The sequence below is a fragment of the Cognatishimia sp. genome, assembly GCF_049116455.1.
GTDB lineage: Bacteria > Pseudomonadota > Alphaproteobacteria > Rhodobacterales > Rhodobacteraceae > Cognatishimia.
The window spans coordinates 784,404-1,235,438 of sequence record NZ_JAGDYW010000003.1 but is presented as its reverse complement, the minus strand read 5'-3'; the positions used below and the strand labels follow the sequence as shown (position 1 = coordinate 1,235,438).

At 53.4% G+C, this 451,035-nt stretch carries 454 protein-coding genes, 3 tRNA genes, 1 other RNA gene, 2 pseudogenes and 2 riboswitches (2 of these 462 running past the window's edge); of the genes and pseudogenes, 239 read left to right on the top strand and 221 right to left on the bottom strand.

Annotated elements, in window-relative coordinates:
- Together JXQ85_RS11145 and JXQ85_RS11140 are read left to right on the top strand one after the other, a co-directional pair.
- Positions 1-27 carry the 3' portion of an ankyrin repeat domain-containing protein gene (locus JXQ85_RS11145; protein WP_421748974.1) on the top strand. It extends 1,554 nt beyond the left edge of the window, so the window shows 27 of its 1,581 coding nt (coding positions 1,555-1,581); its start codon lies beyond the left edge, outside the window; its stop codon occupies positions 25-27.
- A 70-nt stretch (positions 28-97) separates the two neighbouring features.
- Positions 98-622, top strand: coding sequence for a protein-tyrosine phosphatase family protein (locus JXQ85_RS11140; protein WP_421748973.1), 525 nt, complete (start codon positions 98-100; stop codon positions 620-622).
- A 1-nt stretch (position 623) separates the two neighbouring features.
- Here JXQ85_RS11140 and rsgA read toward each other — a convergent pair whose 3' ends face one another.
- The 3 genes from rsgA to JXQ85_RS11125 form a co-directional block, all read right to left on the bottom strand.
- On the bottom strand, positions 624-1,649 hold the full coding sequence (rsgA, locus tag JXQ85_RS11135) for a ribosome small subunit-dependent GTPase A (RefSeq protein WP_421748972.1): 1,026 nt from the start codon (positions 1,647-1,649) through the stop codon (positions 624-626).
- 167 nt (positions 1,650-1,816) lie between these two features.
- An RNA gene (gene ffs / locus JXQ85_RS11130) (signal recognition particle sRNA small type) lies at positions 1,817-1,915 on the bottom strand.
- A gap of 22 nt (positions 1,916-1,937) precedes the next feature.
- Entirely contained in the window at positions 1,938-3,794 is a 1,857-nt protein-coding gene (locus JXQ85_RS11125) for a 5'-nucleotidase C-terminal domain-containing protein (RefSeq protein WP_421748971.1), read from the bottom strand.
- Between the two features lie 175 nt (positions 3,795-3,969).
- On the opposite strand from JXQ85_RS11125, the gene nudC reads away from it, so the two are divergent.
- Both nudC and JXQ85_RS11115 read left to right on the top strand, forming a co-directional pair.
- Entirely contained in the window at positions 3,970-4,935 is a 966-nt protein-coding gene (gene nudC / locus JXQ85_RS11120) for an NAD(+) diphosphatase (RefSeq protein WP_421748970.1), read from the top strand.
- A 73-nt stretch (positions 4,936-5,008) separates the two neighbouring features.
- Positions 5,009-5,476, top strand: coding sequence for an SRPBCC family protein (locus JXQ85_RS11115; RefSeq protein WP_421748969.1), 468 nt, complete (start codon positions 5,009-5,011; stop codon positions 5,474-5,476).
- A 17-nt stretch (positions 5,477-5,493) separates the two neighbouring features.
- Here JXQ85_RS11115 and JXQ85_RS11110 read toward each other — a convergent pair whose 3' ends face one another.
- On the bottom strand, positions 5,494-6,336 hold the full coding sequence (locus JXQ85_RS11110) for a prephenate dehydratase (RefSeq protein ID WP_421748968.1): 843 nt from the start codon (positions 6,334-6,336) through the stop codon (positions 5,494-5,496).
- A gap of 116 nt (positions 6,337-6,452) precedes the next feature.
- Here JXQ85_RS11110 and JXQ85_RS11105 point away from each other — a divergent pair, with 116 nt between their 5' ends.
- The 5 genes from JXQ85_RS11105 (at position 6,453) to JXQ85_RS11085 (ending at position 12,907) form a co-directional block, all read left to right on the top strand.
- Positions 6,453-6,977 (top strand): c-type cytochrome, encoded by a 525-nt coding sequence (locus JXQ85_RS11105; protein ID WP_421748967.1) that lies wholly within the window; start codon positions 6,453-6,455, stop codon positions 6,975-6,977.
- A 223-nt stretch (positions 6,978-7,200) separates the two neighbouring features.
- Positions 7,201-9,135 carry an extracellular solute-binding protein gene (locus tag JXQ85_RS11100; RefSeq protein WP_421748966.1) on the top strand — a complete coding sequence of 645 codons (1,935 nt, stop codon included), beginning with the start codon at positions 7,201-7,203 and terminating at the stop codon, positions 9,133-9,135.
- 6 nt (positions 9,136-9,141) lie between these two features.
- Positions 9,142-10,227, top strand: coding sequence for a microcin C ABC transporter permease YejB (locus tag JXQ85_RS11095; RefSeq protein ID WP_421748965.1), 1,086 nt, complete (start codon positions 9,142-9,144; stop codon positions 10,225-10,227).
- Positions 10,227-11,333: an ABC transporter permease gene (locus JXQ85_RS11090; protein WP_421748964.1), complete on the top strand. Its 1,107-nt coding sequence runs from the start codon at positions 10,227-10,229 to the stop codon at positions 11,331-11,333. Before JXQ85_RS11095 ends, JXQ85_RS11090 begins: the two co-directional genes overlap by 1 nt.
- Complete coding sequence (locus JXQ85_RS11085; RefSeq protein ID WP_421748963.1) at positions 11,330-12,907, top strand: ABC transporter ATP-binding protein; 1,578 nt, start codon at positions 11,330-11,332, stop codon at positions 12,905-12,907. Before JXQ85_RS11090 ends, JXQ85_RS11085 begins: the two co-directional genes overlap by 4 nt.
- Here JXQ85_RS11085 and hemN read toward each other — a convergent pair whose 3' ends face one another.
- Positions 12,908-14,263 carry an oxygen-independent coproporphyrinogen III oxidase gene (gene hemN, locus JXQ85_RS11080; protein WP_421748962.1) on the bottom strand — a complete coding sequence of 452 codons (1,356 nt, stop codon included), beginning with the start codon at positions 14,261-14,263 and terminating at the stop codon, positions 12,908-12,910.
- A 63-nt stretch (positions 14,264-14,326) separates the two neighbouring features.
- Between hemN and fnrL the strand changes: the two genes are divergently transcribed.
- Positions 14,327-15,073, top strand: a complete 747-nt coding sequence (gene fnrL / locus JXQ85_RS11075) for a transcriptional regulator FnrL (protein ID WP_421748961.1) — start codon at positions 14,327-14,329, stop codon at positions 15,071-15,073.
- A 3-nt stretch (positions 15,074-15,076) separates the two neighbouring features.
- Here fnrL and JXQ85_RS11070 read toward each other — a convergent pair whose 3' ends face one another.
- On the bottom strand, positions 15,077-15,916 hold the full coding sequence (locus JXQ85_RS11070; protein WP_421748960.1) for a universal stress protein: 840 nt from the start codon (positions 15,914-15,916) through the stop codon (positions 15,077-15,079).
- Positions 15,917-16,117: 201 nt separating this feature from the next.
- Here JXQ85_RS11070 and ccoN point away from each other — a divergent pair, with 201 nt between their 5' ends.
- The 8 genes from ccoN (at position 16,118) to ccoS (ending at position 24,233) form a co-directional block, all read left to right on the top strand.
- Positions 16,118-17,722: a cytochrome-c oxidase, cbb3-type subunit I gene (gene ccoN, locus JXQ85_RS11065; RefSeq protein WP_421748959.1), complete on the top strand. Its 1,605-nt coding sequence runs from the start codon at positions 16,118-16,120 to the stop codon at positions 17,720-17,722.
- 14 nt (positions 17,723-17,736) lie between these two features.
- Positions 17,737-18,468: a cytochrome-c oxidase, cbb3-type subunit II gene (ccoO, locus tag JXQ85_RS11060; RefSeq protein WP_421748958.1), complete on the top strand. Its 732-nt coding sequence runs from the start codon at positions 17,737-17,739 to the stop codon at positions 18,466-18,468.
- A gap of 11 nt (positions 18,469-18,479) precedes the next feature.
- Entirely contained in the window at positions 18,480-18,677 is a 198-nt protein-coding gene (locus JXQ85_RS11055) for a cbb3-type cytochrome c oxidase subunit 3 (protein WP_421748957.1), read from the top strand.
- Complete coding sequence (gene ccoP / locus JXQ85_RS11050) at positions 18,674-19,540, top strand: cytochrome-c oxidase, cbb3-type subunit III (RefSeq protein ID WP_421748956.1); 867 nt, start codon at positions 18,674-18,676, stop codon at positions 19,538-19,540. Before JXQ85_RS11055 ends, ccoP begins: the two co-directional genes overlap by 4 nt.
- Positions 19,541-20,002: 462 nt before the next feature.
- The gene (ccoG, locus tag JXQ85_RS11045; protein WP_421748955.1) at positions 20,003-21,439 is read left to right on the top strand and encodes a cytochrome c oxidase accessory protein CcoG; all 1,437 of its coding nucleotides are present in this window, start codon (positions 20,003-20,005) and stop codon (positions 21,437-21,439) included.
- Positions 21,436-21,900 carry a FixH family protein gene (locus tag JXQ85_RS11040; RefSeq protein ID WP_421748954.1) on the top strand — a complete coding sequence of 155 codons (465 nt, stop codon included), beginning with the start codon at positions 21,436-21,438 and terminating at the stop codon, positions 21,898-21,900. The genes ccoG and JXQ85_RS11040 overlap by 4 nt, the downstream gene beginning before the upstream one ends.
- A 3-nt stretch (positions 21,901-21,903) precedes the next feature.
- Entirely contained in the window at positions 21,904-24,072 is a 2,169-nt protein-coding gene (locus tag JXQ85_RS11035) for a heavy metal translocating P-type ATPase (protein ID WP_421748953.1), read from the top strand.
- 2 nt (positions 24,073-24,074) lie between these two features.
- Positions 24,075-24,233 carry a cbb3-type cytochrome oxidase assembly protein CcoS gene (gene ccoS / locus JXQ85_RS11030; RefSeq protein WP_421748952.1) on the top strand — a complete coding sequence of 53 codons (159 nt, stop codon included), beginning with the start codon at positions 24,075-24,077 and terminating at the stop codon, positions 24,231-24,233.
- Between the two features lie 4 nt (positions 24,234-24,237).
- Here ccoS and JXQ85_RS11025 read toward each other — a convergent pair whose 3' ends face one another.
- Positions 24,238-25,275 (bottom strand): Hint domain-containing protein, encoded by a 1,038-nt coding sequence (locus tag JXQ85_RS11025; protein ID WP_421748951.1) that lies wholly within the window; start codon positions 25,273-25,275, stop codon positions 24,238-24,240.
- A gap of 22 nt (positions 25,276-25,297) precedes the next feature.
- Positions 25,298-26,728: a D-alanyl-D-alanine carboxypeptidase family protein gene (locus JXQ85_RS11020; protein WP_421748950.1), complete on the bottom strand. Its 1,431-nt coding sequence runs from the start codon at positions 26,726-26,728 to the stop codon at positions 25,298-25,300.
- Between the two features lie 440 nt (positions 26,729-27,168).
- Here JXQ85_RS11020 and clpS point away from each other — a divergent pair, with 440 nt between their 5' ends.
- The 5 genes from clpS (at position 27,169) to JXQ85_RS10995 (ending at position 30,653) form a co-directional block, all read left to right on the top strand.
- Positions 27,169-27,486 carry an ATP-dependent Clp protease adapter ClpS gene (gene clpS, locus JXQ85_RS11015; protein WP_421749057.1) on the top strand — a complete coding sequence of 106 codons (318 nt, stop codon included), beginning with the start codon at positions 27,169-27,171 and terminating at the stop codon, positions 27,484-27,486.
- Positions 27,487-27,516: 30 nt separating this feature from the next.
- Entirely contained in the window at positions 27,517-28,500 is a 984-nt protein-coding gene (locus tag JXQ85_RS11010) for a class I SAM-dependent methyltransferase (RefSeq protein WP_421748949.1), read from the top strand.
- 68 nt (positions 28,501-28,568) lie between these two features.
- The gene (locus JXQ85_RS11005; protein ID WP_421748948.1) at positions 28,569-29,372 is read left to right on the top strand and encodes an SDR family NAD(P)-dependent oxidoreductase; all 804 of its coding nucleotides are present in this window, start codon (positions 28,569-28,571) and stop codon (positions 29,370-29,372) included.
- Between the two features lie 11 nt (positions 29,373-29,383).
- The gene (gene hemF, locus JXQ85_RS11000) at positions 29,384-30,277 is read left to right on the top strand and encodes an oxygen-dependent coproporphyrinogen oxidase (protein ID WP_421748947.1); all 894 of its coding nucleotides are present in this window, start codon (positions 29,384-29,386) and stop codon (positions 30,275-30,277) included.
- A 13-nt stretch (positions 30,278-30,290) separates the two neighbouring features.
- Positions 30,291-30,653, top strand: coding sequence for a hypothetical protein (locus JXQ85_RS10995; RefSeq protein WP_421748946.1), 363 nt, complete (start codon positions 30,291-30,293; stop codon positions 30,651-30,653).
- 3 nt (positions 30,654-30,656) lie between these two features.
- Here JXQ85_RS10995 and hemC read toward each other — a convergent pair whose 3' ends face one another.
- Positions 30,657-31,610 (bottom strand): hydroxymethylbilane synthase, encoded by a 954-nt coding sequence (gene hemC, locus JXQ85_RS10990; RefSeq protein ID WP_421748945.1) that lies wholly within the window; start codon positions 31,608-31,610, stop codon positions 30,657-30,659.
- Between the two features lie 117 nt (positions 31,611-31,727).
- On the opposite strand from hemC, the gene hemE reads away from it, so the two are divergent.
- Positions 31,728-32,762: a uroporphyrinogen decarboxylase gene (gene hemE / locus JXQ85_RS10985; protein WP_421748944.1), complete on the top strand. Its 1,035-nt coding sequence runs from the start codon at positions 31,728-31,730 to the stop codon at positions 32,760-32,762.
- A gap of 8 nt (positions 32,763-32,770) precedes the next feature.
- Here the strand turns inward: hemE and JXQ85_RS10980 are convergent, their stop codons facing one another.
- The 3 genes from JXQ85_RS10980 to JXQ85_RS10970 all read right to left on the bottom strand — a co-directional run bounded on the left by JXQ85_RS10980 (position 32,771) and on the right by JXQ85_RS10970 (position 34,608).
- Positions 32,771-33,619: a LytTR family DNA-binding domain-containing protein gene (locus tag JXQ85_RS10980; RefSeq protein WP_421748943.1), complete on the bottom strand. Its 849-nt coding sequence runs from the start codon at positions 33,617-33,619 to the stop codon at positions 32,771-32,773.
- Positions 33,620-34,081: 462 nt separating this feature from the next.
- Positions 34,082-34,158 (bottom strand) — tRNA-Met (locus tag JXQ85_RS10975).
- Between the two features lie 102 nt (positions 34,159-34,260).
- Positions 34,261-34,608 (bottom strand): RidA family protein, encoded by a 348-nt coding sequence (locus tag JXQ85_RS10970; RefSeq protein ID WP_421748942.1) that lies wholly within the window; start codon positions 34,606-34,608, stop codon positions 34,261-34,263.
- A gap of 161 nt (positions 34,609-34,769) precedes the next feature.
- On the opposite strand from JXQ85_RS10970, the gene JXQ85_RS10965 reads away from it, so the two are divergent.
- The 8 genes from JXQ85_RS10965 (at position 34,770) to JXQ85_RS10930 (ending at position 42,521) form a co-directional block, all read left to right on the top strand.
- On the top strand, positions 34,770-35,699 hold the full coding sequence (locus JXQ85_RS10965) for an ABC transporter ATP-binding protein (protein WP_421748941.1): 930 nt from the start codon (positions 34,770-34,772) through the stop codon (positions 35,697-35,699).
- A complete protein-coding gene (locus JXQ85_RS10960) occupies positions 35,696-36,457 on the top strand; it encodes an ABC transporter permease (RefSeq protein ID WP_421748940.1) in 762 nt (253 codons plus the stop codon). The genes JXQ85_RS10965 and JXQ85_RS10960 overlap by 4 nt, the downstream gene beginning before the upstream one ends.
- A 156-nt stretch (positions 36,458-36,613) precedes the next feature.
- Positions 36,614-37,411 carry a S49 family peptidase gene (locus tag JXQ85_RS10955; RefSeq protein ID WP_421749056.1) on the top strand — a complete coding sequence of 266 codons (798 nt, stop codon included), beginning with the start codon at positions 36,614-36,616 and terminating at the stop codon, positions 37,409-37,411.
- Positions 37,412-37,586: 175 nt separating this feature from the next.
- Positions 37,587-38,549, top strand: a complete 963-nt coding sequence (locus JXQ85_RS10950) for a calcium/sodium antiporter (protein ID WP_421748939.1) — start codon at positions 37,587-37,589, stop codon at positions 38,547-38,549.
- A gap of 366 nt (positions 38,550-38,915) precedes the next feature.
- A complete protein-coding gene (uvrC, locus tag JXQ85_RS10945) occupies positions 38,916-40,805 on the top strand; it encodes an excinuclease ABC subunit UvrC (protein WP_421748938.1) in 1,890 nt (629 codons plus the stop codon).
- Positions 40,806-41,166: 361 nt separating this feature from the next.
- Positions 41,167-41,826, top strand: a complete 660-nt coding sequence (pgsA, locus tag JXQ85_RS10940; protein ID WP_421748937.1) for a CDP-diacylglycerol--glycerol-3-phosphate 3-phosphatidyltransferase — start codon at positions 41,167-41,169, stop codon at positions 41,824-41,826.
- Positions 41,827-41,830: 4 nt separating this feature from the next.
- Positions 41,831-42,076, top strand: coding sequence for a molybdopterin converting factor subunit 1 (gene moaD / locus JXQ85_RS10935; RefSeq protein WP_421748936.1), 246 nt, complete (start codon positions 41,831-41,833; stop codon positions 42,074-42,076).
- 1 nt (position 42,077) lies between these two features.
- The gene (locus JXQ85_RS10930) at positions 42,078-42,521 is read left to right on the top strand and encodes a molybdenum cofactor biosynthesis protein MoaE (RefSeq protein ID WP_421748935.1); all 444 of its coding nucleotides are present in this window, start codon (positions 42,078-42,080) and stop codon (positions 42,519-42,521) included.
- A 1-nt stretch (position 42,522) separates the two neighbouring features.
- Here JXQ85_RS10930 and JXQ85_RS10925 read toward each other — a convergent pair whose 3' ends face one another.
- The 3 genes from JXQ85_RS10925 to ubiA are packed head-to-tail and all read right to left on the bottom strand — an operon-like array spanning position 42,523 to position 45,825.
- Positions 42,523-42,852 (bottom strand): hypothetical protein, encoded by a 330-nt coding sequence (locus tag JXQ85_RS10925; RefSeq protein ID WP_421748934.1) that lies wholly within the window; start codon positions 42,850-42,852, stop codon positions 42,523-42,525.
- Complete coding sequence (locus JXQ85_RS10920) at positions 42,839-44,800, bottom strand: OmpA family protein (protein WP_421748933.1); 1,962 nt, start codon at positions 44,798-44,800, stop codon at positions 42,839-42,841. Before JXQ85_RS10920 ends, JXQ85_RS10925 begins: the two co-directional genes overlap by 14 nt.
- A gap of 59 nt (positions 44,801-44,859) precedes the next feature.
- Complete coding sequence (gene ubiA / locus JXQ85_RS10915) at positions 44,860-45,825, bottom strand: 4-hydroxybenzoate octaprenyltransferase (RefSeq protein ID WP_421748932.1); 966 nt, start codon at positions 45,823-45,825, stop codon at positions 44,860-44,862.
- Positions 45,826-45,837: 12 nt separating this feature from the next.
- On the opposite strand from ubiA, the gene JXQ85_RS10910 reads away from it, so the two are divergent.
- The 4 genes from JXQ85_RS10910 (at position 45,838) to JXQ85_RS10895 (ending at position 49,366) form a co-directional block, all read left to right on the top strand.
- Entirely contained in the window at positions 45,838-46,560 is a 723-nt protein-coding gene (locus tag JXQ85_RS10910) for a 16S rRNA (uracil(1498)-N(3))-methyltransferase (protein WP_421748931.1), read from the top strand.
- Entirely contained in the window at positions 46,560-47,414 is an 855-nt protein-coding gene (locus tag JXQ85_RS10905) for a GNAT family N-acetyltransferase (protein ID WP_421748930.1), read from the top strand. The genes JXQ85_RS10910 and JXQ85_RS10905 overlap by 1 nt, the downstream gene beginning before the upstream one ends.
- Positions 47,411-47,920: a hypothetical protein gene (locus JXQ85_RS10900; protein ID WP_421748929.1), complete on the top strand. Its 510-nt coding sequence runs from the start codon at positions 47,411-47,413 to the stop codon at positions 47,918-47,920. The genes JXQ85_RS10905 and JXQ85_RS10900 overlap by 4 nt, the downstream gene beginning before the upstream one ends.
- A 75-nt stretch (positions 47,921-47,995) precedes the next feature.
- The gene (locus JXQ85_RS10895; protein ID WP_421748928.1) at positions 47,996-49,366 is read left to right on the top strand and encodes a glutamate--cysteine ligase; all 1,371 of its coding nucleotides are present in this window, start codon (positions 47,996-47,998) and stop codon (positions 49,364-49,366) included.
- Between the two features lie 66 nt (positions 49,367-49,432).
- Here the strand turns inward: JXQ85_RS10895 and JXQ85_RS10890 are convergent, their stop codons facing one another.
- The 5 genes from JXQ85_RS10890 to JXQ85_RS10870 form a co-directional block, all read right to left on the bottom strand.
- Entirely contained in the window at positions 49,433-49,909 is a 477-nt protein-coding gene (locus tag JXQ85_RS10890; RefSeq protein WP_421748927.1) for a YHS domain-containing (seleno)protein, read from the bottom strand.
- Positions 49,910-50,080: 171 nt separating this feature from the next.
- On the bottom strand, positions 50,081-50,686 hold the full coding sequence (gene plsY, locus JXQ85_RS10885; protein WP_421748926.1) for a glycerol-3-phosphate 1-O-acyltransferase PlsY: 606 nt from the start codon (positions 50,684-50,686) through the stop codon (positions 50,081-50,083).
- Positions 50,686-51,963 (bottom strand): dihydroorotase, encoded by a 1,278-nt coding sequence (gene pyrC, locus JXQ85_RS10880; protein WP_421748925.1) that lies wholly within the window; start codon positions 51,961-51,963, stop codon positions 50,686-50,688. Before pyrC ends, plsY begins: the two co-directional genes overlap by 1 nt.
- A 94-nt stretch (positions 51,964-52,057) precedes the next feature.
- Positions 52,058-52,618 (bottom strand): hypothetical protein, encoded by a 561-nt coding sequence (locus JXQ85_RS10875; protein ID WP_421748924.1) that lies wholly within the window; start codon positions 52,616-52,618, stop codon positions 52,058-52,060.
- A gap of 116 nt (positions 52,619-52,734) precedes the next feature.
- Positions 52,735-53,691, bottom strand: a complete 957-nt coding sequence (locus JXQ85_RS10870) for an aspartate carbamoyltransferase catalytic subunit (RefSeq protein ID WP_421748923.1) — start codon at positions 53,689-53,691, stop codon at positions 52,735-52,737.
- A 136-nt stretch (positions 53,692-53,827) separates the two neighbouring features.
- On the opposite strand from JXQ85_RS10870, the gene JXQ85_RS10865 reads away from it, so the two are divergent.
- The 5 genes from JXQ85_RS10865 to JXQ85_RS10845 all read left to right on the top strand — a co-directional run bounded on the left by JXQ85_RS10865 (position 53,828) and on the right by JXQ85_RS10845 (position 60,880).
- Positions 53,828-54,622 (top strand): uracil-DNA glycosylase, encoded by a 795-nt coding sequence (locus tag JXQ85_RS10865; RefSeq protein ID WP_421748922.1) that lies wholly within the window; start codon positions 53,828-53,830, stop codon positions 54,620-54,622.
- A gap of 10 nt (positions 54,623-54,632) precedes the next feature.
- On the top strand, positions 54,633-55,253 hold the full coding sequence (locus JXQ85_RS10860; RefSeq protein WP_421748921.1) for a LysE family translocator: 621 nt from the start codon (positions 54,633-54,635) through the stop codon (positions 55,251-55,253).
- Positions 55,253-55,801: a molybdenum cofactor biosynthesis protein B gene (gene moaB / locus JXQ85_RS10855; RefSeq protein WP_421748920.1), complete on the top strand. Its 549-nt coding sequence runs from the start codon at positions 55,253-55,255 to the stop codon at positions 55,799-55,801. Before JXQ85_RS10860 ends, moaB begins: the two co-directional genes overlap by 1 nt.
- A gap of 213 nt (positions 55,802-56,014) precedes the next feature.
- Complete coding sequence (locus JXQ85_RS10850) at positions 56,015-57,472, top strand: efflux RND transporter periplasmic adaptor subunit (RefSeq protein ID WP_421748919.1); 1,458 nt, start codon at positions 56,015-56,017, stop codon at positions 57,470-57,472.
- A 3-nt stretch (positions 57,473-57,475) separates the two neighbouring features.
- On the top strand, positions 57,476-60,880 hold the full coding sequence (locus JXQ85_RS10845) for an efflux RND transporter permease subunit (protein WP_421748918.1): 3,405 nt from the start codon (positions 57,476-57,478) through the stop codon (positions 60,878-60,880).
- Here JXQ85_RS10845 and JXQ85_RS10840 read toward each other — a convergent pair.
- A complete protein-coding gene (locus tag JXQ85_RS10840; RefSeq protein WP_421748917.1) occupies positions 60,859-61,680 on the bottom strand; it encodes a protein-disulfide reductase DsbD domain-containing protein in 822 nt (273 codons plus the stop codon). The two genes, JXQ85_RS10845 and JXQ85_RS10840, sit on opposite strands and share 22 nt — an antisense overlap.
- 164 nt (positions 61,681-61,844) lie before the next feature.
- On the opposite strand from JXQ85_RS10840, the gene JXQ85_RS10835 reads away from it, so the two are divergent.
- Positions 61,845-62,420, top strand: coding sequence for a YqgE/AlgH family protein (locus JXQ85_RS10835; RefSeq protein WP_421748916.1), 576 nt, complete (start codon positions 61,845-61,847; stop codon positions 62,418-62,420).
- Between the two features lie 21 nt (positions 62,421-62,441).
- Here JXQ85_RS10835 and JXQ85_RS10830 read toward each other — a convergent pair whose 3' ends face one another.
- A complete protein-coding gene (locus JXQ85_RS10830; protein WP_421748915.1) occupies positions 62,442-63,389 on the bottom strand; it encodes an L-threonylcarbamoyladenylate synthase in 948 nt (315 codons plus the stop codon).
- Positions 63,390-63,494: 105 nt separating this feature from the next.
- Between JXQ85_RS10830 and JXQ85_RS10825 the strand changes: the two genes are divergently transcribed.
- From JXQ85_RS10825 to JXQ85_RS10805, 5 genes are all read left to right on the top strand, one after another.
- The gene (locus JXQ85_RS10825; RefSeq protein ID WP_421748914.1) at positions 63,495-65,207 is read left to right on the top strand and encodes an acyl-CoA dehydrogenase; all 1,713 of its coding nucleotides are present in this window, start codon (positions 63,495-63,497) and stop codon (positions 65,205-65,207) included.
- Complete coding sequence (locus JXQ85_RS10820; protein ID WP_421748913.1) at positions 65,204-66,244, top strand: MBL fold metallo-hydrolase; 1,041 nt, start codon at positions 65,204-65,206, stop codon at positions 66,242-66,244. Before JXQ85_RS10825 ends, JXQ85_RS10820 begins: the two co-directional genes overlap by 4 nt.
- Before the next feature lie 3 nt (positions 66,245-66,247).
- Positions 66,248-66,697: a DUF6173 family protein gene (locus JXQ85_RS10815; RefSeq protein ID WP_421748912.1), complete on the top strand. Its 450-nt coding sequence runs from the start codon at positions 66,248-66,250 to the stop codon at positions 66,695-66,697.
- 141 nt (positions 66,698-66,838) lie between these two features.
- Positions 66,839-66,973 carry an aa3-type cytochrome c oxidase subunit IV gene (locus JXQ85_RS10810; protein WP_421748911.1) on the top strand — a complete coding sequence of 45 codons (135 nt, stop codon included), beginning with the start codon at positions 66,839-66,841 and terminating at the stop codon, positions 66,971-66,973.
- Positions 66,974-67,008: 35 nt separating this feature from the next.
- The gene (locus tag JXQ85_RS10805; RefSeq protein WP_421748910.1) at positions 67,009-67,641 is read left to right on the top strand and encodes a hypothetical protein; all 633 of its coding nucleotides are present in this window, start codon (positions 67,009-67,011) and stop codon (positions 67,639-67,641) included.
- On the opposite strand, the gene JXQ85_RS10800 is transcribed toward JXQ85_RS10805, so the two are convergent.
- The gene (locus JXQ85_RS10800; RefSeq protein WP_421748909.1) at positions 67,638-67,961 is read right to left on the bottom strand and encodes an AzlD domain-containing protein; all 324 of its coding nucleotides are present in this window, start codon (positions 67,959-67,961) and stop codon (positions 67,638-67,640) included. The two genes, JXQ85_RS10805 and JXQ85_RS10800, sit on opposite strands and share 4 nt — an antisense overlap.
- Positions 67,954-68,673, bottom strand: a complete 720-nt coding sequence (locus JXQ85_RS10795; protein WP_421748908.1) for an AzlC family ABC transporter permease — start codon at positions 68,671-68,673, stop codon at positions 67,954-67,956. Before JXQ85_RS10795 ends, JXQ85_RS10800 begins: the two co-directional genes overlap by 8 nt.
- A 52-nt stretch (positions 68,674-68,725) precedes the next feature.
- On the opposite strand from JXQ85_RS10795, the gene JXQ85_RS10790 reads away from it, so the two are divergent.
- Genes JXQ85_RS10790 through glp form a run of 4 tightly spaced genes read left to right on the top strand, consistent with a single transcriptional unit; the run spans position 68,726 to position 71,989 of the window.
- Positions 68,726-69,613 carry a formate dehydrogenase accessory sulfurtransferase FdhD gene (locus JXQ85_RS10790; RefSeq protein ID WP_421748907.1) on the top strand — a complete coding sequence of 296 codons (888 nt, stop codon included), beginning with the start codon at positions 68,726-68,728 and terminating at the stop codon, positions 69,611-69,613.
- Positions 69,610-70,224, top strand: coding sequence for a molybdenum cofactor guanylyltransferase MobA (mobA, locus tag JXQ85_RS10785; RefSeq protein WP_421748906.1), 615 nt, complete (start codon positions 69,610-69,612; stop codon positions 70,222-70,224). Before JXQ85_RS10790 ends, mobA begins: the two co-directional genes overlap by 4 nt.
- Positions 70,221-70,724 (top strand): molybdopterin-guanine dinucleotide biosynthesis protein B, encoded by a 504-nt coding sequence (mobB, locus tag JXQ85_RS10780; protein WP_421748905.1) that lies wholly within the window; start codon positions 70,221-70,223, stop codon positions 70,722-70,724. Before mobA ends, mobB begins: the two co-directional genes overlap by 4 nt.
- Positions 70,721-71,989, top strand: coding sequence for a gephyrin-like molybdotransferase Glp (glp, locus tag JXQ85_RS10775; RefSeq protein ID WP_421748904.1), 1,269 nt, complete (start codon positions 70,721-70,723; stop codon positions 71,987-71,989). The genes mobB and glp overlap by 4 nt, the downstream gene beginning before the upstream one ends.
- Positions 71,990-72,005: 16 nt before the next feature.
- On the opposite strand, the gene JXQ85_RS10770 is transcribed toward glp, so the two are convergent.
- Positions 72,006-73,016, bottom strand: a complete 1,011-nt coding sequence (locus tag JXQ85_RS10770; RefSeq protein WP_421748903.1) for a hypothetical protein — start codon at positions 73,014-73,016, stop codon at positions 72,006-72,008.
- Between the two features lie 24 nt (positions 73,017-73,040).
- Positions 73,041-73,511, bottom strand: coding sequence for a transcription elongation factor GreA (gene greA, locus JXQ85_RS10765; protein WP_421748902.1), 471 nt, complete (start codon positions 73,509-73,511; stop codon positions 73,041-73,043).
- Positions 73,512-73,841: 330 nt separating this feature from the next.
- Between greA and JXQ85_RS10760 the strand changes: the two genes are divergently transcribed.
- A complete protein-coding gene (locus tag JXQ85_RS10760) occupies positions 73,842-75,491 on the top strand; it encodes a 4Fe-4S dicluster domain-containing protein (protein WP_421748901.1) in 1,650 nt (549 codons plus the stop codon).
- Positions 75,492-75,699: 208 nt separating this feature from the next.
- A complete protein-coding gene (locus tag JXQ85_RS10755) occupies positions 75,700-77,406 on the top strand; it encodes a tetratricopeptide repeat protein (protein ID WP_421748900.1) in 1,707 nt (568 codons plus the stop codon).
- A gap of 93 nt (positions 77,407-77,499) precedes the next feature.
- On the opposite strand, the gene JXQ85_RS10750 is transcribed toward JXQ85_RS10755, so the two are convergent.
- Positions 77,500-78,501, bottom strand: a complete 1,002-nt coding sequence (locus JXQ85_RS10750) for a polyprenyl synthetase family protein (protein ID WP_421748899.1) — start codon at positions 78,499-78,501, stop codon at positions 77,500-77,502.
- 55 nt (positions 78,502-78,556) lie between these two features.
- Here JXQ85_RS10750 and JXQ85_RS10745 point away from each other — a divergent pair, with 55 nt between their 5' ends.
- The 3 genes from JXQ85_RS10745 (at position 78,557) to JXQ85_RS10735 (ending at position 79,886) form a co-directional block, all read left to right on the top strand.
- Positions 78,557-78,775: a DUF2007 domain-containing protein gene (locus JXQ85_RS10745; protein ID WP_421748898.1), complete on the top strand. Its 219-nt coding sequence runs from the start codon at positions 78,557-78,559 to the stop codon at positions 78,773-78,775.
- Positions 78,772-79,527, top strand: coding sequence for a tRNA1(Val) (adenine(37)-N6)-methyltransferase (locus tag JXQ85_RS10740; protein ID WP_421748897.1), 756 nt, complete (start codon positions 78,772-78,774; stop codon positions 79,525-79,527). The genes JXQ85_RS10745 and JXQ85_RS10740 overlap by 4 nt, the downstream gene beginning before the upstream one ends.
- Before the next feature lie 194 nt (positions 79,528-79,721).
- The gene (locus JXQ85_RS10735) at positions 79,722-79,886 is read left to right on the top strand and encodes a YdcH family protein (protein WP_421748896.1); all 165 of its coding nucleotides are present in this window, start codon (positions 79,722-79,724) and stop codon (positions 79,884-79,886) included.
- 45 nt (positions 79,887-79,931) lie between these two features.
- Here JXQ85_RS10735 and JXQ85_RS10730 read toward each other — a convergent pair whose 3' ends face one another.
- Entirely contained in the window at positions 79,932-80,810 is an 879-nt protein-coding gene (locus tag JXQ85_RS10730) for a DMT family transporter (RefSeq protein WP_421748895.1), read from the bottom strand.
- Positions 80,807-81,757 carry a transcriptional regulator GcvA gene (locus JXQ85_RS10725; protein WP_421748894.1) on the bottom strand — a complete coding sequence of 317 codons (951 nt, stop codon included), beginning with the start codon at positions 81,755-81,757 and terminating at the stop codon, positions 80,807-80,809. Before JXQ85_RS10725 ends, JXQ85_RS10730 begins: the two co-directional genes overlap by 4 nt.
- Positions 81,758-81,864: 107 nt before the next feature.
- On the opposite strand from JXQ85_RS10725, the gene JXQ85_RS10720 reads away from it, so the two are divergent.
- Positions 81,865-82,029, top strand: a complete 165-nt coding sequence (locus JXQ85_RS10720) for a hypothetical protein (protein WP_421748893.1) — start codon at positions 81,865-81,867, stop codon at positions 82,027-82,029.
- A 79-nt stretch (positions 82,030-82,108) separates the two neighbouring features.
- Here JXQ85_RS10720 and phbB read toward each other — a convergent pair whose 3' ends face one another.
- The 4 genes from phbB to JXQ85_RS10700 all read right to left on the bottom strand — a co-directional run bounded on the left by phbB (position 82,109) and on the right by JXQ85_RS10700 (position 85,832).
- On the bottom strand, positions 82,109-82,834 hold the full coding sequence (gene phbB, locus JXQ85_RS10715; protein ID WP_421748892.1) for an acetoacetyl-CoA reductase: 726 nt from the start codon (positions 82,832-82,834) through the stop codon (positions 82,109-82,111).
- Between the two features lie 199 nt (positions 82,835-83,033).
- Positions 83,034-84,212 carry an acetyl-CoA C-acetyltransferase gene (locus tag JXQ85_RS10710; RefSeq protein ID WP_421748891.1) on the bottom strand — a complete coding sequence of 393 codons (1,179 nt, stop codon included), beginning with the start codon at positions 84,210-84,212 and terminating at the stop codon, positions 83,034-83,036.
- Between the two features lie 131 nt (positions 84,213-84,343).
- Positions 84,344-85,201, bottom strand: coding sequence for an EAL domain-containing protein (locus JXQ85_RS10705; protein ID WP_421748890.1), 858 nt, complete (start codon positions 85,199-85,201; stop codon positions 84,344-84,346).
- Between the two features lie 67 nt (positions 85,202-85,268).
- Positions 85,269-85,832, bottom strand: a complete 564-nt coding sequence (locus tag JXQ85_RS10700) for a TlpA family protein disulfide reductase (RefSeq protein ID WP_421748889.1) — start codon at positions 85,830-85,832, stop codon at positions 85,269-85,271.
- Between the two features lie 21 nt (positions 85,833-85,853).
- On the opposite strand from JXQ85_RS10700, the gene argH reads away from it, so the two are divergent.
- The 4 genes from argH to JXQ85_RS10680 all read left to right on the top strand — a co-directional run bounded on the left by argH (position 85,854) and on the right by JXQ85_RS10680 (position 91,396).
- A complete protein-coding gene (gene argH / locus JXQ85_RS10695) occupies positions 85,854-87,245 on the top strand; it encodes an argininosuccinate lyase (RefSeq protein WP_421748888.1) in 1,392 nt (463 codons plus the stop codon).
- Positions 87,242-87,415 carry a hypothetical protein gene (locus tag JXQ85_RS10690; RefSeq protein WP_421748887.1) on the top strand — a complete coding sequence of 58 codons (174 nt, stop codon included), beginning with the start codon at positions 87,242-87,244 and terminating at the stop codon, positions 87,413-87,415. The genes argH and JXQ85_RS10690 overlap by 4 nt, the downstream gene beginning before the upstream one ends.
- Positions 87,416-87,492: 77 nt before the next feature.
- Complete coding sequence (gene lysA, locus JXQ85_RS10685) at positions 87,493-88,758, top strand: diaminopimelate decarboxylase (RefSeq protein ID WP_421748886.1); 1,266 nt, start codon at positions 87,493-87,495, stop codon at positions 88,756-88,758.
- Positions 88,759-88,819: 61 nt separating this feature from the next.
- Positions 88,820-91,396: a TIGR02302 family protein gene (locus tag JXQ85_RS10680; RefSeq protein WP_421748885.1), complete on the top strand. Its 2,577-nt coding sequence runs from the start codon at positions 88,820-88,822 to the stop codon at positions 91,394-91,396.
- A 29-nt stretch (positions 91,397-91,425) separates the two neighbouring features.
- Here the strand turns inward: JXQ85_RS10680 and JXQ85_RS10675 are convergent, their stop codons facing one another.
- Positions 91,426-92,622 (bottom strand): zinc-ribbon domain-containing protein, encoded by a 1,197-nt coding sequence (locus JXQ85_RS10675; protein ID WP_421748884.1) that lies wholly within the window; start codon positions 92,620-92,622, stop codon positions 91,426-91,428.
- 143 nt (positions 92,623-92,765) lie between these two features.
- On the opposite strand from JXQ85_RS10675, the gene JXQ85_RS10670 reads away from it, so the two are divergent.
- Genes JXQ85_RS10670 through JXQ85_RS10655 form a run of 4 tightly spaced genes read left to right on the top strand, consistent with a single transcriptional unit; the run spans position 92,766 to position 95,668 of the window.
- Positions 92,766-93,443, top strand: a complete 678-nt coding sequence (locus tag JXQ85_RS10670; RefSeq protein WP_421748883.1) for a cell division ATP-binding protein FtsE — start codon at positions 92,766-92,768, stop codon at positions 93,441-93,443.
- Positions 93,440-94,345, top strand: coding sequence for a cell division protein FtsX (locus JXQ85_RS10665; protein ID WP_421748882.1), 906 nt, complete (start codon positions 93,440-93,442; stop codon positions 94,343-94,345). Before JXQ85_RS10670 ends, JXQ85_RS10665 begins: the two co-directional genes overlap by 4 nt.
- Complete coding sequence (locus tag JXQ85_RS10660) at positions 94,345-95,085, top strand: lysophospholipid acyltransferase family protein (RefSeq protein WP_421748881.1); 741 nt, start codon at positions 94,345-94,347, stop codon at positions 95,083-95,085. Before JXQ85_RS10665 ends, JXQ85_RS10660 begins: the two co-directional genes overlap by 1 nt.
- Positions 95,063-95,668, top strand: a complete 606-nt coding sequence (locus JXQ85_RS10655; protein WP_421748880.1) for a pyridoxamine 5'-phosphate oxidase family protein — start codon at positions 95,063-95,065, stop codon at positions 95,666-95,668. The genes JXQ85_RS10660 and JXQ85_RS10655 overlap by 23 nt, the downstream gene beginning before the upstream one ends.
- A 3-nt stretch (positions 95,669-95,671) precedes the next feature.
- Here the strand turns inward: JXQ85_RS10655 and JXQ85_RS10650 are convergent, their stop codons facing one another.
- Complete coding sequence (locus JXQ85_RS10650) at positions 95,672-96,487, bottom strand: LysR family transcriptional regulator (protein WP_421748879.1); 816 nt, start codon at positions 96,485-96,487, stop codon at positions 95,672-95,674.
- Positions 96,488-96,569: 82 nt separating this feature from the next.
- Here JXQ85_RS10650 and JXQ85_RS10645 point away from each other — a divergent pair, with 82 nt between their 5' ends.
- Complete coding sequence (locus tag JXQ85_RS10645; protein ID WP_421748878.1) at positions 96,570-96,731, top strand: hypothetical protein; 162 nt, start codon at positions 96,570-96,572, stop codon at positions 96,729-96,731.
- A gap of 187 nt (positions 96,732-96,918) precedes the next feature.
- Here JXQ85_RS10645 and lpdA read toward each other — a convergent pair whose 3' ends face one another.
- From lpdA to mdh, 7 genes are all read right to left on the bottom strand, one after another.
- Positions 96,919-98,310 carry a dihydrolipoyl dehydrogenase gene (gene lpdA / locus JXQ85_RS10640; protein ID WP_421748877.1) on the bottom strand — a complete coding sequence of 464 codons (1,392 nt, stop codon included), beginning with the start codon at positions 98,308-98,310 and terminating at the stop codon, positions 96,919-96,921.
- A gap of 112 nt (positions 98,311-98,422) precedes the next feature.
- Positions 98,423-99,907: a 2-oxoglutarate dehydrogenase complex dihydrolipoyllysine-residue succinyltransferase gene (gene odhB / locus JXQ85_RS10635; RefSeq protein ID WP_421748876.1), complete on the bottom strand. Its 1,485-nt coding sequence runs from the start codon at positions 99,905-99,907 to the stop codon at positions 98,423-98,425.
- A gap of 6 nt (positions 99,908-99,913) precedes the next feature.
- Positions 99,914-102,871, bottom strand: coding sequence for a 2-oxoglutarate dehydrogenase E1 component (locus JXQ85_RS10630; protein ID WP_421748875.1), 2,958 nt, complete (start codon positions 102,869-102,871; stop codon positions 99,914-99,916).
- Positions 102,872-102,973: 102 nt separating this feature from the next.
- Positions 102,974-103,855 carry a succinate--CoA ligase subunit alpha gene (gene sucD / locus JXQ85_RS10625; RefSeq protein WP_421748874.1) on the bottom strand — a complete coding sequence of 294 codons (882 nt, stop codon included), beginning with the start codon at positions 103,853-103,855 and terminating at the stop codon, positions 102,974-102,976.
- A 4-nt stretch (positions 103,856-103,859) separates the two neighbouring features.
- On the bottom strand, positions 103,860-105,053 hold the full coding sequence (sucC, locus tag JXQ85_RS10620; protein ID WP_421748873.1) for an ADP-forming succinate--CoA ligase subunit beta: 1,194 nt from the start codon (positions 105,051-105,053) through the stop codon (positions 103,860-103,862).
- A 185-nt stretch (positions 105,054-105,238) separates the two neighbouring features.
- On the bottom strand, positions 105,239-106,252 hold the full coding sequence (locus JXQ85_RS10615) for a glycosyltransferase family 2 protein (RefSeq protein WP_421748872.1): 1,014 nt from the start codon (positions 106,250-106,252) through the stop codon (positions 105,239-105,241).
- Positions 106,253-106,430: 178 nt separating this feature from the next.
- Positions 106,431-107,393, bottom strand: coding sequence for a malate dehydrogenase (gene mdh, locus JXQ85_RS10610; protein ID WP_421748871.1), 963 nt, complete (start codon positions 107,391-107,393; stop codon positions 106,431-106,433).
- A 168-nt stretch (positions 107,394-107,561) separates the two neighbouring features.
- Between mdh and JXQ85_RS10605 the strand changes: the two genes are divergently transcribed.
- Positions 107,562-108,299, top strand: coding sequence for a sulfite exporter TauE/SafE family protein (locus JXQ85_RS10605; RefSeq protein WP_421748870.1), 738 nt, complete (start codon positions 107,562-107,564; stop codon positions 108,297-108,299).
- Between the two features lie 6 nt (positions 108,300-108,305).
- Here JXQ85_RS10605 and JXQ85_RS10600 read toward each other — a convergent pair whose 3' ends face one another.
- Complete coding sequence (locus JXQ85_RS10600; RefSeq protein ID WP_421748869.1) at positions 108,306-108,620, bottom strand: hypothetical protein; 315 nt, start codon at positions 108,618-108,620, stop codon at positions 108,306-108,308.
- Between the two features lie 243 nt (positions 108,621-108,863).
- Here JXQ85_RS10600 and JXQ85_RS10595 point away from each other — a divergent pair, with 243 nt between their 5' ends.
- The 9 genes from JXQ85_RS10595 (at position 108,864) to JXQ85_RS10555 (ending at position 116,153) form a co-directional block, all read left to right on the top strand.
- On the top strand, positions 108,864-109,718 hold the full coding sequence (locus JXQ85_RS10595) for an HpcH/HpaI aldolase/citrate lyase family protein (RefSeq protein WP_421748868.1): 855 nt from the start codon (positions 108,864-108,866) through the stop codon (positions 109,716-109,718).
- 39 nt (positions 109,719-109,757) lie between these two features.
- Complete coding sequence (locus tag JXQ85_RS10590) at positions 109,758-110,306, top strand: NnrU family protein (RefSeq protein ID WP_421748867.1); 549 nt, start codon at positions 109,758-109,760, stop codon at positions 110,304-110,306.
- Between the two features lie 4 nt (positions 110,307-110,310).
- Positions 110,311-110,514, top strand: a complete 204-nt coding sequence (locus JXQ85_RS10585) for a DUF1737 domain-containing protein (protein ID WP_421748866.1) — start codon at positions 110,311-110,313, stop codon at positions 110,512-110,514.
- A 1-nt stretch (position 110,515) separates the two neighbouring features.
- Positions 110,516-111,547, top strand: a complete 1,032-nt coding sequence (locus JXQ85_RS10580) for a MaoC family dehydratase (protein ID WP_421748865.1) — start codon at positions 110,516-110,518, stop codon at positions 111,545-111,547.
- A 249-nt stretch (positions 111,548-111,796) separates the two neighbouring features.
- Positions 111,797-112,180: a succinate dehydrogenase, cytochrome b556 subunit gene (gene sdhC / locus JXQ85_RS10575; protein WP_421748864.1), complete on the top strand. Its 384-nt coding sequence runs from the start codon at positions 111,797-111,799 to the stop codon at positions 112,178-112,180.
- An 11-nt stretch (positions 112,181-112,191) separates the two neighbouring features.
- Positions 112,192-112,563: a succinate dehydrogenase, hydrophobic membrane anchor protein gene (sdhD, locus tag JXQ85_RS10570; RefSeq protein ID WP_421748863.1), complete on the top strand. Its 372-nt coding sequence runs from the start codon at positions 112,192-112,194 to the stop codon at positions 112,561-112,563.
- A 24-nt stretch (positions 112,564-112,587) separates the two neighbouring features.
- Complete coding sequence (gene sdhA / locus JXQ85_RS10565) at positions 112,588-114,396, top strand: succinate dehydrogenase flavoprotein subunit (RefSeq protein WP_421748862.1); 1,809 nt, start codon at positions 112,588-112,590, stop codon at positions 114,394-114,396.
- Between the two features lie 6 nt (positions 114,397-114,402).
- The gene (locus tag JXQ85_RS10560) at positions 114,403-115,281 is read left to right on the top strand and encodes a hypothetical protein (protein WP_421748861.1); all 879 of its coding nucleotides are present in this window, start codon (positions 114,403-114,405) and stop codon (positions 115,279-115,281) included.
- Between the two features lie 92 nt (positions 115,282-115,373).
- Complete coding sequence (locus JXQ85_RS10555; RefSeq protein WP_421748860.1) at positions 115,374-116,153, top strand: succinate dehydrogenase iron-sulfur subunit; 780 nt, start codon at positions 115,374-115,376, stop codon at positions 116,151-116,153.
- Positions 116,154-116,218: 65 nt separating this feature from the next.
- Here JXQ85_RS10555 and JXQ85_RS10550 read toward each other — a convergent pair whose 3' ends face one another.
- Positions 116,219-116,344 carry a hypothetical protein gene (locus tag JXQ85_RS10550; RefSeq protein ID WP_421748859.1) on the bottom strand — a complete coding sequence of 42 codons (126 nt, stop codon included), beginning with the start codon at positions 116,342-116,344 and terminating at the stop codon, positions 116,219-116,221.
- Positions 116,345-116,415: 71 nt separating this feature from the next.
- The gene (locus JXQ85_RS10545; RefSeq protein ID WP_421748858.1) at positions 116,416-117,183 is read right to left on the bottom strand and encodes an HD domain-containing protein; all 768 of its coding nucleotides are present in this window, start codon (positions 117,181-117,183) and stop codon (positions 116,416-116,418) included.
- Positions 117,184-117,257: 74 nt separating this feature from the next.
- On the opposite strand from JXQ85_RS10545, the gene JXQ85_RS10540 reads away from it, so the two are divergent.
- Complete coding sequence (locus tag JXQ85_RS10540) at positions 117,258-117,869, top strand: TetR/AcrR family transcriptional regulator (RefSeq protein WP_421748857.1); 612 nt, start codon at positions 117,258-117,260, stop codon at positions 117,867-117,869.
- Here JXQ85_RS10540 and deoD read toward each other — a convergent pair.
- Positions 117,866-118,570, bottom strand: coding sequence for a purine-nucleoside phosphorylase (gene deoD / locus JXQ85_RS10535; RefSeq protein ID WP_421748856.1), 705 nt, complete (start codon positions 118,568-118,570; stop codon positions 117,866-117,868). The genes JXQ85_RS10540 and deoD overlap by 4 nt on opposite strands.
- Before the next feature lie 50 nt (positions 118,571-118,620).
- Here deoD and JXQ85_RS10530 point away from each other — a divergent pair, with 50 nt between their 5' ends.
- Complete coding sequence (locus JXQ85_RS10530; RefSeq protein ID WP_421748855.1) at positions 118,621-119,151, top strand: DUF4329 domain-containing protein; 531 nt, start codon at positions 118,621-118,623, stop codon at positions 119,149-119,151.
- On the opposite strand, the gene JXQ85_RS10525 is transcribed toward JXQ85_RS10530, so the two are convergent.
- A complete protein-coding gene (locus JXQ85_RS10525; protein ID WP_421748854.1) occupies positions 119,148-119,420 on the bottom strand; it encodes an acylphosphatase in 273 nt (90 codons plus the stop codon). The two genes, JXQ85_RS10530 and JXQ85_RS10525, sit on opposite strands and share 4 nt — an antisense overlap.
- A 54-nt stretch (positions 119,421-119,474) precedes the next feature.
- Positions 119,475-121,442: a methylmalonyl-CoA mutase family protein gene (locus JXQ85_RS10520; RefSeq protein WP_421748853.1), complete on the bottom strand. Its 1,968-nt coding sequence runs from the start codon at positions 121,440-121,442 to the stop codon at positions 119,475-119,477.
- Positions 121,443-121,835: 393 nt separating this feature from the next.
- On the opposite strand from JXQ85_RS10520, the gene ccrA reads away from it, so the two are divergent.
- From ccrA to JXQ85_RS10500, 4 genes are all read left to right on the top strand, one after another.
- Positions 121,836-123,119, top strand: a complete 1,284-nt coding sequence (ccrA, locus tag JXQ85_RS10515; protein WP_421748852.1) for a crotonyl-CoA carboxylase/reductase — start codon at positions 121,836-121,838, stop codon at positions 123,117-123,119.
- Positions 123,120-123,239: 120 nt separating this feature from the next.
- A complete protein-coding gene (locus JXQ85_RS10510; protein ID WP_421748851.1) occupies positions 123,240-123,497 on the top strand; it encodes a hypothetical protein in 258 nt (85 codons plus the stop codon).
- 53 nt (positions 123,498-123,550) lie between these two features.
- Positions 123,551-125,086: an ATP-dependent DNA helicase gene (locus JXQ85_RS10505; protein WP_421748850.1), complete on the top strand. Its 1,536-nt coding sequence runs from the start codon at positions 123,551-123,553 to the stop codon at positions 125,084-125,086.
- Positions 125,083-125,817, top strand: a complete 735-nt coding sequence (locus JXQ85_RS10500; RefSeq protein WP_421748849.1) for an SDR family oxidoreductase — start codon at positions 125,083-125,085, stop codon at positions 125,815-125,817. Before JXQ85_RS10505 ends, JXQ85_RS10500 begins: the two co-directional genes overlap by 4 nt.
- A gap of 20 nt (positions 125,818-125,837) precedes the next feature.
- Here the strand turns inward: JXQ85_RS10500 and JXQ85_RS10495 are convergent, their stop codons facing one another.
- The 11 genes from JXQ85_RS10495 to JXQ85_RS10445 form a co-directional block, all read right to left on the bottom strand.
- On the bottom strand, positions 125,838-126,608 hold the full coding sequence (locus JXQ85_RS10495) for a TIGR02186 family protein (protein ID WP_421748848.1): 771 nt from the start codon (positions 126,606-126,608) through the stop codon (positions 125,838-125,840).
- Position 126,609: 1 nt separating this feature from the next.
- A complete protein-coding gene (locus JXQ85_RS10490) occupies positions 126,610-127,527 on the bottom strand; it encodes a sulfite exporter TauE/SafE family protein (RefSeq protein ID WP_421748847.1) in 918 nt (305 codons plus the stop codon).
- Positions 127,528-127,612: 85 nt separating this feature from the next.
- Positions 127,613-128,578 carry an ABC transporter permease gene (locus JXQ85_RS10485; RefSeq protein WP_421748846.1) on the bottom strand — a complete coding sequence of 322 codons (966 nt, stop codon included), beginning with the start codon at positions 128,576-128,578 and terminating at the stop codon, positions 127,613-127,615.
- A complete protein-coding gene (locus tag JXQ85_RS10480) occupies positions 128,578-129,675 on the bottom strand; it encodes an ABC transporter permease (RefSeq protein WP_421748845.1) in 1,098 nt (365 codons plus the stop codon). The genes JXQ85_RS10485 and JXQ85_RS10480 overlap by 1 nt, the downstream gene beginning before the upstream one ends.
- Positions 129,675-131,231 (bottom strand): ABC transporter ATP-binding protein, encoded by a 1,557-nt coding sequence (locus JXQ85_RS10475; RefSeq protein ID WP_421749055.1) that lies wholly within the window; start codon positions 131,229-131,231, stop codon positions 129,675-129,677. Before JXQ85_RS10475 ends, JXQ85_RS10480 begins: the two co-directional genes overlap by 1 nt.
- Before the next feature lie 40 nt (positions 131,232-131,271).
- Entirely contained in the window at positions 131,272-132,267 is a 996-nt protein-coding gene (locus tag JXQ85_RS10470; RefSeq protein WP_421748844.1) for a BMP family lipoprotein, read from the bottom strand.
- 154 nt (positions 132,268-132,421) lie between these two features.
- Positions 132,422-132,844: a GNAT family N-acetyltransferase gene (locus JXQ85_RS10465; RefSeq protein ID WP_421748843.1), complete on the bottom strand. Its 423-nt coding sequence runs from the start codon at positions 132,842-132,844 to the stop codon at positions 132,422-132,424.
- Positions 132,841-133,422 (bottom strand): tRNA (adenosine(37)-N6)-threonylcarbamoyltransferase complex dimerization subunit type 1 TsaB, encoded by a 582-nt coding sequence (tsaB, locus tag JXQ85_RS10460; RefSeq protein WP_421748842.1) that lies wholly within the window; start codon positions 133,420-133,422, stop codon positions 132,841-132,843. Before tsaB ends, JXQ85_RS10465 begins: the two co-directional genes overlap by 4 nt.
- Entirely contained in the window at positions 133,412-133,975 is a 564-nt protein-coding gene (locus tag JXQ85_RS10455) for a NifU family protein (RefSeq protein ID WP_421748841.1), read from the bottom strand. The genes tsaB and JXQ85_RS10455 overlap by 11 nt, the downstream gene beginning before the upstream one ends.
- A gap of 114 nt (positions 133,976-134,089) precedes the next feature.
- Positions 134,090-134,545, bottom strand: coding sequence for a universal stress protein (locus tag JXQ85_RS10450; protein WP_421748840.1), 456 nt, complete (start codon positions 134,543-134,545; stop codon positions 134,090-134,092).
- A 282-nt stretch (positions 134,546-134,827) separates the two neighbouring features.
- Positions 134,828-135,670 (bottom strand): helix-turn-helix domain-containing protein, encoded by an 843-nt coding sequence (locus JXQ85_RS10445; protein WP_421748839.1) that lies wholly within the window; start codon positions 135,668-135,670, stop codon positions 134,828-134,830.
- A 101-nt stretch (positions 135,671-135,771) separates the two neighbouring features.
- Here JXQ85_RS10445 and JXQ85_RS10440 point away from each other — a divergent pair, with 101 nt between their 5' ends.
- Positions 135,772-136,662: a DMT family transporter gene (locus tag JXQ85_RS10440; protein ID WP_421748838.1), complete on the top strand. Its 891-nt coding sequence runs from the start codon at positions 135,772-135,774 to the stop codon at positions 136,660-136,662.
- 56 nt (positions 136,663-136,718) lie between these two features.
- Here the strand turns inward: JXQ85_RS10440 and trpS are convergent, their stop codons facing one another.
- On the bottom strand, positions 136,719-137,753 hold the full coding sequence (gene trpS / locus JXQ85_RS10435; protein ID WP_421748837.1) for a tryptophan--tRNA ligase: 1,035 nt from the start codon (positions 137,751-137,753) through the stop codon (positions 136,719-136,721).
- 72 nt (positions 137,754-137,825) lie between these two features.
- On the opposite strand from trpS, the gene JXQ85_RS10430 reads away from it, so the two are divergent.
- Positions 137,826-138,512 carry a rhomboid family intramembrane serine protease gene (locus JXQ85_RS10430; protein ID WP_421748836.1) on the top strand — a complete coding sequence of 229 codons (687 nt, stop codon included), beginning with the start codon at positions 137,826-137,828 and terminating at the stop codon, positions 138,510-138,512.
- Positions 138,513-138,527: 15 nt separating this feature from the next.
- On the opposite strand, the gene murJ is transcribed toward JXQ85_RS10430, so the two are convergent.
- Genes murJ through JXQ85_RS10415 form a run of 3 tightly spaced genes read right to left on the bottom strand, consistent with a single transcriptional unit; the run spans position 138,528 to position 144,002 of the window.
- Complete coding sequence (gene murJ / locus JXQ85_RS10425; RefSeq protein WP_421748835.1) at positions 138,528-140,063, bottom strand: murein biosynthesis integral membrane protein MurJ; 1,536 nt, start codon at positions 140,061-140,063, stop codon at positions 138,528-138,530.
- Positions 140,060-142,870, bottom strand: coding sequence for a [protein-PII] uridylyltransferase (locus JXQ85_RS10420; protein WP_421748834.1), 2,811 nt, complete (start codon positions 142,868-142,870; stop codon positions 140,060-140,062). The genes murJ and JXQ85_RS10420 overlap by 4 nt, the downstream gene beginning before the upstream one ends.
- Complete coding sequence (locus tag JXQ85_RS10415) at positions 142,830-144,002, bottom strand: penicillin-binding protein activator (protein WP_421748833.1); 1,173 nt, start codon at positions 144,000-144,002, stop codon at positions 142,830-142,832. The genes JXQ85_RS10420 and JXQ85_RS10415 overlap by 41 nt, the downstream gene beginning before the upstream one ends.
- A gap of 94 nt (positions 144,003-144,096) precedes the next feature.
- Between JXQ85_RS10415 and rsmI the strand changes: the two genes are divergently transcribed.
- The 3 genes from rsmI (at position 144,097) to gshB (ending at position 146,344) form a co-directional block, all read left to right on the top strand.
- On the top strand, positions 144,097-144,954 hold the full coding sequence (gene rsmI / locus JXQ85_RS10410) for a 16S rRNA (cytidine(1402)-2'-O)-methyltransferase (protein ID WP_421748832.1): 858 nt from the start codon (positions 144,097-144,099) through the stop codon (positions 144,952-144,954).
- 15 nt (positions 144,955-144,969) lie between these two features.
- Complete coding sequence (locus JXQ85_RS10405; RefSeq protein WP_421748831.1) at positions 144,970-145,347, top strand: YraN family protein; 378 nt, start codon at positions 144,970-144,972, stop codon at positions 145,345-145,347.
- A 61-nt stretch (positions 145,348-145,408) separates the two neighbouring features.
- On the top strand, positions 145,409-146,344 hold the full coding sequence (gene gshB / locus JXQ85_RS10400; RefSeq protein WP_421748830.1) for a glutathione synthase: 936 nt from the start codon (positions 145,409-145,411) through the stop codon (positions 146,342-146,344).
- Here the strand turns inward: gshB and JXQ85_RS10395 are convergent.
- Genes JXQ85_RS10395 through cobU form a run of 4 tightly spaced genes read right to left on the bottom strand, consistent with a single transcriptional unit; the run spans position 146,341 to position 149,934 of the window.
- Positions 146,341-147,855, bottom strand: coding sequence for a YifB family Mg chelatase-like AAA ATPase (locus JXQ85_RS10395; RefSeq protein ID WP_421748829.1), 1,515 nt, complete (start codon positions 147,853-147,855; stop codon positions 146,341-146,343). The two genes, gshB and JXQ85_RS10395, sit on opposite strands and share 4 nt — an antisense overlap.
- 51 nt (positions 147,856-147,906) lie before the next feature.
- Positions 147,907-148,788, bottom strand: a complete 882-nt coding sequence (locus tag JXQ85_RS10390; protein ID WP_421748828.1) for a glutathione S-transferase N-terminal domain-containing protein — start codon at positions 148,786-148,788, stop codon at positions 147,907-147,909.
- Positions 148,789-148,846: 58 nt separating this feature from the next.
- Positions 148,847-149,416 (bottom strand): histidine phosphatase family protein, encoded by a 570-nt coding sequence (locus tag JXQ85_RS10385; RefSeq protein ID WP_421748827.1) that lies wholly within the window; start codon positions 149,414-149,416, stop codon positions 148,847-148,849.
- Positions 149,413-149,934: a bifunctional adenosylcobinamide kinase/adenosylcobinamide-phosphate guanylyltransferase gene (gene cobU / locus JXQ85_RS10380; RefSeq protein ID WP_421748826.1), complete on the bottom strand. Its 522-nt coding sequence runs from the start codon at positions 149,932-149,934 to the stop codon at positions 149,413-149,415. The genes JXQ85_RS10385 and cobU overlap by 4 nt, the downstream gene beginning before the upstream one ends.
- A 172-nt stretch (positions 149,935-150,106) precedes the next feature.
- On the opposite strand from cobU, the gene coaBC reads away from it, so the two are divergent.
- The 4 genes from coaBC (at position 150,107) to JXQ85_RS10360 (ending at position 154,968) form a co-directional block, all read left to right on the top strand.
- Positions 150,107-151,300, top strand: coding sequence for a bifunctional phosphopantothenoylcysteine decarboxylase/phosphopantothenate--cysteine ligase CoaBC (gene coaBC, locus JXQ85_RS10375; RefSeq protein ID WP_421748825.1), 1,194 nt, complete (start codon positions 150,107-150,109; stop codon positions 151,298-151,300).
- Positions 151,301-151,320: 20 nt separating this feature from the next.
- Complete coding sequence (gene dut, locus JXQ85_RS10370; RefSeq protein WP_421748824.1) at positions 151,321-151,782, top strand: dUTP diphosphatase; 462 nt, start codon at positions 151,321-151,323, stop codon at positions 151,780-151,782.
- Positions 151,782-152,828, top strand: coding sequence for a HesA/MoeB/ThiF family protein (locus JXQ85_RS10365; protein ID WP_421748823.1), 1,047 nt, complete (start codon positions 151,782-151,784; stop codon positions 152,826-152,828). The genes dut and JXQ85_RS10365 overlap by 1 nt, the downstream gene beginning before the upstream one ends.
- A gap of 130 nt (positions 152,829-152,958) precedes the next feature.
- On the top strand, positions 152,959-154,968 hold the full coding sequence (locus JXQ85_RS10360) for a M3 family metallopeptidase (protein ID WP_421748822.1): 2,010 nt from the start codon (positions 152,959-152,961) through the stop codon (positions 154,966-154,968).
- 62 nt (positions 154,969-155,030) lie between these two features.
- Here the strand turns inward: JXQ85_RS10360 and JXQ85_RS10355 are convergent, their stop codons facing one another.
- The 5 genes from JXQ85_RS10355 to JXQ85_RS10335 all read right to left on the bottom strand — a co-directional run bounded on the left by JXQ85_RS10355 (position 155,031) and on the right by JXQ85_RS10335 (position 160,539).
- The gene (locus JXQ85_RS10355; protein WP_421748821.1) at positions 155,031-156,872 is read right to left on the bottom strand and encodes a capsule biosynthesis protein; all 1,842 of its coding nucleotides are present in this window, start codon (positions 156,870-156,872) and stop codon (positions 155,031-155,033) included.
- Positions 156,850-157,509, bottom strand: coding sequence for an ABC transporter ATP-binding protein (locus tag JXQ85_RS10350; RefSeq protein WP_421748820.1), 660 nt, complete (start codon positions 157,507-157,509; stop codon positions 156,850-156,852). The genes JXQ85_RS10355 and JXQ85_RS10350 overlap by 23 nt, the downstream gene beginning before the upstream one ends.
- Before the next feature lie 206 nt (positions 157,510-157,715).
- Positions 157,716-158,975 carry a Na+/H+ antiporter NhaA gene (locus tag JXQ85_RS10345; protein ID WP_421748819.1) on the bottom strand — a complete coding sequence of 420 codons (1,260 nt, stop codon included), beginning with the start codon at positions 158,973-158,975 and terminating at the stop codon, positions 157,716-157,718.
- Positions 158,976-159,179: 204 nt separating this feature from the next.
- Positions 159,180-160,208: a permease gene (locus tag JXQ85_RS10340; RefSeq protein WP_421748818.1), complete on the bottom strand. Its 1,029-nt coding sequence runs from the start codon at positions 160,206-160,208 to the stop codon at positions 159,180-159,182.
- The gene (locus JXQ85_RS10335; protein WP_421748817.1) at positions 160,201-160,539 is read right to left on the bottom strand and encodes an ArsR/SmtB family transcription factor; all 339 of its coding nucleotides are present in this window, start codon (positions 160,537-160,539) and stop codon (positions 160,201-160,203) included. Before JXQ85_RS10335 ends, JXQ85_RS10340 begins: the two co-directional genes overlap by 8 nt.
- Positions 160,540-160,663: 124 nt before the next feature.
- On the opposite strand from JXQ85_RS10335, the gene JXQ85_RS10330 reads away from it, so the two are divergent.
- Genes JXQ85_RS10330 through JXQ85_RS10320 form a run of 3 tightly spaced genes read left to right on the top strand, consistent with a single transcriptional unit; the run spans position 160,664 to position 162,691 of the window.
- Entirely contained in the window at positions 160,664-161,305 is a 642-nt protein-coding gene (locus JXQ85_RS10330) for a LysE family translocator (protein WP_421748816.1), read from the top strand.
- A 4-nt stretch (positions 161,306-161,309) separates the two neighbouring features.
- A complete protein-coding gene (locus tag JXQ85_RS10325) occupies positions 161,310-161,888 on the top strand; it encodes a uracil-DNA glycosylase family protein (protein WP_421748815.1) in 579 nt (192 codons plus the stop codon).
- Positions 161,885-162,691: an SseB family protein gene (locus JXQ85_RS10320; protein WP_421748814.1), complete on the top strand. Its 807-nt coding sequence runs from the start codon at positions 161,885-161,887 to the stop codon at positions 162,689-162,691. The genes JXQ85_RS10325 and JXQ85_RS10320 overlap by 4 nt, the downstream gene beginning before the upstream one ends.
- A 43-nt stretch (positions 162,692-162,734) precedes the next feature.
- On the opposite strand, the gene JXQ85_RS10315 is transcribed toward JXQ85_RS10320, so the two are convergent.
- Together JXQ85_RS10315 and JXQ85_RS10310 are read right to left on the bottom strand one after the other, a co-directional pair.
- Positions 162,735-163,664, bottom strand: a complete 930-nt coding sequence (locus JXQ85_RS10315) for a 2-hydroxyacid dehydrogenase (protein ID WP_421748813.1) — start codon at positions 163,662-163,664, stop codon at positions 162,735-162,737.
- On the bottom strand, positions 163,661-164,071 hold the full coding sequence (locus JXQ85_RS10310; RefSeq protein ID WP_421748812.1) for a VOC family protein: 411 nt from the start codon (positions 164,069-164,071) through the stop codon (positions 163,661-163,663). Before JXQ85_RS10310 ends, JXQ85_RS10315 begins: the two co-directional genes overlap by 4 nt.
- A gap of 91 nt (positions 164,072-164,162) precedes the next feature.
- On the opposite strand from JXQ85_RS10310, the gene JXQ85_RS10305 reads away from it, so the two are divergent.
- On the top strand, positions 164,163-164,993 hold the full coding sequence (locus JXQ85_RS10305) for a LysR family transcriptional regulator (RefSeq protein ID WP_421748811.1): 831 nt from the start codon (positions 164,163-164,165) through the stop codon (positions 164,991-164,993).
- On the opposite strand, the gene rodA is transcribed toward JXQ85_RS10305, so the two are convergent.
- The 5 genes from rodA to JXQ85_RS10280 all read right to left on the bottom strand — a co-directional run bounded on the left by rodA (position 164,990) and on the right by JXQ85_RS10280 (position 170,609).
- A complete protein-coding gene (rodA, locus tag JXQ85_RS10300; RefSeq protein WP_421748810.1) occupies positions 164,990-166,129 on the bottom strand; it encodes a rod shape-determining protein RodA in 1,140 nt (379 codons plus the stop codon). The two genes, JXQ85_RS10305 and rodA, sit on opposite strands and share 4 nt — an antisense overlap.
- Positions 166,126-168,072 (bottom strand): penicillin-binding protein 2, encoded by a 1,947-nt coding sequence (mrdA, locus tag JXQ85_RS10295; protein ID WP_421748809.1) that lies wholly within the window; start codon positions 168,070-168,072, stop codon positions 166,126-166,128. Before mrdA ends, rodA begins: the two co-directional genes overlap by 4 nt.
- Entirely contained in the window at positions 168,069-168,596 is a 528-nt protein-coding gene (locus tag JXQ85_RS10290) for a rod shape-determining protein MreD (RefSeq protein WP_421748808.1), read from the bottom strand. The genes mrdA and JXQ85_RS10290 overlap by 4 nt, the downstream gene beginning before the upstream one ends.
- Positions 168,589-169,491, bottom strand: a complete 903-nt coding sequence (gene mreC / locus JXQ85_RS10285; RefSeq protein WP_421748807.1) for a rod shape-determining protein MreC — start codon at positions 169,489-169,491, stop codon at positions 168,589-168,591. Before mreC ends, JXQ85_RS10290 begins: the two co-directional genes overlap by 8 nt.
- Positions 169,492-169,568: 77 nt before the next feature.
- Complete coding sequence (locus JXQ85_RS10280; RefSeq protein WP_421748806.1) at positions 169,569-170,609, bottom strand: rod shape-determining protein; 1,041 nt, start codon at positions 170,607-170,609, stop codon at positions 169,569-169,571.
- A 227-nt stretch (positions 170,610-170,836) separates the two neighbouring features.
- Between JXQ85_RS10280 and JXQ85_RS10275 the strand changes: the two genes are divergently transcribed.
- Positions 170,837-171,619, top strand: coding sequence for a 23S rRNA (adenine(2030)-N(6))-methyltransferase RlmJ (locus tag JXQ85_RS10275; protein ID WP_421748805.1), 783 nt, complete (start codon positions 170,837-170,839; stop codon positions 171,617-171,619).
- Here JXQ85_RS10275 and JXQ85_RS10270 read toward each other — a convergent pair.
- The 6 genes from JXQ85_RS10270 to JXQ85_RS10245 all read right to left on the bottom strand — a co-directional run bounded on the left by JXQ85_RS10270 (position 171,616) and on the right by JXQ85_RS10245 (position 178,101).
- Positions 171,616-173,172, bottom strand: a complete 1,557-nt coding sequence (locus JXQ85_RS10270; protein WP_421748804.1) for a hypothetical protein — start codon at positions 173,170-173,172, stop codon at positions 171,616-171,618. The two genes, JXQ85_RS10275 and JXQ85_RS10270, sit on opposite strands and share 4 nt — an antisense overlap.
- Before the next feature lie 99 nt (positions 173,173-173,271).
- A complete protein-coding gene (locus tag JXQ85_RS10265; RefSeq protein WP_421748803.1) occupies positions 173,272-174,834 on the bottom strand; it encodes a 2-isopropylmalate synthase in 1,563 nt (520 codons plus the stop codon).
- Positions 174,835-174,839: 5 nt separating this feature from the next.
- A complete protein-coding gene (locus JXQ85_RS10260; RefSeq protein WP_421748802.1) occupies positions 174,840-175,196 on the bottom strand; it encodes a cupin domain-containing protein in 357 nt (118 codons plus the stop codon).
- Positions 175,197-175,437: 241 nt separating this feature from the next.
- Entirely contained in the window at positions 175,438-175,998 is a 561-nt protein-coding gene (locus tag JXQ85_RS10255; protein WP_421748801.1) for a TetR/AcrR family transcriptional regulator, read from the bottom strand.
- Complete coding sequence (locus JXQ85_RS10250) at positions 175,998-176,486, bottom strand: HPP family protein (protein WP_421748800.1); 489 nt, start codon at positions 176,484-176,486, stop codon at positions 175,998-176,000. Before JXQ85_RS10250 ends, JXQ85_RS10255 begins: the two co-directional genes overlap by 1 nt.
- 220 nt (positions 176,487-176,706) lie before the next feature.
- Positions 176,707-178,101: a 2-isopropylmalate synthase gene (locus JXQ85_RS10245; RefSeq protein WP_421749054.1), complete on the bottom strand. Its 1,395-nt coding sequence runs from the start codon at positions 178,099-178,101 to the stop codon at positions 176,707-176,709.
- A gap of 166 nt (positions 178,102-178,267) precedes the next feature.
- On the opposite strand from JXQ85_RS10245, the gene JXQ85_RS10240 reads away from it, so the two are divergent.
- The 3 genes from JXQ85_RS10240 (at position 178,268) to JXQ85_RS10230 (ending at position 181,548) form a co-directional block, all read left to right on the top strand.
- A complete protein-coding gene (locus tag JXQ85_RS10240; RefSeq protein WP_421748799.1) occupies positions 178,268-179,926 on the top strand; it encodes an NAD+ synthase in 1,659 nt (552 codons plus the stop codon).
- A gap of 159 nt (positions 179,927-180,085) precedes the next feature.
- Positions 180,086-181,042 carry a fatty acid desaturase gene (locus JXQ85_RS10235; RefSeq protein WP_421748798.1) on the top strand — a complete coding sequence of 319 codons (957 nt, stop codon included), beginning with the start codon at positions 180,086-180,088 and terminating at the stop codon, positions 181,040-181,042.
- 20 nt (positions 181,043-181,062) lie between these two features.
- Complete coding sequence (locus JXQ85_RS10230; protein WP_421749053.1) at positions 181,063-181,548, top strand: flavodoxin family protein; 486 nt, start codon at positions 181,063-181,065, stop codon at positions 181,546-181,548.
- 3 nt (positions 181,549-181,551) lie between these two features.
- On the opposite strand, the gene JXQ85_RS10225 is transcribed toward JXQ85_RS10230, so the two are convergent.
- The gene (locus JXQ85_RS10225; protein WP_421748797.1) at positions 181,552-182,490 is read right to left on the bottom strand and encodes an MBL fold metallo-hydrolase; all 939 of its coding nucleotides are present in this window, start codon (positions 182,488-182,490) and stop codon (positions 181,552-181,554) included.
- A gap of 82 nt (positions 182,491-182,572) precedes the next feature.
- Between JXQ85_RS10225 and JXQ85_RS10220 the strand changes: the two genes are divergently transcribed.
- From JXQ85_RS10220 to JXQ85_RS10205, 4 genes are all read left to right on the top strand, one after another.
- The gene (locus tag JXQ85_RS10220; RefSeq protein WP_421748796.1) at positions 182,573-183,007 is read left to right on the top strand and encodes a DUF1801 domain-containing protein; all 435 of its coding nucleotides are present in this window, start codon (positions 182,573-182,575) and stop codon (positions 183,005-183,007) included.
- 10 nt (positions 183,008-183,017) lie between these two features.
- Entirely contained in the window at positions 183,018-183,566 is a 549-nt protein-coding gene (locus JXQ85_RS10215) for a hypothetical protein (protein WP_421748795.1), read from the top strand.
- 67 nt (positions 183,567-183,633) lie between these two features.
- Positions 183,634-184,959 carry a glutamate--tRNA ligase gene (gene gltX, locus JXQ85_RS10210; RefSeq protein WP_421748794.1) on the top strand — a complete coding sequence of 442 codons (1,326 nt, stop codon included), beginning with the start codon at positions 183,634-183,636 and terminating at the stop codon, positions 184,957-184,959.
- 139 nt (positions 184,960-185,098) lie between these two features.
- Positions 185,099-186,487 (top strand): MATE family efflux transporter, encoded by a 1,389-nt coding sequence (locus JXQ85_RS10205; RefSeq protein WP_421748793.1) that lies wholly within the window; start codon positions 185,099-185,101, stop codon positions 186,485-186,487.
- On the opposite strand, the gene JXQ85_RS10200 is transcribed toward JXQ85_RS10205, so the two are convergent.
- Positions 186,484-187,047: a gamma-glutamylcyclotransferase family protein gene (locus JXQ85_RS10200; protein WP_421748792.1), complete on the bottom strand. Its 564-nt coding sequence runs from the start codon at positions 187,045-187,047 to the stop codon at positions 186,484-186,486. The genes JXQ85_RS10205 and JXQ85_RS10200 overlap by 4 nt on opposite strands.
- 92 nt (positions 187,048-187,139) lie before the next feature.
- On the opposite strand from JXQ85_RS10200, the gene JXQ85_RS10195 reads away from it, so the two are divergent.
- From JXQ85_RS10195 to gcvP, 5 genes are all read left to right on the top strand, one after another.
- Positions 187,140-187,586, top strand: coding sequence for an RrF2 family transcriptional regulator (locus tag JXQ85_RS10195; RefSeq protein ID WP_421748791.1), 447 nt, complete (start codon positions 187,140-187,142; stop codon positions 187,584-187,586).
- A 46-nt stretch (positions 187,587-187,632) separates the two neighbouring features.
- Positions 187,633-187,719: riboswitch (glycine riboswitch) on the top strand.
- A gap of 165 nt (positions 187,720-187,884) precedes the next feature.
- Positions 187,885-189,018 (top strand): glycine cleavage system aminomethyltransferase GcvT, encoded by a 1,134-nt coding sequence (gcvT, locus tag JXQ85_RS10190; protein WP_421748790.1) that lies wholly within the window; start codon positions 187,885-187,887, stop codon positions 189,016-189,018.
- A 32-nt stretch (positions 189,019-189,050) separates the two neighbouring features.
- Entirely contained in the window at positions 189,051-189,410 is a 360-nt protein-coding gene (gene gcvH / locus JXQ85_RS10185; protein WP_421748789.1) for a glycine cleavage system protein GcvH, read from the top strand.
- A gap of 6 nt (positions 189,411-189,416) precedes the next feature.
- Positions 189,417-189,782 (top strand): VOC family protein, encoded by a 366-nt coding sequence (locus JXQ85_RS10180; protein ID WP_421748788.1) that lies wholly within the window; start codon positions 189,417-189,419, stop codon positions 189,780-189,782.
- Positions 189,783-189,794: 12 nt separating this feature from the next.
- A complete protein-coding gene (gcvP, locus tag JXQ85_RS10175) occupies positions 189,795-192,644 on the top strand; it encodes an aminomethyl-transferring glycine dehydrogenase (protein WP_421748787.1) in 2,850 nt (949 codons plus the stop codon).
- A gap of 102 nt (positions 192,645-192,746) precedes the next feature.
- Here the strand turns inward: gcvP and JXQ85_RS10170 are convergent, their stop codons facing one another.
- Together JXQ85_RS10170 and JXQ85_RS10165 are read right to left on the bottom strand one after the other, a co-directional pair.
- A complete protein-coding gene (locus JXQ85_RS10170; protein WP_421748786.1) occupies positions 192,747-195,275 on the bottom strand; it encodes an ABC transporter permease in 2,529 nt (842 codons plus the stop codon).
- On the bottom strand, positions 195,272-195,958 hold the full coding sequence (locus JXQ85_RS10165) for an ABC transporter ATP-binding protein (protein WP_421748785.1): 687 nt from the start codon (positions 195,956-195,958) through the stop codon (positions 195,272-195,274). Before JXQ85_RS10165 ends, JXQ85_RS10170 begins: the two co-directional genes overlap by 4 nt.
- 12 nt (positions 195,959-195,970) lie before the next feature.
- Here JXQ85_RS10165 and JXQ85_RS10160 point away from each other — a divergent pair, with 12 nt between their 5' ends.
- Positions 195,971-196,645: an arylesterase gene (locus JXQ85_RS10160; protein ID WP_421748784.1), complete on the top strand. Its 675-nt coding sequence runs from the start codon at positions 195,971-195,973 to the stop codon at positions 196,643-196,645.
- Here JXQ85_RS10160 and JXQ85_RS10155 read toward each other — a convergent pair.
- Entirely contained in the window at positions 196,642-197,802 is a 1,161-nt protein-coding gene (locus tag JXQ85_RS10155) for an MFS transporter (RefSeq protein ID WP_421748783.1), read from the bottom strand. The genes JXQ85_RS10160 and JXQ85_RS10155 overlap by 4 nt on opposite strands.
- A gap of 192 nt (positions 197,803-197,994) precedes the next feature.
- Positions 197,995-199,611: a GMC family oxidoreductase gene (locus JXQ85_RS10150; protein ID WP_421748782.1), complete on the bottom strand. Its 1,617-nt coding sequence runs from the start codon at positions 199,609-199,611 to the stop codon at positions 197,995-197,997.
- Positions 199,612-199,719: 108 nt separating this feature from the next.
- On the opposite strand from JXQ85_RS10150, the gene dctP reads away from it, so the two are divergent.
- From dctP to speB, 8 genes are all read left to right on the top strand, one after another.
- Positions 199,720-200,952, top strand: coding sequence for a TRAP transporter substrate-binding protein DctP (gene dctP / locus JXQ85_RS10145; protein ID WP_421748781.1), 1,233 nt, complete (start codon positions 199,720-199,722; stop codon positions 200,950-200,952).
- Positions 200,953-201,052: 100 nt separating this feature from the next.
- Complete coding sequence (locus JXQ85_RS10140) at positions 201,053-201,718, top strand: TRAP transporter small permease (RefSeq protein ID WP_421748780.1); 666 nt, start codon at positions 201,053-201,055, stop codon at positions 201,716-201,718.
- A gap of 16 nt (positions 201,719-201,734) precedes the next feature.
- The gene (locus tag JXQ85_RS10135) at positions 201,735-203,099 is read left to right on the top strand and encodes a TRAP transporter large permease (RefSeq protein ID WP_421748779.1); all 1,365 of its coding nucleotides are present in this window, start codon (positions 201,735-201,737) and stop codon (positions 203,097-203,099) included.
- Between the two features lie 29 nt (positions 203,100-203,128).
- Positions 203,129-203,899: an IclR family transcriptional regulator gene (locus JXQ85_RS10130; protein WP_421748778.1), complete on the top strand. Its 771-nt coding sequence runs from the start codon at positions 203,129-203,131 to the stop codon at positions 203,897-203,899.
- A gap of 147 nt (positions 203,900-204,046) precedes the next feature.
- Complete coding sequence (gene speA, locus JXQ85_RS10125) at positions 204,047-205,933, top strand: biosynthetic arginine decarboxylase (protein ID WP_421748777.1); 1,887 nt, start codon at positions 204,047-204,049, stop codon at positions 205,931-205,933.
- Between the two features lie 36 nt (positions 205,934-205,969).
- Positions 205,970-207,181 carry a saccharopine dehydrogenase family protein gene (locus JXQ85_RS10120; protein WP_421748776.1) on the top strand — a complete coding sequence of 404 codons (1,212 nt, stop codon included), beginning with the start codon at positions 205,970-205,972 and terminating at the stop codon, positions 207,179-207,181.
- A 105-nt stretch (positions 207,182-207,286) separates the two neighbouring features.
- Positions 207,287-208,456, top strand: a complete 1,170-nt coding sequence (nspC, locus tag JXQ85_RS10115; protein ID WP_421748775.1) for a carboxynorspermidine decarboxylase — start codon at positions 207,287-207,289, stop codon at positions 208,454-208,456.
- The gene (gene speB, locus JXQ85_RS10110; RefSeq protein WP_421748774.1) at positions 208,453-209,295 is read left to right on the top strand and encodes an agmatinase; all 843 of its coding nucleotides are present in this window, start codon (positions 208,453-208,455) and stop codon (positions 209,293-209,295) included. The genes nspC and speB overlap by 4 nt, the downstream gene beginning before the upstream one ends.
- A 43-nt stretch (positions 209,296-209,338) precedes the next feature.
- Here the strand turns inward: speB and JXQ85_RS10105 are convergent, their stop codons facing one another.
- Entirely contained in the window at positions 209,339-209,908 is a 570-nt protein-coding gene (locus tag JXQ85_RS10105) for a hypothetical protein (protein ID WP_421748773.1), read from the bottom strand.
- A gap of 172 nt (positions 209,909-210,080) precedes the next feature.
- Positions 210,081-210,156, bottom strand: a tRNA-Thr gene (locus tag JXQ85_RS10100).
- Positions 210,157-210,237: 81 nt separating this feature from the next.
- Between JXQ85_RS10100 and JXQ85_RS10095 the strand changes: the two genes are divergently transcribed.
- The 5 genes from JXQ85_RS10095 to hisD (JXQ85_RS10075) all read left to right on the top strand — a co-directional run bounded on the left by JXQ85_RS10095 (position 210,238) and on the right by hisD (JXQ85_RS10075) (position 214,051).
- Positions 210,238-210,402: a hypothetical protein gene (locus JXQ85_RS10095; protein WP_421748772.1), complete on the top strand. Its 165-nt coding sequence runs from the start codon at positions 210,238-210,240 to the stop codon at positions 210,400-210,402.
- Positions 210,403-210,408: 6 nt separating this feature from the next.
- Positions 210,409-211,671 carry a UDP-N-acetylglucosamine 1-carboxyvinyltransferase gene (gene murA / locus JXQ85_RS10090; RefSeq protein ID WP_421748771.1) on the top strand — a complete coding sequence of 421 codons (1,263 nt, stop codon included), beginning with the start codon at positions 210,409-210,411 and terminating at the stop codon, positions 211,669-211,671.
- Positions 211,668-212,147 (top strand): DUF2948 family protein, encoded by a 480-nt coding sequence (locus JXQ85_RS10085; protein ID WP_421748770.1) that lies wholly within the window; start codon positions 211,668-211,670, stop codon positions 212,145-212,147. Before murA ends, JXQ85_RS10085 begins: the two co-directional genes overlap by 4 nt.
- Positions 212,148-212,228: 81 nt before the next feature.
- Positions 212,229-212,702, top strand: a complete 474-nt coding sequence (locus JXQ85_RS10080; protein WP_421748769.1) for a GNAT family N-acetyltransferase — start codon at positions 212,229-212,231, stop codon at positions 212,700-212,702.
- Positions 212,703-212,746: 44 nt separating this feature from the next.
- Positions 212,747-214,051, top strand: a complete 1,305-nt coding sequence (gene hisD, locus JXQ85_RS10075; protein WP_421748768.1) for a histidinol dehydrogenase — start codon at positions 212,747-212,749, stop codon at positions 214,049-214,051.
- A gap of 1 nt (position 214,052) precedes the next feature.
- On the opposite strand, the gene JXQ85_RS10070 is transcribed toward hisD (JXQ85_RS10075), so the two are convergent.
- Positions 214,053-214,895, bottom strand: coding sequence for an SDR family oxidoreductase (locus tag JXQ85_RS10070; protein WP_421748767.1), 843 nt, complete (start codon positions 214,893-214,895; stop codon positions 214,053-214,055).
- A gap of 58 nt (positions 214,896-214,953) precedes the next feature.
- On the opposite strand from JXQ85_RS10070, the gene JXQ85_RS10065 reads away from it, so the two are divergent.
- The 15 genes and pseudogenes from JXQ85_RS10065 (at position 214,954) to JXQ85_RS09995 (ending at position 226,070) form a co-directional block, all read left to right on the top strand.
- Positions 214,954-215,433 (top strand): UPF0262 family protein, encoded by a 480-nt coding sequence (locus tag JXQ85_RS10065; protein ID WP_421748766.1) that lies wholly within the window; start codon positions 214,954-214,956, stop codon positions 215,431-215,433.
- Positions 215,434-215,436: 3 nt separating this feature from the next.
- Complete coding sequence (locus JXQ85_RS10060) at positions 215,437-215,889, top strand: low molecular weight phosphatase family protein (protein ID WP_421748765.1); 453 nt, start codon at positions 215,437-215,439, stop codon at positions 215,887-215,889.
- 144 nt (positions 215,890-216,033) lie between these two features.
- On the top strand, positions 216,034-216,252 hold the full coding sequence (gene infA / locus JXQ85_RS10055) for a translation initiation factor IF-1 (protein ID WP_007205486.1): 219 nt from the start codon (positions 216,034-216,036) through the stop codon (positions 216,250-216,252).
- A gap of 34 nt (positions 216,253-216,286) precedes the next feature.
- On the top strand, positions 216,287-216,865 hold the full coding sequence (locus JXQ85_RS10050) for a Maf family protein (RefSeq protein ID WP_421748764.1): 579 nt from the start codon (positions 216,287-216,289) through the stop codon (positions 216,863-216,865).
- Entirely contained in the window at positions 216,862-217,878 is a 1,017-nt protein-coding gene (locus JXQ85_RS10045) for a ribonuclease E/G (protein WP_421748763.1), read from the top strand. The genes JXQ85_RS10050 and JXQ85_RS10045 overlap by 4 nt, the downstream gene beginning before the upstream one ends.
- A gap of 2 nt (positions 217,879-217,880) precedes the next feature.
- Positions 217,881-218,075, top strand: coding sequence for a DNA gyrase inhibitor YacG (locus JXQ85_RS10040; RefSeq protein WP_421748762.1), 195 nt, complete (start codon positions 217,881-217,883; stop codon positions 218,073-218,075).
- 78 nt (positions 218,076-218,153) lie between these two features.
- Positions 218,154-218,228 (top strand) — tRNA-Phe (locus JXQ85_RS10035).
- Positions 218,229-218,348: 120 nt separating this feature from the next.
- Positions 218,349-219,096, top strand: a pseudogene (locus tag JXQ85_RS10030) (IS3 family transposase); the annotation flags it as partial.
- Positions 219,097-219,402: 306 nt separating this feature from the next.
- Positions 219,403-221,139, top strand: a complete 1,737-nt coding sequence (locus JXQ85_RS10025; RefSeq protein WP_421748761.1) for an extracellular solute-binding protein — start codon at positions 219,403-219,405, stop codon at positions 221,137-221,139.
- A 112-nt stretch (positions 221,140-221,251) separates the two neighbouring features.
- Positions 221,252-222,313 carry an ABC transporter ATP-binding protein gene (locus JXQ85_RS10020; RefSeq protein WP_421748760.1) on the top strand — a complete coding sequence of 354 codons (1,062 nt, stop codon included), beginning with the start codon at positions 221,252-221,254 and terminating at the stop codon, positions 222,311-222,313.
- Between the two features lie 9 nt (positions 222,314-222,322).
- On the top strand, positions 222,323-223,429 hold the full coding sequence (locus tag JXQ85_RS10015) for an ABC transporter ATP-binding protein (protein ID WP_421748759.1): 1,107 nt from the start codon (positions 222,323-222,325) through the stop codon (positions 223,427-223,429).
- Positions 223,426-224,289 carry a carbohydrate ABC transporter permease gene (locus JXQ85_RS10010; RefSeq protein ID WP_421748758.1) on the top strand — a complete coding sequence of 288 codons (864 nt, stop codon included), beginning with the start codon at positions 223,426-223,428 and terminating at the stop codon, positions 224,287-224,289. The genes JXQ85_RS10015 and JXQ85_RS10010 overlap by 4 nt, the downstream gene beginning before the upstream one ends.
- 13 nt (positions 224,290-224,302) lie before the next feature.
- Positions 224,303-225,100 carry a carbohydrate ABC transporter permease gene (locus JXQ85_RS10005; RefSeq protein WP_421748757.1) on the top strand — a complete coding sequence of 266 codons (798 nt, stop codon included), beginning with the start codon at positions 224,303-224,305 and terminating at the stop codon, positions 225,098-225,100.
- A gap of 1 nt (position 225,101) precedes the next feature.
- Complete coding sequence (locus JXQ85_RS10000; RefSeq protein ID WP_421748756.1) at positions 225,102-225,380, top strand: DUF2160 domain-containing protein; 279 nt, start codon at positions 225,102-225,104, stop codon at positions 225,378-225,380.
- Positions 225,381-225,539: 159 nt separating this feature from the next.
- A complete protein-coding gene (locus JXQ85_RS09995; RefSeq protein WP_421748755.1) occupies positions 225,540-226,070 on the top strand; it encodes a hypothetical protein in 531 nt (176 codons plus the stop codon).
- 74 nt (positions 226,071-226,144) lie between these two features.
- Here JXQ85_RS09995 and JXQ85_RS09990 read toward each other — a convergent pair whose 3' ends face one another.
- The 14 genes from JXQ85_RS09990 to JXQ85_RS09925 all read right to left on the bottom strand — a co-directional run bounded on the left by JXQ85_RS09990 (position 226,145) and on the right by JXQ85_RS09925 (position 242,373).
- Complete coding sequence (locus JXQ85_RS09990; RefSeq protein ID WP_421748754.1) at positions 226,145-227,257, bottom strand: M56 family metallopeptidase; 1,113 nt, start codon at positions 227,255-227,257, stop codon at positions 226,145-226,147.
- Positions 227,247-227,639, bottom strand: coding sequence for a BlaI/MecI/CopY family transcriptional regulator (locus JXQ85_RS09985; protein WP_421748753.1), 393 nt, complete (start codon positions 227,637-227,639; stop codon positions 227,247-227,249). Before JXQ85_RS09985 ends, JXQ85_RS09990 begins: the two co-directional genes overlap by 11 nt.
- Before the next feature lie 424 nt (positions 227,640-228,063).
- The gene (locus JXQ85_RS09980) at positions 228,064-229,479 is read right to left on the bottom strand and encodes a PolC-type DNA polymerase III (protein WP_421748752.1); all 1,416 of its coding nucleotides are present in this window, start codon (positions 229,477-229,479) and stop codon (positions 228,064-228,066) included.
- A gap of 2 nt (positions 229,480-229,481) precedes the next feature.
- The gene (locus JXQ85_RS09975) at positions 229,482-230,000 is read right to left on the bottom strand and encodes a hypothetical protein (RefSeq protein WP_421748751.1); all 519 of its coding nucleotides are present in this window, start codon (positions 229,998-230,000) and stop codon (positions 229,482-229,484) included.
- A 3-nt stretch (positions 230,001-230,003) separates the two neighbouring features.
- A complete protein-coding gene (locus tag JXQ85_RS09970) occupies positions 230,004-231,827 on the bottom strand; it encodes a DUF294 nucleotidyltransferase-like domain-containing protein (protein WP_421748750.1) in 1,824 nt (607 codons plus the stop codon).
- Between the two features lie 104 nt (positions 231,828-231,931).
- Positions 231,932-233,719, bottom strand: coding sequence for a sodium:solute symporter family protein (locus JXQ85_RS09965; protein ID WP_421748749.1), 1,788 nt, complete (start codon positions 233,717-233,719; stop codon positions 231,932-231,934).
- Between the two features lie 4 nt (positions 233,720-233,723).
- Positions 233,724-233,984 carry a DUF4212 domain-containing protein gene (locus JXQ85_RS09960; protein ID WP_421748748.1) on the bottom strand — a complete coding sequence of 87 codons (261 nt, stop codon included), beginning with the start codon at positions 233,982-233,984 and terminating at the stop codon, positions 233,724-233,726.
- Between the two features lie 58 nt (positions 233,985-234,042).
- Positions 234,043-234,729 (bottom strand): adenylate kinase, encoded by a 687-nt coding sequence (locus JXQ85_RS09955; protein WP_421748747.1) that lies wholly within the window; start codon positions 234,727-234,729, stop codon positions 234,043-234,045.
- Positions 234,729-236,696: an acetate--CoA ligase gene (gene acs, locus JXQ85_RS09950; protein ID WP_421748746.1), complete on the bottom strand. Its 1,968-nt coding sequence runs from the start codon at positions 236,694-236,696 to the stop codon at positions 234,729-234,731. The genes JXQ85_RS09955 and acs overlap by 1 nt, the downstream gene beginning before the upstream one ends.
- A gap of 1,244 nt (positions 236,697-237,940) precedes the next feature.
- Positions 237,941-238,348, bottom strand: coding sequence for a DUF2177 family protein (locus JXQ85_RS09945; protein ID WP_421748745.1), 408 nt, complete (start codon positions 238,346-238,348; stop codon positions 237,941-237,943).
- Positions 238,349-238,417: 69 nt separating this feature from the next.
- Positions 238,418-239,167, bottom strand: coding sequence for an SDR family NAD(P)-dependent oxidoreductase (locus JXQ85_RS09940; RefSeq protein WP_421748744.1), 750 nt, complete (start codon positions 239,165-239,167; stop codon positions 238,418-238,420).
- Positions 239,160-240,314: a class I SAM-dependent methyltransferase gene (locus tag JXQ85_RS09935; protein ID WP_421748743.1), complete on the bottom strand. Its 1,155-nt coding sequence runs from the start codon at positions 240,312-240,314 to the stop codon at positions 239,160-239,162. Before JXQ85_RS09935 ends, JXQ85_RS09940 begins: the two co-directional genes overlap by 8 nt.
- Positions 240,314-241,069 (bottom strand): DUF1365 domain-containing protein, encoded by a 756-nt coding sequence (locus JXQ85_RS09930; RefSeq protein ID WP_421748742.1) that lies wholly within the window; start codon positions 241,067-241,069, stop codon positions 240,314-240,316. The genes JXQ85_RS09935 and JXQ85_RS09930 overlap by 1 nt, the downstream gene beginning before the upstream one ends.
- Positions 241,066-242,373, bottom strand: a complete 1,308-nt coding sequence (locus JXQ85_RS09925; protein ID WP_421749052.1) for an NAD(P)/FAD-dependent oxidoreductase — start codon at positions 242,371-242,373, stop codon at positions 241,066-241,068. Before JXQ85_RS09925 ends, JXQ85_RS09930 begins: the two co-directional genes overlap by 4 nt.
- A gap of 376 nt (positions 242,374-242,749) precedes the next feature.
- On the opposite strand from JXQ85_RS09925, the gene JXQ85_RS09920 reads away from it, so the two are divergent.
- The 4 genes from JXQ85_RS09920 to JXQ85_RS09905 are packed head-to-tail and all read left to right on the top strand — an operon-like array spanning position 242,750 to position 245,716.
- Complete coding sequence (locus JXQ85_RS09920) at positions 242,750-243,373, top strand: glutathione S-transferase family protein (RefSeq protein WP_421748741.1); 624 nt, start codon at positions 242,750-242,752, stop codon at positions 243,371-243,373.
- A gap of 33 nt (positions 243,374-243,406) precedes the next feature.
- Positions 243,407-244,075 carry a cupin domain-containing protein gene (locus JXQ85_RS09915; RefSeq protein ID WP_421748740.1) on the top strand — a complete coding sequence of 223 codons (669 nt, stop codon included), beginning with the start codon at positions 243,407-243,409 and terminating at the stop codon, positions 244,073-244,075.
- Positions 244,076-244,078: 3 nt separating this feature from the next.
- Complete coding sequence (locus JXQ85_RS09910) at positions 244,079-245,143, top strand: flavin monoamine oxidase family protein (RefSeq protein WP_421748739.1); 1,065 nt, start codon at positions 244,079-244,081, stop codon at positions 245,141-245,143.
- A gap of 6 nt (positions 245,144-245,149) precedes the next feature.
- Positions 245,150-245,716 (top strand): TetR/AcrR family transcriptional regulator, encoded by a 567-nt coding sequence (locus JXQ85_RS09905; protein WP_421748738.1) that lies wholly within the window; start codon positions 245,150-245,152, stop codon positions 245,714-245,716.
- Between the two features lie 4 nt (positions 245,717-245,720).
- On the opposite strand, the gene mvaD is transcribed toward JXQ85_RS09905, so the two are convergent.
- The 7 genes from mvaD to JXQ85_RS09870 all read right to left on the bottom strand — a co-directional run bounded on the left by mvaD (position 245,721) and on the right by JXQ85_RS09870 (position 253,181).
- Positions 245,721-246,719, bottom strand: a complete 999-nt coding sequence (gene mvaD / locus JXQ85_RS09900) for a diphosphomevalonate decarboxylase (RefSeq protein ID WP_421748737.1) — start codon at positions 246,717-246,719, stop codon at positions 245,721-245,723.
- On the bottom strand, positions 246,712-247,614 hold the full coding sequence (locus tag JXQ85_RS09895) for a mevalonate kinase family protein (protein ID WP_421748736.1): 903 nt from the start codon (positions 247,612-247,614) through the stop codon (positions 246,712-246,714). Before JXQ85_RS09895 ends, mvaD begins: the two co-directional genes overlap by 8 nt.
- Positions 247,611-248,759 (bottom strand): mevalonate kinase family protein, encoded by a 1,149-nt coding sequence (locus JXQ85_RS09890; protein ID WP_421748735.1) that lies wholly within the window; start codon positions 248,757-248,759, stop codon positions 247,611-247,613. The genes JXQ85_RS09895 and JXQ85_RS09890 overlap by 4 nt, the downstream gene beginning before the upstream one ends.
- Positions 248,722-249,882: a hydroxymethylglutaryl-CoA synthase gene (locus JXQ85_RS09885; RefSeq protein ID WP_421748734.1), complete on the bottom strand. Its 1,161-nt coding sequence runs from the start codon at positions 249,880-249,882 to the stop codon at positions 248,722-248,724. The genes JXQ85_RS09890 and JXQ85_RS09885 overlap by 38 nt, the downstream gene beginning before the upstream one ends.
- A 2-nt stretch (positions 249,883-249,884) precedes the next feature.
- Entirely contained in the window at positions 249,885-250,958 is a 1,074-nt protein-coding gene (gene fni / locus JXQ85_RS09880; RefSeq protein ID WP_421748733.1) for a type 2 isopentenyl-diphosphate Delta-isomerase, read from the bottom strand.
- The gene (locus tag JXQ85_RS09875) at positions 250,955-251,989 is read right to left on the bottom strand and encodes a hydroxymethylglutaryl-CoA reductase (RefSeq protein WP_421748732.1); all 1,035 of its coding nucleotides are present in this window, start codon (positions 251,987-251,989) and stop codon (positions 250,955-250,957) included. The genes fni and JXQ85_RS09875 overlap by 4 nt, the downstream gene beginning before the upstream one ends.
- Before the next feature lie 259 nt (positions 251,990-252,248).
- Positions 252,249-253,181 (bottom strand): LysR family transcriptional regulator, encoded by a 933-nt coding sequence (locus JXQ85_RS09870; protein ID WP_421748731.1) that lies wholly within the window; start codon positions 253,179-253,181, stop codon positions 252,249-252,251.
- A gap of 238 nt (positions 253,182-253,419) precedes the next feature.
- Here JXQ85_RS09870 and JXQ85_RS09865 point away from each other — a divergent pair, with 238 nt between their 5' ends.
- From JXQ85_RS09865 to JXQ85_RS09825, 9 genes are all read left to right on the top strand, one after another.
- The gene (locus JXQ85_RS09865) at positions 253,420-255,000 is read left to right on the top strand and encodes an ABC transporter substrate-binding protein (RefSeq protein WP_421748730.1); all 1,581 of its coding nucleotides are present in this window, start codon (positions 253,420-253,422) and stop codon (positions 254,998-255,000) included.
- 62 nt (positions 255,001-255,062) lie between these two features.
- Positions 255,063-256,037 (top strand): ABC transporter permease, encoded by a 975-nt coding sequence (locus JXQ85_RS09860; protein WP_421748729.1) that lies wholly within the window; start codon positions 255,063-255,065, stop codon positions 256,035-256,037.
- A gap of 2 nt (positions 256,038-256,039) precedes the next feature.
- On the top strand, positions 256,040-256,957 hold the full coding sequence (locus tag JXQ85_RS09855) for an ABC transporter permease (RefSeq protein WP_421748728.1): 918 nt from the start codon (positions 256,040-256,042) through the stop codon (positions 256,955-256,957).
- A gap of 1 nt (position 256,958) precedes the next feature.
- A complete protein-coding gene (locus tag JXQ85_RS09850; RefSeq protein WP_421748727.1) occupies positions 256,959-258,653 on the top strand; it encodes an ABC transporter ATP-binding protein in 1,695 nt (564 codons plus the stop codon).
- Positions 258,654-259,065: 412 nt separating this feature from the next.
- Complete coding sequence (locus JXQ85_RS09845; RefSeq protein WP_421748726.1) at positions 259,066-260,262, top strand: ABC transporter substrate-binding protein; 1,197 nt, start codon at positions 259,066-259,068, stop codon at positions 260,260-260,262.
- 91 nt (positions 260,263-260,353) lie between these two features.
- Positions 260,354-261,139, top strand: a complete 786-nt coding sequence (locus JXQ85_RS09840; protein WP_421748725.1) for an ABC transporter ATP-binding protein — start codon at positions 260,354-260,356, stop codon at positions 261,137-261,139.
- The gene (locus JXQ85_RS09835) at positions 261,136-261,843 is read left to right on the top strand and encodes an ABC transporter ATP-binding protein (RefSeq protein ID WP_421748724.1); all 708 of its coding nucleotides are present in this window, start codon (positions 261,136-261,138) and stop codon (positions 261,841-261,843) included. The genes JXQ85_RS09840 and JXQ85_RS09835 overlap by 4 nt, the downstream gene beginning before the upstream one ends.
- 4 nt (positions 261,844-261,847) lie before the next feature.
- Complete coding sequence (locus tag JXQ85_RS09830) at positions 261,848-262,858, top strand: branched-chain amino acid ABC transporter permease (protein ID WP_421749051.1); 1,011 nt, start codon at positions 261,848-261,850, stop codon at positions 262,856-262,858.
- Positions 262,855-264,156, top strand: coding sequence for a branched-chain amino acid ABC transporter permease (locus JXQ85_RS09825; RefSeq protein WP_421748723.1), 1,302 nt, complete (start codon positions 262,855-262,857; stop codon positions 264,154-264,156). The genes JXQ85_RS09830 and JXQ85_RS09825 overlap by 4 nt, the downstream gene beginning before the upstream one ends.
- Positions 264,157-264,239: 83 nt before the next feature.
- Here JXQ85_RS09825 and JXQ85_RS09820 read toward each other — a convergent pair whose 3' ends face one another.
- Together JXQ85_RS09820 and JXQ85_RS09815 are read right to left on the bottom strand one after the other, a co-directional pair.
- Positions 264,240-264,866 carry a TetR family transcriptional regulator C-terminal domain-containing protein gene (locus tag JXQ85_RS09820; protein WP_421748722.1) on the bottom strand — a complete coding sequence of 209 codons (627 nt, stop codon included), beginning with the start codon at positions 264,864-264,866 and terminating at the stop codon, positions 264,240-264,242.
- Between the two features lie 85 nt (positions 264,867-264,951).
- Positions 264,952-265,392 carry a winged helix-turn-helix transcriptional regulator gene (locus JXQ85_RS09815; protein WP_421748721.1) on the bottom strand — a complete coding sequence of 147 codons (441 nt, stop codon included), beginning with the start codon at positions 265,390-265,392 and terminating at the stop codon, positions 264,952-264,954.
- Between the two features lie 95 nt (positions 265,393-265,487).
- On the opposite strand from JXQ85_RS09815, the gene JXQ85_RS09810 reads away from it, so the two are divergent.
- On the top strand, positions 265,488-265,835 hold the full coding sequence (locus JXQ85_RS09810; protein WP_421748720.1) for a VOC family protein: 348 nt from the start codon (positions 265,488-265,490) through the stop codon (positions 265,833-265,835).
- Entirely contained in the window at positions 265,832-266,230 is a 399-nt protein-coding gene (locus JXQ85_RS09805) for a hypothetical protein (RefSeq protein WP_421748719.1), read from the top strand. The genes JXQ85_RS09810 and JXQ85_RS09805 overlap by 4 nt, the downstream gene beginning before the upstream one ends.
- A gap of 200 nt (positions 266,231-266,430) precedes the next feature.
- Here JXQ85_RS09805 and JXQ85_RS09800 read toward each other — a convergent pair whose 3' ends face one another.
- Together JXQ85_RS09800 and JXQ85_RS09795 are read right to left on the bottom strand one after the other, a co-directional pair.
- Complete coding sequence (locus JXQ85_RS09800) at positions 266,431-266,619, bottom strand: hypothetical protein (protein ID WP_421748718.1); 189 nt, start codon at positions 266,617-266,619, stop codon at positions 266,431-266,433.
- A 141-nt stretch (positions 266,620-266,760) separates the two neighbouring features.
- Positions 266,761-267,129 carry a hypothetical protein gene (locus JXQ85_RS09795; protein ID WP_421748717.1) on the bottom strand — a complete coding sequence of 123 codons (369 nt, stop codon included), beginning with the start codon at positions 267,127-267,129 and terminating at the stop codon, positions 266,761-266,763.
- Positions 267,130-267,414: 285 nt separating this feature from the next.
- Between JXQ85_RS09795 and JXQ85_RS09790 the strand changes: the two genes are divergently transcribed.
- Positions 267,415-267,618, top strand: a complete 204-nt coding sequence (locus JXQ85_RS09790; protein ID WP_421748716.1) for a dodecin family protein — start codon at positions 267,415-267,417, stop codon at positions 267,616-267,618.
- A gap of 72 nt (positions 267,619-267,690) precedes the next feature.
- Positions 267,691-268,155 (top strand): HugZ family protein, encoded by a 465-nt coding sequence (locus JXQ85_RS09785; protein WP_421748715.1) that lies wholly within the window; start codon positions 267,691-267,693, stop codon positions 268,153-268,155.
- 63 nt (positions 268,156-268,218) lie between these two features.
- On the opposite strand, the gene JXQ85_RS09780 is transcribed toward JXQ85_RS09785, so the two are convergent.
- Positions 268,219-268,455: a YdcH family protein gene (locus JXQ85_RS09780; RefSeq protein WP_421748714.1), complete on the bottom strand. Its 237-nt coding sequence runs from the start codon at positions 268,453-268,455 to the stop codon at positions 268,219-268,221.
- 112 nt (positions 268,456-268,567) lie between these two features.
- Between JXQ85_RS09780 and JXQ85_RS09775 the strand changes: the two genes are divergently transcribed.
- On the top strand, positions 268,568-269,128 hold the full coding sequence (locus JXQ85_RS09775; protein WP_421748713.1) for an REP-associated tyrosine transposase: 561 nt from the start codon (positions 268,568-268,570) through the stop codon (positions 269,126-269,128).
- A 61-nt stretch (positions 269,129-269,189) separates the two neighbouring features.
- Here the strand turns inward: JXQ85_RS09775 and JXQ85_RS09770 are convergent, their stop codons facing one another.
- The 4 genes from JXQ85_RS09770 to JXQ85_RS09755 all read right to left on the bottom strand — a co-directional run bounded on the left by JXQ85_RS09770 (position 269,190) and on the right by JXQ85_RS09755 (position 274,452).
- Positions 269,190-269,786, bottom strand: a complete 597-nt coding sequence (locus tag JXQ85_RS09770) for a hypothetical protein (protein WP_421748712.1) — start codon at positions 269,784-269,786, stop codon at positions 269,190-269,192.
- A 193-nt stretch (positions 269,787-269,979) separates the two neighbouring features.
- Positions 269,980-271,635, bottom strand: a complete 1,656-nt coding sequence (gene ettA, locus JXQ85_RS09765) for an energy-dependent translational throttle protein EttA (protein WP_421748711.1) — start codon at positions 271,633-271,635, stop codon at positions 269,980-269,982.
- Positions 271,636-271,740: 105 nt separating this feature from the next.
- Positions 271,741-273,240, bottom strand: coding sequence for a hypothetical protein (locus JXQ85_RS09760; RefSeq protein WP_421748710.1), 1,500 nt, complete (start codon positions 273,238-273,240; stop codon positions 271,741-271,743).
- Between the two features lie 327 nt (positions 273,241-273,567).
- On the bottom strand, positions 273,568-274,452 hold the full coding sequence (locus JXQ85_RS09755; RefSeq protein ID WP_421748709.1) for a bifunctional helix-turn-helix transcriptional regulator/GNAT family N-acetyltransferase: 885 nt from the start codon (positions 274,450-274,452) through the stop codon (positions 273,568-273,570).
- Between the two features lie 84 nt (positions 274,453-274,536).
- Between JXQ85_RS09755 and JXQ85_RS09750 the strand changes: the two genes are divergently transcribed.
- The 6 genes from JXQ85_RS09750 to queF all read left to right on the top strand — a co-directional run bounded on the left by JXQ85_RS09750 (position 274,537) and on the right by queF (position 279,199).
- A complete protein-coding gene (locus JXQ85_RS09750; protein ID WP_421749050.1) occupies positions 274,537-275,151 on the top strand; it encodes a nicotinate-nucleotide adenylyltransferase in 615 nt (204 codons plus the stop codon).
- A gap of 112 nt (positions 275,152-275,263) precedes the next feature.
- Positions 275,264-276,724 (top strand): D-alanyl-D-alanine carboxypeptidase/D-alanyl-D-alanine endopeptidase, encoded by a 1,461-nt coding sequence (gene dacB / locus JXQ85_RS09745; RefSeq protein ID WP_421748708.1) that lies wholly within the window; start codon positions 275,264-275,266, stop codon positions 276,722-276,724.
- A gap of 232 nt (positions 276,725-276,956) precedes the next feature.
- Complete coding sequence (gene queC, locus JXQ85_RS09740; RefSeq protein ID WP_421748707.1) at positions 276,957-277,649, top strand: 7-cyano-7-deazaguanine synthase QueC; 693 nt, start codon at positions 276,957-276,959, stop codon at positions 277,647-277,649.
- Positions 277,649-278,005 (top strand): 6-carboxytetrahydropterin synthase QueD, encoded by a 357-nt coding sequence (gene queD / locus JXQ85_RS09735; protein ID WP_421748706.1) that lies wholly within the window; start codon positions 277,649-277,651, stop codon positions 278,003-278,005. The genes queC and queD overlap by 1 nt, the downstream gene beginning before the upstream one ends.
- Complete coding sequence (gene queE / locus JXQ85_RS09730; protein ID WP_421748705.1) at positions 278,005-278,718, top strand: 7-carboxy-7-deazaguanine synthase QueE; 714 nt, start codon at positions 278,005-278,007, stop codon at positions 278,716-278,718. Before queD ends, queE begins: the two co-directional genes overlap by 1 nt.
- A gap of 13 nt (positions 278,719-278,731) precedes the next feature.
- Positions 278,732-279,199 carry a preQ(1) synthase gene (gene queF / locus JXQ85_RS09725; RefSeq protein WP_421748704.1) on the top strand — a complete coding sequence of 156 codons (468 nt, stop codon included), beginning with the start codon at positions 278,732-278,734 and terminating at the stop codon, positions 279,197-279,199.
- A 110-nt stretch (positions 279,200-279,309) separates the two neighbouring features.
- Here the strand turns inward: queF and JXQ85_RS09720 are convergent, their stop codons facing one another.
- Positions 279,310-279,735 carry a tellurite resistance TerB family protein gene (locus JXQ85_RS09720; protein WP_421748703.1) on the bottom strand — a complete coding sequence of 142 codons (426 nt, stop codon included), beginning with the start codon at positions 279,733-279,735 and terminating at the stop codon, positions 279,310-279,312.
- Between the two features lie 176 nt (positions 279,736-279,911).
- Here JXQ85_RS09720 and JXQ85_RS09715 point away from each other — a divergent pair, with 176 nt between their 5' ends.
- Complete coding sequence (locus tag JXQ85_RS09715; RefSeq protein ID WP_421748702.1) at positions 279,912-281,555, top strand: lysine--tRNA ligase; 1,644 nt, start codon at positions 279,912-279,914, stop codon at positions 281,553-281,555.
- A 53-nt stretch (positions 281,556-281,608) separates the two neighbouring features.
- Here the strand turns inward: JXQ85_RS09715 and JXQ85_RS09710 are convergent, their stop codons facing one another.
- Positions 281,609-282,085, bottom strand: coding sequence for a DUF6428 family protein (locus JXQ85_RS09710; protein WP_421748701.1), 477 nt, complete (start codon positions 282,083-282,085; stop codon positions 281,609-281,611).
- Between the two features lie 59 nt (positions 282,086-282,144).
- On the opposite strand from JXQ85_RS09710, the gene JXQ85_RS09705 reads away from it, so the two are divergent.
- The 3 genes from JXQ85_RS09705 (at position 282,145) to JXQ85_RS09695 (ending at position 285,322) form a co-directional block, all read left to right on the top strand.
- The gene (locus tag JXQ85_RS09705; RefSeq protein ID WP_421748700.1) at positions 282,145-282,459 is read left to right on the top strand and encodes an ArsR/SmtB family transcription factor; all 315 of its coding nucleotides are present in this window, start codon (positions 282,145-282,147) and stop codon (positions 282,457-282,459) included.
- 50 nt (positions 282,460-282,509) lie between these two features.
- A complete protein-coding gene (locus JXQ85_RS09700; protein WP_421748699.1) occupies positions 282,510-282,902 on the top strand; it encodes a DUF4864 domain-containing protein in 393 nt (130 codons plus the stop codon).
- A 140-nt stretch (positions 282,903-283,042) separates the two neighbouring features.
- Positions 283,043-285,322: a glycosyl hydrolase family 28-related protein gene (locus tag JXQ85_RS09695; protein WP_421748698.1), complete on the top strand. Its 2,280-nt coding sequence runs from the start codon at positions 283,043-283,045 to the stop codon at positions 285,320-285,322.
- A 23-nt stretch (positions 285,323-285,345) separates the two neighbouring features.
- Here the strand turns inward: JXQ85_RS09695 and JXQ85_RS09690 are convergent, their stop codons facing one another.
- The 4 genes from JXQ85_RS09690 to JXQ85_RS09675 all read right to left on the bottom strand — a co-directional run bounded on the left by JXQ85_RS09690 (position 285,346) and on the right by JXQ85_RS09675 (position 289,010).
- Entirely contained in the window at positions 285,346-285,489 is a 144-nt protein-coding gene (locus JXQ85_RS09690) for a glyceraldehyde-3-phosphate dehydrogenase (protein ID WP_421748697.1), read from the bottom strand.
- Positions 285,490-285,684: 195 nt separating this feature from the next.
- Positions 285,685-286,686, bottom strand: coding sequence for a type I glyceraldehyde-3-phosphate dehydrogenase (gap, locus tag JXQ85_RS09685; RefSeq protein ID WP_421748696.1), 1,002 nt, complete (start codon positions 286,684-286,686; stop codon positions 285,685-285,687).
- Between the two features lie 169 nt (positions 286,687-286,855).
- Positions 286,856-288,235: a cryptochrome/photolyase family protein gene (locus JXQ85_RS09680; protein ID WP_421748695.1), complete on the bottom strand. Its 1,380-nt coding sequence runs from the start codon at positions 288,233-288,235 to the stop codon at positions 286,856-286,858.
- 85 nt (positions 288,236-288,320) lie between these two features.
- Complete coding sequence (locus JXQ85_RS09675; RefSeq protein WP_421748694.1) at positions 288,321-289,010, bottom strand: hypothetical protein; 690 nt, start codon at positions 289,008-289,010, stop codon at positions 288,321-288,323.
- Positions 289,011-289,045: 35 nt separating this feature from the next.
- Here JXQ85_RS09675 and JXQ85_RS09670 point away from each other — a divergent pair, with 35 nt between their 5' ends.
- The gene (locus JXQ85_RS09670; protein WP_421748693.1) at positions 289,046-290,302 is read left to right on the top strand and encodes a helix-turn-helix domain-containing protein; all 1,257 of its coding nucleotides are present in this window, start codon (positions 289,046-289,048) and stop codon (positions 290,300-290,302) included.
- A gap of 25 nt (positions 290,303-290,327) precedes the next feature.
- On the opposite strand, the gene cueR is transcribed toward JXQ85_RS09670, so the two are convergent.
- From cueR to JXQ85_RS09650, 4 genes are read right to left on the bottom strand one after another with little or no spacing between them, the layout of a single operon-like run.
- Positions 290,328-290,714, bottom strand: a complete 387-nt coding sequence (cueR, locus tag JXQ85_RS09665) for a Cu(I)-responsive transcriptional regulator (RefSeq protein WP_421748692.1) — start codon at positions 290,712-290,714, stop codon at positions 290,328-290,330.
- A 10-nt stretch (positions 290,715-290,724) separates the two neighbouring features.
- Positions 290,725-292,959: a heavy metal translocating P-type ATPase gene (locus JXQ85_RS09660; protein WP_421748691.1), complete on the bottom strand. Its 2,235-nt coding sequence runs from the start codon at positions 292,957-292,959 to the stop codon at positions 290,725-290,727.
- 25 nt (positions 292,960-292,984) lie between these two features.
- Entirely contained in the window at positions 292,985-295,513 is a 2,529-nt protein-coding gene (locus tag JXQ85_RS09655; RefSeq protein ID WP_421748690.1) for an ATP-binding protein, read from the bottom strand.
- A gap of 33 nt (positions 295,514-295,546) precedes the next feature.
- Entirely contained in the window at positions 295,547-296,065 is a 519-nt protein-coding gene (locus JXQ85_RS09650) for a molybdopterin-dependent oxidoreductase (protein ID WP_421748689.1), read from the bottom strand.
- Positions 296,066-296,314: 249 nt separating this feature from the next.
- Here JXQ85_RS09650 and JXQ85_RS09645 point away from each other — a divergent pair, with 249 nt between their 5' ends.
- Positions 296,315-296,923: a response regulator gene (locus JXQ85_RS09645; protein WP_421748688.1), complete on the top strand. Its 609-nt coding sequence runs from the start codon at positions 296,315-296,317 to the stop codon at positions 296,921-296,923.
- A gap of 16 nt (positions 296,924-296,939) precedes the next feature.
- Here JXQ85_RS09645 and gndA read toward each other — a convergent pair whose 3' ends face one another.
- Positions 296,940-298,352, bottom strand: coding sequence for an NADP-dependent phosphogluconate dehydrogenase (gene gndA / locus JXQ85_RS09640; protein WP_421748687.1), 1,413 nt, complete (start codon positions 298,350-298,352; stop codon positions 296,940-296,942).
- Between the two features lie 198 nt (positions 298,353-298,550).
- Here gndA and JXQ85_RS09635 point away from each other — a divergent pair, with 198 nt between their 5' ends.
- Together JXQ85_RS09635 and JXQ85_RS09630 are read left to right on the top strand one after the other, a co-directional pair.
- Entirely contained in the window at positions 298,551-299,471 is a 921-nt protein-coding gene (locus tag JXQ85_RS09635) for a lipid A-modifier LpxR family protein (protein WP_421748686.1), read from the top strand.
- Between the two features lie 96 nt (positions 299,472-299,567).
- Positions 299,568-300,629: a Hint domain-containing protein gene (locus JXQ85_RS09630; protein WP_421748685.1), complete on the top strand. Its 1,062-nt coding sequence runs from the start codon at positions 299,568-299,570 to the stop codon at positions 300,627-300,629.
- Between the two features lie 9 nt (positions 300,630-300,638).
- Here JXQ85_RS09630 and JXQ85_RS09625 read toward each other — a convergent pair whose 3' ends face one another.
- From JXQ85_RS09625 to JXQ85_RS09610, 4 genes are all read right to left on the bottom strand, one after another.
- Entirely contained in the window at positions 300,639-301,838 is a 1,200-nt protein-coding gene (locus tag JXQ85_RS09625) for a GTP-binding protein (protein ID WP_421748684.1), read from the bottom strand.
- A gap of 262 nt (positions 301,839-302,100) precedes the next feature.
- A complete protein-coding gene (locus JXQ85_RS09620; RefSeq protein ID WP_421748683.1) occupies positions 302,101-303,009 on the bottom strand; it encodes a 2OG-Fe(II) oxygenase in 909 nt (302 codons plus the stop codon).
- Between the two features lie 34 nt (positions 303,010-303,043).
- A complete protein-coding gene (locus JXQ85_RS09615; protein ID WP_421748682.1) occupies positions 303,044-303,832 on the bottom strand; it encodes an SDR family NAD(P)-dependent oxidoreductase in 789 nt (262 codons plus the stop codon).
- A gap of 57 nt (positions 303,833-303,889) precedes the next feature.
- On the bottom strand, positions 303,890-304,669 hold the full coding sequence (locus JXQ85_RS09610) for a CmcJ/NvfI family oxidoreductase (protein WP_421748681.1): 780 nt from the start codon (positions 304,667-304,669) through the stop codon (positions 303,890-303,892).
- A gap of 97 nt (positions 304,670-304,766) precedes the next feature.
- Here JXQ85_RS09610 and JXQ85_RS09605 point away from each other — a divergent pair, with 97 nt between their 5' ends.
- Together JXQ85_RS09605 and rpsD are read left to right on the top strand one after the other, a co-directional pair.
- Complete coding sequence (locus JXQ85_RS09605) at positions 304,767-305,678, top strand: LysR family transcriptional regulator (RefSeq protein WP_421748680.1); 912 nt, start codon at positions 304,767-304,769, stop codon at positions 305,676-305,678.
- Between the two features lie 152 nt (positions 305,679-305,830).
- Complete coding sequence (rpsD, locus tag JXQ85_RS09600) at positions 305,831-306,451, top strand: 30S ribosomal protein S4 (RefSeq protein ID WP_421748679.1); 621 nt, start codon at positions 305,831-305,833, stop codon at positions 306,449-306,451.
- A gap of 78 nt (positions 306,452-306,529) precedes the next feature.
- Here rpsD and JXQ85_RS09595 read toward each other — a convergent pair whose 3' ends face one another.
- The 6 genes from JXQ85_RS09595 to JXQ85_RS09570 all read right to left on the bottom strand — a co-directional run bounded on the left by JXQ85_RS09595 (position 306,530) and on the right by JXQ85_RS09570 (position 311,596).
- Positions 306,530-307,222, bottom strand: coding sequence for an ATP-binding cassette domain-containing protein (locus tag JXQ85_RS09595; RefSeq protein WP_421748678.1), 693 nt, complete (start codon positions 307,220-307,222; stop codon positions 306,530-306,532).
- Entirely contained in the window at positions 307,209-308,705 is a 1,497-nt protein-coding gene (locus JXQ85_RS09590) for a thiamine/thiamine pyrophosphate ABC transporter permease ThiP (protein WP_421748677.1), read from the bottom strand. Before JXQ85_RS09590 ends, JXQ85_RS09595 begins: the two co-directional genes overlap by 14 nt.
- On the bottom strand, positions 308,681-309,658 hold the full coding sequence (locus JXQ85_RS09585; protein WP_421748676.1) for a thiamine ABC transporter substrate-binding protein: 978 nt from the start codon (positions 309,656-309,658) through the stop codon (positions 308,681-308,683). The genes JXQ85_RS09590 and JXQ85_RS09585 overlap by 25 nt, the downstream gene beginning before the upstream one ends.
- 42 nt (positions 309,659-309,700) lie before the next feature.
- A riboswitch (TPP riboswitch) is annotated at positions 309,701-309,802 on the bottom strand.
- A 96-nt stretch (positions 309,803-309,898) separates the two neighbouring features.
- Positions 309,899-310,660 carry an AraC family transcriptional regulator gene (locus JXQ85_RS09580; protein ID WP_421748675.1) on the bottom strand — a complete coding sequence of 254 codons (762 nt, stop codon included), beginning with the start codon at positions 310,658-310,660 and terminating at the stop codon, positions 309,899-309,901.
- A gap of 24 nt (positions 310,661-310,684) precedes the next feature.
- On the bottom strand, positions 310,685-310,981 hold the full coding sequence (locus tag JXQ85_RS09575; protein WP_421748674.1) for a putative quinol monooxygenase: 297 nt from the start codon (positions 310,979-310,981) through the stop codon (positions 310,685-310,687).
- 18 nt (positions 310,982-310,999) lie between these two features.
- On the bottom strand, positions 311,000-311,596 hold the full coding sequence (locus JXQ85_RS09570) for a class I SAM-dependent methyltransferase (protein ID WP_421748673.1): 597 nt from the start codon (positions 311,594-311,596) through the stop codon (positions 311,000-311,002).
- A gap of 210 nt (positions 311,597-311,806) precedes the next feature.
- Here JXQ85_RS09570 and hisC point away from each other — a divergent pair, with 210 nt between their 5' ends.
- Genes hisC through JXQ85_RS09555 form a run of 3 tightly spaced genes read left to right on the top strand, consistent with a single transcriptional unit; the run spans position 311,807 to position 314,564 of the window.
- A complete protein-coding gene (gene hisC / locus JXQ85_RS09565) occupies positions 311,807-312,892 on the top strand; it encodes a histidinol-phosphate transaminase (protein WP_421748672.1) in 1,086 nt (361 codons plus the stop codon).
- A complete protein-coding gene (locus JXQ85_RS09560) occupies positions 312,889-313,806 on the top strand; it encodes a prephenate/arogenate dehydrogenase family protein (protein WP_421748671.1) in 918 nt (305 codons plus the stop codon). Before hisC ends, JXQ85_RS09560 begins: the two co-directional genes overlap by 4 nt.
- On the top strand, positions 313,806-314,564 hold the full coding sequence (locus JXQ85_RS09555) for an extensin family protein (RefSeq protein WP_421748670.1): 759 nt from the start codon (positions 313,806-313,808) through the stop codon (positions 314,562-314,564). The genes JXQ85_RS09560 and JXQ85_RS09555 overlap by 1 nt, the downstream gene beginning before the upstream one ends.
- A gap of 42 nt (positions 314,565-314,606) precedes the next feature.
- On the opposite strand, the gene JXQ85_RS09550 is transcribed toward JXQ85_RS09555, so the two are convergent.
- The gene (locus JXQ85_RS09550) at positions 314,607-315,593 is read right to left on the bottom strand and encodes a DUF2125 domain-containing protein (RefSeq protein ID WP_421748669.1); all 987 of its coding nucleotides are present in this window, start codon (positions 315,591-315,593) and stop codon (positions 314,607-314,609) included.
- Between the two features lie 76 nt (positions 315,594-315,669).
- Between JXQ85_RS09550 and JXQ85_RS09545 the strand changes: the two genes are divergently transcribed.
- The 3 genes from JXQ85_RS09545 to JXQ85_RS09535 all read left to right on the top strand — a co-directional run bounded on the left by JXQ85_RS09545 (position 315,670) and on the right by JXQ85_RS09535 (position 319,597).
- Positions 315,670-316,194, top strand: a complete 525-nt coding sequence (locus JXQ85_RS09545) for a gamma-glutamylcyclotransferase (RefSeq protein WP_421749049.1) — start codon at positions 315,670-315,672, stop codon at positions 316,192-316,194.
- 124 nt (positions 316,195-316,318) lie between these two features.
- Complete coding sequence (locus JXQ85_RS09540; RefSeq protein ID WP_421748668.1) at positions 316,319-317,542, top strand: biopolymer transporter ExbB; 1,224 nt, start codon at positions 316,319-316,321, stop codon at positions 317,540-317,542.
- Between the two features lie 3 nt (positions 317,543-317,545).
- Positions 317,546-319,597: a peptidoglycan -binding protein gene (locus JXQ85_RS09535; protein ID WP_421748667.1), complete on the top strand. Its 2,052-nt coding sequence runs from the start codon at positions 317,546-317,548 to the stop codon at positions 319,595-319,597.
- A gap of 98 nt (positions 319,598-319,695) precedes the next feature.
- Here the strand turns inward: JXQ85_RS09535 and clpA are convergent, their stop codons facing one another.
- Both clpA and gloB read right to left on the bottom strand, forming a co-directional pair.
- The gene (gene clpA / locus JXQ85_RS09530) at positions 319,696-322,032 is read right to left on the bottom strand and encodes an ATP-dependent Clp protease ATP-binding subunit ClpA (RefSeq protein WP_421748666.1); all 2,337 of its coding nucleotides are present in this window, start codon (positions 322,030-322,032) and stop codon (positions 319,696-319,698) included.
- 337 nt (positions 322,033-322,369) lie between these two features.
- The gene (gene gloB, locus JXQ85_RS09525) at positions 322,370-323,137 is read right to left on the bottom strand and encodes a hydroxyacylglutathione hydrolase (protein WP_421748665.1); all 768 of its coding nucleotides are present in this window, start codon (positions 323,135-323,137) and stop codon (positions 322,370-322,372) included.
- Positions 323,138-323,237: 100 nt separating this feature from the next.
- On the opposite strand from gloB, the gene JXQ85_RS09520 reads away from it, so the two are divergent.
- The 8 genes from JXQ85_RS09520 to JXQ85_RS09485 all read left to right on the top strand — a co-directional run bounded on the left by JXQ85_RS09520 (position 323,238) and on the right by JXQ85_RS09485 (position 332,231).
- Complete coding sequence (locus JXQ85_RS09520; protein WP_421748664.1) at positions 323,238-323,975, top strand: class I SAM-dependent methyltransferase; 738 nt, start codon at positions 323,238-323,240, stop codon at positions 323,973-323,975.
- Between the two features lie 310 nt (positions 323,976-324,285).
- Entirely contained in the window at positions 324,286-324,846 is a 561-nt protein-coding gene (locus JXQ85_RS09515) for a F0F1 ATP synthase subunit delta (protein WP_421748663.1), read from the top strand.
- A complete protein-coding gene (gene atpA, locus JXQ85_RS09510) occupies positions 324,847-326,385 on the top strand; it encodes a F0F1 ATP synthase subunit alpha (protein ID WP_421748662.1) in 1,539 nt (512 codons plus the stop codon).
- 12 nt (positions 326,386-326,397) lie between these two features.
- The gene (locus JXQ85_RS09505; RefSeq protein ID WP_421748661.1) at positions 326,398-327,273 is read left to right on the top strand and encodes a F0F1 ATP synthase subunit gamma; all 876 of its coding nucleotides are present in this window, start codon (positions 326,398-326,400) and stop codon (positions 327,271-327,273) included.
- A 15-nt stretch (positions 327,274-327,288) separates the two neighbouring features.
- Entirely contained in the window at positions 327,289-328,713 is a 1,425-nt protein-coding gene (gene atpD / locus JXQ85_RS09500) for a F0F1 ATP synthase subunit beta (protein ID WP_421748660.1), read from the top strand.
- 51 nt (positions 328,714-328,764) lie between these two features.
- Positions 328,765-329,163, top strand: a complete 399-nt coding sequence (locus tag JXQ85_RS09495) for a F0F1 ATP synthase subunit epsilon (protein ID WP_421748659.1) — start codon at positions 328,765-328,767, stop codon at positions 329,161-329,163.
- 111 nt (positions 329,164-329,274) lie between these two features.
- Positions 329,275-329,625 (top strand): H-type lectin domain-containing protein, encoded by a 351-nt coding sequence (locus JXQ85_RS09490; protein ID WP_421748658.1) that lies wholly within the window; start codon positions 329,275-329,277, stop codon positions 329,623-329,625.
- Positions 329,626-329,939: 314 nt separating this feature from the next.
- On the top strand, positions 329,940-332,231 hold the full coding sequence (locus JXQ85_RS09485; protein ID WP_421748657.1) for a polysaccharide lyase family 7 protein: 2,292 nt from the start codon (positions 329,940-329,942) through the stop codon (positions 332,229-332,231).
- Between the two features lie 103 nt (positions 332,232-332,334).
- Here the strand turns inward: JXQ85_RS09485 and JXQ85_RS09480 are convergent, their stop codons facing one another.
- The 5 genes from JXQ85_RS09480 to JXQ85_RS09460 all read right to left on the bottom strand — a co-directional run bounded on the left by JXQ85_RS09480 (position 332,335) and on the right by JXQ85_RS09460 (position 335,703).
- Complete coding sequence (locus JXQ85_RS09480) at positions 332,335-332,712, bottom strand: hypothetical protein (RefSeq protein ID WP_421748656.1); 378 nt, start codon at positions 332,710-332,712, stop codon at positions 332,335-332,337.
- 6 nt (positions 332,713-332,718) lie between these two features.
- A complete protein-coding gene (locus JXQ85_RS09475; protein WP_421748655.1) occupies positions 332,719-332,907 on the bottom strand; it encodes a hypothetical protein in 189 nt (62 codons plus the stop codon).
- An 81-nt stretch (positions 332,908-332,988) separates the two neighbouring features.
- Complete coding sequence (locus JXQ85_RS09470; protein ID WP_421748654.1) at positions 332,989-333,930, bottom strand: AraC family transcriptional regulator; 942 nt, start codon at positions 333,928-333,930, stop codon at positions 332,989-332,991.
- A 25-nt stretch (positions 333,931-333,955) separates the two neighbouring features.
- Positions 333,956-334,540: a YceI family protein gene (locus JXQ85_RS09465; RefSeq protein ID WP_421748653.1), complete on the bottom strand. Its 585-nt coding sequence runs from the start codon at positions 334,538-334,540 to the stop codon at positions 333,956-333,958.
- Between the two features lie 155 nt (positions 334,541-334,695).
- Complete coding sequence (locus tag JXQ85_RS09460; RefSeq protein WP_421748652.1) at positions 334,696-335,703, bottom strand: ribose-phosphate pyrophosphokinase; 1,008 nt, start codon at positions 335,701-335,703, stop codon at positions 334,696-334,698.
- 103 nt (positions 335,704-335,806) lie between these two features.
- Between JXQ85_RS09460 and JXQ85_RS09455 the strand changes: the two genes are divergently transcribed.
- Positions 335,807-336,406 carry a 2-hydroxychromene-2-carboxylate isomerase gene (locus JXQ85_RS09455; protein WP_421748651.1) on the top strand — a complete coding sequence of 200 codons (600 nt, stop codon included), beginning with the start codon at positions 335,807-335,809 and terminating at the stop codon, positions 336,404-336,406.
- On the opposite strand, the gene JXQ85_RS09450 is transcribed toward JXQ85_RS09455, so the two are convergent.
- A complete protein-coding gene (locus tag JXQ85_RS09450; RefSeq protein ID WP_421748650.1) occupies positions 336,403-336,831 on the bottom strand; it encodes a DUF1489 family protein in 429 nt (142 codons plus the stop codon). The genes JXQ85_RS09455 and JXQ85_RS09450 overlap by 4 nt on opposite strands.
- Positions 336,832-336,965: 134 nt before the next feature.
- On the opposite strand from JXQ85_RS09450, the gene JXQ85_RS09445 reads away from it, so the two are divergent.
- Complete coding sequence (locus JXQ85_RS09445) at positions 336,966-339,248, top strand: adenosylcobalamin-dependent ribonucleoside-diphosphate reductase (RefSeq protein ID WP_421748649.1); 2,283 nt, start codon at positions 336,966-336,968, stop codon at positions 339,246-339,248.
- A gap of 149 nt (positions 339,249-339,397) precedes the next feature.
- Here JXQ85_RS09445 and JXQ85_RS09440 read toward each other — a convergent pair whose 3' ends face one another.
- From JXQ85_RS09440 to JXQ85_RS09390, 11 genes are all read right to left on the bottom strand, one after another.
- Positions 339,398-339,877, bottom strand: a complete 480-nt coding sequence (locus JXQ85_RS09440) for a hypothetical protein (protein WP_421748648.1) — start codon at positions 339,875-339,877, stop codon at positions 339,398-339,400.
- Between the two features lie 109 nt (positions 339,878-339,986).
- The gene (locus JXQ85_RS09435; protein ID WP_421748647.1) at positions 339,987-341,099 is read right to left on the bottom strand and encodes an alpha-hydroxy acid oxidase; all 1,113 of its coding nucleotides are present in this window, start codon (positions 341,097-341,099) and stop codon (positions 339,987-339,989) included.
- Complete coding sequence (gene comE, locus JXQ85_RS09430; protein WP_421748646.1) at positions 341,099-341,653, bottom strand: sulfopyruvate decarboxylase subunit beta; 555 nt, start codon at positions 341,651-341,653, stop codon at positions 341,099-341,101. Before comE ends, JXQ85_RS09435 begins: the two co-directional genes overlap by 1 nt.
- Positions 341,650-342,156: a sulfopyruvate decarboxylase subunit alpha gene (comD, locus tag JXQ85_RS09425; RefSeq protein WP_421748645.1), complete on the bottom strand. Its 507-nt coding sequence runs from the start codon at positions 342,154-342,156 to the stop codon at positions 341,650-341,652. Before comD ends, comE begins: the two co-directional genes overlap by 4 nt.
- Positions 342,157-342,204: 48 nt before the next feature.
- The gene (locus tag JXQ85_RS09420) at positions 342,205-343,185 is read right to left on the bottom strand and encodes an alcohol dehydrogenase catalytic domain-containing protein (protein ID WP_421748644.1); all 981 of its coding nucleotides are present in this window, start codon (positions 343,183-343,185) and stop codon (positions 342,205-342,207) included.
- Positions 343,182-343,943, bottom strand: coding sequence for an SDR family NAD(P)-dependent oxidoreductase (locus JXQ85_RS09415; RefSeq protein WP_421748643.1), 762 nt, complete (start codon positions 343,941-343,943; stop codon positions 343,182-343,184). Before JXQ85_RS09415 ends, JXQ85_RS09420 begins: the two co-directional genes overlap by 4 nt.
- Complete coding sequence (gene hisD / locus JXQ85_RS09410; RefSeq protein ID WP_421748642.1) at positions 343,918-345,255, bottom strand: histidinol dehydrogenase; 1,338 nt, start codon at positions 345,253-345,255, stop codon at positions 343,918-343,920. Before hisD (JXQ85_RS09410) ends, JXQ85_RS09415 begins: the two co-directional genes overlap by 26 nt.
- Positions 345,256-345,268: 13 nt before the next feature.
- Positions 345,269-346,597, bottom strand: coding sequence for a TRAP transporter large permease (locus tag JXQ85_RS09405; RefSeq protein ID WP_421748641.1), 1,329 nt, complete (start codon positions 346,595-346,597; stop codon positions 345,269-345,271).
- A gap of 11 nt (positions 346,598-346,608) precedes the next feature.
- The gene (locus JXQ85_RS09400) at positions 346,609-347,121 is read right to left on the bottom strand and encodes a TRAP transporter small permease (protein WP_421748640.1); all 513 of its coding nucleotides are present in this window, start codon (positions 347,119-347,121) and stop codon (positions 346,609-346,611) included.
- Between the two features lie 124 nt (positions 347,122-347,245).
- A complete protein-coding gene (locus tag JXQ85_RS09395; RefSeq protein ID WP_421748639.1) occupies positions 347,246-348,394 on the bottom strand; it encodes a TRAP transporter substrate-binding protein in 1,149 nt (382 codons plus the stop codon).
- A gap of 23 nt (positions 348,395-348,417) precedes the next feature.
- Positions 348,418-348,603 carry a hypothetical protein gene (locus JXQ85_RS09390; protein ID WP_421748638.1) on the bottom strand — a complete coding sequence of 62 codons (186 nt, stop codon included), beginning with the start codon at positions 348,601-348,603 and terminating at the stop codon, positions 348,418-348,420.
- Between the two features lie 156 nt (positions 348,604-348,759).
- On the opposite strand from JXQ85_RS09390, the gene JXQ85_RS09385 reads away from it, so the two are divergent.
- Positions 348,760-349,782, top strand: a complete 1,023-nt coding sequence (locus JXQ85_RS09385; protein ID WP_421748637.1) for a LacI family DNA-binding transcriptional regulator — start codon at positions 348,760-348,762, stop codon at positions 349,780-349,782.
- Between the two features lie 87 nt (positions 349,783-349,869).
- Here JXQ85_RS09385 and JXQ85_RS09380 read toward each other — a convergent pair whose 3' ends face one another.
- Positions 349,870-350,730 (bottom strand): DMT family transporter, encoded by an 861-nt coding sequence (locus JXQ85_RS09380; protein WP_421748636.1) that lies wholly within the window; start codon positions 350,728-350,730, stop codon positions 349,870-349,872.
- A 147-nt stretch (positions 350,731-350,877) separates the two neighbouring features.
- Between JXQ85_RS09380 and JXQ85_RS09375 the strand changes: the two genes are divergently transcribed.
- Complete coding sequence (locus JXQ85_RS09375; protein WP_421748635.1) at positions 350,878-352,236, top strand: PLP-dependent aminotransferase family protein; 1,359 nt, start codon at positions 350,878-350,880, stop codon at positions 352,234-352,236.
- A 317-nt stretch (positions 352,237-352,553) separates the two neighbouring features.
- On the opposite strand, the gene JXQ85_RS09370 is transcribed toward JXQ85_RS09375, so the two are convergent.
- Positions 352,554-352,805 (bottom strand): ParB N-terminal domain-containing protein, encoded by a 252-nt coding sequence (locus JXQ85_RS09370; protein ID WP_421748634.1) that lies wholly within the window; start codon positions 352,803-352,805, stop codon positions 352,554-352,556.
- A gap of 255 nt (positions 352,806-353,060) precedes the next feature.
- Entirely contained in the window at positions 353,061-353,267 is a 207-nt protein-coding gene (locus JXQ85_RS09365; RefSeq protein ID WP_421748633.1) for a cold-shock protein, read from the bottom strand.
- Positions 353,268-354,791: 1,524 nt separating this feature from the next.
- Between JXQ85_RS09365 and JXQ85_RS09360 the strand changes: the two are divergent.
- Positions 354,792-355,369: pseudogene (locus tag JXQ85_RS09360) on the top strand (DUF1611 domain-containing protein).
- A gap of 255 nt (positions 355,370-355,624) precedes the next feature.
- Here JXQ85_RS09360 and JXQ85_RS09355 read toward each other — a convergent pair.
- From JXQ85_RS09355 to lptB, 6 genes are all read right to left on the bottom strand, one after another.
- Positions 355,625-356,023: a MaoC/PaaZ C-terminal domain-containing protein gene (locus JXQ85_RS09355; protein ID WP_421748632.1), complete on the bottom strand. Its 399-nt coding sequence runs from the start codon at positions 356,021-356,023 to the stop codon at positions 355,625-355,627.
- Positions 356,020-356,310, bottom strand: a complete 291-nt coding sequence (locus JXQ85_RS09350; RefSeq protein WP_421748631.1) for a hypothetical protein — start codon at positions 356,308-356,310, stop codon at positions 356,020-356,022. The genes JXQ85_RS09355 and JXQ85_RS09350 overlap by 4 nt, the downstream gene beginning before the upstream one ends.
- A 131-nt stretch (positions 356,311-356,441) precedes the next feature.
- Positions 356,442-357,653, bottom strand: coding sequence for a beta-ketoacyl-[acyl-carrier-protein] synthase family protein (locus tag JXQ85_RS09345; RefSeq protein ID WP_421748630.1), 1,212 nt, complete (start codon positions 357,651-357,653; stop codon positions 356,442-356,444).
- Positions 357,650-357,964: an acyl carrier protein gene (locus JXQ85_RS09340; protein ID WP_421748629.1), complete on the bottom strand. Its 315-nt coding sequence runs from the start codon at positions 357,962-357,964 to the stop codon at positions 357,650-357,652. The genes JXQ85_RS09345 and JXQ85_RS09340 overlap by 4 nt, the downstream gene beginning before the upstream one ends.
- Positions 357,954-359,135 carry a hypothetical protein gene (locus tag JXQ85_RS09335; protein ID WP_421748628.1) on the bottom strand — a complete coding sequence of 394 codons (1,182 nt, stop codon included), beginning with the start codon at positions 359,133-359,135 and terminating at the stop codon, positions 357,954-357,956. The genes JXQ85_RS09340 and JXQ85_RS09335 overlap by 11 nt, the downstream gene beginning before the upstream one ends.
- Complete coding sequence (lptB, locus tag JXQ85_RS09330) at positions 359,132-359,938, bottom strand: LPS export ABC transporter ATP-binding protein (RefSeq protein WP_421748627.1); 807 nt, start codon at positions 359,936-359,938, stop codon at positions 359,132-359,134. The genes JXQ85_RS09335 and lptB overlap by 4 nt, the downstream gene beginning before the upstream one ends.
- Positions 359,939-360,126: 188 nt before the next feature.
- Between lptB and JXQ85_RS09325 the strand changes: the two genes are divergently transcribed.
- The 3 genes from JXQ85_RS09325 to JXQ85_RS09315 are packed head-to-tail and all read left to right on the top strand — an operon-like array spanning position 360,127 to position 363,385.
- The gene (locus JXQ85_RS09325; RefSeq protein ID WP_421748626.1) at positions 360,127-361,320 is read left to right on the top strand and encodes an LptF/LptG family permease; all 1,194 of its coding nucleotides are present in this window, start codon (positions 360,127-360,129) and stop codon (positions 361,318-361,320) included.
- Entirely contained in the window at positions 361,317-362,546 is a 1,230-nt protein-coding gene (locus JXQ85_RS09320; protein WP_421748625.1) for an LptF/LptG family permease, read from the top strand. The genes JXQ85_RS09325 and JXQ85_RS09320 overlap by 4 nt, the downstream gene beginning before the upstream one ends.
- The gene (locus JXQ85_RS09315; RefSeq protein ID WP_421748624.1) at positions 362,543-363,385 is read left to right on the top strand and encodes an SDR family NAD(P)-dependent oxidoreductase; all 843 of its coding nucleotides are present in this window, start codon (positions 362,543-362,545) and stop codon (positions 363,383-363,385) included. The genes JXQ85_RS09320 and JXQ85_RS09315 overlap by 4 nt, the downstream gene beginning before the upstream one ends.
- Here the strand turns inward: JXQ85_RS09315 and JXQ85_RS09310 are convergent.
- Positions 363,367-363,954, bottom strand: coding sequence for a DUF4833 domain-containing protein (locus JXQ85_RS09310; protein ID WP_421748623.1), 588 nt, complete (start codon positions 363,952-363,954; stop codon positions 363,367-363,369). The genes JXQ85_RS09315 and JXQ85_RS09310 overlap by 19 nt on opposite strands.
- Positions 363,955-363,989: 35 nt before the next feature.
- On the opposite strand from JXQ85_RS09310, the gene JXQ85_RS09305 reads away from it, so the two are divergent.
- From JXQ85_RS09305 to JXQ85_RS09285, 5 genes are all read left to right on the top strand, one after another.
- Positions 363,990-365,159, top strand: coding sequence for a glycosyltransferase family 4 protein (locus tag JXQ85_RS09305; RefSeq protein WP_421748622.1), 1,170 nt, complete (start codon positions 363,990-363,992; stop codon positions 365,157-365,159).
- A 17-nt stretch (positions 365,160-365,176) separates the two neighbouring features.
- Positions 365,177-366,400, top strand: coding sequence for a glycosyltransferase family 4 protein (locus JXQ85_RS09300; RefSeq protein ID WP_421748621.1), 1,224 nt, complete (start codon positions 365,177-365,179; stop codon positions 366,398-366,400).
- Between the two features lie 97 nt (positions 366,401-366,497).
- Positions 366,498-368,225, top strand: a complete 1,728-nt coding sequence (locus JXQ85_RS09295; protein ID WP_421748620.1) for an ABC transporter ATP-binding protein — start codon at positions 366,498-366,500, stop codon at positions 368,223-368,225.
- Positions 368,222-369,847 (top strand): glycosyltransferase, encoded by a 1,626-nt coding sequence (locus tag JXQ85_RS09290; protein ID WP_421748619.1) that lies wholly within the window; start codon positions 368,222-368,224, stop codon positions 369,845-369,847. The genes JXQ85_RS09295 and JXQ85_RS09290 overlap by 4 nt, the downstream gene beginning before the upstream one ends.
- 129 nt (positions 369,848-369,976) lie before the next feature.
- Positions 369,977-371,248 (top strand): aminotransferase class I/II-fold pyridoxal phosphate-dependent enzyme, encoded by a 1,272-nt coding sequence (locus JXQ85_RS09285; RefSeq protein WP_421748618.1) that lies wholly within the window; start codon positions 369,977-369,979, stop codon positions 371,246-371,248.
- A 607-nt stretch (positions 371,249-371,855) separates the two neighbouring features.
- Here the strand turns inward: JXQ85_RS09285 and JXQ85_RS09280 are convergent.
- Both JXQ85_RS09280 and nhaC read right to left on the bottom strand, forming a co-directional pair.
- Entirely contained in the window at positions 371,856-372,284 is a 429-nt protein-coding gene (locus JXQ85_RS09280) for a universal stress protein (RefSeq protein ID WP_421748617.1), read from the bottom strand.
- 56 nt (positions 372,285-372,340) lie between these two features.
- Entirely contained in the window at positions 372,341-373,840 is a 1,500-nt protein-coding gene (gene nhaC, locus JXQ85_RS09275) for a Na+/H+ antiporter NhaC (RefSeq protein ID WP_421748616.1), read from the bottom strand.
- A 460-nt stretch (positions 373,841-374,300) separates the two neighbouring features.
- Here nhaC and JXQ85_RS09270 point away from each other — a divergent pair, with 460 nt between their 5' ends.
- Entirely contained in the window at positions 374,301-375,434 is a 1,134-nt protein-coding gene (locus JXQ85_RS09270; protein WP_421748615.1) for an alpha-D-ribose 1-methylphosphonate 5-triphosphate diphosphatase, read from the top strand.
- A gap of 92 nt (positions 375,435-375,526) precedes the next feature.
- Here JXQ85_RS09270 and JXQ85_RS09265 read toward each other — a convergent pair whose 3' ends face one another.
- The 3 genes from JXQ85_RS09265 to JXQ85_RS09255 all read right to left on the bottom strand — a co-directional run bounded on the left by JXQ85_RS09265 (position 375,527) and on the right by JXQ85_RS09255 (position 377,464).
- Complete coding sequence (locus JXQ85_RS09265; protein WP_421748614.1) at positions 375,527-376,600, bottom strand: 5-(carboxyamino)imidazole ribonucleotide synthase; 1,074 nt, start codon at positions 376,598-376,600, stop codon at positions 375,527-375,529.
- Complete coding sequence (purE, locus tag JXQ85_RS09260) at positions 376,593-377,081, bottom strand: 5-(carboxyamino)imidazole ribonucleotide mutase (RefSeq protein ID WP_421748613.1); 489 nt, start codon at positions 377,079-377,081, stop codon at positions 376,593-376,595. Before purE ends, JXQ85_RS09265 begins: the two co-directional genes overlap by 8 nt.
- Positions 377,082-377,239: 158 nt before the next feature.
- Positions 377,240-377,464, bottom strand: a complete 225-nt coding sequence (locus tag JXQ85_RS09255; protein WP_421748612.1) for a YdcH family protein — start codon at positions 377,462-377,464, stop codon at positions 377,240-377,242.
- A gap of 159 nt (positions 377,465-377,623) precedes the next feature.
- Between JXQ85_RS09255 and JXQ85_RS09250 the strand changes: the two genes are divergently transcribed.
- Entirely contained in the window at positions 377,624-378,037 is a 414-nt protein-coding gene (locus tag JXQ85_RS09250; RefSeq protein ID WP_421748611.1) for an Hsp20 family protein, read from the top strand.
- A gap of 4 nt (positions 378,038-378,041) precedes the next feature.
- The gene (locus tag JXQ85_RS09245; RefSeq protein WP_421748610.1) at positions 378,042-378,272 is read left to right on the top strand and encodes a DUF1150 family protein; all 231 of its coding nucleotides are present in this window, start codon (positions 378,042-378,044) and stop codon (positions 378,270-378,272) included.
- 86 nt (positions 378,273-378,358) lie between these two features.
- On the opposite strand, the gene JXQ85_RS09240 is transcribed toward JXQ85_RS09245, so the two are convergent.
- Together JXQ85_RS09240 and trxB are read right to left on the bottom strand one after the other, a co-directional pair.
- Entirely contained in the window at positions 378,359-380,434 is a 2,076-nt protein-coding gene (locus tag JXQ85_RS09240; RefSeq protein WP_421748609.1) for a bifunctional sulfate adenylyltransferase/adenylylsulfate kinase, read from the bottom strand.
- A gap of 164 nt (positions 380,435-380,598) precedes the next feature.
- Positions 380,599-381,540, bottom strand: a complete 942-nt coding sequence (trxB, locus tag JXQ85_RS09235; RefSeq protein WP_421748608.1) for a thioredoxin-disulfide reductase — start codon at positions 381,538-381,540, stop codon at positions 380,599-380,601.
- 207 nt (positions 381,541-381,747) lie between these two features.
- On the opposite strand from trxB, the gene JXQ85_RS09230 reads away from it, so the two are divergent.
- A complete protein-coding gene (locus tag JXQ85_RS09230; protein ID WP_421748607.1) occupies positions 381,748-382,248 on the top strand; it encodes an Lrp/AsnC family transcriptional regulator in 501 nt (166 codons plus the stop codon).
- Between the two features lie 6 nt (positions 382,249-382,254).
- Here the strand turns inward: JXQ85_RS09230 and JXQ85_RS09225 are convergent, their stop codons facing one another.
- On the bottom strand, positions 382,255-382,827 hold the full coding sequence (locus JXQ85_RS09225; RefSeq protein ID WP_421748606.1) for a TetR/AcrR family transcriptional regulator: 573 nt from the start codon (positions 382,825-382,827) through the stop codon (positions 382,255-382,257).
- Positions 382,828-382,929: 102 nt separating this feature from the next.
- On the opposite strand from JXQ85_RS09225, the gene JXQ85_RS09220 reads away from it, so the two are divergent.
- Complete coding sequence (locus JXQ85_RS09220) at positions 382,930-383,508, top strand: NAD(P)H-dependent oxidoreductase (protein WP_421748605.1); 579 nt, start codon at positions 382,930-382,932, stop codon at positions 383,506-383,508.
- A gap of 114 nt (positions 383,509-383,622) precedes the next feature.
- Here the strand turns inward: JXQ85_RS09220 and JXQ85_RS09215 are convergent, their stop codons facing one another.
- The 4 genes from JXQ85_RS09215 to lgt form a co-directional block, all read right to left on the bottom strand.
- On the bottom strand, positions 383,623-383,766 hold the full coding sequence (locus JXQ85_RS09215; RefSeq protein ID WP_421748604.1) for a hypothetical protein: 144 nt from the start codon (positions 383,764-383,766) through the stop codon (positions 383,623-383,625).
- A 136-nt stretch (positions 383,767-383,902) separates the two neighbouring features.
- Positions 383,903-384,652 (bottom strand): peptidoglycan editing factor PgeF, encoded by a 750-nt coding sequence (gene pgeF, locus JXQ85_RS09210; RefSeq protein WP_421748603.1) that lies wholly within the window; start codon positions 384,650-384,652, stop codon positions 383,903-383,905.
- Between the two features lie 10 nt (positions 384,653-384,662).
- Positions 384,663-385,715 carry a class I SAM-dependent methyltransferase gene (locus tag JXQ85_RS09205; RefSeq protein ID WP_421748602.1) on the bottom strand — a complete coding sequence of 351 codons (1,053 nt, stop codon included), beginning with the start codon at positions 385,713-385,715 and terminating at the stop codon, positions 384,663-384,665.
- The gene (gene lgt, locus JXQ85_RS09200) at positions 385,712-386,599 is read right to left on the bottom strand and encodes a prolipoprotein diacylglyceryl transferase (protein WP_421748601.1); all 888 of its coding nucleotides are present in this window, start codon (positions 386,597-386,599) and stop codon (positions 385,712-385,714) included. Before lgt ends, JXQ85_RS09205 begins: the two co-directional genes overlap by 4 nt.
- Before the next feature lie 131 nt (positions 386,600-386,730).
- On the opposite strand from lgt, the gene JXQ85_RS09195 reads away from it, so the two are divergent.
- Together JXQ85_RS09195 and JXQ85_RS09190 are read left to right on the top strand one after the other, a co-directional pair.
- Complete coding sequence (locus JXQ85_RS09195; RefSeq protein WP_421748600.1) at positions 386,731-386,970, top strand: accessory factor UbiK family protein; 240 nt, start codon at positions 386,731-386,733, stop codon at positions 386,968-386,970.
- Between the two features lie 281 nt (positions 386,971-387,251).
- A complete protein-coding gene (locus JXQ85_RS09190) occupies positions 387,252-387,752 on the top strand; it encodes a YbjN domain-containing protein (protein WP_421748599.1) in 501 nt (166 codons plus the stop codon).
- A gap of 39 nt (positions 387,753-387,791) precedes the next feature.
- Here JXQ85_RS09190 and JXQ85_RS09185 read toward each other — a convergent pair whose 3' ends face one another.
- On the bottom strand, positions 387,792-388,163 hold the full coding sequence (locus tag JXQ85_RS09185; protein WP_421748598.1) for an STAS/SEC14 domain-containing protein: 372 nt from the start codon (positions 388,161-388,163) through the stop codon (positions 387,792-387,794).
- A 141-nt stretch (positions 388,164-388,304) separates the two neighbouring features.
- Here JXQ85_RS09185 and proC point away from each other — a divergent pair, with 141 nt between their 5' ends.
- The 3 genes from proC to JXQ85_RS09170 are packed head-to-tail and all read left to right on the top strand — an operon-like array spanning position 388,305 to position 390,401.
- Positions 388,305-389,120 (top strand): pyrroline-5-carboxylate reductase, encoded by an 816-nt coding sequence (gene proC / locus JXQ85_RS09180; RefSeq protein WP_421748597.1) that lies wholly within the window; start codon positions 388,305-388,307, stop codon positions 389,118-389,120.
- Positions 389,113-389,451 (top strand): tRNA-binding protein, encoded by a 339-nt coding sequence (locus JXQ85_RS09175; RefSeq protein ID WP_421748596.1) that lies wholly within the window; start codon positions 389,113-389,115, stop codon positions 389,449-389,451. The genes proC and JXQ85_RS09175 overlap by 8 nt, the downstream gene beginning before the upstream one ends.
- Complete coding sequence (locus JXQ85_RS09170; protein ID WP_421748595.1) at positions 389,448-390,401, top strand: 2-hydroxyacid dehydrogenase; 954 nt, start codon at positions 389,448-389,450, stop codon at positions 390,399-390,401. The genes JXQ85_RS09175 and JXQ85_RS09170 overlap by 4 nt, the downstream gene beginning before the upstream one ends.
- 9 nt (positions 390,402-390,410) lie before the next feature.
- Here JXQ85_RS09170 and JXQ85_RS09165 read toward each other — a convergent pair whose 3' ends face one another.
- Both JXQ85_RS09165 and JXQ85_RS09160 read right to left on the bottom strand, forming a co-directional pair.
- Entirely contained in the window at positions 390,411-390,734 is a 324-nt protein-coding gene (locus tag JXQ85_RS09165) for a DUF1992 domain-containing protein (protein WP_421748594.1), read from the bottom strand.
- An 88-nt stretch (positions 390,735-390,822) separates the two neighbouring features.
- Positions 390,823-391,401 (bottom strand): thymidine kinase, encoded by a 579-nt coding sequence (locus tag JXQ85_RS09160; RefSeq protein ID WP_421749048.1) that lies wholly within the window; start codon positions 391,399-391,401, stop codon positions 390,823-390,825.
- Positions 391,402-391,784: 383 nt separating this feature from the next.
- Here JXQ85_RS09160 and JXQ85_RS09155 point away from each other — a divergent pair, with 383 nt between their 5' ends.
- Complete coding sequence (locus tag JXQ85_RS09155) at positions 391,785-392,243, top strand: hypothetical protein (protein ID WP_421748593.1); 459 nt, start codon at positions 391,785-391,787, stop codon at positions 392,241-392,243.
- On the opposite strand, the gene truA is transcribed toward JXQ85_RS09155, so the two are convergent.
- On the bottom strand, positions 392,240-393,013 hold the full coding sequence (truA, locus tag JXQ85_RS09150; RefSeq protein ID WP_421748592.1) for a tRNA pseudouridine(38-40) synthase TruA: 774 nt from the start codon (positions 393,011-393,013) through the stop codon (positions 392,240-392,242). The genes JXQ85_RS09155 and truA overlap by 4 nt on opposite strands.
- Before the next feature lie 165 nt (positions 393,014-393,178).
- Here truA and JXQ85_RS09145 point away from each other — a divergent pair, with 165 nt between their 5' ends.
- The 3 genes from JXQ85_RS09145 to JXQ85_RS09135 are packed head-to-tail and all read left to right on the top strand — an operon-like array spanning position 393,179 to position 396,041.
- A complete protein-coding gene (locus JXQ85_RS09145; RefSeq protein ID WP_421748591.1) occupies positions 393,179-394,591 on the top strand; it encodes a YcjX family protein in 1,413 nt (470 codons plus the stop codon).
- Entirely contained in the window at positions 394,588-395,034 is a 447-nt protein-coding gene (locus JXQ85_RS09140; protein WP_421748590.1) for a GNAT family N-acetyltransferase, read from the top strand. Before JXQ85_RS09145 ends, JXQ85_RS09140 begins: the two co-directional genes overlap by 4 nt.
- A complete protein-coding gene (locus JXQ85_RS09135; protein WP_421748589.1) occupies positions 395,031-396,041 on the top strand; it encodes a YcjF family protein in 1,011 nt (336 codons plus the stop codon). The genes JXQ85_RS09140 and JXQ85_RS09135 overlap by 4 nt, the downstream gene beginning before the upstream one ends.
- Here JXQ85_RS09135 and JXQ85_RS09130 read toward each other — a convergent pair.
- Positions 396,028-396,429: a group III truncated hemoglobin gene (locus tag JXQ85_RS09130; protein ID WP_421749047.1), complete on the bottom strand. Its 402-nt coding sequence runs from the start codon at positions 396,427-396,429 to the stop codon at positions 396,028-396,030. The genes JXQ85_RS09135 and JXQ85_RS09130 overlap by 14 nt on opposite strands.
- Before the next feature lie 288 nt (positions 396,430-396,717).
- On the opposite strand from JXQ85_RS09130, the gene ileS reads away from it, so the two are divergent.
- Positions 396,718-399,678: an isoleucine--tRNA ligase gene (ileS, locus tag JXQ85_RS09125; RefSeq protein WP_421748588.1), complete on the top strand. Its 2,961-nt coding sequence runs from the start codon at positions 396,718-396,720 to the stop codon at positions 399,676-399,678.
- Between the two features lie 55 nt (positions 399,679-399,733).
- Here ileS and JXQ85_RS09120 read toward each other — a convergent pair whose 3' ends face one another.
- A complete protein-coding gene (locus tag JXQ85_RS09120) occupies positions 399,734-400,243 on the bottom strand; it encodes a hypothetical protein (RefSeq protein ID WP_421748587.1) in 510 nt (169 codons plus the stop codon).
- A gap of 188 nt (positions 400,244-400,431) precedes the next feature.
- Between JXQ85_RS09120 and JXQ85_RS09115 the strand changes: the two genes are divergently transcribed.
- Both JXQ85_RS09115 and JXQ85_RS09110 read left to right on the top strand, forming a co-directional pair.
- Positions 400,432-401,061: a LysE family translocator gene (locus JXQ85_RS09115; protein WP_421748586.1), complete on the top strand. Its 630-nt coding sequence runs from the start codon at positions 400,432-400,434 to the stop codon at positions 401,059-401,061.
- 3 nt (positions 401,062-401,064) lie between these two features.
- Positions 401,065-401,520 (top strand): methylated-DNA--[protein]-cysteine S-methyltransferase, encoded by a 456-nt coding sequence (locus JXQ85_RS09110; protein WP_421748585.1) that lies wholly within the window; start codon positions 401,065-401,067, stop codon positions 401,518-401,520.
- Here JXQ85_RS09110 and JXQ85_RS09105 read toward each other — a convergent pair.
- From JXQ85_RS09105 to JXQ85_RS09045, 13 genes are all read right to left on the bottom strand, one after another.
- On the bottom strand, positions 401,517-402,218 hold the full coding sequence (locus JXQ85_RS09105; RefSeq protein ID WP_421748584.1) for a CDP-alcohol phosphatidyltransferase family protein: 702 nt from the start codon (positions 402,216-402,218) through the stop codon (positions 401,517-401,519). The two genes, JXQ85_RS09110 and JXQ85_RS09105, sit on opposite strands and share 4 nt — an antisense overlap.
- Before the next feature lie 48 nt (positions 402,219-402,266).
- Entirely contained in the window at positions 402,267-403,580 is a 1,314-nt protein-coding gene (locus JXQ85_RS09100; RefSeq protein WP_421749046.1) for an ATPase, read from the bottom strand.
- Between the two features lie 137 nt (positions 403,581-403,717).
- Entirely contained in the window at positions 403,718-404,206 is a 489-nt protein-coding gene (locus JXQ85_RS09095) for a prepilin peptidase (RefSeq protein ID WP_421748583.1), read from the bottom strand.
- Positions 404,206-405,054: a tetratricopeptide repeat protein gene (locus JXQ85_RS09090; protein ID WP_421748582.1), complete on the bottom strand. Its 849-nt coding sequence runs from the start codon at positions 405,052-405,054 to the stop codon at positions 404,206-404,208. The genes JXQ85_RS09095 and JXQ85_RS09090 overlap by 1 nt, the downstream gene beginning before the upstream one ends.
- A gap of 22 nt (positions 405,055-405,076) precedes the next feature.
- Positions 405,077-405,649, bottom strand: a complete 573-nt coding sequence (locus tag JXQ85_RS09085) for a tetratricopeptide repeat protein (protein ID WP_421748581.1) — start codon at positions 405,647-405,649, stop codon at positions 405,077-405,079.
- Positions 405,650-405,672: 23 nt separating this feature from the next.
- Complete coding sequence (locus JXQ85_RS09080; protein ID WP_421748580.1) at positions 405,673-406,644, bottom strand: type II secretion system F family protein; 972 nt, start codon at positions 406,642-406,644, stop codon at positions 405,673-405,675.
- A gap of 9 nt (positions 406,645-406,653) precedes the next feature.
- Positions 406,654-407,616, bottom strand: a complete 963-nt coding sequence (locus JXQ85_RS09075; RefSeq protein ID WP_421748579.1) for a type II secretion system F family protein — start codon at positions 407,614-407,616, stop codon at positions 406,654-406,656.
- Positions 407,617-407,621: 5 nt separating this feature from the next.
- The gene (locus JXQ85_RS09070; RefSeq protein ID WP_421748578.1) at positions 407,622-409,070 is read right to left on the bottom strand and encodes a CpaF family protein; all 1,449 of its coding nucleotides are present in this window, start codon (positions 409,068-409,070) and stop codon (positions 407,622-407,624) included.
- Positions 409,071-409,081: 11 nt separating this feature from the next.
- The gene (locus JXQ85_RS09065) at positions 409,082-410,356 is read right to left on the bottom strand and encodes an AAA family ATPase (protein WP_421748577.1); all 1,275 of its coding nucleotides are present in this window, start codon (positions 410,354-410,356) and stop codon (positions 409,082-409,084) included.
- 281 nt (positions 410,357-410,637) lie between these two features.
- A complete protein-coding gene (locus tag JXQ85_RS09060; RefSeq protein WP_421748576.1) occupies positions 410,638-411,285 on the bottom strand; it encodes an OmpA family protein in 648 nt (215 codons plus the stop codon).
- A 14-nt stretch (positions 411,286-411,299) separates the two neighbouring features.
- A complete protein-coding gene (locus JXQ85_RS09055) occupies positions 411,300-412,712 on the bottom strand; it encodes a type II and III secretion system protein family protein (protein ID WP_421748575.1) in 1,413 nt (470 codons plus the stop codon).
- A gap of 192 nt (positions 412,713-412,904) precedes the next feature.
- Positions 412,905-413,768, bottom strand: coding sequence for a Flp pilus assembly protein CpaB (gene cpaB / locus JXQ85_RS09050; protein WP_421748574.1), 864 nt, complete (start codon positions 413,766-413,768; stop codon positions 412,905-412,907).
- A gap of 258 nt (positions 413,769-414,026) precedes the next feature.
- Entirely contained in the window at positions 414,027-414,257 is a 231-nt protein-coding gene (locus JXQ85_RS09045) for a Flp family type IVb pilin (protein WP_421748573.1), read from the bottom strand.
- 585 nt (positions 414,258-414,842) lie between these two features.
- Between JXQ85_RS09045 and JXQ85_RS09040 the strand changes: the two genes are divergently transcribed.
- Positions 414,843-415,478, top strand: coding sequence for a lytic transglycosylase domain-containing protein (locus JXQ85_RS09040; RefSeq protein WP_421748572.1), 636 nt, complete (start codon positions 414,843-414,845; stop codon positions 415,476-415,478).
- Positions 415,479-415,582: 104 nt separating this feature from the next.
- Here JXQ85_RS09040 and JXQ85_RS09035 read toward each other — a convergent pair whose 3' ends face one another.
- Both JXQ85_RS09035 and JXQ85_RS09030 read right to left on the bottom strand, forming a co-directional pair.
- Entirely contained in the window at positions 415,583-416,956 is a 1,374-nt protein-coding gene (locus JXQ85_RS09035; protein ID WP_421748571.1) for an L-serine ammonia-lyase, read from the bottom strand.
- Positions 416,956-417,654, bottom strand: a complete 699-nt coding sequence (locus JXQ85_RS09030) for a glutathione S-transferase family protein (protein WP_421748570.1) — start codon at positions 417,652-417,654, stop codon at positions 416,956-416,958. Before JXQ85_RS09030 ends, JXQ85_RS09035 begins: the two co-directional genes overlap by 1 nt.
- Positions 417,655-417,858: 204 nt before the next feature.
- Here JXQ85_RS09030 and rpiA point away from each other — a divergent pair, with 204 nt between their 5' ends.
- The 5 genes from rpiA to JXQ85_RS09005 all read left to right on the top strand — a co-directional run bounded on the left by rpiA (position 417,859) and on the right by JXQ85_RS09005 (position 422,279).
- On the top strand, positions 417,859-418,647 hold the full coding sequence (gene rpiA, locus JXQ85_RS09025; protein WP_421748569.1) for a ribose-5-phosphate isomerase RpiA: 789 nt from the start codon (positions 417,859-417,861) through the stop codon (positions 418,645-418,647).
- Between the two features lie 8 nt (positions 418,648-418,655).
- Positions 418,656-420,011 carry a glutathione-disulfide reductase gene (gor, locus tag JXQ85_RS09020; RefSeq protein WP_421748568.1) on the top strand — a complete coding sequence of 452 codons (1,356 nt, stop codon included), beginning with the start codon at positions 418,656-418,658 and terminating at the stop codon, positions 420,009-420,011.
- Positions 420,012-420,076: 65 nt separating this feature from the next.
- Positions 420,077-421,210, top strand: a complete 1,134-nt coding sequence (gene hflK, locus JXQ85_RS09015; RefSeq protein WP_421748567.1) for an FtsH protease activity modulator HflK — start codon at positions 420,077-420,079, stop codon at positions 421,208-421,210.
- The gene (hflC, locus tag JXQ85_RS09010; RefSeq protein ID WP_421748566.1) at positions 421,207-422,088 is read left to right on the top strand and encodes a protease modulator HflC; all 882 of its coding nucleotides are present in this window, start codon (positions 421,207-421,209) and stop codon (positions 422,086-422,088) included. Before hflK ends, hflC begins: the two co-directional genes overlap by 4 nt.
- A complete protein-coding gene (locus JXQ85_RS09005) occupies positions 422,085-422,279 on the top strand; it encodes a DUF2065 domain-containing protein (protein ID WP_421748565.1) in 195 nt (64 codons plus the stop codon). Before hflC ends, JXQ85_RS09005 begins: the two co-directional genes overlap by 4 nt.
- Positions 422,280-422,300: 21 nt before the next feature.
- Here JXQ85_RS09005 and JXQ85_RS09000 read toward each other — a convergent pair whose 3' ends face one another.
- Positions 422,301-422,621 (bottom strand): hypothetical protein, encoded by a 321-nt coding sequence (locus tag JXQ85_RS09000; RefSeq protein WP_421748564.1) that lies wholly within the window; start codon positions 422,619-422,621, stop codon positions 422,301-422,303.
- A 383-nt stretch (positions 422,622-423,004) separates the two neighbouring features.
- Here JXQ85_RS09000 and JXQ85_RS08995 point away from each other — a divergent pair, with 383 nt between their 5' ends.
- Entirely contained in the window at positions 423,005-424,465 is a 1,461-nt protein-coding gene (locus tag JXQ85_RS08995) for a Do family serine endopeptidase (protein WP_421748563.1), read from the top strand.
- A 67-nt stretch (positions 424,466-424,532) separates the two neighbouring features.
- Here the strand turns inward: JXQ85_RS08995 and JXQ85_RS08990 are convergent, their stop codons facing one another.
- Positions 424,533-425,072, bottom strand: coding sequence for a peptidoglycan-binding domain-containing protein (locus tag JXQ85_RS08990; protein WP_421748562.1), 540 nt, complete (start codon positions 425,070-425,072; stop codon positions 424,533-424,535).
- Between the two features lie 207 nt (positions 425,073-425,279).
- Here JXQ85_RS08990 and JXQ85_RS08985 point away from each other — a divergent pair, with 207 nt between their 5' ends.
- Both JXQ85_RS08985 and JXQ85_RS08980 read left to right on the top strand, forming a co-directional pair.
- Positions 425,280-425,603, top strand: coding sequence for a 2Fe-2S iron-sulfur cluster-binding protein (locus tag JXQ85_RS08985; protein WP_421748561.1), 324 nt, complete (start codon positions 425,280-425,282; stop codon positions 425,601-425,603).
- Positions 425,603-426,355, top strand: coding sequence for an FG-GAP repeat domain-containing protein (locus JXQ85_RS08980; protein WP_421748560.1), 753 nt, complete (start codon positions 425,603-425,605; stop codon positions 426,353-426,355). The genes JXQ85_RS08985 and JXQ85_RS08980 overlap by 1 nt, the downstream gene beginning before the upstream one ends.
- A gap of 64 nt (positions 426,356-426,419) precedes the next feature.
- Here the strand turns inward: JXQ85_RS08980 and purD are convergent, their stop codons facing one another.
- Positions 426,420-427,682: a phosphoribosylamine--glycine ligase gene (purD, locus tag JXQ85_RS08975; RefSeq protein WP_421748559.1), complete on the bottom strand. Its 1,263-nt coding sequence runs from the start codon at positions 427,680-427,682 to the stop codon at positions 426,420-426,422.
- An 85-nt stretch (positions 427,683-427,767) separates the two neighbouring features.
- Between purD and xseA the strand changes: the two genes are divergently transcribed.
- A complete protein-coding gene (gene xseA / locus JXQ85_RS08970) occupies positions 427,768-429,300 on the top strand; it encodes an exodeoxyribonuclease VII large subunit (protein WP_421748558.1) in 1,533 nt (510 codons plus the stop codon).
- Position 429,301: 1 nt separating this feature from the next.
- Here the strand turns inward: xseA and JXQ85_RS08965 are convergent, their stop codons facing one another.
- Positions 429,302-429,628, bottom strand: coding sequence for a hypothetical protein (locus JXQ85_RS08965; protein WP_421748557.1), 327 nt, complete (start codon positions 429,626-429,628; stop codon positions 429,302-429,304).
- A 104-nt stretch (positions 429,629-429,732) separates the two neighbouring features.
- The gene (locus JXQ85_RS08960; RefSeq protein WP_421748556.1) at positions 429,733-430,809 is read right to left on the bottom strand and encodes an alkane 1-monooxygenase; all 1,077 of its coding nucleotides are present in this window, start codon (positions 430,807-430,809) and stop codon (positions 429,733-429,735) included.
- Between the two features lie 188 nt (positions 430,810-430,997).
- Here JXQ85_RS08960 and JXQ85_RS08955 point away from each other — a divergent pair, with 188 nt between their 5' ends.
- From JXQ85_RS08955 to JXQ85_RS08920, 8 genes are all read left to right on the top strand, one after another.
- On the top strand, positions 430,998-432,683 hold the full coding sequence (locus tag JXQ85_RS08955) for an NAD(P)H-dependent oxidoreductase subunit E (protein ID WP_421748555.1): 1,686 nt from the start codon (positions 430,998-431,000) through the stop codon (positions 432,681-432,683).
- 110 nt (positions 432,684-432,793) lie between these two features.
- Positions 432,794-434,035 carry a signal recognition particle-docking protein FtsY gene (ftsY, locus tag JXQ85_RS08950; RefSeq protein ID WP_421748554.1) on the top strand — a complete coding sequence of 414 codons (1,242 nt, stop codon included), beginning with the start codon at positions 432,794-432,796 and terminating at the stop codon, positions 434,033-434,035.
- Between the two features lie 73 nt (positions 434,036-434,108).
- Positions 434,109-434,720, top strand: coding sequence for an inner membrane-spanning protein YciB (locus JXQ85_RS08945; RefSeq protein WP_421748553.1), 612 nt, complete (start codon positions 434,109-434,111; stop codon positions 434,718-434,720).
- A gap of 179 nt (positions 434,721-434,899) precedes the next feature.
- Positions 434,900-435,172, top strand: a complete 273-nt coding sequence (locus tag JXQ85_RS08940) for a hypothetical protein (RefSeq protein ID WP_421748552.1) — start codon at positions 434,900-434,902, stop codon at positions 435,170-435,172.
- Positions 435,173-435,471: 299 nt separating this feature from the next.
- Positions 435,472-436,659 carry an O-succinylhomoserine sulfhydrylase gene (gene metZ / locus JXQ85_RS08935; protein ID WP_421748551.1) on the top strand — a complete coding sequence of 396 codons (1,188 nt, stop codon included), beginning with the start codon at positions 435,472-435,474 and terminating at the stop codon, positions 436,657-436,659.
- Positions 436,660-436,760: 101 nt separating this feature from the next.
- Entirely contained in the window at positions 436,761-437,861 is a 1,101-nt protein-coding gene (folE2, locus tag JXQ85_RS08930) for a GTP cyclohydrolase FolE2 (protein WP_421748550.1), read from the top strand.
- A gap of 6 nt (positions 437,862-437,867) precedes the next feature.
- A complete protein-coding gene (locus JXQ85_RS08925) occupies positions 437,868-438,257 on the top strand; it encodes a lysozyme inhibitor LprI family protein (protein WP_421748549.1) in 390 nt (129 codons plus the stop codon).
- A 58-nt stretch (positions 438,258-438,315) separates the two neighbouring features.
- A complete protein-coding gene (locus tag JXQ85_RS08920; protein ID WP_421748548.1) occupies positions 438,316-439,764 on the top strand; it encodes a TrkH family potassium uptake protein in 1,449 nt (482 codons plus the stop codon).
- 8 nt (positions 439,765-439,772) lie between these two features.
- On the opposite strand, the gene JXQ85_RS08915 is transcribed toward JXQ85_RS08920, so the two are convergent.
- The 7 genes from JXQ85_RS08915 to katG form a co-directional block, all read right to left on the bottom strand.
- Positions 439,773-440,246 (bottom strand): YcgN family cysteine cluster protein, encoded by a 474-nt coding sequence (locus JXQ85_RS08915; RefSeq protein WP_421748547.1) that lies wholly within the window; start codon positions 440,244-440,246, stop codon positions 439,773-439,775.
- Positions 440,243-441,172, bottom strand: coding sequence for a bifunctional riboflavin kinase/FAD synthetase (locus JXQ85_RS08910; RefSeq protein WP_421748546.1), 930 nt, complete (start codon positions 441,170-441,172; stop codon positions 440,243-440,245). Before JXQ85_RS08910 ends, JXQ85_RS08915 begins: the two co-directional genes overlap by 4 nt.
- 53 nt (positions 441,173-441,225) lie before the next feature.
- Entirely contained in the window at positions 441,226-441,669 is a 444-nt protein-coding gene (locus JXQ85_RS08905) for a MaoC family dehydratase (RefSeq protein WP_421748545.1), read from the bottom strand.
- Between the two features lie 101 nt (positions 441,670-441,770).
- The gene (locus JXQ85_RS08900) at positions 441,771-442,646 is read right to left on the bottom strand and encodes a TIGR01459 family HAD-type hydrolase (RefSeq protein ID WP_421748544.1); all 876 of its coding nucleotides are present in this window, start codon (positions 442,644-442,646) and stop codon (positions 441,771-441,773) included.
- 64 nt (positions 442,647-442,710) lie between these two features.
- On the bottom strand, positions 442,711-443,247 hold the full coding sequence (locus tag JXQ85_RS08895) for a GNAT family N-acetyltransferase (protein ID WP_421748543.1): 537 nt from the start codon (positions 443,245-443,247) through the stop codon (positions 442,711-442,713).
- Positions 443,248-443,342: 95 nt separating this feature from the next.
- Positions 443,343-444,263 carry a manganese-dependent inorganic pyrophosphatase gene (locus JXQ85_RS08890; RefSeq protein ID WP_421748542.1) on the bottom strand — a complete coding sequence of 307 codons (921 nt, stop codon included), beginning with the start codon at positions 444,261-444,263 and terminating at the stop codon, positions 443,343-443,345.
- Positions 444,264-444,415: 152 nt separating this feature from the next.
- Positions 444,416-446,593 (bottom strand): catalase/peroxidase HPI, encoded by a 2,178-nt coding sequence (gene katG, locus JXQ85_RS08885; RefSeq protein ID WP_421748541.1) that lies wholly within the window; start codon positions 446,591-446,593, stop codon positions 444,416-444,418.
- Between the two features lie 103 nt (positions 446,594-446,696).
- Here katG and JXQ85_RS08880 point away from each other — a divergent pair, with 103 nt between their 5' ends.
- The 3 genes from JXQ85_RS08880 to JXQ85_RS08870 all read left to right on the top strand — a co-directional run bounded on the left by JXQ85_RS08880 (position 446,697) and on the right by JXQ85_RS08870 (position 448,709).
- Positions 446,697-447,614 carry a hydrogen peroxide-inducible genes activator gene (locus tag JXQ85_RS08880; RefSeq protein ID WP_421748540.1) on the top strand — a complete coding sequence of 306 codons (918 nt, stop codon included), beginning with the start codon at positions 446,697-446,699 and terminating at the stop codon, positions 447,612-447,614.
- A gap of 207 nt (positions 447,615-447,821) precedes the next feature.
- The gene (locus tag JXQ85_RS08875; RefSeq protein ID WP_421748539.1) at positions 447,822-447,998 is read left to right on the top strand and encodes a hypothetical protein; all 177 of its coding nucleotides are present in this window, start codon (positions 447,822-447,824) and stop codon (positions 447,996-447,998) included.
- A gap of 66 nt (positions 447,999-448,064) precedes the next feature.
- The gene (locus JXQ85_RS08870; RefSeq protein ID WP_421748538.1) at positions 448,065-448,709 is read left to right on the top strand and encodes a DUF2161 domain-containing phosphodiesterase; all 645 of its coding nucleotides are present in this window, start codon (positions 448,065-448,067) and stop codon (positions 448,707-448,709) included.
- On the opposite strand, the gene JXQ85_RS08865 is transcribed toward JXQ85_RS08870, so the two are convergent.
- Positions 448,706-449,536 carry a hypothetical protein gene (locus JXQ85_RS08865; RefSeq protein ID WP_421748537.1) on the bottom strand — a complete coding sequence of 277 codons (831 nt, stop codon included), beginning with the start codon at positions 449,534-449,536 and terminating at the stop codon, positions 448,706-448,708. The two genes, JXQ85_RS08870 and JXQ85_RS08865, sit on opposite strands and share 4 nt — an antisense overlap.
- 110 nt (positions 449,537-449,646) lie before the next feature.
- On the opposite strand from JXQ85_RS08865, the gene JXQ85_RS08860 reads away from it, so the two are divergent.
- The 3 genes from JXQ85_RS08860 to groL all read left to right on the top strand — a co-directional run.
- Complete coding sequence (locus JXQ85_RS08860; protein ID WP_421748536.1) at positions 449,647-450,426, top strand: helix-turn-helix domain-containing protein; 780 nt, start codon at positions 449,647-449,649, stop codon at positions 450,424-450,426.
- Positions 450,427-450,567: 141 nt separating this feature from the next.
- A complete protein-coding gene (locus tag JXQ85_RS08855) occupies positions 450,568-450,855 on the top strand; it encodes a co-chaperone GroES (protein WP_421748535.1) in 288 nt (95 codons plus the stop codon).
- A gap of 51 nt (positions 450,856-450,906) precedes the next feature.
- Positions 450,907-451,035, top strand: partial view of a chaperonin GroEL gene (gene groL, locus JXQ85_RS08850; protein WP_421748534.1) — the start only. Its footprint extends 1,509 nt past the window's final position; only the first 129 of its 1,638 coding nucleotides appear in the window; the start codon lies at positions 450,907-450,909; its stop codon lies off the right edge, out of view.

Here is a 451,035-nt window from a genome sequence, read left to right as displayed (position 1 = left end):
CAAGTTGTGGATGACAAGATTGTCTAAAAAGGTCTTGGATTAAGCCTGATCTATGCAAAGATACCGCCTGGTGGCCATTGGCCGCTGGGAGGTTTTGATGGCGAATATTGCATTTTACGCATTATCGGTTGGGGGCGGAGTACTTGGGATTTCGCAATTGCCCGGCCTAGGCGGTGACTATGCCGGCGATTTAGAAGACATTCGCGCTTGGCGTCCGTCGATTGTCATCACATTGACGACTGGCGGTGAACTTGTTGACCATGGTGCGACCACGCTGGGCGCTGATTTGCGGGCGCGGGCATCACGTTGGGAACATTTGCCGATCCCAGATTTTGGCACACCTGATCAAAGTTTCGAAGAGGAGTGGCCGGGGGTTGCCGAGAAAGCACTATCCGCGTTGCGTGGCGGTGGCCGAGTCTTGGTGCATTGCAAAGGCGGATGTGGGCGATCAGGTATGATTGCGCTGAGGCTTATGATTGAAGCGGGCGAAAGTGCGGATGATGCACTGGGTCACTTGCGCGCTGTCCGCCCCTGTGCGGTGGAAACAGACGAACAATTTGAATGGGCCCGAAAAGGCCGCCGCAGAAAACTGCCGCGGCCTGGTGGTTTGCATTGCAGCTAATTCAGCGGCCTTTGCGCTTTTTGCTGCCTTTCATCACGGATTTCACATGCCTTGAAAAGGTTTTCTGGCGCGTGCGCGCTTGAGCAAGAGATTCTGAATTATAGAGGTTCTCGCGTTCAAGTTTGCGCCAACGTTCCACACGGTCGGCATCAATTTCCCCAGCCTCGAGGGCGGCCTTGACCGCACAACCGGGTTCGCTTTCGTGAGAGCAGTCGTTGAATTTGCACTGTTGGGCTAAAGACTGCAGGTCTTCGAAAACCGCATCGAGGCCCTCTTGTGCGTCAAACAATTGCAACTCGCGCATGCCCGGCGTGTCGATGAGCCAGCCGCCATTCAGCATGCGTTTCAAAAACCGAGACGTGGTTGTGTGTCGTCCGCGCGAATCTGCTTCTCGCACAGCGGCGGTGACATCGCTGTCACCCGTCATGCCATTGGCCAACGTTGTTTTGCCCACACCTGAGGATCCAACAAAAGCGGCGGTCTGACCGGGTTTCACCCAATTCATTGCGGCTTTGACGTCAGCCTCGTCTTTGGCGTTTATGGTTTCAACCACTGGGGCCAAAGGCAATTGCTCGATCTGGCGGCGGAATTCGCTTGGATTGTCGCAGATGTCTGCTTTGGTGAGCAGAACAACAGGATAAGATCCAGCTGCATTGGCCAGCGCCAGATACCTTTCCAGACGGGCAATGTTGAAGTCGGCATTGCAGGAACTGACAATGAACAACGTATCAACATTTGCAGCGATCAGCTGAGGTTTGACTTCGTGTCCTGCGGCGCGTCGTTGCAGAAGCGTTTGACGCTCTAGAATCGTTGTGACTCGGAATTCATCATCTGCCAATACCCAGTCACCGACCGCAATTGCGCCGGTTTCATGATCAGGGGAGATTAGGCGGCTCACGCCTTCTGGGGAAAAGGCCGTGAGGCTGCTGCGATGCACTTCGGATACGCGAAACGGGCGCGCAGTGTCGTCGTCAATTTGGCGCGTAAAAAATGAAGACCAACCGAGGTCTTGTAAATCATATGTCATTGATTTGCCGATGAAACATTTGGTTCGGCAGCCTTGCGGTGAAGCAAGGTGCGAGCTGGTTCAGGCAAGGCAAGCCTTGTCTCAGGCCGCTGCCCGAAGGGCGGTCATGACAATCATAAAATCCCTCCGTTCGTTTCGATCAGCGCTGAGGCAGCGCGAATTAGGCTAGGTGAGAGGCTGAACATCGACCCAAGCGGGGCTCGTTACGGCTGCTTCCTTCCGGATCTGACCGGGTTGGCGAGGCGCTTGCCCGCGCCAACCTCTCAGAAGCTGATATAGGCTGGGCCTTTACGGAATGCAAGCGAGCTGCGCGGCATCCTGTGAAAGTGAGATTTGGCATTCCAGAAAACCCTGAACGTTTCGCGATAGCGTGCGTAGCGGGAGATCCGGAACATGTCCTTGAGATAAAAGAGACAGTGCTTTTGGTCCAATTTCGACTAACGCTGATCCGTCTGTGATAGCGTGAAATCGCCATGGTGAGGGCGGTAAGTCTGCGTCTCTTATGCCATTTTTTAGGTAATTTTCCAGAAGCTGACGGCTGTCGCAAAGCGGGATTTTGATGCGTGAAGTAGTGGTTGCATGGGGAAAGTTTCCGCCGCCCCCGGCGCGATAGCTATTGGTGAGTAATGTAAATTGTTGATTGTCAGTGATGTCGACACCCTTGAAGCGCAGTGCCCGAACGCGATTGCTTTCTGAAATACGTTTGCCCTGGACGTCAAAGCGCGCAGGTTGCGACAGATCAAATGCGTAAGTGATGCCGAATATTGTATCAAAACCATAGCACGGGAATTGCGGATCTCTCAGTCGAGCAGGGTTAGAATTGGGTCGGATCCGATTGAAGTTGGAGGCCGACATCTCCAGCCAGTCGCGTATTTGCGCTCCAGTCATGCGTAGGGCGACCAGTGCATTTTGAAAGGGGTGTAGCCGGTTGAGATCCGACTTTGACACCATTCCCGCATCGACGTGAACGAAATTGTCAGGGCCCCCTCTGCCACCGCCTTTAAAGGGGCTCGCGGCACTCAATAGAGGCAGATCATCAGGCAGATTGTCCATCAAATGAGTACGCGCATAGTGCAATTGTGCAGTTGCAGAGACCGCAACAGATGGATCACCAGGTAAGCGTGAATAATAACTGTGAATTGGAATGTCGGTGTTTCCTACGGTCCGATTTAGAGTTTTCTGGCAAGCCAAATGCATCGGCAAAACACTTTGTTTCAGATCTGGATCAAGCGTCGCATCCGTGGTGTTGTGTAACTGAATATCGCTTTGGGTGATAACTGCGCGACGATCCATCATTTCGATCTGCAAGCTAATATGCCCCAGCTTGCTGCCATTGAATCCGGGCATCACTGTAGGAATGCCATGTAAATATCCGGCGCGATAATTGATCGCGTCGGTGGACGGCATCGTGGGGTCTGGCAGCAAACGATGCGTGTGTCCACAAATCATGGCGTCAATATCGGCAAGTTCAGAAATAGGGAGTGCAGCGTTTTCCAGTCGAGGTGACCAATCGGATGCGCCAATCCCGCTATGCAGAAGACAAATCACGAGATCCGCACCTTCAGCTCTTAGAGCTTCGGCTGCGCTTATTGCGGTTTCGACGATATCAAAAGTTTGCACACGATCCCGCAAATGACGGGCGTTCCAGGCTGTGACTTGTTCGGGAAGCAATGACATCAAGCCAATACGCATCATATGAAACCGCCCTGTTTGATCGATGACGCGTTGCTCAAGAATCTTGCGCGGTAGCCAATTCTGGTCAGGATACTGAATGTTTGAGCCAATAATCGGGAAGTCCGCCCGTGCGACGCAACGCTCTAAGAAGGGTAACCCGTAGTCAAACTCGTGATTGCCCAGCCCCGCCGCGTCATAGCCCATATGGTTCATGGCCAACATTACAGGGTGTGTTCCGTCAGTGAGTGTGGAATTTTCAGCTGCAAAGTCACAAACAGGTGTGCCCTGCAAAAAATCTCCGTTGTCTAATAGGAGGCAATTTTGATGGGTTTGTCGTAGGTCGGTCACCAGGCTATGCATTTGACATAAAGAACCTGATTTCTCGGTTTCGTTAGTTGGCAAAATTACGCCATGCACGTCCGATGTCGCTAAAATATCCAATCGAATTTTGATTAAATCGACAGTTTTCATATCGAGCCTCCAGTCGCCAATCGCAAAAGAATCGTTTGGATAAAAGCACTTCGTCACAAGTGTTGATTCCCCTATAGGGAGAGTCAATGATTTTTAATCACCTATAAGGCGCGTGCAATTGTGAGGAACATTGCCTAGATAAGCGCCAACCAATGTAAAAGTGGATAGTGTTGGCATGGCGAATTTCGAGGGCGTAACCTTTGGCGGTTCCAATTTAGATCGCGCAGCAGAGTTGCGGGATAATCCCAATAAGATGACTGATTTTCTTGCTGATCCAAATACGCGAGCAGTAGTGCTTTGGCGCGGTAAGCTTCTGATATCAGGAGAGGAAAATAAGTATCTTGTTCATATGCGTTTAGAAGAGCCTATGTTCAAACATGCTTTGGAGGCCCCAATTTTTCTGGGTCGAAACGAGGGTCAACCGCTGTTCGCTTTTGATATTTCCAAATGGGAACCAGAGGCGCAGGACCTACCCGATGACGGTTTCTTAGACCAAAGCGTGCAACATTTTCCGGGCTGTCCAGAGGATACGGTTTTTCACGAGCTGCGAGCTGTTATGACTCATTTGTCTGCGCGTGATGCCGAAATGGCCGCGACTGCTCGTTCCTTGTTTGAGTGGCATAAAATGCATCGGTTTTGCTCGACCTGTGGCCACGAAAGCGACGTGGCGCATCAAGGCTGGCAACGTAATTGCCCCAGCTGTGGGCGCATGCATTTTCCAAGAACTGACCCGGTTGTCATCATGTTAATCACCCATGGCAATAAAGTTCTGGTTGGGCGCGGGGCCGGTTGGCCCGAGGGGATGTACTCCCTGCTTGCAGGATTTGTTGAACCCGGCGAAACGCCCGAAGCCGCGGTCAGGCGAGAGGTTTTTGAGGAGGCAGGAGTTCCTGTTGGAAAGGTGCGCTATCTAGGAAGCCAGCCCTGGGCGTTCCCGTCTTCTTTGATGCTTGGGTTCGCAGGAGAAGCTTTGAATACAGAGATTTCGATTGACCCGAGTGAGATCGAAGAGGCGTTTTGGTTGAGCCGAGAAGAGATGATGTCAGTCTTTGCAGGGTCTCATCCTGTGATGCGAAGGCCTCGAAACGGGGCAATTGCTCACTTTATCTTAAAGAACTGGCTTGAAGATTGCCTAGATTAACGCGAGAATCGACCAAAATCGGGTCAACCGTTTCGACGTAAACAGTTCACGTAAACCTATAAAGAGCAGCACAATGGAATTTACCGCCAGAGACGATGTCGATGTTCCCATCGAAGCAGCTTTTGATCTGCTGTCGGAATATGATTTTTTTGAGCGCATGGCCATGCGTCGCGGCGTTGAGGTTCAGCGACACAATCCTGAAAACCCAATCGGTGTTGGCACCAACTGGGATGTTGATTTTGCATGGCGAGGTAAAGACATCCCAATGCGCGCGCAGATTATCACGTTTGAGCGTCCAGACTTGATTGAGGTCGAAGCCATCATGCCAGGTATGGATGTGACAGTGCAATTTGAACTGGTCGCATTGTCCAAGCGGCGCACACGCTTGCATTTCAAAGCAACATCGACGGCAAAAACGCTGCCAATGCGCCTTCTGTTGCAATCGCTTAAGTTGGCGCGAGGCAATATCGATCGGAAATTGCAAGACCGCGTTGGCATGCAATGCCGAAACCTAGAAGAACGCTACTACCAGGCTGCTTAAGACATGCCTATTCCGACTTATTCGTAGTGACGGGTTATGGCAGCCGGGTAGACGCCTAGGATATCTAGGTAGTTGGTGAAATACCTAAGTTCGTCAAGTGCGCGCATGACTGCCGGGTCGTCAGGATGGCCTTCGACTTCTGCATAAAACTGCGTGGCCGTGAAGCGGCCATCAACCATGTAGCTTTCTAGTTTGGTCATGTTCACGCCGTTGGTGGCAAAGCCGCCCATCGCTTTGTAAAGCGCTGCTGGGATGTTGCGAACCTGGAAAACAAAGCTGGTGATCATGCCGTGGCCGTTGTCACGACGTGTACGGTTTTCTTCCGGGGCCATGATCAAGAAACGTGTGGTGTTATTATCGAAATCTTCGATGTGCCGCGCCAGGACGTCGAGCCCGTAGATATCGCCCGCCAATTCTGACGCCAGCGCAGCCGCAGTCTTATCACCTACTTCGGAAACTTCGCGCGCTGCGCGGGCGTTATCAGGGCTGACACGTCCTCGAATGCCATGCTCTTTCAAGAAAGTCGCGCATTGCGGCAATAAAACTAGGTGAGAATAAGCTTCTTTTACATCAGACAGACTCGCGCCCGGCACCGCGAGCAAGTTGATATGCACCCGTACGAAGGCTTCATCAATGATGTGCAATCCACTTTGCGGCAACATCCGGTGAATATCTGCGACACGTCCATAAGTGGTGTTTTCCACCGGCAGCATAGCCAATTCAGCCTTGCCTGTTTTAACCGTATCGATCACCTCTTCAAAAGTGGTGCAAGGCAGAGCTTCCATCTCTGGTCGTGCGTCGCGGCAGGCCTCGTGAGAGTAGGCGCCGGGTTCTCCTTGAAAGGCAATCCGATGTGTCATGTCACTTTTTCCATCATTTTCCCAAAGAAGGGCGATTGGTCGCGGTAACTATACCTTGCGTTCCTCAGAAGGAAGCGGATAGATACGCCGCAAACGCCACGAGATGGAAACGTAGCATGTTCGACACGATGACACTGACAAAAGTAACTGGCGCTCTGTGCGGCGCGCTTCTGGTATTCCTGCTGGGTGCATGGGCGGCTGATGCTCTGTATTCCACCGGTGGTGGCCACGGTGCCCACGGTGATGAAGAAGCCAAGCAAGGCTATGCGATTGAAGTCGAAGTGGCTTCTGCTGGTGCGGTTGAAGAAGGCCCATCTCTGGAAGAGCTGCTCGCAGCAGCTGACCTGAAAAAAGGCGAAAAAGTATTCGGCAAGTGTAAAGCCTGCCACAAGCTGGAAGATGGCGCGAACGGCACTGGCCCGCACCTCTTTAACGTTGTCGACCGTACTGTAGGTGCACAAGGCGGTTATGCTTACTCCGGTGCGATGGTTGCGGTTGCGGAAACATGGTCTGCAGAGAATCTAGACGGCTTCCTGACAAGCCCGAAGAAATTCGCACCTGGCACAAAAATGGGCTTTGGTGGTCTGAAAAAACCAGCTGACCGCGCAAACCTGATTGCGTATTTGGCAACTATTAAGTGATCTAAATCACTGATACAGAATTCCGAAAGGCCGTTGCACATGCAGCGGCCTTTTCTTTTTGCGATTGGGTTCTGGTTGAGACTCAATAGGTTAGAACATGCCGACGCACGACAAGATCACCACTTGTTTATGTATTCTTAGCTTGAATGCAGGCCCGGCACAGACATACTCTAAGTTAAGAGAACCTGTGCAAGCGTTACTCCCCAGCAGAAAGGGCCGATACATGGCAAAACATGCCGAAGAAAAGAAGTTCCTAGAATTTTCACGTCGACATGTGCTTGGCTTAATGGGCAGCAGCGCCGCTGCAATTGGTTTTGGTTTGCCGGGACGTGCGTATGCGGATGATCAAGAGATTGTTAAGTCCCACGGGTATTCATATTTTGGGGATCTGAAGTACTCTGCCGACTACAAGCATTTTAACTACGTAAATCCCGACGCACCCCGAGGTGGTCAGATCGTTCTGTCGGCAAGGGGCAAGTTTGACACGCTGAATAGATTTGCACGCAAAGGTGATTTTGCTGCGCATTCTGGGTTAACCGGCGAGTCAATGTTTGCAACTGGGCCTTTCGGTACTGCCATTCCATCTGACAGTTTGACGGATTCTTATGGCCTGCTTGCACATACTATTGAATATCCGAAGGCCCGAGACTGGGTGATTTTCCATATGCGCCCGGAAGCTCGGTTCTACAATGGAACTCCAGTGACTGCGCATGATGCGTTGTTTTCCTATAACCTGTTTCTGGAGCAAGGCATCCCGGGTCTACAGGCTTTGATGAAGCAACGGATCATTGGGGTTGAAGTCCTAGATGACCACACTATCAAATACTCTTTTGTGGATGGAATTTCTCGGCGGTCGTTGTTGGAACTAGCAGGCGGCTTAGATATTTTCTCCAAGGATTGGTACGAAGAAACGGGCGAACGCCTGGATGAACCTAGCCTACAGCCACCCATGGGCAGCAGCCCATATTCGGTCGCAGACTTCGAGATCAACAGTTACGTCGTTTACAAACGCAACCCAGACTATTGGGGCTATCACTTGCCGATCAATGTTGGTCGACATAACTACGACCGCGTGCGCGTGGAATACTTTGCTGACTCGGCAGCCGAATTCGAGGGTTTCAAAGCAGGTGACTTCAATTTCCGAGTTGAAGGTAGCACCAAGCGTTGGGCTACAGGTTATGATTTCCCAGCGGTCGAAAACGGGGCGGTGAAGCGCGAAGCCCTGCCAAGTGAACGCCCGCCAAATGGGACCGGGTTCATTTTCAATTTCCAAGAAGAGAAGTTTCAGGATCTGCGTGTGCGTGAGGCACTACAGCTGGCGTTTAACTTCGAATGGACCAGCGCATCCCTGCAATATGGCTTGACCACACAGCGCCACTCTTACGTTGAAAATACAGAAATTGAAGCGACTGGTTTGCCAGAAGGGGCGGAAAAGGCGTTTCTGGAATCGCTTGGCGACTTGGTACCGGAAGAGATTTTCACCACAGAAGCCGTGCGGGCGCACGCGTCAAACGAAGCCACTTTAGTGGATCGCCGTAACAAACGCAAAGCTCTGCGTCTGTTCTCTGATGCAGGTTGGGAGGTCAATGACCAAGGCAAACTGGAAAATGTAGATGGCGAGGTCTTCACGCTTAAGATCATGATGCATTCTGCCACCTCAGACACGAGCCGTGCGATCATCACGAACTATGTAAACAACTTGAACGACTATGGTGTTGAGGCTTCGATCGACAAAGTCGACTCGGCTCAAGCGCAGCAACAGTTCATCGACAAAGAATACGAGATGCTGTTGCACGCCAACCGCCCGTTTGAGACCAGCGGTATTGGGTTGTTGCAGCGCCACGGGTCCGAAACTGCCGATGAATCCTCCCACAATCTGCAAGCGTTAAAGAGCGAGCTGGTCGATGCGATCATTTATGCATCGCTGGACGCAACAAGCCGAGAAGAAGAAGTCGTTTCGCTAAAGGCACTTGATCGCGTGTTACGTTATCTTCGCATTCAGGTGCCGGTTGGGTATGTGGCGGATAATTGGGTGGCCTACTACGATATGTTCGGGCGCCCGGAAAAGCTGCCTGCGATGTCTGTTGGTTACCTCGATTTCTGGTGGATTAACCAAGACAAATACGATGCCCTCAAGGCCTCCGGCGCGGTGAGGTAACGATTTTTGGGAGCTTATATTCTACGACGTTTGTTGTTTGTGATCCCAACCTTGCTTGGCATCATGATCATCAACTTTACACTGGTTCAATTTGTCCCGGGTGGGCCAATTGAACAGATTATCGCGGAATTGCGCGGTGAGGGGGACGTGTTTGCGGGCTTTGCCGGGGCAGACGACATTGAGATCAGTGAGGGATTGGAAAGTGAATCCGACTATGTCGGTGCGCGAGGGCTTCCTGAAGAATTCATCAAAGAGCTTGAGAAAGAGTTCGGCTTTGATAAGCCGCCGGTCCAGCGTTTTCTCGACATGATGTGGAATTACATCCAGCTTGATTTCGGTGAAAGCTATTTCCGAAAGATTGGTGTGATTGACCTAGTGCTTGAAAAGCTCCCTGTCTCAGTCACTTTGGGCCTATGGTCGACGCTGATCGCCTACATCGTCTCCATCCCTCTGGGCATTCGCAAAGCCGTTAAAGATGGCACTGCCTTTGATACATGGACAAGTGGCGCGATCATTGTGGCCTATGCCATCCCTGGTTTCCTGTTCGCGATCCTCTTGATCGTGTTGTTCGCAGGGGGATCGTATTGGCGCATCTTCCCGCTTCGCGGCCTGACCAGTGATGGTTGGGAAGACATGACCTTGGTGGGTCAGATTCTGGATTACTTCTGGCATATTGCCTTGCCAGTTCTCGCCAGTACCATTTCGGCCTTTGCGACGCTGACATTGCTGACCAAAAACTCGTTTTTGGATGAGATCAAAAAACACTATGTGATGACCGCGCGTGCCAAAGGCCTGAGCGAAAGCCGCGTGCTTTACGGTCACATTTTCCGCAATGCCATGCTGATTGTGATTGCGGGTTTCCCGGCGGTATTCATCGGCGTGTTCTTTGGAGGCTCGCTGATTATTGAAACGATTTTCTCTTTGGATGGTTTGGGGCGCCTTGGCTTTGAAGCCGCCGTTGCACGCGATTATCCGGTGATCTTTGGGACGCTCTTTGTATTTGGCCTAATGGGTCTTGTGGTCGGGATCCTCAGCGATTTGATGTATGTTTTCGTGGATCCAAGGATTGACTTTGAAAGGAGGGAGGGCTGATGGCTTTGTCTCCAATCAATCAGCGTCGATGGCGTAATTTCTGCCGCAACCGGCGGGCATTTTGGTCGTTGATCATTTTCAGCGTTGTGTTCGGCCTCAGCCTCTTTGCGGAGCTTCTGGCCAATGACAAACCGATCTTGGTGAAATACCGCGGCGATTTCTACACACCGGTTTTCACTTTCTATCCTGAAACGGCCTTTGGCGGTGATTTCCGCACCGAAGCTGCCTACCGTGATCCTGAGGTAAAATGCCTAATTGCCACGGGCGGGTTGGATCTGTGTTTTGATGACCCCGAGGGCTATTTGGTGGATGCAGAAGATGGCGTGGTTGAAGGCGAAGCCATTGAAAAAGGCTGGGCGCTTTGGCCGCTTATACCTTATGCCTTTGATACGCCGGTGGACCGTCCGGGCGCTGCGCCATTGGCGCCGGATGGTCAGAACTGGCTGGGAACAGATGATACAAAGCGCGATGTGGTTGCACGGGTGATCTATGGCTTCCGATTATCGATCTTTTTCACGCTGATCGTGACGACCTTTGCCAGCATCATCGGTATCATCGCCGGGGCCATCCAGGGCTATTTCGGCGGCTGGGTTGATCTGATCTTCCAACGTTTCATCGAAATCTGGGGCGCGACACCAAGCCTATACATAATCATCATTCTCTTTGCGATTTTGGGACGAAGTTTCTGGCTACTTGTTTTGTTGACGGTGCTGTTTGGATGGACTGCTTTGGTTGGCGTTGTTCGAGCTGAATTCCTGCGCGCGCGCAATCTTGAATATGTCCGTGCGGCGAAAGCACTGGGCGTATCTAATCGAGTAATCATGTTCCGGCACATGCTTCCAAACGCCATGGTTGCCACGGTCACTATGCTTCCATTCATTGTGACGGGGACTATCTCGACCCTTGCCGGGCTCGATTTCCTTGGCTTTGGCCTACCTTCCTCGGCGCCTTCCTTGGGCGAATTAACCCTGCAGGCGAAACAGAATCTGCAGGCCCCATGGCTTGGCTTCACCGCCTTCTTCACCTTTGCAATCATGCTATCGCTTCTAGTCTTTGTCTTCGAAGGTGTGCGAGATGCGTTTGATCCACGAAAGACCTTTTCATGAGCATTCTTGAGGTAAAGGGCCTGCGCGTGTCCTTCCGCGTGGAAGGTCAGGATTTTGAGGCGGTCAAAGGCGTTTCATTCTCTGTTGATCGCGGCGAGACCGTTGCTTTGGTGGGCGAGTCCGGATCTGGCAAATCGGTCACTGCGCTTTCGACTGTGTCCTTGCTTGGCGCCAGCGCTCAGGTCTCGGGCTCTGTGACATATGATGGTCAGGAAATGGTTACCGCTGATGACAAACTGCTGCGCAAAGTGCGGGGTAATGATATCAGCTTTATCTTTCAAGAACCGATGACTTCTCTCAATCCGCTGCACACTCTGGAAAAGCAGCTGGGGGAATCCTTAGCATTGCATCAGGGAATCGTCGGTGACGAAGCGCGCGGGCGCATTCTGGACCTGATGAATAAGGTTGGGATCCGAGACGCGGAATCCCGGCTATCGTCCTATCCGCATCAGTTAAGTGGCGGTCAACGGCAACGTGTTATGATTGCAATGGCTTTGGCAAATAAGCCCGACATTCTGGTGGCGGACGAGCCTACAACGGCGCTGGATGTAACAATTCAGGCGCAAATTCTGGAACTGCTGGCAGAATTGAAAAAAGCCGAAGGCATGGGGCTGTTGTTCATCACCCATGATCTTGGGATCGTGCGGCGCATTGCCGATAAAGTCTGCGTTATGAAAGATGGTGAGATTGTCGAAGCGGGACTGGTCGCTGATATCTTCGCCAACCCGCAGCACGAATATACAAAAACGCTATTGAATGCTCGTGCCGCAGGTACTCCGGACCCAGTGGCTGAAGATGCGCCTGTCGTCGCTGAAACCAATGGCCTGCGCATCTGGTTCCCCATTCAACGCGGCCTGCTGCGACGCACCGTTGGTCATGTTAAAGCCGTCAATGATGCGACTATGACTGTGCGCGCTGGTGAAACATTGGGCATCGTAGGGGAAAGTGGATCCGGCAAGACGACGTTGGCCTTAGCCATGATGCGTCTGATTGCCTCCGAAGGCGATATTCGCTTCATGGGACAAGACATTCGTGAACGCAAAACCAATGAATTGCGTGCCTTGCGGAAAGACATGCAGATTGTTTTCCAGGACCCATTCGGGAGCTTATCGCCGCGCATGAGCTGCGAGCAGATCATCGCGGAAGGTCTGGGGGTGCATGGCAATCCTGATGGTCGTGATCCACGTGATTTGGTGGCGGAAGTCATGGAAGAAGTCGGTCTAGATCCGGCAACCATGGATCGCTACCCGCATGAATTCTCTGGTGGCCAGCGCCAACGTATCGCCATCGCACGGGCTATGATTCTGCGCCCGAAGCTGGTGGTTCTGGATGAACCGACATCGGCTCTGGATATGACCGTTCAGGTGCAAATCGTTGATTTGCTACGCAATCTGCAAAAGAAGTACGGCTTGGCCTACTTGTTCATCAGTCACGACCTGCATGTCGTGCGTGCTATGAGCCATAAGATCATGGTGATGAAACAAGGTGATGTTATTGAGGCCGGAGCAGCTGATGATGTCTTCATCAATCCGCAGACAGAGTACACCCGCGAATTGCTCGCCGCTGCAGATTGATCAGATCGCGGCGCTATGGCGCGCTTTGGTCTGATCGTAGGCGTCAAATGTGCGGGCAATCAGGCGGGTGAGAGGGCGGACGTCTTCAGGGATGTAGAGCCCCTCGTCTGACACTTGCATCAAACCATCAAACTGTTTGTTCACGGCATCAAAGCGCTTTTTCAAGACCTCCGCAGTAATGTCATAGCCTTCGCAGATCTCCTGACTGTCCACAGCGAAATCACACATCACGGCCTCGATTAGGCGGGCATTAAGAGTGTCGTCGTTTTGGAAAACATGGCCGCGCGAAACTGAAAAACGCTTCTCTTCTATGGCCTTTACATAGGCGGCCGTCGCAGGGGCGTTTTGCGCATATCCCTGTGGGAAGCGCGAAATTGATGAGGCTCCAACGCCGATCAATACATCTGCTTGATCGTCAGTATAGCCTTGGAAGTTTCGACGCAGCCTGCCGTCTTTGGCCGCAATAACCAGGCCATCTTCAGGAAGTGCAAAATGGTCGATTCCGATGGCGTCATACCCATCCCATTTGAACAGTTTTGCTGCAGTTTCAAAAAGGTCCAACCGTTCTTCAGGTGTAGGCAATGCATCCGATGGGATAAGCTGCTGACGCTTGGCCATCCAAGGCACATGAGCGTAGCCATAAAGCGCCACGCGATCTGGCGATAGAGACAACAATTTTTGAACGCTTTCAGTGATTTTTTGCGGTGATTGATCTGGAAGACCAAACAGGATGTCAGCGTTCAAACTGGTCACACCGCGCGCGCGGATCATATCGACCGCCTGTTTGGTGATCTCGTAACTTTGCAGCCGCCCAATGGTTTCCTGAATACCCGGATCGAAGTCCTGAACCCCAATCGACGCACGGTTCATGCCTGCTTTGGCCAGGGCGTCCAGCCGCGCGCCGTCGACTTCGTTAGGGTCGATTTCAACTGAGAATTCGCCATTTTCAGCCATCGGAGCAACATCAAAGATGCTGTCGGTCAACGATGTAATCATATCGGGTGATAAAAGGGTCGGCGTACCGCCGCCCCAATGCAATCGGGATAAAGTGACCCCGGATGGCAAATGTTTTTGTAAGAGCCGTAGTTCTTGCCTTAGGGTTTCAACGTATGCAGCTACTGGAGCGGCCGTCTGAGTGCCTTGAGTCCGGCACGCGCAGAACCAGCAAAGTCGCCGACAGAAGGGGACGTGTACATATAGGGAAATCTGCGTTTTTTCAGGGATTTGCGCAAGGCAATCGCGAAAAAAACCGTCATTGATCCCGGGATTGAAATGCGGCGCGGTTGGGTAGCTGGTGTAACGCGGCACTTTCGCGTCAAACAGTCCCAGATCGGAGAATTGCTGTTTTGGTCTCATAAGGATAGCGTTAGGGGAGCAACAACTGCTTCTCTTTGATACAGATCAAGGGTTTGGAAAAACATGACATTGGAAATGCCCACCGGTGCGCCACGTGATTGCGGAGATTGTCAGATCCGGCATCGTGCGGTTTGTTCGCGATGTAACGCTGACGAGCTGACATCACTCGACGAGATTAAGTATTATCGCAGCTATGAAGCCGGACAGACTGTTATCTGGTCTGGTGATCAGATGGATTTTGTTGGCTCGGTTGTAACGGGCATTGCTACCTTGACCCAGACCATGGAAGACGGGCGCACCCAAATGGTAGGTTTGCTGCTGCCGTCAGATTTCGTTGGCCGTCCCGGGCGAGACGCAGCTCCTTATGACGTTGTTGCAACCTCAGACATCGTCATGTGCTGTTTCCGCAAAAAACCGTTTGAAGCGATGATGGAGCGTACCCCGCATATTGCGCAGCGCCTTTTGCAGATGACACTCGACGAACTTGATGCCGCGCGGGAATGGATGCTTGTTCTGGGTCGGAAAAAAGCGCGCGAAAAGATCGCGTCGCTTCTGACGATCATTGCGCGGCGTGACGCGACGCTGAAATTGGCAACGTTAGAAGGTAGAATGGAATTTGATCTGCCACTGACCCGCGAAGCCATGGCTGACTATCTGGGCCTAACACTGGAAACTGTCAGCCGTCAGATTTCAGCGTTGAAACGCGATGGGGTGATTTCCCTAGAAGGCAATCGCCATGTCACCGTCCACGACATGGATCGTCTGCTGGAGGAAGCCGGTGATGACGCGGACGGTGGAGTATTGGCCTAAAGCCTAATGCGCCATGAAGACCGGAATTTCGGCCTGCTCCAACATGTGACGGGTTGCGCCACCTAAGATGGATTCGCGGAATCGCGAATGACCGTAGGCGCCCATGACAATCATTTCGGCTTCGGTGTCCTGCGCATGGCGCAACAGGACGTCTGAGACTCGAGGCATGGATTTTGAAATAACATCGATTTCCACGCGTACGCCATGGCGCGCGAGGAATGTGGATAGCAAGCCGCCTGGGTCGGAGCGGTTCGGACCATGAGTTGGTGGATCGATCACTAGCACCCGTACAAGATCAGCCTCTTTTAACAGTGGCATCGCCGCTTTGGCCGCTCTCAGCGCTTCTTGACTTTCATTCCATGCAACGGTGATTGTGTTGGGCTTTACGATGGTTTTGCCATTTTCAGGAACCACAAGCACCGGTGCTCCGGCATCAAAAAGTGAGGCTTCGACCGTGGTTTCCATCTCGTAGCCATGGTTTTCGCCATAGGGTTTGGGCAAGATCATCAAATCAGAAAACCGCGCCCGTGCAGCTACATGCCGCGCAACTTCTGTCATTTGCGAAACACCTGCTTCAATGCCCCAGCGGCATTCGGTTTTTTTAAGGTAGGTTTCTGCGACACGTTCAATGGCCAGCGCCTCTTCTCGCGCTTGATTCAGTGAGGTTTCGACAACGACCGCACTCGCGCCGGAAAAATAATATCCCATTTGGCTGCGATCCACCCCAAGCGCAAGGACGTCTAAATGGGCCCGATGCCCGCGCGCAAATTCGTTGGCTTGAGCCAAAGTGGCTTCGGCAAAATCTGTGTCGGTCAGAACTGACATTACGGATTTGAAGGACATGAGTGCGGCCTTTCATGACGATGTGAGTGTTCGGGCAAACTTCGCCCCTTGAAATCAGCCTGCGCACATAAACCACGAAAATCCTTGATACAGATCAAAGCGACATTTCCGGCACCCCTTCAAAAAGGCCTCAGTCTGAAGCCGCCCGTGGTCCAATTGGAATCGATTCCTGGACAGCCGGGCAAGACAAAGGGACACGAAATGATCAACACGATTAAGCTGATCGCGCTGGGTCTGATCACGCTATGTGCGATGATCGCGGCCAACTATGCGCGCGACTTGGCCTATATGGTGCAGGCACTTGTGATTGTGCTTGTGTCAGGTGGGCTGTTTTTATGGGTGCTACGGGGGACAGGCGATGAGAAGCCTGCGCTGCCGCAGGACGAATATATGGATGACGTCATCCGAGCGGGCGTGATCGCCACAGCGCTCTGGGGGGTCGTCGGATTTCTGGTCGGCGTATTCATCGCTTTCCAGCTGGCCTTCCCGGTTCTCAATTTTGAATGGGCCGAAGGGATTGCAAACTTTGGCCGTCTGCGTCCGCTGCATACAAGTGCGGTGATTTTTGCATTTGGCGGCAACGCTTTGATTGCGACATCCTTTTACGTCGTGCAACGTACCAGCGCCGCGCGTCTCTGGGGTGGTAACCTCGCGTGGTTTGTATTCTGGGGCTATCAGCTGTTCATTGTGCTTGCTGCACTTGGCTATGTTCTGGGCGGCACTCAGTCCAAAGAATACGCTGAACCTGAATGGCATGTGGATCTGTGGCTGACTGTTGTTTGGGTGTCCTATCTGGCCGTGTTCCTTGGCACCATTATCAAACGCAAAGAAAAGCACATCTATGTAGCGAATTGGTTCTTCCTGAGCTTTATCGTCACCGTCGCGATGCTGCATCTTGTGAACAATATGACCATTCCGGTCAGCATCTTCGGCTCCAAATCCGTGATCCTCTGGGCGGGTGTTCAGGACGCCATGGTGCAATGGTGGTATGGCCACAACGCGGTGGGTTTCTTCCTGACAGCGGGCTTCTTGGGCATGATGTATTACTTCATTCCAAAGCAAGCCGAGCGACCAGTCTTCTCTTATAAACTGTCGATCATCCACTTCTGGGCGCTGATCTTCCTTTATATCTGGGCGGGTCCGCACCATTTGCACTACACAGCGTTGCCGGATTGGGCTTCGACCTTGGGTATGGTCTTCTCGATCATCCTGTGGATGCCAAGCTGGGGTGGAATGATCAACGGCCTGATGACGTTGTCTGGCGCATGGGACAAGCTGCGCACCGACCCGGTTATTCGGATGATGGTGATCTCGCTTGGATTCTACGGCATGTCCACCTTCGAAGGTCCGATGATGTCGATCCGTGCGGTGAATTCTTTGAGCCATTACACTGACTGGACCATTGGTCACGTGCACTCTGGTGCGCTGGGTTGGAACGGTATGATTACCTTTGGTGCACTCTACTTCCTGGTGCCAGTTCTGTGGAAACGCGAGCGCCTTTACAGCCTGACTATGGTCAGCTGGCACTTCTGGCTCGCGACCATCGGAATCATTCTTTATGCGGCGTCCATGTGGGTGACCGGCATCATGGAAGGCCTGATGTGGCGTGAAGTTGATGCGAACGGCTTCCTTGTGAACTCTTTCGCCGACACTGTGGCTGCCAAATTCCCAATGTATGTGGTGCGCGGACTGGGAGGTCTTATGTACCTCGCGGGTGCGATCATCATGTGTGTGAACCTCTGGCTGACTGTACGAAAGGCTCCGGCAAAAGAAGCCAGCCTGACCGTCGCAGTTCCAGCAGAATAAGGAGGGTCTGAGAGATGGCTATTCTTGATAAACACAAGTTCATCGAAACCAATGCTACGCTTTTGCTGGTGCTGAGTTTCCTCGTTGTGACCATCGGGGGGATCGTTCAGATCGCCCCTTTGTTCTGGCTGGAAAACACCATTGAGGATGTGGAAGGCATGCGTCCTTACACGCCGCTCGAACTGGCAGGTAAAGACATCTACATCCGCGAAGGCTGTTATGTCTGCCACAGCCAGATGATCCGCCCGATGCGGGACGAGGTTGAACGCTACGGTCACTACTCATTGGCCGCTGAGTCCAAATTCGATCACCCGCATCAGTGGGGCTCCAAACGCACCGGGCCGGATTTGGCGCGTGTGGGTGGACGTTACTCGGATGATTGGCACGTTGATCACCTGGTCGATCCACAATCCGTGGTGCCAGAGTCGATTATGCCCACTTATGGCTTTCTGACCGACAATCGCATCGACGGTGAGTATATCGGTGACCTAATGAAGGCCAACGCCATTGTCGGTGTGCCATACACCGAAGAAATGATCGCCAACGCTCAGCTTGATTTCAATGCGCAAGCCGATCCAGACCTTGACTATGATGGTCTGCTGGAACGCTACGGCGAAGATAGCGTCAGCGTTCGTAATTTCGATGGTCAACCGGGCACAACCGAAATGGATGCTCTGGTGGCTTATCTGCAAATGCTGGGCACGCTGGTTGATTTCTCAACCTTCACGCCTGATGCGTCACGTTAGGGGGGGAGAACATGGAAACCTATTCTCTCCTTCGTGAGTTCGCAGACAGCTGGATGCTTTTGTTCCTGTTCTGCTTCTTCGTCGCTGTGATCCTCTGGGTATTCCGCCCAGGTTCCAAGGCGGAATATCAGAACACAGCTGACATCCCATTTCGATATGCAGACAAACCCGCGCCAACAGCCGCAACCGAAAAGGAGGCGCAGTCATGAGCAAGAAACCAGTTCAAAAACAGGACATCCCAACCACTGGACATGAATGGGATGGCATCCAGGAATATGACAACCCGATGCCGCGCTGGTGGCTGTGGTGCTTCTATTTGTGCATTATTTGGGGCATTGGCTACTCGATCGCTTACCCGGCATGGCCAGGGATCAAAGGCGCAACCGAGGGCCTGCTGGGCTATTCCACACGCGGAGAAGTCGCAGCAGAAATCGACGCAGTTAACACCCGCAACGAGGCCATCAACGCGCGTTTGGCGTCTGCTGAACTCACTGCAATCGAAGATGACGCTGAGCTAAATGGCTATGCCAAATCTGCCGGTGCGGCGGTCTTCAAGACTTGGTGCGCACAGTGTCACGGGTCTGGTGCCGCAGGATCAAAGGGCTATCCGAACCTCTTGGATAACGATTGGCTTTGGGGTGGTGACATCGAAGCGATCCATGAAACTGTGACCGCGGGTATTCGCAACGAAGACAATGACCTTGCTCGCTACTCAGAGATGCCAGCCTTCGGGCGCGATGAGCTTCTGGAAGACGAGCAGATCGATCAGGTCGTGAACTTCGTGATGTCTCTCAGTGGAGAGCCAATGGACGCCAGCATGGTGACTGAGGGCGCAACTGTCTATGCGGACAACTGTTCTTCTTGTCACGGAGATGCGGGGCTGGGTGACCGAGATCAAGGGGCTCCGAACCTTGCGGACGCAATCTGGCTCTTTGGTGGTTCTTACGACGACATCCGCGAAACGGTTGTGAACAGCCGATTTGGCGTAATGCCCAGCTGGGATACACGCCTTACCGAGGCTCAGATCCGCGCGGTGTCTGCCTATGTCCATCAATTGGGTGGCGGTGAATAACAAAACGGGGCGTCTGCAACTCATTGCAGACGCCCCGTTACTTTTTGGAAAAAGGAGTTAAGCGTCAGATTGGCTAAGCCCCTGATTTATAGTCTACCTCGCTCTATCTAAGACGAGATTAAGAATACAAAACCTCCCCATCCACTTGATCCAAATCAAGGCAATCCTCTCTCGAATCTGCGAAACTCTAATCAACGGCGGGTCATCACTCCCAAAGGCTGAGACGCGCCGCTGGTTGTCCACACTGAGGAGCGTGGGCACAAAGATGCCGGTCTCTCGTCCTGTTCGCGCGTTTCCTGAGAGGCCGGCATCATGCCCTCAACCAAGACCTAGATGTGCAGCTACAAATCGGGCTTTTGTAAAAAAGATGTCCCTGAAAGTCAGAATTTGATCTCGGTCAAAGTTCGACTCAGTCGCGCCTGAGAAAAGAAGATCAGCTAAATTGCAAAGAGAGCTGATCCTTTGAGTAACGCCGACACCCCTCCGAGCCTTTACGCGGCGCGCGAACCGATTTTTCCACGCCGAGTTTCCGGTAAATTCCGCAATCTGAAATGGGTCATCATGGCGGTGACTTTGGGTATCTACTATTTGATCCCGTGGATCCGCTGGGATCGTGGTCCAGCCTTGCCCGATCAGGCAGTGCTTGTGGACCTTGCCAATCGGCGTTTCTTTTTCTTTTGGATCGAAATCTGGCCACATGAGTTCTACTTCATCGCAGGTCTGTTGATCATGGCAGGGCTGGGGTTATTCCTTTTCACCTCGGCGCTGGGCCGCGTTTGGTGCGGCTACACCTGTCCACAGACTGTTTGGACGGATCTTTTCATTCTGGTTGAACGATGGATTGAAGGGGATCGCAATGCACGCCTCCGGCTACATAATCAAAAGAAATGGGATTTTCGCAAACTGCGCCTGCGCGTGACCAAGGTCATCGCCTGGTCGCTAATTGGCCTCGCAACGGGGGGGGCATGGGTGTTCTATTTTGCCGATGCGCCGACCTTGTTGATTGATTTGATTACCGGCCAGGCACATCCCGTGGCTTATTCCACGATGGCGATCCTCACAGCAACGACGTTCTTCTTTGGCGGATACGCGCGAGAACAGATTTGCATCTACGCATGCCCTTGGCCGCGGATCCAGGCGGCGATGATGGATGAAGACACGTTGACCGTTGGCTATCGTGATTGGCGCGGTGAACCTCGTGGGAAGCTTAAAAAAGCTGTGCAAACCGAAGCGCCACAGGGGGACTGTATTGACTGCATGGCCTGCGTGAATGTCTGCCCTATGGGGATTGATATCCGTGACGGTCAGCAGATGGAATGTATCACCTGCGCGCTGTGCATTGATGCCTGTGATGACATCATGGATAAAATCGGCAAACCGCGAGGTTTGATTGATTATATGGCGATCAGCGACGAGCCCTTGGAACGCGCTGGGCAGCCGCCGCGCAAAGTATGGAAGCACATTCTTCGCCCTCGCACCATGGTGTACACCGGACTTTGGAGCTTGGTCGGCGTTTTACTGTTGGTTGCGCTGTTTATGCGTGCGGAGATTGACGTGACCGTTGCGCCTGTGCGGAACCCGACCTTTGTCACACTTTCAGACGGCACAATCCGCAACACCTACGAGCTGCGGCTGCGCAACAAGCATGGTGAAGCACGTCCCTTTGAAATCAGCATCAAATCTGATGCGGCGCTCGCATTAGAGCTGGAAGGGTTAAGCGGGGTAATCGTGGACGTTCCTGCGGATCAGACTTTGCTGCAGCGTGTCTATGTTTTGGCACCGAATGGATCTGACGCAGCGCGGGGTGAGTTAACTGAATTGCGTTTTTGGGTTGAAGACAAAGACAGCGGCGAACGCGTTCACAAAGATACAATTTTTCACGGAAAGGGCGAACAATGACTACAGGTGAAAAACGATTTACCGGCCGCCACGCAGCCATGATTTTTATCAGCGCATTTGCGGTGATTATCGGGGTGAATTTGGTTTTGGCCTTTAGTGCGGTCAAAACCTTTCCGGGACTGGAGGTTAAGAACTCTTACGTGGCCAGCCAGACCTTTGACGACCGCAAATTAGCGCAGGAGGCACTTGGGTGGCACATCACGGCCGAGGCGAGCGGCGGGTTCGTCATCCTCTCTGTTCTGGATCAAGATGGACGTGCAGTAGAGGTGCAAAATCTCGAAGCTGTGTTAGGTCGCGCAACCCATGTCAAAGACGATTTACAGCCTGAATTTCAATTTGATGGCCGTGTTTATGTTGCACGCGCTGAATTGGGGGAAGGCAACTGGAATATCCGTATGAAAGCGCAGGCTTATGATGGTACGCCATTTGAGCAAAGAGTTATTTTGCGGGTGGAAAGGTAAGCCATGGCGATGGTCTCTGCTTGCCCGGCCTGCGATGCTCTGCCAGCTGCGGAAGCCGCTGCCCAAAAGGTCGAACTCGCAACGGATGCGCATTTGGCTTTAAGCGTGCCAAGTGTGCACTGCGGCGCTTGTATATCGACAGTCGAAGGTGTGCTGCAAAGGCAAAGAGGCGTTCGTTCTGCGCGCGTAAACCTCACCTTAAAGCGTGTCAGTGTTGAAGCGGATGAAAGCGTTGAAGCCGATGCCTTGATTGGAGCGCTCGCGAAGGCAGGCTATGAGGCCCATGAACTTGACGCTGGGATGTTGAGTGCGACTGATGCGGATCGGGCAGGGCGTGACCTTCTCATGCGTTTGGGATTGGCTGGGTTTGCCAGCATGAATGTCATGCTTCTGTCGGTTGCCGTTTGGTCGGGTGCCGATGCGGCAACGCGAGACCTGTTTCACTGGATTTCAGCGGCGATTGCGCTGCCTGCGATCGCCTTCACTGGAAAACCCTTTTATCTGAATGCTTGGTCAGCACTAAAAGCACGCCGGTTGAATATGGATGTGCCGATTGTCCTTGCGATCGTGTTGGCGCTTGGGACTTCCCTTTGGGAGACAATGCTGTCTGGTCACCATGCCTATTTCGATGCCGCCTTAACCTTGGTGTTTTTCCTATTGGCTGGCCGCTATCTGGATCACCGCACACGTGCCGTGGCGCGCTCTGCTGCGGAAGAATTGGCTGCACTTGAGGTCCCTTGGGCAACCCGCCTTCAAGAAGGGCTTGAGGCTCGCGTGAATGTAGTGGACCTGAAGGTCGGAGATCTGATCAAAGTCGCACCGGGTGGCCGCATGCCTGTGGATGGGCAAATCGTTCAAGGACAATCCGAGATTGACCGCTCGCTTTTAACTGGTGAAACTCTCCCAGTCTTTGCCGAAAAAGGGCTGGCAGTTAGTACGGGCGAAGTCAATCTGACCGGACCGTTGGTTATAGAAGCGACCGCAGTCGGGCAGGACACCAGCCTGCATCAGATGGTTGATTTGGTTGCGATCGCGGAAAGTGGCCGCTCGCGCTACACCTCATTGGCGGACAGCGCAGCAAAGCTGTATGCGCCAGGGGTACATATTCTGTCGGCTTTGGCTTTTGTGGGTTGGTTCCTGGCCACCGCTGATCTGCGTACTGCGCTTAACATCGCGGCTGCGGTGTTGATCATTACATGCCCATGCGCATTGGGGCTTGCGGTTCCTGCGGTGACCACTGCAGCCAGCGGGCTGTTGTTTCGGGACGGTTTCCTGGTCAAACACGCTACGGCTTTAGAGCGAATGTCCGAAGTGGATACTGTGGTTTTTGACAAAACGGGTACGCTGACAAAAGGCACGCCCGTGGTGGAAAACTGGGCTCAGTTGGATGCCGAGGCAGCCAGCGTTGCATTTGCTTTAGCGTCAGGCTCGGCGCATCCGCTTAGTCAGGCGATTGTGGCCGCAGCAGAGGGCGTCACACCTGCCAAGGTTACCGATATTGTAGAGCATCCGGGGTTTGGCGTTGAAGCGGTTTGGAAGGGTCAAACTATACGCCTAGGTCGTGCCGATTGGGTTGGTGTTCAGCCGGTCGATGGCAGCGCAGTCTATCTGCGGCTTGGATCGAAATACGGGATCGCGATCCGGTGCCATGATGCTTTGCGCACAGGGACGCCAGAGGCGATCCAGAAACTTCAAAATCGCGGCATTTCCGTTCATATCCTTTCCGGTGATGGTGCACATTCTGTGTCGGCAGTAGCCGAGCAACTTGGGTGTGGAAATTGGAAAGCCGACGTGCTTCCTCAGCAAAAGGCTGATTACATTCATGATCTTGCAGAGCAGGGGCATAAGGTTTTGATGGTTGGGGATGGCTTGAATGATACTGTTGCTCTCACACAAGCGCATGTTTCGATTTCACCAGCGAGTGCTTTGGACGCGGCTCGGGTGGCGTCAGACATTGTGTTTCTTGGGTCAACCCTTGCCCCAATCGCAGAAGCTTTAAAGGTGTCTCGTCAGGCCACCAAACGCATCAAAGAAAATTTTCGTATCGCCACGCTCTACAACATTATTGCCGTGCCATTGGCGATTGCAGGGCTTGCCACGCCTTTGATTGCTGCATTGGCGATGTCCACAAGCTCGATAACCGTAAGTTTAAACGCATTGAGATTGAGGTAGCTATGGACGTACTTGCCTTGTTGATACCCGTATCCTTATTGCTGGGCGGTATTGGCCTTTGGGGGTTTCTATACACGCTGCGAAGCGATCAATATGACGACCCCAGCGGGGATGCGCAGCGCATTTTGAACGGCGACTACGATGATCACCCAAAAAGCTAAGACATCAGCTGACCAGCAAATGAAACGTCTTTTGTTTTTTGAGTTCTTGCACCAGCAGTTCAGCTTCTCGTGCCTTCAGGGCGCGACGTGCGAGGTGAGTGTGGTGTTCAAAAACCTCAAGGTCGCAAGAGCTTTGAACTTGTTCGGTCGAGAAGGCTTCTTCGGATAAATCGCCCAGAAACAGAGTTTCACTTGCTAGGCCGTTGGATGTGACAATGTGGTGGGCATCCATAAGAAGATGGTGAAACCGGATCGGTAAGGCAGTTGGGCATGCTCCGATCCCCTCGAAGCCCTCCAGAAACTTGGCCGCAACCAATACTTCTGGACAGTCAAAAAGCGATGCCACCAACGGACCACTTACCACGATCCGATGGTTTGGAGACACCATCAAGTCACGGACGGGGCGAGCTGCACCAAAGGCATAGGCTGGGATGCGAATGGGCCGAGAACGAGGATCAGAGGATTCTTCTAAGGTCAGTTGGCGCATTCCAACCCATTGTACTTTGCAAAGCCCATCATCTTGCGTTTGAACAAGATCGCCGGGTTTCAGCTGCTCAATTGCAATGTCACCATGTTCGGCTTGAATGCGTGTGCCTTCAAGAAAACACGGAATGGTACCTTGGGAAGGGGCGGTGTTCACCGTGTAACTGGAACCGCCATTTGAAGACTCGAGCGATTCACCTTGGCCCGTTCCGCCAAGCTCTGTCGAGGACATACCAGCCGCTGGGCCATTGTTTGCGGTGACTGTGTTTTCAAAGGAAATGAACTGTACAACCACACCGTTTTCTACGACAGCCACTGCACCGTTTTTGTGCACGCCGTTGAAGGTTGCGGTATTGCCAGCATCGATTGAATACACATCTTTGCCTGCCATGGTATTATCAAGGCTGCCAAGAGCATTCGTCGTGCGCACCGACCCATTCGGGTGATAGATCACGATTTCAACATTGCTTGGATCGCTTCCGGCATCCAGAGCGATTTCGATGAAGTCTTGGTTGCCGGCGCCAAGAAATTTAACTTCAGAAACATAGGGATCAGGCATTTGAACCTCCTTTCAGAGGGGTTTAGCTTGGTCCGATCATAAAGCAGCTGACTTGGCGCGCTTGAAGACGGCGACAGGCAAGATCGGCTGTTTCACGGGTCAATCCCATGAAGTTTGCATCAAATCCGCGTTTAGATTTGATTACTTTTCGCAAAGAACCGTCCAAAGTGCTCATTTCTGCTAAGGCGGTTTTCAGCAAAACACGCTCAGCGGCATAGCGACTGCCATAGCGGCCCACATTGATACCCCAATGGCGTCCACCGGATGTTGAAAGTCGCGTGACAACCTCTGGTTCTGGGTCTTCCATGATGATCGGCGCAGTTTGCGCAACCTTTTCAGGAGCAGGTTCAGTTTTGTTGACTGAGGTAGGATAGAGAGAAGCCGTATTGGCCTGTGCTTCTTTTAGTGCGTTTTCGATATCAGCTTCGATGCCCACAGTAGGGGCATTTGTGGCTGCCAGTGTTGTTGCAGCAGTTTTAGCGGTCGGGCGGAGCTGTGGGCGAAGGCTCTTTTTGATGGCGGTAGCGACCTGAATGGTTTTGCCCGCAGCTGTGTTTCTGGCTGCAGCGACTTGCGTGCCCGCGTTGCCCGCGTAGGCAGGACGATTTGGTTTGCGTAATGCGACCCGGCTCGGCGCGCGGCGGAACCCGAGATCTAGCAATTCAGCGACCTTGGCGTTTCGAGAGGCTGTTGAGCGGCCACCAAAGACGGTTGCAATGATACGTTCACTGCCGCGTTCTGCAGAGGCCACAAGGTTAAAGCCAGCAGCGCGGGTGTAGCCGGTCTTGATGCCGTCTGCGCCGCGATAATTGCTAAGGAAACGGCGATTTGTGTTCGCGACTTCTTTGATGCCCGCGTGGGTCGATTGGCGCGAAAACAAGTTGTAGTATTGCGGATAGTCATAAAGCAGATGACGTCCCAGTTTGGTCATGTCACGCGCTGTAGACAGGTGACCGCTTTCCGTCAGCCCATGGGCGTTTTTAAATGTCGTGCGAGTCATACCGAGCGCGCGGGCAGTTCGGTTCATGCGGCGTGCAAAAGCCGCTTCTGATCCAGAAACGGCCTCGCCAAGCGCGGTGGCCGCGTCATTCGCCGATTTTACGGCGGCTGCGCGCACAAGATATCGCAGTGCAATGCGTTGCCCTGATCTGAGGCCTAGCTTCGACGGGGGTTCAGCTGCCGCAACCTTTGAGATGCGCACTTTAGTGTCCATGTTGAGTTCACCGTTTTGGACAGCCTCAAACACGATGTAGAGTGTCATCATCTTTGTCAAAGATGCCGGGTGTAGCCGGGTGTCTGCGTTGCGGGAATGGAGCACTTCGCCGGAGCGAGAATCAATCACCATTGCCGCATAGGGCGCGGCTGCCGCAGAAAATGCGGACACATTCGATACCAAACATGCAATCAGGATGAATAGCCCAAAACGGGCCGGCCTGCTCTGCCGAACCTTCACTGTAACTTGCCCTTACTGCCTCTGCCGCCGATTTTTCGGCTGACCTTTTGATAGAAGGCTAACACAGGGTATTTTTCAAAGAAACCCTTTGTTGCGAGCGGTTTGGAAAAGTTTCAGCTAGGTTAAGGCTATATTTAGCGGGCGTTAACTAATTAGCTACTAAACCAGCGATTGTGGCGGGAATGTGGCGCGAATATGGCGCACGTTGACACTTTGTTGAGGGCGGCAAATCAAAGGAGATTCCGCCCGGTTTGCACCAACACCGTAAGCGCGAGTAAGATTGCGAAAGAGCCGGTATTAAGCCTTTGTTTAGTTCCGTTTTGCATCTTCTTCAGAGGTGGTATTCGGGCGGGGGCTTTTCTATCCGGCACGACAGGTTATATAGACCGGGCACAAGACTTATTGGAATGACATCAAGCATGGCAGCAGAGCCGTTTTTCATGGCGACGGACAATGAGGATGATGGGGATCTGGGGATCGCCGTCAAAACGCGTGCGCGCACTAAGCGCCCACCTTTGTACAAAGTCCTGCTGTTGAATGATGACTATACGCCCATGGAATTTGTGGTGCTGATTTTAGAGCGGTTCTTTGGTCTGACCCATGCGCAATCCTTTGAGATCATGTTGACCGTTCACAAGAAAGGGGTGGCTGTGGTTGGTGTTTTCAGCCATGAGATTGCCGAAACCAAAGTCACGCAAGTGATGGATTTCGCAAGGCGCCACCAACATCCGTTGCAGTGCACGATGGAAAAGGAGTGATCCGAGGCTGACCTTGGATCGAAATAATTCATGTCCACATCTCGTTTATCTCTGGCTGTTGAAAGTGGTCAGATTGAGCTTCCGTCTGAGGGACGAATTGCTATTTTTGCACCCACCGCTGGTTTTGATTTATCGGCGCTACCACGAGACCGCGTTCAAGTGGTAACGGGACTAAAGCCCGATTTTGATGCATTCCAGATAGCTGGTTATGACGTTTCCGTTGCCGCCGAAGGGCCCTATGCAGCGGCAATCGTTTGTCTGACGCGAGCAAAGACCGAAGCGCGCGCCTTGCTGGCAACTGCCGAGGGTATGGCGGATTTGATCATTATCGACGGTCAGAAAACCGACGGCGTGGATTCCATGCTGAAGGATTGCAAAAAACGCGCTGACGTCCTTGGGTCGTTTTCAAAGGCCCATGGAAAACTGTTTTGGTTCGAAAATGGGGATTTTGAAGATTGGGTAGAAGCTGGACCGTCACAGGTCGCCGAAGGCTTTGTGACGCGCCCTGGTGTATTTTCAGCTGATGGGATTGACCCTGCCTCTGCAGCTCTGGTTGCTGCTTTGCCAGAAAAGCTAGGTCGGCAGGTTGCAGATCTTGGCGCAGGCTGGGGGTATCTGTCTAAATCGATCCTTGAGCGTTCAGATGTCGAGAGCCTTTACTTGATTGAAGCCAATCACGCAGCGTTGGAATGCGCGCGCGAAAACCTGACTGACTCGCGGGCAGATTTCCATTGGGCGGATGCCACCGTCTGGGAACCGCGCGCCAAAATGAATACGGTTGTAATGAACCCGCCGTTTCACAGCGGACGCGCAGCGGATCCTGGACTTGGCCGAGCATTTATCGCGGCCGCAGCGCGAATGTTGGCGCCAAATGGAAGCCTTTGGATGGTGGCCAATCGACACCTTGGATATGAAACAACGTTGGAAACTTTGTTTACCAAAGTTGAAGAGGTCAGTGGCGATAATCGGTTCAAAATCTTGCGTGCCGATCGCCCAACTCGCTCTGGCCGCTAATTCGGCGTAACGTCGGGCGGAATCATCTAAACCTTTCAACCAGTCTCATGGACAGATTGAGGACATACATGTCATTTTCAATTGCAGGCAAAACCGCAATCGTGACTGGAGCCGCCAATGGCATTGGCCTTGCGATCTCTCGTGAATTCGCCGCCCAAGGTGCACAGGTCATGATGGTGGATATGGATGACAAGCAACTTAGCAAAGAAGCTGGTGATCTACCCGAAGATAGCAAAGCAGAGTTTTTTGCTGGTGACTTGCGGGAGCGTTTAACCATTGCCAATTTGCTGTCAGCTACGATCGATGCCTATGACCGTGTCGATATTTTGGTGAATGCAAGCCGACAGATGATGCGCACGGATCCGCTCGACATGGATGATGATAGTATCTCGACCATGCTCAATCAGAACCTACTGACCTCTCTGCGTTTAAGCCAAGCGGTTGCCAAGCGCATGATCAAACAGTCAGCAGAAGACGAGCGCGAGGGCAGCGCTGGGGCAATTGTAAACATGTCATCGATTGCCGCATGTCGTACAAACCCCGATTTGATGGGCTATTCCATGGCGACAGCGGCATTGGATCAGATGACACGTGGCCTTGCGACTGCGCTTGCGCCTCACCGTATTCGGGTGAACGCCGTTGCCTTTGGCTCAGTGATGAGCGCGAGCCTCAAGAACCTGTTGAAAGAACATCCAGACTACCGGAATGACATCGAAGCGCATACGCCACTTGGGCGTATCGCGCCGCCAACCGAATTGGCTGACACAGTGCGCTATTTGGCATCAGAGGCCTCTGCTTTCATGACCGGACAGATCGTAACCGTCGATGGCGGACGTACTCTGATTGATCCCGTTGTCTCTCCAGCGCACTAAGGACCAAACCAATGACCGATCAGATGGACCCTGAAAAACAACAGGCCAGCGCCTGGTTCCGAAATCTGCGAGATCAAATCGTCACGGCCTTTGAGGGGCTGGAAGACAGCCACTCTGACGGACCGTTCTCTGACCAAGAGGCGGGGCGTTTTGAAGTCACCGAAACGCGACGTGCCTCTGAAGATGGATCGGATGCGGGCGGCGGTTTGATGTCCGTTATGCGTGGCGGGCGTGTTTTTGAAAAAGTTGGCGTGAATGTTTCGACCGTTTTTGGCACGCTTGGTGAACGCGCGCAAAAAGCGATGGCAGCGCGCAAGGGACTGCCCGGCATGGCGGATGATCCGCGCTTTTGGGCCTCCGGGATTTCACTGGTGGCGCATATGCAAAACCCGCATTGCCCTGCGGTTCACATGAACACGCGTATGTTCTGGACCCCGCACGGTTGGTGGTTTGGCGGCGGGTCGGACCTCAACCCCTGTCTGGAATATGACGAAGACACCGCGCATTTCCACGGTGTTCAGAAGGAACATTGCGACCGCCATGGTTCAGCGCATTTCCCGCGCCTGAAAGAATGGGCGGATGAGTATTTCTACATCCCGCACCGAGGCCGTGCGCGTGGAGTGGGTGGTATTTTCTTAGACGATCACAACACCGGCGATTGGGCCGCTGATTTTGCCTTTATCCAAGACATTGGAAAGGCATTTCTACCTGCCTATCTACCGTTGGTAGAAAAACGCCGTTCGTCTGATTTCGGAGAGGTGGAAAAGGATGCGCAGCTTGTGCATCGGGGACTTTATGCGGAATACAATTTGGTCTATGACCGCGGCACCAAATTCGGGCTTGAGACCGGGCATGATGCCAATGCTGTTCTGATGAGCCTGCCGCCAATGGCTAAGTGGGTATAAGGGGTCACAATAAATGACATTTGCAATCGCTTACTTGGCCATCTGTCTGGGTGTGATCCTGTTCCACGTTGCCATCATCGCAGGCGCGCCATGGGGTGAGCTGACCCAAGGTGGCCGCCAACATGGTCGTCTGGATCGCCAAGGAAGAATCACGGCACTTGTTGCGATTGTCATAACGTTGGCGATGGTATTTGCTGTTCTATCAGCAGCAGGTGGCTGGCCCAATTGGCCAACGTGGCTCGCATATCCAGCTTTGGCGATGCAGGGTCTATCCACTTACTTCAACTGTATTACGCCATCGATGGCAGAGCGCAAACTGTGGGCACCGATCACGGTCTTCATGTTCGCTCTCGCCTTTGCAGCTGTGTTTTTCTAAGGCTTAGGCGTCAAAAAAGTCTGCACCAGCCTGCGCGAGCAACTGTTCACCCAATGATTGACCCAGCGCTTCGGCTTGATCGAGAGTGGCGCGGCCTTCGATTTTTAAACAGTCTGATCCATCGGGGCGCAGGATTTCGCCGCGCAGGTGGATTTCGTCGCCATCGGCTGTCGAGAGAGCCGCAATTGGCGTTTCACACGAGCCATCCAATGCACGCAGGAACGCGCGTTCACATAGAACGCGATGGCCAGATTCAGCGTGGTGGATGACAGCCAGCATCTCTTTTGCGCGCGCGTCCTCTTGGCGGCATTCAATCCCGATCGCGCCTTGAGCCACAGCCGGTAGCATTTCTTCCGGTTCAATCGCACTAGTGGCCTGATCAACCATGCCAAGTCGCGTCAATCCCGCCATTGCGAGGAATGAGCAATCCGCGACCCCATCAGCCAGTTTTTTAAGCCGTGTTTGAACGTTGCCCCGGAACTCCACCGCATTAAGATCGGGGCGGATTTGCATCAGTTGCGCGCGGCGACGCAGCGATGAAGTGCCGACCTTCGCGCCTTCAGGCAATTCTGCAATGGAGCCGTATTTGACGGAAATGAACGCATCCCGCACATCTTCGCGTGGCAGGAAAGTTTCCAGCACCAGCCCTTCGGGTTGCTCAGTTGGCATGTCCTTGGTGGAATGCACCGCGATATCGATATCGCCGCGCAGCATCGCTTCTTCAATTTCTTTGGTAAAGAGACCTTTGTTGCCGATCTCTTTCAAGGGACGGTCCGCTGCGATCATCTGGTGATCATCCCCTGTGGTTTTGATCACTTCAATGTGAAACGCCTCTTGGGGCAAATCAAAGGCATTCATCAAGCGCTCTCGCGTTTCATAGGCCTGAGCCAATGCCAAAGGAGAGCCACGAGTCCCAATTTTCAAAGGGGATTCTTGAGAAGGTAAGATCAATGTCATAAGCCGAGGTCTAGCCGTGCCAGATTGTCCTGACAAGCAGAATGGCGTGCTTGATCGCTTGACATCTTGCCGCGCGCGCTAGACCTAGCAGGGGACCAATTTTTTATGAGGTGGGCCATGGCCGAGCAAAAAACCATTCTGCGCGCACTTGCAGGCGAAGCCCTGCCGACACCACCGATTTGGATGATGCGTCAGGCCGGGCGTTACCTGCCAGAGTACCGCGCGACGCGGGCGCAGGCCGGGGATTTCCTATCGCTTTGCTATAACTCTGAACTCGCAGCCGAAGTGACGCTGCAACCGATCCGCCGCTATGGCTTTGATGCGTCGATCCTCTTTGCGGATATTCTGCTGTTGCCTCAGGCATTGGGTGCGGATGTGTGGTTTGTCACTGGTGAAGGCCCGCGTCTTTCAACGATTGGATCGCAGGCGGATTTTGATGTTTTGAAACCGGCGGACGCCGTGCACGACAAGCTATCCCCGATTTATGAAACCGTGCGTATTCTACGTCGTGAGTTGCCAAGTGAAACGACGTTGATTGGCTTTGCAGGCGCGCCTTGGACAGTTGCAACCTACATGATCGCTGGCCGCGGCACGCCAGATCAAGGTCCCGCGCATGCGTTGAAAGATCAAAACCCTGAACTCTTTCAGCAGATTATCGATCTGCTGATCGACGGCACAGTGACCTATCTGTCTGAACAGATCAAAGCAGGTGCTGAGGTTGTGAAGCTGTTTGACAGCTGGGCAGGTTCATTGAAAGGCGACGATTTTGATCGCTACGCGCTTCAGCCTGCAAAACGCATCATTGCAGCCTTAAAAGAGTTGCACCCAGACACACCTATCATTGCTTTCCCACGCGGGGCTGGCGCGCGCTATATGGGCTTTGCCAAGGCGACGGGTGCTGATTGCGTTGCCTTTGACGATGCTGTCACGGCTGAGTGGGCGGCTGCGAATGTGCAACCTGATGGATGTGTGCAGGGCAATTTGAAGTCGTCGCATATGGTGACCGGTGGCGATGCGTTGGTGTCAGAGACCAAGCGCATTGTGAATGCCTTGCGGGGTGGTCCGCATATCTTCAATCTGGGCCACGGAATTACGCCGGATGCGGATCCCGAAAACGTGCAGTTGATGATCGACACAGTGCGTGGCTGCTAGAAAACCGACTACTGCATATCTCGTAAAGTCGCTTTAATGTGTTTCACATGCTTGCGACTAACGGGCCAAACGGTGCCATCCACGCCGATAATGCGTGGGTTGCCGTTTTCGTAAACTATGCGTTCGATTTCAGCCCAGCCGACCCATAGCGAGCGGTGGACTCGCATGCCGCGGTTTTGATCAATTTTAGATATGGCGGCTGTTAAAGGCGTTGAGAGCAGGTGAGACCCCTTGTCGGTGACCACCTGCACGTATTTGTCCTGTGCTTGCATGTAGCGAATAGGACCCCGTAGGTGGGCTGGCAGCAGTTCCTGTAGCTCTTCTGAACAGTGTTGGCGAAACTGCGGGAAAAATCGAACCGGAATGTTGGATTCCGCAAATATCGTGCCAAAGATGTTCTGCATCAGAGACAGATACACCTGAATGAATGCCCAGGTGAGCAGAAACAGCACAACGTAGACCCGAGCTAAGGCATTCAATACACCGTGTTCTGCAAAGTGCTCTTCAGAGATGGCAAAATAGGCGATCGCGGTCAGAATTAAGATATCGATCACGCTGTTGAGTATCAGTGAAATTAAAACCGTGACGCGCAGCCGGGCCATGAATACAGCAATGATGGGTCCTGTAATCAACTGATATGAGATCGAAACAAGGGCTAGCCCGATTGTGCCAGTCCAGAGTGTCAGAATGGAGTCGGTGGGAATCGCTCTCGGGGCAACAAAGGCAACAAAAGCGGTTATTCCCAGTGTTAGAAGCTGCACCCAGGCCGTGCCAAAAGAAAGCACTGCAGCCTTTCGTAGGCCGCGAATAGCTACGCGTTCATTTTCGGTGAAAGCTGTCAGGATCTGTCTTCGCATCAAGTTTTCGGCAAGATTTCTTCGCCCTGAGGTGGCCTGTTAAGTCTAAGTCACTCAAAAACATGATTTGATCGTTAAGTTCAATTTGAGACTTAGCGCTGATTCACCGATCACGTCAAGCGGTGCCCAGATGAGCGCGCCTATCAAAGGTTTGTCTTCGGAGTTTGAAAGGAATTAGCGTTACTCACGCCTTGTCTGATGTGCGTCGCGAAATTGTCGTTTTAAAATAAGGATTTCTACGTAATTTGTGAGTTGAGTAATGAGTGATTGAGTGTGTTTCAAAATCTACTGACTTCTCAAGGCATCCTATGATGTGGTCATTCAAATTTTGGACAAATTTAAAAGGGTCGACCTATGGTCGATCCTTTTTTACCTGCTGATGGCAAGTTTAAACGGGGCAGGTATGCGGACTATACAAGCGCCAAGGATATAGGCGGCTATTTGATTTTTCAAAGGAGGTAGTGGTGGCGTGGGGGAGACTTGAACTCCCGACCTATCGATTATGAGTCGATCGCTCTAACCAACTGAGCTACCGCGCCATGAGTGGAGCGGGGTTTAGTTTAGCCCTTGGAAAGGGTCAAGAGGAAAGCGACGAGAAAATCGCGTCGCCTTCATTATTTTTTTGAAGGTCGTCGACCGTTCTACTTGGCCGCTGTCACAATCATTTCGACCAACAATTCAGACCGCGCCAATTTTGCTTCTCCGCAAGCACGTGCCGGTGCGTGACCTTCAGGTATCCAAGCGTCCCAGACTGCGTTCATTTCTGCAAAATCGGCCATATCCGCCAACCAAATCGTACATTGCAGAATGCGGGTTTTGTCGGTGTTTGCTTCGGCAAGCAGCGCTTCGATTTTCGCAAGGCATTGGCGTGTTTGATCCGCCACTGGATCTCCTACGTTGCCAACTTGGCCACAAAGGTAGACTGTCCCGTTGTGTTCGACGATTTTGCTCATGCGGGTTGCGGTGTGTTTGCGGATGATCTCGCTCATTCATGCGGTCTTTCTGCTGACAAAATTTGACGCCTACAGAGGGTATGACAAAGTGGATTGTCAATCTCATATGCATTTTTGCACAGGACTATATGTTCTTTTAACGCCTTGGCGAATTGATCGAATGACCATAGCTTTGCGCGGAATTTAGAGGAAACGCTATGAAGTCCATTTTGGAAATCAAAGATCTAAAAAAGGTCTACGATGGAGGCTTTGAAGCGCTGAAAGGCGTGACATTGTCCATCGAAGAAGGCGAGATTATTGCGCTGCTCGGCCCAAATGGTGCCGGTAAGACAACATTGATTTCAACCGTATGCGGTATCACTACCAGCTCGTCCGGTAAGATTTACGTTGGCGGACATTGTGTCGATGAAGACTATCGCGCTGCTCGTAGCCTGATTGGTCTTGTCCCGCAGGAAATTAATCTGGAGCCGTTTGAAACCGTTTGGAACACCGTGCGGTTCACACGTGGATTGTTTGGTAAAAAACGCGATGACGCCTATTTGGAAAAAATCCTGAGGCAGCTGAGCTTGTGGGATAAAAAAGACAACCGGATCATGACCCTATCCGGTGGCATGAAGCGACGTGTTTTGATTGCGAAAGCGCTTAGCCATGAACCGCGTGTGTTGTTCCTTGATGAACCAACCGCTGGTGTCGACGTGGCCCTGCGTAAGGACATGTGGGATACAGTAGATGAGCTTAAGCGCGATGGGGTCACAATTATTCTGACCACACACTACATCGAAGAAGCTGAAGCAATTGCTGACCGGATTGGCGTGATCAACAAAGGCGAGTTGCTGTTAATCGAAGAAAAAGCCGCTTTGATGAAACGCTTTGGGCAAAAGCAGATGAAGGTTCTTTTACAAGATTCCCTTCCATCGGTGCCCGAGGGTTTGAAAGAATACGACCTGTCCTTGACCGATGATGGCGCGACCTTGGTCTACTCCTATGACACCAAGGCAGAACGGACCGGTATCACCAAGCTGCTTTCAGACCTCGCAGGCGCAGGGCTGGTTTTGAAAGATTTACAAACAGAACAAAGTAGCCTCGAAGACATCTTCGTTGGCTTGGTCGAGGAGGGGCAACCATGAATTGGACAGCCATAAAAGCGATCTACGTATTCGAAATGGCGCGGTTTTTCCGTACGCTCACCCAAAGCTTTATCTCACCAGTAATTTCGACATCCCTGTATTTTGTTGTCTTTGGCGCAGCCATTGGTAGCCGGATCGATCAAGTCGACGGTATCAGCTATGGTGCCTTTATCGTGCCGGGGTTGATCATGCTGTCGATCATGACTCAGGGGATTTCAAACGCCTCGTTTGGCATCTATTTCCCGAAATTTATTGGGACGATCTACGAGCTGTTGTCTGCTCCCGTTAATTTTCTTGAGATTGTCATCGGCTACGTAGGCGCTGCAGCCACAAAATCTTTGTTCATCGGTGTGGTGATTTTAGCCACGGCTGGCTTCTTTGTGGATTTGGAAATCCAGCATCCCATAGCAATGATCGCCTTTATGGTTTTGACCTGCACAAGCTTTGCTTTGTTTGGGTTCATCATCGGGATATGGGCGAAGAATTTTGAACAGTTGCAACTTGTGCCATTGCTGATCGTCACGCCTTTGGTGTTCCTTGGTGGTTCATTCTACTCGATCTCCATGCTGCCACCTTTCTGGCAGACTGTGACGTTGTTTAATCCGGTGGTCTATTTGATTTCAGGGTTCCGCTGGGCGTTCTTTGGGTTGGCAGATGTACCTGTTGGTTTGAGCCTTCTGGCGATTGCTGGGTTCACTGCGATTTGCATGGGCGTGGTCTGGTGGATCTTCAAAACAGGCTGGCGCATTCGCAGCTAGTTAAGGGTTAAGGGGCGTGCCCATGCCCTCAATCTTTGTGCTTCCGCTCAAATGAGACAGGACGTCGGGTAAACAAATTGTTGAATTTGTAAATAATAGTAAATTAGTCAGTGGCTGCATCTTGTTTGGCAGGCACTGACATTCTACATGCCAGATATGAAACGTTGGATCCCCTTCACAAAGAAGTACCCGAGTGTCGCGGTGCTTCGTTTATCTGGTGTTATCTCGGCAGGCAGCCGAGGTGGTTTAAGCGATCAATCCATGGCGCCTTTGATTGAAAAGGCCTTCCGGCGCGGTAAACCCGATGCCGTAGCGATTGTGATCAATTCGCCGGGTGGGTCGCCTGTGCAAAGCGCGCTGATTGGGGCGCGCATCCGCCGATTGGCGGAAGACAAAGACATCCCTGTATTCGCGTTTGTGGAAGATGTGGCGGCTTCTGGCGGTTATTGGTTGGCTGCCGCTGCGGATGAAATTTTTGTTGATGCCTCGTCAGTGGTCGGATCGATTGGCGTGATCTCTGCCGGATTTGGAGCGCATGATTTTCTAGAGCGTCACGGGTTTGAACGGCGCGTCCATACGGCCGGTAGGTCTAAATCGATGATGGACCCTTTCCGTCCTGAAAAGGAAGAAGACGTCGCCCGATTGAATGCAATCCTCGAGCAGATCCATGAAAACTTCATTGATCACGTGAAAACGCGCCGCGCCGATAAACTGGTTGAAAACGACGATATGTTCACCGGTGAAATTTGGATTGGTCGAAAAGCTGTTGAGCAAGGATTGGCAGATGCGGTTGGCCATATCGTTCCTGTGATGAAAGAGCGTTTTGGCAAAGACGTGCGATTCCGTCGCTATGATGTGAAGCGTCCGTTTTGGCAGCGGTTCGGAGCGCAGGTTGCACAGGATGCCCTATCCGGGATAGAGGAACGCGCAAGCTTCGCGCGATTTGGACTTTGATGTGCTGACAAAAATTATCCTTCTGTTTCTGGTCTTCATGGCGGTCTTGGCCATGTTTGGCAAATTGACGGTGCCGGGTAAGAAACATTTGGATGCACGCAGATGCCCGTCATGTGGGCGATTTAAGTTAGGCAAGGGGCCATGTCCCTGTCGCAGCAAGAAGGGCTGAGGACATATGCTCGTTTGGCTAACGGCCGGTTTGGGCCTGATCATTCTGCTATTGGCAGGAGATTCCTTGGTGCGCGGGGCTGTGAACCTAAGCCTGCGTATGGGTATTCCAGCGCTTATCGTCAGCTTAACGATTGTGGCCTTCGGTACTTCGGCCCCTGAGCTATTGATTGCGATCAGCGCGATTGATGATGGTGCGCCGGGGATCGCGATGGGGAACGTCGTGGGGTCCAATACTGCGAATATTCTGATGGTTCTGGGCATCCCAGCCATTATGGCGCGGTTGCACACCAGTACCTGCGACACACGCAAGAACTATGTTTTCATGCTGGCGGCAACGGCATTGTTTATCGCTTTAGCCTTCTGTGGTGTGTTTACATGGGTGAGCGGTGTCATATTGCTGATCGCGCTTGCTTTCGTGCTGGGTGATGCTTTTCGCATGGCTTTGCGGCATCGCAAAAACGGTAAGATGGAATGTAACTCCGCGGACGAACTCGACGATCTTGAAGGCGCAGACCCCGATATGCCTTGGTGGCGGATTGCAGTCTTTTTGTTGCTCGGCCTAATTGGTCTGCCGTTCGGGGCTGATCTGTTGGTGGACAGCGCTGTTGAAATTGCGCGGGCGTTTCATGTCGAAGAAGCAGTCATTGGGCTGACTCTGGTGGCCGTTGGTACCAGCCTTCCCGAACTCGCAACGACAGTGATGGCGGCGCTGCGGCGCCAAGCGGATGTTGCTTTGGGCAATGTAATCGGGTCGAACATGTTCAACTTGCTGGCCATTGTCGGAATCGCGAGCCTGATTGGACCCATACCAGTGGACGAAGAGTTTCTGGAATTTGATCTTTGGGTCATGGCAGGCGCAAGCCTGTTGATCCTGCCGTTTGTCTGGTTCAAAGCCGATATCACGCGCCGCTGGGGTATTTTGCTCACCGCACTCTATGTCCTTTATATCGGTATAGTTTTGCACTGATCCTTTGTGCGGAACCTGAAAACTTAAAGTTGCGCTGTTTGCCGACAATTCATGGCAGTAAAGTAAGTAAGTCCTAATACAACCACGCGAGTTGTGCACCGAACACGCTCGCGTCATGAAAGTGTTACCAAAACTGTAATGTTTTCAGTGTTTTGCGTGATGCTGGAAAATCTTTCGTTTGAAAACAATGGCTTGCATAATTGCCTATTTTTTAGGCAGTTGACAGAATTGGGTTAAAAATAAGGGAAATTCACGGGCTTCTGAAAGTTATATCCAGACTTATCCACAGAAATAGTGGACATGTTTACCCTTGCGAACTGAGGCCGGAGATTGCAGGCAGGGGGGAGAATCGGATTTTATACGACCATGCCAGACACTGCCCCATCTTCTGATCCATCAGCTTCAGAGCTCCTGCAATTGGGGCACGACCGTATTGCGGATTATGTCAAAACGCTGGATGGCTCTCCGGGTGTCTACCGCATGCTCGATGCGCAGGCGCGCGTGCTATATGTGGGCAAAGCGCGAAATCTGAAGGCACGGGTATCCAACTATGCGCGCCCAACGGGGCATACGGGCCGCATCGCTCGAATGATCAGCGAAACAGCTTCGATGATGTTTCTGACAACCAAAACAGAAACAGAGGCCTTGTTGCTTGAGCAGAACCTGATCAAGCAACTCAAACCCAAATACAATGTGTTGCTGCGGGACGATAAGAGCTTTCCAAATATTCTGGTTAGCAAGTCGCATGAATTCCCGCAGATCAAAAAGCATCGTGGTGCCAAGAAGGAAAAGGGCACCTATTATGGTCCCTTTGCCAGTGCAGGTGCGGTCAATGGAACGCTCAGCCAATTGCAGCGGGTCTTTATGCTGCGCGATTGTTCTGATGCCACCTTTGAGGGGCGCACGCGGCCCTGCCTACAGTATCAAATCAAACGTTGTACCGCCCCCTGCGTGGGCAAAATTAGCGCCGAAGACTATGCGGCCTCAGTCGCAGATGCAGAACGGTACCTACAAGGGCGCTCAACGGAGATTCAGGAGCGTCTGGCGCGTCAAATGCAGGACGCCAGCGCGAATATGGAATTCGAACAGGCTGCGGTGCTGCGCGATCGCATCCGCGCAATGACACAGGTGCAATCTGCCCAAGGCATTAATCCGCGTGGTGTCAGCGAAGCAGATGTCATCGCATTGCATTTGGAAAATGGTCAGGCCTGCGTGCAGGTCTTTTTCATCCGCGCCAATCAAAATTGGGGCAACAAAGATTTCTACCCGCGCGTCGGGGCCGACATCGAAGCCGCTGAAGTGCTGGAGGCCTTTATTGGTCAATTCTACGATACAAAGGAACCCCCGCGACAGTTGATCCTGTCTCATCCGATCGAAAATACCGATCTCATGGCCGAGGCTCTGGCTGAAAAGGTGAACCGCAAAGTTGAGGTGATTATACCGCAGCGCGGTGAGAAGGCAGAGCTGGTTTCTGGTGCCGTGCGCAATGCCAAAGAAAGCCTTGCACGGAAAATGAGTGAAAGCGCGACACAAGCGAAGTTACTGGCTGGAATTGCCGAAGCTTTTTCCCTTGATGCGCCTCCTCAGCGGATCGAAGTATACGACAACTCTCATATTCAAGGCACCAATGCAGTAGGTGGGATGATTGTTGCAGGGCCCGAAGGCTTTATGAAAAACAGCTATCGGAAGTTTAACATCAAGGGAGATGACCTTACACCCGGGGATGACTTTGGCATGATGAAAGAGGTGCTGTCGCGCCGCTTCAAACGATTGCTAAAAGAAGACCCCGGTCGCGACAAGGGCATGTGGCCTGATCTGCTGTTGATTGATGGCGGTGCGGGGCAGGTGTCGGCGGTCGATGAGATCATGCGTGAGTGGGGCGTGCAGGATATTCCAATGGTTGGGGTCGCCAAAGGTGTTGATCGTGACCACGGAAAAGAAGAATTCCACCGCATGGGGCAGCGTGTGTTTGCATTGCGTCGCAATGATCCAGTTTTGTATTTCATCCAGCGTCTTCGCGATGAGGCGCATCGATTTGCGATCGGCACTCACCGGGTGAAACGCGCGAAGGCTGTAGGGGCCACTCCATTGGATGAGGTGCCTGGCGTTGGCGCGACACGCAAGCGCGCTTTGTTGGCTCATTTTGGCAGTGCTAAGGCAGTGAGTCGCGCGAATCTTGTCGACCTGAAAGCGGTCGATGGAATCTCTGATTCATTAGCGGAATCAATCTATGATTTCTTCCATGAGGGGCGCTGATTGCGACTCTATACTTTTGGATAGGGGGCTATCCAAAATATGTAAAATCTATCCCTCACCAGTACCCCTGCGGGAATTTTGACCAGCTAGAACAATTTTAACGAAGCCAAATCACTTACGGCACTCGCGAAAATCTAGATCACTAAACGCATCCCGATCTAAGTTTTCCACCCCAGGGTCGCCATAAGGTTCGAACGAATTTCGGGGATGAAATCGCTTCGTATTAAGGCCCGGACATACCCAATGTCCGGGCTTTTTTCTTATCCAATCCACAGTTGAAGTACCGATGGATCGAGCCTCTTTACACTGACGATGAAATTGCCCGCTTTTATCGTTCCTTCAGACAGGCTAGGTAGGGGGCATGACATGGACACTCCCCAATATTCTGACTGTTTTGCGGCTATTGGCTGCACCGATGATCGCCGTAATGTTCCTATCCTTGCCACGCCCCTTTGCGGATATGGCTGCTTTGGTTTTGTTTTGTGTGGCGTCGGTTACGGATTATTTGGACGGGTATCTGGCACGTAAATGGCAACAGGTGACTAAGCTTGGTGCAATGCTGGATCCGATTGCCGATAAGGCGATGGTTGTGATCGCATTGATGGTCATTGTCGGGTTCTCATCCCTTTCACTGGCATTGGTGTTGCCTGCGGCGATCATTCTATTCCGCGAAGTCTTTGTATCGGGCCTGCGCGAGTTCTTAGGTGATACCGCTGGGACGCTGAAAGTGACAAAGCTCGCGAAATGGAAAACGGCATCGCAGATGGTGGCGATCGCCGTTCTCTTGGCGCAGGGCATTTTTGAGCATTATTTTGGCATGTGGTCATGGGGTATGGATCAGGCACTGGTTGCCGAGATTCTTGCTGGTACGGCGACGGATGAGCTTGGTTTGCGCATCGTTTATCACGGCGCGGTTTGGTCCAGCCAAGGCGGGCTGCTATTGCTATGGATCGCTGCTGGCTTGACCCTGATCACAGGCGTTGATTACTTCCGCAAAGCAGCGCCACATCTAAAGGACTAAAGCTATGGACGTTGTCTATTTCGCTTGGGTACGTGAGCGCATCGGTTTGCCGAAGGAAAAGGTTGAAACCAACGCCGCGACAGTGATGCAGCTAGTTGAAGAACTGCGCGCACGTGAGGATCGCTATGATCTGGCGTTTTCTGACCTCAGTGCCCTTAGAGTGGCTTTGGACCAAGAACTTTCTGATTTTGACGCGTCTCTGGAAGGTGTTCGTGAAGTGGCCTTCTTTCCGCCGATGACAGGGGGCTAAAATGCGCATTCTCGTGCAGGAAGACGCCTTTGATCTTGGCGCTGAAACCGAAGCCTTCACCAAAGCACAAGAGACAGCAGGGGCGGTTGTGACCTTTACCGGGATCGTGCGCAACAACGCCGAGGGTACACTCAAAACCATGCGGATCGAGCACTACCCCGGTATGACGGAAAAAGCGCTGACAAAGATCGCGCAAGAGGCCAGCGAACGCTGGGACATAAGCGATACATTGGTGATCCACCGACACGGGGACATGGCACCCGGAGAGCGCATCATGATGGTGGCGACAGCCTCAAAGCATCGTGTGCATGCATTTGAGGCCGCGGAATTCCTGATGGATTTCCTGAAATCTCGTGCACCATTCTGGAAAAAAGAAATCACAGCAGATGACGCCGAGTGGGTCGCAGCCAAAGACAGTGACGAAGACGCTCTAAATCGTTGGTGACTTAGCCTGTTTGTTGAACCTGGGTCAGGTATTTGCGCAGCTCTTCAGCTTCGTGACGCGCATCTCGCAGACCTTCCATAGCAGCGGCCAATTCGGCCTCTGTTTGGTTCAATTGATTGGTAAGCTCGGCTTCGCGCTGCTGCAGATATGTGATCGCTTGATCACGGGTTTCTTCGGCTTCATGCAGCTCTTGGCTCATGCGCTCCAATTGATCGACATCGGATTGTGCAACCCGCGTAAAACGGTGCACCAACCAATTGGCGAACCAGCCCAAGCAGAAGGCAATGAACAGAACAATCGCAGTTGCGACAATAAACTCAATTCTGGACATCTTCGCTCGACTCCTGCGTTACGGATTCACCGTCTGAGCTGCCTTCATTCACTGCTTCGGCGCTATTATCAAGGCTTTCTTCGCCCTCGGACGCTGATGTGGGGGCTGCTTCGCCCTCAGAAGACGCTTCGCCCGCCTCTGTTTGCAATAAAACGAATTCAATACGGCGGTTCGCTTCGCGACCTGCGTTGGTTTCGTTATCCGCAATTGGGCTGACTTCGCCGTAGCCTTTCGCTGAATATGCGCTTGTTAGAATGCGGCGATCACGTAGTGCAGCCAGAACCGATTGCGCGCGGTTTTGGCTCAGTGCCAAGTTCATGCTTTCGCGCCCTTGGCTGTCGGTGTGACCTTGGATTTCCAGAGGAATATCGCCGCAGTCATCCAGTATCACCGCGATTGCATCGATGATGGGCGCTGCTGAAGCATCCAGCGTCCCCGATCCCGGTTCAAATGAGATTTTCACTTCGGATTGGGCTGCTTTCAGCTTTGCGATGCATTCTTCAGGTGTTGGGATCGAGGCCAGAGGATCAAGAGCTTCTACATAAGCGACATCAATCGAGAACTGTTGGCCTTCGCCCAGCCGTTTGGCCAAGACTTGGCTGATTGTGGCGCGGGCGTTTTGCGATCCAGTTTTACCAGACACTTCCACAAAATCTTCTGTCACCGTAACAGCACCGTAGCTCATCTGTGAAAGGGCATCCAAGCCCGCCATGACACGGCTTGGCCAGCTGGCGGGAACTTGCTCGGTCAAGCGAAGTGCGTCATAGACATTCTCGCTACCAAACCGAGCCTGTGCATAGCTGTCGATCGTGGTTTGGGACAACGTGTTCCCAAGTTTACCCCGCATTTGCATCAGACCCTCAGGGCTGAGTGTAGCTGTGAAGTCAACACGCTCTGCTTCGCCATCTTTGTTCACGGTTGGCAGCACGGCGTGCAGTGCAAAAAGTTCTGGCAGGTTCTTTTCCGCTTTGGCGACAACCTGATCAAACAAAGCAGGGTCAGTGCCTTCTTTTGCAACCAGCGAGATATCTGCATCCGTCAACGTGATTGTTCCGCCACCCAGGGCGCCTAAAGCTTCTAAGGAAACGACAGAAGCCTCCGCCCATGTCGGGGAGGGTACGCCAAGCCCGATACGGCAATCTTGCCCATCAGGCAGACCAATTTCATCAGCGGCAGCTAGGATCGCATTGCGCGCATCCTTAGTGTCTGCGGAACAGGCGTCAAATCGCAGCGCACCTTCGTGCAGAATTGCGCGCATGGTGAATGGCGTGATTACCGGGCGCGGCGCGGAAATATCTAGAACCAGCTCGACGTTTTTGGGCGCATCGCTGCGCAGGTCGCGTTCAAGCTTAATTTTTTCTTCGCCACTGTCGGTCATCGCGGTGATACGGACGACTTCGGAAGAAACGGAAATTTTTGAGCGCGGCAAATCTTCAAGCGCATTCAAAGCAAAGCGCAATGCCGCTGACCAACCGATTGGCGTTTCGTAGTCAGCGGTCTCCATGAAATCCGCAATATGTTCGTCTCTGTCTGCCGCGCGTTTAAGGCGTGCCAGAACCGCGTCGCGGTCACTATCAAGCGGAATGAGGCCGATGACAGAAATGCCGCCTTCGTTGCGCAGAATTTCGACCGAGAATTTGGGGGCAGCCAGCGCCGCAATCGCGGCCACGTTCATATTGTCGATGACCCGAGCAGCATCCACAATGCCACCAGCTGTGGACATCGCCATGAAACGCTCTGCTTCGGTAGGAGCAGTGCCGCTTAGAAAGACGTTCAATCCTTCGGCGTAGCTTTCAGCCCATTCAAGCCCTGATTTGTCCAAAGCGGCCTGCACGCTGGACTGCGTCGTGTCTTCGATTACAGTCGCAGTCAGGCTTGCGGCCGCAAGGCTTACAATACCGGCCAATCCAAAAGTTGTGGCCACGGTCAATGTCAAAGGCAGTCGCATTTGGTCTTCTTTGTCTCACTGGTTCCGTGTCTGATACGCAACTCGGCCTGCCATATCAATCAAAGGAACAGGGCACCGGCGAAAAACAGCAAGGGAATCAAGCCTGCATCGCGGTTTGACTGGAAGAGTTTTAGCAAAGTTGCCGAATTTTCCAAATCCAGATTGCGTAGTTGCCAATGCAGATGCCAGCCCATCGCCCAGACACCAGCTAAAGCCAAACCCATCGAAAGCGGGCTTCGGTGGATTGTTGCCCCAATAACCGCGAAGGCCATCAAGCAGACGGTGACAATCAGAAAGCCAAGCAACCAGCGCGGAGAATTTTCAGCAAAGAGACCCGCTGTCGATTTTACCCCGATCAAAGCGTCATCTTTGGTATCTTGGTGGGCGTAGATAGTGTCGTAAAACAGGGTCCACGTGATGCCCGATAGATACAAGACCACTGCAGGCCATTGCAGTTGATTGCTATGGGCCGTCCAGGCCAACAGAGCCCCCCAGTTGAAAGCGATGCCCAAAAAGACCTGAGGCCACCAAGTAAACCGTTTTGCGAATGGGTAAATCAGCACCGGGATCACAGCGACGAACCCAAGAAGAATGGCCTTCGGGTAAAAGCTTAGTAGGATAAACAGACCCAAAAGCGCTTGCAGAGCCATCCATATAACGGCGCCAGTCACTGTGACTTGGCCACTCGGGATCGGTCGGGATCTGGTCCGTTCTACTTGACCATCAAAATTGCGATCCGTGATGTCATTCCATGTGCATCCAGCGCCGCGCATCAGGAAGGCCCCAGCGCCGCATCCAACAACCGTCCAGGCATCGTGCCAGGATACAATATTGTCGTTTAGCATCGACAATACCAAACCCATCATGCAGGGCAAAAACAGTAGCCATGTGCCAATCGGACGATCCGCGCGAGAAAGTCGTAGATACGGACGCGTCGGCGCTGGCGCAAAGCTATCGACCCAATTTCCTTTAACCGCGTCAGAAACTTGACCGCTTGGCTCTGGCGTTGTGGGGGTCTCAGCCATATGTAAGTCCTCATGAAGGATGCAAAAGTCAGATTGTATGTAGATCATCCGTTAGGGGATGGGCAAACCATTCCTCTAGAGCGGGATCAGGCGCACTACCTCTTTGGCGTGATGCGGTTGGCTATTGGTGCGCATATCTTGTTGTTTAACAGCAAGGATGGCGAATGGCGGGCCGAAGTGACGCAGGCCGGCAAACGCGGTGGCGAACTGAATTGCGTGTCGCGAACCAAACCTCTGCAGATGCCCCCTGATCTGTGGTTGCTCTTTGCACCGATCAAGAAGGCACGCACCGATTTTATCGTTGAAAAAGCAGCAGAAATGGGTGCAGCACGGATCATGCCAGTGCAAACGGATTTCACCAATTCTGACCGTATTCGTCAGGACCGCCTGCAGGCGCATGCTGTTGAAGCAGCGGAGCAATGCGGTGGGACATATGTGCCTGAAGTAACGGATTTGCAGAAACTGGATCGGGTCCTTGCCGATTGGCCAGAGGATCGCGAATTGATGTTTTGCGATGAGGCCGAAGCCGGGGCGGCGAAAGCGCTTATGGATGTGACAGGCAAAAGCTGGGCGATCCTGATCGGGCCTGAAGGTGGTTTCTCGCCAGCAGAGCGTGCACGGTTACATGCCCATCGGCAGGCACATGTCGTCAGCCTTGGGCCTCGAATTTTGCGGGCGGATACAGCGGCTGTCGCGGCGATGACACTCTGGCAGCAAAAGCTAGGAGATTGGTGATGTTACGGGTCGCCACTCCCGAAGATGTGGACGCTATTTTGGCGTTCCTTTTGCCCTATGCGGCAACTTCCATGTTTCTACGCAGTAATCTCTTGGCGCATGGTGTTGAAGAGAAAGAGCATCGACACGGTGGCACATTTCTACTGTGGGAAGAACACGGTGCATTAAGGGGCGTATTGGCGCATTCCAATCAGGGATTGATGCTGTGCCAATGTCCAGACGCCTCTCCAGAAGTCTGGCGCGACTTTGCTGCCTGGCTTGTCGGAAAGAATGTTGCAGGTATATCGGGCGACGTTGCGCAGGTGCGGGCTGCTGTTCAAGCTTTTGGTTGGCCAGAGGAATTTTTGAGTTTGAATAGGACCGAGCCGCTATTTGAACTCGATTTCAAAGACCTCCTCCCCAGGATATCGACAATACGTGCTCCCCATGAAACCGATTTTGAACTGTTGGCTCGATGGTTTGCTGCCTATGCAGTGGACGCGGGGATCGAACCCGATATCGCAATTGCGCGCGGGAATGCAGAAGTGCGCGCAAAACGAGCGATTAATGAGTGTAACATTCGTTTGCTTGTAGAAGATGGTGAGCTAATTTCTATGGCTGGCATTAACGCGCAGGCAGATCAAATGGTGCAAATTGGCGGTGTTTACACCCCACCTGAACGGCGCGGGGAAGGTTTTGCTGGGCAAGTCGTTGCGGCATTCCTAAATGAGCTTCGTCATGAAGGTATTCAACAAGCGATCTTATTCGCCGCAAGTTCCAAGGCGGCGCGTGCATATGAAAAGATTGGATTTCGCCAAATTGGTGAATACCAACTTTGCCTTTTGAAAACCCCTCACATTCAAGGACGACCATGAGTTTCATTCGACCAGAAGCCCAAGCCACTTTGATGCAATGGCGTGAAGCGCTTTTGGGCATCCTGATTCTCTTGCTGGGGGCTTGGTGGATGTCGGATAGCGGGATCCTGCGCTGGGTTGGTATTGCCGTGACTTTAGGCGGGGCGGCACTATTTTATATAGGTTATCAGCGCGCACGATTTCGCGTGGGCAAAGGTGGTCCGGGTGTTGTGACAGTAGACGAAGGTCAGGTCAGTTATTTTGGCCCCTTGTCGGGGGGCATGGTCGCCATCGATGATTTAGCGATGGTGGTGCTTGATCCGTCGCAAACCCCGCCGGTTTGGATCCTGCAGCAACCTCGGCAGGCGGATGTCATGATCCCTGTAAATGCCGAAGGTGCAGAATTGCTCTTTGATGCCTTTGCGGCTCTTCCCGGTATTCGCACTGAATTTATGCTGTCTGCCCTTAAAGCCGATCGCACTCAACCTGTCGTGATCTGGGCAAAACCCGTCACAAGGCTGCATTGACAGTCGAAGCGATTCACTCCACCAACACCATCTCAAGCCCCTCGCGCATGCCGCGCATTCATCGGAGCCTAGGCCATGTCTATCCCTCAGTCCGGCGGCGGACCCATCGAACGCCATGAACAACTTGCTGAATATCTGGAAGCGGGCTGCAAGCCACGTGAAGATTGGCGCATTGGCACGGAACATGAGAAGTTTGGCTTTTGCCAAGACAGCCTAAATCCCCTGCCTTTTGAAGGGGAGCGGTCTATCTTGGCCGTGCTGGAAGGTCTGCGTGACGGCCATGGTTGGGCACCGGTCCTCGAAGGTGACAAGCTGATTGGATTGGAAAAAGACGGAGCCAATGTATCGCTCGAGCCGGGTGGTCAGTTGGAACTGTCAGGTGCGCCACTGATTTCGATCCATGAGACTTGTGATGAAGTGAATGCCCACCTCCGGGATGTGAAAGACATTGCGGATAAGATCGGTGTGAAATTCATCGGCCTAGGGGCTGCTCCGATTTGGACGCATGATCAAATGCCGGTCATGCCCAAGGGGCGCTACAAGCTGATGACCGACTATATGGACCGGGTTGGCACCATGGGGAAATCCATGATGTACCGGACCTGTACGGTGCAGGTGAACCTTGATTTCGGCTCAGAGGCCGACATGGTGCAAAAGCTGCGTGTGGCTTTGGCATTGCAGCCTGTGGCGACGGCATTGTTTGCAAATTCCCCATTCTTTGATGGCAAGATAAATGGCCACAAATCATGGCGCTCGCGCGTGTGGCGCGATTTGGACGCGGCCCGCACCGGCATGTTGCCTTTTGTCTTTGAAGAGGGCTTTGGTTTTGAACGTTGGGTGCAATACGCACTCGATGTGCCAATGTATTTTGTCTATCGCGACGGTAAATACATTGATGCGCTGGGCATGTCCTTCCGCGACTTTTTGAAAGGCCAGCTGCCAGCATTGCCAGGTGAAACACCGACGCTTTCTGATTGGGCTGATCATCTGACCACAGCCTTCCCAGAAGCGCGCATCAAGAAGTTTATGGAGATGCGTGGTGCTGACGGTGGCCCATGGCGTCGTCTTTGTGCCTTGCCTGCGTTCTGGGTTGGTTTGATGTATGATCAATCGTCCCTCGATGCAGCCTGGGATCTGGTCAAAGGTTGGGATGCTGAAACCCGAGACGCGCTGCGTGTTGCGGCCAGCGAGGATGGTTTGCAGGCGCAGGTCGGGGGCATCAACATGCATGATCTGGCGCGCGAAGTTGTTGCCATTTCTGAAGCAGGCTTGAAAGCACGCGCCATTCCCGGTGCCGGTGGTCTTATCCCAGATGAAACGCACTTTCTAAATGCCCTAAATGAAAGCTTGGAAAGCGGTAAAGTGCCGGCAGATGAATTGTTGGATCGCTATCACGGTGACTGGAATGGAGATCTGACAAAGATCTACGATGAATTCAGCTACTGATTTGGGATCACTAAAATAGAAAACGGCGGCGCAATCGAGCGCCGCCGTTTCTGGTTTGATAATCGCTTATTGCGCTTGAAGAACCGCAGGAGCGACGTCTTCAATATCAGTCCACTGAGAGTCAGCTTTCACGATATAACCAGGAATGTCGCCTTCCCAGCGCTCTTGGATGTCCTTCGCGAGGTTCAGGTATAGCTCGCCATCAACAATTTTCCAAAGTTCTGGGTCACCGTCGAATTTAAACCCCATGGCCGCGCCAAATGCGCAGTAGCCGCCGTATTGTGGCAGGTAGGCTTCTGGATTGGCTTCGAAAGTGGCTTTGTGCTCTTCAGAAGCAAAGCGGTAAGTGGCTTCATTGTAAACGGAGCTGATTTTGTAATCACCGGGCGTTGCTTGACCTTCGGTGAAATATGCCACCGGATCGTAGCCTTGCAGCGCAAGGCCGGTGTTAGAAGCGTTCACTTCTACGCCTGCGGCTAATGCGGAAGTCGCGATGGAAGATGCAAGGGCGATCCCCGCTGCGAGGGTTTTCAGAGATTTCATGATGTAACCTTTCGGATTTTGCTGACCCGTCTGCCGAAATTTCATCGGGGTCGAATTTTGCTGTCACGACGTAATCGCGCCGGACAGTGCCAAGATCGGAAAGGTTGCGATCAACTGCAAAACAACTGTTTTTGATTGTGCGCTGGCGCAGAGTTGTTGTGCGGGGCTGCGTTACTTCTTGCCGATCTTTGGCTCAGTGCCCGCACTTAGCCGTGCGATGTTTTCTTTGTGCCGCCAGAAAACCAAGAGTGTCACTGCTATCCCAAGAATGAAGGTTTGCCCGAAACCGAGGATCAATATCCAGAAAGTCGAAGACGAGGCCGCTACCAAAGCAGACAGGGAGGAGATGCGGCCAAGCAATGCGGTCGCCAACCACGTCAGGCAACACGCGATACCAACTGGCCATGCCAGAGCCAGCATCAGGCCGAGAAAGGTTGCAACTCCTTTGCCACCTTTGAACTTCAACCAGATCGGAAAGCAGTGTCCCAAGAATGCCAAGAGACCCGCGATCTGTGCCGCATCCTCGTTCGCCAACCAGCGCGCCACCAAAACGGCTATCGCACCTTTACCGCCATCAAGGATCAAGGTCGCGGCTGCAGCAGGTTTAGATCCCGTGCGTAGGACGTTAGTGGTGCCGATATTGCCGGATCCGATTTGCCGCAGATCACCAAGCCCAAAGACGCGTGTGATGACGATGCCAAACGGGATGGATCCAAAGAAATAACCCACCAATCCCCAAAGGATCAGCGCCATGAAGCCGGTTTCAATTGGGGGCATTAGTCTCTCCGGTAAACGGCCGTTCCGGCCACATAGGTTGCCAGCACCTTACCCTGCATTCTTTGTCCGTCAAACGGCGTGTTTTTGGATTTTGACTGCAGTTTGAAACGATCCAAAACCAGTGGTGCGTCTGCGTCAAACAGCACCAGATCAGCAGGGGCACCATTGGACAGGCGGCCCGAAGGCAAACCTAGGCGTTTGGCTGGGTTTAATGCAAGTGCGCGGAACAATTCGGGTAGGGTCAATTGTTCGGCGTGCACAAGGCGCATCGCTGCCGGTAGTAGAGTTTCCAAAGCGACCGCGCCAGAGGCTGCTTCTTCAAACGGCAAGCGTTTGCTTTCTTCGTCCTGCGGAGTGTGCATCGAGCTGATCGTATCAATCAGGCCTGATTTCACTGCACCAATGATGGCAAGGCGGTCATCTTCGCTGCGCAAAGGCGGCTTAACTTTAAAGAAGGTTCGGTAATCAGCGACGTCCAACTCGTTCAGTGTCAGGTGGTGGATCGAAGTCCCCGCCGTGATGTCAAAGCCATTGGCTTTGGCGCGTTCTAACGCGGGCAAAGCGCGCGCCGTCGTGATTTGATCTGCGTGGTATTTCACACCGGTCATTTCGATCAAAGCGATATCGCGATCTAGTCCCATGCGTTCGGCCATCGGTGAAACAGCAGGCAAACCGCGCAGGCTGGCAAATTTGCCAGACGTCACCGCAGCGCCTTTGGACAGACCTGGGTCCTGTGGGTGACCAATGACAAGGGCGCCCAGTGAACGCGCATAGGTGAGGGCGCGTGAGAATACTTTGTTGTCCGTGACGACATGATCGCAGTCGGTAAATGCAACGGCGCCAGCGTCCATCAAGAAACCGAATTCCGTCATTTCGCCGCCGGAACGCCCTTTAGTCAAAGCGGCCATCGGAACAACATTCACCGGTGCGGCTTCATTGGCGCGACGGGTCACGAACTCCAAAGTCTCCGGGTTGTCGATCGCAGGGGTTGTGTCAGGGCGCGTGACCATTGTGGTGATACCACCAGCTGCCGCCGCTTGGCCTGCGGACTTATAGCTTTCTTTATGGCGCTCACCCGGCTCGCACACCTTTACGCCAATATCGACAATCCCTGGCGCTAGACATTTTCCCTGGCAATCAATGACCTCAGAACCTTCAGGCGCTTCGATGGTCTCGCCCATCGCGACGATCACACCGTTTTCCACCAGCAAGCTGCCTAGGGTGTCAGTTCGATTTTCAGGATCAATCAATCGGGCGTTGGTGAAAAGAAGGCTCATACGGGGTCAATCCTCTTTTGGTCCGCGGCCAGCGCGATGGTGTCTGCCACATGCCGGTTTGCGGCCCTGGCGTCAAGTTTTTGAGAGCGGCGTGTCATCGCAGAACCAGCCAGATAAGCAGAGCAAATAGCCCGATCAGTATCGGCAAAGCCACGATGGCAGCCAAAACCATCAAATGCGGATTACTTGTCTTGGCATTGGGCGTGTCTGCAACGCTACCTTGGGTTGCATCGCTTTTTAGCGGCTGAAACTTTACCTCTGCACCTTCTTCTTTGAACGTGCCAATCCATTTCAGCGGCTTTTGGGGGCTTAATTCTTGTGCAAAACCGCCGAATGCGTTGGATAACACGATAAGGACATGTCCTGAGATGTTTTCTATCTGAGTCCGAACCTCGTCGACATCTTTCTGAGAAATGCCAAGCCCCTGAATCATATACCCAGTCAGCCCCAGCTCTTCGAGCACAGCAACATCAAAGCATTCAATGAAATCTTCATCGAGATACTTGGCCGTCAGGGCCTTTCGTAATGGCCAGCCATCTGCATCATCGCCATATGTGCGGTCTTGAAATCCATCAATCTGATCTGCGGGCAGATCAACAGCAAAGATGCGGATCAATCCGTGTTCCTGGGCTTTGACACTCATTTGCTCAGGCATCAGCTTGGTCCAATCAGCCCGCTACCCAGACCATCAAACCAACGAGGCCAAACATGACCAAGAGGGCAATGGTTGCCACGCGTCCGCTCATCTTTGGGTCTTTGGGATCTTCCATATTAGACCTCAACAGGTTGGTTTTGGCGCTCGGCGCGCAGGTTGCGGGCCAAAAGATCCATAGCGGCCATGCGCACTGCAACACCCATTTCCACCTGTTCTTGGATGACAGAGCGGTTGATGTCGTCGGCCAATTCGCCATCGATCTCAACACCGCGGTTCATAGGTCCAGGGTGCATGACAATCGCGTCGTCTTTTGCATGCGCTAGTTTCGCAGCATCCAGACCATAGCGATGGTAATATTCACGTTCTGACGGAATGAAGCCACCATCCATGCGCTCGCGCTGCAAACGTAGCATCATAACCACATCGACATCTTTAAGCCCCTCGGCCATGTCTTCATAAACCTCGACGCCAAATTGATCGATCTGGCTTGGCATCAATGTTGGCGGGCCAACCAGACGGACACGGTTTTCCATCTTGCCCAGCAGTATCAAGTTTGATCGTGCAACGCGGCTGTGACTGATGTCACCGCAGATCGCGATATTCAGACGATGCAAACGGCCTTTGGCGCGGCGAATGGTGAGTGCATCCAGCAGCGCCTGAGTTGGGTGTTCGTGTTTGCCATCTCCGGCGTTCAAGACTGCGCAATTTACTTTCTGCGCCAGCAAATCCACCGCGCCTGAATGCGGGTGACGAACCACCAACAGGTCAGGGTGCATGGCGTTTAGGGTCATCGCGGTGTCGATCAGGGTCTCGCCCTTTTTGATCGAACTGGCTTGCATGGCCATATTCATCACATCCGCGCCCAGTCGTTTACCAGCAATTTCAAAGCTGGCTTGGGTGCGGGTGGAGTTCTCAAAGAACATATTGATCTGCGTCAGTCCGCGAAGAGCTTCGGAATGTTTCACATCTTGACGGTTCAGATCGACATACTGATCTGCCAAATCCAATAGAGCGGTGATTTCTTGGGGATGAAGATGTTCGATCCCTAGAAGATGCTTTTGACGAAACACCATCGCGCGGCTCCTTGTTTGATCTGTGATTGATCTGCGCCGCTTATAGGTAGCGGATGCAGTTGGGGCAAGCGGCCAGGTGATGGTCTGTGTTGGTTTGTGGTTTTCGCCACGAAAGGGGCAGGCTAGGGTGTCGGGTATGGAATCATCTCTGGATTTTAATACGGCAAAGGCTCTGCTGGATTGGCAGGTCGAACTTGGTGCGACCGAGGCGATCTTGGATGCGCCTGTGAACCGCTATGAGGTGCCAGAGAAACAGGTGAAACCAGCCGCACAGCAGGCGCAAACTGCCGCACCGGCTGCTGCTCCAAAAGTCGATCCAGTTGCGGTGGCTACAGAAATGGCCAAACAGACGGATGATCTTGGCCAGTTGAAGGCCGCAATCGCACAGTTTGAGCATTGCGCTTTGAAACGCGGCGCGCGGAATTTGGTTTTCGGTGAGGGTAACCCCGACGCACGCATTATGATCATCGGAGATGCGCCGGGTCGAGATGAAGATCGTGTTGGCAAGCCTTTTGTCGGGCGCGCGGGCCAGTTGCTGGATAAAATGCTGGCAGCGATCGATTTAGATCGCAATACGGACCGCACCGCAGAATCAAAACATGAAGCGGTTTATGCGTCACATATATTGCCGTGGCGCCCACCACAGAACCGTGATCCGCAGGCGGCGGATATCGCCATGATCATGCCGTTTGTGCAGCGTCACGTAGAATTGGTTGCTCCAGATATTATTGTTCTTATGGGCAATGGTGCCTGCCAAGGCGTGTTGGGCAAACGTGGTATCACGCGGATGCGCGGCACATGGACAGAGGCGCTTGGACGCCCTGTTCTACCGATGCTTCACCCTGATGCGTTGTTGCGGAACCAGCAACTGAAACGCGACGCTTGGGCAGATTTGCTTGCGCTGAAGGCCAAGCTTATGAGTCTCGATTAAGGAGCCGCTCTTGGACATTCTTCTATTGCTTGCCTTTATTCCGGCCGCTCTGGCGCTCAACCTCACACCCGGTGCGGATATGATGTTTTGCCTCGGGCAGGGTCTGCGCTCTGGCACCCGCGCGGCTGTTGCGGCAAGTGCCGGAATTTCAACGGGTGCGATGGTTCATGTCGCAATGGCAGGCGCTGGTCTGGGGGCATTGGTTGCCACTTTGCCTTGGCTATTTGATGTGATCCGTTGGGGCGGTGTGGCGTATCTTTTGTGGCTGGCTTGGGCGGCTTTGCGTTCCGGCGGCATGGATGGTACAGACGTTCAGCCATTGTCGGCCCGACAGGCCTTTCGCCAAGGGTTCATCGTGAACTTGAGTAACCCGAAAGTGATCCTGTTCGTGCTGGCTTTTGTGCCCCAATTTGTAGATCCGACAAAGGGCGCGGTCTTTCTTCAATTCATTACCTTCGGGGCCATCATTTCTACAGGTGGTTTCATTGTAAATGGAATGGTTGGCGCCTTTTCAGGGACAGTGGGTAAGGCGTTGACCGGGTCTGTGAAATTCCAGCGCGGTATTGGCTATGCGACGGCCGCGATCTTTACCGGCCTTGCCGCTCGGCTGGCGATTATGGAGAAAGCGTGATGCCCAAAATCGACGAAACCCGCCCCTTCGTGCCTGTGCGTATCGCCATTCTAACCGTCAGCGACACGCGTGGGCTGGATCAAGACAAAAGTGGAGACACTTTGGTCGCGCGCCTTGAAGCTGATGGGCATGTCTTGGCAGATCGCATGATCTTACGAGATGAACGCGCTGAGATTGCGGATCAACTGCGTCGCTGGTGTGCGGACGAGGCCATTGATGTGATTATTTCCACTGGTGGAACTGGGCTGACAGGCCGTGATGTCACAGTGGAAGCGCACCGGGACGTCTATGAAAAAGAAATCGATGCTTTTGGGACTGTGTTCACTATGGTTTCGATGCAAAAAATCGGCACATCAGCGGTCCAAAGTCGGGCAACGGGAGGCGTGGCAAAGGGCACATATCTTTTTGCGTTGCCGGGAAGCACTGGCGCGTGCAAGGACGCATGGGATGGCATTTTGAAAGCGCAGTTGGATTATCGTCATATGCCCTGTAATTTCGTGGAAATCCTGCCTCGATTGGACGAGCACTTGAAACGCTCGAAATCCTGAAACGTAAAAATGCGGGACGTCTTTAGTTGCGCATGATGCTTGCTCGGCACATGCAGTGCTGACAGAGCATAGACTCAGCTGATCTAATTTGCGCCGTAACGCGATTTTTCGCGACGGAAACGCAGAGTTGATACGTATAAGCCATACTGGTCTTTGCAAAATTAACGAAAAGATACAGATTAAAGAGAGCGAATTGGTCCGAAGGGGGACGCTATGCGGTTCTTGCGTCAGAGTTTAATGGGGCTATTTTTGCTCGCGGTGACGCTTGGCCTGTTGGCCGCAGCCGTTCAGGTATTTTCCTCTGCTTTAAACGAGCGGATGAGCCAAGAACCGCGCGCGCAGCAACAACGAGAACGGGTCTTTACCGTGAATGTCCAGCGCGCCGACCCGATGACAGTTACCCCTAAAATTGCCGTTTTTGGCCAAGTTGAAAGCCAAAGATCGCTCGATATTCGTGCATCATCTGGCGGGGTAATACGCAACCTGGCAACGACTTTCCAAGATGGTGGTCGCATATCACAAGGCCAGCTTTTGGCCCAACTCGACACAGCGGATGCCGAAGATGCACGCGCACGGGCGCAATCGGATCTTCGGACTGCACAGTCTGAAGTGAGGGAAGCAACACAAGCGTTGGAGATCGCGCGCGCAGAATGGGATGCCGCAGTAGAACAGCTGACCTTGCGCGAAAAGGCATTGGCGCGGCAACGTGATTTGGAAAGCCGGGGTGTTGGCACTGCGGCGGCAATCGAAACTGCCGAACTCAATCTTTCAAATGCGCGTCAGCAGGAACTTTCGCGTAGGCAAGCTGCAGCGCAGTCTGAAGCGCGGCTGGATCAAGCGGGCAACCAAGTTGAGCGGGCTAAAATTGCCGAAGCCGAAGCCAATCGAAATCTCGCCGATCGCCAGATTTTCGCGGAGTTTGATGGCACCCTATCGGATGTCAATGTGGTCGAAGGCGGCTTGGTTTCTGCCAACGAAAGGTTGGCACGTCTGATTGATCCAAATGCCTTAGAGGTTTCTTTCCGGGTTTCAACGGCGCAATATGCGCGATTGCTTGATGCAAGCGGTGGGGTGCGGTTGGCAAATGTCGAGGTGGTGCTGGAGGTATCAGGGGTCAAACTTCAGGCTGCGGGTCAGATCAGCCGCGACAGCGCAGCGGTTGGCGAAGGACAAACGGGACGATTGATTTTTGCGACGCTCTCTGAAGCGCGCGGATTGAAGCCAGGCGATTTTGTCAGTGTATTTGTGGATGAAGCCGAACTTACTAATGCTGTTGCGTTGCCGTCATCCGCGCTGGATGCGCAAGGCCGTGTTTTGGTTGTAGGTGAAGGCGAGCGACTTGATGCGATCCCTGTCACGCTGCTGCGTCGCCAAGGGGACCAGATCCTCGTTGCTGGCCGTGAGGTTGCAGGCAAACTGGTTGTCACCCGACTGACACCGCTGTTGGGAGCTGGCATACGTGTCAAACCAGTCGGCGAAAGCGTCGCGCCGCCTCCTGAACAGCCCGCCATGGTCGAATTGTCAGATGGTCGGCGCGCAAAACTGCTGGCTTTTGTGGAAAGCAACCAACGTATGCCCGCGGATCGCAAAGCGCGCATTCTTGAACAATTGGCGCAGCCTTCGGTGCCCGCTCAGGTGGTCAATCGGCTCGAGCAACGGATGGGGGGCTAAGTCATGGCACGCGGCATCCCATCTCCGGCAAAAGGTTTGTTATCTTATTTTACCCGGCACGGGACCGCTGCCAATCTATTGCTAGTCCTGCTTTTGATGGCTGGGCTGTCTGCTGCGCCACAGATGCGGGCGCAGTTCTTTCCGGATGTCATTATTGACAATGTATCCGTCTCCGTGAGCTGGGATGGCGCTGGTGCTGAAGACGTGGACAACGCAATTGTTCAGGTCTTGGAACCCGTCATGTTGGCGGTGGAAGGCGTGGAATCCACCGAGGCGCGTTCTACGGAAGGATCTGCGCGGATCACGATGGAGTTTGAACCCGGTTGGGATATGGCGCGGGCGGCCGACGATGTGCAGGATGCCGTTGATACCATTTCGACCCTGCCGGATGACGCTGATGATCCTCGCGTGCGCCGCGGTGCCTGGCGTGATCGCGTGACCGATGTTGTGATTGCCGGGCCTTTATCACCTGAACAGCTGGGGCGGTTTGCGGACGAATTTGTCATTAGGCTCTTTGCAGAAGGCGTCACGCGCGCCACCATTCGGGGCATTGCTGCGCCACGCACTGTCATTGACGTGCCCTCGGTGAATTTGATCCAATACGATATCTCGATGGCTGAGATCGCGGCCACCATTGCCGAGGAAGTCGATGCAGACCCGGCTGGGGATGTGGCTGGCGCGAATGCGCGCGTCCGAACTGGTGTTGCAAAGCGCAGCGCAGATCAAATCGCCGCCATTGTCTTACGCACTCAAGAGGGCGGGGCATCCTTGACGGTAGGCGATGTTGCCACCGTGGTTGTCGAAGGGGCGGATCGCAATCGTAGCTATTTTGTGGAAGATCGATCTGCGATTTCCGTGCGGGTTGACCGATCTGCGCAAGGGGATGCGATTGGCATTCAAGCCACGGTACAAGAGGTTGCGGATACCCTGCAGACCACCCTGCCTGAAGGCACCAGCATTTCGTTGATTCGTACCCGCGCTGAAGCCATCAGCGGCCGTTTGAATATTCTTTTAGACAACGGATTGATGGGGCTTGGTCTGGTCGTTTTGCTGCTATTTTTGTTTCTAAACGCGCGGATTGCCTTTTGGGTGGCGGCAGGTATTCCTGTGGCCATGTGCGCAGCGATTGCTTTGATGTATCTGGCTGGCGTCACGCTGAACATGGTTTCTCTTTTTGGTCTGATCATCACACTTGGGATTGTTGTGGATGACGCCATCGTCGTCGGTGAACACGCCGATATGCGCTCGCGCCGTTTTGGGGAACCACCTGAAGTGGCTGCAGAAAACGCCGCTAAGCGCATGGCTTTACCAGTATTCTCGGCCACTTTGACGACGATCATTGCCTTTTGGGGGCTCACTGCAATTGGAGGCCGGTTCGGAGACCTGATTGTCGACATTCCCGTGACAGTGATTTTGGTTCTCGCGGCTTCGCTGGTTGAATGCTTTTTGATCCTGCCCAATCACATGAAACATGCTTTGGCCCATAGCGCGAAGGAGCATTGGTATGATTTGCCCAGCCGCGTGGTGAACATCGGCTTTCGCTGGTTCCGCGATGGACCATTTCGACTTTTCATGGGCTTTGTCATCTGGGCGAGGTATCCGGTGATGGCGGGAGTCGTCCTGCTGTTGTCCACGCAAGCGAGCCTTTTTGCGACCGGGGAAGTGAAGTGGCGGTTCTTTAATGCGCCTGAGCGCGGTTCGGTTTCGGGCAACTTTATCATGGCCGCAGATGCGACACGCGAAGATAGCCTCGCAATGATGCGAGAATTGCAGCGCGCAACTGAAGAGCTAGGTGCGGAATATGAAGCAGAACATGGCCGCAATCCGCTGGCCTTTGTGATGGCTGAAATTGGGGGCAACACCGGGCGCGGCCTGTCTGGCGCTGAAAATCGCTCAGCTGACCAACTGGGCGGGATCGCAATTGAATTGATCGATGCTGATCTGCGTCCCTATTCTAGCTTTGCATTTGTGGCGGATCTGCAAGATCGGGTGCAAAACCATCCATTGGCTGAGACCGTAAGCTTTCGGGGATGGCGCTCTGGACCGGGGGGTGATGCATTAGATGTGCAATTCTTTGGTGCAGACAGCGCAACGTTGAAAGCCGCGGCTGAAGATCTGAAAACCGCTTTGACGGCGTTCCCAGAAGTTTCGGCCGTCGAAGATACTCTGCCGTATGACAAAGAAGAGCTGATCCTGGACCTCACACCGCAAGGGCAGGCGCTTGGCTTTTCAATCGATGGGTTGGGTCGCGTTCTTCGGCATCGATTGAATGGTCTGGAAGCCGCAACCTATCCAGATGGGCCGCGTACAGCGAGCATCCGTGTGAGCTTACCAGACGGCGAGCTGACCGCGGATTTCTTAGAACGTACCATGATGCGTACACCCAGCGGGTCCTATGTGCCCTTAGCCGATATCGTCAGTGTAGATCGCAAAACCGGGTTTTCGACGGTCCGCCGTGAAAACGGGGTGCGGGTGATATCTGTCTTTGGTGATATTTCCGAAGATGATCCTGCGCGTGCAACCGCGATCCAAGACGCGTTGCAAGACACGATTCTGCCTGAGATTGCTTCTGTTCAGCAGGTCGAATGGCGCTTGTCTGGCTTGTCTGAACAGGAAAACAGTTTTCTGAACGATGCGCGCAATGGACTGATCCTGTGTCTCGCGGGGATATACCTGGTGTTGGCTTGGGTCTTTGCTAGTTGGACGCGTCCAGTCGTTGTGATGGCGATTATTCCGTTTGGCTTGGTAGGGACCATCTGGGGGCATCATTATCATGACGTGCCTTTGTCAATGTTTTCGGTGGTTGGGTTGTTAGGCATGACGGGGATCATCATCAATGACTCGATTGTATTGGTCACAACGGTTGATGAATATGCCAAGGACCGAAGTGTTAAACAGGCGATCATCGAAGGTGCGATGGAGCGGCTGCGCCCAGTGATGTTGACCACGCTGACCACCGTGCTTGGGTTGACGCCATTGTTGTTTGAGCGTTCTCAGCAAGCGCAATTTCTGAAACCGACGGTGATCACATTGGTCTATGGATTGGGCTTTGGCGTTGTGTTGGTTCTGTTGGTGGTGCCATCCTTGATGGCGGCACAGCAGGACTTTGGCAAAATGCTGCGCTCTTATCGGCGTGCGGTCAAAGCACGGGCATTACGTGGTCTCTTTGCGCTGACATCGCTTGCAATTTTGGTTTGGTTTGTCCTGACCTTAGGATGGTATTTGCTACAAGGCGAAATCCATCCAGCGTTGGCTGGTTTCGGACCATTTGCTGAGGTTGAAAGCCGCGCATCTGCGATGTTGATGTTTGCAGTAGGCGCGGGGGCAAGTGTCGTGTTGGCCTATTGTATCGCTGCGCTCAGGTTCGCGACGCGCACTAAGGTTGATCACTCAGCGCTGCAACCTTGAATATCCACCGCATAGTCACGGCCCAACACGGTGAACCGCAAGCCTGATCTGTCGATCAAAAAGCTTTCACTTTCCACGTGAATGATCTCGGAGCGCACGCGCAACTGATTGCCCTGGCGGTGGGTTTGCGCTTCGGCGACCCAAAGATGCGGGTTGTCGGTTTCAACGACTGAAAACTCACGCCCACCGGAGTGCGGCATTTGAATATCGGCTGAGATCGCCAGCCCATCTGTGGTGGGCGAGACTTTGCAGCTCACCTGACCTACGTCAGCTTCTTCTGCAGAATAGGGCTGATCGATAAGCGCAACGGAAATGCTGGGATCAACTTTGGTCTGATCACCTGGAAGTCGGGCTTTGACCGAAAGGGTTTCAGGCACACAGATTTCTTCGCAAACCCCGATTTCCAGCGTGCCATTTAAAACAATATCTTTGCTGCTGCGACGTGGTTCGATCAGAATTGGAACGATTACTTCATTTTCGTATCCAAGCGATGTCATGCCACCCTGACGAAAGACCTCTGGCGTAGGCCAAAGGACTTCAATGTTGCGCATGTTTCGTGACCCAGACCACGTGAAACGCGGCGGAATGCCCCCATCACCTGGTGAGCGCCAATAGGTTTTCCATCCGTCTTCCAGACGGAACCGCACAGCCGCAACATGGCGACCATCCTGGCCCCGCCATCCTTCAAGGATTTCGGCCTCAACAGCAATCTCATAGGCCTGAGATTGAGCCAGCCCTGGCGTGATTGTGCCAGTGGCGAGCGCGAGCGCGATTGCGACGGGTTTTATTTGCTGGGTCATCTGCATGAGCAAGAGATGCGCGATCGCTTGGTAAAAGCCAACTCACATTCCGGCGAGCAAATATGTCGGTTTCACAAATACAACAGTTTTGACATCAAGGGCTTGCGCGCTTGGCGGGAAGGTCTCACATTGAAAGGGAAGGACTTTAGAAAGGACGTGTCCCTTTGGTGGATGCTACCGAAACACTCGATTTGACAGGCAAAATCCTGATTGCCATGCCCGGAATGGGCGATGCACGTTTTGCGCATTCGATCGTTTACCTATGTGCCCACAGCACGGACGGGGCCATGGGGCTGATTGTAAATAAAACGATGGGCAAGATGACTTTCAGTGACTTGCTGGAACAGCTTTCCATCGAAGAGACCATGCGCAGCCGTCCATTGCCCTTACATTTTGGGGGACCAGTCGAAGGTGGGCGTGGATTTGTGCTGCATTCTGCTGAGTATCGTTCACAGATATCGACTTTACCGGTGGATGATTTCTTTTCCATGACGGCCACGCAGGATGTGTTGGAGGAAATGGCGCAGGGCGAGGGCCCTGAAAAGGCACTGATGGCGCTGGGCTATAGCGGGTGGGGTCCGGGCCAACTTGAGGCCGAGATTGCCCAAAACGGCTGGCTGATCTGTGATGCCGGTTTTGATCTGGTGTTTGATCTAGAGGATAGCAAAAAGTGGGAAGCAGCGCTGAACACCCTAGGGGTCGATCCGCTCACATTGTCTGCAAGTGCAGGCCGGGCCTGAGTGCAAACATATTAATAAAAGTTATCTGGGTGCCGCAGCGCGCTTTAAGCGGTCATTGATAGCAACGCCTAGACCATGGTAGGGGATCGGCGACACAGCGATACCATCTGCGTTTAAAGTATCCAGCGCGTGTAGGTGGTGGAATAAGTTGGTCGCTGCTTCGCGCAAGTCTGACGATGCGGAAAGATTAAGGTCGCAATCCATAGGGCCGAATCCCAAAAGAACTTCGCCCTCGTTTTTAGATGTGGCATTTAGACGAACGGCAGCGCCTGGGGCATAATGCGAAGTCATTTGTCCGGGTGCGACCAAAGGATCGGCGGCTGTGTGAACAGCCATTGGCGCGCCAAGTGCGGCTTCTAAAGCTTCACGTGGCAGACCGCCGGGACGCAGAAGCGTCGGCTCATCAGCCAACCCAACAATTGTGCTCTCCAAACCGACGTCGCAGGTGCCGCCATCAATGACAGCCTCAATGCGCCCTGTAAGACCCGATAGTACATGGTCCACTGACGTAGGACTGATCTTGCCTGAAGGATTGGCAGACGGTGCAGCGATCGGCCCGCCGAACGTTGCGAGGATTTTCTGTGCGACCGGATTGGCAGGCATGCGTACTGCGAGGGTAGGCAGCTCTGCCGTCACCAAACGCGACAGGCCAGAATTTTCTTTGATTGGTAAAACCAATGTCAACGGACCGGGCCAAAAGGCCGCCGCCAGTCGATCTGCGAGATCGTTCCAAATGACCAATTCTTGTGCCTGCGCGATGCTAGCGACATGTACGATCAAAGGATTGAACTTTGGACGGCCTTTGGCCTCGAAAATCCGGGCAACTGCCAGATCGTTTCGCGCATCCGCCCCCAGCCCATAAACCGTTTCTGTCGGAAGGGCGACCAGTCCACCAGCACGCCAGATTTCCGCTGCGCGTTCAAATCCTTCTGGATTTGCAGATAGAATTTCGGTCGTTAGGTCAGGCATTTTTTGACGCTGCGTTAGGGTAGGCGGTCGGAATTGAGGTTTCTATGCTGATCTGGGCTGAATACAAGCCTCCTGACGTAAAGCCAACCAGTAAGGGTTCTCTGCATGCCATATCGCGCGCCGACCGGTGAATATGAGTTCATCTTCCAAAATCTGATCAAACTGGATCAGATCCAAGGAACCGAAAAATTTGCAGATGTCGATGGAGATACTGTTTCAGCCATTCTGACTGAAGCGGGCCGAATGAGCGAAGAGGTGTTGTATCCGACCCTGCGCAACGGTGATCTAACACCGGCAGTTCTGGAAAACGGCAAGGTACGAACCTCCCCTGGATTTGCCGAAGCCTTTCAAAGCATGGCGGAAGGCGGTTGGATTTCGACGGCGGCTGATCCGGAATACGGAGGCATGGGGCTGCCTTTCACTGTGACCATGGCGGTGAACGAGATGATGGCGTCGGCCAATCTGGCATTGCAGCTCAATCCTCTGCTGACACAGGGGCACATCGAAGCGCTTGAAGCGCATGCGACGGAAGAAATCAAACAGACCTATCTGCCAAAGCTGAATTCCGGTGCTTGGAACGGGACGATGAACCTGACCGAGCCACAGGCCGGATCAGACGTGGGGGCGTTGGCCACAAAAGCCACGCGCAATGACGATGGCTCCTACGCCATCACTGGCCAAAAGATTTTCATCACCTGGGGCGATTCAGACTTTGCCGAGAACGTCGTGCATCTGGTTTTGGCGCGTCTTTCTGATGGCGGCAAAGGCACCAAAGGCATCAGCCTCTTTGTGGTGCCGCGGCATATTCCTGATGAGAATGGTGAGCCCGGCGTCGCGAACAGCCTCAAGGTTGTCAGTCTTGAACATAAAATGGGCATCCATGGCTCCCCGACTGCGGTGATGCAATATGATGGCGCGACGGGTTGGCTTGTTGGCGAAGAACACGACGGTATGAAATGCATGTTCACCATGATGAATAATGCGCGGTTGAACGTTGGCGGACAGGGTGTTGGCGCGGCTGAGGGTGCATATCAGCATGCGTTGGCTTACGCTTTAGAGCGCAAGCAGGGACGTACTCCTTTGGGGGAAGGCACGATCGTCGACCACGCCGATGTACGCCGGATGTTGGCGACGATGAAAGCGGAGACCTTTGCCGCAAGGGCTATTGCTTTGGAGACCGCTTTGGCGATCGATATGGGCAATGCCACAGGCACCGCCGATTGGAAGGCGCGGGCTGCGTTTTTGACCCCGATTGCCAAATCCTTTGGCACCGACACCGGCATAAAGGTCGCGGATCTGGGCATTCAGGTGCATGGCGGCATGGGCTTCATCGAAGAAACCGGTGCGGCGCAATACGCGCGGGATGTGCGGATCACGTCGATCTATGAAGGCACCAACGGAATTCAATCCATGGATCTGGTTGCGCGGAAACTGATGGATGGCGGTGAAGCTGCATATGCCTTGATCGATGAGATCGAGAGCTTTGCTGAAGATGCGCGAGGGACGCGCCCGAATATGGCGGAAGCTGTCTGGCAAGCAACCGAGACGTTGCGCGAGGCAACCGAGTGGATGGTAAGTCAGGGCAATTTGAATGAGCGATTTGCGGGCTGCGTGCCGTTTTTGAACGGGTTCGCGCGCGTACTTGGTGCGCACTATCATCTGAAAGCAGCCTGCGCTGAGGGTTCAGAAGGCCCCCGGACCAAACTGGCGCGCTTTTACATCAGTCGCCTATTGCCTGAACATGCCGGTGCTTTCGCCCATGCCATGCAGGGTGCGAAAGGGCTCTATGACCTCAGTATTGGTGACCTCAGCGCATGAGTAACCTAAGCGGAATTCGCTATCCGTGGGAAAAGCCTCCTGCGGAAGGCGAGGCCATTGAGGTTGCCGAAGGCGTTCTATGGATGCGCCTGCCGCTGCCAATGGCGCTGGATCATGTGAATGTTTATGCGTTGGACGATGGCGATAGCTGGACCATCGTGGACACGGGCTTTTCCTCTCGCCGTACGCGGGCGATCTGGGAAAAGTTGCTGGCAGGACCGTTGGGTGGCAAACCGGTTTCGCGGGTGATCGTCACCCACCATCATCCGGATCACGTTGGGTTGGCTGGCTGGTTTCAGAGCGAGTATGGCGCCATTCTCTGGACAACGCGCACCGCATGGTTGTTTGCGCGGATGTTGCAACTGGATGAACAGGCCGTGCCGCGACAGGAAACACTGGATTTTTACTTATCTGCCGGTATGGATCAGACCATTTTTGGAGAGCGTAAATCTGAGCGCCCTTTCAATTTTGCCGATGTCGTTTACCCCATGCCTTTGGGGTTTAAGCGCATCAAGCAAGATGATGTGATTCGGATTGGTGGACGCGATTGGGACGTCCATATGGGCAATGGCCACGCGCCAGAGCACCTGACGCTTTGGTCGCGCGATGACAATCTCGTTATTTCAGGCGATCAGGTTTTGCCCTCGATCAGCTCCAATATCGGGGTCTACGCAACCGAGCCTGAGGCCGATCCTGTCGCGGATTGGCTCGAAGCCTGTGAACGGCTTTCTGAATATGCTCAGTCTGATCAATTGGTCCTTGGGGGCCATAAATTGCCTTTCACAGGCCTGCCAACACGCATGCGTCAGCTGATTGATAATCATCACGGCGCGCTTGATCGTTTGCTTGCGCATCTTGAGGAACCGCGTGTGGCTGGCGACTGTTTTGCGCCGCTCTTTAAGCGCAAGATCGGCAAGGGCGAATATGGTCTCGCTTTGGTTGAAGCGATTGCTCATCTTAATCATCTGTACCATCTTGGCGATGTACGCCGAGAGCGCCGGGAAGATGGCGCTTGGCTGTGGCAGAAAAAGGAATGAGTAATGGGCAAGACAATCAAGACCTCTGCAGAGGCTGAAGAAGCGGCAGCCCTGCCGCGTCGCTATGAGGTTGATGCCACCAAAGGCGGCAAAAAAGATCTGCCAGCCGCGGTTGCAGGCAAACCCGTGCAGCAAAAGAGCCCCGCAGAATGGGCCTATGAGCGTCTGATTCTGTATATCCAGAACTTCGAGCAACAGCTTGATAACGAGCATGAGATTGCCATGGGCTTTGTCGGTGGTGATGCCGGCGTGCTGCGCATTGAAGGCATGGGGTATTTTGATCCTGATATGGTGACCTTCCATGGGACAGATACCGCAGGCGCAAAAACTCAGTTGGTGCAGCATGTAAGCCAGTTGAACGTGATGCTGCGCGCATTGCCCAAACAGGTTGAAGCGAAAGAACCCACTCGAATTGGGTTCCAATTGGCGCGCGATCTGGAAGAAAACGCTTAAGGCGTCTCAAGGCCTGATTAATCGCCCACCTGCTCGCCCTGTTTCGCCAAGCTTTGCTGGCAGTTTGTCGCGGAATGTGCGGGTGACAGCGCGGGCGATTTGCAGTATCCAGCGGTCAAACCAGTTAGAAGGGACAGAATTATGTCTGAACATGAACACGGCACAATGAGCACCGAAACGCAGGAAAAAGCGTTCGCAGGCTTTATCAAAGCGTCTACCTATGTTGCAGCGGCATCTATTGGTATTTTGATTTTTCTGGCGCTGTTTAACAGCTAAACCAGCATAAAATCTGGGTAAATGGGGCGGTGGTTATGTTGAAACGTATTGTTCAAACGGTTGTTTTAACGGCTTCGGTTGCAACACTCGCCAGTTGTACCGTTCCAAACGCAGGCGGCGCGAATCTCGAAGAGGTCTCGCGTGCGGCCTATACCCACAACGGCCCCACCAGCATCACGCTCTACACCATGCTGTCCAATCGGAATGGTGCAGGGGCCCATACATCGATCATGGTGAATGGCTCGCAGCGCGTTGCCTTTGATCCGGCGGGATCGTTTCGTCATGAAAAGATCGTATCGCGCAATGATACGGTTTTTGGCATGACACCGTACATGGTGGATCAATACACCCGTTTTCACGCCCGCGAGACATATCATGTGGTGATCCAGACGATCGAGGTATCGCCAGAGGTTGCTGAGCAGGCGTTGCAGATGGTGATCAACCATCCAGCTGTGATGCAATCGCATTGCGCGATGTCGACGTCGCAACTTTTATCCAAACTTCCTGGATTTGAAGACGTCAAACCGTCTTACTATCCGAAACGTTTGATGGAGACCTTTGCTGCAAAGGGTGCTACATTTGAACGTCTCTATGAATATGATAGCGATGATAAAACCGGTGTCTTGCGGGCGTTTGTGCCTGAATACGAACGCCGCGCTGGGCTTTAAGCAAACAGAAAAAGACAGCCGTAGAGTGTGATTGCTCCGGCTGCGACCGCAAAGAGAATATTTTTGCGCCAATACCCAACCGCGAGCGTCACCAAAGCCGCTGCCAATCGTGCAGGGTCTAATTGCCCATCCGTGGCCGCCGGCCATAATACAAGCGGTGCGACCAATCCCGGAAGAATGGCAACCGCCGTATACCGCAAGTGGCGCAGGATCCATGCGGGCAATTCGCGATTGCCGATAAATCCAATAAACAGAAAACGCAGTCCAAAGCTGCCGAAAGCCAGTGAGAGGATCACGGACCAAAGCATGACCTTATTCATCTCGTGGCTCCTTTTTTGAGAGCCAAAGCTCGACCTGCGCGCCCGTCATCATCGCCAAAAGGGCTGCGATCAGGAGCCCAAGGTTATAAGGCACGGTTGTTAACGCCAAAGCGCCGACCACAGAGACAAAGGCTGCAGCTAAATGTGCGGGGGTGCGCATCATGGGGCCGATCATGGCAAGAAATGTGATGGGCAAAGCAAAATCCAACGCCCAGCTTTCTGGCACAGCTTGACCGCCAAGTGCGCCAACCAAAGTAAAGCCATACCAGGTGGGCAGGGCGACTGTGATGACCCCAAAGAAATAAGCAAGCTTTGCCGCGCGTGGCATTTCAGGCTGGGCATCATATTTGGTCAGAGACAGTGCTGCGCTTTGATCCACTGTGGAATAGGCGGCGAAGGCGCGTTGCCACAAAGGTGCGCCCGCAAAATGGGGCGCGAGGCTGGCGGAATACATCGCCATGCGCAGGTTCACAGCCAGGGCAGAAGCAATCACAATCAGGGTTGGCGTATTGTCCGAAATCAGCTGTAGCGCGGCAAATTGGGCGGTGCCCGCCAGCACGGCAATGGAAAAGACCAGAGTTTCAAATACGTTCAACCCGGCTTCGGTTGCAACGACGCCAAACAGGGCGGCAAAGGGCGCCAGCACCAGAAAAAACGGTGCCCCGTCGCGAAATCCCTCCCAGAATGCGGTTTTAGTGGTGGTGGTTGCCATGCCGAGGGCCTAAATTTGAAGATACATTAGCCGTAACCACCTGAAATGCGAGATGCAATTGGCAAAGCTGACGGACATCAATTATCTGATCGCGCCCGACCCGAAACGCGCCGGCTTGACGAGGGCTGTGCGTGGGATCGATCAATCCGGGCAAGAGGCTGATATCTCGGTGGTAGAAGAGCGTCCTTTGACGATTTTCTTAAACCGACGCGAAATCGTGACAGCCATGACAATTGGCGACTACCCTGAACTTCTGGCTTTGGGTTTCCTGCGCAATCAGGGCATGTTGCAGGATGATGAGACCGTGACCTCCGTCGATTTCGACGAAGAGCTTGAAACGGTGGTTGTGCGCACCGACACAGAAACTGACTACGAAGATAAGTTGAACCGCAAAACCCGAACCAGTGGTTGCGCAGTTGGCACCGTGTTTGGCGATATGATGGAAGGATTGGCTGACGTCAGCCTACCTGAATTGCAGGTTAAGACCTCTGACCTCTATGCCTTATCGTCAAAGATCAACCGCACGCCATCGCTCTACCTAGAAGCGGGCGCGATTCATGGCACGGTGTTGTGTCAGGCGGATCAGCCTTTGGTCTACATGGAAGATGTCGGGCGGCATAATGCTGTCGACAAAGTCGCGGGCTGGATGTTTCAAACAGGCACGAGCGGTGCGGACAAGGTGCTTTATACCACCGGGCGTTTGACGTCGGAGATGGTAATCAAATGCGCCTTGATGGGCATTTCCGCACTGGTTAGCCGCTCTGGGTTCACCGCCTGGGGTGTCGAGATTGCAAATCAGGTTGGCCTGACCTTGGTGGGCCGCATGAAAGGCAAACGCTTTGTCTGCCTGTCCGGTGCAGAGCGGCTGATCATGGATGCGGATTTGAACAGCATTGCGGATGAGCCGTCAAAATCTGCGCGCAAAGGATCGCGGGCATGATGAAACCTCTAGGCGTGATCCTGGCCGGTGGCCAAGCCCGACGAATGGGCGGCGGCGATAAAGGCATGTTGGACCTAGATGGCGTTACTATTCTTGAGCAGGTGATTGCTCGGCTGCGGCCACAGGTCGGTGCGATGGCGTTGAATGCAAATGGCGATGCGGACCGGTTCGAGGGTTTTGGGTTGCCGGTATTGCCTGACAGTATTGCTGGATTTCCGGGGCCGCTTGCAGGTGTTCTGGCGGGGCTTGATTGGGCCTATGATCAAGGGGCCGACACTATCGTGACCGCGGCAGCGGATACCCCGTTTTTCCCGTCGGATTTGACTGAGCAATTGTTAAGCGCAGCAGGTCCTGTTCCGCTGGCACTGGCAGCATCGAAAGGCGCAGATGGCAAGGTTTGGCGTCAGCCTACCTTTGGGCTGTGGTCGGTCGCTTTACGTGATGATTTACGGCAAGCACTGACAGATGGGTTGCGTAAAGTTGTTCTATGGACGGATCGCCATGACGCGGGGCAGGCCGTGTTTGCAACAGATCAAGTCGATCCGTTTTTCAACGTGAATACGCCAGAAGATTTGGCGCTGGCCCGAGAACTTGCAAGGCAGATGACATGAAGGTTTTCGGCGTCACCGGCTGGAAAAACAGCGGCAAAACCACTTTGGTGTCGAAGCTGGTGACAGAGATCAAAGCGCGTGGCTATTCCGTTTCAACCATCAAACGCACACACCACAATGTCGACCTGGATCAGCCCGGCACAGATAGTTTCAAGCACCGCAGCGCGGGTGCGCAGGAAGTGGTTTTGCTGTCTGACAACCGCTACGCGCTTTTGCGCGAATTACCTGAGCCAATCTCATTGCCGGCGATGATCGAGCGGTTGGATCCGGTTGATCTGGTGCTGGTTGAAGGGTTCAAAGCAGGGGCCCATGCCAAAATTGAATGTCATCGGGCAGAGCGTGAGCGCCCGTTAATTTCGCAGGACAATACATCGATTGTTGCCATTGCGTCTGATACCGCAGTGGACACTTCCTTGCCTGTGCTGGATTTGAACGCCATCGCCGATGTGGCGGATTGGGTGTTGAACCATGTGGATTTGCCGAAAGAGGCACAGAAATGACGTCATCAAAGCTGACACCGCCACCGCTACAGAACGACTGTTTTGCACTGCCACCCGGCGTGAAGTGGACTCCGGTCGCTGACGCACATGCCATGTTGCAGCGACGACTTGATGTTGTTGTTGGCACTGAAGTCCTGTCCGTTCGCGATGCTTTTGGACGTGTTCTTGCCGCGCCAGTCATTGCAAAGCGCAGCAATCCACCTGCCGCCAATAGTGCAGTTGATGGCTATGCGGTTGCCGGAGCAACCTTCGAAGCCGGAACCCATGTTGTTGCCCTGGTCGATGGGCGTTCCGCCGCCGGTCAACCCTATTCCGGCACTGTCCCAAAAGGACAGGCTCTGCGTATTCTCACTGGGGCTGCAATGCCGGTTGGTACTGACACGGTTATTTTGCAGGAAGATGTCACCCTCGGTGAGCAGGAAATTGCCTTTCGTGGGCCGTTGAAGCTTAGCGCGAATGCCCGCAAGGCGGGCGAGGATTTTGCGACCGGTGATGAGGTTCTGCCTTCTGGCCGGCGTATCACGGCAACTGATATGGCGCTGCTGACCGCGTCGGGTGCACAGGACGTCACGGTGCGCAAACCTTTGCGGGTTGCGGTGATATCGACCGGGGATGAACTGGCTGAGGCTGGTGAATCTGCCACGCCTGATCAAATTTATGATGCCAATCGCCCAATGTTGCTTTCGATGGCCAAGCGCCTTGGGCATGACGTAGTGGATCTGGGGCGCATCGCTGACAATCGAGAGGATGTGCGCGCGGCGTTGGATGACGCTGCACAACGCGCCGATGTCATACTGACCAGCGGCGGCGCTTCGGCGGGAGACGAAGACCACATGTCGGCGCTGTTGCAAGAAACAGGCGCAATGGCCTTGTGGCGTTTGGCAATCAAGCCAGGCCGCCCTTTGGCTCTTGGCATGTGGAATGAAACGCCTGTTTTCGGATTGCCAGGCAACCCGGTTGCCGCTGGGGTCTGTGCGCTGATCTTTGCGACACCTGCGATGGGTGTGCTCGCCGGTGAAGGTTGGCAGGAGCCTGAAGGCGTTCTGCTGCCTGCATCTTTTGAAAAGCGTAAAAAGGCGGGACGGCGTGAATACCTGCGTGCGCGTGTTCGGGAAGGGCAGGTTGAGGCCTTCGCCTCAGAAGGGTCCGGTCGTATTTCGGGATTAAGCTGGGCTGATGGCCTTGTGGAGCTGCCCGACGAGGCCATGGACATAAAGCCTGGCACTTTGGTGCGCTATTTTAGCTACCGCGATTTCGGGCTGTAAGTCATCTTTAGGCTGCTTAATCAAAAATGCCAGCCACACGGCCCAGTAACATAAAGGCCCGTGCAGTGCGGGTCTCTGCGAGGGCTGTGATTTCAACATCAGAAGCTGTCTGTTCAAACTCGACAAACGACTTATCGAACCGGCGCAAGAAGTGATGCGCCGCATCGCGGAAGATCGGGTCTTGTTTCATGCGTCCAGCGGTCAAAGCCAGCGAGGAACGGTCACGAACGCCGCCAAGTGGAGCGACTTCGCGGCCGCGAATGCCTTCCGCAAATAGGCGCCAGACCTCGGGACGTGCCAGATCGGGGCGCAGGTCATCCATGTAGATGCCATCTTGTGAAAGCAACGTCAGAACATCCTGTGCTGCCTGCACCAACTGGCTAGCTTTTCGATCCTTTAGGGCTTTGCGCAGCGCGTTAAACCCTTCTTGATCCTCAGCATTTTCAGGGAAGTGCATGGCGCGAATTAGGTCGGCATTGCTGATCGGCGGGTCCAACTCTTCAGCCTGGGTGCCAAGCGCCAAAAGGCCTTGGTCGGTTTCGTCTCGGGCGGGTTCAACCTGTTCTACCGGTGGGCGCGCGGCTTGAGTTTCACGCGTTGTAGAGAACATCGCAATTGCGGTTTCCGTCTTGCGTTGCGCGGCTGCGATTTCATCGAGCTTTTTAGCAATGGTTGGTTCCAAGCTGCGACCTGTGCCACTGGCCTGCGCTAGATAGCTTTGGCGTAGCCCTTCGACGGTGGCATTGATCCTTTGACCTTCTTCGCGCATCACGCGACTTGAACGCGCGGTCATGGCCGCAATCCAGATCAGAGCAACAGGCATAAAGATTGCAACCATCGTCATGATAAATTGCAAGCTATTGGTGCCTTCGCTGGTGGGCTCTAAAATCAAGAAAAAGACCACAGTGCCCAGGAGCCAAAGCAAGCTAAGTGCGACCGCGGCAATCTCGATACCCGTTACTTCGCGGTGACGCGGACGGTCATAGATGCCAGCTGTTGCTTGCTTGCTTTCGTTTGTTTCAACCATTTACCAACCCCACAAGAACAGGTGTTAAACGTATGCAATCTCTACGATTTCATAGCTCTTTGTACCACCGGGTGTGCGCACGTCTACGCTGTCGCCTTCCTCTTTGCCAATCAAGGCACGGGCAATCGGCGATTTGATATTCAGCAGGCCTTTTTCGACGTTGGCTTCGTATTCACCAACAATCTGCCAGGTCTTTTCTTCATCTGTGTCTTCATCCGCAACAGTGACTGTCGCGCCGAATTTTACTGCGCCGGAAAGGGACGCAGGGTCGATCACATCCGCCAAAGACAGAATGCCTTCTAGCTCTTTGATCCGACCTTCAATAAAACCCTGCTTTTCGCGGGCGGAGTGGTACTCGGCATTTTCTTTCAAATCGCCCAATTCACGCGCTTCGGCGATCGCCTGGATGATCTCTGGACGCTCTACAGTTTTCAAAACTTTCAGCTCTGCCTCAAGCCTGGCGAAACCCACGCGAGTCATTGGAAACTTGTCCATTGGTGTCTTCCCTAAGATTATTCTTTAACGACTGGTCGGATCACCCCGACGTTGACGGCTGACGTACCTCACCTAAATGGCAATGTGAATGCAAGGAAAAGCTTTTCCTTCGTCCACTTCCTGCGTGTTTGTGCATCTTTCACTGTCACCGCCTTAGGCAAAACCAACTTATTTCAGGGGCATTTTGTCGCTTGCGTGGGATACGTGGCGTTTAGCTGAAATTTTACGTCGTGTTTTCATTGACCTTGCCAAAGGGGAAAGGCTAGCAATCGCGAAAGAAAGATTATTTCCCGGTAGCTATCCGGAAGCCCCCGAAGGAAGGAAGCCAAGATGGCCGAGATCGAACGCGAAGCAATGGAATATGACGTGGTCATTGTCGGCGCAGGCCCTGCAGGTCTGTCCGCTGCGATCCGTCTGAAGCAACTGGATGCCGATCTGAACGTTGTTGTTCTGGAAAAAGGCTCTGAAGTGGGCGCGCATATTCTGTCTGGTGCGGTTCTGGATCCATCCGGTTTGGACGCGTTGATCCCAGATTGGAAAGAAAAAGGTGCGCCGCTGAACGTGCCTGTCAAAGAAGACAACTTCTATGCGCTTGGCCCAGCTGGATCTGTGCGCATTCCAAATTTTCCAATGCCTCCGTTGATGAATAACCACGGCAATTACATCGTTTCCATGGGCAACGTTTGCCGTTGGATGGCAGAACAAGCCGAAGAATTGGGCGTAGAAATCTTCCCAGGCATGGCATGTTCCGAATTGGTTTACGGTGACAATGGCGAAGTTAAAGGCGTCGTCGCGGGTGTCTTTGGTCTGGAAGAAGACGGATCTTATGGTCCGAACACAGAGCCAGGCATGGAGCTGCACGGTAAATACGTCTTCCTTTCCGAAGGCGTGCGTGGATCTCTGTCCAAAGAAGTGATCGAGAAATACGGTCTGCAGGACGGCAAAGACCCGCAAAAATTCGGCATCGGCATGAAAGAGATCTGGGAGATCGACCCTGCTAAGCACAAAGAAGGCACTGTGACCCACACAATGGGCTGGCCTCTGGGTTCGAATGCTGGCGGCGGTTCTTTCATCTATCACCTGGACAACAACCAAGTGTACGTCGGTTTCGTGGTGCACCTAAACTACAAGAATCCGCATCTCTTCCCTTACATGGAATTCCAGCGCTTTAAGCACCACCCAATGGTGGCTGAGCTGCTGAGAGGCGGCAAACGCGTGGCTTACGGTGCGCGTGCGATTTCTGAAGGTGGCTATCAGTCCATGCCTAAGATGGTTGCATCTGGCGTGGCTCTGCTGGGTTGTTCTGTGGGCATGGTCAACGTGCCACGCATCAAAGGCAACCACAACGCGATGCTCTCTGGTATTGCGGCGGCGGAAGCAGCACACAAAGCTATTGCCGAAGGCCGTTCTGGCGACGAACTGCACGACTACGAAGTCGACGTGCGCACTGGCGCGATTGGCAAAGACCTTAAGAAGGTTCGCAACGTGAAGCCGCTGTGGTCCAAGTTCGGCATGGTGGCCTCGCTTGTCTTTGGCGGTTTTGACATGTGGACGAATTCCCTGTTTGGCATCTCTCTGTTCGGCACGCTTAAGCACGGCAAGAACGATGCTGAGGCGACAGAGCCAGCCTCTGCGCACAAGCCCATCGATTATCCAAAGCCAGATGGCACGCTGTCCTTTGACCGCCTGACCAACGTCAGCTTTGCCATGACCAACCACGAGGAAAGCCAGCCGTGTCACTTGCGTCTGAGCGATCCAATGAAGCCGATCTCTGACAACCTGCCAATGTTTGACGAACCAGCGCAGCGTTACTGCCCGGCGGGTGTTTATGAAATCGTCGAAAAAGATGGCAAGCCAGAGTTCGTTGTGAACTTCCAGAACTGTGTTCACTGCAAGACCTGCGACATCAAAGATCCTGCACAAAACATTACTTGGGTCACTCCGCAGGGTGGCGACGGTCCGAACTACCCAAATATGTAAGGTCAGCTTGATGATCCTGAAAACGCCCGCTTCACGCGGGCGTTATTCGTTTCAGGGGCTGCATTCGGCGATTTGCTGCTCAAATTCGCGGAAATGTGATTCACCGGTTCGATGATTCCCCCGTTAGCTATTTTCATAGGAAATGTGCCATTGCGAGATGCGGGCGCGCCGTCTAGTCTTTTTGACGACACTGAATAAGGATCGCCCTGTGAGAATACCTCTGCACCTGCTGGCCGCAACCTTGCTTTTGGGCGCGACCGCGCTTCCGATGAGCGCAGACACAAATGCAGGGGCGTATCTCTCCGCGCGTTCAGCGACTTTCGCAAGCGACTATTCCGGCGCTTCTAAATACTACACACGGCTTCTTGTACAGGCACCGCGCGATACGTTTATTCTGGAAAATCTGGTTCTGGCGAATTTGGCGCTAGGTAAGATCGATAAAGCGATCCCGCCCGCCCGCGTGCTTGAGGCTCAGAAGGTCAACAGCCAGATCGGCAATATGGTTTTGCTTGCCGACCTAGTGGAGCAACAGAACTTTGAAAAGCTGATCAACCGGATTCAAGCCGACAATGGCATCGGGCCGTTGGTGGATGGGTTGATGCTGGCTTGGGCGCACCTTGGGGCCGGAGATATTACAAAAGCGCTTGCTGGCTTTGATAAAGTTGCCGAAGAACGCGGATTGGAGGGCTTCGCCCTATATCATAAAGCCCTCGCGATGGCCTCAGTCGGTAATTTTGAAGACGCTGAAAACATCTTTGGCGGCGAAACCGCGAGCACGGTTCAATTGTCGCGCCGAGCGGTGATGGCCCACATCGAAATTCTCAGTCAGCTTGAACGCAATCAGGATGCTATCACGGTGATGGATGCGCTCTTTGGCAGAGACCTCGATCCTGAGCTGCGCGCCATGCGTCAGAAACTAGATGCGGGTCAGATGCTGACCTTCACTCATGTAACCAGCCCGCGTGATGGCATGGCTGAGGTGCTCTACAGTGTTGCCAATGCTTTGCAAGACGAAGCAGCGCCAGATTACACGTTGCTTTACACACGATCGGCGCAATTTTTGCGTCCAGATCATATCGACTCTTTACTGCTTACAGCTGAGCTGCTTGAAGAAGTCGAGCAATATGATCTTGCAACGGACGTCTACAAATCAGTCCCATCGGGGCATCATAGTTTCCATGCCGCAGAGATGGGACGCGCCGAAGCGCTGCGCGCCGGTGGCAAAAACGAGGCTGCAATTGAAGTCTTAGAGCAGCTTGCGCGGACACATGGTGATCTGCCAATTGTGCACACTTCACTAGGGGATGCGCTGCGCCAGCAAGAACGGTATGGGGATGCGGCGAAGGCTTATGACGCGGCGCTTGGGCTGCTGGATAGCCCGGATGCCAGCCAGTGGTTCTCATATTATGCGCGAGGCATTTGCTACGAACGTCTTGGGCGCTGGCCGCAAGCGGAATCCGATTTCCGTCAGGCATTGGAGTTGAATCCCGACCAGCCGCAAGTGTTGAACTACCTTGGGTATTCGCTGGTCGAAAAAAAGATCAAGCTTGACGAAGCCTTGGCGATGATCGAGCGCGCCGTCGAGACCCGCCCAGATAGCGGATATATTGTCGATAGCCTTGGCTGGGTGCTCTATCGCTTGGGGCGCTATGAAGAAGCAGTATCTCATATGGAACGGGCAACAGAATTGATGCCAGTTGATCCAGTGGTGAACGATCACTTGGGTGATGTATATTGGGCTGTTGGTCGCAAAACCGAAGCGCAATTCCAATGGATGCGGGCGCTGAGTTTTATTGATGAGAACACGCCAGAAGATGCTGATCCCGATCGCATCCGTGCAAAGTTGGATCGTGGTCTTGATGCTGTGCTTGTCGAAGAAGGGGCAGACCCAATTCAGATCGCAACAGGGCAATAAGACCAAGCTTTTCTTTTTGCAAAAATTACCCTGGGTGAGGGTGAGCACTGCTCACTTGGGGGCAAAGCCCCCATCCAGTTCTGAAGTGGCTTTCTAGCTCACTCGTGCGACGACGTAGTCCGCAAGATCGATCAGCAGAGTCTTTATTTCGTGATCTGGCAGCGGTGCCAATGCGGTCTTGGCCTTATCGGCCCAGTACAATGCATCGACACGTGTTGCTTCTAGCGTGTCATGCTTGTTCAGCAGGTCCAGAGCATGCTCTAGATCGCCGTCACCTTGTTTGCCTTTTTCGATGGTTCGCTGCCAAAAGGCGCGTTCCTCTGCGTCGGCTTTCGCCACGGCCTTGATCACTGGCAGGGTCAATTTACGCTCACGGAAGTCATCGCCAACGTTCTTACCGGTGGATTTGGTATCGCCTTGGTAATCCAGCAGATCGTCAACGATCTGAAAAGACACCCCAAGGGCATCGCCATAGTCGAACAAGGCTTTGATGTGAGTTTCGTCGGCGCCAGCAATCACGCCACCAACTTCGGTTGCGGCTGAAAACAGCGCTGCTGTTTTTCCACGCACAACTTGCAGATACACGCTTTCATCGGTGCGCAGGTCCTGAGCTGCAGTGAGCTGAAGCACTTCGCCCTCTGCGATGGTCGCAGACGCATTGGCAAGAATATCAAGTACGCGCATGGAGCCAGTTTCGACCATCAATTGGAATGAACGCGAGAATAGGTAGTCGCCGACAAGGATCGAGCTTTTGTTATCCCACAGCAGATTCGCTGTTGGGCGTCCACGGCGCTGGCCGCTTTCGTCTACAACGTCATCATGCAGCAGTGTCGCTGTGTGGATAAACTCTACCGTCGCAGCCAAATGCAAGTGGTAAGGGCCGTCGTAGCCACATAGTTTCGCAGCAGCCAAAGTCAGCATCGGGCGCAGGCGTTTGCCGCCAGCCCCGACAAGATGCGCTGTGACCTCAGGAATACGAGGCGCGTGTTCACTGGCCATGCGCTGGGTGATCAGTGTGTTCACCGCATTCAATTCGTCAGACAAAAGTGCGCTCAGCGCCTCATGCGGTTTTGTTGCTGCGTGGTCCAGACCCATCACACTCCCGTCACAAGGCTCGACATTCACCGCTCCTTGCCCTTACATCCCAGATATGAAGGAACTCTTGCGTACCACCGACCCGACGATCATCGCCTTTGCCATGGCACTCCTTCGAGGGGAGGGTATAGACTGCTTTGAAATGGACGTAAATATGAGCGTGTTAGAAGGTGGAATTGGCATCTTTCCACGTCGTATTTTGGTGCATGCCGACAGTCTTGTGCAGGCCGAGCGTGTCATGAAAGACAATGAAATCCCTTTGGGGCGTCAGTGACTGATAAAATCACAGAAAACGAGTACCTTAGCGGTCGCGTTCGTATTCGTCAGCCAGCGGTGGGATATCGCGCGGGCGTTGATCCTGTGCTTTTGGCGGCCTCCATTCCTGCCAAATCGGGACAAAGTGTCTTGGAGTTGGGAACAGGGGTTGGCACTGCGGCGCTATGCCTCGCAGCGCGTGTCTCTGAACTATCCCTCACAGGCATTGAAATTCAGCCCGATTATGCGGCCCTCGCGCGTGCAAACGGGTCACTCAATCAGGCCGATTTCGATGTGTTTGAAGCCGATCTTGCCAAACTGCCCAGTGACTTGAAACAGCAGCGATTTGACCACGTGATAGCCAACCCGCCATATTTTGATCGCTTGTCGGGACATACAGCATCTGATGCCGGGCGCGAGCGCGCAATGGGGGAAGACACCCCTTTGAAAATCTGGCTCGAAGTGGCCGCGAAACGAGTGGCACCTAAAGGCTACATCAGTTTCATTCACCGCGCAGAACGGGTTGGTGATATTTTGTCCTTGATGCCGCCATCTATGGGGTCTGTGCAGGTTCAGCCTTTTATTCCGCGCCCTGAACGGGATGCCAATCTGGTGATTGTCCGCGCCCGCCATTCGGGTCGCGCACCTTTAAGGCTGCATGCACCTTTTCAACTTCATCAAGGGTTGCGGCACGAAAAAGATGCAGAAGACTACACTATCGGCATAAAAGCGGTTCTCAGAGACGGAAAAGCCTTACCGATCCCGGCATAAATCCGCCCACAACTGACCCTACATAACATTCTAATATGTCTATGCAATTTCGATATGCGCAATAATCTTGCTTGGATCTATGCGGAATTACTTTGGTTTTAAGGTAAAAATTATGCGCCTGCAGCGTGACAGATGTCCTCATTTATGGTGCACTGTTTTGGTTAATCGAAACCAACTTGAGAGGAGTATACCATATGAGCGTAAGCGCACACCTGGAACAACTGAAACAGAAACACGAGAGCCTCTCAAAGCTTGTCGAAACGGAACAACGAGCACCTGGGTCAAGTGACCTCAAGGTTGCAGAGATGAAAAAGCAGAAATTGAAGATCAAAGAAGAGATCGAGCGACTGTCTGCTTAACGACACCAAATCTTTTGAATTGCCCCGTTTCATCAGAAGCGGGGTTTATTTTGCCTGGTCCCTGCTGCTTACGCTTGCGCGCGCAGCGATCAATGCCCCGGCAGTGATCAAAATGGCCGCAAGTACCAAGGTCCAGTTGGCGCGCGCCACACCTGCTGCAACCAAAATCAAAGTCGACAAAAGGGGCGCTGCATAAGAGCCTGTGCCAAGCAGTTGAATGTCGCCCTTTTTCACACCTACATCCCAGACATAAAAAGCCAAACCCACAGGGCCGAGGCCAAGCGCTAATACTGACCCCCAGCCAAGCGCTCCCTGCGGCCAAGCTGTGGTTTCAAGCGTTAAGTGCAATCCAAAGGATAGGGCTGCAGTTGCGATACAAAAGATTGACACAGCAGCCGTAGGAACATCACCCAGGTGCCGTGAAATAACCGAGTAGCCGCTCCAGAATAGGGCGCAACAAAAGGCCAGTGCATACCCGGCACTTGCATCAGCGTTAAAGCCTTCACCACCGCCCAATACGATCAGAGCGGCCCCTGTAAAGGCAACAATTGCACCCAAGATATGAGCGCGTTTCAAGTTTTCTGAAGGTAGGAATCCTGAGAATAGAACAATCAGCAAAGGCCAAAGATAAGCAATGAGCCCCGCCTCAGCCGCTGGGGCCAGGCGCAAAGCACTGAAATAAAGCGCGTGATATCCAAACAGCCCAACGGTGCCAAATCCAAAGACCCAAAGTGGCACGGATCTGAGTTTTGAAAATCCGCCAGATTGCGCAGTCCAGAATAGCCCAAGGCCACCTCCGATCGCAAAGCAGACTGCGTTCAGCAGTAAGGGAGGCATTGGTGCGGTGCCGACCGTGAAGAGCGCTAGGAACGACCAAAGGATCACGGCGACGAAGCCCAACAAGGTTGCTTTGTTTTTGGTCATGACGAGGTAAGTTCGGCCAATTTGATAATTTCAAAGTCATCTGAGAAATGCGCGGTTTTTTCGATTTCTGCAACAAACCAATCGCGCAGCGCCGCGACGTCGGGCCGGGTTTCAGCGCCTTTCCGGCACAAAAAACTGAACCTTGCATCCATTTCGAGCGCTAAGTTGTAAGGCGCGACAAGGCGCCCCTCCATCACATCCTGCATGATAATTGGTCGGCGTCCGAGCGCCACGCCAACGCCCGCAACTGCAGCGTCGATTGCGTGGTCTGCATTGGAAAAATGGGCCCCACGCTTGTCGGCTGGGAATTCCAGTCCGACTGCTTGAAACCAAGTTGGCCAATCACAGCGCGGGTTTAGAAAATCTAAGGAGTCATCGTAGATCAACGGTGCCTTTAAAAGCTTTTCCGGTGTGTCAAACTCCGCGGCCATTTCAGGGGTCATTACCGGGGTGATCCACTCGTTTCGCACAGGCACGCTGTAAAGCTGTGGGTAGTCTTTTTGTCCAAACCGAATGGCGACATCTACATCGTCGTGATCAAAGTCCAAGTTTCGAAGCGTGGCCGAGAAGCGCAGTTCGATGTCTGGATGTGCTCTGGCAAAATCAAATATTCTTGGCGCAAGCCATTTGGCTGTCAGCGCGGGCCCTGCTGTGATCGTTAATGTGTTCACATCCACCGTGCGCTTGGCGGCTCGCCATGCATTTGCAAGCCAATCGAAACCCTCTGTGGTCCCGGGGGACAGCGCGATACCGGCTTCGGTCAAGTCAACGGCTCTGTTGCGCCGAATAAACAGCGGGCTTCCAAGATGCTCTTCCAGCGATTTGATTTGAAACGAAAGGGCTGCAGGCGTGACATTCAACTCATCTGCGGCCTTTGCAAAGGACAGGTGGCGTGCGGCGGCTTCAAAGGCGCGCAGGGCGGTGAGGGGGGGTAAGCGATCAGGCATATCAGTTAAGTAAAACTAAATTGAAGCGTTGAAAAGTCTCGTTTGTAAACATTTCTGCAAAGCGCCATGTTTGAATCAGTTCAGAAATTCAAATGCAGGAGCGCACGATGATTGAAGTGTCTCACAACCCGCAAATCGCCCAAGCCTACCGGAAAGCGCATGCAGAACGTGCAGCGATTTTTGCGAAGATTTTCTCCTGGTTCACCAAATCTAAAGCTGGTGACAAAGATGTTCCGCTGGTGCCGATGCTCCTTACGGAACCGTCCCGCTGATCTGGCAACAGTTCTTACGGGGCACAACGAAAAGGGCCGGTCATTTGACCGGCCCTTGGTAGTTTGAATTATCTGCGCGTTAGACGACGAATTGTGCGCCATTGGCAGAGATGGTTGAGCCGTTGATGAAGCCTGAATCATCAGATGCCAAGAATGCCACGCAGCGTGCGATTTCTTCTGGCTCACCCAGGCGGCCTGCAGGGATCTGAGGGATGATCTTGGTGTTAAGAACTTCCTCAGGGATCGCGCGAACCATTTCAGTTCCGATGTAACCCGGGCAAATCGCGTTTGCAGTGATACCAGCGCGTGCACCTTCTTGTGCCAAAGACTTGATGATGCCCAAGTCGCCCGCTTTGGTCGCGGCGTAGTTCACCTGACCGAATTGACCTTTTTGACCGTTGATTGAAGAGATTACGATAACGCGGCCGAACTTACGCTCGCGCATACCTGGCCAAATTGGGTGAACGGTGTTGAACACGCCAGTTAGGTTGGTGTCGACAACTTCTTTCCACGCCTCAGGGGTCATTTTGTGGAAAGGCGCGTCACGGGTGATGCCAGCGTTTGCGACAACAACATCGATTGGGCCAAGGTCGGCTTCGACTTGCGCGATACCCGCTTTGGACGCGTCATAGTCAGCAACGTTCCATTTGTAGGTTTTGATACCGGTTGCTTCTGTGAAAGCCGCCGCTTTTTCATCGTTGCCAGCATAGGTCGCTGCAACGTCATAGCCTTCAGCCTTCAGGGCTTTGGAAATGGCTTCACCGATGCCGCGTGAACCGCCGGTGACGAGTGCTACTTTTGCCATGGTCTTCCTCCAATATGGCTAAATCTTCCTGGTAATTCTGTTACGTAGATTGCGCTCGGTGTGCAATATTATTTCTTTGGGAAAATTGCCGCACCGTAGCGAAATTCAATTTTCTGCTAAAAAAGTATGCACTTATTAACAAAAAAGAGCGCCCCCACAGAGGGACGCCCTTCACAAACAAAGTGTGGACGTCCCAGACTTATGGGCGCTCAACGCAGAGGGCTACGCCCATGCCGCCGCCGATGCAAAGAGTCGCTAGGCCTTTTTTGGCGTCACGGCGCTGCATTTCAAACAGCAGCGTGTTCAAAACGCGGCAACCAGATGCGCCAATTGGGTGGCCAATCGCGATTGCGCCGCCGTTGACGTTGACGATGGATGGATCCCAGCCCATGTCTTTGTTCACAGCACAAGCTTGTGCCGCGAAGGCTTCGTTGGCTTCAACCAGATCCAGATCGGAAACCGACCAGCCCGCTTTATCCAACGCTTTGCGGGAGGCGTAGATTGGGCCAACGCCCATGACGGATGGGTCCAAGCCGGCTGTGGCGTAGGACGCAATGCGCGCCAAAGGTGTGATGCCGCGCTTTTCAGCTTCGTCTGCAGACATCAGCAATGCACCTGCAGCGCCGTCGTTCAGACCGGAGGCGTTTGCAGCGGTTACGGTGCCGCCTTCGCGCATGAAGGCTGGGCGCAGTTTCTGCATGTTTTCGATGGTCGCGCCGTGGCGGATGTATTCATCTTTGTCGACGATGATCTCACCTTTGCGAGTTTTGATTGTGAATGGGATCACTTCATCATCAAACTTGCCAGCTTTCTGAGCAGCTTCGGCTTTGTTCTGAGACGCCAGAGCAAATTCATCCTGCATCTCGCGGGTGATTCCCCACTTTGCAGCAACGTTTTCCGCAGTTTGGCCCATGTGGTAGCCGTTGAACGCATCCCATAGACCGTCTTTGATCATGGAATCGATGTACTTCATGTCGCCCATTTTCTGGCCTGCGCGCAGATGTGCAACATGGGGGGAAAGGGTCATGTTTTCTTGACCGCCCGCTGCAACGATAGATGCATCACCCAGTTGGATGTGCTGAGCTGCCAGAGCAACGGCACGTAGACCGGAACCACAAACTTGGTTGATGCTCCATGCGGCACTTTCCTGAGGAAGGCCTGCATTGATATGTGCTTGGCGTGCTGGGTTTTGGCCTTGGCCTGCGGTCAGAACCTGACCGAGGATTGTTTCAGACACTTCTGATTTATCAACGCCAGCGCGTTCAACCAAAGCTTCCAAAACAGCCGCGCCCATATCGTGAGCTGGCGTGTTCGCAAAAGAGCCGCCAAAGCTGCCAACAGCAGTACGGGCTGCGGAGGCGATTACTACGTTCGTCATATTGTCGATCCTCTAAGATGCAAAAATGCGTCCACCGGCGGGACACATTCATCCCTTTCCAAGGGCTGCTTTATCGGATTTGCTGCAGTGCGACAATAACAAGAGCGCATATTTTGTAAGAAAGTTTCATTTTATGCCGCTTGTGTGGAATTTTCTTGCTTGCCCCACGGCGGATGGACCGTCGGAGCACCAAATAAATAGCCCTGCAGACAGTCAAAACCTAACCCGTTAAGGGTATTTGCATCTTCTATACTCGCAACACGTGTCGCAACTGTGAAGATGTCGAATTGACGCGCGATATTTGCCATCGCTCCGGCGATTACTTGGTTTTCAAGATCCTTGCTGATTTCCTGCGTAAACTGGCCGTCAATTTTGACGATATCAAAGAAGAAGTCTTTGAAGTATTTGAACGAAGTCAGGTTCGACCCGTAGTCATCCAGTGCGAAGGCGATCCCCTTTGGCTGCAGCTCATCCATGAAATCCATGACCAGTTCGGGGACCTGCATGGCGGACGGTTCTGAAATTTCCAAAACCAAACGGGATGCGATGTCAGAACGCGCGTTTATGGCCCGATTGAGGATGTTGTTCCAACGCCGGTACCCAATGGAGCGTGCTGACATGTTAATAGATAGCCGGAGGTTCGGGACCTGTTTTAAAGTGCGCAGCCCCTTTTCAAGCGCAAGGCAATCCAATTCCCGGCCTGTTTCCGTGTCTTCGACGGAATGCATGAAGTCTTTTGCGGGAATCACTCGCCCAGTTTCATCAAGTACTCGGATCAGGCCCTCAAAAAAAGCGGCCGACTTGGGATTTGAGGCGCGCACGATGGGTTGGTAGGCCAGCAACACTTCTTTGTGGCGAATGGCATCTCGCACCATATCCAAAACTGCGCCATCGCGTACAAGGACAGCCCGATCAAGGGGGCTATCTTGAACGATCCGCCGTTTCTTAACGCGCTGTTTTTGCCGAGCCTTGGATTGTTGTTTGCCCATCATCACCCTCCGATGCCCATATTAGACGTCGGAGGAATGAAGAAGCCGTTAATCAGCCTAGCGTATTTTAGCTGTCTTGATCACCAAGCAAGGCACGCAACACGGCTTTCGCACTGTCGCTGGACCAATCGGCATCTCCGCGCAAGCGGGCGATCTCATTACCATCAGGATCAATGATCATGGTGGTCGGCAGGCCAAAGACCTTCATCTCGCGCGCAACCGCCTGTTTTGGATCCCGGTGTTGCGGCAAGTTATCAACGCCAATATCATTCAGAAACTTGGCCATAGCAGGGGGCATATTGCGACCTGTTGCCAAGGTCACAACTTCGAATGTCTCTCCACCCAATTCAGTTTGGAGCTCAGACAACATAGGCATTTCATGGCGGCAAGGCGCGCACCATGTGGCCCAGAAATTCAGAAGGACATATTTGCCTTCGTAATCTTGCAGAGTGCCTTCGCCGCCATTTTCATGGATAAATGCAGCATCGGAAATCTCCTTTGCCTCGGGATGAAACACAAGTTTCTTCATATCGCCTTCGCGCAGAGCGGTGGCGGTTTCAATATCAGCAGACGCAATATTTGCGCTAAGCGCCAAGGCCATATAAAGCACGCTTAAACGTAACAGACGCATAGTTCCTCCGAAGGGCACGACATGACAGACAAATCCTCGAACCAGATGTGGGGTGGCCGCTTCGCCGCCGGTCCAGACGCGATCATGGAAGCAATCAATGCTTCGATCGGTTTCGATCAACGGATGGCGGCGCAGGATATTGCTGGCTCGCGGGCCCACGCAGCCATGTTGGCCAAGGCAGGCATCATAACGGATAAGGATGCTGAGGCGATTAGGAAAGGGCTGCTCACGGTCTTGTCAGAGATCGAGAACGGTCAATTCGACTTTTCTGCGGCGCTAGAAGACATTCACATGAACGTCGAAGCGCGTCTGAAAGAAGTGATCGGAGAGCCAGCAGGCCGTTTGCACACAGGGCGTTCGCGCAATGATCAGGTTGCAACGGACTTTAAACTCTGGGTGCGGGATCAGATGGATGCGGCTATTTCTGGTATTGAAGCCCTGATGCGCGCCCTGTTGACGCAGGCAGAGGTCGGTGCGGACTGGGTCATGCCAGGTTTTACCCATTTGCAAACGGCGCAGCCGGTCACATGGGGTCATCATATGATGGCCTATGTTGAAATGTTGGCGCGCGACCGCAGCCGTTTCGTGGATGCACGTAAGCGGATGAACGAATCTCCGTTGGGCGCTGCAGCGCTGGCAGGGACGTCTTTCCCAATTGATCGTGATATGACTGCAGATGCGCTGGGCTTTGATCGTCCCGCTGCAAATTCGTTGGATGCGGTTTCTGATCGTGACTTTGCTTTGGACTTCTTGTCTGCAGCGTCGATCTGCGCGATCCACCTCAGCCGCCTGTCTGAAGAGCTTGTGATCTGGTCTTCGGCGCAGTTCCGCTTTGTGACGCTTTCTGATCGTTTCTCTACCGGCAGCTCGATCATGCCGCAAAAGAAAAACCCAGACGCGGCTGAGCTAATCCGTGCAAAAATCGGCCGGATTTTTGGGGCCAACACAGCATTGACCATCATCATGAAAGGTCTGCCGCTGGCCTATTCCAAAGATATGCAGGAAGACAAAGAACAAACCTTTGACGCCGCAGACAGCCTGATGCTGGCGCTGGCAGCGATGGAAGGCATGGTCAAAGACATGTCCGCGAATACCGATAGTCTTGAAGCGGCGGCCGGTAGTGGTTTTTCGACTGCTACCGATCTGGCTGACTGGCTTGTACGCGCATTGAATATGCCGTTCCGCGATGCACACCACGTGACAGGTACGCTGGTTGCGATGGCGGAATCTCGCGGCTGTGATTTGCCCGATTTGACGCTTGAGGATATGAAATCAGTACACGAGCACATCACTGAGGACGTATTTGGCGTCTTGGGCGTGCATAATTCCGTGGCCTCTCGCACCTCTTATGGCGGTACCGCGCCAAGCCAAGTGCGTGTGCAGGTCGCGCGTTGGAAGGATCTTTTGGTATGAAACGGATTGCGACATTGATGGCCGTTGTTTTGCTTGCTTCCTGCGGTGTTGATGGCGCGCCTGTTAAACCCAGCGCTGGCATTGGCATTGGGATTGGACCGAATGGCGTGACAACCACAACCAAGGTTGGCGTTAAAAAAGGTCCGGTTTCTGTAGGCGTCAGCCTGTAAATCCGCATCCCATGATTGCGGAATCTGCTTTCCCTGCCTAAGAGAGTTCTGTTGAATTCTGGCAGGGATGGCTTTCCATGGATCATTTTCTATTTCGCGACGGGGCGTTGTTCGCCGAAGACGTGCCGGTTGCAGAGATTGCGGCCGCTGTTGGTACCCCATTTTATTGCTACTCCACAGCAACCTTTGAACGTCACTTCCGCTTGTTTGATGAGGCTTTGGAAGGAACGGATCATTTGGTTTGCTATGCGATGAAAGCCGCCAGCAACCAAGCCATTTTGAAAACGCTTGCCGCGCTGGGCGCAGGTATGGATGTGGTTTCGGGTGGTGAATATGCCCGTGCAAAGGCTGCAGGTGTTCCCGGGGATCGGATCGTCTTTTCTGGTGTCGGCAAAACCCGCGATGAAATCCACGCTGCCCTGAGCGGCGGTATTCGCCAGTTCAATGTGGAATCTGAGCCAGAGATGGCTGTGATCAACGAGGTCGCGCTTGCTTTGGGTGTCAAAGCGCCAATCACCGTTCGGGTGAACCCAGATGTGGACGCCAAGACCCACGCCAAAATTGCAACTGGCAAATCTGAAAACAAATTTGGCATTCCGATCAGCCGCGCACGCGAAGTCTATGCCCATGCCGCAAGCCTTCCTGGTCTCGAAGTGATTGGTATCGATGTGCACATTGGCAGTCAGCTCACACAACTTGAGCCGTTTAAAATGGCTTATCAAAAAGTTGCTGAACTGACCGAAACTCTGCGCGCGGATGGGCACAATATCAAACGCCTCGATTTGGGTGGAGGCTTGGGCATTCCGTATGAGCGCTCCAATGAAGCGCCGCCGCTACCGGTTGAATATGGCGCGATGGTGAAAGAGACCCTTGGCCATCTTGGGTGCGAGATTGAAATCGAACCGGGGCGCTTGATCGCGGGCAATGCGGGCATCATGGTGTCTAAGGTGATCTATGTGAAGGAAGGCGAAGACCGCCAGTTCATGATCATTGATGGCGCGATGAACGATCTGATCCGTCCAGCTATGTATGAAGCGCATCACGATATCATTCCTGTGATCGAGGCGGCTCCGGGTGAAGAACCTGCAAGCTACGACATCGTTGGGCCGGTCTGTGAAACAGGTGATACCTTTGCCAAAGGACGGGTGATGTCCGAAGTCAAAGCGGACGATCTAGTCGCTTTCCGGTCGGCTGGTGCTTATGGCGCGGTGATGGCGAGTGAATACAATACACGCCCGCTTATTCCTGAGGTGTTGGTCAATGGCGATCAATTTGCGGTTATCCGCTCACGTCCGACCTTTGAAGAAATGATAAATCGCGATACCATTCCTGAGTGGCTCTAAAGGCACCTCATTCAGGGGGCGCCTTGGGCAATTCCGCCCATAGCCACCAGATTGGGAGCTTATGGCACAGGCCGACCGCGTAAATGCCGTCCTGAGTAAGCTAAATTGGGTTCTGTCGCTGACGCGACTGGGCCTGTTTTCCGAGCGCCTGATTCGCGCCTTTTGGCCGGTTTGGTCCCTGATTTTTATTGTTTCGGCGGCCCTCATGCTGGGGCTGCAGGATGTTTTGTCGGTCGAGGTCGTCTGGGTTGTTGGACTTGCCTGTCTGGCTGGCCTTTTGGTTTTCACATGGCGCGGACTGCGACGCTTGTCTTTACCAAGTCGCGACGATGCACTTGTGCGTTTGGATGATACCTTGCCTGGACGTCCGGTTCAGACCTTGTTGGATCAGCCCGCTTTGGGTCAGACCGATCCCGCTACGGCAGCCATTTGGCAGGCTCATCAGAATCGTATGGCAGAGAAAGCCGCACGCGCGCGACCACCGCGGCCGAATTGGGTAATTTCGCATCTTGATCCGTTTGGCCTGCGTTTCACTGCGCTGTTGTTGCTTTGCATTGGCCTCTTGTTTGGCAGTGTGAACCGCATGAGCAGCGTTTCAGCGATGGCACCAGGTGGAAACACCGCCGCCAGCATTGCGCCGGCCTCATGGGAGGGCTGGATTTCGCCACCGGCCTACACCGGATTACCAACACTCTATCTGAATGATCTTGCCCAAGGCCCGCTTGAACTTCCGGTGAATAGTCAGGTGACCTTGCGGCTTTATGGAGAAATCGGTGCATTGACGGTCAATGAAACGGTTTCAGCCCGCACGGAGGTTCCCAGCGCCGCAGACCCAGCCCAGTCGTTCTTGCTGAAGCAGGACGGCACGCTTGAAATCGCAGGCGAATTAGGACGCCGGTGGGACGTCGCTTTGATCCCAGATGCGCGACCCAATTTGGAAGTCACACAAGAAGTCTCGACCTCTGATCGGGGTGAGATGACCCTGCCTTTCACAGCATCAGACGACTATGAAGTTGTCGACGGAACGGCTGTATTGACCCTTGATCTTGGCAAAGTGGATCGCCGGTTTGGCCTTGCGAAAAAACCCGAAAATGTGACCGCGATCGATATGAAGTTGCCGCTTCCGATCACCGGGCAGCGGCAGGCTTTTGATGAAGCTTTGATTGACGATTTCTCGGCCCATCCCTGGGCACATTTGCCTGTGGAGGTAACCCTACAGGCACGGGATGCGGCAGGACAAACCAGCGACCCGGTTGTTGTGCAATTTGATCTTCCCGCGCGGCGCTTCTTTGATCCGATGGCGAATGCCTTAATTGAGTTGCGGCGCGATCTTTTGTGGTCGCGTGAAAACGGACCGCGCATCGCACAATTGATGCGCGCGATTTCCCATCGTCCAAACGAAGGTGTCTTTCGCAAAGACAGCGATTACCTGCGGCTGCGCACGATCCTACGGCATATAGAACGCGTGATCCCCGAAGGCATTCCTGATGCCGATCGCGATGCCATTGCAGAGGAATTATGGGCCTTTGCAGTTGAGCTGGAAGATGGAGATCTGGATGATGCGCGCGAACGTATGGAACGCGCTCGGGAACGCTTGGCGGAAGCCATGAAAAGTGGTGCAACTTCCGAAGAAATCGCGCGCCTGATGCAAGAATTGCGCGAAGCGACCGAAGATTACATGCGCCAATTGGCTCAGCAAAACAATCAAGACGAAGATTTCTCACACGATCAGCAACAGGCGCAAAACAGCATCCAGATGACGCAGGATGATCTGCAGCGCATGATGGACCGCATCCAAGAGCTGATGGAACAGGGCCGAATGGCCGAGGCGCAGCAAGCCTTGGAGGAATTTCAGCGTTTGATGGAGAACATGCGCGTCACACAGGGCGGGCAGGGCCAGCAATCTCCGGGCGAGCAAGCGATGGATGAACTGGGTGAAACACTGCGCGAACAACAAGGGCTTAGCGATCAAGCCTTTCGCGATTTACAGGAGCAATTTAACCCCAACGCACAAGCCGGGCAGAATTCAGAAAACGAAGGGTTTTCTGGCGGTGAAGGTCGGGGGCAATCTCATGACGGCACTGGTGGAACGGGATCTGGTCAGGGCGAGGCCGGAGAAGGCCAAAATGGTGAAGACGGGCAGGGGCTAGAAGGCCAACTGGCCGATCAGCAACAGGCGCTCCGGCAGGAATTGCGACGTCAACAACGGGCGCTCCCAGGGCAGGGTACTCCGGAAGGTGATGCTGCACGAGAGTCCTTGGGACGCGCTGGTGAGGCCATGGACGGCGCTGAGCAGGCATTGCGCAATAAAGACCTTGCTGAGGCCATCGATCAGCAATCCGAAGCAATGGAAGCCCTGCGCGAAGGCATGCGAAATCTTGGTGAGGCCCTCGCTCAAAATCAGCAAAACCCGGGCCAAGAAGGGCAGGCGCAGAACAATCAAGGATCTGCGCGTGATCCACTTGGGCGCAATCCCGGACAACAAGGCATGCCTGGCACAGAGCAGGGCTTGTTGCAGGGTGAAGATGTCTATCGCCGGGCACGGGATTTGCTAGATGAAATCCGACGACGCGCTGGAGAAGGCGAACGCCCGGAAATTGAACGCAACTACCTCAAACGTTTGTTGGATCGGTTCTAAGTCAGCCGTCTTGAATGGACTTGCCTGAGTTATTCCGATGACATTCCATCAAGCCAAAGCATCAGCTGGGTCATCTGGGTGTCCAGTTTAACGCGCATATTGTCGATGAAATTGATAAAGCCCGCCACAGGTCCGTCAGAACCCGGAACGTTTTCAGTGACCAACTCTGGTCGCGTATAGATCAATGCTGCCGCTGCGATCAAAAGCAGGGCCAAAGCAAAGCCCATTCGACGCCCACCAGCCCGGCGCTGACCGATGGTTGGACGTCCATCGGGTTGTTCTTCGGGTGCGCGGTCTTCTGTTGCGCGCAGTGTTGAGTTGATCTCTTCAATGTCAGGCAACAAATCACGGCGCGAGTTTTCTGGAATAGGTTCGATGGGTTGGTCCGCGGCTTCCGGTGAAATACCGCGCATCCGTGCCATGCGTTCGCGCGCCTGTTGCGCACGTTTGGCAGCATCATCCATCGGCTCATCTAAGCCAAGATCAGGCTGGCTTTCGAGATTGGTTTCTTCCGCGCGCCGATCTGCTTCAAACGCGGCTTCCTCTTGCAGGATATTCGCGACAGTAGGATCGATCGTGCGGCGCTTGGGTTTGGATGTCTCCTCGACATCGTCGTGATGCTCTTGGTCCGAGCTGGGCTCGAAATAGATGTCGTCTTCAGATGACGCTTCTGAACGCGCATCATCGTGGTGATCTTCCTGCGGCTCTTCTGATGCTGGTTCCTCTGATGAGACATCTGGTGCAGCGTCGGCTTGATCAGTTTCACCCAAAGCGGCATCCAGATCGCCTTCGAAATCGCGTTCTACTTCTGAGTCAGATTGGCCTATTTCGGGCTGCGTCTCATCCGGTTCAGTGACTTGATCATCTGACGATTGGCTCGCTTGAGGACGTGCTCGGCGGATTGCCGCCTTTACAGCTTCTGCCAGCACCGCGTCCGGCGCATCGGCAGCCATGGAAATGGGTCCATCTGCTGTTGGAGCATCTTGTGCGGTATCTGCGTCGGGTGGTGTGATGTCAATTAAGGATTCAGAGTCTGGCGTCTCTGGTTCCCATGCGGTTTTTTCAGCGTCATCGGGCTGCTCTTTGGCCTCATCCGACAGCTGATCTGCATGCGCTTGAAACCAAGTACTGCCGCAGTTGGAGCACTGAACATCGCGCCCATCCTGAGGAATCACGTCATCTGGAACTTCATATTGCGCATCGCAATTTGGACAAGTTAACCGCATCAACCCCTGAACCCCAGTTACCCATGGTCTTTTACACAACATATTGTGGATTGGGCTTGCAGGAAAGCACAAAGGCGGCCTTGGCAATATTGCAACCAGAGCGATGCTACGGCACAACAGGATAAATTGAAATGAGGCCCCCAGTGATTGAGTTGAACAACGTCGCCTACAGTTACGGTGGCGGAGAGCTGCTAAGTGAAATCGATCTGACGATTCAGCCCGGGGATTTCTATTTCCTGACCGGCCCGTCAGGTGCGGGCAAAACCACGTTTCTAAAACTCTGCTACGGGGCACTGTCACCCACGGCAGGCCATGCTTCCCTGTTTGGTCAGGACATCCGCACAATGACCCGCGATGATCACGCCATGACGCGCCGACGGATCGGGGTGGTGCATCAGGATTGTCATTTCTTGGATCACTTGCCGCTGGCAGACAACGTCGCTTTGCCCCTGACGGTTTCGGATCGCAATGACCTTGAACAAGTTGCCAACCTGAAAGAGCTGCTGTCTTGGGTCGGGTTGAAGCAACGCGCCAAGGCTTTGCCGCCGGAACTTTCCGGTGGCGAACGTCAGCGTGCAGCCCTTGCGCGTGCGGTGATCATGTCCCCGGACATTGTGTTTGCGGATGAGCCCACCGGCAACGTGGATTGGGAAATGTCCCAACGCCTGCTGCAGCTGCTCATTGAGCTTAACAAGATGGGTAAGACCGTTTTGATTGCCACGCATGATATGAACTTGATCCGGGCTGCAAAATCGAAAGTTCAGGCGCGGGTACTGCGGATCGCAAATCGCCGAGTGCAGCTTGCAGGGGCGGATCTATGAAGCGGATATTAAGTGATATCATGTCAGTGATCGTCGGGGATGCGCAAGCAGACCGTATGGTACCGCCGACTGGATTTACCGCGCGCTTGACGCTGTTTGCTTCAGGGGCGATGGCCTTCCTTGCCGTCTTTGCGATTGCACTTTCCTTGGCGTCGGGTCGTTTGGCGCAAAGATGGGGGCATGAGCTCGCTCAAAGTTCGACACTACGGATATCTGCACCGGTTGAACAAATGGCCGCACAAACCGCTGCTGCGTTGAATGTGCTGTCGACCACGCCTGGTATCGCCAAAGCCGAAGCTATGTCCTCAGCCGAGCAACGCGCTTTGTTAGCACCTTGGTTTGGCCCGGATTTGCCTGTTGAAGATTTGCCAATCCCGCAGCTGATCACGATTGAAGAAACCTCAGACGGCTATGACGCAGCCGGATTGCGCCTGCGTTTGCAGGCTGAAGTTCCCGGAGCCATCTTGGACGACCATACCCGTTGGCGGAAACCACTGCAGCAAGCGGCCTCACGCTTACGCCTGTTGGGGTTCTTGTCGATTACTCTGATCGCGCTTGTGACCGCCGCGATGATCACGCTTGCCGCACAGGCGGCATTGGCGGCAAATGCGAAAATCATCGCTGTGATGCGCTTGGTTGGCGCGCAAGATAGTTATATCGCCAAAGCCTTTGTGCGCCGCTTTACCATCCGCGCCTGTGGTGGCGCGGGCGTTGGGACCTTTGTGGGCTTCCTTGCTGTGCTGATCTTACCCGCTGCTCAAGAGCAGGGTGGGTTTCTTACCGGGCTTGGCTTTCAAGGATTCAGCGCTGTCTGGTTGCTCTTTATCCCACTGCTGGCGGCTGTGGTTGGCTATTTTGCGACCGGCACTGCTGCGCGGCGCACTTTGAAGGAACTCCGTTAATGCTGCAGTGGCTGCGCTCGCTCGTTTTTATCATTCAGATGTATGTAATGATGTTGTTGATGGGGTTGTTTTTCTTCATCCCAGCCCTTCTAAGCCGAAATGCGGCGATCTTTGGCATGCGCGTTTACTGTGGTTGGGTTTGTTTCACTCTGCGCGTGTTGGTAGGTCTGACCACCGAGGTGCGTGGACAGGTGCCCGAAGGCAATGTGATTATCGCGTCTAAACACCAGAGTTTCCTCGACATCATCCTTCTGATGGGCAGCCTGCCTGCGGGTAAATTCATTATGAAGCGCGAGTTGATGTATGCCCCGATCTTGGGCCAATATGCTTGGCGCATTGGCTGCGTTCCAGTCAATCGTGGCAAGCGCGGCAAAGCCATTAAAAAGATGGCCGATGACGTCATACGCGGCGCAACCCGGCCAGGACAATTGATCATCTACCCTCAAGGCACACGCGTCGCCCCTGGGGCAGAACGGCCCTATAAGGTCGGAACTTATGTCCTTTACGAGCAACTCGGCCAGACCTGCGTGCCTGCGGCGACCAATGTCGGGCTTTTCTGGCCCAAACGCGGTATCCTGCGCAAAAAGGGTCATGCCGTTATCGAATATCTTGATCCGATCCCTGCAGGCCTTGATCAAAAATCTTTCATGGCGCAGCTTGAAACCCAAGTAGAGCAGCGCTCCAATGCGCTGATGCAAGACGCGGGGTTTGATTTGGATGCAGTTTCTCAACAGTCTTGAAGAGCTCCAGAGCCACTATGGTCAACCGGGAGAGGCAGCGCTCAGAAAGGTCGCCCATTCGCTGACACCGCTTTATCGCAAATGGATCATGGCGTCGCGCCTTTGCATTGTTAGTACCGTTGGTCCAGACGGGGCTGATGGCAGCCCGCGTGGTGATGATGGCCCGGTTGTGACAGAGCTTGATCCAAGCACTCTGGTTTTGCCGGATTGGCGTGGAAACAACCGCATTGATACACTTCGTAACATCGTGCGTGACCCTCGAATTTCTCTGATGTTTATTGTGCCCGGGTCCAACAACGTTGTCCGAGTGAATGGGCAGGCAAGGGTCACAGTAGATGAAGAACTGCGCGCCCGATTTGAATTCAAAGGCAAGCAGCCACGCTCTGTAATTGTTATTGAAATAGAAGAGATCTACAGCCAATGCGCGCGTGCTTTGATGCGGGCCCGGACTTGGTCAAGTGCTGACGAAAGCGCGGAGCTCCCAACGATCGGAGAAATTCTCGCGGAACAGACCCATGGCGAAGAAGGTGGCAAAACCTACGATGACGATTGGAAGGCGCGTGCCGCCAACACTATGTGGTAGGCCTCAACGCATCAATATCGCCCTTACCCGGTTGATCACATGGCGCACATGAGAGGCGTTGCGGTCATCATGATGGGACACAAGCCATTGATCATGGCTTAGCTCATCGATTGTGTCTGACACGCGCTGTAATCCGGCCTCCGCTGCACCGATGCGCTCGGGCAAAAGGATGCGCCCTGCGCCTGCTTTTGCCAATTCTAAAGCAACAAAAGGGGTGTTGGCCTCAACAGAAATTTGATCGCCCTTATGGTCTTTGACCCACCGTGCTGAAGGCGTATCAACGTCGACCCCGATCCAACCATGCACCGTATCTCTGCTTGCAAAGGCGGCAAAATGAACGCGGGCCACCTTCTGTGCGGCCAAAGACACCTCGGTTGGACGTTGGTTGCGGATACCGATCAGGGCCTCGCGGTGGGCAATGTCCAATTTTTCTTCCGATGAAACAAACCTTAATCGAATGCGATCTTCGGGCGTGATGATCTGGGCGATATGAATGGCCAAATAGCGCGCCATCCAGGTGCCAGCCGACAATTTGACCAAGGGGCGCTGTGAGGCATCTTGGGTTTGCGTGGCCTGGTTGATCTGGGCCTCGATATCCTCGGCGCGCTGCATCAGCACTTCTCCCTGTGCGGTCAGCCCATATCCGCGTGCATGACGCTGGACCAACTCCTGACCTGTTGCCGCTTCGAGCGCGAGAAGCCGTCGGCCCAGCGTGGCCGAGCTTTTCCCTGTACGTGCAGCTGCAGGTGACAGACCGCCTGAACGGGCCACCTCTAAGAACAGGCGCAGGTCGTCCCAGTCTAAGTTCATTTCATTCATGAAATGATAAATTCATTATGTTCCATTTTTGTCAACTTGGAATGGCGGCAGACTGCAATTGGTTTCTAATAGGAGATTACTGATGTTGCCGATCATGCCGTCGCCTTCACACCAGAAGGCCAAACCGTCTGAATATCAAAAAGAACGCGCTCATTTTGCAGCCCTGCATAAGGCTGAACGGGGCGGGTGGCTCAAACGCATTCGAAAGTTCCTCAAGTCCCACGCTTTCGTGAAGCGGCGTTAAGAGTAATCTGTGCAAAGCCTCCCTACATTCCTATTAGCGCACCCCCGATGCGCGCCAAGGCCAAGGCCTTTGCGGAACGGCAGTTGCCCCCAAGCAAAACCCCCTGCCGTTCCGCGTCCCCTCATGTTTTGGCAAGAAAAAAGGCGACCCTAAGGCCGCCTTTCTTAAAAATTCGATGTCCAGTTGCTTACGCGTGGATTGGGCCGTCACCACAAGCCAAGGCCGCCTCGCGGACGGCTTCTGAGTAGGTCGGGTGCGCGTGGCAAGTCAAAGCGATGTCCTGAGCGGACGCTCCGAATTCCATACCCACACAAATCTCGTGGATCATATCACCGGCTGCTGGACCAATGATTGCGGCACCAAGCACACGGTCGGTTTCAGCATCTGCGATCAGCTTCACAAAACCATCGGCCTGACCAATGGCTTTTGCGCGCGCGTTGCCCATAAAGGAGAACTTGCCAACTTTGACCTTATGACCAGCCGCTTTCAGAGCGTCTTCGGTTTGGCCTACTGTTGCGACTTCAGGAGTGGTGTAGACCACGCCCGGAATGACGCCGTAGTTCACGTGGCCATGGTTGCCCGCCAGAACGTCTGCGACGGCCATGCCTTCGTCTTCGGCTTTGTGGGCCAGCATTGGGCCTTCGATCACGTCACCAATGGCGTAGATGCCCGGCACGTTGGTTGCCCAATGTGCGTCCACTGCGATCTGGCCACGTTCGGTCATCTTAACGCCAAGGGCGTCGATACCTAGACCTTCGGCATATGGCTTGCGGCCAGTCGCGACCAGCACCACATCCGCGTCCAGCACCTCTTCGGTGTCTGGGGCTTTCTTCAGTGCGTATTTGACCTTGGCTTTGGTCTTTGTCGTATCCACGCCCTGCACAGCCGCGCCCATGATGAACTTGATGCCCTGCTTTTCAAGGATACGCTTGAACGTGCGCTGAACATCTTTGTCCATGCCAGGCGTGATCGCGTCCATGTATTCAACAACGGTCACTTCTGAGCCCAGACGTTGGTACACAGAACCGAGTTCTAGACCAATCACACCCGCGCCAATTACGACCATTTTCTTAGGCACTTTGCCCAGTTCCAACGCACCTGTTGACGTCACAACAACTTTTTCGTCAACTTCTACACCCGGCAAGGATGAAGGAACGGAGCCAGAGGCAATTACGATGTTCTTAGTTTCGTAAGTGGTGTCGCCTACGGTGACTTTGCCCGCCGCAGGAATAGATGCCCAGCCTTTCAACCAGTCGATCTTGTTCTTTTTCATCAGGAACTCAACACCGCCGGTGTTCTGGTCCACCACATCCTGTTTGTAGGACTTCATCTGGTTCCAGTCGACGGATGGGGATTTACCCTTCAGACCCATACCTGCAAAGTTGTGCTCTGCTTCATGCAGCATGTGTGTCGCGTGCAGAAGTGCCTTGGACGGGATACAGCCCACGTTCAGGCAGGTGCCGCCAAGCGTCTCGCGGCCTTCCACGATAGCGGTTTTCAGGCCGAGTTGGGCGCAGCGGATGGCTGATACGTAGCCGCCAGGGCCAGCGCCGATGATGATGACGTCATATTGGGACATGGGTGCCTCCTAGAAGTTCGGGCGTGTGAGGGTCGTTGACCCCGGTGCCATTGGCACCTCCCCGGAGTATTTATGCAAAGAAGAAAAGGGGGCCGCTTGCCCCCCAATCCGATTACAGATCCATCAACAAGCGGCGTGGGTCTTCCAACGCTTCTTTCACGCGCACAAGGAAGGTCACAGCGCCTTTACCGTCAACGATACGGTGATCGTAAGACAGGGCCAGATACATCATCGGACGGATGACAACTTGGCCGTTGATCGCCATTGGACGGTCCTGAATTTTGTGCATGCCCAAGATGCCGGACTGCGGCGGGTTCAGGATCGGCGAAGACATCAGAGAGCCGTAGACACCACCGTTAGAAATGGTGAAGGAACCGCCCTGCATTTCTGCCATGGACAGCTTGCCGTCACGGGCGCGTTTGCCTTTTTCAGCAATCGCTTTTTCGATGTCTGCAAAGCCCATTTGATCGGCGTCACGGATGACTGGAACAACCAGACCGGTTGGCGTACCCGCTGCGATGCCCATGTGCACAAAGTTTTTGTACACGATGTCAGTGCCATCGATTTCAGCGTTCACCTCAGGCACTTCTTTCAGCGCATGAACACAGGCCTTAGTGAAGAAGGACATAAAGCCAAGCTTCACGCCGTGTTTCTTCAGGAACAGCTCTTTGTATTCATTACGCAGCGCCATCACCTCGGTCATGTCGACCTCGTTGTAGGTGGTCAGCATCGCTGCGGTGTTCTGAGAATCTTTCAGACGTTTCGCGATGGTCTGGCGCAGACGTGTCATTTTCACACGCTCTTCACGGGACGCATCGTCAGCTGAAACCGGTGCACGTGGAGCTGCTGCAGCTGCCGGAGCAGGCGCGGCGGCTGGTGCGATGGCTGCTTTCAGAACGTCTTCTTTCATGATGCGACCGTCGCGACCCGAGCCTGCGACTTGTGAAGCATCGATGCCTTTTTCCGCCATCAGCTTGTTCGCAGAAGGCGCGTTTTCAACGTCTTTGCCTGTTGTAGCTGCTGCAAGAGCCGCCGCTGCTGCAGGAGTAGCTGCCGCTGCGCCGCCGGATGACAGAACGGCGAGTTTCGCAGTTGCGTCAACGGTTGCACCTTCGGCTGCGATGATTTCTGTCAGAACACCGGCCGCTGGGGCTGGCACTTCAACGGAAACCTTGTCTGTTTCCAGCTCACACAGCATCTCGTCCTGAGTAACGCTGTCACCCACGGCTTTGAACCATGTGGAAACAGTCGCTTCGGTTACGGATTCACCAAGTGTTGGCACCATAACGTCTACCGAACCGCCAGATGCTGCTGGCGCTTCAACGACTGGGGTCGCCGCTGGGGCAGGGGCCGCGCCTTCGCCGGCCAGAATGGTTGCCAGCAAAGCGTCAACACCCACGGTATCGCCTTCAGCTGCAACGATTTCGCCCATCACGCCTGCTGCAGGTGCTGGCACTTCGACGGTTACCTTGTCGGTTTCCAGTTCACACAGCATTTCGTCAACAGCAACAGCGTCACCCGGTTTCTTGAACCAAGTTGCGATAGTGGCTTCGGTCACGCTTTCGCCCAGTGTCGGGACGCGTACTTCGGTCGTCATATTGAGTTACCCTTCAATGGTCAGCGCGGCGTCGACCAGCGCTTGTTGTTGTGTTTTGTGTTGGCTCGCCAGACCGGTTGCCGGCGACGCAGATGCGGCACGGCCTACATAAGTCGGACGGGTGTGTTTTGCTTTGATGCGACCCAGAACCCATTCGATGTTTGGTTCGACAAAGGACCAAGCGCCTTGGTTCTTTGGTTCTTCCTGACACCAAACCACTTCGGCACCTTTAAAGCGTTCCAGTTCTTTCACCGCGGAAATCGCAGGGAATGGGTAGAACTGTTCCAGACGCAGGAGGTAGACATCGTCGATGCCGCGGGCATCACGCTCTTCCAGCAGGTCGTAATAGACTTTCCCGGAACACATGACGACGCGTTTGATCTTGTCATCCGCCACCAATTTGGTGTCGCTGTTACCGTGTTGTGCGTCATCCCATAGAACACGGTGGAAGCTGGATCCAGTCTGGAATTCCTCGGCTTTGGAGACGGCCAGCTTGTGGCGCAGCAAAGACTTCGGTGTCATCAAAATGAGCGGCTTACGGAAGCTGCGGTGCAGCTGGCGCCGCAGGATGTGGAAGTAGTTCGCAGGGGTCGTACAGTTCGCAACGATCCAGTTGTCACCGCCACACATCTGCAAGAAACGTTCCAGACGCGCAGAGGAGTGCTCTGGGCCTTGGCCTTCGAAACCGTGTGGCAGCAGAACGGTCAGACCGGACATACGCAGCCATTTGCTTTCGCCAGAGCTGATGAACTGATCAAACATGATTTGCGCGCCGTTGGCGAAGTCGCCGAACTGAGCTTCCCATAGGGTCAACGCGTTTGGTTCTGCCAGTGAGTAGCCATATTCAAAGCCCAACACCGCATATTCAGACAGGGCAGAGTCGATCACTTCGTACTGTGCCTGACCCGGACGGATGTTGTTCAGCGGATAATAGCGTTTTTCAGTGTCTTGGTTCACAACACCAGAATGGCGTTGAGAGAACGTGCCGCGTGTCGCGTCCTGACCTGACAAGCGGACTGGGTAGCCTTCGGTCAGCAAAGAGCCAAACGCCAAGGCTTCGCCGGTTGCCCAGTCAATGCCTTCACCACTTTCCAGCGCTTTCTGACGGTTGCCTAGGAAGCGACCGATGGTTTTGTGCAACGGATAGTCTTCCGGCACAGACGTCAGCGCACCAGCGACCTGATCGTAGGTCTCTTTTTTGATGGCGGTTTCACCGCGCTGGTACTCTTCTTTGTTTTTGTCCAGATGAGACCACTTTCCGTCCAACCAGTCAGCCTTGTTTGGCTTGAACTCTTTGCCAGCTTCGAATTCTTCGTTCATGCGGGCCTGGAATGCGGCCTTCATGTCTTCGATTTCGCCTTCTGGGATCAGACCGTCTTTGACCAGACGTTCAGTGTACAAAGATAGGGTCGTCTTGTGACCTTTGATCTTTTTGTACATCACCGGGTTGGTGAACATCGGCTCATCGCCTTCGTTGTGACCAAAGCGGCGATAGCAGAAGATATCAAGAACGACATCTTTCTGGAATTTCTGACGGAATTCAGTCGCGACTTTAGCCGCGTGTACAACCGCCTCTGGGTCATCACCGTTCACGTGGAAGATCGGCGCCTCGACAACCAAAGCGTTGTCGGTTGGATACGGGGAAGAGCGAGAGAAGTGCGGCGCTGTGGTGAAACCAATTTGGTTGTTCACAACGATATGCATGGTCCCGCCGGTTTTGTGACCGCGCAGACCAGAGAGCGCAAAGCATTCAGCCACAACACCTTGACCCGCAAAGGCCGCGTCACCGTGCAGAAGGATTGGCATCACAGATGTGCGCTCGTCGTCATTTAGCTGGTCTTGCTTGGCGCGTACTTTACCCAGAACAACCGGGTTTACGGCTTCAAGGTGGGACGGGTTCGCGGTGAGCGACAGGTGGACATTGTTGCCGTCAAACTCGCGGTCCGAAGAGGCGCCGAGGTGGTATTTCACGTCGCCAGACCCATCAACGTCCTCAGGTTTGTAAGACCCACCTTGGAATTCGTTGAAAATCGCGCGGTATGGTTTGGCCATCACGTTGGCGAGAATGTTCAAACGACCGCGGTGCGGCATGCCGACCACGATGTCTTTTACACCAAGTGCACCACCGCGTTTGATGATCTGCTCCATCGCGGGGATCAGAGATTCACCGCCGTCCAGCCCAAAACGTTTGGTACCCATATATTTAACGTGCAGGAATTTTTCAAAACCCTCTGCCTCAACCATTTTGTTGAGGATTGCCTTACGGCCTTCACGGGTGAATTTGATTTCCTTGTCAAATCCTTCGATGCGCTCTTTCAGCCAGCTCGCTTCTTCTGGATTGGAAATATGCATGTATTGCAGCGCGAAAGTGCCACAGTAAGTGCGGCGGACGATCTCGACGATCTGGCGCATGGTAGCGATCTGCAGGCCCAGCACGTTGTCGATAAAGATCGGGCGATCCATGTCTGCGCCTGCAAACCCGTAGGATGCAGGGTCGAGTTCCGGATGTGGTGTTGCATCACGCATGCCCAGCGGATCAAGATCCGCCACAAGGTGGCCACGGATACGGTAAGCCCGGATCAACATCAGCGCACGGATTGAATCCAAAACGGCCTGTTTGACCGCTTCATCAGAGACCTCAACGCCTTTTTCGGCGGCTTTCTCTTTGATCTTTTTGCCAGCGGCTTTCGCCTCGACCGGGGCTGGCCATTCGCCTGTCAGCGCGCCTGTCAGCTCGTCATCTGGAACAGGTGGCCAGTCAGAGCGCGCCCAACTTGGACCGCTTGCTTCTGCTTTGACATCAAGCTCCGCGTCGCCAAGCTGACGGAAAAACTCCTGCCAGGCGGCGTCCACCGCATTCGGATCATTCGCGTACCGAGCATACATTTGCTCAAGGTATTCTGCGTTGTGACCCTGCATAAAACTGGATGCATGGAAAATATCGTTAGAGGATTGGTCGGTCATGGAGGAGACTCCCGAGCCACTGGGTTTCGTTGTTACGTCCAGCTTACTGCTGGATCTAGAGAGGTAGGCCCGGAATAGAGCCTACCTCCAATTCAAACGCGATTATCCGATCGCTTTCAAGACCGCTTCGCCGAGGCCCGCCGGGCTGTCAGCTACAACGATGCCCGCAGACTTCATTGCTTCGATCTTGTCTTCGGCGCCGCCTTTACCGCCAGCTACAATCGCGCCAGCGTGGCCCATGCGGCGGCCCGGAGGTGCCGTACGACCAGCAATAAAGCCAGCAGTTGGTTTCCAACGGCCTTTCTTCTTTTGCTCTTTCAGGAATTCAGCTGCTTCTTCTTCTGCAGAACCGCCGATTTCACCGATCATGATGATGGACTGAGTCTCATCGTCGTCCAAGAACATGTCCAGCACGTCGATGTGCTCTGTGCCTTTGATCGGGTCGCCGCCGATGCCCACAGCAGTGGACTGGCCAAGGCCGATGTCCGCAGTTTGCTTCACTGCTTCATATGTCAGTGTGCCGGAACGGGACACAACACCCACAGAGCCACGCTTGTGGATGTGGCCCGGCATGATGCCGATCTTGCAGGCGTCAGGTGTGATAACACCCGGGCAGTTCGGGCCGATCAAACGGCTGGAAGAGCTTTCCAGCGCACGTTTCACACGCATCATGTCCAGCACAGGAATGCCTTCAGTGATACAGATGATCAGTTCCATTTCCGCATCGATGGCTTCCAGAATGGAATCCGCCGCGAAGGGAGGAGGCACATAGATCACAGAAGCATTTGCTTCAGTCACGTGTTTCGCTTCGTGTACAGAGTTGAACACTGGCAGACCAAGGTGCTCAGAGCCGCCTTTGCCTGGTGTCACGCCGCCCACCATTTTGGTGCCATAAGCGATTGCTTGTTCAGAGTGGAAGGTACCCTGAGAGCCGGTTAGGCCCTGACAGATAACTTTGGTGTTTTCGTCAACGAGAATGGCCATCTTATTATCCTTTCACCGCTTTAACGATCTTCTCAGCGCCATCGGACAAGTTGTCTGCCGCGATCACGTCAACATCGGAGTTGTTGATGATGTCTTTGCCGGCTTCCACATTGGTGCCTTCAAGACGCACAACCAGCGGAACCTGCAGACCAACTTCTTTTACAGCAGCTACGACGCCCTCTGCGATCACGTCGCAGCGCATGATGCCGCCGAAGATGTTGACCAAGATGCCTTTAACGTTTGGATCAGAAGTGATGATCTTAAACGCTTCGGTCACTTTCTCTTTGGTAGCGCCGCCGCCAACATCAAGGAAGTTTGCAGGCTCAGCACCATAAAGTTTGATGATGTCCATTGTAGCCATCGCCAGACCAGCGCCGTTCACCATACAACCGATTTCACCGTCCAGAGCGATGTAGTTCAGGTCGTACTTGGACGCCTCGAGCTCTTTGGAGTCTTCTTCAGTTTCGTCGCGCAGCTCTGCAACATCCGCGTGGCGGTAGATTGCATTGCCGTCAAAGCTGACTTTAGCGTCTAGAACTTTCAGGTCACCCGCGTCAGACACGATCAGCGGGTTGATTTCCAGCATCTCCATGTCTTTTTCGTTGAAGGCGGTATAAAGCTGGCCCATCAGTTTTACGCACTGCTTAACCTGTGCGCCTTTGAGGCCCAAAGAGAACGCGATGCGACGACCGTGATATGGCTGGTAGCCTGTTGCTGGATCAACAGAGAAAGACAGGATCTTTTCAGGGGTCGCCGCCGCAACCTCTTCGATGTCCATGCCGCCCTCAGTGGAGCACACGAAAGACACACGAGATGTTTGACGGTCCACCAGCAGAGCCAGGTAAAGTTCAGTCTCAATGCCGGAACCCGCTTCGATGTAGATGCGGTTCACTTGTTTGCCGACTGGACCGGTCTGGTGTGTCACCAGCGTGCGGCCAAGCATTTTCTTGGCTTCTTCTGCCGCTTCTTCAACAGATTTGGTCAGGCGGACACCGCCTTTTTCGCCAGCATCTGCTTCTTTGAAAGAGCCTTTGCCGCGGCCGCCTGCGTGGATCTGAGCTTTGACAACCCAAAGAGGTCCGTCCAGCTCGCCCGCTGCGGTTTTGGCATCCTCGGCCCTCAGAACAACGCGTCCTTCGGAAACCGGGGCACCGTAAGAGCGAAGCAGAGCCTTCGCCTGGTATTCATGGATGTTCATGAAACTGTCCCATATTGCTGCAGTTGGAACAGGTATAGCCTTATAAATTTGGTGTAACTAAGTTGTTTTTGGAAAAATAAGCGAAAAACCGACATTTGTGATCACAGTCAAAAAATGTGTGATCACAAATTAATTTTTGAGACTGCAATTTGCGATTCGAGAGCGGCTAAATTCAATAGTTCTGTTCATTCCTTTGCAGAGAATACGGGTTTGAACTCTGGGTAACGGTCCAAAATCTCTGCGTCAAAAGCGTCCGGACCGGGTAAATTAAAATCAGGCAGGAGCTTTTGAACTTCAGGCAAAGGATCAAATTCATCCGCATCCAAAAGCCCAAAACCATTCAAACGTTTCATGTCCAATTCAGAAAACGCACGTAAAGCATCGTGGAATTCCATTGCTGAATCGCGGGAATCTGCAAAGTTCAGCAGATCTGAAATTTGCTCGCGTCGATGGTCCGAGACCAAACGCCCTAAATCTTCTGGTGAAACTTTAGCGTAGCGCAGCAGTTTGATCACCCAGTGCAAAGGCGTCAGCCCATCAAAGTGCAGCAACCGGGACGTTGTGCTCAGATAGCGTTCTGACCGGTATTGCCTTTTCGCTTGCCCTCGAAAGGACCAATGCAGGCCAAACACAAAATCAGCCCCAACGGGCACCGCGCATTTTCCAGCAGAGTGCCCCAATAGGCCTTGCACGAAATACTTTTCCGCACCGCCAAAAATTCGGCCATCAAAACGATGACGTCCCTTAGTTGATGCTTTCAATGGGCCCTGAAATAAAGTCTGAACTGGCTCGCCTTCTCTATAAAAGCGTTCCCAGGTGGGCAGATGTAATTCGCAATCAAGCTCTCGTACAAACGGCAGTTCGTCAACTAGTGGCCGGTCTTGATAAAGGAATTCGTCAGCATCCAGACTAAAGATCCAGTCGGCATTGCTGAGCGAAAGCGCATGATTGGCATTCAATGACTGGCGCCGCATTTGCAGTGCAGGGCGGCCTTCAACACCGTTTAAATCGCTCCAATGTTTTTCATCGCAGCAGGTAACACGCGCACCGGGGATACTTTTCAAAGCTTCTTGGGCAGGATCATCAGCGCGATCTAAGTAGACATGAACGTGCTGTGCGCCTGTTGCCAAGTGATAAGCGACATTCGCGACGATCAGCGCTTCTGGTTCATCTGCAGTAAGGACAATATCCCAAGTCATAAATGCCTACCAAAAAAGCTAATGAAATTGGCTTGATCCTGTCTGAAACCCTTTATGGACGCAACAGGCCTCTTTTGACGTTTTTTCTACGTGCAATGGTTTGTAGTGCACAAAAAAACCAAGCCACGCAATCAAGCGTGGCTTGGTCAAAAACTTGGTCGCAAAGAGTGCGCTTGGCTTATGCCAAAGAGCCGTCGATGCCTTTGCAAGCTGTAACCAGACCCTTAACCGCGTTCACAGAAGCGTCGAACATTTCCTGCTCTTCTTTGTTGAGTTTGATGTCAACGATACGCTCAACGCCGTCTTTCCCGATCACAGTTGGAACACCAACATACATGCCGTCCAGACCCAATGCGCCATCAACGTATGCTGCACATGGCAGAACGCGCTTCTGGTCTTTCAGGTAGGCTTCCGCCATTTCGATCGCCGAAGTTGCAGGTGCGTAATATGCAGAGCCAGTTTTCAGCAGGCCAACGATTTCCGCGCCGCCATCACGAGTACGCTGAACGATGCCGTCCAGTTTCTCTTGTGTGGTCCAGCCCATCTCAACCAGATCTGGCAAAGGGATACCCGCGACTGTGGAGTAACGTACGGAAGGCACCATAGTGTCGCCGTGGCCGCCCAGAACGAATGCAGTTACGTCACGCATAGACACGTTGAACTCTTCTGCCAAGAAGTGACGGAAGCGTGCAGAATCCAGAACACCTGCCATGCCGCAAACTTTATTGTGTGGCAGACCAGAGAATTCACGCAGAGCCCAAACCATCGCGTCCAGCGGGTTGGTGATGCAGATCACGAACGCGTCTGGCGCGTTGTCGCGGATGCCTTCGCCAACAGATTTCATAACTTTCAAGTTGATGCCCAGCAGGTCGTCACGGGACATGCCCGGCTTACGAGGAACACCTGCAGTTACGATCACAACGTCTGCGCCAGCGATGTCAGCGTAGTCGGTTGTGCCGGACATGCCAGCGTCAAAACCTTCGGCAGGACCGGATTGGGCGATGTCCAGAGCTTTACCCTGAGGGGTGCCGTCTGCGATGTCGAAAAGAACAACGTCGCCGAGTTCTTTGATTGCTGCTAGGTGTGCAAGGGTGCCACCGATCTGGCCTGCGCCGATAAGGGCGATCTTTGGACGTGCCATTGGGAAGTCTCCAATCCGGTTGAAATTTGGCACTGTGGGTAAGGCTAAAGGCCGTTCGGCGCAAGCACTTTGGCGCGCCGCATCTTGTCGCAAAGCCATTGAGGCAAGGAACGATTTCGGTTTATGTACGCTATTGTATACACTTTAGCGCTAACAGGTTATCGCCTTATGGATCTTCAATTTTATGCAATTGCAGCATTTGCTGTGACCTTTGCTGGGTTCTCCAAGGGGGGATTTGGGGGTGGGCCTGCTTTTGCATCTTCGGCGATTCTTGCATTGGTGACCACGCCAGCGCAGGCCATTGGCCTAATGTTGCCACTGTTGATGCTCATGGATATTGGAGCCGTGCGCCCATTCTGGAATAAATGGGATTGGGCACGTGCCCGGATCATGGTGATTGGAGCGGTCCCTGGAATTTTACTGGGTGCTATTTTTTATCGCGTGACAGATGACAACATGCTGCGCCTGTTGATTGGCTTGGTCGCGCTGGCGTTTGTTGCGTGGCAACTCTGGCCGAAATCACAGCTGAAGGAAGCAAACTTCTCGCAAACAACGGGGATGATCGCTGGGCTAACTGCAGGCTTTACCAGTTTTGTCAGTCATGCTGGGGGACCACCTGCGGCCATGTATTTGCTTTCTCAGCGGCTGGATAAGACGACATATCATGCCACAATGACTCTGGTTTTTTGGGTTGTGAATGCAGCGAAGGTTGTCCCCTACGCCTTCCTTGGAATCTTTACGGTAGAGACCTTTTATGTCGATTTAATCCTTGCACCCTTTGCTCTCATCGGCGTTTGGATTGGTGTGAAAGCGCATCCTATAGTGCCAGAAACACTCTTCTTTCGTTTGACCTACGCGCTTTTGGCGATCACCGGGGCTAAACTTGTTTTTGATGCTTTGACTTAAGCTAGACTAAGCATCGCTGCCATCTAGAGCCAATGTTTCTGATAGGGTTTCAAAACTCTGGCCAGCGGCAACGAGGCAGGTCAGCCCAGCCGGAGAAGTGACCGTAATGGTCCAAGATCCACTTTCGGTGCTGGCATAGACCTCAACCAATGAATTGTCCCCGCCGATTCCGACGGATTGCCGCGTTTCTCCGTAGCCTGCGGCCAACCGTTCCACCACGGTGTCGCGAGGTGCACAATGTCGCTGGTTTTGTGCCGAAACTGGTGTGGCGATAACAGCCAAGATTACGGCCCAACCAAACGCGGTGCGTAGTCTCTTCATGTCCGGTCCTTTCCGATATTCTCCAAGACCGATTCTGCTGCGCAGAGGGGATTCCGGCCTCTCAATCTGTAATAATCATGCGGCGAAAACCTAGAATACTCGGTTAACACAGCGCGCTATGGCCTTGCGGACAACGGTATACCAAGTGACGCGCGGTTCTTTCTGCGGTGCGGCAAAAACCCCCTTGAATTCTTTTTGAAATAAATGTCAGTAATGCGCGCAACTTTATTGCGGAGTGAGTTCATGAGCCAACGTGCCCGTCCATACCGTTCTGTTCTATATATCCCAGCGTCAAAAACGCGGGCACTGGAAAAGGCGACAACCCTGCCGATCGATGCGATCATCTTTGATCTCGAAGACGCAGTTGCGCCTGCAGAAAAAGTGAATGCGCGCGGTATTTTGGCCGAAGCGCTCGAAAAGCGAGACTACGGCAAACGTATGCGGATCGTTCGTATTAACGATCTCAGCACCGAATGGGGTCCTGCGGATGCCGAAGCCGTCAAGTCCATGAGCTGCGACGCGGTGCTATTGCCAAAGGTTGAAAGCGCGGCCGAAGTGCAGGCCTTAGCTGATGTCACCGGTGATTTGCCGATTTGGGCCATGATGGAAACGCCGCGCGGTATGCTGAAAGCCCATGAGATTGCGGAACATCCGATGTTGTATGGCATGGTGATGGGAACCAATGACCTCGCGAAAGAGCTGCAAACGCGGTTCCGCCCAGATCGTCTGCCATTGCAGACCGGCCTTGGCCTTTGTGTCATGGCAGCAAAAGCCGAAGATGTTGTGATCGTCGATGGGGTCTATAACGCCTTCAAAGACGCAGAAGGTTTGAAAGTAGAATGTGAGCAGGGCCGTGATATGGGTTTTGATGGCAAAACGTTGATCCATCCAGCTCAGGTCGATGTTGCAAACGACGCCTTCGCACCTTCTGAGGCCGAAGTTGATCTAGCGCGGCGTCAGATCGAAGCTTTTGCTCAGGCCGAGAAAGACGGCTCTGGTGTCGCAGTTGTCGATGGGAAAATCGTCGAAAACCTACATATTGTGACCGCGAAAGAGATCCTTGCAAAAGCAGATGCAATTGCAGAAATCTCAGGATAGAAGTTAAAGGAATTTACATTTCTATCTGGAGACACAGCGATGACAATGCTCTTAGCGGGTTTAACCATTTGGTACGCGGCCCATTTGTTTCAAAGGGTAATGCCGGGTGTGCGTGCGAGAATGGGCGACAAGGGAAAGGGCGTGATTGCACTTCTCATCCTTGTTTCAGTGGCACTGATGGTTTTGGGCTATCGAGCAGCCCCATATGAACACCTTTGGGATCGTCCGGCATGGGGCACTATTGTGAACAACCTCATGATGATCTTGGCGCTATACTTCACGAGCCCAGGCCCAAAGAAGGGCGCTCTCTTCTATGGCCTACGCCACCCTATGCTCATGGGTGTCGCGATTTGGGCGATAGCGCATATCATCGTGAATGGTGATTTTGCTTCAGCTATATTGTTCGGTGGCCTTTGGCTTTGGACATTGGTTGAGATCCGCGTCATCAACCGCTCGGAACCTGAATGGACCCCGAACCCTAAGGGTGACATCAAAAAAGACGCGATGTTTTTTGGCATTTCGATCCTGCTTGTTGGCTTGATTGGGTCTTTGCACATGCTATTCGGCCTATCGCCCTTTGGAGGATGACCAAATGAAACTGTATCGACTGCTTACTGAAGATGACACATCCGCCTTCTGCCATAAGGTGACCGAGGCCCTGAACAAGGGCTGGGAGCTGCATGGCAATCCTACCATGACCTTTGACTCTGCCCGCGGTGTGACTCGCTGCGCGCAGGCGGTCGTGAAAGAGGTGGAAGGCACTTACACCCCAGAGACCAAATTAGGAGCTCACTAAAATGGCAAAGACCAACGCGGGCCGTTTCTTTGAAGACTATAAAGTAGGCGACGTGATCAAACACGCCGTTCCACGCACCATATCCGGTGGTGAACGCGCGATGTATCACGCGCTCTATCCTGCGCGGCATGCGCTATATTCTTCGGATGAATTCGCGCGCGCGTCAGGTCTGCCCAAAGCGCCGCTGGATGATCTGGCGGCGTTTCACATTGTGTTTGGCAAGACCGTGCCCGATGTGTCTTTGAATGCGGTTGCCAACCTTGGCTATGCCGAAGGGCGCTGGCTGATGCCTGTCTATGAAGGCGACACGCTGCGTTCAGAATCCGAAGTCATCGGGGTCAAGCAGAACTCCAATGGAAAATCTGGTGTCGTCTATGTGCGCACGCGCGGTTTGAATCAGAATGACGACGTGGTCATGGAATATGTCCGCTGGGTTATGGTGCGCAAATGCAATTTGGAAGCACCAGCACCAGAAACGGTGATCCCTGATTTGAACAAAGTGATCCCTGTGGATCAATTGGTGATCCCGGAGGGTTTGGACTTCTCGGAATATGACTATGATTTAGCGGGCGAGCTACATCGCTTGGGCGACTATGAAATTGGCGAAACCATCGATCACGTGGATGGTGTGACCATTGAAGAGGCCGAGCATATGATCGCAACGCGCCTGTGGCAGAACACTGCCAAAGTGCATTTTGACAATACAGCCCGTCCGGATGGCACACGTCTGATCTATGGCGGCCATGTTATTTCCATGGCGCGGACATTGTCCTTTAACGGTTTGGCTAATGCGCAGATGATCGTCGGTCTGAACGGAGGGGTGCATGCGAACCCATGTTTGGCAGGCACAACAGTTCGGGCATGGACTGAAGTCTTGGATAAGGCCGAAACCTCAGCTCCGGGTGTGGGAGCCATCCGCCTTCGTCTTGTTGCCACCAAAGGTGGCGAACCATTTGAGCTAAAGGGCGAGGATGGCAAATATCTGCCGGACGTCCTGCTCGATCTGGATTATTGGGCGCTGATGCCTGTTTAATCAGGTCATTATTAAAGGAAGCGAAGGTGTTCTCATTCAGAAACGCGGAGCTTCCTTGAGGTTGCATCCAATTGAATACAATTTCCGCAAGAGTGTGATCACAGAAAATATTGCTGTGATCACAAATGCGCATAATGATTGCGCAAACGTCGCGAACTTTGTAAAAATCACCGTATTTTAGGGCTCTGAACCGTGACAGAGCCGGAAAATTCTGTACTAAGAGGCGCAAGGAACCTGAAAGGACTCAGTATGGCAGACGTGAACCGGGGCAATCGCCCGCTTTCGCCCCACCTAACAATATACCGTCCTCAAATGACATCCATGTCTTCGATCATGGTCCGCATCACAGGCATCGCGACATTTGGTCTGGCGATCCTTGCGGTTTGGTGGCTCATCGCAGCAGCAACATCCGAAAGCTCATTTGCAGTCATCGACGGCCTGCTGCGCAGCTTCATTGGCGATCTGCTGATGTTTGGCGCGCTCTGGGCGCTTTACTACCACATGCTGGGTCGCTTGCGTCACGTCATCTGGGACTTTGGCTATCACTTGGACGTTGAAACCTCTGAAAAGATGGGCCTCGGCATGTTTGTCGGCGCAACCGTCCTCGCGGTGATCACCGCGATCATTCTGTAAGGAGCGCTGACATGAGATACCTTACCGACCGCAAACGCGCCGAAGGCAATGGATCTGGCCGTCAAGGCACCATGCACCATTGGCAAATGCTGGTCAGCTCCATCCTGATGGTTGTTGTTGTTCCAGTGTTCATTTTCACTTTTGGTACTGGCTTTGGCGGCTCTTACGAAGAGGTTCTGGCCTTCTTTGCCCGCCCATGCCCCGCCATCGCGACAGGTCTGACCATGACCGTCATTATCTTGCACGTCATGCGCGAAGCTCATGAGGCCATCGAAGACTACATGCACGGCATCGCCGAGCGTCTGGCAATCATCGCCACAACCGCTTTGGCTTACACATTGATCGCAACCGCGGTCTTCGCCCTGATCAAGCTCGCGCTTTAATCCGCACGCCAAGGAACAAATGCAATGACAGCAGCATATGAATATGAAACCCACGACTATGACGTGGTTGTTGTTGGCGCCGGTGGCGCTGGCTTGCGGGCGACTTTGGGCATGGCCGAGCAGGGCCTGCGCACCGCTTGTATCTCTAAGGTATTCCCAACCCGTTCGCACACAGTCGCGGCGCAAGGTGGTATCGCCGCGTCCCTGTCCAACATGGGCCCGGACAACTGGCAGTGGCACATGTATGACACTGTGAAAGGCTCCGACTGGCTGGGTGACACCGATGCGATGGAATATCTCGCACGCGAAGCCCCAAAGGCGGTTTATGAGCTTGAGCACTACGGTGTGCCATTCTCGAGGACCGAAGAAGGTAAGATCTACCAACGTCCATTTGGCGGCCACACAACAGAATTTGGCGAAGGCCCAGCGGTTCAACGGACCTGCGCGGCAGCTGACCGGACCGGTCACGCGATCCTGCACACGCTTTATGGCCAGTCTCTGAAAAACAACGCGGAATTCTACATCGAGTATTTCGCGATTGATCTGATCATGTCCGAAGAGGGCGAGTGTCAGGGCGTCGTTTGCTGGAAGCTCGACGACGGCACCATGCACGTCTTCAACGCGAAGATGGTTGTTCTGGCGACCGGTGGCTACGGCCGTGCTTATTTCTCTGCGACCTCTGCGCACACTTGTACTGGTGATGGTGGCGGTATGGTGGCTCGTGCGGGTCTGCCTCTGCAGGATATGGAATTCGTTCAGTTCCACCCAACTGGCATTTATGGCTCCGGCTGTTTGATTACGGAAGGTGCACGTGGTGAAGGTGGTTATCTGACCAACTCTGAAGGTGAGCGTTTCATGGAACGTTATGCGCCTCAGTACAAAGACCTGGCGCCGCGCGACTATGTTTCCCGGTCAATGACCATGGAAATCCGTGAAGGTCGTGGAGTGGGTGCGGATGGGGATCACATCTTCCTCAACTTGAACCACCTTCCTTCTGAGGCTTTGGCCGAACGCCTGCCTGGTATCTCTGAATCTGCGAAAATCTTTGCCGGTGTTGATGTAACCAAGGAACCGATCCCGGTTCTTCCGACGGTACACTACAACATGGGCGGTATCCCAACGAACTATTGGGGTGAGGTTCTGAACCCTAGCAAAGACGATCCAACTGCAGTTGTGCCCGGTCTGATGGCTGTGGGTGAAGCTGGCTGTGCCTCTGTTCACGGTGCGAACCGTCTGGGATCTAACTCTCTGATTGACCTCGTGGTCTTTGGCCGTGCCTCCGCGATCCGCGCAGGCAAAGTGGTTGACGCGGAAGCGGCAAACCCAACGCTGAACCAAGCATCTGTAGATGCTGCTTTTGATCGCTTTGACGGTCTGCGCAATGCCAAAGGTAATGTTGCAACCGCTGAACTTCGTCTTGAAATGCAGAAGACCATGCAGTCTGACGCGGCTGTCTTCCGGACAGATAAGACGCTGAAAGAAGGCGTCACCAAGATGACCGACATTGCGGCGAAAATGGATGACCTGAAAGTCACCGATCGCTCGCTGGTGTGGAACTCTGACCTCATGGAAACGCTGGAACTGGCGAACCTGATGCCAAACGCTTTGGCGACCATCCACGGTGCCGAAGCGCGCAAGGAATCTCGAGGTGCGCATGCCCATGAGGACTATGCAGATCGTGACGATGCAAACTGGCGGGTTCACACCGTCAGCCGCGTTGATGGCAATAAGGTTGATCTGACATACCGTCCGGTGATCACCGATCCTCTGACAACTGAGGATGAAGGTGGCATCAGCCTGAAGAAGATCGCGCCTAAGGCACGGACCTTCTAAAGCAAGATGAGCGAAGCGGCGCAAAAAACCCTCGTAGATGCTCTCGGCTTTCAGCCGGGGGTGACTCTGCGTACCTATGGGATGCGCCGCTCTGGTAATCACGCGATCATCAATTGGCTTCTGCGCAACGCTGCCGATGGCTCGGTGTTCTTTAACAATTGCGTTGTAGGTCGTCCTGCACGCCGCACTTGGCGTTCACTCGAAGTGAACAACAAATGGGTGAACGTTGAAGAAGGTTCGCCAATCACACCTCTGACAAGTGTGGCTGGAGATGGTGCGTTGGTTGTGGTGTCTTACGAAGATTTCTCGCCAGATCCAGAAGAAGGATTTGGCGGCATCACGCGTGACCTAGATACCGAAAACGTCACTCATGAGGTTTTGCTGTATCGCAACTTCATGAACTGGGCGGCGTCGTTATTGCGGAAACTTCAATCCAACGAAGCTTATGACACACTGGTGTGCTTGCGCATTATGATGTCGTCTTTGGATAAGTATCGCGAGATGCTGGAGCTTGTCGCCAACGCCAAGGCAATAGGGGCTGTTCCGGTGAACTATGATCGCTGGATTGCGCGTCCGCTTTATCGCGAAAGGGTGCTACAGGCCCTTGGCCTGCCACTAAAAGACAATTCTTTGGGGAAGGTTCAGCGCTATGGCGGTGGGTCCTCCTTCCAAAAAGATGCTGTGCGCGCTGAAGAGTTGAATGCGGATCAGCGTTGGCTTGAAATGGCCAATGACGGATCATTCCAGATCATTCTACTGGCGGCGAGCCAAGACGAGGCATTGCTGGCGCTTCTGCGTCAGCTGATGCCGAAAGATGCAGACCTGCTGGCCAACTATGTCGAGCAGGCTCAATTCCCCTATATCGTTCAAGCGGGGGAGTCATGATCCGATTGAACACATCAAAATTTGCCGGCACTGCCGGTGCCCTAATCACCCCGCGCGCGGCTTGCGCGCCAGGCAACTAAGGAGACGACGAGATGGTCGAATTTGTGCTCCCAAAGAACTCCCGTATTACAACGGGGAAAACTTGGCCCAAGCCAGATGGTGCGAAAAATCTGCGTAAATTCCAGATTTACCGCTGGAACCCAGATGATGGTAAAAATCCATCTGTGGACACGTATTTTGTCGATATGGACAATTGCGGCCCAATGATTTTGGACGCGCTGATCAAGATTAAAAACGAGATTGATCCGACGCTGACGTTCCGTCGTTCATGCCGCGAAGGTATTTGCGGTTCCTGCGCGATGAACATTGGTGGCATCAACACGCTGGCCTGTATCTACGGCATTGACGAAGTCAAAGGCGCTGTCAAAGTCTACCCACTGCCGCACATGCCGGTTGTAAAAGACTTGATCCCAGACCTGACGCATTTCTATGCACAGCATGCTTCGATCATGCCGTGGCTGGAAACCAAGACAAACCGCCCTGCGAAAGAGTGGAAGCAATCCATTGAGGATCGAAAGAAACTTGATGGTCTCTATGAGTGCGTGATGTGTGCTTCATGCTCCACCTCTTGCCCATCTTACTGGTGGAATGGCGATCGGTACCTTGGGCCAGCAGCGCTGCTGCACGCCTACCGCTGGATCATTGACAGCCGTGATGAAGCGACTGGCGAGCGTTTGGACGAGTTGGAAGACCCGTTCAAGCTATATCGCTGCCACACGATCATGAACTGCGCAAAAACCTGCCCTAAAGGTTTGAACCCTGCAGAGGCTATTGCGAATATCAAGAAGATGATGGTGGACCGCGCGGTCTAACGTTGGTTCTGAGTATTTTATGAATAGTGAAAAGGGGCGGTTTCCGTCCCTTTTTGTTTGAGAGGTCACGGATGCATTTGCTGGTCGGTTTGGTTGTCGCCTTTGTATTGATCGCTTTGCTGAGCAATCGCAGAACCCGGCGTTGCCGTTGGCGCATGGATCGGTCTCGCAATCAAGGCGATCTGACCCATTTCCAATGCATGTCCTGTGGAGCGACGGCTTACACCAAAGATGAAAAGCCACCGCTGTTTTGTGACAAATCCTAGAGCTCAAAGATGTCATACATCGACGTTTTTGGCCGTTTCTTTCCTGTTAAACTTGTCATGAAACCGGGGCGAGAGTTTTCGTAATGGTCAAGAGTTTCAAACCCTAGAGCTTCAATGGCACCATGGCGCGGGTAGCGTTCATGTAAATCGCTCATCGTTCGTTTGGATATACGTCGATGGCCCGCTCCAAAAAGATCGCAGACGGCACCACGCGATAGTAAATACGCTTCCGCGCCGTGCAATTTGCGCTTCACATGCATGTTCAGATGCAGGGCGATGGCTTCACCAATTTGGTCTGCGATCCGATGGGAATGACCGCATGTCTGAATGAAGTTGCGAACCCGTTCGCCACCGCTGATGGCAAAGCAGCATTGATCTGTGCTCTGCTGGTGGCTGTCTGTTAATGCAATGTCATGCAGGATCGATGCTGCAAACAACATTTCTGCATCATGGGTGATGCCGTCATTTTCAGCGATCAAGCGGCCCATAAAATAGGTGCGCCAGCTGTGAAATAGCAGGGGTGTTTCATGGGTTTCCATCGCATGATCCAAAGCATCCTTGGTCAATCCAGTTTGTTTTGGCATCAATGCATCTAGCGAAACATCATTTGGGCGCAGCCAGCCGAGTTTGGCGCGTAATCCGTCGATTGCTTCACGGCTTTGCACGAAGGCCAGATTGCGAACCATTGCCATTTTTTCACGGGTGTTTAGCGCACCTTTTGTGGCTAGGCCCCATTCTAAAGAGCCCATTGCAGGATTGGTCATTATGTCCTCGATTCTTTTTGTACTATTTCGCACATTAATTGCACAGGCAATGATTATATGCGAAGCGGTACATTATGAATGAGAAGAAACCCCGCGGCCGACCTAAAAAATACGATCCCGAACAAGCCTTAGATCGCCTAACAGCTGTCTTTTGGGAAAAAGGGTTTGATGCCGCATCCTTGGATGAATTGGCGCGTGCCGCCGGTATGAATAGACCGAGCCTTTATGCGGCCTTTGGCGACAAAGAAGCGATGTTTTTGGCAACCCAAAGGCGGTTTGCAAAACAATTCTCCTCTGAAGTGCTACAAAGGCTTCAGCAAGACGGGCCAATTCTGGAAGTCATGGCCGCATCGTTGGACCATCTGATAGCGACCTACCAGACAGGCATCGGGCGTGGCTGTTATGCCTTTAGCGTAGGTGCCATGGGGGCAGCGTATAAACCCAAGTTGGCCCGAATGTTCGATGCACTGTTTCAGGACATGGAGATGCAAATTGCCCACCGTCTAGCCTCAGCCCAAAAACAGGGCGAGATCACGGCCGACACTGACGTTGAGCTTTTGGCTCGGGTTTTAACGGCTTCGATGAACGGATTGGCTGTGCGTTCACGTGCAGGGGGGGATGCGGGCGCAATGCAGGACCGCGCCGATTCTATTTTATATGCCTTAAAGCTGGCAATGATGCCTTAAGCAAAGGCCGCCTCTAGAGCGATTTCGACCATATCGCCAAAGGACTTTTCACGCTGATCACTTGGCAGAGCCTCGCCAGTGATCAGATGGTCTGACACGGTCAATACCGCCAAAGCGCGGCAGTCGTAGCGGGCGGCGAGATTATAAAGTTCAGCGGCTTCCATTTCGACGCCAAGGATACCGTGCCGCGTCATCTTCTCATTGAGGTCTGGGCGTTCGTCATAAAACACATCCGCAGAATAAATGCCGCCCACATGTGTAGGTGTGCCTTTGGCTACCGCCGCATCTGCAGCAGCCCGCAAGAGGTCATAGTCTGCGCAAGGCGCGAAGTTGATTTCTTTGAAGATGCCGCGGGAGGGCGTGGAGATGGATGTGGCTGTCATCGCAATGATCACATCCCGCACGCTGACTTTCTTTTGCATACCTCCACAGGAGCCGATCCGGATCAGGGTTTTTGCCCCAAAGTCTTTGATCAACTCGTTTACATAGATCGAAAGGCTTGGCATGCCCATTCCTGACCCGTGGATCGTGACTGGATTGCCCTTCCAGGTTCCGGTGAAACCGAGCATGCCACGGACTTCATTGACGCACTTCACGTCGTCCAAAAAGGTCTCTGCTGCCCATTTCGCGCGGTAGGGGTCGCCTGGCAATAGGACGGTTTCGGCGATGTCGCCGGGCTTTGCGCCAATATGAATTGTCATGGTGTCACCCCTGTGTTTATCTCAAGCTATTGTTGGTTAGGAAAATAGTCATGCGTCATCTTCTCCGCAATCTGATTTGCAGTGGTCTGGTTTTGGCATCCGCCCCTGTGTTTGCAGGACCAAGGGACGAAATTGCCTTGATCAAGAAGGTGTTTCAGGAAATCCAACCAAGCTCTTTGCAGCGTAATCGCGAGTATTGCGGCTACATCGGCTATGATTTGGACGGTGAACTCGTGGCTTCCAAAGCGCGCCGGGGTCGCAAATCCAGCTGTACACCGCGTGATCCACGCAACATCGATGTCATCGTTGCTTCGTATCATACCCACGGTGGCTATGAGGGGCATGATGGTTATGAGGTGCCTAGTGTTGAGGATATTGAAAGCGATGAATCCGAGGGGATTGATGGCTATGTGGCGACACCAGGCGGGCGTCTTTGGTATATCGACACAGAGGATATGGTGATTTCTCAGGTCTGTGGGGCAGGGTGCCTTATGCAGGCCGAAGGATACGAGCCCGAAGCCGATGCGGATATTCGGGATAGCTATAGCTACGACGAGCTAGTGACCTGGTACGACGACTAACGAATTTCAAAATTCATATGGGGCGCGACAGACGGTATGCGGTGTGATTGCACATCCCGTACCGAGGCTGCACCGGGACCATTCCATAGTTCTTTGACCATTTGATGCACGGTTGTCTTATCGCCCTCAAGGTGAGCAATCACAGCGCCAGAAACATCGTTACGGACCCAGCCTTTTAGGCCCAGGGCATCCGCGCGTGATTTGGTCCAGTTCCGGAATGCAACGCCCTGAACGCGGCCAGTGACGCGGGCTTCTACTGATAGTGACATGGTTCATCCTCCCAGCCCAATTCTGGCAGGGAGGATGGTTTTTGGCAAATTCACTTATTCTGCGGCGACCGGAGTCGGGTCCGCCAGCACAATGATGTCATGCATGATTGTGTTCAACTCAAAGTCTTTTGGCGTGTAAACACGGGCAACACCCATCGCCAACAAACGCTCTGCGTCTTCGTCCGGGATGATACCGCCGACAATCACTGGTGTCTCAGACAGACCTGCGTCTTGCATGCGTTGCACCAGCTCTTCGACCAGCGGGATGTGTGAGCCAGACAAAATTGAAAGACCAACCACATGGGCCTCTTCCTCTTGGGTGCGGCTCACGATTTCCTCTGGCGTCAGTCGGATGCCTTCATAGGTGATGTCCATGCCGCAGTCGCGGGCGCGGAAAGCGATTTGCTCGGCCCCATTAGAGTGACCATCCAGACCAGGCTTGCCGATCACAAACTTCAAGCGGCGGCCAAGTTTGTCGCTGACCATATCCACCGCATTGCGCAGATCTTCGAGACCTTCGGTTTTGTTGGACTGGCTGCCGGAGACACCGGTTGGGCCACGGTATTCACCATGAACCTGGCGCATCTGTGCAGCCCATTCACCTGTGGTCACACCCGCCCTTGCCGCTTTGATCGAAGCAGGCATGACATTCGCACCGGTGGCGGCTGCTTCGCGCAGCTCCGCTAGAGCTGCCTCAACAGCCGCGGAATCGCGAGACGCGCGCCATTCGTTCAGACGAGAGACCTGTTCCTGCTCAACAGCAGGATCAACAACCATGATGCCGCCATCGCCGGTCATCAGCGGGGAAACCTCGCCTTGCTGCCATTTGTTCACGCCCACCACGACCACTTCACCGGCTTCGATGCGGTTCAGGCGGTCTGCGTTGGATTCAACCAGGCGGCCTTTCATATAGTCGATCGCGCCGATCGCACCGTTCATGGACTCCAAGTTCGCCAGTTCATGACGTGCGCCTTCTTTGAGCTCTGCAACTTTGCGATCCACCGCAGGGTTGCCATCAAAGAGGTCGTCGTATTCCAGCAGGTCAGTCTCATACGCCATGATCTGCTGCATGCGCATGGACCATTGCTGATCCCAAGGACGTGGCAAGCCAAGCGCTTCGTTCCAAGCGGGCAATTGCACAGCGCGCGCGCGCGCGTTTTTGGATAGGGTTACGGCCAGCATCTCGATCAGGATGCGATAGACATTGTTTTCGGGTTGTTGCTCGGTCAAGCCAAGGGAGTTTACCTGCACACCGTAACGGAAGCGGCGGAACTTCGGGTTCTCAACTCCGTAGCGTTCCTGCAGGATTTCATCCCACAGTTCCACAAAAGCGCGCATTTTGCACATCTCGGTGACGAAACGAATACCCGCATTCACAAAGAAGGAGATACGACCGCAAAGCGCAGGGAAGTCTTCAGCAGGCACGCGCGGTTTCAGCTCATCCAGAACCGCAATCGCAGTTGCCAAGGCAAAAGACAGCTCTTGTTCTGGCGTAGCACCTGCTTCTTGCAGGTGGTAAGAACAGACATTCATCGGGTTCCATTTAGGGACATTGGTGTAGCAGTATTCAGCCACATCCCCGATCATCTTCAGGCTTGGCTTTGGCGGGCAGACATATGTGCCGCGGCTCAGGTATTCTTTGATCAGGTCGTTTTGAACCGTGCCCTGCAGCTTGGTGACATCCGCACCTTGTTCTTCAGCAACAGCAATATAAAGCGATAGCAACCAAGGCGCTGTGGCATTGATGGTCATCGAAGTGTTCATCTGCTCAAGTGGGATGTCATCAAAAAGCGTGCGCATATCGCCGAGGTGACAGACAGGCACCCCAACTTTACCGACTTCACCCCGCGCCAATACATGATCGCTGTCATATCCGGTTTGGGTTGGTAGGTCGAAAGCCACAGAAAGGCCAGTCTGACCCTTCTTAAGGTTCGCGCGATAAAGCGCGTTCGAGGCCTTGGCGGTGGAGTGACCCGCGTAGGTCCGGATCAGCCAGGGGCGGTCTTTCTGCACTTGCGACATTGGCGGTCCTCTTTCGGTGGCTCGGCAATAATATTTCGTTGCTGTGTAATTACGCGGAATTTTTGGCACTTGTCAATTCGCCGCAGCGCGGCAAAAACGCAGAATTTGGGCGGATTTTCCACGATATTGGCGAGTATTTCCGTGAGAACAGGGTGCGAATGCAGGGCTCTTTGAGCATATTGATACGTCGATTTTGAGTTAAAGCACTGTTTTTGCTTATTTATTTTTTGAAGTGTGACCGTCTTCACTGAGTGACGTCACGTTTCTGCAGTTGCTGGGTTATAAAATTACCCAAGTCGCACTGAAAGTGTTGCAATGTTTCGCGCAAGAATCTATCTCTACCTCAGAAACGCGATTCTGCATCGCGGCGAAACCTTTAGCCAGGAGGCGAAAATGGCTCTGGATTCTGAAAACAGCGTACTTCAGTACGACGCACCGGAAAAAGATCTGTACGAATTGGGGGAAATGCCTCCGATGGGTTATGTCCCTAAGCAAATGTATGCATGGGCCATCCGTCGCGAGCGTCACGGCACGCCTGATGAATCCTTCAAGGTAGAAGTTGTTGATGTTCCAACTTTGGACAGTAATGAAGTTCTGGTTCTCGTGATGTCCGCGGGTGTGAACTACAATGGTGTTTGGGCGGGTCTCGGCAAGCCGATCTCGCCATTTGATGGTCACGGCGCGGATTACCACATCGCCGGTTCTGATGCCTCAGGCATCGTTTGGGCTGTTGGCGACAAGGTTAAAAACTGGAAAGTGGGCGACGAAGTTGTGATCCACTGTAACCAGGACGATGGCGACGACGAAGAATGCAACGGTGGCGACCCAATGTATTCTCCAAGCCAGCGTATCTGGGGCTACGAGACACCTGATGGGTCTTTCGCTCAGTTCACCAATGTACAAGCACAGCAGCTGCTGCGCCGTCCAACACACCAGACTTGGGAAGAAAGCGCTTGCTACACCCTGACTCTGGCGACTGCATACCGTATGCTGTTTGGCCATCCTCCACATGAGCTGAAGCCGGGCATGAACGTTCTGGTTTGGGGCGCATCTGGCGGTCTGGGAACCTATGCGATCCAGCTTATCAAAGCAGCGGGTGCAAACGCGATTGGTGTTATTTCTGACGAAAGTAAACGTGACTTCGTTATGTCGTTGGGCGCGAAAGGCGTGATCAACCGCAAGGACTTCACCTGCTGGGGTCAGCTGCCAACCGTGAACACACCTGAGTACAACACTTGGTTCAAAGAAGCGCGCCGTTTCGGCAAAGCAATCTGGGACATCACAGGTAAGGGCAACAACGTAGACATCGTTTTTGAACACCCAGGTGAGAGCACATTCCCAGTGTCTAACCTTGTTTGTAAAAAAGGTGGCATGGTTGTGATTTGTGCCGGTACCACCGGCTTCAACCTGACATTCGACGTACGTTACACTTGGATGCACCAGAAGCGTCTGCAAGGTTCGCACTTCGCGCACCTTAAGCAAGCAGCAGCGGCTAACCAGATGATGATCGAGCGTCGCATCGAGCCGTTCTTGTCTGAGACATTCACATGGGATGAAACCCCTGAAGCGCACATGAAGATGTACCGCAACGAGCACAAGCCAGGGAATATGTCGATCTTGGTGCAAGCACCGAAAACCGGTCTGCGCACGTTGCAGGAAGTGCTCGACGCGCGTTAATTCCACAACGAGTGTTATGAATATCAACCGCCAGCGTGCTTCGGCCCGCTGGCGGTTTACGTTTGAGAAACTGTTTCGCTGTTATTCACATGACAAAGGGGCTCGGCACAGGGGATCGGCGTGCGGGGTCCGTTCTCCTTTGTGCATCCAGATCATGGGCTGCGCGCCGATTGGGAAGGCTGGATGGAGACCATGAAATATGACTGGATGCTCGATGTGCTCGCTGATCTTGAAGCCTTTGCTTTAGCAAATGATATGCAGGATTTGGCCGCAGAACTTGCGGACCTTAAGCTGATAGCCGCTGCTGATATCGCTTTAAAGGAGGCAAACGAAACAGAGGCGACACGCGCGGCGCGCGGGCGCCAAAATCTACATTAGGATTTGCAGAACCAGCGCTGGTGCTTTGCATTAGGCCCCTGTAGGGTCCGCTCATGACGACGCCCGCGCTTTCCACGGCAGTGACCCTTTCCCACGATCAGGCTGAGGCCTTTGACCAGATTTCCGCCATGCTGAAGAAAGCAGGGGTCGATCTGGATGATGGCCTGTTGTTACCTCCCAAAGACAGCCAATCGGATGTGGCTGCGGTAATGGGTAAAGCGGGTTCTGGTAAAACGCTTTTGTTGGCAGAGCTGGTGAAAGCGCTTGAAAATGCGGGTGTTTCCATTGTTTCCGGTGATTACGAAGGCAAAAAAGCCTTAGATCGCCGCACCCTTGCGATCCTTGCGCCAACAAACAAAGCCGCAAGCGTTTTGCGCATGCGTGGTGTGCCGGCGACGACGATCCACCGCATTCTCTATAGCCCGGTCTATGACCCTGAATACGAGAAGATCGCAGAATGGTTGACTGAAAATGGTGAACGCCCCGAGATCGAGGGGCTCACGGACGAAGCGCTTGAGCGCGCGCATGCTTTCTATCAGCTACACAAATCAATTCCCGGCGCTTTAGCGGCCGCTGGTTTGCGCGGATCTGATTTTATCACCGGCTGGAAACGTCGCGACGATCCATTGGACATCGGTTTTATTGACGAAGGCTCCATGCTGGATGATCGCCAGTTTGACGACTTGCAAGAGATCTTTTCGACCTTGCTGGTTTTTGGCGACCCAGCGCAGTTGGCACCGGTCAATCAATCTGGGTCGATGGTTTTTGATAAGTTGCCTGAAAAAGCCAAATTCGAACTCAGTCGCATTCACCGCCAGACCGCAGACAACCCTATTCTTGATCTGGCCCATGCTTTGGCGGACCCTGAATTAAGCTTTCAAGATTTTGAGCGCATGATCGAAGATAAGGCACGCACGGATGATCGTGTGATCTGGTCCCAACGGGTCGAAGTGGATCTGATGGCGCGTTCGCCTGTCCTTGTTTGGCGCAACAATACCCGGATCAGGTTAATCAATGCGTTTCGTCAAGTTCATGGAGCACCAGAAGATGACCTTTTGGAAGGGGAACCATTGATTTGTGACGGCATTGAGCTGCCTGCAAAACATCGAAAAAAGCGGCTTGATCTTGAGGCGCGTGGCCTGATCAAAGGTGCGCAGGTTATTTACCTTGGACCTGGACGCAAACCCGGTTTTTCGCGTCTGCACGTGATGGGTGCTGAAGACCCACAAGTCTCTGCCGCCTCGATTGTGAAAATCGAAAAACCCAATGAAGAAGAACCATTTATCCCTTACGCGGCCCGTATGGGCGCGGCGTTTCTCCATGGGGCGGCTGTGACCATTCACAAGGCGCAGGGCTCTCAATGGGAGAACGTTCAGGTCTTTGCGCCTGATCTGTTTGTGGCAGCACGCATGGGACGGGTTGAGGCTGGTCAACCTTTGTGGAAACGTTTGGCGTATGTAGCGATTACGCGGGCACAGGAGCGCCTTTATTGGGTTGTTCGCAACCGATTGGCGAAACCAACGGGACCGTTGATTACGAGTGATTTGACCGTGGCTCCGGCCCCACTGACTTTGGAGGAACAATCATGAAAAGCATCATCGTCACAGGCGCGAGTTCTGGCATTGGTCGCGCCACCGCCGAAGCCTTCTTGGAACAGGGTTGGAAAGTGGGCTTAATCGCTCGTCGTGGGGATCGTCTGGCGGACATTGCGGCGAAACACCCCGCTGCCATTCCTTTACCTGTGGATGTCACCGATCAGAGCGGCATGTCTGCCGCGTTTGATAAGTTCCTTGATCTCACCGGCCGGTTGGATGCTTTGTTTAACAATGCAGGTAGTTTTGGACCATCAGGTAGCATCGATGAGATTGACCTTGATGACTTTGACACCGTCTTAAATGTGAACGTGCGCGGTATGTTCATTGCTGCACAATTGGCTTTTCGCCAAATGCGAGAACAGGCGCCTAAAGGTGGGCGAATTATAAACAACGGATCCTTGGCAGCCTATTCGCCGCGGCCGGAATCGATCTGCTACACCACCACAAAACACGCCATCACAGGGCTTACCAAAAGCCTTTCACTAGACGGGCGTCCGCATGACATTGCATGCGGGCAGATCGACATCGGCAATGCCCGTACAGAGATGGTGGATAACTTACAGGCGCGCGCGCTTGAACAGGATCCTAATACTAAACTTGCACCAACCATGGACCCTCAGGATGCCGCGCGCTTGGTCTTGCATATGGCGGAATTGCCTGCCGAAGCGAATGTTCAGTTTATGACCGTTATGGCGACTAAAATGCCATATATTGGGCGTGGCTAGCTAGGGTTGGGCAGGGCGCTTTATGCGCCGTGCCGAACAAACCTGAAGAAGGCTGAGGCGGCCCAGCCCGCGATGATCGCAATCGCGAGTGACAACAACCCATAGATCAACGGCTGTTGCCGCGACAGGTTGAACAACCAGCGCTCCAAACCAACCTTTCGCACATCGATCGTTGTCTCATACTGCGAAATCACCTTACCTGCGCGGGTTAAGAAAACGCGCGTGGCATAGTCACCCTCGGTCAGGTTTGCTGGCATTGCGATGGAGGTGCGGAACAGCGTTTGTTCTGCTACTTCTACGTCACCCTCTTGTACAGAGTAGAGGCCATTGTCGGTGCGGATGCGTGCGATTGCTTCGGCAAATTTCGGGGCATCGGCCTTTTCAAATCGCGCGCCAATGGAATCAATCGCGTTTTCGATCGACACACGATTGACGATGTCTTCGTCAGCCGCCAGCACATCCCGAAGTGGGGCACTGGTTGCAACAGCATAGAAACTTGGCGCACCATCAATGGTCACGCTTTCTGTGTTGACCCAGATCCCGAACCGTTTTTCTTTGCGACGCACAGTGATCGGTGTGGAGGGGCCAGACACTGCAACCACAACCTCAAGCGGATCACCTTCAGGGATCGCTTCTTCGCGTTTCACTGCACCAAATACCAGGATTTCAGACCCATCAAAATTCGCCGTAATAGCAACGCGGTTTTGGCTCAGGCCCAGAACAACGGCTTCATCGGCTTGGGTGGAAAGCGGAAGCAGTAAACATAGAGACGCGGCAATGAGACGTAGCATATTAGTGTCCCCCTGCTGCGCCGAGCGAATATAGCTCGCTTGGCATAATCAGAAGATCAAGGGCCAGTTTCAAACAAACCGCAATGACCATCAGAGCCAGTAGTATGCGCAATTGTTCAGCTTTCAGTTTCGCGCCGATAACGGCTCCAAACTGAGCGCCAATCACGCCGCCGACCAACAGCAGGACAGCCAGCGCCATATCAACCGTGTAATTGGTTGTCGCATGCAGCAAAGTGGTGAAGGCGGTGACAAAGATGATCTGGAAGAGGGAGGTGCCTACTACCACTTTGGTTGGCATGCCCAGAAGGTAGATCATCGCCGGTACCATGATGAAACCGCCGCCGACACCCATGATCGCTGAAAGAATGCCTACAAAAACACCAACAATTAGCGGTGGGATCACAGAGATATAAAGACCTGATACGCGGAAGCGCATTTTGAACGGAAGACCATGAACCCAAGTGTGTTTCTTGCGTTTGATAGGACCGGTTTGCTTCCTTGATTTGCGGATCGCGTTGAGGCTCTCGATGAACATCAAGCCGCCGATAATCCCAAGAAAGATCACGTAGCAAAGCTTTACCAGAAGATCGACCTGACCCAGTGCCTTTAGGTAGTTGAAGATCACAACACCCAAAGCCGCACCCGTGAGGCCACCGATCAGCAAGACCGTCCCCATCCTGAGGTCCACCGTCTTCCTTTTAAAGTGAGCAAGCACACCAGAAAATGATGAAGCAACAATTTGATTGGCTTCCGTTGCGACGGCTACGGCCGGCGGAATGCCAATAAAAAACAAGAGCGGGGTCATGAGAAATCCGCCACCGACACCAAACATTCCAGAAAGAACGCCCACGAGGCCGCCCAGTCCAAGAAGGAGGAAAGCGTTTACGGAAACTTCTGCGATTGGGAGGTATATCTGCATGGCGACACATAGCGCCCGCTTTTTTGAAATTACAACCGGGCTGCGTCAATTTAGCAGCCCGGCTGATTGATTTTTTAAACTGGACTTACCGTTCTTTTACGTATGGCTCACCGCCAGCGCGCGGCGGGATGGCGCGGCCAACAAATCCGGCCAGAATTACGACTGTCAGAATGAAAGGCAGGGCCTCCATCAGCTGAACAGGAATCACCACACCAGCCAGTTCGATGCTTTGGAAACGTACTGCGAGGGCTTGCAACAGACCAAACAGCAGGCAGGCCCAAAGCGCATACCAAGGACGCCATTTTGCAAAGATCAGGGCGGCAAGAGCAATAAACCCGCGACCAGCCGTCATGTCTTTAATGAAGCCAGCTTGCAGACCTGTTGCGAGGTAGGCACCAGCAATTCCGCAAAGCACGCCACAGATCATCACTGCCGTGAAACGTAGGCGAATGACAGAAACACCTGCTGTATCCACAGACGCTGGGTTTTCACCCACCGCGCGCAGGCGCAGGCCAAAACGTGTGCGATACAGCACCCACCATGTCAGTGGCACAAAAGCAAAGGCGACATAGACGATCAGGCTGTGACCTGAAATGAGTTCGCTATAGGTCGGACCAAAGAGCGGGATGCTTTCAAACATATCCGCGAATGGTAAATTGATTGGAGACATACGGCCTTCGGTCAGAAGGGACGGGGTGCGCCCACCTTGGCTGAACCAGCTTTGCGCGATCAAAACCGTCATCCCGGCGGCGAGCATATTGATGGCTACGCCTGAAATCAGTTGGTTCCCGCGGAAGGTGATAGAGGCCACACCGTGTAGCAATGACAGGATCATGGATGCACCGATGCCTGCCAACAGGCCGACCCAGACGTTGCCGCTGATCGCGGCGAAAGCGCCAGCTGCAAAGGCAGCGGCCAGCATTTTACCTTCTAGGCCGATGTCAAAGATACCTGCGCGTTCAGAATAGAGGCCCGCCAAACAGGCCAACAGCAGAGGGATAGCCAGACGCACTGAGCTGTCCAGCACCTGAAGAAGAGTCAGGAAATCCATTATGCGTTCTCCTTGCGACCAAAGCTGAGGAACAGACGCTCAAGCGGCATGCGCACCATATTATCCAAGGCCCCAGTGAAGAGGATCACCAGCGCTTGGATCACAACGATCAGCTCACGCGGGATGTCCGTCCAAAGGGCAAGTTCTGCGCCACCTTGTGCTAGGAACCCAAAGAGCAAAGCTGCCATGAAAATTCCAATTGGGTGGTTGCGGCCCATCAAAGCCACCGCGATGCCGACAAAACCGGCCCCTTCGGTGGAATTCAGGATCAGACGTTCGCTTTCACCTAAGGTAGTGTTCACAGACATCATGCCCGCTAGTGCGCCAGAGATCAGCATTGCGATCACAGTGATACGAACAGGGGATGTCCCGGCATATTTCGCCGCGGTTTCAGAGAAACCAAAGCTGCGAATGTCATAGCCAAGACGGGTTTTCCAGATCAGCACCCAGACCGCGACACAAGCCAGAAGCGACAAGAAGAACGTCACATTGGCCGGAGCACCACGGAACATGCGAGATCCTTCCGGCGCAAACATCTCGTGGAAGTTCGGCAAATGAGTTGCTTCTGGGAAGCTTGCAGAGGCCGGGTCCATCTGCCCGGTCGGGCGCAGGACTTCGACCAACAAATAGCCAAGCACAGAGAAAGCGATGTAGTTGAACATGATCGTGGTGATCACGATGTGGCTACCGCGTTTGGCTTGCAGATAGGCCGGAATGAAGGCCCAAGCTGCACCAAAAAGCGCCGCAGCAGTAGATGCACCAACGATTGCCAAGGTCCAATGAGGCCAAGGAATGTAAAGACACGCCAGCGCAACACCAACGCCGCCAATCATCGCCTGACCTTCACCGCCGATGTTAAACAGTCGTGCATGGAAGGCGACAGCAACTGCAAGGCCAGTGAAAATGTAGTTGGTGGTGTAATACAGCGTATACCCCCAGCCTGCAGAGCGTTTCAGCGCTCCATCTACCATCAAGGTAAAGGCTTCGATCGGGTTCTCACCGATGCCAAGGATCACGAGTGCACTGAAAAAAGCCGCCAAAAGCAGGCTGATCAGTGGCACCAGAATGGCGTCGGCCCAAAGTGGCATTTTACCCATCAGTTGGTCTCCCCATCATTGCCAGAGACACCGGCCATCAAGAGGCCCAGTTCTTTTTCGTCTGTTTCGCTTGCAATGCGCTCGCCCATGATTTGACCGTCAAACATGACGGCCACACGGTCAGCAAGCGACAGGACTTCTTCAAGTTCTACGCTGACAAGTAGAATCGCCTTGCCCTGATCGCGCAGGTTCACGATTTGCTGGTGGATGAATTCAATCGCACCAATATCCACACCACGGGTCGGCTGACCAATCAACAGGACATCCGGGTTGCGCTCGATTTCGCGGGCCACAACGATCTTTTGCTGGTTGCCACCAGAAAAGTTCTTGGCTGCCAAATGCGGATGTGGCGGGCGTACATCAAACCGTTCCATCTGGTCGGCAGCCTTTGCAAGGATGCCTTTGTTGTCCATCAGAATGCCGTTTTGGAATTCAGGGTCGTGATGATAGCCAAAGACCGAGTTCTCCCAGGCGGAGAACTCCATGATCAGGCCCTCTTTTTGGCGATCCTCTGGTACATGGGCAATGCCCGCCGCCCGTCGCGCCTGTCCGTCGGCCCCTTTGCCAGACAAAGGCAGCTCTTGTCCGTTGACTTGCACAGAACCCGTTGCATCTTGGAAGCCGCCCAGAACCTCAAGCAGTTCAGATTGGCCGTTGCCAGCAACGCCTGCAATGCCAACGATTTCGCCTGCACGCACGGTCAGATCAATGCCTTTTACGCGCTCGACACCTGCTTCATCAACGACCTGAAGGTTTTGGATTTTCAGGATGTCTGCACCGGTTTCAGCCGGCTTTTTGTCGACTTGCAGCAGAACCTTACGGCCTACCATCAGTTCTGCCAGACCTTCCGGAGAAGTCTCTGACGTCTGAACAGTTGCGGTCATCTGACCACGACGCATGACGCTAACGGTATCGGTATATTCCATGATCTCGCGCAGTTTATGCGTGATCAGGATGATGGTTTTTCCCTCGGCTCGCAGACGATCCAGAATACGGAACAACTGGTCCGCTTCGGCAGGGGTCAATACGCCGGTAGGTTCGTCCAGAATGAGGATATCCGCTTGGCGATACAGCGCCTTTAGGATCTCGACCCGTTGCTGGTGTCCTACACTGAGCTCTTCAATCATCGCGTCTGGATCGACGTTCAGCTCGTATTCTTCGGCCAGTTGTTTAAGCTCTTTGCGCGCCTTCGCCAAGGATGGGCGCAGCAAGGCACCGTCTTCGGCACCAAGGATGATGTTCTCAAGTACGGTAAAATTCTCAACCAGCTTAAAATGCTGGAAAACCATGCCGATGCCCGCGGAAATCGCAGCTTGGCTATCGGGAATGCTGGTTTTCTGCCCCCGAATATAGATCTCGCCTGAATCAGCTTTGTAGAATCCATAAAGGATTGACATCAAAGTCGATTTTCCGGCGCCGTTTTCCCCGATGATACCGTGGATCGTGCCCGGGCGGACCGAGATCGAAATGTCTTTGTTGGCCTGAACCGGCCCAAAGGCTTTTGAAATGCCCTTTAGCTCCAGCGCCAATGGAGTGCTAGCGGCAGGGGCGGCCATTTCTGGCCGCCCCGTATCAATAGTATCAGTCATGTAAGGATCAGAATTCCAAAACCGAGCAGGTCTCTGCTGCGGCATAGTTTTCTACAGTGATCTCACCGGAAACGATTGCTTTGGTCGCCATGTCGACGGCATCTGTCATCGCAGCATCAATCAGAGGTGCGTTGTTGTTGTCAAATGCAACACCAACACCGTTGCTTGCCAGATCAAGGTTCTGGAAGCCAGGTGCGAGGTCTTCGCCGTCTTTAAGTGCGTTATAAACCGCAACATCAACACGTTTCAGCATGGATGTCAGAACCTTGCCTGGGTGCATGTGGTTTTGGTTGCTGTCGACGCCGATAGACAGGATGCCTTCGTCAGCCGCTGTTTGCAGTACGCCAACACCTGTGCCGCCTGCTGCCGCGTAAACAACGTCCGCTCCTTGGGAAATCTGTGCTTTGGTCAGCTCAGAGCCTTTTACCGGGTCGTTCCATGCGGCAGGTGTTGTGCCAGTCATGTTTGCGATGATGGTTGCGTCAGCGTTTACAGATTTTACACCCTGCGCGTAGCCACATGCGAACTTACGGATCAATGGAATGTCCATGCCGCCGATGAAGCCAACAGTGCCGGACTTGGAAGCCTTCGCCGCCATAACACCAGCAAGGTAAGAGCCTTCGTGCTCAGCAAAGGAGATCGTCTGAACGTTTGGCAGGTTTGCCCAGCCATCGATGTTCACGAACTTTGTTTCTGGATACTCAGGAGCAACCTGTTCAATTGTAGTGGTCATGGCAAAGCCCATGGTCACAATTGGGTTGGCGCCCGCTTCTGCAAAGCGACGCAGCGCTTGTTCACGCTGTGCTTCGGATTGCAGTTCGATTTCCAGGTACTTGCCGCCAGTTTCTTCTGCCCAACGCTCCGCGCCAGTGTAGCCAGCTTCGTTGAAGGACTTGTCGAATTTACCACCCAGGTCAAAGATGACGGCTGGATCAGCAGCAGCGACGCCTGCAGTCAGAGCAACGGTTGCCGCAGCACCGAGGAATTTCTGCATAAGGGTCATGAATGTATCTCCCACAGTTTTGTGTAAGCCCGATCTGTCACTCGTGCCGGGCTTTAGATGTTTATAGATCGGTCAGATCAATGTCCAAAATTGGCCGCTAAGGGGTAGGGGGGTCAACCGATTTTTTGACCAAATGGCCGAGAATACTGTCAAATTAATCTTGCAAATTAATGCTTCGACGAAAGTTTAGCGCGTCGACATGGGAGGAATCATCGCGTTTGTAATAGCCTTTGCGTACCGAAGTCAGGCTGTAACCTTCTGATTCATAAAGAGCTATTGCGCCTATATTGTCTTTTGCGACTTCTAAAAAGAGTACCTGCGCGCCAAGGTTTCGAGCTGCCAAATGGTATTGCTGTAAAAGTGCGCGCCCTTTGCCTTTCCGTTGGGAAATGGGACTGACTGCGATGGTCAACAGCTCGGATTCACCTGCGATAACGCGACCAAGCGCAAATCCCTGCGAGTCGCCTACCCAAAAAGAGAATCTGGAGGCAAGTAATGCCTTAAATTCACTTGCTGACCATGGGCGGGATTCGCGAAATGCGCTGGCGTGTATGTCAGCAAAAACCTCCGGGGTCATAGGATTTTGGGCGGTAGATCACGTGAAGGCGCCGCATCGGCAGCTCGGATATACAGCGGTGCTGGGCGCGCGATGTCGGTTCCCATTCTGGCCAGTGCACAGCGTGCAATGTTTTCGGCTAAAACCTTTGCGACGGGTGGGTTCACCACTTCGGATTCACCCTCGTAAGGTAGGGATACCAAACGTGGCTCTGCACCCGGTTCAAGCACATATTGCTGATCACGAGGTGCTGGCACTGCGGCGACGGTTCCAGGCGCTGCATTCAGCAAGGAGGCCTCAAAAGTGGAGACGCCTAAACAGGGGATATTCAACGACAGAGCCAAACCGCGGGCGGCTGACACTGAGATGCGAATGCCTGTGAAATTGCCCGGGCCGACGCCAACACCAAGCGCATCAAGGTCTTTCCAGCCAACCGCGTGCTCAGCCAAGAGCTCTTCAATCAAAGGCATCAATTCTTCGGCCTGACCGCGGGTCATATCTTTGGCAAATGATCCCAGCAACACATCCCCACGCAGCAAAGCGGCCGCGCAATGCGCGGCCGATGTGTCAAAGCCTAAAACAAGTGGATCAGACACCAACGGGGCGGACCTCAGTCACTTCTGGGATGTAGTGGCGCAGTAGGTTCTCGATGCCCATTTTCAGGGTCACCGTGGATGATGGGCAGCCAGCGCAGGCCCCTTGCATATGTAGATAAACCACACCGCGTTCAAATCCATGGAAGGTGATGTCGCCGCCATCCTGCGCCACGGCAGGGCGCACGCGCTGGTCCAAGAGCTCTTTGATCTGATCAACGATATCGCCGTCTTCACCGTCATGCTCAGCATGACCGGATGGCACTGCGCCACCAGAACCCAAAACTGGCTGGCCGGATTGGAAATGCTCCATGATCATGCCAAGGATCGAAGGTTTCAGATGATCCCATTCGACGTCATCCGCTTTGGTGACTGTCACAAAATCATGGCCAAAAAATACGCCTGTTACGCCCTCTACGCCAAAAACGCGGGTCGCCAATGGAGAATTTTCTGCAGCTTCCTTAGATGGAAAGTCTGCGGTGCCAGTTTCCAGAACAGTCTGACCCGGAAGAAACTTCAGTGTCGCAGGGTTCGGAGTGGATTCGGTTTGAATAAACATGGCCATGCCTTTCATATCTGCCCATTGATATGCGGGGCAGGGGCGGCGGTGTCAAGGTTTGGAATGATTCTAAAAAGGCCGACTTGCGGTTTGCATGATCGGCCTTAGATATTTTTAGGTGATGGCTTCAAGCCGTTCCTTAGAGAGATCACCTGGCACAATGGTCACCGGTATGGGCAATGTACCCGAAGCGCGGGCCATCTGTGTCACCAATGGACCGGGTCCGCCTTTATCGGTACCAGCGCCCAGCACCAGAACGCCGACTTCTGGATCAGCTGTGACCTGAGACATGATTTCGGTCACCAATTCACCTTCACGGATCACAAGTTCAGGGTCGATACCCTGACGGTCGCGCATCCATTTGGCAAAAACCTCATAATGAGCTTCGATCCGCTCGCGCGCTTCTTGACGCATGATGTCACCCACACCCACCCAATGTTGAAACTCTTCTGGTGGGATGATCGACAGGATTTCTACACCACCACCGGTTTTACGGGCGCGCATCGCGGCAAAACGCATTGCATTCAGACATTCGCGGCTGTCATCCAGCACAACAAGAAATTTACGCATGATATTGCCTCCTTGGCGGCATCATGGCCGAAGCCATGGGTTAGGGCAATGGCTATAAACATGCAGTGGGGCGTGGCAGTTCGACACTGTTTGTATCCCCAAATTCAAAAAAAGAAATTGCCTCGGAACCGAAGCTCCGAGGCAGAAGAGAAAGAATTCATTTTAGCCGAGGCCAATTGAAATGGGGGAGCGTGCTTCGGGGATGTGCACGCTGTCGATCTTTCTAGGTGTCATTTTGATAGCGTTGAATTGCTTCAGTTTCACGACGATTGAAATTCAGATTTATGACAAATCCCTTTTCAGACGTCGGTATTGCGCAGGCGTCACACCATAAGCGCGGCGAAACACACGTGATAGATGGCTTTGATGCGCAAACCCACAGTCTGCTGCAATTTGCGCAATCGGTTGATCGGTCAAAAGCAATTGTCGCGCACGCAGAGCCCGTTGTTCGGTGACCCAGGCATGCGGGGCAAGCCCACGGGACACGCGAAACATACGGTGAAAATGAAAGCTGGAAAGCCCTGCCTGATTTGCCATGATTTCCAGAGAAATGATTTCGTGCAGATTGGCGTCGATCCAGTCATCTAAGCGCCGTAATACATGGGTGCTAAGGCCTGCGCTTATCGATCTGGATTTTGGATCCAGCGCGCCGAAGAATTCCGCCATAGCTGTCTCGGCCTGAAGCCGATCATCTTGATAAGCCGCATGTGCAAGTTGCAAAAGCGGAGCAGCCATCCGTTGGTTTTCAGTAAATGTGACTTCGTCGATCTGCATGCGGCGAGCGTCGCAATCGTGTGTGCGGACAAATCCACTGCGTAAGCGTTCATTCGACAAGTAGAGATGCACAAACCGGAAAGGCTTGTTGATTTCCCATTCGGAATCACAGCCTTCCGGCATCACGCAAACCGCGCCCGGATAACCTGATGCGCGGCCGGCATCAGTCCGGTAGGTTCCTGTGCCGCCTTTCAAATAAAGGCTAAAGGTATTGTTCGCCGGGGCCTCATATCGCACGCGGTCGTTGTTGTTTTCCCAAATGGTTACGCCACAGCCTTCTCCAAGCTCTAAACGCGCATGCGTTTTCGCCACAGGGGACTGGCCTAGAAAATCAAAAACCGAGTGTTTCATATCGCAATCATAGGCAGTCCGAGGTTTAGACGAAAGCAGGGCCAACGCGATTTGCGCAAGATCGTGCAATACCGTTTATCCAATTTGGGCTTAATCGCCCTATGACTGTTTTCTTACTCTTTACCGCCACTGTCCTGATTTGGGGCAGCAGTTGGATCGCGATCGCCTTTCAATTGGGCGATGTGCCTGTTCTCGTTTCAATTTTCTACCGCTTTGCTTTGGCGGCAATCGTCATGATTGCTGGGTTGGTTCTGCTTGGCCGATTGAAGCTGCCGAGTGTCTGGCGCTTTGTCGCCTTGCAGGCGCTGTGCTTGTTCAGCTTCAACTTCATCTGCTTTTATAACGCGACTGGGCTGATCCCCTCCGGGCTTGTCTCGGTGGTGTTTTCTTTAGCGTCTATTTTCAATGCTGTGAATGCGAGGGTGATCTACAAAGAGCAGATATCGCCGCGCGTGATTATCGCAGGATTGATTGGCGTTTCTGGACTTGTTTTGCTGTTCTGGAATGAACTTTTCGCGCGGTTTGACATGGATAGCTTGCGCGGTGTGGCTTGGGCTTGTGGCGGCACAATGTTGTTTTCGTTAGGCAACATGGTTTCGCGCAAAAATACCTCTGTTGGCGTATCGCCAATCATTGCAAATGCCTGGGGCATGGGCATTGGTGCAATTGTCCTGCTTGCTTTGATACTCGTTAGCAGCACGCCGGTCGTTGCACCGATTGGAGTGACTTACTGGACCGCGCTTGCCTATTTGTCGGTCATAGGGTCGGTCGTTGGCTTCTCGACATATTTATTGTTGGTGCAAAACGTTGGATCGGCAAAGGCCGGATACGCAACCGTGGTGTTCCCACTGATCGCATTGCTCTTATCGACTCTGTTCGAAGGCTACGTGTGGACAGAGACTGCCTTCGTTGGAGTGGCATTGATCGTGGTTGGAAATCTTGTGATGTTCACTAAGCCACGTCGGCTGAAACGCAGCTGTGCACCTGCTTAAGCTGAAATCAGAAAAGCCGAGCGCTTGGCCCGGCTTCTCGTGTCATACTAATTGGCCTATGCGCCGACCATGCCCATGATCCTATAGGTCTCTTTCAAGACCGGAGACGCAATCTCGCGCGCACGTTCAGCACCGCGCGCCAGGATCTTATCGATCTCTGCAGAGTCTTCCATCAGACGTGCCATTTCCGTCGAAATCGGCGCAAGTTTCTCAACCGCCAGCTCAGCCAGCATTGGTTTGAATTCCGAGAACTGCTTGCCACCCACATCTGCCAGAACTGCATCCACAGAGGTTTCTGACAGAGCGGCATAGATGTTCACCAGATTGCGCGCTTCTGGGCGCTCTTCCAGTCCTTTGGCTTCAGACGGTAGACCCTCTGGGTCTGTCTTGGCCTTGCGAATTTTCTTGGCAATGGTGTCTGCATTATCCGTTAAATTGATACGTGACGCATCAGACGGATCTGATTTGGACATCTTCTTAGAGCCATCCCGCAGGGACATCACACGGGTGGCAGTTCCTTCAATCACCGGCTCTGGGATCGGGAAGAAATCTACCTTGTAGTCGTGGTTAAACTTCGTCGCGATGTCGCGCGTCAACTCTACGTGCTGCTTCTGATCCTCTCCCACAGGCACGTGGGTTGCGTGATAAACCAGAATGTCAGCGGCCATCAAAGCTGGGTAAGCGAAGAGACCCAAAGAGGCATTCTGCGAGTTCTTACCAGCCTTGTCTTTCCACTGTGTCATGCGCTGCATCCAGCCCATGCGGGCGACGCAGTTGAAAATCCAACCCAGTTGCGCGTGTTCAGGCACCTGGGATTGGTTGAACAGAATGGATTTTTCCGGATCAAGACCAGAGGCGATGTAACCTGCACAGAGTTCACGCGTTGCGCGACGCAGATCCTCTGGGTTTTGCCAGACGGTGATCGCGTGCTGATCCACCATGCAGTAGATCGATGGCACTCCGGTGTTCTGTGTGTCCACAAAGCGCTTCATTGCGCCAAGATAGTTGCCAAGCGTCAGGCCGCCCGAAGGCTGGATGCCCGAGAAAACGCGTGGGGTGAACGTAGAAGACGTTTGGACCGCCTCACTCATATCAGATACTCCGACTGGAATTTGTTATCCGCTTGGCTTACCCATGGCATCAAATGCCGTCAAGGAGCGCACATGTCTGACCCGAATAATTCCAGCCCATTCAATGCGCTTCCACCGGTGATTGCGGCGCTGGCGATTGTGATCATTCTCATTGAAGTGGCTTTTTATCTGGGCAGCACCGGGCTTGTGGGTGGGTCAGAGGCCATCGCTTGGCGACTGCAGGCGGTTCAGAAGTATGCCTATTCACCTGATATCTTTGGTTGGATGTGGAGCAGTGGGAACTGGCCTGGTGAACATGTGATCCGGATGTTCAGCTACCTCTTTCTGCATGGCAACTTCACTCACGCTTTGTTTGGTTCAGTGATCGTTTTGGCGCTGGGCAAGATGGTCGGCGAAGTGTTTCACCCCGTCGCGGTTCTACTTGTGTTTTTCCTATCAGGGGCAATCGGGGCTGTCGTTTATACCTTTGTTTGGCCTGATCCGGTGACCCTGATTGGGTCCTATCCCGGAGCCTATGGATTTATCGGTGCCTTTACGTTCCTGATTTGGTTACGCCTGAAAGTCGGTGGTGAAAATCAGATGCGCGCCTTTTCCCTGATCGCGATGTTGCTTGGTATTCAACTGGTATTCGGGGCACTGTTTGGCAGCAATGGCGATTGGATCGCGGATCTCACGGGGTTTGCCACAGGGTTTGGTCTGTCGTTCTTTTTGGTGCCGGGCGGTTGGTCACGTATTCGCGCAATGATCCGCCACGATTAGTTGAGAAAGGCAGGCTTAACGCCCGCCTTTCATAAGTTTGCGTAGATTAAATGCACCAATTACGTGGCCTGCCGCAAAATAGGTAATGCCCCCAACGATAATCAGGCCGAGAAGCGCCAGATACCGAAGGCCATCTGCGAACAATGCGCCGCCCAGCCAGCCCTGCGTCGCAAACAAAATCGCACCCATGGCGACGGTCGCGGATATGATTCTTGGGAGCCTGTGCATGAATTGGTCATCAAATTGAGCAACCACACCAAATTTTCGGGTGCCCATCCAGAGCTGCAGCACCATGGTCCAACCCGCGACTGTCGCTGCAACTGCGGGGGCCAACCAGCCAATGACTGGGTGGAGACCAAATGAGAGAGCGGCATTCACGATCATTGCGATAACGGCATATCGGAACGGCGACTTGGTATCTTCTCGTGCAAAGAAAACAGGCTGGAGTAACTTTTGAAGAACGAATGCAGGCAGACCCAGACCATAAATGGCGACGGCCCAAGCGATGGCTTGACTGTCAGCACTGCTAGTCGCGCCGCGCTCATACATGACCGAGACCAAGGAGAGCGGAATAACTAGAAAGGCCATGGCACAAGGGATTGTCAGGGCAAGGGCGAACTCACCGGCCCTCGAGTAGGCGTCACGTGCCCCCACATCATCTTTGGCCTTCAGACGTCGCGAAAGTTCTGGCAACAAGACAATCCCAACTGCGATGCCGACTACCCCCAGCGGCAACTGGTAGAGACGGTCTGCAGCAAACAACCAGCTGACTGCGCCTTCTGTCCGCGAGGCCACCAATTGCCCGACCACCAGATTGATTTGCATCACACCTGAGGCCAAAGCGGCAGGAACTGCGACCTTCACCATATGAGACATATCTGGCGTCCAGCGTGGGCGTCTCACTCGGAGAGTGACACCAGCCTTTTCAGCAGAGTCCCAAACCAACAAGAGTTGCGCAACGCCGGCAACCGGAATTGACCACAACAGCCAATTGATCACTTCTCCCCCAAGGAAATATCCCACGGTCATGGCGCAGACCGTGAAAATGTTGAGCAGAACCGGGGCCGCTGCCGCTGCTGCAAACCGGCCCGTGGCATTTAAGACGCCGGAAAACAAAGCCGCCAAGGCCATGAACAGGATGTAGGGGAACACGATCCGCCCATACCCAACCGTGACATCAAATCTTGGATCGCCGTAGAAACCCTCTGCGGTCAACCAAACCAAACCGGGCATGAATATCATGGCGATTGCGATCAGGGTCAGGACTGCCAGCGCCAAACCATTTAGGGCATCCTGAGCAAAGGCTTGAGGATCTTCACCTGCTTCGTACTTTTTCGAAAACATCGGGACAAAGGCTGCGTTGAATGCGCCTTCTGCAAAAAACCGACGAAACATATTGGGCAGACGAAAGGCCGCAACAAATGCGTCCAGCGCAGCACCGGGGCCGATCAGCGAGAGAATGATAATCTCGCGAGCAAAGCCGAGGATGCGGCTGGCAAGGGTCCAAAAGCCAACCGTCAAAAACCCCTTCATCAAGCGGATCGGTTTCACGCGTTGGCCCTTTCGGCGCCCTTGGTAATGGCTTCTTTCAACCGGGTCTCAAGCGTTCTCTGTTTGCTTTCGGCGTGGAACTTCAGGCCGAACATGTCTTTGACATAGAAGGTATCAACCACTTGTTCGCCATAGGTCGCGATCACGGCTGAGGCGATATACACATTGCTGTTTGCAAGTGTACGGGTCAGGTCAAACAACAGCCCGGTACGATCACGCGTATCAACTTCGATGATCGTGTAAATTTCCGACCCTTCGTTATCGAAGATGATGGTGGTGGGCACTTTGAAGGCACGTTCGCGTTTCTTGATAACATCGCGAGATTTCATCGCTTCATGTGTGACCACTTCGCCCATCAACGTCTTGCGGATCATTTGCGACAGGCGGCCAAGGCGGCTGGCTTCATAGGGGCTGCCATCAGAATCTTGAACCCAGAAGGCTGCCGTCGCGTAGCCATCTTTTGAAGTATACGTCCGTGCATCAACGACATTGGCCCCAACAAGAGCCAACGCCCCCGCAAGTCGTGAGAAAATGCCCGGGTGATCTTCCAAGGCAAACAAAATACGCGTTGCGTCGCGGTCTTCGTCCGGCTCAAGATCAATGTGAACCTCGCCGCCATCTAGATTTTGCAATAGTTTGGCAAAGGCTACATGGGCCTCAGCTGGCAAGCCTTGCCAGTAAGGGTCATAATGGCGAGCTGTCTCTTGTTTGACGAGTTTGCTTTCCCAATCCGTCAAACGCGCGCGCAGGGACTTTTTGGCTTCCGTAGTGCGCTGCTTGGTATTCAGTGCCTCCGCGCCACCTTCCAACGCATCCAGCGTCAGACTGTAAAGGTTGCGGATCAGCGTTGCTTTCCAGTTGTTCCAAACATCCGGGCCAACGCCTCGGATGTCACACACTGTCAGTACTGTCAGCAGGTCAAGATTTTTAACTGATTTCATGGCCTTGGCGAAATCACGAATTGTGCGTGGATCAGAAAGATCACGCTTTTGCGCAACATCAGACATCAGTAAGTGGTAGCGCACCAGCCATTCGACAGTTTTGCATTCGTCTTTTGTGAGGCCCAGACGCGGCGCCACTTTGCGCGCGATTTTGGCACCAAGGATTGAGTGATCAATGTCGCGGCCTTTGCCAATATCATGCAGTAACATGGCCACCATGATGACCTTGCGATTGATGCCCCGTTTCAGGATGTCGGAACTCAGTGGCAGCTCTTCGATCAGCTCCTCACGCTCGATCTGCATATAGGTCGAAATCACCTGAATCGTATGCTCATCTACCGTGTAAGAGTGATACATATTGAATTGCATCATCGCGACGATGGGCTCGAATTCCGGGATGAAAACAGACAAAACGCCCAATTCATTCATGCGCCTCAAAGCGCGTTCGGGATTGCCGTGTTTCAGAAGCGTATCTAGAAAAATCTTGGCCGCACGCGGGTCAGCGCGCATATCGTCGTCGATCAAGTGCAAGTTGGCCTGAATAAGTCGCATTGCGTCGGGATGGATCAAAACCCCTGTGCGCAGTGCCTCTTCAAAAAGGCGTAAGATGTTCAGCTTGTCAGACAGAAAGGCCTGCTCATCTGCAACGGAAATGCGATTGAACTTAACCGTATAGCCCGCTTTCACACGAGGCGGACGCTTGCGGAAAATACGTTCCAGCAGAGGGGCTGACTTTGTGTGGTTGTCTTCAAGTTTTGTTAGCAAGATGCGGGTGAGATCGCCCACAGAGGTCGCATGGCGGAAGTAATCCTGCATGAAATGCTCGACTGCACGGCGCCCACCTTTGTCGGTGTATCCCATCCGCTCGGCCACCATGACCTGCATGTCAAAGCTCAACTGTTCCATCGGGCGTTTGTTGATCAAATGCAGATGGCCGCGCGTGGCCCAAAGAAAGTTTTCAGCGCGTTCAAACAGCTCAAATTCTTCCTGATGAAACAGGCCGAGATCAACCAGCTCTTGGGTGCTGTTCACGTGATAAACGTATTTCGCAATCCAAAACAGCGACTGCAGATCCCGCAACCCGCCTTTTCCTTCTTTGACGTTCGGCTCAACCACATAGCGTTGGCCTTGTTTTTTGTGCCGCTCGTCGCGTTCAGTCAATTTCGCGTCGATGAAATCGCGTTCAGACCCTTTAAATAGGTCGTTTTCCAACCGTTCTGACAATTCTTTGGACAAAGGCGCGTAACCCGCCAAAAACCTTTGCTCCAGCATCGCGGTCCGGATGGTGAAGTCCTCTCCGCCTAGCCGAAGGCAATCTTTGACGGTGCGCGAGCTGTGGCCGACTTTCAGGCGCAGGTCCCATAGGATGTAGAGCATGGATTCAATCACGCTCTCCGCCCAGCCGGTGATTTTGTATGGCGTCAAAAACAGCAGGTCGACATCTGATTGCGGCGCCATCTCACCACGGCCATATCCGCCGACGGCAAAGAGCGCGATGCGTTCACCTTCGGTCGGGTTCGGGCGGGGGTGAAGCGCTTGGGTTGCCACAAAATGCGCGGAACTCACCAGACAATCGGTGAGCCAAGTGTAGGCGCGCGTCATTGGGCGGGCGAAAAACGGCTCTTTTGCAAAAGCGTCTTCAATGACCGCGCGTCCAGTTTTCTGCGCGTCGCGCAAAAGAGCGACAACGGCTGCGCGCATGTCTTTCGCGCTCTCTGCAGCAAGGCAGGCATTGATGATCTCCGCACCCAGCTGGGTGCGGTTGAAAATCAGATCTGCTTCGCAAATCAGGTTGTCCGGAGGAACCGGGAGAAAGGCGGCAGGATTAGCTGCCTGCGCCTCCAAAGCTTCTTGGTGCTGGGTCAATGATAACAACCTGTTTGTCGCGGATGGTGGCAACTGCCAATCCGCGTTCGTTTGTGCCGTCTACGCGCAGACGGAAAATACCGTTCACGCCGTTAAAGCCTGCGCCTTGTGTCAGCGCTGTGGTGGTCAAAGCATTTGCCTTGCCCTGTGATACCAAAGCGCCGATGGCTGCGATCCCGTCGTAGGCCAGGCCTCCGATCGGGTGCGGATTGGTTCCATAAGCGCTTGCATATCGATTGCGGAATTGACCGGTCAGCGCAGGGTCAGGCATCGCGAACCAGCCGCCCTGAACGCCTGGCAGTGCCAGAGTTTGCGCAGGGATGTCCCAGCGGGTCAATCCGATATACTGCGTAGATTCTGGTTTCACGCCGGCTTCGGGCAAAAGCTGCGTGAATAGAGGTAATGCGCCAGAGGTGTCAGAAGTTAGGAAAATCGCATCTGCGCCGGAACTTCTTACGGCATTGCGTACGTCATCAACCGCGTTGATCACACCTTTTTGCGAGAATTCATAACCTACAGCACCGGCACTGCGAGAAGATGTAGATGCCAATGCTTGAGCAATTGCATTTTTACCCGCTTCTCCGGCGACATTTTGCGCATGTACCGTGAGAATGTTGGATTTGCCGTTGCGCGCAGCAAAACGAGACAGACGTTTTGCGGTGTTATTAAAGGTTGGTCCAAGCACAAAAACATTGCCACCGGCAATCGATGCGTTGTTAGAGAACGACAAGACGTTCACGCCTTTGCTGGCCAGCGCAACACCCACAGCGTTCGAGGGTCCGCTGCGTACAGGGCCAAGTACGATTTTTGCACCTTCTCCAACAGCTTTGAGGGCCGCTGCCTGAGCGACGGAAGCATCTCCGGCTGTGTCGTAAACCCGGAGATCAATCTTGATGCCGTCAAGGTCGGACATCGCCAAACGCGCTGCGTTTTCAAGGCTTTGTGATAGAACAGCATCCCCTGAAGACTGCGAGGATTTTGGAACAAGCAGAGCCACTGGAACAGGCTTAGCGGTGTTGATGGACGGCCCGCCTCCTGTCGCTATCGGTTCACAGGCGATCACCAGAGCTGTGGCACTCACAGCGAGTAGGCCTTTCAGAATTCCACGACGGGGTTTAAAAGCAGCAAACATGAACACATTCCTCAGACTGTCACACAAATCACGGCGTAACCGATGCCGCGAGATTTTCTGCGGATAATAAACGCCCCAATCGGAGGGTCCAGCGTTGAATCACCAAATCGTGCCATTGAAGGCCGGGCTGTACTTTGTCGCAACACCTATTGGCACGGCGCGCGATATCACTTTGAGAGCTTTGGATATCTTGGCGAGCGCCGATATATTGGCAGCCGAAGACACGCGTTCGCTTAGACGGTTGATGGAAATTCATGGTATCCCGTTAAATGGTCGCAAAATCGTAGCCTATCATGATCATTCTGGTGAAGGCGTGCGCAAAAAACTGCTGTCTCAGCTCAATGACGGGCATTCGGTGGCTTATGCTTCGGAGGCTGGTACGCCTTTGATTGCTGACCCAGGATATCATTTGGCGAAATCGGTGGCGGAAGCAGGTCATTTGGTGACGTCAGCCCCGGGGCCTTCTGCGATTGTCACGGCGCTCACATTAGCGGGATTGCCGACCGATGCGTTTTTCTTTGCAGGATTTTTGCCAAACGCCAAAACAGCGCGCCGGAATGGGTTGGATGCAGTGAAAACCGTGCCGGGTACGCTTGTCTTCTATGAGAGCCCAAAGCGATTAGGCGATATGTTGGCTGATGCCGCTGATGTCTTAGGGGCCGATCGTGAGGCTGTTGTTAGTCGAGAGCTCACTAAGAAATTTGAAGAAGTGCGACGCGGCACATTGAGTTCTCTTGCGGAATATTACGCAGCACACTCCGTCAAAGGGGAAATAGTCGTTTTGATCGATCGTGCATCCGGTGATGAAAACTCTGAAGAGGATATTGAAACGGCGCTGAAAAAAGCATTGGAAAATATGACTGTTCGAGACGCAGCAGACACGGTTTCCAAAGCATTCGGAGTGAACAAACGGAAAGTTTACGCATTGGCGTTAGACCTGAAAGGGAAGTAACGCAAAGGGCATAGCATGCTGCAAACCGACAGAATTCGCCGCGGAAAACAAAACTATTTGGCGGGGATGTCAGCCGAACAGTCCGTGCGCAAAACCTATGAAGCAAATGGCTACGTTTTGGCCGCAGAACGTTGGCGCGGCGGTGGCGGCGAACTTGATTTGGTGTTTCAGCGGGACAGCACTTTTGTTTTCGTAGAAGTCAAAAAATCACGTACTCATGATCTTGCCGCGTCTCGGGTCTCACAACAGCAAATCGACCGGATATTCGCGGCCGCGACTGTCTTTATTTCCGATGTCGCGAAGGTGCCTTTTGCCGATATGCGATTTGATGTGGCGCTTGTGAATGGCTCTGGCGTTGTTCAAATTCTTGAGAATGCGTTAATCGCGACCTGATCCCCCATTGCAACACGCCGGGTGCTACGCCATGTAATGGGCAGACTTAAGAGGGATGCCCATGAAAATCGCCTTCCAAATGGATCCAATCGACGCGGTTGATATCGCTGCAGACAGTTCTTTTCGCATAGCTGAAGAGGCTCAAGCACGCGGTCACGAATTGTTTTATTATTCCCCTGATCAATTGGCCTATGAAGAAGGCGTGATCACAGCACGCGGCCATGACATGGTTTTGCGGCGTGAGCAGGGAAATCACGTGGATCTAGGTCCTTTGAAAAAAGTGGCTTTGAAAGACTTTGATGTCGTTTGGCTGCGTCAAGATCCCCCCTTTGACATGCATTACATCACCTCTACGCATCTTTTGGATCGCCTGAAATCCGATGTGCTGGTGGTCAATGATCCGTTCTGGGTTCGCAATTATCCGGAAAAACTCTTGGTTCTTGATTTCCCTGAACTGACACCGCCAACAACCATCGCGCGGGACTTGGAAACGATCAAAGAATTTAAGGCAAAACATAAAGACGTCATTCTGAAACCGCTCTACGGCAATGGCGGGGCTGGGGTCTTTAGACTCGATGCTAATGATCGCAACCTTTCAAGCCTGCATGAATTGTTCACCGGTTTCAGCCGAGAGCCGTTGATCGTGCAAAAGTTCCTGCCTGACGTCAGCAACGGTGATAAGCGGGTGATATTGGTCGATGGAGAAGCCGTAGGTGCCATCAACCGCGTCCCAGCGGCCGGCGAAACACGTAGTAATATGCACGTGGGTGGGCGGCCTGAAAAAATTGGTCTGACCGAACGCGACAAAGAAATCTGTGCAGCGATTGGTCCTTTGCTGAAAGAAAAAGGTCAGATTTTTGTTGGGATCGATGTCATCGGCGACTACCTTACCGAAATCAACGTGACCTCCCCAACCGGCATCCAAGAACTAGAACGTTTTGACGGCGTCAATATCGCTGAAAAAATCTGGCAGGCCATCGAAGCGAAGGTCTCTTAAGGCAATGATTGGGTCGGCGCTCGGTAACTAAGCGCCTCGGAAATGTGGTGGCGCTGCACATCGGTGCTCGCCGCCAAATCCGCAATTGTGCGCGCAATGCGCAAAACACGATGATAGCCGCGCGCTGTTAATCCAAATCGTTCTGCAGCCTGCAAAAGGACCTCGCGCCCTTCCGCGTCCGGCGTTGCGATGTCCTCTAATACACCTCCTTGAGCGTCGGCATTTGTGATCGCCGTTGGGAACTCTTTAAATCGCGCGTCTTGGATACGTCTCGCTGCAATCACACGGGTTGCGATATCTTTTGAGGGCTCCCCATCTGCTGGCAGGTCTAAGTCCTGATAGGAAACTGGCGGAACTTGAACGCGTAGATCTACTCGATCCAGTAATGGTCCAGATAGACGACCCATATAATCGTCTCCGCATCCCGGAACGCGAGGGCAAGCTTTGGCAGGATCATAAAGATATCCGCATTTACAAGGATTTGCGGCAGCGATCATCATAAAGCGGCAGGGGTAGGTGATATGCGCATTCGCCCGAGCGACCATGACTTCGCCAGTTTCGATAGGTTGCCTTAAGGTTTCTAAGACTTGGCGAGAAAATTCCGGCAACTCGTCCAAAAACAACACCCCATTATGCGCTAGGCTGATTTCGCCCGGAGAGGCGCGGCGCCCTCCACCAACGATCGCTGCCATTGAAGCCGTATGGTGTGGCTCACGAAATGGACGTTGCATTGAAATGCCTCCCTGATCCAAGAGGCCCGACACAGAATGAATCATGCTGGTTTCAAGCGCTTCCATTGGCGAAAGGGGCGGTAGGATCGAAGGCAGACGGGCAGCCAGCATGGATTTCCCGGAACCCGGAGTACCAAGCATCAACATGTGATGCCGGCCGGCCGCAGCGATTTCGAGCGCGCGTTTTGCACGTTCTTGCCCTTTGACATCCTTGAAATCTTTTAAGGTGTTCAGGGTGGAAACTTCTCCTGGGGCGCAGGGCGATAAGGGGGCTTGCCCGGTGAAATGCCCAATGACTGCCGCTAGTGACTTTGAAGCAATGACATTAGCGGCTTCGACCCAGGCCGCTTCGGGGCCTGAGTCTGTTGCGCAGAACATTGAGCGTCCACTTTGTGCGGCTGCCATCGCTGCAGGTAACGCGCCAATGACAGGTACTAAGGTTCCGTCAAGCGATAGCTCTCCGAGGGAAAGCGTTTCTTCAGCAGCGTCTTTCGGAAGGATATCTAAAGCCGCCAAAAGTGCTACAGCGATGGGTAAGTCATAGTGGCTGCCTTCTTTTGGAAGGTCTGCAGGCGACAAATTAATCGTGATGCGTTTGGAAGGAAGAGCAATGGCAAGTGCGCTGAGGGCAGATCGAACTCGATCACGCGCTTCGGATACCGCTTTGTCCGGCAGGCCCACGACACTAAACGCGGGCAGGCCTGCAGTGACGGCACATTGGACCTCTACGGTATGCGCGTGAACGCCCTCAAAGGCGACAGTATAGGTTTTGGTGACCATCTCTCTTCCCAATTCTGGAGCCAGCGTATTGGGAAGAGGGTTACTGAGGTGTTAACTATGCTGATCTCTCAAGGCGGAAAAACCTGGCCAAGCTTCTGGATCAGCGAGCGTTTTATCGCGGCAAAAGGCGTTGCAGAACCCATAGCTGACGCCATCCAGCGATAGCATATGTGTGCTGATCTTGCCGCTATAGGGGCAATGCGAGTTCACTGGCGTCTCATTGGTTGCAACCGCTTTTGTCACTTTCGGGCCAGGCCAGTCACGGGTTCGAAAGTCGTTTTCGTAATGAGAAAGATGCGCGCCGCGCACCATACCCATGGCACGCCAGCGGCGAAAGGCGAGGTCATTCAGATGTTTTTCGACATAGGCGCGCGCGGTTGGACCAACGGGCAGGCCATATCCCGCGATGCGCATGGCGACCGGCGCATACATGGCGTCAACGGCGCTATAGTCTCCGCAAAGCCAACCGCCTGATTGATCCTGACTTGCCTCAAAGGCCACATTCCAAATGTCCTCGATGCGCGCCAAATCCTTTAAAACCTCGGCACTGGGCTGTTCCCATTGGCAGGCGGTGCGCAGGTTCATCGGACAGGCCTCACGGAGTGCTGTAAAACCTGAATGCATCTCTGCAGCCAAAGAGCGTGCGATCGCGCGTAGTTTTGGGTCTTGGGGCCAAATGCCTTTGTTAGGGTGTTGATCCGCCAGTTCCTCGGCAATGGCGTAGCTTTCAGAAATGATTGCACCAGCAGGCGTGCGAATCGTGGGAACGGTACGGGCAGGGTAGAACTCTGCGAGCTGTTCGTAGACCGAGCTCTCTGAACTGAAGTCCAACAAAGTTAGATCGCGCGCAATGTCGAACTTTTCAAACAGTAACCAGCCCCGCAGGGACCAAGACGAATAGGCGTAGTCGCCAATGACAAGATGATAAGACATAAAGGGATGATATCGCGCCTATTGTCTTCACAAAAACGAAAGGTTGTGACGGAATTCATCAAGGATTGTGATTGATAAGCGGAGCGGACCAGTTTGGGGTCGTGCGAATTTCCGTAACAGAAAGATTGTTGATATGATGGCTAAATGCGTCATAGGCCGATAGCCCTAACGCGCGTTGCACTTGTGTGATGATGACGCCGAAATGACATACGACGATGAGATCTTCTCCCATTGCGTTCACAATGAGCGTGTCAATCGCTTGATTTACCCGCTTGATCAAATCATTCCAGCTTTCCCCTTCAGGGGCTTTGATGTCGCCGGGCTGCTCCCAATAGGCGCGCATCAAGTCCTGGTCCTCCACTTCTGCGTGGGACTTTAATTCCCATGATCCAAAGTGCAGCTCCCTGAGGGCGGGCATGTGTGGCAAGCGGTGCCGATCCCCTTGAACTGCATTACCCGTCTCAACCGCACGTGAAAGATCCGAAGACACCATGATGGCATCAGATGGCAAAAAGTTTTCAAGGCGCTCCAATGCTGCAATGTCAGACAGATCCGCTGGTAAGTCAGACCAGCCGACCATGGTTTTCGCGTGGGTTGGCCCGTGGCGCACAAGGAAAAGTCGGCTCATGGTAGGTCGCCTTTTAAGACCATCGGCAGGCCAGCGACGACGAACACGGCCAAATCCGCTTGCGCAGCAAGAGTTTGGTTCAATTTGCCTTGTGCGTCGCGAAATTTGCGCGCCAATGCGTTATCGGGAACAATACCCATACCGACTTCGTTTGAGACGACCACAACAGAGCCCTTACAGTCGCGAAGTTGTTCCAAAAGCGAGTCCGTTTGACGGGCAATGTCTGCCTCTGCCATCAGATGGTTTGAAAGCCACATCGTGGCGCAGTCCAGCAGGACCACCTCGGTTTCGCTGATCGACTGCAAAGCATCACTCAGGTCTAAAGGGCTCTCAATCGTGCGCCAGTTTGCGCCGCGCTGGGCCAAATGGGCGTCGACTTTAACGCGCATCTCCTCGTCAAACACCTGCGCCGTTGCGATATAAACGCGCGGGGCACCCGTGTCTGTGACCAAGGTCTCTGCATAGGCTGATTTCCCAGAAGAGGCTCCGCCCAATACAAACGTCAGCTTTGGCAGCATAAAGCCCCCACAATGTGAAATTCGGTTCGATACCCTGCGTAATGGGCATGGCGCTTGCAAGCAACAAAGTTCCGAGAGGCATGGTTTGTTTAGCGCGCCAATAATTCAGGGGCGCTTGTTTCCCTGCGCTCAAATGCATAGTGTCTGTTCTGCCTGACCTCGGAGGGGCCAAATGCTGGAAGACAAACGCATTCTTCTGATCATCAGCGGCGGAATTGCCGCATATAAATCGCTGGATTTGATCCGCCAACTGCGCAAACGCGGAGCTTGGGTGACGCCGGTTCTGACCAAATCCGCTGAACAGTTCGTGACACCCTTGTCGGTCTCGGCGTTGGCTGAAGAAAAAGCCTACCGGGATCTTTTTGATCTGACCGATGAAGCTGAAATGGGGCATATCCAATTGTCGCGTTCAGCGGATCTGATTGTTGTGGCTCCAGCCACGGCCAACTTGATGGCTAAAATGGTGACGGGACAGGCGGATGATCTCGCTTCTACTTTGTTGCTAGCGACGGATACACCGATCTTGGTTGCGCCTGCTATGAATGTACGCATGTGGCTGCACCCTGCAACGCAGCGCAATCTTGCGACACTGAAAGGCGATGGCGTCGGCTTTGTGGGCCCGAATGAAGGCGACATGGCCTGTGGTGAATTTGGCCCCGGTCGATTGGCCGAACCGGTCGAGATCGTGGTTGCGGTTGAGGCCGCACTCGCCGAAGGCCCTTTGACCGGACGCCGTATCGTGGTGACTTCTGGTCCAACTCATGAACCGATTGATCCGGTGCGCTATATTGCCAACCGCTCATCTGGTGCCCAAGGAACGGCCATTGCACGCGCCTTATTGGCGCTTGGCGCAGAGGTTGTATTTGTGACCGGTCCGGCTGAAGAGCCGCGGCCTGAAGGCGCTCATGTCGTTGAAGTCGAAACCGCAAAACAGATGATGGATGCTGTCGCCGCCGCAATGCCAGCGGACGCAGGCGTATTTGCGGCAGCTGTTGCAGATTGGCGCGTGGATGGTGCCGGTGATAGTAAAATTAAGAAACAGGACGGTGAAATTCCAAGCCTGAATTTCCTGGAAAATCCAGATATTCTGGCGACGATTTCACAATCCAAATCAGACCGACCAGCTTTGGTTGTTGGTTTCGCGGCCGAGACAGATGATGTCATCGAAAACGCTACTAAAAAGCGCCTCCGCAAGGGGTGTGACTGGATTGTTGCCAATGATGTCAGCCCGGAAACCGGGATTATGGGCGGGCGCGAAAACGCGGTTGTATTGATTTCAGACGACGGGGCAGAGCATTGGCCGCGCATGCAAAAGGACGCGGTTGCGCGTCAGCTTGCGGATCGAATTGCAGCCAAGCTGGGCTGATAGACGGGAAAGGGCGCTGCGTGGTTGCCATCAAAATAAGTTGGGTCGAAGGGTCTGATCAGGACTTGGGGCTGCCATCCTATGAAACACCTGGGGCCGCTGGTGCTGATCTGCGCGCCAATTTTGCACCGGATCTCCGCGGCGGCATGACCTTGGATCCCGGTGCGCGGATGTTGATCCCCACAGGTTTGCAGTTGGAAATCCCACTGGGGTTTGAGGTTCAAATCCGTCCACGCTCTGGCTTGGCTTTGAAACACGGGATCACATTGCCCAATAGTCCGGGCACCATCGATAGCGATTACCGTGGCCCGCTTGGCGTGATTGTGATGAATGCAGGGCAGGACAGTTTTCATATCGCGCATGGCGATCGGATCGCACAAATGGTTGTCGCTCCGGTGGTGCAAGCGTCGTTTCACATTCAAGACACCCTGAGTGAAACCGAACGTGGCTCAGGCGGATTTGGATCGACCGGAGTGGCTTGATGGTTTTGGTCTTAGGCTGTTGCGCATTGATCTGGGGGCTGTGTCGTCTGGCGCGTGTGCCTTCACGCGTGATGTGGATGTTGATTGGGCTGGTCTATTTGGCCGTTGTAAGCCTTCATCTGGCGTTGCCAGACGGCAATGCCTTGCGCGAGGCCACAGGCGGATCAGCAGCTTTATGGCTGATCTTGGGTGGCGCTGTTGTTTTGGTATTTGCCTATCTTAAGGGGCTTAAATTCCTGCGAGCGCGCGTTAAGGACTCTGCTGCGCAAATACCTCAGACGGTTCAAGGTCCGTTCTCAGTGACCGAGCTGAACCGCTATGCGCGCCACATCGTGCTGCGTGAAGTTGGTGGCGTCGGGCAGAAGCGATTAAAAGACGCCAAGGTTCTGGTGATTGGGGCCGGGGGGCTTGGCTCTCCTGCATTGCTTTATCTGGCGGCGGCTGGGGTTGGGACGATCGGGGTGATCGATGACGACTATGTTGATAATTCAAATCTTCAACGTCAGGTAATCCATACCGATCAAAACATCGGCATGCCGAAAGTTCATTCTGCAGCCGAAGCAATGCGCGCGCAGAACCCATTTGTTACCGTTCGACCTTATCAGCGCCGTCTATCGGATGATGACGCCTCTGCGATTATTTCGGAATACGACATCGTTCTGGATGGGACCGATAATTTCGCCACCCGTTATTTGGTAAACCGAACCTGCGTCGACCTCAAAAAGCCGCTAATTTCAGGTGCTCTTAGCCAATGGGAAGGGCAGATTAGTGTATTTGACCCGGCCCAGAATGCGCCGTGTTACCAATGCATTTTCCCCAAAGCCCCCGCTGCCGAACTTGCGCCAAGCTGTGCCGAGGCCGGGGTCATCGGCCCCTTGCCGGGGGTGATCGGCACCATGATGGCAGGCGAAGCGATTAAGTTGATCACTGGCGCAGGTTCAGCCTTGCGCGGTGAAATGATGATCTACGATGCGCTGTATGGCGAAAGTCGAAAAATTCAGTTGAAACGGCGAGCTGATTGCCCAACCTGCGGCGCAGGCGCGTAACTGAGACAAGGGCTGCTGAAACGAATTGCTGCCAACTTCGTTCCCATGCCCAGCGATTTGCGCAATTGTGAGCGTGAAACACATTGCAGAAATTTCCCAGCGATCTAAATCTTTTACAAAGGAGATTGCCATGACAAATCCATTGCTGTCCGAATGGACCACCCCTTTCGCACTTGCGCCATTCGATCAGATTTCAGATGCCGATTTTGCCCCTGCTTTTGAGGCAGCACTTGACGCACACAAAGCAGAAATCGCGATAATTTCTGGCAACCCTGAAGCGCCAGATTTCGAAAACACCATCGGTGCCTTAGAAGCAGCCGGGGAAGATTTCGACAAGGTTCTGTCGGTGTTTTACACGGTGGCCGGAGCTGACAGTAACCCTGAACGCGAGGCATTGCAGCGCGACTTTGCACCTAAACTGGCGGCGCATTCTGCTGAAATTTCTGCGAACAAAGCGCTTTTCGCGCGCGTCGCTGATCTTTGGGCGCGCAGGGATACTCTTGAGCTGAATGAAGAACAGGCGCGTGTGTTAATGCTAACTCATCGGGGTTTTCTACGCGGTGGTGCTGCGCTGGAAGGTGCCGCAGATGCGCGCATGAAAGAGATCAAATCTCGACTGGCTGTCTTGGGTACTGAATTCACTCAAAACTTGCTGGCAGATGAGCGCGATTGGTTCATGGAACTCACAGAAGCGGACCTTGAAGGCCTGCCAGGTTTCGTAATGGATACCGCACGCGCCGCTGGAGGAGAAAAGCAGGCGAGCGGACCAGTCGTGACACTCTCGCGGTCCTTGATTGTACCATTCTTGCAGTTTTCCCCGCGTCGCGATCTGCGCGAAACTGCGTTCAAAGCCTGGGCCGCGCGCGGTGCAAACGGTGGTGAAACCGACAACCGCGCCATTGCCGCCGAAATCCTAGCATTGCGGCAAGAACGGGCACAGTTGTTGGGTTACAAAACCTTTGCCGATTACAAACTTGAAACCGAGATGGCCAAGACCCCGGACGCGGTTGAGAAGCTCTTGATGGATGTTTGGGGGCCAGCTAAAGCACAGGCCGAAGTGGATGCAGCGCGTCTTACAGAGATGATGCATGCTGACGGCATCAATGATGACCTCGCCCCGTGGGATTGGCGCTATTATTCAGAAAAGCGCCGCAAAGCTGAACACGATCTGGATGAGGCCGCGCTGAAACCCTATTTGCAGCTTGATCGTATGATCGAAGCGTCTTTTGCCTGCGCGCATCGTCTATTTGGGTTAGAGTTCAAACCATTGGATGTACCACTTTACCACGCAGATTGCCGCGCATGGGAAGTCTTGCGCGACGGTAAACACATCGCAGTGTTCATTGGCGATTATTTTGCGCGCGGATCCAAACGTTCAGGCGCTTGGTGCTCTGCGATGCGCAGTCAGGCCAAATACCCTGATCACCAAACACCGATAGTGATCAATGTCTGTAACTTTGCGAAATCCGATCCGGCGCTTTTGTCATATGATGACGCGCGTACGCTGTTTCATGAATTTGGCCATGCGCTGCACCAAATGCTGTCTAATGTGACTTATGAAAGTGTCTCTGGAACGTCTGTGGCGCGTGATTTTGTAGAGTTGCCAAGCCAACTTTATGAACACTGGCTTGAAGTACCTGAGGTATTGAAAGAATTTGCCACTCATGCCGATACGGGCGAGACCATGCCGGAAGCTTTGTTGGAAAAGGTCCTTCAAGCGGCCAATTTCGACATGGGTTTTCAAACTGTCGAATATGTGGCTTCAGCCCTTGTGGATCTTGGATTCCATACAGGGGCCGCACCTGAAGATGTGATGGCGCGTCAGACGGAAATTCTAAATGGGATCGGTATGCCTCAGGCGATTAGGATGCGGCATGCGACACCTCATTTTGCCCATGTCTTTGCAGGCGATGGCTACTCAAGTGGTTACTATAGCTACATGTGGTCTGAGGTCATGGATGCGGATGCCTTTGAGGCCTTTGAAGAAGCCGGAGGAGCCTTTGATCCGCAGCAAGCCAAGGCTCTGGAGGAGCATATTCTGTCCAAAGGTGGGTCTGTTGATGCTGCAGATTTGTATCGACGTTTCAGAGGCCGGCTGCCCGGAGTGGAAGCGCTTTTGAAGGGGCGAGGTTTAGCTTAATAAATAGAAAGAGCGCCAAATTGGCGCTCTTTTTTGTCGAACCGTCATGGGGCCTTCTGCGATCAGCCTGAAACTTGTTCCCGTAGGATAGACCCGGTCAATGAAATCATCAGGTAGATACCTGAGAAAATCAGGAAGCTGAGGATCGTGTTCTCAAAGGCGCGTGGGTAGCTCGCGTCTTGCGATGTTACCGGCTGAACGGATGTCGTGAGGTAGCGCACCTGACGGGAGGCTTCGAGCTCCGTTTGGTTCAGCGTCTGAAGTGCGGCCGTCAAAATGATGTCAGCAGTGGCTAGGTCTGCCTGAGCGATCTGGATCGCCGCCGCTTGTCCTGCGAGGGATGATTGGCTGCCACCCACTTCGGTCATGCGCCCTTGAAGTCCTTCAAGTATGGCTTGCAGGTTACGGATATTACCTCGCACCCCATTCACTCGTGCTTCGTTCGGACGGGAATTGTCCAGCAACGAGCTGAGTTCCAGCTGGTTTTCCTGCAATTCCAGCTCATATGTGCTGATCTGCTGGCGCAGGCTTGCAATCAGCCCTTCCGGGTCAAGAACCGAGTTTTCCTGCAATTGCACCAAAGCACGTTGCGCATTGCGGCGCTCCTCTTTGGCCTTTTCGAGGCTCCGGCGCGCATCTTTCAATTGGTCTTCTCGCTTTCGTTGCGATTGGCCATCAACGCGGTCTTCGGCATAGCCGATCAGAGCGCGAGAAAACTCTGTGCTTATCTCTGGATCAGGTGAAGACACCTCCATGCGGATCACACCATCAGTGGGGTCAAATCCGATTTTGATGTATTTCTGATAGACTTTGTAGGCTTCCTCGTTGCTTGGATTTTCATTCAGACGCTGCAGGGAATCCACAGATGGGTCGGTGAAAACCGATTTAAAACCAACATCTTGTTCAAGTAAAAGCATCGCTTCCTTGGATTGCAGGAACGACTGGGTGGATGTGGAATCCTTTGTGTCAAATTGTGAGCCCGACAGAAGCCCGCCACCAATGCCAGCCTTTTCGGAAGCGATAATCAGAAACTCTGATTTGGTTGAAAACATCGGTGTCGCGACTTTGTAATAGTAATAGCCCGCCAGCATGGTGGGCAGCATCACAAAGGCCGCAAGACGGGCGAACATAAGGATGGATTTGCGGCGCCGACGGCGGGCGATATCTTTTTGAATATCGCCGATCTCACGAACGCGGCGCTCAGCAGGTGAAGCCATCTCCATAGATGGCAGATTGCTGGCGCTTACATCTTGTGTTTGTGGAAGTTGCGGCGCGCCAGAGGGGATCGGTGTGCCTGCCGGAGGCGCGACCTGATCTAACATGTTAGAGCGACGGAATGGATCCAAGCCGTTTTGGCGCAAGAGGCGCACAGCATCATAGTCGGAGGTTGCCGCAAGATTGTGTTTTTGCGCCAAACGCCGCGCCATGCGCAATTGGCGCCCGGTTAGCCCCTCTTGGCGGATCTGCGCAATAGCCTCTTCCGGTGAAGCTGTTGGCGCAATCGAAGACGGTGGGGCCGATGTTCCCGTTGTTGTTGTCGTTGGTTGCGGCGCAGATTGTGCTGGTGCCGCCATCGCCATTTCCAGCCCGCTCATATCTTCTTCGGTGGAGGTGGGCATGGGCTGGTCGTCTTGCGCAGGCGTATTGCGCGAACGCCGTTCAGCCGAACGTGCTAAACGCGCTTGACGACGGGCGGCGCGATCCGAAACCTCAGCATCTGGTTGCGGTGCCTCGGTTTGGGGTGTCACTGGAACTTCGCTCAATTGCGTTTCCGGCATTGGCGCAGCTTCAGATGCTGCCTCATTCGGTGCAACTGCATCTGCAGCGGGCTCTGTGGCCAATGCGGCCTGTTGGCCCGCACTTCGGCGGATGCGGAATTTTTTAGCCTTGGGTTTGGTAGTCATAAAGCTGCTTTGCCTCTTCCAAGGTGTCAAACATATGCAATTGCCCATTTACCAAGACACCAGCGGATTTGGCAAACTTCTCCAGCGTGGAAGGCTGGTGCGACACGATGATCATTGTTGTTGTGCGCAGGCGTTCCCGAAGGACATCACCGGCCTTGCGATTGAATTCTACATCTGTGGAAGAGGGCATGCCTTCGTCCACCAGATACATGTCAAAATCCAAAGCTAGCATTAGCGCAAAGGAGAACCGGGCGCGCATGCCCGATGAATAGGTTCCAAGGGGCTGCTCGAAGTATTCTTCCAGCCCGCAAAGCCAACGACAGAAGGCTTCGACATAGTCAGGGTCAAGACCGTAGAGGCGCGCGATGTAACGGCTGTTTTCAACCGCTGTGTGTTTGTTCACAACACCGCCCATAAAACCAAGTGGGAATGAAATACGGCAGCCGCGGCGAATTTCGCCTTCGTCGGGTTTTTCCAACCCAGCCATCATGTTGATGATCGTTGTCTTGCCAGAACCATTGGGGGCAAGGATGCCAACCGATTGGCCCAGATCCACGCGAAAAGACGCCCGATCCAAAATGACCTTGCGCTGCGTCCCCGTCCAGAAGGACTTACTGACGTTATCAAACTCGAGCATTCATGTGCTCCGGCTGCTCTGCCATGCCTCACCTTAGCGGCGAAGTCTTAACGTACCACTGATGCGGCTTGCGCGTACTATGCCGGATTTGAGGCGGTTCTGACAACAGATGCCTGTCGGTTTCGGTACGATTTCAGAGAGATTGCAGGGCGAAAACACAGAAACCGGCGCCAGGACGCCGGTTTCCGTTGAGATTTAGAGAGTATTTACTCTGCTGGGGCGAGTTCCGTCTTTTGAACGCGGAACAGTTTGCCTGCGAGAATTGACAGGCCAGCAGCTCCAAAGCTAAAGAGCGCACCCATTTTGGCGGCATCCTGAACATCGCCTGGCGGGAAGGCAACGGAGGCCACAAAGAGCGATACCGTAAAGCCAATCGCGGCGACAAAGCCGATGATGACCAGATCGATGATCCGCATACCTTGCGGAATCCCGAGTTTCAGCGGCACAGCCGCAAACCAGCCGAAGGCGAGAATACCGATAGGTTTACCGATGATCAGACCGGCCAGAACCAGCCATGTCGCATCTCCAATCGCGCTGAACTCAACACCTGCGTTCAGCAAGCCGAAGAAGAAGAGGATGATCTCGACCGGGTGCTTCAGTGCGTGTTCGATCACGTTTAGCAAATCATGCAAGTGTGTTTCAGCTTCTGAGAAGAAACCAAAGGCACGGTCTGCGTGTGGAATCGCTGGAACGATCGGCAGCAGACCCAATGCAGGGTGCAGACCAGAGCGCATAAAGCCATACCAGCTGATGCAGGCCGCAACAGCATAAGGCACAAAGTGCAGGTTTTTGCGCACCCAAGTTGAATTTGGACGGTCTTGTTTTCCAACGTCTAGCTTGCGCGGAAGCCAGTTGAACAGAAGATACACACCGATTGCAGCGCCAAAGGAGGCCAGTAGCCATTCCGGGGCCAAATCGCCAGATGGGTAGAAAATTGCCAAAATGATCAGACCAACCGCATCGTCGGCAATCGCCAACAGAAGCAAGAAGCGCACAGCTGGGTGACCGGCACCAAAGACCAAGCGACCTACGAGGTAGGAAAAGGCAATGTCTGTTGCGGTAGGAATCGCCCAGCCATTTGCCACCGCATCATAGGTGTCAGAGCCCAGGAAATACGCCAGACCAAGGTAAACACCGATCGGGCCAAACATGCCGCCTGCCGTTGCAAATAAGGGTGTAGCCGCCTTTTTTCCGCGCAGAGAGCCATCTTTCAGGATCACCGCTTCCCAGACCTCTTTGGCGGCCATCGCAAAGAAGAGCGCCATCAGAACGTCATTCACCAGATAGTGCAGTGTCAGGGTGCGGTGCCCATGATGATAGTGACCAATCGGAGCATGATCCCAGATCACGAATTCAACGAAATGATGATAAGTTTCGGGGTTGGTGTTTGCCCAAATCAGGGCCGTTACCGCGCCAATTATAAGCAATAGCGAGTAGTTGGTTAAAAAGTTCCAGACGCGATACATTGGTCCTCCCCAGGGTTATAAAGCTCATCTTGGATACATGAATAATAGGGTGCTAACAACGGAATCACAGACCCTATGGGCGGTTTTGACGCGAAATTTTGAGTCTCAAAAATTAGCGAAACTTCAAGATATGCATCTTTGTTAGGCACAACAACAGCCGCATCACAAAAATGCGGCTGTGTGAAAATTTTTTGGCTTGATGGGTTAGGCGAACCCCTGCCAGGCGAGACCGGCAAAGAAGCTGCCCACCATCGCAAGGACGAAGTAGGCTGCGAAAACGCGTGGTTTCACCAAAGCCCAGACCGCGATTGCCGCCGGAATACAGCTGACGCCACCAGCAATCATAAAGCTCATAGCAGCACCCGGCGCCATTCCTTGGTGAAGCAGCGCATCCACCAGGGGAACCGCAGCGTAGCCATTCAAATAGGCAGGCGCGCCTACCAAAGCACCTAGGGCAATGGGGCGTAGGCCCTCTCCTCCAAGGAAGGTCGCAATCCATTCTGCCGGAACATAGTGGATCATCAAAGCCTCAGCCACATAAGCCAGTGCCAGCCATTTCAGCAAAAACACAGCATTTTCGATGGCGGTTTCTTTGAACACCACACGGCGCGTGTTGTTGGTCCAAAATTTCCAAACCGGGGTTTCGGAAAAAGGCACCTGCACGCCGCAGCACCCGCCAACCTGTGGCTTTTCACGCAACGGGTTTTTGAAGACCGCAGTTTTTGCGAGGGACATTGTGACAAAGCCACCGAAGAGGCCCAGGCCTACGGCAGAGGCTGTTTTCGCAATCGCAAAATCAAACCCTAATTGACCAGCAGTGATCGAAAACATCGCAGGATCCATAATCGGGGAGGCCAGCCAAAAAGCCATAACCGCCGACAGGGGCGTCCCAGCCGCCAAAAGGGCGGCAATAAAGGGGATCACCTCGCAAGAACAAAATGGCGCAAGGCCGCCGAGTATTGCCGCAAATACGATCATCCGGCTTTCACGCCCGACAAAAGCTTTGGCCAGTATGTTCTCTGCCCCGGTTGCTTTCAAATAGGCGATTGCCAAAACGGCGAAGGAGATAAACGGTGCAGTGCTGAGCAATGCTTCGATTGAAAAAGTCAGCGTAGGCACAAATTGCGGCCGGTCGAATATTGCAACCCCAAGCAAAATCAAAACAAGCGCCAACCAGGCTTTGTCGATCCTTTTCAGAAGAGGGCGTTCGATGGTGTGTGTGGTTTCAGCCATGGCTGCAATCCTCGATGTCGCTGTCCGCACAGCATTCATTTAACAAAAATTCTGACAGGGCGCGTACTTCGTCATAGGCAACCGCTGCACAAATAATGCTGCGCCCTTGTTTTTCCTGAATGACCAACCCCGCCTGGGCGAGAATTTTCATGTGATGAGTCAAAGTAGACCCCGTCACGCCGGTGCGTTGACCAAGCTCCCCAATGCTGAGGCCGTCGTCCCCGGCACGTACCAGGGTGCGCAACACGCTAAGACGTTGCTCGGATCCAAGGGCCGCAAAGGTCGAGGCGGCAACTTCAAGGCTGAGATCGGTGATTGCTGTATGTTTCATATTTCTAAAAATATCGAAATAATTGAGTCGCGCAAGATTTATTTTCATAATCTTCGAAATATCGAATTGATTTGATTTTCAGCCAATGCTGAGAAAGTGTAGGCGCAACGAGAAGGAGGCGGTGATGACGCTAGCAGAGATACTGACTTTCGCCGTTGTGGCCGGCCTTTTGGTGGTGTCCCCGGGACCCAATGGCGTTTTGATCGCGCGCACTGTGCCAACTTCGGGTCGGCAAGCTGGCTTTGCAAACATCGCAGGATTTGTCAGCGCATTTTACATGCATGGTGCTTTGTCGATATTGGGTCTGTCTTTGATCCTTGTGCAATCAGCAACTGCCTTTGCCATCGTGAAATACTTGGGTGCGGCTTATCTGTGTTGGATTGGCCTTAAGTCCCTCTGGGCTGCATGGCGCGGTGAAACACAGGATGTTTCACAGGTGTCTCCAGCAAAACGCCAAAGAACTTTGGTGCGTGCCTATGTCGAAGGATTGCTGACCAACCTTTTGAATCCAAAAACGTCGATGTTCTATCTTGCAGCCTTTCCGCAATTTATCGCGATTGAAACGCCGTCACTGGGCGCGTCCTTCACTTTGGTGACAGTGCATTCCTTGCTCAACGTTGTTTGGTTCAGTGCAATGGTTTTGCTTTTAACCCGCTTGAGTGCTGTGGCAGGTCGTGGACAGTTCCAGCGTTGGGTGAAAGGCGTGACAGGTGTAGTTTTCTTGGGGTTTGGGGCTAAATTGGCCACCATTCGACCAAGTTTGTAACACTTTGGCGCTTCAAGACGATATTGGCGTCTGCCAAATTTGTACCGAACGATTTGCCAAGACCCACACCCGGCATACACCGCGGCCGGTGGTTTGGTTTCAACCGGGCACGCGTATTTTGGTAGCTGGCCAAGCGCCGGGCGCACGCGTGCATGAAAGTGGGCGCCCCTTTACCGATCCATCTGGGGATCGCCTGCGCGCATGGATGGGGATCGATGATGATGTATTTTATGATCAAACCCGTGTTTCCATCCTGCCGATGGCTTTTTGTTTTCCCGGATATAACGACAAAGGTGCGGACCTGCCGCCGCCCACCATTTGTGCAAAGACCTGGCGGAAACCGGCGATGGAGCAGCTTTCATCCGTGCGCTTAACGCTATTGATCGGAGGCCATGCGCAGAAATGGCACCTCGGACCGGGGAAAGTCACAGAGACCGTTGAGGCCTGGCGCGACCATGCGCCTGCGGTCTTCCCCTTGCCACATCCGTCGTGGCGGAATACGGCATGGCTGAAGAAACATCCGTGGTTTGAGGCCGAGTTGCTGCCTGAACTGCGCCAAGCTGTGCAAGAGGCCCTGACATGAGTGAAATCGACCTGACCCCGCTGGATCGTGCCCATGCAGAAATGGATAACAATGCGGCGGATGACGCTGCGCGTTTGCGGTTTTATGAACGTTTGGCTGATGCAGAATTATTTCTTCTGCTGGAAAAAGAAGCAGTTGGAGAGCGGATTTCCCCGGAAGTGTTTGAACTGCAGGATCAGTCCTTTGTTTTGGTCTTTGACACCGAGGAAAGGCTCGCGGAATTCGTCGGCAAGTCAGCCCCTTATGCGGTGTTATCAGGACGAATAGTCGCTCAGATGCTGGCGCCGTCAGGTATTGGCCTTGGCGTGAACCTTGATGTGGCCCCGTCCTCGATTTTGATCCCAGCCGAAGCAATGGCCTGGTTGGTGGATACCTTAGGCAATGGGCCGGATGAGATCGAAGCGCGGGTTGAAGAATTTACCGCGCCCGCAGGATTGCCTGAAGTCTTGGTGCGCGCTTTGGATGCCAAACTTTCCACCGCTGTTGGACTGGCGGAATGGGCTTATTTGGTAGGGACTGTTCATGAAAACGGCGTGCGTTCACATATGCTTGGGTTTGTGAATGCGGTTGAAGGCGCGCAGGCCGCTTTAGCTAAGGCCGTGTCCGAAGCGTTGACGTTTTCTGGCATTGATGCTGGGACTTTGGATGTTGGTTTCTTTGACAAAAACGATCCGGTTGCTGCGCAGCTTGCGCGGGTTGGTTTGCGGTTTGACCTGCCAAAGCCAGAGACCTCGAGCGAATACGTTCAAGTTGCACCAGGCAGTGATCCTGAAAAACCACCAAAGCTACGGCAGATCTCCTAGCCTCGTTTAATTACAGGTTTTAGGTTCGTTTACCGTACCCAGATCAATATCCGGCACCGCGATCCACGAGGTTTAAAAACGGTAGCCCTATCTCGCCGCGTCGAATGTTCTCGGCAATGACTTCCGATGCTGTGATCGCTCGGGTTTCGGCTGCAATATGCGGGGTGACGGTCACTTTGGTATGGGCCCAATATGGGTGGTCTTGTGGCAAAGGTTCGACGCGGAACACATCAAGCGTGGCATGGGCAATCTGTCCGGTGTCTAAGGCCGAAAGCAAAGCTGCGTCTTCGATCAATGTGCCACGCCCGGGATTGATCAGCCGCGCGCCCTTGGGCAGATGATTGATGGTTTCGGCATTTAATGTGTTCTCAGTCTCTGCAGTGTTGGGCAGCAACAGGATGAGGATATCGGCCGTTTTCAACGCGGTTTTCAAACCGGCATCTCCACTAAGACAGATAATGCCCTCGATGTCTTTCTGTCGCCGCGACCAACCAGTGACTTGAAAGCCGATCCCAGCAAGCATCTTCGCGCAGGCCTGTCCAAGCTGACCCAGCCCTAGAATGGTGACGCGCCGCTCGCGCGCAAGGGGCGCAGCCTTTGGCTTCCATTCCCCATTTTGGGACGCAAGATTATCATCGATCCCAAGATGATAACGCAACGTGTGCCCCGTGACCCATTCGATCATCCCCTGGGTCAGTCCCGGATCAACCATGCGGCACAGCGGCTGAGCTAGGGTTTGATTGGTGACTATTTTTTCAACCCCGGCCCAAAGACTAAGCACAGCTTTACAGCGCCTGAATGGGCTAAAATCCTGCAGATCGCTACTGGGGGCATAAATGATGTAATCTGTTTCTGCCGGGTCGTGGTCTTGACGCAAATCGATATCAAGATTGGCTGCACTGAAGGCTTGTTTCAAAGGGGTTTGATAACTGTCCCAGTTTTTATCGCCCGCGGCAAAAAGAACATTCGTCATGATTGAAACAGCCCTTCCTGATCAGTGAAACCTTTCACTTCGATGGGATTACCAGAAGGATCAAAGAAAAACATCGTTGCTTGTTCCCCGGGCTCGCCTTCAAAGCGGATCTGAGGGGCCAGTTCGAAAGAAATATCATGTGCGCGAATACGGTCTGCCAGAGCCCGCCATTCTGGCATCGGAAGCACAACGCCGAAATGCGGCATCGGTACTTTATGTGCGCCAACGGTTCCGGTTTTGGTCGCGGGAAATGGCGTACCCAGATGCAGCGAGAGCTGATGGCCAAAGAAATCAAAGTCGACCCACGTGTCCGTTGAACGGCCCTCTTTGCAGCCGAGCACATTCTTATAGAATACGCGACTGGCCTCTAGATCAGTGACATGACAGGCGAGATGGAATGCAAACATAACGGCTCCTGATTGGCTTTGGTCACTGGTTTAGCATTCTCTATAGTAAATAGTTTAACTTAACTTTGTGTTTTCTGACATAAGCAAAACTATGGATCTAAAGTTTGTCGAAAGTTACCTGCTTGTTTTAGACGCGGGCTCGATTGCAGCCGCCGCTCGCAAGCAAAATATTACACCAGCCGCTGTTTCACAGCGTGTGACCGCGCTGCAAAACGAGTTGGGGGTCTCGCTTGTTGTACGCGAAGGCCGCCGCATGGTGGCGACGTCTCATGGGCGCACGATGATCCCTTTGATGGAGGACATGCTGGCGCGCAGGAGCGATATCAATAGGTTGCTGGCCTCTCAAGAACTCCGAGGTGTGCTGCGAGTTGGCGCAATTTCAACGGTGCTTGGGCAATTTGGCCCACAGCTGGTAAAGGCGCTTAAAGCACAAGCGCCCGACGTGAATTTACGGCTGGTACCGGGCACATCTGAAGAGCTTTATGAGGCGATATCTCAGGATCGGATTGATCTGGCAATCGTTGCATCGCCTCCGTTTGAGCTGCCGAAGTCGTTGAAATTCGACCGATTGGTGTCGCAGGACATAGGTCTTTTTCGTCGTCGCGGCGCGCCGGCGGATACGCCCTTTATTGTATATGATCGAACGTCTTGGGGTGGTGCCACGTGTTGGAAAGCGTTGTCTCAGACATATTCAAATACATCGATCATATGTGAGATGGATGCGCCAGAAGTGATTGCGCAGATGGTGGAACAAGGGCTGGGGCAGGCCGTGTTGCCACACTGGCAAGGTCTGCATATCGCTTCAAATCAAGTCGAGTTTCTATCCTTAGGGGCGCAACGCACCATCGGGGTGATCAGCCTGCAGCGAGACAGCCAATCTGCTTTGATGAAACTTGTGCAGGAAGCGCTGGATATATCTTAACGCGGCCGATGGACATGTGCGCTTTGCACCATGCCAAAGGCCACCATCAGAACAAGCATGGCGGAGCCGCCATAGCTGACAAGCGGTAAAGGTACGCCCACAACTGGTGCCATGCCCATCACCATCGACATGTTAACCGCAAAGAACAGGAAGAATGCACCGGCTATCCCCATGGTCATGAGCGATGAGAACCGGTCTTTGTTTTGTACTGCCGAGACCACACAGAAAACGATGATCAAAGCGTAGAGCACCAGAAGCGAAATTGCGCCCATAAAGCCAAATTCTTCTGCCAAAGTCGTAAAGATAAAGTCGGTGTGTTTTTCTGGCAAAAAGTTCAGGCGGCTTTGTGTGCCTTGCATGAATCCGCGGCCTGTCCAGCCGCCAGAGCCAAGCGCAATTTTGGACTGTGTGATGTGATAGCCCGCCCCCAATGGATCTGAGGCAGGGTCCAGAAATGTGTCGATCCTACGGTATTGGTAATCTTTCAGAAGCTGCCAGCTTTCGCCTCGAGATTGGAAAACGGCCGTCACCAAACCAATACCTATTGCGATGACAGCTGCAAAATATCCCCAGTGAACTCCGGCGATAAAAATGACCGTCGCCCCACCCATCAACAAGAGCAGGGAGGTCCCAAGGTCGGGTTGCTGTAAGACCAAATAGGTGGGCACCAAAGTGATTAAGATCGGCAGTAAAATCCACAGTGGCTTTGACGTTTTCTTGGCTGGCAACCAGTCATAGTAGGCCGCCAGAAACATCACGAGCGTGATCTTCATCAACTCTGACGGCTGAAGGCGCATAAAGCCCAGATCGATCCAACGTTGAGCGCCCATTTGAACGGTGCCCATAATCTCGACCAAGATCAGCAGAATAAGCGAACCCGCATAAAGCACACCTGACACGTTGCGCCAGAACCAAATCGGCACCATCGCAACGCCAAACATCAGTGCCAGCCCCATTGCAAAGCGTTTCATCTGTGCTTCAGCCCAAGGAGAATAGGACCCGCCAGCCACGGAATAGAGCATTAGAAATCCGACGCTGGATACGGTGATCAGCAAAACCACCAGTGGCCAGTTCATATGCAGGATTTTGCGAAACCCGGTTGGGACAGATTTGACGGAATACTCAAGATAGCTCATGCGCGGTCATTCTCGCTGTCTCTGAGCCCCGGATACTCGCGTCGCAGACGTTCTTGTTGAGAACGAATGCGGTTGCGGTCTTTACTTGGGTAGGCGTCTAGTGGTGGATCGCCGTTATAAAGCGCCTGCAATGTGATATCGCGCGCTATAGGGGTGGCGGCTTTCGAACCTCCCCCGTGTTCGACAATGACGGCAACTGCAATCTTAGGATCATTATAAGGCGCAAAGTTCACGAATAGCCCGTGGTCGCGGCGTTCCCAAGGCAGATCTTCGTTGCGGATCACACCCGCACGGCGTTCGGCGGCGGTGATGTTGCGGACCTGACTGGTGCCGGTTTTACCAGCAAGACGCACTTCGTCTTTGATGATGCGCTGGCTGTAGGCGGTGCCTTTACGGTGATTTGAAACCGCGAACATCGCCTGTCGGACCATGCGCAAATGATTTGGGTTGATGTCGAGGTCCGGAATATCTTCGGCGGGGACCGTTTGATCTATGCCATCGATGGATTTAACCAACAGTGGCTCTAGGGCTTTGCCAGACGCCAGCCGCGCTGTCATCACCGCAAGCTGCAGTGGGGAGGTTAGCACAAAGCCCTGTCCAATCGATGCGTTCACCGTATCGCCGACAACCCAGGAGGCATCCCGATTGCGCTCTTTCCAAGCCTTGGTTGGGGTGAGGCCACTGGCCACGGCAGACATTGGAATGCCGTGTTTAACGCCCAATCCGAGCCGGTTGGCCATTTCAGTGATTTTTTCGATCCCGACCTCAAGGGCCAGCTCATAGAAATAGACGTCGCAACTTTCACGCAGCGCGGTCTCGAGGTTCATATGACCATGGCCCCCGCGTTTCCAACAGTGGAAGTCACGATTGGAAACCTTCAACTTCCCCGAACAATAATGGGTCGATTTGCTATCGACGATCCCTTCTTTGAGCGCCGCAAGTGCTACGATCATTTTGAAGGTTGACCCTGGAGGGTAGGTGCCTTGAACCGATTTGGTCGCCAGAGGACGGTGATCGTTCTCCGTTAGTTCTGAGTAATCGGCAACGGAGATTCCGCGCACAAAGAGATTTGGATCAAAAGTTGGCGCCGAATTGATCGCTAAGATTTCGCCGGTTTTGCAATCCATGACGACTGCGGCGGCGCTTTCATCGCCCAGTCGGGCTTGCACATAGGTTTGCAGTTTTTGGTCAACGGTAATCTGCAGATCGTCTCCAGCCTGACCTTCGCGTCGATCAAGTTCGCGCATCACACGGCCAGCGGCATTCACCTCGACCCGCTTGGTTCCAGCCTTGCCGCGCAGCTTGCTTTCACGCTTGGCTTCCATGCCAACTTTGCCGATTTGAAAGCGCGGGATCAGAAGCAATTGATCAGGGTCTTCGATTTTGGACAAATCATAGTCCGATACCGGCCCAACATAGCCAACTACATGCGCAAAATCCGCACCGTGTGGATAGAGCCGAGACAGGCCAACTTCCGGCGTAACCCCTGGAAGGGCAGGGGCGTTCACGGCCACCCGCGACATCTCTTCCCAGCTGATCCGTTCGGCAATTGTCACAGGCAAAAATGGCGGCGAGCGCTTCATTTCGGTCATGGCCCGATTAAGTGCCGTGTCATCTAATTCGATCAGGGTCGACAGGCGTCCAATGACCTCTTCAACGTTGCCTGCATCCTCGCGCACCATGGTGATCCGGTAGCTCGGTTCGTTGGCGGCGATGATGACACCATTGCGATCATAGATTTCACCACGGGCAGGAGGGATCAAGCGCACATTGATGCGGTTCTCTTCGGCCAAAAGGCGGAATTCATCAGCTTGATCGACCTGCAAGTACCGCATGCGAAGCCCCAAGAGCCCCATAAATCCAAGCTGTGCGCCACCAAGCAGCAAGGCGCGTCGTCCCATGCGGGATTGGCTGGCACTATTTTCCGCTGCGGTGCGCCTCATGTCGCTTCCCCTTCGCGGAAACGAATTTTCCTAAGACCAAGAAAAGGGGCAGAGCAACCCACCACAAGCGGGTAAGCGAGAATGCTGACCAGCAATTGAATCAGCGTCAGACCCAAAGAGGCCTGATCGAGCACAAAGATAGACACCAGAACACGGTTGCCGATCACTATCGCAGTTAGACCTGCGGCGGCAGTGAGCCACTCTACCGAAAACGTTATATCGATGCCGTTCAAAGTGCGCTTGCGCAGGTTTTCGGTGACGATGACCGTCAGTGCAGCCAGCAGACCCGGTGGGCGTGACAGCAGAAAATCAGCAAGCAACATCAGGGCTGCAATTAGCAGGACAGGCACATAATCGGGGCGTCGCAACACCCAGACCATTGTGAGGACCAATAAGAAATCAGGCCCCGTCCAATTGCTGGGCACGGTGTTTAAGGGCAGGAGTTGCCAGTAAAGAATGCTCAATGCGAGAGCCGCAAAGCTGGCTCGTAAAATCCAAGGTTTGGCGGTGGAGGTTTCAGCCATCGCTCTCCTCCGCGCGCAAATCACTTTGCAGCAACCCGTCCGGGGCAATCAAATCTCCGGGCTGCTCAATTTGTTCCTGACCGTGGTCGCGCAGGACGCGTAAGAATTCCAAACGTTCATAGTCTGCTGCCAATCGTACACGCAGACGCCCGCCGGGATCAGAGGCCACTTGGCCAATCAAAAGACCCGCGGGAAAGACGCCACCATCGCCAGAACTGACCACACGGTCGCCAGGGCGTGCTTGATCGGCGTTCTCAACAAAATCCAGATGAGGGGCAGAGGTATTGTCCCCGACCACCAACGCGTTTTGCCCAGAAGGTTGGATGGTTGCCGGAATACGCGAAGAGGCATCGGTGAGCAGAATGACCCGACTTGTGGTTTCACCCACACCAGAAATTCTGCCAACGAGGCCAATCCCATCCATTGCGGCCCAGCCATCCACGATGCCATCGCGCGCGCCGATGTTCAGCAGAACAGATTGCCGAAAAGGGGATCCGCTGTCAGCCAACACGACGCCCGTGATGTAGGTTAGGCGCGGATCAAGCCGCACGTTGTTCAGATCAAGCAGTCGGGCGTTTTCTTGCTCCAGCTGCAGCGCAGCCTCTTTCCAGGCCTTCATCTGCTGGAGTTCACGGCGTAGCTCTTTGTTCTGATCCACAACGCGCTGATAGCTTTGGAAATCTCGGAACAGGTTGATGGTGCCCGTCACCGGCGCCATGGCCCATTCAAAGGAGGGCACAAAGCGATCGACCAGTGAGGCACGGAATTGCTCAACCCGAGGGCTATCGATCCGCCATAGCAAGAAGATCCCAAGCAGACACGCCACAAGAAGGCCCGCAAAGAGCCGTTTGAGGGGGGCGACATAGTCTTCGCCTTGTGTTCTGTCTCGGGCCATACGTCCTCCGGTTCAGAACAAAAGCCTGTATAAGAATATGGCGGCGAGGGGCCACCTGCCAAGGGTTTTGGGCGTGATTAGCTTTCGTAATCGATCGCGTGGCGCAGTTGTTTTTCAAACTCTAGCGCTTTGCCGGTGCCAAGTGCCACACAGTTCAGGCTTTCATCAGCGATAGAAACTGCCAGACCCGTCTGTTCACGCAGGGCCAGATCCAGGTCACCCAAAAGCGCACCGCCGCCGGTCAACATGACACCACGATCCACGATGTCAGCCGCCAAATCAGGTGGTGTGGCTTCCAACGCTGTCATCACCGCTTCGCAGATTTGTTGCACGGGTTCTGCCAAAGCTTCGGCGACCTGTGCTTGCGAAATTTCGGTTTCCTTTGGCACGCCGTTCAGCAGGTCTCGACCTCGGATTTGCATCGAAGCGCCACGGCCATCATCCGGCATACGCGCAGTCCCGATAGAGGTTTTGATGCGCTCTGCCGTGGATTCACCCACAAGAAGGTTTTGCTGACGACGCAGGTAAGAAATGATCGCTTCGTCCATCCGGTCGCCACCAACGCGCACCGAGCGCGCGTATACGATGTCGCCAAGTGACAGAACCGCAACCTCGGTTGTTCCACCGCCGATATCTACAACCATGTTACCGGTTGGATCGGTGATCGGCATGCCTGCACCAATGGCCGCTGCAATAGGTTCAGCAATCAGGCCCGCGCGACGTGCACCAGCACGCAGAACCGACTCGCGGATCGCACGTTTTTCAACTGGAGTGGCCCCATGTGGCACACAAACGATGATCTTTGGTTTGGAGAAAGTGGAGCGTTTATGCACCTTGCGGATGAAGTGTTTGATCATCTCTTCGGCGGTGTCAAAATCGGCAATCACACCTTCGCGCATCGGGCGGATCGCCTCGATGCTGCCCGGAGTCCTGCCCAGCATCAATTTCGCATCTTCGCCAACAGCTAGAACTTTTTTCACACCGTCTTTGACGTGATATGCCACAACCGATGGCTCACTGAGAATGACACCTTTGCCTTTCACATAAACCAGTGTGTTGGCCGTGCCCAAGTCGATGGCTATGTCAGACGTAAATAGCCCACCAAGATTTCCCAGCATTTCTACCCCGATCCCCAAAACGATTCTTTAAAGCCCTGCGACTCTGGGTGAGCGAGGGCCATTCTCTTATAGGGCTGGGGCAGGGCTTGGGAAAGGGCGCGCAGACGTAAATCAGCGTTATTCCGCCGGATAAATACACCCTTTGGAAAGCGACTTGGCATTTGGCGGCTGTCCTGATCCGCGAAACTCAGGTAAACAGCGCGGATCATTTGGCGAAGGGCGCATTTATGCTTAGTTATCAGCACATTTACCACGCGGGCAATCTTGCCGACGTGCAGAAACACGCACTGCTCTGCGCCATGCTGGACTATATGGGGCAGAAGCCAAAACCGATCAGCTACCTCGAGACCCATTCCGGGCGCGGGCTGTATGATCTTCAAGCTCCAGAGGCGGTGAAAACAGGCGAGGCAGAGGCCGGAATTGGCGTCGCTGAAGACTGGTTTGCAGTAGATCATCCTTTCCGCCGCGCTTTGAAGGCTGTGCGTGATGGGTTTGGTGATCAAGCCTATGGCGGCTCGCCATTGTTAGCCGCACAAATCATGCGTGCCGGGGACAAAATGCACCTTGCGGAATTGCATCCGCAGGAAGGTGATGCACTAGAAGATGCGATGGTGATGTTTGACGCAAAAATCCATCGCCGCGATGGGTTTGAAATGGTGCAAGCTGTGTGCCCTCCGACGCCACGCCGCGGGTTGCTGCTGATTGATCCAAGCTACGAAATGAAATCGGACTACGATCTCATCCCCAGTCAGATCGCAAAACTACATCGAAAGTGGAACGTCGGCGTCATCGCCCTTTGGTATCCGATCCTGAAAGATGCAACGCATCTACCGATGCTGACAGCGCTTGAGTTCCAAAACCTCCCGAAAACCCTGCGGCACGAAGTGCGGTTTCCAGCGGCACGCGAAGGTCATCGCATGATTGGATCAGGAATGTTCATCGTGAACGCACCTTGGGGGCTGCAAGACGAGGCCAAACGTCTGACCAAGGCCTTCTCAACACTTAACTAGCGCAGTTTATCCAGTGGGAAGTCGCGCAGCGTATTCCAGTCAGGCGCTTTGCCCAACTCGCGCATCACGCCGCGTTTGAGGGTCGTTGTAAACGGGATATCGCCCAATTCAGGTGCCGTGCGTTCTTGAATAATCTCGTAGACGCGATTGGTGTGGCGGAACTTGGGCCGTAACCGCATGGCGTTGTGCAGCAGCGAGCGGTCGTTGAACGGATTTACGTAGAAGCTATTGGTTGATCCGTTCAGCAAAGCCCCAAGTGCATGGGGTTGCACCAATTCGGTAAAGGCCATGTCATAAATGCGATTGTGGGCGGCCTTGGGTAGGGTGCTCATCCACTCAAAGTAGCTGGGCCCCCATTGCATGATCGTTTCGTTTGTCACCTGAGGGGCAAGACGTAGGCGCGACAGGGCAAAATGAATATTGAATGGCGCGTCCAGAAGGGGGCGGGCGTATTGCTGCGCACCGATCAGGCCAAGCAGGTTGCCGCGCAAAAGGACCTCGTGTTTTGGCGATAAAGCATCCGCAAGACCCGCGCGCGGATCGCGTGTGCCAGCTTCAAAACCAGTGCGATAGGCAAACCGGATGAACCGCTGAGACGTCAGCGTATCTGTTGTAAGATCTTCATAGTCGTTGCCGCGGGTGTTGATCACTGAATGCTCTAGCCCTAAGCGATTGCATAGCTGTGAACCAATATAGGCGTCGACAAGTGTGTTGTGATTGGTCGCATGGGTGAATACGCGGGTAAGGTCGCCAAGACTGTCCTTCGCAAGGCTGAGCAAAAGGCGACTATCTTTTCCGCCTGAAACAGGCAGGCAGCAGTCAAAATTGCGGATCAGCCCATTCAGGATGGTTTTTAAGCGTGCCTCGATTTGCTCGATCACGTCCGCGCGTTCGTTGCGGGGCGTGTCAAACGGCGTGTTTTCATTTGGCCAGTGACGGGTTTGCGTGAAGGTCTTTAGGTCCAAGTAGTGATTTGGCCTTGTCCGGAATACCCGCGCATCGCGGGTGTGTTCAAAGGCAAAATAGAGATCACCCGACAGGACCGCATTGTGATCAAAAAGTGGATTATCTGCCAGCTCTCCGGTGGCGGCCAATGTCACGCTGGAGGCGATCAGATCTTCGGAAGGGTTGAAGACCACCGACTGATCCAGCGCATTGTCAAAATACATGCGTTGATCGTCGCCAGAGACGACAACCAAGGCGTAGCGCCCTGCGATCGTTTCGACTTTTTGCTCAAACTTCGACCAAAAATCAGGCGCGCCTTCGTGAGCGCCAATTTTCAGGGCGTCGATGATGGCATCGCCAGAATCGTCGATCCCAATACCAATGAAGTGCCCAACGGTTTCGCGTTTCGCGTCCACAATGGGCGTTACTCGAAGCAGTGGGCAATGTTGCAGTATCCACGGCCCGACGGGCTGCGCGCGCCAACTATCTGCTGTCGCAATCGGAGTTTTGCTGAGGGTGAACTGATACTTGAACAGTTCGGCAAAACTATCTGCAATTGAGGCGTCAAAACTATGCGCGACAAGGTTGGTGATCTGTGGACTGCTCATATTTGTGGCTCATTCAAAAGTGGCCGGTTGTGCGCCAGACTATCTGAAATTCGTCAATAAAGAAGCCACAAAAAAGGGGGCCGAAGCCCCCAATTATATTTAAGCGAGATCTTTGTAGTTGATCTCTTTGGTGTCGACGCCATCACCGAGCTTTCCGCGCCGCACCAGCAGGCGGTTCAAGGCATGGATATAAGCCTTGGCCGAAGCCACAACTGTGTCTGTGTCAGCGCTTTCACCGGTGGCGACATTGCCATCCTCTGACAGACGAACCGAAACGGTGGCTTGCGCATCGGTGCCTGCGGTCACTGCGTGCACTTGGTAAAGCTCCAAATGCGCTGAGTTCGGATGCAGCTGACGGATCGCCTTAAATGTTGCATCCACCGGGCCGTCGCCTGATTCAATCGCGGTTTTCTCTTCGCCGTCGATTTCCATCACCAGGGTCGCGTCCGCTGGACCACCAGATCCACAGACCACACGCAGGGTCTTCAGTTTCAGCGTGTCATTGGCATCATCTGAGCGCATCAACGCAATAATATCGTCGTCAAAGACTTCTTTCTTGCGGTCAGCCAGATCTTTGAAACGCACAAAGATGTCTTTCAACTGGTTGTCACCAACTTCATAGCCCAGCTGCTCCAACTTATCGCGCAGCGCTGCACGACCAGAGTGTTTGCCCAGCGGCAAAGACGTACCTGTCAGGCCGATATCTTCCGGGCGCATGATCTCGAAGTTTTCAGGGTTCTTCAGCATGCCATCCTGATGGATGCCGCTTTCATGCGCGAAGGCGTTTTTGCCAACGATGGCTTTGTTTGGCTGAACAACGAAACCCGACACAGTCGAGACACGACGGGAAATCGCCATAATCTTGGTCGTATCGATGCCAGTATACCAAGGCATGATGTCATTGCGGGTTTTCATGGCCATCACAACTTCTTCCAAAGCTGTATTGCCTGCACGCTCACCCAGACCATTAATGGTGCATTCGATCTGGCGCGCGCCGCCAGCCACAGCCGCCAGCGAGTTCGCTGTCGCCATGCCCAGATCGTTGTGACAGTGGGTCGCGAAGATCACGTCATCTGCGCCGGGTACGGTCTCGATCAGACGTTTGATCAGATCCGCAGATTCCACTGGAGCGGTGTAGCCCACAGTATCCGGAATGTTAATCGTGGTCGCCCCAGCCTTGATGGCGATTTCGATTACGCGGCAAAGGTAATCCCATTCGGTCCGCGTGGCATCCATCGGAGACCATTGCACGTTCTCGGTCAGGTTCCGCGCATGTGTGACGGTCTCGTGAATCTTATCCGCCATCTCGTCCTTGGTCAGGTTCGGGATCGCGCGGTGCAAAGGTGACGTGCCAATGAAGGTGTGAATGCGGTTCAGTTCAGCGTGTTTGATCGCCTCGGCGCAGCGGTCGATATCAGCGATATTGGCGCGGGCCAGGCCGCAGATGCGGCTGTTTTTTGCGCGCATCGCAATTTCGCTCACTGCGCGAAAATCGCCTTCGGAGGCAATCGGGAAACCAGCTTCGATGATGTCGACGCCCATGTCGTCCAGCATTTCAGCGATTTCCAGTTTTTCGTCATGGGTCATAGTCGCGCCCGGGGATTGCTCGCCATCGCGCAGGGTGGTGTCAAAAATGACGACTCTGTTCTTATCCATTATCATTATCCTCAGATATGCGGCTTGGGCGCAGGCTCTCGGCCGCTGTCCCCGGAATTTGGTTCACCCTTTGGTTCGATCAGCAGAACTTTGACTTCTGCCTCAGCTTTCGGGCGGTGTACAACGCCTCGTGGCACAACTACAAGCTCACCCGGACCAAAGGTCACAGGATCATGGGCCTCGTACTCCATGGTGACTTCGCCTTCGAGAACCAGAAAGAAGTCATCAGTGGTGTCATGTTTGTGAAAGGGGTATTCGCCTTTGAACTTTACGACCATCACGTCGTTATCATTGTAGCTTGCGACGACGTGTGGATCCCAGTGCGACGAAAACATCGCCAGCTTTTCAGCAAGGTTCACTTTTTGCATTTTAGAAAGTCCTAAACTCGCGTTGGTTTTAGAGATTTGCGGATTTTCGGCGCGTCACAACTCCCCTGAGCACGCGCGCCGAGAAGGCCGCGCTCAGAGGCGAGTTAGGAGTAGGTCTAGGCCACGCGCAAACGGCGCCGGAAGGCGCTCGGAATCTGCGATATGGGTCTGACGTGTCATGAGGCGGACTATACATGGGCCAAAGAGAAAGAAAAGCCATAAGTCTGAGCGAATGTGCTGCTCATTCAGATTTTTCTGACAGAGCTTTCAATTGTTTGATCGTCGCATTGAATACTTCTGGATCATTCATGGCGCGAGAAAGAACGATAGCCCCTTGAATACCTGCGATAATTTGAGTTGCTTTCGATGTCGCCTGATCTTCGGAATGCCCAGATCGCATCAAGGCGCTTGTAAGACAGTCATGCCAGCGGAGGAAATAATTACTTATTTGTTTCGCAAACTTATCGCGGGTCTCATCAAGGGCAAAGACACCGATTAAACAAATGCGTTGCCCCGATTTGAAATAGGATTGGCACGCCGTAAACATTCGAGGAATTGCGACTTCTGGCAGATCCTCATGGAGCGGCGTAAATATCTCTGCTTCAAACCATTGATGCACATGGCCGATAACGGCCCGTGCCATATCGTCTTTGCCACCGGGAAAGAAGTTATACAGACTTCCTCGGCCCAGGTTCGTTGCTTTGGAGATTTGATTGATGCTTGCGCCTTCAAAACCCTTGGCGCGAAACAGCTCAGCAAGGGCAGGAATTGTGTCGTGTTTTTCAGCAATCAAGCGGGGCATTAGTCGGGCAAATTCGGATATTTAAGACCGGTGAACCGGTGGTAACCAATTGCGACTATAATCAGCAATAAAGCCCCAGTGGCAACCGGGAATAACAGAAATAGCCAATCAGGCTGCAGTGCAAAAACGACGATTGGGTTAGCTCCGGCTGGCGGGTGGGTTACGCGCAATGCAGCCATTGCGGCAATCGCCAAACCTACAGCGAGCCCTAAACTCCAGAACGTATCCTGCAAAAGTGTGAGGCAGATCAAGCCAACAAGAGCCGACGCAAAATGCCCGAACAAGACATTGACGGGCTGGGACAGTGGCGCAGCTGGCACAGAGAACAGCAGCACGCAAGTCGCGCCAAAGGGCGCCATGACGAATGCGAGATCAAGGTTTCCATCCAAAAGCGCTAACGCGCCGATTCCGAGGGTTCCACCAATCCCCGCCAGCACAACAGATGTCAGCGAGGGTTTGGGGAGAGCAAACTTAAAAAATTTCAGCATGTACCATTCGTTCCAGTTTGTACTAATTGGTACAAACTTAGGCATGGCATTGACTGAGTCAAGGGCGACCAAAATCCTTGCGCCCTCACAAAGAAAAACTCTGAAGGTCTGCGTGACCATCAGAGTTGAAATCTAAGTAGAATTGTCGCGAACTTTACGGCTAAGGGCACATTCCGAAATCGAAGCAGCGTAGCCGGACTATGTTAAAAGGCGTGCCGCACTAGTTTTGCTGCAGGGCGCCGTTTTCCCAATTGCCAGTGGCTTCTTGGCCGGATGCATATTTCATCGTACCTTCACCCTGGCGTTTGCCTGATTTGAAAGTACCTTCGTAGATGTCGCCATTGGCGTAGGTTGCTATGCCTTGGCCTTCAATCTCACCGGCATTCCAAGCGCCTGTGTAGGTGAAGCCATCCGGCATAGTGATCGTGCCGGTGCCTTCACGCTGGCCATTCACAAAATTGCCTGTGTAGGTCGTGCCGTCCGTATAGGTCGCAGTGCCGTCGCCATGACGTTGCCCATCCGCCCAAGCGCCTTCATAGCGATAGCCGTCAGCATAGGTCATTACTCCTTGGCCATGGTTCTTGGCGTTTTGGAACTGGCCTTCATAAACCAGACCATTGGCGTAGGTTGCTCGGCCCTTGCCTTGAATAACACCAGCTTGCCAATCGCCTTCATAGACAGAGCCATCCGGGTAGGTGATCATGCCTTGCCCATCTGCAAGGTCAGACATGAAGGCACCAACATAGATGGAGCCATCCGGGTAGGTGACAGTGCCGTTGCCTTGAATTTGGCCAGCGACCCAGTCGCCTTCGTATTTATAACCATCCGCACCAATAAAGACGCCTGTGCCTTCTCGGCGGTCACCTTTGAAGTCACCTTCGTAGATGTCACCATTGGCATAGCGAACTTGTCCAAAGCCTTCACGTTGCCCGCCTACCAAGGTGCCTTCGTAGATGTCGCCATTTGGCTGTGTCAGCTTGCCCTGACCGTCAATCTGCCCAGCGCTCCAGAGACCTGCGTAGACCAACCCATCCGGCATGGTCAGGGTGCCAGTGCCTTGGCGTTGTCCAGCAATGATCGCACCGTTGTATACCGCGCCATCAGGATAGGTGATCTGGCCTGTGCCTTCTTTGACGCCATTGACCCAATCGCCTGCATACACATAGCCACCGGGGCTGCGCATGGTGCCCGTGCCATGGTGCATTGCGTTCACGAAACCACCTTCGTAGGTTACGCCGTTTGCGTAGGTCGCGAGCCCTTGGCCGGTGATTTTGCCGTCGACCCATTCGCCCTCATAGGTTCCGCCGTCCGTAAAGGTGATCAGGCCGATGCCTTCTGGTTTGCCTTTGACAAATTCACCTTCATACAGCGAACCATTGGGAAAGCGCGCTTGACCCATGCCAAGGATTTCACCATCCACCCATGCGCCTGTGTATTCATAGCCATTGGGCAATCGATATGTGCCTGTGCCATGCTGAAGCCCGTCTTTAAACGTGCCTTCATAGACGCCACCGTCGTCGTATTGTTTGGTCAATACACCGCTGTCCTGCGCCGCAGCCGGAGCAGCCATTGCCAAGGCCGTCATCATCGCCAAAACGGAAAAAGCGTTTTTCATTTTCATATCTTTGCCCCTGCTGGCCTGCGCTCTGGCTGTTTTGTTGGCTGAAATCTAGTGCAGCCGTCACTTAGGAGCAACGCCTTTTGCCGCTTTGCGCTTTTCCTTGAGCACAGTTCTGCTAAATCTTGCTCAACTTAAGACGATCAGGCCCCGGAGCGCGATCATGGCAGATAAATTTCGTGTGACTTTGGCACAAGCCAACCCTGCGATGGGGGACATTGCTGGCAATGCCGCAAAGGCGAAAGCCGCTTGGGACGAAGGCAAGGCGGCAGGTGCGGATTTGGTCGCGCTGCCAGAGATGTTCATTTTGGGCTATAACCCGCAGGATTTGGTGATGAAGCCTGCTGTGCAGGCCGCTTGCTTGGCTCAGATTGAACAGCTTGCGAAAGACTGTGCTGACGGTCCCGCCTTGGCGATTGGTGGTCCATTTGCGGATGGGGATAAGCTCTTTAATGCTTATTTCATCCTCAAAGGAGGTAAAATCGCCAGCAAACAGCTGAAACACCACCTGCCGAATTACAACGTCTTTGACGAAGTGCGGGTTTTTGACAGTGGCCCTATGGGCGGGCCATATGCCGTCGGCAATACGCGGGTTGGTTCCCCAATCTGTGAGGATGCTTGGTACGAAGACGTGGCTGAAACCATGGAAGAGACTGGAGCTGAGTTTCTGTTGGTGCCAAATGGATCGCCATATTATCGCGATAAATTTGATCGCCGGATGAGCCATATGGTGGCTCGCGTAATTGAAACGGGCCTGCCATTGATCTATTTGAATATGGTCGGCGGCCAAGACGATCAGGTCTTTGATGGCGGCTCTTTTGTCTTGAACCCTGGTGGGCATTTAGCGGTTCAATTGCCGGTGTTTGACGAGATGGTCGCACATGTCGACTTGGTGCGTGACGAAGATGGCTGGGTATGCGAGCAGGGCGAACGTGCGTTGTTGCCCGCTGGCGAAGAGCAAGACTACCGCGTTTGTGTGGAAGCTTTGCGTGACTACATGGGCAAGACCGGCTTCAAAAAAGTGCTGCTTGGCCTCTCAGGTGGGATCGATTCTGCGATTGTGGCGACGATTGCGGTGGATGCGCTGGGCGCAGAAAACGTGCGTTGCGTGATGTTGCCGTCTGAATATACGTCGCAAGGTTCGTTGGATGACGCGGAAGACATCGCGAAACGACTTGGCGTGCATTACGACTATGTGCCGATCAAAGAAGGCCGCCAGGCGATCACCAATACTTTGGCGCCGCTCTTTGAGGGTCTCGACGAAGGATTGACCGAAGAGAACATTCAGTCGCGTGTGCGTGGTTTGCTGCTGATGGCGATGTCCAACAAATTTGGCGAGATGCTGCTGACAACCGGCAATAAATCCGAAGTCGCAGTGGGCTACGCGACAATTTATGGCGATATGAACGGCGGCTATAATCCGATCAAAGACATGTATAAAACCCGTGTCTTTGAAACTTGCCGCTGGCGCAATGAAAACCACCGCGATTGGATGGGCGGCCCCGCCGGGGAAGTCATCCCTGTATCGATCATCGACAAGCCGCCATCCGCCGAGCTGCGCCCTGACCAAAAAGACGAAGACAGCCTGCCGCCATATGACATTCTAGATGGTATCCTAGAGATGTTGGTCGATCAGGAAAAATCCGTCGCAGACTGTGTCGAAGCAGGCTACGAGCGCGCCACGGTTAAACGGGTCGAGCACCTGCTTTATATCAGCGAATACAAACGCTTCCAATCTGCGCCAGGCGCACGCCTGTCCAAGAAAGCCTTCTGGATGGATCGCCGCTATCCGATTGTAAACCGCTTTCGGGACGATAGCTAACCAAGGCCAATTGACCCATCGCGGCGGCGTGGCTAGCGTTGCCCAATGACAAGGGACTATCATTTATTGGGCAAAGACGCCCAGCACGCTGAACGGCGCGGGCTTGTTAAACCAAAATGGTTTCGGCCCCAAGTGGATCCGGCCGAGATACGCGTCTTGATGCAGAAATCCGATAGAATTGCACTGCGGGATACATTGCTCTGGCTTGGTGCAATGCTGATCTTTGCTGGATTTGGCGTTGCCTTTTGGCCCAGCCTGTGGAGCGTGCCTTTTTGGGCGGCATACGGGGTGCTTTATGGCTCAGGTGCCGATTCACGTTGGCACGAATGTGGGCATAAAACTGCGTTTCAGACCAGTTGGATGAACACTGTGGTTTACCAGATTGCCTGTTTCATGATGATGCGGTCGCCGGTTGTTTGGCGTGCAAGCCACGTGCGACACCATACCGATACAATCATCGTCGGTCGTGATCCCGAAATTGTTGCGATGCGACCACCGGACTTACGTCGGCTGATACTGAACTTGTTTGGAATTTTGGACGTCTACCAAGCGATTGCACGCATAATGCTGCATGCCAGTGGGCGGATAGATCCGGAAGAAGCCAGCTACATTCGGCAACAGGATCACCCGAAAGTGGCGTGGATTGCGCGCCTATGGCTCCTGATTTACACGGCTGTGATTGCGATATCTTTTGCGATGCAGACCATCATTCCGCTGATGATCATTGGATTACCACGCCTCTACGGTGCTTGGCATCATGTTCTGACTGGTGTTCTGCAGCATGTCGGGTTGGCGGAAAACGTGACGGATCACCGATTGAACACTCGCACTGTTTTGATGAATCCATTCAGTCGATTTATCTATCTGAACATGAATTATCACCTGGAACATCACATGTTTACCATGGTGCCTTACTATAATTTGCCTAAGCTACATGAGCTGCTGAAAGGCCAAGTGCCCGCACCGGATAGGTCGATTTTTGCAGCCTACCGGCGACTTCTTCCCGTGCTTTGGCGGCAGCTGCGGCATGAGGAGGCGGTGATCCTGCCACCCCTGCCTCCGGGGGCGCCGTCCTATGGGGCAGATGCGGACCTGCTGCGGCAACACGCAGTTTAGCGCGCAACGACAAGGACCAAATTGTGCAACTTTTGATCATTTACCATTCTAGAACCGGTGGCAGCCAACAGATGGCGGAATCGGTCTTTGAGGCTGCAAAGGATGAATGTGAAACGCGGTTGGTTAAAGCTGATGATGCACAGCCGTCTGATCTGATGAACGCCGACGGGTATATTTTCTGTGCGCCAGAAAACCTCGCCGCTCTTTCTGGGCAGATGAAAGAGTTCTTTGATCGCTGCTATTACCCAGCGCTTGGTCAGATCGAAGGACGCCCCTACGCGCAGATGATTTGTGCCGGATCAGATGGTGAAAACGCTGTTCGGCAATTGGCACGCATTGCGACGGGTTGGCGTCTCAAAGAAGTTCAGCCCGCGATCATTGTGAATACAAATTCACAGACTGAAGCTGAGATTCTAGCGCCAAAAACCATTCCGGAAGAGGACTTGGCCAAATGTCGCGACATTGGCCAAGCGCTTGCGGCTGGATTGGCGATGGGTGTGTTTTAACCCTTACAACATCAGCTGATAGCTTGCTGGCACGTAATGGAAGCCATCACCTCGGGTCTCCACATACCCTACCCCTGGGAAGGGCATGTGATAGCCGACAAACGGTATGTTATCGGCCGCCATCATATCCAGCATCTTGCGGCGGGTTGCCGCGGCGGCGGCTTTGTCCATGTCAAAACGCACTTCCCAGTCGGGGTAGGCTACAGACCAGACGTAGTGGTTGGCGAAATCAGCTCCTAACACCAGTTGTTGCCCGTTGCTTTCGATCCGGTAGGCCATGTGGCCGGGTGTATGTCCAAAGGCCGACATCGCGGTGATGCCTGATGCGACGGAACTACCATCGCCGATCATGGCAAATTTCTCAGCCAAGGGGCGCACTTTGCCTTCAAAGCGTTCGTTTTCAGCCTTTGCCCAGAAATCAAATTCTGCAGACCCGGTTACATATCGAGCATTTTTGAAGGTTTCTTGGCCTTCCCCATAGAGCCCACCAACATGATCGCCGTGCATATGGGTGATGACCACGGCATCCACTTGATCTGCCGCATAACCAGCATCAGACAAAGCGCCGGTGATCCCTGCTGGATTGAGGCCTGTGTCAAACAGGATTAATTCTGACCCTGTGTTGACCACTGTCGGTGTAAAGAAGAACTGCGCTTTATCGGTTGGTATATTCGCCTCTGCCGCCACGGCGTCAAATTCGCTGCCCTCAACGTTGAGGCCAAAGATCGACTTTGGATTTTCAACAGCGCGCGTTCCTGCAAGCAGGGTTGTCACTTCAAACGCGCCAATCTTCATGCGCCTAAATCGCGTTCCGCCAACGCCCAACATGTCTGCCGCACTAAAAGCTTTGGTCGCCCCTGCAATCAGCGGCAATGTCGCACCAGCGACCATCAGTTCGCGGCGTGATAACTTTCCTTGGTATAGTGTCTTGGCCTTTAGCATGGCATCCTCCTAAGCAGCTGCCTGAAAGGATAGATTGATTCCGTGATTTTCGAGGTAGCGTTTGCGTGAACTGGAGGGGGCGATGGCGAAAGCTCAGAACAAGACAGTGGCAAACCAAGTGAACCCGCGCGATTTTATTATGCAGATCGAGCACCCAACCCGCCGTGCGGATGGCTTGGCATTGCTGGACCTTTTCTCTGAGGTCAGCGGATTTGAACCGGTGATGTGGGGCCCGTCGATCATTGGCTACGGCAAATACCACTACAAATATGACAGCGGTCGCGGAGGCGAATTTCTTGCGACAGGCTTTAGTCCCCGTAAATCAAACCTCTCGATTTATATCATGCCGGGCTATCAGGATTATTCAGAGATCATGGGGCGCCTGGGAAAACACAAACTTGGTAAAAGTTGCCTCTATGTGAACAAGCTTGCGGATATTGACTTAGATGTGCTGCGCGAGCTGATTGAAGTGGGGCTGAAAGATTTGAATAACAAATGGTCGGTGGAACCGAAGTAAGGAAGTGATGATGAAATCTTTGACTGTCGGTTTGGCTGCCGTTGCGCTGATGGCAACACCTCTTACCGCGGGAGACTGGTTTAACCACAAGTTCGGAGAGTTGCGTTCCTATCACAAAGACTGGCTTAATGTATGCAATGACAAAGGTGCGGGCACCTGTCGCGCCGTGCAGTACCAACTCCCAGATACTGGCGAAACCTTCTTTGGTGAAAGCCGACTTGCCCTGATCTATCGAGGGGACGGGGTATACGACATAGAGGTGTTTGACCGCGGTCTGGATCCCATCTCTGACGGAGATGTGGTCTTTGACTTTGGCAGCGATAGAGTCGTGTTAACGCCGAACCAGTGGCGAAGCGGCGGAGCTGATGTGGCCAATGTTGCTGAAACCTTCGTGGTGAATGACCAAGATGCCGCGCGTCTTTTGACCGATTTGGTGATGCGAAAATCGCGCTTGGTTGTGAAGTTTGTCGTAGAAGATGCCCCGATATCAGAGGCACAGTTTTCATTGCGCGGCTCCCTTGCAGCTTTGAATGCGATCGAAATGCTCAAATCCCCCTAGTGCGCTTGCTTTTCTGGACAAAGCGCGCGCCATATGAGACAGAGCAGCCCGAACAACGGAGACTCTCATGACCACCACTCGATTTGCCCCGTCGCCCACGGGCTATATCCATGTTGGCAACCTGCGCACTGCGCTGATGAACTTCCTGATCGCCAAAAAGGCGGGCGGGACATTCATTCTGCGTATCGATGATACGGACCCTGAGCGGTCCAAGCAGGAATATGTGGATGCGATCCAGGAAGATCTGGAATGGCTGGGTCTGACTTGGGATAAGATCGAGCGTCAGTCTGAGCGTCTTGACCGCTACCATGCGGCTGCTGACAAGCTGCGTGAAATGGGTAAGTTTTACGAGTGTTTTGAAACACCCGTTGAGCTGGACCTGAAACGCAAGAAGCAGCTGAATATGGGCAAGCCACCGGTCTATGATCGTGCGGCCTTGAACCTGTCTGATGATGAGCGTGACGCACTGCGCGCTGAGCGCGGCAATGGTCATTGGCGTTTCAAATTGGATCAGACACGCATCAACTGGGTGGACGGTGTGCTGGGTGATCTGTCGATTGACGCAGCCTCTGTGTCTGACCCGGTTTTGATCCGTGGCGACGGCCAGTTCCTTTATACATTGGCATCGGTGGTGGACGACACAGAAATGGGTGTGACCCATGTGGTGCGTGGTTCTGACCACGTGACCAACACTGCGACCCAAATTCAAATGATCGAGGCGCTGGGCGGCACGGTTCCGACTTTTGCGCACCATTCGCTGCTGACCGGCCCGCAAGGTGAAAGCCTATCTAAACGTCTGGGCACTTTGGCGCTTCGTGATCTGCGTGAGGCGGGTGTTGAGCCGATGGCTTTGCTAAGCTTGATGGCACGTCTTGGCTCTAGCCAACCAGTTGAACTACGCAGCTCAATTGACGAGATCGCAGAAGGCTTTGACATCGACCAATTCGGCACTGCGCCGACAAAGTTCGACGTCCAAGACCTATATCCTTTGACTGCACGCCTACTGGGCGAAAGATCATTGGCCGAGGTGGCTGAGGATGTGACCGCTGCAGGTGTTCCATCTGAGTTGGCAGAACAGTTCTGGACGGTCGTGCGTGAAAACATCACAACGCGCAAAGACATTGCGCCTTGGTGGGATCTCTTCGCAAACGGCGCAGAGCCTGTGATTGATGAAGAAGACAAGGACTTCGTGGCGCAGGCGATGACGCTGCTGCCTGAAGGCCCGTTTGATGGCGACACTTGGGGCGCTTGGACCAAAGCTGTGAAAGAAGCGACTGGCCGTAAAGGCCGGGGTCTGTTCATGCCATTGCGCAAGGCACTGACGGGTCAAAGCCACGGTCCGGACATGTCCGCAGTGCTGCCACTGCTTCAGGTGATCAAAGCGCGCGGCTAAACTGCGCCGAAAAGAAATTCAAAAGGCCGCCCCAGTTGGGGTGGCCTTTTTGTTTGCGCCAAGAAGTATGTGCATTTTTGCAGATTGGAATGCGGTTCTCTTCGTGTTCTGTTAAGGCGTGGACAGAAGGAGTGTCGCAATGGCGGACGCACAGGCAAAGTTCTTAACCGGCAGTTTGTTCAGGCATGTCGTCGTCATGTCGGCGACATCATCCGTCGGCTTGATGGCGATCTTTCTTGTCGACCTGGTGGACATGATCTTCATTTCCATGCTCGGCAAGGATGAGCTAGCGGCAGCTGTCGGTTATGCTGGGGCGATACTGTTTTTCACGTCCAGCTTCGGCATTGGCATGGCGATTGCGGCAGGCGCTTTGGTCGCGCAGGCCTTAGGGGAAGGGGATCGCCAAAAGGCTGGTCGGCGTGCCGCAACCTCTTTGCTCTATGGTTTTATTTTTGCAGCGATTTTTGCGGCCGCTGTATGGTTCAACCTGGAATTCTTAGCCGGGCTTATGGGCGCCAGCGGCGTTACTCTCGAGTTGGCGGTCAGCTATCTTCAAATCATCATCCCAACCTTACCTATCTTGCTGGTGGCTATGGTCGGCGGCGCGATCCTGCGCGCACATGGCGATGCGCGTCGATCTATGATGTCGACCATCATCGGCGGCGCAGTGAACGCAGTCCTTGATCCGATCTTGATCTTTGGTCTCGATATGGAGCTATCGGGTGCGGCTTGGGCGTCGGTTGCGGCAAGGTTCGCGATTGCATTCTTTGCTCTTTACCCGGTCATCAAGGTACACAAGGGGCTCGATAAACCGACCCCGGCCCAATTCCGAATTGATCTGACAGCAATCATTGGCATAGCTGGCCCCGCCATTCTCACACAGTTGGCAACGCCAATTGGGCAAGCCTATGTCACACGCACAATGGCGACCTATGGCGAGGACGCGGTGGCCGGCATGGCGATTGTCGGTCGTCTCACCCCCGTGGCCTTTGGTATGATCTTTGCGCTTTCGGGCGCTGTCGGCCCGGTGATTGGTCAAAACTTCGGGGCAGGGCAATACGACCGTGTGCGCACCGCGTTCCGAGAGGGATTGATATTCACAGCCATCTGGGTCGTTGCGATGACATTGATTTTGTTTTTCCTACGTGAGCCTTTGGTTGCGCTCTTTAACGCGCAAGGCATGGCGGTAACGTTGGTCTATCTTTTCTGCGGCCCTTTGGCGTTGGCGTTCTTCTTTAACGGCGTGCTTTTTGTGTCCAACGCGGCCTTCAACAATCTGGGTCACCCGTTTTATTCAACTTGGATCAACTGGGGGCGCCACACCTTGGGCACGATCCCCTTTGTTTGGATTGGCGCTGCATGGTGGGGGGCGCCGGGTGTGCTGATCGGGCAGGCCTTCGGTGGTTTGATCTTTGCAGCGATCGCATTGATCCTGGCGTATCGGGTGATGTCGCTGAAGAAAGAAACCGACCATGCGCCCTTTGCGCGCCAAGGTCGCTTGATGGCCTTGCTACACCTGCGACGTTAATCCGAAACCTGACAGCCCAACTGTTTGAGCATCTGGTCGACAAAATCTCGGTCCGCGCAGCTAAGCCTTTGGTGGCGCGGATAAATCGGATCCATTCGGTCATCACGTATTGGCGCATCCCAGCCTACGGTTGAATCAAAAAAACCTTTAGCACCTGCTTGACCAAAGACCGCCAGATAGCCCTGAACGACCACATCCAGATAGCTTAGGTAAATGGGTTTAGGTTCAATTGCAGGGGCGTATTTTGTCGGCGGTACAACATAGGTTGCGATCTCAAGCGGTTCGTTGTTGTTGTGGATAACGTTTTGCGAAACCAGCTCTCGATCGTAGGCGTGTTCACGGGCGTCCAATGCCTGCCAATCGCCGTTTGGAACATGCGCGATTAATCCCTCAATGGACACATCTTTGCATGGTTCAACGGTGAGGATTGGACGTGGGGCTATGACAGTTTGCCGCCATACCCTGCGCCACCCGCGCAATTTCGCTGGATGGCTATTGGCGTAACTATGGGTCTTTTGGTTCACGAGGCTGCCATAGCCAAAGAAATAAGGCTTCGTCATTGCGATAAAATGCGTCTGCTGCTTGATCTGTGTCAATTTGAAAAGATGAGAATGTGGTTAAGGTTTTCGTTATTCAAACCGGAGGCCGACCCATGCGCATGACAAAACGAACCAACCTTGCCATCAGGGTATTGATGTTTTGTGCTGTAAATAAAGGGCGGTTGGTGACCAAGACCGAGATTTCGAACATCTGCCATACGTCAGAAAATCACCTTGCGCAGGTCATCAATGAGTTGGGCCATATGGGGTATTTAAACACCCACCGCGGTCGCAATGGTGGGGTGGAATTGGGGATGGCGACAGACGACATTCAGATCGGTGAAATCTTTCGCAGAATGGAAGGTCCAGCACCTGAAGAAGGCTGCTTTGCAGACACTGATAAAAGCTGCCCTCTGGTCGAAGCCTGCCGGTTAAAAGATGCACTCCAGAACGCTGCTGAGGCTTTCTTTGCGAGCTTAGATGATCTGACGCTAGGCAGTTTGGTTTGCAATAACAAAGCATTGCAGAAAATTCTGCTGCCCGACCCCTGTGCGTCGTAAATGGGGTTGAAAATGTCGATTCTCGTCTCTAATTTGGCGGGCAAGCTAAGGTGACTCGGGAGAACCGGGTAACCCGGTGCCGAAGGAGCAACCGCCCCGGAAACTCTCAGGCCCAAGGGACCGACGTCATCAGCTGAACTCTGGAGAGTGGTGCATAGGCACCCGCCGAAGGGATAACGATCTCAGGCGAAAGGACAGAGGGGGCATCGCGCGCAAGGCGTACCCAGAGGGGAACCATGCGCAAATGTGATGCCGGTGGTTTGCTCTCAGCATGCTCCGGAAAAAGGGAGCGACAGAGATGGCTGAGACGGGTGATCTGAACCACACGCCGCTATTTGATTTGCATTCTGAACTGGGTGCCAAAATGGTGCCTTTCGCAGGCTATGCCATGCCTGTGCAATATCCGCTTGGGGTAATGAAAGAACATCTGCACTGCCGAGCGCAGGCAGGGTTGTTTGATGTAAGCCACATGGGACAGGTGATCTTGCGTGGTGAAAGCTTCGAGGCTGTCGCACGTGCGTTTGAAATGTTGGTGCCAATGGATGTGCTAGGTCTGGAGCAGGACAAACAGCGCTATGGATTTTTCACAAATGATGATGGTGGGATCGAAGATGATCTGATGTTTGCCAACCGTGGTGACCATCTGTTTGTTGTTGTGAATGCCGCCTGTAAAGAGGCGGATATCGCCCGAATGAAGGCGGTGTTGGAGCCAGAGGTTACCGTCGAGGAAATCACAGATCGCGCCTTGATTGCCGTACAAGGCCCTGCAGCTGAAGCGGCATTGGCGCGTTTAAACCCAACCGCGCGCGATATGGTTTTCATGGATGTAGCAAATCTTGAATTGGCGAGTGCCGAGTGCTGGGTTTCGCGCTCTGGGTATACCGGCGAAGATGGGTTCGAAATCTCAGTGCCGCAGGGGACGGCAGAGGCGCTTTGCCGGGCGCTGCTTGAGATGGAAGAGGTCGAACCCATCGGCCTGGGGGCACGTGATAGCCTGCGTCTTGAGGCCGGGCTTTGCCTTTATGGCAACGACATTGATACCACGACAAATCCAATCGAAGCCGGGCTTATCTGGGCGATCCAGAAAGTGCGTCGCGCCGGTGGAGATCGTGAAGGCGGCTTTCCAGGTGCGGCTCATATCCTAAGTGCGATGGCTGAAGGTGTAGCCCACAAACGGGTAGGGTTGTTGCCGCAGGGGCGTGCGCCAATGCGCGCAGGCACCCCGATTTTTGCAACCGATGAGGGCGGGGAGCCGATTGGCACCGTGACATCTGGGGGCTTTGGCCCATCCGTGAATGGCCCAGTGGCCATGGGCTATATTGGCAGCAGCTACGCGGCTGTCGGAACCGACTTATTCGGCGAGGTACGAGGCAAACGCATGCCTCTGAAAGTGGCAAAACTGCCGCTGATCCCTGCCAATTTTAAACGCTGATCCCACAAGATCAGAAAGACAGGAGCGAACACATGAAATTTACAGAAGAACACGAATGGCTGCGCGTCGAGGGTGATGTTGTAGTGGTGGGCGTCACAGCCCACGCGGCGGAACAACTGGGCGATGTCGTTTTCGTCGAGCTGCCAGAGGTCGACACCGAAGTGACCAAAGACGACGAAGTCTGCGTGATTGAATCCGTGAAAGCGGCGTCCGACATTCTAGCGCCCATCGATGGCGAGATCGTTGAAGTCAACGAAGTGTTGGCAGACGAGCCGGGCAAAGTGAACGAAGATCCAATTGGCGATGCCTGGTTCTTTAAGATCAAACCTGCTGATCTGAGCCAGATGGACGATTATATGGATGAAGCCGCCTACAACGATTTCATCGGGTAAGCTGCCATGGCTGTGCTGCGCATCGTTCCGGATTTGGCCTGCGATGATCCGGGCAAAATCGCCCAATTCATGGCGGAGCTTTTGGGGCTCAAAAGCGTCATGGATATGGGCTGGGTTAATACCATTGCCTCAGATGCGCCATCGGCAACCCAGATCACACTCGCCTCTGAGGGCGGTTCGGGCACGCCCGTGCCAGCCCTTTCAATTGAGGTGGATGATTTCGAAGAGACTCTAGCGCGCGCCAAGGCGCTCGCTGCGCCCATTTCTTATGGGCCCGTGTTGGAACCTTGGGGCGTGCAGCGGTTTTTCGTGCAAACGCCTGAAGGTCACCTGTTGAACATCATGTGTCACGCCGATGGCGGCACGAATTAAGGGGGCTTGCACATGCCTTTTGAACCGACAGATTATTTGCCGTACGACTTTGCGAACCGTCGCCACATTGGCCCATCTCCGCAAGAGATGACTGAGATGCTTGAGGTGGTTGGTGCGAAAGATCTTGATGCTTTGATCGATGACACGCTGCCAAAGTCGATCCGTCAGAAGGAAGAATTGGACTTCGGTCGCCCGCTGTCTGAACGTCAATTGCTTTATCGGATGCGTCAAACGGCCGAGAAAAACGTGCTGATGACCAGCCTTATCGGGCAGGGATATCACGGGACGGTCACGCCACCTGCGATTCAGCGTAATATTCTGGAAAACCCGGCATGGTACACGGCCTATACGCCTTATCAGCCAGAGATTTCTCAAGGCCGTCTAGAAGCGCTTTTAAACTTCCAAACCATGGTCAGTGACCTGACCGGCTTGGAAATTGCCAACGCATCTTTGTTGGATGAATCCACCGCCTGTGCAGAAGCCATGACCATGGCGCAACGGGTTGCGAAATCCAAAGCCAAAGCTTTCTTTGTCGACCGCGATTGCCACCCACAAAACATCGCTGTGGTTCAAACCCGCGCAGCTCCGCTGGGCATCGAAGTGATTGTTGGCAATCCTGATAAAATGGAAGCGGATAAGGTTTTCGGGGCGCTGTTCCAATATCCCGGCACCTACGGTCATGTGCGTGACTTCACGCCAGAGATCGAAAAACTACATGAAAACAAAGCGATTGCTATTGTCACGGCGGACCCACTGTCATTGACCCTGCTGAAAGAGCCGGGTGCGATGGGGGCAGATATCGCTGTTGGCTCCACGCAGCGGTTTGGTGTGCCAATGGGCTATGGCGGTCCGCACGCGGCTTATATGGCGACCAAAGATGACTATAAACGCGCGATGCCAGGTCGTCTGGTCGGTGTTTCCGTGGATGCCCATGGTAACCGCGCCTACCGTTTGTCCCTGCAAACCCGAGAGCAACACATCCGTCGTGAAAAGGCGACATCTAACGTCTGCACAGCCCAGGCTTTGCTGGCAGTGATGGCCTCGATGTATGCAGTTTTCCACGGCCCGCAGGGCCTGCAAGCGATTGCACAACGTATTCACCGCAAAACCGTGCGCCTGGCGAATGGCCTTGAATCGGCTGGCTTTAAAGTCGATCCACAGTCCTTCTTTGACACAATCACCGTAGACGTGGGCCCTCTGCAGGCTGCGGTTATGAAATCTGCGCGTGATGAAAATATCAACCTTCGCAAGGTGGGTGAATTCCGGGTGGGTATCACTCTGGACGAAGCAACACGCTCTGATGTCATCGAAGGCGTCTGGCGTGCTTTCGGGATTGTGGCCAAAGATGACAAGCTGGATCAGGGCTACCGCGTGCCGGAAAACATGCACCGCCGGACAGAATACCTGACGCATCCGATCTTCCACATGAACCGCGCTGAAACTGAGATGATGCGCTACATGCGCCGTCTGGCGGATCGTGATCTGGCGTTGGATCGTGCAATGATCCCATTGGGGTCTTGCACCATGAAGCTGAATGCCGCGGCGGAAATGATGCCAATCAGCTGGCCAGAGTTCGCCCATATGCACCCGTTTGCTCCCGTTGATCAGGCGGCGGGCTATACCGAGATGGTCACGGATCTGTCTGATAAGCTTTGTGACATCACAGGTTATGATGCAATTTCGATGCAGCCAAACTCTGGCGCGCAGGGCGAATATGCCGGTCTGTTGACAATTGCAGCCTATCACCGTGCCAACGGGCAGGGGCACCGCTACATCTGTCTCATCCCAATGAGTGCGCATGGCACCAACCCGGCCTCTGCTCAGATGGTGGGTTGGAAAGTGGTTCCGGTGAAGTCGGCTGAAAACGGCGATATCGATCTCGAAGACTTCAAAGCCAAGGCGGAAAAACATGGTGAAAATCTTGCGGGCTGCATGATCACCTATCCGTCGACTCACGGCGTGTTTGAAGAAACCGTGCATGAGGTTTGCCAGATTACCCATGACTTCGGTGGTCAGGTCTATATCGACGGCGCGAATATGAACGCCATGGTTGGCTTGTCGCGCCCGGGTGATCTGGGCGGTGATGTGAGCCACCTGAATCTGCACAAGACCTTCGCCATCCCACATGGCGGCGGTGGTCCGGGCATGGGACCGATTGGCGTTAAAGCGCATTTGACACCACATCTGCCAGGGCATCCTGAAACTGGTGGCGAAGAAGGGCCTGTATCAGCAGCTCCTGTTGGATCGGCCTCTATCTTGGCGATCAGCTGGGCCTATTGTCTGATGATGGGTGGGGACGGGTTGACCCAAGCCACACGCGTGGCAATCTTGAACGGCAACTATATTGCGAAACGTTTGGAGGGGGCTTTTGAGGTTCTCTACAAAGGCCCAACCGGTCGTGTGGCACATGAGTGCATCATCGATACGCGACCGTTTGCCGAAACCGCTGGCGTGTCAGTGGATGACATTGCCAAACGTCTGATCGACAACGGTTTCCACGCCCCAACCATGTCTTGGCCGGTGGCTGGCACTTTGATGATCGAACCGACCGAGTCAGAAACCAAAGCTGAGCTAGATCGCTTTTGTGATGCCATGTTGGCGATCCGGGATGAAATCGCAGCCATTGAAAAAGGCGACATTGACGCGGAGAACAATCCGCTGAAAAACGCGCCACATACGATGGAGGATTTGGTTAAAGATTGGGATCGCCCTTATAGCCGCGAGCAGGGTTGTTTCCCAAAAGGGGCGTTCCGCGTGGACAAATACTGGCCGCCGGTCAATCGCGTGGATAACGCCTTTGGCGATAGGCATTTGATCTGTACATGCCCGCCGATGGATGATTACGCCGAAGCGGCAGAGTAAACAAAGTGCGGCCCCCAATTGGGGGCCGCTTTTATTTTGGCGTTCCTGAGAAAGGCTGTGCCAACGGCCGGAGTATTTTAGAAAAGATGAAACAGGGTTCGCTTAGTCTGCGGTGCGCAGGACGCCAGCAGGTTTGGCTTTGAGGGGACCCGTTGCAAAAGCAAGACCCGCCAAGAGTGTAGCTGTGATGCCTCCGATGACAATCGCCAGTGCGTTGCTCCAGATCACAATGAAATCGCTTTCCAGTACGAATTCGCTGACCGCCCAGCCCCCTAGGATACCTGCTGCGATTGCAACGATACCCGCTGCTGCGCCAAGCAGTGCTCCGCGTAGGGTGAAGCTAAGAAGGATACGACGGCGTGTGGCCCCAAGGGTTTTTAGGATCGCAGCCTCATATGTGCGGGTTTGCTGGCCAGCGGCGGCTGCGCCAATCAAAACAAGGAAACCCGTGAGGAGCGTCGCAGCAGCGCCATAGGCCGTTGCGGCGGCGATAGAGCCAAGTACTTCGGTCACGCGGTCAATTGCATCGCGCACGCGGATTGCAGTGATATTGGGGTAGGCGTTTGAGATATCTCGCAAGATCTGCGCCTCGGCTTGTTCCTCGGCATAGACTGTCGCGATGAAACTATGCGGGGCCCCTACAAGAGCAGCTTCGTTCATCACCAGAACAAACCCCATGCCAGCCGTTGAAAAATCAACGTCGCGGAAGCTTGTTACCGTGCCCGTGATGTCGCGGCCCAAGATGTTGACCGTCATGCTGTCGCCAAGCTTAAGGCCAATTTCCTCAGCTTCTTCGGCAGCAAAGCTGATTTGGGGATCACCTGAGTAGTTGTCGCTCCACCACTCACCTGCAGTTAGGGTGGACGTTTCAGGAAGCGCGCTTGCGTAGCTGACACCACGATCACCGCGGATCACCCAGTGATCTCCTGCAGTTTCAGCTGCTGGTTTGCGATTGATCTGGGTGATGATGCCGCGCAGCATGGGCGCGTTTTCGACTTCGCTGACGGCAGGATCGTTTTCGACACGGTCCAGAAAACCCGGCATTTGATCACGCTGGATGTCCACAAAGAAATAACTTGGGGCGACACCCGGCAAGTCCTGCGCAATCGCGTTTCTTAGGTTTCCGTCGATCTGACCAACAGCGGCAAGAACTGACAAACCCAGGCCCAATGAAAGCACCACCGAGGCTGCGCCTTCGCGTGGGCTGCTGATCGCCGCAAGTGCCCAGCGCAGAGCGGGACGGCGGCGCGCGCGGGGGGCAGTTTTGCGTGAAATCCAGCGGATTAACATCGAGGCCAGCGTCAGCAAGATGAGCGCGCCTGCAATACCTCCCGTGGTCCAGAGCGTCAGCGTGACGGAGCCTGAGAAGTAACTGGCCGAAGCGACCAACAGCCCAACAAGGGCTGCCGTCGCGATGAGATATCGCAGGGCCGGTAGGCCTTTTGCGGCATTCATCGCTTCGCGAAAGAGTTCAGCGGCGCGGATGTCTTCGGTACGAGCAAGCGGCCAGAGTGTGAAGATCAGCGCCGTAAGAAGGCCGTAGACAGATGCTTCAATCAGCGGCAGCGGATGCAGGGTCACGACGGCAGGCAATGGAAGGGCGGCCTGAATAATTGGGCCGAGTAGAATTGGTGCGACTCCACCGAGCAACAGGCCCATGGCGATGCCCAATAGGCTGAGGACGCCGATCTGAATGAAGTAGGTCAGAAAAATCGTAGAGCGATCCGCGCCGAGTGATCTGAGCGTTGCAATGACAGGCGTTTTGCTGGCCAGATAGGCCCGGATCGCAGCGGACACACCAACGCCGCCTACCGCAAGGCCTGACAACCCGACAAGGATCAGAAACGAGCCCAGGCGCTCTACAAAACGAGAAACGCCTGGCGCGCCATTACGGCTGTCGCGCCAACGTAGTCCGTTTTCCTCAAAGCGCGCTTCTGCTTCGGCCTTGGTGGCTTCCAAGTCCGTAGTGTCCTTAAGAAGCAATCGATATTGCGTCTCAAACAAGGTGCCCGGGGCGAGGAGCCCCGAGTTTTCAAGGCTTTTTGTAGCAACCAAGGTTCTGGGTCCCAGTCCGAAACCACCACCTGCGTTATCCGGTTCCCCTTCAAGCCGAGCGGTCAGGCGGAAGTCCTGTTGGCCCAATGTGAAGGTATCACCAATCTCTAAGGCCAACCGGTCAACTAGTAGCGGGTGCATGACAGCTCCCGGTAGGCCATTAATTTCGCTGAGTGCTGTTTCGAGCGGAATTGCAGGGTCCAGAACGACCTCACCCACCAGTGGATAGGCGTTGTCTACGGCTTTGACTTGGGTCAGGCCGCGTTCTGTAACGTCCTCTCGGGTAACCACAGCCATCGATCTGAAGTCGATTATTTCAGATATTGCACTGGCGTTTTCATCCATCCAGATGCGCTCTTCATCCGAGGCATGGCGGTAGGTGAATTCCATTTCCGCATCACCGCCCAGGATTTGGGTGCCTTGGCTGCTGATTCCGGCTTGAATGCTTTCACGCACCGAACCGATGCCCGCAATGGCCGCCACGCCAAGTGTCAGGCAGGCTAGGAAAATGCGAAAACCTTTCAGGCCACCGCGTAACTCGCGGCGGGCAAATTTACTGGCAGTGCGAAAGCTCATTCCGCAGCCTTTCGCATATCGTCAATGCGCCCATCGCGCAGTCGCACAACCCGATCACAGCGTCCTGCAAGTTCGTTGGAGTGAGTCACCAAAACCAAGGTCGCACCGTGCCGGTCGCGAAGTCCAAAGAGCAGTTCCATGATGGCAGCACCATTGGCTCCATCTAGGTTTCCCGTAGGTTCGTCCGCCAGCAGGATTTGCGGACGCGGGGCAGAGGCGCGAGCCAAAGCGACACGTTGTTGTTCACCGCCCGACATTTGCGCTGGATAATGATCGCCACGGTGGCCTAGTCCCACGGCTTCCAACTCGGCTTCAGCGCGTTCAAACGCATCTTTATGTCCGGCAAGTTCAAGCGGCGTTGCGACGTTTTCCAGCGCGGTCATTGTTGGGATCAAATGGAAGCTTTGAAACACCACGCCCATGTGATCACGGCGGAAGCGCGCTAGCGCGTCTTCGTTCATCGATGTCAGATCTTGGCCAAGGGCGGTGATTTCGCCACCGCTTGTGCGTTCTAACCCGCCCATCAACATCAGAAGCGAAGATTTTCCCGATCCAGATGGGCCAACCATGCCCAAAGTCTCGCCTTTTTGCACGTCGAGTGTGATGCCATGTAAAATTTCGACAAGTCCGGCATTGCCTTCTAGCGCCAAACGCACATCTTTAAGGGAAAGGATCGTATCCATGGAGTTCGCCTGTTGATCAATCTTACTCGCCAATATGGGGTATGCCGCGCAATCAGCAAGACGGCTGCCGCGCTTTTGCTCACAACAACTGCGGTTTTTGCAGAACCAATCACAATTGCGGCTTTGGGCGATAGCCTGACGCAGGGCTATGGGCTCCATGTCGAAGATGGGTTTGTGCCTCAACTGCAGGCATGGCTGACCGAGTCCGGGGCAGAGGTTGCATTGGTGAATGCAGGGGTTTCGGGGGACACGACGGCGGGTGGGCTTGCACGAGCTGCGTGGACACTGACGCCAGAAGTTGACGCGATGATTGTGGCCCTAGGAGGCAATGACGTTTTGCGTGGAATTGATCCTGCAACATCGAGGGCCAATATCGAGGGGATTCTTGATGTGGCGGGCGCACAGAATGTCGATGTCCTGCTGATTGGAATGCAGGCCCCGGGCAATTATGGTCAGGACTACAAAGAAAGCTTTGACGCGATTTACCCGGATCTCTCGACCCAGTTTGAAACGCTTTATGCGCCGAGCTTCTGGGAGGGATTGGGGTCTTTGGATCCAAATGAGGTGCAAGGATTTATGCAGGCAGATGGCATTCACCCCAATCCCGAAGGGGTGGCAAAGATTGTCGAAACCTTGGGGCCCCGGGTTTTGGAGCTTATCCAGCGCGTAAGTGAAAAAGCAACTTAGGCAGGTTCTGATTCTTTTGCGGGCGTGGACTGAACAGCTGGCGCGATCATCAGCATCAGGATGGCAAGGGCCAGAAGCACCCCGAAAGCACCGCGCAGCGAGACCCATTCTGACAAAAAGCCGATAATTGGCGGGCCCAGTAGGATGCCACCATAACCGAGTGTGGCCACGCTCGCGATCGCCTGCGCAGGCGGCACATGGGGGTCATTGCCTGCGCGACTGAATGCAATTGGCATGGCTAAAGCATAACCAAAGCCCATGATTGCAAAGCCCAAAATAATCACCACAACAGAGCCGCCAAAGACGGCGGTTGCGGTCCCGATGATGGCCATGATGGCGCTGCCAATCGCGGACTTCGTTGTCCCAAGGGCTGCAATAACAAAGCCACCTGCAAGACGCATGGCGACCATTGTGCCTGAAAATATCGCCAGACCCATTGGGGCGATTTCTTCCTCAGCCAGTGCGATTTCAATGAGGTAGATGGCGCTCCAATCGGCAATCGCGCCTTCACCCAGCGTGGTGCAAAGGGCAAAAACGCCAACCAAGAGCAACATGCCTTTGGGAATCGGGAACAAAGATGCCTTTTGATCTGTCACCTTGGTTTCGGTTTTCCATGGAATCTGCATGCCCCAGAAGCCAAAAACCGGCAGAACGAGCGCGGTTAGTAGAAAATGCCAAGCATAATCCAACTCGGCTGACACGGCGAAATAGCCAGACAGTGCGCCCAGACCAGCGCCAAGGCTCCACATTGCGTGAAAACTGGGCATCCAAGCCCGGCGAGCTTTGCGTTCAACATCAGCCCCCCAAGCATTCATAGCCACATCCATGCCACCATGACTTGCGCCAAAGGCAAAAAGCGCCACTGCCAGAAGCCAGATATTGGGAGCAAAGGCGAGCCCCAGCATTGAAATGGCTTTCCCAAGCGTTAGAACCCGCGTGACCAACGGCGCGCCGTGACGATCTGCCATACGCCCTGCAATGGGAAAACAGGTGATTGCCCCAAGCGCCAGCAGCAAAAGCAGCAGCCCGAGCGCATTATGGGATAGCGAAAATGTCGCAGCGACAGCGGGAATACGTGCCGCCCAAATTCCGTAGAAAGCGCCGTTGACAATAAAAGCTGCTGTAATCGCCAACCATTGGCGTTGAGGCGTCACCATGCAAGAGCACTCCACCGACGTTGTTTGCGCTAACGTATGCTGCATGTCTTGATTCAAACAAGCGGGGAATCGCGATGTAAATAAATGTGATCCTCAAAATAAAAGCACCCCGACGTCGGTGGACAATGACGTCGGGGTGCAGCTGCACTCAGTGAAAGGGGTAGAGGGCAGCAAAGCCGGCGAGGGGAGGGGTCAACTCGCCAGATTCTGATCTTCTTTAATAAGGTCAGAGACCTTTTCGCCAATCATGATGGCTGGCGCATTTGTGTTCCCGGACACGATCTCTGGCATGATGGAGCAATCCGCGACACGCAGACCCTGGATGCCGTGAACGCGTAGACGCTCATCTACAACCGCCATTTTGTCGCTACCCATCTTACAGGTGCCTGTCGGGTGGTAGATCGAGGCGGTATTGTTGCGCGCCCAATCCAATGTCGCATCATAATCGTCCATGTCCAGATCGGCGCTTGGGCGATATTCCTCAGCAATTTTGGAGGTCAACGGTGCATGGCGCGCGATCTTGCGGGCTACATTTACACCATCCACAATGGTCCGGCAGTCTGTTTCAGTGGACAGATAGTTCGGGTGGATTTTCGGATAGACCGTCGGATCTTTGGAGGCGAGTTTGATTTCACCTTTAGATTCCGGGCGCAATTGGCAAACCGACATTGTGAAGGCTGAGAACGGATCAGCGCCTTTGCCAGGGTTCTCCGCAGACAGGGGCTGCACGTGGAATTGAATGTCCGGTGTTTCCAGCTCTGGGCGCGTTTTCATAAACCCACAGGCCAACGAGGCAGCCATGGTCATCGGGCCAGCGCGATAGATCGCATATTTCATCGCAATCAACGCCTGCCGGTGCAGCGCACGAACCTCGTCGTTCAGAGTTGGCTCGTTACATTTGTATACAAGACGTGCCTGCAGGTGATCCTGCATATTCTTGCCGACACCTGCGAGGTCTTTTTTGACCTCGATGCCATTGGCTTTCAGCTGCTCTGCTTCGCCGATGCCAGAAAGCATCAAAAGCTGAGGCGAGTTGATCGCACCACCAGACAAGATCACTTCTTTCGCAACATCGATGGTGATCGAGCGACCAGAACGATCACGGTAGGTGACACCCGTGACTTTGGTGCCGTCCATTTCGACACGTTCCACAAGGGCGTGTGTGATAATGTTTAAATTTTTCCGATCTTTAACCGGGTTCAGGTAGGCCACAGCAGAGCTGCAGCGGCGTCCATTCCGAGAGGTCAGCTGGTAAAACCCAACACCTTCTTGGGATGCGCCATTGTAATCTGGATTAAATGGGTAGCCTGCAGCTTGAGCGGCTGCGACCCATGCATCGGTGATAGGACGCGAAATCCGCATGTTTGAAACAGAAAGCGGGCCTTCGTCGCCGTGGAACTCATCCGCACCGCGTTCATTGTTCTCTGCACGCTTATACAACGGCAGAATTTCATCCCAAGACCAACCTTTGTTGCCCATCTGAGCCCAGCGGTCATAATCCTGTGATTGACCACGGACATATAGCAGGCCGTTCAATGAAGAAGAGCCGCCCAAAACCTTACCGCGAGGCCATTCGATGGAACGTCCATTCAGGCCTGGGTCAGGTTCTGTTTTGTAACACCAATCAACCGTAGGGTTATGAATGGTCTTGAAATACCCCACAGGAATGTGGATCCATGGGTTTATGTCACGACCGCCTGCTTCCAAAAGCACTACATTGACGGACGGATCCGCACTTAAGCGGTTCGCAACCACGCATCCCGCTGACCCTGCACCAACAACGACGTAATCGGCTTTCGTAGGACTCATGCGCTCCTCCCAGTGGCATAAACTCAAGTGAATGTTTTTCTTGCAATCGATTCATAAATCAATAAAAATGATACCGCAAGTCTCAAAAATGAACAGGGAGGATAGTTCATGAAAGTATCTGACAAGCTCAGCGGGATTTCGCGTCGCGATCTTTTTAAGCTCGCAGGTCAATACGGTATGTCGTCTACGCTGCTTGCAGCGGGCACATTCACCGGCGCGATGACTTTGCCATCACTGGCAAAAGCCGTCGAATCGACCTACGAGAAACGCTACGCGAAAGAAGCTAAACACACTCTTAAGTTTGGTGCTGCCGGCTTTAACCAGCGCAACCTTTTGATTGAGCGCGCAGGTTGTCTTGAATTCGCACGCGATTTGGAATCACGCACAGACGGTGAAATCCGCGTTGAATTCATCGGCGACAACCAAATCTGTGGTCAGCTGTCCTGCGTTGAAAAAGCGCAAAACGGCATCATCGACATTTATGCTGCATCCACACAGAACTCTGCAGGTGGTGCGCCATATCTGAACGTTCTGGACTATGCGTATGTCTTCCCAGGCCGCGCGTCCCAGTACCACTTCCTTTACAGCCCAGAATCAAACTCGATCCTGCGTGATCCGTTTGAGAAGCGTCATGGCCTGAAGTTCCTCTTCAGCCACTGTGAACTTCGTGGTCTGCAAATGGGTTCGAACTTCAAAGACAAGCCAACTGTTTCCAAACTGGAAGAGCTGTTCGGCACCAAGAACCGTGTGACAGGTACTCAGCTGGGCCGCATCGCGATGCAGCTTCTGAACCTGAACCCAGTTCCTGTTGCTTGGGAAGAGACACTCGATGGTTTGAAAACTGGTCTGATCGATGGTGCGGAAACATGGGCGTCTGCGGTTGCATATGCGAACATGTCTCCAGTTGTTTCTCAGTCTGTTGATCTGAAATTCTTCTGCGGTACAGAGCACACAGCGATGTCTGCGAAAGCATTCGACGGTCTTGACGGTCATCTGCAAGATGCGGTTATGGAATCTTCCTACCTCGCACAGGTTCATGTTCAAGCAGCGAACGAAGCAGCTCTTGTTAAGACTGTCGGTCAATCTGATCCACAACTTCCAAACACGATCTTCGCTCAGCATGGTGTGCGCAACGCATTCCTCGCAGAGGACCAGATCAAAATGGCGGAAGAAATGTGCTCTCCAGAGTTCCAGCCAGCGGCTTGGGAACAGTGGCGTGACCGCATCAACAAGTGGGCAGGTGGCATGGACACCTACACTGAACTGCATCGTGTCGCACGTGAAGTGCCTGCAGACATGCTGGCAGAGAACGTCGAGCCTCGTCGTTGGTGGAAAGCCTAACTTTAAACGTTGGCGGCGGAACATCGTGTTCTGCCGCCACATTTTTCTCTAGTGACAACTTACAATTGCGTTAGGTTCGTTCTCAGGGAGGAGACGGATTATGACTATCGTCAATGATATGCTCGAAATCGTCAGTGCAACGTTTGCGAACGATGCTTGGATGATGAGCGAGGCCTTTGAAGGCCCGGCGGCATGGGTCATGGGGGCCCTAATTACGCTTTTGGGTGGGATGTTCTTCCTGCTCCTCTATAAAAAAGTTCCCTGGATTGAACGAAATTTTGAATCATCGATCATGGTATCCACATACCTATTGATCGGGACCATCATCTTTGTCGAAGTGTTTCGGCGTTTTGTTTTGGGAGTTCAGGCTCCGTGGTCCACAACAATACCACCGTTCTTGTTCTTGATTATGACCTGGTTTGGTTGCGCATATAACGTGAAGCTGCGCACGCATTTGGCCTTCGCTGAATTTAGAACCAACATGCCACGCACTTTACAGTTCGCCTGCCTGACGTTGGATTTTGTTCTGTGGGTCGTCTTTTCTTGGGTGGTTATCACGACCTCAACACAGGTTGCTATCAACTCCGCATCTAACTTCCAGATTTTGCTGGGGACAGACAACGTCCTGCAGTGGTGGTTCCTTGTCAGCGTTCCGCTGTCCTTCGTGCTGATCACAGCGCGTTCCATGGAAAACTACCAAGAAGACATCCAGAACCTGCGTAGCGGTGAGCCGCTGATCAAGCAGGCTGCGATCGGCGAAGGTTGAGGGAAGGGACAGTAAAATGACTGACGGAAATTGGATTACAATCATCTCTCTTGGGGTGACCTTCCTGTTTATGCTTGGTGTGCCGGTATTCCTAGTGATCGGCTACTGGGTGATTGGCACCAGCTTTGTGCTGGGCGTGCCTTTGATCAACACGGGCGCTGCTTTGGGTGACGTCTTTACAGATGGTTTTGCCCTTCTGGCGATGCCACTCTTCATTCTGACCGGTGACTTGATCAACCGTTCTGGGATTGCAAAACGTCTCTCAGACTTTGCCTATGCCTGCCTTGGTTGGTTGCGTGGCGGTCTGGCGATGGCATCATTGGGTGCTTGCGGTCTTTTCGCGGCGATCTCAGGATCGAACTCTGCGACAACGGCAACCATTGGTTCCATGCTCCACCCCGAAATGGTGAAGGGTGGCTACGACGAGCGCTTCTCTGCGGCGACTGCTGCGGCGGGTGGTACAGTTGGTATCATCATTCCACCTTCGATTATCTTCATCGTTTACGGCTTCTTGCTGAACCTGCCTATCTCCGAGCTCTTTGTGGCCGGTATTATTCCAGGTGCGATGATGGTCTTCGCGATGATGGCGGTCGCTTTTGTCATCTGTACGATGAACGGTTGGGGCAACCTGATCAAACTTCAGTTTGGTCGCGTGTTCAAAACCGCGATTGGTGCATGGCTGGGCTTCTTTGCAATCGGCTTGGTTCTGTGGGGCATCTACACTGGTAAGTTCTCTCCGACTGAAGCTGCGGGTGTGACCGTAGGTTTCTGTCTGATCGTGGGCTTCCTTTCGCTGCCGGTCTTCAAAATGATGGGTTCCCCATCAGAAGAACGCGACTTTAGCGAACGTAGCGTTGCAGAATATCTTGTGGTGAAAGGCTTCACGCCTTTGGAAGTACCTTCGATCACAATGCGGTCTGCGCAAATCGCCGGCATCTTGGCTCCATTGATCGCAGTATCTGTTGTGATGCAACAGAACCTGTCCAGCATGGGTGCGCAGGAAATCATCGGTGACTTTGTACGTGGCATGGGTGGCTACTATGCGGTTCTCTTTACCGCCATGGCGATTGTTTTCGTCTCTGGCATGGTTCTTGAATCTCTGCCTGTGACGATCATTCTGGCGCCGATCTTGGCTCCGATTGCCCACTCCGTTGGTGTGGATCCGCTGCAATTTGGTGTTATCTTCCTAGTTGGTGCATCGATTGGCTTCATCACACCGCCTTATGGACTCAACCTATACGTTGCGTCGGGTGTGACCGGGGTACCATATTTCCGTTTGCTGCGTTACACGGTGCCTTACCTGTTCTCGCTGCTCGCGGTATGGATCATTGTCTCGCTGGTTCCAGCGCTGTCCACAATGTTGATCCCGGCGTCGGGTTAAGGACGGAACGATAATAAATGGGGGTAGCGATGGCTGACGGTGCAAGCAAAGAAAACGGAATTCCTACAAATTTACGTTTGTTGCTCGTGCTGGAAGCCATGGCCAAGGCCGGGGTTCCTGTGACACCCACAGAGGTGAACCAGACCCTCGGCCTTCCCAAGCCTACTATTCATCGATTGTTTGCGACACTTGAAACCGAAGGCTTCATTCAGCGTGAAATCGACGGACGTGGATATTCACCAGGTCTACGCCTGAGACACATGTCCACTGGTATTATTTCTTCTCTTCGCATCCGAACCGCCCGCGTGGCCGTATTGTCCAAATTGGCGGATGAAATCGGAGAGACCTGCAATATCGCCCTGCCTGATCGCGATGCGATGATTTACCTGGACCGTGTTGAAACCAAGTGGCCGTTGCGTATTCAGCTGCCAATCGGTTCTCGTGTCCCGTTCTATTGCACAGCTTCAGGAAAGATGTACCTGAGCTCCTTGGACAATCGTCATCTTAAGAACTACGCAACCGCAACAGCGATGGAAGCGCGTACAAAGGCGACGATCACACGTCCAGAAACCTTGATCGAAGAAATCCGCAATGTCCGCGAAGTCGGCTATGCCTTGGATCGGTGTGAATTCATGGAAGGCATGACAGCCGTCGCCGTGCCAGTCTTTGAAGGCAATGGTCGGCTGGTCTCGACGCTTTCCGTGCACGCTCCTGAACAGCGCTTCCCGTTACCGCGTGCCGTGGAATGCGTGGACCTTTTGAAAGACTGCGCAAAGCAGCTTTCTGATTTGCTGCATTGATCTATGTAAAAACGACCCTTTGCTAACACCAGCGACGTGATTGACTGGTCTGGTGAGACCTTGCCAAATTCTACTTGGACGAATCATAAAACGCGCATAAACCGCGCCATCTATCACGCTAAACTGCTGGTTTCGGGGGACACCTGATTGAATAAGACTTATGCCGCGCCGCATGACATCTACGGCATTGATAAATGGGGTAAGGACCTCATCGTCGTGAATGATAAGGGTGAGATTGGGTTGAAAAACCCGCTCAATCCTGACGCGCCATCGGTCAGTCTGCCAGCTATTTTAGAAGACCTGGATGACCGTGGTATCCAAGTGCCGATGATCCTGCGTGTGTCGTCTTATCTGGAACACGAAATCCAGCACATGAATGATTGCTTTAACGAGGCCATAAAACGCGTCGATTATCGTGGTAAATATCGCGGCGTTTTCCCAATCAAAGTCAATCAACAGGCGCAGGTCGTGGACCGGATCGTCGAGTTTGGGCGGCCCTATGATTATGGGCTTGAAGCAGGCTCTAAACCTGAATTGGTGATTGCGCTGGCGCATCGCCTGTCTTGGGATGCCTTGATTGTCTGTAACGGCATCAAAGACGAAGAATTCATTCGTCTGGCGATCCTGTCCCGCAAGCTTGGCTTTAACACCTGCATCGTGCTGGAAAGCCCGAAAGAGGTTGATACGGTGATCTCGGTCGCAAAGGAGCTCGATATCGATCCGATGCTTGGTGTGCGGGTCAAGCTGACCAATCAGATCTCTGGGAAATGGGAAAAAAGTTCAGGTGACCGTTCAGCCTTTGGTCTGAACACGGATCAACTTGTGGCTATGGTGGACAAGCTGCGCGATGCTGGCCTGTTGCATTGCCTTAAATTGCAGCACAGCCATTTGGGCAGCCAGGTACCCGACGTCAATGATGTGCGCCGCGCCGTCACCGAGGCCTGCCGTTTTTACACCGAGCTCACGCAAGAGGGCGTGCCGCTGACCCACCTCGATCTGGGTGGCGGTATGGGTGTGGATTACACCGGCGAAAAACGTGCCACCGAAAGCTCGATCAACTATTCGATGCGCGAATATTGCACCAATGTCGTTGAATCCGTGCAATACGCGATGGACGCCGCCAACATCGAACACCCAACACTGGTGACCGAAAGCGGGCGCGCTGTGGTTGCGACCTCATCGATGTTGATCTTCAACGTACTTGAAGCCACGCACTATGATGCGCCCACTGCGCCACCGGCCCAAGAAGGCGATCATCATCTGGTCTCGGATTTGCTGGCCATCACAGAATACATTTCCGGCGAACGGCTGCAGGAGTGCTGGAACGACGCGAATTTTTATCGCAACGAATTACGCGCGCTCTTTCATCGCGGCTATATCGATCTGCGCCAAATGGCCCGTGCTGAACGGATTTATCTGCACCTTATGGCGCGGATCAAAGAACACGCGGGCTTTGATGATATTCAAATTGACGAAGAACAACTGACGAAGCTCGCAGATATTTATCACTGCAATTTTTCTCTGTTCCAATCTCTGCCAGACGTCTGGGCCATCGATCAGTTGCACCCAATTGTGCCTCTGCAGATGCTGGATCAAACCCCGGATCGCCACGCAGTCCTGACCGATATTACCTGCGATAGTGATGGTAAAGTCGACCGTTTCATCCTCGAAGATGGCGTTGCGCCAACCCTGCCCGTGCACACCCTTCCAGAAGACAAGCCCTACCACATGGGTGTCTTTTTTGTGGGCGCTTACCAGGAAACCTTGGGCGATCTGCACAATCTCTTTGGCGATACAAACGTCGTGACTATCGACCTACGCGCGGATGGCGGTTTTGATCTGTTGCACGAACAAGAGGGCGACACAATTTCCGAAGTCATGTCTTACGTTGAATTTGACCCACAGGATTGCGTTGCTGAGTTCCGCAAAATGGTGGACGAGGCGATTTCAACCGGGGCTTTGAAAGCCAAAGACCGCAAAACGTTGATGGGTGCCTATCGTGACTCCATCAACGGCTACACCTATTATGAATAACAACCTGTCTCTTTGGACTTTATGGGGATTATGAGCATGGGAAAAACACTTGTTGTTGGGGCAGGGGGCGTCTCGCACGCTGCTGTTCACAAAATGGCGATGAACGCGGAAATCTTTACCGAAATCACGCTGGCCAGCCGCACCAAATCTAAATGCGATGCGATCGCAGCCGCAGTCAAAGACCGTATCGGTGTAGACATCAAAACCGCACAGCTTGATGCGAACAATGTCGCTGATACCGTGGCGTTGATCAAAGAAACTGGTGCAGAGCTTCTGGTGAACCTTGCATTGCCCTATCAAGACCTCGTGCTGATGGATGCCTGCCTAGAAGCGGGTTGTCATTACCTCGACACGGCGAATTACGAGCCTGAAGATGTGGCAAAGTTCGAATACCACTGGCAGTGGGCCTATCAAGACAAGTTCAAAGAGGCTGGCCTGACCGCGATCCTCGGTTCTGGATTTGATCCGGGCGTGACATCTGTGTTCGCGACATGGCTTAAGAAACATAAGCTCGACACCATTCGCCAGATCGACATTCTGGATGCAAACGGCGGCGACAATGGCCAGGCTTTCGCGACCAACTTCAACCCGGAAATCAACCTGCGCGAAGTTCTGGCCGAGGTCCGCCATTGGGAAAACGGCGCATGGCAGCACAGCCCAGCCCTGACCAACAAAGTTACATTCGACTTCCCGGGGGTCGGCGAAAAGAACATGTACCAGATGTACCATGAAGAGCTGGAAAGCCTCTCCACGCACTTCCCGGAAATCGAACGCGCGCGTTTCTGGATGACCTTTGGTGACGCTTACATTATGCACGCCACCGTGCTGCAAAACGTCGGCATGACCCGCATCGATCCGGTGATGCACGACGGCAAGGAGATTATTCCGATCCAGTTCTTGAAAACTTTGCTGCCTGATCCGGGTGATTTGGGTGCTCTGACCAAAGGCAAAGCCTGCATCGGCGACATCGCGACGGGCCAAGCCAAAGACGGCTGCGGCGAAAAGACTTATTACATCTACAACATCTGCGACCACGAAGAATGCTACGCAGAAGTTGGCTCGCAGGCTGTTTCCTACACCACAGGCGTGCCAGCTATGATCGGTGCGGCGCAACTCCTGAAAGGCAACTGGAAAGAACCGGGTGTGTGGAACATGGAACAGCTCGACCCAGATGACTTCATGGATATGTTGAACGAACACGGCCTGCCATGGCAGGTCCACGAACTCGACGGTCCGGTCGACTTTTAAGCCTTGAAAAGGGCTCTACAAAACCGCCCTTTCATCTTTCCCAAAATACTCCGGGGGTCTGGGGGCTGGCCCCCAGCCAACCCCAACCAAGTCAAGAGGCGCGCGATGTCTGACATGATGACCACCCAAGCAGGCGATCCCGGAGCCTTCAAGGACTTCGACCTCAATCGCGTCCCATCCCCCTGCTTTGTCGTGGATGCCTCCAAGGTCGAAGCCAATCTACAGATCCTCAAAGACATTTCTGATCGGTCAGGAGCATCGGTTCTGGCCGCCCTCAAAGCCTTCTCGATGTTCTCACTCGCACCACTGGTGCGCCAGTATCTGCCCGGAACCTGCGCCAGCGGTATCTATGAGGCGCGTCTGGCCCGTGAAGAATATGGTGGCGAGGTAGCGACGTTCTGCGCCGGTTACAAAGACAGCGACATCGATGAGATCATCGCGCTTTCAGATCACGTGATCTTCAACAGCCCCGCGCAGAAGGATCGCTTCCTCGCCAAATGCCAAGCCGAAGGTGTTCAAGTCGGTCTGCGTATCAACCCGGAATATTCTGTGGGCGAGGTTGCAAAATACGACCCGTCAGCGCCTTGCTCTCGGCTCGGCACACCCATCAGCCAGCTTACACCAGAGGATATGAACGGCGTCGATGGCATCCACATCCACACGCTTTGCGAACAAGGTGTCCAACCCTTGATGCACGTCTGGTCCGCGGTGGAATACAAGCTGCTGCCCTATTTTAAGCAATTGAAATGGCTCAATTTTGGTGGTGGTCATCACATCACGCGCGCCGATTACGACCGTGATGTCTTGATCTATTTGCTAAAAGACATTCGCACCAAGTACGAGATAGACGTCATCATAGAACCGGGCGAAGCCATTGCATTGGATGCGGGCATTCTGGTCGGCGAGGTCATCGACACATTTTCCAATGACAAAAACATAGCGATCACGGATATCTCGGCAACCTGTCACATGCCTGATGTGATCGAAGCGCCATATCGTCCGGCTTTGCTAGGTGAAGTGGATGAGGGCGCGACCTACCGATTGGGCGGTCCGTCTTGCCTCGCCGGTGATGTCATTGGTGATTACACTTGGGACAAACCCCTTCAGATCGGGCAGCGTTTCGCCTTCCTTGATCAGGCGCATTATTCGATGGTGAAAACCAATACTTTCAATGGTGTTCCGCTGCCATCCATCGCGCTTTGGGACAGTCGCACGGATGAATTGAAAATGATCCGCGAATTCAACTACGACGATTTCAAAGGACGCCTGTCATGAGCATTTTTCTGGACAGTGAACTTACTGATGACGAGCGCACAGAGCACGCGAAGTTTCGCGTTATCCCCGTGCCATTGGAACGCACAGTCTCTTATGGGTCTGGGACAGAAAACGGGCCAGCTGCCATTATCGAGGCCTCCAATGAGCTTGAACGCATCACGGTTGGCAAGGAACCTTGCTTGGAAGGTGTGTTGACGGAAGCGCCCATAGATTGCACCGGGGACTTGCCTGACGTGATGGAGCGTATCGCTGCACGCACGCAATCCGCTGTTGAAGCAGGAAAGATCCCGGTCACGTTGGGCGGCGAGCATTCACTGTCTTATGGGGCGGTCATAGGCGTTGCACGTGCCCTTAATAAGCCGATCGGGATCGTGCAAATCGATGCCCATGCCGACCTGAGGGTGGCTTACCAAGGCAACAAACACAGCCACGCTTCGGTGATGCATCTTCTTTCCCAAGAAGGAATACGCCTCGCGCAATTTGGTGTTCGTGCCTTGTGTCAGCAGGAACAAAACAGCCGAAGAGCGAACAATGTTTTTTACAGAGACGCCGAAGAGCTGGTTGTTGGGAACGTTCACGAAGTTGACCTGCCAGACGATTTTCCCGAAGACATCTATGTCAGCTTCGATGTGGATGGTCTCGATCCCAGTCAAATGCCAGCCACGGGTACGCCAGTTCCTGGTGGATTGGGGTACTACCAAGCGCTGCGCTTGGTGGAGCATGCCCTTAAAGGGCGGCGTTGCGTTGGGCTTGATGTGGTCGAATTGGCACCTGACGGCAATGCGGCTTGGGATTTTACCACCGCTCAGATCGTTTATCGGTTGATGGCGGCCTGTTAACTTAGTCCCCACTTGGGCTTAAGGCGGTCTTTACAATGATCGTTCATTGGTCAGTGGATTCCCGTTTTTTCCTTTTAAAGGCAAAGACTTCAGCTCTCGGATGCCAATCATATCTGGGGTCATCCAGCGTCGCGACCCAGACCAATTGGCCACCCTTACGCCAGGGATCAAAGACAATGCCTTGGAACATGTCGTCGCCCATGGCCGATAGGATCAGCGTCGAGTGCTCTAGTAACAGAGGGGTTTCGAAATTAGCGATGGCGCGGTGCAAGTCCAGAGTTTCAAAACCTTCCTGCGCCAGCCGTAATTCCATGTCGTCGGCCCAGTGATAGCACAAACCGCGTGGCCGTACGCCCATGTTGACCTTAGTATTGTGAACCAAGGGCGGATCCGTGATCTCGTAGCGTTCAGCTAAAGTCAGAGGGTAGTCATAGGCGATGGCAGCCGCTCGCTCAGCCTCTTCCACGCTGACCATTGGCGAAAGCGCTTGAATGGCCTGTGATAGTTCATCCACACGGCTTCGTTCTACCTGTGGGGGCGGAGTGGTGCATGCCACCAGAACGGATGTGATGGCAACAAATACTGCGGTTCTGAGTGATGCCTGCAAGCTCATGCGCTTTAGTCCACCTACTAGGGTCAATATTTATGATCTGTATTTCAGAGATAGTGCACTGCGCTGCGTGGATTTTCCATCCTGGCAAATGGCGATGCGCAGGGAATCGCACAGATTGACTTAGCCAAAACCAAGTGGGTGCATTATGGGCAAATAAATTGACGGATTTTAGTGGTGCCGGGAGAGAGAATTGAACTCTCGACCTCGTCATTACCAATGACGCGCTACTACCACTGAGCTACCCCGGCATGTGCGCGGTGATTAGACTCAAAACTTTCCCCGCGCAAGGGTGTCTGGAATGTTTTTTTTAGCTCATGTATGGAAAGTAAATGCAGAGCAATAAATCATCCTCAAGCAAAGCCATACAGGCAGATGCACGCGAAGCCCGGCTGAAGGCCGCACTGAAGGCCAATATGGGCCGCCGTAAGGCGCAGGCACGGGCGCGCAGCGTTGATGCGAAGGATTCTGAGGCAGAAAAGCAGGACAAGGGATAAGAGTAAATGGATTCGATTCTTGTAAAAGGCAACGGCCCACTGAAAGGCCAAATCCCGATCGCAGGTGCAAAAAACACCTGCCTGAAACTGATGTGTGCCTCGCTCTTGTCAGAAGAACCTTTGACCCTAACAAATGTTCCGCGTCTTTCTGATGTTGCGACACTTTCGACGCTGCTGGAAAGCTTGGGTGTTGAAATTGGCCGCCTGAATGAAGGCGGAACGCTGGCCTTTTCGGCGTCTAATCTGACGTCTCATCTCGCCCATTACGATATGGTGCGCAAACTGCGTGCATCTTTCAATGTGCTTGGCCCACTGATTGGCCGCACAGGCGAGGCGGTTGTGTCTCTGCCGGGTGGTTGTGCCATCGGCGCGCGGGCAGTAGATTTTCACTTGACGGGCCTCGAAAAGCTCGGCGCGAAGGTTGAGTTGAAAGATGGATATGTGCATGCCTCCGGTGATCTGAAGGGTGCAGAGATTGAATTCCCCTTCCCATCCGTAGGCGCAACTGAAAACATTATGTGTGCCTCCGTTTTGGCGAAAGGCACTACGGTCATCAAGAATGCGGCGCGTGAACCCGATACAAAGGCGCTGGCAGATTGTTTGATCGCAATGGGTGCTGACATTGAAGGCGCAGGGACCGAGACAATGGTTGTGCGTGGTGTTGATCGCCTACGCGGCACTACGCACCGCGTAATCACAGACCGGATTGAACTTGGCACATATATGACAGCCCCTGGCATTGCTGGCGGTGAGGTCGAGTGTCTTGGTGGTCGCCGGGATTTGCTGGCAGCCTTCTGTGACAAAATGGAAGAAGCCGGGCTTGAGATTACCGAAACAGATCTGGGTCTGAAAGTGCGCCATCCAGGGGGGCGTTTGAAAGCTGTGGATGTGGCGACCGCGCCGTTCCCTGGTTTTCCAACCGACCTTCAAGCGCAGTTCATGGCGATGATGTGCTTTGCAGAAGGCACCTCTGTTTTGGAAGAAACCATCTTTGAAAACCGCTTTATGCACGCACCTGAATTGATCCGCATGGGCGCCAATATCGAAGTTGCTGGAGGTACCGCGACAGTACACGGCGTCGAAAAAATGAAAGGTGCGCCTGTGATGGCCACCGATCTGCGTGCCTCTGTGTCTTTGATCCTTGCAGGCATGGCTGCAGAGGGTGAGACGCAGGTGAACCGCGTTTATCACTTGGATCGCGGATATGAACGCCTTGAGGAAAAACTCAGCAACGTAGGTGCATTGATTGAACGGGTGGATGGCGTATGAGCGAAGACGCACGTTTTGAAGATGGTCGCGAAGCACCGCTGAACCTTGGTGCGCTGGATGGTGAAGATCTGAAAGTGATCTCTGCATTGGTGCAGGATGCTGTGTTTCCGGTCACTGAAATGACATGGCGCGCAAAAGAGCGCCGCTTTGCTATTCTGCTCAATCGGTTTCGTTGGGAAGATCGTGACAACGCTGAACGTCGCAGCCGCGATGTGGAGCGGGTTCAATCATTGCTGGTCATCGAAAACGTACAGAAAGTGGCAAGCCAAGGTGTGGATCGTTCAGACAAGGACATGATCCTGTCGGTGCTGGCGGTGGACTATGAAGGTTCTGAAAGCCAGGCCGGTGACGTCACCGTGACTTTGGCAGGGGATGGCGCGATACGACTATCAGTCGAAGCGCTAGAGCTTTCTTTGAAAGACGTCACGCGCCCTTACATTGCGCCATCAAAACAGGTTCCTGACCACGAGGTTTGAGGGCATAACCGAGGCTGGCATTGTTATTTGATGTTTCAACCGGAGTTTGCCGTTTTATCCTAGGGGGCTGCGCATAACACGATGACTATTCGCAAAGCCAAGGCTGAAGACGCAAATGAGGTCAGCAGCCTGCTGATCCGCTCGATCACGGACCTATGTGTCGCAGATCACCAAAATGATCCGCGCCACATTGCAGGGTGGACAGAAAATAAAACGCCAGCTGACATTGTGAAGTGGTTGGATAATGATGCCTCGCTGTGTCTTAGCCTTTCAAAGGAGCAGATCGCTGCCGTGGGGTGTTACACAAGTGACGGGATGATCCAGTTGCTTTACGTGGCTCCCGAGGCGCAAGGGCAGGGGCATAGCTCTGCCTTGTTGCAACATATGGAAACTGAAATGCGGCTCGCGGGAATTCAGACCGCGCGCTTGGTCAGTTCGAAAACTGCTCAGGATTTTTATTCGGCCAAGGGCTGGAGTATCGAAGGCGCACCTGTTGTTTGCTACACAACAGCAGGTCAGCCGATGCAAAAGCAGCTTATTCCTAGTAATACTTGAGGCTTGGCGCTTTGCCCGCTAAGAGCGACGCAAAGGAGAGCCACATGCCCCAGTTTCTGAACACGCAAGATGCGGATTTTGAAACCCAGTTCACCAGCCTGCTTGGCGCAAAGCGCGAAGATAGCCCGGATGTGGATGCGGTTGTGGCCGAAATCATCGCCGACGTGCGCGCGCGCGGTGATGCGGCGGTCCTTGAGCTGACAGCGAAATTTGATCGCCTTGAGCTTTCGGCGGAGACCATGCGTTTTTCCGAAGCTGAAATGGATCGCTATTGCGCAGAAGTATCCGAAGCAGAACGCGCGGCTCTGGAACTGGCTGCAGGACGCATTCGTGCCTATCACGAACGCCAAATGCCATCTGACGAAAGCTGGACAGATGAAAGCGGTGCCACATTGGGCTGGCGCTGGACACCTGTCTCTGCAGCAGGGCTTTATGTACCGGGTGGACTAGCGAGTTACCCTTCATCGGTTTTGATGAACGCAATTCCTGCGAAGGTCGCAGGCGTGCAACGTCTTGCGATTGTGGTTCCAACACCGGACGGTATCGTAAACCCACTGGTTCTACTTGCTGCACGCTTGGCAGGCGTTGATGAAGTGTACCGCATCGGTGGCGCACAGGCTGTGGCTGCGCTGGCCTATGGTACTGAAACCATTGCTCCGGTTGATAAGATCACCGGGCCGGGCAATGCCTTTGTGGCAGCTGCCAAACGCCGTGTATTTGGAAAAGTCGGCATTGATATGATCGCGGGTCCGTCTGAAATCCTCGTTATCGCGGATAAAGACAACAACCCGGACTGGATCGCGCTAGATCTGTTAAGCCAAGCTGAACATGATGAAAGTGCGCAGTCGATCCTGATTACGGACGACGCGGGTTTTGGTCAACAAGTTGCAGAGGCCGTTGAAAAGCGACTTGAAACTTTAGAGCGTCGCGCGATTGCTGGTCCAAGTTGGCGTGATTTTGGTGCGGTGATCACTGTTTCTGATCTGGACGAGGCAGCACGTCTGTCAGATCGTGTTGCGCCCGAACATTTGGAGCTCTGCGTGGCGGATCCTGATGCGCTATCAGAAAAAATCACCCACGCTGGCGCGATTTTCCTTGGCCAATTCACACCTGAAGCCATTGGGGACTATATCGGTGGGCCAAACCACGTCCTGCCGACCGCGCGATCTGCTCGCTTCAGCTCAGGGCTTTCGGTGATGGACTTCCTCAAACGCACCACGCTGTCAAAGATGACACTTGGCAGTCTGAAGGCGATTGGTCCCGCTGCTGCCATTTTGGCAGAAAGCGAGAGCCTAGAAGCGCATGGCCTGTCCGTTCTGGTGCGCTTGGAAGCATTGAACGAAAAATAAGCTAGTAATGTGCGGTGAAGCCCCCATCGACGGGTAGGATCTGCCCTGTGACAAAACTTGCCGCTGGGGACGCTAAGAAAAGCACCGCTGGGGCCAGTTCTTCGGGCATGCCCCATCGCTTTAGAGATGAAGACATCTCGAGGCGGTTCTGAATGGCCGGATCGGCAAATGCCGCTTCATTTGGTTCTGTTCGAAAGAACCCCGGCGCGACCGCATTTACGTTGATCCCGCTGGTGCCCAGTTCAGCAGCCATAGCTTTGGTCATACCGTTTAATCCGGCTTTGGCTGTTGTGTAGACCGCATCATCGGCCTGAGCGATCAACCCAGCGATCGAAGTGATGTTTACGATGCGCCCATATCTGCGCGATGCCATGCCCTTTGCCGCAAGTTGCGCCAAGGCAAAAGGGGCCATCAGATCAACCTTTAGGAGATTTTCAACATCGGTCGCGGAAAAGGCCTGTAAAGATCGCCGATCGCGCATACCGACGTTGTTCACAAGGATCGAAAGCCCACCAGCGGTTTCGATGTTTTGGATGGCTTTGTTGCGCGCGGCTTCGTCCGCCACATCGAAGACGGCAGCATGCGCCTTGGGTCCAATTGAACTTACCGCGCCTTGCACAGCGCTCGAATCACGCCCGTTGATCCAGACATTTGCACCTGCTTCAGCCAGTAATGCTGCAATTGCAAAGCCCAGTCCCGAACTGCTGCCTGTTATCAAAGCTCGCTGACCTTCAAGCGAAAAGACGCCGTAATCCTTCATGGTTTCTCCGTATTCTTCAGTTCGGTCTATGGTTGACCCGTTGCGAACTTGTCCCGCAATAATACGGGTGTATCCATGCCGCATTGCCGCATCCACTGTCTTAGGCTACCTGTTTTTAACGTACAGAGGTAAGGGTTGCTCCATGAGCTATATCAGCCGCATCGAAATCGATGATCGCAATTTGCCACCGCCGACGCCTGAGATTGAACAGGAACGTCGCGTGGCGATTTTTGATCTGATTGAGAAAAACAGCTTTGATTTGCCAAAGCGCGATGACCGTCCGATTCCGGACGGGCCTTATTCTGTTGAATTAGCGATCCGTGAGAAGCGATTGGTTTTTGACATTGCAACCAATGAGGGTGACAAGGCGGCAGAGTTTCATTTGTCCCTTTCCCCGTTTCGGCAGGTTGTCAAAGATTACTGGCAAATCTGCGAAAGCTATTTTGATGCTGTAAAGAATATGCCGCCAAGCCAGATTGAAACCATTGATATGGCCCGACGCGGTATTCACGATGAAGGCGCACGTATCCTTGCTGAACGGCTTGAGGATAAGGCTGATGTCGATCACGACACGGCTCGTCGCCTGTTTACTCTGATCTGCGTACTTCATTTCGGAGGGTAAGAGATGGCTTTCGACCTCCCTCAGTCGGTGCTCTTTTGCTGTGATCATAATGCTGTCCGATCGCCTATGGCTGAAGGGATCATGAAGCAACTTTATGGCACGGATGCCTATGTGCAATCCGCTGGCATCAAAAATGATCTGGAAATTGATGGGTTCGCGATATCTGTTTGCCAAGAAATTGGTGTAGAGCTGTCGCGCCATCGCAGCCGTTCATTTGAAGAGTTGGAAGAGCTTGGTGAACAGCTTTCAAGCTTTGACCTGGTCGTTGCGCTGACACCCGCAAGCCACGCAAAAGCGCAAGAACTGACACGCTGGTTTCATATGGATCTGCAATTTTGGCCGATCCCTGATCCAACCGGCAAAGGCGAAACCCGCGAGGCGAAACTTGACTCATATCGCATCTCTCGAGACGAGATCGTAAAGCGTCTACGAGAGGCTTGGGGTGCAGCAGATTAAACCGCAGACAAGACCAATGGGGATTTGAGCGCGACAAAGCGTTCATATTTCCGAGAAATCCGTAAAATACGCTTGTAAATCAACTGAATTGCACTCATTTAAGGGATCGCCCGTAATAGACGGGTGTTTTGTGAAGGAGAGACCATGGCCAAGGAAGAACTGCTCGAATTTCCCGGCGTCGTAAAGGAACTCCTGCCAAATGCGACATTTCGGGTCGAGCTGGAAAACGGCCATGAGATCATCGCGCACACGGCAGGTAAAATGCGCAAGAACCGTATTCGTGTTCTCGCAGGCGACAAAGTACAGGTCGAAATGACCCCGTACGATCTGACCAAAGGTCGGATCAACTACCGCTTTAAGTAATCCCGCTTTTGCGGCTGTTTGCAGGTTTGGTGATATGAAACTGATCCTCGGCTCAGGCAGCCCAAGGCGTCGTGAATTACTGGTACAAATCGGGGTTGTGGCGGATGATATTCGCCCCCCCGATATCGATGAAACGCCTTTGAAAGGCGAGCTTCCCAAAGATTATTGCAGCCGCATCGCGCGGGAAAAGGTTGCTGCCGTTCAAGCGGATACGGATGATATCGTGCTCTGCGCTGATACCACCGTGGCGCTTGGCCGCCGTATCATGGGTAAGCCTGCGGATGCCGCTGAGGCCGCCGAATTCCTAATCGCTTTGGGTGGCCGCCGGCACCGGATTATCACCTCTGTTGCACTCAAACGTGGTGATCAGTTCTGGCAGCGCGATGTGGTGAGCCAAGCCAAGATGAAACGCCTGTCTGATGACGAGTTGAATTTCTATCTCGCAACCGGCGACTGGGAGGGTAAAGCAGGCGGTTATGCCATCCAAGGTCCGGCTGGTGCTTTCATTCCGTGGATCAGTGGATCATTTACGGGTATTGTGGGCCTACCACTGGCTGAAACCGCAGCGCTGCTCAATGCAGCGGGCTATCCGCTATATAAGGAGATGCCATGAAAGGGCGTCAAATCATCCTCGACCATCTGAACGGCCGCGAAGCGGCTGCACTGATGGTGGATGGCAAACTGCATGATTTTCTGATCGACAATGATGCGCCCCGTCCTGGCTCGATCTATCGCGCCATCGCAGATCGGCCAGTCAAAGGGCAGGGCGGCATGTTTTTGTCGACCCCTGATGGCAATGTCTTTCTGCGTCAGGTGAAAGGACTGTCTCCGGGGCAACCGCTCTTGGTTCAGGTTACAGGCTACGCTGAGGATGGCAAAGCCATTCCTGTCACGCAGAAAGTGCTGTTTAAAAGCCGCTACGCAATTGTCACGCCGGATTCACCTGGTCTGAACGTGAGCCGCTCGATCAAAGATGATGAGTTGCGCGATACGTTGAAAGGCATCGCACATGGGGTGATGCAAGAGGGTGATATGGGGCTAATCCTGCGCTCTTGCTGTACCGCTGAAGAGGTCGATGAGATCGCCGAAGACATCGCCTCTATGGAAGACATGGCAGCTGCGATTATGAGCGAGACCACCGGTCCTGCTGAAAAGCTATCAGATGGTGACGGCCCACATGTTCTTGCATGGCGTGAGTGGATCGAACCAGCAGAAGTTGTTACGGATCCTGGCTCATTTGACACCCATGGTGTTCTGGATGCGCTCGACGATTTGTCCAATCCTCGCGTGCAGCTATCAGGTGGCGCTTTCATGTATGTCGAGCCAACGCGCGCGTTGGTTGCGGTAGATGTGAATACCGGACGTGATACATCTCCGGCCGCATCACTCCAGGCCAATTTGGCGGCAGCACGGGATCTGCCACGGCAGCTTCGCATGCGCGGCCTAGGCGGTCAGATCACGATTGATGTCGCCCCATTGGCAAAGAAGGATCGTCCGGTCTTTGAAAGCACGCTGCGTTCGGCATTGAAGGTCGATGGCATTGAAACTGTTCTGGTCGGCTGGACGCCCCTTGGACACTTCGAACTACAGCGAAAACGCGATCGTCTTCCGTTTGAGAGCACCTAAATATGGCCTGCCCAATTTGCAAGAAACCAACGGAACAGGCCTACCGTCCATTTTGCTCAAAACGCTGCGCTGACATCGACTTAGGCAAGTGGTTTGGTGAAGAATACAGCACACCCGCAGTGGATAATGAGGCTGTGGAGGAAGCGCTTTTTGAGGCTCATACCAGCTCTGAAAAAAAAGACGATCCGCTGCACTAATTTTTTAAATAATGGTCTGGACACCACCGCGGTGCTGACATAGAACGCCCAAACCCGAGTGAGACATCACTCTCCCGTGCCCGGGTAGCTCAGGGGTAGAGCAGTGGATTGAAAATCCTCGTGTCGGTGGTTCGATTCCGCCCCCGGGCACCATTTATTCCAAATTAAAACAATTGGCTGGCTGTCGAAAGTTGTTCAGTTCGAGATCTCCGAAATTTTTTGGGTGCCGATTGGGTGCGCGAGAGCGAGTTTCACTTTTTGTCGGCGACTATGTTGGTTGCGGATATGCTTGAACTGGCTCGTCAGTTCGGTCGATACGGGTATCGTCGGATTGCCGCCTTGCTGAGAGATGCATGCTGGCCTGTCAGCGATGGTCGCGTTGAACGGCTGTTGCGACGAGAGGGGCTGAAGGTTCCAGCGAAACAACCAAAGAAGGGTCGGCTCTGGCTGAACGACGGGTCATGCGTCAGGTTGCGACCCGAATATCGAAACCATGTCTGGTCGTATGATTTAGTTCTTTGCCGGACGGAGTTGCCCATTGTAGGCGCCATTGGTTCGAGCCCAATGGGCGACGTCAGAGTCTTCCGCACACAGAACATTCTTGATGAGCACAGCCGTGAATGCTTAGCAATCAAGGTGCAGCGCAAATTGAACTCTGTAGATGTCATAGGCCCTGACGGATCTGTTCATCCTGCGTGGAGTACCGAAGCTCATACGTTCTGACAACGGTCCAGAGTTCGTCGGCAAAGCCGTTCGGGACTGGATCAGTGCGGTTGGCGCTAAGACAGCCTACATCGAACCCGGATCACCCTGGGAGAATGGATATTGCGAAAGCTTCAAATGTCGAATGTGAGATGAATTTCTCAATGGTGAGGTATTCTGCAACTTACGTGAAGCTCAGATCCTGATTGAAGAATGGAGGAAGCACTACAACACAAAGAGACCCCACAGTGCATTGGGCTACAGACCACCTGCGCTGGAAAGCATCATGCCGATGGATCAGAGGTCAACGATGCACTAACAATCAAATTGGACCAGTCACGTGAGGCCGCTCAATGTTTAGGAGTGAAGCGCAGATAATGCTCCAAGTTACGGATTAGAAAATTGCTAGTTTTCGTTGCGCATCCCTAAAAAATAATCAAACGCTTTTGCAATCCACAACTTTGTTGCTTGAGTGTCTTCATCAATTACGCCCTATTTATTCACTTAAAATCAGAGGTTTAGCAGGTTAAATTTGTCTACTAATTATTTAGTTGACTAAGCTGCGTACCTTTGTCAACGTAAAGGGACCGGGGAAATCCGGGCAATATAATATTGGGAGGAAAAGATGCGGACGTATCTTCTTTCCGCAGTGGCGGCGGCTGCCGTGATTGCGGGTACACACTCGACTTTTGCCGATGAGGCAGCAGCCAAACGTTGGATTGATACTGAATTCCAGCCATCGACGCTCAGCAAAGATGAGCAGATGAGCGAGATGCAATGGTTCATCAACGCAGCACAGCCTTACTCTGGCATGGAAATCAACGTTCTTTCAGAAGGCATTCCAACACACGGCTATGAAGCCGAGGTGCTGACGAAAGCTTTTGAGGAAATCACTGGCATCAAGGTGAACCACCAGATCCTCGGTGAGGGTGAGGTTGTTCAGGCGGTGCAAACTCAGATGCAGACAAAGCGCAACCTCTATGATGGTTACGTGAATGACTCTGACCTGATCGGTACACACTCTCGTTTGCAACTTGCTTACAACCTGACCGACATGATGGCAGGTGACTGGGCGGCGGCAACATCGCCAACGCTGGATTTGGATGATTTCATGGGGACCCAGTTCACCACTGGCCCGGATGGCGATCTCTATCAGCTACCAGATCAGCAGTTCGCGAACCTCTATTGGTTCCGCAAAGACTGGTTTGACCGTGAAGACCTCCAAACAGCCTTCAAGGCGAAATACGGCTACGACTTGGGTGTTCCAGTCAACTGGTCCGCTTATGAAGATATCGCTGAGTTCTTTTCAAACGACGTCAAAGAAATCGATGGCACAGCCATTTATGGCCACATGGACTACGGTAAACGCGCGCCTGACTTGGGTTGGCGTATGACTGATGCCTGGCTCTCGATGGCGGGCGCAGGTTCCAAAGGTGAGCCAAACGGTGTTCCAATCGACGAATGGGGCATTCGTATGGAAGCGGGTTCTTGTAACCCAGCGGGAGCAAGCGTGACCCGAGGTGGTGCGGCGAACGGCCCGGCAGCGGTATATGCGATCCGCAAGTGGGACGAATGGCTGCGCAACTACGCTCCTCCAGGTGCGGCATCCTTTGACTTCTACCAGTCTTTGCCAGCTCTGAGCCAAGGCAACGTGGCGCAGCAGATCTTCTGGTACACAGCTTTCACTGCAGACATGGTGAAACCGCAGTCTGAAGGCAACAACACAGTGGACGCTGAAGGCAACCCACTGTGGCGTATGGCTCCATCTCCGCATGGCCCATATTGGGAAAAAGGCCAGAAGGTTGGCTATCAGGACGTGGGATCTTGGACTTTCCTGAAGTCTACACCATCTGAGCGTGCACAGGCCGCATGGCTCTATGCTCAGTTCGTGACATCTAAGACCGTTGACGTGAAAAAATCCCACGTTGGTCTGACGTTCACACGCGATTCTTCCGTGAACCACGCGTCCTTCACAGAACGTGCCCCAAAACTGGGCGGTCTGGTTGAGTTCTACCGCTCCCCTGATCGTGTTGCATGGTCTCCAACCGGTGTGAACGTGCCTGACTATCCAAAGCTGGCTCAGATCTGGTGGCAGCAGATTGGCGACGTGAACTCCGGTGCGTTTACTCCTCAAGAGGCGATGGATCGTCTGGCTGAGGAAATGGACATCACCATGGCGCGGATGCAGCGTGCGGACGAAGCTCAAAATGTCTACGGCGGCTGTGGCCCTCGTCTGAACGAAGAGCGTGACGCAGAGTACTGGTTTGCAAACGGCGGCGCGAAGCCAAAGCTGGCAAACGAGAAGCCTGCAGGTGAGACAGTGAACTACGACGAACTCGTCGCGCGCTGGAACGCCAACTAAGCACCTAACACACTCTCCCCGTTGTTAGGACGGCTTGTAAGTCGGGGCTGGGGTCCAATGGATCCCAGCCTCCTCAGCCTCAAATGGCAATCTCCAAATCCAAGGGTGCACAATGGCACTTGTTTTGAATAACATAACCAAGGTGGTGCGGGGTGTGACACACATCAAACCCACCAGCCTGACGTTGGAAAAAGGTCACTTCAACGTGTTGCTCGGCGAAACGGGCGCAGGCAAAACATCTCTCATCAAGATGATGGCAGGGATCGACCCCATCGCATCCGGCACAGTTGTGATGGATGGCAATGACATAACGAAACTGAACACACAGAAACGGCGCATTAGCCTCGTGCATCAGTTTTTCGTCAACTATCCGCACATGACGGTTTTCGACAATATCGCTTCCCCGCTACGCGTGGCTGGAATGGCGAAATCAGAGATCGAAGGGCGCGTGGGCGAAGCCGCTGACATCCTTAAACTCGGCCCAATGCTGCATCGTCGCCCGCATGAGCTTTCTGGCGGTCAGCAACAGCGCTGCGCCCTGGCACGTGCGATTGCGAAAGACAGTCAGGCGGTGTTCCTCGATGAACCGCTGGCGAACCTAGACTACAAGCTGCGCGAAGAACTACGCGAGCTGTTGCCAGAACTCTTTGCTGATCGTGGTGCTGTGGTTGTCTATGCGACTTCAGAACCTGAAGAAGCTCTTTTGCTGGGCGGAGAAACCGCGTTGATGGTGGACGGCAAGGTTGCGCAATTTGGCTCAACCGCTGAAATCTACCGCGCGCCAAGCAGCCTGATGGCGGCGCAGGTGTTCTCCGATCCCCCCATCAACCACGCCACAGTACGTAAGCAAGGCAGCGCCTTTCATTTGGGCGAGGTGTCTTGGGCCGCCGTGGGTGATGCCTCGAGGCTGACTGATGGTGACTACACCGTCGCTATTCGCCCGAACCATGTGCTGCCAAACGCTTCTGATGAGGCGCGCGTTGCCGTGACCGGTACTGTTGGCGTGACTGAGCTGTCCGGTTCTGAAAGTTCCGCGCACTTTGAGTTTGGCGACAACGGTTGGGTTTCCCTGGCGCATGGCACCCATCCGTACAGCCTGGGTGAAGACCACACTTTCTACATGAACACCGACGCGTGCCTTTACTTTGCACTCGACGGAAATCGCGTGGCCTAGGGGGACATAATGGCCAAAATCACACTTAAAAATCTCAGGCATTCCTACTACCCCAATCCAAAGGGGCCACAGGACTTTGCATTGAAAGAAGTCGATCTGGATTGGCAAGATGGTGGCGCCTACGCGCTGCTCGGGCCATCCGGTTGCGGTAAATCCACATTGCTCAACATTATCTCAGGTCTGCTCGTCCCATCCGAAGGGCAAATCCTCTTTGATGGCAATGACATGACCACGGCGACACCAGATCAGCGCAACATTGCGCAGGTGTTCCAGTTCCCGGTGATCTACGACACGATGACGGTGCGCGAAAACCTTGCGTTTCCGCTGAAAAACCGCGGCGTGGACCCGGCGACCATCGACCAACGTGTCTATGAAATCGCTGAGATGTTGGAAGTCACCGACATGCTCGACCGCCGCGCGGCGGGCCTGTCCCCGGACAACAAGCAAAAGATCTCTATGGGTCGTGGCCTCGTGCGTGACGACGTGAACGTTGTGATGTTCGACGAACCACTAACCGTGATTGACCCACATCTGAAATGGAAACTTCGGACCAAGCTCAAGGAACTGCACCAGCGCGTGGGTCGCACTATGATTTATGTGACCCACGATCAGACCGAAGCTCTGACCTTTGCAGATCAGGTTGTGGTTATGGAGCAGGGCGAAGTTGTGCAGGTGGGAACTCCGGTCGAGCTGTTTGAACGACCAGCCCATACCTTTGTGGGCCACTTCATTGGTTCACCGGGCATGAATATTCTGCCTGCCGAGATCAAAAACGGTGTCGCGCATTTCTACGGGCATCAGATTGAACTGGAAGGCCCGATCAAAGAGGGCACCTCTGGAAAGCTCGAAGTGGGTATCCGCCCAGAGTTTGTGGGCCTTGGTGACACAGGCATCGAAGCGCATGTGCGCAAGGTTTCCGATATCGGCAAACACACAGTTGTTGACGTCGAAGTCGGCGAGCACCGCGTCTCGGCGATCCTGAATGGTGCACCGCCTGCCAATGGCGACATCGTTCACCTGCAATTCAAACCAAGCCAAACCCGGCTCTATGCGGACGGCTGGCTCGCGACTGACGTTGCTCCTAAAAGCACTGCGAATGGGGAGGACGCAGCATGAAAACCGAAAATCAAAAGGCGTGGTTCTTTGTCCTGCCTGTCCTCTTGCTGGTCGCTTTTAACGCGCTGATCCCGATGATGACGGTGGTCAATTATTCCGTTCAGGAAACCTTTGGCGATAACCTCTTCTTCTGGGAGGGCCTTGGCTGGTTTGAGCAAATCCTGCGGTCTGATCGCTTCCACGCAGCTCTTGGGCGGCAGTTCATGTTCACTGCTCTGATCCTGATCATCGAAATCCCGCTGGGCATCGCCATTGCGCTCTCGATGCCGAAAAAGGGTTTCTGGGTACCTGTGTGTCTTGTTCTGATGGCGCTGCCGATGCTGATCCCTTGGAACGTTGTCGGTGCGATGTGGAACATCTTTGCACTGCCAGATATCGGCCTGCTGGGGTATTTCCTGAACCACGTTTTAGGCATCAACTATGACATGACCCAAGACCCAATCGCGGCCTGGGTGACCATCATCACCATGGACGTCTGGCACTGGACTTCGCTGGTTGTACTGCTGGCTTATGCGGGCCTCGTTTCGATCCCTGACGCCTACTATCAGGCGGCCAAGATCGATGGCGCTAGCAACTGGAGCGTCTTCCGCTTCATCCAGCTGCCCAAGATGAAGAATGTTCTGACCATTGCGATCCTGTTGCGGTTTATGGACAGCTTTAACATCTACACAGAGCCATTTGTTCTGACCGGTGGTGGACCTGGCAACTCGACCACGCTCTTGTCCATCGACCTAGTGAAAATCGCCCTGGGGCAGTTTGACCTTGGCCCGGCGGCAGCAATGTCTCTGATCTACTTTGCAATCACGCTTTTGGTGTCTTGGCTGTTCTACACGCTGATGACCAAAGACGATCTGAACTAAGGAGGGCGATCTGATGAAAAAACGATCTCTCGTTCCCATTCTCTATATCTTCTTCCTGATGCTGCCGATCTATTGGCTCGTCGCGATGAGTTTCAAAACTACCAATGAGATTCTGGCTGGGTTCTCTTTGTTCCCCCAGACCTTCACCTTGGAGGCATACAAAACGATCTTCACCGATCCGACCTGGTACTGGGGTTACATCAACTCGATCCTCTATGTGTCGATCAACACGGTGATCTCAATCGCGGTGGCACTGCCGGCGGCCTATGCCTTTAGCCGCTACCGCTTTCTAGGGGATAAGCAGCTCTTCTTCTGGCTGCTGACCAACCGGATGGCGCCTGCTGCGGTCTTTGCTTTGCCCTTCTTCCAGCTTTATTCCGCTGTGGGTATCTTTGACACGCACCTTGCGGTGGCTCTCGCGCACTGTCTTTTCAACATCCCGCTTGCTGTGTGGATTTTGGAAGGCTTCATGGGCGGCGTGCCGAAGGAGCTGGACGAGACAGCTTTTGTCGACGGCTACAGCTTCCCGCGCTTCTTTGTGGCGATCTTCATCCCAACAATCAAAGCTGGCGTCGGCGTCGCGGCCTTCTTTTGCTTCATGTTCTCTTGGGTGGAACTGCTGCTAGCCAAAACGCTTACTGCCGTGGCTGCCAAACCGATTGCCGCAACGATGACCAAGACAGCCTCAAGCGCAGGCTACGAGTTGGGGCTTCTTGCAGCAGCCGGGACACTGACCATCATTCCAGGCGCCATCGTGATCTACTTTGTTCGCAATTACATCGCGAAGGGCTTCGCGATGGGGAGGGTTTGATATGCTAAGTTGGATGGCATGGACCTGGCCCACAGCGGCCGTCTTCATTGGAATTTTCAGCGCGATTGGCATCCTGGTCATGCTGGAAATCCGCAACCCGGGAGGGGATGAACGTCAAGGCATTCTCGGCCTCACCACCACCCGCGGGGATCGCCTGTTCCTGACCTGCTTGGGGACAAGCTACATCTTTCTGGCTTGGATCGGCCTTTTCGGCATGCCCCTTTGGATGCCGTTAGGATTAGCGATTTTGTGGGGGATCATCTGCTTCTGGAAGGTGTGAGTTTTTTCTTCACAGACTTTCGAGCAAGGGCCCGGCGCAGCGCGCCGGGCCTTTGTTTTGGAGATGTAGGCTTATCCAAACTATTCTGACTATGCGCCTTTTGTTCGCCATAAATTGTAGCTAGCAGCGCAAAGCAATTATCTTGAAAGGAAATTTAGAATGAAGGCCATTCTAGCAAGTCTGTCCGCACTAATGTTGATGGCTTGCATGTCGTCAACAGGTGGTGATGCTTCGAAGTTGAAAGGTGGCGCAACAATCGATGGCTTCAACGTCGGTTGGGGGGCAATCCCATACCTTGCATCAAGCGCACCGCAAGGTCACACACCACTGATCTTTACCTTCACCTCGCTTACCTCGAGCTATGGAAAGGGAGTGACAGAAGCTGATTGGGAACGCCGGGCAAAAAAAACTGGAATGGCGGTTTCAGACCTCAAAAACTTGATGGGTGAATCTGCCTACAAGGGTCCTGACGGTGAACTGCGAGTCTGCACGATCCATGCTATTCAACGGGGGCTCTGTGGCAAGAAACTTGGTCTCTCGGTGCAAAAGCGCGCGGATCTTGCCCGTCGAGCTTTGGCCCTCAGCGACCGATGCCAATGGGTAGACTTTAATGCGGCCTATCACACACAGGCGGCCTACCGACTGGGTGCTGTTGATGAAACGCTACATGTAACAGCGGTGTGTAAATAACTCGCGCTAAGCATTGTCGCGAGAAACGGTGCCCAAACTTTTAATGGTAAGGGCACCGACAATCTCCTACCCCGTCACCAGCTCCGCTGAGCCAGAGTATTCAACTCGTTCAGCCGATCCAAATTCGCCACCGTGGACAACATGATCCGGTCATGGCTCCACTCCGGAGGTTCTGCCAAGGCCGCTGCTCCGAATAGAACACCCGCTGCCATGAAGACCGACAATGCAAAAGCAAACCAAATAGTTTCGCGCTTTGGGTCTTCCTGATCGTGTGCGATCTCAAGAATGCGTTCCTTCAGGATCGAACGGCGCCCCATAAACGGAATGCTGCGACCCACAAGAGGCACGCCAAGAGCTGTCGGTTGCGCGCGGCTTGCGAGGCTTTGGCGGGCAATCGACAAAAGCCGCAACGAATAGCCATGAGCATCAAAGCCGCTTCGGGCCAGATAGGCACGATCGCATGCCAGCTCGCCCAGTTTCCGAAGGCGGCTAGAGAGGAACCAGAAGCCTGGGTTCAGCACAACCAATGGTGAGAGGAAAGAGAGCAGCACTTCAGCGTCAACATCTCCTTGGCGGATATGCTGCATTTCATGGCCCAATGACATCTGCATTGCCTTGCGATCACCACCAAATCCCTGTGGGATAACGATGTAGTAGAACCAAAAACCACGCGTAGAAAACGGTACGGTGATATGAGGGCTCATGATCAGCTTCATGCGGCGTGATCTGTGCAGCACTCGGCCTTGATAGATCGAGCGGCGGACGCGCCAGAGATTCAGAAGAATGTATCCAAGACGTAGGATCAGCGCCGACAGGAAGGCCGCAATGACCAATTGGGCGATCAGCGAGCGGCCAGTGGTCAGTTGCTCCATCACGCGAGCTTTGATCTGAAAGAGATTGTTCATCTCTATCGCAGATATGCCGATATTGCCCTTCAGGACCTGCGCAACGATCACATCGGTGGCGTTCACCGATGCGGCATAGGACGTTTTAGAGAGATACGGCATGATGAAGGGCAGGGTGCTCAGACATGCGATGGTCGCAACACCCAAACGTCGTCGCGTCAGGAAATGGCGTCTGTTGCCAGACAACCAAAGTACTCCTTCAAACACTGCAAAAACCAGTGCGGCCAACAGGATCATCAATTGGATCCAGATCGCCCCCCCTACGATTTGATCAACCGTCATCCTTTCTGATCCTTGTATCAATGATCTCTTTTATTTCCTGGATCATTTCGTCCGTCAGGTCTTCGTTATCCACCAACCGTGCCACCAGCGCGGTTGGTGTTCCTCCAAACAAAGAGTCTGACAAATTTTTGAGGGACCGTCCCTCATAGTCTGCTCGCTGGATGACCGGGCTATAGATCAGGCTGCGCTCTTTGCGCGCTGAGCTGACATAGCCTTTGTCTTCCAAAATCTTCAAAACAGTCGCAACTGAAGTGTAAGCGCGTTTGGTGTCACCCTCTAGGGTGCCCATAACGTCGCGCACGGAACCAGTCCCGATCTCCCAAAGGGCGACCATGAACTCAAGCTCAACATCTGTGAGCATTTCACTACGACGACGTACCAATTGCAGTCTCCACTAAATTACTAATTGTTTAGTAACGCAAAAACCTGAGCAAGGGAAGTATGTTGTTTAGTCGATTAGAAGTATCGTCTTCCAAGGGACGAAGCGTAAGGTAATCGAAGTAAGCTTTGCACTTAAATACCGCCATTGGCCACTGCATTCATGAGTTGAAGCTTTGGGCCGCCTTCACAGGCGGCCCTAGGCGGACATCTAATTCTATCGTTTCATGTCGCATGCCCAGCTAACGTTGCGGCCGTTGCTAAAGTACACGCTTACTAGTGTCTCGAAGTCAGTAATGCGGACTAGCCGTCGCTTCTATGCGGTTCCTATACGAGAGGCGCGCGTGCAAAGCTTATGCGTTGGCCTTATCATGTGGGTTGCTCAGACGCTTTGTTATGCGCTCAGAGTGAAGATCCGCCACGATTGCTCAATCTTCATTTAGATCATTCAGAAGTCTGGAATGCCGCCGTGTGTCCTGCATCAGATCCCCGAAAGTTGTTATGCCTTTGCCGTGTAACATGGGCAGAAGCTTCAGGACCGCTTCAGCCGTCGCAATGGTGTCGCCGAGTGCAGTGTGACGGAGATCAGTAGGAATTTGGATCGACAACCGTTCACAGAGCGCGTCGAGTGAATGATCTGCTGTTGTTCCGAAAACCACCGCTGATAGAAGCACGGTGTCAAGCACTGGGTGATCCCATTTGGCTCCTATGCATTGCTCCTGTTCGCGCAACAACCCGATGTCAAACGGCGCATTGTGGGCAACCAATACCGCATCTCGGGCGAACCGGTGGAAATCCCGTCCAACTTGAACGATATCCGGCGCTTCCGCCACATCGGCATCTGTCACGCCGTGAATTCTGGTGGATGCCGGCGGAATGGCGCGGCCTGGGTTCACGAATGCATCGACGTGTTCACCATCCACGATACGCCCGTTGAGGATACGCACAGCCGCGATCTGGACGATGGCATCGTCTTTCACCGACAGCCCTGTGGTTTCCGTGTCAAAGACCACCAATGGGAGATCTGCTAGTGCTGTGTTTTGCAGATCAGCTGCAGCCCGGCTTTCCAACAGCCCGAAGTCGAAGACCAGTGGGCGAGCATTGTCTGCGTCCAATTGATCTCTTTCAAGATCAATGAAGATCATATCTCCATCATCACCGAGGGGCTTCAGGCGCGCATTGAATGTCGTTCGATGCTGGATATCTGGCAGAGCGAATGATGTATTGTTGGAGCCGCTCGATGGTCGTGCTTTTGCATTTTCAATGGCGCTAGGATCGAAGTACTCTGCCAAAGGGGCCTTCAACCGGGGTGGAGCGATTTGCGCCAATATGTAGGCAGCCTGCGTATCATAGAGAACAATCTCCCCCATCGCATTGACGAGAATGGTCGCGATCGGAATTTCGCTTAAGAGAGCGGTGAGACGTTGCCGCTCTTTGCGCAGCTGCACTGTTTCCTGAGAGACATTGGACCGGATGACTTCCAAGGAAGCATCCATAGCCTGAGAAACCGCACGCGCTGCGGGGGCTAGATCCCCTAGATAGCGGGCAGTTTCTTTCCCTATTTCTGTCTCGACACCCGCATGAGCGCGAAGGCGCATGTTGGTTGAGAGCATGTCGATGGGTTGAGCGACATGTTCGTCAAAGAGAAACCAAATCACGAGGAGGAAACCAACATTCATGAAGGCAAACAGAAAAAATGCGGTTGCAAATGGAGCGAATGGAAGTGCGGGTTCGACGCGTGACCATGCAAATATCAAAGACCCGAGCGCCAGAGCCACGGCACCTGCGGCCATCAATCCGAAGAACAGAAAAATCCGCAGTCGAAGGGGGAGCTGCATTAGCATGATCAGGCCTCGCAAACCGTGATCAGGATCGGATCATCTTTCGGCTTCGATTGCCAATCGGCATTAATGACCCTTCCGTCCGGTGCGAATTCCGCCCCATCGATCAAAAGCGCTGATCGGGTGTTTTCACAATCAATCAACATGGGCGCTTTATTGACCGGTGACCAGCGACCAAAGAAATAGAGGTCGACCAATTTTTGCGCAGGCAAGTTCTCGTTTTTTTGTAAGTTCGCCATGTCCACCGCGACAAACCGCTTTGTATAAGGCACGATCTGGGTCCATGGGCGGGTCCAGCTTCGTTCGTCAATGGTCGACGCGATTTCCACACCTTCGGGCAGACGTTCGGCAGTGCGACTAAACCAAGTGTATTCATTGGAAATCGTCATGCCAATCATGCCTGCACCAGCGGCAATCGGCATGACCCATTTGGGCAGTCGCCGCCCAGTCAGGATGTTTAGCAACATTGCCACGCCAGCACAGGCGATCCCGGCAAAAATGGTTGCGATGAGTTCAATGAACATGGCTTATCCTAGCGCGCCTTTGCCTGATCCGGCAGCTGATTGCATGGTTTTCACAACGACAAATGCATCGCGCAAATGACTGCGCTCAAAGTCGGAGAGATCTGATGGATCAAGGTAGTTATCTGGCTTCTGGCCGGACTTTATCTGAGCGGCCTGATGTTTCAATCGCGTCATTGCGATGAGGTCATAGGCATCCAGAAAATCATTGCCACCGGATTTGGAAAGCAACCCGCGACGAACACCCGCCTCAAGGCGCGCACGCGTTGACACTTGGGTCAGTTGGCCTTCCAGTGCATAGATGCGACCCAGATCAACGACCGGCACGACCCCATTATGTTTAAGGTCCAATTGATTTCGGTGGTCACCAGATCGGATTGTCGCCAAGCCACGCAACAGGCCGAGCGGTGGGTGATGCTTCAGAGAGTTTGACACCATGTGCGCTGTAAAGATCGAGTTCTTCGCAGCAGCCTTCAACGTGTCTTGCTGAAGATCACCAAAGAGGTTTTCGTCGCCGCCAATTACGCGCAAGTCAAACATGACCGAAGCCAGCATCTGAGCTTCGGGATTTGGCGTGGCGATCCAGCCTTGGAAATAGTCGCGCCAGACGGAAATCGGCTGACACCAGCGCGGGTTGGTCGCCATCATATCACCGGGGCAATAGAAGTAGCCGCAGGTGTCCAAACCGTCGCTGACAAATTTGGCCAGCGCCGCAAAGTACGGCATGTTAGCTTCGGTTACCTCATCGGACAGGATCAGACAGTTGTCTTGGTCGGAAACACCGGTTTGTTCTTGCCGACCCTGACTGCCACAGGCGAGCCAGACATAAGGCACAGGCGGACTGCCCAGCTTTTCTTCTGCCAACGCAAGCAAGCGCCGGGTTGCTGTATCTGCAATATCTGTGATCAGCCGGGTCACAACTTCGTGCCGGTTTCCGGCGTCCACCAGCTGCACAAGCAATTGCGGGATTTCACGGGTCACGCTTGCCATCTGTTCCGCGGTATCAGCCTTGGCGATGCGCCCAACCAGATCCGCCGAAGTCACCGCCTGCGCCCGCGTCAGATCGGTTTTGGTGATGATGCCGACAAGCTGGCCGTCATCCAAAATCGGGATGCTGCCGATCCCCTGCTCGACCATCAGGTGCAGCGCGTCGGTCACCAGTTCGTCCGGACCAAGTGTCAGGACCTCTGTCGTCATAATGTCAGCAATCGCATCAGAGGGGTCTTTGCCTTCAACAATCACGCGACCATTCATATCGCGCAGGGTCACCAGTCCATTGAAATCACCGCCGTCCGTTATGCCAATTGTCGAAATGCGGCGATCACACATAATGCGTGCTGCATCTCGGATGGGCGTATCCAGCGTACAAGTCACAGGGTCTGATGTCATCCAGCGTTTCACTGGCGTTGTAGCCGGGTCAGCCTGCGCAGGCGCTGGTGGCCGTCGGCGATCAAAGAACTTAGCAACCGCGCTGTGCATTTTGATCAACGCGTAAAACTGGTCTTTCGGAACGGCGATGAGCGTTGCTTCAGACACAATCGTAGCTGTGCGGCTCGAAGTTTCTCCGCGCAGCAAGGCACGCTCGCCAAAGGAGTTGCGCGGGCCCAACAAAGACAGTTGAACACCGAACTCATCGGTGATCTCAACTTCACCCGCCGCGATGATGTAAAGATGGGTAGCCGTGTCACCGACGGAGTAAACAACGTCGTCGGCAGAAAATTCTTGCGCCTGACAAGCCTGTGCCAAGGTCGTCAAGTCGGCTTCAGGCAAGCTGTCATAGGGATGCACAGATGCGAGAAACTGGGTCAGATTTGTCGGAAGAGATATCATTTGGCCCTTCTGGCACAGACACTGTCATTTGGGATTGAGCAGGATCAAATTCGGTAAGTGTAAGGGGGAACACCGCCGCGAAAGGGCGGCGGTGTTCGTGTTTTTTAGTGACCTTCGACCGCTGTACCGGAGCCGCGTGGGATACGCACGCTCTCGACCAGGTCTTTGATCTCTTGTGGTGTTTCTTTGGTCGCGCCGGACACAAAGTACGCCACAGTGAAGTTCACCAGTGCACCAATTGCGCCAAAGGAGGTGGATTTGATCGGGCCAAGCAGCGGATCAGCATCAGTGAAGCTGTTTGTGCCTGGAACGAAGAACCAACCTTTGTGCAGGAAGATGTAAAGCAGTGTGACCAACAGACCTGCCAGCATACCAGCAACTGCACCCGTGTTGTTGATGCGGGTGGAGAAGATACCCATCATCAGCGCCGGGAAGATCGAAGCTGCCGCCAGACCGAAGGCCAAGGCCACGGTTTGCGCTGCAAAGCCTGGAGGGTTCAGACCCAACAGAACTGCCACAACAATCGCTGCCGCCATGGAGATACGCGCCGCCAGAAGCTCATTTTTCTCTGACATATTTGGTGTCAGCTGACCTTTCAGAAGGTCGTGGGACACGGCAGAGGAAATCGCCAAAAGCAGACCCGCAGCGGTAGACAGCGCAGCGGCCAGACCGCCCGCAGCTACAAGGCCGATGACCCAACCAGGCAGGTTCGCGATTTCTGGGTTCGCAAGAACCAGAATGTCACGGTTGAACTTGGTCAACTCGTTGCCTTGCCAGCCACTTGCTTCCGCCTTGGCTTGCAGATCAGCACTCTTGTCGTTGTAGTACTGGATCTTGCCGTCGCCGTTCTTATCTTCCCAGTCCAACAGACCGGTTTTCTGCCAAGTCGCCATCCAAGCATACTCAGGAGCGGTTTCGATCTGCTCAACGCTGACCGCCTCGCCGTTTGTGCCGTTTGGCCACATCAGGTCAGAGATGTTCAGACGCGCCATCGCACCCACAGCCGGAGCTGTCAGATAAAGCAGGGCGATAAAGACCAGTGTCCAGCCCGCAGACCAACGTGCGTCAGATACCTTAGGAACGGTAAAGAAACGCATGATCACGTGTGGCAGACCCGCTGTACCAATCATCAATGACAGGGTGAACAGAACCATGTTGATGGTGGAACCGTGCGCCGCTGTGTACTCTTTGAAGCCCAGATCGGTAACGATTTGGTCGAGCTTCTGGAGCAGAGGTTCACCAGATGCAGTGTGCTCACCAAAAAGGCCTAGAGCTGGGATTGGTGTGCCTGTTAGCTGCAGAGAGATGAAGACCGCTGGGATAGTGTAAGCCGTGATCAGAACGCAGTACTGCGCAACCTGAGTATATGTCACACCTTTCATGCCGCCGAAAACAGCGTAGGCAAAAACCACACAGGACCCCAGAAGCAGACCCCAGAAGGCGTCGATTTCAAGGAAGCGACCAAAGGCAATGCCCACTCCCTGCATCTGACCGATCACGTAGGTGATGGACGCAACCAATAGACAGATCACAGCCACCAGACGGGCAGTTGGAGAGTAGAAACGATCACCGATGAACTCAGACACGGTGAACTTGCCGAACTTACGCAGATATGGTGCCAGAAGCAGCGCCAGCAGAACGTAACCGCCGGTCCACCCCATCAGGAAGGAAGAGTTGTCATAGCCGGTGAAGGCAATAAGGCCTGCCATCGAGATGAAAGACGCCGCAGACATCCAGTCTGCCGCTGTCGCCATACCGTTGGTGACCGGGTGAACGCCGCGACCCGCAGCGTAGAATTCAGATGTGGACCCAGCGCGGGCCCAGATCGCGATGCCGATGTAAAGCGCAAAGGACGCGCCCACAAACAGCAGGTTGAGAGTAAACTGATCCATCGTTTTATTCCTCGTCTACGCCGTGTTCACGATCCAAGGCGTTCATGCGCCAGGCGTAGAAAAAAATCAGCGCCAGGAAACACAGGATCGACCCTTGTTGGGCGAACCAGAAACCAAGATCAGTACCGCCAACGCTGATACCAGAGAGCATCGGACGCAGGACGATCCCGAACCCGAAAGAGACCAGCGCCCATATCACGAGGCTGATCTTGATAAGACGCATATTGGCGGCCCAATACGCGTTGTTGTCATCATTTTGGGACATGGAATGGCCCCTCCTTCCTTTTCCAACCGACCGTTAAAAGGTCTGTTTTTGTAAGCCCTTAGGCGGTAACTTTCGCCACCACATGGCTCAGGTTTGAAGCGATCTCCTCAATCGCTCCCATAGCGTCGATGCGCGATAGCGCACCGGAGCGTTCGTAATAGGCAATGAGCGGCGCGGTCTGGGCGTGGTAGGCCTCAAGCCGCTGTGCCACAGTTTCCGCATTGTCGTCCGCACGGCGTTTCATCTCGGTCGACCCGCATTTGTCGCAGGTGCCGGTGGTTGCCGTTGGCTTGAATGTGTCGTGATAGCCTTCGCCGCAATTTCCGCATGTGAAGCGACCAGAAATGCGTTCCACCATCGCGTCATCCTGCACTTCCATACTGATTGCTGCATTGACGGACTGACCGCGTTCTTGAAGAAGCGCGCCCAGTGCGTCGGCTTGCACAGTCGTGCGAGGGAAGCCATCCAAGATCACACCCTTAGCACAATCTGGCTTTTCCAAGCGATCTCGCAGGATCGCAATCACAATGTCATCACTGACAAGATCGCCCGCTTCCATTACCGCCTTGGCGGCTTTACCCGCTTCGGTGCCCGCCGCCACGGCTTCGCGCAGCAGATCGCCGGTAGACAGTTGAACAAGCCCAAACTTTTCTTCCAGCATCCGCGCCTGTGTGCCTTTGCCGGCCCCGGGAGGGCCAAGTAAAATAAGGACAGTCGCCGCTGTAGGTGCCGTCGCGCCGTCCATTACGCGTCCGCCTTGTTCATGCGGTTTGCAATCAGATCGTCCACAACGGATGGATCCGCCAGCGTCGAGGTGTCGCCCAGAGAGCCATAATCGTCCTCAGCGATTTTGCGCAGGATGCGGCGCATGATCTTGCCAGAGCGGGTCTTGGGGAGGCCGGGTGCCCATTGAATAAGGTCAGGTTTGGCAATCGGGCCGATTTCGGTGCGGACCCAGGTTTCGAGCTCTTTGCGCAGAGCGTCAGAAGGCTCTTCACCATTCATCAGGGTCACATAGGCGTAGATGCCCTGTCCCTTCACGTCATGTGGATAGCCAACTACGGCGCTTTCAGCGACATTGGCGTGCGCTACCAATGCGCTTTCGACCTCGGCGGTGCCCATGCGGTGACCGGATACGTTGATGACATCATCGACACGCCCCGTGATCCAGTAGTCGCCATCTTCGTCGCGACGGCAACCGTCACCGGAGAAATAGTAGCCTTTGTAATCGCTGAAATAGGTCTTCTCGAAGCGTTCGTGGTCGCCCCAGACGGTACGCATCTGACCGGGCCAACTGTCTTTCATGCAAAGAACGCCATCCACACCGTTGCCTTCGACGATTTCACCTGACGTCGGCTCCAGAACAACAGGTTGCACACCAAAGAACGGCTGTTGGGCGGACCCTGGTTTCAACTCGGTAGCGCCTGGCAGTGGTGTCAGCATGTGACCACCGGTTTCGGTCTGCCAGAAGGTGTCGACGATCGGGCAGTTCCCTTTGCCGACCACCTCGTTGTACCAGTTCCAGGCTTCCGGGTTGATCGGCTCGCCCACTGAGCCAAGCACGCGCAGATCGGACAGGTCGAATTTCTCAACCCATTCATTGCCCGCGCCCATCAGCGCGCGGATCGCAGTTGGCGCGGTGTAGAACTGATTAACCTTGTGCTTTTCACAGACTTCCCAGAAGCGACCCGCATCCGGGAAAGTCGGCACGCCTTCAAACATGATCGTGGTCGCGCCATTGGCCAACGGACCATAGACGATATAGCTGTGGCCAGTTACCCAGCCCACATCAGCCGTACACCAGAAAACATCGCCATCGCGGTAATCAAACACATATTCATGCGTCATTGAGGCATAGACCATGTAGCCACCTGTGGTATGTACAACACCTTTCGGCTGACCTGTGGACCCTGAGGTATAGAGAATGAATAGCGGATCTTCGGCGTTCATTTCTTCCGCCGGGCATGCGTCTGACGCAGCTTCAGCCAGCGCGTTGTAGTCGTGATCGCGATTCGTCCAAGTGGTCTGGCCTCCAGTGCGCTTGACCACAAGGCACTGCACGTCGTCTTTGCAATGCAAGAGCGCAGTGTCGGTGTTGGATTTCAGAGGCGTCTCTCGTCCGCCCCGGGGGGCGTAATCTGCGGTGATCACAAGTTTTGCGTCACAACCGTTGATACGCGCCCCGAGCGCGTCCGGGGAGAAACCGGCAAATACGATGGAATGAATGGCGCCAATGCGCGCGCAGGCCAGCATGGCATAGGCGGCTTCCGGGATCATCGGGAGGTAGATGATTACCCGGTCGCCTTTGCTGACTCCGAGGCCCTTTAAGACGTTCGCCATCTTACTGACGGATCGATGCAGGTCGTTATACGTGATGTGCAGCGGGTCTTGCTTTGACGTGTCATCCGGCTCCCAAATGATCGCCGTCTGATCACCACGGTTGGATAGGTGACGATCGATACAATTTGTAGAGGCGTTCAATTTGCCGTCTTCAAACCAGCGAATGTCGATATTGCCTGGTTCAAATGACGTGTTCTTCACCTTGGTGAATGGCTCGATCCAGTCAATACGCTGACCATGTTTCGCCCAGAAATCATCGGGTTTGGAAACGGATTCACCATACATCGAGGCATAGAGATCGGCTGTTACATTGGGTTTCTGTACGCTGTTTACAGACGAATCTGATGCATATTGATTATCGTCGAGTGTCACTAAATTTCCTCCCTATGCTGCATGTGAAAACACCCGCAGGGCATTCTCAGAACAGTGCTAACCGCATTCTAGGCATCAAAATTCAATAATTGATGGTTCTTGAGGAATTCTTTGACAGAATTGTAAAAATCTATAAATCACAGTAAGGTAATATTGTAAATTATTTTTCAAATCTGTATTTCTCTGTGTTTGTACAGAGTTAGCTTACCGCTGACTGGGCAGAGATCGTCCAACAGCATTTGGCCGGCGACACTGGAAGGAAACATGTCATTTTCTGCGTTGCGGCAAAGCGTCGCGTCACTACCCGCAAGCTCGCTTTTGACTCGAAAGAACCGCGATTGATGCATCACGCATCAGAACGCTGACAAGCAGGAATTTTACCTTGATCTTTGATACCGTCCCGAAGAGGCTATTGCCGGATCAAGCTATCATGGAGTGAGATCCGCAGAAGGCTTGCGACAGTCATCGAAGAGCGCTTTCTAGGCGATTTGTGAGGCACTATCGACCTGCACATGCGTGATGCGTCGCCTACAAACCACAAACCCGCTTGAGTCGGACAACAGGCCTAGATCGGCGGCCACTGGATGCCCACTTTTGACTTCGGCTAATATTTCGCACGTATCCGCAAGCGTCTCGCTGACGACTGAAAAGAATACGCTTGCGTCCCTCGTGTGTGTCTATCTGCCCCCGGGCTAAAGTTTCAAATTCGAGCGGTTGTTGTTTGTTAGCTGATTTACGGCCTTAAAGAGCGCATAACCATTAGAATCTGGGAACCTCCCTCGTCCTGTCTAATCATCAACGCGAAACGTCGGAGTCGAAGGTCAGCGAATGGCCAGAAAGTTCAACTAGGTTTCAACCGCAGCGAATGTCTACTTTCCGCCCTTTCCGGCGGTGTTCGCCAATTAGGCATTTTGCGCTTATTCTAGGGCGAGATAGCTAATGAACCGCCAGCGGCCGGTTTCGGATTTTTGCTTCACAGATCTCTTCGCAAACTCGGTGGAATAGAACAAATCCGGATTCGAACTGAAGGCAAAAATGCATCTTGGGATACTGTTAGGGGTATTGGGGTAGGCCGAATTAATTTAACCCTTATATTATAAGGGCTTGGTGTGTCGATGTGGAGTCCCGTCGGGCAATGCTTTCTAACAGAATTCAATTTAATTCATTTATCCTGGATGGATCGATGATCTGACTCGCGCCAAAAATCGAACTTTCTGGCGGACCTATTTTCAATCGGCAACCGCTCATGAATTCTGGATCATCATGCGGACGATCATTACGCCGGCCCAAGCCGAAAACCCCGTCAATACGCCGCCCCAGATCAAGTCAGTTGCTACCTGCTCAAAGGACCAGTCCTTTAAAGTGGCGTAGTTGGTGAACTCGTAGGTGCCATAGGCGAGAAGTCCCAACAATGCGCCTCCGATGAGAGCCGCAGTTGGATCGTTTGCGCGCAGGGCAGGGACGGAGACAAACCAAAGCAGCCCGGCGATATATCCTAAATAAAAAACCGCAGCAGGCACAACGCGAAACGGGTCGGCGAAGAGGTGAGAGATGTGCCGTTCAAACACAGGTTTCACCAAGAATTTCAAACCGATGGCATCGACCGCAAAAAAGATCACAGTGGTGCAAAGATAAAGGATAACGATTTTCATAAGCACTCCTTGTTTCGCTTAGCTTGGATGGTCATTCGAACATTAAGCAGACCAGATGATGCGCTTTGATCATTGCACCAACCTTCGCGTAAGACGCAAAGACGCCCAATAGGGTAAAGCGCGCAATAGTTTCAGAGCGAGCGTCAAACGACGGGGAAAGTGAATTTCGAATTGGCCGCCGTTGAGGCCTCTATAGATCGCTTTGGCCGCATCATCTGGCTGCATTAGGGCCGGCATTGAAAACGCATTGCGTTGAGTAAGGCGCGTGTCGACAAACCCGGGTGAGATCAAACGTACATCTACTTTTCCTTGAAGTTCCACCCGCAGAGATTCAGCAAGATTGATCACGCCTGCCTTAGTGGCCGAATAAATCTGCCCCTGTGGCAAGCCCATATATCCGGCGACCGATCCGCATAGCGCAAGTTGGCCATCTTTACGCAACATAGGAGGCGTGAGTTGAGCAATATGCAGGCAGCCGGTGAGATTCACAGAAACAATCTGCGCGGCCGTTTTCAAATCAATATCTGCGATTTTCCCCGGGTCGTATTGTGCCGCGAGATGAATGACACGGTCCAGCGGGCCAAAATGCGCAAGTTTATCAGCGGCGACCTTGATCTGATTTGGATCCAAAATATCAAGCGGCAGGGCCAGATGTTCGGAACCCAGTTCGGAGACAAGCATGTTTAAACGTGCGTCAGACCGCGCTGACAGAATGAGGCGAGCACCCTGCTTGGCCCAATACCGCGCCAAGGCCGCACCGATGCCTTCGGACGCTCCGATGATCCAGATTAGTTCCTTCGGATTGGTTTTATCAGGCATGGCAAAGCTCAACTTGCACAACATCTGTTTGCCCAACAGAGAACGACGCAGCACAGATACCGAGGTAAAATTGCCAATTTCGCAGGAAGCGATCACTATAGCCAAGTCGTTTGATGCGGTGTTTTTGTGCCTCCAAACGATCGTTCCAAATGGCACAGGTGCGGGCGTAATCTGCACCAAAGGCAAAACTGTCGGAAACCAATAGTCCGGCTTGGCGCGCCTGCTTGGCGATCACTTCGTTTGACAGCAACATGCCTCCGGGGAATGTGTAATGGCGGATATAGTCTGAACCACTTCGATAGGTTTCAAAATAGGCATCGGGCACCGTGATCGCTTGGATCATCGCGCGGCCACCTTCGGATAGCCGCGCCTTTAGGGTCGAAAAATAGGTGGGCCAGTAGTTTTCTCCGACCGCTTCGATCATCTCGATTGATACGATATTGTCATAGCGACCCGAGCTGTGCCGATAATCTAACAACCGGATATCTGCCCGCCCGTCGAGGCGCGCATCTGCATAGCCTTTTTGGCTAGGTGAAATGGTCAGGCCAGTCACATGGTGCCCTTGATCTGCTGCGCGTTCCGCAAAGCCGCCCCAGCCGCAGCCGATTTCCAAAACCTGCTCGCCTTGCATGCGGCGCAGGATGCGATTGTATTTTTGCGCTTGTCCTTGAGCCAGATCATCTGTTTCGGGGCCAAAAAGCGCTGAGGAATAAGTCATGCTTTCATCCAGCCAAAGCTGGTAGAACTCGTTTCCAACGTCATAGTGGCGGCGAATGTTGCGGGACGCACCGCGCGGCGTGTTTGCTCGCATCAGGCGGTTTACAACTCGGAATTTCAAACTGTTCCAAAACCCGGCGTAGGCATAGTCGCGAAACTGGTCGAGGTTGCGTAAAGCTACGATGGTTAGGTCCTCAATCGACGAGGTATCCCAAAGGCCGGCCACAAATGTCTCACCCAACCCGATGTCGCCCCGCGCAGCGATGGCAGTGACCACAGACCAGTCATGAATATGCATATCCGCACTCGGAGAGCCGTGCCCGAAGTCGAGCGTTTCTCCTTCAGGTGTTCGCAAGCGCAGCTGTCCTTGACTGATGCGCGCGCAGGTATCCAAAAAATCTCGTTTCACACGGTTGGTCAGAAACAACATCAAGTCACCTCATGTTCTGGGGGTGTCGGGCGTCTGCGGTACTTCGCGCCCTTCAGCTTTAGGCGTAAGGCCTGCCAATGGATTAAACCGATGGTGCGCAGTGCACCAAGCGGGCGGCGCAGGCTGGCGCGCAGCAGTCCCGCGCTTGTCATTGGTTTTCGCCGTCCTGTCAGCGTGGCAATCACGCCTTGATCGCCATTTCGATATCCGATGCGAATGTTGATTTTCGTAGGCTGGATATCAAAGCGGAACTCATAGGTGCCAGCGACTGTTTGAAAAGGCGATACATGCAAGGCTTTGGGTGCATGAATGCGGCTTGTCGCTGAAATCGGGGCGAATTCTGGGAGATGACAAAAATAAGAATGCCGATCCCCAAAAGGGGTTGAAACCTCGACAATGACAGCAACCAATTCGTCGCTGTCTATCACCAACCAAAAGCTGGCGGGATTAAAAACATAGCCCAGAAATCGCGGCTGCGTCAGTAGCAATAGGCGTATTGCGGGATCTGAGAGCCCTTTTGCCTTTAGAACTTCACGCGCCCAATGCGCCCCTGATCCATTGCCTAAAGGCCCGCCATGGTCGGTGTCATATACGGATGTAAAGTTGAATAGATTGCGCGAAAACAGGAGCGGTGTCGCGACAGGTTTTTCCGGTTCGATCAGCACAAAGTCCACGCCATAGCTAAAGGCATTTTTGAGATTGCCGCGCCGCGCATGGGTGGTGGACCCAGAGATATGTTGCGGCGCAAAACTCATGCGGTTTTCTGCCCCATCAGACGCGCTATGCGCATCGCACTTGCAAAGCCATCTTCATGAAATCCATGCCGCGTATAGGCACCGGCAAACCAAGTGTTGTTTTCCCCCTGCATCGCCGTCAATTGAGTCTGTGCGGCAAGGGCTGCCCGGTCAAATACGGGATGGCGAAAGGTCGTTTGGTCGTAGATCAACTTTTCTTGGACCGGCTGTGCAGGATTAAGGGACACAAACAACGGATCACTTTCAGGAATTTGTTGTAGACGGTTCATCCAATAGGTGACGCCTATCGAAGGTTCCTCTTTGCGCGTGTCCGCTTTGTAGACCCAACTTGCCCAGACAGCGCGTCGTTTGGGCATTTGCGTTGTATCGCGGTGTAGGATCACATTGTTGTCCTGGAATTGGATCGCGGAAAGTGCGCTGTGTTCTTCCGGCGTTGGGTGTTCAAGCATCTGCAATGCCTGGTCAGAGTGGCAAGCAAAGACCACCTGATGAAATCCAGCAAAGGTATCTTGTTCGCTGAGGATAGAAATTTCGCCCTCAGTGCGTTTCACCATGCGAACGGGAGTCGATTTGCAGATACGCACGCCTTGGCTGTTCAGATGTGTTTCTAGCTTACTGACATATTCGATGCTGCCGCCCTCAACCGTCCACCATTGGTGCTGCCCAGTGGCAGACAAAAGCGCATGGTTGCGAAAAAACTGAACCAAAGCCCGTGCTGGAAATTTGCGAATTTCAGAGGGGGAGGTTGACCAAATCGCGCCACATAATGGCATGAGGTAAAACCGCTGAAACCATTCCCCGAGGTTAAGCTCGTCCATCAGCTCGCCAATTGTGGTTAAATCGTCTTGAGCATTTGCCTCGGCTTTGGCGTTAAATCGCATGATGTCGCGGATCATACGTGCAAATCCGGGGCGGGTGAGGTTACGCATCTGCGCGGTCAATGCGCGCATGCCTTGCAGGCCATATTCCACTCGACCATCATCAATGGAGGCCCCAAAGCTCATATCGCTTTTAATGACTGGGACATCCAAATCCAGAAACATGCGGGTTAGATTGGGGTAGTTGATGTAATTGAATACGATGAAACCAGTATCTACCGGTTGATCACCATTCATTCCTGCCATCACTGTGCGCGCATGCCCACCGAGGCGCGAGGCAGCTTCAAACACTGTGACATCATGCTGCGAAGCTAAGAGGTAGGCTGTAGATAGTCCAGAAATACCGCCCCCGATGACCGCGATCCGTTGGCGACGAGGCGGGGGGCAATCAAGAGAGGCTCTGGTTCCGCTGTGCTTTTGGTTCAGACTGCTTATCCACTTTGACTTGAGATCAAAACTGATCCGATTTCATTCAACTCGCTCCGAGCGCATGGGGGTAGCTTAGGCGAAGAATTTCGTTCTGGCCAATCACGCGATTTCTTGAGCTATTTTTCCACAAATCATGAGGCAGAAATGTATCTGTGGCTAAAATTCAGGCATTTTGACCGATGGTGTAATCCAGTGTCGATGCCACTTGTTGTTCTAAGTGCATCTATCAAATCGGCATTCGAGGGAGATTGAGAATCTACCAGTAGGTAGGCGGTCAAGCCCTTAAGTAGGCCAATTACTCAAAACAAAGTGAATTGACGTCTACCATCTGGTAGGTAGTTTTGATATTGAGTTCAACAAAGGATTATACCTCATGAAAATCTATGACATCGAAGGCTTTCCAAACCCTGCACGAGTGCGCATCGCATTGGCCGAAAAGGGTGCAACTTCGGATGTGGAATTTGTCCATGTTGACGTTCTGGGCGGTGAGCACCGAACAGAAGCGTTCCGCCATAAAAACCCTGACGCGGCTGTGCCATGCTTAGAATTGTCTGACGGCACACATATCAGCCAATGCAATGCGATCACGGAATACATTGATGCGGCCTACACCGACGGTCCATCTTTGACAGGGACCAATGCAAAGGAGCGTGCCCGCATCTCAATGATGAACACCCGCGCTGAAATCGGCTTGCTGAATGCAGTAAGTACCTATTTCCACCATGCAACCCCTGGTCTTGGCCCTGACCTCGAGGTCTATCAATGTGGTGAGTGGGGCAATAAACAAAAGGAAGTTGCTGAACAAACCATGGCCTATCTGGATGGTGTTTTGGCCAACAACGACTATCTGGCAGGCGAAGCTTTCTCCATGGCTGACATCACGGCTTTTGCCGGGTTAAGCTTTGCAGACTTCGCAAAGGTAGAAATTCCTGCGAAGTTAACCAACTTGATCGCTTGGCGCGAAAAAGTCTCGTCACGCCCGTCCATCGCGGCCTAAAAATAGACCACCCAAGCTATAGGATATTGAACTATGGAACTTAATTCTGATTTCACATCTCGCGTGGTGGTTCACTCTGACCAGCTTGAGTGGCAAGCTTCCCCGATGAAGGGGGTCGATCGGCGCATGCTGGATCGGATCGGCGGTGAAGTGGCGCGCGCCACAACCATCGTACGCTATGCGGCGGGCAGTCAGTTTTCCGCGCATACCCATACTGGTGGTGAAGAATTCATCGTCTTAGACGGCGTTTTTCAGGATGAGCACGGAGACTTCCCAGAAGGAACCTATGTGCGCAATCCGCCGACGTCTGCGCATACGCCGGGGTCTGATGAAGGCTGTGTTATCTTTGTCAAACTTTGGCAGTTTGACATGGATGATCGCACGCAATTCCGCAAAACCATGGCCGAAGAGCTCGCATCCCCGGTTGATGGTGTCGCGACAGCAAAACTACATCAGGACGACCGAGAGATCGTGACCTACAGCCACATCGACGCGGGCGCGACGCTTACGTCAGAAGCTGCAGGTGGGATCGAACTGTTGGTGATCGATGGGACTTTGACGACAGGGAGCTATACATTGACCAAAAACAGCTGGCTGCGCCTTCCTGAAGGCCAATCCTTGTCCGCAGTGGCAGGTGAGGGCGGAGCAAAAGTGTGGATGAAGACTGGTCACTTGCCTTTCGCCAGTGCTCCGTCGGTCTAAGGCATGAAAACGGAAACCTTGATCATTGGCGGTGGTCTCAGTGGTCTGAACTTAGCACGGCAACTCTGTGAAGCCGGTCGTGACTTCCATTTGTTGGAAGCTCGCGACCGCTTTGGTGGCCGCATCCTATCTGAGACGTTTCAGGGTACAGCTTTTGATCTGGGACCTGCGTGGTTTTGGCCTGGGCAACCTCGAATGGAAGCCCTGATCAGCGAATTGAATCTGAAGCGCTTTGATCAGTATTCGCAAGGGGCTTTGACCTTTGAAGATGAAGGCGGGCGCGTAGAACGAGGGCGTGGCTTTGCCTCGATGGAGGGGTCTTACCGGCTGCAAGGCGGGTTGGGAGCGCTGATTGAGGCTTTGGTAGCGAACTTGCCAAGCTCGAATCTGTCCCTATCGACTCAGGTTGTTTCCTTACAAAAGACCTCCGACGGCGTGGCGGCAAAAACTTCTGGCGGTCAACGCTTTGATGCTCAAAATGTTGTGCTGTCACTGCCGCCGCGATTGGCTGGAGCGTTGGAATACTCTCCTGCTTTGAACCCCGCAGCCCATCAAACAATGGATGCTACGGCCACCTGGATGGCAGGGCAGGCCAAAGCAGTGGCCGTTTATAAGACCGCTTTCTGGCGCGATGCTGGTCTATCCGGGGACGCAATGAGCCGTCACGGACCTATGGTTGAAATTCACGATGCCTCGCCTGCAACAGACGGCCCATATGGGCTGTTTGGTTTTATTGGCGTGCCCGCGCAGGTGCGGCATGACAATACCGCAGCGATGAAAGAAGCAGTTGTCGCGCAGCTTGTTCGGATGTTTGGTCCAGAAGCGGCGAATCCAGAAACTGTGTTCTTTAAGGATTGGGCATTTGATCCTGACACTTCAACCGAGACTGATTTAGAACCACTCTATCAGCATCCCACCTACGGAATGCCGCAAGTTCTCAGCAATATTTGGAACGGGCGGTTGATTTTCTCAGGAACGGAAACGGGCCAGATGTTTGGCGGATATTTGGAAGGCGCTTTAGAATCTGCCGCGAATGCTCTAACTCTTCTGGAAACAGAAAAGGTCTGATGGATCATGGCAAGCGACACGAAAACAGCCCTCTTGGATTTTGCAGAACAGGCCGCTCGTGCGCGTGGATTTGATGGGTTTAGCTATGCGGATCTGGCCAAATCGGTAGGAATTCGCAAAGCGTCGATCCATTATCATTTCCCAACCAAGGCCGAGCTATCCGAAGCGCTAATGGATCGCTATCACGAGACGATTTCCGCAAAATGCGCTGAAATCACGGCATCTAGCGAAAAGGCGTCAGATCGTCTTCTTGGATTGGTCAATTTATATCGGACGGCCTTAAATGAAGGCAAAACACTGTGTCTCTGCGTGTCGTTCACAGCAAGTCATCAAAGCTTAAGCGACGCGGTGAATGCCAAGATTTCAGCCTTTCGATCTGCAATTGTAAAATGGCTGCAATCAGTTTTCGCGCTTGGAAAAGACGATGCTTCGATCTCTGGCGTAAGTGAACCGCAACTTGAAGCATTTGCCACGCTCGCCGTTTTAGAGGGCGCGCATCTCGCGGCGCGCGCTGATGAGGATGTCGCGGTTTTTGATCAAGCAGTGGCTGTTCTAGTCGCGCGTTGTAAATAGGCGTCTATGAATGCTCAAAGGGTGCAATGATCTGTGCATCTGGGAACTCAGATTGAATATCAGACGCTGACTTGGCCTCAAAAATCAGCTTGATATTTGGTCCTGCGTCCATCGTTGCATAGGCCTCAAGACCTTTTTGGCGCGCGCGCCAAAGCTGATCCAGAATACTCCAGCTTCGGGCGTTGAGGTAGGTGATGGCAGGGCGTGCTGCCTGCATCGTCGCATGCATGGCAAGAGCATTGGCCTCAGCGTGTTGGCCTAGGGCCGTGAAGTCCTTCTCGCGCACAAACCGCTCAATTGCGTTGCAATCCTTTTCCGCCTGAGCTGGCCAGGCCTCAAACAAAGGGCTTGTGTCGACCGTGTGATTCATCCCATCGCGGGATGAGTGCGATTTCGGACCAGTGTCCACCGGAATAATCGCGATGCGAAAGTCTGGCCAATCCACAGACACTGGATGGGCAAAACTGTCCGCGCCGTTTTCGGCAACACCTTTGTCCCAGCGCACAAACCCATGCCACAGCGACCGGCTGGCGCTACCACTGCCAAGACGCGCGATTAAACTCATTTCAGCCTCGCTGAGGTCAAGGCCAAAACAGCCGCAAAGCGCGCGCGTCAGGGCAGCAAAACCCGATGCGGAAGAGGCCAGGCCTGCAGCGGTCGGGATTGTGTTTTTGGTGGTGATATTCAGCGGGGTTTCATTGTTGCCGCGGAAAAGATCGACGAAATTCAATGCTTTTGAAGCAAAACTTGTGTCCAACGCAAGCGCTTCGCCATTCAAAGACACTTGGTCTTGGCCAGTGTCTGAAGGCGCGACTTGCGTATGTGATCCCCAATCCGCCAATGAGATCGACAGCGAGCTGTTCAGGGGCAGATTGCGGGCGCGGTCACGCTTGCCCCAGTATTTGGACAGTGCAATGTTGCTTGGCGCATAAGCCGAAAACGACGTCGGCGCAGAGGCTTCGGACATTGCGCGCGCGATCAAGGTTTTGGCAGCATCATTCATCTATCAACAACCCTTCTTTGGCCAAAGTGACCGGGGTAAATTCTTGTGGTGTGTTCCCAACTGCAAGGACGCAATCCCCCAGGCCGGACCCAGAGATTTTTGCTGCCAAGACTGAATTGTCTGAACGGGCTTCGGAAATGATTTGCGCAAGTGTGTCGTCACAAACGCCCAGCTCTTCCATCAGAGCTTGATAGGTCGTCAGAGACTGGGCAAAGCCTGCCCAATCCGCAGTTTCCGCAGCCTCTATTGCGATGTCCGCCTCAGTCCCCATTTTTTCATAGAGGGCTTTGAAATAGGCCTCTTGCCCAACCATGCGAGTGGCGATTTGCCTGAGCACCTCAGCGGTTGGCGTTTTGTAACCACAATAGCGCAGGCTGAGCTGCGGCGGTGTCGGCAATGGGTGTAAAACAGGCGAAGGCAGTGCCTGATACGCCAACATGCCGCCTTTGAAACTGGCCGCCAGATCGGCCCCGCTGCCGCGCCCTTGGATCTCTTGGACAATCGAGAGCGCCTGTGCATGAACATTTGATGTTGGCCTCGCTTGATATCTCAGCAAAGCACCCAGTGTCGCAACCGTCACGGCCGCAGATGATCCCAATCCCAAAGTTGGATTAATCTCAGAACTGATGGTCAGATCGAACCCGGTTGCCAGACCAGCCTTATGGCGCGCGATGGCCGCAAGGATAAACCGATAGTCTCCGCCAGATGGTAGGTCATCAAGTGCGACCTCCAGCGGCTCTGCGATTTCAGACTGTATGCGGATCACACGGTCAGCGCGCGGAGACAGCATCACCGTAATGCGTTGCTCAATGGCGGCCACAATCGCTTTATGGCCATAAACCACGGCGTGTTCGCCCGTGATCATGATCGATCCCGGAGCCGTTGCGCGGATCATTGCGTTTGCTCCTGATCATTCCGGCGAGGGGCAGGACCCGCCGCCGCGCCGCGTTCTGCCATTTGCAGCCTGGACCAGGCAAGGCTCGGATGTTGCGCCATAAACTGTGTCATTGCCTCGTGGTCATTCCAATGCACCAGCATCGCACCGCCAAAGTCGCCTGTCACGGATCCCGCACCGCAGATTTTTGCGGTTGCACCTTGGGCGCCTAAATCTTGGATAAAACGCTGTGCGGCTTCAGGTACCACACCAATACGCTCCAGCAGGCGCTGGTTTTCTTGTATGGCTTCTTTCGGAGAGGCCGCCGTTACCAGTGCGTCTTCCAGCGCATGTGTGCAGGCTGCAAAGTCATCCCAAAGTGGCGTATCATGGCCATGTGCTTTGCGCACAGCGGCCACACAGTCACCGGTTCCACTTTCGGGACTGCCATGCAGAACCCAATACCAACCATCGCCCTTAAGAAGCCCATGGTCTTTGGGAACCTGCGGCACTTCAACTGAGGTGCCATTGACTTTAACCAAGCCACCGCGCACAACGGCAGAGGCATCTATCGGCCCCGCTTTGCCATGCTTTAACCGCTCGCAAAACCGCACGCGCTTGTAGCGCTCTTCCAGGGTTTTGGGGCGATCCAAAAGCGTTTCAAACAACACCGTTGTCGCTGCAACCACTGCAGCTGACGACCCCATACCAGCACCAATCGATAGATCAGACCGGCTGCCCAATTGCCCGGGGGCAGGCAGATGGCCGACAGCACCAATCCCAGTGATTTCACCGTCTTGGCTTTCTGCCGCATCCTGCAACAAGGAGGCCAAGGTATAGACCGCCAGATCATCTGGGCGGGTCAAAATCTTATGAACCTCTAAGTCCCCACGTAGGAACTGATCAAAGCGCTGATCCAAAGAGGATTTGAAGTTTCCCAGCATTTTCAGCGGGTAAGATGCGCCGGCCGACAGGTTCTGAAACGCTGTCTTCAGCCCTTCACCGGGGCTGAGAGGCTGGAACCAAACTTCGGTATATTGCGCGATGGCCATGGCAAGGGCAGGGGCTCCGTATAAAACGGAATGCTCGCCGGACAGGATCAACTTGCCCGGAGCATGCGCGATAGCGTCAGGCGTGCTGGTCAATGTAGATGCGCTTGTTCTCATCGATGCTCGCCAATCTGTAACGCCCGCGGGCCTCTTCTGGCATAGTGGCACTGCCATCGTCCAGCGGATAGGCGTTCCAGAGACTGACGTAGTCGTCATAGCTGACGGCGATACGCTCGTTCAGGATATTGGCGTGACGTGCTGTGAAAAGGTGATCCTGGTAACCTTCGACCACTTTGGCGTCAAAGAATTCACCTGTCGCCCCAGAGCCATAGCTAAACAGACCCAGCAGCTGGCCGGTCAGATCTGCATAGGTGTTTTCCAAAGTGGACAGCACCGCCAGATAGATCGATGCAGTGTAGCTGTTGCCGATTACCCGGTTATAGGCCATGCCCGTCAGGGCTTTGTCCATCTCGATCGGCGCTTTGTTGGCCTTCGCCAGATGACGATGTGCCTTTTCCCCCATACGCGAGAACGGCAAGTGGTAGCAGAAATGAGAAAAGGCGTCATAGCTGTGGCCACCGTTCTCGGAATAGTCTTTCCAAGCTTCGATCATCGCGTTGAGGTAACGCAATGTGGAATACTTCCCGTCAAACAACGGTGTACGGCGGTCGTTTGGACGCCAGAAATCCATGATGTCTTCGGTGAAGACACCAGAGTTCGCCCCGATTTCCAAAACTGTCGGATTTGCCGTGACCAACATGGCAACCGCACCAGCGCCCTGTGTCGCCTCGCCAGAACTGTCGAGGTCATAGCGCGCCACATCAGAGGCAATGACCAGCACCTTGCGATCGGGCTTGCGTGCCACATAGCTGCAAGCCATCTGCAACGCGGCAGTGGCCGAATAACAGGCTTGTTTGAATTCCACATTGCGGCAGTTTGCGGGCAGCCCAAGCAGACGATGCATATAGATGCCCGCCGCTTTAGATTGGTCGATCCCGGTTTCAGTCGCAAACAGAACAGTGTCGATGCCGTCGCTGCCATAACGATCAATGATCGGCTTCGCGGCTTCGGCTGCCATCGTCACGATATCTTCGTCATGCCCCGGCAGAGCAATCTTCTCTTGGCCAATGCCCTTAGAGAATTTGTCCGGGTCAATCCCGTGGTGTTCGGCCAGCGTATCCAGCCCAATGTAGCGATGCGGCGTGTGAAAACTGATCGCCGATAGTCCAGTGGCAGTCATGTTCATGTCATCCTTGGTCGGATCAAAGATGTATTCCCTTGCAAAGAAGATAAACCTTCGCAGCCAAGTAAAAACATGGCTGTGCGGAATTCTCGTTCAAACTTTCGTATGGTTTTCACCACCTCGGCAGCAGAAACCTTGGCTGGCGCTAAAAACGGCGATGCAATACCGCATAAATCTGCGCCTAAAATCATAGCCTTAGCCATGTCGATCCCGTTGCGAATGCCGCCACTGGCAATCAGTGTCGTTGCTTCGGGTTTCTGGGCTAATATGTCGCGGGCGTCCTGAAGGCATTCAACAGTTGTCAGCCCCCAATCCTGAAAGATCAGACCCAGATCGTCACCATCTTGCGTGCGGCGATGGTATTCAATCCGGCTCCAAGAGGTGCCGCCACGACCCGCCACGTCGAAATGACGGATGCCGGCGTTATAACCAAGCACGATATCCGCACTGGATAGACCTGCGCCAACTTCTTTCAACAAAACCGGTACATCCAGGTGCGTCGCAACGTTGGCAATCGCCTCGGACAGATTTCCGAAATTGCGGTCGCCTTCGGGCTGTACGGCTTCCTGTAGCGGATTGAGGTGCAGGTACAGGCCATCAGCTTTCAAAATATCGATGGCCTGCGCGCATTGTTCTGGCGTCAGGCGTTTGCCCGGCTGCACCAATTGTACGGCGCCAATATTGCCAAGCACTGGAATGGTCGGTGCGTGCTTGCGCAGCTCAAAACTTTCGCGGGCTTTTTCATCCGCGAACATCACCCGTTGTGACCCTACCGCAAGTGCGACGCCAACTTCCTCGGCAGCTTCTGCAAGGTTGCGGTTGATGCGAATGATTTCTTCATCTGATCCTCCAGTCATGGAGGAAATCAGCAGTGGCAGTGTCAGAGACTTGCCAAGAAATCCGGTCTTGGTATCAACAGCATCCAAATCGATTTCAGGAAGCGCGCGATGAGTGAGCCTGATTTGATCAAAACCGCTTTGCGCACGCTCGATATCAGCATCGCGCTCGATAGCGCGGATGTGCTCGACCTTGCGGTTGGCAACGGATTTTGCGTCCTCAGGCGTCTTGGTCATCGTTCCCATTCCATATGGGTGCGTACCAACTCGCCGGGATTGGTTTGGGCTGCCAGCAAAGAAAGCTCTCCGCAAAGTACAACACCTGAACAGATGCCTGCCAAGCGGCGGGCGTTTTCAGCCGGTGCGCGGTCTTCTTTGCAACCCATCTGACGCAGGTTGTCTTCGATGACATCATTACCTTTGCCGGCACCTACTGATCCCATGATCAGGTTGGGTAGGGTGCAAGAAAAGTAGAGATCTTTGCCGCGGGCCTCGGCATGGACCATGCCCTGGCTGCCTTCGATGATATTGGCCGCGTCCTGACCTGTGGCCAGATAGAAAGCCAAAAGCATATTGGCGAAATGTGCGTTTGCACTACGCAAAGACCCGGCGAGCGTACCGCCGACAAAATTCTTTTCGTGGTTCAGATCAACGATCTGTTGCGCCGAGGTGCGCAGAATGCGGCGCAGCATCTTTTCAGGAATTTCAATCTCGGCGATCATATATTTGCCGCGACCCAACAGGCCGTTAACCGCAGAGGTCTTTTTGTCTGTGCAAAGATTGCCAGAAATTGACGAGTAAGACAGCTCTGGGCGTTCTCTGAGGATCCATTCCAATACGGCTTCAGCGGCTTTGGTCACCATATTGTGGCCAGAGGCATCACCGGTGAAACACTCGATCCGGATAAAGAGCAGGTTGCCCGCGATCTGGCGGTTCAGCTTGATCAGACGTGCAAACCGGCTGGTGTTGGCGATGATGTCGCCGACTTTTTCGCTTTGCGCTTCGATCGCTTGCCAAGCGGCATGGGCTTCGGATGCAGATCGGGCTTTCACGACGATCGACCGGGTCATGCGCTCGTCAACCATGGTCACATGGATGCCATCGGTGTGGCGCGATACACCCGCGCCACGGGCCGTTGATGGCCAAAGCGGGGATTCATAGGTGGCTAGAGGCGCGCTGATTTCGCCTTCGACCACGGGGCCGCGGAAGGAAATCGGACCAACCCATTGCGTTGGTACTGGCGTTGTAAAGGTCGGCTGGTCGCGCACCTTATTCCCCTTTGTCCGTCTTACATCTTCGGGCATGGAAAACCCGGTGCGAGCAATATTTCTTTGGCGCGGCAGATGAAAGAGCCAAAGCTCCAAACGTTGGGGCACAGTCTTTCATCGCGGCATGAAAGCGAATAATTCCGGTCTCTGCCTCAGATTTGTGACCTCATACAGGGAAGGCAAGGGGTTCACCATCCCTTTTTCACGTAGTTTCAATCCGCAAGCCCGATGTGGCATAGGGCTGGCTTAGGTGTATGGCTCACTCTTCAAATACGTTGATATCAATGTTCTCATGCTGAGAAAAAGCGCGAAATTCGTCCTGTAGTGCTGTTTTGAACAATTGGACCTCTGGTGAATCCCAGATGTCAGAGTAAGCGGCAAACCCGTATTTCAATGGCAAAGGGGGTTCGAATTTACGCACGACAACGCCTTGGCTGCGGAAAAGTGGGCTTGCGAAGGGTTCCGCCACAGAAGGTGCCAATCCTGTCGCGACCATCGCATATCGTGTCGAAGAGGTATGACACCAAATGTTTTTGGAATTGTCGGACAATAGATTTTCACGCATCTCTGACGTTGGGTCTTGGCCGGGCACGATCACCTGGTTGGGGATTTGCCCCAGAACCTCTGTGTCTTGCAAATCTCCAATTGTGACGACGTTCTTTTTGGCTAAAGGATGTTCTTCGCGCGTGGCAAGGACACAGCAGGTTTCGGCCAGCTTCGATACCGTCACACCATCGATTTCATCCATAAGGAAGGAGACCATGATATCCACACGGCGGTTTTTCAAAAGCGAAATGCCAACAGCGTAGTCGACGGTTTCGATCTCTATGGCGATGTCTGGGAATTCGTCTCGCAGTGTTTTGACTGCTTTGGGCAGGACAGATGTAGAAAGCGTCGGCAGGCAGGCAATGCGCAGGATGCGAATGATGCCCGAACGGATCATACGCACCGCATCGTTCAGCGCATCCATACCATCGAAATAGCGCTCAACCTGCTGGTGAAACGATCGCCCTTGCTGGGTGATTTCCAACCCGCGCCCGGCGCGATGGAATAATGCAAAGCCGACGTTGTTCTCCAATTCGGAAACCATTCGACTGGCGCCAGATTGCGTGATTCCCAAGTAATCAGCCGCCGTTGAAACTGTTCCTAAGCGCACAACGGCTAAGAACACTTCCAGTTGTCTAAACGTCATGCGTTTCTGCCTTCCTCATGATGTATGACAATTTTGCATTAGATTGTCCTTATGATCTATACTTAACCTTCGGAAGGTTCGAGACCTATGCCGAAATATGGTGAGTCAGAAAAAAATGCAGTGGTTCTGCAAGTTTAGAAAAAACACTTCCAACTCACTGTCAGCGCTAACAAAAAATGATCTCGAATGTTCTAAAAAAACGCGGCTTCACCGCGTGTTCAGCAATGGAGGACAAACTTTGCTAAAAAGAATCACAACAACTGCCACGGCCGCACTGCTTGCAACGACGAGCTTCGCTGCTGCTGAAACTCTGAACTGGGCACGTGCGGGCGATAGCCTGACTATGGACCCGCATGCTCAGAACGAAGGCCCGACACATACTCTGGCCCACCAAATATATGAGCCGCTCCTACTGCGCGACAGCACCGGTGCGGTCGAAGCTGCTTTGGCGACCGACTGGGGTCCAAGCGCCGACAACCCAAACGTTTGGGAATTCACTCTGCGTGAAGGTGTGACTTTCCACGATGGCGCAGAGTTTGATTCAGAAGACGTTGTCTTCTCTATGAACCGTGCGATGTCACCTGACAGCAACATGAAAGAACTGCTGTCTTCTGTGAAAGAAGTGCGCGCAACCGGTAAATACAGCGTTGAGATCGAAACCGACGGTCCAAACCCAATCATGGCATCCAACCTGACCAACCTGTTCATCATGGACAAGACTTGGACAGAAGCAAACGATGCGGTGAAAGTTCAAGACGTTGAAGGCGGCGAAGAAACTTGGGCGTCCCGCAACACTAACGGTACTGGTGCATATCAGCTGGTGTCCCGTGCAGCGGACTCTCTGACAGTTCTGGAAGCCTATGATGGTTACTGGGGTCAAGGTCAGTTCCCTCTGGAAATCACCAAAATCAACTACACACCAATCAAAAACCCAGCGACCCGTGTTGCTGCGTTGCTGTCTGGCGAAGTTGACTTCATCCAAGACGTTCCAGTGCAAGACCTTGGCCGTGTCGCAGGCGACGCGAACCTCAAAGTCATCACTGCACCTCAGAACCGTGTAATCTTCTTGGGTCTGAACCAAGGTGATGCGGATCTCGCAACAGATAACGTTGAAGGTGCAAACCCATTCGCAGACGTTCGTGTGCGTCAGGCGATGAACATGGCGATCAACCGCGATGCGATCAAAAAGGTCGTTATGCGTGATCAGTCCATCCCTGCGGGCATCGCGATGCCTCCGTTTGTGAACGGCTGGACCGAAGCTTTGGACACAATTCCAGCTGGCGGCATGGATGCAGCAAAAGCGCTGATGGCTGAAGCTGGCTATGGCGACGGCTTCTCTGTGACGCTGCATTGCCCGAACGACCGCTACATCAACGATGAAGCGATCTGTCAGGCGACTGTTGGCATGATGGCGCAAATCGGTATCGACATTAATCTGGATGCAAAGCCGAAGGCGCAGCACTTCCCACAGATCAACAATGGCGAAACTGATTTCTACATGCTGGGTTGGGGTGTTCCGACATTCGACTCCGAATACATCTTTAACTTCCTGGTTCACACCAAGGGCGAAAAGCGCGGTTCCTGGAACGGCACTCGCTATTCCAACCCAGAGCTGGATGCAAAGATCGTATCCCTGGCGTCTGAAACAGACCTAGCCAAGCGCGACGCAACGATCGCGGAGATCTGGGGCCAAGTTCAAGAAGACGTGCTGTATCTGCCAATCCACCACCAGGTTCTGAACTGGGGTACCTCTGCCAAGGTGAACACCGTTGTGCAGCCAGAAGATCAGCCGAAGATGAAATACTTCACACTGAACTAAAAACTTAAAAACATGCGCCGCCTCCTGCCTTTTGCTGGGGGCGGCGTCTTTGGGGACAAAACATGCTTGCATATATTGTGAAGCGCGCCCTCCAGTCAGTGCTTGTGTTGCTGACCGTGGGGTTTGTTGCTTTTAGTATGTTCCGCTTTGTTGGCGATCCGATCGACAACATGCTGGGACAAGAGCGCACCGGAGCAGACATCGAACGTTTGCGCGAAATTCTGGGTCTAAATGATCCGTTTCTGGTGCAATATTGGAATTTCATCACAGGTGCGCTGCAAGGGGACGTAGGGGTAAGTTTCCGGCAGGGGCGTCCAGCTTTGGACATCATCCTAGAGCGCTTGCCTGCAACGCTTGAACTGGCGATGGTTTCTGCGGTTTTTGCCATGGTGCTCGGCATCATTTTGGGCATCTACACGGCGATCAACCGCAAAGGGTTCATCACCAATTTCATTCTAACCACATCGTTGGTTGGTGTATCTTTGCCAACCTTCCTGATCGGCATTCTGTTGATCTATGTCTTCGCGGTCGAGCTGAAATGGCTCCCGAGCTTTGGACGTGGTGAAACCGTTGATCTGGGCTGGTGGACAACTGGATTGCTTACAGCCTCAGGATTAAAATCTCTGATTTTGCCCGCAATTACGCTGGGGCTTTATCAGATGACGTTGATCATGCGTCTTGTACGATCTGAGATGTCAGAAGTTCTGCGTCAAGACTACATCCGCTTTGCCCGCGCCCGCGGTCTGAGCGAACGCGCAATCAATTTCCGACATGCCGTGAAAAACACGTTGATCCCTGTAATCACTGTAGCTGGTCTGCAGATTGGATCGATCATTGCCTTCTCGATCATTACAGAAACCGTATTCCAGTGGCCGGGTGTTGGTCTGCTGTTCATCGATTCGGTGCAATTCGTCGATATCCCCGTCATGGCAAGCTATCTAATGATGATCTCTGTGATGTTTGTGACCATCAATTTCCTCGTGGACATGCTGTATCTAGCGATCGATCCACGTCTGCGTGACGGAAAGGGAGAGTAATCATGGACGCTCTTAAACGCGCAATTGACAGCGACTTGTTTTGGTCGTTCCGCCGCTCTCCAGTGGCTGTCGTCTCTACCATTGTGGCCCTTTCACTGATCCTATCGGCTGTCTTTGCACCGCTTCTAGCGCCGTATAACCCATTTGATCCGGGGTCTTTGAACCTGATGAATGGCTTCTCAGCGCCGAACGAACCTAATGCCTTTACGGGTGATACCTTCCTGCTGGGGACCGATGATCAGGGTCGTGATGTTCTGTCGACCATCTTGTACGGTATGCGGGTCTCCCTTCTGGTTGGTGTCTTGGCTGTTCTTTTTGCCTTGGTGATTGGGGTTATTCTGGGTCTGACTGCGGCCTACGTGGGTGGCAGGACGGATTCGATCATAATGCGGATAGCGGACGTTCAGCTGACCTTCCCATCCATCATGGTTGCGATGCTGATCTTTGGTATTGCCAAGGGCTTTACCCCAATCCATCTGCGCGATCAGATGGCGATCTGGGTTCTGATCATCTCCATCGGGCTGTCCGATTGGGTGCAATTTGCCCGCGTTGTGCGCGGCGCTGCCTTGGTCGAGAAGAAGAAAGAATATGTCGAAGCTGCGATCCTCATCGGTCGTGGTCCTATCGCTATTATCTTTAAGCATATCCTACCAAACGTGCTGTCTCCGGTTCTGGTTATTGCGACCATTTCCTTGGCGCTGGCGATCATCGCTGAGGCGACGCTGTCGTTCCTTGGCGTAGGTGCACCGCCAACCCAACCATCACTGGGCACACTTATTCGCATCGGGCAGGGGTATCTCTTCTCAGGCGAGTGGTGGATTCTGCTCTTCCCTTCCATGACGCTTTTGTTGCTGGCGCTTTCGGTCAACCTGCTCGGTGACTGGCTGCGTGACGCACTTAACCCGAAACTGGACGACTAAGATGGCATTGCTAGATATCAAAAACATGGTCGTCGAGTTCCCGGGACGGCATGGGGTCTTTACGTCGGTCAAAGACGTCAGCCTGAACGTGGCAGAGGGCGAAATCCTAGGCCTCGTCGGGGAATCCGGCGCAGGAAAATCCACTGTAGGCAACGCGGTTCTCAACCTGTTGCAAGCGCCCGGACGTCTGGCCTCTGGCGAGGTCTGGCTGAACGGCGAACGCATCGATCAACTCGACAAATCCACCTTCCGCACAATCCGCGGTAAGCGGATCTCTATGATTTTCCAAGACCCGATGACCTCGCTCAATCCGATCGAGACCATCGAGTATCAGTTGGTGGAAACCATTCTGACACACTTGAAGTTGAGCCGGTCTGAGGCGGAAAAGCGCGCGATTGATCTGCTAGAGCAAGTGGGCATCCCTGATGCGCCACAACGGATCAAACAGTATCCGCACCAGTTCTCTGGTGGGATGCGTCAGCGGGTTGTGATTGCACTGGCCCTTTCTGTCGAACCTGAAATGATCATCGCGGACGAGCCAACAACGGCTTTGGACGTGACCATCCAGGCGCAGATTTTGCAGCTGATCAAAGACCTTTGCCGCGAACGCAATCTGGGCGTGATCCTTGTGACGCACGACATGGGCGTGATCGCAGAGACAGCAGATCGCGTGGCGGTGATGTATAAGGGCGAGCTGATCGAGGTCGGTGAAACCGAGCAAGTGATGCATAATCCGAAGGAACCTTACACACAGTCTTTGATCGCGGCTGTGCCTCCGTCCAACATCAAGATCCACCGGTTCCCAAAGGTGGCCTTGGCGGAAAGCGACGGGTCAGCCTTGCAGAACTTTGATCTGAAAGGTCACTGGTTGGCCTCGGGTGAAGCGCATGATCCAAAGGGCGGCACATTGCTTGAGGTCAAAAACCTCAGCAAACGCTTCTTGGTGCAAAACGCTTTTCTTGAACGCAACCGCACCTATGTGGACGCGATCAAATCGATCAGCTTTGACGTCAAAGCAGGCGAGACCTTTGGTCTGGTTGGGGAAAGTGGATCAGGTAAATCCACCGTTGCCCGCGTGTTGACCGGCATTCATCCAGCCACCAGCGGCGAGATGCGTTTTGCAGGTAAAGACCTGACCGGCGCATCCGGAAAACAAGAAGCCATCGATGCCCGTCAGGACATTCAGATGGTTTTCCAAGACCCGTATTCGTCGCTGAATGGGCGTATGAAAATCGGATCGATCATTGCTGAGCCGATGATCGTGAACAAGCTGACCTCTGGAACAGAAGAGCGCAACGAGATCGTTGGCGACCTGCTGGAACTTGTTGGTCTGGGCAAAGATGCGGCACGCAAGTACCCGCATGAATTCTCTGGCGGTCAGCGTCAGCGGATTTCGATTGCCCGTGCTTTGGCCACCCGCCCACGGTTCCTGATCTGTGATGAGCCAACTTCAGCGCTGGATGTGTCTATTCAGGCGCAGATTCTGAACTTGCTAAAAGACCTTCAGGAAGAGTTGAACCTGACGCTGCTGTTCATCAGCCACGATCTGCCAGTGATCCGTCAGATGTGCGATCGCATTGGCGTCATGCGCTTTGGCGAATTGATGGAGGTTGCGGAAACAGAAGCCATATTTGAACAGCCTACTGATGCCTATACGCAGAAGTTGGTCAGTCAGATGCCGAAGTTTACAAAATAATCGATTGAGGGGCTTCGGCCCCTCATTTAATACGTCCTCAATGAGGCAGCTTGTGCACTGCCTTTAAGCGCGCGAGTGAGCGCGGTTTGCTTTAGGAAATTCGCGAAATTGAGATGATTCCACTTAGATTCCGAACTCAATTCGTCGGAAACTGAATAAAAATGATATAATTATTGTATCCGGGTGATCGAATTTTTTTATCAATTTTAAAAAATTTTGTGAATATTCCGATGGCAGAGTCTGAAATTCACTGTTTGCGGCTTCGAGGATCGGAAAATTTTCAGTTTTGGCGGTTTTGGATTTGTTAAGATTTAGTGAGGACCGGTTGCGCCGTAACCTTCCTCTTTTAAAATTGATTTCTCCAATTTAGGTTCTTCTTCAGGACAAAGTTCCAATAGGGAGAAAAAACCAAATGAAAAAATTCCTTCTCGCTTCAGCCGCGACAGCACTTGTCGCAGGGTCTGCACATGCTGCTGGCCACTCTGATGAAGTTAAAGTTGGCTTGATGCTTGGCTTCTCTGGCCCGGCTGAATCTTATGCGCCTCCAATGGCAGGTGGCGCGCGCGCTGCTGTAAAAGAAGTCGCAGAAAGCGGCCTTTTCCTTGGCGGCAAAAAACTGACCATGGTTGAAGGTGACTCAACCTGTGCAGACGCTGCGATTGCGACATCTGTTGCGGAACGCTTTGTGACCTCTGACGGTGTTTCCGGAATCATCGGTGCGCTTTGCTCTGGTGCAACAACTGCGGCGCTGCAAAACGTTGCGGTTCCAAACGGCATGGTGATGATTTCCCCATCCGCGACTTCCCCAGCGCTGTCTACAATTGAAGACAACGGTTTGTTCTTCCGTGCGACACCATCTGACGCGCGTCAGGGTGCTGTTATGGCGGAAATCCTGCTGGAAGAAGGCATCAAGTCAGTTGCTGTGACCTACACAAACAACGACTACGGCAAAGGTTTGGCTGATGCGTTCGAAGCATCATTCACTGCTAATGGCGGTTCCGTCACAATCAATACATCTCACGAAGATGGCAAAGGTGACTACTCTGCAGAAGTTGGCGCGCTTGCGTCCGCTGGCGGTGATCTTCTGGTTGTTGCGGGTTACGCAGACCAAGGTGGTAAAGGCATCATTCAAGGTGCATTGGACACCGGCGCTTTTGATCTGTTCCACCTGCCAGATGCGATGGTTGGCCACGCAACCGAAGCCAACTTTGGTTCCGATCTAGACGGCTCCATGGGGCAGGTTCCTGGTTCAAATGCACCAGGTGGTGATCTGTACACGCCAATCGGTGAAGCTAACGGCTTTGACGCAACTGCACCTTTCTCTCCTGAGTCCTACGACGCAGCTGCGATCATGCTTTTGGCGATGCAAGCGGCGGGTTCTAACGATCCTGCAGTTTACAAAGACAAAATGTTTGACGTTGCAAACGCACCAGGAGAGCAAATCTTCCCAGGTGAACTGGCAAAAGCACTTCAAATCCTAGCAGACGGTGGCGAAATCGATCTGGTTGGCGCATCCGCTGTAGAGCTGATCGAGCCGGGTGAAGCTTCCGGTTCCTACCGCGTCATTAAGACTGTCGGTGGTAAGCAAGAGACAGTCGGCTACCGCTAAGCCGCACTCAATGAAAGCCCGGGGCAACGCCTCGGGCTTTCTAAATTATCCCTCGTCAATAAGAGGGAAATGACAACATGGGACAAACAACATGATCGAAGTGCGTGACCTACACATGCATTTCGGCGGATTTCGCGCAGTCGATGGGGCTTCACTGACCATCGAACGGGGAACCATTACAGGGCTGATCGGCCCGAATGGCGCGGGAAAGACGTCGCTTTTCAATTGCATTGCTGGAGTTCTGACACCAACAAGCGGCACTGTGCTGTTTGATGGCGAAGATATCACCGGCCTTAAGCCGCATAACCTCTTTCACAAAGGGCTTTTGCGAACCTTCCAGATTGCTCATGAATTCCATTCCATGACCTGTCGCGAGAACCTGATGATGGTGCCCGCAGGTCAGCACGGTGAAACGCTGTGGAACACATGGTTCGGTCGCAAACGTATTGCCGATGAAGAACGGGCACTACGGGCGAAAGCCGATGAAGTTCTGGAATTCCTGACCATCGAACACATTGCCGATTTGAAAGCTGGCAACGTATCTGGCGGCCAGAAAAAACTCTTGGAACTAGGGCGCACCATGATGGTGGATGCGCGCATGGTCTTCCTGGACGAAGTTGGCGCCGGTGTGAACCGCACCCTGCTTTATACGATCGGGGATGCAATCAAGCGCCTGAACGTCGAGCGCGGCTATACCTTCTGCATGATCGAACACGATATGGATTTCATCAAACAGCTTTGCGATCCGGTGATCGTAATGGCACAGGGCTCTGTCATGGCGACAGGCACCGCGGACGAAATCATGTCCAACGAGCAGGTCATCGAAGCCTATCTGGGCACTGGTGTGAAAAATAAGAAGAAGGAGGGCGCATCATGAGCTTCCTCTCTGCAACAAATATGACCGGGGGCTACGGCACCGGGCCAGACATCCTGCATGATCTGGAACTGTCGGTGGACAAAGGCGAAATCGCCGTCATCGTTGGCCCGAACGGGGCAGGGAAATCCACCGGGATGAAAGCAGTATTTGGCATGTTGAACCTGCGTGAAGGCGCGGTCGTACTAGATGGTCAAGATATCACCCAGCTAAGTCCGCAGGAACGCGTACACATGGGCATGGGCTTTGTCCCTCAGGTTCGGAATATCTTTCCAACCATGTCCGTGCGTGAAAACCTCGAAATGGGCGCTTTCATCCGCGAAGATGACTTTGAGCAGACCATCGAACAGGTCTATGAACTGTTCCCTGCTGTCTATGAAAAGCGCAACCAAAACGCAGGTGAACTCTCTGGTGGTCAACGCCAGCAGGTCGCCGTGGGGCGCGCTCTGATGACACAGCCGAAACTTCTGATGCTGGACGAACCCACCGCTGGTGTGTCGCCCATCGTTATGGACGAGCTGTTTGATCGGATCATCGAAGTGGCTAAGGCCGGTATTTCCATCTTGATGGTGGAACAGAATGCCCGTCAGGCGCTTGAAATCGCAGACAAAGGTTATGTGCTCGTGCAAGGAGCAAATGCCTATACGGACACCGGGGAGGCCTTGTTGGCCAATCCTGAAGTGCGCCGTACATTCCTGGGAGGTTGATATGATCGACATTCTCAATGCATTGGTGGCATTCACCAACTTCGTCATCATCCCGGCCTCAACTTATGGCGCACAGCTCGCGATTGGGGCGCTGGGCGTTACTCTGATCTACGGCATTCTACGGTTCTCAAACTTTGCGCATGGTGAAACCATGGCGTTTGGCACCATGGTTGTGATCCTCTTTACGGGGCTCTTTCAAAGCTGGGGCATCTCGCTTGGGCCTTTGCCGACCGCCTTGTTGGCCTTGCCCTTTGGTATCGCTGCTGCGGCGGCCATGGTGCTCTTCACGGATCGCACGGTCTATAAGTTTTACCGCCGCGTAAAAGCCGCTCCGGTGATGCTGGTGATCGTGTCGATGGGTGTCATGTTCATGATGAACGGTATTATCCGGATGATCATCGGGACCGATGACCGTCGCTTTGCTGATGGTGAGCGTTTCATCATGAAAGCACGTGAATTCAAAGAGCTGACAGGTCTTTCCGAAGGTCTGGCCATCCGCACAACGCAGGTTCTTACGCTTGTCGTAGCAGTTGCAACAGTGGCTCTGCTCTTCTGGTTCCTGAACAAGACTCGCACAGGTAAATCGATGCGTGCTTATTCAGACAACGAAGATTTGGCGCTGCTTTCAGGCATCAACCCAGAGCGTGTTGTGATGATCACTTGGTTGGTTGTGGCGGCTTTGGCCACCGTAGCTGGCACGCTTTATGGTCTGGACAAAAGCTTTAAGCCTTTCGTCTTTATGCAGCTTCTACTGCCGATCTTTGCCTCCGCGATTGTTGGTGGTCTGGGATCACCACTTGGCGCCATCGCGGGTGGGTTTGTCATCGCCTTTTCTGAGGTGACGCTGACCTATGCCTTTAAGAAGGTCGTGACCTATCTGGGGCCAGAGGGCTGGTCGCCTGATACTCTCGTGCAGCTTTTGTCGACCGACTATAAGTTCGCGGTGTCCTTCGCCATTCTGATCATCGTTCTACTGTTTAAGCCGACCGGTTTGTTTAAGGGGAAAGCGGTATGACAAATTCTCGTGCTCCACTCTATTTCGCCATCATGGGTGCGCTCATCCTTGGCGTGGGTATCTTTGAATCCTGGAACAATGCGCTCTTCATCCTGAACTTTGGTCTGATCTCTGCTATCATGGCGCTAGGTGTAAACCTGCAATGGGGCTACGCCGGCCTTTTCAATGTGGGTGTTGTGGGTTTTGTCGCTTTGGGCGGCCTGTCCGTTGTGCTGACCTCTGTGTCACCAGTTGGTGATGCTTGGGAAGCCGGCGGGATGCAAATCCTGATATCTCTATTGCTGGCCGTTGGTGTGATCGCTGGCGCGATCATTGGCTGGTCACGCCTGCCTAAAAACCTGCCGCGCGGGTTGATCGTTGCAATCTGGCTGATCGGAGGCTTCTTTGCCTTCCGTGCACTCTTTGATCCAGCGGTTGCCGCAATCGAAGCTGTGAACCCAGCGCAAGCGGGCTTCCTGGGTGGTCTGGGCCTGCCGGTTCTGATCGCATGGCCTGTCGGAGGTCTGTTTGCGGCTGGCGTAGCTTGGCTCATCGGTAAAACAGCCTTGGGCCTGCGGTCTGACTATCTTGCGATTGCCACGCTTGGTATTGGTGAGATCATCATCGCGGTTCTAAAGAACGAAGACTGGCTTAGCCGCGGCGTTAAAAACGTCAACGGTCTTCCACGTCCTGTGCCCTACGAAGTTGATTTGCAGCAGTCCGAAGGCTTTGTCAGCTGGATGGAACGCATTGGTGCGGATCCGGTCACCGGTTCGACCATCTTTGTGAAACTGCTTTATGCGGTGCTTTTCATCGCGGTGATCGTGCTGATCGTGACCCTGATGCAACTGGCGTTGAACTCGCCATGGGGCCGCATGATGCGCGCCATCCGTGACAACGAGACAGCGTCTGAGGCCATGGGCAAAGACGTGACAGCGCGCCATTTGCAAATCTTTGTTCTGGGGGCTGCAATCTGTGGCATCGCCGGTGCAATGATGACAACGCTTGATGGTCAGCTGACACCAGCGTCCTACCAACCGCTGCGCTTCACCTTCCTTGTATGGGTGATGGTGATTGTGGGCGGCTCTGGTAACAACTGGGGCGCTGTTCTGGGCGGTATGTTCATTTGGTTCCTATGGGTCGAGGTCGAACCGATCTCTATCTTCCTTGTGAACACATTGACCTCTGGCATGGACGCGACATCGCCGATCCGCGAAGGCCTGCTGGATCGGGTCGCATATCTGCGTCCGTTCACGATGGGTCTGATCCTGCTGTTGGTCTTGCGGTTTAGCCCGCATGGCTTGCTGCCAGAAAAATAAGCGACCGATTGATATCAAAAGAAAGAGCGCCTCTTGGGGCGCTCTTTTCGTATTAGCAATCTGATAAACGGTCAGTACTTAGATCAGTCCGGACGCAAAGCCTTTTCAAAAAGCGTGTTCAGATAGGCTTTACCATTCTCCAGAACCTGTTCACGGGGGCCAAGCAAGACCGCAAGCTGCGCATCAAAGTCCGCATAGTGCTGTGTTGTCGACCAAATCGATGTCAGCAGTTGGTGTGCATCAATAGGGGCCAAGCGCCCTGAATCCGACCAGCCCTGAATAACGGCGGCCTTTTCATCAAATAGGGGTTTGATGTCGGTTGCGATGTGATCCATCACGCGCGATCCGCCTTGGATGATCTCGGTGGCAAACAAGCGGCTTTCACGTGGGAAAAGCCGCGTCATTTCCATCTTGCGGTCGATATAGGCCAAGATTTCGCCAATAGGATCACCTGTTTCATCCAATGCGGTTAGCGGGTCCAACCAGCTGGCAAGCATTTGGTTCAGCAAGGTGACATAGATGTCTTCCTTGCCGTTGAAATAATACAGAATGTTTGGCTTGGATAAGCCTGAAGCATCCGCAATTTGATCCAATGTCGCGCCACGAAAACCATGCTGCGAGAACACGTCTAGCGCAGCATTCATGATCAATTCGCGATTTCGCTGCTGAATACGACTGAGTTTTTTAGGCTCAGTATTTTCGTCTGCCATCAATAAGTGCCCCCCGGTGACAACTCAGGTTAATCTTGCGCGGGCGGCAGGTCTAGCGCCTCAGTCGGAAAATTTCACTCAATGGTCAGATTTTCCCGGAAAATTTCGTATTAACCTTGTCAATTTCAAGCTCATACCATGCCACGGCGGCTTTCGGGTCCTTATTGAAAAAAGGGGCAAAACTGCTGGGGGCTTGAGTTTCGCTGTCATGTTGCACCGACCAAACCATCAAGCCTAAGAAAGCAGGTAGCAGATCGCGTGCCTTACGCGTTGGTAGGTAGAAGACACGACTGCGTTTTTCTGGGTCCTTGTGGCGGGTCAGCATGCCCGTTTCTTCCAACTGAGCCAAACGCGTGGCAAGGATATTGGTCGAGATACCTTCTTCAGATGCAAGGAATTCTCCGTAGTAACGTTTGCCGTGCAAAAGCACATCGCGCAGCAGCACAAAGCTCCACTTGTCGCCAAAGACACCCGCCGCATAACGCACCGGGCAACCATTCCATTCAATTGCCGTCTTCTGAGCCATGGGCCTAATGTAGGTATTCTAAAAACACTTGCAAATCAAAAGCGACTCGCTGTATCGATAAATCACTTGCAAAATGAAAGTGAATTGGAAAGCCTATGTCCTTACCCTTTGTCTGGTTTGACAACCTCAACCCCGCGCGCGCCGAGACGGAACAGTTTTTAGAAAAGACCTTTGGATGGTCTCAGCAAAACATTGGTCCGATGACGTTTCAGACCGCAGAAGGGGAGATGCCCTTTGCGGCGATCTGCGATCAAATGGATGGTCTGACAGGTTGGGTGCCCTACGTCGAAGTGGATGATCTGCAGGCCGAAACGGATAAGGCACTGGCCAATGGTGCGACCCTGCTTGCCAAGGATTTGGTTGGTCCTGCCGGGACAGCCACATTCCTGCGCGATCCGGGTGGGGTTGCGCTTGCGATTTGGAAAAGAGGGGCCACGTCATGATGGTGCATGTGGTGTCTGTTGTGGCCTTTATGGTGGTCACATTTGCCGTTCAGGGGGGGTCGCATTTTGTCATCAACAAAGCGCATTTTGCTGAGATTGATATCATGCGGCCTCAGATCATAATGCCCCTTGGGTTCCTGACCATGGCAATTCAAGCCAGCATCATCAGTCTGGCTTTAAAACAATGGCAGGGCGCAGGTGTCACGCTGTCTCATGCCATGATCTTATCGTTGGCTTTTGGCTTATTTTTGGCGAGCTATATGGCCTTCACCGAAGCTGCAAAGTTCAATGTCCCGTCAGTCCCAGCTTGGATTGTCATCGAGCTTTCGACCTCTGTAGTGCAGTTTTTAATCTTTGGAGTTGTTTTGGGGCTAATTCACCGAGCGTTTGCGTAATGCCTTGTTCACAACACAAAAGGCACCGCTGGGGGACGGTGCCTTTGCGCAAGTCGAGGGAGACTTGATTTAGGGGAAGCGTTCGGGTCGCAGAGGAGGGACAGTCCTGGATCCGAACGCTTCGAATGGGCGCGACTAGGCGTGATGCCCCCGGCGCCATTGTAAAGTCAGTATTAGGTTGGGGGACCCAATTGGGAGAGTTAAGAGACCGAAGCGTCAGTATCGCGGCGGTTGCGCTGCGAGAGTGCCAGAAGGGTCAGGACAGGGAGTGCAATCGCGCAGAATGTGTAGGTCTGCAATGCGGCTATGCCGCCAAAGCCTAGAACCATCTGCATCACCGCACCGGTGATACCTAGCAAGCTGCCGAAAAGAAACGTCACAATTGCCATGTTCCACTCCATCTTCTGGAAGGTTATCGCCGCTTTCTGCTGGCCAAGGTCTCTGTGGACTATGATCTGACTATCGGAATCAAATGGGGCGCGAATGTGGCGCAGTCTGGGCCACTTGATGAAAGTGGCAAAATTTTGCGCCTATTGTGCGCGCCGCAAAAGGCAGAGGCTTGTGATGCCTGCGAAGGCAAAGGCAGAAGTCACATGCCAGCCGAAAAACCAAAGCGTGCCTGCAAATCGGTCCTCGGCAAAAGTCGCCGCAAATTGCGTTTGCCCGTATTTGGCAACAGCGAAGCCAACCAGGGCCGTAGCGATCAAAAGAATGGCGGCCACCATGTGCCCCTTGCTGATCCAATGAACGGCGACGCCCAGAGCCAAGCCGATGAGGGCGCCGGTCATCAGAACTTTCTGACCCCACCAGGGGTGGGCCCCGAACTGCGTAGGGATGTCAGCCAGCCAGGCAAGTAATGCGAGACCAAGGGTGGTGAGAACAGCAATGGCGTATTTCATGACTAGATCGCGGCCCAATCTGTAAAGCGGTAGGGTTTCGGTTTGCGTTCGGCATCAGGCGCCGGGGCGGGGTGTTTTTTCGGGTCTTGGTTAGGCATCTTGGTCTCCTCTCTGCCATCGACGTGGGGGTGTTGGCACGTCGGAACCAGAGATGTTTCAGATATTTGGCGCGCTCGTGAGCAGATGTGCTTGACTTAGGGCGCGGGGAAAGCCGGGCCGACTTTCCCGTGATCTGCCTTGTGGCGACGCAGTACTTGTTAGGAGAACATTCAACAGGAGATCTATATGTCTGTCGCACGCGTAACCGAAATTATCGCCTCTTCCCCGAAAAGCTTTGACGATGCATTGGATGTGGGCGTTGCCCGCGCCACCAAAACTCTGAAGAACGTCACAAGCGCTTGGGTCCAAGACCAAAAGGTTGTCATCGATGGCGGCAAAATCAGTGAATACCGTGTCACACTGAAAGTGACCTTTATTCTGGCCGACTAAACCAGCACCTGACTTGGGCGTGAAGTTTGTGCATCCCTTGGCTTGCGGGATATGACCTGCTAGCCAAACAATATGACGCCCAAGGATCCATTTCGAGCAATAGATGACGAAGCCCGCGCCATCATCGCGCGGCTTATGACAGCGAGCCATGCGGCCTTGGCTGTAAGTCGAGAGGATGGCACGCCTTCTGTGACACGCGTGGCCTTAGCCGTGGATAAGGACAATGTCCCTGTCGCTTTAATCTCTGATTTATCTTTACATACAAAGGCTTTACGCAACGCACGCTCCTGTGCGCTTTTGATCGGGGAGCCGGGCGAAAAAGGCGATCCGCTGACCCATCCACGGCTGACTTTGCATTGCGCGGCGGAGTTTGTAGAGCAGGGCAGCGAGGCGCATGTTGCGCTGCGCGCGCAGTATTTAGAGCAACGGCCCAAGGCGAAGCTCTACGTGGATTTCGCGGATTTCCACTTTGTGCGATTTAAGGTGAAAGACGGGTTGCTGAATGCGGGATTTGGCAAGGCCTATAGAATTCCGTAGAGCTGGGTCGCCATCTGGGTGGGTGAAGTGCGAACCGGCCCTACGGTGCTCCTTGCGGTTGGGTTAGGTGGTGAGCATCCGGTAGATCTCATCTTTCAGGGCCGCGCGTTTCTTGCGCAGCTCTACTTCAGCCAACTCCTCAACCGGTTCCACATTGGTTTCTGCGCGATGCACGGCGCGGTTCACGTCGTGGTAATCATCCGCCAGCCGCGCGAAATGCGGGTTGGCTTGTTTGAGCTCTGAGAGTTTTAGAGCGTGTTCTGGAAATTCTGCCGCCAGTTCATGTGGGGTGTGACCCATGAGAGTTCTCCATTCAGTGAAGTCTGATTGCAGCGTAGCGGGGTTGTGGTGCGCGCGATTTGATGGGGATCAAATTGGTGCGGAAATATCGTAGGCCGGGCTTCAGCCCGGCATGTACAACATTTCATTAACCACGCCGAGTCATGTTGGTCGCATGTCAGATTATATCCGCCCAAAAATCCCTGGAGCGACTGTGTTCTGCACCGTTGTTTTAGCCCTCCGTGGCTCGTCATTGCTTGTAGATCACATTGATCTTTTAAGAGAATCTGTCTTTGAGATGAGGTCAGTTCGCCTGTTTCAAATCGATGCGTGGGTGGTTTTGCCGGATCACATGCATTTCGTTTGGACCTTGCCGGAAGGGGATTGTGATTTAGGCGTGCGGATTGGCGCGATGAAAGCGCGGTTTACAATGAAGCTCCGTAGGGCGGGCTTCAGCCCGCCAACCACGTTCCCCGTTGTCCGAAATGGCAGATTTGCCGGGCTGAAGCCCGGCCTACGCGAAACGAAACGGGAAAGCGCCGTCTGGCAACGCCGGTTTTGGGAACACCACATCCGCAACGAAGACGAGTTCCGCGCATATGTGGAGTATTGCCATATCAATCCGGTGAAACATGGGTTTGTGGAACGCCCCGAAGATTGGCCATATTCTACGGTGCATTTACGCGGGGTGTAGGGGGGGGTACCCCACCGATGCGAGAGGGTTGCGGCGGCGGATGGTGGGTTGGAAACCCACCCTACGATTCACCAGATTTTTCTTTTCGCAGACGGCCGCCAGCCTCAATCATTTCAATCGCGTCTTGTCCGATTTGCGCAATACTTTCAAAGAATCCGGTGTATTTGAATTCGTAGCCATGAAGAATGGCAATTTTGTTGATTGGATCAACAAGGCGTAGGATTTTTTGGTGTGGCGCGGATACTTTATCGACAGATCCAATAAAACCATCGATGAGTTCTCCGTATGTTTCGCTTGCACAGAATTTGTCCAAGCGTTCGTCCAAATGGACAATGCTGTGCCTCAGTTTTCGGTCTTTTATTCTAGCAACCGATAGCGGATCAAATGACTGACGAAGTGTCTGTCCTCTCACCTGAAGTTTTTCATTCCTCGGGTTTGGCCAAAAAAACGAAGAAACACTAGCAGCTTGCGTTACTGCTGAGAAAAATTCGTAACATGCCGCGTCGGCGGTATGTGTCTCCAAATTCCCGGCTAGAAAATCATTGTAGTGCCGGATACTTTTGGAAGCCGCATTTCTGATAGCATTCAGATAAAATATCTCGTGGTACGGTAAAATTCCCGCAAACTCTTTGTCAATTCGTTCTCTAATAGACTGCATTGAACTTCCTAATAAAAAAGGCGACCCCAATCAGGACCGCCCCAAAATCTTACCGCGTAAACTTCTTATGCTCCAAGCGCTTCGGCAAAAACCGTTGTTGCGCCTTCGCAACGGGGTGCGCCCGCGTTTCAGATTTACCGAAACGCTTCCGTGCACTCCTTGAACTCAAACGGCAATCCCAAGCAACCCACCCTTAGCGGGTGAATTTCTTATGCTTCAAGCGTTTAGGCTCCAGCGCATCCGCGCCAAGCCTACGCTTCTTATCTTCTTCGTAGTCTTCAAAGTTGCCTTCAAACCACTCCACATGTGCTTCGCCTTCGAAGGCCAGCATGTGTGTACAAATCCGGTCGAGGAAGAAACGGTCGTGAGAGATCACAACCGCGCAGCCGGCGAAATCGACAAGCGCGTCTTCCAGCGCCCGCAGGGTTTCCACGTCGAGGTCGTTGGTCGGTTCGTCGAGCAGCAATACGTTGCCGCCTTCTTTCAAGAGACGCGCCATGTGCACGCGATTGCGTTCACCACCGGACAGCAGGTTCAGCGGTTTTTGCTGATCGCCGCCTTTGAAGTTAAACGACGAACAATAGGCGCGGGAGTTGACCTGCGCGTCGCCCAGCTCGATGATTTCGGACCCGCCGGAAATCGCTTCCCAAACGGTGTCTTTGTCGTTCAGATCATCGCGGGACTGGTCAACGTAAGACAGTTTCACAGTGTCGCCATAGGTGACGGAACCAGCGTCCGGCTGTTCCTGACCGGTCAGCATTTTGAACAGTGTGGATTTACCGGCGCCGTTGGGGCCGATCACGCCGACAATACCGCCCGGTGGCAGAGAGAACTCCAGCCCTTCGATCAGCTGCTTGTCGCCATAGTGTTTGGACAGACCTTCGACCTCGATCACCTTGCTGCCCAGACGCGGACCATTCGGGATAACGATCTGTGCACGACCGACCTTTTCGCGTTCGGACTGACCGGCCATCTCATTATAGGCCGCGATACGCGCTTTGGATTTCGCCTGACGGGCTTTCTGGCCCTGCTGCATCCATTCAAGTTCGCGTTCCAGCGTTTTCTGCTTGGATTTGTCTTCGCGCGCTTCCTGCGCCAGACGTTTGGCTTTCTGTTCCAGCCACGCGGAATAGTTGCCCTCGTAAGGGATGCCTTTGCCGCGGTCGAGTTCCAGAATCCAGCTGGTGATATCGTCGAGGAAATAGCGGTCGTGGGTCACACAAAGGATGGTGCCCTTGTAGTCGATCAGGTGCTGTTGCAGCCAAGCGATGGTTTCCGCGTCCAAGTGGTTGGTCGGTTCATCGAGCAGCAGCATGTCTGGGGCTTCCAGTAGCAGCTTGCAGAGCGCAACACGACGGGCCTCACCACCGGAAAGGTCAGAGATTTTCGCGTCATCCGGTGGGCAGCGCAGGGCTTCCATAGAGACATCCACCTGACTGTCCAGATCCCAGAGGTTCTGCGCATCGATATCGTCTTGCAGCTTGGCCATCTCTTCGGCGGTCTCGTCCGAGTAGTTCATCGCCAGCTCGTTATAGCGATCAAGAATGACCTTTTTATCAGCCACGCCCAGCATGACGTTTTCACGTACGGTCAGGGTTTCGTCGAGCTTTGGTTCTTGCGGCAGGTAGCCAACTTTGGCGCCTTCTGCGGCCCAGGCCTCACCGGTGAAATCCTTATCAAGGCCGGCCATGATTTTCATCAGCGTGGATTTACCCGCGCCGTTGACACCGACCACACCGATTTTCACGCCGGGCAGGAAGGAGAGGTGGATGTTCTCAAAACATTTCTTGCCGCCGGGGTAGGTCTTGGAGACCCCCTGCATGTGATAGACGTACTGATAAGCTGCCATGTCGGGCTCCGGAAATTAGGGGATTCTGATGCGCGCGTGCGCGTTGGAGCGTGTGATAGCGGATGGGGTGGGGGATGGCAAATGGGGAGGGCTTTGAGCGTTCAATTACAGTAGCTTTTTTGAGCCGATCATGCCGATTTCGATGCAAGAGTAGTCATCAGCTGGTTTGAAATATATTCGAACACATTTATCGGGTGATGTCCCATCCGTTACTTTAGTGTGAAGGTCGAATTCTTTTGAAACCCCTTCAATCAAAAAGGTATGCAATCCGGCGTTTGCTCTGGTTTGACTTTCGCCGCTACAGCTACATCCCTTTTCTTCGAGCCATTGCACAATATCTTTCCCAATCCGACCTTTGTTTCCTTTCAAAGTCCGTGCGAGATCGTACAATGCGACTAAGTGAGATCGGATTTTGTGAGTTAGAGTCGGAACTTCTGTAATCGACGAAAGTTGATCGTCTAACTGGTCGGGAAACTTGAGGTGATCACCAGATATTTTTCGCACATCTTCAATTGCTTCTTTTAAATTTGTGTATTCATCCTCTGGCTCTTCAATGGCATCCGAACTCCGAGAGCTGGTTAGCAAGTGCTCCAATTGAGCCGACAGATTTTCGTTGTCGGTTCTTAAGCTTTCGTTCTCTTCTCGAAGCTCGTCATTTTCGGAAGCGTAAATTTCAGCAAGCTTCGAGTCGTCTCTGAGCTCTTCGGTAGCCTTTTTTACAGCTTCGAAGGCATGTTCCCTGTATGCTCTTTGAAAGGATAAAATGGGTTTTGCGCGCGGAACCAAGCTTGAAATGTCTATAACTGGCCTAGCGATAATTTTCCCAAGCTTCCAGTCTGAGTTTTCTTGGCTTAGGTCCAGGTTACGGAAGTTGGCTGACGTCCATAGTTTGTGCCGAAATGGTGAATCGGTCTTATCAAGATTAGGCCAGTACAAACGTATGGCTGCCCCATATACAGACCACTCGTTTCCAAGCCGTTCGGATAGGCTCCAACTTGCATCCTCTGAAATCGAGCAAACGTGCGCTAGTCCTGTGGCCGAAAATTTCAACCTGTTGGACAAACCGGTGACCAATTCCCTGCCATCCGACTGAGAAACAACATAAACCGGGAGTCTTCTACGACCGTCTTCTATGAGCCGTGCGAGAAGTTCTACGTCGTCATCTGTGTCGACGGTAAAGACCTTGGGAAACAATTTGTCTGCGTTCTGACGATAATGCCATCCGCCAGTTTCATTTAAAAGAGACTTATAGAATGCCGGTGCTTGGACGTTTATGTATGGCCGAGCAAGGATACCATTTGGGTTTCCGGCTCCGATATCAATTTCGATGTGGATACCGTCAGTGTCTTCCAAGACAAAAGTATTCGTTCCAATCTGATATTCACGATGGCGCTGGAGAGTGTTCACTCTAAGAAGTTTACTGTCTTTGAGTTCTTCAGTTTTTCTGGTGACTCTCGCCGGCTCACCTGTCTTTGCGATTTTGTAGCTGCCTTCGACCTTGCAAAAAGTTGTTGCAATCCAGCTGTTTACTCTATCTTCAACAAATTCAAAATTTAAGTTACTTCCATTGGGTTGGAATGCTTGGAATCTTGCAGCGGTTCTCATCTTAAGCCATCCATGAATCTTTTGAATTTGAAATTGGATCCAGTCTAAGTTGTTGTTGATTTTATTGAAACCCTTTTTGGTTGTGCGGAATGGCCGCAATTACAGATCGTTGTGTAATCGCTTCGCGCCCACCCAGGGTCAGGCGCCGCCCTTTGTGGGGATGTCAGACCAACAACATGCGTAGGCCGGGCTTTAGCTCGGCTTTGTAACGTTGGCCGGATGGGTGCCGGGCTGAAGCCCGGCCTACGTTGATATGTGGGATGGTGGGGTGGAACCCCACCCTACGGAGGATGAACGCGCCGTTTCGAAAATACGTAGGGTGGGGTTTTACCCCACCGGCACCGGTTTTTCGAAAAACAAATCCGGGTAGGGATCATCATTGAACCGCTCAATCTGCGTCCAGCCGGTTTTGCGGTAAAGCTGTTCCGCCTCGGGCAGGGCGGAGTTTGTATCTAGTCGCAGTGTGGTGATGCCTAGCTCGCGCGCAGCGACCTCGCATTCTGTCAGCAACCTTTGCGCCAGCCCCATCCCGCGGGCGGCGGGGCTGACCCAAAGCCGTTTGATCTCTGCCACTTCCGTTCCAACACCCTTCAACCCGCAGCAGCCCAGCGGTACACCATCGGACATGGCCACATAGAACGCTCCCAAAGGCGTCATCATATTTGTGGCTTCCGGGTCGCGGGAGAGAGAGACATCAAACCCTCGTTCAAACCGCGCTTCGAGTTCTGCGTAGTAGCTTTCCAGACAGGTGATGCTCTGGGCCGCGCGTGGATCCATGAGGGTGACCTTTACATGGTCGCGCGTGAAGGCGGAAGCGATCAGGTCCATGGCGCTCAGCAGCTGTTCGGCCTGCGGGCGGCCCGCCAGCAGCGCAGAGGCGTGGTCATCAGAGAGCGCATCATAGGCGTTAAACTCGGTGCGGCCTTTGTCCGTCAGGTCGGCATGGCGTTTGCGGGCATCTTGGGTATCCGAGCGGAAAGTGATCAGCCCTTCGGCCTCTAAGCCTTTGAGCATCCGGCTGAGCACAGCTTTATCCAGCCCCAATTGAGTGCGGATCATACCAATGTCGCTGCCGAAATGGCCAATCGCATGGATGACACGGGCCACGCCCAAGGGGCGTCCACGGCCCAGAAAAGAGCTGTCCAAAACCCCGAGTTTTGCGGTCACCGCGCGGTTAAAGCGCCTAATGCGTTGAATATCCTGATCTTTCATGTTGTTGACATAAGTCAACTATACGCGCGCGGTCAAGCCGGTTTTGGGCTGGACAATCGCGTGGCGGCGGATTCTATTGCGCCTATGAGAAAGCGCGTGACACATTTAGAACCGGGCATGACCGTGGGTTTGCTTGGCGGGTCGTTTGATCCGCCGCATCAGGGCCATGTGCATATCACGCTGGAGGCGCTGAAGCGGTTCAATCTGGATCGGGTCTGGTGGCTCGTGAGCCCCGGTAATCCGTTGAAAGAACGTGGTCCCGCGGCGATTGCGCGGCGGATGCAGGCGGCGGAAGAGATCATGCAGCACCCGCGGGTGACGATCAGCGATTTTGAGGCACGAGCCGTGACGCGGTATACGGCAGAAACGGTTTTGCGCCTGAAGGCCAGCTATCCCGGAGTGCGCTTTGTGTGGCTGATGGGGGCGGATAATCTGGCGCAGTTTCATCATTGGAAAGACTGGCGATTGATTATGGATACGGTGCCTGTCGGCGTATTGGCGCGTCCGGGGGACCGGATTGCCGCGCGTACCGCGAAGGCTGCTGATGTGTACCGCGATTACCAGATCAAGGGGCGTCACAGTCAGATATTGGCAACGACGCCTGCACCTGCGTGGTGTTTTGCCAATGTCCCGATGAGCAGCCTCAGTTCGACCCAGATCAGGGCGGCGGGGAAATGGGACGTCCCCGGCAAGGAATAGATCTGCCTAACAGGTGTTGAATTTTCAGTGAAAATTCGCTGCATGCGCTTGCCTTCGCTGTGCGAAATCGTACAGTCGCGCCATGTCGAATTTGCCTTCAAGACGTTTTCTTTTGGCTGGCTTGGCCAGTGCTGTCGCCACGCCGTTGTGGGCGAACGCTCCGCTTACATCGTTAAGACCGAAACTGCGTCCGAAAAGTATCGTACAAGGCGCGATCGCGACACCTGAGGAATTGGTCGCCGAGGCCAAGTTGGGTGGATCCGTCAGCTTCACTGTTGCAGAGCTTGGCAGCGGGCGCATTCTGGAAACAACGGGATTTGGTGTGGCTCTGCCGCCGGCCAGTGTGTCAAAGGCTGTGACGGCTTTATATGCTTTGGACGAGCTGGGACCGGACCACCGGTTTGACACAAAGATCGTGGCCAGCGGACCGATTGAAGATGGCGTTCTGAAAGGTGATTTGGCGCTGGTCGGCGGTGGCGATCCGACATTGAACACGGATGGCATTGCGCGGTTGGTCAGCCAATTGGTCATACATGGATTGAAACGTGTCGAGGGGCGTTTGGTCGTCTACGGCGGCGCGCTGCCCTATGTCGAAGCCATTGATCCGGGACAGCCGAAACATGTGGGCTATGCAACGTCGGTTTCAGGGATCTGTTTGAACTTCAATCGCGTGTATTTTGATTGGAAAAAGGTCGATGGCCAGTACAAAACCGCGATGGAAGCGCGCAGTGAAAAGCATCGCCCAGCGGTGCGGGTTGCCAGGGTTGCGCTAAGCGAACGGAAGGCTCCGGTCTTTGACTATGTTAATGTGGATGGCACCGATCATTGGTCTGTCTCACGGCATGCTCTGAACAATGAAGGGGGCCGTTGGTTGCCGATGCGTCAGCCTGAAGTTTACGCAGGTGAGGTTTTGCGGGAGCTGGCCAAGGGGCAGGGGATTTCGATGCCCGCACCTGTGAAAACAGCCAGCCGCCCAACAGGGCAGGCGCTTGCCGCAGAGCAAAGCGCGCCATTGGTTGCGATCCTGAAGGATATGCTGCGCTATTCAACGAATATCACCGCGGAAATGGTTGGTCTTGCCGCGACCCGTGCACGGGGCACTTATGCTGCTTCGTTGCGGGCTTCTGGTCGCGAGATGGAGGTTTGGGCGCGGGCCACTCTGGGGATCAACACCGCAAAGTTCGTGGATCACTCGGGCCTTGGCGATCGATCGCGGATCCGGTCAGATGAACTGGCAAAAGCGCTGGCGATATTGGCAAAGAAAGCGCAGATTCACCCGATCCTTCGCAGTTTTGCAATGAAGGACGCCAAGGGGCGGCCGATCAAGAACCATCCGATTGCGGTGAATGCCAAAACCGGAACCCTGAATTTTGTAAGCGGTCTTGCAGGTTATATGACGGCCCCGTCTGGGCAGGAGCTCGCTTTCGCCATATTCTCGGCCGATACCGAGACCCGGGCGGGTCTGTCGCGCGCGCAGCGGGATCGGCCTAGGGGGGCAAAAAGCTGGAATAAGCGCGCCAAGATCCTTCAGCAAAAGCTGATCGAGCGCTGGGCGGCGCTTTATGTAAGCTAAGGCTTTGCAGAGGTTGTAGGTTTCGCAGGCCTTGGCATGGGGTGGGTGCTGACAAAGCTGCAAGCCCTCTGAAACCTCGACATTCTAAAATGCCACACAACTATGCGCCCGGTCGCGGCCTAAGCCTATTTTCCCTTTTCATAGTGAAAATCCCCTGCTAAACGCCGCCCGTTCGGGATGGTCCCGGATACCGGTCGCAGCCTACCCGGATTGCTAAAACAAGGATCAAAATATGAAGACTCTTGTCATCTGCTCAGGCGGATTAGATTCCGTGTCGCTGGCTTATAAAGTGGCAGCGGAATATGAATTGGTGGGGTTGATCTCGTTTGATTACGGGCAGCGTCACAAAAAAGAAGTGGGCTATGCGGCCCGCGCAGCGGAGCGCCTTGGTGTACCGCATGACTTGATTGATATGACGGCGATTGGCGCGTTTCTGTCTGGCTCGGCTTTGACGGATGACTTGGATGTGCCGGATGGGCATTACGCCGAAGACAATATGAAAGTGACTGTGGTCCCGAACCGCAATGCGATAATGTTGGCGGTGGCCTTTGGTGTGGCAGCGGCCAAGGATGCAGAGGCTGTGGCAACAGCTGTGCATGGAGGCGATCACTTTATCTATCCTGATTGCCGTCCGGGTTTCATCGAGGCTTTCCAGAAAATGCAGGATGCGGCTTTGGAAGGCTATGCGGAGGTCAAACTCTACACGCCTTTTGTGCATGTGCCGAAATCTGAAATCGTCGTGGAAGGTGCAAAGGTGAATACGCCCTTTGCCGACACGTGGTCTTGCTACAAAGGCGGCGAGAAACATTGCGGGCGCTGCGGAACCTGCGTGGAACGCCGCGAGGCTTTCCATCTTGCAGGTGTTGAAGATCCAACAGACTACGCCGATCCTGATTATTGGAAATCTGTGGTGGAGGCCTCCTGATGTACCGTATTGGCAAAGAATTCTACTTCTCGGCCAGCCACCAGCTGACCGATCTGCCTGAAGGCCACCCTTGCACGCAGTTGCATGGTCATAACTATATTGTGACGCTGGAGCTGGCCTCAGAGACGCTCGACAAAACCGGTTTCATTGTTGATTTCAAAGAGCTGAATGCGCTGAAAGATTGGATCGACGGCACTTTGGATCACAAGCATCTGAATGATGTGTTTGATCATCCAAATGTCACGACTGAATGGCTCTGCAAAGTGATCTATGACTGGTGCAAGGAACGTTGGCACCAGACCAGTGCAGTGAAAATCCAAGAGACGCCAAAAATCTGGGCGGAATATCGTCCGTAATGCTGCGTATCGCTGAAATATTTGGGCCGACCATTCAGGGCGAAGGCGCTGTCATTGGCGCGCCAACCGTCTTTGTGCGGGCAGGGGGCTGTGACTATCGCTGCGCGTGGTGTGACAGCCTGCATGCGGTCGACAATGAATACCGCCACACTTGGGCCAAGATGACCACCGAAGAGGTCTGGGCAAAGATCGAACGTCTTTCGGGAGGCGTACCTCTGACGGTCTCGCTGTCTGGCGGCAATCCGGCTATTCAGGATTTTGGCCCGCTGATCGCATTTGGCAAATCCAAGGGCTACGGTTTTGCTTTGGAAACGCAAGGGTCCGTGACGCGACAATGGTTCTCTGAACTCGCCCCGCTGATCCTGTCGCCCAAACCTCCTTCGTCTGGCGAGACTGTAGATTGGGAGAAGTTTGATGCCTGTGTGAAGGATGCGGGCAAGGCTGAGACCGTCTTGAAAATCGTTATCTTTGACGATGCGGACTATGCCTGGGCGAAAGAGGCCGCAGCGCGCTATCCCGACCTGCCAGTTTACATTCAACCGGGCAACCACACTCCGCCACCGCCAGATGCAGAAGATGCCGAAATCGACATGACGGGCATTATGGATCGCTTTGAGTGGCTCATAGATAAAACCTTGGCGGACCATTGGTTTGCCCCAAAAATCCTCCCGCAATTGCATGTCCTGATCTGGGGCAACAAACGCGGCGTTTGAAAAGGACACTGATATGGCTGAAGAAAGCATCTACGCGGGCCTGACCCAATTGGGCGGCAAAACTGATCTGCCAACCTCCCCCGAGGAAGCGGTGATGGAACGCGTGCCAAACCCGCAAAAAGGCACTGACTACGCCGTGCGGTTCACAGCGCCTGAGTTTACCTCATTGTGCCCACTGACCGCGGCCCCTGATTTTGCGCATATCGTGATTGACTATGTTCCGGGCGATTGGCTGGTGGAAAGTAAATCCCTGAAACTTTTCTTGGGCTCCTTCCGCAACCACGGCGCGTTCCACGAAGATTGTTCAGTCACCATCGGCAAACGCATCGAAGAGCTGCTAGCGCCCAAATGGCTGCGCGTTGGTGCCTATTGGTACCCGCGTGGCGGCATCCCGATTGATGTCTTCTACCAAACCGGTCCAGAACTTGAGCATGTCTGGATCCCGGACCAAGGCGTGCCGACGTATCGCGGTCGCGGCTAACAAAAAAGGCGTGGCCACAAAATGCCACGCCCTCTCATTCTTCTTGTGAAAATACTTTGGGGTGAATTGGCTAAAATCCAAGAGGGGCGAGGCCCCTCCAACCCCAACAATCAAAGCGTCATATGCCGCGCTCGCGCGCCACGCTCGATGGCCGCTGCATGCAAACGATCTATCGCTAGCTCATAGCGGATTTCTTCCAGAAGCCGCAGTTCCTGCTCCAGAATCTTTCCATCCGCAGCCGCCACATCACAAGCCAGCGCGTAGGACGTTTCAAAGAGCTCTTCGGGTAGATTGTCCCGCACAAGACCAAAGAGCGCTGCCAGCCCATCTTCTTGTTCAAAAAGATCAAAGACCGTCTGTGACACCACTGTCAGCCGGTCGATATCGTAATTTGCAAAGACCGGCAGATTGTTCACCGCTGACTGAATTTTGATCAGCTCCGCTGTGCGGATGTTTTCATCAGAGGCGGAGATTGCCACCATGACAGCCACAAGGCAGTCCTGCGGGGTCCATGGATGTGGGGCTTCTTGCGTCATAGTCTTGGCTTTCTGTTAAGCGCTTGTATTGATCTTACGATATGGCGCGGGGGCAATGCGGGCAAGCGTAATTCCTGATTGGATGACCCAACAATGATTGACCATGCTGCGTTTGCGAACTAACTAACGCCGGTCGCTCCTGCATGGGGTAGGGCGGCGATTTATTGGAGAAAACAATGTCTGATCTGCGCGATGCTGCGATGAGTTCAAAAGCCTGGCCCTTTGAAGAAGCGCGCCGGGTGCTCAAACGCTATCAAAAGCAGCCGCCAGAGAAGGGATATGTGTTGTTTGAGACAGGCTACGGTCCATCCGGCCTGCCGCATATCGGCACCTTTGGTGAAGTTGCGCGCACAACCATGATCCAGACCGCGTTTGAGGTCATTTCAGACATCCCGACCAAGCTGATTTGTTTTTCGGACGATTTGGACGGTATGCGCAAAGTGCCGGGCAACGTGCCCAATTCAGAAGCAATGCAGGAGCATCTGCAGAAGCCTCTGACCTCGGTGCCTGACCCGTTTGGTGAATATGAAAGCTTTGGCCACCACAACAACGCCATGCTGCGCCGGTTCTTGGATACCTTTGGGTTCAAGTATGAATTCTACTCGGCCAAAGAATTCTATGCCTCCGGTCAGTTCGACGAGGTGCTTAAGCGCGCCGTTGATAGATACGATGAGGTCATGGCGGTGATGCTCAAGTCTCTGCGCGAAGAGCGCGCAGCGAGCTATTCCATCTTCCTGCCGATCCACCCGGAAACCGGCCGTGTGCTTTACGTGCCGATGAAAAAGGTCTGTGCCGAGACTTACACCATCACCTTTGATGATGAAGACGGCAAAGAGTGGACCCTGCCTGTGACTGGCGGCAATGTGAAGCTGCAGTGGAAGCCTGACTTTGGTGCACGCTGGGCGGCGCTGGGTGTGGACTTTGAAATGTATGGTAAAGACCATTCCACCAACACGCCAATCTACGACAACATTTGCCGGATTCTGGGCCATCGCGCGCCGGAGCATTTCACTTATGAATTGTTCCTGGACTCCAATGGTCAGAAGATTTCAAAGACGTCTGGCAATGGTATCTCGATTGACGAGTGGCTGACCTATGCATCAACTGAAAGCCTTGCATACTTCATGTATCTGAAGCCTAAAACGGCGAAGCGGATGCATTTTGATGTGATCCCAAAAGCTATGGATGAGTATCATCAGCAGCTGAATGCGTATCACAAGCAAGACGTGAAGGGGCAGCTGAACAACCCAGTATGGCATATTCATGGTGGGGATGTTCCGCAGTCTGATATGGTTGTGCCGTTCTCGATGTTGTTGAACCTGGCAAGTGCGTCTTCTGCGGAAGACACAGAAACCATGTGGGGTTTCATCAATAAATACGCGCCAGGTGCGACGCCAGAAACCCATCCGGGCATGGATGCGGCGGCGGGTTTTGCTGTGCGCTATTTCCATGACTTCGTGAAGCCAACCAAGACCTTCCGCGCGCCGACGGATCAGGAGCGTGCAGCATTGCAAGCCTTGGCGACGGCGCTGTCCTCGGAAGAGGCGGCTTTGGCGGCCATTGCTGAGAAAAACAAAATTGTTGGCAATGACGATCCACTTCCAGAGGCTGATTTCACAAGCGATGAATTCCTGCAGTCCGTGGTATTTGCGATTGGTAAAATCCACGAATTTGATCCGCTGCGCGCTTGGTTCTCTGCGATCTATGAAGTGCTGTTGGGCGCCTCTCAAGGGCCTCGGTTTGGGGGCTTTATTGCGCTTTATGGCGTGCAAGAGACCATCGATTTGATTGAAAAGGCTTTGAACGGCGATTTCGTTTAAGCAGTTCAATTTGAATAAAGAGAGAAGGGCAGCGCTGGACGCTGCCCTTTTTGTTAGCAACAGGCCGTTTGGGTTTTACATGTTGCAGGGCCACATGTTGCGCCCGCGGCCAATGCGGGTTTGCAGACAGCGCCAGCTGGGACCAATGGAAGGCGGATTTCAAAATCGGTGACTACCGGTTCGCCAAGCGAAAAGATTTGGAGCCCTTCGTTACCCGGCGAAAACTCGACTTTCACGTCTGCCCAATCGAGATCGGGCAGTTCCTTGAGCGAATGTTTCAGAATGCCAGCAAGCTTTTGTACGCTCATATGGCGACCAATTTGTCCGTCCAAAAGCTGCAGAGCGACTTCGTGGAAATGGCTGATATTGCCGCCACAATCGATGCCGGAGACCTGAGCGGCTTTAATTTCGGTCAGATGATACCCCGCGCCAATGGCGGTTTTATCTGTGAAGTAGATCACCGGCAGATCCGCGGGCGCGGCCTCGAGCCGAGTAACAAGTGTGCTGAGTTTCATGGTCAGGTCTTTCATTTCAACGATTCTTGAAATATATTACATGAGAAGCATAACATTTCAAGAGTTGTTGAAATATGATCGAAGCAGAAGCGTTGAAAGCCCTTGGGGCCCTGTCGAATGAAAGTCGGTTACGGGTTGTGAAGTGCCTTGTCGAGGCTGGCAACACTGGGCTGAGTGCTGGCGATATTGCTGAAAAAATTGGCGCGGCTCCGTCTCGCGCGTCGTTTCATCTGACTGCGCTGACAGAGGCCGGATTGGTACACTCTGAGAGGGAATCTCGAAGTATCCGCTATTTTGTGCGCTTTGAAGCGATGGGTGGATTGGTGCAGTATCTGCTAGAAGACTGCTGTGCTGGCAACGCCAGAGTTCGGCAATGTTGTGGAGGATAGGGCCGGCTGATTTAATGGATCGTGCGGCCATTCAATGAGGAGGAAAGACTATGCGTTTGGTTTTTGCATCGATTTTGATTTGGTTCGCGACGTTGGCTATGGCGCAGCAAGACGGTATTCGCGCGACCATTGATGCCCAAATTACCGCCTTTGAACGAGGTGATTTTGGACAGGCGTTTGAGTATGCAAGCCCTTATATTCAAACGATGTTTGGGAGCTCTGATCAGTTTGAAACCATGGTGCGGTCTGGCTATCCTATGGTTCTTGCACCAGCGGATGTGCGTTATTTTGATTTGACCGAAGAACAGGGTGCTTATTGGCAGAAGGTTCTGTTTGAAGATCAAGCAGGTGCGACGCATCTATTGGAATATCAAATGATTCAAATCGCGGGTACTTGGCGCATCAATGGAGTGCGGTTTGTCCCATTAGGGCCGTCTGCATAGGCCCCTTTTGTGCTATGCGAGGGCAACGTACTCTGCTCTGAAGAGCGGTTAATCTAATTCATTTTACCTTTTCGCAAGCGATGTGAGGCTGCCGGCATGTGTCGGAGCTCACGAGGCTGGGCAACGAAAAGGGATGTCAGATGAACAAAGCGATCACGGATGGTGTGGTGTTGATGCCACCCGCTTTCAGTGCGGGTTTAGATGTTTGGTCAAGCGGTGACGGAACGCCGGGGTCAAACACATATGATGGTGCTGTGAATGCAGCCTTTGTTCCGGCAGATGCGGATTTCAGCGGTTGTCTGGAGTTGCAAAAAACCGAAGCCACGCAGCATTTGCGCTATATGGGTCAGACGCCTTTGCTGCCCGGTTGCTATCTGCAGATCAAAGCTCGCGTCAAAGCTATGAGTGGCGCATTACCCAATGTTCGAATTGCGGCCTGGGCGGGAGGCTCAAGTGGCCATGTTGAGGGGCTGCCAGAAATTGGACCAACCGTGGCAATGTCGGCTTATGGCGAAGTTGTAGAAGTCACAGCGATTATCGGGTCAGGGCAACGCGGCGGCGTTGATATGGCCTGGGGGACCGAACCGATCTATGCGCATGTTGGGCTAGACCTGTCCGGAGCGACCGGGGGTATCGTACGCATCGATGACATTGAAGTGGTGGATATCACTTCGGCCTTTCATCGGGATATGATGGCCATGGTGGATGTGCGTGATTTCGGCGCGAGGGGCGACGGGGTAACGGATGACACTGCAGCTTTTGAAGCTGCGAATGCGGCGGCCGATGGGCGCACAGTTCTTGTTCCTGCTGGGACGTATCTGCTGAGCGGTGGGATGACTTTTACTGAACGTGTGCGGTTTGAAGGCACGGTGACCATGCCGCGTGAAGTGATTTTCAGCCTGACCAAGAATTTTGATTTGCCAGCCTATATCGATGCCTTTGGCAATGAGCAGTTGGCATTTGAGAAAGCTTTTCAATCGCTGTTGAACAACTCGGATCATGAATCCCTAGATTGCGGTGGCCGCCGGATCACTATTACGTCGCCAATCGATATGCAGGCGATTGTGCCAAACCGCACAAGCTATGCTCAACGCCGCAATATTCTGAATGCGCAGTTTTATGTGTCCGGTGATACCGAATGGCTGTCTGATGAAGTCAGTTCGGTTGCAACCTATTCGACATCCAATTCGCGCTTCCTGACTGGCGTGACAAATGTGGCCAATGTGCAGGTTGGGTCTCTAGTGGAAGGCAACGGTGTTGGGCGTGAGGTCTATGTGAAGGCCAAAAACGATGCCACCCAGGAGGTCGAGCTGAGTGTGCCGCTATATGATGCCAGTGGAACCCAGACCTATACGTTCACGCGGTTCAAATACATCATGGATTTCTCGGGCTTTGATAAGCTGACGCGCTTTTCACTGTCGCATGTGGATTTGCTGTGCAACGGCAAAGCCAGCGGTATTTTGTTGCCACCCTCAGGTGTGATTTTCCATGTGCGCGACAGCTGGATCACTCGGCCACGAGATCGGGGGATTACCAGCCACGGGTTGGGGTGTCAGGGGATGTTGATTGACCGATGTCAGTTCCTGACCAACGAGGCGACAATGCGTTCTCAGGATCGCGCGTCAATTGTGCTGAACACCAACGCAAATGACGTCAAGCTGCGCAACAATCGCGCGACGCAGTTTCGGCATTTTGCGGTGCTAGGCGGGTCTAATAGCACCGTGATCGGCAACCATTTCTTTCAGGGTGACACCGAGACTGCCGGCATACGGACGGCCGGGATTGTGATCACCAGTGGTTTCTGTTCCACAACGATATCAGGCAATTACGTCGATAATTGTTCCATCGAGTGGACCAACGAACATGACGCAAACCCTGATTTCACCTCTGGATTTTCCTTTGCGGCACTGAGCGTGGATGAAAACCTGTTCCTTAGCGGAAATGTGGCACCTTGGTTCTCGTATTTGGTGATCAAACCCTATGGCACGGATCACTTCATTGGCGGCCTTAGCGTGAGTGGGAATAAATTCCGCAGTCTGGACGGCAATATTGATCGCGTGGATCGAGTGGACGAAACTTTTGCCTCGCTTAATATGGCCAAAGGCAAGAACATCCGGGTGGAAGGTAACACCTATCATCAGATTGATACGCCGATCTACAACCCGTTAGTGGTGTCCCACGATCAGAATTCTGCCGCGAGTGCATGGACGGTGAACACCGATGGTCAACTGCCGTTTGGCGGACAGGCGCGTACAGTGGAGTCGGTGGTCACCACGGGGCGACTACGTACCAGCAACAATCAGACCCGCTGGACTGTGCCTTATGTTGACTTGCAACAAGGGACAAACGGCGATCAACTGCGATTGAATTGGGAAGAACCCTTACACGGTGAGGTGACAATGCGGGTGTCTATGACCTGAGTACGAATTGGCCTTGCGTGACCTTAACGCCAGAAGGCGAGCCATTCGACAAAGAGCGCGAATTTACGGGCCAAAAAGAGGCCTGCTGCGCCATCAAGCCAGATCATATCGGCCCCAACCGCAAGCACCACAACAACACCGAGACCCACTGCAATGGAATTGGTCATAGGGTGCGCCTTTCTTATCTGCCGGTTGGTTGTCTTTGGTCTGGCTCTGGTATGCCCGAGAGGGGGGTGGCGCGCAACTTTCAATGACAGGACTTGGTGGTGTGATCTGCCAGATGAAACGTAAAACGCCCGGCGTTGATAAGCCGGGCGTTTGTATTTGGTGCGTGATTTGGCCTCGCGGGGCCAAAAGCTGGCTTAGATCAGTTGACCCATTTTAGCAGCCACATCCGCCATACGTGAAGAGAAACCCCATTCGTTGTCATACCATGCCAAAACGCGCACGGTGCGGCCGCCGACCACTTTGGTTTGGTCAGGGGCAAAGATTGAGCTTTCGGTAGTGTGGTTGAAGTCGATCGATACCTTGGCTTCCGGATCGTAGCCTAGAACGCCTTTCATAGAGGTTTCAGCCGCTTCTTTCACGATGGCATTCACATCGTCAACGGTGACGTCTTTGGACGCGACAAAAGTCAGGTCAACCGCCGACACGTTTGGTGTCGGAACGCGCATCGATGTGCCGTCCAGTTTACCTTTGAGTTCTGGCAGGACCTCGCCCAGTGCTTTTGCAGCACCAGTGGACGTTGGGATCATCGCCATGGCGGCAGAGCGCGCGCGATAAAGGTCTTTGTGACGGCGGTCCAGCGTTGGCTGATCGCCTGTGTAGCTGTGAATCGTGGTCATCAGGCCATTTTCGATGCCGATAGATTCATGCAGCACTTTGGCCAGAGGCGCCAAACAGTTGGTGGTGCAGGACCCGTTCGAGATCATGTTGTCGTTGGCTGTGAGCAGATTGTCGTTCACACCAAAGACGATGGTCTTTTGAACGTTTTTGGCAGGCGCTGAAATCAGAACTTTCTTTGCACCACGCTCTAGGTGCTTGGCCGCTTTTTCACCGTCGTTGAAATTGCCGGTGCATTCCAGAACCACGTCAACGCCAGTCCAGTCCAGCTCGTCCATGTCATAGGTCGAGAACATGCGCATCGGGCCTTGGCCCACATCCATGGTGCCGTTTTGGACTTCCACGTTGTTTGCGAAACGACCATGCACAGAGTCATAGCGGATCAAGTGCGCCGCTGTTTCAAGCGGGCCCGTGGCATTTACTTTTACAACGCGTACATCTTCGCGTGCGGCTTCTGCGATATGCATCAGCGTGCAGCGTCCGATCCGGCCAAAGCCATTGATGCCAACAGTGACGGTCATCTGAGTGTCCTCGCTCGATCCTGAAGTTGAGGTTGGTATAGACCTCTCTCGTAACAAGAAAAAGTAAAAACACCTTTTTTGTCAGTGTGTTAGCGTTAACGGTCGACGATGTGTGACCGTTGGCGATAACGGTTGCGGCACCGTTGGCGGTAACATTTGTGATGCGTGTTTAAGAGAGCGTTGCAAAGGCGTCCAATGCGCGTTGCCTTGATTCTTTTAGGTCCACAACTGGCTCGGGATAGCCGCCCAAGATTTGGGCGCGAATTTCAGCAGGTGCGAGCCACGGAGTAATGGCGTGTTTGGGCGGTAGCTCCCCCAGTTCCGGAACGTATGTTTTGATGTAATGCGCGTCAGGATCAAATTTTTGCGCCTGAGTGACCGGATTGAAAATGCGGAAGTAAGGCGCGGCGTCTGCGCCTGAGCCGGCGACCCATTGCCAACTGGCGGCATTGTTTGCGGGATCAGCATCGAAAAGCGTGTCGTTGAACCATGCCAACCCGTGCCGCCAATGGATGCGCAGGTTTTTAACCAGAAACGAGGCAACAATCATTCGCACGCGGTTGTGCATGTACCCGGTCTGCCAGAGTTCTCGCATCCCAGCATCGACAATGGGTATGCCCGTCTGCCCCTGCTGCCAGCGCTGCAGTGTCTCTGGGCCTGACACCCAAGGGAAACCATCAAATTTCCGGTTAAGGTTTTGATGATCCAGATCAGGGTTGCGAAACAGTAGGTGATGCGAAAATTCACGCCATGCCAGTTCAGATTTGAAATGCGAAAGATCGGTGGATGCGGGCAGGGCAGAGATAGCTTGCCAGATTTGATTAGGGGAGAGTTCACCAAAATGCAGATGTGGTGATAGGCGCGAGGTGGCATTGTGTCTGGGGATATCGCGGGCTGATTTATAGCCATCCAGTTGGTGGTCAATGAAGGAGGTCAATCGCTCCCCTGCACCGATCTCGCCGGGGGACCATGATTGGATGACTGATGTATCCCATCGCCGGATCGGCAATAGGTTTTGCAACACAGGTTCAATCGGAGATGCAGGCGCGATCAGGTCGAGTTGGGGCGCTGAGATTGTCGTGCGCGGAGGTGGGGCCGCCTGGCAGCCGCGTTTGAAAAACGGTGTGAAGACTTTGTAAGGCGTGCCATCGGGTTTGCTGACTTGCCAGGGCTCCCACAGAAGGCTGCCGTTGGTGCTGTGGACCGTGATGTTGTTGGCTTTGAGCATAGACATGGCAGTTTGATCTGTGGCTACCCCCTGTGGGTCATAACGCCGTGTCCAGGATACAGCTGAGACATCATGCACCTGAATGAGGTTCAAAAGAACATCTTCAGCCGCACCTTCAATGATGTGCAATTGACCATTCAGTGAGGCGTTGAGCGATGTCAGGCTGTGGAACAGCCAAAGCTGACTGGCTGCCCCCATGCGCGCGAGCTCTTTTGGGTCAAGGATATAGAGCGCAAGGGTTTGCGGCTGACCTCCAGCGCAGAGCGCAGGATTGTCAGCAAGCCGCAGATCTTTTCGGAACCAGTGGATTTTAACAGACACGCCAACACCTTTTGCTTTCTGTTGGAAAGCTAGCGCTATAGCGCGGTCTGTCTAGGGGCCGAGAGTGATTTTTTGTGTGATTTGGCTATTGCGCAGCCACCAAAGGTCTTGGTTGGCGGAGGGTTTTCCAAAGCCAAAACAGCATCAAAAGAATGATCGTCAATTCCGGCAAAGAAAGCAGGCCAGAACGCTGCACCGCTTCGGGGAATACAGAAGCCCCCGGACCGGTGAATGCCGAACCCGCGGCGATGAAAAAGCCAATACACATGCGCACAAGATGTTGGGCGATCCGAAGCTTATCTGAAATCTCTTCCCCAAATATCATTCGGATATCGCCCGCAAGTGCGATTGCGGCCATGGCGAATAAGAAAAAGTAGTCTTCCGCTGCGAAGCCAAACAGGCGCGTATCTGGCAAAGAGGTTGCGTACCAGCCCGCCGCAAACAGTCCTACCGAATTCAATAGGTTTACGACAGCGATCGCGGTGAACCCCTGTTTCGCCGATCTCATACGAATGCGTATAGATAGCACGCCGCTGCTCACCAAGGTCGCGCCAAGAATGCCGGCATGACAGGTGATCCAAAACGTTTCGTATTTCAGCGCACCAAGCAGAGCACCGAGGAGCGATGATAACCCCATGCAGATCGCAAAAACGCGGCCGGCACTGACATGAGTTTTACGGCCCTTGCGTGCGCCAAGTGCGATGGCACCGACCACAACGGCCAATGTACCAAGGGTGACATGTGAAAGTAAGAATACGCTATCTGAGGTTGGCATGAGCTGTCCTGTCTAGTCGGGAATTTGGCTCAGATATGCGCTTTTCAAATGTCCTGTCGTCCGCGCATGACGGCGAGGACAAATATATTCTGCTCGCCCGACACTTTGCTTGCGTTGAAAAAGTCGTTCAAACCTGCGTAACAAAGGATATGGAAACCGCCGCCATATTGACCCTCGCCGGGCTTTGTCTTGGGATTGCCTTGACGGGGCTCATAGCCGTGATGGTCAGGCAAGGGAAAACGCGCGAAGGGTACAGCCTTGCGGTGATCTATATCGCCTTCCTGGGAATGGTTGCGCTTCCGCTTTTCAAGCAGTTCGCCGAAGCTGCTTTGATCAATTACATGCCGATGCTGTTGATCCTGCTGCTGGCCCTACCACCTGCGTTTTACCATTTCATCTTAGCTAAGACATCGCAGGAAGGGCAGGTTTCAACAAACCCGGTTTCATGGCGCGATCTGGCTCTGCCAGCGATCGGTAGCCTGGTGTGCATAGGCTATTGGATCTTACCTGCAGCAGCCAAAGAAACCATGTTCATAGCCGGTGATTTACCATCAGGGATCTTGCCCGCAGGTCTTGCTTTAGCCACCTTCACGTTGATCCTCATCTGGCTGATCGCATCTTTTGCGTATCTCATCGCTGCGCTGCGCCATCTCACGGAATACCGCGCTGATGTCCGGCAGTTTTATTCAGATGTCGAAAGCCGAGATTTTCGCTGGATCGATGCGATGATGGTTTGGTTGGTTCTAATCTGGGCCGTGGGCGCGGGGTCACTGGCGGATGACAATCTAGCATCCTGCAGCTTGTTCATTCAGGAGCTGTTCTTGGGGCTGATTGCTGTTGGTTTGTTGGGGCTAAACCTCTTTGCCCCGATGGTGCCACAAGATTTGAACAAAGGCGCTGAAGAGGATGAAACGGACCAAAAATATGCGCGCTCTGCATTGACCGAGGATCACGCGGCAAAACTGGCCACTCGGCTAGAGGCAGCCATGCGCGATGATGCCCTTTATCTTGATCCAAGCCTATCCTTGCAGAAGCTGTCGCGACACATCGGGGCGCTGCCCAATCAAGTGTCACAAACGCTGAACCAAGAGATCGGCGTTTCCTTCTTTGATTATGTGGCGCGCTGGCGGGTTGAGGCGTCAAAGCCGTTGATCGCTGCAGGGGATACTTCTGTGCTGACAGTGGCGCTCGAAGTTGGCTTCAACTCGCGTTCAACCTTTTACAAAGCTTTTAAGCGTGAAACTGAGATGACGCCGAAGGCCTATCGTTTGGCCCATCAGACCGCGAGTTAGCTATTGGCATTTGGGGCTAGCTGGATCACGTGCCAGACAGATCTTTTAGAATAGGGCAGTCTGGTCGTGTGTCACCCGCACAGGCGGTGACCAGTGTACTGAGCGTGTCGTGCATATCCTGCAGTTCTGCCATTTTCACTTCGATATCTTTGATATGCGCAACCGCAAGCTTGCGCACTTCGGCGCTTTCGCGGTCGGTGCGATCATAAAGCGATAGCAGTTTGCGGCATTCCTTGAGGTTGAATCCAAGCGCGCGGGCGCGGGCCAGAAAGCGCAACCGGTGCAGGTCGGTGTCTGAGAACTGTCGGTAACCATTTGCACTGCGCGTAGGGGCCACCAGACCGAGTTCTTCGTAGTAACGGATGGTCTTGTCAGGCAAACCACTGGCTTTTGCGATGTCACCGATGTTCATGGTGTTTCCTTTATATTCCGTCTGATGGCGCTTGAAAGCGCCGCAACCGTAGCGCGTTCATGACTACAAAGAGAGAACTGGCCGCCATCGCCGCAGCGCCCAGCATGGGCGAAAGTTGCCAGCCAAACCAAGGGTAAAACACGCCTGCAGCGACGGGAATGAGCAAGCTATTATACCCAAACGCCCAAAAGAGGTTTTGTTTGATGTTGCGAATGGTCGCGTCCGACAGCGCAAGCGCATCGGTGAGCCGGGTCAGATCCGGGGTCATCAGAACCACATCTGCGGTTTCAATGGCTAGATCGGTGCCCTCGCCAATGGCAATACCAACATCCGCCTCGGCAAGGGCTGGGGCGTCATTGATCCCGTCGCCGATAAAAGCAATCGACCCATGTTGGGTTTTCAGAGCGCGCAAACGGCTGGATTTTTCCAGAGGCGTGACCTCGGCATTGTATGTGTCGATGTTCAAACGTTCGGCCAAGTGGCTGACAGCCGGGGTACGATCCCCTGAAATCAGCGCTGTCTGGCGTCCATCAGCATGAAGCGCTGCGATCATCGGGGCTGCGGTTGGCCGCAATTGATCCTGCAACGCAAAAAGCGCCGCGATTTGATGGTTGAACGCAAGACAGACCAAGGTCTGCCCTTTGGCTTCTGCCGATTGAACAAAAGATGCGTGAGGGGATAGATCCAACCCAAGATCAGCCGCGAACTTCAGAGAACCAAGTTGAGCTATATGTCCGTCCACCTCTGCGCTTAATCCGTTGCCGATATGGACCTTTAAATTGCGAACGTTGGGGGTAGGATCGTCTTGGTGTGCGGCTAAAAAGGCTTGCGCCAAAGGGTGCTCTGATTGGCTTTCTAATGCAGCGGCAATCGCTATTGCCTTGCTTGAGGTCATATCTGCAATGCAATAGGTCTCTGCAATGACGGGCGTGCCCATTGTCAGTGTGCCGGTTTTGTCAAAGCCAAAGACCTTGGTGTTGGCCAATCGTTCCAAAGCTGCTCCATTGGTGAATAAGACTCCCAATTGAGAGGCGCGGGTGCTGGCCACCATGATCGACATTGGCGTCGCCAACCCCATGGCGCAAGGGCAGGCAATAATGAGCACCGAAACCGCTGCGATCATTGCGCGAGACAAATCCTGGTCCGGGCCTAGAAGGATCCAAGCCACGAAGGTCAGCACAGCAATCGCCATCACGCTTGGGACAAATATGCGGACCACTTGGTCGACAGCAGATTGAATGGGTAATTTGTGGGATTGTGCAGTTTCCACCGCCTGCGCCACTTGAGCCAGTACCGTGTTCTGTCCAACCTGAGTGACTATAATGGTGATCACGCCTGCTCCGTTTACCGAACCCGCATGTATTTGATCACCGGGTGTTACATGCACAGGGAGGGGCTCCCCAGTCATAGCAGAGGTATCCACATCGCTTTGCCCGTCAATCACCTCGCCATCAACGGGCGCACGTGTGCCGGGCTTGATCAGGATGTGATCCCCAACGGTTAAAGACGCGACGGGAACTTTGGTTTGCTGTCCAGCCTTCAGCAAAACTGCGGATTTTGGCATTCCGGAAAACAGGGTGCTCATCGCAGATCGAGCGCTTTGTTTAGCGCGGTCTTCTATCCAGCGACCCAGTAATATTAGCGCGACGATGACAGCGGCGGCTTCAAAGTAAACGTTGCGCGCGGCCTCTGGAAAGGCTGAGGGCGCGATCAAAACAAGTGTCGAATAGGCCCAGGCCGCAAAACTACCAAGTGCCACAAGGGAATCCATATTTGGTTGGATCCGCAAAAGAAGCGGGCCACCGATTTTAAAGAACTGCCAGCCCGGACCAAATAACACCGCAGCGGATAATAGACATTGCAGAGCCCAGATATTGCTTTGCCCAAAGGTTGCAAATTGCCAGTGATGAAAGGCTGGCCAGACATGACCGCCCATTTCCATCAAAAACACCGGGAGCGCCAAGGCCATAGCCCAAAGCGCTGTTTGACGGGCTGTCTGGCCGGTTTTCTCCGGAGTCTTTCCGGAGTTTTCCAATGCCACCGATGCTTCAAAACCCTCCTTTTGAGCTGCGCGTATGGCTTTGTCTTCCAAACCAACGGGGCCGGTGAGATAGGCCTTTCCGGTCGCAAAGTTCACGCGCGCGGCGTCGGCACCTGCGATATCGGTCAATGCCTTTTCAAGCCGCAGCGCGCAGCTTGAGCAGCTCATTCCGTTGACATCGATGACTATGTTCTGAGTGGCCAATGTGACAATCCTTCTGATTGTCAGCTTAGATAGGGCCTCCAGTAACTGGAAGGTCAATATTTGAAGTTAAATTTTTCTGCGCTCGCGAAAAAGCTGTTTGAGATTGTTGCCACAAAGGTTGCAACTCTTTACAGGCCGCTGCGGTTTTGGTCCCGATTGGTACGTCAGAGACCGCCTTACTGAAAGCGCTCAGACCTAAAACGGCCGCAGCACCAGCCAGTTGGTGTCGGTCATTCGCGAACTGCTCTGCAGTGACTGGGCATTGGTTTTGCAAATAACAGTGCTTCAGGAAGGCATCGGATTCCTGCGAAAGCGTGTGGAAATGGCCATTTATTTGATCTGGCTGCAGGTTCTCGAAAATGTCTGCGATGACATTTTGATCCAGAATTGGATGTTCCATCGTAGGTCTCGCGCTCGCGGAATGACTTTCAAGCAGCTCCCACAATGCGCTCAGAGAAAGGGGTTTGCTGAGCACGCCAGTCATTTGCGCGTCTTTGATTTCTGGTGCGTCGATGCCAATCGATTGCGCCGTAAGCGCCACGATTGGCGCTTTTGCTGAGGCTCCAGTGGATTGGCGAATTTGTTTGGCCGCAGCAAAGCCATCTAAACCGGGCATGCTGATGTCCATGAGGATCACGTCAAAGGTCTCACGGTTTGCAAGTTCAATTGCCTTTGCGCCACTGGCCGCGACTTTCACGCAGTGCCCCGCTTTATATAGCAACTCACCGGTGACCATCCGGTTAATATCATTGTCGTCCACCAATAAAATACGCCGCGGTGTTGTAGTCTGGCTTGTGATCCTCGTTTGGGTTTCTGGCTGTGTAACAAGGTCCTCCAAAAGCGGTAGCCTGAACCAGAACAAGGATCCTTCGTGCCGGATGCTTTCAACATGAATTTGCCCCCCCATTGCTTGAACGAGGCGCTGGGCAATTCCAAGCCCCAGGCCGATGCCAGATTGCGGGCGACTGTAGGACCGGTCGACAGAATAGAAATCTTCAAACAGTTTGGGCAGTTCATGCTGCTCAATGCCTTGACCAGTGTCGCTCACGCGGAACTCGAGCAAATTAGATTCAGCGCACCTGTCCACTTCCAGACGAATTTCACCCTGTTGCGTGAATTTGATGGCATTGCCGATGAGGTTCAAAAGGGCCTGCTGCAACATTGATGCATCGCAGGTGACGGATTTAGGGATATCTGAGGCGCAGATGCCAACCAATCGATTGCCGTTCTTTCCTGCGGCGGCTGATTGGCTTTCGATCAGATCATCAATCAAATGATGCAGATCGACGGCTGTTTCTGTTGGTTTAACCGTTGGGTCCTCTTGTCGGGTGAGGCTTAGGATATTCTCGACGTGATCGCTGAGGATGTTGCCAGAGGTCTCGATGGCATCTGCATAGCGGTTCTGATCTTGGGACAACTTTGTTCCCTTAAGCAGTTCTAAAGCACCTTTTATCCCATTCAGGGGCGTGCGGATTTCATGGTTCATGACCGCAAGTAACTTGGATTTTGCCTTTTCACCGGCCAGAGCCTTGTCGCGTGCCTCGATGATTGTCTGACGTGCCATAAGCCGTTCAGAAATATCACGCACATAGGCAACGTACACAACGCTATCGCCATCCTCGTTGGATGCTTTGGCCAATCGGGTCAAAGATATTTCTACCGGAAAGGTGTTACCCTCGCGACGCATGCCTGTTGTTTGCAAGCGCCCCTGATTTGCTAACCCTGAGTCGCTTGGGCAATAGAACTCTTGCTCTGTAAGGCCCTGAACAAGCGTACTTAAATGTACATTGGGTTGCTCATCTTTAGGGAGCCTGAATATGTCATTTGCTGCTTGGTTGGTTTCAATCACCATGCCTTCGCGCGTGGTCACCAAAATACCGTCCAGTGCGGTGCTAACCATGGCTTGAACACGCGCTTGTGAGCGTTGCATTTCATCTGTCTGGGTCTGTCCGCGCACATACATCCGCCTCAGAATGAGCGACGTGACCGCCAGCCCGACAATTAAGTAGACCGCCAATACGAGTAATTGGAAAAGCGTGGCGCGTGTGGATTCCCGCAAGATCAATGAATGATCCGCTGCGTTGTCAAAGCCCATAAGCACGATGGCGCGGATTGCGGGCTGGACGTCTTGAGTGGCGATTTGCAGCGCCAAGAGATCCTTTGCCGGGAGGGGCGACACCGCATTGTCCAAATGTAAGTGCAGGGTTTCTAGATAGGTTTGGACGGCGTCAAAGTTTGGTTTTGACTGAGGGTCTACTCGGAATTCTTCGAACAAATCCCCATCGCGCAGAATAGATACACGACTATAAAAGAGATCAAATCGAAATTTAATATGCTGTAAGTGATCCGGGTGATCCTCATCAATGATGGCATTAGACAAGCGATGGAATTCGGTTTCGATTTGCGAGAATGACCAAAGCATATCCCCCGAGTGGGCCTCGGTCAGCGCATCGATGCGCGTGTTGACTGTGCGGATCGAGTTCACGGCTTGAACAGATATCACCGCCAATATAATGGCGGCGGCTGTCAATTTTAAGCCATTCATTAACGTCATTGAACTTTAATCCCTAAGCGGTAGGGCGCCAGTCTAATGCACGATTTCGATGCGGTCCAATTGCCAGATGCTACGCGAGTAAATGGTTTCGGATCGGTACTCTTCATTGTGATCAAACGGGTAGATCAGCCACAGCGGTCCCTTATTGCGCACTGACATGGTTTCGCCGTTGCGCATGTAGGCAATAATCGGTCCGCCTTCTTTGGCATCATCCAGAGGAATTTCAACGTGGTAGTCGTTGATCGCACTGGCGCGAATGTGGCCTTCTTGGATGCCAAGACGTTCGATAAGGGCGTGCAGCGGGACGCCGGTGAACTCCTGGATGCCCTCGGTCCAGATGGTCGAGGTTGCAAAGGTTTCAGCAGGCAAGGCCTGTAACATGGCAATGTCAAACAAAGCGTGGCCGTTTGGAGCAATATCGTGGTGCGCGCCTTTTACAGACAACAGAACATCCCCTGTCGGAGCGCCCATGACTTGCACCTCGGTGTCTGCGGCGGCGGCGAAGGGCAGGTGCATGAGCACGCATAATGCCAGTCGTTTCAAGAGCTTCATCGATTGATCCTACCTTTGTAATTAAGCAGGATTTTATCCTGTTTATTCTGCAAAGGGACCTGTCCCGAAGGGAGGAAATCTATCCAAAAGGGTAGGCGCGCATACGATTTTCTAAGACATCCGCACCTATTCTGAAGTATACTCTACCTAAAGTGCATTATTTTCACTGTTTGGTGCTGTGATTGGCGTTTGCGCCTCTAGGCACCTCAATCTATGAGTGCAGCGTGTTTGCTGAAAATGGGTGGTGCTATGCGAATTTTAATTGCCGATGACCACAGCATGGTCAGAGAAACCCTATCGGCTTATCTGGAAAATGCGGGCGATGCTGACGTCGCCTTGGCCAGTTCGTTGCCTGAAGCTTTGGATGTCGGCAGAAGGGAAGGACCGTTTGATCTGGTTCTTCTTGATTACAATATGCCTGGGATGTCTGGGTTGGATGGCTTAAAACGTGTGATTGACGCAAAGATATCTAATGGTGTGGCTATTCTGTCTGGCCAGGCTCCGCAGAAGGTTGCACAGGATGCAATCGAACTCGGCGCAATTGGATTTTTGCCAAAAACCATGACGGCGCAAAGCCTCGTGAATGCCGCGAGATTTATGGCGGCGGGCGAAGTATTCTATCCTGTCTCCCATATGACGGAACAAGCCGCGGAAAATCCAATTGCACAGCAATTAAGCCAACGTGAGGCACAGGTTCTGGACGGTTTATGCCGCGGCCTGGCCAATAAAGAGATCGCACGCGAATTGAACCTTCAAGAGGTGACGATCAAGCTACATGTGCGCACGCTTTGCAAAAAGCTTGATGCGAAAAATCGGACCCATGCTGCAGTGATTGCTAAAGAAGCAGGGCTGTTTTAGTTAGCCGTTTTGCCTGTTAGCTGCGTTCTGCGTGCCATGGCCCATGATGTGCGCCGTCTTTGTCGAGCCGCAGGAAAGAATGCGCCCCAAAGAAATCGCGCTGGCCTTGGATCATATCAGCTGTCCCGCGGGCCTGACGGATTTCATCAAACCAAGAAATCGCGGACGATAAGGCAGCCACCGGAAGACCGGATAGAACTGCCTGCGCGACGACGCGACGTAGGGCTGGCATTTTCTCAAGCAAAATCGAGGCAAAGTGATCTGATAAGATCAGGCGCCCTTCAGGCATTTCCGAACGGAACGCGGTCGCAATATCGTCAAGCAAGGCTGAGCGGATGATGCAGCCTTCGCGCCAGACTTCGGCGATCTGGGCGAAGTCGAGTGACCAGTCGAATTCGTCTGACGCCGCTTTGAGAATGCGGAAGCCCTGCGCATAAGACAGAATGCGCGCTGCAAGGAAGGCCGCCTCAAGGTCGTCTTCATCAAAAGACTGCGCGCTGAGTGCGCCGGTGCCCAAAATACCAGCGGCAACCTTTCGCGTGTCGCGTTCTGAAGAGAGTACGCGTGCGCCGACGGCGGCTTCGATAATGGATGCGGATTGTCCCATGCGGATGGCTTCGATCACGGTCCAACGCCCAGTGCCTTTTTGTCCGGCCTTGTCGACAATGATGTCGAGCACAGGTTTACCCGTTTCAGGATCAACTGCTGCAAGGATTTTAGAGGTAATTTCGGTGAGGTAGCTTTTCAGAATGCCATCATTCCATCGCGCGAACATAGGCGCGATAGATGCGGGTTCACGACCCTCGCCATCGCGTAGTAGGCCATAGATTTCTGCGATCAACTGCATATCGGCATACTCGATGCCATTGTGAACTGTCTTCACAAAATGCCCGGCACCGTCTGGGCCAAAATGCGCCACACAGGGTGTGCCTTCATGTTTTGCAGCAATCGCCTCAAACACAGGGCGGATTGGTTCCCATGCGCTGGGCGAGCCGCCGACCATCATCGATGGGCCGTGGCGTGCACCCTCAGCGCCTCCGCTGACGCCAACGCCAAGATAATTGATGCCGGCGTCTTCGACCCGTTTGGTGCGGGCTTGGGTTTCGCGAAAATCACTGTTACCGCCATCGATGATTGTATCTCCGCCCTCAAGAAGTGGCAGCAGCGCATCGATGGACATATCAACCGGAGCACCGGCGGGTACCAAAAGAATGATCGCACGCGGTTTTGGCATTGCGGATACCAATTCAGCCACGCTGTTGGTTTTGGTAAGGCGCGTCGCAAGTTCACCAGCGCCATTGATCAAATCGTCAATGGTTGAGGGGGCTAAGTTATAAAGCGCAATATCATGGCCATTTTCTGCGATGTTAAGCGCCAGGGCGCTGCCCATGGTGCCCACTCCGATTAAACCCATCGACGCTGTGGCCATTGTTGTGCTCCGCTTCGTAAAATTTTCTCACCTAAATCATGGATTTGAATAAAAGGCTATGCAAAGTCCGATCGGCTTTCGCGCCTCTGCCGTGTCAGGTGTTTCCCGAATACAACGTTTGGCTGTGCAATGCCTGTGGTTGCTTTCCTTTAGGGTAAGGCGCGCTACTCTGCGCACAAGTTGATCAAGCGGGACGTTATGCATAAAATTACCACGAAAATTGCGGGGCTTGCCCTTGCGGGCCTCACGCTGCTTGCGCCGATGTCGGTTGCGGCGGAGCAAATTGGCTATGGCCGCCTTATCGTGAACGATTTCCTCGGCGATGGGCAGGACCGCTGGCGGTCTGGATCAATTGTCGGCAGCCATCTGTTTGGTCAGCCTTGGGATGGTGCGCATCCGGATCGTTTCGGCGACATTATTGAATTGCGTATTCTTGGGCAGGTGATTGCGCCGGCGAACTTGCAAACGCCAAGCGCCACTGACCGCCCCTATGCAGGGGCATTGTCCATCGGTGCACATACGCATTTTGAACAGAGCGGCTTTGACATCGCGCTTGGGGCTGATCTGACTTTGGTTGGGCCAAGCACCGGGATTGGGCACCTGCAGGATGGGTTGCACAGTGCCTTTGGGATCGCTGGTCCGTCTTCTGCGGTTCTGGATGCGCAGGTAGGCAACACGCTGGCAGTCACAGGTGTGGCCGAAGTGGGCTATGAAATTGAGTTCAGTGAAAACGCTCGGTTGCGACCCTTCGTCGAGGCGCGCGCAGGTGATGAAACCCTAGTGAGGGCCGGGTTTGATTTTGTGATTGGTCAGTTTGGTCATGACGAATTGCTTGTTCGAGATCCTGTCAGCGGGCAGCGTTATCAAACCACATATCAAAACCGGCAAGGCTGGTCGTTGTTGGCTGGGGCTGACGTTTCTTATGTGGACAGCAGCATTTATTTGCCCGCCTCATCGGGCGTGACATTGGAAAACACGCGCGAACGCTATCGTTTGGGTCTGAATTGGCAAGGTGAAAGCACCAGCATTTACTATGGTGCAACCTGGCTAAGCCCAGAATTCACTGGCCAAAATGAAGGCCAGGTGGTCGGTGCATTGCGCATTAGGTTTGATTTTTAAGTCACTGGTATCAGACCGAGATTCATTAGGGGCTTCCCAGATCGAATCACTTTTGTTAACGTCACCTCAATAATAATTTGAGGCAGGACACGAGACATGGGGACGGGCTTTCTTGGCACGTTCGTCATCTCTTGGTCGCAAACAGAAATTGACGGTCTTGGGACTGCACCTATAAGCGCAATAGAAAAAGGCGCGGTGTGGTCATGGCGCGGAGACGCCATTCGGGTTGATGGCCCGTCTGAGCTGTTGCGACTAGAGCGGGGCGAAAGCGAGCAGATCTTGCGGCGCAAGGCGGCTGGCATGGTGCGCAAACTGGTTGGCGCGGCCATCAGTGGGTCAAGCCGTATTCAAGACATTGATGTTGATGAGCCTCTGCAAGACAGCTGTTTTGTCGTCTCTGACGGACAGCAAAGCTATACCGTCACATTGATCGACGTGGAAAACGGCAGCAAGCTTTTGATGTTTGTTGACCAAATGCCGCCTAAGAACACCGATCTGTGGGTTGTGCATCACACGCTTGATATGGCCAGCGATGATCCTTTGGATCCAGAGGCCACGCGGGTGATTTGCTTTACGCCGGGCACGTTGATCGAAACCATGGACGGCCCCACGCCCATTGAACAGCTGCGTGAAGGCGACCGGGTTGTGACCAAAGACAGTGGTGCGCAAGAAATTCAGTGGCTTGGTGCCCGTAAGATGACCGGTGCACGTCTTTTTGCGATGCCGCGTTTGCGCCCTATTCGGATCAAGCCGGGCGCATTGGGACACGACTGGCCACAACGCGAGTTGGTGGTTTCCCCAGAGCATCGGGTTTTGGTGCGCGGAGAAGTGGCGCGTGCGTTGTTTAATACGCCAGAGGTGCTGGTGTCAGCGCGTCAGCTGGAAAACGGCAGTACCGTGACCCGCGATTATCGCATGCGTGAAGTGACTTACATGCATTTGATGCTGCCACGTCACGAGATCATTTTTGCCAATGGCGTGGAAACCGAAAGCTTTCATCCAGCAGATGCCGCAATGTCGGCTTTGGATGCAGAGGATCGTCAACGTTTGCTGGGGCTCAACCCAGATTTGGAAGTGCGCCCCTATACTTATGGCGATCATGCCCGCCGGCAATTGACCGCCTCAGAGGCCGCAATCTTGCGGCATGAGGCAGCCTAGACACAGCGCTTATCCGTTGCGCCACATTGGAAATGGATCGTTGAAGTCTGGCAAGGTCTCGATGCTTGTGGCCGCATCTTCTGGGACCAAGGCCGCGTCCAGCCGATCTTTCAATGCAGGCCAATCGATCCCGCTGCCAATGAAGACAAGCTCCTGTCGGCGATCCCCCCATGGCTCTTGCCAATGTTGTTTGAGGTAATCACGCACATTGTCATTGTCGGGCATTTTTTCCTTCGGCATGGTGGCCCACCAAGTGCCGATTGGGCGCACGGATGACAAAGCGCCCGCCAATGAGAACTCGGCAACCCAATCAGGCCGTGTAGACAACCAGAAATGACCTTTCGCACGGATCACGCCCGGAAGATCACTATCCAGTGCATCCTTTAGTTTTTCCGGAATGAAAGGGCGGTGCGCGCGGTAAACATAGCTGGTGACGCCATATTCTTCGGTTTCAGGTGTGTGATCCGCAAAACCATAAAGTTCTTTAGCCCACATCGGGTGCTCATGCGCCTTCTCAAAGTCAAAGAGACCCGTGTTCAGGATGTCATCCGCGCCGCAGACCGAATGGTTGGTTTCAATGATCCGTGCATCCGCATTGAGGCTGCGAATGATTTTACGCGCAGAGTCTGTGCGCTCTGGGCCAGCATCTTCCACTTTGTTCAAAATGACGACGTCGGCAAATTCCATCTGATCCGTCAGCAAGTGAACCAGGGTGCGCTCATCTTCTTCGCCCATGGTTTCGCCGCGATCACTTAGAAAGTCATGGCTTGAGAAATCTTCGAGCAGGTTTACCGCATCCACAACGGTGACCATTGTGTCCAGGCGGGCAACGTCTGACAGGCTGTTACCGTCTTCATCGCGGAATTCAAAGGTTGTCGCGACGGGCATGGGTTCGGAAATGCCTGTGGATTCAATCAACAGGTAATCAAAACGGCCTTCTTCCGACAACTTACGTACTTCATCTAAGAGGTCGTCGCGCAGGGTGCAGCAGATACAGCCGTTGGACATTTCAACCAGCGTTTCATCAGTGCGTGATAGTTCCGTGTCGGCGCGCACGAGGTCTGCGTCGATATTCACTTCGGACATGTCATTTACGATGACCGCAACTTTGCGTCCCTCGCGGTTGTTAAGAACCCGGTTCAAGAGCGTGGTTTTTCCTGCTCCTAAAAACCCAGACAGGACGGTGACGGGAAGGCGGGTGTCGAGCATCGATGAATACCTTTTTGGAAAGAAGACCAAATAGTTTGTGTGCAGAGATCTTGATTGGCGACTCTGCTTCCGTTGGGTTTGATTGATATGTTATAACATTACATCAATCAAGTGAGGATTGCTTGTTGACGACATCAAATAGAGACCTATTCCCGATGCACTTTAAAGCCCATTGAAATTGAGTTTGGCGGTGCGAAGCGGACCACTAAAGGGTGGCCTGTAAAAAAAGGCGACGCTGTAAAGCATCGCCTTATCTATTTTTCTAGAAGGGCGCAAAGCCGTCGCTTTGAGACTTTGGTAGACTCCAGCGCTCTTGGGCAGAAACTGGCTTAACATCCATCCCAAGCGGCGGGATCGCACCGTTATCACCATAGAGCCAAAGCACGATATTAGAGCGCTCACCTTCGGTGATTGGCATGGATTCATGCGGCACACTGCCGTGATGGATCAGGGCGGTGCCCGGTGCAAAGGTCAGTTCCTCAACTTTGCGCGTCGCGCGGTCAAAGAAGCGCACGCCTGATCCCGAAAAGTCTTCACCGGGCAGGTTCAAATTAATGTTCAGCGTCACGGCTGACGCATCCGTATGCGCGCGTAGAGATGTATCTTTATCGGCTTGCCACTGGATCGAGAACCCAAAGGTCTGGGTGTCATATCCGTTCACGTCCGGGAACAAGAGCCGCGAGATCGGACGCATATAGCTGTCCATCAAACTTTGGTAGAACGATTGGAATTGTGGCGCGGCAAGGAAGCCTTCTGATCGGCGGTCTAGCATGGCGCCACCTCGGTTCAACGAGATACCGTAGGGGGGACGCAGTGGGATGTCCGCATTTGCGACGTTTTCAAGATAATCCCGCAGTGACTTCAACTCTTCTGGATTGAAGAACTGAGCTTGGTAAACACCTGGGAAGACTTCGTCCCACAAATTTTTGACCACGCCTTCGGTGCTTGGGTCTTGCCATGCCTGCTCTACGGCTGCGCGTAAACGTGAGTCATAAAGGTCAGCGTTTGGACCCAATCCTTTGGCTTCGCTGTGTTCCCATTCTGCCCACGCGTCTTTTAACAGACTACGGTTATCGGCCCAAAATCTTTGAGCCGAAGGTGCGCGCATCAGTTGCTCGTCGCGGGTTGGCCGCTCTACAGAGCGTGCCTGTTCAAGTGCATTTGTTTGCATTGTCGTTTCTCTAACTTTTGTTCGCGGTTGCGGCTTATCCAAGCCGCGCTACGGCTTCTTTGATGCCTTGCATCACTTGTGAGCGATGGTTTGCATCTAGGGCCGCTGAATGCGGTTTCGCAAAGGACTGGCTGTCATTGTCAAAGTATTGGCCTGACGCATTTGCAAAGGTGTCGCCAAGTGCTGCGGCAATCAAAATATCAGCACCGATGTTCAGATCGCTGCCGGCGACGCCAAACCCTTCTTTGACCATTTTGGATGCCAGTAGAGAGCCCGGATTAACCGCTACAACAACCGCCTTTTCACCAAGTTCCTCTGCGAGCTCATGCGACCAGATGGTGATTGCCAGCTTGCTTTGGGCATAGGCACCCATGTCGTCCAGTTGCCGTTGGCCAAGCATGGCCTGCAGGTCGACAGGTGCTTGCGCGGCGGAGGATAGATTCACAACGCGGCCGCCCTTGGACAGGATTGGCAACAAAGCCTCGGTCAGAATGTAGGGCGCGAAGGTGTTGACCATGAAGCGAGCATCAAATCCTTGTGCGGTCGTTGGGTTCGGGAGTTTGAGGACGCCAGCGTTGTTGATGATGACGTCAATCGTTGCGTGGTTGCCGTGAATATCATTTGCAAGCGTGTGTAAGTCAGCGATCTTTGAAAGATCCGCAATGTAGGTCTCTGGATTGCCCCCAACTTCTTCGGCTGCGTTTTCAAGCTTTGTCTTGCTGCGTCCATGCAGCAGGACTGTGTGTCCTTCGGCTGCCAGTTTCTTAGCTGTGAGCAGGCCGATGCCGTCGGTGGCACCTGTGATAAGAATAGTTTTGGTCATGGTCGTCCTTTGAGTGGTGTACAGTTGGGCAGTGGCCCGATGTGAGTTTTGAGGTGATTAGAAACGCACCAGCGTGCGGCTTTCGATGCTTTTGCGAATGCTGGACACAGAAGGGTCTTCGATCATGTCCAAAGCGCTATGCGCGATCGACGCACGGCCGCGATTGTCAAAGATGTTGAAGAAGGCAACATCATCGGGGGTCATTTTGGACATATATATCCACTCATGATCCGGGTTGGCCGCCAGTCCCATGATCTGCCCTTTGCGATCCGGATAGATCAGGTCGAGCAATATCCAATCTTCATCCGCCACGCTTTCAGGCAAAATGAAACCAAGAGGTGCTGAGTTGATAGGGTTGTCGATCGGGCGCCATACATTGATGAAAGCATAGTGACCTTGGCTCCATTCAGGGGCGATGTCTTCGCCTAGAATATCAATGATCCGCTGTTTTGCTCCATGCAGGCTATAATCGCTATGCACGTTTCGCGCGGGTTTTCGATCCGCATCCGGGTCGTCAACGCGAACGGTATGGTCAAAGATGACTACGTCTTTCGCCTCGAGCTCGCTGGTCAAAAGCGTGGTTAGCTCTTGATCGTAGATCGCGCGCCAAATCGCGGTGTCGTCAAACTGCGTCACTGCGGTTGGAGAGGTGGTGAAGCCAACGGATGATCGTTCAAATGTCGTTGCAGCGCCAACGCCCCGTTCATCATACACCGTCACTTCGGTAGGAGCGAGCTCAGGTGATATGAGGTTGCCAACAATGCCACCGGCATCCAACTCAAACGCCTGCCGATGCGGTTTGTGGACATGGTAATTGACCAGCGCTGTTTTTGTCATGAGAGGCTCCTGCTTCCGTGTTGCATCAGACTTAAAGTAGGGAAAAAATATAAAAACGGGCTAGAAATGATTTCAGTATTCCGAAAAAGTATAAAATATGGAGACGCAAACCCTTCGATTGTTCGTATTGGCAGCAGAAATGCTGAACATCAGTGCCGCCGGGCGGGCGCTTGGCATGGCTCCGGCGGTGGCCAGCACTCGGATTGCCAAATTGGAACGGTTCTTGGGGGCTGAGTTGCTCCACCGGTCTACGCGGAAAGTATCCCTATCGCTTGAGGGGCAGGACTTTCTTCCTTATGCCCGCGAAATGATTGCCCAAGAAGAAGCCGCGCTTGCGGTTCTTGGGAAAGGGCAGACCAGCATCAGCGGGCGACTTCGGTTCACGGCCCCAAGTACATTCGCCCAGATCTACATCGCGCCGCTGTTGCCAGCTTTTATGGATGCCTACCCAGACTTGATGCTGGATCTGCATTTTTCAGACGCGCAGTTTGACCTGATCGAAGGCAGCTATGACTTAGCCCTGCGAAATTCAGTGCTGGAAGATAGCAGCCTGACCGCGCGCAAACTTGCAGATGATAAACGTATCCTGTGCGCGTCCCCGGAGTATTTGGCGCGGTTTAGAACGCCTGTGGATCCTTCTGATTTAGCCAGTCACCGAATGATCGCTTTTCAGGATCTAGATCCACGTGGGTTGGTTGCGGAAGATGGATCGATCGCAGATTTCAATCCTAAAAGCTGTGCTCATGCATTGGTTCTGAACGATGGGCAAACCCAAAAACAGGCCACATTATCAGGTGCTGGCATATCCATTTGTTCACTTTGGCTCGTGCATGATGAGCTTAGATCAGGACAGCTGGTACAGGTGCTACCCAAATTCGAAATTGCCCAGAAGCCAGCGCTTTGGCTCATCTATCCTAAAAGCAATGTTGTCTCTGCCAAAGTTCGCGTGTTTATTGATTTCCTGACCAAGCACATTGGTAAAAATCCAGCTTGGACGAAATCGGCCTAAGTTTGTGGGTTTGGGCCGTTGACTCCCCATTATTCCCAGCTATAAGCCCCACTTCATTGGTGTTGGTGGCCCCCGCAAGGGGATTCCTGTCAATTCGGCAAAATCCGAATAGAGGACAACGCCCTTCGAAACCTTAACGAAGGAGATCAGCCGTGACTAAACGTACGTCTGCCAAGTATAAAATTGACCGCCGCATGGGCGAAAACATCTGGGGCCGTCCAAAGTCCCCACTGAACCGTCGCGAATATGGCCCCGGCCAGCACGGTCAGCGCCGCAAAGGCAAACTTTCTGACTTCGGTATCCAGCTGCGCGCAAAGCAAAAGCTGAAAGGTTACTACGGTGACCTGACCGAGAAACAATTCCGTCGCATCTACGGTGAAGCGGTTCGTGTAAACGGCGACACAGGTGAAAACCTGATCGGTCTGCTGGAACGCCGCCTGGACGCAGTTGTGTACCGCGCGAAATTCGTTGCAACTGTTTTTGCTGCACGTCAGTTCGTGAACCACGGCCACGTTCGTGTGAACGGTAAAAAAGTGAACATCCCATCTTACCGCGTTAAAGAAGGCGACGTGATCGAGGTGCGTGATCGTTCCAAGCAACTGGCAGTTCTGCTGGAAGCTACTCAACTGGCAGAGCGTGATGTTCCTGATTACATCGACGCGGACCACTCCAAAATGACAGCGACTTTCGTCCGCACTCCGGGTCTGTCCGATGTGCCATACCCTGTCATGATGGAACCAAATCTGGTTGTTGAATTCTACGCGAAAAACTAAGTTTTTCACCGACATTCAAAAGCATTCGAAACCGCGTTGGGCAACCAGCGCGGTTTTTCTTTTCATCAATGTCGCGATTTATGGTTGCCCGAAATAGGCCTTTAAAGTCTTCGGTGGGTTTGCCATGAATTTTGACGTGGCAATCGGTGCAAGAGCTTTGCCGTCTGCAACGCCAATCACTTCATCTGCAATCCGGTCTGCGTCTTTTGGATCATGGGTGACCATGATGACAGTTCTGCCTTTGGCAAGTGCCACAGAAAGATCGAGCATTTCGTTTTTTAAGGCTGGTCCAAGTGCGCTGAAGGGCTCATCCATCAGCATCACAGGGCGGTCTTGCAGCAATGCGCGCGCCAAGGCGACACGGCTTTGTTGGCCTCCGGACAACGCCGCGGGTTTGCGGGCAGAAAAGCCCGAAAGACCGACCTTGGACAACATGTCTTCGACTTGCTTACAAACCTCTGCTGAAGGACGCAGCTTTGGTGACAAAGCCAGAGCGACGTTCTGCAAGACAGTCAGGTGCGGGAATAGGTTGTTGTCTTGAAACAACATCGAAACCGGGCGTTTCGCTGGCGGTTTCTGAGAGATGTCGACGTCGTGCCATTTCAGATGTCCTGAAGCCTGTGCCACAAATCCGGCGATCCCATGCAACAGCGTCGACTTTCCCGCCCCTGATGGACCTATGATTGCGGTGACTTTGCCCTCGGAAACAATCAGGTCTGCGTTGATGAAAAACCCGCCTTGCTTGAATTGGGCTTTATCAAAGGTCAGCATTTACGCGACCTCCTTTGTCAAAAATCCAGAAGAGCCCAAGCGATAGGGCAACCAGAAGCAAAGCTGCAGCATAGGCTGCTTCCATTTGATAGGCACCCATCAATTGATACATCACCAGCGGCAATGTGCCTTCGCCTGGCCGCGAGAAAAGCGTGATGACGCCAAGGTCTCCCATCGCAAGCGCGCCAGTCAGGCCCGCTGCAAAGCCCATCGGGCGGCGTAGGCGAGGCAGGTAGACGATCCGCCAGAGGGGCCAACCGCTTAGGCCAAGGGATTGCCCAAGGCGACCGAAGTCAGCTTTTGCGCTTTCAATACCGGGTCGCAGGATGCGCAACACGAATGGCAGCGACATCAAGACGTTGACCAGCAGCGTCACGGGCAGAGCAACGTCCTGCGGTCGCGTGATCGGCTGCAACAAGAGGAAGAGGCCAGTGCCAAGCACGAGGCCAGACACGGAAATGCCAAGCAAAGAGGCAGCCTCGCCAGCACGCGTGGCCAAAGGAAGCGCCAGCGCGACAGTGAGCACCACGGCAGCGATGGCGACCGCAAGCGAACGCAGAATGGCTGGTCCAATGCTGGCGGGAAGCTCTGTGAGGCCCGGAAGGCCTGCGAAAACAACAGCGCCCAAAGGCAAGAGTAAAAAGGCAGCAGCGGAGATGACCCAAAATGCATCGAGCAGACGCCCCCCATCCCAGCGTTGCACAACGCGGTCAAGACCGGCCCCCATCATATCGGTGCGCGAGAGCAGGAGAGCTACGCAACCGGCAATGCCGCCGAGCAGAAGTTGAACCACGGCGAGCGAAGCGGCTTTGCTGAGTTCAAAGTCGAATTTGAAGGCTTGATAGATCGCCAGTTCCACCGTGGTCGCGCGCGGGCCGCCTCCCAGTGTCAATGCAACAGCAAAGGACCCAAGGCAGATCACAAAGATAACGGCGAAGGCACCGGGGGCGATACGTTTCAGCATTGGCCATTCCAGCAGCCAGAATAGCGACGCATCCAGAGAGGCCGCGACTTGAAAGCGCTCGGATGGAATGGCGAGCCAGCTCTGCAGGATCAGTCGAACGGCCAGCGGCAGATTAAAAAACACATGAGCTAGAATGACGCCATGCGCCCCGTAGATATCGATCTTGGGGAGACCGAACTGGCCGATCAGCAAATTCACCAAACCTTTGCCGCCAAAGACCGCAAGTAGGCCAAGGATCGCGACAATAATGGGCAAAATAAACGGCGCGCCCATCACAGAGATTAGCGCGGATCGGCCAAAGAAATCACGCCGCGACAGCGCGCGGGCCACTGGGATCGCCAAAGCCACACTGATTGCCGCTGACCAAAAGGCCTGCCAGACCGTGAACCGCAATGCGGCCCAGTCGGCAGGCGACAGGGCGGTGATACCACCGCCCCGCCATAACACTGCGGCCACGGGAACGATCACCGCTCCCGCAACCAAAAGCGCTGCGATTAACGAGAGAGCGCGCTGCGCCATGCCTCAATCGCCGGTTCACGCAGCTCGGCTGCTTCGTCTTCAGAATAGAACAGTACCTTTTCAGGCATTGGCAGCTCTTGGAAACCTGCTGGCCATTTGTCTTCAGACAGGGCTGCTGGGAAAGACCAGTTGGTGGTTGGGATCATGGTCTGGAAATCCTCGGTCAGGATAAAGGCCATGAACTGATCCGCCAGATCAGCATTGTCGGTGCCTGCCAGTTTCGCAGCAGTTTCCACCATGAAATAGTGACCTTCGTCAAAGATCGCTGCGGATTTGGTCAGGTCTTCTTCGGCGATGATGTGATAGGCCGGAGAGGTGGTGTAGGACAGCACAACATCCGCTTCGCCATCGGTGAAAAGACCATAGGATTCAGACCAACCTTGGGTCACGGTCACGATTTTTGGAGCCAGACGGGACCAGGCTTCTTCCGCGTTGTCGCCATAGATCGCATTCACCCAAAGAACCAGCGCCAAACCAGAGATGGAGGACCGAGGGTCTTGGATCACAACGCGCAGGTCATCCGGTGCGTTCAGCAACGCTTCGAAGCTGGTGAAACCTTCGGACTTGGTGTTGTCGTAGATAAACGCCGTGTGACCGTAGTTGAACGGCAGGAAAGTGTCGTCGCTCCACGCGAGCGGCAGGGTTAGTGCGGATGTATCCAAACCATGCGGCGCAAACAGACCGCTTTCACGGGCTTTCTTGCTGACGTCAGAGTTAAACCCGATGGCCACATCGGCCTCGGTGTTTTTACCTTCCAGCAACAGGCGCGGCAGAAGGTCGCCGGTTTGATATTGTAGATCGCAGCCGCAACGCTCTTCAAAAGCGACTTCGATGGACGGGCCTGGGCCCCATTCAGAGCCGAAGTAATCCGGTGCGTAAACAGTCAGAACTGGGGTTTCAGCGACGGCAGCGCCCGCGCACAGCAGACCCGCGACGGTGAGTAGATTTTTCATGATCTATCATCCTCTCAAATCGTTTCACGGAGAAAGGAGTGGGGCTTTGGGCCGGACCTTCCCTCCGCCGGTGTTAACCGGTTCAGGTTCTACGGGTCTGCCGTTTGGCATCTCAGCTAAAATCTAGCTCCCCGAGGTGTAACTGCGATTAGACTAAAACGAATGAGGGGGCAAATCGAATGGGTAGGTCCAGTTTTGTGGATTATCCGATGTACGGGTAATTCGAATTTTGAATGTGTGTTAAGTGATCTCAGTGACCGTGCTTGCACGGAACTGACTCGGGGTTTGCCCCGAGAAATCGCGGAACGCGGCATTGAAGGCCGAGAGCGAGTTGTAACCTACGGAAAAGGCGATTTCTGTGATCTGGCGTTCCGGGTCAGCTAGACCCAGCATGGCATGGTTCATTCGCAAACGGCGTAGAACCTGCCGCCAGGTCATGCCAAGCTCATCCGCGAAACGACGGGCCAATGTGCGGGAACTTACTGCAACTGCGGCAGCAATAGCCTCGAACGAGATATCCTCTGCAAGGTGTTGTTCGGTGATGGAAAGCGCGTGTTTGACGACTTTACTTTGCCCGGTGGGAAGCGCGGCTTTTGATGGCATTTCCGCAAGTGTCCAAGCAGTTGCTGCCAACGTTTTAAACATAAGCAAACCTAGATCATCGAGTTCTGAATCAGGCCCATAGGTACGGCACGACAGGACCAACTCGCGCGCCAATGGTGACATTTCAAATACCGATAGGCTGGCGCATGGTGTGGCAAATTTAGATGGATCAAATAAAACTGAGCAGGCCACAAGTGACTGCGGTATGGTCACTGTGATTTCGCGCCCCGCATGAATCAGCGCTGCGCGTGCCGGTGGCAAGGTCCAACCTGTTCCATCCGCTTCAAGCCGCATCACCCCTTTGGCTGCGTACAGCAAATAATGGCGGTCCATAACCATGGTTTTGGAGGGCTCTGGATCGAATTCTTTCACAAAGGTATAGGCAGCAGGCAGGGTCATAGTAGAAGTCTATCTGGTCAGAGCTTAATCTGCGACAGGGTTTGCCAAGAACCGCTTGGACAACGGAGGCGCAATCATTTTTGGGCCAAGTATCTGGCCAATTGATGCAAAGCTTTTGGAACTCAAATAGGCCTCGAAAGCCTCCTTGCTATCCCATTCGTGCATTATTTCAATTCGGTCATCATGCTCTGGGTTCTTAAAGGCTTGGAATTTTAAATTGCCCGACATGGCGCGGACGACGGCTGTTTCTTTCAATAGTACATCAAGCGCCGCGTCGCGATCTGAGGGCGTGATTTGAAATTCAACATGGGCGATCAGCATGGGTTTTTCCTTTTGTGTTCAAGAAACTGGCTTTGTGAAAACGTAGCCTTGTGAAATCCGTGCTGGGATGCCGTTTTCAAAGGGCACAAGAGATGTCAGTTTAAGCCCGGCCTGTTGTGCCATTGCGACAACCGTTTCAGCCGCAAACCATTTGTGCCGCCATTTGATCCAGATAAGGAACTGACACATGTGGGGTTTTGAAACAGCCAACAATACAGTCCCACCCGGCGCGGTCATACGGGAGATGTGCTTAAGGGCCACTAATGGAGACGCGCAATGTTCAATAACATGTGCGCAAAGGACCACATCATAGGCGGTTGATGGGAAATGATTTGCTAGATCCTCGCAGGCGAGCGCGGCAGTGGGTGAGGTCTTTTGAGCTTCGGCTAACATAGCCTCCGAACGATCCAAAAGAACGTGATTCAATGGGCGTTGTTGCGTTTCGCAATAGGCCTGTGACAGCTCACCGCTGCCTGCGCCGACGTCGATCAAATGCAATGCTCGTTTCGGCGGCGCCTGTTGTGCCAATGCCCGATAGGCTGCTGGAAATCCCATCTTTTCCAACATGTGCTGCCAACTCGGTGCGATGGCGTTATAGCGTTGATCCAATTCCATAGTGTCTCCTTCCAGTAGGAAGGTAGCCATGGAAGTTTTGGTTGTCCTGCGGTGGCCGGACAGAATTGCGCTTGGGTCGGACAAGGCTTTTGCCGTCCAGACTGTATTATCTTTGCCTCAAATAGCATTTCACTATGTCGCGGACGGACGAATTGCCATTTCCACTGTTCATGAACCGTTCTAGAACGAAGGCGACTTAAAGGGACCGTCATGACCAAAATTGAAGTTCAGCCGGGCATTATGGAAATCGCGCTTTATCAAGGTGGACAATCTACCGTTGAGGGCGTGAGCGATATTGTGAAACTTTCCTCAAACGAAAACCCTTACGGGGCAGGGGATGCTGCGAAAGAAGCCTTTCGCAAATCTGGTCTGAATTTGCATCGTTATCCGAACACTGATCACGCAGATCTACGCAATGCGATTGCTGAAGTTCATAAGCTAAACGCTGAGCAAATCATTTGTGGTGTGGGCTCTGATGAAGTGCTGCAATTCATTGCACAGTCCTTTGCGGGACCGGGTGATGAAGTCATCTACACGGAACACGGGTTTTCCATGTATCCGATCCTCGCACACGCCTGCGGGGCGACCCCTGTGAAAGTGGCGGAACGCGAGCGCGTGGTGGATGTGGATGCAATTCTGAACGCCTGCACCAAAAAGACCAAAATCGTCTTTATCGCAAATCCAGCCAACCCGACCGGCACAATGATAGGCGGCAACGAGGTTGCGCGCCTGGCGGATGGGCTGCCGGAAGGCTGCATTCTGGTGCATGACGGAGCCTATACAGAATATGTTGAAGGCCATGATGGTGGTGCGGCACTGGTCGAGAGCCGTGATAACGTGATCATGACGCGCACGTTTTCTAAGATCTATGGTCTTGGCGGTTTGCGGATCGGTTGGGGCTATGGCCCGAAAGCGCTGATCGATGTGCTTAACCGTGTGCGCCAGCCGTTCAACCTGTCTGATATGCAAATGCAGGTCGCCGAGGCGGCCGTGCGCGACACGGAGTTTGTGGAACGCTGCCGTAAAGATAATGCCCGCTGGCGTGCCTGGTTGGCAGAGGCATTGGCAGAGCTTGGCGTGCCGTCTGATACATCCTGTGCGAATTTTATTTTGGCGCGCTTTGCATCCGAAAATGAGGCCAGCGCTTGCGATGAGTTCCTGAAAAAACAGGGTGTGATCGTGCGTAAAGTGGCGGGTTATGGCCTGCCAAACTGCCTGCGCATCACAGTGGGTGACGAGGCGGGGTGCCGTCGTGTAGCACATGCGGTCAAAAGCTTTAAGGAACAGGCTGTATGACACAGGTCTATGATCGCGTTGCCCTGATCGGTTTGGGCCTGATTGCATCGTCGATGTATTGGGCCATCAAACGCGCTGGTTTGGCGGGCGAGGTCACAGGCTATGCACGCTCACAAGAAACTCGAGACACCGCGCGCAAAATTGGATTGTGCGATCAGGTTTTTGACACGGCCCAAGAGGCTGTCAAAGATGCCGACCTTGTGGTGCTTTGCGTGCCGGTTGGCGTGATGGGTGCGGTTGCCAAGGATCTGGCGCCTGCTCTGAAATCCGGAGCCACTGTGACCGACGTGGGGTCCGTAAAACGTCAAGTCATTGATGATGTAAGCCCGTTTCTGGGTGACGGCATTCATTTTGTTCCAGCCCACCCTTTGGCAGGCACTGAACATTCGGGCCCTGAATCGGGTTTTGCAGAGTTGTTCGACAACCGTTGGTGTCTGATTATTGCCGATGAAAACACCGATCGTTCGGCTGTGGACGATCTGGCGCGCTTTTGGCGCGGGCTTGGTTCGAACGTCGAAGAGATGGACGCCGATCACCATGATCTGGTGCTGGCGGTGACGTCGCATACCCCACATTTGATTGCCTATACCATGGTGGGCGTGGCGGATGATCTGCGCCGCGTGTCTGAAAGCGAAGTCATTAAATACTCGGCTTCCGGTTTTCGTGACTTTACGCGGATTGCGGCCAGCGATCCCACCATGTGGCGCGATGTCTTCCTGAACAATAAAGACGCCACGCTTGAGATTTTGGGCCGGTTCACGGAAGAGCTCTTCGCCCTGCAGCGCGCCATTCGTCAGGGTGATGGAGAGCATCTGCATGATTATTTCACCCGCACACGCGCCATTCGACGCGGCGTGATTGAGGCAGGTCAGGATACTGATGCGCCTGATTTTGGACGCGGCAAGGCGCATTAATGAACATGGGATTAAGTATCATTGCACTTACCCTGGCGGCGACAATCGCGACCGCCAATGCGCCATCCCAGTCTCTACGCCCTGTGGCACGCGCCGATGTCTTTCCCATTGCGCTTTCCAGCTTTGCGCCAGCGCAAAGCCTGCGTCCCGTTGTGCGTCCAGATGATCTCAAGACGCAGCTGATCCCAGTGATGAGCAAACCGCCGGTCAAACGCACCTCTAACGGTCAAAAGCTTCAGCGCATTTGTGGCGACAAAGATCTATTAGGCGTTGAGGTCGGCCGCGTGCCGGGTAAGCTGAATGGCTGTGGCATTAAAAACGCCGTGAAGCTTTATTCTGTGAATGGTGTTGAGCTTTCGACACCTGCGACCATCGAATGCGGAACCGCCAAAGCACTTAAAAACTGGATGGAACGCGGCATGGATAAGGCCGTCGGTCGCACAGGTGGTGGCGTTGTGAAGCTGAAGGTGGCGGCTGGCTATTCCTGCCGGACACGCAATCATAAACCGGGTGCCAAAATTTCCGAGCACGGCAAAGGCCGCGCAATTGATTTGACGGGTTTTTACCTCAAGAACGGCGATCAGATTTCAGTGTTGAACGATTGGGGCAAGGGCAAATACGGCCGCATTCTGCGCGATATGCATCGATCTGCCTGCGGTCCTTTTGGGACTGTATTGGGCCCAAATGCAGACCGGCATCACAAAGACCATTTCCATTTTGACATCGCGAAACATCGCGGTGGGTCTTATTGCCGATAAAAAGGTGAACACCTGCGCCTTAGAGTGAAGAACGCAGCTGGATTATCTGAGGCTCAACCGCGGTGCAGAGCCCAATGGAAGAAAGCCCGCATAGGTGCTGCCATTTTTAAACGTAAGCTTTAGATCGATATCCTGGCCTGGTCCTGACAAGGATGAAAAGAGGCGCATCAATTGCTCTGCACCATCAATCACGAAGGGATCGATGGTTTGCGACTCTCGTGCAATTTGGATCATGGATTGCCATTCTTTGGCGCGCAATGTCAGCTCTCCATTTAATGTGCCCAATTCATCTAGGGTGAAGTCGCCCGCCGCCTGAAAGAGCATTGGCCCCCATTGTGCTTTGGCGGTGCGCAGTGCAATTGCAGTGGGCTGTGGGCGGCGCTCTTGTAACGCGCGCAGATCCCAAACACGGTCAAATTCCAACGAGGCGTCCAGATCAAGCGCACTCATTTTTTCGGGCAGTACGTCATTGCGCAGGGATGACGGCGGGGCTACGCCTTGCCCCTGCAATGCCACTTGATAACGCGTATCAGTGGTTTCATCCTGAGAAATCGCAACACGCAAGTTGTCCGCGGACAAGGACCATTCTGCATCGGAAGATAGTTGTAGATCAGTCGTCGCAAAATTTGCGCGACGTAGGGCTACATTTGTATTGGCCGCGAAGACCACAGAGGCCTTCATGTCATCGTTTGTGATGGCAATGTCCTGTATCGGAGTCGATAGGGTTTGCGACTTTGGCCAAACCGCGATCAGGTGATTTGGTCGGTAACTCAGGGCGAAAATCTGGAAAAACGGCGCGGTCCAGGCAAGACCGGTATCAGGATCAGCAAGAGTGATGTTTTCAAATGTGGTGTCGATCCGGTTGGGGAAACCGCGCAGTTGCAGATTAGAATACTCTGCCTGCCATCCTTCATCCTGACGGTCTTTGAACCAAGCTTCATAGCCTGTTTGCGCAATGTTTGAGATGACAAACCAATAGGCAAACCAGCCTAAAGCGGCGATCAAAATAACGATCAGCAAACGTCTCATGAATTGGCCCCTTTGCAGTCCAAGCGCATTGGTGTTTAAACGCGCAAAACGCAATAGACCAGTGTGGATGAAAACGATGGCGCTTTGGGTGTTCGGATATGGCTCGCTTTTGTGGAACCCAGGTTTCGAAGTGGCTGAGCAAGCAGTTGCAACGCTGCACGGTTGGCACCGCAGTTTTTGTATGTCTTCGATCCATCACCGCGGCACTGTTGAGCATCCGGGGCTCGTTCTGGCACTTGATGCGGCTGATAAAGGACACTGTCATGGGCTGGCCTTACGGGTGAAACCCGGAACAGAAGAGGCGGCCATTCAAGAGTTGCGTGAGCGTGAATTGGTGTCTTCAGCCTATCTAGAGCGCGAGTTGCAAGTGACATTGGCAGATGGGCGCAAGGTGACTGCCGTGACTTATGTGATTGACCCTGAACATGACCAATATGTGCATCTGACATTGGAACAACAAGCTAAGGTGATTTCATCGGCCGTGGGTGGGCGTGGTCCAAATACGGAATATCTTTATAACACCTCCGCTCACCTGACGGAGCTAGGCATTGAAGATGGCGAATTGGATTGGCTGTCAGCCCGCGTGCGCGAGATTACCTGAGCGCCTTTAGTATGACGTTGTGAACAATTCAGCTTTCGCTCGCTGAATAAGCAATAAACCTTGGCAGCTGGCGCGCGCGCGCTTAGGGTACCCAAAGATAATAATAGCGTCAGGAGCTGGCCCAATGGAGCTGCCAGACCGAGAGGCCGAGCCGCATTTCTCACAACCCGTGAGACAGATTTTCTTTATGTTGACCGTTCTGGGACTGACCGGAGCGTTAACCTATGTTGCCTTGCCAAGGGTTTTGCCGGTCTTTCAGGCCAACCCTGCGCTGAATGGCTTCATCGTCTTTGTCTTTGTGGTCGGGGTTATGGCCTGTTTTGCGCAGGTCTTTTCACTCATCTCATCGACACGTTGGATCAAGGCCTTTGCAACCCATGCTGAAGGATCTGATCAGCTGCAGCCACCGCAGTTGCTGGTGCCTTTGGCATCCCTGTTGCGGTCTCGTGGTGCAAAAGGTCAGATCAGCGCGACTTCGACGCGTTCGATCCTAGATTCCGTGGCTACGCGGATCGACGAAGTCCGCGAAATCACCCGCTACATCGTGAACATGCTGATCTTTTTGGGTTTGCTGGGCACATTCTACGGGCTGGCAACCACTGTACCTGCTTTGGTCGAAACCATTCGAAGCCTGGCGCCAGAAGACGGCGAAGCGGGGATTGCAGTCTTTGGCCGGCTGATGACAGGTCTGGAAAGTCAGCTTAACGGCATGGGCGTCGCCTTTGCTTCATCATTGCTGGGTCTTGCTGGATCTTTGGTAGTTGGCCTTTTGGAGCTTTTTGCAAGCCACGGTCAGAACCGGTTTTATCGTGAGCTGGAAGAATGGCTGAGTTCGATCACCCGTGTTGGCTTCACCGGGGCGGAGGGTGAACATGGTGTTGAAACCAATGTTCTTGGTGAAGTGCTGGAACATATGGCCGAGCAGATGGACCAGCTACAGGATATGTTTGCCAAATCCGAAGAAAGCCGCTCCCGTGTGGAAACGCAGGTCGGTGATCTGACTGGTGCCGTGAAAACCATGACGGAACGCATGGGGCAGGGCGGTGACGATGGGGCTATGGGGCGGGTTGCAGATGGCCAGGAGCGTTTGATCGAAGCCATTCGCGAAGCAGGACATGGCGACAATGTGGATGCAGAAAGCCGTATGCGATTGCGTTCGATTGACGTGCAGATGCTGCGCATCCTCGAAGAAATCTCTGCCGGACGACAAGACACGATGGCTGAATTGCGCACGGATTTGTCTTCGCTGACGCAGGCCATCGAAAAACTGGGAATGCAAAAGCAACCGGCCCGGCGTCGACAAACGCCACCGGCGCACCCGTCCTCGGATCCATCGCAGGAGGGCTAATGAATGGCGCTCTCACGCCGGACAGGACAACGGTTTCAAGCCTCGATTTGGCCGGGTTTCGTGGATGCGATGACTGGGCTTTTGCTGGTTCTGATGTTTGTGTTGACCATCTTTATGGTTGTTCAATTTGTGCTGCGTGAAACCATTTCTGGGCAAGAAAGCCAGCTGGACGAGCTCTCGGCAGAAGTGGCTGCCCTTGCACAGGCGCTTGGATTGGAACGTGATCGCGGCGCAGCATTGGAGGCCCGCGTCGGCGCATTGCGCGCAACCTTAACAAGTGCAGAAGACTTGGCGAGCCAACAAGCTGCTTTGATTGCCACGCTCACTCAGCAACGCGATGAAACAGCATCGGCGTTGTCGATTGCGCAGACCCAAATCACCAGTTTTGAAGCGCAGGTCGCGGCACTGATCGCTGAACGCGACACGGTTCTGGGCGCATTGGAAGAAGTTGAAACGCAGCGGGATACATTGCTGTCCGAACAAGAAGCGCTGAACCTGGCCTTGGCACGGGCGCGCAATGAAATTGATGCGCAAACCGAAGCCGCGCGCCTTGCGGCCGCCCAGCGTGAGGCCTTGGATGCGATGATTGCAGAACTTGAGGCCAAAGCCGAACAAGAGGCGACCGCCAACGCTGCCTTAGCTGCTCAGGTAACGGATCTTGAGGCGCGGCTGAGTGAAGAAGAGTTGGCCAAATTGGCGGAAGCCGCCGCTGCCGAAGCCCTGCGCGAACGATTGGCCAATGCGGATGCTGAACTGACGGCGATGACTTTGGCTTTGGAAGAACAACGCAAACGCGCCGAAGATACGCTGACGCTTTTGGCCGCCGCTGAGAAAGCGCGCGTGGATCTGGATTTGAAACTGGCCGCAGCTTTGGTCAAAGAAGAAGATCTAAACAGCCAAATTGCGGTTGCCCTGCTGGCTTTGCAAACCGCCGAGGCAGATGGGGCCTCGCAAGAAGCGTTGCTGGCTGATTTGGCAGATCGCCTGGCTGCAGCGGAAACAAATGCCGAGGCGCAGGCTGCAACGGCTGAGGAACAACAGACGCGGATTGAAGACATACAAGCGCAGCTGGCGGCGGCTTTGGCTGAAAAATTGGCAGCGGAAAGCGCCGTGGCCAATTCGGATGCATCCAACGCAGAGCTACAAATCCAATTGGCGGCCGCTTTGGCTGCAAAACTTGCCGCAGAAACAGTTGCGGCGGATCGATCAGACGTAGAACGGCAACTGGCTGCGGCCCTGGCGGCGAAGGCCGCTGCTGAACAGGCAGCAGCAGAAAGACTGTCGCAAGCCGAAGAACGCGCCCGCCTTTTGGCTTTGGCGGAACAGACGTTGGAAGAAAACCGTACCCGCGCCACCGAGAGTGAGAAACAGGCAGCAGTGCTGAACCAGCAGGTCGCGGCCCTGCGCCAGCAATTGGGTGAGCTGCAAGCCCTATTGGATGATAGCAAAGCACGGGATGTGGCTGCGCAGGTACAGCTTTCAACTTTGGGATCTGATCTGAACGCGGCCCTTGCACGGGCTGCGGCCGAAGAAAAGCGCCGTCGCGAGCTGGAAGAAGCCGAGCGTAAGCGATTGGAAGCGCAGGCGCGTGATCTGCAGCAATACCGGTCTGAGTTCTTTGGCCGTATGCGAGTGCTACTGGGCAATCGCGAAGGCGTGCGGATTGTCGGTGACCGCTTTGTCTTTAGCTCCGAGGTCCTGTTCCCTCCGGGTGGTGCTGACCTGAGTGTTGAGGGCCGGTTGCAAATCACAGCCATCTCGCAGCTGTTGCTTGAGGTCGCTGATGACATTCCGCAGGAAATCAACTGGGTGCTGCAGGTCGATGGCCACACCGACAACATTCCACTAATAAATGGCGCACAGTTTGCGGATAACTGGGAACTCAGTCAGGCGCGGGCCTTGTCGGTGGTGCGCTTTATGGCCAATGATTTGGGCCTGCCGCCTCAGCGCCTGTCTGCCAATGGCTTTGGGGAATATCAACCCATTGATCCGGCCAATACACGAGAAGCGCGGGCAAAGAACCGCCGGATCGAGCTGAAATTTACTGAGAAGTAGGACAGCTTTCAGGCTTTGGCTCCAAGTGGCTTTCAGCGTCTCGAAGCCAAACAAGAAAGCCCCGCAAATTGCGGGGCTTTCTTTATTCTATGTTTAACTCATTCCGCGGTTAGCAGAGGCGGCTTTTTCTTGCCGGTGATCTGTGGCTTTTCAGGTCCATCCAGATCAAGCTTCAAGTCGCCACCTTTCACGGTGACCTTCACAAGACCACCTTTGGCTAACTTGCCAAACAGCAGTTCTTCGGCCAGTGGCTTTTTAATGTGTTCTTGGATCACGCGACCCAAGGGGCGGGCGCCCATCTTGTCGTCATAGCCTTTGTCCGCCAGCCATTCTGCAGCCTTGCGGGTCAGCTCGATGTGAACGTTGCGGTCCATCAGCTGCGCTTCCAGCTGGAGCACAAACTTCTCAACCACTTGCAGGATCACTTCTTTGCCCAGTGGTGCGAAGGAAATCACAGCATCCAGTCGGTTGCGGAATTCCGGGGTGAAGGTGCGTTCGACCGCTGCTGTGTCTTCGCCTTCGCGACGTTCGCGTCCGAAACCCACGGCAGCTTTCGCCTGATCTGCAGCCCCAGCGTTCGATGTCATGATCAAGATCACATTGCGGAAATCAACGGTGCGACCGTTGTGATCCGTCAAGGAACCGTGGTCCATGACCTGCAACAGAATATTATAGACATCCGGGTGCGCTTTTTCGATTTCATCAAGCAGCAACACGCAGTGTGGATGCTGATCAACGCCATCGGTCAACTGACCGCCTTGATCAAAGCCAACGTAACCCGGAGGGGCACCGATCAGACGTGATACGGCGTGCTTCTCCATGTATTCGGACATGTCAAAGCGCAGCAGCTCGACACCGAGGGTGCTTGCCAGCTGTTTGGCGACTTCGGTTTTACCGACGCCAGTTGGGCCAGCGAAGAGGTAGTTGCCAATTGGCTTTTCAGGTTCGCGCAGACCAGCACGGGCCAGCTTGATGGCTGACGAAAGCGCTTCAATGGCATTGTCCTGACCGAAGACCACGCGTTTAAGCGTTTTCTCCATGTCTTTGAGCACCTCAGCATCGTCCTTGGAGACGTTCTTTGGCGGGATGCGCGCGATTTTAGCAACGACGGCTTCGATTTCTTTGGTGCCGATGGTTTTGCGACGTTTAGAAGCCGCCACAAGATGCTGGGCCGCACCTGCTTCGTCGATTACGTCGATGGCTTTATCAGGCAGCTTCCGGTCATTAATGTAGCGGGCCGAAAGCTCTACAGCCGTCTTGATCGCATCTGCGGTATATTTCACGCCGTGGTGCTCTTCGAAATATTCTTTAAGACCCTTCAGGATCTTGATGGTGTCTGGCACCGAAGGCTCGCTGACGTCGATCTTTTGGAAGCGACGCGACAGGGCACGGTCCTTTTCAAAGTGCTGGCGGAATTCTTTATATGTGGTCGAACCCATGGTGCGCAGCTTGCCGCCCTGCAGAGCAGGTTTCAGCAGGTTGGATGCATCCATCGCCCCGCCTGAAGTGGCACCAGCACCGATTACAGTGTGGATTTCATCGATGAACAACACACCATCTGGATGATCTTCAAGTTCGGTCACCACTGCTTTCAGGCGTTCTTCGAAATCACCGCGGTAGCGAGTGCCGGCTAGCAACGCGCCCATATCAAGTGAGAAGATGGTGGTTTCCGACAGAACTTCTGGTGTTTGGCCGTTTACAATGCGATGCGCAAGGCCTTCGGCAATGGCGGTTTTACCAACACCGGGATCACCCACCAGTAGTGGGTTGTTCTTGCGGCGGCGGCAAAGCACTTGGATACAGCGCTCAACCTCATGGTCGCGGCCGATCAGTGGATCAACATCGCCAGCGCGGGCCTTGGTATTTAGATCAACGCAGTATTTTGACAGCGCGCTTTCTTTTTTCTCGCCCTCACCCTGTGGTGCAGAGCCAGAGGCGGCTTCGTCTTCTTCGTCATCAGTACCCGTCACCGGACGATTTTCGCCAAAGGCCGGGTCTTTGGAGACCCCATGGGCGATGTAGTTGACGGCGTCATAGCGTGTCATGTCCTGCTCTTGCAGGAAGTAGACTGCGTTGCTTTCGCGTTCCGCAAAGATGGCGACCAGTACGTTGGCGCCGGTCACTTCGGTGCGGCCAGAGGATTGTACGTGAATGGCTGCGCGTTGGATCACACGTTGGAAGGCTGCGGTGGGCACCGCTTCTGAGCCTTCAATATCAACGACCAGATTGGACAGGTCTTCTTCGATGAATTCCAGAAGCGTCTGACGCAGCTCATCAACATCGACGCTGCAGGCCCGCATCACACGGAGCGCATCGGGTTCATCCAAAAGCGCCAGCAGAAGGTGTTCTAGAGTTGCGAACTCATGACGTCGCTCATTGGCTTGCGCCAAAGCGGTGTGGATCGACTGTTCCAGTGTTTTAGAAAATGAAGGCACTGCTCGTACTCCTTCCGGCTGCGGTTTCTTAAAGCCCGGTTTCTTGCTTGGCACCCCAATGTAGATAGTCCTGAAAGGAAATCCCAGAGGAGGGGCCCGAAAGTTACCATGGCCTGATAGTGTTAAAGTTTGGTCGATCCGCGCCGAGCTTCAAGGCTTTTCTGTCATTTTTCCCTCACTTTTGACGTCTAAATTGTGACCTATCTTACATTTGGTCATAAATTAGCCTGTCAAACTGAGGGCGACGGCGCGAATGCGGCGACACACTATTTGCTATAACACCAGCCTGCCAGAAGCCGGGGCCAATGGCAATAAGTCCTGCAGTTAATTGGGAAAATTAGAATTCATTGCGCCTTAACCGGACTTCGGTAAAGACCTCAAGGTCCGTGGCATCTGGCATGTCCAATGCTGCGCGGATACCTGAGGTATGGGCGCGTAGAAAAGGGTTGGTCTTTTTTTCGATCAACAATGATGACGGGACGGTGAAAGCACCCTGACTTCTGGCAGTCGCAATTTCTTTGGCACGTGCTTGTAGGTCTGTGTTGTTGGGATCGACTGTCAAAGCAAAAGCAGCATTGGTCGCTGTATATTCATGGCCCGAATAGACCTGCGTGGCGTCAGGTAATGTAGCTAACATCTGCATTGTATCGAGCATTTGCGCTGGCGTGCCTTCAAATAAACGACCGCACCCAAGCGCCATCAGGCTGTCCGCTGTGAACAACGCATTCACCGATGCGATGTGAAAGGCGATATGACCAACGGTGTGGCCGGGAACTTCAGAAACGCTGACTTCGACATTGCCCAAGGAGAATCGCGAGCCATGGGCCACCTGCATGTCCAAATCGGGCAAACGATGCGCATCCGCTTCAGCGCCAATCACCGTTGGGCCATATTTGGCGCGTAGATCAGGAACGCCATCGACGTGATCCCAATGATGGTGCGTTAACAAAATGAAATCGAGTGTCCAGCCACGCTTATCAAGCTCGGCGATAATTGGAGCCGCTTCCGGTGCGTCTACAAGGGCAGTGAGCCCAGTTAACGGCGCATGAAGGATAAAGGCATAATTGTCCTCAAGACATGGCACGGTGATAATTTCCAACGGCATGTTTTTCTCCCTGATGCACAATTTCATTACATGATAGTTTCATCGACATGAAAAGCCATTATGTTAGGGTCAGACTGGCTGATCCAATTGTGCGGGCCTGATGCATCTCGACGTTAAAGACCTTCGGAACTTTTACTACCGTAGCATGTTGGGACGTGCCGCGCAGAAAGCTGTGCGTGATGAACTGCGCGCGCTTTGGCCAAACGGGCAAGGCCAGACGATGGTTGGCTTTGGTTTTGCGGTCCCGCTATTGCGCCCGTATCTGGGCGAGGCACGACGGGTTATCGGCCTGATGCCAGCGCCGCAAGGCGTGATGCCTTGGCCTCTGGGGCAGCCAAATGTTTCGGTTCTGACCGAAGAAACTCTGTGGCCTCTGGAAACCGGACGCGCGGATCGCTTGGTTTTGATGCATGGATTGGAAAACTGCGAGCGTCCGATCGATTTACTTGACGAAGCCTTCCGAGTGCTTGGGCCCGGGGGTAGGGCGCTGTTTATTGTGCCGCATCGTGCAGGTATGTGGTGCCGATCGGACAACACACCTTTTGGCTACGGACGCCCCTATTCAACGGGTCAGCTTGAGGCGCAATTGCGCCGTCATGGCTTTATGCCCGAACGCAGCAGAACCACCTTGTTTCAGCCCCCAAGCCATAAGCGGTTTTGGCGCAAAACTGCACCGATCTGGGAAAACACCGGGCGCGCCCTATCGCCTGTGGTGTCAGGTGGGGTCTTGATGGTGGAAGCGAGTAAACGTTTGCACGCGCCAACAGGCGGACTCAAAGCGACGGTGCGAAAACCTTTGGAGATTCTGGCACCAAAGCCAGAAGTGGCGCCAATCTGACAAATTGGTGCTCTGAAAGTACGAGATTTGGACTTACGTTACGTCTTTTGAGACCCAAGAATCGGTAAATTTCCCGATTTTCTTGTGAATTTTTTGTCAGAATTCTGGGTAATAGGGTCGCGGTTGATTTAAGGTCTTAAAAACAAGGCATTTTTGCATCTGATGCTTTATGTCAAACGTTATTGATAGCTAGGGTCACCTCTGCTACACCCCGCCTGAAATTTACGGTTTTGATTTGCATCAAAGCCAGCAACGTCCTTGGAAACCGGTCTGCGCGGTAATCTGAGGCCTAAATATCGGAAGGGTGGACGTGTCCGAACCAGCTTCGATTTCGCAAGGCATCGCTGCGCGCTATGCCACTGCGGTCTTTGAGATCGCAAACGAGTCCAAGGCAATCTCTGATCTAGAGAAGGGCCTTGATGAATTGTCTGCAGCACTAGACGAAAGCGCTGATCTGCGTGAGCTGATCACCTCTCCTGTCGTGACCCGCGCCGCACAAGGCGAGGCAATCTCTGCGATTGCTAAGAAAATGGGTCTGTCTGCAGTTTTGACCAATACACTGGGCTTGATGGCTGAAAATCGCCGTCTGTTTGTTCTGCCTCAGCTGATCGACGCGCTGCGCGCTCTGATCGCAGCAGACAAAGGCGAAGTGACCGCGGATGTGATTTCCGCGAAAGCACTCACCAAGACCCAAGCTGACAAACTGGCGAAGACGCTCAAAGCGCGTGTTGGCCAAGATGTGAAAATCAATGCGACCGTCGACCAGTCTCTGGTGGGCGGTCTTGTCGTTAAGGTGGGCTCGAAGATGATCGACACGTCGATCCGCTCCAAGCTCAACTCCCTTCAGAATGCAATGAAAGAGGTCGGATAAATGGGTATCCAAGCAGCCGAAATCTCGGCGATCCTGAAAGACCAAATCCAGAATTTTGGTCAGGAAGCCGAAGTGGCCGAGGTTGGTCGCGTTCTTTCCGTAGGTGACGGTATTGCCCGCGTCTACGGTCTGGACAACGTTCAAGCCGGTGAAATGGTCGAGTTCCCAGGTGGTATTATGGGCATGGCCCTTAACCTGGAAAGCGACAACGTCGGTGTTGTTATCTTTGGTTCCGACCGTGACATCAAAGAAGGTGACACTGTTAAGCGCACCAACTCAATCGTTGACGTTCCAGTTGGCCCAGAGCTGCTGGGTCGTGTTGTTGACGGCTTGGGTAACCCGCTGGACGGCAAAGGCCCGATCAAAGCATCTGGCCGTAGCGTTGCTGACGTTAAAGCGCCTGGCATTATCCCACGTAAATCCGTTCACGAACCAATGGCGACTGGCCTGAAGTCCGTTGACGCGATGATCCCTATCGGCCGTGGCCAGCGTGAGCTGATCATTGGTGACCGTCAGACTGGTAAAACAGCCATCGCGCTGGACACCATCCTGAACCAAAAATCTTACAACGAAGCAGCCGGCGACGACGAGAGCAAGAAACTGTTCTGCGTTTATGTTGCGGTTGGTCAAAAGCGTTCCACAGTTGCTCAGCTTGTTAAAAAGCTCGAAGAAACTGGCGCGATTGAATATTCCATCGTTGTTGCTGCGACTGCGTCCGACCCGGCGCCAATGCAGTTCCTGGCACCTTATGCTGCGACATCCATGGCAGAGTACTTCCGCGACAGCGGCAAGCACGCGCTGATCATCTATGATGATCTGTCCAAACAAGCGGTTTCCTATCGTCAGATGTCCCTGCTTCTGCGTCGCCCACCGGGCCGTGAAGCGTACCCAGGTGACGTTTTCTATCTCCACTCTCGTTTGCTGGAACGCTCTTCCAAGCTGAACGAAGACAACGGTTCTGGTTCTTTGACTGCTCTGCCAGTGATTGAAACTCAGGGTGGTGACGTTTCTGCGTTTATTCCAACCAACGTGATTTCCATCACCGACGGTCAGATCTTCTTGGAAACTGAACTGTTCTACCAAGGTATTCGCCCAGCGGTGAACACAGGTCTGTCTGTTTCTCGTGTTGGTTCCTCTGCACAAACCAAAGCAATGTCTTCTGTTGCTGGCCCAGTTAAACTGTCTCTGGCTCAGTATCGTGAGATGGCTGCGTTTGCTCAGTTCGGTTCCGATCTGGACGCTGCAACACAGCAGCTTCTGGCACGTGGTGCACGTCTGACCGAGCTGATGAAACAGCCTCAGTACTCGCCACTGACAAACTCTGAAATCGTCTGCCTGATCTTCGCGGGCACCAACGGTTACCTCGACAAAGTCGACGTAAAAGAAGTTGGTCGCTACGAAGCAGCCCTTCTGGCGCACCTGCGTGGCAAACACGCGGACCTGCTTCAGTGGATCACGGATGAAGATCCTAAGATCAAAGGCGAAGCAGCAGACAAAGTGAAAGCAGCGCTCGACGAATTCGCAGCTGACTTCGCATAAGGGGTTCGGACAATGCCTAGTCTGAAGGACCTCAAAAACCGGATCCAGAGTGTGAAAAACACTCGGAAGATCACAAAGGCCATGCAGATGGTTGCCGCGGCGAAACTTCGCCGCGCGCAGGATGCTGCCGAGGCGTCGCGTCCTTACACAGAACGGTTTAATGCCGTTCTGGGTGGGCTTGCGGCTTCCGTCGGCGGGTCTGACTCTGCGCCGAAGCTTTTGTCAGGTACCGGCAGCAATCAAACCCACCTTCTGGTGGTGATGACAGCTGAACGTGGCCTGTGCGGTGGCTTCAACTCTAACATCGCTAAGATCGCGCGTGCGAAAGCCTCGGAACTGCAGGCTGCAGGCAAAACCGTTAAGATTTTGACTGTTGGCAAAAAAGGCCGCGACTCTATCAAACGCGATTTGGGCGATACGTTTATCGGCCATGTTGACCTGACCGAAGTGAAACGTGTGGGCTATGCAAACGCGCAAGACATTGCGCGCGATATCCTGGCACGCTTTGACGGTGGTGAGTTCGACGTTGCCACGATCTTCTATTCGAAGTTCGTAAACGTGGTTACGCAGATCCCAACAGCACAACAAATCATCCCAGCGACATTCGAAGCTGAGGAAGAGGGTGCTACGACAACTCTGTATGACTATGAGCCAAGTGAAGAAGCCATTCTGGCTGACTTGCTGCCGCGCGGTGTCGCGACACAGATCTTTGCAGCTCTGCTTGAAAATGGTGCGTCTGAACAAGGTGCGCGGATGTCCGCAATGGATAACGCAACCCGGAACGCAGGCGAAATGATCGACAAACTGACAATCGAATACAACCGTTCGCGTCAGGCTGTGATTACAAGCGAGCTTATTGAAATTATCTCGGGCGCTGAGGCGCTCTAAGACCGGAGACGAAACATGGCAAATGCTAAAGGCAAAGTCACTCAGGTGATTGGCGCCGTTGTCGACGTACAGTTCGAAGATTCCCTGCCGGAAATTCTGAACGCGCTGGACACCGACAACAACGGTAAGAAACTGGTTCTGGAAGTATCCCAGCACCTTGGCGAAAACACTGTTCGCTGCATCGCGATGGACGCGACCGAAGGTCTGGTTCGTGGCGCCGCAGTTGTAGACACAGGCGCACCAATCTCCGTTCCAGTTGGAACCGCGACATTGGGCCGTATCCTGAACGTTGTTGGTGAGCCAATCGACGAAAAAGGCCCTGTGAAAGCTGACGAAACTCGCGCGATCCACCAGGACGCACCTGAGTTCAACGAACAGTCCACAGAATCCGAAGTTCTGGTAACAGGCATCAAAGTTATCGACCTTCTCGCGCCTTACGCGAAGGGTGGTAAAATTGGTCTGTTCGGTGGTGCGGGTGTTGGTAAAACAGTTCTGATTATGGAATTGATCAACAACATCGCGAAAGTACACTCTGGTTACTCCGTATTCGCGGGTGTGGGCGAGCGTACACGTGAAGGTAACGACCTTTACCACGAGATGATCGAATCTAACGTTATTAAGCCTGACAACCTCGAAGAGTCTCAGGTTGCGCTGGTTTACGGCCAGATGAACGAACCTCCAGGTGCGCGTGCACGTGTTGCTCTGACAGGTCTGACCCTGGCGGAACAGTTCCGTGATGCATCCGGTACTGACGTTCTGTTCTTCGTTGACAACATCTTCCGCTTTACCCAAGCGGGCTCCGAGGTTTCCGCGCTGTTGGGTCGTATCCCATCTGCGGTTGGCTACCAGCCAACACTGGCAACCGACATGGGCGCGATGCAGGAACGTATTACATCCACTAAGAACGGCTCCATTACGTCCATTCAGGCCGTATACGTTCCAGCGGATGACTTGACCGACCCGGCACCTGCGACAACCTTTGCTCACTTGGACGCGACAACCGTTCTGAACCGTGCGATCTCTGAGCTGGGCATCTACCCAGCGGTTGACCCGCTCGATTCTTCGTCTCGCCTGATGGACCCATCTGTTGTGGGTGAAGAGCACTACAACGTGGCCTTCGAAGTGCAAGGTATCCTGCAGCGTTACAAATCCCTGCAAGACATCATCGCGATCCTTGGCATGGACGAACTGTCTGAAGAAGATAAGCTAACTGTTGCGCGTGCGCGTAAGATCCAGCGTTTCTTGTCTCAGCCGTTTGACGTTGCGAAGGTCTTCACTGGCTCTGACGGTGTTCAGGTCGCTCTGGAAGACACAATTGCGTCTTTCAAAGCTGTTGTGGCTGGCGAATACGACCACTTGCCAGAAGGCGCCTTCTACATGGTTGGCGGCATCGACGAAGTGATCGCAAAAGCCGAGAAAATGGCAGCGGAAGCCGCCTAAGAACGGATAGGTTGGCACCTTCGGGTGCCGACTTCCTGAAAGGAGGCCCCAATGGCTACTACAATGCAATTCGATCTGGTTAGCCCAGAACGTGCGCTTGCCTCTATGCAAGCCTCTGCAGTGCAAATCCCTGGTGCGGATGGCGACATGACAGCAATGCCTGATCATGCCCCAACCATCACCACTTTGCGCCCAGGTGTTCTGACTGTCGAAGGTCCAGACGGCTCCAGCAGCTATGCTGTGACCGGCGGCTTTGCGGAAATCAGCGCGGCGGGCACATCTGTTTTGGCAGAGAAAGCCATCGCGACTGCAGATATCACTGCAGACGACATGGATGCTCTGATCGCGACTGCAAAAGAAGCGGCAGACAACGCAGCGGCGGAAAACAAAGACGCGACTGCAAAGACTTTAGCAGACATGGAAGCGCTGCGCGCAGCTCTGAACGTCTGATAAACGTCAAATTTAAGTTTAAAGCAGGCCTCGCGTTACCGCGGGGCCTGTTTTCGTTTGAAAGCCTTTTTGGAAAAGTTGTATTGTCTCTGCACGTTTAGGGGATGAACGATGAGAATGATGCGCGGACGCACTCTTGGGATAGACCAAGGGGAACACCAATTGTTTTCCGATTTTGAAAACGGCGGAGATATGTGGATCGGCAAAGGTCCGCGTGAACGGCGCAAACATATCAATTTTTCAGAGAGCTTTCTGAACCTGCCCGTGGTGCAGGTGTCGCTGTCTTTGTGGGATGTATCAAATGGCAGCAATATTCGAGCTGATATTTCTGCGGAGAAAGTAACCGAAGATGGATTTGATTTGGTCTTTCGCACTTGGCAGGACAGCAAGATCGCGCGTGTACGCCTAAGCTGGATTGCCTTTGGTGAGATCGATGACGAAGACAGTTGGGACGTGCCTTAATCAGGCCCTGGTCTGGTCCCCCCCAATTCAATTGAAATAAGTTCTTTGGGATGCGGGAGCCGTCCGTCTGAGATCTTCATATGCTAATCGCATATGAGCTCCGAAGAGAATCTCGATTTCGCTATCTTTACATTTCGTACGTCAGCCCAACGCCGGGGTGTCATGCGTTACGTGTTTTTTAACATAATTTCAGATGCTTACGCATTGCCAAAGGCCACGACGCCTTTCTTGGGCAATTTACTAGAATTTTCCGTTAGACTAGTATACTAGTCTGCAGTTAAGCATATTTGGTTCACAGCTATTGGGAGGTTTCTGTGAGGAAATTCTTATTAACGTCGGTATGTACTCTTGCCACGGTAGCGCTTGTTTCGCAGGCATCTGCTAACACTTCATGTGATGCGCATGGGCCATTAACCATTATTTCCGCGACTGATGATGGGTTGTTTGACGACGTTTACGGCCCGCATAACGCCATTGATGGCGATATGGAGCCAACATCGCGTTGGTCTAACGAAAGTCAGGGTGCGCCTAAAATTCTCGATTTGGATTTAGGGGCTATACAGACTCTGAAGGGCCTTTCCATTGCTTGGTACAAGGGCGACCAACGGCAGACAAATTTCTGGGTAGAGGCCTCTGAAGACGGCGTGAGCTGGAAAACGGTCATTGCTGAACGTCAATCAGGCGGTGGGGTTCTCGGTTTGGAGGGCTATGTATTTGATCCCATCCAAGCCCAGTTTGTGCGCATCGTTGGCAATGGCAACACCAGCAACGACTGGAACAGCCTGACTGAGGTGGTGGCATCTGGATGCGGTTTTGCGGTTGCTGCACCTGATCAGCCGATTTTAACCGCAAAACGAGGGACTGGCCTTTACGGGTTGGACCCAACCAAATCACCTGGTGAGAATTTTGATTTGTTGGGATGGTATATGACCACACCCGCAGATGACGATGGTGACGGTCGATCAGACAGCGTCTATGAAAACGAGCTCTCCGCTGGTTGGGTCGATCCACGTTATTTCTATACGGATCCTGTCACCGGAGGCATGGTGTTTCGCGTGACCCCGGCGGGTGCAAAGACATCCGAAAATACCAGCTACACACGTAGCGAGCTGCGCGGCATGTTACGTCGGGGTGACGAAAAGATTGGTACGCGTGGGGCGAATAAAAATAATTGGGTGTTTTCTTCAGCACCTTTGTCGGCCAAAGCCGCCGCTGCCGGGATCGACGGAAAACTGCGCGCAACCTTGTCAGTGAACCAAGTGACCCGTCAGGGTAAGGCCTATCAGGTTGGACGCGTTGTGATTGGTCAAATCCACGCCAAGAACGATGAGCCGATCCGTCTGTATTATCGCAAGCTCCCGCATAATAAGTATGGTTCGCTGTATTTCGCGCACGACCCTGAAATCGGCAAAGAGACATGGGTGACGGTGATTGGCTCGCGTGCGGATCGCGCAGATAATCCTGATGACGGGATCGCACTCGATGAAATCTTTACCTATGAGATCGAAGTCAAAGGGAAGCGTGAAGGGGATTTAACGATCCCAATGTTGCACCTGACGATTACACGCGATGATGGGTCTCAGGTGTCGATTGAACCGTTTGATATGCGCGAAAGTGGCTTTAGCACGGATGATGAATTCATGTTCTTTAAGGCCGGGGCCTATTCGGGCAACAACACCAGCCCTGAGCCTGACACTGACTTCGATAGGGTTACGTTTTACGAACTCGACTATTCGCATAACAAACCGCCGTCGGGTGCATGGGTTGATAGGTTGGTTGCAGCTGAAAAGGCAAAAAAGCTTGCTTTACTAACCGAGGTGACTCCGCCAAATCCTGCCCAAGCGGGTACGATCATCGACGATAGTTTCGCTGACGGCGATCGGAATGGTGGTGCTGACGAATTGGGCGGTGTCTGGTGGACCACTAGTGCAAAGACGGCGATCGAAATCGAACCGGGAAAGCTAGGTATCGTTTCAGGTACATCTGGCCGTGGCATTCGCACAACGTTTGAGCCTCAAACTCTCGCAGAGGGTCAGGCGATCAAGACAACTTTTACGTTCACTACACCAGAGACTGTCGGGACAGATCGCCAAGATGCCTTTCGGGTTGGCTTCCATGACCGTCTGGAACGTGCAGATCTTGAACAGGATTTGAGTGCGTCATCTTCAGCGCCAAACAAGATCTATAACGCTTTACCTGGATATATGGTGACCTTTGATGTGAACCGCGCTGATCCGACATTGAACAATGTAGATATTCGCAAGCACATTCGGATTAAAGAAGTTGGGCGATTGATGAGCACCTACCAAGGCTATGAACTGCTTGCCGAAGGAGGGGAAAGCTTCACGTTTGCCCCTGACATGACCTATCGAGGGGAAGTGACCTTTCAGAAATCTGCTGCTGGTTTGACCATCACTGGCACGCTCAACAATGCAGCAGGTCAAATGACCACCTTTGCACACACTGACGAAGGCAGCGATGTGAACAATTTCGGTATGTTGTCGTTTCATGTAAACAGTCGAACCTTTGGATCGACAGGCATGCCGGATAAACCTGACAACGGAGTTGCGTTTAGCAATGTTAAAGTTGAGGTTTTGGCCGAGTAGATTAGCCACCCATATCGATTTGCCTGGCGGAGATTTAACTGCCCGCCGGGCAACGTGATCGTAATGCCAATTGGCCCACTTCAAGTGTATCTAAAGTGCTGATCTAAATGAAATTAGGTCTGCCGTTTACCAGCTCGTGCGCGAGTTCAGCTGCGATGCCTCGATCGTTCAGAGCGCTGGCCAATGTGTCCGCATCTTGCTTACTGGAGGCGCGATCCATTGATGTGAAATGCAGTTGGAAATCCTTTTCAGATCCACTTTCAGCCTTGAGGTCTTCTAGGTTCACCAGCAGCATCAGAATGCTGACCAGACGATACTCCATCGCGTCAATGGTTGCCTTTGGCAGATTGCTTGCGGTGAACAATAAGACACCTGCATTCAAGGCGCCTGATTTGCTGTCTGAAAACAGCACAGTATAGTCGCCTTCGGCAATATTAGGGTCCGTGCGCAGGCAGCAGGTTATGAGTTCTGACAGTTTCATGGGGCTCTACGCATCCTCGGGCTTCACCATACAATAGGTATCCCCAAGCCGTTCCCAAAGAACACGACCTTTTTCTGCATCGATCACGACCAGTTTTTCGTTTGGTCCAACCACAGATACGATATCGCCTAGCAGTGATGCAAAAAACTGCATCTGCTCAACGCTAAGACATTCTAGCAAAATAGGCTCCGACATTGCCTAGGCTTAGCCTAGCAACTTAGGCACACATGAAAAGGTTAATTTTACGCGGGCAGGCTGGGTCTCAAGAATGATTGTCTAAGCAGCGCAGGATGAAGCACGAGCGGCTATGACAGGCATGCAGAGTGTTAAGCCCTCTGAAGGGCTGCGCAGGCGATAGTTGTCAGCATGACAAATTTCAAAAGCCGCATGATTATGCATCCGCAGGTTTTGATTGGGAATCCACGTGTCGATCAACCATTGCCACGCCTGCATGATGTCATTGGACGAGCCGGTGACTTCAAGCGTCGCGACAGTCATTTCAGGCATGTGGCGGATACTGACCACTTCATCCTCGTCGATGTCTTGATCCACTGGTAGGCAAACGTCGTAGTGACATAGTGCGGGCGGGGTGAGGCTGGGGTTATTCGGGCAGAGCCCATAGATTTCCGAATTGCGACGCCAAAGTTGCTTTTCCTGTGCCCAAGCCATGAGTACGTTAAAAGCGGTTTCGAGGGTAATATTGGCCACGGCAGGATTTTTTGCATTAAAATAAGGCCCTTGGTGGCGCACATAGGCCAGTCGCGTTTCAGGTATGCGGCGCAAAGAAACAGGCCAAGGTTCTACAACTGGGCCATAAATCTGGACCGGATCGAGCATACAATAGGCATGGATCTGGTTCGCCGGTAAGTCGCGCACGCCCCAAAGGTTGGCCTTTCGGAACTGGCGTGGACCAAGCCCATAGCGGCGACGGAAGGCATGAGAAAAGGCTTCGGAACTCGCAAAACCAGCGTCCATTCCAATATGGGTGATGGCTTGTTGCGGTGAGAAGATCAGCTTGGAAGCCGCGCGTTCCAACCGTGCGCGCGCCAGAAATGCCATGGGCGTTTCTTTACAGTGTTGCGCAAAGCTGCGGGTGAAATGAAAACGCGACAGACATGCGACATCGGCAAGCTCATCAAGGCAGAGGTCTTGCTCGTGATGCTCAGAGATAAAATTGATGACCCGGTTGATCCGATGTCTTTGTGCCGCGCGGTGCATTCAATTGCCGTTAAGTGATCCGATCTTATTGTCGCTGCAGTTGCGAGTTGATTTCAATGAAAATATCTCCGGTGGAATAATCGCCCACACCAAAGGCCCGGTGTCGGATTGTGGTTTCTGCATTAAAGGCCAGCCATTCGCCCTTAAACGCAGACAGGAAGGCCCCAACTGGGTGTTTGCCTTGATGGATCAGCTCGGCTTTCAATACGATGGGATTGGTGCGCCCGTTAATGGTGAGCTCGCCTGCGATGTCTGCTGTTGTCTCGCTGGTTAACGTCACCCCAGTGCTTTTGAAGGTGATCTCAGGGTGTTCTTCGGCATTCAGCCAATGGCTTTTAAGCAGTTCGCTATCAAGCGCTGGCACACCCGTTGCAATGCTGGACACGTCGATTGTCACATCAAGGGAAGCACCCTCTGGTGCTGCGGTATCGATGTTCAAAAGGCCTTCGACGCGGGTGAATTCTCCGTGTTGCATGGACACGCCTGCGTGGCTCCAGCCAAAGAAGACCTCTGTGTGGCCGGCGTCGGTCTTATACGTTTCTGAGGCAGCGACGAGGCTGGCAAACAAGGAGAGGAGGCTGGCGGCGCCAAGCACTTTGGTTTTGGACACGGGAATTCCTTTCTAAATGACACGCGGGGAGGGGAACCTGCCTGTCAGTCTTAAAAGGCCCGCTATTCAAAAACCTGATCGAGATTGCTGTTTGTCGCAAAAAAAACAGGCGCCCGATGGGACGCCTGCTCGTTGCATGGCTACATTAGTCAAGCTTACTTCAGAAGGCCTTCGTATGCGCCTTCCAAAGTCTCTGTTTCAAACAGGGACGAGACAGAAGCACCGTTCCAGATGTTCATGATCGCATGTGCAAAGACTGGTGCGGTTGGTAGAACGCGGATGTTCGGGCAGTTGCTGACCGCCTCAGTAGGCTTGATGGTGTCGGTGATGACCAAAGATTTCATCACAGAATTGGTCACGCGATCTACAGCAGGGCCAGACATAACACCGTGTGAGATATAGGCGTGCACTTCGGTTGCGCCGTGCTCCAGCAACACTTCTGCCGCTTTGCAAAGCGTGCCAGCTGTGTCGCACATGTCGTCCACAATCAGACATTTCTTGCCGGTGACGTCACCGATCACGGTCATCTCTGCGACTTCGCCCGGTTTCTCGCGGCGTTTGTCCACGATCGACAATGGTGCGTTGATGCGTTTCGCAAGTTCACGCGCACGGGCCACGCCGCCCACGTCAGGGGAAACAACCATCAGATCATCCATATTGCCTTTGAACTGTTCTTTGATGTCCAAAGCAAAGACTGGTGACGCATAAAGGTTGTCGACCGGAATGTCGAAGAAGCCCTGAATCTGCGCTGCGTGCAGGTCCATGGTCAAAACCCGCTCAACACCAGCTTCTACCAACATGTTTGCGACCAGCTTGGCAGAGATCGGTGTGCGGGCCTTGGCGCGGCGATCCTGACGGGCATAGCCGAAGTAAGGGATCACTGCGGTGATGCGCTTAGCAGAAGACCGACGCAATGCGTCGGCCATAATCAGAAGTTCCATCAGGTTGTCGTTCGCCGGATTTGAGGTCGGCTGGATGATAAACATATCCTCGCCGCGCACGTTTTCGAAGACTTCAACAAAGATCTCGCCGTCGTTGAAGCGTTCAACACGCGCATCGACCAGGCCAAGGTTGCGATGGATGTTCATCCGTCGCGCGATGGATTTCGCCAACTGTGGGTTGGCGTTGCCTGTGATTAATTTAGGTTCCATGGTGGTTGGCATTTGCGCGTATCCCCGTTCGCAAGATGACAGATTCGTGACGTTGCGCACGCTGTAGCACGCGTTAAGCTAATGGCAAAGCAATGCTATCATCCGGAGGGACCAAATGCCCCATATCGACTATTATTTTGCTACGATTTCCCCCTACACCTATTTAGCCGGCGGTGGCCTTGAGGAGATTGCTGCCAAACATGATGCGCAGATCACCTACAAACCCATCGATATGATGGGCGTGCTTTCTCGCACAGGTGGGACGGCCCCGAAGGATCGCCATCCCAACCGTCAACAATACCGAGCGCAAGATCTTGTGCGCAGCGCCAAAAAGCTGGGCATGGACTTTAAGCTAAAGCCAGCGCATTGGCCGACCAATATGGCACCATCGTCTTATGCCATTATCGCGGCGCAAAATGCCGGGGGCGGGGATATGGCGGTCTTGGTCCAGAGCATCCTCAGAGCCTGTTGGGTCGAAGACAAAGATATCTCACAGGATGAGGTCATTAAAACCTGTCTGACCAATGCCGGGTTTGATGCAGGCCTCGCAGACAGCGGTCTTTTGATGGGTGCTGAAACCTATGCGCGCAATTTGGATGAAGCTGTCGAAGCCGGCGTATTTGGCGCGCCGTTTTATGTGGTCGATGGCAAAGAGGGATTCTGGGGCAGGGATCGCCTAGAGGATCTGGATCTTTACTTGGCGGGAAAGCTTTAGATCACACCAATCTCAGCAAGGGCCGTTGCCAATTCGGTTGGCAGCGGCTCTTCGCTTTTGCGCCCTTTCGGCAAATCAGGCGGCGCATCTTCGGCCTTGAGGTAACGCCAACCCTGAAAAGGGCGACGCAAAGCGGTCTGGGTTCGGATCAGCTCTGGCCCCAAGACAATGGCGCAGCGCCGGATCCCATCGCTGCCAATCACCTCATCAAAGCCAACTATGCGTTGCCGCGCTTGGATGGATCCCTTAATGACCCAATACATCGAGCCACCTTCGAGAATCTCTTTCTCGCGGCGCGGCCACATGCGTGTGACATGACGCGAAGAGCCGTCAGGTGCCTCAGAACGCTTGATTTTTTGCCATTCTTCCAGGCCTTCAACCGTCTCGGTGCCAACGCTCAGCTTTACTAGATGTAGTGGATTCATATTTTTTGACCACAATTAGTGGTATTTCTCTTGTGTCTTTTGGCGCGTTGGATAAGAATAGAGGCCTGACGCGGGCTTTCAAGCCCCGTGGGTCCTGCCAAACTTAAAAAATACGCCAAACACTGAGGGAAATGATGAGTCGCTTTGCTGCCCCAATCGCCGAATCCATCTGGGATATGAAATACCGTTTCAAAGAAGCGGACGGCACGCCGATTGATCAAACCGTTGAAGACAGCTGGCGCCGCATCGCGCGCGATCTCGCGAAGGTCGAAAAGAAACCGGAAGAGTGGGAAGACAAGTTCTACGCCGCTCTGGAGGATTTCAAATACCTCCCTGCAGGCCGCATTACAGCCGGTGCAGGCACAGCGCGCAAAGTGACTTTGTTTAACTGTTTCGTCATGGGCACCATCCCTGACAGCATGTCTGGCATTTTCGACATGCTGAAAGAAGCGGCGCTGACCATGCAGCAGGGCGGCGGCATTGGCTATGATTTCTCCACCATCCGCCCACGTGGCGCGGATGTGAAAGGCGTTGCAGCAGATGCGTCTGGTCCTTTGTCATTCATGGATGTCTGGGACGCAATGTGCCGGACCATCATGTCTGCAGGCTCTCGCCGTGGTGCGATGATGGCGACCATGCGCTGTGATCACCCAGATATCGAGCACTTCATCACCGCCAAGTCCGACCCAGCGCGCCTGCGCATGTTCAACATGTCCGTGCTTGTGACCGACGACTTCATGGAAGCGGTGAAAGCAGACGGGTCTTGGGAATTGGTCTTTGATGGCAAGGTCTTCCAGACCGTTAATGCCCGTGATCTGTGGAATAAGATCATGCAGAACACCTATGATCAGGCTGAGCCAGGCGTGATCTTTATCGACCGTATCAACAAGTCCAACAACTTGAACTACGTTGAACAGATCGCAGCGACCAACCCATGTGGCGAGCAACCTCTGCCGCCTTATGGCGCATGTCTGCTGGGTTCGATCAACCTTGCGCGTTTGGTGACAGCGCCGTTTGAAAAAGCCGCTGAGCTGAACGAAGAAGCGCTGACCGATCTCGTGAAAACCGCTGTTCGCATGATGGACAACGTTGTCGATGCATCTAACTTTCCGCTGGATGCACAAGCACAGGAAGCGCAAGCCAAGCGCCGGATTGGCCTTGGTGTGACCGGTCTGGCAGATGCTCTGCTGATGCTCGGCCTGAAATACGGAACCGAAAAAGCCGCAGCACAGACCGAAGCTTGGATGAAAGCCATTGCGCATGCCTCCTACAAAGCATCGGTTGATCTTGCGAAAGAGAAGGGGGCTTTCCCACTCTTTGACGCGGACAAATACGTTGACGGCGGCATGGTTCAGTATCTGGATGAAGACCTGAAAGCTGAAATCCGCGAGCACGGCATCCGCAACGCGCTACTGACGTCCATCGCGCCAACCGGCACGATTTCCTTGTACGCTGGTAACGTCTCTTCCGGCATCGAGCCGGTGTTCGCTTATGCTTACACCCGCAAGGTTCTGCAAAAAGATGGTTCCCGTACCGAAGAGGAAGTTGTTGATTACGCGGTGAAACTCTGGCGTGAGAAATTTGGCGACAAAGAGCTGCCAGATTACTTTGTGAACGCGCAAACACTTGCCCCACTGGATCACGTCCGCATGCAGGCCGCGGCGCAGAAATGGATCGACAGCTCGATCTCCAAGACCATCAACTGCCCAGAAGACATCAGCTTTGATGCCTTCAAAGATGTGTACATGGAAGCATGGGATACCGGCTGCAAAGGCTGCACAACTTATCGTCCAAACGACATCACTGGCTCTGTTCTGACCGTGTCCGAAAGCTCCGAAGACGCACCGGGCGAAAAGCCAGCAGATGCCGTCGCTGATACCGGTGAAGTCATCTACATGTCCGAGCCGCTGGATCGCCCGCAATCCTTGGAAGGTGCGACCTACAAGCTTAAATGGCCAGATTCCGAGCATGCGATCTACCTGACCGTGAACGACGTGGTCATCAACGGACATCGCCGTCCTTTCGAGGTCTTCATTAACTCCAAAAACATGGAGCATTACGCTTGGACACTGGCCCTGACTCGTATGGTCTCTGCCGTGTTCCGCCGTGGTGGTGACGTGAGCTTTGTGGTTGAAGAACTGAAAGCCGTATTTGATCCGCGCGGTGGCGCATGGATGGAGGGTAAATACATCCCATCCATTCTGGCCGCGATTGGTGGCGTGATCGAAAAGCACATGGTCGCGATTGGTTTTATCGAAGGCGAAGGCAAAGGCCTGAAATCGGACCCGCATGCAGAGGTCATGGTGGTCGGTGAAGCCCCACGCGGCAAAGCCTGCCCGTCCTGCGGTGAATTCACATTGAACATGGTCGAGGGCTGCATGACCTGCAGTAGCTGTGGCCACAGCAAGTGTGGCTAAGACGCGGAGCGATTGGTGTTGTTGTCGATTACACCATAGGCTGTCTGAAATTCACACCATAGGTTTTCTGGATTGCCAAATTTGAAGGCGATCTGGACAACAAAAAAGGCGCAGGAACGAACCTGCGCCTTTTCTTTGTTCCGAGTGTTTTACTTTAGAACGTTTTCAACCTCTTCACGAGAATACACACTCCCATACCTAAGATCATGAGCTGAAATGGGCTCGACGTTGGATAGGCGCAATTTGCGAATAGTCGTTCGCGCAGTGCCTCCGAACTCTAGAGCGAGCGTTTTTGGCGTAAGAAACTGCGAATGAAATGTATCTTCATCTTCTGGTGTAAAGTAAATCTGGCGCTTTTTGGTGATGGGGTTTGTTAGGACCGAAGTTTGGAAATGACCATCACCGATCATGAGTTTCAGTTTTGAAGGCTGATGAATACCAACGGATTTGGCGAACATCTCAATGCTTTTGGCTTCGAGTAGGGTGGGCCGAAGCGCGGCTGCCACGTCATCATGATAAACGTGTATGGACTTGTAGCCTTCCCATCCCATCCTGTTTCCGACGCGCCTGATTGTTCCATTCCTAATTGCGGCGATGATTTCGCCGGGGCTCATACTTGTCTTACTCATCGTCCACTCCTCGGTGGTTACCATGAGCTCTGAACACTTTCTTATCAAATTGCCCTAGTTGGCCCCATAAGCGTTGACGTCAGACAAATATCATAAAGATCGATTAAGCTTAAACGTAGGGTGCCTTTGGGTTTTCAGACAATCGATTAATCCCAATTTGAGCCATGGCGATTGATGTTTCGTCGCTCAGTACATCCCAAAGCTGCTCGAGCCCCGTTTCCCCGCCAGCAGCGATTGCAAACTGCAAGATGCGCCCAAAGAACGTATAATCAGCTCCAGCTTCGATCGCTTTCAAAACATCTTCCCCAGATCGCAGTCCGCTATCGTAGAAAAGTGGAAACTCCGGCCCGAGCGCGGTGCGCATGTGGGAAATCATTTTGAAGGGTGACGGAGCGCTATCCAATTGGCGCGCGCCATGGCTGGAAACCTGAATTGCGTCAACACCATGGGCTTTGAGTTGCAGCGCATCTTCCACATCCAGCACGCCCTTGACCACCAAGTTTCCTCGCCAGACCTGGCGCAACTTGTCCAAAGTTTCCCATGTTGCTTTGGCGCGACTTTCTGTGCGGTCGAATTCAAAGCCTTCCATTTTAAAGTTAGCCATATCCGGTTTGCCGGCAGACAGTGTTGAAAGCGACCATCTGGGGTGCAGAGCAAAGTCGATGAATTGGGATACGCCGATCTTAAAGGGCATCTTGAAACCATGACGTAATTCGCGCGGGCGACGACCAACTTCAGGAACATCCACTGTAAGTATCAGTGTTTCATATCCTGCTGCTTTGGCCCGTTCGACGAGCTTGAATGTCCCTTCTCCACTTCCGCTAAAGTACAGCTGAAACCAAGCATTGCCTTCTGCGACCTCGATGATTTCCTCCAAAGGAGTGGAAGCGACAGTCGAAACGCAGTGAGGGATGTCATATTTAGCCGCGAGTCGCGCGAGCATGAGATCAGCCCCGGGTGCTGCGAGATTGCACATCCCCATCGGCGCAATGCCAAAAGGGCGCTGAGCGAGTTTGCCAAAGACCGATTTTGAAAGGGAGCGTTGGCTGACATCTCTCAGGATGCGCGGAGATAAGGTTGCATTATCAAGTGCGGCACGATTGCGCGCCGCACCTTTTTCCGCTCCGGCAGAGCCGTCGATATAGTCAAACACCATCCACGGCAGGCGCCGTTTGGCGATGCGCCGGGCGTCTTCAGCGCTGTGAATTGTGTTAGAAAACATTAGGCTTTGACTGCTTCCATGAAACGATGGCGGATCACCACGGGATCCATTGTGATGACAGGCAGTTTGATATTGCCGCTATCACATTTGCAAACAATCACCGTCATCTCATCACTGTCGATCGCATTCTGCAGAACAGGGCCAAGGTCTTGGTCTTGAACCTCGATCACTGTCTCACATCCGCAGGCTTTCGCCACTGCTGCAAGAGAGGTTTTCTTGCCGGCATAGGTAGGTTGATCCCCGGTTGAGCCATAAGATCCATTGTCGATAATCAGCAGCGTGTAGTTACCTGTCGCGTTATTGGCGATTGTGGGCAGAGTGCCAAGATTGGTTAAAACAGAGCCATCCCCGTCGATGGAAATCACTGGTTTGTCCTGGGCCAGCGCCAAACCGAAACCAATCGAGGATGACAGCCCCATGGTGCCCAGCATGTAAAAGTTGGTTGGCTGATCGTCGATCATGTGCAGTTCTTGGCTTGGAAGGCCAATGTTGCACACAACCAGATGGTCGCGGATGATCGGGGCGATTTCTTTTAGAATTTCAGAACGGATCATTGATCGCCATAGCCTCCCCAGAAGTTTGCGTCCGTCAAGATCGCGACGGGTTTATTGCTCATGAATGTATATTTCAGGATGTTGTCGAATTCCTCTACATCCTTTTGCCAATGAAAATGGTAAGTCGGGATGTTAAGCTGCGCCAGAAGCGCCTTTGTGTGCACAGCCATTTCAACCTGGCAGGCGACCGGCTCGCGCAACTCACCTCGGTAAGAAATGATCATTGGCAGAGGCATGCGATAGAACTGAGTTAGCGTTGCCAGCGTATTTAGTGTTACGCCGAGGGCCGTGTTTTGCATGATGATAGCTGGGCGTTTGCCACCCATGAATGCTCCAGCACAGAGCCCCATGCCTTCGTCTTCTTTGTTGGATGGAACGTGTAAGATGTCGTCACGGTTTTCAATTTCATCAATCACTCCGGCCAGCTGTTTGCATGGGACCGTGGTGACGAAAGAAACGTCGTTCGCAACAAGATCATCGGCGATCTTCTTGTCGATGTTCATTCTATTTACCTTTCTGGGAAGCGCCGGTTTTGCTTAAGCGCGTTGACTTTAATTCCATGGATCAAGGATGATTTTCGGGGTTGCCACAGCGCCGCTCAGCAAATCGACAAAGGCAGAGTTCCCTTCCGAAAGGGAACGCGTCTCTGTCCAATCCAGAGGGCCAAGCCGACCGTCAAACATGGCCTGCGCCGTGTTTCGAAAATCCTGCGCTGTATAGGTGTATGTGCCAATGAAGACGATTTCCTGCAGCGTCATGCGCCGAATATCCAAGCCACCCATGTCCTCACCCAATCCGACGTGTGTGATGACCCCGCCAGGGTCAGCAAGTGCTGACGCCGTGGCCCGCGTTGCAGCATACCCGACGGCATCAACAACGATCGGGAAGCTGCCCGTTGGGGTTTTGACAGCGGTTTGACCGCATTGCTGAGCTAAGAAGCTGCGTCGCATGTCATTGGGTTCTGCGATGATCACATCCTCAATACCCATGGCGCGCAACGCCAAAGCTGCAGCGAGTCCAATGGCACCACCACCGATAACCAAAGCGCGCTTATCCATACTAGGATGAAGCGCATCCAGTGCCAGCCGTACAGCGTGCCAGCTGACTGCCATGGGTTCAGCCAAGGCTGCGATCCCAAAAGAAATGTGTTTAGGCACTTCAACAAGGTTGCTCTCTGGCATGGCCACATATTGCGCGAATGCGCCTTCGCGCGGCGGCATCGATATGATTTGCCGCGTCGGACAAAGGTTTTCGCGACCAGCTTTGCAGGCACGGCATGTTCTGCAGGATACCAAAGGGTTGATTGTCACACGGTTGCCGTCTTTTGGGCCACCCACGATGGTTCCTGCGCCTTCGTGGCCCAAAATCAATGGGGCAGGCCGACGTGCATCGTGACCGAGGTAGGCATGCATGTCTGAACCGCAGATACCAACGGCTTCGATCTTGATTAAGTGCTCTTCGTCTTGGGGGGTTGGGTCTGGGACCTCGCGAAACCCTAGGGTCTGCACGCCGTCATAAACAAGTGCTTTCATTTTGCAGTGAACCCCCCATCAACCATCAAAACCTGTCCGGTGACGTAAGAGGAGGCTTCGGAGCACAGAAACAGCAGGGGACCGTCCATGTCTTCCATCGTGCCGTTGCGCCCGATGCAGGTTTGCTGAGCATTGCGATTTGCGCGCGCAGGGTCGTCAAACACAGCAGCGGTGAGTTCTGTTGGGAAAAACCCTGGTCCAATAGCATTTGCAGTAATGCCATGGGGCGACCATGCCTCGGCCATTGCACGGGTCAATTGGCCGACCCCTCCCTTGGTCGCCCCATAAGCAATCCCCCCGGGGAAGGCGCGCGTGGTTTGCAACGAAGCAAAGTTCACGATGCGCCCCCAACCTTTTCCCTTCATAGCGGGTACAAGCGCCTGCGACAGAAAGAACGGGGCGGATAGGTTGATGGCGAGCGTTTGATCCCAACCTCGACCGGTCACCTCGTCTGCAGGCTCGCGCGTGTTGAGTCCGGCTGCATGAATCACGATATCCGGCGCGCCAAAGGGTTGTGAAATGCGATCCGCCAGATCAGCAATACCTTCGCGGTCGGTGATGTCAGCAGCCACAGCCGCCGCTTGTGCTCCCACTTCGTCACAAAGGCTCGCCAACGCATCTTCGCGTCTCGCGACACCGACGACCTGCGCACCGGCAGCGGCCAAAGCAATCGCCGCTCGTCGCCCAAGACCAGAGCTCGCGCCTGTGATACAGGCGACTTTTCCGTTCAGGTCAAAAAGTTGTCGTGGATCGTGCATCTTTGTCAGCGTCCGCAGTCAGATCGAATGTTTCATCAGGGAAATATTTTGCCAGACGCACATCTGCTGCACGCGCGTGCCCCTCCATGCCTTCAAGGCGTGAAATCCGGGCCGTGGCTTCAGCAACACGTTTGGATGCTGTACGTGTGGTGCGCTGCCAAGTCACGATTTTCATGTATTTGTGCACAGACAGACCACCTGTGTAGCTGGCCGCACCCGAGGTCGGTAGAACATGGTTCGTGCCGGTGGCTTTATCGCCATAAGACACGGTGGTTTCTTCGCCCAGGAATAGAGAGCCATAACAAGTCAGACGCTCCAACCACCAATCCAGATCTTCAGCTTGAACCGTTAGGTGTTCCGGCGCGTAATCATCCGAACAAGCTGCCATTTCCTCGCGATCGGCGCAGAGGATAACCTCGGCATAGTCACGCCATGCCGCAAAGGCGTTGTCGCGGTTCAGTTCCGGCAGATCTTCGATCAGAGCGGGTACAATTTCCATGACCTTTTCAGCCAAAGCGCGATCATCTGTAACCAGCCAAACTGGAGAGTTATACCCATGTTCTGCCTGGGAGACCAAATCTGTCGCCACGATATATGCATCAGCAGTATTGTCAGCCAGAATAAGACTGTCGGTCGGACCGGCGATCATGTCGATGCCCACACGACCAAAGAGGATGCGCTTCGCTTCGGCGACAAACTGGTTGCCCGGACCAACGAGGATATTGGCTTTGGGCAAGCCGAATAGACCAAAGGTCATCGCCGCTACACCCTGAACGCCGCCCATCGCCATGATCTTGTCCGCGCCACAGATGTGCGCTGCATAGATTATCGCTGGGGCCACACCAACACCGGGGCGAGGAGGTGAACACGCTGTGATGTGACGGCATCCAGCCACTTTCGCGGTGGTCACAGTCATGATCGCGCTGGCAATATGGCTGTAGCGACCACCCGGAACGTAACACCCTGCGGCGTCAACCGGGATGGCTTTCTGACCGGCGATAAAACCTGGTTCGATTTCCATCTCGACTTCCGAAAGGGTCGATTTCTGTGTTTCGGCAAAGCGTTTCACATTGTCATGGGCAAAACGGATGTCTGCTTTCAGTTTTTCTGGGATCAATGCGATTGCTGCGTCGATCTCAGTCTGAGTCAACAACACGTTGCCGTCATAGCGGTCAAACTTGGACGCATATTCCATTGCTTTTGTGTCGCCGCCTTCGCTGATGTCATTCAGGATGGTCTTGACCGTCTCATGGACTTCCGACGCATCCGATTTCGCTGTGAGGGTAGCTTTTTTGAGGTATTCGAGTGTCATTTCTCAGAGCTTTCTACTTGTAAATATCGGGCAGCAATGTTGTCGAAATTGCTGGAATATAGGCAATCAGGAGTACCACGACGAACATACAGAGGACGTAAGGTACTGCCCTCACTGCAATTTTTAGGATACTCTCTCCGGTGATGCCGGATACGACGAAGAGGTTCAGACCCAAAGGGGGCGTAATGAATCCCACGCCCAGTGCGGTGATCATCATGATACAGAACTGGATTTCGTTCATACCGATGTTATCCGCCAGCGGCTTCAGGATAGGCGCCAGGATCACGATATTGGGCGTTGTTTCCATTACACAACCCGCTGCGATCAGGATGCCGATCATCAAAAGAATGAGCAGCCATGGTTCATTTGTAAGACCGGTCACGGACGTTACGAAGCCTTGAGGCACACCCATGATTGCCAGTGCCTCGGCCAATGGGGCAGAAAAAGCGATAATGGGTAGGATCACGCCGTTTACTTTGGCTGAAGTGACTAGCATAGCTGGAAAATCTGCAAGGCTTAGCGTGCGTAGAATGAAACCCATAGCAATTGTCACAACCACGGCAGTTGCACCTGCTTCGGTTGGCGTCAGGCGACCTGAGAAGATGCCATAGAAGATGATGCCAGGCACAATAAAGGCGTACCAACCGGATTTCAGCGCGCGACCAAGGTTAGAGAGCCATTCTCCCATCGTCATCATGCCACCGCCTTCATAGTCATAAATACGGTTCACAATGAGGTTGGTGATCAGGATCGATAATAGGATCGCCAAACCCGGGATCAGAGCTGCGAGGAAAAGCGTGGAAGCCGATATACCTAGCACCAGACCAATAATGATGTAAGCGATGGATGGCGGGATCAGGATGCCAGTACAGGCGCCGGCCGCGACCAAAGCACAGGCATATGGGCGGGGGTAGCCGCTCTCGACCAGCCGGTCGATGGTCATACGACCCACGGCCGCAGCGCCAGCTGCGTCGGACCCGGAAATTGCTGCGAACATTCCACAAACAAGAACAGTTGCAGAGCCAAAGCCACCTTTGGTGAAGCAGGTCAGGGCCTCGGCCACATCAAGGAATTTTCGGCTCAGACCTGTGCGGACCAGAACGTCACCTGTCAGGATAAAGAGTGGGACCGCGGTTAGCGCGAAAGCGTCGATCCCGGCAAACAAGCTTTCGCCAACAAGGCTCAACGGCAGGTCGCCGGACATGTGTAGCATAGCGATCGCTGCGACACCGATGGCCGCCCAGACAGGGACCGCCATGGCAATGAGGCCGACGAAAAGAATGACGGGTAGATAAAAATCCCATCCCAATTCAACGGTTTGATTCATCGTGTTCCAAAGCATCTAGGTCGTCCTCAATCAAACAGCTTGTTGCCTTCAAAAACGGGATTGCCATCTTTGAGAGCTTTAATGTCGCGCAGGAAGGATTGAATAAGGCGCCAGATCATCAGGGAAAAACCAGCAGGGACCGCCATCAGGAACCAGACTTTGGACACTCTGAGGCCATCAGTCACGGAGCCAAATTTCGCCGAAACATGAACAGCTTCATAGGACCAATAGAGCGCGATGACGGCCACAAAGAACATGACCAGATCACCGAAAATATAGAGCAGGGCTTTGGTGCGTGGTCCGAGGTAATGCATGATCACATCAATACGAATATGAGCGCGTTCTTTTACCGCCGCGGCGGCTCCGATCCAGGCGAGATAAATAAACGAATAGCGCACGATCTCTTCGCCCCAGATTGACGAATAGGCAAAAGCTTCGCGGCGCATTACTTCGATGGCCATAGTGATGACGAGCATCACGTAAAAGACCAGCAGCAGCCAGCGCTCGGCCTGCTTGTCTATTGTTCGTATTAGTCCCATCAGTTTGCTCCGAATTGCGGAAAAGCGCGGCCAGTCCACCCGCAAGGGTCAACCAAAAGCTCTTGTTTTAAGTGAGACCGAACGCTGCAATCCTGCGGCGTTCGGCCCAAATTTCAGGGGTCGATTACGCGTCGTGGACGTAATATTTGCCCTGTGTGCTCGCGGCCTCTTCCATCTTGGCGAAGGCGTCCAGAGAGCCACCGAGTTCAATTTTGAACTCATCCCATTCCGGACGCTGGTAACCACCGGCTTCTTTCCATTCGCCCAATTGGTCTTCACTCAGCGAGTGGAACTCCACACCTGCTTTGGCCAGTTCGGACATCGCGTACGACCGTGCGGATGGTACTTTGGACAGGTTTTGGTGCGCGGTCATTTCTGATCCCCACATGATGCCTTCCTGAACGTCGGATGGCATCGAGTTGAACCACTCTAGGTTACAGGAATAGACCTGACTGTCTGGTACTGCCTGGGTGAAGGTTACGTGTGACAGTATGTCTTTGAAACCAAATACGAAAAGCGCTCCAACAGATGGGTCCAATGCGTCTGCAACACCCTGTTTGATCGCCGATGGGGTTTCGCCCCAAGCCACCGGAGTTGGGTTCGCGCCGACCAGACGGTAGTATTGCTGAAGCATCTTGGAGCCCGGTACGCGGAACTTCACACCGTCCAAGTCAGACGGAGACAGAACCGCGCCTGCGCCGCCTTTGCGTACAGCAACTACGCGCGGATCAATGTTCACATAGAAGAGTGCCTTAAAGCCTGCGGCTTCGACCTTTGGGTGTACTTCGGCATTCCAGTAGTCAGATGTCACGAGGTTTGTGAATCGTTGGTTGGAACCGCAGAGATACGGCATGTTGATCAGGTCTACTGTGGACGCAAATGGAGCGAAGTTAGAAAGAGAATGCTGCGCGGCTTGAATGGTGCCACCCTGAACTTTCTGAACCAACGCGCCGCCAGCTCCCAATTGTCCACCTGGTGCCAGTTTCACGTATACTTTGCCGTTGGTTGCGTTCTGAATATTTTCTTTCAGATCCAATTGCATGATCGGATAGCTGCGAGATGCACCCAAAACATAGGCTGTCGCGATGGTCATCACATGATCTGCAGCCTTTTCGCGCTCACGCTCTTCATTGGCGGTCTGTGCGACAGCTTTTGATGACCACAACATACCACCCGCACCCGCCACCATGGCAGCTGTGAACGCACCCGTCGATGTCAACTTGAGGAAATTGCGGCGGGCCGCAGAAGCCAGCTCACGTTTTTCTTCAGTCATTTTACGTCCTCCCAAACGTTCAATCAGCTGCCGTTCTTTTCATCTCGGTCAGCCTCTCGTTTCAAAATCGCGACAACAAAGAAGATTGTTGTCACGAAAAGAACCAACATCTCACCTACGTCCCCTAAAAACGCATCGCTCGCAAAAGCGCCCAGCAATACGTTCGCGAAATAGACTGCAAAGACGATGGCTGAGATGGCGAGGTACATAACTTGAGCTCCTGGATGAGTGATTCTCAGATGTAATGTAAGCGCTTACATTCACCCAGTGCAAGCGCTTACATTATTTTGCCGATTGTTTGCTTACCTGTTTCGGAAATCTTCATTATGATATTCGGAATTTGGAAGCTCGACGATGGACAGACAATGAACGAGAAAGTGGTCATTCCGAAATTGGATGATGTCGCGCGTGTGGCAGGCGTGTCGACGGCGACGGTTTCACGCTGTTTGAATACGCCAGATCGGGTTGCAAAAGCCACGCTCGACAAGGTGATGAAAACGGTTGAAGAGCTTGGCTATACACCACATTTCGGTGCGCGCGTGATGGCGGCCAAGCGCACATTCACTGTCGGTGCGATCATTCCGACAATGGAAAATGCGATCTTTGCACGTGGTCTTCAAGCCTTCCAAGAAGAGCTGCATAAACGTGGTTTCACATTGCTGGTCTCCAGCTCCGGATACCAACCAGAAGTCGAGAAGGAACAGATCCGAACGCTGGTTGCCCGCGGTGCAGATGCGCTGCTTTTGATCGGTTATGATCGCGAACCTGAGATCTATGAATTTCTCAGAAAGCGCAATGTGCCGGTGTTTGTAGCTTGGGCTTACGCACCTGAACACGATCTTCCCTCTATCGGATTTGATAATCTTAACGCGATGTGCCGCTTGGCGCAGAAGGTGATCGATTTTGGCCACAGAAAGATCGCCGTGATCTCCGGTATCATTGAGGGCAACGATCGCGCTTTCAACCGCCTTGAGGGCATCAAAAATGCACTCCGACAAAACGGGTTGGATGTGGATCAGATGAAAGTCGTCGAAACAAACTACGGGATTGAAAATGGTGCAAGGGCATTGGAGCAGATCCTGTCCTCAACCAACCCGCCAACGGCTGTGATGTGTGGCAATGACGTACTTGCGGTTGGGGCCTTGAGATACGCGAGTAAGGCCGGCCTACGGGTGCCAGAAGATATCTCGATCACCGGTTTTGATGATATCGAACTCGCAAGCATCGTCACACCGACCCTGACAACGGTCCACGTCCCGCACCGCGAAATGGGCCGTAAGGCGGCAACCGAGCTTGCTAATCTGGTGGAAGGGATCGCTGGCGTGCGAATGGAAGAATTGGAAACAAGCCTTAGAATACGAGACTCTCTTGGCGCTCCGCCTGCGTGACTATACCTCGCATTCTAGGTGTTTTAGTGCAGCTTGGAATTCTAGGCCGTAGCCTTTGATAACGTGACCAATGTCCGGATTGGACCGTTAGGCGAAGCGTTTGGCCCCTCCCACACAAATCACCACAAAGAACGTAACAATGATCATAGACGGCGCTAGGGGCTCTGCGAGCAGAAGAGACGCTAGAGCTAAACTTAAAAACGGCTGGAGAAGTTGCAGCTGTCCTACACCTGCTGTGCCGCCTAGAGCTAGGCCTCGATACCAGAAAATGAAACCAACGAGCATCGAAAAGACCGAGACGTAGCCTAAACTGAGCCAGACCGGTAGGGACAGGCCTTTTATTGTCGGTGGCCATGTCAAAATTGCGAAAGCAGCCATCAAGGGTAATGACAGGACGAGCGCCCAGGAAATCACCTGCCATCCGCCCAATTTGCGAGACAACTGCGCGCCTTCTGCATAGCCCAATCCGCAGGCCAGGATCGCTGATACCATAAAAAGATCGCCTAAGAGCGACGCATCGGCGCTTTGGGAAAGGGCGAAACCGACCACGGCAGTGCTGCCTAGGAGTGAGAATACCCAGAACAACGCTGTCGAACGTTTACCGCCGCGTAGCACGCCAAAGGTTGCGGTACTTAAAGGTAAGAGACCAATAAAGACGATCGAATGCGCAGCCGTGATGTGCTGCAGTGCGAGCGCTGTCAAAAGCGGAAAGCCGATCACGACACCTATGGCTACTACCACTAAAGAAAAGAGGTTCTTACGAGATGGCAGCTTTTCTTTGAAAAAAGCCAACAGAGAAAGCGCTAGCAAGGCTGCAATAACCGCGCGTGCCGATGTGAGGAAGAGCGGATCCAGACCACTGACAGCCACTCTCGTTGCAGGCAGCGATCCACTGAAGATCAACACACCGAGCAACCCGCTGCCCCAACCAGAAAATGAGGAGTTCATAATTTAAAGCTTCCTTTTGGAATGTTGTAGCTGGAAGGGAGCGGAAAATGCAGATACAGATCAATACAATTGGCGCAAACTGTATTGCTTAAGGTTCCCATACAGAGGAGATCGATTATGGCTGTTGCGACCCGTCGAACTCTTGTGATGGAGCATATCACGCGCCGTATCCGTTCGCGGTCACTTGGAGCAGGCGACAAACTCCCATCGGTTCGAGGCTTGGCATCTCGTTTGAACGTGTCGCCTTCGACAGTGGTTGAGGCCTATGATGTATTGGCCGCTGAAGGGGTTATTTTTGCACGACGCGGCTCTGGTTTTTTCGTGTCAGACCACGTTCAGCCCTTTGAGGTCTCACAAACTGGGCCGTTGCTAGAGCGTGAGATTGATCCACTTTGGGTCGCCCGGCAATCGATCGACGCTAGCAAGGATATTTCAAAGCCCGGATGCGGATGGATGCCAGCCGATTGGATGCCTGTCGCGTCTCTTCGGCGAGCGATGCGTCGCGTTGCACGAGGGGATGAAAATGTGCTGACAGATTACAGTTGCGCACTGGGTCATTCTGGGTTGCGTCAACATGTGGCAAGACTGCTTTGCGGCCAGAACATAGAAGTAGATCCAGGTTCTATTCTGCTCACCAATTCTGGATCGCAGGCGCTGGATTTAATTTGCAGGTTGCTGCTCAAGCCCGGTGACACCGTATTGGTGGATGACCCTTGTTATTTCAACTTTCAGGCTCTGCTTAGGGCTCACCAGATTTCGATTGTAAGTGTCCCCTTCACGCCTAACGGCCCTGACCTTGTCCAATTTGAAAACGTACTTAGGAAAAAATGTCCGCGGCTCTATCTGACCAATTCCGCATTGCACAACCCCACAGGCGTAACCCTCAATGCAGCGACAGTACATCGTCTTCTGACGCTAGCCGAAGCATACAATTTGCAGATTGTAGAAGACGCAATATTCGCCGAATTTGAACCGGAGCTATCGCCGCGACTGGCGTCACTTGATGGGTTAAATCGGGTTCTTACGATTGGAAGTTTCTCCAAAACTTTATCGGCATCTTTGCGCTGCGGATACATTGCAGCGCGTCCTGATTGGATAGACTCTCTCACTGAGCTTCAGGTTGCGATTAGTTTCGGAGGCCCCAGCCCAATGGTGACAGAATTGCTCCATTCCGCCCTCACCGAAGGCAGCTATCGCAAACATATGGAGGCCCTTAGGGTAAAACTCGACCGCGCCCGTAACCGCGTTACTGATGAGTTAGAGGAAATGGACATTAAGCCCTTTGTGAAACCCAAAGGCGGTTTCTATCTCTGGTGCGAACTGCCAGATGGACAGGATGCTGCAATGATAGCCCGGAAAGCTCTTAAGCAAGATGTTGTACTCGCACCCGGAAATGTTTTCAGTCCGACCCAATCCAAGAATTCGTTTCTACGATTCAACGTAAGTCAGATGGCGGGGAATATAGAAATGCAAGTACTTCGCGATCTGATGCATGAAGCGATATAGGATTGTCCGCTTTGAGGAAGTGTCAGGAAATACGCCCCTCAATGAGGATGTCTGATTTGGGTCGTGGGTAACTTTCGCCCAAAACTGCCGGTTGTGCTGATGCTGCGCTGCAACGGAGGTCTGGTTTGAGCTCAAAGTGTCAGATGCTGCACTTTGAACATACAGCCGCGAAGCACTGATTGTGGACGTTGGCTTAGGTAAGCATAGCCCTTAGACGCGGTCTATCACTTACCAGTGCAGCTTTCAGAAAGCAGGCTTTCACGATCAGCGTGTCGATTGGTTGGGTTTTCAAAGGTTAATCTTCCGACGGGTATCATTCAGTGCAATTGAGCGTGAACCAGATATCCTTCGACTTCAGTTTCACCAATAGCGCGCAAGGCTTCTAGCCGGTGATACCCTTCGACGAGAATGTAACCGCCGCCTTTATCGGTTCTTAGGCGTATGGGGGTTGTTTGGCCGTTTTCCAGCATATCGTATGCAATGTCTTCGACTTTTGCGGAGTCCAGACTTTTCCTGCGTTTGAGAGGAATGCGAACGTCGGCGATTACAAATTTTTCTTTTATGGGCATGAAACAACTTGCACCCAATTACGGCACTTGAGCAAGGGCTTGCATGCGCTCTGCACAAATCACCACAATTGCCGTATGGCACCAACAGCCAACCATCAGGGTCGGACAGGAATGAGTTCTTAAACTCTGTGGTTTTTATAGGATCGAAGTCAAATATCAGAGCGACCTAGAATATCCGCTCACTATACTTGTCGTTTTTGTTGAACCAGAGACTCTCAAAAGAGAGCTTCTGGTTCTGAATTCAAACTCTAGAGTTTATGCAAGCGCGAGATTGCTTGCAGACTCTCGACCGTTGCGATCAGCTTCAACGTCGTAGGTCACTGCTTGCCCGTCATCCAATTGCTGCAAACCAGCACGCTCCAGCGCGGAAATATGGACAAAAACGTCTTTTGAACCTTTTTCAGGTGCAATAAAACCGAAGCCTTTTTGAGTGTTAAACCATTTCACGGTGCCATTAGCCATCGTGTTGTCTCCTATTAATGCCATTCACAGAATGCAATGGCCTGGCCCAGTGTCGTCATAAGAACTGCTGGCCGATAAGAAACAGGAGGTCGAAGGAAGAAGCTATGCATTGAGCATGTGGGTATTCGTTAATTCAATTACAAGCCCTATACTTTACAGCCGAAAATTTTCATTTTTGACGGTACATTTGCAACGGCTTGTTCTTCCAAAAGTCAGAGCAATTTCATTGCCGCTAGAAAGACTTTGATTGCAAAATATTACCTTTGAGAGTAGGAAAATAAACAACGAACGAAGCTCGGAACCATTCAGGCAAAGGACCTGAAGACAGAGTTTTGCCCAATCAAATCCCGCTGACATCCCGAAAAACGCAAGCGCCAAAAGTTATGGTGATGGATGGGAATGTGATCTGGGATACCGGATTGCTGGAGAAACCTGCGTCGCCATTACAATTCCTGACAATGCCTACGCGACAAACCGCAGTTATGGGACCGGATGGGAATGTCTTCATGGCTATATCCAGGTTGAAGGGCAGTCCTGCGTTCCAGTGATTACACCAGATGAAGGTTATCTTGGGTCACCTGGGACGCGCTGGTTTTGCCACCGAGGTTTTCAGAAAATTGGAAAATCTTGCGAGAAAATCAACTTGCCCGAGAATGCCTATCTGACAAATTCAATAGTTGGTACCGCATGGAAATGTGATCGCGGATTTGAAGCAAACGGCAACACCTGCATCGTTATTTCTGTGCCCAAAAATGCGTTTCTAAACAACTCTAGGTTCGGCCTGCCTTGATCGTGTAATCGCGGCTTTTTTGAAGAAAACGGTGCCTGTACGAAGGTTTCTGTTCCTGGGAATGCCTATTTTTGATGAAGCGAGTTACGGAAATGGGCGGAGGTGTGAGCGCGGATATTCTGAATCAAGAAACGAATGCACTGCAATAGAGCTTCCATCGAACGCTCACCTCGATAGGTCCGGGAACCAGTGGGAATGCAATAAGAACTTCTATCGCTCAAAGTCTCAATGTGTGCTCCGTAATTAGACCAATTCTACACTCCCGTGCGCCCATTTAACTGGCACTGGCAGTTCCTGGATCACTGAGTTCGGGAAATCTCGATCAAAAAAGGAAATATCCATGAACTCCGATCCGAAAACCGTAACAACAAAACACGAAGGCCAAGGGAATTGACTAATTCGCCAATCCGCCTTCGGGCCCCATTGTCTGCAACCACGAATAAATCCGAGACTGCAATTGTGTATTGCGAGGGCAATTTCGCTGAGGTGGACGGCAAAACTGCCAATGGGCTCGTGCGCCATTCAGAAACTACAAAATACTATCGGTCATCGATTGCAAACACCAAGGTTACGACAGCGGCAAATTCTTGACGGTATTGCCAACCAAATTCCCGTTTTGGAAAATTTGCAGCAGGCCATAAAATACCAATCGCCTTTGCCTCAAAAGCTGATCTACGGAATGGCGCCCTCAAGCGGCGTACTCTCTCGAAGATCGCGCAGTAATTTTGGATGCGATGTCACATGGCATGAACATCGTCAGTGGCCTGCACGAGTATCTCAGCGATGACATTGAAATGGCGAATGCCGCCTTGGCAAATAATGTCACAATACGCGACATACGCAAACCAAAGGCGAGCAAAGATTTTCGGTTGTTTGATGGTTCTGTGACCTCTGTGCCAGCTCTGCGTATTGCTGTGCTTGCCACTGATTGCGCGATCGGGAAGCGAACCACAGCGCCACTTCTTACGAAGGCACTCAATGGTGTCGGGGTTAGAGCCGTTCTTATTGGCACCGGCCAAACGGGCTTGATGCAAGGGGCTAAATACGGCGTTGCGATGGACGCTATTCCCCCCAGTACTGCTGCGGAGAGCTTGAAGGGGCCATAGTCGCAGCGTCAGAAAGGGAGAGTCCGAAAGTCATTGTTGTTGAGGGGCAGGGGGCTCTTGGTCATATAGCGTTTTGCACATCGGCTTTCATTTTACGCGGCAGCCAGCCAGATGCAGTCATTCTTCAGCTAAGCAGGACGGCTTATTTCGCACCTTGCAACAGTTTTTGGTCTTGTATTTTTTGGTGGGTTAAACTTCCGGATTGAGCACCACCTTTTCCCGTGGGTGAGCCGCTAACAGTACCAAGCTATCGCAAAAATTGTCGCCGACGTCGCCGGGTACACAGCTTGCACTACCATATCAATCAATATGGGGCGCGGTGTCGTATGGGCATATCGGGATTGTAGGTCAGTTTGCAGATGCCGGTGCGGGCGTCACTCAGCAAATTAGGGAGGGACGAATTGCTCCAACTGGCTTATTCTGGGCGCGATCTTCGGTGTTAATACCGGAGCGCTGCCCTCCTATGGTCGCGAGACCCTAGCCTCTCCAACCACAGAACGTTCCCCATTCTGGTGCATTTGAAGTCTCAAAACCAAAAATCTTTCAGCTTCGTGTTGTGCAACTACCCGCCCAGATAGATCGAAGGGCTGATCGGTGAAGACTGGTGAAACAAACTGAACCGTTATGCGTTTGAGCGCATAACTTTCGATTCGGGATTTCACATAGCGTTCCATCACTGTAAGGAGAAGCTGGCCCGGTATGGGAACCCCAACGAGTCCGGCGTCGATTGCAACGGCCGGGTCGCGGTGCAAAGGGTTGTCATCGCTCGAATGATCCAAATATGGGAGTAGGGCTTCGGTCGAAACCGCATCCACCCTCTCTGGTGGCAAGTGGCTGCCGATAGTCAGCGCGACGCTCATATAACTGCCTTCCCGGCAACGCGCATCATCTCGGCTTCAAACTTCGCAGCAAGCCTGGCTTCACGGTCTTTGACGACACCAGAAATAACAACAAGCCCAGCCTCGTTGCGACGGCATGAAAGCCACATTGTATAGGCTTCATCGGGCATAAGTTCTTGGTTCATTTGCACGTCCTGACGTAGGTGAAGAAGTCCCTCTTCTGCACCATCATGGCCGAGCGCCTTAAGAGCCTCGATCAAGTCGGGTTTGACTGTGTCATGTCCCAGAAGCGTCGGAATGTAAGACAAAGGAATGGCCCCCCGGGGATCCAGAGTGCTGTTACCTAAGCTTGTTGCATCACAAAAAGTCGTCAAACTTTTCGCGGTAATACAAATCGGGAATGGGCCGACTTTCTCGCTCTTATTGGGCTTGTCCGTTCTCAAGCGTCTGGTGCCGACAGGATCAATGAAGCGTTCATTCCGCCAAAGGCAAAGGAATTTGACAATGCATATCGGATCGGCTGGGACGTGGGTGAATCGGCGGCCAGCGTGATGTTGCATTTGGGATCAGGCTCAGGACAATTGATATGGGGCGGTACGGTTTGCTCGCGCACAGCGGCGAGTGTGATAGCCAGTTCCACGCCACCAGACGCCCCGAGCAAATGGCCCGTCTGGGATTTGCTCGAAGATACCAAAAGCTTGTCGGTTGCATCACCAAACACCCGGCGAATTGCGGTTGCTTCATTCACGTCGTTGAGAACCGTGCCCGTCCCGTGAGCGTTAATATAATCAATGTCGAGTGCCGAAAGCCCCGCATCGTCAAGCGCGCCTTGCATGGCAGCGGAGGCTCCGTTGACATCAGGTTGCAACATGTCACGGGCATCGCTCGTCGTTGCATAGCCGTTCAGCCATCCAATTGGTGCGCCGCCACGTTCGGCTAGCGACGCTTCGGATTCAAGCAACACCACGCCTGCACCTTCGCCTAGAACCGTCCCATTTCGGGTATTGGAAAATGGCTTGCATCCGTCGGGTGACAAGACACGCAACAACTCCCATGCGCGGATCGTCGGAACCGTCAGGCAAGCTTCGCTGCCGCCAGCGATGGCGCGGTCAACCACGCCGGCGCGGATCAGCATCATTGCTAGCCCGATGGACTGGCTGGCAGACGAACAGGCACTACAGACCGCGAATGAGGGCCCCTGTGCACCGTATTGGATGCTGACATGAGCAGTCGCTGAACTTGGGATCAGTTTCGGCACACTGAGCGGGTCCATAAAGCGTCTGCCGGAATGGAGTTGATTATAGCCCGCATCAAGCGTTGTCATCCCGCCAATGCCAGAACCGATGAACACGGCAGTACGGGGGCCCTTCAAAAGGTCCGGATCAATGCCGGATTGTGACACTGATTCACGCGCCGCGAGATGTGCAAATTGGGAATACCGATCGCAACGCTTCAGGATCGCAGCATCCGCATCTGCGGCGGGATCGAAATCTGCAAGCGCCCCAAAAATTCCAACAGAGAGAATTTCGTTGCCAGGAAGCTCGTGCGCGCGGACTGCCGTTTTACCGGAAACCGCAAGCTGCCACAAAGCCTCTGCGCCGATACCGGCGGCACTGACCGCGCCAATTCCTGAAATCGCAACCCGGCTCAAATGGCTGCCGGTGATCCGGTGTCGGATTCACCGTCTCCTTGAGATGCGATTTTGGCGATAAATTCAGATAGGTTTTTGGCGGCTGCCAATTCGTTGTCGATGGGAACGTAGATACCCAGATCCTCTTCGACGGCCATCAAAATTGAAACCACGTCGACCGAGGCGATGCTCAGAGACTCCAATGTGGCGCCGGGAGTGACGGACTCTATGTCGACCATGCCTTCTTTGGCGATAATGGCGATGATCTGGTCAAGTTTTTCAGGCTCCAGATCTTCCGGCCAGGTTGCCACCGAGTTTGTACTATCGGTCACGTGCTTCCACTGCCTCCTCTGCTGCAATATTCTTTTTCATGATACGGAAGGTCCGCGACCTTGAAAAGCCGAATTGCTCCAGCAACCGGACCAAAGCTGCGTTGTCTTCGAGCACCCAGCCTGCTTCGATCCATGCGCTGCGGGGCTGATAGGTGGTCAGCTCGTCCAGCAGTTTTTCAACCAGCGCCATGGCCACGACAGCGCCGCCTACCGTGTGCTTGATCTCTGAGCGCACGCCCAGAACAATGATCCGCCCGGATGTGAACCGGTGAAAGGCGGTGCGCCACAGAAGTTTGGCCCATCCCCAAGGGGACGGCTTTGAGCCAAGATCAGTGGTGATTTCGTAAAGGTTGGGAATAAGAACCGCGACCCCGAAGGCTTTGCCATCGCGTTCGATAATGGCACCCCATTCTGGGCGCAGAAAGGGTTTTAGATCCGTTGACATCGCATTGAGATCAGCCTCAGTGAGCGGAACGAACCCCCAGTTGTTTTGCCAAGCGTCGTTATAGACATCACGGATGATCTGCGTTTCCTTGGTGATGTTTTTGAGGTCAAGCTTGCGGACAGTGTAACCCTTAAGGCGACCTTGAATTTTGGGCTTGTTGCGCAGGGCTTCAAACGCTTCGGAATCTGTGGCGATGCGCCAGTAATGCAGATCCTTTGCATAGCGATATCCGCAGGCATCAAGATGGGCTTCGATATATGTCGGGTGCCAGGACGTGCCAATCATCGGCGGCTCGTCCTGACCCTGTATCATCAGGCCCGGCTCGGTATTCATCGATAGCGTCATTGGCCCCATCGCAAAGGCACAGCCCTTTTCCCGCAAGGCCTGCTCAGCTACAGATATCAATGCGCGCACAACGTGTTCGTCATCGATTGTATCGAGGCAGCCAATGAGCCCTGCTTCAGCGAAATTGCCACCGGGCTGCGCATGGTCGATTTGCGCTGAAATCCGGCCAACAGTTTTACCCTCGCGACGCGCCAGCCAGTATTGCGCTTCCCCGTGCTCAAAAAATGGAGCCTTCTTGGGGTCAAGCACACCGCGGCGGTCAAGCATAAGCGGCGGAGTATACTCAGGAAATGATTGATAAAGCCGAGCCGGAAGTGCCAGAAACTCCGACATCTCCTTTGCGCCTTCCACGGGTTCTATGGTGATTTGCCCTGTCGTCATTGATTGAAAATATCGCCTAGAAATAAGTTCTGAACATTCAAATCTTTGATCAACTCTTTTGCTGTTCCTTGGGCCAGCAACGCCCCCGCATGCATGATGTTGGCATGATCGACGATTGATAGCGTCTCGCGTACATTGTGATCAGAAATCACGACGCCCATGCCTAGCTCCTTTAGACGGATTATGGTTTGCTGCACCGAAGAAATTGCAAGCGGATCGACACCGGCGAAGGGCTCGTCAAGCAACACATATTTTGGATTGCCTGCGATCATCCGCGCGATCTCGCAGCGCCGACGCTCACCGCCCGACAGAACCGCCGCTTTGCGACGTCTAATCTTGGTAAGGCCAAATTCATTCAGTAGGCTTTCAAGGCGTTTGGATATCTCAGCCCTATCAGACTCGATTGCTTCAAGATACAGAAGTATATTGTCTTCGACCGATAATCCGCGAAAGACGGAAGCTTCTTGAGGGAGATATGCTACGCCAAGTTGCGCACGCGCATAAAGGGGCAGTTTCGTGGCGTCGACTCCATCAATTTCGACTTTGCCTGAATCGGGCAACTGGACCCCCGCAATCAGACCAATCAAAGTTGACTTACCGGCACCATTTGGCCCCAGAAGTCCGACAATTTGACCAGGCTCAATCACAATGCTGACGCCACGGACGATATCCTGCTGCTGCAGCGCTTTTTTGACGTCGCAGATCTGCAAGGAACCGGCGGCCGGTTGAGATTGGGTCTCTGTGCGGTGCATCTGCGTCGGACCGGTCCCGTTCTTCGAAAATGGCTTCGATGCAAACCGCACCGTAACTGATCGCTCCCGGTTTTAAAGTAGATTTCAAGCCGACGATAGAGATATAATGCGGCAATCAAAGAAGGTGGCAAGATGATGATCTTAGATGTTGGATTTAGGCCCAGCCCCAGGCCACATTTGGCAACCTATAGATTGCGAAGGGTGTTTCAGCATCGTTTGGGCCATCGGCCGTTTTGACTTTGAGTACGAACGCTTTGATCAGCCGCCGTGTATCTGGCCCTATCCTGCGCCGCTACCGTGCGATGTTTGCTTATGAAGTGTTCAGACTAACGTTTTTCGTCTTATTGGGTGCGCAAGCGATCTTTTTGACGAATGTCGTGGTCGCCGATTTGTTGCCCGAAATAATTGAACACCAGGCCGGTCTTGGAAATTTTATCGCGTTGACCGTTTTGACTGTTCCAGGGGTGCTTGTGATCGCCCTGCCACTTGCGGTCCTATTGGGCAGTTATCTGGTCATCATGAATCGGCGGGCCTTTGGGGAGTTCGCAAGTTTTGCAGGTATGGGATTCTCGTGCAAAGGTCTTCTGCAACTGAATTTCGCGATAGGATTTGGCGCTATTCTGGTTTCGCATCTGATTTCGGGCTATGCCGAGCCACTTGCCCGCTACCAGTTAGCGAAAACCCTGTTCGATATCAAAAACGATGCTGTGCGTGAGGGACGGATCGCCGCGGGTGAGTTCAATACAATCGGCGATTATGTGGTTTTCGCCGATTCCGGTCGGTTCAACAAAACTGCCCGGGGATTGTTCATTCATGAGCGTCTCGACGATGGCACCATCCGGTTTGTTACTGCCCACCACAGTCTTCGAGCGCCAGTCGAAGAACAGCTTGGCCTCGGTCTGATCTTGGGAGATGTCGCCGTTTATCAGTTTAGTTTCGATGAAGGGTTATCTCAAAGCACAGAGCCTTGCGCTGGATGCGTAGCCGAGACCGCAGAAATCACACTGTCCGAGAAAATGTTTATTCAATTCCGGGAGCCTGAGGCGGCCGAGTTGCCTGCGCGTCGAAGCCGCGTCCTAGACCAGACCAATCTGGAACTGCTCAGATCAGGGACGAATGATGCGGATGCCGCGGCAACAGTGGCCGAAAGATTTCTGCGAGATCTACTTTGCCTGGTGGCGCCATTTGTGGCGTTGTTAGCAGCGGCTCTAACAACGCCGCGGACCTACTTGTATGCGCTGCCGCTGGCCGGCGCGCTGGTTTTGTCATCACAGTTTTTAGGAACTTTTTTAGTGCAATCGCTGACTGGCGCAGGCATGTTCACCATGCTCACCGGCATTGCCGCGGTGGCGACAGCCATCGGGATTGCACTGATCGCCGTCATTATCCGACGTGAGAGCGGCCTGATCCAACCGTTGGACACAAGATTATGAATGCCAACTTATCTCGATATCAGCAGAAAAAGCGCGCTGGGCAGGCCATGAGAACCCTGTTCGGACGCGAAACCTCATATGTCGCGGGGCTCTATTTTCGCCGCGCGCTGATTTTTAGCGGCATCGTTCTAGCGATTATACTCGCGCTAGATGTGGTCGGACGTATGACGCGCGTTTTATCGCTGAATGATGACGCTGGGGGGCTCGATGGACTTTGGGTGCTCTTGCATTATGTTCTCCTACGCGCGGCGTTTGTCCTGCCGCAGCTGTTGCCGGTCGCCGCGATAATGGGCGTACTTTGGGCGGAATTCGCGCTCTCAAAATCCAATGAGCGGTCGATGATCTTCAGTAGCGGGCGCGCGCCAATTAATTCGGTGATGCCCGCATTGATTTTTGGCGTGGTTATCGGTGCGTTGCAATTTGGCGCTGTGAACATTGCACGCCCGTACTCGGCCCAAGCGCAGGCGGAGGCCGGTTACCGGAACTATGGGGTCGGGTTCAGTCGTGCAGAAACCGTGGCGTCGGAATGGTTTGCAACCGAGGGAACCGTGTTTAACGCACGCGTTGCCTTCGATCCTCGCCCGGTTTTGAAAGAGGTCGTAGTCTACCGGATTGCACCAACTGGCAGATTGGAAGCAATAATCACCGCTGATGAGGCCGCTGCGCTGCCTGCTGGTGAAGGTTGGGAATTTCAGAACGGTAAACTATGGTCCTTTTCATGGGCTGACGACGGCTGGAGTTGGCTTGAGCGTGCGGATGAATCCTTCTTTTCTTCAATTGCTGAGCAGGTGCCGCTTGACCCCGTTTGGACAGACCACATCGGCATCGATCCGCACCTTTTGCCGTTCACGCCATTAAAACAACTCGCCACGGCTGATGGTGGTATCCCGGACGCGTTATCGTTTAAGGCGGCCTATCAGCAGCGGTATGCTGATGTGTTGATTTGCATTGCGATGGCGCTGGTTGGGGCTGGCCTGGCCCTGACGATGTTCAAACCAAAGACTGCGCCAATGCGCCTGTTGGCTGTCGCGGCCATCGGTTACGGCGTTCATGTGGGAACGACGACATTGACGCTCTTTGGCGAAAGCGGGCTCGTACTCTTGTTTGTCTCGGTCTGGATTTGGCCGCTCTTCTTGTCCTTCGGTACTCTCCTGTTTCTTTATGGGTATGACCAACGCGTTCAGGATGAAATCAACAGGAACAATCATGGATCCCGAGCCGGATGAAACGCGCAACACCAATAACTGATCCTAAACATATAGTGATCACTGGCGCGACAAGCGGGCTCGGACGAGCCTTGGCGATTGGTTATGCGCGTCCTGGTAGAATGCTCTCGCTTGCGGGCCGTAATACCGCGCGGCTGGAAGAGGTAGCCATAGCTTGCCAGAGCGCTGGCGCGGAAGTGCATACTGTTACTCTCGATGTGACCGATGCGGCCGCGATGGAGGCTTGGCTGGCGCAGAGCGATAGTGCCCGTCCGATTGATATTCTGATTGCAAATGCCGGAGTAGGCGGCGCGGCGGCCCTTGCGCCGCCTACTGGTGAAGATGGGCCGCAGGCGCGAAATATCTTTTCGGTTAACACAGTTGGCGTGATCAACACGGTCATCCCAGTCACGCCAAGAATTGTTGCGCGCGGGCGCGGCCAAATTGTCATCATTGGGTCTATTCAAGACTCTCTTGGCGTGCCCCAATCGCCGGTCTATTGCGCTTCAAAAGCTGCGGTGCAGATTTATGGCGAAGGGTTGCGGCGTTTGCTGGCGGTTCAAGGCGTGGGGGTCACAGTCGTTCGGCCAGGCTTCATCGACACACCGATGAGCCAATCGCTTGCTATGCCGCGCCCCTTTTGCTGGTCGCCAGAACGCGCAGCGGAAAAGGTCATAAATGAAGTGCGAAAAGGGGCCGCGCAGATTACCTTCCCTTGGCCATTGCGTCTGTTCTTAGGATTGCAAAAGTTCGCTCCGGTTTGGCTCACTGACTTTGTGATTGCCAGATCAATGCGCATGGGGTGGGCACCGCCAGCTTTACCTGACCCAGATGAGGCGGATCAGCGACGCAGTCGCTGAATAATATGCTGTGCGCCAACCAGCGTGAGCCCGTGAAAATCAACGTGGATCACATCCGGTATTCCGCCAATCCCCTCGCGCCATTCAACAAATATACAGACCAGCCGCGCCTCACGGCCCGCAATCGGCATCACCGCGCGCACCTGCCCAGTGGGAGTGGGTTCCAAACGCACCTCGATATTCGGTGCAGCATTTAGATTTGCGGTGAACTTTCCTGGCTGGCCAGTAAGCGGTTTGACGTTCACACCATAGGCAATCTGACTTTCCCAAAATCTGAGCGGCCCTTTGCGTCCGCTTCCGCTAAGATACCTCCAATAGCCTTCGACCGGGTCATCCGGGTCAATCCTACCATCCGCCAGCTGGTTCGCCACATAGACGATCGTGTTGGAGTTGCCCGAGTGCTGGATGAAAAAAACTGCGCCCTTATCTTTGGGCGCAGGATACAGAGGCGCGCAAAGCGATTGCCCAAAGCCCGGCGAAGCGCACGCGACGCCAAGCATCACAAAAAGAAGCGCGACTTTGAGCTTTACTAAGGCCGTTTCGGCTCCTATCAACTTGTATCGTTTCATACTGCCACCACCGCATCCAGACGAAGAGACCCGATTTGGATTTACCTTCAACGCAACTGGAATCTAGCCATAGACCGCTGCGTCTTGCAATCTTTTCGGGGGTCTATGACTATATTGTTGATGGTGTCTCGGTAACGCTAAACCGGCTTGTGGATCAGCTGGAACGCGACGGGGTCGAGGTGCTCGTCTTTGCCCCGACAGCCAAGCAATCAGCTTTCGATCATGCCGGCACGCTCGTGTCTGTGCCCTCAATTCCTATGCCCGGGCGGCGGGAGTATCGCGCCTCGATTGGGCTCGGGCGCAGTGCAAAGAAACGCCTTGATGCGTTTCAACCGACCCTTATTCACATCGCAGCGCCTGATATTCTGGGCTGGCGAGCATTGAGTTATGCGCGTGCGCACAACCTCCCGGTGCTGGCCTCCTATCACACGCGCTATGAGACATATTTCGACTACTATGGTGCGGGCTTTGCCCTGTCGCTCGCATCCCGATATTTACGCAGCTTCTATAGCAAGGCCGACCGGCTATGTGCGCCCACTCAAGCGATGGCGGACGACATCGAGCAGGCTGGCTATGGTCGCGACATCGTGGTGTGGGGGAGAGGCGTTAATCCTGATTTGTTTAGCCCAGTCAAGCGATCAACCGAATGGCGGCAAGAGCTGGGGATTGGTTCCGACGAGATTGTGGTTTTGTTTGTCTCGCGACTGGTACGCGAAAAAAACCTGGACGTTTTGGTTGATGCCCTGAATGGATTGAAAGAGCGCGGACTGGCCTTCCGCACCGTCATTGTCGGCGATGGCCCCGAAAGCACATCCCTTAAAGCGCGGCTTCCGGAAGCAATCTTTACTGGCTTTCTCGGGGGTGAGGATTTGGCCTGCGCCTATGCGTCATCCGATATTTTCTTTTTCGCAAGCCTCACCGAGACATTCGGCAATGTCACGCTGGAGGCTATGGCTTCGGCATTGCCTGCAGTCTGCGCTGATGCCACTGGCAGCCGATCGCTAGTGGAACCAGGTGTTACCGGGTTTCTCGAACCCGCTGACAATGTCGACGCAATGATCGGTCGGCTATCGGAACTGGTGCAGCATTCAGACCTGCGACGGAAAATGGGGGAGGCGGCTCTCGCCCGAAGTGCGGCCTTCACTCAAGCCGCCGCGTATCGTCAGGTGCGCAATGTCTATGCAAGCCTGTTAGAAACGCACTGATAGGTCAGAGGAACGTGATGGAACGCAACGCGCCGAAAGTTTTGTTTGTCACGCATAAATACCCGCCAAGCCTTGGTGGCATGCAGCAACAAAGTTATGCGTTGACCCGCAACTATCAAGACATCGGCGACGCAAGTGTGATCGCCTATAACAGCCGCTATCCGGTCTGGCTGTTCTTTTTGATCGTCATCCCTTGGGTCGCGCTACGTCTTTTGAAAGATCGCGATATCGACATTATCCACGGGAATGATGGTCTGATGGGCATTTTTCTCACGCCATTTTTGATCTCGCGCCGGAAAATTTTTTTGACCGTTCACGGGCTGGACGTCTATCTGGGAATGCGCCCGTTTCAGTGGTGGGTGCGCACGTTTCTAAAGCGTTTTGAAGGTGTGATCGCAGTTAGTGCAGAAACAGCCGAGGGCTGTATTGAACGCGGAGTTCCTAAAGAAAAGGCGAGCGTTGTGTTGAACGCCTGCGACACGAACTGGACCGATGATAAAGATCCTGAATTCGCAAAATGGCTTAAAGATCAGCATGGCATAGACTTGGGCAATCAGGTTATTCTTTTATCCGTCGGCAGACCGGTTCCGCGTAAAGGGTTTTCGTGGTTTGCAGAGAAGGTGCTGCCAGACCTCCCCGACGGCGTCATTTACGCCGTTGTCGGCCCCGTGTCAGGCGCTGGTCCTACCTTGCGTTTTCTGCGTAAATTTTTGCCTGATACTCTGTTTCAGGGCATTTGCCATGCCCTCGGTGCCGAGACCGATTACATCAAACTGGAAGACATTTCGAAACGATCGGAGTTGAAGGGTCGGATCGTCCTTATGGGCCCATTGTCCCGCGCGCGGCTGAACCAAATTTATCTACACAGCCAGTTTTTCGTCATGCCCAATCTGAAGGTTGAAGGAGACTTTGAGGGTTTCGGATTGGTAATTCAAGAGGCAACGTACAATGGCGCGCTGTGCCTTGCGGCGGATGCCGATGGGATCCCTTCCGCGATCCGTGATGGCGAAACAGGTATCCTTTTGCCAAGCGGAAACGCCGCAGCTTGGGCCGCTCGGATCAATGCTCTGTTCGCCGATCCAAAAGAACGCGACAGTTTTGCCCGTCGCTGCCAATCCGCATTGCGCAAGGACATGACCACATGGGCCGATGTGGCTCTGGCCTATCATCAGCTCTTTGTTAAATCTTTGACGCGCGAGGCCCAAGCGTCGGACAGATTGCCAAAGTCTGAACGGCAATAAACTCCAAAGGGCTGCCCGGTGTTTGCACTGGCAAAATCCGGCTTTGTAGGGCAAGTTCACGCGGAAGAACTGCAATAAGACGGATTGCAAGGAAACGATGGGCAGCGCATTCAAGATCTTCTTCCACGCCGAGGGCTCGAAACCGTTTCTTGTGCTTATGGCCCTGGTTCTGGCGAGCGCGCTAGAGATCATTGGCATCGGCGCGTTGTTACCGCTGTTTTCAACCACGATTGAAGGGGAACAATCCAGACTGGCCCAGATCGCACTAGGCGCCCTTTCAACTGTGGGGTTGGAGTCGGGAAATCGCGAGCTCATTGTGTTTCTCGTTATCCTGTTTATCGCCAAATACGGCCTGTCTTATCTTGCGCTGAACATTACAAGTTTTGCCGAAATTGATGTTTCTGCGCGCCTTCGCACAAAACTTTTAACGCTCCTTTTCAGCGCGAATTGGCGATTTCTTGTGCGGCGCAAAGCCGGGCAGCTCACCAATGAAATTGTTAATAATACAAGCCGGGCTGTCGTGGCCTACCGCCAGTCGGCGCGTTTGTTCAGCTACTCTATACAAGCATTTTTTTACCTTGCCGCTGCTGTACTGGTCTCACTTGGGTTGACCATAATCGGCATTGTCGTCGGCTTCGGGTTCTATCTGTGTTTTGGCTTTCTGGTGAAACGCACACGCATTTTAGGCAAACGCCAGACCGAGAGCTTTTCGGCCCTTTCGACTTCTCTTTCGGACACATTGACCAATATAAAGCCGATTGTCGCCATGGAACGCCAGGCACATATTGAGGCGCACATTCAAGAACAAAACCGGCAGATACGGGCCTCTGGCCGACGCATATCCATATTAGGGAACACCGTTTATACGATCAGCGATGCGTTTCTCGTCGGCACGCTTTTGATCGGGATCTATATTGCGAATGTTTGGCTGGAAATTCCGTTTTCGGAATTGGCCATTATGGGCATTCTTTCCATACGGGCCATCGAAACGCTAAAGCAGAGCCAGCGTTGCCTACAGCAGGTCGCTGGTGCCGAGGCTGCCTATTGGAGCGCGCAGAAACAGGTTGAGCAATTAGAAGCCATGCAAGAAAAACGTTCGGGGCACAAAGTGCCACGCATCGAACGAGATTGTACCTTCGAAGCGGTTTCCTTTGGATTTGATGGCACACTGATCATCAAAAACGCGAACTTTAAGGTCGCCGCCAATGAAATCACTGTGTTGATCGGTCCATCTGGGGCGGGCAAATCGACCCTGATCGACCTGTTGCTTGGGCTCTATCAACCGGATGCGGGGCGGGTTCTATTTGACGATATCCCGCTGACAGAGATCAACCTTGGCCGTTTGCGCCAAATGATCGGGTATGTCCCGCAAGAAACAACGCTTTTACACGGCACATTGCGCGAGAATATCACGCTGGGCGACCCTGATATCACCGATGCACAGATTAGAAAGGCGCTGCACTTGGCGGGCGCTGATACTTTCGTAGATGGCCTGCCCCATGGGCTTGAGACAAATGCCGGCGAAATGGGAACACGGTTCTCAGGTGGCGAGCGGCAGCGTCTTGCGTTGGCGCGCGCGCTTGTCACTGAACCTAAGATGCTCCTCCTTGATGAGGTTACCAGCGCACTCGATCCGGAAACTGAAATGGCGATATGTGCAAACATCAAAGACCTAAGCGGTATGCTGACAATTTTGGCCGTTACCCATCGTCCGGCATGGACGTCGATCGCCGACAGCATTTTGCGGGTTGAAAATGGGTTGGTCGAACCGGCTACGGCCAGCGCGTTTACTGCAACAGAGACCAAGGAGCCTATAGGTTTATGAGTAGTCATAAAAAAAGCTGCGATGTCATCATGTTGGCAACGCCAGAAATTGATCATTACGCGCAGCATTCAAGCGCTCTTTGGGCGGCCTATTGCGATCGCAAGGGATACAATTATTTTCGATATTCAGAGCGGCTCATTCCGGACATGCATGTCAATTGGAGCAAAATTGAAATGGTGCGCCAGCATTTGGCAAAAAGCACCGCCGAGATCGTGACGCTCGTGGATGCCGACACCTATGTCTGCAATCCGGATCTTTCGATCAATGCCATAATGAAGCGGTTTTCCTCGAACGCGATGGTGTTTTCGCCCGATACAACTCGCAATGGTCCAATCGAATTGCCGCTTAATAAAGAGGCAGCTGTTGAGTACCGAACAAAGCGACTGCCGAATGCTGGCTTTATTGCCATGCATAATTCGGAATTTGTTCGGCAGTTTTTTGATGATTGGCTGGATTTGGCACGGAATGAGCTCAGCCACCTCGCTGATATTCACCCGCGCAATCAAAATGTGCTTTGGAAGGGACTGTTTTTTAAACACCGAGACCAAATCGGTCTTTTGGGTGGAGAGGTCAGGCGACTTCAAACGGAAAAACAACTCGCGAAAGCCATGCGTGAGGGCTGCGATGTAGCCCATGTACGTTATCAGATTTCACCGGAAGGCGTTGCCAAATTGGCGCGTAAAATCGAAGAAGCGCCTGCGCCCAATACCCAGGATTGCCCCCAATTAAGTCTGTCCAGACGATGCCGGGTTGACGCATTCGCGACTGATCTGCGCGAACATATCGCCTATGGCCCAGCTTTGCTCAAATGGCATGTCCGCAAAGGCTTAGCGCGCGTCTTACGTAGGCCGGTGCGCCGAGCAGAGAGTGTTGTTGTCAGCCTGACCAGCTTCACCCCGCGTTTCCAGAAACTGCATACTTGTATCAAGAGTCTCTTGTCCCAAAGCATGCAGCCAGATTCCCTTGTTCTTTATCTGCCGCGTGAAATGAGCAGCGAGGTCCCACCCAAATTGCAATCACTGGTCGGAGATCGGTTTCAGATCCGCTTTGTGGATACGAATGTCAGATCACTGAACAAAATTTACCACGCGCTCCAAGATTTTCCCGAGAAAACAATCGTGACATGTGACGATGACAAGATTTACCCAAGAAATTGGTTAGAAGGGTTGGTGAAGAAAGCTGAATCTCATCCGAAGTGCATCATCTGCAATCGATCGCGCGAGATTGTGTTAACACCTGAAAATCAGGTGGCGCGTTACGTCGAATGGCCTGAAACCTCAGTTACTAGGCCCTCGCCGGCACTGTTGCCGATGGGGGTCGGCGGAGTTTTATATCCCCCTAGCGCCCTGCATCCCGACGTGACGAATGCTGATCTGTTCCGCGAAATCTGCGAAACCAGCGATGATCTTTGGCTGAAAGTTATGTCGTTGCGGATGGGGACGAAGTGCGTCCAAGTGACAGAAATACCAGATAAATATGCGTCCATCCCGTACTGGAATGGCGAGAAACTTTCGCAACAGAATATTTCGGAGGGAGGTAACGATACGAACCTACGAAACCTGATCATGCATTTCAACTTGGATATGGCAAAGATGCTGAACGCTCATTCAACATACGAATAAAGCCGAGGAGGTTTTTCGGGCTCGGAAGCATGCATTCCCAGGCACAATCGAAAGCACGGGGCTTTCCATAGCGCGCGCTTTACGTAAGAATGAACAGAACGACAAATTCCCTGAGGCTAAGCATTCTTGATGCCCAACGAAAACTTCCACGCCCAATGGCGTAATAAATCTGCGTCTGACTTCAAGAAATTGGTAGAGGGCGCACGCTTGGAAGGCCTTTTGGACACTGCACGGAAGTTACGGCGTCTTGATCAACAGGCCGACCTTTTTGCTGGCTTCGAGGAACTTCCATTGGGTATGGTGCTCGATGCCACGCCTGATCCAACCATTTTGAAACATGCAGGGCGTGAGGTCATCAATTTCGGTACGAACAACTATCTGGGCACAAGTCATCAACCCGACGTCGTCGCTGCCGCAAAGCAAGCGATTGACATCTATGGAACCGGGGCAACCGCGTCACGGCTGGCGGGGGGCACACAATCGCTAAGTCTGAAAGTCGAGCAGCAGATCAGCGACCTATATCAACGCCCGTGCAGTATGATTTTCAGCACAGGGTTTGGGGCAAATGCCTCGCTCCTCGGAGGTATGGGCGAACAATTCCAGCGCATATTCGTTGATGAAGAATGTCATGCGAGCCTCTACGAGGGTGTGCGCCTGAGCGGCACGCAAATGACCCGATTTAGGCACAATGATGTGGGCCATCTGATGTCGCGCTTTGAAAGATATGCGAATGAAGAAGGCAATTGGCTCGTCGTGGTTGATGGTTTGTATTCCATGTCTGGCACGGTCGCGCCGCTGAAGGATATTTTGGCTCTTCGCGGCATCCGCCCGTTCACTATGATGGTCGATGAAGCTCATTCTTTCGGCACCATTGGTTGCAAAGGCCTGGGTGTCGCCGAGGATTGCGGTGTGTTATCCGAGGTCGATATTATCACGGGCACATTCAGCAAGGCACTTGGTTCAATTGGTGGCTTTGCAACATTCAAGTCTGCCGAGTTCGACCTTTTGCGCTTCCTGAGTGTGAGCTATGTGTTCAGCGCCGCTTTACCACCAGCAACGCTTGCTGCGGTGTCAAAGGGTCTCGATGTTTCCATCGCGCAAGGCGATGAACTGCGAAAAGACCTACGGGCGCGATGTGACCAGGTCCGACAAAGAATGCTGAATATCTACGGCAAGCATGACTTCATGCCAGGCCCGGTATTTTCGGTTTCGGTCGGTGGGCCGGAGCAAACCGTCGCGATCTGGCATCACCTCATCGAGGCGGGGTTCTATACCAATCTCATCTTACCGCCCGCCAGCCCTGGCAACGCGGCGATGCTGCGTTTGGGTATCAGTGCTAAACACAAACAGACGCAAATTGAAAATTTGCTGAACGCGCTTGAGGCGGTCTGCAGCCGCTAAAGGTCAGTCTAGGCGCGAGGTTCAGTTTCGCCGCAATCGAGACTGTAGAAAGATTGATGGATATCCGCGCGCATTGCCCGGAAAGACTTGGCGTTCATCGAAACATCTCGCAGATCAAGACAACCTGACACTCTATACCCGCTTGAACGACTTTGGGACAGATCGCCCGGTGAAGTGGGTAAATTCATGACGCTATCATGCTTTTCTAGAAATAGGGCCGCACTCACATTGTTCGCGTGGTCCCGAACAATGTGACGCCGCGCCGCGACAATAAGAGAGGCTCGATAGCGAGCGATGGTATGTATTAACGGGGCTCATTCCAGCTATTCGCCTCGAGGTTCACGAATGGCAGCCTTGTGCCTTTCGAATGCAGCGGGGCGCAATCGTAGAGAGCGGCAGCTCTCTGCCCGTGCTCTACAAAAAAGAGCTAGGGCACGTCGTCCCCACGCGCCTGGAACGTAATTGGACAAGGCTGTGTCCTTGCCTGAAGTCGGTGTTTCCTGAGGCCACCGACACCTTTCTCTTTTATAAATTCAGAAGTCACCATCGGTAAACGTGCCCCGATATCAATACCAAGACGAATAGTGAGGGGTTTCATGGGGGTCTCCTAAGCGTTACGTACGACCATGACAGAGCAGTGCGCATGGCGTACAACGCGTGCCGCCGTCATACCGAGCATGTATTCGGCCATATCCAATTTGTGGGCGGCCATGATGATTAGATCGACGTTAAGATCCCTGGCGGCGTCGACAACTTTTGAATAGGATCGCCCGCTCGTGACTTTGATGTCTTCAATCAGATCGTCAGGGACACGTCTGGATGCGACATCGCGAAGTTTTTGCTTAGCGGTTTTGGCATATTGGTCTTTTACGTCATCAAAACGGTCGACCATGGAGCTGTCAAAATCTATGTCAACGACGTTAAGAAGGATCAATTTGCCGTTTGTCGCCTGAGCGAATTTCACGGCCTCTTCCAGTAAATATGCACCATCGGCTTCTTGATGGAGATCCACCGGTATGAGAATGCGCTTTGTCATGTTTCGTAATCCTTTAATGATGGTCGAGGCCATTTGGCCTCGACCCATTTCATTTATTAAAGCTTCAACGCGCTTGGCTCGACTTGGCTACCTGGCACCATGACGCCGTCGATTAGTACGGTCTCGTCGCGGTCCTGCCATTCGGCCACGTCTTCTTCAGTGGCTTTTGGAATGAACAACCCTGTGATCGCGTAGGTAATGTCGATCAGCAAAGAAGCCCAACAAGCAATGGCCCAAGGCAGATAGGTAAGCGTTGCGACGCCAAGCGTGCTCGCAACAAACACACCACCGGCACTCCATGGAATGAGAGGTGCGGTCAATGTTCCGGCGTCTTCCATAGTACGTGACAGGGCAGTTGTGTGGATACCTTTGCCGCGGAACGCTGGAGCAAACATACGCCCTGGAAGTGCCATGGCGAGGAACACGTCACCGGTCGCAATATGGATACCAAATACAGACGCCAGTGACGAAAGTAGCAGGCGCGCTTGTGTTCTGGCAAACTTCAGGATCGAGTCCAGAATTGTCTCCAGACAACGGGTCGCTTCCAGAAGCCCACCAAAAGCAAGTGCGATCAGGATTAGCGTTACTGTCCAGTTCATCGACATGATGCCGCCTTTGGATAGAAGGCTGTCAACTTCAGAAATACCTGTTTCGGATTTGTAACCGTTCAGGATTGTGTTGAAGATCTCATGGACGCCTGCACCTTGAATGAAAATGGCGCACAAAGCCCCGACGATTACACCAGAGAACAGCCCCGGCAAAGCAGGCATTTTTTTGATCGCAAGGAATGTAACAACAACGGCTGGTAGCAGTACCAAAGCGTTCAGATTAAACTCGGACTGAAGCGTGTTGACCGTCAGGTCCAGTTTCGCCTGATCAATGTTGCCGTCAGCAAAGCTTATGCCAAAGTAAAGGTAAGCGGCAAGCGCCAGAAGCATGGCAGGGATAGTGACAGGCATCATGTTGCGGATGTGAGTGAACAGATTTGACCCAACAACCGCCGGCGAGAAGTTAGTCGTATCCGAAAGTGGTGACATTTTGTCCCCGAAGAATGCACCGGAGACGACTGCACCTGCTGTCATGTTCATTGGAACACCAAGACCTTCACCAATACCGATCAGGGCAAGACCCATCGTACCAGTTGTGCCCCAGCTTGTCCCCGTTGCCACCGAAACTATCGAACAAATGATACAGGCCGCGAATAGGAAGTAGCCGGGATCAAGAATCAGTAGCCCATAATAAATCATGACAGGCACGGTCCCCGCTTGGATCCAAGCGCCGATAATCATCCCGATGGTATAAAGAATGAAAATGGCTGGTAGAGCTACGTGGATCACATTGAACATGCCATCCTGCATATCTTTCCAGCGGTACCCTCGACGCCAACCAAAGGCTGCGGTTAGTAGAACGCCGATAATCAACGGCACGTGGGGAGATACATCCCCAAAGTAGAAGACTTGAACCGCTACAAGAGCGATCGTCAGCAGCAAAGGTACCAGCGCAAACAACAGCGTCGGTTTCTCAATCTGCCGAACATTTTCGGTTCGATTTGACATTTGGACTCCTCCCAGATTCTGCGAGCGACCAAAAAAAATTTTATCAATCGCCCCATGAGCGGTGAAACTGAGGGACTTCTGACAACCAATCAAATTGTTTGTTTTTCTATGGGTGATAAAAAATATCTATCGTTGAGCTGCAAGTGCTTCGAAGGCCTATCTTTTGACCGGAGTACATATACATGCCTTCGGTCTGCCTAAAGCGGGTCGCACTACGAAGCAAAAATACGGATGCTGCTGCCTTACTGAACTTGCCTTTAGACTTTGAATGACCGCTTTCAGAGATCGGACTAATTGCTTTCCCAGATGCAGCGAATGACCGTATTCCGCCCATTGAGCCGACCACTAGCTGATCTTCCATCCACTTTTCAAAGCAAGGCTTCGTGATTGGCTTTGCCTTGCTTGGGTTTTGCTCTATCTGATCGTGACCTGCACGAAAGGCAGCTTGTGAGGTCACAAAATGCAATTGAAATTGGAAAATGCCGAGGTTCTGCGCGCCACTGGTTTGGTGCAGGAAACAGTTTGCATCAATGAATCACACCTCTGCGCTGATTTGGATTCTCGCTGTGTGGACCTCTCTGGATATTGGGTCCTGCCAGCGATGGTGGATATCCATGGTGACGGATTTGAACGTCATTTGGCTCCGCGGCGGGGCGCGTTGAGAGATCTTGGGCAGGGGCTGATGTCTGCGGATGCAGAGCTTGCGGCAAATGGAATCGCGACCGCAACCTTGGCCCAGTTTTATAGCTGGGAAGGTGGCATGCGTGGGCCCGATTTCGCCAAACGGTTTTTGAAGGCGCATGGCTCCAGCGAGATGTTGACAGATACGCGTGTGCAACTGCGGTTTGAAACGCATTTGCTTGAAGATTACCAAGCCTTCGAGAGCCTCGTTCAAGGCCACGACGTGCCATATGTGGTCTTTAACGATCACCTGCCACATGACGCGTTGAACAAAGGCAAGCGCCCGCCACGTCACACCGGGCAAGCGCTTAAAAGTGGCCGCAGCCCTGAGGTGCATCTAGAGTTGTTAAAGGCCTTGCATGCGCAGTCCGATTTGGTGCCAGAAGCGCTGCAGGCGCTTGCAAAACGCCTTTTGGCGAGGGGACTTAAACTGGGCAGCCATGATGACGCGAATCCAGATGTGCGCGCGACATTTCAGGACATGGGTGTTTCTATTTCTGAATTCCCAGAGACGTTTGAAACCGCGCAATCTGCAAAGCATTCTGGCGGGAAGGTTATTTTGGGCGCGCCAAACGTTGTGCGTGGTGGATCGCATTCTGGTAAGGTTTCAGCTGCAGATGTGATCGCGGCCGGTCATTGCGATGCGTTAGCATCTGACTACCACTATCCTGCAATGAAGCAGGCGGTGTTTCGTCTCATCGATGATTGCATTGTCCCATTGGAAGTCGCTTGGGCATTGGTTTCTGAAGGGCCAGCAGAAATGCTCGGCTTGACTGATCGTGGGCGATTGGACGTTGGGAAACGGGCTGACCTGATTGTACTCAATCCAAAAACACGCCGGATCGAGGCCACGATGGTTGCGGGGCAGTTTTCCCATTTGACCGGCGGCGTGGCGCAGCGATTGCTGGCCTAGTCATCGGGGCTAAGACTCGAGACTATCGTTTCAAGGCGGCGGGGCAGGGGCGTGCCAAGATGGGCCGACATCGGACCCGCCGCGTTGCAGGTTTAAGCGTTTGGCGCGATCCGGTTTATGTGCCCCATCTTACGACCCGCTTTTGCTTCGGCTTTGCCGTATAGGTGAACGGCCACATGTGGCTCTTTCAAAAGCTCTGGCACGCGGTCCATATCTTCACCAATCAGGTTTTCCATCACCACATCAGAATGACGTTTGCCATCCCCAAGCGGCAGGCCAACAACAGCGCGGATATGCTGCTCGAATTGATCCACCGCGCAGCCGTTTTGGGTCCAGTGGCCAGAGTTATGCACACGTGGTGCGATCTCGTTCACAACAAGGCCTTTGGCCGTGACGAAAAGCTCGACCCCCATCACGCCGACATAATCAAGCGCGTTCAGGATCTTAGACGCGATCAACACCGCATCCATGCGTTTGCTGCCAGCCAGGTTGGCAGGTACGGTGGTTGTGCGCAGAATGCCCCCGACATGGACGTTTTCACCGGGATCAAAGCAGGCCACTTCGCCATTTGCGCCGCGCGCAGCAATGACCGAAACCTCGTGGCTGAAATTCACAAATCCTTCCAGCACAGAGGGGGAGCCAGCCATGTCGGCCAGTGCGGCTGTCGCATCTGCTTGCGAATTCAGACGTGCTTGCCCCTTGCCATCATACCCAAATCGACGGGTTTTTAGGATCGAGGGTGTGCCGATGGTTTCAAGGGCCGCATCCAGTTCTTCGGCAGTTTGCACGGCCGAAAAGGGAGCCACTTCAAGGCCGAGATCTGACAGGAATTCTTTCTCGGTGATCCGATCCTGGCTGATCCGTAAGGCCTCGCGGCCTGGACGGATCATGCGGTGTGTTTCTAGCGTATCCAAAGCCGATGTTGGAATGTTTTCAAACTCATAGGTGATCACATCGACGGATTGTGCAAAGGCGAACAGGGCCGCGTCGTCTTCATAGGCCGCTGTTGTGACTTGGTCCGCCACCTGTGCCGCAGGTGGGTTGGCACCCGGTTCAAAGATATGGCTTTTGTAGCCCAGTCGAGAGGCTGCAACCGAAAGCATGCGCCCCAGCTGACCACCGCCAAGAATACCAATGGTGCTGCCAAGAGGGAGGGGATTACTCATCGACAGGTTCATCCGCAATAGAGGCTGAAAGGGCGTTGCGCCATTCATCAAGGCGCTTTGCAAGTGCATCGTCTTGCAAGGCCAGAATACCGGCAGCCATCAGGCCGCCATTCTTGGCTCCGGCGGCACCGATGGCCATGGTGGCAACGGGAAAGCCGCGTGGCATTTGCAAGATGGAATAAAGGCTGTCGACGCCAGAAAGGGCACGGGTTTGCACAGGAATGCCAACCACCGGTACACGAGTTTTTGAAGCCATCATGCCGGGCAGGTGGGCTGCGCCACCAGCACCAGCAATAATCACTTGCAAGCCACGTTCAACGGCGGTTTTTCCATAGTCCCAGAGGCGGTCAGGTGTGCGGTGCGCAGAGACGATTTTCTTTTCATAGGCAATACCCAATTCATCCAGCACGTCCGCTGCTTCTTTCATGGTGGGCCAGTCAGATTGACTGCCCATGATGATTCCCACTTTGATGTCCGTCATATCCGCCTCTTTGAAAGCATTTCGGGTGCTGCTTGTTGATCAAGCCAAGGCCGAAATGCCCATAACTTCAGTAGGTTCCGGGCGTTGCGCAAATTGCGTCGACAGAGCGCAAAATGAGAAACGCTTTAAGGAGCGCGCACTATAGCGGGATTGCCTCTTTAGGCAATGATATCTGGGGTTAAACGGTCTTCGATATGAGCAATTTTGTCTTTCAAACGCAGTTTCTGCTTTTTCAACCGCTGGATCGTCAGTTGATCGCCGGTCCCACGCTGCACCAATGCTGAAATGGCTTCATCTAAATCACGGTGCTCTTGTTTGAAAACTTCTAGTTCCACACGCAGAACGTCATTGGTCTTCATAGACAGATCGTCTTGTGCGTTCATCTGGACCTCTGGTTTCTTATCATTAGGCTTAGGATAGCCTGTTGTTCTGAAAGAGCAAAGCCCTTGCGCTTGTGCGCATGGGTGCCCATATTGGCTTGGATCGGGTCGCCGCAATGGGGCCCAAATGTATCACGGTCGCTTTACGTAAAGGACGTGTCGATGAGCAAAATGACTTTGGGGTCACATCCCCACATGCTGGGTTTTGAGCAGCTGGAGCGCCTTTTGGAGCGCACGGCGAAGGCTGGAAACGAAGGCTATCCCCCTTTTAACATTGAACAAACATCAGATCACTCCTACCGCATTACGCTTGCGGTTGCTGGTTTTGCTGAAGAAGATCTGGCGATTACGGTCGAGGACCGTCAGCTGGTGATCCGGGGTCGCCAATCTGAGGACGGCGCGGACCGGGTGTTTTTGCACCGGGGAATCGCTGCGCGCCAGTTCCAGCGGTCTTTCGTGTTGGCCGATGGTGTTGAAGTGGGTGAGGCGATCATGGAGAACGGGCTTTTGCATGTCGACCTAACGCGCTCGCGTCCAGAGACAGTTGTTCAAACCATTCAGATTAAAAAGGGGTAAATCGATGGAAAGCAAATTCGATATCGATGCCTTGACCCACGAGCGCATGGTTTACATTCGCGAAATCAAGGCCGCAGACTTGCCTGAAGATCTTCAGGAAGAGGTTAAGGGCGCAGACCAGTTGTTTGCTGTACATGCGGCGGCAGATGGTGAGCGACTGGCTATTGTGAAAGAGCGTGGGTTGGCCTTCGCCTTGGCGCGCGAAAATGACTATGCGCCGGTGACGGTGCACTAGCCCGCCCAAATCAACGTCAAAACGGTTTGAATACAAAAAACGCGACCCGTTTGGGTCGCGTTTTCTTTTTGTCCGATTTTGGGGGATCAGGCTTTGATCAGGCCCATGCTTTCTAGCTTGAGGATCACCTGATGCGCACAGTGGTCGACCTCGGTGTTTTCAGTCTCTAGGCGCAGTTCTGGGTTTTCCGGAACGTCGTAAGGGTCTGAGATACCGGTGAACTCTTTAATCTTACCTTCGCGCGCTAGTTTATAGAGGCCTTTACGGTCTCGGCGTTCACATTCTTCGATGCCGGTTGCGACGTGAATTTCGACAAAGGCACCAAATTGTTCAATGTCTTCACGCACTGCACGGCGCGTTGTGGCGTATGGCGCGATTGGCGCGCATATGGCGATACCGCCATTTTTGGTGATCTCTGAAGCCACATAGCCAATACGACGGATGTTCAAGTCGCGGTGCTCTTTTGAGAAGCCAAGCTCTGATGACAGGTTCTTACGAACGATATCGCCATCCAGAAGGGTCACCGGGCGACCACCCATTTCCATCAACTTCACCATCAAAGCGTTTGCGATGGTGGATTTCCCAGAACCGGAGAAGCCTGTGAAAAAGACCGAGAAACCTTGCTTGGCGCGCGGTGGCTTCGTTTTGCGTAGTTCAGACACGACTTCAGGGAATGAGAACCATTCAGGGATTTCCAGACCTTCAGCCAAACGGCGGCGCAGTTCTGTGCCAGAGATGTTTAGGATCGTGACGTTGTCACGATCTTCGATCTCGTCGTTTGGTTCGTATTGCGCGCGTTCCTGCACGTAAACCATGTGTTTGAAATCAACCATTGTGATGCCGATTTCTTCTTCATTGGCGCGGAACAGGTCCTGCGCGTCATATGGGCCATAGAAATCTTCACCAGCGGAGTTTTTGCCTGGACCGGCATGATCGCGGCCAACGATAAAGTGCGTGCAGCCGTGGTTTTTGCGGATCAAGCCATGCCAGACGGCCTCACGTGGACCGGCCATGCGCATTGCAAGGTTCAAGAGCGACATGTTTGTGGTCGAAGAGGGGTATTGATCCAGAACCGCCTCGTAACAGCGAACGCGGGTAAAGTGGTCCACGTCACCAGGTTTGGTCATGCCTACAACTGGATGGATTAGAAGGTTAGCCTGCGCTTCTTTCGCAGCCCGGAACGTCAGTTCCTGGTGCGCGCGGTGAAGTGGATTGCGGGTTTGGAAGGCCACAACCTTGTGCCAGCCCATTTTGCGGAAGTAGGCGCGCAATTCGTTGGGTGTGTCGCGGCGCGCTTTAAAATCATAATGCACAGGCTGCTGGATGCCCACAATCGGGCCGCCCAGATAGATTTTGCCTGCTTGGTTGTGCAGGTAGTTCACGGCTGGGTGCGCGTCATCATCTGCGCCGAATACTTTTTCTGCCTCGCGGGATTTGTTTGGCTCCCAGCGGTCAGTAACAGTCATGGTTGCAAGGATCACGCCCTCTTGGTCGCGCAGGGCGATGTCCTGGCCAAGTTCAACCGATGCTGCAAAATCCTCAGACACGTCCAATGTGATCGGCATTGGCCATAAGGAGCCATCCGCCAGGCGCATGTTTTCAACAACGCCGTTGTAGTCTTCTTCGCTTAGAAAGCCCTTCAGTGGGTTGAAACCACCGTTCAGCAATAGCTCAAGATCGCAGATCTGGCGTGGTGATAGGTCGTGGCTCGTCAGGTCGGCGGCTTCGACTTTCAGCTTCTGTGCGCTCTCATAAGAGACATACAGTTCTGGGATGGGTGCAAAGTTGGATTGCATGAGTTTAGCCCTTGATTTTAAAGGATTTAGACCGGAAGTGGTGCCGGTAAGTTCTGCGTGCAGTGCATCGTATTCTGCAAACTTCCGGGTGAGAAAAGCGTCTGTGAGTTTCACCTTGGTGGCGGCGCCCTTTGAGGTCAGCGCATAAGCGACCCGTTGGCGTTTGTCGTTGCTGTTTTTTTCGCTGAGCTGAATAAAGCCGGTTTCGACAGCATTCCGCAAAAGCGCATTCAGGCGACCTAATGAGATTCCCAAAGCTTCAGCCATTGCACGCTGAGAGGCCGCTGGCGCCGTATCAATCTGGCGCAGCAGTCGGAAGAGTACATCTTCCTCAGCATGGTCTGTTTTGGTCTTTGGGTTTGTCATCTGCCCGACTTAATGTCTGTTCACGGGTGAACGTATTGCATGTGTTCACGTTTGAACAAAGAAAAAAATGGGGCATATTTGCGAAAAGAACCGATGTTGCGTTCCTGCAACCGGAATCAAAAAAGCCTCCCGATTGGGAGGCTTTTGTCGTGAAGTGGGTTCACTTATTCTTGTTCTGCAAGAAAGCGTTCAGCATCCAATGCGGCCATGCAGCCCATTCCGGCCGATGTGACAGCTTGACGATAGACATGGTCTGTCAGATCACCCGCTGCAAAAACCCCCGGAACAGAAGTCTCAGTTGTGCCGGGCTTGGTCACGACATAGCCGCCCATGTGAGTCTCAAGTTTGTCTATTACCAGCTCGTTCGCCGGTGCGTGGCCAATCGCCACGAAAACACCAGCACAAGGGATTTCAGAGACTTCGCCGGTTTTCGTGTGTTTCACTTTAACACCAGTTACGCCAAGAGGCGCTTCGGTGCCGACGACTTCTTCCAGCTCGTGGAACCAGAGCGTCTCGATCTTCTCATTCTTCATGAGGCGATTTTGCAGGATCTTTTCAGCGCGTAGCTCATCGCGGCGGTGGATCAATGTGACTTTAGACGCAAAGTTTGTGAGGAACAGTGCTTCTTCGACAGCCGTGTTGCCGCCGCCAATCACAACGATTTCTTGGCCGCGGTAGAAAAAGCCGTCGCATGTCGCGCAGGCAGATACACCAAAGCCTTTGAATTTATCTTCGCTTTCCAGACCTAGCCATTTGGCGCGTGCGCCGGTCGCAAGGATCACAGCATCGGCCGTATATAGAGTGCCGCTGTCACCTTTAGCGACAAACGGACGGCTTTCTGTATCCAGCTCGGTGATGATATCGCCGATGATTTCGCAGCCCATCGCTTGCGCGTGTTCTTGCATTTTGATCATCAGGTCCGGGCCCTGGACTTCGGTGAACCCTGGGTAGTTTTCCACTTCGGTCGTGGTCGTCAATTGACCACCTGGCTCAATGCCCTGCACAAGGATCGGAGAGAGCATCGCGCGGCTTGCATATACGCCTGCTGTGTATCCGGCTGGTCCTGATCCGATGATCAGAACTTTCGTGTGTTTGGTCTCGCCCATATATCCCACCCATGTGCTTACAGTATTGCGTTAGGCAACGGATATAGCTGTGCAGGTCAAGGACGAAAACCCCTGACATGACGGCTATGCGGTCAAATCATGGTGTGCCTTGCACATGGTAAAGAAAGTATCGTGCTGAGACGTGAAACATTATTGCGCATTGACGACTTGGTGCTATAACAACTGCAAATTTCTTGGAGAAAATGCATGCCAGGCACACGCCTTGACCCCATCGACCGTAAAATTCTTGCAGAGCTGCAAGCGGACGGCCGAATGACCAATGTTGAACTGGCAAAGCGCGTTGGAATCTCTGCTCCTCCTTGCCTGCGTCGCGTGCGCACCTTGGAAGAGTCAGGCTTTATTCGCGGCTACCACGCCGATGTGGATTCTCGGGAATTAGGTTTTGAAGTGCAGGTGTTTGCCATGGTTGGATTGAACAGCCAGGCCGAAGCCGACCTCTCTGCCTTCGAAGAACTTTGCCGTGATTGGTCGCTTGTGCGCGAATGCCATATGCTGAACGGCGAAGTGGATTTCATCCTGAAATGCGTGGCGCCGGATCTGTCGACTTTTCAATCCTTCCTCACTGAGGACCTGCTGAAAGCAGAGAATGTGGCCAGCGTGAAAACCTCTTTGGTTATTCGCGACGCAAAGGATGAGCCGGGCGTGCCGTTTGATGTTCTGGAAGAGCGGATCAGCCGCACCGCCTAAGGCGCATCAGCCTACAATTAGCCAAGCTTTGAAATACCGATGCAGCATATCGCGCATCGGTATTGTGTTATGGGCTGCACAGAATTTCAGCGCCATCGCTTGGACTGAAAAGGCCTGAATACCTTCTGCCAATAGGTATGGGTCGATATCGCGCCGAAAAGGTCCACCCGCCAGCCACTCGCCGAATACCTGCCCGTGACGCTCAAAGGTTTTCGCAATCGGTCCCATGTAGTCTTCGGCTAACGAGCCGGAATAGCGCAAAATAATGTCAAAGACATAGCGTTCGCAGGTCATGAATTCCGACAGCGGAACGAGGATGTCGACAAGTTCCTCTACCGATTGGGGTGGGGATTTGGTCTCAATTTCATTTAGAAATTCATCGATCTTTTCGCCGATCAACTGATCCATCAGCGCGTCTTTGTCTCGAAAATGAGAGAAAAACGTTCCCTTCGCCACGCCTGCGCGCAGGACAACTTCTTCGACCCGTAACGCCTCGTAACCCGAGGACGCAACAATATCGCGTGCCGCTTCCAGCAGCTTTGCGTGGGTTTTTAATGTGCGTGCTTGAACCTTTGCCATACCAGCGTTTTGCCATGTTTTGTGACCACGGTCAAATTACATATTGACCGTGGTCAATATTTGGCGCTATTAAAATGACCGTGGTCAGTTATGGAGAATCAAATGACACAGAAACGGATTTTTGTTTTGAACGGGCACCCGGCCGAGACGTCGATTTCGTCAGCGCTGACTGGGGCCTATTCAGACGCGGCTAAACAAGCAGGGCATGACGTTCGGATCGCCAATTTGCACGATTTAGATTTTGATATGGATTATGGAATGGGTGGCTATAAGGGCTCCAAGCCACTTGAGCCGGATTTGGAAACAGTACTGTCTAATATCGAATGGGCAGAACACGTCGTTATTTCGACGCCGATGTGGTGGGGTGGGCTGCCTGCCAAGTTAAAAGGTCTGTTTGACCGAACTTTATTGCCTGGGAGAACATTTGACACGAAGGGTAAACTTCCGAAACCTATGTTGGGTGGGCGCACAGGGCGTGTCTTTCTGACGTCCGATACGCCAGGCTGGTATTTCCGACTAATTTACCGCAACGCTTTGATTCAACAGTTGAAAAAGCAAATTCTCGGATTTATCGGAATTAAGACGAAAGTGACACCTCTCGCTGGGGCGAGTCATATTAAATCCGAAAAACTAGAGCGTTGGGTCAAGCAGGCACAGGATTACGGCTCACAGGCGATTTAACATTTATTCTGCTGAGACAAAAAATCCCCGCTGGGTTGACCATGCGGGGAGTGTCTTGGGGGAGGTTGGAGTTCTCACTCCGGGGGAAATCTTAGGGAATTCTTTAGGTATCGATCAGGCGATCTTACGTAGTGGCATCGCTGGTTTCAGCGAGACTTTTACGGAAGCACCATTTAGACGCTTCTTGGCCCATGGCAGAACAGTTTGTTCTGTCTTGGATGTTTCAAGGATCGATTTCAAAAACCGTTGTTTACACATTTGACTGCTCCGTCTTGCCCAACCGGGATTGTTCTTGGTTCATGAACAATCTGACCCTGAATTGGGGCGCGGATGCGGCGCAATTATAGAATTTTAGCGAATTTGCAGAGGTAAAAGCGGGGCGGTGGTTTTTCGATTAAAGCCGAATGGAAGAGATCAAACGTCCGTAGTCTGCTTCCTTATTGTGCGTGGTCCGGCGATATGAAAAGAACCGGTCCGGGTCGCTATAGGTGCAATGGTGGATCCATTCGGCGGTGCCAACACCAGCCGCTTGCAGGCAAGTCAGCCCAAAGGCAGGCAGATCAAATAGGAAACGATCCCCTTTGCCTTTTATAAAGAAGCGTTCGCTGTCCGGTTGCTGGGCTGAAAAGGTGTCAAAAAACTCTGGTCCAACTTCGTAGGCTTTTTGGCTAATGGTTGGCCCGATTACTGCGACGATGTTCTCTTTTTTGGCACCAAGTCCAATCATGGCCTCAACGGTGTTGGCTAAAATCCCATCCAAAGCACCTCGCCATCCCGCATGTGCCGCTCCGATGACGCCATTGGCTTTGTCGGCAAAAAGAACCGGCTGGCAATCCGCTGTTAATATCGACAATGCAACGCCGGGTGTACTTGTCACCATCGCATCAGCCTTTGGCGCATCGCCCTGAGGACCATCGACCACAATCACATCGGCAGAATGCACTTGGTGAACCCGCGCAAGATTTGTGCTGCCCATTGCCGCCGCGACGCGTTCGCGATTGATCGTCACCATTTCACTTTGATCACTGCTTCCCATCCCGCAATTCAAACCGGCAAATACCCCGGAAGAGGCACCCCCTTTGCGCGTAAAGAACCCATGTGTCAGCGGGTCCAGATGCTCTGATGTCAAAATCTCAAGGCTCATGTATTTTCGCTCATGCTTCTACACCCGCAGGTGGGACCTGGCCGTCAGGATATAGGGCGACCACTTTGAACAGATTTCCCATTTCATCGGGGTGGGTCAAGCGTCGATGTGCTGCGATATGCTGCTCGATCTGCACTGGTTCCATTTGTTCGGCCAGATTTTGGGCTCGGGTTGTGATGCCAAGGCGTTCAAGGAAAACACCCTGCGCAGTGACGCGTGAAAACCGGCTGGGGGTGGCGGCGCAAAGCATTTCGAAATCCACATGCGCGGTCAGATCGCAATCACCCGGTATATCCAAGACGTCGACCTCTTGATGGTCTTTGATGGCTTGCATCGTGTCACCTTGGGATCGCCAATCGCCATAATCGATAATCAAAGCCGCGCCGCCATGATCCTGAATGCGCGCGCCAATGGTCTGTACGATTTGGGGCATAGCCTCGCAGATCTCGACCAACATGCCATCCTCAGTGTCTTCCAAGCGATGGCGCAGCATCGGCTGATCCGCAGCTGCCCCCATCCCAAAACACATCTGCGCGTTTTCAAAGCCAATCAGGCGCTCGCGCCATAAGTCGCCATCCCGGATGAACTGCCGAACGGGAAGCGCATCAAAGAATTCATTAGCGATGAGAAACAGTGGAGCCTCGGGCAGGGTGCTTACATCGTCGTGCCAAGTTGCCTCGCCCAATAATTCGCGCTGTTTGGCGCGCAATGCGGGAGAGGCCTCGATCAAATGCAGATCAAGAGCTGCGTGAAACCCCGGAATCTTATTGGTTGCCCGCAGTAGGTCTGCCATCAACGTGCCGCGTCCGGGACCGATCTCGGCCAGAACAAAAGAGTCTGGCGCACCCTGATCCATCCAAGCCTGTGCCAGACTGAGGCCGATGAGTTCGCCGAACATCTGCGTCATTTCAGGCGCTGTGGTGAAATCGCCTTTTACGCCAAAGGGGTCGCGGGTGGCATAGTAACCATGCGTCGGGTGCATCAGGCACTCGGCCATAAAGTCAGAGACCCGCATGGGGCCGACGGTGCGAATGCGCTCGATCAAAATGTCTTTAAGACTCATGCACCCACTTTGGCAGCGCGGCGCATCAGCCACAAGCCGACAAGTATCATCGGCAGGCTCAAAATTTGTCCCATGGTCAGTCCAAGGCCGCCAATGTGCACCGCAAGGCCCAGTGGGTTGCCGTCAGAAATGAACTGCGCATCCGGTTGGCGAACGAACTCGACCACAAAGCGTGCAACCCCATAGCCTGCAAAGAAAACACCTGTGATCCGCCCCGGCTTTTTCAGCGCATCTTTGCGCCAGGCGAGGTAAAGCAGGACGACCAAAAGTATCGCGCCTTCGAGTGCGGCTTCATAAAGCTGGCTTGGGTGACGTGCGCACAATCCTTGCAGCTGGCCGCAATTTTGTGCGTCAAATCCCGGAAAGGCGACGCCCCAAGGCAGATCCGTTGCCCGGCCCCAAAGCTCGGCATTGATGAAATTCGCCAGACGGCCCAGCAACAAGCCCACCGGCACCCCCAATGCGATGCTATCGGCGAGCGAAAGCTTCGGAATTCCATGGCGTATTGCGTAAAGCCACCCAGCAACAACAACACCCAACATTCCGCCATGAAAAGCCATACCGCCTTGCCAGACTTTTAGAATGTCACCCGGGTAGGTGAGGTAATATTCGGGCTGATAAAACAGCACAAATCCAAGGCGTCCACCAACGATCACACCAATAATGGCCCAGGTCATAAAATCCTCGACCTGCAGCTTGTTCATTGGCGCACCCTGCGCATTCCACAAGCGCGGCGTTTCCACGGCGCGCACGGTGATCCGCCAGGCGATCAGGATGCCAACAATATAAGCCAACGCATACCAGCGCAGCGCAAATTCAAAGGAACCCAAAGAGATCGTAAAAATCTCGGGTGACAACTCGGGGAAGGGGATCATGGCCTGCATGTGCGTCTGTCTGCCTCTGCTTTTGGATGACGTCAACCTTGAGGCCGCGCGTCTTTGCCCCCATATAGGGATCAAATGGAATGCCAACACCTTTGATTATGACAGGTGATTGTAACTGGAGAGTGTGACTGATGCAGACGCGCAATAAATTCATGGATGATATGTCCGCAATGATGACCAACGCGATGGGCGTGGCCCAGGGTGCCAAGGACGAAGCGGAAAACGCCATGAAGTCCTGGATGGACCGCTGGCTGGCGGATCGCGATTTTGTAACCCGCGAAGAATTCGATGCCGTGCGTGCAATGGCGCAAAAGGCCCGTGAAGAAAACGAAGCTTTGAAAGCACGTCTTGAGGCTCTGGAAGGTAAGTAGATTACCTATGGTCAGCCGGAAGGTTTTGGGGCCTCGCAGCGATGCGAGGCCTTTTTTCTTATGTTATACAATATTTTGCGAAAAACACGACAATTTGCGTTTCTGCCTGAAACAATCCACAAGAAATTGCGTTATCCACAGATATTTTACTTTACTCGCGCCTATGCTCGCCCCTACCATATCTAGTGAGAGGGGCGGATAAAAACACACCCCTTCGAGCAGGCACCAAGCGCTAGCAGACGCTGCCACGTCTCGGCGCAAACCAAGAAAGAGGTGGCGCTATGGCAGTTTCTGAGCAGTTTCTTGAAGAAGATGTTCATCCGATAGATATCGTTGAACATATTGCAGAACACCACGACTGGACCTTTGATCGTATCGCAGATGATCAAATCGCGATGGCTGTCGATGGGCAGTGGCGAACCTACTCCATCACCCTCGCGTGGTCCGACTATGATGAGACCCTGAAAATGGTCTGCTCCTTTGAAATGGAGCCTCCAGAAGATAAAATGCCTGAGCTTTATCAGGTTCTCAACAGCATCAATGATCAATGCTGGGCCGGCGGGTTTACCTTCTGGAATGATCAAAAACTGATGATCTATCGCTACGGTTTGGTTCTGGCAGGCGGCCAGGTGGCCAGCCCGGATCAGATCGACACGATGATCAATGTCGCAATCATGAGCGCCGAACGGTTTTACCCGGCGATTCAATTGGCGACATGGGGCGGTCGCTCTGTGGATGACGCGATGCAGGTTGCCATCGCCGAGGCCTACGGGCGCGCATAATTCCTTATGCTCTAAGGGGCGGTCTGAAATGGCCGCCCTTTAAGTTTCGTCTGACAACCAGGTTTCAGCGGCTTCTTTTTCGTTCAAATGAAAGCTCTTGATCTCGATGCCTGGGAAAAGAGCGCCTTCGATCTCGGCGGCTTTTTGCAACCAACCGGCATCGGTTAGAACCGCGCATCGATCAAACTTACCTAGAAGCTTAAACAACTGTGGAAGGTAGGTCATTTCCACTCCGATCGCGGCCAAGGTTGGCATGGCAAACTCTGGAATGGTGTATAGCATTTGACCATGCGCCATCTCAGCTGAGGCGTCGATCATTTCGTCCAATGCGACGCGCATATTGACCGCGTCGATTTGGCCGCTCAGTTCTATGTCGATCCGGTTTTCTCCAGCTTTCGTAACTTTCAGCATGACTGTCTCCTTTTGATGGGATCAGTTTAGACCATATTCGTGGGCATTTGCGTTGACGTAGGTCAACTGGAACGGCGCATTTCAGCCCTCGACGACCGAAGGGAAACGCGCCAAAGTGCGCCGCAAGAAAAGGAGCCTTTGATGGATATGTCATATTTGGCCGAGCACGGTTTGGTGCTGCTTGGGTGTGGAAAAATGGGGTCAGCGATGTTGGAAGGCTGGCTGAAAGACGGGCTGCCTGCGACATCTGTCTATGTGCAGGACCCGTACCCAAGCATCTGGGTCAAAGACACGGGCGTGAATGTGAATGCGCCGCTGCCCAAGGCACCTGCCATTGTGTTGATCGCTGTGAAACCTCAGATGATGGCCGAGGCGCTGCCGGTTCTGCAGGCCATGGGCAACGGGAAAACTCTATTCCTATCCGTCGCCGCCGGAATCTCTATTGCCACCTATCAAGACATTCTTGGGTCCACGACCCCAATTGTGCGTGCCATGCCCAACACGCCAGCCGCAGTTGGCAAAGGCATCACGGCGATTGTGGGCAATGATTATGCATCTGCCGCCCACCTTGATCTTGCAGATCAGTTGCTCAGCGCTGTGGGGCAGGTGGTGCGTCTTGAGGCTGAGGCACAAATGGATGCGGTTACAGGCGTTTCTGGGTCTGGTCCGGCCTATGTCTTTCACATGATTGAATGCCTTGCCAAAGCGGGCGAAGCACAGGGGCTTGGTGCGGATCTAGCGATGGCCTTGGCCAAGGCGACAGTTGCCGGCTCAGGGGCTTTGGCGGAACAGGCCGAAGAAGACCCAACCCAGTTGCGCATCAATGTCACCAGCCCAAATGGCACAACCCAAGCTGGGCTTGAGGTTCTGATGGATGAGGCCAATGGTTTGCCAAGTCTCATTACCAAAACTGTTTCGGCGGCAACCGATCGCTCTAAGGAGCTCGCCAATGGCTGAGATCACATTTAATGACTTTCTGAATGTCGACATTCGCACTGGCAAAATCGTCGATGCACAGCCCTATCCTGAGGCGCGCAAACCCGCAATTAAGCTTTGGGTCGATTTTGGCGAGGCGCTCGGGGTGAAGAAATCTTCGGCCCAGATCACCAAACATTACACGCCAGAGGGCCTGATTGGAAAACAGGTGATTGCCGTTGTGAATTTCCCGCCGCGCCAGATCGGTAAGTTCATGTCCGAAGTGCTTGTGCTTGGCTTGCCGGATTCTGATGGCGAAGTGGTCCTGCTTGGCCCGGACAAAGACGTTCCAATCGGAGGGCGTATGTTTTGAAAACTCTGTTGATTACCCGACCTTTGCCTGATCCAGTGATTGCCGCGGCGCAGGCGCATTACACCGTCACGGTGCGCCAAGATAAAACCAAAATGAGCGCTGATGAAATGCGGGCAAGCCTGCGGGATTATGATGCGGTGCTGCCCACATTGGGCGATCACTATTCTGCAGAAATCTTTGCCGATGTGCCAAATCCGCGTGCCACGGTGTTGGCGAATTTCGGTGTAGGTTACAATCATATCGACGTTGCGGCGGCCAATGCAGCAGGTTTGCAGGTGTCTAATACGCCGGGTGCTGTCACCGATGCCACCGCCGATATCGCGATGACGCTGATGTTAATGACTTGCCGTCGTGCGGGCGAGGGCGAGCGTCTGGTGCGTCGCGGCGAATGGGGCGGCTGGCATCCCATTCAGTTCCTCAGCCTGCATATGACCGGCAAAACCCTTGGTATCATTGGCATGGGGCGCATCGGTCAGGCCATCGCGAAACGCGCACATTTTGGCTTTGATATGACGATTAAATACGTCAATCGCTCTGAAAAACAGCTGGATTTTCCAGCCGAACATATTGGGTCTCTGACAGAGTTGGCCAGGCAGGTGGATATTCTGGTTGTCGCCCTTCCTGGCGGTCCCGAAACACAACACTTGATCAATGCCGACGTCTTTGCAGCCATGCAATCACACGCGATTTTCGTCAATATCGCGCGCGGTGAAATTGTCGATGAGGCGGCCCTTATTGCGGCGCTCCAGCAAGGAAAGATCGGCGGTGCAGGGTTGGATGTTTATGAGTTTGAACCCAAAGTGCCTGAAGCTTTGATTGCATTGGAAAACGTGACGCTTCTTCCGCATCTGGGAACTGCCGCCTTAGAGGTGCGAACCGGGATGGGCATGATGGCTGTCGAAAATCTGAAGGCTGCTTTAGAGGGGCAGCCATTGCCAAACGCGGTTTAATCCAGACGATCAGTCTTGCGAATAATATTTCCGTCGCGCTTCTTCTTGAATGGCGCGGCGGAGTTGGATGTCGGCAAGCTTTTTCATCTCGGTTTTGCGCGCATCAGGATCATCGGTGGCCTGCAGTACTTTCAGCTGCGCGGCTTCGGCCTGTTTCAACTCGATTTCCTTCGGGATCGCGCCGGCTTCAGCCATGATCCGAAATCCAACGTTTTCAGCAAAATCTCCATCGCCGGTTTTGGGAAGCGGTTTGCCTTCCCCTTTTAGGTCTTCGAACTGACCTTCGCGTTCAGCTTTTCGGATGTGGTATTCAGACAGAAATGAAAATTTCATGATGACCTCACGTCAGCGCCTTACCTTCATAAGATAGGGGCAGTACCGCAAGATTTTAGCCCGAGCGACCAAATGTAACAGCCGTCAGCTATTGATCCATCTCTTCGCGCCAATGGCGGCGGCATAAGGAAACATAGGTCTCGTTGCCGCCGATCTGTACCTGGGCCCCATCCTGCAAAGCCTTGCCGTCAGCGCCGCGTCGCACAACCATCGAGGCCTTTTTTCCGCAGTGGCAAATCGTGCGCACTTCGCGCATTTCATCTGCCAGGGCCAGCAGTGCTGCAGAGCCTGGAAACAGTTCTCCGCGGAAATCGACGCGCAGGCCGTAGCACATCACGGGGACATGCAGATCATCTACGGCGCGGGCCAATTGCCAGACCTGATCTTTGGTGAGAAATTGCGCTTCGTCGATGAAAACGCAGGCGGTCTTTTCTTGTGAAAATTGCTTTTCTAGCAAAGAAAATAGGTCGGTTTCGGGCGAAAACGTCTGGGCGTTTTCAGAAATCCCAATGCGAGAAGCGATTTTTCCGGAGCCGGCACGGTTGTCCAGTTGGGCGGTCAGCAAGAACGGCACCATGCCCCGTTCCCGGTAGTTATGCGCAGCTTGCAGCAGGACCGTGGACTTGCCTGCGTTCATTGTCGAATACTGAAAATAGAGCTTGGCCATAAAGGCAGATAGGACGCTCGCCACGCAAAAATCAAGCAGCTTACTGTGGATAACTGTGATCTGAATAAACGAAATCCGGATGGCCCAAAAGCCACCCGGATCCGCCTGAGAACTCGTTACTAGCGCCTGGTTGGGCTTACGCCACTGGGGATGGCCATGCGCTCTTACTTTTGCCCCTTCTCAAGCAGAAACGACTCGCGGAACAACCGAGGTGGTGCCCTTTGATATCGCTCGTCTCCCGACCCAGTGAGTTGGATGGAGTGGGATAGGATTGTCGATCAAGACAGTTTACAAATGACAAAGGTTTAAAAAGTCTTTAAGGGGAAAGACTTAATGATTTCCCCGTTTCGGGTGATGAAGACGTATTTTTTGGGGGTTGGTCTATGGCCGCGCTTGGCAGTTATCTGAAAAAACACACCGAGGCACTTGTGAAAGATGTCGGCATCGAAGCCGCGTGCAAGTTGACCGGGAAATCTAAGGCCACTTTGGGTCGATATTACTCTGAACACGAAGAGCACGCTGACCGTTTCATGCCGGTTGATGCGGTTGCCGCCTTAGAAGAAGCGGCGAGCTTTCCGCATGTCACGACGGCTTTGGCAGAGCTGAAAGGCATCACGCTAAGCTTTGATGAACGTCGCAAAAACCAGCCTGATTCCGGCGGCGTAAATGCTGATGTGATCGCGCTGAGCCAGCGGTTTGCCATGTTGATGGGGGAATACAATCAATCCATCGAAGACGGCATCATCACCATCAATGAAGCCAAGCGTCTTTTGAAAGAAACATTGGCGTTGCAGCAAGTCCTGTTGGACATGAAGCTGCACCTTGAAGATGAAGCGACTTAATCTGCTTTATTAAACGGATCATCCGGATAGCCAACGCCAGCAAGGTATAAACCTTGCGGCGGGCTTACGGGACCGCAGGCCGCGCGTTCTTTGGCCTCTAGGGCCTCACGCACATCTTGTGGCGTCCAAGTGCCAGCGCCAACCCGCTCCAGAGTGCCGACAAAACTGCGCACCTGATTGTGCAGGAAAGACCGTGCTCGCACGTGAAAATGCACTTCTGGACCCCAGGGCATTTCAACGCGCTCCACACGCAGCTCATTCAATGTTTTCTGCGGGCTCGCAGCCTGACAGATTGATGATCGGAACGTGGTGAAATCATGGTTGCCCAGAAGGTAGTTTGCACCCTCTTGCATCGCGTCCACATCAAGCTGGTGATTGACCTGCCAAACAAGTCCCGCCTGATGTGTAGCAGGGGCGCGACGCATGAGAATGCGAAAGAGATAACGGCGTTCCATCGCTGAAAACCGAGCATGCCAGCTTTCATTCACAACGGCGGCATCCACAATCGAAACCGGATGTGGTTTCAGATGGAAATTCAGTGCTTCTGACAGGCGAAACGGAGACCATTCCTTTTGCAAGTCGCAATGCGCCACTTGTGCCAGGCCATGCACGCCAGCATCCGTTCGGCCAGCGGCGGCAATCGTGTGTTCGCCGGGCTCAAGCTTAGACAAGGCGGCCTCGATGGCTCCTTGAACCGAAGGTTGATCCGCTTGGCGTTGCCACCCTGCGAAGGGTGCTCCGTGGTATTCGACTTTCAAAGCAATGCGCATGCCTCGCCATAGCGCTCTCGGCGGATGCGTTCAATCTCTAAACACTTACTCATTCTCGGCTAAGCGGGGAGGGTGCATGGCTTTTTCCCGCTTAGAATTGCGATCAACCCTATGGAAACCGCGCCCCTTGCTGCATATTTGCAGATAAGAACGAAAGGGGCAGATGTGATCATTACCGACTTGGCCAACGAAGTGTCACGCCGTGTAGAGGCTGTGGGGGATGGTCTATCTGAAGCGCTGTTTGAACCGGTTATTCGCATTGGCGTCACAGGCTTGGCGCGGGCTGGTAAGACGGTGTTTATCACCTCGCTTGTATCGAACCTTCTGGACCGAGGCCGCATGACGCAGGTTGCGGCCATCGCAGAAGGGCGCGTGTTGGGGGCTTATCTGCAGCCACAGCCTGATGTGACCGTGCCTCGGTTTGATTATGAAAACCACCGCGCCGCACTCTTGGGGCCTAACCCGCATTGGCCGGAAAGCACACGCGCAGTCAGTGAATTGCGTCTGTCGTTGAAAGTGCAACCCGCAGGTCTATTGGCTGGTTTACAGAAGCCACGCACGGTGCACTTGGATATCGTGGACTATCCCGGCGAATGGCTGCTGGACCTTGCACTGCTTGAGAAAAGCTATGAGCAATGGAGTGCAGAGGTTCTTAACCGTTTGGCAGCACGGCCAGAAGGCACTGCGTATCTGGATGCGATCCACAATGTCGATGGCACAGAAAAGCTGGAAGAACCCAAAGCGCAGTTTTTGGCCCAGCGATTCACCGAATATCTGAACACGGCCCGCGATGCCGGGTATTATGACTGCACGCCGGGGCGCTTTTTGTTGCCTGGTGATTTAGCCGGCTCTCCTGTTTTGACCTTCGCGCCGCTTCCCGCCAGCGAGACCCCACGCCGTTCATTGGCGCGCGAGATGGCGCGGCGGTTTGAGGCCTATAAGGCCAAGGTCATAAAACCATTTTTTCAAGATCATTTTGCCCGGATCGACCGGCAAGTGGTGCTTGTGGATGCGTTGGGCGCAATTCACCGAGGCCCCAAGGCCGTCGAAGATATGCGTCAGGCTATGACCGATATCCTGTCGGCCTTCCGCCCTGGTAAAAATGCTTTTCTGAACCGGCTGCTGCTTGGAAAACGGGTTGAGCGTATTCTTTTTGCAGCCACCAAAGCGGATCATTTGCATCACCGTCAACATGGCAAGCTGACCGCCATTATGGATGCGCTGACGCGTGATGCCCGCGACCGCGCGCAATTTGCGGGGGCACGCACGCAGTCGCTGTCTTTGGCGTCTTTACGTACAACAGTTGAAGAAACAGTGGATCACAAAGGTCGCCAGCTTGATTGCGTGCGTGGGACCTTGTTGGAGGGCGGCAAACAGGCCGCGTTTTTTCCCGGGGAACTGCCCGAAGATCCCAATCATATCCTCAGCGCTGCAAAATCAGGCTCGGATCAATGGTTGCAAGATGGCTATCAATTCATGGCCTTCGCGCCAGCAGAACTCAGCCTGAAACCCGGTTTCGGTCCTCCGCACATCCGTCTGGATCGCGCGGCGCAATTCTTGATCGGAGATCGGTTATGAGCGTTCTCTTACGGCCCGCTACCGAGGCAGATCGTAAGGAGGTCGGGGATATTCTGCATGACTTTCTTGATGAAACGCCTTGGATGCCAAAACTCTACAACCGCCAGAAAACCCGCAATTTTTGCGGAACCATGATTGGGCGAGGCTGGGTGACTTTGGCCGAAGTAGATGGACAACCTCAGGCTTTCCTCGCACGGGATCAACAAGACATTCACGCGTTATATGTAAAACGCCCCATGTGCGGGCAGGGCATCGGGCACCGCCTGTTGCGTGATGCACAAATGCAGGAATTGGCGCTAGAGCTTTGGACGTTCCAATTCAACGAAGCGGCCCAGCGGTTTTATCTGCGAGAGGGGTTCAAAGAAGTCGAGCGCACCGATGGGTATGGCAATGACGAAAAACTTCCGGATATTAGGTATCGATGGGAAAGGGGCAGCTTGTGAGCACAGATAAACACAGCTCAGGACCCGTTCTGATCGAACTCGAGGAGGCGGCTCCTGCCGTTCAAGATGCACCAAATGTACCGGATGAGCTGACCCCGACACCCACGGGTCAAACCATGAAACAAGTTGTTACCCTCGGTGCACGCCGCCCATCAGCCTTATCGCGCTGGTTCTGGGGGCTTTTGTTGAGTGTGCTGGCTGCGATCCTGTCGATTTCCGCGTGGAATTTCGTGCAATCCCTGCTCGCGCAGTATCCGCTGATAGGCATGGGGTTCACAGCGCTTTTGGCAGGCCTCTTGCTGATATCCGTGGTGATTGTCGTCAAAGAACTCCTGGCCTTTGGCCGTCTGCGCAAGGTCGATAGCTTGCACCGAGCCGCCGATGCGGCCATGGCCGATGATAACCTTGACGCAGCACGCAAAGTCGCGCGCGATCTGATGGTGCTTTATGCAAGCCGGAAAGATACGGCATGGGGGCGTGAGCGGTTAAGCGAAGGCCTCAACGACACATTCGACGCGCCTGCGGTCTTTGCTTTGGCAGAACAAGAACTGCTGGCCCCGCTGGATGCCGCCGCCAGTAAAGAGGTCGAGGCCGCCGCGCGGCAGGTGGCGACGGTCACCGCTTTGGTGCCGCTCGCCTTGGCCGATGTGGTGACTGCCTTGGTTGCCAACATTCGCATGATCCGCCGCATTGCCGAAGTTTACGCTGGCCGGTCGGGCACGCTGGGTAGCTGGCGCCTAACACGAGCCGTCATGGCGCATTTGGTGGCCACAGGGGCAGTCGCAGTCGGTGACGACCTACTAAGCTCCATTGCCGGTGGTTCTGTTCTTGGTAAAATCAGCCGTCGTTTCGGCGAGGGCATGGTGAATGGGGCGCTAACGGCGCGCGTTGGCATTGCCGCCATGGAGGTTTGCCGCCCGCTTGCGTTTGCAAAACAAACTCGCCCATCTGTGCGCCAATTGGTGAAACGTGCACTGGCTGGTGTGTTTAGCTCTAGCTCAGAATAGGGGGTTGATCGCTTGGCTGGTGGACATGCTCCAGCCCCATGCGAAGTCCGCGCCCAATTCGGTGTGCAAGCGCCGAAAAAGCGCGCGCGGTGTCGGGCGGAAGCTGATCTGCCAGCACCTCGTCAAACAACCCCAGCCAATCGGAAAAATGCGTAGGCATCACGTTGCCTGCTGCCATATGCACCTGCATTGGATTGCCGGAATATGACCGCTCTTTCAGGATGCCATTGCGCCAAAACGAGGCTATCTTGGCCTCATGATCAGGCCAGTCCTCTGTTGCGATATGCGCTGCGAACACAGGGCCAAGCTCTGGGTGCTGCCGTATCCGAGCATAGAAAGCAGCGACCACTTGGTCGATCTCTTCCGCGCTGATTTCAAACAGCTGCATGGGATGAGTCACGATAGTATCCTTTTCAAGACGTCCAATTCCCTGTTCTCGCGCTTAAACTCAATGGGCACTCAACGCGAATTTTCAGCGATATGCAATGCGGCGTGTTTGCCGCTTTACCCCGATGAAACACAGGCCTATAACGCAGACATGACCCGTGTAATGGCAATCATTATTCGAATTATATACCCGGCGCTCTAAAGCTACGAGCTGCCGGGACAAGGCGTATGGGATACCGCGCCGACCCTTCAAAACTATCTGACATCTGATGACCGAAGGACGCCAAAAATGTGCGCCGATACACCTGAAAATACGCTTGATTACAAAACCACGCTCAACCTGCCAAAAACCGATTTCCCGATGCGCGCAGGCCTGCCAAAGCGCGAGCCGGAATGGCTGAAGCGTTGGAATGACATTGGGATCTACGACCGCCTGCGCGAAAAAGAAGGTCGCGAGCCTTTCACGCTGCACGATGGCCCTCCTTATGCCAACGGCCACCTGCACATCGGCCACGCGTTAAACAAAACCATCAAAGACATGATCGTGCGCTCGCATCAGATGATGGGTTTTGATGCGCGTTACGTGCCGGGCTGGGATTGCCACGGTCTGCCAATCGAATGGAAGATCGAAGAGCAATACCGCAAAAAAGGCAAAGACAAAGACGCAGTTGACGTTGTTGAGTTCCGTCAGGAATGCCGTGCCTTTGCTGATCAGTGGGTCAAGGTGCAACGTGACGAGTTCAAACGTCTGGGCATCACCGGCAACTGGGCTGATCCGTATCTGACGATGAACTACCACGCCGAGGCGGTCATCGCCGATGAGTTCATGAAGTTCTTGATGAACGGCACGCTTTATCAAGGCTCCAAACCTGTGATGTGGTCCCCGGTGGAAAAAACCGCGCTTGCGGAAGCAGAAATCGAATATCACGATCACCAAAGCCACACGATCTGGGTACCGTTTGAGATCACTTTCCTAGGTGGCGAAGGTGAGGTTGAGGTTGCTGAGGATCTGCTAGACGCGCGCGTTGTCATCTGGACCACAACGCCTTGGACCATCCCGTCCAACAAGGCCATCGCTTACAATCCAAAGATTGCTTACGGCCTTTACCGCGTGGACGCGACCGAGGAAGAAAGCTGGACCTCTGAAGGTGATCTGTACCTTCTGGCAGATACTCTGGCGGAAGATGTGCTGCAGAAATCTCGTGTGACCGAGTTTACTCGTGTCCGCGATGTCGCTGGTTCCGAACTGGACGGCGCGCTGTGCAAACATCCATTCAACGGCATGGAAGGCGCAGAAGGTTTCTGGGATTACGATGTCCCTATGATCGACGGCGACCACGTGACCGACGATGCCGGAACTGGCTTCGTGCACACCGCCCCAAGCCACGGTCAGGACGACTACGAATGTTTTGTGGCGCGCAACTGGATCGACCGCATGACGCACAACGTCGGCGAAGAATCCGAATTTCTGGCGCATGTTCCATTCTTTGCAGGCCTTCAGGTCTTTGATCGCAAAGGCAAGGAAGGCAAAGCCAACAACGCCGTGATCGCTAAACTGGTTGAGGCCGGTGGTATCATCGCCCGTGGCCGCGTGAAGCACAGCTATCCGCATTCTTGGCGCTCCAAAGCGCCGATCGTTTTCCGCAACACGCCACAGTGGTTTGCCTCCGTGGACAAAGAAGTGGGTGATGGTCGGGACAAATTGGGCAAGACGATCCGTGATCGCGCGTTGAATGCCATCGACCAAGAGGTCAAATGGCATCCGCAGTCTGGCCGCAACCGTCTGTATTCTATGATGGAAGCGCGCCCGGATTGGGTTCTGTCCCGTCAACGCGCATGGGGCGTGCCGCTGACATGCTTTACAAAGAAAGACACTCTGCCAACAGACGCTGACTTCCTGCTGCGCAATGATGAGCTGAACGCGCGTATCAAAGAGGCCTTTGAGGTAGATGGCGCGGACGTTTGGTACACCGATGGCTTCAAAGAGAAAATGCTCGACGGGATCGCCAACCCAGCGGACTACGATCAGGTCTTTGACGTTCTGGACGTGTGGTTTGACTCTGGATCAACCCATGCCTTCGTTCTGCGTGATCGTGAAGACGGTACCGAAGATGGCATCGCTGATGTCTATATGGAAGGCACCGACCAGCACCGTGGCTGGTTCCATTCATCTCTGTTGCAATCCGTCGGAACCAATGGCCGCGCGCCGTACCGCAATGTTGTGACACACGGCTTTACGCTGGATGAGAAGGGCAACAAGATGTCCAAATCCTTGGGCAACACCATTGTGCCTGAGAAGATTGTTCAGCAATACGGCGCAGATATTCTGCGTCTGTGGGTTGCACAGACCGACTACACGGCCGATCAACGGATTGGGCCGGAAATCCTGAAAGGTGTCGCCGACGGCTATCGTCGCCTGCGCAACACCATGCGTTATATGCTCGGCGCGCTGGGCAACTTCACCGAAGAAGACCGTGTCGAGCCAGCGGATATGCCGGAACTGGAGCGTTGGGTGCTGCACCGCTTAGCAGAGCTCGATCACAAGGTGCGCACAGGCTACAAGGCTTATGATTTCCAAGGTGTGTTCTCTGCGATTTTCAACTTTGCAACGGTGGATCTGTCGGCCTTCTACTTCGACATCCGCAAAGACGCGCTGTATTGCGATGGCAACACCCTGCGTCGCCGCGCAAGCCGCACCGTGATGGACATTCTCTTCCACCGCCTGACCACATGGCTCGCGCCAATCATGGTTTTTACCATGGAAGATGTGTGGCTGGAGCGTTTCCCGGAAGAAGGCAGCTCTGTTCACCTGATCGACATGCCGGATACTCCGGCGGATTGGCTGGATGAACCACTGGCAGCGAAATGGTCCAAAGTGCGCGAAGTGCGCCGTGTTGTAACGGCTGCGCTTGAAGTGCAGCGTGTAGACAAGGTGATCGGCTCATCGCTCGAAGCAGCGCCTGTTGTGCATGTACGTGACGCCGATACTTTGGCGGCCTTGAAAACGGTTGCATTCGAAGACGTCTGTATTACCTCCGCCATTGAGCTCACTGGTGACCCAAGCCCAGCCGAAGCCTTCCGTTTGCCGGAAGTTGAAGGGGTTGGCGTGGTGTTTGAGAAGGCCGAAGGGCAGAAGTGTCAGCGCTCTTGGAAAATCTTGCCGGACGTCGGGTCCGACCCAGAGTTCCCAGATGTATCGGCTCGCGATGCCGAAGCGTTGCACGAGCTCCGCGCGGAGGGCTTGATCTAAAAAATAGAAAAGGCGCTCTGATTTCAGAGCGCCTTTTTGTTGTGCTCGTAAAGTCTTAGATCAAGAGATCTTCTTCTTCGGATTCCGTGATATCTTCCAAGAGTTCAAGCGCGGCTTCTCCTGCAGCGGCTTTCTCATACAGCGCGCTTGCAGTGCCTTCACTCACAACTGTCCCGTCATCTTCGGATTCCTCGACCACTAGGTCAGGCACATCCTCGACTGGCGCAGCCTCACCATCGATGACATCAGGAACTTCATCGCCATTTGCTGCATCCAATGCCCCGATAGAGATCGTTGCCTGAACTATGGATACCGATAGGCTGAAACCATCCGGGCCGCTTTGAAAACTGGCGCTGAAAGAACTGTATTGGATGGTTGTTTGGCTTCCGCTTGCTTTTGCATCGGGTGTGCCAAATTTATCCGCCAGCTTCGCGCCAAATTTTGTACCCGCAAGATCGTCAAAATCCAGCTTGCCGTTTTCATTGGTGTCAAAACGCGAGATGACAGGATGTGGAAAGGGTCGGTGGGCGTGCCCATGCGCCATACCGTTCATAAGTCCGATCAAAGGTATTCTCCTTTTTATGATCTGCTGCCTCGGCGCAAACTTACCATAATTATGTTAAAGTGAGGTTTCGGGTCTTATTTCGAAGGCTGAACAGCGGCTATGGTTATAAATTGCACCTTGGCTCAGGTCGTTATTTCTGTTTCTGTCTGAGGGTTGGTTCAAAGGGAGCCAATAGGGAGCGGCTAGCAATGATTGATCTCGCGATTTTTATCCCGGCGTGTTTCGCCATCAATTTGGCCTTTGGGCCGAATAACCTATTGGCCATCACTCATGGTGCCCAGGCTGGAACAGGGTTCGCCCTACGCGCAGGCATGGGTCGCATTCTGGCCTTTGCGCCAATGATTGCGATTTCTGCGATTGGGCTGGGCGTAATCCTGTCTGCTTCGGCTTTGGTCTTTACGGCCATTAAGATCCTAGGTGCGGCTTACTTGGTGTGGTTGGGCATTAAGCTGTTGCGGGCATCTGCGTCAGCGGACCTTTCTGACCTAAAGCCAGGATCCCTAGAATTCCGGTCAGCCTTTCGCAGTGAGATGCTGGTGGCTGTTGGAAACCCAAAAGCGATCTTGGTCTTTGCCGCCTTTTTCCCGCAGTTTGTTGCCGTAGAGAGTTATGCGCAAAGCTATTTGATCCTTGGCGGCCTGTTCCTAGCGATGGAGGTGGTTGCTCTTATGATTTACGCAATTGTCGGCCGCTTTGCCGCGCGTGCGGCCTCGCAGCGCTTGCATTGGTTCCAGCGCGCGTCAGGCTTTGGTATGATCGGCTTTGGTCTATTGCTGCTGCTTACGCCGAAACCCGGCAATCAGGCATTGGCGGTATAGATAATGCTCAGTGCTTGTTTTCATAGCCCAGTCGGCGCGCTGACCATTTTTGAAGAAGATGGTGCGATCACCAGTGTACGCTGGGCGGATACTCCGTCTGCACACACAGCGTTGTTGGATCAAACGATCACCCAGCTCGCGGCCTATTTTGCTGGCGAGTTGGAGGTCTTTGATCTGCCGCTCAACGTGAAGGGCTCTGAATTTCAGCAAGCCGTTTGCAATGAAATGCTGAAAATCCCGTTTGGAGAGACCTGCACCTACGGCGATATCGCCAAGACGCTGAATGTTTCGGCTCAGCCTGTCGGAGGTGCTTGCGGGGGCAACCCGATCCCAATCATTATCCCGTGCCATCGTGTGATGGGGGCTGGGGGAAGGCTAACAGGTTTCAGCGGAGCAGGGGGTGTAGAGACCAAAGTCACCTTGCTGCGCCATGAAGGCGCGGGCGGGTTTTTGATCTAAAGGATCTCGGTCTTCTCGGGCAGGATTTGCTGAACGAGCCCTACAAGCAGCAAATATACTGATGTCACAATCAATCCCCAATGCGCCCAGCTTTCAGGATGGAAATCGACCCAAGCTGCCCAACCTGCAAAAAAGGTCCAGGCCAAAGCCATCGGTAGAGAGATCACACGCCAACGTTCTGTACGCACCGGGTGGATAAACCGCAGAGGCAGGAACATGGCCACTGCCAGCGTTGCCACCAAGAACAGGCTGACCCAGAAATTTGGTTCCAAAGCAAAGATCACCAGAACCAGCATGTTCCAGCATCCTGGAAAGCCAGAGAAGGAATTATCCTTTGTTTTCATTCGCGTGTCGGCGAAATACATTGCCGATGCAAAGGTAATGATGATGATCGCAAACCAGCCGGTCCAGCCATCCATCAGTCCGGATTTGAACAAGGCAAAGGCTGGAATAAAGACATAGGTCAGATAGTCGATGATCAGATCGAGCAAGACCCCGTCAAATTCCGATGCGTATTTTTTGACGTTATATTTGCGGGCTAATGGGCCATCGATGCCATCGACGGCAAAGGCTACAACAAGCCACAAAAACATAAGGCTCCATTTTCCATCTACAGCAGCCAACATGGCCAGCATGGCAAAAACAGCGCCAGTTGCAGTTAATAGATGTACGGAAAGAGCTTTAATCTGTGGGGTCATGCCACCCTGATGGCGCATTCCGCCATCAGTTGCAACGTACGCGTCTGCTTATTTTACGATCAGCTCGTCTTTCACAAACATGTTCGCCCAAGCGCGATCAATCAGGTCAGGGCTCATTTGATTTGGAATACCTTCAAACTCGCAAATCGAGATCATTTGGTCGATCAGGAATACAGGTTGATAGTTCGCATAAATATTGTCGATGGTTGGATATTTCTTTTGTAGCAAATGAACCAAGGTTCGCTCATCCAGCGGTATGCCTTTCTTACGGGCAACCATGGCAAAGATTTTCAGGAAGTCTTCCTGATCAGGACCATCGATTTTGATCTTAAAGAAGATCCGGCGCAGAGCCGCTTGGTCAAAGATTTCATTCGGGTGGAAGTTGGTTGAAAAGATCACTAGCGTATCAAACGGGGTCTCGAATTTCTCACCAGATTGCAGCGCAAGGATATCACGGCTTTCTTCCAGAGGAACAATCCAACGGTTCACCAAAGCTTGCGGTGACTCTTGCTGACGTCCCAAGTCGTCTACAATAAAGATACCACCAGCTGCTTTCAGCTGTAGCGGTGCCTGATAGGTACGGGCAGTGGGGTTGTAGACTAAATCCAACATATCGAGCGTCAATTCACCGCCGGTGATGACGGTTGGGCGATCACAGCGCACATAGCGCGTATCAAAGCTGCGACGACGGCGCAGGCTATTCGGGTCATCGACTTCGGATTCAGCTTTGGAATGCACGATCGGGTCATAGACCGTGATCACCTGACCCGCGTATTCGATGGCGCGGGGTACATAAACCTTGTCACCCATCGCATCACGAATACCGTTTGAAATCGAGGATTTACCATTGCCGGGAGGGCCATACATCAGGATCGAACGGCCAGCACCAACTGCGGGCCCAAGATGATCCAAAAGGCTGTCAGGCAAGATCAGATGACCCATAGCATCAGTGAGCTGCTTGCGTGAAATCTGAATGTTGCGGATTGATTGGCGTTTGATTTGTTCTGAATAAACTGCAAGCGGGACCGGCATCGCACCAAAATACTCAGATTGCGCCAGAGCATCTTGAGCACGTGTTTTTCCAAGGTCGGTCAACTGGTAACCCATTTCGTTACCGTTGTTGGCATTCAACGTGCCTGTCGCTTCGAGAAATTTCTGCTCGCGCGCCATGTCGATCAGTTCTTGTGAGACAGCCGTTGGCAGGCAAATCGCTCGTGCGACTTCGGTGACCATATCGACGTTTTTGCGGAACATGGTTTTCAAAAGGATGTCGCGCATCATAACGATAGGCAGACGCATGTCCTCCAGCCGTTTGGGGACGGGGGGCGCAATCACTGATGTTGCGGCGGTTTCCATTGGCATGTTCATGGCATGATCCTTGATCAAACGCGTAATAATCCGCGCTTCATCATGCGAAGGAAGATGGCATCAATGGGGCAGGGAAGGGGAGAAAGGGTGCGTCGCACTGCGTTGATCGCGGTCTTACATCCCGTTTCGCGTTAAGCGATCGCTGCCAAAAGAAGGTAAGCTGCCAGCGTGCCACCCAAGGCCAGCCCCATAGGAAAGTCCTTTTTCTTGGACCAGCTTTCCCAATCGGGCACCATGTTGCGGATTGGACTATGCTTCGCGATCCGATGTGTCGCGAAGGCAGCCAACAAGACGACTGCAAAGACCATGGTGACAGGTGTGACATCGCCAAGTGCAATGAAAGGTGCAGCTGCGGCTGCGAATTTGGCATCTCCTGCGCCCACAGCACCGGCTGCGTTCAACAAAATGCCAATCAACAAAACCACAATCAGGTGCAGATAGCGCCAAAGATAATCTTCAAAAGGCAGGGCCAGTGGCCCGATTATGACATAGACTAAAGTCAGAACCACCACCGACTGGTTGGTGATTTTCATCATCTTCATGTCAGTCCAGGCGACATAGAAGCAAATCGGCGCGACGAATGGTAGAAACCAAAGCGCCTCAGCTGAGGACAATTGCATCAGGTATTTTCCATCGCTCGTAGGCTGCGCACTGCAGATTCAAAGTGCTGAGGATGGGTTTCGATCGCTTCGCGCAAGAGCGCTTTACCGATTTCAACATCGCCCTGTTTGATTGCAGACAGCGCCATTGTGTGCAGAAGCTGCGCGCGTTCGGTCTGTTCCATCGGAATAACCGGAAGAGAGTAGTTGCGCTGTGCCCCGCGTGCGAGCACGAGGTTATTTTTGGCGGTGAAGAGGCCATTGTCTTCACGGATGGCTTCGACGAACAGACGCTCTGCTTCAGAGAAATCACCGCGGGTTAGCTTGGAATAACCCCAGTTGTTCAATACGCCTGCTGGGCGTGTTGTCAGGCCAACGGCTGTTTCGTAGAAGCTATCGGCTTTTTTCCATTCTTTGGCGGAATCCGCGACGACGGCTTCTAAGCGATAGCGTTTGAAAGTTTCATGGGTCGGCGGCACTGCATCCAGCGTTGCGTTTGCTTCGTCCCATTTACCGGTTCGGATCAAAGCATCTGCGAGATCAACTTGGTCATCATAGGTTGCGTCAGGATGTGCATTTACTTTGCGCCATGCGCTAACGGCGCGATCGTAACTTTTGGCGCGGATCAAAGAAATCGCAAGCCCGCGGCGAATATCGATGCGGTCTGGATTGTCATTCAAAGTTCGAGTGAAATAAGTCACTGCCTCATTCGGATCTGCGGCGGTCAACATGATGTCGGAAAGATCCGCTCCGTCCAAGGCGTTTACGCTTTCCAACGCGCGATCAACTTCGGCATCGCCATCTTTTTGGCAGCCCACAAGGGCAACTGTGGCCGCAAGACCCAAGCCGATAAGAATAGAATGGCGCATTTTCTGCGTCCTTTACTGCTCGTTATCCAGATGCACCTGTAAGCAAGTAGTCGCTGCCGCCCCGACGCACCAATTTGTATTTTTGTTCTAGTTGGGGGTCATCATATGCAGGATTTTCCAATTTTGCGAGAGCCAAGCGCAAATTGTCCCGAATTGCGTCACTTTCGCCATTGTCGAGTGCAAAGGCCTTTTTCAGGCTCTGCACGGCTTCCGCAAATTTTCCGCGTTCCATCAAGACAACGCCAAGATTATTCCAGATATCGGGGTTGTTTTCGTTTTTCTCGAGCGCTTTTCGAAAATTATCTTCGGCTTGCCCAACACGGCCCAAAGCAAGGTTAGCAGTGCCAATATTAGAGAGGACCTCGCCGGTTAATCCGTCTTGAATTGCCGCGCGTGTATAGGCCTCGAGAGCAAGTTCAAATTCTCCTGCATCCATCAGACGATGGCCCACAAGCGTTTGATCTATTGCAGTTTTTTTAACGTCAATTTTCGGAGCAAACGGGCTGTCTTTAGGAGTGCCCAAAGATGTGCCAAGGCCGCCCGTGCTACAGGCGGCCAGTGCAAGACTGAGTATTAGAAATGAGTTTGACGTCATGCGTCTAAAGTTTGTCAAAGCGCCTACTGCGACATCTGTGTTATGTTTACGACAGACGGGGATACCAGGATCAGTAGAAGCGGCGGAACCGTCAGCATCATTGTGGCAAGGGTCATCTTGGTTGGCAACTTGTTTGCGGCCTCTTCGGCGCGCATCACACGTTTGTCACGCATTTCTGCAGAATAGACCCGGAGCGCGTCTGCAATTGGCGTACCAAAAGTGGTTGATTGGTTCATGACGGTTACAAAGCTTGACACGTCAGTTACGCCGCAACGCTCGCCCATGTCTGTCAGTACTGAAGACTTGTCCTTGCCGGCTTTCATCTCATGAGCGACGATTTCATATTCGTCTGCGAGGGAAGGGAAGCCAGAGCGCAGCTCTTTGGCAACGCGGATGATCGCTTGATCCAATGACTGACCTGCTTCAACGCAGACCAACATCATATCGAGGCTGTCGGGGAAGCCATTGGTGATCTCTTCTTTGCGTTCTTCAACACGGCGCGTGATCCAGTACTTAGGCAGCAAGTAACCAGCGGCACCAGGGCCAAGAACCCACATTACTGTTTGTTTTGTCGTCGCGGTTTCCGGGTCCAAGACCAACGTAAAGTAAGCCACGCCTAAAACCAGACCCACAATACCCAATGCGAACTGTGCTAGATAGAACGCACGTACGGCGTCGCGGGATTGATAGCCAGCCTGTAACAGCTTTAACTGCATCGAAGACAATTCTTCGGCGCTTTTAGGTTCCAGAAAGCCTTTGTATTTCTCAAGCTTATCGTTGCCATTGGCACGGCGCAATTTTTCATTTTTTGCAGCATCCACTGTACCTTCGCGTCCAGCTTTGCTGAGCTTGGCCATTGGGTCATTTTTTTCGCGCAACATCAGCAGAATTGCAGATAGAACAGTGACAACACCAAGGCCACCAACAGCGATAATAGGACCAAAGGGACCAAGTGCGCCTGTCAAAAATTGGGAAAGCGTATCAAATAGAGGCATGGGGTATCCTTACACTTTGATGTTGGTGAGAATGCGCATCACGAAAAGGTTCGCAGCCAGGAAAAGACCGACGGCAATACAGCCCATGACAAACCAAGGGTGATCTTTCACACCATCATAGTAATTCGGGTCGCTCAGGTTAATGAAGATCAGCGCGGCGACTGGGAAGCCGGAAAGGAATTTGCCTGACCATTTCGCCTCTGCAGTAATCGCTTTCACGCGGCGGAACAGGCGGAAACGAGAGCGGATCACTTTAGACAGGCCAGCTAAGATCTCGGCGAGGTTTCCACCGGATTGCTGCTGGATGGTCACGGCAACTGCAAGGAAGCGCATATCCTGCATGTCCAAACGTTCAGCCATATCTTTCAAGGCTTCACCCACGTCGCGGCCATAGGCGCTTTCGTCAGCAATAATGCCAAACTCTGTGGCCAGAGGGTCAGGTGTTTCCTTGGCTACGATCTGGATCGCTGAGGAAAACGGGTGGCCAACGCGAAGGCTACGTACCATCAGTTCGATGGCGTCTGGCAGTTGCTCTTCTATCATAGAAAGGCGTTTGCCAGCCTTCATGCTTACCCATGTGTAAACAGCACCGATGCCGATCGCGGCGGACATGACGATATTGGTAACAGCACCTGCTTGGGTCCCGACGGATAGACCGATAAAGGCGACGCCGCCCAAACCGGCCATAATCATCATTAATTGCTTCGGGCTAAAGGCGATCGCTGCCTTTTGCGCCTTTTCGGCCAGCATGGAATAAAGCGGGATGGAAACAGATTTCTTATGCTGCGCCATTTCCTTGCGCAGCTGTTCCAATACGTCTTGACGGGCAGCACCCTTGTCGAGCATTTCCAGACGGCGGCTGACCTTGTTGTTCAGGCTAATAGATTTGCCAAAGACCGTTAGGTAAACGCCCTCGACCAATACAAGAACGCCTACAAAAACAAGGCCGTAGATCATCAGTTCTGCACTCATGGCTCTTATCCTGCAGTTGGTTCATAGATATGTGCAGGCAGGTCATACCCCCACATGCGGAAACGTTCAGAGAAGTTGCTGCGCACGCCGGTCGCAGTGAAGTGACCGATGATTTTATTGTCGGGCGTCAGCCCCGTGCGCTGGAAGCGGAAGACCTCTTGCATCGAGATCACGTCACCTTCCATGCCGGTGATTTCGGTAATCGATGTCATGCGACGTGAGCCATCCTGCAAACGAGAGGCCTGAACAATCAAATTCACCGCAGAGGAAATTTGCGAGCGCACCGCTTTGATCGGCATTTCGATGCCAGCCATTGCAATCATGTTTTCAAGACGCGAGACACCATCACGCGCAGAGTTGGCGTGGATTGTAGTCATTGATCCATCGTGGCCGGTGTTCATCGCTTGAAGCATGTCGATCACCTCCTCACCACGGGTTTCCCCAACGATGATGCGATCCGGACGCATACGCAGTGCGTTTTTCATACAGTCACGCGGAGAGACTTCGCCTTTGCCTTCCACGTTTGGTGGGCGGCTTTCCATCCGGCCAACGTGGGTCTGTTGCAATTGAAGTTCCGCCGTATCCTCAATCGTTAGAATACGTTCTGCGTTATCAATGAAGGAGGACAGGGCGTTCAGCGTTGTGGTTTTACCGGAACCAGTACCACCCGACACAATCACGTTCAGGCGCGTGGCGACAGCGGCTTGCAAATAGGCGGCCATTTCTTCGGAAAAGGCACCGAAGTTTACCAGATCATCAATACCCAGTTTGTCTTTTTTAAACTTACGAATGGATACCAGAGAGCCATCTACCGCAATCGGCGGCACCATGGCGTTGAAACGAGAGCCATCCGCAAGACGGGCATCCACATAAGGATTTGATTCATCAACGCGACGACCAACCGCAGAAACGATCTTATCGATAATGCGCAACAGGTGCTTTTCATCTTTAAACGTGATGTCGGTGAGCTCGAGCTTACCTGCACGTTCAACAAAGATCTGTTGCGGCCCATTCACCAAAATATCGTTGACGGTATCGTCTTGTAGCAGCGTTTCTAGGGGCCCCAAGCCTTTGACTTCGTTGTAGAGTTCTTCAAACAGAACCGAACGTTCTTGGCGGTTCAGAACGATCGAACGATCTTGCAGTGTCTCAGTCGAAATCGCGTTGATTTCATTGCGCAAATCATTCTCTGACGCGTTTTCCAACGCGGCAAGGTTTAGATTGTCCAGAAGTTCGCGGTGCAGATCCAGTTTGATTTCACCCAGACGTTCTTTGCGCTTGCGATCCTTGTCGCTGGCCGCTGCTTTTGCTTTGGCCACGGGCATTGGCTTGCGCAGAACGGCTTGCTCAGCCTCGCTCATAACCGATCCAGCATCTGCCTCTTGGACAGGGGCTGTTTTTGGCGCTGCTTTGACGGCTTTGGCCGGGGTGTCTTTTTTGTATCTGCTAAACATGTCTCAAGTCCTCAAGCCGCTTTGCTGTCTTCTTCGTCCAGCTCAAATAGTGATTTTGCGAGTTTGGCGATTTCTTTGCGCAGTGGGTTTTTCGCTGCGAGCTGCGCCAATGGCTGCCCATGATCTGCAGCCTGCATCACAGGGCGGCCGCCATCTGGCAAAAGCACGTCGATAGAAATATCGAGGCTCTCTGCCATTCGTTTGATGCGCGCCTTGCCACTGAGATCGGTGAACTTCGGAGCGCGGTTTAGAACATAGCGCAGTTTTTCAAATGGTAGATCTTCGGCTTGTAGCGCGCGCTTCATTCGCATCGCGTTCTGCGCAGAACGCATATCGATTTCCATTGTCGCCAAATAAACATGGGACATGTTCAGAACTGTTTCTGTCCATTGCACCACCGTATTCGGCATGTCGACTACGACAAAATCGTAGTGATGGCTGGCCATTTCCAGCAGACGGCCGATATCTTCCGGGCTCACCATGTCGAGTGGCAGCATATCTGGCGGAGAGGTCAGCACGCTGAGCTTATCGTCAAATTTCTGTAACGCCTGGCCAAAGCTTTCGCTGTCCATGCTTTCTGTGTCTGACAGTAATTCGAATACGGAATCTTTGCGTGGCAGATCCAGGAACGTGGACGTCGCGCCGAACTGCAGGTCAAGATCGACCAAGCAGACAGAAGGCGATTTGTCCTTGGCGACTGTCGCCAATTCCCAAGCCAAATTCACGGCAAGAGTGGTTGTTCCGGTTCCGCCTGACAAACCATGCGTCGCTATGATCACGCCATGGCGTTTAGGTGCCCCTGCGTTCAAGGAAACCGCAGCAGATTCAACAGATTCAGTTGCAGGCTCTATTTTCGGTGCAGGAACATCCAGGTCTGGTTCAGCGCGCATAGCGTCGACCACCTGCAGAAGCTCGCCTGACGGCGGCGGATAGGGAATAAATTCATCAGCGCCCATGCGCAAAAGCTGGTGCAAGAGGGAAGGGGTCACGTCCTCGGCAATCAAAAGGGTTTTGATCCCTTTTTCCTTGGCCGAAATGACGATTTTCTTCAAAATTTCAGGGTCGTCTTCGTCAAGATCATCGATAGCCAGAGCGATGAATTCAAGATCATCAGCCTCTGGCTGTTCAAAGAACTGCAGGACATCTTCAAAGCCAAGGTCGCCCCATTGTTCGCCCATGACTTCTTCCATGTCGACAATTAGCAGGTCAAAATTCTGCACGTCGCGACAGACCGTGCAGGCCAGTATCGCGTTCGGATCAGAAGTTTTCATTTCACTACTCGTCATTGTCTTTCATCCTTCGGCGGGGGTGTCGGCTCCGATCTGGCTCCGAGGTTAAAAGCAGGTCCGACTCACGCCGCACGCACTTATCCCGCTTCATGATTAGTGATGCCCAAACTGGGCGAGATTGGGGCTAAAAGATCGAAATTGTTGGGTATCGTGGGACTTTTCAGTGGCAAAGGGGGCGTTATTGCCAATTTGGGAACAATACCGCTTGTGGACGCGGGACCCGACCAAAACAAAAAAACCCGCCATTGGCGGGTCTTTTCTTTCAATTTTTCTGCGTTTTATTCGCTTTCTTTTGTTGATTTCAGCGTTGTGGTGGGCACAGCGCTTGCGATGTAATCGCGATAGATCACAGCGGCGTATTTCCCGTCCAAAATATTTGGATGCCCCTCAACAAAGCCAGTTACTTCGGTCACCGTTCTGCGATTGCGGCGTTCGCGATCTGTGGTTTGGATCAAAGGCTGGGTTTCGCCAAAGGAAACCACAGCTTCTAAGCGCGAGCGCTCAATGCCTTGGCTCACCAAGAAATTCACCGCAGCACGTGCGCGACGCAGGCCGAGGCTCTTGTTATAGGCATTAGAACCAACGGCATCAGTATGACCAAAGACTTTAAAACGCACTTCTGGGAATTGGATGATCCAATGTGCTTGATTACGCAGAGTATTTCGAGCGTTTTCATCCAGAACCGCAGAATTGAAGGCGAAAGTCACCGTGTCTGGCACTTCATCTGCAAAGCGGCGGGCGAGGCCAAGCGTGTAACTTTTGTCGCCGTTCTGTATTGCGATATTGTTGGTTGTTGCAGAGCCGAATGCACCATGTGCATCTGTGACAGCGCCAGCTTCTTGAAATAGAGACGGAAAGCTGGCGTTTGGATCATCACAGGCCGCTAAGCCAAATAGTGTGGCAGATACTAAAGCAATCTTTTTCATTTATCTGTCCTCACTTAGTCCAATACGTAACCATAAGATCCGCCGAAATCTTGCTTTGCGACTTCGCCAGCGGCCCCGGTTTTCGGGGTGTTGCTGCGAGAGATTTCGCCGAACAGGAATAAGTCTTTTTCTGACGGTGGTTTCACACGATCTGTCGGTAGCGCGATCGCTTCGCCTTGCGTCGGGGACACGAGATGTGCTGTGATCACAATAACCAGTTCGGATTGCGAACGACGATAGCTTGCGCTGCGGAAGAGGGCACCGAGGACTGGAACGTCTCCAAGCCAAGGCACCTGAGCATTTGTGTCCTGGAAGTCATCTTCCAAAAGTCCTGCAATTGCAAAGCTTTGGCCGTCGCGCATTTCAACAGTAGTTGAAGCCTTACGGGTGGTGAAGGCGCTGATATTGAAGGTGCCGTCAGAAAGGCCGTTAGCTGTATCAATCGCAGACACTTCGGTTAAAAGCTCCAGGTTGATCAGGTCACCGTCGATAACACGTGGAATGAAATTAAGGCTAACGCCAAAGGGCTTAAACTCCACTGAAATTGCCCCATTTTCCTGAGAAACCGGGACCGGATATTCACCGCCTGCGTGGAAGGTTGCTTCTTGCCCTGAGAGGGCAATGAGATTTGGTTCTGCAAGCGAGCGTACCATGCCACGGGCTTCCATGGCTTCGAGCAATAGGTTCAACTGCACGGCGCTCGTATTAATTCCAAACTGAAATGCGCCAACAGAGCCACCAGCAACGGTGATCGGATCACCATTTGCCAAAGCCTCAGCGTTTTCTGGCAACAAATACGTGCCCGTTGTGATGCCATTGCCGTTGATCGCGCCATTCAGAGAAGCGCCGAGCGCCTTTGAGACGGAACGCTGCATTTCCGCAAAGCGCACTTTCAGCATTACTTGCTGCACGCCGCCAACGGTCATGAGGTTGGAAACACGTTCAGGTGCGTAGCGTTGCGCCAAATCCAGTGCACGCTGCATTTTTTGGGTGCTGCTCGCGGTGCCGGACAGGACGATCCCATCGTTTGCTGTACGCACTTCGATTTTTTCGTTGGGCAAGATCTGCTGAAGACGTTCTTTGAATTCAGTGATGTCGGCCGCAACGCGAACCTCAACGTTTGTGATCAGGCGCCCAGCTGCATCAAGCAGGGTCATTGTTGTCGTCCCGGGTGATTTACCCAGCACGTAGATCGTGCGATCTGAAAGGGACGAAATATCAGCAATGGCCGGGTTAGCGATGCTGAGTTCTGCAAAAGGTGTGTCGCTTTCGACGACAACTGCACGGTTCATTGCCACGTTCAGCCGAGAATCTGTCCCATTGCGTACGATGCGCAATGTATCAGACGCCGCAAAACTGCTGGCGACTGGCGTTAGTGCGACGGTGATCCCCATTAGGGCCGCCTTAAAGAAGTTCCGGTATGTCATTGTGACCTGCCTCTCCGATCACGCCTCAATTCACGGATCTATTGCCCGCATTGCCAACAATCTGCGCCAATTCGCATTTTTTTGCAAGAATCAATGACTTCCAGCCCGATTTGCATGTGGGGTGGGGGCAACAGTTGATTGAAATGAAAATGCGCCCCGGTTGGGGGCGCATCTGTAAGCACTTGATTTGGCTTAGTTTGAGCACGGGATCGGAATTGCTACGACCTCGGCGCCACGGCGCGTCCGGATCGTACAAACTTTGGCGCTTTCCTTAGCCTGAACGACTTTCTTTTCTTTGCGTTCAATGCCGAGCAGCTTGTTTTGGTCGACTTCGATGCTTTCGGCGATGGTGTCATCTTTTGCACCGACCAGGGCTAATGACAGCTTGCCAGAGTTTTGGGCTTGCGCCAAAGCAGCCACCTGTTCAGGTTTCACGGAAACGGTCACAGTACGCGCGACGTTACCATTTACGCCTTCCAGTTTTGCTTTCTGGTCCACTGCAATCAATTTAATGCCTGTTTGAATTAATTTGGTAAAACTGGTTTCGCCATCTTCACTTAAGCGATCAACAGACCCGGTCCAATAGATATCAACTTGGTCACCTGGGCGCAGAAAGCCTGAAACACCACTTGCAACATCTACACGGATTGCAAAGGCACGCATCCCCTTTTCAAGTCGAGATGTCAGTCCCGCATCTTCACCCGGTTTGGTGATCTTTGCCTGTAGGATTGGCTCGCCTTGTACCATCGGCCGTAGAATATGCCGTGGTGTCAAATTGTTGTTTTTAAATAGGATGTTGGCATCCGCATACCAGCCGCTTGGCAGGGATTCTTTCGGCCACTTCACAAGTTTTACCATCTCCGGCATAAGTTTGTCGCCGTAGTCGAGCGCTTGCGTCGCCACATAGATCTCCGTCAGCTCAATTGGCGTAACCTTGGATTGTCGCTCTAAAGCAAGAGCGGTTTGATACTTCTGTACATAGCCTTGAGCCATGTGAACTGCGAAACCGGCAAGGCCAAGACCGACCAATAATACGACTGCAAATAAACCACGCATGGTGTCACCTCAGGTTTTTGCGGGATTCCTCCCTGCTTTGGAACATCATCGCCTTCGAGTATGGCCAAAATGGGATGGGGGTAGGGCTCTATTGCGTCAATTTCGCTATTTTGACCCGGGCGCACCCGTCGTTCGTTGAGGCGCTGATATTATTGCAGCGCTCGCCCTTTGAGATAACAGATGCTTAAGATATCAAAATAAAAGGCCGCACCGAATTGGTGCGACCTTCTATTGGTTTAGGTTCTAAGCGGCCAGGGCTTAGCCACCTGGAGTACCTGCAGTACCGGCAGCTGCGGAAGTCGCTGCTGCGGAAGATACGTCTTCAGCTGCGATGGTTGCTGCGATGTCAGAAGCCAGTGTTGTGGTTTGTGTTTCGATCGCTGCATATGCTGCAACACCCAGACCAACAACTGCTGCTGTCAGAACAACCCAGTCAACTGTTACTGCGCCGTCTTCGTCTTTACGGAAGTTTTTGATAAATTTCATCATGGTGTGTCCCTCCAAAGGATCTCATTTAATTTCAGTTTCGACCTTGTCGGGTCCTTGGTGGCCGTCTCTCTCTTTGGCCTGTCCCCGACTTGGTATGAGCATATATAGCCCCTTGATTGGGGCACGAATTGGGCACGAATGGTGCGTTTTTTGGCAGACGTGTTTTTCTTCGGTGAAATGCCTTAACTCATTGAATTATATGCATTTTAAAAATGAAGAAGTTTTGAAGTTTCTGTTTGGGCATCTGTGAAAAGGGTGAATTTCATCCAGAAGTTGTGTGATTATTAGCAATATTTACCATGAGGCGTGGTTGTTCTGCTGGTTTTGACGCCCGGAACTTGCCAAACTGCTCTCAAAAGACAGAAACGGAGCAGTTTCATCGTGCGGATCAGGCGACTCTTAACGATTTTATGTATGGCGAATGCGTTTCCATCGGCGATTCCTGCTGAATCTCCTCCGCCATTTCCCGAATTTCAGGCAAAACGGATTAAACCGCCTGCGTCTGGGGCCACAGGCCGCATAAAAGTTCAGATTGAAGAGCGAGCGAATCCAGCTGTCCCACCTGTCATAGGAGCACCAACCGCTGTGATTCCTGCGACCGCTGATACTGTAGCAGCCCCTGCTGAATCACTTTATCCTTGGTTTTGGGATGTTTTCCCCGCCAATGGCGCTGAAACCGGCCCAGGGCGTTTGGAGGATGCTGCTGAACTAGTAAGTGCGCCGAGTGGCAAAGGAAGCCTTACCCCGCCGCGATTGCAGGCGATGCAGGATATTGTCAGCCGCTATGGACGGGACATTTTGTTGGCAACTATCGGAACTGAGGTTTCCCCGGCGATTGTGCTGGCCGTTATATATACAGAGTCAGCAGGACAGGAATTGGCCGAAAGCACGGCCGGTGCAATCGGGCTTATGCAATTGATGCCAGCCACCATGGAACGCTTCGGTGTTGCGGATGCAACCGTGGCTGCCGACAATATTAAAGGAGGCGCCGCGTTTCTGGATGTGCTTTTGAAACGCTATGACGGTGATCCAATCCTAGCTTTAGCGGCCTATAATGCTGGCGAGGGGGCTGTTCGGGATCACGAAGGTGTGCCGCCTTATCCAGAAACTTTGAATTATGTACCACGGGTGATCAGCGCCTATACGGTGGCACGCGGGCTGTGTACCTTGCCGCCCCTGTTACCAAGCGACCCCTGTGTGTTTGCAGCGATTGCCAACTAGAGACTTAGCATCATATGGGCTGAAATCACGAATGCCTTCAGCGGGGGTGTTGGGATACAGAAGAAGCGAGAGCGTGGCCTTTCAACTTGGAAGGTGCGCCTTGATCAGCAGTTGGGCACATTCACCGCCAGTCCACCCAAGGATGTCTCTTTATACTTCTCATGCATATCTGCGCCGGTTTGGCGCATGGTCTCGATAACGGAATCAAGCGGTACCAAATGCTGACCATCCCCACGCAGGGCAAGGCTTGCTGCAGAGACCGCTTTGATGGCACCGAGGCCGTTGCGTTCGATGCAAGGTACTTGCACCAGTCCTTTAATTGGATCGCATGTCATACCCAGATGATGTTCAAGTGCGATCTCCGCGGCGTTTTCGACTTGCTCGGGCGTGCCGCCCATCACCGCGCATAGACCGGCTGCGGCCATGGCAGCAGCGGATCCAACCTCGGCTTGGCAGCCCGCTTCTGCACCCGAAATAGATGCGTTGAACTTCACCAAGCCACCGATAGCCGCAGCCGTCAGCAGAAAATCATCGATTTTGGCAGTGGTTGCGCCAGGCACATGATCAAGCCAATAGCGGATGACAGCTGGCAAAACGCCTGCCGCCCCATTTGTGGGGGCGGTGACCACTTGGCCGCCTGCGGCGTTCTCTTCATTGACCGCCATAGCGTAGGCGCTGATCCAATCATTGATGGTGTGGGGGGCTGCCAGATTCATGCCGCGCTCCGCTAAGAGGGACTCGCTGATCGACTTTGCGCGGCGTCGCACATCCAAGCCACCGGGTAAGATGCCTTCGTTGGCAAGCCCGCGATCAATGCAATCATTCATGACCTGCCAAATGCGTTTGCAGCCTTTGTTCATATTTTCAGGCCCACCGCGCGCATGTTCATTGGCGCGTTTCATATCGGCAATGGATTTGCCTGAGGTCTGCGCCATCTGCAGCATTTCTGACCCAGACTTAAACGGGTAGGGCACCGGCGCGCCTTCGTCGGTGGCTTTGCCTTCATTTAGTTCATCTTCAGTGACAACAAAGCCGCCGCCAATGGAATAGTATGTCTCTTGCAGGATCACATCGCCTTGCCGATCCGTTGCCATCAAGATCATACCATTGGCGTGGCCGGGGAGGGCGGGGCCAAAGTCAAAGCGAAGATCTTCGCGTGGATCAAAGGCAAGGGTTGGAAGATCTTTAGGCGTGACAGATTTTTGATCGCGGATCGTAGCTAACGTGGCTTCTGCGTCTTCATGTATATATGTGTCTGGCAGAAACCCTGCGAGGCCAAGCACAGTGGCGCGGTCCGTGGCATGGCCAACACCGGTAAAAGCGAGAGAGCCATGTAGGCTTGCTTTTAGCCCATGAAACTCAAATGGACTTTCGCGCATCGTATCCAGAAAGTGGGCTGCCGCGACCATCGGGCCCATTGTATGGGAGGAGGACGGGCCAACGCCGATTTTGAACATATCAAAGACAGAGAGAAACATTAGATCGCAGTTCCAATTGTTGGGGTCACGGGCAGGGGGGATGTGAATGGATTGGGGGCAAAGCCCTCGATTGGGCTAGCTGTAGCCACGGAATCTCGTTGATCCATTTGAGCGCAGAGCGCTCTGAGATTTGGCCAAGTATTCAAATCGAACCATGCGGGCGCTTGATTGGCATAGAGCGCCATCCACCGCAGGCAGGCCGCTAAGTAAATATCCAAAACGCTGAGGTCTGCGCCATTCAGCCAAGGGAAGTGGCCAGCGGCTGCAGTGTTCAACATATCAAGCGAACGGATCAAATTGGATCGACAGCCTTCACGTAAGGCACGGCTTTGGTCTGCTGTGATGTATTTCTGAGGATAGAAATGCATGCGCAGGTTCGGGTGTAAGGTATTGGACACATAGAATAGGTATTTCAGAAAGTCGGCACGCTCTGGTGATCCAACTCCCGGAGCCATCGCAGAATGACGCTCGCTGAGCCAAAGTAGAATGGCACCGGTTTCAAACAATGTACCGTGATCTGTTTCCAATGCGGGGATCAACCCTGCCGGATTGATCGCCAGATAATGGTCTGATGCCTGTTCGGATTTGCCGCGATCAACCAGCACGCTGTCAAAAGGCACATCCAGCTCAAGCAATACCAGCCGCACAATCAGCGAGGCATTGTCTGGCGCGTAATGCAGGCGATAGGGCTTTTGCATCAGGTTGGATGTCCTCTGAGGATTTAGAATTAAACTGGCACATGTTTCCTATAGGAAACAGAATTGAGTCTCTCAAGTATGAATCGCCTCCACTATATTTATAGGCACGCCGCGGCACTTCTTATTGCTTGCGCGACAAATGCCCCTCGCGCGGGGCCATGTTCTTGCCTATAACCACTGCAAGTGAATTTTACGGAGTCGCCCATGTCCTCAGAGTTGTCACCGATCGACAAGGCCAAATTCGTGGCTGCAAAGAAAGCAGTTGAGTTTGTCGAAGATGGAATGCGGGTTGGTTTGGGCACAGGCTCGACAGCGGCTTGGATGGTGCGCTGCCTTGGGGAAATGGTCCGCGAAGAAGGGCTAAAGATCCGTGGCGTTCCAACGTCAACTCGAACCGCCGAACTGGCGCGCGACGTGGGCATTGAGGTGGTGAGCTTAGACGCTGCGAAATGGTTGGATGTGACCATTGATGGCGCGGATGAATTCGACGGCGAGCTGAACCTGATCAAAGGTGGTGGCGGTGCGCTGCTTCAGGAAAAAATCGTGGCCACAGCGTCTGACCAGATGATTGTCATCACCGACGCCAGCAAAGAAGTTGACACTTTGGGGGCCTTCCCTCTGCCGGTTGAGGTCATTCCATTTGGATGGCAGACAACGCAGGCGCTAATTGAAGAAACTTTGGTGTCGATGGATGTTCTGGGCCGCTCGGCGTCTTTGCGTATGAATGGGGATCGCCCTTTCGTCACTGACGAAGGCAATCACATTCTGGACCTGCATCTTAAACGCATTGGCGATCCACGTCAGATGGCGATGATCTTGAATCAAATGCCGGGTGTCGTTGAAAATGGCCTCTTCATTGATATTTGTGACACAGTTGTGATCGGCCATGGGGATGGTAAAGCCCAGGTCCGAGACATAAATGCAGGCACGATAGAAGAGAATATGCTGGATTTTGTTGAAGGCGAGAACCTCTTCGCTGACCTGTCTGACTGAGGAATATCATGAGCTTTGATTACGATCTGTTTGTCATCGGCGGTGGCTCCGGTGGGGTGCGCGCGGCGCGTGTAGCGGCCCAAGGCGGCGCAAAAGTCGCTTTGGCAGAAGAAGACCGCTATGGCGGGACCTGCGTTATTCGCGGCTGTGTGCCAAAGAAATTGATGGTGTTTGCCAGCGAATATTCCGGAATGGTGGAAGACGCGCAGAACTATGGCTGGGACATTAAGCCGGGTGCATTTGACTGGGATAAGTTCAAATCACACATGCACACCGAGCTGGACCGCTTGGAAGGCATCTACCGCAAGCTTCTGGCCAACAACAATGTCGAGACTTTCGACAGTCGCGCAAAATTGGCGGATGCACATACTGTTGAGCTGGCAGATGGCACCAAAAAAACTGCGAAACACATTTTGATCGCGACCGGTGGCCGTCCAGTGTTGCCAGAAATTCCAGGCATCGAGCATGCAATCACCTCAAACGAGATGTTTCATCTGAAAACACTGCCTGAAAACATTTTGATCATCGGTGGTGGTTACATTGCCAGCGAATTTGCGGGCATCATGAATGGGCTGGGTGTGAAGACCACGCAGTATTATCGCGGTGCACAAATCCTGCGCGGCTTTGATGACGAAGCCCGTGGTCTTGTGGCAGAAGAGATGTGCCAACGCGGTGTAGATTTGCATCTGGGCACAAACATTCTTGAGATGCGCAAAGAAGGCGACAAGATTTGGGTTAAGGCCACCAATGGCGACGAGAACCTGTTTGATCAGGTTATGTTTGCTACCGGACGTGCCCCGAACTCAGAGAACCTCGGTCTGGAAGACTTGGGTGTCGAGCTGGGTCGTAAAGGTCAGATCGTTGTGGATGATTACAGCCAGACCGCTGTGCCGTCCATCTATGCGGTTGGCGATGTCACGGACCGTGCGAATCTAACACCGGTGGCGATCCGCGAAGGTATGGCCTTTGTTGAGACTGTCTTTAACGGCAATCCTACAAAGCCAGATCACGAGCTGATTCCAACCGCGATTTTCACTCAGCCAGAGATGGGCACCGTAGGCCTGTCTGAAGAAGATGCACGTGAACAAGAGCTGATTGAGGTCTATGCGACGTCGTTCAAACCGATGCAGCAGGCCTTCGCTGGGCGCTCAGAGCGTGTTTTGATGAAATTGATCGTCTCTCAGGCCACACGCAAGGTTCTGGGCTGTCACATTGTGGCGCCGGGGGCAGGTGAAATGATCCAACTGGCGGGTATCGCAGTCAAAATGGGCGCGACAAAAGAAGATTTTGACCGGACGGTTGCGGTTCACCCAACCATGTCTGAAGAATTGGTAACAATGAAAACTCCAACTCGAACGGGTTGATTTTCTTTACGCACCACACAGGTTAGTGTGGTGCGTAAGTGTATTACGGAAGGGGAAATACCTTTATGGCAGGTAACAACGGCGGCCCTTGGGGCGGCGGCGGAAACAAAGGCGGCGGTGGCGACAACCGTGGCAATAACGGTGGAGGCCGGCGCCCGCAGGATGACGGCCCGCAGATTCCTGACATCGATGACCTGATGAAAAAGGGCCAAGACCAATTGCGCGTTCTGATGGGCGGTAAAGATGGTGGCGGTCGCTCAGGTGGTGGCGGTGGCGGAGGCCAGGGCCCGAGCTTTGGCAAAGGCACCATTGGTCTTGGTGTTGTTGCTGCAGTTGTGCTTTGGGGCATGGCAAGCTTTTACACCGTGAAACCAGAAGAACAGTCCGTAGAGCTGTTCCTTGGTGAATACTCCTCGACTGGTAATCCAGGTCTGAACTTTGCGCCTTGGCCTGTTGTGACCGCAGAGGTCATCCAGGTGACACGTGAACAAACCGAAGATATCGGCGTTGGCGCGCGTGGCTCTGATGCGGGTTTGATGCTGACCGGTGACGAAAACATCGTCGACATTGATTTCCAAGTTGTTTGGAACATCAACGATCCAGCTCAATTCCTGTTCAACCTACGTGATCCTGAGCTGTCGATCCGGGCTGTGTCTGAATCAGCTATGCGCGAAATTATCGCTCAGTCTGATCTGGCACCGATTTTGAACCGAGATCGTGCATCCATTGGTGAACGCCTTAAGGATCTGATCCAGCTGACCTTGGACAGCTACGATTCCGGTGTGAATATTGTCCGTGTGAACTTTGACAAAGCTGACCCACCAACACAGGTGATTGATGCTTTCCGTGACGTTCAGGCCGCGGAACAAGAACGTGACCGGACCCAGAAAGAAGCGGATGCATATGCAAACGCCCGTCTGGCGGGCGCCCGTGGTGAAGCTGCTCAGGTTTTGGAAGAAGCCGAAGGCTATCGTGCACAGGTCGTCAACCAAGCGGAAGGTGAGGCGAGCCGCTTTAAGGCTGTCCTTGAGGAATACCAAAAGGCACCTGAGGTGACACGTAAGCGTCTGTATCTTGAGACCATGGAAGAAGTTCTGGGCCGTGTCGACAAAGTCATCATTGATGATCAAGCCGGCGGTGGACAAGGCGTGGTGCCATATCTGCCTCTGAACGAACTAAGAAAAGGAACAGCTCAATGACACGTTCATTCCTATTTCTGATTGTGTTGGTTGGTGCGGTTTTCGTTGGCCTGAACTCTGTGTTCATTGTCGACGAACGTGAAAAGGTTCTGGTCCTGCAGTTTGGTCGTGTTGATGCGATCAAAGAAGAGCCGGGTTTGGCGTTTAAATTGCCATTCATCCAAAACCTTGCGCGTTATGATGATCGTACCCTAAGCCGTGATCTGGATCCAATCGAAGTCACCCCGTTGGATGACCGCCGATTGGTTGTTGATGCATTCGCGCGTTACCGTATTGCAGACGTCAATCAGTTCCGTCAGGCGACGGGTGCTGAAGGCGATCAGGCGATTGCAGTAGCGGGCCGTCGTTTGGATTCGATCCTGCGATCCCAAACTCGTGAAATCCTAGGTTCGGTTGCTTCAAACGACATCCTCAGCACCGACCGTGCGGCCCTGATGCTGCGCATTCGGACGGGTGCCATCCAAGATGCACGTTCATTGGGCCTCGAAGTCATCGACGTGCGTTTGAAGCGTACAGACTTGCCTCGTGAAAACCTTGACGCGACATTTGCACGTATGCGTGCGGAACGTGAACGGGAAGCCACAGACGAACGCGCACGTGGCCAGGAGGCCGCGCAGCGTATTCGTGCGCAGGCAGATCGTACGGTTGTTGAATTGGTGTCTGACGCCAACCGCCAATCCGAGATCATCCGAGGTGAAGCGGACGCAACACGAAACGCAGTCTTTGCAGAAGCCTATGGTGCAGATCAGGAATTCTTTGAATTCTACCGCTCGCTTGCAGCCTACCGCGCTGCATTGCAGGAAAGCAACTCGACCATGGTGATGTCACCTGACAGCGAGTTCTTTAACTATCTGAAGTCTGATCAGGGCGCGAAGTGATCGCAACGATCCTTATTGCCTTCGGGCTAGTACTGATCATCGAGGGGCTGGCGTTCGCGCTGGCCCCTTCGCGTATGAATGAAATTTTAAGAGTTTTAGCTGAACTACCAACCCACCAGAAAAAGCAGGTTGGTCTAATCGCCTGTGGTCTTGGCGCTGTTTTGATCTTGCTTGGGCGCCTTGGTTTTTAACGCCCAATCAAACGCCTAGTTTTAGCGCGCAGAGTGACTGTGCACTTTCAACGGGGCTGCGAAATCGATTTCGACGATATTGTCGACTTCTTCTTCAGGAACATCTAACTCTTCGTAAGCAGCCTTTAGGTGTTTTGCTGCTTCAAATTCGCCGCTAATTTCAGCTTGGCTGATCATCAATGGAAGAATGTCATGAAGGCAGTTTTCACCGGGCACTTGTTTTCCGTACATCTCATCGACAGCTTTTTGCGTTAAAATAAAATGAGCCTTCAGAATTGGAAACTGGCAGTAATGCGCCAATCCGATCATTTCATTCAATTTTTGAGTAAACCATTTATGCATTATACACCTCGCAAAAGGATCAAAATCTAGGTCTTCTTCTTCTCCGTATCTTCAAGTTCTGCTTTGATACTTGTCAAAAAGAATCGCGCTGACAACCAAAACTCCCAATTTTTTGGATATGGTGACTCTTTTTTGTAACTTTTGAGAAGCTTTGGCTCGATTCTGTTAACCGTTAGTAAATGAACACCTTTTCAATTGGATGTGTCGATATGATACCTGATTAAAAGTTGATTATTTGATTAATTTAAAGGCTCACGCAGGATCACAACCAATTGAACCAATTTTCAATGAGTTGTGCGCGCCGAGATGTGCCCTATGTTAACATCAGGTGCCTGCGTCGGGGGCAGGTGAGACCTGGAAACCAGATCAAAGGAGTTTAGGGAGTGAAACCACAGGCTGTTTCCGTTCCGATATCAAACACAAGCTACGTCAAAATGATGTGGCTTTCATTTATTGCAATTGTTGCGCTTGTTGCGCAGGCGGTTGTCGTTCAGGCGCGACCTGATAGTTTTGCTGATCTGGCTGAGCAAGTCAGCCCATCAGTGGTGAATATCACCACCTCAACCACGGTCGCTGGCCGAACCGGCCCCCGTGGCGTTGTCCCCGAAGGTAGCCCGTTCGAAGATTTCTTCCGTGAATTCCAAGACCGACAAGGCGAGGGCGAGCGCCCCCGTCGTAGTTCAGCACTTGGCTCCGGCTTTGTGATTTCAGAAGACGGCTATGTTGTCACCAATAACCACGTGATCGACGGGGCTGATGAGATCCTGATCGAATTTTTCTCGGGAGAAGAGCTTCCAGCCACTGTAATCGGCAAAGACCCAAATACGGATCTGGCCCTTTTGAAAGTTGAAAGCGCGGAACCATTACAGTTTGTCAGCTTCGGCGACAGCGACACAGCGCGCGTCGGGGACTGGGTTTTGGCAGTTGGGAACCCGCTCGGACAGGGGTTCTCTGTTTCCGCAGGCATTGTTTCAGCACGCAATCGAGCCTTGTCTGGCAACTACGACGATTACATTCAAACTGATGCGGCAATCAACCGAGGCAACTCCGGTGGTCCCTTGTTCAACATGGATGGTGAAGTTGTTGGCGTGAACACAGCAATTCTGTCTCCGAACGGTGGTTCAATCGGGATTGGTTTTTCAATGGCGTCAAACGTTGTGACCCGGGTGATTGATCAACTCGAAAAATTTGGTGAAACCCGCCGCGGTTGGCTGGGTGTTCAAATCCAAAATATCTCTGAAGATATGGTGGAAACCATTGATGGCCTAGAAGGCACAGCGGGCGCGATCGTGACCAATGTTCCGGAGGGGCCAGCAAAGGAAGCGGGCATTCTGGCGAATGATGTGATCATGAGCTTTGACGGTCAAGATGTCGAAGATGTCCGTGGCCTTGTGCGCACCGTTGGCAACACCGAAGTTGGCAAAGCCGTGCGTGTGGTGGTCCTGCGGGATGGCAAAACACAAACCTTGAAAGTCACACTGGGGCGCCGCGAAGATGCCGAAGCTGCGGTTCCTGCCGTCGCAGAAGGCCCAACCGATGAGCCAACTGAAAAAGAAATCCTTGGTTTGACGGTGACACCTGTCACCGAGTCTCTGCGCAGCGAACTTGGCCTGGACGCCGAAGCTGTTGGCTTGGTTGTGACGGGCGTTGATGAGGCTTCTAAAGCTTTTGAAAAAGGTTTGCGTCAGGGCGATCTGATCGTCGAAGCAAGTCAGCAAGCTGTGTTGGCAATCTCTGATCTGGATGGACGTATCGAAGAGGCCAAAGATGCGGGACGTAAATCGATCCTGCTGCTGGTGCATCGCGGTGGCGAGCCGCGCTTTGTAGCGCTTGGTCTTGAATAACTAAAATTCGATATACCAATTATTAAAGGGCGCTGCGGCGCCCTTTTTCTTTTGTACTTGCTTGGGACTAGGCGGGATCGCGCAATACAGCAATAAGCCCAAGCTGGCGCGCTGTTTCCAAGGCCAGGATGCCGCTGTCTAGCCCCTGAGGCTCTTGATATCGCCGAATTGCAGCTCTGGTGCGGGCATCCATAAGACCTGATATGCGGCCTCTATAGTGGCCGCGCGCCTGCAAAGCGCGTTGAACTGAAGCGATGAATTCACCAGTCAAAACAGAGGGACAGGGGGCTTCGAACCAAGTTTCCCTGCGCTCTTTGACAATTCTTTGCAGAGTTTCAGTTTTGTAGATGGCTGGCCGTGTTACAACTCCATCCGTTGTGATTTCAGCGGGCTGAAGCAAAACCTGTTCTGTTACGGTCTCAATCACTGCTGGGCTGACGGATTTGCCCCAACAGGTTCCAGCCGGGGCACCAGGAGGTTGTTGTCCGCTGCTTAACACCACATCAGGCTCGCGCAGAGCATCGACATTGCCTTGCAGACTTGCTGCTGTTGTACAGGCGCCTAGGACGACGAGCGTCATCGGGAGGAATGCGTGGATTGTTTTCATGCTCGGCCTCGCGGTCGGCCTCTGGGTTGTTTTCCAACACATAGCCTGTTCAATGGTTTTCGGAAAGAGAAAGCGAGGGGGCGCCCTCAATGTGCTTAGCTGTGCCTAAAATTTGAATGGCGTAAAGGAAATGTGAGGAAAAAGGGCTGGCGTGTTGTGACAGCGCGCATTAGGTAAATTGCAAATTTGCAAGGGAAAACGAGCGAAATGGCAAAGATCACATATGTCGAATTTGGTGGTACCGAGCACACTGTTGAGGTCGCAAGCGGCCTGACCGTGATGGAAGGCGCGCGCGACAACAACATTCCTGGCATTGAGGCCGACTGCGGCGGTGCATGTGCATGTTCCACTTGCCATGTCTATGTGGATGCGGATTGGGTTGAAAAACTCGATGCGAAAGACGACATGGAAGAAGATATGCTGGACTTTGCCTTTGAACCCGATCCTGCGCGCTCGCGTCTGACCTGCCAAGTTAAGGTGACTGATGCGCTGGATGGCCTGAAGGTCTTTATGCCAGAAAAACAAATCTGATGATGGGCGTGGCGCAAACCAAAGCGCGGCGTTTATCGTTAGGCGTTTTGCCGCGTATTTTGTGCCGCGTGCTTCTGGCCTCAGCGCTTGTTGTACCATTGGCTGCGAGTGCTGAGATCAAATCAGCTAAATTCACCGATCCGACTACGCGCTACGCTCATGCTGTTCTGGGTGACAATGTGGAATGGGGTGCTCTGGAATTGCGGCTTGGAGGCGGTAAACAGCTGCGATTTGTTTTGCCGGAAAGCCGCGTTTTTGAAGATCTGGAACCGCGTCTTTCAGATGTCGATCTGGATGGCGATCTTGAAATTATCGTTGTTGAAAGCAGCCAGACTCAAGGTGGGCGGCTCGCAATCTATGATGAGACCGGCCTTATTTCGGTAACACCTTTTATTGGACGTAAATTCCGCTGGCTAGCGCCGGTAGGGGCGGCTGACCTTGATGGGGACGGGCGTGTTGAAATCACCTATGTGGATCGCCCGCATTTGGCAAAGACCTTGCGCATCTGGCGGTTTGAAGAGAATGCTCTGACTGAAGTCGGTCGCTTGGCTGGTGTGACCAATCACAGAATTGGTGAAGACTACATTTCCGGTGGCATCCGCGAATGTGATGATGGACCTGAAATGATTGTGGCTGATGCCAATTGGCAAAATGTGATCTCTGTTTCCTTTGACGGAAAAGATGTCCGTTCTAAACCAATCGGCGCGTTTAACGGACCAAAGAGCTTCGCTGCAGCTTTGAACTGCCGCTAATTAATTTCATCTTTCCACAAATACTCTAGGGTGCGCGAGGGGCTGGCCCCTCGCTTCCACCTGTTTAAAGCGCGCGCCAGCCGATGTCTTTGCGGAAGAACCCATCAGGCCAGTCAACTGCATCCACCATCGCATATGCGCGATCCCGGGCTTCCTGCAGGGAGGCTCCACGCGCAGTGACGTTCAAGACACGACCGCCTGTTGCAAGAACCTTCTCGCCATCTGCTTTAGTGCCAGCATGGAACACAACATTCATACTGTCATCTGCGATGGCATTCAGACCTTTGATCTCGGTGCCTTTTTCGTAAGATCCCGGATAGCCATTTGCCGCCATGACCACGGTCATTGCATGATCATCCGCCCAATTCACCTTCGCTTCGCTCAAACGGCCTTCGGCCGCAGCCTGCATTAAGTCCAGCGCCTGAGCGCCAAGCCGCATCATCAATACCTGACATTCAGGATCGCCAAAGCGCACGTTATATTCCACCAGACGAGGCTGGCCGTCTTTGATCATCAGACCAACATACAAAACGCCTTGATATGGTGCGCCGCGTTTGGCCATTTCCGCCATGGTTGGTTTGACGATCTCTTCCATGGCTTTGGCTTCGATCTCAGCAGACAGAACCGGCGCCGGAGAGTAAGCCCCCATGCCACCAGTATTCGGACCAGTGTCGCCTTCGCCCACGCGTTTATGGTCCTGCGCAGTCCCGATCGAAAGGACGTTGTCGCCATCCACAAGCACAAACAAAGACGCTTCTTCGCCTTCCATGAACTCTTCGATCACAACCTCTGCGCCCGCACCACCAAAGGCACCACCAAACATATCGTCAATGGCATCTAGCGCTTCTTGCTCTTCCATGGCGACGATCACACCTTTGCCTGCCGCAAGACCATCAGCCTTCACAACAATCGGCGCACCATTTGCACGAATGTGGGCTTTTGCTTTTTCGGCATCGGTGAAGTGACCATAGCCCGCTGTTGGGGCATTCGCTGCGTCACAAATTTCTTTTGTAAACGCCTTAGACGCTTCAAGCCGTGCTGCGGCTTCTGATGGGCCAAAGACCAGCAGACCTGCATCGCGCAGACGATCTGCAACACCTTTTGCCAGCGGAGCCTCTGGTCCAACAATCACAAAATCAATGGCGTTCTCTTCGGCAAAGGCCGCGACTGCGCCACCGTTTTCGATATCCACATCCGCGCATTCTGCAATCTGCGCAATGCCCGCGTTGCCAGGGGCCACAATCAAGCGATCACATTTCGGGTTTTGCTTCACTGCCCAGGTCAGCGCATGTTCGCGTCCGCCGCTGCCGAGAATAAGAATGTTCATGATCGCCCTTTCTTATGGCCAATCCGCTTGGCCTTCCGTTGGGGGCGTTCTAAGCTGCGCGCGCACAGCAATCAAGCGAGGCAGGATGTCTGATCTGTTTGACGATCCAAGAGAGGGCGAAAACGCCCCGGAATTTTCAGTTTCGGAACTTTCTGGAGCCATTAAGAAAGTTATCGAGGGCAATTTTGGCCACGTGCGAATCCGTGCAGAGATCGGACGCTGTAGTTTCCCACGCTCTGGCCACGTCTATCTGGATCTGAAAGACGATAAATCCGTCATTGCCGGCGTGATGTGGAAAGGCGTTGCTTCTAAATTGCCGATGCGCCCTGAAGAGGGGATGGAAGTGGTCGCCACCGGGCGCATTACTACTTTTGGCGGGCAATCAAAATATCAGATTGTCATCGAAAGCATGAAGCCTGCGGGCGTTGGTGCCTTGATGGCTATGTTGGAAAAACGCAAAGCCCAGCTGACCTCTGAGGGTCTGTTTGATCCTTCGCTAAAAAAACCGCTGCCGACACTGCCTGAAGTGATAGGTGTTGTGACGTCCCCTTCCGGTGCCGTAATCCGAGATATCTTGCACCGGTTGCGCGACCGCTTTCCGCGCAAAGTTTTGATCTGGCCAGTTGCCGTACAAGGTGAGAAATGTGCACCCGAGGTCACTCGCGGCATTGAGGGCTTTAACAAGATGACCCCAGGTGGGGCATTGCCGCGACCGGATTTGATTATCGTGGCGCGGGGTGGCGGTTCAGTTGAGGACCTGTGGGGTTTTAACGAAGAAAGCGTCGTGCGGGCTGCGGCGGCCTCAGATATTCCCCTGATTTCGGCCGTCGGTCACGAGACCGATACAACGCTGATTGATTTTGCATCCGACAAACGCGCGCCGACGCCAACAGCAGCGGCGGAACTCGCTGTACCGGTTCGGCTAGAGATGTTGGCGTGGGTCGATGAACAAGGCGCCCGGATGACCCGCGCGCTGGAACAAGGTGTGACACAGCGTGGCCAACGGCTGCGGGATTTGGCACGGGCTTTACCGCGCGCTGAGGTATTATTGGAAACGCCACGGCAGCGATTGGATCGGGCAGGGGAGGCTTTGCCCCGTGCACTGCGCGCCACCGTGGACACGCGTCGCTTAAATCTGACGGAAAAAGCTGCGGGCTTACGGCCCAACAACCTGCGTCGCATGATCGATGGCAAACGCAGCGAATATGGGCGTCGTGCAGACCGCCTTTCTGTGCAACCCATTCGGCGCGATATCGAACGTAAATCAGAAAAACTGACCTCTTTTTCGCATCGGTTCAAATCCGCAGCGGATGCGCAGCTGACCGCCTGGAGCACAAAATTGGATGGGCTGGAGCGCCTGCGCCAAACCCTTGGCTATGAGGCGACGCTTGAGCGTGGATATGCCGTTGTCTGGGATGGCGATCAAGTTGTGACAAACACTAGCGATGCCTCAAAGTCCGCTCATCTGGAGATCCAATTTGCCGATGGGCGACATCAGGTGTCTGGGGATGGGGCTTCCGATCCCACTCCGAAGGAAGTTGCGAAGCCAGCGAAGAAAGCCGCTAAGGCAAAACCTGCATCAAAGCCTGCATCACCAGATCAAGGCAGCTTGTTCTAAGCTACATGCCAACATCCGGTCCTAAGCAAATCAGCTTTTGGTCTATCGGGCTTTCAAAGAGAACGGTGCCGCTGTCGCCTGTGAATTCTGCGCGTAGGCCAGTTGGTGTTTCAAAGAACTGCCAGCATTGAGGAGCTTCGGTGTTTTCATAGACAAAACAGATGTTTGGTCCGTCTTCGTACCACGAGCCTTCTTGGCATTCATCTTGCGAAAATGACCATCGCACGCGCTGCCGTTTGAGATAGGTTTCGGCACCGAAATTTTGACCGCCTGCCGTGAAGGTGATGGTGCGTCCAACAGTATAGGCGTCAAATTCAGCCCCGCTCATCGGTGTTTCAGCGTGCAACGGAGCTGATAGAAAACCCAAATAGAAGAAAAGCCACAAAAATCGCATATTCTATCGTGGCAAATTTTCAGTCATCTGGCGAGAGTTTAGGAAGGTTTTACGTGATCCAGGGCCTGCGCTTCCAGCGATGCTTTTGACTGACCAGTCGCTTCCATCACCAGCGGATCCATGATGGCGCGCCAAAGGGGCGGCCAAAGCGAAATGATGCCCATCGCCGGCAAAGAGCGCGGCAACATCGGTACGTCCTCTTCATCCAGACGTAGTTCCGTATAGTTGCGGCGCGGGTTCATGTGGTGATCTGAATGGCGTGGTACGTTCAGCATCATGGCTGATGAAAACGTATGGGGTGCGTTCCAGCTGTGTTTCGGTCCGACGTGCTCAAATTTGCCATTCTCCAAACGACGGCGACGTAATCCGTAGTGTTGGATGTAATCACTCGCCAGATGCTGAAGCGTGGCATAGAGGCAAACAAACAAAAGCGACGCGACGCCCATAAATCCGGCCAACAGGAAAGCACCAATGATCGTGACCGTCGACCCAAACAGGTAGGTTACATAGGGATGAGTCCATTTTGGTTGCGGTGTGGAGGCGCGTTCGCGGTCTTTGTTCTCAGCTTCGAGCCCCTTCATGAAGGATCCAAACCAAGCGCGTGGCCAGAAGTGATAAACACTTTCGCCCATATATGCGGAATTGGGATCGCGGTGGCTTGCGGCAAAGATATGGTGCACTTTGACGTGGGCCGAGGCGTGGTGGCCAAACATCAAGGTTGTGTAAACTGCCACGCCCAACCGGCGCAGCCAGCGGTTGCCCTTGTGAATTAGCTCATGCGCGTTTGCGTTGGAGACCTGGCCGAAGTACTGCCCAAACAGGATCAAGCAAGCCATTCGTTCCCAGACTGCCAGTCCGGTTTTTCCGGACAGAGCAAGGACAGCAACAACCATCAGCGCGATATGAGAAAATCCAAGAAATACAGAGAGTTCTACACCAACAGGGAATTCCCCATTCGCGTTTTTGCGCGCTGCAGCACCTTTGATCAATCGATCCATCGTAAAGACAAAGACGGTCAAGTAAATGACAGCCAAAATCGCCCAAATCCCCCCCAGGAAACCTGCGAGGGTGAGCAATAAAACCGGGACTGCCGTCGCGAGATTGAACCACAGCATTTCAAGAGCCTCCAAAGCCTAGGCGCGTTCCGATCGGATACTGACGTCAAATTTAGGAAATATTAAGACCTCTCGGTGTCGCGGTTCAATTATTTTGCGCGCAACTCGTCGCGTGTATGTCGTTTTTGACCTCTTTTTTCGGGCGGTAGATCGTTACGATTAAGAAAGCTTTGCAGCTAGGGAATAAAATGACTCAGCAAATCAAAAAAGGCGTCTGGAAGTCCGGTAAGGGCAAAGGCCGTCACACCCCGAAAGGTCGTCAGGTTGATGATACGGCTTTGGAAGAGGTTCAGGCGCTAATTGCAGGGCGTGATGTCTCTCGGGACATGCTGATCGAATTTCTGCATTTGATCCAAGATCACTATGGTCATTTGGCTGCGCGCCACATCCGTGCTTTGGCGGAAATGATGCGAGTGGGGCAGGCTGAAATATATGAAGTCGCAAGTTTCTACGCGCACTTTGATGTGGTCCGCGAAGACGAGACACCTCCGCCTGCGCTGACCATTCGGGTTTGCGACAGCCTGTCTTGCGAATTGGCCGGAGCCGAGCAGCTGCAAAAAGCCCTCGAAGATGGGTTGAACCCGAAAGAGGTGCGTGTGGTGCGTGCGCCTTGCATGGGGCGTTGCGATACAGCGCCTGTCTTGGAAATTGGTCACAATCACATTGATCATGCGACCCCTGAAAAAGTTCAGGCCGCGATCGCGTCGGATGACACGCATGCGCATATCCCAGAGTACGAAACTTTTGCTGCCTATGAAGCAGAGGGTGGTTACGCCTCGCTGAAAGAGTTGCGCGCAATTGGCGACTGGGAAGCGGTGCAAGACAAGGTGCTGGAAGCTGGACTGCGCGGTCTTGGCGGCGCGGGCTTCCCGTCCGGTAAGAAATGGGGCTTTGTTCGCATGAACGAAGGTCCGCGCTATTTGGCTGTAAATGGCGACGAAGGCGAACCGGGCACATTCAAAGACCGTTATTACCTAGAACGCACACCGCATGTTTTCCTAGAAGGCATGTTGATGGCCGCTTGGGCGGTTGAGGCAGAAAAAGCCTTTATCTACATGCGTGATGAATACCCAGCTGTGCTGGAAATTCTACGCCGTGAGATCAAAGCGCTGGAAGACGCTGGTATCGTCGAAGCTGGCTATATCGACCTTCGTCGCGGCGCTGGCGCTTATATCTGCGGTGAAGAATCCGCCATGATTGAATCCATCGAAGGTAAACGTGGTGAACCGCGTCATCGTCCACCGTTTGTGGCACAGGTGGGTATCTTTGGTCAGCCAACTTTGGTGCACAACGTTGAGACACTCTATTGGGTTTGTAAAATCAACCGCGAAGGCCCTGAGTGCCTGAACAGCACCGAAAAGAACGGCCGTGTGGGCCTGCGTTCTTATTCCGTGTCTGGCCGTGTAAAGAACCCGGGAGTGCATCTGCTGCCTGCGGGATCGACCATTGATGACATCATTGAAGCCTGCGGCGGTATGTTGGATGGGCAAACATTCAAAGCCTATCAGCCGGGTGGCCCGTCCTCTGGTCTGCTGCCCGCCAGCATGAATGACATTCCTTTGGACTTTGACACCTTGCAGCCGCATGGCACGTTCATTGGCTCGGCCGCTGTTGTTGTACTGTCAGACAAAGACAGCGCGAAACAGGCCGCTTTGAATATGCTGCGCTTCTTTGAAGATGAAAGTTGTGGCCAATGTACGCCGTGCCGCGTGGGCTGTGAAAAGGCTGTGAAACTGATGTCGAAAGACAAATGGGACACCGGACTTTTGGAAGAGCTGTCACAAACCATGGTCGATGCTTCGATCTGCGGTCTGGGCCAAGCCGCGCCAAATCCGATCCGTTTGACCATCAAACACTTCGCCGACGAAATCTAATCCTGTTTCGTCAGAGTTTTAAGGAAAGGCCGCACGTCATCTTGGCGCGCGGCCTTTTCAATTGCCTCAATCCACATTAACTGGAAAGAACGGCAATTTCCGGAGGCCTTATGGCGTTTTTCTCAAAGCTCAAAGATCGCTTGTTCAAATCTTCTTCGCGCCTTGAAGAGGGGTTGGATGCGATTGTGGAAGACGGCGGTGAAGAAGTCGTTGAGACACCATCAGAAGCCCCGGTTGAAATTCCCGCTGAAACACCTGCTAAAACAGCTTCGGAACCTGAAACGCTGCAAGCGCCGCCGGCGGCCGAAGAGCCCGCAGCAGATGTTGCTCCGGCGGCGGTCGCGCCTCAGCCGGTTGTTGAACCTGAACCTGAACCTGAGGCAGAGCCGGTAGCTCAAGTTGATCCGGTGCCGGTTGTTGCGGAACCAAAACCTGCTGCAGCTACTGAGAAGCCGAAAGAAAAGCAGAGTCTTCTGGGTCGACTCACTGGTCGTGCCCCCGCAAAGCCCGTTGTGAAACGTGAGCTTGATGATGACATGCTGGAGCAGCTTGAAGAGCTGCTGATTGCCTCTGATATGGGCGTTGATACAGCGCTGCGTGTGACGGCCAATATTGCCGAAGGGCGCTTTGGTAAGAAAGTCTCTACGCAAGAGATCAAACAGATTTTAGCCGATGAAGTCGCTCGGATCATGGAGACCGTGGCCAAGCCTTTGCCTATCTATGCAAAGACCCCGCAAGTTGTGTTGGTGGTCGGTGTGAATGGGTCCGGGAAGACAACGACAATTGGCAAGCTTGCCAGCCAATTCAAAGGTGCCGGGAAATCGGTGGTGATTGCAGCGGGGGATACCTTCCGCGCGGCAGCCGTAGAACAGCTTCAGGTCTGGGGTGACCGTGCAGGTGTGCCTGTGTTGACCGCCCCTGAGGGATCAGACCCCGCGTCTCTGGCCTTTGATGCCATGACCAAAGCGCAGGAAATGGGTGCCGATCTGTTGATGATCGACACGGCAGGGCGTTTGCAGAACCGTCAGGACCTTATGGAAGAGCTGGCAAAGATCGTGCGGGTCATTCGTAAAAAAGATGAAACTGCGCCGCATAACACTTTGTTGGTGCTAGATGCCACAACAGGGCAGAACGCTTTGAGCCAAGTCGAGACCTTCCAGAAACTTGCGGATGTGTCTGGCCTTGTGATGACCAAGCTTGATGGGACGGCCAAAGGTGGTGTTCTCGTGGCTTTGGCGGATAAGTTTGGTCTGCCCATTCACGCGATTGGTGTGGGGGAAACGATCGAAGATCTTTCACCGTTTGATCCTGAAGAGTTTGCCAAAGCTTTGACCGGCTCTGGAACCGAGTAACACTCGCGCATCTTTGAATTGAAATTCTATTTGGCTTGCCCATATCAGGGCAACACGACGTAAAGGAACGCCCATGGCTGGCAAAGCGATCAACCCGTTGCTGAAAAACGCACTGGAACTTGGCCCGATCATTTTGTTTTTCATCGGCTATATTAGGCTGCGGGATCAGAATTTTTTGATCGGTGGCACAGAATACGACGGCTTTATTGTTGTAACGGCCGCTTTTGTACCGCTGATTGCCCTTTCGACCCTGATCTTATGGCGTCTGACGGGGCATCTGTCGAAGATGCAGATCGCAACATTGATTTTGGTGACCGTCTTTGGGGGACTGTCGGTTTGGCTCAACGATGATCGGTTTTTTAAGATGAAACCGACGATGATCTACCTCTTGTTTGGCGGCTTTTTGGGCTTTGGTATTTTGAAAGGCCGCAGCTATCTAAAGTTTGTCATGGAAGAAGCACTATCGATGCAGGATGAGGGTTGGATGATCCTCACCAAGCGTCTGTCCGCCTTCTTTTTTGCTTTGGCGGTGCTGAATGAGATCGTCTGGCGGACGCAAACCACGGACACTTGGGTCTATTTTAAAACTTTTGGCTTGTCCGCTGCTGTCTTTGTTTTCTTAATGACGCAGGCTGGTGTGTTGACCAAATACGCGATTGAAACCGAAAGCGACGACGCAGCTTAAGGCGGAAATCAGTGGCTTTTGGGTCAGTGCTTTAAGAATTCCTCAGTATATTTCGCAGAACCTCACCGCGCGGCATTGATCGCAGCGGGTACCTGAGTGCGATAATTCACCGTGTCAGACGGTGATATCACCGGCACAAAGAACATGCCCGCTAAGAGGCATGGTGATGAGGAGCGATTATGATCGGAATGGTTAAAGCAGCAGTGATTCTGGGAGCGGGAACGCTGCTCTTAGGATGTGACCGAAGTGGCTATGAAACGGCTCCGGTCGTTCTGAAACACACAGCAGGCAAAATCACCTGTCAACTTTACACAGTGGATCGTGTGATGTGGGATCATGCCATCAATTTCCCTGATGCGATCTCGAAAGCGGATGCAGATGCGGTGTGCTTTGCAGAAGGGGAGCGACGGTTGGCCGAATATAAGGCTGCCAAGAAGGCCGCCAAAGGCTAGCGCATATTTATTGCAAGATTCAATTGCGGCGTGTCTTGCAAAAGATGCGCCACAGTTCATTTATCTTCGCGTTCCTTTCGTGAATGCGGGTGAGTCGTTTTCAAATGCTATTGACCCTTTAGTGACGGAACGTTACATCCAGCGTGTGGCGATTTGTTACCGGATTGCGGGCCACGTGGTATCCAAAGTGATGCCCGAATTCCGCTAAAGAGGTCAGGACGGAAGGACCCCCTTACGCTTGGCCGTACGGGGGTTTTTTGTTGCTAAGGGCTGTGTGCCCTAGCGCTAAGGAGACGAGAATGGACGACTGGAAAAACCGCACAAAGCTCGTGCATGGTGGCATTCGCCGCAGCCAGTACAATGAAGTCAGTGAAGCGATTTTCCTGACACAAGGGTTTGTGTACGAAACTGCTGAACAAGCGGAAGCACGCTTTATCGAAAGCGGCCCGGATGAATTCATCTATGCGCGCTACGGCAACCCAACCGTTTCGATGTTTGAACAGCGCATTGCATTGCTCGAAGGCGCTGAAGATGCATTCGCAACCGCATCCGGAATGGCGGCCGTGAATGGCGCGCTAATGTCTTTGGTGCACGCAGGCGATCATATCGTTTCCGCAAAAGCGCTGTTTGGGTCCTGTCTTCATATTCTTGAGAACGTTCTGATGAAGATGGGCGTTGAAGTGACTTTTGTGGATGGTCCGAACCTTGATGAATGGCGTGCAGCCGTGCGCGAAAACACCAAAGTTTGCTTCTTTGAATCCATGTCTAACCCAACCTTGGAAGTCATCGATGTCGCCGGCGTTTCCGAGATCGCACATTCAGTCGGTGCGATGGTTGTTGTCGACAACGTGTTCTCAACGCCGGTCTTTTCAAAGGCGATTGACCAAGGCGCAGATGTGATTGTCTATTCCGCAACGAAACACATCGACGGGCAAGGCCGTGCACTGGGCGGTGTTGTGATTGGCAGTAAAGACTATATTCGCGGCCCATTGGAAACCTATATGAAGCACACCGGTGGTTCGATTTCGCCGTTTAATGCTTGGGTGATGCTGAAGGGTCTTGAGACCATCGATTTGCGTGTACGTGCGCAGGCCGAGAGCGCTTTGAAAATTGCGCAAACACTAGATGGGCATCCAGCGTTGCTGCGGACGCTTTATCCGGGTCTTAAGAGCCACGCGCAAAACGCTTTGGTTCAGACACAGTTGGATGGGAACGGCGGGACAGTCCTGTCGCTTGATATCAAAGGTGGCAAGGACGCGGCGTTTAAGTTCTTGAACGCGCTGCAAATTCCGGTGATCTCGAATAACCTGGGTGATGCGAAATCCATTGCAACGCACCCAGCGACGACGACACACCAACGGCTAAGCGACGAACAGAAAGAAGATTTGGGCATTGCGCCCGGCCTTATTCGGTTCTCGATTGGCCTTGAGGATTGCGGTGATTTGATCGCGGATGCCTTGTCGGCACTCGAGGCGTCGCAGGTTTAAGACACCGTGGTGTCGCCTTTTGGCATAAACCATGTGGAATTGGCATTTCGCGACCTAAGTCTCTAAGGTACAAGACCTTAGGTCGCGAAAAGGGAACGCCTATGAACATCCAGTCGTCCAAATCCGAGACGCCGATGACCCGCGAAGACGCACAGGAGGCGCTTGAAAAGCTGCGAGCCTGGGCGAAAGCCGCCAATCCGACAGAGATTGCCGAGTTAGATCCTGTGGTCGCACGGTTGATTCCGGGGCAGGAAGTTTCAAACTACCCTGATCTAAAGCGCGACTATCCTGAAGGTTTTGTGGTGGATGAGGCGTACAAGGCCACTCTGCCTGACCTTCAAAACGGCCCGACCAGCCTGATCAAAGGCGCGAAAAAACAAATTCAGCACGTAGGGATTTCAAACTTCCGCCTGCCGATCACATACCGTACGCGCGAAGGCGGCGACGTCACGCTTGAGACCTCAGTCACCGGTACGGTCAGTCTGGATGAGGACAAAAAAGGCATAAACATGAGCCGCATCATGCGGTCTTTCTATAAGCATGCCGAAAAGACTTTTAGCTTTGAGGTGCTGGAAAGTGCCTTGGCGGATTACAAAGCAGATCTTGATAGTCTGGATGCGCGCATTCAGATGCGGTTCCGCTACCCGATGAAAATTCCTTCTTTGCGGTCAGGGTTGGAAGGCTACCAATATTACGATCTGGCTATGGAAAAGGTCGAAATTGGCGGTCAGCCTTTGAAGATCATGCATTTGGACTATGTGTATTCGTCCACTTGCCCTTGTTCTTTGGAGCTGTCCGAGCACGCGCGTCAGTCGCGCGGACAATTGGCGACGCCTCATTCTCAACGTTCCGTTGCTCGGATTTCCGTTGTCACCAAAAGCATTCAAAAACTCTGGTTCGAGGATCTGATTGATATGGCACGGCGCGCGGTCCCGACCGAAACGCAGGTCATGGTAAAACGCGAAGACGAACAGGCCTTTGCTGAACTCAATGCAGCCAATCCGATCTTTGTTGAAGACGCGGCGCGTTTGTTTTGCAGTGAATTGCAGCAAGACAAGCGGATCGGTGATTTTCGGGTGATCGCAAGCCATCAGGAAAGCCTGCACAGTCATGACGCCGTGTCGATCTTGACGGAAGGCGATACTTTCGTGAGCGGATCGATTGATCCGAAACTCTTCACGACTTTGTTCCACGTCGGTTGATCGGGAATGCGCGTTTTCGCCTTTTCACTCGCCTGTATGGCTGCACCGTTGGCGGCAGCGGATCTAGATTGCGAAAATGCAATGACGCAGTTGGATATGAACCGCTGCGCGCATCAGGCCTATCTTTTGGCTGATGAGGATTTGAACCTCGCCTATAAGATGGCAAAGGACATGGCCCGTGTGGCTGATGAATATCTTGAAGAAGGACAGGAACCTGCGGTGATCATCCTACGCGATGCGCAGCGCGCATGGATCACCTTCCGAGACAAAGCCTGCGAACTTGAAAGCACGATGTTTCGAGGAGGATCAATGGCGCCGTTGATCTATTCCTCTTGCCTAGAGCGGGAAACCCGTGCGCGGACTGACTCCCTGCGGTTCTATGCCGAAGTCAATTGACGCATCGCCTTGTTCCCAACCTTGACACTGCGCCCCCAGCAAGCCAACCCTGCACGCAATGTTTGATTTACGACCTGTCGGATATGTAATCGGCCTGATGGTGGCCATGTTGGGGCTGACCATGTTGATCCCAATGGCGATCGATATCATCGATGGCAATGATCACTGGCCGGCATTTCTGCAAAGCGCGTTGTTTACCTTCTTAATCGGGGGGCTTGTGTCGTTATCCTGTCAGGACGGCAATCGACCCGGTTTGACCTTGCAACAGACCTTCCTTCTAACAACCGGCGTTTGGCTGGCCCTGCCGATGTTCGGGGCGCTACCGTTTATTTTGGGCGCGACCGAGGCGCGGCTGGTCGATGCCTTCTTCGAAGCGATGTCCGGCTTAACCACAACCGGATCCACGGTGTTTTCTGGGCTTGAAGACCTGCCCAAGGGTATTTTGCTGTGGCGCGGGATCCTGCAATGGCTTGGCGGCATTGGTATCATCGTTGTGGCCATGGTATTTTTGCCGGAACTTCGCGTTGGCGGTATGCAAATCTTCCGTTCTGAAGGCTTTGATACCTTTGGTAAAATCCTCCCACGGGCGACCGCAATTTCCGGGCAGGTATCCACCATCTACGTCGCGCTGACTTTTCTTTGCTTCCTGACCTATCTGATCGTCGGGATGGAGCCGTTTGATGCCGTCGTTCATGCTTTCACGACAATCGCGACTGGCGGGTTTGGCAATTACGACGCCTCTTTCGGAGCGTTCTCAGGCGCTGGTGAATATGCGGGTGCAATCTTTATGCTGCTCGCGGCATTGCCCTTTGTGCGCTACGTGCAGCTGGTGAATGGCTCCGCACAACCCTTGTTCCGGGATCGTCAGATCATCACATTCTTTGGCACCATTGCAGCGCTCGTCGTGCTGGTCGCTTTGGTTCTGTCTGTGGCGCAGGACCAAGCGATTGAACCGTCCTTCCGAAAGGCATTGTTTAACGTGACTTCGATCACTACCGGCACTGGTTATGCGAGTGCCAATTACATGCAGTGGGGCGGCTTTATGGTGGCGCTGTTCTTCTTCATCGGCCTCATCGGAGGCTGCGCGGGCTCGACAGCTTGTTCGATTAAAATCTTTCGCTATCAACTGTTGTTTTCGGCCATCAAAACCCAAATTCAAAAAATCCATACCCCAAGCGGTGTGTTCACCCCGCGCTATAACGGGCGGCCAGTGTCCGAAGATGTTTTGAATTCTGTGATGGTGTTCTTTGTGTTTTTTGTTGTGACGCTGGGTGTATTGGCCGTGTTATTGGGGCTGACGGGTCTGGACTTTGTGACGTCTTTGTCAGGGGCCGCAGCGGCGATTGCCAATATTGGACCAGGGTTGGGCGATACCATTGGACCGGCTGGGAATTTTGCGCCGTTGAATGACACTGCGAAATGGCTTTTGGCGATCGGGATGCTGATCGGACGGCTTGAGCTGCTGGCCGTCTACGCGATGCTTACGCCGCAGTTCTGGCGCGCCTAAGTGCTTGTTCAGCTTGGTTCTTCGATGATGTAATCTTCCCATTCTTCAATGGGGATTTCGAACTCAGATACCGTCATATCTTTCACCGAGACGCCGGCGTCATGCACGCTCTCTGGGGTGCCTGAAATCAGCGGGTGCCAATCGTATAGAGGCTTTTTTTCCCATAAAAGGCGATAGGCACAGGTCTTGGGCATCCAATAGGCGTGGGTGTCCAGATTGTCCGGCGTCAGCACGATGCATTCTGGGATGAATTGGTGGCGGATGTCATATTGGGCGCAACGGCAGTCACTGTCGTCCAGCAACCGGCAGGCAACGCGAGTCAGCGCGACATGGCCGCTGCCTTCGTCTTCCAATTTATTGAGGCAGCATTTGCCGCAGCCATCACACAGCGCTTCCCATTCTTTTTGGGTCAGCTTGTTCAACGGCTTCTTTTCCCAGAAGCGGGGCTTTAACCCCTGGCGTTCAATCGGGTCTTTGCTCATAGCGCAGCCAAGATCTTACGTGCCTTTGCGCAGTCTTCATCCATCTGCGCAATCAAGGCGTCTAGACCGTCGAATTTTTCTTCCGGACGAAGATATTCGACCAGACCAACAGATAGGGGGGTGCCATAGAGATCACCTGAGAAATCAAAGAGGTATGTCTCTATATTTGGCCGGTTCTCGCCAAACATCGGGCGTGTGCCCATGCTCGCGGCGCCATGATAGGTGCCTTTATGGGGGCCACTTAAGACGTCAACCAGCACAGCATAGACGCCGAATTTCGGCGGATGCAGGCCCTCGATTGACATATTCGCTGTTGGAAAGCCCAGCTCGCGTCCACGTTGTTCGCCGCCAATCACGGGCCCGTCGATGCGGTGCCAGTGCCCCAGCATGGCGGCCGCGTCGCGCGGACGGCCATCACTCAAGGCATTACGGATATTGGTGGACGAAACCTGACCGTCACCGCCGGTTACAAGCGGTGCAATGGTGACACCAAATCCCAGTTCTTTCCCAAACATTTGCAGATCTTCAGCGGTTCCGGCGCGGCCTTTGCCGAAACAAAAGTCAGCACCTACCACCACGTGCTTCAAGCCCAGGCCTACGATAACCTGCTCGGCAAATGCGCGCGGCTCTAGGCCAGCCAATGCTGTGTTGAAGGGCAGCTCATATAGCCGCTCAATCCCGAGCTTCTCCAACCGGTGCGCGCGTGCGTCAGAGCCAGTCAAGCGAAACGGCGGAGCATCTGGGGCGAAGTATTCACGCGGATGAGGCTCAAAGGTCATGACCCCCAAAGGCGCGTCTGGCGCAGCCTGACGTGCCAGTTCGATGACCGATTGATGGCCGATGTGCACGCCGTCAAAGTTGCCGATGGCGACGCTCGCGCCACGGTTTTCAGGGGTCATAAATTGGTAGTCACGAATGATGCGCATGGGGCAGGGTTAACTCTGCCGCCAGTCGCATGCAAGCCTGTTTGGACGCAAGATTAGTCGAACTTGCGCGACGGTGCCATCACCATGGCTTCGCCGATCAAGACCTTTTTACCGTCGACCATGCAACGGCAATCCAATTTCACGCGACGCTTGTCGATTTGAATATCCATCACTTCGACCTCAGCGCGCACCAAATCACCGGGGCGCACTGGTGCGAGGAACTTCAAGGACTGACTCATGTAAATGGTGCCGTGACCTGGCAGTTGCTCGCCGATAACGGCTGAGACAAGGCCTGCGGTCAGCATGCCGTGGGCGATACGACCTTCAAAGATCGTATCGTTGGCGTAATCGTCATCCAAATGCACTGGGTTGCGGTCTGTTGAGACCTCAGAAAACTTCTCGATATCTTCATCGGTGACCACCTTCTGAACATAGCGCACCATGCCCATTTCGATGTCTTCAATGCAGATCGTTCCGCGAGGCAAATTATCCAACATACCACCCTCCGCCCAATCGGGCTCGAAAGAAAAGGGCGGTAAGTCGCCCTGTTGGGCAACTTTATTACTTTGCAGATGCAGAAAATCAAGCTTTATTTATGTCAGCGTAGGTGACCAATTGTGTAGGTCGGATTTGATTTTTCTGTTTCTAGATAGGTGTTTAGAAGATCTGGGTCAGGCTGGTGCGACGTTTTTGTTTCTGCGGCTGCGAGGCCGCCGGAAATAAAGAGGGAATCAATATCCTCTCCCATGGCTCCTTTTATGTCGGTGAGAACACCGTCGCCGATGGCCAAAATCCGGCTGTCTGGCACGTCTTTGCCCAGTTCTGCCAAGCGGCGTCGCGCCAGATCGTAGATCGGTGGGTGTGGTTTGCCAAAGTAGAGGCTCTCTCCGCCCATCTCTGTATAGAGTTTTGCAAGCGCGCCCGCGCACCATTCGCGCACTTCGCCGCGGTCGACGACAATATCGGGATTGGCGCAGAGCAGTTTCATGCCTTTGGTCTTGGCATACAAGAAATCAGCGCGGTTCACATCCGGATCGGCCATTGTGTTAAAGGGACCGCAGCAGACGATGCCTTCTGCTTCGGCCAGCGGTACGCGTTGGATTTCGACTGGGTTTTCAAGCAGGCTCAGCGGCTCAAAGAAGCCTTCGTCGCGCTGCCATTCCCCCATGAAGTACACCTTTTCGCCCACCACACCACGGAACATCGCAGAGCGCGCGGAATCGCCGGAAGTTGCGATGGTGTCATAGGCGTCAGCTGGAACGCCAAATTGTCCGAGCTGCTCAGCAACACCCGCGCGTGGTTTTGGAGAGTTGGTCACCAGAACCACGGTGCCGCCTTGAGCGCGATAATCTTGCATGGCTTTCACGGCACTTGGGAAGGCTTTGACGCCATTGTGCATGCAGCCCCAAAGATCAACGAACAGCGCGTCGTATTTTTCAGAGACTTCGGAAAGATGGGTGATGATCTGGGTCATGCTATTCGTCCTGAGGAGGGCGTACCGATAAATGGTGATTGGCCCGTTGCTTGGGAGTTTCTTATCAGGATGCTTTGACGCGTTCCATCAAGAGTGTCGGGCGACCCCGAAATTCAGTATTCAAAGCGTCTTTGAAACCCAGTTTCAGAGCTACGTTTTTAGACGCCATAAAGTCCTCGTCCAAAATACAGACGGTTTTTGGCATGTCCAAATGTTCATCAGCCCAAGACAAAACGGCGCGCATGGCTTCTGTGGCGATGCCTTTGCCATGTGCCTTTGGGGTAAGAACCCATCCTGCTTCAGGGATGCCACGAATGGATGGCTGCATATCGCGAAAGTAATCTGCAATGCCAACTTCACCGTAGAAGGTTTGATCGTGGAGGTCTTCGACAACCCAATAGCCGTAACCCAACATGGGCCATGCTCCCATGCCGCGCATCAAGCTTAACCAAGAGTCGCTAAGTGACGCAGGTGTTCCGCTGATGTGTTGAACCACGATCGGATCCGCCCAAAGGGCAGCGTGATCTTCAAAGTCATCTGTGCGAAAGGCGCGCAGGCGCAGGCGTTCTGTGGTCAGCGTAGGGGCTGCGATAAAGGACATGGTTTTATCTTTCCAATGCGGTCACAGTCTATTGCAATTCACCATAAAAAAAGGCGCTCGATTGAGCGCCTTTCTGACTTGGTTTAAGCGGATAATCAAACCTTCAGGTTTGGAATGATCTGCTTTTTGCGGCTCATGATGCCTGGCAGAACCAGAAGGTCACTGGAGGCATCCGCATCAAAAGACTTCGCGGCAACGGTTTTCACCAGATCGTTTGGTACAAATAGCGTCGCTTCTTCGTTCAGGATGTCCACGACAAACAGCAGAACCTGATCAACGCCGTCTTCTGCTTCGACCGTTTTAAAAGAGGCCATCAAGCTGTCTTTGCGATCCAGAACCAGCTTTGGCGCTGTGGTTTCCAGAACAGAAACGCGGAACTTGGTGCCGTCGACTTCATATTCTTTGGAGTCCATGCGGATCAGCTCGGCATCAGAGAAAGCAGAGATGTCGGACTTCGCTTCGAACATCTCAGAGGCATATGCACCCAGATCGATGTTCAGCTCGGCCGCCAGTTTTTCAGCCAGCGCTTTGTCGTGCTCAGTTGTGGTTGGGGAGCGGAATTCCAACGTGTCGGACAGGATGCAGGATAGTGTCAGGCCTTTGACCCAGTCCGGCATTTTCGCAGCATCATCACCCATCAGGTCATACATGATGGTTGCGGTGCACGCCAAAGGACGGATTGTGATGTCGATTGGGCCTTTTGTTTCCAGACCGCCCACCAGTTTGTGGTGGTCGATGATCGCTTGAACGTCCAGATCGTTTACGTTTGCTGGCAGCTCGGCAGGGTTGTTGGTGTCAACGATGACGGCCGCCTGACCTGCATCAAATTCCGTCACGATGCGTGGCTTTGGGCAACCCCATTTTTCTACAACAAACGCCGCTTCGGTGTTTGGTTCGCCCAGCAGAACAGCTTCGGCTTTTTCGCCTTTGATTTCGTTCAAATACCACGCCCAGATGATTGGGGAACCGGTGGAGTCTGTGTCGGGGGATTTATGGCCAAATACCAGAGTCGTCATGATCTATCCTCGATCTTTCCGCGTTGGGAATGCAAATTTGAGGGCCTTATACGGGCAGAGAATCTGGTTGTCACGTGACAGGAATTCGCAGGGATTAAAAAAGAAAAGGCCCGGTGCGTAACACCAGGCCAGATCGAGGATTTTGGTCTCAATTACGCTAGCAGATCAAAGCGATCTGCATTCATGACTTTGGTCCATGCGGCCACAAAGTCTTTCACGAATTTCTCTCGGTTGTCGTCCTGCGCATAGACCTCGGCATAGGCGCGCAGGATAGAGTTGGAGCCAAAGACAAGATCGGCGCTTGTCGCAGTCCATTTGACTGCACCGCTTGCACGGTCTCGCAGCTCATAGGTGCCGTCTTCCAAAGGGTGCCAGCTATAGGCCATGTCGGTCAGATTTACGAAGAAGTCTGACGTCAGCGCACCTTCATTGTCGGTGAACACGCCGTGTTTGCTGCCACCATGGTTGGTGCCAAGGCCGCGCATGCCGCCCAGAAGCACAGTCATTTCCGCCGCGGTCAGCCCCATCAGCTGGGCACGGTCCAAGAGCATTTCCTCAGCGGAGACCGCATAGGTTTCCTTCTGCCAGTTGCGGAAACCATCTGCGAGCGGTTCCAGCACGCTGAAACTGTCCGCATCGGTTTGGCTGTCGTCTGCGTCGCCGCGACCGGGTGTGAAGGGTACATCCACGGAATGACCGGCTGCTTTTATCGCCATCTCCAGACCAACATTGCCCGCAAGAACAATGGTGTCGGCAACAGAAGCTCCGGCCTCTGCAGCGAGTGGCTCGAGTACGCCCAGAACCTTGGCCAGACGGGTCGGTTCATTGCCTGCCCAGTCTTTCTGTGGCGCCAAGCGAATGCGAGCGCCATTTGCGCCGCCGCGTTTGTCAGAGCCACGGAAGGTCCGGGCGCTGTCCCATGCGGTCGCGATCAATTCGGCAGAGCTGAGTCCGCTGTTTGCGATCTTCGCCTTAAGCGCGGCAACATCATAGCCTGTGTTGCCAGCCGGAATTGGATCCTGCCAGATAAGATCTTCTGCGGGCACATCCGGCCCATAGTAGTTCGCACGCGGCCCCATATCACGGTGGGTCAGTTTGAACCATGCGCGGGCAAAGGTGTCTTTGAAATACTCCGGGTCCGCCATGAAGCGCTGGCAAATCTCGTTGTAGATCGGGTCGACCTTCATCGCCATATCCGCGTCGGTCATGATCGGGTTCTGAGGTTTTGAGCTATCGCCAGCATTGGTTGGTTTTTCGCTGTCCGGCATATTCACCGGCTCCCACTGCCATGCGCCGGCAGGTGACTTTTGCAACTCCCATTCCCAATTAAAGAGATAATCAAAGTAACCCATGTCAAATTTGGTGGGTTCTTTGGTCCAAGCGCCTTCAATGCCAGAGGTGAACGACTTAGACGCCGTGCCACCGTGGTTCGGGTTATCCCAACCAAAGCCTTGATTTTCGATACCAGCGGCTTCTGGTTCTACACCGATATTATCGCCCGCAATCGCGCCATGTGCCTTGCCGATGGTGTGGCCACCACAGGTGAGCGCCGCGGTTTCGTCATCATTCATCGCCATCCGAGAGAATGTCTCGCGCACATGCAGTGCCGTGCGGGCCGGATCAGGTTTGCCGTTCACACCTTCTGGGTTCACATAGATCAGCCCCATGTGTACGGCAGAGAGCGGGTTTTCGAGCGTGGAGGCATCATCGAGATCGTCGTAGCGATTTTCCGAAGGCGCGAGCCATTCCTTCTCTGACCCCCAATAAACATCGGTTTCCGGTCCCCAAATATCTTCACGGCCAAATCCAAAGCCGAAGGTTTTTAGACCCGCCGCTTCGTAAGCCATATTGCCTGCGAGGATGATCAGGTCAGCCCAAGACAGCGCATTGCCGTATTTCTTTTTCACAGGCCAAAGCAGGCGGCGGGCTTTGTCGAGGCTGGCGTTATCTGGCCAAGAATTCAGCGGCGCAAAGCGGATGTTGCCAGAACCCGCACCGCCACGGCCATCTTGCATCCGGTAGGAGCCAGCAGAATGCCATGCGAGTCGCACCATAAGACCGCCATAAAACCCCCAGTCCGCAGGCCACCAATCCTGGCCATCGCTCAAAAGCGCTTTCACGTCGGCTTTCACACCGTCATAGTCGAGGTCCTTTACGGCTTCGCGATGGTTATAGTCGGCATCCATCGGGTTCGTGCGTGCGCCATGCTGGTGCAAGATGTCTAGGTTCAGCGCATTGGGCCACCACTTGGTGACCGGCTTATCCATCGCGGTATTGCCGCCGTGATTGACTGGGCATCCACCGAGACCTGATGAATTGTTTCCGTCCATAATGACACTCCTGACTAAATGATGGCTGGTTCTGGAATCAGCCTAAGCGGTGAATTTGATAATCTCCAATTGAAAAAACCTTTGCCTCTGATAACTTGGGGTTATGATTAACTTCACCCTCAAACATTTCCGCTATTTTGATGCGCTTGCGCGGCATGGGCATTTTGGTCGCGCGGCCGAAGCCTGCTCGATTTCCCAACCTGCGCTTTCGGTTCAGATAAAAGAGTTAGAGGCCATGATGGAAGCGCCGCTTGTGGAACGCACTGCGCGCCAGATCAGGCTGACCACCTTGGGCGAGGAGTTCCTCGTAAGGGCGCGCAAAGTGTTGACTGAGGTGGAGGCCATGGGTGATCTCGCGCGATTGTCAGAAGGGTCGATCAAAGGCACGCTGCGCATGGGGGTTATTCCCACGATCGCGCCGTATTTACTGCCGGCCTTTATTCGAGGCTTGTCTGACGAGCTTCCCGATTTAGAGCTTCGCCCCAGGGAAGCTGTGACGCAGACTTTGTTGGAAGACCTGCGGCACTCTCGGTTGGATTTTATTGTGGCAGCCTTGCCGGTCTCGGAACCCGCCTTTCAGGAATTTCCGCTTTTTGATGAGGAGTTCATTCTGGTCCGCGCAGCTCAGGACGCGAACAAACCGGTGCCCAGCCCGAAGAAATTGCAAGAAATGAAATTATTGCTGCTGGAAGAGGGGCATTGCTTTCGCGATCAGGCGCTTTCTTTCTGCAACATCAAGAAATCTGATCCGAGCCTTCTGATGGAGGGATCATCTCTCGCGACGCTTGTTCAGATGGTTGACGCGGGCCTTGGTTTGACGCTGATCCCTGAAATGGCAGTGCCTTTGGAGCGGCGGGGTACCTCCGTGTCGTTGGCCCAGTTTACGGACGCCACACCAAAACGCACCATCGGCATGATCTGGCGAAAGACGAACCCTTTGGAGCAACAACTCAAAGGCCTCGCAGAAATTCTGAAAGAGATCGGTGAAACCCGGCGTTGGCGCTTTGAGGAAGGCGTTTGACGTCTGGATATCCGCTGACTAGGGTGAGGCATCTGAAAAGGAGACCCTGACAATGGACAAAGCCCAGTAAGCCGTCATCGACTTTGGCGTATCTACGCCCTACCTTTTCAGAGGAGCACCCTGACAATGGACAAGACCAGCTAACGCCTGCGGGCGCATAGCCTCTGCTTTTACGCAGAAAATTACCATTTCATTCAGGGGGTCATTATGCCCAAATCCAAAAAACCTGCGCGCAAGCGCAGCGCCGGTCTTCTTGTATCTAAGAAGCCAGCGTTGAAATCACCTGTTCAATCAGCACCGAAACAACATTTGAAAGGTGCTAAGTCGCAGCTTTCGGCTGGCGGACGTCCCAAACTCTTCCCTGGGCGTACAGGCGGTCGCTAATCTGATCCTGCCCGGCAAGCGCTTCCAAGCTTGATGCCGGGCAGGGCTTTAGGGCAAGGTGCGGGCATGAAAGAAACCGAGTTATATGGTCCGGTGAAGGCCTGGCTTGAGGGGCAGGGGTTTGACGTCAAAGCAGAGGTCGGCGCGGCGGATGTCGTGGCCTGTCGCGCGGATGAAGACCCTGTCATCGTCGAGCTGAAGACTGGGTTTTCTCTGACGCTTCTGCAGCAAGCTGTTGCGCGACAACGCTTGTCTGACTGGGTCTACGTTGCCGTACCTCGTTGGAAGGGAAAATCGGCCTGGAGATCGTTCAAAGCCAATGTGGGCCTTTGTAAACGGCTTGGTGTTGGCGTGATTTCGGTCAATCTGGCGGATCATACGATCCATGTACATGCCGACCCTTCTGAGTTTCGTCCACGGAAATCAAAACCCCGCAAAGGGGCTTTGCTGAAAGAGTTCAGCCGTCGGGTGGGCGACCCGAACCTTGGCGGGACAAACGGCAAAATCGTGACCGGCTATCAGCAGGAAGCGGAACGGTGTCTGGCCTTTGTGATTGAGAATGGTGCAAGTCGGGGAGCGGATGTGGCCAAAGGCGCAGGCGCGCCATCCGCCACCGCAATTATGCGTGACAACCATTATGGCTGGTTCAACAAGGTGGAACGTGGTGTCTATGCGGCGAGCCCCGAGGGACTCGCCAGAAACCAATCTTAATTGGACATGGTTTTAAGGTTTGCCGTGCTAATGCGGTTCTCAAACATATGCGGCATGTAGATCGTATCGCCTAAAACTGTGATATCCGCTGTGCTTTGCGGCATTTGCAGAACCTCAGTGGCCTGACCATCAACGACAGAGAAGACTTTTCCGTTCATCCAATCGTTCACGATGAAACCTTCTGCTGTTTTGGCGACGCCATCAAGATTGCCCAGCTCTGCGACAATCGTAGTGGCTTCTTTTGTTGCAATGTTCACAGCGAGCAAATCGCCCGGTTTTTCGGATGAAAAATCTTGCTGCATCCCCGGTCCCCAATGGCCGATCACCAAAGTCACGCCGTCGGTCCAAAGTCCGTTTGGGTGGGGCAGGTCTGCTGCAGAGTAGAACGTTGATACTTCGCTGCCATCAAAGCTGTAGATCACGCCGGTAAACATATCAGAGATAAAGGCCCGATCACCGGAGGCTGTAATGTCGTTCAAAAAGGCCGCGCCTTCTGGGGCAAAAGTCTTAGAGATTTCTCCAGTGGTTCGATCGACGACATGGAATTTAGTGAGATCAGAAACCAGTAGGCTGTCGCCAAAGAGCGCCATTCCCTTTGGGGCATCCATGCCGGTAGACCACTTCTGGTCAATGATGTTGCCATCAAGGGAAACCAAGCTGATGTAGCCAGCACCATCTGCTTCAGCTGGATGACCAACAATGTTGGATACATAAAGCTGCTCGCTGGAAGCGTCGGCGGCGATGGATTCAGGATGTTCAAACCCGGTGATCTCCCATGCGTTGGCAGTGGAAGCCATCAGGGCGAATGCAATAGCGAAGTGTTTCATTGGGGATGTCCTTTCGTGTTGTTCTTACTCGAAAGGAGGTATTTTTGATCCATATTGCAATATTGAGCGAATTAGGTATCAATTAGTGATACGAAATAGCAGGTGTTGGTATGGAAAACAGATTGCTTGCGGATGCATTTGAGATTCTGAAACGCACATTACGGGCGCGGGGCATGACCTATGCCATGGTCGGTGAGGCGCTGGGCCTGTCAGAGGTTTCTGTTAAACGCATGTTTGCGCAGCGCGATTGCAAGATGTCCCGGCTGTTTGAGCTCTGTGACCTGCTGGAGCTGCCCCCTGAAGAGGTGCTGCAACGTGCAAGGCGCACGCAAGCCGCTGCAGCTTATTTGCCACGCGAAACTGAGGCGGTGCTGGCAGCAGACGCATCGCTGTTTCATTTTTTCATTCTATTGCGCGAAGATTTCCCAGCGCCAGAAATTGCAAAGATCTATGGGCTGACACCGCTTGATATTGATCACTATGGCCGCTCGCTGGAAATGATGGGCCTCGCAGAGTTGATGCCGGAAGGGCAAATCCGCCTGAAGGTGCCCCAGCCGATTAAATTCCGCCCATTCGGGCCGCTTCATCCGCACGTCAAACGGATCAGCCAGCAATTTGTTTTGGATACAATCGATAAGGCAAATGATGAGGATCTGGCATTTACGACTATGGGGCGGCGGATGTTGCCTGATACGGTGCGGCAAGTCGTTAAAGAAATGGGGGAGTTCCAATCCCACATCGCCAATCTTGCCCGGCAGGACCAAATGATTGCCTCTGATAAAGAGCTTGTTTCGTTTAAATGGACCGCTGCCATGGGAGTTTTAAGCTATCCCGATCTGCTTGAAATCCAATCTGTGAAACGACCTGCAATCGTCGCAAAAGCAGTTTAATTCGACGATCCTTTTATTTTTTCGGATGTGTTGACTCTATCTTAAGACATGCCTAGCTATTTCGCTGTTAGCACTCGCCGACTGGGAGTGCTAATCGCTCCGCTCGGAGTGAGGGAGAAACTAAGGTAGGGAAACCTAAACATGGCATTTACACCATTGCATGACCGCGTGTTGGTTCGTCGCACTGAAAGCGAAGAGAAAACAGCAGGCGGCTTGATCATTCCAGAATCCGCAAAAGAAAAGCCTTCTGAAGGCGAAGTTGTTTCTGTAGGCGAAGGCGCCCGTAAAGACAGCGGCGAGCTGATTGCTCCAGCTGTATCTTCTGGCGACAAGGTTCTGTTCGGTAAGTGGTCCGGCACCGAAATCACCATCGACGGTGAAGAGATGCTGATCATGAAAGAGTCCGACATCATGGGCATCCTGTCCTAAGTCGCCGACCCTGAACATCAAACCAACGATTAGAATTTAGGAGCTATCAAGATGGCAAAAGAAGTCAAATTTGATACCGATGCACGTAACGCGATGCTTCGCGGCGTGAACGTACTGGCAGACGCCGTAAAAGTTACTCTGGGCCCAAAAGGCCGTAACGTTGTGCTGGATAAATCCTTC

What these genes read in the sequence shown, in the direction of transcription:
- JXQ85_RS11140 (WP_421748973.1), top strand. Translation starts at nt 98, where the DNA reads ATGGCGAATATTGCATTTTACGCATTATCGGTTGGGGGCGGAGTACTT.
- rsgA (WP_421748972.1), bottom strand. Translation starts at nt 1,649, where the DNA reads ATGACATATGATTTACAAGACCTCGGTTGGTCTTCATTTTTTACGCGC.
- JXQ85_RS11125 (WP_421748971.1), bottom strand. Translation starts at nt 3,794, where the DNA reads ATGAAAACTGTCGATTTAATCAAAATTCGATTGGATATTTTAGCGACA.
- nudC (WP_421748970.1), top strand. Translation starts at nt 3,970, where the DNA reads ATGGCGAATTTCGAGGGCGTAACCTTTGGCGGTTCCAATTTAGATCGC.
- JXQ85_RS11115 (WP_421748969.1), top strand. Translation starts at nt 5,009, where the DNA reads ATGGAATTTACCGCCAGAGACGATGTCGATGTTCCCATCGAAGCAGCT.
- JXQ85_RS11110 (WP_421748968.1), bottom strand. Translation starts at nt 6,336, where the DNA reads ATGACACATCGGATTGCCTTTCAAGGAGAACCCGGCGCCTACTCTCAC.
- JXQ85_RS11105 (WP_421748967.1), top strand. Translation starts at nt 6,453, where the DNA reads ATGTTCGACACGATGACACTGACAAAAGTAACTGGCGCTCTGTGCGGC.
- JXQ85_RS11100 (WP_421748966.1), top strand. Translation starts at nt 7,201, where the DNA reads ATGGCAAAACATGCCGAAGAAAAGAAGTTCCTAGAATTTTCACGTCGA.
- JXQ85_RS11090 (WP_421748964.1), top strand. Translation starts at nt 10,227, where the DNA reads ATGGCTTTGTCTCCAATCAATCAGCGTCGATGGCGTAATTTCTGCCGC.
- JXQ85_RS11085 (WP_421748963.1), top strand. Translation starts at nt 11,330, where the DNA reads ATGAGCATTCTTGAGGTAAAGGGCCTGCGCGTGTCCTTCCGCGTGGAA.
- hemN (WP_421748962.1), bottom strand. Translation starts at nt 14,263, where the DNA reads ATGAGACCAAAACAGCAATTCTCCGATCTGGGACTGTTTGACGCGAAA.
- fnrL (WP_421748961.1), top strand. Translation starts at nt 14,327, where the DNA reads ATGACATTGGAAATGCCCACCGGTGCGCCACGTGATTGCGGAGATTGT.
- JXQ85_RS11070 (WP_421748960.1), bottom strand. Translation starts at nt 15,916, where the DNA reads ATGTCCTTCAAATCCGTAATGTCAGTTCTGACCGACACAGATTTTGCC.
- ccoN (WP_421748959.1), top strand. Translation starts at nt 16,118, where the DNA reads ATGATCAACACGATTAAGCTGATCGCGCTGGGTCTGATCACGCTATGT.
- ccoO (WP_421748958.1), top strand. Translation starts at nt 17,737, where the DNA reads ATGGCTATTCTTGATAAACACAAGTTCATCGAAACCAATGCTACGCTT.
- JXQ85_RS11055 (WP_421748957.1), top strand. Translation starts at nt 18,480, where the DNA reads ATGGAAACCTATTCTCTCCTTCGTGAGTTCGCAGACAGCTGGATGCTT.
- ccoP (WP_421748956.1), top strand. Translation starts at nt 18,674, where the DNA reads ATGAGCAAGAAACCAGTTCAAAAACAGGACATCCCAACCACTGGACAT.
- JXQ85_RS11040 (WP_421748954.1), top strand. Translation starts at nt 21,436, where the DNA reads ATGACTACAGGTGAAAAACGATTTACCGGCCGCCACGCAGCCATGATT.
- JXQ85_RS11035 (WP_421748953.1), top strand. Translation starts at nt 21,904, where the DNA reads ATGGCGATGGTCTCTGCTTGCCCGGCCTGCGATGCTCTGCCAGCTGCG.
- ccoS (WP_421748952.1), top strand. Translation starts at nt 24,075, where the DNA reads ATGGACGTACTTGCCTTGTTGATACCCGTATCCTTATTGCTGGGCGGT.
- JXQ85_RS11025 (WP_421748951.1), bottom strand. Translation starts at nt 25,275, where the DNA reads ATGCCTGATCCCTATGTTTCTGAAGTTAAATTTCTTGGCGCCGGCAAC.
- clpS (WP_421749057.1), top strand. Translation starts at nt 27,169, where the DNA reads ATGGCGACGGACAATGAGGATGATGGGGATCTGGGGATCGCCGTCAAA.
- JXQ85_RS11010 (WP_421748949.1), top strand. Translation starts at nt 27,517, where the DNA reads ATGTCCACATCTCGTTTATCTCTGGCTGTTGAAAGTGGTCAGATTGAG.
- JXQ85_RS11005 (WP_421748948.1), top strand. Translation starts at nt 28,569, where the DNA reads ATGTCATTTTCAATTGCAGGCAAAACCGCAATCGTGACTGGAGCCGCC.
- hemF (WP_421748947.1), top strand. Translation starts at nt 29,384, where the DNA reads ATGACCGATCAGATGGACCCTGAAAAACAACAGGCCAGCGCCTGGTTC.
- JXQ85_RS10995 (WP_421748946.1), top strand. Translation starts at nt 30,291, where the DNA reads ATGACATTTGCAATCGCTTACTTGGCCATCTGTCTGGGTGTGATCCTG.
- hemC (WP_421748945.1), bottom strand. Translation starts at nt 31,610, where the DNA reads ATGACATTGATCTTACCTTCTCAAGAATCCCCTTTGAAAATTGGGACT.
- hemE (WP_421748944.1), top strand. Translation starts at nt 31,728, where the DNA reads ATGGCCGAGCAAAAAACCATTCTGCGCGCACTTGCAGGCGAAGCCCTG.
- JXQ85_RS10980 (WP_421748943.1), bottom strand. Translation starts at nt 33,619, where the DNA reads ATGCGAAGACAGATCCTGACAGCTTTCACCGAAAATGAACGCGTAGCT.
- JXQ85_RS10970 (WP_421748942.1), bottom strand. Translation starts at nt 34,608, where the DNA reads ATGAGCGAGATCATCCGCAAACACACCGCAACCCGCATGAGCAAAATC.
- JXQ85_RS10965 (WP_421748941.1), top strand. Translation starts at nt 34,770, where the DNA reads ATGAAGTCCATTTTGGAAATCAAAGATCTAAAAAAGGTCTACGATGGA.
- JXQ85_RS10960 (WP_421748940.1), top strand. Translation starts at nt 35,696, where the DNA reads ATGAATTGGACAGCCATAAAAGCGATCTACGTATTCGAAATGGCGCGG.
- JXQ85_RS10955 (WP_421749056.1), top strand. Translation starts at nt 36,614, where the DNA reads ATGAAACGTTGGATCCCCTTCACAAAGAAGTACCCGAGTGTCGCGGTG.
- JXQ85_RS10950 (WP_421748939.1), top strand. Translation starts at nt 37,587, where the DNA reads ATGCTCGTTTGGCTAACGGCCGGTTTGGGCCTGATCATTCTGCTATTG.
- uvrC (WP_421748938.1), top strand. Translation starts at nt 38,916, where the DNA reads ATGCCAGACACTGCCCCATCTTCTGATCCATCAGCTTCAGAGCTCCTG.
- pgsA (WP_421748937.1), top strand. Translation starts at nt 41,167, where the DNA reads ATGACATGGACACTCCCCAATATTCTGACTGTTTTGCGGCTATTGGCT.
- moaD (WP_421748936.1), top strand. Translation starts at nt 41,831, where the DNA reads ATGGACGTTGTCTATTTCGCTTGGGTACGTGAGCGCATCGGTTTGCCG.
- JXQ85_RS10930 (WP_421748935.1), top strand. Translation starts at nt 42,078, where the DNA reads ATGCGCATTCTCGTGCAGGAAGACGCCTTTGATCTTGGCGCTGAAACC.
- JXQ85_RS10925 (WP_421748934.1), bottom strand. Translation starts at nt 42,852, where the DNA reads ATGTCCAGAATTGAGTTTATTGTCGCAACTGCGATTGTTCTGTTCATT.
- JXQ85_RS10920 (WP_421748933.1), bottom strand. Translation starts at nt 44,800, where the DNA reads ATGCGACTGCCTTTGACATTGACCGTGGCCACAACTTTTGGATTGGCC.
- ubiA (WP_421748932.1), bottom strand. Translation starts at nt 45,825, where the DNA reads ATGGCTGAGACCCCCACAACGCCAGAGCCAAGCGGTCAAGTTTCTGAC.
- JXQ85_RS10910 (WP_421748931.1), top strand. Translation starts at nt 45,838, where the DNA reads ATGAAGGATGCAAAAGTCAGATTGTATGTAGATCATCCGTTAGGGGAT.
- JXQ85_RS10905 (WP_421748930.1), top strand. Translation starts at nt 46,560, where the DNA reads ATGTTACGGGTCGCCACTCCCGAAGATGTGGACGCTATTTTGGCGTTC.
- JXQ85_RS10900 (WP_421748929.1), top strand. Translation starts at nt 47,411, where the DNA reads ATGAGTTTCATTCGACCAGAAGCCCAAGCCACTTTGATGCAATGGCGT.
- JXQ85_RS10895 (WP_421748928.1), top strand. Translation starts at nt 47,996, where the DNA reads ATGTCTATCCCTCAGTCCGGCGGCGGACCCATCGAACGCCATGAACAA.
- JXQ85_RS10890 (WP_421748927.1), bottom strand. Translation starts at nt 49,909, where the DNA reads ATGAAATCTCTGAAAACCCTCGCAGCGGGGATCGCCCTTGCATCTTCC.
- plsY (WP_421748926.1), bottom strand. Translation starts at nt 50,686, where the DNA reads ATGCCCCCAATTGAAACCGGCTTCATGGCGCTGATCCTTTGGGGATTG.
- pyrC (WP_421748925.1), bottom strand. Translation starts at nt 51,963, where the DNA reads ATGAGCCTTCTTTTCACCAACGCCCGATTGATTGATCCTGAAAATCGA.
- JXQ85_RS10875 (WP_421748924.1), bottom strand. Translation starts at nt 52,618, where the DNA reads ATGCCTGAGCAAATGAGTGTCAAAGCCCAGGAACACGGATTGATCCGC.
- JXQ85_RS10870 (WP_421748923.1), bottom strand. Translation starts at nt 53,691, where the DNA reads ATGGTGTTTCGTCAAAAGCATCTTCTAGGGATCGAACATCTTCATCCC.
- JXQ85_RS10865 (WP_421748922.1), top strand. Translation starts at nt 53,828, where the DNA reads ATGGAATCATCTCTGGATTTTAATACGGCAAAGGCTCTGCTGGATTGG.
- moaB (WP_421748920.1), top strand. Translation starts at nt 55,253, where the DNA reads ATGCCCAAAATCGACGAAACCCGCCCCTTCGTGCCTGTGCGTATCGCC.
- JXQ85_RS10850 (WP_421748919.1), top strand. Translation starts at nt 56,015, where the DNA reads ATGCGGTTCTTGCGTCAGAGTTTAATGGGGCTATTTTTGCTCGCGGTG.
- JXQ85_RS10845 (WP_421748918.1), top strand. Translation starts at nt 57,476, where the DNA reads ATGGCACGCGGCATCCCATCTCCGGCAAAAGGTTTGTTATCTTATTTT.
- JXQ85_RS10840 (WP_421748917.1), bottom strand. Translation starts at nt 61,680, where the DNA reads ATGACCCAGCAAATAAAACCCGTCGCAATCGCGCTCGCGCTCGCCACT.
- JXQ85_RS10830 (WP_421748915.1), bottom strand. Translation starts at nt 63,389, where the DNA reads ATGCCTGACCTAACGACCGAAATTCTATCTGCAAATCCAGAAGGATTT.
- JXQ85_RS10825 (WP_421748914.1), top strand. Translation starts at nt 63,495, where the DNA reads ATGCCATATCGCGCGCCGACCGGTGAATATGAGTTCATCTTCCAAAAT.
- JXQ85_RS10820 (WP_421748913.1), top strand. Translation starts at nt 65,204, where the DNA reads ATGAGTAACCTAAGCGGAATTCGCTATCCGTGGGAAAAGCCTCCTGCG.
- JXQ85_RS10815 (WP_421748912.1), top strand. Translation starts at nt 66,248, where the DNA reads ATGGGCAAGACAATCAAGACCTCTGCAGAGGCTGAAGAAGCGGCAGCC.
- JXQ85_RS10810 (WP_421748911.1), top strand. Translation starts at nt 66,839, where the DNA reads ATGTCTGAACATGAACACGGCACAATGAGCACCGAAACGCAGGAAAAA.
- JXQ85_RS10805 (WP_421748910.1), top strand. Translation starts at nt 67,009, where the DNA reads ATGTTGAAACGTATTGTTCAAACGGTTGTTTTAACGGCTTCGGTTGCA.
- JXQ85_RS10800 (WP_421748909.1), bottom strand. Translation starts at nt 67,961, where the DNA reads ATGAATAAGGTCATGCTTTGGTCCGTGATCCTCTCACTGGCTTTCGGC.
- JXQ85_RS10795 (WP_421748908.1), bottom strand. Translation starts at nt 68,673, where the DNA reads ATGGCAACCACCACCACTAAAACCGCATTCTGGGAGGGATTTCGCGAC.
- JXQ85_RS10790 (WP_421748907.1), top strand. Translation starts at nt 68,726, where the DNA reads ATGCAATTGGCAAAGCTGACGGACATCAATTATCTGATCGCGCCCGAC.
- mobA (WP_421748906.1), top strand. Translation starts at nt 69,610, where the DNA reads ATGATGAAACCTCTAGGCGTGATCCTGGCCGGTGGCCAAGCCCGACGA.
- mobB (WP_421748905.1), top strand. Translation starts at nt 70,221, where the DNA reads ATGAAGGTTTTCGGCGTCACCGGCTGGAAAAACAGCGGCAAAACCACT.
- glp (WP_421748904.1), top strand. Translation starts at nt 70,721, where the DNA reads ATGACGTCATCAAAGCTGACACCGCCACCGCTACAGAACGACTGTTTT.
- JXQ85_RS10770 (WP_421748903.1), bottom strand. Translation starts at nt 73,016, where the DNA reads ATGGTTGAAACAAACGAAAGCAAGCAAGCAACAGCTGGCATCTATGAC.
- greA (WP_421748902.1), bottom strand. Translation starts at nt 73,511, where the DNA reads ATGGACAAGTTTCCAATGACTCGCGTGGGTTTCGCCAGGCTTGAGGCA.
- JXQ85_RS10760 (WP_421748901.1), top strand. Translation starts at nt 73,842, where the DNA reads ATGGCCGAGATCGAACGCGAAGCAATGGAATATGACGTGGTCATTGTC.
- JXQ85_RS10750 (WP_421748899.1), bottom strand. Translation starts at nt 78,501, where the DNA reads ATGGGTCTGGACCACGCAGCAACAAAACCGCATGAGGCGCTGAGCGCA.
- JXQ85_RS10745 (WP_421748898.1), top strand. Translation starts at nt 78,557, where the DNA reads ATGAAGGAACTCTTGCGTACCACCGACCCGACGATCATCGCCTTTGCC.
- JXQ85_RS10735 (WP_421748896.1), top strand. Translation starts at nt 79,722, where the DNA reads ATGAGCGTAAGCGCACACCTGGAACAACTGAAACAGAAACACGAGAGC.
- JXQ85_RS10730 (WP_421748895.1), bottom strand. Translation starts at nt 80,810, where the DNA reads ATGACCAAAAACAAAGCAACCTTGTTGGGCTTCGTCGCCGTGATCCTT.
- JXQ85_RS10725 (WP_421748894.1), bottom strand. Translation starts at nt 81,757, where the DNA reads ATGCCTGATCGCTTACCCCCCCTCACCGCCCTGCGCGCCTTTGAAGCC.
- JXQ85_RS10720 (WP_421748893.1), top strand. Translation starts at nt 81,865, where the DNA reads ATGATTGAAGTGTCTCACAACCCGCAAATCGCCCAAGCCTACCGGAAA.
- phbB (WP_421748892.1), bottom strand. Translation starts at nt 82,834, where the DNA reads ATGGCAAAAGTAGCACTCGTCACCGGCGGTTCACGCGGCATCGGTGAA.
- JXQ85_RS10710 (WP_421748891.1), bottom strand. Translation starts at nt 84,212, where the DNA reads ATGACGAACGTAGTAATCGCCTCCGCAGCCCGTACTGCTGTTGGCAGC.
- JXQ85_RS10705 (WP_421748890.1), bottom strand. Translation starts at nt 85,201, where the DNA reads ATGGGCAAACAACAATCCAAGGCTCGGCAAAAACAGCGCGTTAAGAAA.
- JXQ85_RS10700 (WP_421748889.1), bottom strand. Translation starts at nt 85,832, where the DNA reads ATGCGTCTGTTACGTTTAAGCGTGCTTTATATGGCCTTGGCGCTTAGC.
- argH (WP_421748888.1), top strand. Translation starts at nt 85,854, where the DNA reads ATGACAGACAAATCCTCGAACCAGATGTGGGGTGGCCGCTTCGCCGCC.
- JXQ85_RS10690 (WP_421748887.1), top strand. Translation starts at nt 87,242, where the DNA reads ATGAAACGGATTGCGACATTGATGGCCGTTGTTTTGCTTGCTTCCTGC.
- lysA (WP_421748886.1), top strand. Translation starts at nt 87,493, where the DNA reads ATGGATCATTTTCTATTTCGCGACGGGGCGTTGTTCGCCGAAGACGTG.
- JXQ85_RS10680 (WP_421748885.1), top strand. Translation starts at nt 88,820, where the DNA reads ATGGCACAGGCCGACCGCGTAAATGCCGTCCTGAGTAAGCTAAATTGG.
- JXQ85_RS10675 (WP_421748884.1), bottom strand. Translation starts at nt 92,622, where the DNA reads ATGCGGTTAACTTGTCCAAATTGCGATGCGCAATATGAAGTTCCAGAT.
- JXQ85_RS10665 (WP_421748882.1), top strand. Translation starts at nt 93,440, where the DNA reads ATGAAGCGGATATTAAGTGATATCATGTCAGTGATCGTCGGGGATGCG.
- JXQ85_RS10660 (WP_421748881.1), top strand. Translation starts at nt 94,345, where the DNA reads ATGCTGCAGTGGCTGCGCTCGCTCGTTTTTATCATTCAGATGTATGTA.
- JXQ85_RS10655 (WP_421748880.1), top strand. Translation starts at nt 95,063, where the DNA reads ATGCAGTTTCTCAACAGTCTTGAAGAGCTCCAGAGCCACTATGGTCAA.
- JXQ85_RS10650 (WP_421748879.1), bottom strand. Translation starts at nt 96,487, where the DNA reads ATGAATGAAATGAACTTAGACTGGGACGACCTGCGCCTGTTCTTAGAG.
- JXQ85_RS10645 (WP_421748878.1), top strand. Translation starts at nt 96,570, where the DNA reads ATGTTGCCGATCATGCCGTCGCCTTCACACCAGAAGGCCAAACCGTCT.
- lpdA (WP_421748877.1), bottom strand. Translation starts at nt 98,310, where the DNA reads ATGTCCCAATATGACGTCATCATCATCGGCGCTGGCCCTGGCGGCTAC.
- odhB (WP_421748876.1), bottom strand. Translation starts at nt 99,907, where the DNA reads ATGACGACCGAAGTACGCGTCCCGACACTGGGCGAAAGCGTGACCGAA.
- JXQ85_RS10630 (WP_421748875.1), bottom strand. Translation starts at nt 102,871, where the DNA reads ATGACCGACCAATCCTCTAACGATATTTTCCATGCATCCAGTTTTATG.
- sucD (WP_421748874.1), bottom strand. Translation starts at nt 103,855, where the DNA reads ATGGCCATTCTCGTTGACGAAAACACCAAAGTTATCTGTCAGGGCCTA.
- sucC (WP_421748873.1), bottom strand. Translation starts at nt 105,053, where the DNA reads ATGAACATCCATGAATACCAGGCGAAGGCTCTGCTTCGCTCTTACGGT.
- JXQ85_RS10615 (WP_421748872.1), bottom strand. Translation starts at nt 106,252, where the DNA reads ATGACTTGGGATATTGTCCTTACTGCAGATGAACCAGAAGCGCTGATC.
- mdh (WP_421748871.1), bottom strand. Translation starts at nt 107,393, where the DNA reads ATGGCACGTCCAAAGATCGCCCTTATCGGCGCAGGCCAGATCGGTGGC.
- JXQ85_RS10605 (WP_421748870.1), top strand. Translation starts at nt 107,562, where the DNA reads ATGGATCTTCAATTTTATGCAATTGCAGCATTTGCTGTGACCTTTGCT.
- JXQ85_RS10600 (WP_421748869.1), bottom strand. Translation starts at nt 108,620, where the DNA reads ATGAAGAGACTACGCACCGCGTTTGGTTGGGCCGTAATCTTGGCTGTT.
- JXQ85_RS10595 (WP_421748868.1), top strand. Translation starts at nt 108,864, where the DNA reads ATGAGCCAACGTGCCCGTCCATACCGTTCTGTTCTATATATCCCAGCG.
- JXQ85_RS10590 (WP_421748867.1), top strand. Translation starts at nt 109,758, where the DNA reads ATGACAATGCTCTTAGCGGGTTTAACCATTTGGTACGCGGCCCATTTG.
- JXQ85_RS10585 (WP_421748866.1), top strand. Translation starts at nt 110,311, where the DNA reads ATGAAACTGTATCGACTGCTTACTGAAGATGACACATCCGCCTTCTGC.
- JXQ85_RS10580 (WP_421748865.1), top strand. Translation starts at nt 110,516, where the DNA reads ATGGCAAAGACCAACGCGGGCCGTTTCTTTGAAGACTATAAAGTAGGC.
- sdhC (WP_421748864.1), top strand. Translation starts at nt 111,797, where the DNA reads ATGGCAGACGTGAACCGGGGCAATCGCCCGCTTTCGCCCCACCTAACA.
- sdhD (WP_421748863.1), top strand. Translation starts at nt 112,192, where the DNA reads ATGAGATACCTTACCGACCGCAAACGCGCCGAAGGCAATGGATCTGGC.
- sdhA (WP_421748862.1), top strand. Translation starts at nt 112,588, where the DNA reads ATGACAGCAGCATATGAATATGAAACCCACGACTATGACGTGGTTGTT.
- JXQ85_RS10560 (WP_421748861.1), top strand. Translation starts at nt 114,403, where the DNA reads ATGAGCGAAGCGGCGCAAAAAACCCTCGTAGATGCTCTCGGCTTTCAG.
- JXQ85_RS10555 (WP_421748860.1), top strand. Translation starts at nt 115,374, where the DNA reads ATGGTCGAATTTGTGCTCCCAAAGAACTCCCGTATTACAACGGGGAAA.
- JXQ85_RS10550 (WP_421748859.1), bottom strand. Translation starts at nt 116,344, where the DNA reads ATGGGTCAGATCGCCTTGATTGCGAGACCGATCCATGCGCCAACGGCA.
- JXQ85_RS10545 (WP_421748858.1), bottom strand. Translation starts at nt 117,183, where the DNA reads ATGACCAATCCTGCAATGGGCTCTTTAGAATGGGGCCTAGCCACAAAA.
- JXQ85_RS10540 (WP_421748857.1), top strand. Translation starts at nt 117,258, where the DNA reads ATGAATGAGAAGAAACCCCGCGGCCGACCTAAAAAATACGATCCCGAA.
- deoD (WP_421748856.1), bottom strand. Translation starts at nt 118,570, where the DNA reads ATGACAATTCATATTGGCGCAAAGCCCGGCGACATCGCCGAAACCGTC.
- JXQ85_RS10530 (WP_421748855.1), top strand. Translation starts at nt 118,621, where the DNA reads ATGCGTCATCTTCTCCGCAATCTGATTTGCAGTGGTCTGGTTTTGGCA.
- JXQ85_RS10525 (WP_421748854.1), bottom strand. Translation starts at nt 119,420, where the DNA reads ATGTCACTATCAGTAGAAGCCCGCGTCACTGGCCGCGTTCAGGGCGTT.
- JXQ85_RS10520 (WP_421748853.1), bottom strand. Translation starts at nt 121,442, where the DNA reads ATGTCGCAAGTGCAGAAAGACCGCCCCTGGCTGATCCGGACCTACGCG.
- ccrA (WP_421748852.1), top strand. Translation starts at nt 121,836, where the DNA reads ATGGCTCTGGATTCTGAAAACAGCGTACTTCAGTACGACGCACCGGAA.
- JXQ85_RS10505 (WP_421748850.1), top strand. Translation starts at nt 123,551, where the DNA reads ATGACGACGCCCGCGCTTTCCACGGCAGTGACCCTTTCCCACGATCAG.
- JXQ85_RS10500 (WP_421748849.1), top strand. Translation starts at nt 125,083, where the DNA reads ATGAAAAGCATCATCGTCACAGGCGCGAGTTCTGGCATTGGTCGCGCC.
- JXQ85_RS10495 (WP_421748848.1), bottom strand. Translation starts at nt 126,608, where the DNA reads ATGCTACGTCTCATTGCCGCGTCTCTATGTTTACTGCTTCCGCTTTCC.
- JXQ85_RS10490 (WP_421748847.1), bottom strand. Translation starts at nt 127,527, where the DNA reads ATGCAGATATACCTCCCAATCGCAGAAGTTTCCGTAAACGCTTTCCTC.
- JXQ85_RS10485 (WP_421748846.1), bottom strand. Translation starts at nt 128,578, where the DNA reads ATGGATTTCCTGACTCTTCTTCAGGTGCTGGACAGCTCAGTGCGTCTG.
- JXQ85_RS10480 (WP_421748845.1), bottom strand. Translation starts at nt 129,675, where the DNA reads ATGGGTAAAATGCCACTTTGGGCCGACGCCATTCTGGTGCCACTGATC.
- JXQ85_RS10475 (WP_421749055.1), bottom strand. Translation starts at nt 131,231, where the DNA reads ATGGCCGCCCCTGCCGCTAGCACTCCATTGGCGCTGGAGCTAAAGGGC.
- JXQ85_RS10470 (WP_421748844.1), bottom strand. Translation starts at nt 132,267, where the DNA reads ATGACCCTTATGCAGAAATTCCTCGGTGCTGCGGCAACCGTTGCTCTG.
- JXQ85_RS10465 (WP_421748843.1), bottom strand. Translation starts at nt 132,844, where the DNA reads ATGACCCCGGAGGTTTTTGCTGACATACACGCCAGCGCATTTCGCGAA.
- JXQ85_RS10455 (WP_421748841.1), bottom strand. Translation starts at nt 133,975, where the DNA reads ATGTTTATTCAAACCGAATCCACTCCGAACCCTGCGACACTGAAGTTT.
- JXQ85_RS10450 (WP_421748840.1), bottom strand. Translation starts at nt 134,545, where the DNA reads ATGCGTAAATTTCTTGTTGTGCTGGATGACAGCCGCGAATGTCTGAAT.
- JXQ85_RS10445 (WP_421748839.1), bottom strand. Translation starts at nt 135,670, where the DNA reads ATGAAACACTCGGTTTTTGATTTTCTAGGCCAGTCCCCTGTGGCGAAA.
- JXQ85_RS10440 (WP_421748838.1), top strand. Translation starts at nt 135,772, where the DNA reads ATGACTGTTTTCTTACTCTTTACCGCCACTGTCCTGATTTGGGGCAGC.
- trpS (WP_421748837.1), bottom strand. Translation starts at nt 137,753, where the DNA reads ATGAGTGAGGCGGTCCAAACGTCTTCTACGTTCACCCCACGCGTTTTC.
- JXQ85_RS10430 (WP_421748836.1), top strand. Translation starts at nt 137,826, where the DNA reads ATGTCTGACCCGAATAATTCCAGCCCATTCAATGCGCTTCCACCGGTG.
- JXQ85_RS10415 (WP_421748833.1), bottom strand. Translation starts at nt 144,002, where the DNA reads ATGTTTGCTGCTTTTAAACCCCGTCGTGGAATTCTGAAAGGCCTACTC.
- JXQ85_RS10405 (WP_421748831.1), top strand. Translation starts at nt 144,970, where the DNA reads ATGCTGCAAACCGACAGAATTCGCCGCGGAAAACAAAACTATTTGGCG.
- gshB (WP_421748830.1), top strand. Translation starts at nt 145,409, where the DNA reads ATGAAAATCGCCTTCCAAATGGATCCAATCGACGCGGTTGATATCGCT.
- JXQ85_RS10395 (WP_421748829.1), bottom strand. Translation starts at nt 147,855, where the DNA reads ATGGTCACCAAAACCTATACTGTCGCCTTTGAGGGCGTTCACGCGCAT.
- JXQ85_RS10390 (WP_421748828.1), bottom strand. Translation starts at nt 148,788, where the DNA reads ATGTCTTATCATCTTGTCATTGGCGACTACGCCTATTCGTCTTGGTCC.
- JXQ85_RS10385 (WP_421748827.1), bottom strand. Translation starts at nt 149,416, where the DNA reads ATGAGCCGACTTTTCCTTGTGCGCCACGGGCCAACCCACGCGAAAACC.
- cobU (WP_421748826.1), bottom strand. Translation starts at nt 149,934, where the DNA reads ATGCTGCCAAAGCTGACGTTTGTATTGGGCGGAGCCTCTTCTGGGAAA.
- coaBC (WP_421748825.1), top strand. Translation starts at nt 150,107, where the DNA reads ATGCTGGAAGACAAACGCATTCTTCTGATCATCAGCGGCGGAATTGCC.
- JXQ85_RS10365 (WP_421748823.1), top strand. Translation starts at nt 151,782, where the DNA reads ATGGTTTTGGTCTTAGGCTGTTGCGCATTGATCTGGGGGCTGTGTCGT.
- JXQ85_RS10360 (WP_421748822.1), top strand. Translation starts at nt 152,959, where the DNA reads ATGACAAATCCATTGCTGTCCGAATGGACCACCCCTTTCGCACTTGCG.
- JXQ85_RS10355 (WP_421748821.1), bottom strand. Translation starts at nt 156,872, where the DNA reads ATGACTACCAAACCCAAGGCTAAAAAATTCCGCATCCGCCGAAGTGCG.
- JXQ85_RS10350 (WP_421748820.1), bottom strand. Translation starts at nt 157,509, where the DNA reads ATGCTCGAGTTTGATAACGTCAGTAAGTCCTTCTGGACGGGGACGCAG.
- JXQ85_RS10345 (WP_421748819.1), bottom strand. Translation starts at nt 158,975, where the DNA reads ATGTATCGCGTCTGGAACTTTTTAACCAACTACTCGCTATTGCTTATA.
- JXQ85_RS10340 (WP_421748818.1), bottom strand. Translation starts at nt 160,208, where the DNA reads ATGGCTGAAACCACACACACCATCGAACGCCCTCTTCTGAAAAGGATC.
- JXQ85_RS10335 (WP_421748817.1), bottom strand. Translation starts at nt 160,539, where the DNA reads ATGAAACATACAGCAATCACCGATCTCAGCCTTGAAGTTGCCGCCTCG.
- JXQ85_RS10330 (WP_421748816.1), top strand. Translation starts at nt 160,664, where the DNA reads ATGACGCTAGCAGAGATACTGACTTTCGCCGTTGTGGCCGGCCTTTTG.
- JXQ85_RS10320 (WP_421748814.1), top strand. Translation starts at nt 161,885, where the DNA reads ATGAGTGAAATCGACCTGACCCCGCTGGATCGTGCCCATGCAGAAATG.
- JXQ85_RS10315 (WP_421748813.1), bottom strand. Translation starts at nt 163,664, where the DNA reads ATGACGAATGTTCTTTTTGCCGCGGGCGATAAAAACTGGGACAGTTAT.
- JXQ85_RS10310 (WP_421748812.1), bottom strand. Translation starts at nt 164,071, where the DNA reads ATGTTTGCATTCCATCTCGCCTGTCATGTCACTGATCTAGAGGCCAGT.
- JXQ85_RS10305 (WP_421748811.1), top strand. Translation starts at nt 164,163, where the DNA reads ATGGATCTAAAGTTTGTCGAAAGTTACCTGCTTGTTTTAGACGCGGGC.
- rodA (WP_421748810.1), bottom strand. Translation starts at nt 166,129, where the DNA reads ATGAGCTATCTTGAGTATTCCGTCAAATCTGTCCCAACCGGGTTTCGC.
- mrdA (WP_421748809.1), bottom strand. Translation starts at nt 168,072, where the DNA reads ATGAGGCGCACCGCAGCGGAAAATAGTGCCAGCCAATCCCGCATGGGA.
- JXQ85_RS10290 (WP_421748808.1), bottom strand. Translation starts at nt 168,596, where the DNA reads ATGGCTGAAACCTCCACCGCCAAACCTTGGATTTTACGAGCCAGCTTT.
- mreC (WP_421748807.1), bottom strand. Translation starts at nt 169,491, where the DNA reads ATGGCCCGAGACAGAACACAAGGCGAAGACTATGTCGCCCCCCTCAAA.
- JXQ85_RS10280 (WP_421748806.1), bottom strand. Translation starts at nt 170,609, where the DNA reads ATGCTGGGAAATCTTGGTGGGCTATTTACGTCTGACATAGCCATCGAC.
- JXQ85_RS10275 (WP_421748805.1), top strand. Translation starts at nt 170,837, where the DNA reads ATGCTTAGTTATCAGCACATTTACCACGCGGGCAATCTTGCCGACGTG.
- JXQ85_RS10270 (WP_421748804.1), bottom strand. Translation starts at nt 173,172, where the DNA reads ATGAGCAGTCCACAGATCACCAACCTTGTCGCGCATAGTTTTGACGCC.
- JXQ85_RS10265 (WP_421748803.1), bottom strand. Translation starts at nt 174,834, where the DNA reads ATGATAATGGATAAGAACAGAGTCGTCATTTTTGACACCACCCTGCGC.
- JXQ85_RS10260 (WP_421748802.1), bottom strand. Translation starts at nt 175,196, where the DNA reads ATGCAAAAAGTGAACCTTGCTGAAAAGCTGGCGATGTTTTCGTCGCAC.
- JXQ85_RS10255 (WP_421748801.1), bottom strand. Translation starts at nt 175,998, where the DNA reads ATGCCCCGCTTGATTGCTGAAAAACACGACACAATTCCTGCCCTTGCT.
- JXQ85_RS10250 (WP_421748800.1), bottom strand. Translation starts at nt 176,486, where the DNA reads ATGCTGAAATTTTTTAAGTTTGCTCTCCCCAAACCCTCGCTGACATCT.
- JXQ85_RS10245 (WP_421749054.1), bottom strand. Translation starts at nt 178,101, where the DNA reads ATGAAAAACGCTTTTTCCGTTTTGGCGATGATGACGGCCTTGGCAATG.
- JXQ85_RS10240 (WP_421748799.1), top strand. Translation starts at nt 178,268, where the DNA reads ATGGCAGATAAATTTCGTGTGACTTTGGCACAAGCCAACCCTGCGATG.
- JXQ85_RS10235 (WP_421748798.1), top strand. Translation starts at nt 180,086, where the DNA reads ATGCAGAAATCCGATAGAATTGCACTGCGGGATACATTGCTCTGGCTT.
- JXQ85_RS10225 (WP_421748797.1), bottom strand. Translation starts at nt 182,490, where the DNA reads ATGCTAAAGGCCAAGACACTATACCAAGGAAAGTTATCACGCCGCGAA.
- JXQ85_RS10220 (WP_421748796.1), top strand. Translation starts at nt 182,573, where the DNA reads ATGGCGAAAGCTCAGAACAAGACAGTGGCAAACCAAGTGAACCCGCGC.
- JXQ85_RS10215 (WP_421748795.1), top strand. Translation starts at nt 183,018, where the DNA reads ATGAAATCTTTGACTGTCGGTTTGGCTGCCGTTGCGCTGATGGCAACA.
- gltX (WP_421748794.1), top strand. Translation starts at nt 183,634, where the DNA reads ATGACCACCACTCGATTTGCCCCGTCGCCCACGGGCTATATCCATGTT.
- JXQ85_RS10205 (WP_421748793.1), top strand. Translation starts at nt 185,099, where the DNA reads ATGGCGGACGCACAGGCAAAGTTCTTAACCGGCAGTTTGTTCAGGCAT.
- JXQ85_RS10200 (WP_421748792.1), bottom strand. Translation starts at nt 187,047, where the DNA reads ATGACGAAGCCTTATTTCTTTGGCTATGGCAGCCTCGTGAACCAAAAG.
- JXQ85_RS10195 (WP_421748791.1), top strand. Translation starts at nt 187,140, where the DNA reads ATGCGCATGACAAAACGAACCAACCTTGCCATCAGGGTATTGATGTTT.
- gcvT (WP_421748790.1), top strand. Translation starts at nt 187,885, where the DNA reads ATGGCTGAGACGGGTGATCTGAACCACACGCCGCTATTTGATTTGCAT.
- gcvH (WP_421748789.1), top strand. Translation starts at nt 189,051, where the DNA reads ATGAAATTTACAGAAGAACACGAATGGCTGCGCGTCGAGGGTGATGTT.
- JXQ85_RS10180 (WP_421748788.1), top strand. Translation starts at nt 189,417, where the DNA reads ATGGCTGTGCTGCGCATCGTTCCGGATTTGGCCTGCGATGATCCGGGC.
- gcvP (WP_421748787.1), top strand. Translation starts at nt 189,795, where the DNA reads ATGCCTTTTGAACCGACAGATTATTTGCCGTACGACTTTGCGAACCGT.
- JXQ85_RS10170 (WP_421748786.1), bottom strand. Translation starts at nt 195,275, where the DNA reads ATGAGCTTTCGCACTGCCAGTAAATTTGCCCGCCGCGAGTTACGCGGT.
- JXQ85_RS10165 (WP_421748785.1), bottom strand. Translation starts at nt 195,958, where the DNA reads ATGGATACGATCCTTTCCCTTAAAGATGTGCGTTTGGCGCTAGAAGGC.
- JXQ85_RS10155 (WP_421748783.1), bottom strand. Translation starts at nt 197,802, where the DNA reads ATGGTGACGCCTCAACGCCAATGGTTGGCGATTACAGCAGCTTTTATT.
- JXQ85_RS10150 (WP_421748782.1), bottom strand. Translation starts at nt 199,611, where the DNA reads ATGAGTCCTACGAAAGCCGATTACGTCGTTGTTGGTGCAGGGTCAGCG.
- dctP (WP_421748781.1), top strand. Translation starts at nt 199,720, where the DNA reads ATGAAAGTATCTGACAAGCTCAGCGGGATTTCGCGTCGCGATCTTTTT.
- JXQ85_RS10140 (WP_421748780.1), top strand. Translation starts at nt 201,053, where the DNA reads ATGACTATCGTCAATGATATGCTCGAAATCGTCAGTGCAACGTTTGCG.
- JXQ85_RS10135 (WP_421748779.1), top strand. Translation starts at nt 201,735, where the DNA reads ATGACTGACGGAAATTGGATTACAATCATCTCTCTTGGGGTGACCTTC.
- JXQ85_RS10130 (WP_421748778.1), top strand. Translation starts at nt 203,129, where the DNA reads ATGGCTGACGGTGCAAGCAAAGAAAACGGAATTCCTACAAATTTACGT.
- JXQ85_RS10120 (WP_421748776.1), top strand. Translation starts at nt 205,970, where the DNA reads ATGGGAAAAACACTTGTTGTTGGGGCAGGGGGCGTCTCGCACGCTGCT.
- nspC (WP_421748775.1), top strand. Translation starts at nt 207,287, where the DNA reads ATGTCTGACATGATGACCACCCAAGCAGGCGATCCCGGAGCCTTCAAG.
- speB (WP_421748774.1), top strand. Translation starts at nt 208,453, where the DNA reads ATGAGCATTTTTCTGGACAGTGAACTTACTGATGACGAGCGCACAGAG.
- JXQ85_RS10105 (WP_421748773.1), bottom strand. Translation starts at nt 209,908, where the DNA reads ATGAGCTTGCAGGCATCACTCAGAACCGCAGTATTTGTTGCCATCACA.
- JXQ85_RS10095 (WP_421748772.1), top strand. Translation starts at nt 210,238, where the DNA reads ATGCAGAGCAATAAATCATCCTCAAGCAAAGCCATACAGGCAGATGCA.
- murA (WP_421748771.1), top strand. Translation starts at nt 210,409, where the DNA reads ATGGATTCGATTCTTGTAAAAGGCAACGGCCCACTGAAAGGCCAAATC.
- JXQ85_RS10085 (WP_421748770.1), top strand. Translation starts at nt 211,668, where the DNA reads ATGAGCGAAGACGCACGTTTTGAAGATGGTCGCGAAGCACCGCTGAAC.
- JXQ85_RS10080 (WP_421748769.1), top strand. Translation starts at nt 212,229, where the DNA reads ATGACTATTCGCAAAGCCAAGGCTGAAGACGCAAATGAGGTCAGCAGC.
- hisD (WP_421748768.1), top strand. Translation starts at nt 212,747, where the DNA reads ATGCCCCAGTTTCTGAACACGCAAGATGCGGATTTTGAAACCCAGTTC.
- JXQ85_RS10070 (WP_421748767.1), bottom strand. Translation starts at nt 214,895, where the DNA reads ATGCGGCATGGATACACCCGTATTATTGCGGGACAAGTTCGCAACGGG.
- JXQ85_RS10065 (WP_421748766.1), top strand. Translation starts at nt 214,954, where the DNA reads ATGAGCTATATCAGCCGCATCGAAATCGATGATCGCAATTTGCCACCG.
- JXQ85_RS10060 (WP_421748765.1), top strand. Translation starts at nt 215,437, where the DNA reads ATGGCTTTCGACCTCCCTCAGTCGGTGCTCTTTTGCTGTGATCATAAT.
- infA (WP_007205486.1), top strand. Translation starts at nt 216,034, where the DNA reads ATGGCCAAGGAAGAACTGCTCGAATTTCCCGGCGTCGTAAAGGAACTC.
- JXQ85_RS10050 (WP_421748764.1), top strand. Translation starts at nt 216,287, where the DNA reads ATGAAACTGATCCTCGGCTCAGGCAGCCCAAGGCGTCGTGAATTACTG.
- JXQ85_RS10045 (WP_421748763.1), top strand. Translation starts at nt 216,862, where the DNA reads ATGAAAGGGCGTCAAATCATCCTCGACCATCTGAACGGCCGCGAAGCG.
- JXQ85_RS10040 (WP_421748762.1), top strand. Translation starts at nt 217,881, where the DNA reads ATGGCCTGCCCAATTTGCAAGAAACCAACGGAACAGGCCTACCGTCCA.
- JXQ85_RS10025 (WP_421748761.1), top strand. Translation starts at nt 219,403, where the DNA reads ATGCGGACGTATCTTCTTTCCGCAGTGGCGGCGGCTGCCGTGATTGCG.
- JXQ85_RS10020 (WP_421748760.1), top strand. Translation starts at nt 221,252, where the DNA reads ATGGCACTTGTTTTGAATAACATAACCAAGGTGGTGCGGGGTGTGACA.
- JXQ85_RS10015 (WP_421748759.1), top strand. Translation starts at nt 222,323, where the DNA reads ATGGCCAAAATCACACTTAAAAATCTCAGGCATTCCTACTACCCCAAT.
- JXQ85_RS10010 (WP_421748758.1), top strand. Translation starts at nt 223,426, where the DNA reads ATGAAAACCGAAAATCAAAAGGCGTGGTTCTTTGTCCTGCCTGTCCTC.
- JXQ85_RS10005 (WP_421748757.1), top strand. Translation starts at nt 224,303, where the DNA reads ATGAAAAAACGATCTCTCGTTCCCATTCTCTATATCTTCTTCCTGATG.
- JXQ85_RS10000 (WP_421748756.1), top strand. Translation starts at nt 225,102, where the DNA reads ATGCTAAGTTGGATGGCATGGACCTGGCCCACAGCGGCCGTCTTCATT.
- JXQ85_RS09995 (WP_421748755.1), top strand. Translation starts at nt 225,540, where the DNA reads ATGAAGGCCATTCTAGCAAGTCTGTCCGCACTAATGTTGATGGCTTGC.
- JXQ85_RS09990 (WP_421748754.1), bottom strand. Translation starts at nt 227,257, where the DNA reads ATGACGGTTGATCAAATCGTAGGGGGGGCGATCTGGATCCAATTGATG.
- JXQ85_RS09980 (WP_421748752.1), bottom strand. Translation starts at nt 229,479, where the DNA reads ATGCTAATGCAGCTCCCCCTTCGACTGCGGATTTTTCTGTTCTTCGGA.
- JXQ85_RS09975 (WP_421748751.1), bottom strand. Translation starts at nt 230,000, where the DNA reads ATGTTCATTGAACTCATCGCAACCATTTTTGCCGGGATCGCCTGTGCT.
- JXQ85_RS09970 (WP_421748750.1), bottom strand. Translation starts at nt 231,827, where the DNA reads ATGATATCTCTTCCGACAAATCTGACCCAGTTTCTCGCATCTGTGCAT.
- JXQ85_RS09965 (WP_421748749.1), bottom strand. Translation starts at nt 233,719, where the DNA reads ATGGATCAGTTTACTCTCAACCTGCTGTTTGTGGGCGCGTCCTTTGCG.
- JXQ85_RS09960 (WP_421748748.1), bottom strand. Translation starts at nt 233,984, where the DNA reads ATGTCCCAAAATGATGACAACAACGCGTATTGGGCCGCCAATATGCGT.
- JXQ85_RS09955 (WP_421748747.1), bottom strand. Translation starts at nt 234,729, where the DNA reads ATGGACGGCGCGACGGCACCTACAGCGGCGACTGTCCTTATTTTACTT.
- JXQ85_RS09945 (WP_421748745.1), bottom strand. Translation starts at nt 238,348, where the DNA reads ATGAAAATCGTTATCCTTTATCTTTGCACCACTGTGATCTTTTTTGCG.
- JXQ85_RS09940 (WP_421748744.1), bottom strand. Translation starts at nt 239,167, where the DNA reads ATGCCTGATAAAACCAATCCGAAGGAACTAATCTGGATCATCGGAGCG.
- JXQ85_RS09935 (WP_421748743.1), bottom strand. Translation starts at nt 240,314, where the DNA reads ATGTTGTTTCTGACCAACCGTGTGAAACGAGATTTTTTGGATACCTGC.
- JXQ85_RS09930 (WP_421748742.1), bottom strand. Translation starts at nt 241,069, where the DNA reads ATGAGTTTTGCGCCGCAACATATCTCTGGGTCCACCACCCATGCGCGG.
- JXQ85_RS09920 (WP_421748741.1), top strand. Translation starts at nt 242,750, where the DNA reads ATGAAAATCTATGACATCGAAGGCTTTCCAAACCCTGCACGAGTGCGC.
- JXQ85_RS09915 (WP_421748740.1), top strand. Translation starts at nt 243,407, where the DNA reads ATGGAACTTAATTCTGATTTCACATCTCGCGTGGTGGTTCACTCTGAC.
- JXQ85_RS09910 (WP_421748739.1), top strand. Translation starts at nt 244,079, where the DNA reads ATGAAAACGGAAACCTTGATCATTGGCGGTGGTCTCAGTGGTCTGAAC.
- JXQ85_RS09905 (WP_421748738.1), top strand. Translation starts at nt 245,150, where the DNA reads ATGGCAAGCGACACGAAAACAGCCCTCTTGGATTTTGCAGAACAGGCC.
- mvaD (WP_421748737.1), bottom strand. Translation starts at nt 246,719, where the DNA reads ATGAATGATGCTGCCAAAACCTTGATCGCGCGCGCAATGTCCGAAGCC.
- JXQ85_RS09895 (WP_421748736.1), bottom strand. Translation starts at nt 247,614, where the DNA reads ATGATCCGCGCAACGGCTCCGGGATCGATCATGATCACGGGCGAACAC.
- JXQ85_RS09890 (WP_421748735.1), bottom strand. Translation starts at nt 248,759, where the DNA reads ATGAGAACAAGCGCATCTACATTGACCAGCACGCCTGACGCTATCGCG.
- JXQ85_RS09885 (WP_421748734.1), bottom strand. Translation starts at nt 249,882, where the DNA reads ATGACTGCCACTGGACTATCGGCGATCAGTTTTCACACGCCGCATCGC.
- fni (WP_421748733.1), bottom strand. Translation starts at nt 250,958, where the DNA reads ATGACCAAGACGCCTGAGGACGCAAAATCCGTTGCCAACCGCAAGGTC.
- JXQ85_RS09870 (WP_421748731.1), bottom strand. Translation starts at nt 253,181, where the DNA reads ATGACGTTTAGACAACTGGAAGTGTTCTTAGCCGTTGTGCGCTTAGGA.
- JXQ85_RS09860 (WP_421748729.1), top strand. Translation starts at nt 255,063, where the DNA reads ATGCTTGCATATATTGTGAAGCGCGCCCTCCAGTCAGTGCTTGTGTTG.
- JXQ85_RS09855 (WP_421748728.1), top strand. Translation starts at nt 256,040, where the DNA reads ATGGACGCTCTTAAACGCGCAATTGACAGCGACTTGTTTTGGTCGTTC.
- JXQ85_RS09850 (WP_421748727.1), top strand. Translation starts at nt 256,959, where the DNA reads ATGGCATTGCTAGATATCAAAAACATGGTCGTCGAGTTCCCGGGACGG.
- JXQ85_RS09845 (WP_421748726.1), top strand. Translation starts at nt 259,066, where the DNA reads ATGAAAAAATTCCTTCTCGCTTCAGCCGCGACAGCACTTGTCGCAGGG.
- JXQ85_RS09840 (WP_421748725.1), top strand. Translation starts at nt 260,354, where the DNA reads ATGATCGAAGTGCGTGACCTACACATGCATTTCGGCGGATTTCGCGCA.
- JXQ85_RS09835 (WP_421748724.1), top strand. Translation starts at nt 261,136, where the DNA reads ATGAGCTTCCTCTCTGCAACAAATATGACCGGGGGCTACGGCACCGGG.
- JXQ85_RS09825 (WP_421748723.1), top strand. Translation starts at nt 262,855, where the DNA reads ATGACAAATTCTCGTGCTCCACTCTATTTCGCCATCATGGGTGCGCTC.
- JXQ85_RS09820 (WP_421748722.1), bottom strand. Translation starts at nt 264,866, where the DNA reads ATGGCAGACGAAAATACTGAGCCTAAAAAACTCAGTCGTATTCAGCAG.
- JXQ85_RS09815 (WP_421748721.1), bottom strand. Translation starts at nt 265,392, where the DNA reads ATGGCTCAGAAGACGGCAATTGAATGGAATGGTTGCCCGGTGCGTTAT.
- JXQ85_RS09810 (WP_421748720.1), top strand. Translation starts at nt 265,488, where the DNA reads ATGTCCTTACCCTTTGTCTGGTTTGACAACCTCAACCCCGCGCGCGCC.
- JXQ85_RS09805 (WP_421748719.1), top strand. Translation starts at nt 265,832, where the DNA reads ATGATGGTGCATGTGGTGTCTGTTGTGGCCTTTATGGTGGTCACATTT.
- JXQ85_RS09800 (WP_421748718.1), bottom strand. Translation starts at nt 266,619, where the DNA reads ATGGCAATTGTGACGTTTCTTTTCGGCAGCTTGCTAGGTATCACCGGT.
- JXQ85_RS09795 (WP_421748717.1), bottom strand. Translation starts at nt 267,129, where the DNA reads ATGAAATACGCCATTGCTGTTCTCACCACCCTTGGTCTCGCATTACTT.
- JXQ85_RS09790 (WP_421748716.1), top strand. Translation starts at nt 267,415, where the DNA reads ATGTCTGTCGCACGCGTAACCGAAATTATCGCCTCTTCCCCGAAAAGC.
- JXQ85_RS09785 (WP_421748715.1), top strand. Translation starts at nt 267,691, where the DNA reads ATGACGCCCAAGGATCCATTTCGAGCAATAGATGACGAAGCCCGCGCC.
- JXQ85_RS09780 (WP_421748714.1), bottom strand. Translation starts at nt 268,455, where the DNA reads ATGGGTCACACCCCACATGAACTGGCGGCAGAATTTCCAGAACACGCT.
- JXQ85_RS09775 (WP_421748713.1), top strand. Translation starts at nt 268,568, where the DNA reads ATGTACAACATTTCATTAACCACGCCGAGTCATGTTGGTCGCATGTCA.
- JXQ85_RS09770 (WP_421748712.1), bottom strand. Translation starts at nt 269,786, where the DNA reads ATGCAGTCTATTAGAGAACGAATTGACAAAGAGTTTGCGGGAATTTTA.
- ettA (WP_421748711.1), bottom strand. Translation starts at nt 271,635, where the DNA reads ATGGCAGCTTATCAGTACGTCTATCACATGCAGGGGGTCTCCAAGACC.
- JXQ85_RS09760 (WP_421748710.1), bottom strand. Translation starts at nt 273,240, where the DNA reads ATGAGAACCGCTGCAAGATTCCAAGCATTCCAACCCAATGGAAGTAAC.
- JXQ85_RS09755 (WP_421748709.1), bottom strand. Translation starts at nt 274,452, where the DNA reads ATGAAAGATCAGGATATTCAACGCATTAGGCGCTTTAACCGCGCGGTG.
- JXQ85_RS09750 (WP_421749050.1), top strand. Translation starts at nt 274,537, where the DNA reads ATGAGAAAGCGCGTGACACATTTAGAACCGGGCATGACCGTGGGTTTG.
- queC (WP_421748707.1), top strand. Translation starts at nt 276,957, where the DNA reads ATGAAGACTCTTGTCATCTGCTCAGGCGGATTAGATTCCGTGTCGCTG.
- queD (WP_421748706.1), top strand. Translation starts at nt 277,649, where the DNA reads ATGTACCGTATTGGCAAAGAATTCTACTTCTCGGCCAGCCACCAGCTG.
- queE (WP_421748705.1), top strand. Translation starts at nt 278,005, where the DNA reads ATGCTGCGTATCGCTGAAATATTTGGGCCGACCATTCAGGGCGAAGGC.
- queF (WP_421748704.1), top strand. Translation starts at nt 278,732, where the DNA reads ATGGCTGAAGAAAGCATCTACGCGGGCCTGACCCAATTGGGCGGCAAA.
- JXQ85_RS09720 (WP_421748703.1), bottom strand. Translation starts at nt 279,735, where the DNA reads ATGACGCAAGAAGCCCCACATCCATGGACCCCGCAGGACTGCCTTGTG.
- JXQ85_RS09715 (WP_421748702.1), top strand. Translation starts at nt 279,912, where the DNA reads ATGTCTGATCTGCGCGATGCTGCGATGAGTTCAAAAGCCTGGCCCTTT.
- JXQ85_RS09710 (WP_421748701.1), bottom strand. Translation starts at nt 282,085, where the DNA reads ATGAAAGACCTGACCATGAAACTCAGCACACTTGTTACTCGGCTCGAG.
- JXQ85_RS09705 (WP_421748700.1), top strand. Translation starts at nt 282,145, where the DNA reads ATGATCGAAGCAGAAGCGTTGAAAGCCCTTGGGGCCCTGTCGAATGAA.
- JXQ85_RS09700 (WP_421748699.1), top strand. Translation starts at nt 282,510, where the DNA reads ATGCGTTTGGTTTTTGCATCGATTTTGATTTGGTTCGCGACGTTGGCT.
- JXQ85_RS09695 (WP_421748698.1), top strand. Translation starts at nt 283,043, where the DNA reads ATGAACAAAGCGATCACGGATGGTGTGGTGTTGATGCCACCCGCTTTC.
- JXQ85_RS09690 (WP_421748697.1), bottom strand. Translation starts at nt 285,489, where the DNA reads ATGACCAATTCCATTGCAGTGGGTCTCGGTGTTGTTGTGGTGCTTGCG.
- gap (WP_421748696.1), bottom strand. Translation starts at nt 286,686, where the DNA reads ATGACCGTCACTGTTGGCATCAATGGCTTTGGCCGGATCGGACGCTGC.
- JXQ85_RS09675 (WP_421748694.1), bottom strand. Translation starts at nt 289,010, where the DNA reads ATGCCAACCTCAGATAGCGTATTCTTACTTTCACATGTCACCCTTGGT.
- JXQ85_RS09670 (WP_421748693.1), top strand. Translation starts at nt 289,046, where the DNA reads ATGCGCTTTTCAAATGTCCTGTCGTCCGCGCATGACGGCGAGGACAAA.
- cueR (WP_421748692.1), bottom strand. Translation starts at nt 290,714, where the DNA reads ATGAACATCGGTGACATCGCAAAAGCCAGTGGTTTGCCTGACAAGACC.
- JXQ85_RS09655 (WP_421748690.1), bottom strand. Translation starts at nt 295,513, where the DNA reads ATGACGTTAATGAATGGCTTAAAATTGACAGCCGCCGCCATTATATTG.
- JXQ85_RS09650 (WP_421748689.1), bottom strand. Translation starts at nt 296,065, where the DNA reads ATGAAGCTCTTGAAACGACTGGCATTATGCGTGCTCATGCACCTGCCC.
- JXQ85_RS09645 (WP_421748688.1), top strand. Translation starts at nt 296,315, where the DNA reads ATGCGAATTTTAATTGCCGATGACCACAGCATGGTCAGAGAAACCCTA.
- gndA (WP_421748687.1), bottom strand. Translation starts at nt 298,352, where the DNA reads ATGGCCACAGCGTCGATGGGTTTAATCGGAGTGGGCACCATGGGCAGC.
- JXQ85_RS09635 (WP_421748686.1), top strand. Translation starts at nt 298,551, where the DNA reads ATGCATAAAATTACCACGAAAATTGCGGGGCTTGCCCTTGCGGGCCTC.
- JXQ85_RS09630 (WP_421748685.1), top strand. Translation starts at nt 299,568, where the DNA reads ATGGGGACGGGCTTTCTTGGCACGTTCGTCATCTCTTGGTCGCAAACA.
- JXQ85_RS09625 (WP_421748684.1), bottom strand. Translation starts at nt 301,838, where the DNA reads ATGCTCGACACCCGCCTTCCCGTCACCGTCCTGTCTGGGTTTTTAGGA.
- JXQ85_RS09620 (WP_421748683.1), bottom strand. Translation starts at nt 303,009, where the DNA reads ATGCAAACAAATGCACTTGAACAGGCACGCTCTGTAGAGCGGCCAACC.
- JXQ85_RS09615 (WP_421748682.1), bottom strand. Translation starts at nt 303,832, where the DNA reads ATGACCAAAACTATTCTTATCACAGGTGCCACCGACGGCATCGGCCTG.
- JXQ85_RS09610 (WP_421748681.1), bottom strand. Translation starts at nt 304,669, where the DNA reads ATGACAAAAACAGCGCTGGTCAATTACCATGTCCACAAACCGCATCGG.
- JXQ85_RS09605 (WP_421748680.1), top strand. Translation starts at nt 304,767, where the DNA reads ATGGAGACGCAAACCCTTCGATTGTTCGTATTGGCAGCAGAAATGCTG.
- JXQ85_RS09595 (WP_421748678.1), bottom strand. Translation starts at nt 307,222, where the DNA reads ATGCTGACCTTTGATAAAGCCCAATTCAAGCAAGGCGGGTTTTTCATC.
- JXQ85_RS09590 (WP_421748677.1), bottom strand. Translation starts at nt 308,705, where the DNA reads ATGGCGCAGCGCGCTCTCTCGTTAATCGCAGCGCTTTTGGTTGCGGGA.
- JXQ85_RS09585 (WP_421748676.1), bottom strand. Translation starts at nt 309,658, where the DNA reads ATGAAAAATCTACTCACCGTCGCGGGTCTGCTGTGCGCGGGCGCTGCC.
- JXQ85_RS09580 (WP_421748675.1), bottom strand. Translation starts at nt 310,660, where the DNA reads ATGACCCTGCCTGCTGCCTATACCTTTGTGAAAGAATTCGATCCAGAG.
- JXQ85_RS09575 (WP_421748674.1), bottom strand. Translation starts at nt 310,981, where the DNA reads ATGCTGATCGCCCATGTTGAATTTCAAATCACGCCCTCAGATCGCGAC.
- JXQ85_RS09570 (WP_421748673.1), bottom strand. Translation starts at nt 311,596, where the DNA reads ATGGAATTGGATCAACGCTATAACGCCATCGCACCGAGTTGGCAGCAC.
- hisC (WP_421748672.1), top strand. Translation starts at nt 311,807, where the DNA reads ATGACCAAAATTGAAGTTCAGCCGGGCATTATGGAAATCGCGCTTTAT.
- JXQ85_RS09560 (WP_421748671.1), top strand. Translation starts at nt 312,889, where the DNA reads ATGACACAGGTCTATGATCGCGTTGCCCTGATCGGTTTGGGCCTGATT.
- JXQ85_RS09555 (WP_421748670.1), top strand. Translation starts at nt 313,806, where the DNA reads ATGAACATGGGATTAAGTATCATTGCACTTACCCTGGCGGCGACAATC.
- JXQ85_RS09550 (WP_421748669.1), bottom strand. Translation starts at nt 315,593, where the DNA reads ATGAGACGTTTGCTGATCGTTATTTTGATCGCCGCTTTAGGCTGGTTT.
- JXQ85_RS09545 (WP_421749049.1), top strand. Translation starts at nt 315,670, where the DNA reads ATGGCGCTTTGGGTGTTCGGATATGGCTCGCTTTTGTGGAACCCAGGT.
- JXQ85_RS09540 (WP_421748668.1), top strand. Translation starts at nt 316,319, where the DNA reads ATGGAGCTGCCAGACCGAGAGGCCGAGCCGCATTTCTCACAACCCGTG.
- JXQ85_RS09535 (WP_421748667.1), top strand. Translation starts at nt 317,546, where the DNA reads ATGGCGCTCTCACGCCGGACAGGACAACGGTTTCAAGCCTCGATTTGG.
- gloB (WP_421748665.1), bottom strand. Translation starts at nt 323,137, where the DNA reads ATGCCGTTGGAAATTATCACCGTGCCATGTCTTGAGGACAATTATGCC.
- JXQ85_RS09520 (WP_421748664.1), top strand. Translation starts at nt 323,238, where the DNA reads ATGCATCTCGACGTTAAAGACCTTCGGAACTTTTACTACCGTAGCATG.
- atpA (WP_421748662.1), top strand. Translation starts at nt 324,847, where the DNA reads ATGGGTATCCAAGCAGCCGAAATCTCGGCGATCCTGAAAGACCAAATC.
- JXQ85_RS09505 (WP_421748661.1), top strand. Translation starts at nt 326,398, where the DNA reads ATGCCTAGTCTGAAGGACCTCAAAAACCGGATCCAGAGTGTGAAAAAC.
- atpD (WP_421748660.1), top strand. Translation starts at nt 327,289, where the DNA reads ATGGCAAATGCTAAAGGCAAAGTCACTCAGGTGATTGGCGCCGTTGTC.
- JXQ85_RS09495 (WP_421748659.1), top strand. Translation starts at nt 328,765, where the DNA reads ATGGCTACTACAATGCAATTCGATCTGGTTAGCCCAGAACGTGCGCTT.
- JXQ85_RS09490 (WP_421748658.1), top strand. Translation starts at nt 329,275, where the DNA reads ATGAGAATGATGCGCGGACGCACTCTTGGGATAGACCAAGGGGAACAC.
- JXQ85_RS09480 (WP_421748656.1), bottom strand. Translation starts at nt 332,712, where the DNA reads ATGAAACTGTCAGAACTCATAACCTGCTGCCTGCGCACGGACCCTAAT.
- JXQ85_RS09475 (WP_421748655.1), bottom strand. Translation starts at nt 332,907, where the DNA reads ATGTCGGAGCCTATTTTGCTAGAATGTCTTAGCGTTGAGCAGATGCAG.
- JXQ85_RS09470 (WP_421748654.1), bottom strand. Translation starts at nt 333,930, where the DNA reads ATGCACCGCGCGGCACAAAGACATCGGATCAACCGGGTCATCAATTTT.
- JXQ85_RS09460 (WP_421748652.1), bottom strand. Translation starts at nt 335,703, where the DNA reads ATGCCAACCACCATGGAACCTAAATTAATCACAGGCAACGCCAACCCA.
- JXQ85_RS09455 (WP_421748651.1), top strand. Translation starts at nt 335,807, where the DNA reads ATGCCCCATATCGACTATTATTTTGCTACGATTTCCCCCTACACCTAT.
- JXQ85_RS09450 (WP_421748650.1), bottom strand. Translation starts at nt 336,831, where the DNA reads ATGAATCCACTACATCTAGTAAAGCTGAGCGTTGGCACCGAGACGGTT.
- JXQ85_RS09445 (WP_421748649.1), top strand. Translation starts at nt 336,966, where the DNA reads ATGAGTCGCTTTGCTGCCCCAATCGCCGAATCCATCTGGGATATGAAA.
- JXQ85_RS09440 (WP_421748648.1), bottom strand. Translation starts at nt 339,877, where the DNA reads ATGAGTAAGACAAGTATGAGCCCCGGCGAAATCATCGCCGCAATTAGG.
- JXQ85_RS09435 (WP_421748647.1), bottom strand. Translation starts at nt 341,099, where the DNA reads ATGTTTTCTAACACAATTCACAGCGCTGAAGACGCCCGGCGCATCGCC.
- comE (WP_421748646.1), bottom strand. Translation starts at nt 341,653, where the DNA reads ATGATCCGTTCTGAAATTCTAAAAGAAATCGCCCCGATCATCCGCGAC.
- comD (WP_421748645.1), bottom strand. Translation starts at nt 342,156, where the DNA reads ATGAACATCGACAAGAAGATCGCCGATGATCTTGTTGCGAACGACGTT.
- JXQ85_RS09420 (WP_421748644.1), bottom strand. Translation starts at nt 343,185, where the DNA reads ATGAAAGCACTTGTTTATGACGGCGTGCAGACCCTAGGGTTTCGCGAG.
- JXQ85_RS09415 (WP_421748643.1), bottom strand. Translation starts at nt 343,943, where the DNA reads ATGCACGATCCACGACAACTTTTTGACCTGAACGGAAAAGTCGCCTGT.
- hisD (WP_421748642.1), bottom strand. Translation starts at nt 345,255, where the DNA reads ATGACACTCGAATACCTCAAAAAAGCTACCCTCACAGCGAAATCGGAT.
- JXQ85_RS09405 (WP_421748641.1), bottom strand. Translation starts at nt 346,597, where the DNA reads ATGCTTTGGAACACGATGAATCAAACCGTTGAATTGGGATGGGATTTT.
- JXQ85_RS09400 (WP_421748640.1), bottom strand. Translation starts at nt 347,121, where the DNA reads ATGGGACTAATACGAACAATAGACAAGCAGGCCGAGCGCTGGCTGCTG.
- JXQ85_RS09395 (WP_421748639.1), bottom strand. Translation starts at nt 348,394, where the DNA reads ATGACTGAAGAAAAACGTGAGCTGGCTTCTGCGGCCCGCCGCAATTTC.
- JXQ85_RS09390 (WP_421748638.1), bottom strand. Translation starts at nt 348,603, where the DNA reads ATGTACCTCGCCATCTCAGCCATCGTCTTTGCAGTCTATTTCGCGAAC.
- JXQ85_RS09385 (WP_421748637.1), top strand. Translation starts at nt 348,760, where the DNA reads ATGAACGAGAAAGTGGTCATTCCGAAATTGGATGATGTCGCGCGTGTG.
- JXQ85_RS09380 (WP_421748636.1), bottom strand. Translation starts at nt 350,730, where the DNA reads ATGAACTCCTCATTTTCTGGTTGGGGCAGCGGGTTGCTCGGTGTGTTG.
- JXQ85_RS09375 (WP_421748635.1), top strand. Translation starts at nt 350,878, where the DNA reads ATGGAGCATATCACGCGCCGTATCCGTTCGCGGTCACTTGGAGCAGGC.
- JXQ85_RS09370 (WP_421748634.1), bottom strand. Translation starts at nt 352,805, where the DNA reads ATGCCCATAAAAGAAAAATTTGTAATCGCCGACGTTCGCATTCCTCTC.
- JXQ85_RS09365 (WP_421748633.1), bottom strand. Translation starts at nt 353,267, where the DNA reads ATGGCTAATGGCACCGTGAAATGGTTTAACACTCAAAAAGGCTTCGGT.
- JXQ85_RS09355 (WP_421748632.1), bottom strand. Translation starts at nt 356,023, where the DNA reads ATGAGCGTCGCGCTGACTATCGGCAGCCACTTGCCACCAGAGAGGGTG.
- JXQ85_RS09335 (WP_421748628.1), bottom strand. Translation starts at nt 359,135, where the DNA reads ATGACGACAGGGCAAATCACCATAGAACCCGTGGAAGGCGCAAAGGAG.
- JXQ85_RS09320 (WP_421748625.1), top strand. Translation starts at nt 361,317, where the DNA reads ATGAATGCCAACTTATCTCGATATCAGCAGAAAAAGCGCGCTGGGCAG.
- JXQ85_RS09315 (WP_421748624.1), top strand. Translation starts at nt 362,543, where the DNA reads ATGAAACGCGCAACACCAATAACTGATCCTAAACATATAGTGATCACT.
- JXQ85_RS09310 (WP_421748623.1), bottom strand. Translation starts at nt 363,954, where the DNA reads ATGAAACGATACAAGTTGATAGGAGCCGAAACGGCCTTAGTAAAGCTC.
- JXQ85_RS09300 (WP_421748621.1), top strand. Translation starts at nt 365,177, where the DNA reads ATGGAACGCAACGCGCCGAAAGTTTTGTTTGTCACGCATAAATACCCG.
- JXQ85_RS09295 (WP_421748620.1), top strand. Translation starts at nt 366,498, where the DNA reads ATGGGCAGCGCATTCAAGATCTTCTTCCACGCCGAGGGCTCGAAACCG.
- JXQ85_RS09290 (WP_421748619.1), top strand. Translation starts at nt 368,222, where the DNA reads ATGAGTAGTCATAAAAAAAGCTGCGATGTCATCATGTTGGCAACGCCA.
- JXQ85_RS09285 (WP_421748618.1), top strand. Translation starts at nt 369,977, where the DNA reads ATGCCCAACGAAAACTTCCACGCCCAATGGCGTAATAAATCTGCGTCT.
- JXQ85_RS09280 (WP_421748617.1), bottom strand. Translation starts at nt 372,284, where the DNA reads ATGACAAAGCGCATTCTCATACCGGTGGATCTCCATCAAGAAGCCGAT.
- nhaC (WP_421748616.1), bottom strand. Translation starts at nt 373,840, where the DNA reads ATGTCAAATCGAACCGAAAATGTTCGGCAGATTGAGAAACCGACGCTG.
- JXQ85_RS09270 (WP_421748615.1), top strand. Translation starts at nt 374,301, where the DNA reads ATGCAATTGAAATTGGAAAATGCCGAGGTTCTGCGCGCCACTGGTTTG.
- JXQ85_RS09265 (WP_421748614.1), bottom strand. Translation starts at nt 376,600, where the DNA reads ATGAGTAATCCCCTCCCTCTTGGCAGCACCATTGGTATTCTTGGCGGT.
- purE (WP_421748613.1), bottom strand. Translation starts at nt 377,081, where the DNA reads ATGACGGACATCAAAGTGGGAATCATCATGGGCAGTCAATCTGACTGG.
- JXQ85_RS09255 (WP_421748612.1), bottom strand. Translation starts at nt 377,464, where the DNA reads ATGAACGCACAAGACGATCTGTCTATGAAGACCAATGACGTTCTGCGT.
- JXQ85_RS09250 (WP_421748611.1), top strand. Translation starts at nt 377,624, where the DNA reads ATGAGCAAAATGACTTTGGGGTCACATCCCCACATGCTGGGTTTTGAG.
- JXQ85_RS09245 (WP_421748610.1), top strand. Translation starts at nt 378,042, where the DNA reads ATGGAAAGCAAATTCGATATCGATGCCTTGACCCACGAGCGCATGGTT.
- JXQ85_RS09240 (WP_421748609.1), bottom strand. Translation starts at nt 380,434, where the DNA reads ATGACAAACCCAAAGACCAAAACAGACCATGCTGAGGAAGATGTACTC.
- trxB (WP_421748608.1), bottom strand. Translation starts at nt 381,540, where the DNA reads ATGGGCGAGACCAAACACACGAAAGTTCTGATCATCGGATCAGGACCA.
- JXQ85_RS09230 (WP_421748607.1), top strand. Translation starts at nt 381,748, where the DNA reads ATGCCAGGCACACGCCTTGACCCCATCGACCGTAAAATTCTTGCAGAG.
- JXQ85_RS09225 (WP_421748606.1), bottom strand. Translation starts at nt 382,827, where the DNA reads ATGGCAAAGGTTCAAGCACGCACATTAAAAACCCACGCAAAGCTGCTG.
- JXQ85_RS09220 (WP_421748605.1), top strand. Translation starts at nt 382,930, where the DNA reads ATGACACAGAAACGGATTTTTGTTTTGAACGGGCACCCGGCCGAGACG.
- JXQ85_RS09215 (WP_421748604.1), bottom strand. Translation starts at nt 383,766, where the DNA reads ATGTGTAAACAACGGTTTTTGAAATCGATCCTTGAAACATCCAAGACA.
- pgeF (WP_421748603.1), bottom strand. Translation starts at nt 384,652, where the DNA reads ATGAGCCTTGAGATTTTGACATCAGAGCATCTGGACCCGCTGACACAT.
- JXQ85_RS09205 (WP_421748602.1), bottom strand. Translation starts at nt 385,715, where the DNA reads ATGAGTCTTAAAGACATTTTGATCGAGCGCATTCGCACCGTCGGCCCC.
- lgt (WP_421748601.1), bottom strand. Translation starts at nt 386,599, where the DNA reads ATGCAGGCCATGATCCCCTTCCCCGAGTTGTCACCCGAGATTTTTACG.
- JXQ85_RS09195 (WP_421748600.1), top strand. Translation starts at nt 386,731, where the DNA reads ATGCAGACGCGCAATAAATTCATGGATGATATGTCCGCAATGATGACC.
- JXQ85_RS09190 (WP_421748599.1), top strand. Translation starts at nt 387,252, where the DNA reads ATGGCAGTTTCTGAGCAGTTTCTTGAAGAAGATGTTCATCCGATAGAT.
- JXQ85_RS09185 (WP_421748598.1), bottom strand. Translation starts at nt 388,163, where the DNA reads ATGCTGAAAGTTACGAAAGCTGGAGAAAACCGGATCGACATAGAACTG.
- proC (WP_421748597.1), top strand. Translation starts at nt 388,305, where the DNA reads ATGGATATGTCATATTTGGCCGAGCACGGTTTGGTGCTGCTTGGGTGT.
- JXQ85_RS09175 (WP_421748596.1), top strand. Translation starts at nt 389,113, where the DNA reads ATGGCTGAGATCACATTTAATGACTTTCTGAATGTCGACATTCGCACT.
- JXQ85_RS09165 (WP_421748594.1), bottom strand. Translation starts at nt 390,734, where the DNA reads ATGAAATTTTCATTTCTGTCTGAATACCACATCCGAAAAGCTGAACGC.
- JXQ85_RS09160 (WP_421749048.1), bottom strand. Translation starts at nt 391,401, where the DNA reads ATGGCCAAGCTCTATTTTCAGTATTCGACAATGAACGCAGGCAAGTCC.
- JXQ85_RS09155 (WP_421748593.1), top strand. Translation starts at nt 391,785, where the DNA reads ATGGCCGCGCTTGGCAGTTATCTGAAAAAACACACCGAGGCACTTGTG.
- truA (WP_421748592.1), bottom strand. Translation starts at nt 393,013, where the DNA reads ATGCGCATTGCTTTGAAAGTCGAATACCACGGAGCACCCTTCGCAGGG.
- JXQ85_RS09140 (WP_421748590.1), top strand. Translation starts at nt 394,588, where the DNA reads ATGAGCGTTCTCTTACGGCCCGCTACCGAGGCAGATCGTAAGGAGGTC.
- JXQ85_RS09130 (WP_421749047.1), bottom strand. Translation starts at nt 396,429, where the DNA reads ATGCAGCTGTTTGAAATCAGCGCGGAAGAGATCGACCAAGTGGTCGCT.
- ileS (WP_421748588.1), top strand. Translation starts at nt 396,718, where the DNA reads ATGTGCGCCGATACACCTGAAAATACGCTTGATTACAAAACCACGCTC.
- JXQ85_RS09115 (WP_421748586.1), top strand. Translation starts at nt 400,432, where the DNA reads ATGATTGATCTCGCGATTTTTATCCCGGCGTGTTTCGCCATCAATTTG.
- JXQ85_RS09110 (WP_421748585.1), top strand. Translation starts at nt 401,065, where the DNA reads ATGCTCAGTGCTTGTTTTCATAGCCCAGTCGGCGCGCTGACCATTTTT.
- JXQ85_RS09105 (WP_421748584.1), bottom strand. Translation starts at nt 402,218, where the DNA reads ATGACCCCACAGATTAAAGCTCTTTCCGTACATCTATTAACTGCAACT.
- JXQ85_RS09100 (WP_421749046.1), bottom strand. Translation starts at nt 403,580, where the DNA reads ATGCCAATGGAAACCGCCGCAACATCAGTGATTGCGCCCCCCGTCCCC.
- JXQ85_RS09095 (WP_421748583.1), bottom strand. Translation starts at nt 404,206, where the DNA reads ATGCAATTGTCCTCAGCTGAGGCGCTTTGGTTTCTACCATTCGTCGCG.
- JXQ85_RS09090 (WP_421748582.1), bottom strand. Translation starts at nt 405,054, where the DNA reads ATGCGCCATTCTATTCTTATCGGCTTGGGTCTTGCGGCCACAGTTGCC.
- JXQ85_RS09085 (WP_421748581.1), bottom strand. Translation starts at nt 405,649, where the DNA reads ATGACGTCAAACTCATTTCTAATACTCAGTCTTGCACTGGCCGCCTGT.
- JXQ85_RS09080 (WP_421748580.1), bottom strand. Translation starts at nt 406,644, where the DNA reads ATGCCTCTATTTGATACGCTTTCCCAATTTTTGACAGGCGCACTTGGT.
- JXQ85_RS09075 (WP_421748579.1), bottom strand. Translation starts at nt 407,616, where the DNA reads ATGAGTGCAGAACTGATGATCTACGGCCTTGTTTTTGTAGGCGTTCTT.
- JXQ85_RS09070 (WP_421748578.1), bottom strand. Translation starts at nt 409,070, where the DNA reads ATGTTTAGCAGATACAAAAAAGACACCCCGGCCAAAGCCGTCAAAGCA.
- JXQ85_RS09065 (WP_421748577.1), bottom strand. Translation starts at nt 410,356, where the DNA reads ATGACGAGTAGTGAAATGAAAACTTCTGATCCGAACGCGATACTGGCC.
- JXQ85_RS09060 (WP_421748576.1), bottom strand. Translation starts at nt 411,285, where the DNA reads ATGAAAAAGATTGCTTTAGTATCTGCCACACTATTTGGCTTAGCGGCC.
- JXQ85_RS09055 (WP_421748575.1), bottom strand. Translation starts at nt 412,712, where the DNA reads ATGACATACCGGAACTTCTTTAAGGCGGCCCTAATGGGGATCACCGTC.
- cpaB (WP_421748574.1), bottom strand. Translation starts at nt 413,768, where the DNA reads ATGCGTGGTTTATTTGCAGTCGTATTATTGGTCGGTCTTGGCCTTGCC.
- JXQ85_RS09045 (WP_421748573.1), bottom strand. Translation starts at nt 414,257, where the DNA reads ATGATGAAATTTATCAAAAACTTCCGTAAAGACGAAGACGGCGCAGTA.
- JXQ85_RS09035 (WP_421748571.1), bottom strand. Translation starts at nt 416,956, where the DNA reads ATGTTTCTCTCTGTCTTTGATATGTTCAAAATCGGCGTTGGCCCGTCC.
- JXQ85_RS09030 (WP_421748570.1), bottom strand. Translation starts at nt 417,654, where the DNA reads ATGCAAAAGCCCTATCGCCTGCATTACGCGCCAGACAATGCCTCGCTG.
- rpiA (WP_421748569.1), top strand. Translation starts at nt 417,859, where the DNA reads ATGTCCTCAGAGTTGTCACCGATCGACAAGGCCAAATTCGTGGCTGCA.
- gor (WP_421748568.1), top strand. Translation starts at nt 418,656, where the DNA reads ATGAGCTTTGATTACGATCTGTTTGTCATCGGCGGTGGCTCCGGTGGG.
- hflK (WP_421748567.1), top strand. Translation starts at nt 420,077, where the DNA reads ATGGCAGGTAACAACGGCGGCCCTTGGGGCGGCGGCGGAAACAAAGGC.
- hflC (WP_421748566.1), top strand. Translation starts at nt 421,207, where the DNA reads ATGACACGTTCATTCCTATTTCTGATTGTGTTGGTTGGTGCGGTTTTC.
- JXQ85_RS09000 (WP_421748564.1), bottom strand. Translation starts at nt 422,621, where the DNA reads ATGCATAAATGGTTTACTCAAAAATTGAATGAAATGATCGGATTGGCG.
- JXQ85_RS08990 (WP_421748562.1), bottom strand. Translation starts at nt 425,072, where the DNA reads ATGAAAACAATCCACGCATTCCTCCCGATGACGCTCGTCGTCCTAGGC.
- JXQ85_RS08985 (WP_421748561.1), top strand. Translation starts at nt 425,280, where the DNA reads ATGGCAAAGATCACATATGTCGAATTTGGTGGTACCGAGCACACTGTT.
- JXQ85_RS08980 (WP_421748560.1), top strand. Translation starts at nt 425,603, where the DNA reads ATGATGGGCGTGGCGCAAACCAAAGCGCGGCGTTTATCGTTAGGCGTT.
- purD (WP_421748559.1), bottom strand. Translation starts at nt 427,682, where the DNA reads ATGAACATTCTTATTCTCGGCAGCGGCGGACGCGAACATGCGCTGACC.
- xseA (WP_421748558.1), top strand. Translation starts at nt 427,768, where the DNA reads ATGTCTGATCTGTTTGACGATCCAAGAGAGGGCGAAAACGCCCCGGAA.
- JXQ85_RS08965 (WP_421748557.1), bottom strand. Translation starts at nt 429,628, where the DNA reads ATGAGCGGGGCTGAATTTGACGCCTATACTGTTGGACGCACCATCACC.
- JXQ85_RS08960 (WP_421748556.1), bottom strand. Translation starts at nt 430,809, where the DNA reads ATGCTGTGGTTCAATCTCGCGACGGCAGTCCCGGTTTTATTGCTCACC.
- JXQ85_RS08955 (WP_421748555.1), top strand. Translation starts at nt 430,998, where the DNA reads ATGACTCAGCAAATCAAAAAAGGCGTCTGGAAGTCCGGTAAGGGCAAA.
- ftsY (WP_421748554.1), top strand. Translation starts at nt 432,794, where the DNA reads ATGGCGTTTTTCTCAAAGCTCAAAGATCGCTTGTTCAAATCTTCTTCG.
- JXQ85_RS08945 (WP_421748553.1), top strand. Translation starts at nt 434,109, where the DNA reads ATGGCTGGCAAAGCGATCAACCCGTTGCTGAAAAACGCACTGGAACTT.
- JXQ85_RS08940 (WP_421748552.1), top strand. Translation starts at nt 434,900, where the DNA reads ATGATCGGAATGGTTAAAGCAGCAGTGATTCTGGGAGCGGGAACGCTG.
- metZ (WP_421748551.1), top strand. Translation starts at nt 435,472, where the DNA reads ATGGACGACTGGAAAAACCGCACAAAGCTCGTGCATGGTGGCATTCGC.
- folE2 (WP_421748550.1), top strand. Translation starts at nt 436,761, where the DNA reads ATGAACATCCAGTCGTCCAAATCCGAGACGCCGATGACCCGCGAAGAC.
- JXQ85_RS08925 (WP_421748549.1), top strand. Translation starts at nt 437,868, where the DNA reads ATGCGCGTTTTCGCCTTTTCACTCGCCTGTATGGCTGCACCGTTGGCG.
- JXQ85_RS08920 (WP_421748548.1), top strand. Translation starts at nt 438,316, where the DNA reads ATGTTTGATTTACGACCTGTCGGATATGTAATCGGCCTGATGGTGGCC.
- JXQ85_RS08915 (WP_421748547.1), bottom strand. Translation starts at nt 440,246, where the DNA reads ATGAGCAAAGACCCGATTGAACGCCAGGGGTTAAAGCCCCGCTTCTGG.
- JXQ85_RS08910 (WP_421748546.1), bottom strand. Translation starts at nt 441,172, where the DNA reads ATGCGCATCATTCGTGACTACCAATTTATGACCCCTGAAAACCGTGGC.
- JXQ85_RS08905 (WP_421748545.1), bottom strand. Translation starts at nt 441,669, where the DNA reads ATGTTGGATAATTTGCCTCGCGGAACGATCTGCATTGAAGACATCGAA.
- JXQ85_RS08900 (WP_421748544.1), bottom strand. Translation starts at nt 442,646, where the DNA reads ATGACCCAGATCATCACCCATCTTTCCGAAGTCTCTGAAAAATACGAC.
- JXQ85_RS08895 (WP_421748543.1), bottom strand. Translation starts at nt 443,247, where the DNA reads ATGTCCTTTATCGCAGCCCCTACGCTGACCACAGAACGCCTGCGCCTG.
- JXQ85_RS08890 (WP_421748542.1), bottom strand. Translation starts at nt 444,263, where the DNA reads ATGACGACTCTGGTATTTGGCCATAAATCCCCCGACACAGACTCCACC.
- katG (WP_421748541.1), bottom strand. Translation starts at nt 446,593, where the DNA reads ATGGACGGAAACAATTCATCAGGTCTCGGTGGATGCCCAGTCAATCAC.
- JXQ85_RS08880 (WP_421748540.1), top strand. Translation starts at nt 446,697, where the DNA reads ATGATTAACTTCACCCTCAAACATTTCCGCTATTTTGATGCGCTTGCG.
- JXQ85_RS08875 (WP_421748539.1), top strand. Translation starts at nt 447,822, where the DNA reads ATGCCCAAATCCAAAAAACCTGCGCGCAAGCGCAGCGCCGGTCTTCTT.
- JXQ85_RS08870 (WP_421748538.1), top strand. Translation starts at nt 448,065, where the DNA reads ATGAAAGAAACCGAGTTATATGGTCCGGTGAAGGCCTGGCTTGAGGGG.
- JXQ85_RS08865 (WP_421748537.1), bottom strand. Translation starts at nt 449,536, where the DNA reads ATGAAACACTTCGCTATTGCATTCGCCCTGATGGCTTCCACTGCCAAC.
- JXQ85_RS08860 (WP_421748536.1), top strand. Translation starts at nt 449,647, where the DNA reads ATGGAAAACAGATTGCTTGCGGATGCATTTGAGATTCTGAAACGCACA.
- JXQ85_RS08855 (WP_421748535.1), top strand. Translation starts at nt 450,568, where the DNA reads ATGGCATTTACACCATTGCATGACCGCGTGTTGGTTCGTCGCACTGAA.